Annotated in this window: 353 protein-coding genes, 2 tRNA genes, 9 pseudogenes and 1 riboswitch (1 of these 365 only partly in view); of the genes and pseudogenes, 152 read left to right on the forward strand and 212 right to left on the reverse strand. The window is 64.5% G+C overall.

Annotated features, from left to right (window positions below):
• Positions 1-37: 37 nt before the first annotated feature.
• From R3D65_RS13075 to R3D65_RS13090, 4 genes are read left to right on the forward strand one after another with little or no spacing between them, the layout of a single operon-like run.
• Positions 38-1,045 (forward strand): AAA family ATPase, encoded by a 1,008-nt coding sequence (locus R3D65_RS13075; RefSeq protein WP_371275687.1) that lies wholly within the window; start codon positions 38-40, stop codon positions 1,043-1,045.
• Positions 1,045-1,959, forward strand: a complete 915-nt coding sequence (locus tag R3D65_RS13080) for a DUF58 domain-containing protein (RefSeq protein ID WP_371275688.1) — start codon at positions 1,045-1,047, stop codon at positions 1,957-1,959. The genes R3D65_RS13075 and R3D65_RS13080 overlap by 1 nt, the downstream gene beginning before the upstream one ends.
• Positions 1,959-4,790, forward strand: coding sequence for a DUF4159 domain-containing protein (locus tag R3D65_RS13085; protein ID WP_371276038.1), 2,832 nt, complete (start codon positions 1,959-1,961; stop codon positions 4,788-4,790). Before R3D65_RS13080 ends, R3D65_RS13085 begins: the two co-directional genes overlap by 1 nt.
• Before the next feature lie 10 nt (positions 4,791-4,800).
• The gene (locus R3D65_RS13090; RefSeq protein ID WP_371275689.1) at positions 4,801-6,867 is read left to right on the forward strand and encodes a hypothetical protein; all 2,067 of its coding nucleotides are present in this window, start codon (positions 4,801-4,803) and stop codon (positions 6,865-6,867) included.
• An 82-nt stretch (positions 6,868-6,949) separates the two neighbouring features.
• Here R3D65_RS13090 and R3D65_RS13095 read toward each other — a convergent pair whose 3' ends face one another.
• Genes R3D65_RS13095 through R3D65_RS13105 form a run of 3 tightly spaced genes read right to left on the reverse strand, consistent with a single transcriptional unit; the run spans position 6,950 to position 10,745 of the window.
• Entirely contained in the window at positions 6,950-8,026 is a 1,077-nt protein-coding gene (locus R3D65_RS13095; RefSeq protein ID WP_371275690.1) for an HD-GYP domain-containing protein, read from the reverse strand.
• 8 nt (positions 8,027-8,034) lie between these two features.
• Positions 8,035-10,272 (reverse strand): ATP-binding protein, encoded by a 2,238-nt coding sequence (locus R3D65_RS13100; RefSeq protein WP_371275691.1) that lies wholly within the window; start codon positions 10,270-10,272, stop codon positions 8,035-8,037.
• A complete protein-coding gene (locus R3D65_RS13105) occupies positions 10,269-10,745 on the reverse strand; it encodes a molybdopterin-dependent oxidoreductase (RefSeq protein WP_371275692.1) in 477 nt (158 codons plus the stop codon). Before R3D65_RS13105 ends, R3D65_RS13100 begins: the two co-directional genes overlap by 4 nt.
• Before the next feature lie 593 nt (positions 10,746-11,338).
• On the opposite strand from R3D65_RS13105, the gene yghU reads away from it, so the two are divergent.
• Positions 11,339-12,220 (forward strand): glutathione-dependent disulfide-bond oxidoreductase, encoded by an 882-nt coding sequence (yghU, locus tag R3D65_RS13110; RefSeq protein WP_371275693.1) that lies wholly within the window; start codon positions 11,339-11,341, stop codon positions 12,218-12,220.
• A gap of 27 nt (positions 12,221-12,247) precedes the next feature.
• Here yghU and R3D65_RS13115 read toward each other — a convergent pair whose 3' ends face one another.
• The gene (locus tag R3D65_RS13115; protein ID WP_371275694.1) at positions 12,248-12,769 is read right to left on the reverse strand and encodes a GNAT family N-acetyltransferase; all 522 of its coding nucleotides are present in this window, start codon (positions 12,767-12,769) and stop codon (positions 12,248-12,250) included.
• 269 nt (positions 12,770-13,038) lie between these two features.
• Between R3D65_RS13115 and R3D65_RS13120 the strand changes: the two genes are divergently transcribed.
• Complete coding sequence (locus R3D65_RS13120) at positions 13,039-14,046, forward strand: glutathione S-transferase family protein (protein ID WP_371275695.1); 1,008 nt, start codon at positions 13,039-13,041, stop codon at positions 14,044-14,046.
• Here the strand turns inward: R3D65_RS13120 and R3D65_RS13125 are convergent.
• Positions 14,027-14,506 carry an NUDIX domain-containing protein gene (locus R3D65_RS13125; protein WP_371275697.1) on the reverse strand — a complete coding sequence of 160 codons (480 nt, stop codon included), beginning with the start codon at positions 14,504-14,506 and terminating at the stop codon, positions 14,027-14,029. The genes R3D65_RS13120 and R3D65_RS13125 overlap by 20 nt on opposite strands.
• A 53-nt stretch (positions 14,507-14,559) precedes the next feature.
• Here R3D65_RS13125 and R3D65_RS13130 point away from each other — a divergent pair, with 53 nt between their 5' ends.
• Positions 14,560-15,462, forward strand: coding sequence for a metallophosphoesterase (locus R3D65_RS13130; RefSeq protein WP_371275699.1), 903 nt, complete (start codon positions 14,560-14,562; stop codon positions 15,460-15,462).
• An 18-nt stretch (positions 15,463-15,480) separates the two neighbouring features.
• Here the strand turns inward: R3D65_RS13130 and R3D65_RS13135 are convergent, their stop codons facing one another.
• From R3D65_RS13135 to leuA, 3 genes are all read right to left on the reverse strand, one after another.
• Positions 15,481-16,092: a hypothetical protein gene (locus R3D65_RS13135; protein WP_371275700.1), complete on the reverse strand. Its 612-nt coding sequence runs from the start codon at positions 16,090-16,092 to the stop codon at positions 15,481-15,483.
• 145 nt (positions 16,093-16,237) lie between these two features.
• Entirely contained in the window at positions 16,238-16,996 is a 759-nt protein-coding gene (locus tag R3D65_RS13140; RefSeq protein ID WP_371275701.1) for an alpha/beta fold hydrolase, read from the reverse strand.
• 67 nt (positions 16,997-17,063) lie between these two features.
• Positions 17,064-18,770: a 2-isopropylmalate synthase gene (leuA, locus tag R3D65_RS13145; protein WP_371275702.1), complete on the reverse strand. Its 1,707-nt coding sequence runs from the start codon at positions 18,768-18,770 to the stop codon at positions 17,064-17,066.
• Between the two features lie 349 nt (positions 18,771-19,119).
• On the opposite strand from leuA, the gene R3D65_RS13150 reads away from it, so the two are divergent.
• Positions 19,120-19,761 (forward strand): DsbA family protein, encoded by a 642-nt coding sequence (locus R3D65_RS13150; RefSeq protein ID WP_371275703.1) that lies wholly within the window; start codon positions 19,120-19,122, stop codon positions 19,759-19,761.
• Here the strand turns inward: R3D65_RS13150 and R3D65_RS13155 are convergent.
• The 14 genes and pseudogenes from R3D65_RS13155 to R3D65_RS13220 form a co-directional block, all read right to left on the reverse strand.
• Positions 19,753-20,100, reverse strand: a complete 348-nt coding sequence (locus R3D65_RS13155) for a hypothetical protein (RefSeq protein ID WP_371275704.1) — start codon at positions 20,098-20,100, stop codon at positions 19,753-19,755. The two genes, R3D65_RS13150 and R3D65_RS13155, sit on opposite strands and share 9 nt — an antisense overlap.
• A 26-nt stretch (positions 20,101-20,126) precedes the next feature.
• A complete protein-coding gene (locus R3D65_RS13160) occupies positions 20,127-21,053 on the reverse strand; it encodes a U32 family peptidase (protein ID WP_371275705.1) in 927 nt (308 codons plus the stop codon).
• A gap of 4 nt (positions 21,054-21,057) precedes the next feature.
• The gene (locus R3D65_RS13165) at positions 21,058-22,056 is read right to left on the reverse strand and encodes a peptidase U32 family protein (protein WP_371275706.1); all 999 of its coding nucleotides are present in this window, start codon (positions 22,054-22,056) and stop codon (positions 21,058-21,060) included.
• The gene (locus tag R3D65_RS13170; protein WP_371275707.1) at positions 22,056-22,508 is read right to left on the reverse strand and encodes an SCP2 domain-containing protein; all 453 of its coding nucleotides are present in this window, start codon (positions 22,506-22,508) and stop codon (positions 22,056-22,058) included. Before R3D65_RS13170 ends, R3D65_RS13165 begins: the two co-directional genes overlap by 1 nt.
• Before the next feature lie 148 nt (positions 22,509-22,656).
• The gene (gene mog / locus R3D65_RS13175) at positions 22,657-23,178 is read right to left on the reverse strand and encodes a molybdopterin adenylyltransferase (protein WP_371275708.1); all 522 of its coding nucleotides are present in this window, start codon (positions 23,176-23,178) and stop codon (positions 22,657-22,659) included.
• Positions 23,179-23,182: 4 nt separating this feature from the next.
• Complete coding sequence (gene moaA, locus R3D65_RS13180; RefSeq protein WP_371275709.1) at positions 23,183-24,229, reverse strand: GTP 3',8-cyclase MoaA; 1,047 nt, start codon at positions 24,227-24,229, stop codon at positions 23,183-23,185.
• Positions 24,213-24,863, reverse strand: a complete 651-nt coding sequence (can, locus tag R3D65_RS13185) for a carbonate dehydratase (RefSeq protein ID WP_371275710.1) — start codon at positions 24,861-24,863, stop codon at positions 24,213-24,215. Before can ends, moaA begins: the two co-directional genes overlap by 17 nt.
• Before the next feature lie 18 nt (positions 24,864-24,881).
• The gene (locus R3D65_RS13190; RefSeq protein WP_371275711.1) at positions 24,882-25,799 is read right to left on the reverse strand and encodes a peptidylprolyl isomerase; all 918 of its coding nucleotides are present in this window, start codon (positions 25,797-25,799) and stop codon (positions 24,882-24,884) included.
• Between the two features lie 5 nt (positions 25,800-25,804).
• Positions 25,805-26,527, reverse strand: a complete 723-nt coding sequence (narI, locus tag R3D65_RS13195; protein ID WP_371275712.1) for a respiratory nitrate reductase subunit gamma — start codon at positions 26,525-26,527, stop codon at positions 25,805-25,807.
• A gap of 12 nt (positions 26,528-26,539) precedes the next feature.
• Positions 26,540-27,250, reverse strand: coding sequence for a nitrate reductase molybdenum cofactor assembly chaperone (gene narJ / locus R3D65_RS13200; RefSeq protein ID WP_371275713.1), 711 nt, complete (start codon positions 27,248-27,250; stop codon positions 26,540-26,542).
• Entirely contained in the window at positions 27,250-28,785 is a 1,536-nt protein-coding gene (gene narH / locus R3D65_RS13205) for a nitrate reductase subunit beta (RefSeq protein WP_371275714.1), read from the reverse strand. The genes narJ and narH overlap by 1 nt, the downstream gene beginning before the upstream one ends.
• Positions 28,782-32,537 (reverse strand): nitrate reductase subunit alpha, encoded by a 3,756-nt coding sequence (locus R3D65_RS13210; RefSeq protein WP_371275715.1) that lies wholly within the window; start codon positions 32,535-32,537, stop codon positions 28,782-28,784. Before R3D65_RS13210 ends, narH begins: the two co-directional genes overlap by 4 nt.
• Before the next feature lie 23 nt (positions 32,538-32,560).
• Positions 32,561-33,919: pseudogene (locus R3D65_RS13215) on the reverse strand (NarK family nitrate/nitrite MFS transporter); the annotation flags it as partial.
• A gap of 102 nt (positions 33,920-34,021) precedes the next feature.
• Positions 34,022-35,437 carry an MFS transporter gene (locus R3D65_RS13220; protein ID WP_371275716.1) on the reverse strand — a complete coding sequence of 472 codons (1,416 nt, stop codon included), beginning with the start codon at positions 35,435-35,437 and terminating at the stop codon, positions 34,022-34,024.
• Positions 35,438-35,695: 258 nt separating this feature from the next.
• Between R3D65_RS13220 and R3D65_RS13225 the strand changes: the two genes are divergently transcribed.
• Entirely contained in the window at positions 35,696-36,394 is a 699-nt protein-coding gene (locus R3D65_RS13225; protein WP_371275717.1) for a helix-turn-helix domain-containing protein, read from the forward strand.
• 24 nt (positions 36,395-36,418) lie between these two features.
• On the opposite strand, the gene R3D65_RS13230 is transcribed toward R3D65_RS13225, so the two are convergent.
• The gene (locus R3D65_RS13230) at positions 36,419-37,321 is read right to left on the reverse strand and encodes a cation diffusion facilitator family transporter (protein WP_371275718.1); all 903 of its coding nucleotides are present in this window, start codon (positions 37,319-37,321) and stop codon (positions 36,419-36,421) included.
• 106 nt (positions 37,322-37,427) lie between these two features.
• Here R3D65_RS13230 and R3D65_RS13235 point away from each other — a divergent pair, with 106 nt between their 5' ends.
• The gene (locus tag R3D65_RS13235) at positions 37,428-38,963 is read left to right on the forward strand and encodes a fused MFS/spermidine synthase (protein ID WP_371275719.1); all 1,536 of its coding nucleotides are present in this window, start codon (positions 37,428-37,430) and stop codon (positions 38,961-38,963) included.
• 29 nt (positions 38,964-38,992) lie between these two features.
• Here R3D65_RS13235 and R3D65_RS13240 read toward each other — a convergent pair whose 3' ends face one another.
• Positions 38,993-39,322 carry a cytochrome c gene (locus R3D65_RS13240; protein WP_371275721.1) on the reverse strand — a complete coding sequence of 110 codons (330 nt, stop codon included), beginning with the start codon at positions 39,320-39,322 and terminating at the stop codon, positions 38,993-38,995.
• Positions 39,319-41,508: an anthranilate synthase gene (locus R3D65_RS13245; protein WP_371275722.1), complete on the reverse strand. Its 2,190-nt coding sequence runs from the start codon at positions 41,506-41,508 to the stop codon at positions 39,319-39,321. The genes R3D65_RS13240 and R3D65_RS13245 overlap by 4 nt, the downstream gene beginning before the upstream one ends.
• A gap of 285 nt (positions 41,509-41,793) precedes the next feature.
• On the opposite strand from R3D65_RS13245, the gene R3D65_RS13250 reads away from it, so the two are divergent.
• Positions 41,794-43,290: a sulfotransferase gene (locus R3D65_RS13250; protein WP_371275723.1), complete on the forward strand. Its 1,497-nt coding sequence runs from the start codon at positions 41,794-41,796 to the stop codon at positions 43,288-43,290.
• Positions 43,291-43,609: 319 nt separating this feature from the next.
• Here the strand turns inward: R3D65_RS13250 and R3D65_RS13255 are convergent, their stop codons facing one another.
• The 10 genes and pseudogenes from R3D65_RS13255 to betI all read right to left on the reverse strand — a co-directional run bounded on the left by R3D65_RS13255 (position 43,610) and on the right by betI (position 55,376).
• Entirely contained in the window at positions 43,610-44,887 is a 1,278-nt protein-coding gene (locus tag R3D65_RS13255) for a DUF2254 domain-containing protein (protein WP_371275724.1), read from the reverse strand.
• 203 nt (positions 44,888-45,090) lie between these two features.
• Positions 45,091-46,824 (reverse strand): annotated as a pseudogene (locus R3D65_RS13260) (formate--tetrahydrofolate ligase).
• A gap of 238 nt (positions 46,825-47,062) precedes the next feature.
• Positions 47,063-47,587 (reverse strand): hypothetical protein, encoded by a 525-nt coding sequence (locus R3D65_RS13265; protein ID WP_371275725.1) that lies wholly within the window; start codon positions 47,585-47,587, stop codon positions 47,063-47,065.
• A 416-nt stretch (positions 47,588-48,003) separates the two neighbouring features.
• Positions 48,004-49,242, reverse strand: a pseudogene (locus tag R3D65_RS13270) (DUF6638 family protein).
• A 34-nt stretch (positions 49,243-49,276) separates the two neighbouring features.
• Positions 49,277-51,203 (reverse strand): annotated as a pseudogene (locus R3D65_RS13275) (AAA family ATPase).
• A gap of 30 nt (positions 51,204-51,233) precedes the next feature.
• A pseudogene (locus R3D65_RS13280) lies at positions 51,234-52,380 on the reverse strand (hypothetical protein).
• A gap of 22 nt (positions 52,381-52,402) precedes the next feature.
• Positions 52,403-53,494: a hypothetical protein gene (locus R3D65_RS13285; protein WP_371275726.1), complete on the reverse strand. Its 1,092-nt coding sequence runs from the start codon at positions 53,492-53,494 to the stop codon at positions 52,403-52,405.
• 151 nt (positions 53,495-53,645) lie between these two features.
• Entirely contained in the window at positions 53,646-54,029 is a 384-nt protein-coding gene (locus tag R3D65_RS13290) for a cytochrome c family protein (RefSeq protein WP_371275727.1), read from the reverse strand.
• A 139-nt stretch (positions 54,030-54,168) separates the two neighbouring features.
• Positions 54,169-54,786 carry a thymidine kinase gene (locus tag R3D65_RS13295; protein ID WP_371275728.1) on the reverse strand — a complete coding sequence of 206 codons (618 nt, stop codon included), beginning with the start codon at positions 54,784-54,786 and terminating at the stop codon, positions 54,169-54,171.
• 11 nt (positions 54,787-54,797) lie between these two features.
• On the reverse strand, positions 54,798-55,376 hold the full coding sequence (gene betI, locus R3D65_RS13300) for a transcriptional regulator BetI (RefSeq protein WP_371275729.1): 579 nt from the start codon (positions 55,374-55,376) through the stop codon (positions 54,798-54,800).
• Between the two features lie 154 nt (positions 55,377-55,530).
• Between betI and R3D65_RS13305 the strand changes: the two genes are divergently transcribed.
• Genes R3D65_RS13305 through choV form a run of 3 tightly spaced genes read left to right on the forward strand, consistent with a single transcriptional unit; the run spans position 55,531 to position 58,457 of the window.
• A complete protein-coding gene (locus R3D65_RS13305) occupies positions 55,531-56,469 on the forward strand; it encodes a choline ABC transporter substrate-binding protein (protein ID WP_371275730.1) in 939 nt (312 codons plus the stop codon).
• Positions 56,470-56,529: 60 nt separating this feature from the next.
• Positions 56,530-57,366 (forward strand): choline ABC transporter permease subunit, encoded by an 837-nt coding sequence (choW, locus tag R3D65_RS13310; RefSeq protein WP_371275731.1) that lies wholly within the window; start codon positions 56,530-56,532, stop codon positions 57,364-57,366.
• Positions 57,363-58,457, forward strand: a complete 1,095-nt coding sequence (gene choV, locus R3D65_RS13315) for a choline ABC transporter ATP-binding protein (protein WP_371275732.1) — start codon at positions 57,363-57,365, stop codon at positions 58,455-58,457. Before choW ends, choV begins: the two co-directional genes overlap by 4 nt.
• Here the strand turns inward: choV and R3D65_RS13320 are convergent.
• Positions 58,442-58,900: an Lrp/AsnC family transcriptional regulator gene (locus tag R3D65_RS13320; RefSeq protein ID WP_371275733.1), complete on the reverse strand. Its 459-nt coding sequence runs from the start codon at positions 58,898-58,900 to the stop codon at positions 58,442-58,444. The two genes, choV and R3D65_RS13320, sit on opposite strands and share 16 nt — an antisense overlap.
• A gap of 149 nt (positions 58,901-59,049) precedes the next feature.
• On the opposite strand from R3D65_RS13320, the gene R3D65_RS13325 reads away from it, so the two are divergent.
• From R3D65_RS13325 to R3D65_RS13360, 8 genes are all read left to right on the forward strand, one after another.
• Positions 59,050-59,484, forward strand: a complete 435-nt coding sequence (locus R3D65_RS13325) for a universal stress protein (protein WP_371275734.1) — start codon at positions 59,050-59,052, stop codon at positions 59,482-59,484.
• 20 nt (positions 59,485-59,504) lie between these two features.
• On the forward strand, positions 59,505-61,052 hold the full coding sequence (locus R3D65_RS13330) for an alanine/glycine:cation symporter family protein (RefSeq protein WP_371275735.1): 1,548 nt from the start codon (positions 59,505-59,507) through the stop codon (positions 61,050-61,052).
• A gap of 183 nt (positions 61,053-61,235) precedes the next feature.
• Positions 61,236-62,000: a 3-hydroxyacyl-CoA dehydrogenase gene (locus R3D65_RS13335; protein ID WP_371275736.1), complete on the forward strand. Its 765-nt coding sequence runs from the start codon at positions 61,236-61,238 to the stop codon at positions 61,998-62,000.
• An 82-nt stretch (positions 62,001-62,082) separates the two neighbouring features.
• Positions 62,083-62,829, forward strand: coding sequence for a HugZ family protein (locus R3D65_RS13340; RefSeq protein ID WP_371275737.1), 747 nt, complete (start codon positions 62,083-62,085; stop codon positions 62,827-62,829).
• 251 nt (positions 62,830-63,080) lie between these two features.
• Positions 63,081-63,395 carry an ArsR/SmtB family transcription factor gene (locus R3D65_RS13345; RefSeq protein ID WP_371275738.1) on the forward strand — a complete coding sequence of 105 codons (315 nt, stop codon included), beginning with the start codon at positions 63,081-63,083 and terminating at the stop codon, positions 63,393-63,395.
• Positions 63,396-63,498: 103 nt separating this feature from the next.
• The gene (locus R3D65_RS13350; protein WP_371275739.1) at positions 63,499-63,711 is read left to right on the forward strand and encodes a heavy-metal-associated domain-containing protein; all 213 of its coding nucleotides are present in this window, start codon (positions 63,499-63,501) and stop codon (positions 63,709-63,711) included.
• 5 nt (positions 63,712-63,716) lie between these two features.
• Positions 63,717-65,936 (forward strand): heavy metal translocating P-type ATPase, encoded by a 2,220-nt coding sequence (locus R3D65_RS13355; protein ID WP_371275740.1) that lies wholly within the window; start codon positions 63,717-63,719, stop codon positions 65,934-65,936.
• Positions 65,933-66,739 (forward strand): TrmH family RNA methyltransferase, encoded by an 807-nt coding sequence (locus R3D65_RS13360; RefSeq protein ID WP_371275741.1) that lies wholly within the window; start codon positions 65,933-65,935, stop codon positions 66,737-66,739. The genes R3D65_RS13355 and R3D65_RS13360 overlap by 4 nt, the downstream gene beginning before the upstream one ends.
• Positions 66,740-66,782: 43 nt before the next feature.
• Here R3D65_RS13360 and R3D65_RS13365 read toward each other — a convergent pair whose 3' ends face one another.
• On the reverse strand, positions 66,783-68,045 hold the full coding sequence (locus tag R3D65_RS13365; RefSeq protein WP_371275742.1) for a hypothetical protein: 1,263 nt from the start codon (positions 68,043-68,045) through the stop codon (positions 66,783-66,785).
• A 152-nt stretch (positions 68,046-68,197) separates the two neighbouring features.
• Positions 68,198-68,725, reverse strand: a complete 528-nt coding sequence (locus R3D65_RS13370) for a DUF1134 domain-containing protein (RefSeq protein WP_371276039.1) — start codon at positions 68,723-68,725, stop codon at positions 68,198-68,200.
• Positions 68,726-69,079: 354 nt separating this feature from the next.
• Between R3D65_RS13370 and chpT the strand changes: the two genes are divergently transcribed.
• A complete protein-coding gene (gene chpT / locus R3D65_RS13375; RefSeq protein WP_371275743.1) occupies positions 69,080-69,709 on the forward strand; it encodes a histidine phosphotransferase ChpT in 630 nt (209 codons plus the stop codon).
• Positions 69,710-69,830: 121 nt separating this feature from the next.
• The gene (locus tag R3D65_RS13380; protein WP_371275744.1) at positions 69,831-70,232 is read left to right on the forward strand and encodes a PleD family two-component system response regulator; all 402 of its coding nucleotides are present in this window, start codon (positions 69,831-69,833) and stop codon (positions 70,230-70,232) included.
• Between the two features lie 160 nt (positions 70,233-70,392).
• On the opposite strand, the gene ctrA is transcribed toward R3D65_RS13380, so the two are convergent.
• A complete protein-coding gene (ctrA, locus tag R3D65_RS13385) occupies positions 70,393-71,088 on the reverse strand; it encodes a response regulator transcription factor CtrA (RefSeq protein WP_099306126.1) in 696 nt (231 codons plus the stop codon).
• Between the two features lie 439 nt (positions 71,089-71,527).
• Between ctrA and R3D65_RS13390 the strand changes: the two genes are divergently transcribed.
• Entirely contained in the window at positions 71,528-71,902 is a 375-nt protein-coding gene (locus R3D65_RS13390; protein ID WP_371276040.1) for a flagellar export protein FliJ, read from the forward strand.
• Between the two features lie 160 nt (positions 71,903-72,062).
• Positions 72,063-72,494: a paraquat-inducible protein A gene (locus tag R3D65_RS13395; RefSeq protein WP_371275745.1), complete on the forward strand. Its 432-nt coding sequence runs from the start codon at positions 72,063-72,065 to the stop codon at positions 72,492-72,494.
• Positions 72,495-72,558: 64 nt separating this feature from the next.
• Here R3D65_RS13395 and R3D65_RS13400 read toward each other — a convergent pair whose 3' ends face one another.
• Positions 72,559-72,834 carry a DUF1153 domain-containing protein gene (locus R3D65_RS13400; protein WP_099306123.1) on the reverse strand — a complete coding sequence of 92 codons (276 nt, stop codon included), beginning with the start codon at positions 72,832-72,834 and terminating at the stop codon, positions 72,559-72,561.
• Positions 72,835-73,066: 232 nt separating this feature from the next.
• On the opposite strand from R3D65_RS13400, the gene mnmA reads away from it, so the two are divergent.
• On the forward strand, positions 73,067-74,236 hold the full coding sequence (gene mnmA / locus R3D65_RS13405) for a tRNA 2-thiouridine(34) synthase MnmA (protein WP_371275746.1): 1,170 nt from the start codon (positions 73,067-73,069) through the stop codon (positions 74,234-74,236).
• A gap of 24 nt (positions 74,237-74,260) precedes the next feature.
• Here the strand turns inward: mnmA and R3D65_RS13410 are convergent, their stop codons facing one another.
• Positions 74,261-75,214 carry a Gfo/Idh/MocA family protein gene (locus R3D65_RS13410; RefSeq protein ID WP_371275747.1) on the reverse strand — a complete coding sequence of 318 codons (954 nt, stop codon included), beginning with the start codon at positions 75,212-75,214 and terminating at the stop codon, positions 74,261-74,263.
• 247 nt (positions 75,215-75,461) lie between these two features.
• On the opposite strand from R3D65_RS13410, the gene R3D65_RS13415 reads away from it, so the two are divergent.
• Positions 75,462-75,538, forward strand: a tRNA-Met gene (locus tag R3D65_RS13415).
• Here the strand turns inward: R3D65_RS13415 and glgX are convergent.
• The 7 genes from glgX to R3D65_RS13450 all read right to left on the reverse strand — a co-directional run bounded on the left by glgX (position 75,495) and on the right by R3D65_RS13450 (position 88,087).
• The gene (gene glgX, locus R3D65_RS13420) at positions 75,495-77,492 is read right to left on the reverse strand and encodes a glycogen debranching protein GlgX (RefSeq protein WP_371276041.1); all 1,998 of its coding nucleotides are present in this window, start codon (positions 77,490-77,492) and stop codon (positions 75,495-75,497) included. The two genes, R3D65_RS13415 and glgX, sit on opposite strands and share 44 nt — an antisense overlap.
• Positions 77,489-79,117: an alpha-D-glucose phosphate-specific phosphoglucomutase gene (locus R3D65_RS13425; RefSeq protein ID WP_371275748.1), complete on the reverse strand. Its 1,629-nt coding sequence runs from the start codon at positions 79,115-79,117 to the stop codon at positions 77,489-77,491. The genes glgX and R3D65_RS13425 overlap by 4 nt, the downstream gene beginning before the upstream one ends.
• Entirely contained in the window at positions 79,114-80,571 is a 1,458-nt protein-coding gene (gene glgA / locus R3D65_RS13430; protein WP_371275749.1) for a glycogen synthase GlgA, read from the reverse strand. The genes R3D65_RS13425 and glgA overlap by 4 nt, the downstream gene beginning before the upstream one ends.
• Positions 80,568-81,839 (reverse strand): glucose-1-phosphate adenylyltransferase, encoded by a 1,272-nt coding sequence (gene glgC, locus R3D65_RS13435; protein WP_371275750.1) that lies wholly within the window; start codon positions 81,837-81,839, stop codon positions 80,568-80,570. The genes glgA and glgC overlap by 4 nt, the downstream gene beginning before the upstream one ends.
• 21 nt (positions 81,840-81,860) lie before the next feature.
• A complete protein-coding gene (gene glgB / locus R3D65_RS13440) occupies positions 81,861-84,065 on the reverse strand; it encodes a 1,4-alpha-glucan branching protein GlgB (protein WP_371275751.1) in 2,205 nt (734 codons plus the stop codon).
• A 40-nt stretch (positions 84,066-84,105) separates the two neighbouring features.
• Positions 84,106-86,577, reverse strand: a complete 2,472-nt coding sequence (locus R3D65_RS13445) for a glycogen/starch/alpha-glucan phosphorylase (RefSeq protein WP_371275752.1) — start codon at positions 86,575-86,577, stop codon at positions 84,106-84,108.
• A gap of 88 nt (positions 86,578-86,665) precedes the next feature.
• A complete protein-coding gene (locus tag R3D65_RS13450) occupies positions 86,666-88,087 on the reverse strand; it encodes a short-chain fatty acyl-CoA regulator family protein (protein WP_371275753.1) in 1,422 nt (473 codons plus the stop codon).
• 129 nt (positions 88,088-88,216) lie between these two features.
• Here R3D65_RS13450 and R3D65_RS13455 point away from each other — a divergent pair, with 129 nt between their 5' ends.
• The 8 genes from R3D65_RS13455 to pyrC all read left to right on the forward strand — a co-directional run bounded on the left by R3D65_RS13455 (position 88,217) and on the right by pyrC (position 98,971).
• Positions 88,217-88,795: a biotin transporter BioY gene (locus tag R3D65_RS13455; RefSeq protein ID WP_371275754.1), complete on the forward strand. Its 579-nt coding sequence runs from the start codon at positions 88,217-88,219 to the stop codon at positions 88,793-88,795.
• Positions 88,795-90,327, forward strand: coding sequence for an acyl-CoA carboxylase subunit beta (locus tag R3D65_RS13460; RefSeq protein ID WP_371275755.1), 1,533 nt, complete (start codon positions 88,795-88,797; stop codon positions 90,325-90,327). The genes R3D65_RS13455 and R3D65_RS13460 overlap by 1 nt, the downstream gene beginning before the upstream one ends.
• 28 nt (positions 90,328-90,355) lie before the next feature.
• Positions 90,356-90,733, forward strand: coding sequence for a hypothetical protein (locus R3D65_RS13465; protein WP_371275756.1), 378 nt, complete (start codon positions 90,356-90,358; stop codon positions 90,731-90,733).
• A gap of 70 nt (positions 90,734-90,803) precedes the next feature.
• A complete protein-coding gene (locus R3D65_RS13470; protein WP_371275757.1) occupies positions 90,804-92,810 on the forward strand; it encodes an acetyl-CoA carboxylase biotin carboxylase subunit in 2,007 nt (668 codons plus the stop codon).
• Positions 92,807-94,942 (forward strand): methylmalonyl-CoA mutase, encoded by a 2,136-nt coding sequence (scpA, locus tag R3D65_RS13475; protein ID WP_371275758.1) that lies wholly within the window; start codon positions 92,807-92,809, stop codon positions 94,940-94,942. The genes R3D65_RS13470 and scpA overlap by 4 nt, the downstream gene beginning before the upstream one ends.
• A gap of 50 nt (positions 94,943-94,992) precedes the next feature.
• The gene (locus R3D65_RS13480; protein WP_371275759.1) at positions 94,993-96,909 is read left to right on the forward strand and encodes a propionyl-CoA synthetase; all 1,917 of its coding nucleotides are present in this window, start codon (positions 94,993-94,995) and stop codon (positions 96,907-96,909) included.
• Positions 96,910-97,110: 201 nt separating this feature from the next.
• Positions 97,111-97,770, forward strand: a complete 660-nt coding sequence (locus tag R3D65_RS13485; RefSeq protein ID WP_371275760.1) for an OmpA family protein — start codon at positions 97,111-97,113, stop codon at positions 97,768-97,770.
• A 139-nt stretch (positions 97,771-97,909) separates the two neighbouring features.
• Positions 97,910-98,971 carry a dihydroorotase gene (gene pyrC, locus R3D65_RS13490; protein ID WP_371275761.1) on the forward strand — a complete coding sequence of 354 codons (1,062 nt, stop codon included), beginning with the start codon at positions 97,910-97,912 and terminating at the stop codon, positions 98,969-98,971.
• A gap of 13 nt (positions 98,972-98,984) precedes the next feature.
• On the opposite strand, the gene R3D65_RS13495 is transcribed toward pyrC, so the two are convergent.
• Positions 98,985-99,497, reverse strand: a complete 513-nt coding sequence (locus R3D65_RS13495; protein WP_371275762.1) for a MarR family winged helix-turn-helix transcriptional regulator — start codon at positions 99,495-99,497, stop codon at positions 98,985-98,987.
• Between the two features lie 441 nt (positions 99,498-99,938).
• Between R3D65_RS13495 and R3D65_RS13500 the strand changes: the two genes are divergently transcribed.
• The gene (locus tag R3D65_RS13500; RefSeq protein ID WP_371275763.1) at positions 99,939-100,631 is read left to right on the forward strand and encodes a Crp/Fnr family transcriptional regulator; all 693 of its coding nucleotides are present in this window, start codon (positions 99,939-99,941) and stop codon (positions 100,629-100,631) included.
• A gap of 14 nt (positions 100,632-100,645) precedes the next feature.
• Here the strand turns inward: R3D65_RS13500 and R3D65_RS13505 are convergent, their stop codons facing one another.
• From R3D65_RS13505 to R3D65_RS13520, 4 genes are all read right to left on the reverse strand, one after another.
• Complete coding sequence (locus R3D65_RS13505; protein ID WP_371274385.1) at positions 100,646-101,572, reverse strand: IS110 family transposase; 927 nt, start codon at positions 101,570-101,572, stop codon at positions 100,646-100,648.
• Positions 101,573-101,804: 232 nt separating this feature from the next.
• Positions 101,805-103,820: a DEAD/DEAH box helicase gene (locus R3D65_RS13510; RefSeq protein ID WP_371275764.1), complete on the reverse strand. Its 2,016-nt coding sequence runs from the start codon at positions 103,818-103,820 to the stop codon at positions 101,805-101,807.
• A gap of 160 nt (positions 103,821-103,980) precedes the next feature.
• Positions 103,981-104,877 carry a diguanylate cyclase gene (locus R3D65_RS13515; protein WP_371275765.1) on the reverse strand — a complete coding sequence of 299 codons (897 nt, stop codon included), beginning with the start codon at positions 104,875-104,877 and terminating at the stop codon, positions 103,981-103,983.
• Positions 104,878-105,114: 237 nt separating this feature from the next.
• Positions 105,115-106,299: an acyl-CoA dehydrogenase family protein gene (locus R3D65_RS13520; RefSeq protein ID WP_371275766.1), complete on the reverse strand. Its 1,185-nt coding sequence runs from the start codon at positions 106,297-106,299 to the stop codon at positions 105,115-105,117.
• A gap of 129 nt (positions 106,300-106,428) precedes the next feature.
• On the opposite strand from R3D65_RS13520, the gene R3D65_RS13525 reads away from it, so the two are divergent.
• Positions 106,429-106,710 carry an SCP2 sterol-binding domain-containing protein gene (locus tag R3D65_RS13525; RefSeq protein ID WP_371275767.1) on the forward strand — a complete coding sequence of 94 codons (282 nt, stop codon included), beginning with the start codon at positions 106,429-106,431 and terminating at the stop codon, positions 106,708-106,710.
• Between the two features lie 113 nt (positions 106,711-106,823).
• Here the strand turns inward: R3D65_RS13525 and R3D65_RS13530 are convergent, their stop codons facing one another.
• Positions 106,824-107,399 (reverse strand): GNAT family N-acetyltransferase, encoded by a 576-nt coding sequence (locus tag R3D65_RS13530; protein WP_371275768.1) that lies wholly within the window; start codon positions 107,397-107,399, stop codon positions 106,824-106,826.
• A gap of 100 nt (positions 107,400-107,499) precedes the next feature.
• The gene (odc2, locus tag R3D65_RS13535; RefSeq protein ID WP_371275769.1) at positions 107,500-108,633 is read right to left on the reverse strand and encodes an ornithine/lysine decarboxylase; all 1,134 of its coding nucleotides are present in this window, start codon (positions 108,631-108,633) and stop codon (positions 107,500-107,502) included.
• A 545-nt stretch (positions 108,634-109,178) separates the two neighbouring features.
• Between odc2 and R3D65_RS13540 the strand changes: the two genes are divergently transcribed.
• The 3 genes from R3D65_RS13540 to R3D65_RS13550 all read left to right on the forward strand — a co-directional run bounded on the left by R3D65_RS13540 (position 109,179) and on the right by R3D65_RS13550 (position 111,922).
• Complete coding sequence (locus R3D65_RS13540; protein ID WP_371275770.1) at positions 109,179-110,081, forward strand: LysR family transcriptional regulator; 903 nt, start codon at positions 109,179-109,181, stop codon at positions 110,079-110,081.
• Between the two features lie 126 nt (positions 110,082-110,207).
• On the forward strand, positions 110,208-110,867 hold the full coding sequence (locus R3D65_RS13545) for a DUF1007 family protein (RefSeq protein WP_371275771.1): 660 nt from the start codon (positions 110,208-110,210) through the stop codon (positions 110,865-110,867).
• The gene (locus R3D65_RS13550) at positions 110,864-111,922 is read left to right on the forward strand and encodes a nickel/cobalt transporter (protein WP_371275772.1); all 1,059 of its coding nucleotides are present in this window, start codon (positions 110,864-110,866) and stop codon (positions 111,920-111,922) included. The genes R3D65_RS13545 and R3D65_RS13550 overlap by 4 nt, the downstream gene beginning before the upstream one ends.
• Here R3D65_RS13550 and R3D65_RS13555 read toward each other — a convergent pair whose 3' ends face one another.
• Together R3D65_RS13555 and R3D65_RS13560 are read right to left on the reverse strand one after the other, a co-directional pair.
• Positions 111,923-112,132, reverse strand: a complete 210-nt coding sequence (locus tag R3D65_RS13555; protein WP_371275773.1) for a hypothetical protein — start codon at positions 112,130-112,132, stop codon at positions 111,923-111,925.
• Positions 112,129-112,830 carry a GNAT family N-acetyltransferase gene (locus R3D65_RS13560; RefSeq protein WP_371275774.1) on the reverse strand — a complete coding sequence of 234 codons (702 nt, stop codon included), beginning with the start codon at positions 112,828-112,830 and terminating at the stop codon, positions 112,129-112,131. Before R3D65_RS13560 ends, R3D65_RS13555 begins: the two co-directional genes overlap by 4 nt.
• Before the next feature lie 80 nt (positions 112,831-112,910).
• Between R3D65_RS13560 and R3D65_RS13565 the strand changes: the two genes are divergently transcribed.
• Positions 112,911-114,089: a pyridoxal phosphate-dependent aminotransferase gene (locus R3D65_RS13565; RefSeq protein ID WP_371275775.1), complete on the forward strand. Its 1,179-nt coding sequence runs from the start codon at positions 112,911-112,913 to the stop codon at positions 114,087-114,089.
• Here the strand turns inward: R3D65_RS13565 and R3D65_RS13570 are convergent, their stop codons facing one another.
• Complete coding sequence (locus tag R3D65_RS13570) at positions 114,090-115,871, reverse strand: SLC13 family permease (RefSeq protein WP_371275776.1); 1,782 nt, start codon at positions 115,869-115,871, stop codon at positions 114,090-114,092. It lies immediately after the preceding gene.
• 58 nt (positions 115,872-115,929) lie between these two features.
• Here R3D65_RS13570 and R3D65_RS13575 point away from each other — a divergent pair, with 58 nt between their 5' ends.
• Positions 115,930-116,097 (forward strand): hypothetical protein, encoded by a 168-nt coding sequence (locus tag R3D65_RS13575; RefSeq protein ID WP_371275777.1) that lies wholly within the window; start codon positions 115,930-115,932, stop codon positions 116,095-116,097.
• A gap of 329 nt (positions 116,098-116,426) precedes the next feature.
• Positions 116,427-117,062, forward strand: coding sequence for a TetR/AcrR family transcriptional regulator (locus R3D65_RS13580; RefSeq protein ID WP_371275778.1), 636 nt, complete (start codon positions 116,427-116,429; stop codon positions 117,060-117,062).
• A 90-nt stretch (positions 117,063-117,152) separates the two neighbouring features.
• Here the strand turns inward: R3D65_RS13580 and R3D65_RS13585 are convergent, their stop codons facing one another.
• From R3D65_RS13585 to R3D65_RS13615, 7 genes are all read right to left on the reverse strand, one after another.
• Positions 117,153-118,772, reverse strand: coding sequence for a TRAP transporter large permease (locus R3D65_RS13585; RefSeq protein ID WP_371275779.1), 1,620 nt, complete (start codon positions 118,770-118,772; stop codon positions 117,153-117,155).
• 6 nt (positions 118,773-118,778) lie between these two features.
• Positions 118,779-119,474 carry a TRAP transporter small permease gene (locus R3D65_RS13590; RefSeq protein ID WP_371275780.1) on the reverse strand — a complete coding sequence of 232 codons (696 nt, stop codon included), beginning with the start codon at positions 119,472-119,474 and terminating at the stop codon, positions 118,779-118,781.
• Between the two features lie 117 nt (positions 119,475-119,591).
• Positions 119,592-120,602 carry a DctP family TRAP transporter solute-binding subunit gene (locus tag R3D65_RS13595; RefSeq protein WP_371275781.1) on the reverse strand — a complete coding sequence of 337 codons (1,011 nt, stop codon included), beginning with the start codon at positions 120,600-120,602 and terminating at the stop codon, positions 119,592-119,594.
• 304 nt (positions 120,603-120,906) lie between these two features.
• Positions 120,907-122,256, reverse strand: coding sequence for a sigma-54-dependent transcriptional regulator (locus tag R3D65_RS13600; protein ID WP_371275782.1), 1,350 nt, complete (start codon positions 122,254-122,256; stop codon positions 120,907-120,909).
• 4 nt (positions 122,257-122,260) lie between these two features.
• On the reverse strand, positions 122,261-124,102 hold the full coding sequence (locus R3D65_RS13605) for a sensor histidine kinase (RefSeq protein ID WP_371275783.1): 1,842 nt from the start codon (positions 124,100-124,102) through the stop codon (positions 122,261-122,263).
• A gap of 96 nt (positions 124,103-124,198) precedes the next feature.
• Positions 124,199-124,897, reverse strand: coding sequence for a tellurite resistance TerB family protein (locus R3D65_RS13610; protein WP_371275784.1), 699 nt, complete (start codon positions 124,895-124,897; stop codon positions 124,199-124,201).
• A gap of 105 nt (positions 124,898-125,002) precedes the next feature.
• The gene (locus R3D65_RS13615) at positions 125,003-125,929 is read right to left on the reverse strand and encodes a rhodanese-related sulfurtransferase (protein WP_371275785.1); all 927 of its coding nucleotides are present in this window, start codon (positions 125,927-125,929) and stop codon (positions 125,003-125,005) included.
• A gap of 119 nt (positions 125,930-126,048) precedes the next feature.
• Between R3D65_RS13615 and R3D65_RS13620 the strand changes: the two genes are divergently transcribed.
• Positions 126,049-126,945: an N-acetylmuramidase domain-containing protein gene (locus R3D65_RS13620; RefSeq protein WP_371275786.1), complete on the forward strand. Its 897-nt coding sequence runs from the start codon at positions 126,049-126,051 to the stop codon at positions 126,943-126,945.
• A 57-nt stretch (positions 126,946-127,002) separates the two neighbouring features.
• On the forward strand, positions 127,003-127,653 hold the full coding sequence (locus tag R3D65_RS13625) for a 2-dehydro-3-deoxy-phosphogluconate aldolase (RefSeq protein WP_371275787.1): 651 nt from the start codon (positions 127,003-127,005) through the stop codon (positions 127,651-127,653).
• 51 nt (positions 127,654-127,704) lie between these two features.
• Here the strand turns inward: R3D65_RS13625 and R3D65_RS13630 are convergent, their stop codons facing one another.
• Positions 127,705-129,456, reverse strand: coding sequence for a DUF882 domain-containing protein (locus R3D65_RS13630; RefSeq protein ID WP_371275788.1), 1,752 nt, complete (start codon positions 129,454-129,456; stop codon positions 127,705-127,707).
• Between the two features lie 227 nt (positions 129,457-129,683).
• A complete protein-coding gene (locus tag R3D65_RS13635) occupies positions 129,684-131,219 on the reverse strand; it encodes a sigma-54-dependent transcriptional regulator (protein ID WP_371275790.1) in 1,536 nt (511 codons plus the stop codon).
• Between the two features lie 142 nt (positions 131,220-131,361).
• Between R3D65_RS13635 and R3D65_RS13640 the strand changes: the two genes are divergently transcribed.
• From R3D65_RS13640 to R3D65_RS13685, 10 genes are all read left to right on the forward strand, one after another.
• Positions 131,362-133,209, forward strand: coding sequence for a M3 family oligoendopeptidase (locus R3D65_RS13640; RefSeq protein WP_371275791.1), 1,848 nt, complete (start codon positions 131,362-131,364; stop codon positions 133,207-133,209).
• The gene (locus R3D65_RS13645) at positions 133,206-134,081 is read left to right on the forward strand and encodes a DUF3445 domain-containing protein (protein WP_371275792.1); all 876 of its coding nucleotides are present in this window, start codon (positions 133,206-133,208) and stop codon (positions 134,079-134,081) included. Before R3D65_RS13640 ends, R3D65_RS13645 begins: the two co-directional genes overlap by 4 nt.
• 104 nt (positions 134,082-134,185) lie before the next feature.
• Positions 134,186-135,628: a homospermidine synthase gene (locus R3D65_RS13650; RefSeq protein WP_371275793.1), complete on the forward strand. Its 1,443-nt coding sequence runs from the start codon at positions 134,186-134,188 to the stop codon at positions 135,626-135,628.
• A gap of 260 nt (positions 135,629-135,888) precedes the next feature.
• On the forward strand, positions 135,889-136,254 hold the full coding sequence (locus R3D65_RS13655; protein WP_371275794.1) for a hypothetical protein: 366 nt from the start codon (positions 135,889-135,891) through the stop codon (positions 136,252-136,254).
• A 28-nt stretch (positions 136,255-136,282) separates the two neighbouring features.
• Positions 136,283-136,963 (forward strand): zinc metallopeptidase, encoded by a 681-nt coding sequence (locus R3D65_RS13660; protein ID WP_371275795.1) that lies wholly within the window; start codon positions 136,283-136,285, stop codon positions 136,961-136,963.
• A 29-nt stretch (positions 136,964-136,992) separates the two neighbouring features.
• Complete coding sequence (locus tag R3D65_RS13665) at positions 136,993-138,240, forward strand: phenylacetate--CoA ligase family protein (RefSeq protein ID WP_371275796.1); 1,248 nt, start codon at positions 136,993-136,995, stop codon at positions 138,238-138,240.
• Positions 138,241-138,413: 173 nt separating this feature from the next.
• Positions 138,414-140,585 (forward strand): 5'-nucleotidase C-terminal domain-containing protein, encoded by a 2,172-nt coding sequence (locus R3D65_RS13670; RefSeq protein WP_371275797.1) that lies wholly within the window; start codon positions 138,414-138,416, stop codon positions 140,583-140,585.
• A gap of 150 nt (positions 140,586-140,735) precedes the next feature.
• On the forward strand, positions 140,736-141,800 hold the full coding sequence (hemH, locus tag R3D65_RS13675; protein WP_371275798.1) for a ferrochelatase: 1,065 nt from the start codon (positions 140,736-140,738) through the stop codon (positions 141,798-141,800).
• Positions 141,801-142,016: 216 nt separating this feature from the next.
• Positions 142,017-142,976 carry an SPFH domain-containing protein gene (locus R3D65_RS13680; RefSeq protein WP_371275799.1) on the forward strand — a complete coding sequence of 320 codons (960 nt, stop codon included), beginning with the start codon at positions 142,017-142,019 and terminating at the stop codon, positions 142,974-142,976.
• A gap of 20 nt (positions 142,977-142,996) precedes the next feature.
• Positions 142,997-143,458: an NfeD family protein gene (locus tag R3D65_RS13685; protein ID WP_371275800.1), complete on the forward strand. Its 462-nt coding sequence runs from the start codon at positions 142,997-142,999 to the stop codon at positions 143,456-143,458.
• Positions 143,459-143,475: 17 nt separating this feature from the next.
• Here the strand turns inward: R3D65_RS13685 and R3D65_RS13690 are convergent, their stop codons facing one another.
• Entirely contained in the window at positions 143,476-144,474 is a 999-nt protein-coding gene (locus tag R3D65_RS13690) for an SIS domain-containing protein (protein WP_371275801.1), read from the reverse strand.
• A 177-nt stretch (positions 144,475-144,651) separates the two neighbouring features.
• Between R3D65_RS13690 and R3D65_RS13695 the strand changes: the two genes are divergently transcribed.
• The gene (locus R3D65_RS13695; RefSeq protein ID WP_371275802.1) at positions 144,652-146,328 is read left to right on the forward strand and encodes an outer membrane beta-barrel protein; all 1,677 of its coding nucleotides are present in this window, start codon (positions 144,652-144,654) and stop codon (positions 146,326-146,328) included.
• A gap of 8 nt (positions 146,329-146,336) precedes the next feature.
• On the opposite strand, the gene galU is transcribed toward R3D65_RS13695, so the two are convergent.
• A complete protein-coding gene (galU, locus tag R3D65_RS13700) occupies positions 146,337-147,206 on the reverse strand; it encodes a UTP--glucose-1-phosphate uridylyltransferase GalU (RefSeq protein ID WP_371275803.1) in 870 nt (289 codons plus the stop codon).
• A 191-nt stretch (positions 147,207-147,397) separates the two neighbouring features.
• On the opposite strand from galU, the gene R3D65_RS13705 reads away from it, so the two are divergent.
• Positions 147,398-148,618, forward strand: coding sequence for a lytic murein transglycosylase (locus R3D65_RS13705; protein ID WP_371275804.1), 1,221 nt, complete (start codon positions 147,398-147,400; stop codon positions 148,616-148,618).
• 8 nt (positions 148,619-148,626) lie between these two features.
• Positions 148,627-149,844, forward strand: coding sequence for a DUF459 domain-containing protein (locus R3D65_RS13710; protein WP_371275805.1), 1,218 nt, complete (start codon positions 148,627-148,629; stop codon positions 149,842-149,844).
• Positions 149,845-149,863: 19 nt separating this feature from the next.
• Here R3D65_RS13710 and R3D65_RS13715 read toward each other — a convergent pair whose 3' ends face one another.
• From R3D65_RS13715 to gltB, 4 genes are all read right to left on the reverse strand, one after another.
• Complete coding sequence (locus R3D65_RS13715; protein WP_371275806.1) at positions 149,864-150,058, reverse strand: hypothetical protein; 195 nt, start codon at positions 150,056-150,058, stop codon at positions 149,864-149,866.
• Positions 150,059-150,222: 164 nt separating this feature from the next.
• Positions 150,223-151,680: a glutamate synthase subunit beta gene (locus R3D65_RS13720; RefSeq protein ID WP_371275807.1), complete on the reverse strand. Its 1,458-nt coding sequence runs from the start codon at positions 151,678-151,680 to the stop codon at positions 150,223-150,225.
• Positions 151,681-151,694: 14 nt separating this feature from the next.
• Complete coding sequence (locus R3D65_RS13725; protein WP_371275808.1) at positions 151,695-152,021, reverse strand: heavy metal-binding domain-containing protein; 327 nt, start codon at positions 152,019-152,021, stop codon at positions 151,695-151,697.
• A gap of 5 nt (positions 152,022-152,026) precedes the next feature.
• Positions 152,027-156,742 carry a glutamate synthase large subunit gene (gltB, locus tag R3D65_RS13730; RefSeq protein WP_371275809.1) on the reverse strand — a complete coding sequence of 1,572 codons (4,716 nt, stop codon included), beginning with the start codon at positions 156,740-156,742 and terminating at the stop codon, positions 152,027-152,029.
• On the opposite strand from gltB, the gene R3D65_RS13735 reads away from it, so the two are divergent.
• The 6 genes from R3D65_RS13735 (at position 156,732) to R3D65_RS13760 (ending at position 161,175) form a co-directional block, all read left to right on the forward strand.
• Positions 156,732-157,265 carry a hypothetical protein gene (locus tag R3D65_RS13735; protein WP_371275810.1) on the forward strand — a complete coding sequence of 178 codons (534 nt, stop codon included), beginning with the start codon at positions 156,732-156,734 and terminating at the stop codon, positions 157,263-157,265. The two genes, gltB and R3D65_RS13735, sit on opposite strands and share 11 nt — an antisense overlap.
• Before the next feature lie 21 nt (positions 157,266-157,286).
• Positions 157,287-158,339, forward strand: a complete 1,053-nt coding sequence (locus R3D65_RS13740; RefSeq protein WP_371275811.1) for a low specificity L-threonine aldolase — start codon at positions 157,287-157,289, stop codon at positions 158,337-158,339.
• A 165-nt stretch (positions 158,340-158,504) separates the two neighbouring features.
• Positions 158,505-158,843 carry a DUF2282 domain-containing protein gene (locus R3D65_RS13745; RefSeq protein WP_371275812.1) on the forward strand — a complete coding sequence of 113 codons (339 nt, stop codon included), beginning with the start codon at positions 158,505-158,507 and terminating at the stop codon, positions 158,841-158,843.
• Positions 158,844-158,881: 38 nt separating this feature from the next.
• Complete coding sequence (locus R3D65_RS13750; RefSeq protein WP_371275813.1) at positions 158,882-159,796, forward strand: DUF692 domain-containing protein; 915 nt, start codon at positions 158,882-158,884, stop codon at positions 159,794-159,796.
• The gene (locus tag R3D65_RS13755) at positions 159,783-160,574 is read left to right on the forward strand and encodes a putative DNA-binding domain-containing protein (protein ID WP_371275814.1); all 792 of its coding nucleotides are present in this window, start codon (positions 159,783-159,785) and stop codon (positions 160,572-160,574) included. Before R3D65_RS13750 ends, R3D65_RS13755 begins: the two co-directional genes overlap by 14 nt.
• Before the next feature lies 1 nt (position 160,575).
• A complete protein-coding gene (locus tag R3D65_RS13760; RefSeq protein ID WP_371275815.1) occupies positions 160,576-161,175 on the forward strand; it encodes a DoxX family protein in 600 nt (199 codons plus the stop codon).
• 63 nt (positions 161,176-161,238) lie between these two features.
• Here the strand turns inward: R3D65_RS13760 and R3D65_RS13765 are convergent, their stop codons facing one another.
• On the reverse strand, positions 161,239-161,706 hold the full coding sequence (locus tag R3D65_RS13765; protein WP_371275816.1) for an Hsp20 family protein: 468 nt from the start codon (positions 161,704-161,706) through the stop codon (positions 161,239-161,241).
• 448 nt (positions 161,707-162,154) lie between these two features.
• Between R3D65_RS13765 and R3D65_RS13770 the strand changes: the two genes are divergently transcribed.
• Positions 162,155-163,129 carry an alpha/beta fold hydrolase gene (locus R3D65_RS13770; RefSeq protein WP_371275817.1) on the forward strand — a complete coding sequence of 325 codons (975 nt, stop codon included), beginning with the start codon at positions 162,155-162,157 and terminating at the stop codon, positions 163,127-163,129.
• A gap of 37 nt (positions 163,130-163,166) precedes the next feature.
• Here R3D65_RS13770 and hisN read toward each other — a convergent pair whose 3' ends face one another.
• On the reverse strand, positions 163,167-163,961 hold the full coding sequence (gene hisN / locus R3D65_RS13775) for a histidinol-phosphatase (RefSeq protein ID WP_371275818.1): 795 nt from the start codon (positions 163,959-163,961) through the stop codon (positions 163,167-163,169).
• Positions 163,962-164,164: 203 nt separating this feature from the next.
• Positions 164,165-165,070, reverse strand: a complete 906-nt coding sequence (locus tag R3D65_RS13780) for an N-formylglutamate amidohydrolase (protein WP_371275819.1) — start codon at positions 165,068-165,070, stop codon at positions 164,165-164,167.
• A gap of 194 nt (positions 165,071-165,264) precedes the next feature.
• Here R3D65_RS13780 and cpdR point away from each other — a divergent pair, with 194 nt between their 5' ends.
• The 3 genes from cpdR to R3D65_RS13795 all read left to right on the forward strand — a co-directional run bounded on the left by cpdR (position 165,265) and on the right by R3D65_RS13795 (position 167,304).
• Positions 165,265-165,627, forward strand: a complete 363-nt coding sequence (gene cpdR, locus R3D65_RS13785) for a cell cycle two-component system response regulator CpdR (RefSeq protein WP_099306048.1) — start codon at positions 165,265-165,267, stop codon at positions 165,625-165,627.
• Positions 165,628-165,769: 142 nt separating this feature from the next.
• Positions 165,770-165,844 (forward strand) — tRNA-Val (locus tag R3D65_RS13790).
• Positions 165,845-166,284: 440 nt separating this feature from the next.
• Entirely contained in the window at positions 166,285-167,304 is a 1,020-nt protein-coding gene (locus R3D65_RS13795) for a GSU2403 family nucleotidyltransferase fold protein (protein ID WP_371275820.1), read from the forward strand.
• A gap of 24 nt (positions 167,305-167,328) precedes the next feature.
• Here the strand turns inward: R3D65_RS13795 and R3D65_RS13800 are convergent, their stop codons facing one another.
• Both R3D65_RS13800 and R3D65_RS13805 read right to left on the reverse strand, forming a co-directional pair.
• Entirely contained in the window at positions 167,329-168,213 is an 885-nt protein-coding gene (locus R3D65_RS13800) for a hypothetical protein (RefSeq protein WP_371275821.1), read from the reverse strand.
• A gap of 322 nt (positions 168,214-168,535) precedes the next feature.
• Entirely contained in the window at positions 168,536-169,333 is a 798-nt protein-coding gene (locus R3D65_RS13805) for a GntR family transcriptional regulator (RefSeq protein WP_371275822.1), read from the reverse strand.
• Between the two features lie 389 nt (positions 169,334-169,722).
• Between R3D65_RS13805 and R3D65_RS13810 the strand changes: the two genes are divergently transcribed.
• The 10 genes from R3D65_RS13810 (at position 169,723) to R3D65_RS13855 (ending at position 180,042) form a co-directional block, all read left to right on the forward strand.
• On the forward strand, positions 169,723-170,700 hold the full coding sequence (locus tag R3D65_RS13810; RefSeq protein ID WP_371275823.1) for an ABC transporter substrate-binding protein: 978 nt from the start codon (positions 169,723-169,725) through the stop codon (positions 170,698-170,700).
• 138 nt (positions 170,701-170,838) lie between these two features.
• Positions 170,839-172,524 carry an ABC transporter permease gene (locus tag R3D65_RS13815; RefSeq protein ID WP_371275824.1) on the forward strand — a complete coding sequence of 562 codons (1,686 nt, stop codon included), beginning with the start codon at positions 170,839-170,841 and terminating at the stop codon, positions 172,522-172,524.
• A gap of 10 nt (positions 172,525-172,534) precedes the next feature.
• The gene (locus R3D65_RS13820) at positions 172,535-173,620 is read left to right on the forward strand and encodes an ABC transporter ATP-binding protein (RefSeq protein WP_371276042.1); all 1,086 of its coding nucleotides are present in this window, start codon (positions 172,535-172,537) and stop codon (positions 173,618-173,620) included.
• Positions 173,617-174,681, forward strand: coding sequence for a mandelate racemase/muconate lactonizing enzyme family protein (locus R3D65_RS13825; protein ID WP_371275825.1), 1,065 nt, complete (start codon positions 173,617-173,619; stop codon positions 174,679-174,681). Before R3D65_RS13820 ends, R3D65_RS13825 begins: the two co-directional genes overlap by 4 nt.
• A gap of 27 nt (positions 174,682-174,708) precedes the next feature.
• A complete protein-coding gene (locus R3D65_RS13830; protein WP_371275826.1) occupies positions 174,709-175,773 on the forward strand; it encodes a hypothetical protein in 1,065 nt (354 codons plus the stop codon).
• Entirely contained in the window at positions 175,770-176,126 is a 357-nt protein-coding gene (locus R3D65_RS13835) for a biotin/lipoyl-containing protein (protein WP_371275827.1), read from the forward strand. The genes R3D65_RS13830 and R3D65_RS13835 overlap by 4 nt, the downstream gene beginning before the upstream one ends.
• A gap of 4 nt (positions 176,127-176,130) precedes the next feature.
• Complete coding sequence (locus R3D65_RS13840) at positions 176,131-177,507, forward strand: acetyl/propionyl/methylcrotonyl-CoA carboxylase subunit alpha (RefSeq protein WP_371275828.1); 1,377 nt, start codon at positions 176,131-176,133, stop codon at positions 177,505-177,507.
• Positions 177,504-177,986: an acetyl-CoA carboxylase biotin carboxyl carrier protein subunit gene (locus tag R3D65_RS13845; RefSeq protein WP_371275829.1), complete on the forward strand. Its 483-nt coding sequence runs from the start codon at positions 177,504-177,506 to the stop codon at positions 177,984-177,986. The genes R3D65_RS13840 and R3D65_RS13845 overlap by 4 nt, the downstream gene beginning before the upstream one ends.
• Positions 177,983-179,452 (forward strand): hypothetical protein, encoded by a 1,470-nt coding sequence (locus tag R3D65_RS13850; RefSeq protein WP_371275830.1) that lies wholly within the window; start codon positions 177,983-177,985, stop codon positions 179,450-179,452. Before R3D65_RS13845 ends, R3D65_RS13850 begins: the two co-directional genes overlap by 4 nt.
• 311 nt (positions 179,453-179,763) lie before the next feature.
• The gene (locus tag R3D65_RS13855) at positions 179,764-180,042 is read left to right on the forward strand and encodes a hypothetical protein (RefSeq protein WP_371275831.1); all 279 of its coding nucleotides are present in this window, start codon (positions 179,764-179,766) and stop codon (positions 180,040-180,042) included.
• Here R3D65_RS13855 and R3D65_RS13860 read toward each other — a convergent pair.
• Positions 179,974-180,835 (reverse strand): annotated as a pseudogene (locus R3D65_RS13860) (IS630 family transposase); the annotation flags it as partial. The gene R3D65_RS13855 and the pseudogene R3D65_RS13860 overlap by 69 nt on opposite strands.
• Before the next feature lie 306 nt (positions 180,836-181,141).
• Here R3D65_RS13860 and R3D65_RS13865 point away from each other — a divergent pair.
• Both R3D65_RS13865 and R3D65_RS13870 read left to right on the forward strand, forming a co-directional pair.
• On the forward strand, positions 181,142-181,825 hold the full coding sequence (locus tag R3D65_RS13865; RefSeq protein WP_371275832.1) for a transposase: 684 nt from the start codon (positions 181,142-181,144) through the stop codon (positions 181,823-181,825).
• On the forward strand, positions 181,780-182,073 hold the full coding sequence (locus R3D65_RS13870; RefSeq protein WP_371275833.1) for a transposase: 294 nt from the start codon (positions 181,780-181,782) through the stop codon (positions 182,071-182,073). Before R3D65_RS13865 ends, R3D65_RS13870 begins: the two co-directional genes overlap by 46 nt.
• A 60-nt stretch (positions 182,074-182,133) precedes the next feature.
• On the opposite strand, the gene R3D65_RS13875 is transcribed toward R3D65_RS13870, so the two are convergent.
• Positions 182,134-183,474 carry a serine hydrolase domain-containing protein gene (locus R3D65_RS13875; RefSeq protein ID WP_371275834.1) on the reverse strand — a complete coding sequence of 447 codons (1,341 nt, stop codon included), beginning with the start codon at positions 183,472-183,474 and terminating at the stop codon, positions 182,134-182,136.
• Positions 183,455-184,861 carry an alginate export family protein gene (locus tag R3D65_RS13880; RefSeq protein WP_371275835.1) on the reverse strand — a complete coding sequence of 469 codons (1,407 nt, stop codon included), beginning with the start codon at positions 184,859-184,861 and terminating at the stop codon, positions 183,455-183,457. Before R3D65_RS13880 ends, R3D65_RS13875 begins: the two co-directional genes overlap by 20 nt.
• 200 nt (positions 184,862-185,061) lie before the next feature.
• Here R3D65_RS13880 and R3D65_RS13885 point away from each other — a divergent pair, with 200 nt between their 5' ends.
• From R3D65_RS13885 to R3D65_RS13915, 7 genes are all read left to right on the forward strand, one after another.
• Complete coding sequence (locus tag R3D65_RS13885) at positions 185,062-185,577, forward strand: hypothetical protein (protein WP_371275836.1); 516 nt, start codon at positions 185,062-185,064, stop codon at positions 185,575-185,577.
• A gap of 302 nt (positions 185,578-185,879) precedes the next feature.
• A complete protein-coding gene (locus tag R3D65_RS13890; protein WP_371275837.1) occupies positions 185,880-186,299 on the forward strand; it encodes a hypothetical protein in 420 nt (139 codons plus the stop codon).
• Positions 186,300-186,636: 337 nt separating this feature from the next.
• The gene (locus R3D65_RS13895; protein ID WP_371275838.1) at positions 186,637-188,229 is read left to right on the forward strand and encodes an acyl-CoA carboxylase subunit beta; all 1,593 of its coding nucleotides are present in this window, start codon (positions 186,637-186,639) and stop codon (positions 188,227-188,229) included.
• On the forward strand, positions 188,226-189,029 hold the full coding sequence (locus tag R3D65_RS13900) for an enoyl-CoA hydratase-related protein (protein WP_371275839.1): 804 nt from the start codon (positions 188,226-188,228) through the stop codon (positions 189,027-189,029). The genes R3D65_RS13895 and R3D65_RS13900 overlap by 4 nt, the downstream gene beginning before the upstream one ends.
• The gene (locus tag R3D65_RS13905) at positions 189,023-191,014 is read left to right on the forward strand and encodes a biotin carboxylase N-terminal domain-containing protein (RefSeq protein ID WP_371275840.1); all 1,992 of its coding nucleotides are present in this window, start codon (positions 189,023-189,025) and stop codon (positions 191,012-191,014) included. Before R3D65_RS13900 ends, R3D65_RS13905 begins: the two co-directional genes overlap by 7 nt.
• Positions 191,011-191,805, forward strand: coding sequence for a TIGR03084 family metal-binding protein (locus tag R3D65_RS13910; RefSeq protein ID WP_371275841.1), 795 nt, complete (start codon positions 191,011-191,013; stop codon positions 191,803-191,805). The genes R3D65_RS13905 and R3D65_RS13910 overlap by 4 nt, the downstream gene beginning before the upstream one ends.
• Before the next feature lie 7 nt (positions 191,806-191,812).
• Entirely contained in the window at positions 191,813-192,670 is an 858-nt protein-coding gene (locus R3D65_RS13915; protein WP_371275842.1) for a 3-keto-5-aminohexanoate cleavage protein, read from the forward strand.
• Between the two features lie 68 nt (positions 192,671-192,738).
• Here the strand turns inward: R3D65_RS13915 and R3D65_RS13920 are convergent, their stop codons facing one another.
• From R3D65_RS13920 to R3D65_RS13970, 11 genes are all read right to left on the reverse strand, one after another.
• The gene (locus tag R3D65_RS13920) at positions 192,739-193,746 is read right to left on the reverse strand and encodes an Ldh family oxidoreductase (RefSeq protein ID WP_371275843.1); all 1,008 of its coding nucleotides are present in this window, start codon (positions 193,744-193,746) and stop codon (positions 192,739-192,741) included.
• A 30-nt stretch (positions 193,747-193,776) separates the two neighbouring features.
• Positions 193,777-194,787, reverse strand: coding sequence for a YeiH family protein (locus tag R3D65_RS13925; protein WP_371275844.1), 1,011 nt, complete (start codon positions 194,785-194,787; stop codon positions 193,777-193,779).
• A gap of 61 nt (positions 194,788-194,848) precedes the next feature.
• Entirely contained in the window at positions 194,849-196,030 is a 1,182-nt protein-coding gene (locus tag R3D65_RS13930) for a UxaA family hydrolase (RefSeq protein WP_371275845.1), read from the reverse strand.
• Between the two features lie 11 nt (positions 196,031-196,041).
• Entirely contained in the window at positions 196,042-196,332 is a 291-nt protein-coding gene (locus tag R3D65_RS13935; protein WP_371275847.1) for a UxaA family hydrolase, read from the reverse strand.
• 12 nt (positions 196,333-196,344) lie between these two features.
• Complete coding sequence (locus tag R3D65_RS13940; protein ID WP_371275848.1) at positions 196,345-197,340, reverse strand: zinc-binding dehydrogenase; 996 nt, start codon at positions 197,338-197,340, stop codon at positions 196,345-196,347.
• A complete protein-coding gene (locus tag R3D65_RS13945) occupies positions 197,337-198,104 on the reverse strand; it encodes an SDR family NAD(P)-dependent oxidoreductase (protein WP_371275849.1) in 768 nt (255 codons plus the stop codon). The genes R3D65_RS13940 and R3D65_RS13945 overlap by 4 nt, the downstream gene beginning before the upstream one ends.
• Before the next feature lie 3 nt (positions 198,105-198,107).
• The gene (hisD, locus tag R3D65_RS13950; protein WP_371275850.1) at positions 198,108-199,415 is read right to left on the reverse strand and encodes a histidinol dehydrogenase; all 1,308 of its coding nucleotides are present in this window, start codon (positions 199,413-199,415) and stop codon (positions 198,108-198,110) included.
• 11 nt (positions 199,416-199,426) lie between these two features.
• Entirely contained in the window at positions 199,427-200,758 is a 1,332-nt protein-coding gene (locus R3D65_RS13955) for a TRAP transporter large permease (RefSeq protein ID WP_371275851.1), read from the reverse strand.
• A gap of 13 nt (positions 200,759-200,771) precedes the next feature.
• On the reverse strand, positions 200,772-201,287 hold the full coding sequence (locus R3D65_RS13960; RefSeq protein ID WP_371275852.1) for a TRAP transporter small permease: 516 nt from the start codon (positions 201,285-201,287) through the stop codon (positions 200,772-200,774).
• Positions 201,288-201,398: 111 nt separating this feature from the next.
• Complete coding sequence (locus R3D65_RS13965) at positions 201,399-202,547, reverse strand: TRAP transporter substrate-binding protein (protein WP_371275853.1); 1,149 nt, start codon at positions 202,545-202,547, stop codon at positions 201,399-201,401.
• On the reverse strand, positions 202,547-202,774 hold the full coding sequence (locus R3D65_RS13970) for a hypothetical protein (protein ID WP_371275854.1): 228 nt from the start codon (positions 202,772-202,774) through the stop codon (positions 202,547-202,549). Before R3D65_RS13970 ends, R3D65_RS13965 begins: the two co-directional genes overlap by 1 nt.
• A 145-nt stretch (positions 202,775-202,919) precedes the next feature.
• Between R3D65_RS13970 and R3D65_RS13975 the strand changes: the two genes are divergently transcribed.
• The 7 genes from R3D65_RS13975 to R3D65_RS14005 all read left to right on the forward strand — a co-directional run bounded on the left by R3D65_RS13975 (position 202,920) and on the right by R3D65_RS14005 (position 210,901).
• Positions 202,920-203,924 (forward strand): LacI family DNA-binding transcriptional regulator, encoded by a 1,005-nt coding sequence (locus tag R3D65_RS13975; RefSeq protein WP_371275855.1) that lies wholly within the window; start codon positions 202,920-202,922, stop codon positions 203,922-203,924.
• A 10-nt stretch (positions 203,925-203,934) separates the two neighbouring features.
• Complete coding sequence (locus R3D65_RS13980; RefSeq protein WP_371275856.1) at positions 203,935-204,339, forward strand: universal stress protein; 405 nt, start codon at positions 203,935-203,937, stop codon at positions 204,337-204,339.
• A gap of 133 nt (positions 204,340-204,472) precedes the next feature.
• Positions 204,473-205,246, forward strand: a complete 774-nt coding sequence (locus R3D65_RS13985) for a DeoR/GlpR family DNA-binding transcription regulator (protein ID WP_371275857.1) — start codon at positions 204,473-204,475, stop codon at positions 205,244-205,246.
• A gap of 97 nt (positions 205,247-205,343) precedes the next feature.
• Positions 205,344-205,943 carry a TRAP transporter small permease gene (locus tag R3D65_RS13990; RefSeq protein WP_371275858.1) on the forward strand — a complete coding sequence of 200 codons (600 nt, stop codon included), beginning with the start codon at positions 205,344-205,346 and terminating at the stop codon, positions 205,941-205,943.
• Positions 205,943-207,436 (forward strand): TRAP transporter large permease, encoded by a 1,494-nt coding sequence (locus R3D65_RS13995; RefSeq protein ID WP_371276043.1) that lies wholly within the window; start codon positions 205,943-205,945, stop codon positions 207,434-207,436. Before R3D65_RS13990 ends, R3D65_RS13995 begins: the two co-directional genes overlap by 1 nt.
• A 29-nt stretch (positions 207,437-207,465) precedes the next feature.
• Positions 207,466-208,524 carry a TRAP transporter substrate-binding protein DctP gene (dctP, locus tag R3D65_RS14000; protein WP_371275859.1) on the forward strand — a complete coding sequence of 353 codons (1,059 nt, stop codon included), beginning with the start codon at positions 207,466-207,468 and terminating at the stop codon, positions 208,522-208,524.
• Between the two features lie 91 nt (positions 208,525-208,615).
• The gene (locus R3D65_RS14005) at positions 208,616-210,901 is read left to right on the forward strand and encodes a GH116 family glycosyl hydrolase (RefSeq protein WP_371275860.1); all 2,286 of its coding nucleotides are present in this window, start codon (positions 208,616-208,618) and stop codon (positions 210,899-210,901) included.
• Here the strand turns inward: R3D65_RS14005 and R3D65_RS14010 are convergent.
• Positions 210,886-211,368: a tetratricopeptide repeat protein gene (locus R3D65_RS14010; RefSeq protein ID WP_371275861.1), complete on the reverse strand. Its 483-nt coding sequence runs from the start codon at positions 211,366-211,368 to the stop codon at positions 210,886-210,888. The two genes, R3D65_RS14005 and R3D65_RS14010, sit on opposite strands and share 16 nt — an antisense overlap.
• Before the next feature lie 36 nt (positions 211,369-211,404).
• On the opposite strand from R3D65_RS14010, the gene R3D65_RS14015 reads away from it, so the two are divergent.
• From R3D65_RS14015 to R3D65_RS14070, 12 genes are all read left to right on the forward strand, one after another.
• The gene (locus R3D65_RS14015) at positions 211,405-212,697 is read left to right on the forward strand and encodes a cytochrome-c peroxidase (protein WP_371275862.1); all 1,293 of its coding nucleotides are present in this window, start codon (positions 211,405-211,407) and stop codon (positions 212,695-212,697) included.
• The gene (locus tag R3D65_RS14020; RefSeq protein ID WP_371275863.1) at positions 212,697-213,590 is read left to right on the forward strand and encodes a PfkB family carbohydrate kinase; all 894 of its coding nucleotides are present in this window, start codon (positions 212,697-212,699) and stop codon (positions 213,588-213,590) included. Before R3D65_RS14015 ends, R3D65_RS14020 begins: the two co-directional genes overlap by 1 nt.
• Positions 213,581-214,612: a tagatose 1,6-diphosphate aldolase gene (locus R3D65_RS14025; protein WP_371275864.1), complete on the forward strand. Its 1,032-nt coding sequence runs from the start codon at positions 213,581-213,583 to the stop codon at positions 214,610-214,612. The genes R3D65_RS14020 and R3D65_RS14025 overlap by 10 nt, the downstream gene beginning before the upstream one ends.
• Positions 214,613-214,615: 3 nt before the next feature.
• Positions 214,616-215,998, forward strand: a complete 1,383-nt coding sequence (locus R3D65_RS14030; RefSeq protein ID WP_371275865.1) for a hypothetical protein — start codon at positions 214,616-214,618, stop codon at positions 215,996-215,998.
• Positions 215,999-216,000: 2 nt separating this feature from the next.
• Positions 216,001-217,098 carry a Gfo/Idh/MocA family protein gene (locus R3D65_RS14035; RefSeq protein WP_371275866.1) on the forward strand — a complete coding sequence of 366 codons (1,098 nt, stop codon included), beginning with the start codon at positions 216,001-216,003 and terminating at the stop codon, positions 217,096-217,098.
• The gene (locus tag R3D65_RS14040) at positions 217,095-218,111 is read left to right on the forward strand and encodes an aldose epimerase family protein (RefSeq protein WP_371275867.1); all 1,017 of its coding nucleotides are present in this window, start codon (positions 217,095-217,097) and stop codon (positions 218,109-218,111) included. Before R3D65_RS14035 ends, R3D65_RS14040 begins: the two co-directional genes overlap by 4 nt.
• Positions 218,108-219,034 (forward strand): hydroxyacid dehydrogenase, encoded by a 927-nt coding sequence (locus R3D65_RS14045; protein WP_371275868.1) that lies wholly within the window; start codon positions 218,108-218,110, stop codon positions 219,032-219,034. Before R3D65_RS14040 ends, R3D65_RS14045 begins: the two co-directional genes overlap by 4 nt.
• A 193-nt stretch (positions 219,035-219,227) precedes the next feature.
• Positions 219,228-220,163 (forward strand): hypothetical protein, encoded by a 936-nt coding sequence (locus R3D65_RS14050; protein WP_371275869.1) that lies wholly within the window; start codon positions 219,228-219,230, stop codon positions 220,161-220,163.
• Positions 220,164-220,339: 176 nt separating this feature from the next.
• Positions 220,340-221,125: an ABC transporter permease gene (locus R3D65_RS14055; protein WP_371275870.1), complete on the forward strand. Its 786-nt coding sequence runs from the start codon at positions 220,340-220,342 to the stop codon at positions 221,123-221,125.
• Positions 221,122-221,862, forward strand: a complete 741-nt coding sequence (locus R3D65_RS14060) for an ABC transporter ATP-binding protein (RefSeq protein WP_371276044.1) — start codon at positions 221,122-221,124, stop codon at positions 221,860-221,862. The genes R3D65_RS14055 and R3D65_RS14060 overlap by 4 nt, the downstream gene beginning before the upstream one ends.
• Before the next feature lie 252 nt (positions 221,863-222,114).
• Entirely contained in the window at positions 222,115-223,806 is a 1,692-nt protein-coding gene (locus tag R3D65_RS14065; RefSeq protein WP_371275871.1) for a hypothetical protein, read from the forward strand.
• Entirely contained in the window at positions 223,803-224,897 is a 1,095-nt protein-coding gene (locus R3D65_RS14070) for a hypothetical protein (protein WP_371275872.1), read from the forward strand. Before R3D65_RS14065 ends, R3D65_RS14070 begins: the two co-directional genes overlap by 4 nt.
• Positions 224,898-224,935: 38 nt before the next feature.
• Here the strand turns inward: R3D65_RS14070 and R3D65_RS14075 are convergent, their stop codons facing one another.
• Positions 224,936-226,006, reverse strand: a complete 1,071-nt coding sequence (locus R3D65_RS14075) for a DUF2793 domain-containing protein (RefSeq protein WP_371275873.1) — start codon at positions 226,004-226,006, stop codon at positions 224,936-224,938.
• Positions 226,007-226,205: 199 nt separating this feature from the next.
• Here R3D65_RS14075 and R3D65_RS14080 point away from each other — a divergent pair, with 199 nt between their 5' ends.
• From R3D65_RS14080 to R3D65_RS14090, 3 genes are all read left to right on the forward strand, one after another.
• Positions 226,206-227,579 carry a DUF563 domain-containing protein gene (locus tag R3D65_RS14080; protein WP_371275874.1) on the forward strand — a complete coding sequence of 458 codons (1,374 nt, stop codon included), beginning with the start codon at positions 226,206-226,208 and terminating at the stop codon, positions 227,577-227,579.
• A 171-nt stretch (positions 227,580-227,750) separates the two neighbouring features.
• On the forward strand, positions 227,751-228,428 hold the full coding sequence (locus R3D65_RS14085; RefSeq protein ID WP_371275875.1) for an FkbM family methyltransferase: 678 nt from the start codon (positions 227,751-227,753) through the stop codon (positions 228,426-228,428).
• A gap of 286 nt (positions 228,429-228,714) precedes the next feature.
• Positions 228,715-229,884 carry a glycoside hydrolase family 99-like domain-containing protein gene (locus R3D65_RS14090; protein ID WP_371275876.1) on the forward strand — a complete coding sequence of 390 codons (1,170 nt, stop codon included), beginning with the start codon at positions 228,715-228,717 and terminating at the stop codon, positions 229,882-229,884.
• Positions 229,885-230,143: 259 nt separating this feature from the next.
• On the opposite strand, the gene R3D65_RS14095 is transcribed toward R3D65_RS14090, so the two are convergent.
• Entirely contained in the window at positions 230,144-230,347 is a 204-nt protein-coding gene (locus R3D65_RS14095) for a hypothetical protein (protein WP_371275877.1), read from the reverse strand.
• A gap of 596 nt (positions 230,348-230,943) precedes the next feature.
• On the opposite strand from R3D65_RS14095, the gene R3D65_RS14100 reads away from it, so the two are divergent.
• The gene (locus tag R3D65_RS14100) at positions 230,944-234,552 is read left to right on the forward strand and encodes a glycoside hydrolase family 99-like domain-containing protein (protein ID WP_371275878.1); all 3,609 of its coding nucleotides are present in this window, start codon (positions 230,944-230,946) and stop codon (positions 234,550-234,552) included.
• Here R3D65_RS14100 and R3D65_RS14105 read toward each other — a convergent pair.
• Together R3D65_RS14105 and R3D65_RS14110 are read right to left on the reverse strand one after the other, a co-directional pair.
• Positions 234,549-237,680, reverse strand: coding sequence for an efflux RND transporter permease subunit (locus tag R3D65_RS14105; protein ID WP_371275879.1), 3,132 nt, complete (start codon positions 237,678-237,680; stop codon positions 234,549-234,551). The genes R3D65_RS14100 and R3D65_RS14105 overlap by 4 nt on opposite strands.
• Positions 237,677-238,972, reverse strand: coding sequence for an efflux RND transporter periplasmic adaptor subunit (locus R3D65_RS14110; RefSeq protein WP_371275880.1), 1,296 nt, complete (start codon positions 238,970-238,972; stop codon positions 237,677-237,679). The genes R3D65_RS14105 and R3D65_RS14110 overlap by 4 nt, the downstream gene beginning before the upstream one ends.
• Before the next feature lie 268 nt (positions 238,973-239,240).
• Here R3D65_RS14110 and R3D65_RS14115 point away from each other — a divergent pair, with 268 nt between their 5' ends.
• Positions 239,241-240,476, forward strand: a complete 1,236-nt coding sequence (locus tag R3D65_RS14115) for an exonuclease SbcCD subunit D (protein ID WP_371275881.1) — start codon at positions 239,241-239,243, stop codon at positions 240,474-240,476.
• Positions 240,476-243,928: an AAA family ATPase gene (locus R3D65_RS14120; RefSeq protein WP_371275882.1), complete on the forward strand. Its 3,453-nt coding sequence runs from the start codon at positions 240,476-240,478 to the stop codon at positions 243,926-243,928. Before R3D65_RS14115 ends, R3D65_RS14120 begins: the two co-directional genes overlap by 1 nt.
• 42 nt (positions 243,929-243,970) lie before the next feature.
• Here the strand turns inward: R3D65_RS14120 and pcaF are convergent, their stop codons facing one another.
• From pcaF to ccoN, 13 genes are all read right to left on the reverse strand, one after another.
• Entirely contained in the window at positions 243,971-245,173 is a 1,203-nt protein-coding gene (gene pcaF, locus R3D65_RS14125) for a 3-oxoadipyl-CoA thiolase (protein WP_371275883.1), read from the reverse strand.
• 109 nt (positions 245,174-245,282) lie between these two features.
• Complete coding sequence (locus R3D65_RS14130) at positions 245,283-246,419, reverse strand: ABC transporter permease (protein ID WP_371275884.1); 1,137 nt, start codon at positions 246,417-246,419, stop codon at positions 245,283-245,285.
• Positions 246,416-247,333 (reverse strand): ABC transporter ATP-binding protein, encoded by a 918-nt coding sequence (locus tag R3D65_RS14135; protein ID WP_371275885.1) that lies wholly within the window; start codon positions 247,331-247,333, stop codon positions 246,416-246,418. The genes R3D65_RS14130 and R3D65_RS14135 overlap by 4 nt, the downstream gene beginning before the upstream one ends.
• Complete coding sequence (locus R3D65_RS14140) at positions 247,330-248,283, reverse strand: HlyD family secretion protein (protein WP_371276045.1); 954 nt, start codon at positions 248,281-248,283, stop codon at positions 247,330-247,332. The genes R3D65_RS14135 and R3D65_RS14140 overlap by 4 nt, the downstream gene beginning before the upstream one ends.
• The gene (locus R3D65_RS14145; protein ID WP_371275886.1) at positions 248,283-248,948 is read right to left on the reverse strand and encodes a CerR family C-terminal domain-containing protein; all 666 of its coding nucleotides are present in this window, start codon (positions 248,946-248,948) and stop codon (positions 248,283-248,285) included. The genes R3D65_RS14140 and R3D65_RS14145 overlap by 1 nt, the downstream gene beginning before the upstream one ends.
• A gap of 107 nt (positions 248,949-249,055) precedes the next feature.
• Positions 249,056-249,253, reverse strand: a complete 198-nt coding sequence (gene ccoS / locus R3D65_RS14150; protein WP_371275887.1) for a cbb3-type cytochrome oxidase assembly protein CcoS — start codon at positions 249,251-249,253, stop codon at positions 249,056-249,058.
• A 10-nt stretch (positions 249,254-249,263) separates the two neighbouring features.
• Positions 249,264-251,534, reverse strand: a complete 2,271-nt coding sequence (locus R3D65_RS14155; RefSeq protein ID WP_371275888.1) for a cation-translocating P-type ATPase — start codon at positions 251,532-251,534, stop codon at positions 249,264-249,266.
• Position 251,535: 1 nt separating this feature from the next.
• Entirely contained in the window at positions 251,536-252,030 is a 495-nt protein-coding gene (locus R3D65_RS14160; protein WP_371275889.1) for a FixH family protein, read from the reverse strand.
• A 2-nt stretch (positions 252,031-252,032) separates the two neighbouring features.
• A complete protein-coding gene (gene ccoG / locus R3D65_RS14165; RefSeq protein ID WP_371276046.1) occupies positions 252,033-253,592 on the reverse strand; it encodes a cytochrome c oxidase accessory protein CcoG in 1,560 nt (519 codons plus the stop codon).
• 335 nt (positions 253,593-253,927) lie between these two features.
• Positions 253,928-254,791, reverse strand: coding sequence for a cytochrome-c oxidase, cbb3-type subunit III (ccoP, locus tag R3D65_RS14170; protein WP_371275890.1), 864 nt, complete (start codon positions 254,789-254,791; stop codon positions 253,928-253,930).
• Between the two features lie 3 nt (positions 254,792-254,794).
• Complete coding sequence (locus R3D65_RS14175) at positions 254,795-254,953, reverse strand: cbb3-type cytochrome c oxidase subunit 3 (RefSeq protein WP_371275891.1); 159 nt, start codon at positions 254,951-254,953, stop codon at positions 254,795-254,797.
• Between the two features lie 14 nt (positions 254,954-254,967).
• Positions 254,968-255,723 (reverse strand): cytochrome-c oxidase, cbb3-type subunit II, encoded by a 756-nt coding sequence (gene ccoO, locus R3D65_RS14180; protein ID WP_371275892.1) that lies wholly within the window; start codon positions 255,721-255,723, stop codon positions 254,968-254,970.
• Between the two features lie 15 nt (positions 255,724-255,738).
• Complete coding sequence (ccoN, locus tag R3D65_RS14185; RefSeq protein ID WP_371275893.1) at positions 255,739-257,346, reverse strand: cytochrome-c oxidase, cbb3-type subunit I; 1,608 nt, start codon at positions 257,344-257,346, stop codon at positions 255,739-255,741.
• Positions 257,347-257,523: 177 nt separating this feature from the next.
• Here ccoN and R3D65_RS14190 point away from each other — a divergent pair, with 177 nt between their 5' ends.
• Positions 257,524-258,048, forward strand: a complete 525-nt coding sequence (locus R3D65_RS14190; protein WP_371275895.1) for a hemerythrin domain-containing protein — start codon at positions 257,524-257,526, stop codon at positions 258,046-258,048.
• Positions 258,049-258,075: 27 nt separating this feature from the next.
• Here the strand turns inward: R3D65_RS14190 and R3D65_RS14195 are convergent, their stop codons facing one another.
• Positions 258,076-258,810: a Crp/Fnr family transcriptional regulator gene (locus R3D65_RS14195; protein ID WP_371275896.1), complete on the reverse strand. Its 735-nt coding sequence runs from the start codon at positions 258,808-258,810 to the stop codon at positions 258,076-258,078.
• 194 nt (positions 258,811-259,004) lie between these two features.
• Here R3D65_RS14195 and hemN point away from each other — a divergent pair, with 194 nt between their 5' ends.
• Positions 259,005-260,354: an oxygen-independent coproporphyrinogen III oxidase gene (hemN, locus tag R3D65_RS14200; protein ID WP_371275897.1), complete on the forward strand. Its 1,350-nt coding sequence runs from the start codon at positions 259,005-259,007 to the stop codon at positions 260,352-260,354.
• A 102-nt stretch (positions 260,355-260,456) separates the two neighbouring features.
• Here hemN and R3D65_RS14205 read toward each other — a convergent pair whose 3' ends face one another.
• From R3D65_RS14205 to R3D65_RS14250, 10 genes are all read right to left on the reverse strand, one after another.
• Positions 260,457-261,617, reverse strand: a complete 1,161-nt coding sequence (locus tag R3D65_RS14205) for an ABC transporter substrate-binding protein (protein WP_371275898.1) — start codon at positions 261,615-261,617, stop codon at positions 260,457-260,459.
• Between the two features lie 29 nt (positions 261,618-261,646).
• Positions 261,647-263,545 carry a long-chain fatty acid--CoA ligase gene (locus R3D65_RS14210; RefSeq protein ID WP_371275899.1) on the reverse strand — a complete coding sequence of 633 codons (1,899 nt, stop codon included), beginning with the start codon at positions 263,543-263,545 and terminating at the stop codon, positions 261,647-261,649.
• An 18-nt stretch (positions 263,546-263,563) separates the two neighbouring features.
• Entirely contained in the window at positions 263,564-264,364 is an 801-nt protein-coding gene (locus R3D65_RS14215) for an ABC transporter ATP-binding protein (RefSeq protein ID WP_371276047.1), read from the reverse strand.
• A 5-nt stretch (positions 264,365-264,369) separates the two neighbouring features.
• Positions 264,370-265,152 (reverse strand): ABC transporter ATP-binding protein, encoded by a 783-nt coding sequence (locus R3D65_RS14220; protein WP_371275900.1) that lies wholly within the window; start codon positions 265,150-265,152, stop codon positions 264,370-264,372.
• On the reverse strand, positions 265,149-266,249 hold the full coding sequence (locus R3D65_RS14225) for a branched-chain amino acid ABC transporter permease (protein ID WP_371275901.1): 1,101 nt from the start codon (positions 266,247-266,249) through the stop codon (positions 265,149-265,151). Before R3D65_RS14225 ends, R3D65_RS14220 begins: the two co-directional genes overlap by 4 nt.
• Before the next feature lie 9 nt (positions 266,250-266,258).
• A complete protein-coding gene (locus tag R3D65_RS14230) occupies positions 266,259-267,134 on the reverse strand; it encodes a branched-chain amino acid ABC transporter permease (protein WP_371275902.1) in 876 nt (291 codons plus the stop codon).
• Positions 267,135-267,235: 101 nt separating this feature from the next.
• Positions 267,236-268,255: an alcohol dehydrogenase catalytic domain-containing protein gene (locus tag R3D65_RS14235; protein ID WP_371275903.1), complete on the reverse strand. Its 1,020-nt coding sequence runs from the start codon at positions 268,253-268,255 to the stop codon at positions 267,236-267,238.
• A 19-nt stretch (positions 268,256-268,274) separates the two neighbouring features.
• Positions 268,275-269,243, reverse strand: a complete 969-nt coding sequence (locus tag R3D65_RS14240; protein WP_371275904.1) for an NADPH:quinone oxidoreductase family protein — start codon at positions 269,241-269,243, stop codon at positions 268,275-268,277.
• Between the two features lie 5 nt (positions 269,244-269,248).
• On the reverse strand, positions 269,249-270,487 hold the full coding sequence (locus tag R3D65_RS14245) for an acyl-CoA dehydrogenase family protein (RefSeq protein ID WP_371275905.1): 1,239 nt from the start codon (positions 270,485-270,487) through the stop codon (positions 269,249-269,251).
• Positions 270,484-271,125: a TetR/AcrR family transcriptional regulator gene (locus R3D65_RS14250; RefSeq protein WP_371276048.1), complete on the reverse strand. Its 642-nt coding sequence runs from the start codon at positions 271,123-271,125 to the stop codon at positions 270,484-270,486. The genes R3D65_RS14245 and R3D65_RS14250 overlap by 4 nt, the downstream gene beginning before the upstream one ends.
• A 173-nt stretch (positions 271,126-271,298) precedes the next feature.
• On the opposite strand from R3D65_RS14250, the gene R3D65_RS14255 reads away from it, so the two are divergent.
• The 4 genes from R3D65_RS14255 to R3D65_RS14270 are packed head-to-tail and all read left to right on the forward strand — an operon-like array spanning position 271,299 to position 274,452.
• Positions 271,299-272,114 (forward strand): SDR family oxidoreductase, encoded by an 816-nt coding sequence (locus tag R3D65_RS14255; RefSeq protein WP_371275906.1) that lies wholly within the window; start codon positions 271,299-271,301, stop codon positions 272,112-272,114.
• A gap of 16 nt (positions 272,115-272,130) precedes the next feature.
• Positions 272,131-272,634, forward strand: a complete 504-nt coding sequence (locus tag R3D65_RS14260; RefSeq protein ID WP_371275907.1) for a MaoC family dehydratase — start codon at positions 272,131-272,133, stop codon at positions 272,632-272,634.
• The gene (locus tag R3D65_RS14265) at positions 272,631-273,671 is read left to right on the forward strand and encodes a phosphotransferase family protein (RefSeq protein ID WP_371275908.1); all 1,041 of its coding nucleotides are present in this window, start codon (positions 272,631-272,633) and stop codon (positions 273,669-273,671) included. Before R3D65_RS14260 ends, R3D65_RS14265 begins: the two co-directional genes overlap by 4 nt.
• A gap of 4 nt (positions 273,672-273,675) precedes the next feature.
• Positions 273,676-274,452 (forward strand): SDR family NAD(P)-dependent oxidoreductase, encoded by a 777-nt coding sequence (locus R3D65_RS14270; RefSeq protein ID WP_371275909.1) that lies wholly within the window; start codon positions 273,676-273,678, stop codon positions 274,450-274,452.
• Here R3D65_RS14270 and R3D65_RS14275 read toward each other — a convergent pair whose 3' ends face one another.
• From R3D65_RS14275 to R3D65_RS14305, 7 genes and pseudogenes are all read right to left on the reverse strand, one after another.
• A complete protein-coding gene (locus tag R3D65_RS14275) occupies positions 274,453-274,635 on the reverse strand; it encodes a hypothetical protein (protein WP_371275910.1) in 183 nt (60 codons plus the stop codon).
• Positions 274,636-274,741: 106 nt separating this feature from the next.
• Positions 274,742-274,999: a hypothetical protein gene (locus R3D65_RS14280; RefSeq protein ID WP_371275911.1), complete on the reverse strand. Its 258-nt coding sequence runs from the start codon at positions 274,997-274,999 to the stop codon at positions 274,742-274,744.
• 63 nt (positions 275,000-275,062) lie between these two features.
• Positions 275,063-275,626 carry a sarcosine oxidase subunit gamma gene (locus R3D65_RS14285; RefSeq protein ID WP_371275913.1) on the reverse strand — a complete coding sequence of 188 codons (564 nt, stop codon included), beginning with the start codon at positions 275,624-275,626 and terminating at the stop codon, positions 275,063-275,065.
• Positions 275,619-278,597, reverse strand: a complete 2,979-nt coding sequence (locus R3D65_RS14290) for a sarcosine oxidase subunit alpha (protein ID WP_371275914.1) — start codon at positions 278,595-278,597, stop codon at positions 275,619-275,621. Before R3D65_RS14290 ends, R3D65_RS14285 begins: the two co-directional genes overlap by 8 nt.
• Positions 278,594-278,884: pseudogene (locus R3D65_RS14295) on the reverse strand (sarcosine oxidase subunit delta). The gene R3D65_RS14290 and the pseudogene R3D65_RS14295 overlap by 4 nt, the downstream one beginning before the upstream one ends.
• Positions 278,885-278,899: 15 nt before the next feature.
• Complete coding sequence (locus R3D65_RS14300) at positions 278,900-279,049, reverse strand: hypothetical protein (protein ID WP_371275915.1); 150 nt, start codon at positions 279,047-279,049, stop codon at positions 278,900-278,902.
• Positions 279,050-279,072: 23 nt separating this feature from the next.
• Positions 279,073-280,326 (reverse strand): sarcosine oxidase subunit beta, encoded by a 1,254-nt coding sequence (locus tag R3D65_RS14305; protein ID WP_371275916.1) that lies wholly within the window; start codon positions 280,324-280,326, stop codon positions 279,073-279,075.
• Positions 280,327-280,652: 326 nt separating this feature from the next.
• On the opposite strand from R3D65_RS14305, the gene rpsU reads away from it, so the two are divergent.
• From rpsU to R3D65_RS14320, 3 genes are all read left to right on the forward strand, one after another.
• The gene (gene rpsU / locus R3D65_RS14310; protein ID WP_371275917.1) at positions 280,653-280,877 is read left to right on the forward strand and encodes a 30S ribosomal protein S21; all 225 of its coding nucleotides are present in this window, start codon (positions 280,653-280,655) and stop codon (positions 280,875-280,877) included.
• Between the two features lie 139 nt (positions 280,878-281,016).
• Complete coding sequence (locus R3D65_RS14315; RefSeq protein WP_371275918.1) at positions 281,017-281,883, forward strand: tetratricopeptide repeat protein; 867 nt, start codon at positions 281,017-281,019, stop codon at positions 281,881-281,883.
• Between the two features lie 106 nt (positions 281,884-281,989).
• Positions 281,990-282,475: a DUF992 domain-containing protein gene (locus R3D65_RS14320; protein ID WP_371275919.1), complete on the forward strand. Its 486-nt coding sequence runs from the start codon at positions 281,990-281,992 to the stop codon at positions 282,473-282,475.
• A 106-nt stretch (positions 282,476-282,581) separates the two neighbouring features.
• On the opposite strand, the gene R3D65_RS14325 is transcribed toward R3D65_RS14320, so the two are convergent.
• The 4 genes from R3D65_RS14325 to R3D65_RS14340 all read right to left on the reverse strand — a co-directional run bounded on the left by R3D65_RS14325 (position 282,582) and on the right by R3D65_RS14340 (position 285,944).
• Entirely contained in the window at positions 282,582-283,982 is a 1,401-nt protein-coding gene (locus R3D65_RS14325) for an NAD(P)(+) transhydrogenase (Re/Si-specific) subunit beta (RefSeq protein ID WP_371275920.1), read from the reverse strand.
• A gap of 11 nt (positions 283,983-283,993) precedes the next feature.
• A complete protein-coding gene (locus tag R3D65_RS14330; protein ID WP_371275921.1) occupies positions 283,994-284,422 on the reverse strand; it encodes a proton-translocating transhydrogenase family protein in 429 nt (142 codons plus the stop codon).
• Positions 284,422-285,615 carry a Re/Si-specific NAD(P)(+) transhydrogenase subunit alpha gene (locus R3D65_RS14335; protein ID WP_371275922.1) on the reverse strand — a complete coding sequence of 398 codons (1,194 nt, stop codon included), beginning with the start codon at positions 285,613-285,615 and terminating at the stop codon, positions 284,422-284,424. Before R3D65_RS14335 ends, R3D65_RS14330 begins: the two co-directional genes overlap by 1 nt.
• A gap of 101 nt (positions 285,616-285,716) precedes the next feature.
• Positions 285,717-285,944 (reverse strand): aa3-type cytochrome c oxidase subunit IV, encoded by a 228-nt coding sequence (locus R3D65_RS14340; RefSeq protein WP_371275923.1) that lies wholly within the window; start codon positions 285,942-285,944, stop codon positions 285,717-285,719.
• 119 nt (positions 285,945-286,063) lie between these two features.
• Here R3D65_RS14340 and R3D65_RS14345 point away from each other — a divergent pair, with 119 nt between their 5' ends.
• Positions 286,064-286,777: an HAD family hydrolase gene (locus R3D65_RS14345; protein ID WP_371275924.1), complete on the forward strand. Its 714-nt coding sequence runs from the start codon at positions 286,064-286,066 to the stop codon at positions 286,775-286,777.
• A gap of 111 nt (positions 286,778-286,888) precedes the next feature.
• On the opposite strand, the gene R3D65_RS14350 is transcribed toward R3D65_RS14345, so the two are convergent.
• From R3D65_RS14350 to R3D65_RS14395, 10 genes are all read right to left on the reverse strand, one after another.
• Positions 286,889-287,722 carry an ABC transporter ATP-binding protein gene (locus R3D65_RS14350; protein WP_371275925.1) on the reverse strand — a complete coding sequence of 278 codons (834 nt, stop codon included), beginning with the start codon at positions 287,720-287,722 and terminating at the stop codon, positions 286,889-286,891.
• Between the two features lie 86 nt (positions 287,723-287,808).
• Positions 287,809-289,101 carry an ABC transporter substrate-binding protein gene (locus tag R3D65_RS14355; RefSeq protein WP_371275926.1) on the reverse strand — a complete coding sequence of 431 codons (1,293 nt, stop codon included), beginning with the start codon at positions 289,099-289,101 and terminating at the stop codon, positions 287,809-287,811.
• A 79-nt stretch (positions 289,102-289,180) separates the two neighbouring features.
• On the reverse strand, positions 289,181-290,275 hold the full coding sequence (locus tag R3D65_RS14360; protein ID WP_371275927.1) for a branched-chain amino acid ABC transporter permease: 1,095 nt from the start codon (positions 290,273-290,275) through the stop codon (positions 289,181-289,183).
• 6 nt (positions 290,276-290,281) lie between these two features.
• The gene (locus R3D65_RS14365; protein ID WP_371275928.1) at positions 290,282-291,283 is read right to left on the reverse strand and encodes a branched-chain amino acid ABC transporter permease; all 1,002 of its coding nucleotides are present in this window, start codon (positions 291,281-291,283) and stop codon (positions 290,282-290,284) included.
• Positions 291,284-291,302: 19 nt separating this feature from the next.
• Complete coding sequence (locus R3D65_RS14370; protein WP_371276049.1) at positions 291,303-292,103, reverse strand: ABC transporter ATP-binding protein; 801 nt, start codon at positions 292,101-292,103, stop codon at positions 291,303-291,305.
• A 47-nt stretch (positions 292,104-292,150) separates the two neighbouring features.
• On the reverse strand, positions 292,151-294,130 hold the full coding sequence (locus R3D65_RS14375; protein ID WP_371275929.1) for an AMP-binding protein: 1,980 nt from the start codon (positions 294,128-294,130) through the stop codon (positions 292,151-292,153).
• Positions 294,131-294,362: 232 nt separating this feature from the next.
• On the reverse strand, positions 294,363-295,037 hold the full coding sequence (locus tag R3D65_RS14380; protein WP_371275930.1) for a Crp/Fnr family transcriptional regulator: 675 nt from the start codon (positions 295,035-295,037) through the stop codon (positions 294,363-294,365).
• Positions 295,038-295,147: 110 nt separating this feature from the next.
• On the reverse strand, positions 295,148-295,924 hold the full coding sequence (locus R3D65_RS14385) for a hypothetical protein (RefSeq protein ID WP_371275931.1): 777 nt from the start codon (positions 295,922-295,924) through the stop codon (positions 295,148-295,150).
• A 152-nt stretch (positions 295,925-296,076) separates the two neighbouring features.
• Complete coding sequence (locus R3D65_RS14390) at positions 296,077-298,398, reverse strand: putative bifunctional diguanylate cyclase/phosphodiesterase (RefSeq protein ID WP_371275932.1); 2,322 nt, start codon at positions 298,396-298,398, stop codon at positions 296,077-296,079.
• Between the two features lie 109 nt (positions 298,399-298,507).
• Complete coding sequence (locus R3D65_RS14395) at positions 298,508-301,987, reverse strand: indolepyruvate ferredoxin oxidoreductase family protein (RefSeq protein WP_371275933.1); 3,480 nt, start codon at positions 301,985-301,987, stop codon at positions 298,508-298,510.
• A gap of 423 nt (positions 301,988-302,410) precedes the next feature.
• Here R3D65_RS14395 and R3D65_RS14400 point away from each other — a divergent pair, with 423 nt between their 5' ends.
• The 3 genes from R3D65_RS14400 (at position 302,411) to R3D65_RS14410 (ending at position 305,997) form a co-directional block, all read left to right on the forward strand.
• Entirely contained in the window at positions 302,411-303,013 is a 603-nt protein-coding gene (locus R3D65_RS14400; protein WP_371275934.1) for a TRAP transporter small permease subunit, read from the forward strand.
• On the forward strand, positions 303,013-304,923 hold the full coding sequence (locus R3D65_RS14405) for a TRAP transporter large permease subunit (RefSeq protein WP_371275935.1): 1,911 nt from the start codon (positions 303,013-303,015) through the stop codon (positions 304,921-304,923). The genes R3D65_RS14400 and R3D65_RS14405 overlap by 1 nt, the downstream gene beginning before the upstream one ends.
• A 108-nt stretch (positions 304,924-305,031) precedes the next feature.
• Entirely contained in the window at positions 305,032-305,997 is a 966-nt protein-coding gene (locus R3D65_RS14410) for an alpha/beta fold hydrolase (protein WP_371275936.1), read from the forward strand.
• A 3-nt stretch (positions 305,998-306,000) separates the two neighbouring features.
• Here the strand turns inward: R3D65_RS14410 and R3D65_RS14415 are convergent, their stop codons facing one another.
• A complete protein-coding gene (locus R3D65_RS14415) occupies positions 306,001-307,122 on the reverse strand; it encodes a TRAP transporter substrate-binding protein (protein ID WP_371275937.1) in 1,122 nt (373 codons plus the stop codon).
• Positions 307,123-307,378: 256 nt separating this feature from the next.
• On the opposite strand from R3D65_RS14415, the gene R3D65_RS14420 reads away from it, so the two are divergent.
• On the forward strand, positions 307,379-308,179 hold the full coding sequence (locus R3D65_RS14420) for a gamma-glutamyl-gamma-aminobutyrate hydrolase family protein (RefSeq protein ID WP_371275938.1): 801 nt from the start codon (positions 307,379-307,381) through the stop codon (positions 308,177-308,179).
• Here the strand turns inward: R3D65_RS14420 and R3D65_RS14425 are convergent.
• From R3D65_RS14425 to R3D65_RS14440, 4 genes are all read right to left on the reverse strand, one after another.
• Positions 308,125-308,526, reverse strand: a complete 402-nt coding sequence (locus R3D65_RS14425; protein WP_371275939.1) for a hypothetical protein — start codon at positions 308,524-308,526, stop codon at positions 308,125-308,127. The genes R3D65_RS14420 and R3D65_RS14425 overlap by 55 nt on opposite strands.
• Positions 308,527-308,586: 60 nt before the next feature.
• Entirely contained in the window at positions 308,587-309,609 is a 1,023-nt protein-coding gene (locus R3D65_RS14430) for a LacI family DNA-binding transcriptional regulator (RefSeq protein ID WP_371276050.1), read from the reverse strand.
• Positions 309,610-309,680: 71 nt separating this feature from the next.
• Positions 309,681-310,619: a DMT family transporter gene (locus R3D65_RS14435; protein ID WP_371275940.1), complete on the reverse strand. Its 939-nt coding sequence runs from the start codon at positions 310,617-310,619 to the stop codon at positions 309,681-309,683.
• A 114-nt stretch (positions 310,620-310,733) separates the two neighbouring features.
• Positions 310,734-311,210 carry a MarR family winged helix-turn-helix transcriptional regulator gene (locus R3D65_RS14440; RefSeq protein ID WP_371275941.1) on the reverse strand — a complete coding sequence of 159 codons (477 nt, stop codon included), beginning with the start codon at positions 311,208-311,210 and terminating at the stop codon, positions 310,734-310,736.
• A gap of 128 nt (positions 311,211-311,338) precedes the next feature.
• Between R3D65_RS14440 and R3D65_RS14445 the strand changes: the two genes are divergently transcribed.
• From R3D65_RS14445 to R3D65_RS14455, 3 genes are all read left to right on the forward strand, one after another.
• On the forward strand, positions 311,339-312,136 hold the full coding sequence (locus R3D65_RS14445; RefSeq protein ID WP_371275942.1) for a creatininase family protein: 798 nt from the start codon (positions 311,339-311,341) through the stop codon (positions 312,134-312,136).
• A 92-nt stretch (positions 312,137-312,228) separates the two neighbouring features.
• The gene (locus R3D65_RS14450; protein ID WP_371275943.1) at positions 312,229-313,296 is read left to right on the forward strand and encodes a GTP-binding protein; all 1,068 of its coding nucleotides are present in this window, start codon (positions 312,229-312,231) and stop codon (positions 313,294-313,296) included.
• A gap of 7 nt (positions 313,297-313,303) precedes the next feature.
• The gene (locus R3D65_RS14455; RefSeq protein ID WP_371275944.1) at positions 313,304-314,278 is read left to right on the forward strand and encodes a WD40 repeat domain-containing protein; all 975 of its coding nucleotides are present in this window, start codon (positions 313,304-313,306) and stop codon (positions 314,276-314,278) included.
• Positions 314,279-314,287: 9 nt separating this feature from the next.
• Here the strand turns inward: R3D65_RS14455 and otnI are convergent, their stop codons facing one another.
• The 5 genes and pseudogenes from otnI to R3D65_RS14480 form a co-directional block, all read right to left on the reverse strand.
• Positions 314,288-315,076 (reverse strand): 2-oxo-tetronate isomerase, encoded by a 789-nt coding sequence (gene otnI / locus R3D65_RS14460; RefSeq protein WP_371275945.1) that lies wholly within the window; start codon positions 315,074-315,076, stop codon positions 314,288-314,290.
• Positions 315,077-315,088: 12 nt separating this feature from the next.
• The gene (locus R3D65_RS14465; RefSeq protein ID WP_371275946.1) at positions 315,089-315,541 is read right to left on the reverse strand and encodes a hypothetical protein; all 453 of its coding nucleotides are present in this window, start codon (positions 315,539-315,541) and stop codon (positions 315,089-315,091) included.
• An 86-nt stretch (positions 315,542-315,627) separates the two neighbouring features.
• Entirely contained in the window at positions 315,628-316,941 is a 1,314-nt protein-coding gene (guaD, locus tag R3D65_RS14470) for a guanine deaminase (protein ID WP_371275947.1), read from the reverse strand.
• Positions 316,942-316,957: 16 nt separating this feature from the next.
• Positions 316,958-317,212: pseudogene (locus R3D65_RS14475) on the reverse strand (cysteine desulfurase); the annotation flags it as partial.
• Positions 317,213-317,280: 68 nt separating this feature from the next.
• Positions 317,281-318,181: pseudogene (locus R3D65_RS14480) on the reverse strand (urate hydroxylase PuuD); the annotation flags it as partial.
• A 155-nt stretch (positions 318,182-318,336) separates the two neighbouring features.
• On the opposite strand from R3D65_RS14480, the gene R3D65_RS14485 reads away from it, so the two are divergent.
• Both R3D65_RS14485 and R3D65_RS14490 read left to right on the forward strand, forming a co-directional pair.
• A complete protein-coding gene (locus R3D65_RS14485; protein WP_371276051.1) occupies positions 318,337-319,257 on the forward strand; it encodes a LysR substrate-binding domain-containing protein in 921 nt (306 codons plus the stop codon).
• 192 nt (positions 319,258-319,449) lie between these two features.
• Entirely contained in the window at positions 319,450-319,890 is a 441-nt protein-coding gene (locus R3D65_RS14490; protein WP_371275948.1) for a glyoxalase superfamily protein, read from the forward strand.
• Between the two features lie 46 nt (positions 319,891-319,936).
• Here the strand turns inward: R3D65_RS14490 and R3D65_RS14495 are convergent, their stop codons facing one another.
• The 5 genes from R3D65_RS14495 to uraH form a co-directional block, all read right to left on the reverse strand.
• Entirely contained in the window at positions 319,937-320,155 is a 219-nt protein-coding gene (locus R3D65_RS14495) for a dodecin (protein ID WP_371275949.1), read from the reverse strand.
• 119 nt (positions 320,156-320,274) lie between these two features.
• Entirely contained in the window at positions 320,275-321,087 is an 813-nt protein-coding gene (gene xdhC, locus R3D65_RS14500) for a xanthine dehydrogenase accessory protein XdhC (RefSeq protein ID WP_371275950.1), read from the reverse strand.
• Positions 321,088-321,096: 9 nt separating this feature from the next.
• The gene (xdhB, locus tag R3D65_RS14505; RefSeq protein WP_371275951.1) at positions 321,097-323,436 is read right to left on the reverse strand and encodes a xanthine dehydrogenase molybdopterin binding subunit; all 2,340 of its coding nucleotides are present in this window, start codon (positions 323,434-323,436) and stop codon (positions 321,097-321,099) included.
• A gap of 9 nt (positions 323,437-323,445) precedes the next feature.
• Positions 323,446-324,915 carry a xanthine dehydrogenase small subunit gene (xdhA, locus tag R3D65_RS14510; protein WP_371275952.1) on the reverse strand — a complete coding sequence of 490 codons (1,470 nt, stop codon included), beginning with the start codon at positions 324,913-324,915 and terminating at the stop codon, positions 323,446-323,448.
• Positions 324,915-325,289 (reverse strand): hydroxyisourate hydrolase, encoded by a 375-nt coding sequence (gene uraH, locus R3D65_RS14515; RefSeq protein WP_371275953.1) that lies wholly within the window; start codon positions 325,287-325,289, stop codon positions 324,915-324,917. The genes xdhA and uraH overlap by 1 nt, the downstream gene beginning before the upstream one ends.
• 254 nt (positions 325,290-325,543) lie before the next feature.
• On the opposite strand from uraH, the gene puuE reads away from it, so the two are divergent.
• From puuE to R3D65_RS14535, 4 genes are read left to right on the forward strand one after another with little or no spacing between them, the layout of a single operon-like run.
• Positions 325,544-326,965 (forward strand): allantoinase PuuE, encoded by a 1,422-nt coding sequence (gene puuE, locus R3D65_RS14520; protein ID WP_371275954.1) that lies wholly within the window; start codon positions 325,544-325,546, stop codon positions 326,963-326,965.
• A 5-nt stretch (positions 326,966-326,970) separates the two neighbouring features.
• Positions 326,971-327,801 carry a bifunctional allantoicase/(S)-ureidoglycine aminohydrolase gene (locus tag R3D65_RS14525; RefSeq protein ID WP_371275955.1) on the forward strand — a complete coding sequence of 277 codons (831 nt, stop codon included), beginning with the start codon at positions 326,971-326,973 and terminating at the stop codon, positions 327,799-327,801.
• Positions 327,798-328,301: an ureidoglycolate lyase gene (locus tag R3D65_RS14530; RefSeq protein ID WP_371275956.1), complete on the forward strand. Its 504-nt coding sequence runs from the start codon at positions 327,798-327,800 to the stop codon at positions 328,299-328,301. Before R3D65_RS14525 ends, R3D65_RS14530 begins: the two co-directional genes overlap by 4 nt.
• A 3-nt stretch (positions 328,302-328,304) precedes the next feature.
• Positions 328,305-328,901: a nucleoside deaminase gene (locus tag R3D65_RS14535; protein ID WP_371275957.1), complete on the forward strand. Its 597-nt coding sequence runs from the start codon at positions 328,305-328,307 to the stop codon at positions 328,899-328,901.
• A 9-nt stretch (positions 328,902-328,910) separates the two neighbouring features.
• Here the strand turns inward: R3D65_RS14535 and R3D65_RS14540 are convergent, their stop codons facing one another.
• The 6 genes from R3D65_RS14540 to R3D65_RS14565 are packed head-to-tail and all read right to left on the reverse strand — an operon-like array spanning position 328,911 to position 333,711.
• Positions 328,911-329,600, reverse strand: a complete 690-nt coding sequence (locus R3D65_RS14540; RefSeq protein ID WP_371275958.1) for an ABC transporter ATP-binding protein — start codon at positions 329,598-329,600, stop codon at positions 328,911-328,913.
• A complete protein-coding gene (locus R3D65_RS14545) occupies positions 329,597-330,346 on the reverse strand; it encodes an ABC transporter ATP-binding protein (protein WP_371275959.1) in 750 nt (249 codons plus the stop codon). The genes R3D65_RS14540 and R3D65_RS14545 overlap by 4 nt, the downstream gene beginning before the upstream one ends.
• Positions 330,339-331,319, reverse strand: a complete 981-nt coding sequence (locus tag R3D65_RS14550; protein ID WP_371275960.1) for a branched-chain amino acid ABC transporter permease — start codon at positions 331,317-331,319, stop codon at positions 330,339-330,341. Before R3D65_RS14550 ends, R3D65_RS14545 begins: the two co-directional genes overlap by 8 nt.
• Complete coding sequence (locus R3D65_RS14555; protein WP_371276052.1) at positions 331,319-332,239, reverse strand: branched-chain amino acid ABC transporter permease; 921 nt, start codon at positions 332,237-332,239, stop codon at positions 331,319-331,321. The genes R3D65_RS14550 and R3D65_RS14555 overlap by 1 nt, the downstream gene beginning before the upstream one ends.
• Before the next feature lie 58 nt (positions 332,240-332,297).
• On the reverse strand, positions 332,298-333,437 hold the full coding sequence (locus R3D65_RS14560) for an ABC transporter substrate-binding protein (protein WP_371275961.1): 1,140 nt from the start codon (positions 333,435-333,437) through the stop codon (positions 332,298-332,300).
• A 37-nt stretch (positions 333,438-333,474) separates the two neighbouring features.
• On the reverse strand, positions 333,475-333,711 hold the full coding sequence (locus R3D65_RS14565) for an Lrp/AsnC ligand binding domain-containing protein (RefSeq protein WP_371275963.1): 237 nt from the start codon (positions 333,709-333,711) through the stop codon (positions 333,475-333,477).
• A gap of 193 nt (positions 333,712-333,904) precedes the next feature.
• Here R3D65_RS14565 and R3D65_RS14570 point away from each other — a divergent pair, with 193 nt between their 5' ends.
• Positions 333,905-334,723 carry an alpha/beta hydrolase gene (locus R3D65_RS14570; RefSeq protein ID WP_371275964.1) on the forward strand — a complete coding sequence of 273 codons (819 nt, stop codon included), beginning with the start codon at positions 333,905-333,907 and terminating at the stop codon, positions 334,721-334,723.
• Between the two features lie 4 nt (positions 334,724-334,727).
• On the opposite strand, the gene R3D65_RS14575 is transcribed toward R3D65_RS14570, so the two are convergent.
• Both R3D65_RS14575 and R3D65_RS14580 read right to left on the reverse strand, forming a co-directional pair.
• Positions 334,728-335,561 (reverse strand): oxaloacetate decarboxylase, encoded by an 834-nt coding sequence (locus R3D65_RS14575; protein WP_371275965.1) that lies wholly within the window; start codon positions 335,559-335,561, stop codon positions 334,728-334,730.
• Positions 335,558-336,751 carry a pyridoxal phosphate-dependent aminotransferase gene (locus R3D65_RS14580; RefSeq protein WP_371275966.1) on the reverse strand — a complete coding sequence of 398 codons (1,194 nt, stop codon included), beginning with the start codon at positions 336,749-336,751 and terminating at the stop codon, positions 335,558-335,560. The genes R3D65_RS14575 and R3D65_RS14580 overlap by 4 nt, the downstream gene beginning before the upstream one ends.
• A gap of 146 nt (positions 336,752-336,897) precedes the next feature.
• On the opposite strand from R3D65_RS14580, the gene R3D65_RS14585 reads away from it, so the two are divergent.
• Positions 336,898-337,848, forward strand: a complete 951-nt coding sequence (locus tag R3D65_RS14585; protein ID WP_371275967.1) for a ChaN family lipoprotein — start codon at positions 336,898-336,900, stop codon at positions 337,846-337,848.
• Positions 337,849-337,918: 70 nt separating this feature from the next.
• On the opposite strand, the gene R3D65_RS14590 is transcribed toward R3D65_RS14585, so the two are convergent.
• From R3D65_RS14590 to rirA, 10 genes are all read right to left on the reverse strand, one after another.
• Entirely contained in the window at positions 337,919-338,596 is a 678-nt protein-coding gene (locus R3D65_RS14590) for a response regulator (protein ID WP_371275968.1), read from the reverse strand.
• A 68-nt stretch (positions 338,597-338,664) separates the two neighbouring features.
• Positions 338,665-339,453, reverse strand: a complete 789-nt coding sequence (locus R3D65_RS14595) for a 3-keto-5-aminohexanoate cleavage protein (RefSeq protein WP_371275970.1) — start codon at positions 339,451-339,453, stop codon at positions 338,665-338,667.
• Entirely contained in the window at positions 339,450-340,778 is a 1,329-nt protein-coding gene (locus tag R3D65_RS14600; protein WP_371275971.1) for an aspartate aminotransferase family protein, read from the reverse strand. Before R3D65_RS14600 ends, R3D65_RS14595 begins: the two co-directional genes overlap by 4 nt.
• 6 nt (positions 340,779-340,784) lie before the next feature.
• Entirely contained in the window at positions 340,785-341,219 is a 435-nt protein-coding gene (locus R3D65_RS14605) for a universal stress protein (RefSeq protein ID WP_371275972.1), read from the reverse strand.
• A 14-nt stretch (positions 341,220-341,233) separates the two neighbouring features.
• Positions 341,234-343,858: a TRAP transporter permease gene (locus R3D65_RS14610; protein WP_371275973.1), complete on the reverse strand. Its 2,625-nt coding sequence runs from the start codon at positions 343,856-343,858 to the stop codon at positions 341,234-341,236.
• A gap of 198 nt (positions 343,859-344,056) precedes the next feature.
• Complete coding sequence (locus R3D65_RS14615) at positions 344,057-345,025, reverse strand: TAXI family TRAP transporter solute-binding subunit (RefSeq protein WP_371275974.1); 969 nt, start codon at positions 345,023-345,025, stop codon at positions 344,057-344,059.
• A 151-nt stretch (positions 345,026-345,176) separates the two neighbouring features.
• Positions 345,177-345,884 (reverse strand): fumarylacetoacetate hydrolase family protein, encoded by a 708-nt coding sequence (locus tag R3D65_RS14620; RefSeq protein ID WP_371275975.1) that lies wholly within the window; start codon positions 345,882-345,884, stop codon positions 345,177-345,179.
• A complete protein-coding gene (locus tag R3D65_RS14625; protein ID WP_371275976.1) occupies positions 345,881-346,918 on the reverse strand; it encodes a cupin domain-containing protein in 1,038 nt (345 codons plus the stop codon). Before R3D65_RS14625 ends, R3D65_RS14620 begins: the two co-directional genes overlap by 4 nt.
• Before the next feature lie 93 nt (positions 346,919-347,011).
• Positions 347,012-348,013, reverse strand: coding sequence for an ROK family protein (locus R3D65_RS14630; RefSeq protein WP_371275977.1), 1,002 nt, complete (start codon positions 348,011-348,013; stop codon positions 347,012-347,014).
• 101 nt (positions 348,014-348,114) lie between these two features.
• The gene (gene rirA, locus R3D65_RS14635) at positions 348,115-348,558 is read right to left on the reverse strand and encodes an iron-responsive transcriptional regulator RirA (RefSeq protein WP_371275978.1); all 444 of its coding nucleotides are present in this window, start codon (positions 348,556-348,558) and stop codon (positions 348,115-348,117) included.
• A gap of 230 nt (positions 348,559-348,788) precedes the next feature.
• Here rirA and R3D65_RS14640 point away from each other — a divergent pair, with 230 nt between their 5' ends.
• The 5 genes from R3D65_RS14640 to R3D65_RS14660 all read left to right on the forward strand — a co-directional run bounded on the left by R3D65_RS14640 (position 348,789) and on the right by R3D65_RS14660 (position 355,018).
• Entirely contained in the window at positions 348,789-350,060 is a 1,272-nt protein-coding gene (locus tag R3D65_RS14640; RefSeq protein ID WP_371275979.1) for an imelysin family protein, read from the forward strand.
• A 68-nt stretch (positions 350,061-350,128) separates the two neighbouring features.
• Positions 350,129-351,232: a hypothetical protein gene (locus R3D65_RS14645; RefSeq protein WP_371275980.1), complete on the forward strand. Its 1,104-nt coding sequence runs from the start codon at positions 350,129-350,131 to the stop codon at positions 351,230-351,232.
• A gap of 12 nt (positions 351,233-351,244) precedes the next feature.
• Positions 351,245-352,822: a di-heme oxidoredictase family protein gene (locus R3D65_RS14650; protein ID WP_371275981.1), complete on the forward strand. Its 1,578-nt coding sequence runs from the start codon at positions 351,245-351,247 to the stop codon at positions 352,820-352,822.
• Positions 352,819-353,922 (forward strand): imelysin family protein, encoded by a 1,104-nt coding sequence (locus R3D65_RS14655; protein WP_371275982.1) that lies wholly within the window; start codon positions 352,819-352,821, stop codon positions 353,920-353,922. Before R3D65_RS14650 ends, R3D65_RS14655 begins: the two co-directional genes overlap by 4 nt.
• 1 nt (position 353,923) lies before the next feature.
• A complete protein-coding gene (locus tag R3D65_RS14660; protein ID WP_371275983.1) occupies positions 353,924-355,018 on the forward strand; it encodes a DUF1513 domain-containing protein in 1,095 nt (364 codons plus the stop codon).
• A gap of 14 nt (positions 355,019-355,032) precedes the next feature.
• Here R3D65_RS14660 and R3D65_RS14665 read toward each other — a convergent pair whose 3' ends face one another.
• From R3D65_RS14665 to R3D65_RS14730, 14 genes are all read right to left on the reverse strand, one after another.
• Positions 355,033-356,163: an FAD-dependent monooxygenase gene (locus R3D65_RS14665; RefSeq protein WP_371275984.1), complete on the reverse strand. Its 1,131-nt coding sequence runs from the start codon at positions 356,161-356,163 to the stop codon at positions 355,033-355,035.
• A gap of 12 nt (positions 356,164-356,175) precedes the next feature.
• Positions 356,176-357,675 (reverse strand): aldehyde dehydrogenase, encoded by a 1,500-nt coding sequence (locus R3D65_RS14670; RefSeq protein ID WP_371275985.1) that lies wholly within the window; start codon positions 357,673-357,675, stop codon positions 356,176-356,178.
• A 10-nt stretch (positions 357,676-357,685) separates the two neighbouring features.
• Positions 357,686-358,516, reverse strand: a complete 831-nt coding sequence (locus R3D65_RS14675; protein WP_371275986.1) for an aspartate dehydrogenase — start codon at positions 358,514-358,516, stop codon at positions 357,686-357,688.
• Positions 358,516-360,195, reverse strand: coding sequence for a thiamine pyrophosphate-binding protein (locus R3D65_RS14680; RefSeq protein ID WP_371275987.1), 1,680 nt, complete (start codon positions 360,193-360,195; stop codon positions 358,516-358,518). Before R3D65_RS14680 ends, R3D65_RS14675 begins: the two co-directional genes overlap by 1 nt.
• Before the next feature lie 4 nt (positions 360,196-360,199).
• Positions 360,200-360,991: an SDR family oxidoreductase gene (locus tag R3D65_RS14685; protein WP_371275988.1), complete on the reverse strand. Its 792-nt coding sequence runs from the start codon at positions 360,989-360,991 to the stop codon at positions 360,200-360,202.
• A complete protein-coding gene (locus tag R3D65_RS14690; RefSeq protein ID WP_371275989.1) occupies positions 360,992-361,909 on the reverse strand; it encodes a VOC family protein in 918 nt (305 codons plus the stop codon).
• On the reverse strand, positions 361,902-362,726 hold the full coding sequence (locus R3D65_RS14695) for an IclR family transcriptional regulator (RefSeq protein ID WP_371275990.1): 825 nt from the start codon (positions 362,724-362,726) through the stop codon (positions 361,902-361,904). Before R3D65_RS14695 ends, R3D65_RS14690 begins: the two co-directional genes overlap by 8 nt.
• Complete coding sequence (locus R3D65_RS14700) at positions 362,723-363,568, reverse strand: alpha/beta fold hydrolase (RefSeq protein WP_371275991.1); 846 nt, start codon at positions 363,566-363,568, stop codon at positions 362,723-362,725. The genes R3D65_RS14695 and R3D65_RS14700 overlap by 4 nt, the downstream gene beginning before the upstream one ends.
• The gene (locus tag R3D65_RS14705; RefSeq protein WP_371275992.1) at positions 363,565-364,314 is read right to left on the reverse strand and encodes an SDR family oxidoreductase; all 750 of its coding nucleotides are present in this window, start codon (positions 364,312-364,314) and stop codon (positions 363,565-363,567) included. The genes R3D65_RS14700 and R3D65_RS14705 overlap by 4 nt, the downstream gene beginning before the upstream one ends.
• Positions 364,315-364,332: 18 nt before the next feature.
• On the reverse strand, positions 364,333-364,878 hold the full coding sequence (locus tag R3D65_RS14710; RefSeq protein WP_371275993.1) for a cupin domain-containing protein: 546 nt from the start codon (positions 364,876-364,878) through the stop codon (positions 364,333-364,335).
• Positions 364,875-366,140 carry an FAD-dependent monooxygenase gene (locus R3D65_RS14715; protein ID WP_371275994.1) on the reverse strand — a complete coding sequence of 422 codons (1,266 nt, stop codon included), beginning with the start codon at positions 366,138-366,140 and terminating at the stop codon, positions 364,875-364,877. Before R3D65_RS14715 ends, R3D65_RS14710 begins: the two co-directional genes overlap by 4 nt.
• Before the next feature lie 3 nt (positions 366,141-366,143).
• The gene (locus tag R3D65_RS14720; RefSeq protein ID WP_371275996.1) at positions 366,144-366,905 is read right to left on the reverse strand and encodes an ABC transporter permease; all 762 of its coding nucleotides are present in this window, start codon (positions 366,903-366,905) and stop codon (positions 366,144-366,146) included.
• A gap of 112 nt (positions 366,906-367,017) precedes the next feature.
• The gene (locus tag R3D65_RS14725) at positions 367,018-367,992 is read right to left on the reverse strand and encodes an ABC transporter substrate-binding protein (RefSeq protein WP_371275997.1); all 975 of its coding nucleotides are present in this window, start codon (positions 367,990-367,992) and stop codon (positions 367,018-367,020) included.
• 32 nt (positions 367,993-368,024) lie between these two features.
• Complete coding sequence (locus R3D65_RS14730) at positions 368,025-368,855, reverse strand: ABC transporter ATP-binding protein (protein WP_371275998.1); 831 nt, start codon at positions 368,853-368,855, stop codon at positions 368,025-368,027.
• A 261-nt stretch (positions 368,856-369,116) separates the two neighbouring features.
• Here R3D65_RS14730 and R3D65_RS14735 point away from each other — a divergent pair, with 261 nt between their 5' ends.
• From R3D65_RS14735 to R3D65_RS14760, 6 genes are read left to right on the forward strand one after another with little or no spacing between them, the layout of a single operon-like run.
• Positions 369,117-369,443 carry a hypothetical protein gene (locus R3D65_RS14735; RefSeq protein ID WP_371275999.1) on the forward strand — a complete coding sequence of 109 codons (327 nt, stop codon included), beginning with the start codon at positions 369,117-369,119 and terminating at the stop codon, positions 369,441-369,443.
• Positions 369,444-369,445: 2 nt separating this feature from the next.
• Positions 369,446-369,664 (forward strand): recombinase-like helix-turn-helix domain-containing protein, encoded by a 219-nt coding sequence (locus tag R3D65_RS14740; protein WP_371276000.1) that lies wholly within the window; start codon positions 369,446-369,448, stop codon positions 369,662-369,664.
• A gap of 10 nt (positions 369,665-369,674) precedes the next feature.
• A complete protein-coding gene (locus R3D65_RS14745) occupies positions 369,675-370,724 on the forward strand; it encodes a Rieske 2Fe-2S domain-containing protein (protein ID WP_371276001.1) in 1,050 nt (349 codons plus the stop codon).
• Entirely contained in the window at positions 370,724-371,134 is a 411-nt protein-coding gene (locus R3D65_RS14750) for a RidA family protein (protein ID WP_371276002.1), read from the forward strand. The genes R3D65_RS14745 and R3D65_RS14750 overlap by 1 nt, the downstream gene beginning before the upstream one ends.
• Positions 371,135-371,139: 5 nt before the next feature.
• Positions 371,140-372,096: a 2Fe-2S iron-sulfur cluster-binding protein gene (locus R3D65_RS14755; RefSeq protein WP_371276003.1), complete on the forward strand. Its 957-nt coding sequence runs from the start codon at positions 371,140-371,142 to the stop codon at positions 372,094-372,096.
• A gap of 15 nt (positions 372,097-372,111) precedes the next feature.
• Positions 372,112-372,936: an IclR family transcriptional regulator gene (locus tag R3D65_RS14760; protein WP_371276004.1), complete on the forward strand. Its 825-nt coding sequence runs from the start codon at positions 372,112-372,114 to the stop codon at positions 372,934-372,936.
• A 78-nt stretch (positions 372,937-373,014) separates the two neighbouring features.
• Here the strand turns inward: R3D65_RS14760 and R3D65_RS14765 are convergent, their stop codons facing one another.
• From R3D65_RS14765 to R3D65_RS14775, 3 genes are read right to left on the reverse strand one after another with little or no spacing between them, the layout of a single operon-like run.
• Positions 373,015-373,470: an RpiB/LacA/LacB family sugar-phosphate isomerase gene (locus R3D65_RS14765; RefSeq protein WP_371276005.1), complete on the reverse strand. Its 456-nt coding sequence runs from the start codon at positions 373,468-373,470 to the stop codon at positions 373,015-373,017.
• A gap of 15 nt (positions 373,471-373,485) precedes the next feature.
• A complete protein-coding gene (locus R3D65_RS14770) occupies positions 373,486-374,256 on the reverse strand; it encodes a triose-phosphate isomerase (RefSeq protein ID WP_371276006.1) in 771 nt (256 codons plus the stop codon).
• On the reverse strand, positions 374,253-375,026 hold the full coding sequence (locus tag R3D65_RS14775) for a DeoR/GlpR family DNA-binding transcription regulator (RefSeq protein WP_371276007.1): 774 nt from the start codon (positions 375,024-375,026) through the stop codon (positions 374,253-374,255). Before R3D65_RS14775 ends, R3D65_RS14770 begins: the two co-directional genes overlap by 4 nt.
• Before the next feature lie 190 nt (positions 375,027-375,216).
• On the opposite strand from R3D65_RS14775, the gene fsa reads away from it, so the two are divergent.
• Positions 375,217-375,870, forward strand: coding sequence for a fructose-6-phosphate aldolase (gene fsa, locus R3D65_RS14780; RefSeq protein ID WP_371276008.1), 654 nt, complete (start codon positions 375,217-375,219; stop codon positions 375,868-375,870).
• Positions 375,871-375,919: 49 nt separating this feature from the next.
• Here the strand turns inward: fsa and R3D65_RS14785 are convergent, their stop codons facing one another.
• The 5 genes from R3D65_RS14785 to purU all read right to left on the reverse strand — a co-directional run bounded on the left by R3D65_RS14785 (position 375,920) and on the right by purU (position 381,360).
• Positions 375,920-377,077, reverse strand: coding sequence for an iron-containing alcohol dehydrogenase (locus R3D65_RS14785; protein ID WP_371276009.1), 1,158 nt, complete (start codon positions 377,075-377,077; stop codon positions 375,920-375,922).
• Between the two features lie 43 nt (positions 377,078-377,120).
• Positions 377,121-378,053, reverse strand: a complete 933-nt coding sequence (locus R3D65_RS14790) for a sugar phosphate isomerase/epimerase family protein (RefSeq protein WP_371276010.1) — start codon at positions 378,051-378,053, stop codon at positions 377,121-377,123.
• A gap of 15 nt (positions 378,054-378,068) precedes the next feature.
• Positions 378,069-379,586 (reverse strand): glycerol-3-phosphate dehydrogenase, encoded by a 1,518-nt coding sequence (locus tag R3D65_RS14795; RefSeq protein ID WP_371276011.1) that lies wholly within the window; start codon positions 379,584-379,586, stop codon positions 378,069-378,071.
• A 178-nt stretch (positions 379,587-379,764) separates the two neighbouring features.
• Positions 379,765-380,244: a 6,7-dimethyl-8-ribityllumazine synthase gene (locus R3D65_RS14800; RefSeq protein ID WP_371276012.1), complete on the reverse strand. Its 480-nt coding sequence runs from the start codon at positions 380,242-380,244 to the stop codon at positions 379,765-379,767.
• An 81-nt stretch (positions 380,245-380,325) separates the two neighbouring features.
• Positions 380,326-380,456: riboswitch (FMN riboswitch) on the reverse strand.
• 55 nt (positions 380,457-380,511) lie between these two features.
• Positions 380,512-381,360, reverse strand: coding sequence for a formyltetrahydrofolate deformylase (purU, locus tag R3D65_RS14805; RefSeq protein WP_371276013.1), 849 nt, complete (start codon positions 381,358-381,360; stop codon positions 380,512-380,514).
• A gap of 271 nt (positions 381,361-381,631) precedes the next feature.
• Here purU and R3D65_RS14810 point away from each other — a divergent pair, with 271 nt between their 5' ends.
• Positions 381,632-383,308, forward strand: coding sequence for a sulfatase-like hydrolase/transferase (locus tag R3D65_RS14810; protein ID WP_371276053.1), 1,677 nt, complete (start codon positions 381,632-381,634; stop codon positions 383,306-383,308).
• Here the strand turns inward: R3D65_RS14810 and R3D65_RS14815 are convergent.
• The 13 genes from R3D65_RS14815 to R3D65_RS14875 form a co-directional block, all read right to left on the reverse strand.
• Positions 383,305-384,702 (reverse strand): FAD-dependent oxidoreductase, encoded by a 1,398-nt coding sequence (locus R3D65_RS14815; RefSeq protein WP_371276014.1) that lies wholly within the window; start codon positions 384,700-384,702, stop codon positions 383,305-383,307. The two genes, R3D65_RS14810 and R3D65_RS14815, sit on opposite strands and share 4 nt — an antisense overlap.
• 1 nt (position 384,703) lies before the next feature.
• Entirely contained in the window at positions 384,704-385,318 is a 615-nt protein-coding gene (locus R3D65_RS14820; RefSeq protein ID WP_371276015.1) for a cysteine hydrolase family protein, read from the reverse strand.
• A complete protein-coding gene (locus tag R3D65_RS14825; RefSeq protein ID WP_371276016.1) occupies positions 385,311-387,371 on the reverse strand; it encodes a hydantoinase/oxoprolinase family protein in 2,061 nt (686 codons plus the stop codon). The genes R3D65_RS14820 and R3D65_RS14825 overlap by 8 nt, the downstream gene beginning before the upstream one ends.
• Entirely contained in the window at positions 387,368-389,062 is a 1,695-nt protein-coding gene (locus tag R3D65_RS14830; RefSeq protein ID WP_371276017.1) for a hydantoinase B/oxoprolinase family protein, read from the reverse strand. Before R3D65_RS14830 ends, R3D65_RS14825 begins: the two co-directional genes overlap by 4 nt.
• Complete coding sequence (locus tag R3D65_RS14835; RefSeq protein ID WP_371276054.1) at positions 389,059-389,928, reverse strand: oxaloacetate decarboxylase; 870 nt, start codon at positions 389,926-389,928, stop codon at positions 389,059-389,061. Before R3D65_RS14835 ends, R3D65_RS14830 begins: the two co-directional genes overlap by 4 nt.
• 2 nt (positions 389,929-389,930) lie before the next feature.
• On the reverse strand, positions 389,931-390,434 hold the full coding sequence (locus R3D65_RS14840; RefSeq protein ID WP_371276018.1) for a 3-isopropylmalate dehydratase: 504 nt from the start codon (positions 390,432-390,434) through the stop codon (positions 389,931-389,933).
• Positions 390,431-391,708 (reverse strand): 3-isopropylmalate dehydratase large subunit, encoded by a 1,278-nt coding sequence (locus R3D65_RS14845; protein WP_371276019.1) that lies wholly within the window; start codon positions 391,706-391,708, stop codon positions 390,431-390,433. Before R3D65_RS14845 ends, R3D65_RS14840 begins: the two co-directional genes overlap by 4 nt.
• Positions 391,705-392,409: an ABC transporter ATP-binding protein gene (locus tag R3D65_RS14850; protein WP_371276020.1), complete on the reverse strand. Its 705-nt coding sequence runs from the start codon at positions 392,407-392,409 to the stop codon at positions 391,705-391,707. Before R3D65_RS14850 ends, R3D65_RS14845 begins: the two co-directional genes overlap by 4 nt.
• The gene (locus R3D65_RS14855) at positions 392,402-393,148 is read right to left on the reverse strand and encodes an ABC transporter ATP-binding protein (protein WP_371276022.1); all 747 of its coding nucleotides are present in this window, start codon (positions 393,146-393,148) and stop codon (positions 392,402-392,404) included. Before R3D65_RS14855 ends, R3D65_RS14850 begins: the two co-directional genes overlap by 8 nt.
• On the reverse strand, positions 393,141-394,115 hold the full coding sequence (locus R3D65_RS14860; RefSeq protein ID WP_371276024.1) for a branched-chain amino acid ABC transporter permease: 975 nt from the start codon (positions 394,113-394,115) through the stop codon (positions 393,141-393,143). Before R3D65_RS14860 ends, R3D65_RS14855 begins: the two co-directional genes overlap by 8 nt.
• 4 nt (positions 394,116-394,119) lie before the next feature.
• A complete protein-coding gene (locus tag R3D65_RS14865) occupies positions 394,120-394,992 on the reverse strand; it encodes a branched-chain amino acid ABC transporter permease (RefSeq protein ID WP_371276026.1) in 873 nt (290 codons plus the stop codon).
• Positions 394,993-395,064: 72 nt separating this feature from the next.
• On the reverse strand, positions 395,065-396,297 hold the full coding sequence (locus R3D65_RS14870) for an ABC transporter substrate-binding protein (RefSeq protein ID WP_371276027.1): 1,233 nt from the start codon (positions 396,295-396,297) through the stop codon (positions 395,065-395,067).
• A 13-nt stretch (positions 396,298-396,310) separates the two neighbouring features.
• A complete protein-coding gene (locus R3D65_RS14875) occupies positions 396,311-397,201 on the reverse strand; it encodes a GntR family transcriptional regulator (RefSeq protein WP_371276028.1) in 891 nt (296 codons plus the stop codon).
• A gap of 77 nt (positions 397,202-397,278) precedes the next feature.
• Here R3D65_RS14875 and R3D65_RS14880 point away from each other — a divergent pair, with 77 nt between their 5' ends.
• Positions 397,279-397,854: a tautomerase family protein gene (locus R3D65_RS14880; RefSeq protein WP_371276029.1), complete on the forward strand. Its 576-nt coding sequence runs from the start codon at positions 397,279-397,281 to the stop codon at positions 397,852-397,854.
• 21 nt (positions 397,855-397,875) lie between these two features.
• On the opposite strand, the gene R3D65_RS14885 is transcribed toward R3D65_RS14880, so the two are convergent.
• Positions 397,876-398,622, reverse strand: a complete 747-nt coding sequence (locus tag R3D65_RS14885; RefSeq protein ID WP_371276030.1) for a hypothetical protein — start codon at positions 398,620-398,622, stop codon at positions 397,876-397,878.
• Positions 398,623-399,038: 416 nt separating this feature from the next.
• Positions 399,039-399,591: the 3' portion of a hypothetical protein gene (locus R3D65_RS14890; protein WP_371276031.1), read on the reverse strand. It continues 47 nt past the right edge of the window; the window shows 553 of its 600 coding nt (coding positions 48-600); its start codon lies beyond the right edge, outside the window; its stop codon occupies positions 399,039-399,041.

Consider the following 399,591-nt stretch of genomic DNA (forward strand, 5'->3'; position numbering starts at 1 on the left):
AAGCGTCGTGGATTCGGTCGGAAAAAGGAAGTCGCCCATGAGCCTCATGACCTCAGACAAGCCGCTGAACGAAGCGGAGATGATCGCCGAGGCAGAGGCCGCGCTGGCTGACATCGCCAGGGCGCGCGAAGCGGTGGGCGAGGTCATTTTCGGCCAGGAAAGCGTGGTCGAGCGCGCCATCGTGGCGCTTCTGGCTGGCGGCCATGCGCTGCTTGTCGGCGTCCCGGGTCTCGCAAAGACCAAGCTTGTCGACACCTTGGGCGCGGTCCTCGGCCTCGATGCCCGGCGCATCCAGTTCACGCCCGACCTGATGCCGTCCGACATCCTCGGTTCGGAAGTGATGGAGGAGGACGAGAACCGCCGCCGTTCTTTCCGCTTCATCCCCGGCCCGGTCTTCGCCCAGCTTCTCATGGCCGACGAGATCAACCGCGCCTCGCCGCGCACGCAGTCGGCACTGCTGCAATCCATGCAGGAATACCACGTCACCGTGGCCGGCCACCGGCACGACCTGCCCTCCCCCTTCCACGTGCTTGCCACCCAGAACCCGCTGGAGCAGGAGGGGACATATCCGCTGCCCGAGGCCCAGCTTGACCGGTTCCTGATGCAGATCGACATCCTTTACCCGGAACTGGAGGCCGAGCGCCGCATCCTTCTGGAGACCACGGGCACCGGCGATGCGAAGGCCCGCCACGTCATGACCGCCGAACGGCTGGTCGCGATCCAGCAGCTTGTGCGCCGAATGCCCGTTCCCGAAAGCGTGGTCGAGGCCATCCTGAAACTGGTGCGCTCAGCCCGTCCGGGCAATGGCAATGCCGAGACCGACCGCCACGTCGCCTGGGGTCCGGGTCCGCGCGCCAGCCAGGCACTCACCCTGTGCGCCCGCGCCCGTGCGCTCTATGATGGCAGGCTCGCGCCTTCGGTTGACGATGTCGCCGCCTTGGCCGAGCCGGTCTTGCAGCACCGCATGGCACTCACCTTCGCCGCGCGCGCCGAGGGCATGAATGTCCGGTCGGTGATTGCCCGCCTCGCCGAAGAGATCGGCTGATGGCGCCGCTTGGCGCGATAACCGAGCCTGTTGCCGCGCGCGATGCGCTGGCCCGCGCCCGCCTGCGCGCCTCGCTCGTGCCGGATCTGCTGGTCGAGGCGCGCCGCATCGTCTCCACGGTCATTTCCGGCTGGCACGGCCGCCGCAAGCGCGGCATCGGCGAGAATTTCTGGCAATACCGGCCCTATGTCGAGGGCGAGGCCATGTCGCGGATCGACTGGCGCCGCTCCGCCCGCGACGACCACACCTATGTACGCGACAACGAGTGGGAAGCCGCTCATACCGTCTGGCTCTGGGCCGACCCCTCGTCCTCAATGCTGTTCAAATCGTCGCTGGCGCCGGTCTCGAAGGAAAGCCGCGCGCTGGTGCTGGCGCTTGCGCTGGCCGAATTGCTGGCCCGGTCCGGCGAGCGGATCGGCTGGCCGGGCCTGACCGATCCGATTTCGGCACGAAATGCCGCCGAGCGCCTGGCTGAAAGGCTTCTTCACGCGCCTGACCTGCCGGCCCGGCCCGATTTCACCATGATCCGCCACTTCTCCGACATCGTCATCGTCTCCGATTTCCTGGACCCCCTGGAGGACATGCGCGCAGCGCTGGAACCTCTGGCAAGCCGGGGCGTGCGCGCGCACCTGATCGAGGTCTGCGATCCGGCCGAAGAACAGTTTCCCTATGCGGGGCGCACCGAATTCCGCGATCCGGAGACCGGCGAGAAGCTGCGCGCCGGCCGCGCCGAGGCATTCCGTCAGGACTATGCCGCCCTGTATCTGGCAAGGCGGAACGATCTGGCAGCATGGGCCAGGCGCCTGGGCTGGAGCTATACCGTCAACCACACCGACCAGCTCGCCTCGCAAGCGCTGGTGTCCGTCCACATGGCCATGAGCGAACCGCAGGCACTGGCGGGAGCCGGCCGATGATTGCAGGCTTGCCGCTGGTTTTCACCTCCCCTGCCGTCCTGTTCGGCCTCGCAGCCCTGCCGGTCATCTGGTGGCTCTTGCGCCTCACCCCGCCGCATCCGCGCGAGGAGGTGTTTCCGCCCTTGCGCATTCTGGCGCGGGTTCTCAAGACCGAGGAAACGCCGCAGAAAAGCCCGTGGTGGCTCACTCTTCTGCGCCTGATCATGGCCGCCCTCGTGATTTTCGCGCTGGCCGGCCCGGTCTTCAACCCGCGCGATGCGGTCGTTTCAGGCAATGCGCCGCTTGTCCTCGTCGTTGACAATGGCTGGGCTGCCGCACCTGACTGGGAGCGCCGCCGGCAAACCGCCGAAACCCTTGTGGGAGACGCCGGCGAAGCCGGAATTCCGGTCATCCTGGCGCTGACCGCCGAGAAGGCAAATACCGGCATCGGCCCGTTCGATGCCGCCACCGCGCGCGATCGTCTCGCCGCCGCGCAACCGCGGCCCGTGCCGGTGGACCGTGTAACCGCCTTCGCACGCATTGCCGAAACCCTGGACGACCAGACCGGTGTCACCCTGGCCCTGTTGACGGACGGGCTTGGATCGGAAGGCGACAGCGCGGCGTTCGCGCAATTGCAGGGTCTGGCCCCCGAGACGGTGATCTGGGCGGATAGCCGTTCCGGGGCGCTGACCGGCATCTCGCGCACCCGGAACGATGCCGCCGCGCTCACTGCCACCGTGATCCGCCCCTCTGGCGATTCCGGTCCGGCGCTGGCCACGCTCTACGCCCTTGACGACAAGGGCCGGCGCATCGGCGAGGCACAGGCCGCCTTCCGCCCCGGCGACACACAGGCGCAGGCGGTTTTCGAGGCGCCCTTCGAATTGCGCAACGACTACGCCGCCATCGTGGTGGAGGGTGCCGGTCAGGCGGCGGCCACGCGCGTGCTCGATGACAATTCCCGGCGCCGCCGTGTAGCCCTGATTTCCGCCTCGGAGGCCGATCAGGCCCAGCCGCTCCTGTCGCCGCTCTACTATATCCGCCGGGCGCTGGCGCCGTTTGCCGATCTCGTCGAGCCGCAGACCAACGACCTCAATCAGGCAATACCCGAAATCCTCGACCAGAAACCGGCGGTCATCGTCATGTCGGATATCGGCGTCATTCCGGATGCTGCCCGCATGGCGCTCGCCGACTGGGTGGAAGGCGGCGGAACGCTGGTCCGCTTTGCCGGCCCGCGCCTGGCCGGCACGCCGGAAGCAGACGATCTCCTGCCTGTGCGGTTGCGCTCGGGCGAGCGGGCGCTTGGCGGCTCGCTGTCATGGACGGAGCCGCAGCCTGTCGCCGAATTCCCGGCCACGGGCGGGTTTGCCGGCCTGACGCCGCCGCGCGAGGTCACGGTCTCGCGGCAGGTGCTGGCCGAACCGGAGCCCGGCATCGTCGAGCGGACATGGGCAGCGCTCGGCGACGGCACGCCGCTGGTCACGGGCGGCCCGCGCGGTGACGGCACGATCGTGCTCTTCCACGTCACGCCCGAAGCGACGTGGTCCAACCTGCCCATTTCAGGCACCTTCGTGGAGATGCTGCGCCGCATCGTGCAATTCTCGCGAAACCAGGGCGCGTTGGCGGTCGCATCCGCCGGCCAGGTGGCCGCCACACTGGCGCCCTGGCGCATGATCGCGGCCAGCGGTGCGCTTGTGCCCCCGCCCCCGGATGCCCGGCCACTGGATCTCTCCGCCGGCCTCCCGCCGGTCACGCTGGAACATCCCCCCGGCCTTTATGGCACAGAGGATGGGGTCGTTGCGCGCAACCTGTTGCCGGAGGATGCCGTGCTGACGCCCATCGCACGTCCGCAATTCGGTGCGGCGGTGACCGCCATCGGCTATGGCGCCGACGAATCGGCCTCGCTGAAAGGACCGTTGCTCGCCGCTGCCGCAGCTCTTCTGGCCGTCGATACCCTCATTGTCTTCTGGCTTTCCGGCCTGATGACCCGACGCCCGCGCCGCACGGCAACGGCTGCACTCCTGCTCGCCCTGGCCGGCACGCTGGCCATGCCGCCAACGGCAATGGATGCCCGCGCGCAGGAGGCAAACGACCAGCGGCCCGGCGACGCCGAAGCGATCGCCGCCATCGAGCAGACGCGCCTTGCCTACGTGATCACCGGGAATGGCAGCATTGACGCGGTCTCGCGTGCCGGCCTGCGCGGCCTGTCCGAATTCCTGATCCGCAAGACCGCGCTCGAACCGGGAGACCCGGTCGGCGTGGATATCGCGACGGATGAACTGGCCTTCTATCCGATCATATACTGGCCGGTGGATGCGAATGTACCGGTGCCGCCGCCCGGCGCCCTGGCCCGCATCGATGCATACATGCAGCAGGGCGGCACAGTTCTTTTCGACACGCGCGATGCCTATTCGGCCGGCTTCGGCGGCAGTGCCACGTCGCCAGCCACCCAGCGGCTGCGTGAAATCCTGTCATCCATGAACGTTCCGGCGCTCGAACCCGTGCCGCCCGATCACGTGCTGACCAAGTCGTTCTACATCCTGGCCGGTTTTCCTGGCCGCTATTCCGCTTCGCCGCTCTGGGTCGAGGCATCGCTGAACGCGGACAGCGACGAGGACAGGCCGGTCCGCACCGGCGACGGCGTTTCGCCGATCCTGATCACCGGCAACGACCTTGCCGGCGCCTGGGCCGTTGACTCCAATGGCGATTTCCTGCTGCCGACCGTGCCCAACAACCCGCTGCAGCGCAGCTATGCCTATCGCGCCGGGGTGAACATCATGATGTACATGCTGACCGGCAACTACAAGGCCGACCAGGTTCACATCCCGGCCCTGCTCGAACGGCTCGGACAGTGAGGCAGCGCCCATGAACCAGGTCTCCGTCTCCTTCGAACCGCTACTGGCATGGCCCTGGCTGGTGGCTGCGGCCGCGGTTCTGGCACTGCTGGCATTCGCGGGAATTGCGCTCGGCCAGCGCGGCGCCTGGGTTCGCGCCACCGCCATGACCGCCCTGCTGCTGGCACTGGCCAACCCTGTCCTGCTGGAAGAGGAGCGCGACCCGGTGAAAAGCGTTGTCGGCATCATCGTCGACCGCAGCCAGAGCCAGGACATCGGCGAGCGCAATGCGCAAGCCAGCGCCGCGCTGGAAGCGCTGAAGGCCCGCCTTGCCCGCTTTCCGGAATTCGAACTGCGGATCGCCGAGGCCGGGCGCGGCGACCGCGCCGACGAGCGTGTCGAAACACGGCTTTTCGGCGCGCTGTCGGGCCTGCTTTCCGATGTGCCGCCCTCGCGCGTGGCCGGCGGCATTCTCATCACCGACGGGCAGGTCCACGACGTGCCTGGAGACCTTCAGGCGCTCGGCTTCAACGCCCCCGTGCACGGCCTGATCACTGGCGAGGCGGACGAATTCGACCGGCGCGTCCGCTTTGTCGAAGCGCCGCGTTTCGGAATTGCCGGAAAGCCGCTGGAAATGACCTATGAGGTCACCGATACGGGCGATGGAGGCGGCACCGTATCGGTCGAGGTGCGCATCAACGGCGATCTGGTGACGACAGAAGAGGCCGTGCCAGGCGCCGCCATGCCGCTGGAAATCATCGTGCCGAACGGCGGCCGCAACATCGTCGAACTCTCCATTCCGCGCGCCGGCGACGAAGTGACCCCGGCCAATAACCGGGCCGTCGCCGTCGTCGATGGCATCCGCGAAAACCTGCGCGTGCTCCTCGTGTCAGGCGAACCGCATGCCGGCGAACGGACCTGGCGCAATCTCCTGAAGTCCGATGCCTCGGTCGATCTGGTCCATTTCACCATCCTGCGTCCGCCCGAAAAGCAGGACGGAACGCCAATCAACGAATTGTCGCTGATCGCCTTTCCCACGCGCGAGCTCTTCGTCGAGAAGATCGACGATTTCGATCTGATCATCCTCGACCGCTATCAGCACCGCGACGTTCTCCCGGTCCTCTACTATGACTACATCGCCCAATATGTGCAGAACGGCGGCGCGCTGCTCGTGGCTGCGGGGCCGGAATATGCAGGCGAGCAATCCATTGCCCGCACCCCTCTTCTGCCGGCCCTGCCCGCCATGCCGACAGGCCAGGTGATCGACCAGGCCTTCCACCCGCGCCTGACGGAAACCGGCGAACGCCACCCCGTGACGCGCGGCCTCGATGGCGCGGCCAGCGAGCCGCCGCAATGGAGCCGCTGGTTCCGCCAGGTGGCGGTCGACCAGCCGCAGGGCGAGGTGGTCATGCGCGGCGTCGGCGAACGGCCGCTGCTCATCCTCAACCGCTATGGCGAGGGCCGTGTCGCGCAATTGCTCTCCGATCAGGGCTGGCTCTGGGCGCGCGGCTTCGAGGGCGGCGGCCCGCACGTCGCCCTGTACCGCAGGATCGCCCACTGGCTGATGCGCGAGCCGGAACTGGAGGAAGAGCGCCTGACCGCAAACGGGCGCGGAATGATGCTGAACATCCGCCGTCAGACCATGGCCGACGAAGCCGGTTCGGCAACGGTCATCCTGCCTTCGGGCAAGACGACCGAAGTGCCGCTGACCGCGCAATCGCCCGGAATCTTCTCCGGGGAACTGGAAGGCAACGAGATCGGCCTTTACCAGGTGGCCAATGACGATCTGGTGGCACTGGCCCATGTCGGGCCGGTCAACGCGCCGGAATTCGCCGAAACCGTTTCCACGACAACGAAACTGCAGCCGCTTGCCAGGGCCAGCGGCGGCGCTTTGCACCGGATTGCCGATGGCCGCCTGCCGGGAATTGTCCCGGTTCGTGCCGGCGCACCTGCTTCCGGGCGCGATTGGCTGGGACTGCGTTCATCGGGCGAAAGCGTGTTGCGCTCGCTCAACCGCACTCCGCTTTTTGCCGGCTTTCTCGGCCTCGCCCTGCTGCTCTTCGCGCTGGGCACCATGTGGTGGCGGGAAGGAAAATAGGCCGGGTGTCCGGCGCAGCCGGAACGCGGCCCTTCACCGCGGGCGCCGGCCGGCAAATCACACCGTCCGGCGCCTGCGCTTGTCAGGCAACCCGTCGATTGCGCATCGGCAGGACGACTGCCCCGTCCGGCATCTCGCTGATGATCAGTTCCAGATCAGGCAGGCAGGCTTCCATCGCCGCGACGCAATCCGGGTCGAACCGCTTGCCGCCTTCGCTGCGGATATAGCGCACGGTCTTCTCGATCGACCAGGCTTCCTTGTACATGCGCTTGGCCGTCAACGCGTCGAACACGTCGGCGACCGCGGCAATGCGCGCGGATTCCGGAATGGCCTTGCCCGCCAGCCTGCGCGGATAGCCGTTTCCGTCCCACCGTTCATGATGGGCGTGGGCGATTTCCTCTGCCAGGTTCAGCAGGCGCGACGAGGATCCCGCCAGGATCTGCGATCCGATGGTCGTGTGCGTCTGCATGTGCGCCCGCTCGTCATCAGACAGCGGGCCCGGCTTGTCGATCACGGTTTCGCGGATGCCGACCTTGCCGATATCGTGCATCACCGCGGCAAGGCGGATGTCGCGGCAGAAATCGGGGTGATGGCCAAGCTGGCGGGCAAGCCGCTCGGCAATGCGCGCCATGCGCACCATATGCGCCGATGTCTCGTCATCCTTGTAGCCGGCGGCCATGGAAAGCCGGTGGATGATTTCCTCTTCGCGCTGGCGGATCATGCCGGTCGCCTGGTTCACCTCTTCGCGCAGCCAGCCCGCCCTGTCCTCCAGCTTGCGCTGGGCAAGACGCAGGCGGACAAGGTTCTTGATCCGCGCGCGGAACTCGATCGGCTCGATCGGCTTGTTGAGAAAATCGATGACGCCGGTGTTGATCGCCTCCATGCGAACAGGGGAATCCCGGTCTGCGGTGATCATCACCACCGGCTTGTGGGCATGGCGGTGATGGGAAAGCAGTCGCTCGGTCAATTCGATGCCATTGATGCCGGGCATCAGGTAGTCGATCACCGCGATGTCGAAATCCTCGATGTCGATATTGTCGGTGAAGGCAACGGCATCGTCATAGATGACGGCCTCGCAATTCTCGATCTTGGCGACGAGCTTTTTCATGAGACCAAGCGTTGTCAGGCTGTCGTCGACGATCAGGATACGGGTTTTCATGGCAAGTCTCACTTCTGCAGCCGGTTGGCGATCTTGAGCGCGTCGACGCGCGCGGCGATCTGGTAGACGGTTGAATTGTCGAGTTCGCTTTCGCGCCGGGCCTGCGCATATTTTGCAAGACCGGTGAAGCCGAGCGTGGAGGCTGCGCCCTTCAGCGTATGCAGGGCGCGGTCGGCCCGGTCGGGATCGCCGGTTCCCATGGCCTCGTTCAGGTCGTCCAGGATGTTGGAGCAGTCCTCGATGAAGTCGCCGACGAGATCGCCATAGCCGTCCTCGCCGATGGCATCGACGAGTTCCTCCACGATACCCTCATCGACTTCGGCGAGATCGACCTTGGACAGGCCTGCACCGCTGGAATCGTCATCGGCCCGGTAAGTGGCGTGCATGGCTGTGCCTTTCTCCTGACTGGTGGGGGCATCCGACAGGATCGACCGGAACCTGCCGAAGGAAACGGGTTTTGCCGCAAAGGCGTTCATGCCGGCCCTGAAACAGCGTTCACGGTCGCGGTCCGAGGCATTCGCCGTCATCGCCACGATCCAGGTCTGCGCATTGAACCGCGAGGCCCGGCGGATTTCCTCGGTGGCCGTGACACCGTCCATGCCGGGCATCTGCATGTCCATCAGGATGATGTCGTAGTGGCGCTCGTTGGCCATGCGCACGCCGGCTTCGCCATCGTCGGCGACATCCACCTGCTGGCCCAGTTTCTCCAGGAAGCGGCAGGCAACCGCCTGATTGACCTTGTTGTCCTCGACAAGAAGGATGGCAAGCTTCGGCAGTTCCTTTTCGGTTGCCGCCGTCTCGGTCGCCAGTTCGTTCTTGTCCGCAACCCCCACGGGCACCTCGAACCAGAAGGTCGAGCCCTTGCCCAATTCGCTTTCGAGGCCGATTTCGCCGCCGAGCCCTTCCACGATGCCCTTGCAGATCGCCAGGCCGAGCCCGGTCCCGCCATAGCGGCGCCCGATCGTGCCGTCGACCTGATGGAACGGCTGGAAGAGCTTCACGCGCGCCTCCTCGTCGATGCCGATGCCGGTATCGGTCACCTCGAAGCGCAACCGGCTCGTCTCGCCGCCATGCACATCGCGGATCCGGATCAGGATCTTGCCGTCACGCGTGAACTTGACGGCATTGCTGACCAGGTTGAGCAAAACGCGGCGCAGCTTGTAGGGATCGCTGACATAGCCCTTGCGCGCGATGCCGTCCTCGAAATCGATGGTCAGGGTGTCGTTCTGTTCGCGGGCGCGCCCATCCATGATCTTGGGAACATCGTTGACGATGTCCTCCAGCCGGAAGGCGATCAGCTCGAATTCCAGCTTGCCATGCTCCATCTTGGCGAAGTCAAGGATTTCATTGATGCTTTCCAGGAGGGCCTCACCCGACGTACGGATGACCTGCACCGAATTTGCCTGCTCCTTGCTCAGTCCGGCATCGTGCAGCAGTTCCGCCATGCCGAGAATGGCGTTGAGCGGCGTGCGGATCTCGTGGCCCATCGTGGCCATGAATTCCGACTTGGCCTGGTTGCCGGCTTCGGCCGCGCGATAGGCCTGCTGCATTTCCTCTGCAATGGATTCGATATGCTCGCCGGCGCTGCGGACCAGCCGCAATTGCCGGATGAGGTTGACGATCAAGAGCCCGACGACGACGAGAAGGGCGAAGGCCAGGACGCCTGCGAATTGCTGCAGACGCAGCATTTCCGCGCGCGAATCGGCGCGCGAGGCCGACACCGCGGCATTGGTGCGCATGAGCAGGGTCCCGGTCGCCTTCTGGAGTTCCTGCAGTTTCGCCCGCGTCCGCGTGGTGGCCTCCGCATCCAGCGGCTCGCCACCAGCAATGGCTTTCACCGTCGGCTCCAGTCCAAGAATGAGGTTTCCGGCACGCCGGCGCATGTCCTGGATGACCGGATTGTCCTCGAAATAGTCTCCATAGTCGGACTTCAGCAGAACGGTCAGGCGCGAATAGAGGATGTCATAGCGCAGGCTCAGGCTGTCATCGCTTGCCGGCCGGGTCCCGTCGGCGGCCAGCCCCGCATTGAAGCTTTCGCGCAGGCGCATGGTTTCGCGGTCCACCTGATAGACCGCCCAGAGCGCATCCTCGCGGATGCTGGCCTGCATCTCGTCCTGAAGCGTGGATATGTGAAAGAAAAGGCCAGCCAGCGTCACCATCAGGCCGATGGTGATCGCGAGAAGATAGCGGCTCGCCGTACCGCTATGCTTGACAAGCCATTTGCTTCTTTCAAGGGAAGAATTCACTTCCGCACCTCGATCTCATGAATCTGCCAGACAGAGCGGGAAAAATATTTCTCGTTGTAGAGTTCCGGGTTCGTGTCGAACGGATAGATCAGGAAGAGAGGCCCCTTCTCGCGGACGGTCATGTCCTTGCCGTTCATCGCCATCGCCAGCATGGAGGGCATTTCGGTTGCATCCTCCATCGGAATTTCCGCCGAATAGTCGTTCAGCGCTTTCAGGACCACGGTCTTGCCTTCGGCCCCGGCCGCTTTCAGGACTGCCGCAAGAAGGGGACCCTCAAAGGTCACCTGGCCTTCCGTCCAAGGCGTTTCCATGGTCGCGCTGCGCTGTTCAAGGGCGCGCAATTCGCCACGGTCGAATTCCACCGGTTCACCGGATGCCGTTCCGGTGACGGTCAGGATGATCGTATCGTCCGAGGCAAGGGCAAGGCCGGTGGTGGAGAGGAGCAGCATGAGCGCCGCGGCTATGGTCTTCATCATTCATCCCTGGATCTGGTGCAGTCGCGCCAACGGCCCGAACGGCAATGCCCGCGCCTGCAATGCTTTGTCTCGGTTGCCCTGAAAGGCTGTTTTGGAACATTCCGGACGACGCCGGCCTGTGGCGGATGCCTTATGCTGTCACGCGCTGGTGACCCGCCACGTTGCCGGCATATGCCGAATGGTTTGAGGCCGCGTTGAAACGGAACTCCGATTTTTCAACGTATTTTACTAATAGAGGATATTTCACACAGGACCGTGTGTTTTCGCCCTCGGATTGCCGAGCGGCCCCGAGCCGGGTTTTGCGCGAACCGAAAGCGAACCATGCGCTTGCGCCATCTCCACCTGTCCCTCCTGCCTTTTTTGTTTTTAACCATGTTCTTGTCTTCCGGAATACAAATGCGCGCATAACTTTTTTGCAAATAAGGATTCCTGCCTCTCCCGTTCTGCCGGCGAACGGCCGGCGCGCCCAGGTCTGGAGGGGAAACAAAAGGATATCCGACACTTGCAGCGCAAATCCGCGCCCATCTTCCCTTCCTGGATTCCGGGACTATCTTGTCTGCGCACGACAAGCATGGACCCGGGAGAGGACGATGAACCAGCCGGAAGGCTACACTCCGCCAAAGGTATGGACCTGGAACAGCGAGAATGGCGGCCGATTCGCCAATATCAACCGCCCGGTCGCGGGGCCGACGCACGACAAGGACCTGCCGGTCGGCAAACACCCGTTGCAGCTTTATTCGCTGGCCACGCCGAATGGCGTGAAGGTCACCGTCATGCTGGAAGAACTGCTCGCCGCCGGCCATGCCGGCGCCGAATATGACGCCTGGCTTATCCGCATCAACGAAGGCGACCAGTTCTCAAGCGGATTCGTGTCCGTCAACCCGAACTCCAAGATCCCGGCCCTCGTCGACCGTTCAGGCGACAAGCCTGTTCGCGTTTTCGAGTCCGGGTCGATCCTGCTTTATCTGGCCGAGAAGTTCGGTGCATTTCTGCCGGCGAGCCACGCGGCGCGAACAGAGGCCCTGAACTGGCTGTTCTGGCAGATGGGATCGGCGCCCTATCTGGGCGGCGGTTTCGGCCATTTCTATGCCTATGCCCCCTTCAAGATCGAATATGCCATCGACCGGTTCACCATGGAGGTGAAACGCCAGCTCGATGTGCTCGACAGGCACCTGGCGGAAAACCGCTACATGGCCGGCGACGACTATTCCATCGCCGACATGGCGATCTGGCCCTGGTACGGCAATCTCGTCGCAGGGCTGATCTATGACGATTCCGCCACCTTCATCGAGGCGCATACCTACGAAAACGTGATCCGCTGGCAAAAGGAGATCTGGGAGCGCCCGGCGGTCAGGCGCGGGCGCATGGTCAACCGCGCCTTCGGCAAGCCGGAGGAACAGCTTCACGAACGGCACGACGCGACTGATTTCGACACGCAGACGCAGGACAAGATCGGCCCGAAGCAGGATTGACCCTCCGACAGGCTGCGTCGGCCGGAATCATCGGCACGAGGCCGCGCCAAGGGCGGCATGCTCGATCGTTCCGTGCAGCGCTGCCGCTGCGCCCGCAGTGAGTTCGCAAGCCAGAAGGCGCGCCGGGTCGACCGGGCGCGGCATGACCACCTGGCCGAATGGCAATTGGCGAAAGCCAAGCGGCCCGTAATAGGGTTCGTCGCCGACCAGGACGACGACACCCGATCCCGCGGCCTTCGCCGCCTCCAGCGCAAGCGCCACCAGCCTCCGGCCCACGCCCTTGCTCTTCCACGCCGGCTTGACGGCCAGCGGGCCGAGCAGGTGGCCGCGGCCCCCGCCCGCGCGGATGGGCGTCATGCGCACCGACGCGATGATCTCGCCGCCATGGCAGGCGACAAAGGAAAGCGCCCTGTCATGGGCGCCGCCATCGCGGATGGCCTGTGCGGCGCGGGCGAAACGCCCCGGTCCGAAAGCTTCGGCATTGATGGCTTCGATGGCATCGTCGTGAGACGGGTCTTCCGGCAGATAGGCAAGATCAAGCGTGGTCATGAAGGTCATCCGGTCGTCGAGCGGTCGCATGGCAGGATTTCGCGCATGCGGGTTAGGCAGCCTGAAGTTCAGGCGCGGGCTCGTCGTCGGATGATGCAATGGGACACGGAATTTCCCCTCGGCGCGTCTCTTGACTGTCCGCTAGCCGATCCCGGGCGCATTGTCCAGCGCAGTTTGCCGGCCCGCCAACAGACTGTTCAGGCCTTCGGGGCTTCCCAACCGGCCTGTGCCGCGCCAATTGACGAGGGAAAGCAGGAAAGGACGAAACAATGGGTTTGCTTGTCGACGGCCAATGGCAGGACAAATGGTATGACACGAAGTCCACCGGCGGGCGTTTCGAGCGCCAGGAATCGCAGCTTCGCAACTGGGTCACGCCGGATGGAGAGCCGGGCCCGTCCGGCGAAGGCGGGTTCAGGGCCGAGCCGGGCCGGTATCATCTTTACGTTTCGCTGGCCTGCCCCTGGGCCCACCGCACGCTGATCATGCGCAGGCTGAAGAAGCTGGAGCATGTCATCTCGGTCGACGTCGTCCATTGGCTGATGGCGGAGAACGGCTGGGAATTCGCGACCGGGCAAGGCGCGACCGGGGACACGCTGTATGGCCATGACTTCCTGCATCAGATCTACACGAAAAACCGGCCTGACTATTCCGGCCGCGTCACCGTCCCCGTGCTCTGGGACCGCAAACGCGAGCGCATCGTTTCCAATGAATCGGCGGAGATCATCCGGATGCTGAATTCCGCCTTCGACGAATGGGGCGACGCATCGCTGGATTTCTATCCGGAAAGCCTGCGCGAGGACATCGACGCCATCAACGCCACCGTCTACGACAATGTCAACAATGGCGTTTACAAGGCCGGCTTCGCCACGTCCGAAGACGCCTATGAGGAAGCGTTTGACGCGCTCTTTTCAACGCTGGACGATCTGGAAGAGCGCCTGGGTCAAGGCCGCTATCTCGTCGGCAACCGGCTGACCGAGGCGGACTGGCGCCTGTTCACCACGCTGGTCCGGTTCGACCCGGTCTATGTTGGCCATTTCAAGTGCAATCTGCGCCGGATCGCCGACTACCCGAACCTGTCGAACTACCTGCGCGACCTCTACCAGGTGCCGGGCGTGGCCGAAACGGTCGATCTTCACCACATCAAGAACCACTACTACCGGTCGCACGAAACGCTGAACCCGGGCGGCATCGTTCCCAAGGGGCCGGCGCTCGCCTATGACGCCCCCCATGACCGTGGCCGCTTCGGCCAGTCCGCACCTACCAGAATGGCGATCTGACGGCGCTGCCGAAAACCTCCTCCAGACGCGCCCGGGTGGCGCGCGTGGTTTCCTCCGGAAGATTGTCGAGGGCGAAGAAGCCGGTTTCCGCGATCTCATGGTCGCGCCCGCGCGGCCCGACCTGTTCAAAGGTGTCGACCAGGTAGAGCGCCACATGATCGCGCCGGCTGGCAAGCCGGTTGAAGTGGAACGAGACCAGACGCGCGGGGCCTGTGAGCCGGATATTGCCTTCCTCCGCCAGTTCACGCGCCAGCGCCTGATCGGCGGATTCGCCCGGCTCCACGCCGCCGCCGGGCAATTGCCAGCCTGGCACATAGGTATGGCGCACGAGGAAGACCGATCCGCGCGCACCGTCATGCACGATGGCGCGCACACCCAGCGTCATCGGCCTGGCCAGCAGGAAGAAGAGGTGAAACAGCCGGATGCGCCAGCGCGTCTTGCCTGCGCCTTCAGGCATCATGCTTTGCGCCCGGCGGCTGGAAAGGCAACCGGCTTTCGCCTAAGAAAAGAACCATGTTCCGTCTCGCTCATCTCTCCGATGTCCATCTGGGCCCCCTTCCGCCGGTCCGCTATCGCGAACTCGTGTCCAAGCGCATTACCGGCTATGTCAACTGGCATCGCAACCGCAGCCGCAATCTCGGGGACGATGTATTGTCGCGATTGTGCGACGACATGCTCGCCCAAGAGCCCGACCACATTGCCCTGACCGGCGATCTCGTCAATCTGGCGCTGGATGCCGAGATCGAGGCCGCTCGCCTCTGGCTGCAAGCCTTTGCCCCTGCCGGCCAGGCGTCCGTGGTTCCCGGCAACCATGATGCCTATGTCCCCGGCGCGCTGGAAAAGGCCTGCCATGCCTGGAGTCCGTGGATGACCGGCGACGGCGTCAACGCCCCCGTCACCCGGAAATCCTTTCCCTATCTGAGGGTTCGCGGCCCGGTGGCGCTGATCGGCGTATCTTCCGCCGTCGCCACGGCACCGTTTCTGGCCAGCGGCGAATTCAGCGGCAAGCAGGCGCGAAAGCTGGCCCCGATCCTCGAGGAGGCCGGCGAACGCGGCTTGTACCGGGTCATCATGATCCATCACCCGCCGCTGCGCGGTGCCGCGTCGCCCTACAAGCGGCTCTACGGCATTCGCCGTTTCCAGAAGACGGTTCTCGAGCACGGCGCGGAACTGGTGCTGCACGGTCATACCCACCTGCCGACACTGGGCCACATTCGCGGCGATGGCCGCGTCATTCCGGTGGCCGGCGTGCCGGCCGGCGGCCAGGGCCTGAACGGCCACAAGCCGGCCGCGGGCTATTCCCTGTTCGAGATCGATGGCGGCCCCGGCGCCTGGACAACCACCATGCGCCGGCGTGCGCTGACAGGCCAAACGCTCGGTTTCAAGGACGTCGAACACCGGAACCTGGACGAATAACGGCTCGCTCGCGCCCCATCAGTTCCAGAAGTCGAACCCCAGCGCGGCGAGCCGGTCCCATAGGAGCGCGATCAGCATGCCACCGCCGGCGAGCGCACCGAGCAGGAAAATCATCAAGCCTTCCAGGAAGCCGCTTCCCCGGGCGCCTTTTTCGGGCTCACTCGTCTCGGCCGGCGCGCCATGCCTCACCGGCGTCACGTCGCCTTCCATCATGCGCTGCTTCTCGACAATACGTTCGCCGATATAGCGGGCCACGTGATCGGCGACGACGGTGACGTCCCCGCTTTCGGAAAGCACGACGCGGCCAAGCCTCGTATCCTTCATGAAACGGTAGGTCCGCTTGTCACGGCCCATCGTGACATGCGCCGTGGCATCGATCCAGAAACGCGGTTGCAACCCGGAAGACAGCGCCAGGTCGAACTGGTCATCCTCCGCGGGGATGTCGTCGAGCAGGGGCTGCAATTCCTGAACCAGCAATTCCAGCCGCATGGCCTGCGTCTCGCGCAGTTCCACCACCACGTCATCGCGATCGGCGTGATCGTTCTTCACGATGCGGATCACGTCGGACAGCTTGCGCATGCTGCTGCCCGTTTCCGTTGCCGGCATCTTGCCTGTCTGTTTTTCTGCCATGATGCAACCTGCGCTTTGACCAGGCCCGATGGTTAACAGGAGCTTGACGCAAAAGCACGGCAAAAAGAAGAAGGGCCGCCGCCGCTATCCCCAAGCCTGTGAATTCCGGCCGCCACCAGTCACCCCGCCGCCATGGCCCGGGCCGTCAGCGCGCATTCTCCGAAATCAGCCGGATGACGGCGTCGGTTTGCTCGTCGATCAGCATGTGGCCGGTGCCAGCGAACAGGTGCAGGGCGAAGAGCGGCGGCAGATCCCGGGTCTGGCTTGATGGCAAGACGCGGTCTTCGGTGCCCCAGATCACCTTGACCGGCATCGGCAGGGCTGCCAGCGCGTCGCGCGGGATGGCACCCTGGATACCGTCGCGGGTCATGCGCGCGGCAATATCCGTCAGCATGGCCCGTTGGCCGTCGCGCGCGCGCAATTCGGCCAGTTTGTCGAGCGCTCCCCCGTTGACCGGGTTGCGATAGCCGACCATCTCCTCAAGACAGGGCAGCAGGTCCTCGCGGCTCACGGCCTGCGCATAGCGGATCAGGAGGCGGATGTTGATTTCCGGCCCGAACCCGCCGGGTGCAAGAAGCGTCAGCGAGGCGACCCTGTCCGGCGCGGCCATGGCGATCAGCGCCGCGATTGCACCGCCCATCGAATGGCCGGCGAGATGAAAACGGGAGATCCCCTGCCCGTCCATGTGGTCGAGCACCGCCTGCACCGCGACTTTCACCGGACCGGCGCCCGGATAGGTGAGCGAAAGGCCATGCCCCGGCAAATCCGGCGTCAGGACGAGCCGCCTGGCCGCCAGCGCCGCTGCAACCGGCTCCCAGACATGATGCGATCCGCCAAAGCCATGCAACAGCACGAGCGGCTCCCCGCCTTCGCCGCGCCGCACGCAAAACAGGTTCTCGCTCATTTCTCTTGTTCCCTCCCAGGAAAAGGCCCGCCGGCACGGACCGGCGGGCCAGGCACGTGTTCGGTCCTCAATACCCGGAAAGGATGCGGTTGGCCGCCGAGACGATGGCGTTCAGCGATGCCGTGACGATGTTGGTGTTGATGCCGACACCGAACAGCTTGCCGCCCGGATGCTCCATTTCCATGTAGCAGACGGCCGACGCGTTCGAGCCGGAATGCAGCGAATGCTCCGAATAGTCCACCACCGACATGGCCACGCCGAGATGCTTGGACAGCGCATCGACGAACCCGTCGATCGGCCCGGTGCCCCGGCCGGAAATGGTCACTTCCTTGCCGTCGTCCAGGATCGTCGCCTCCAGGATACGCTCACCCTTTGCCGCCGGGTCGGGGAAGGTGTGGTGATCGACGAACTTGAGGCGCGCGCCCGGCTGCTCGACATAACGCTCGATGAACCGCTCGTGGATGCGCTTGGACGGCAGTTCCCGGCCTTCCCGGTCGGTGATGTCCTGGATGTCCTCGCGGAACTCGACCTGCAGGTTGCGCGGCAGGTTGAACCCGTAATCGGCCTGCAGGATATAGGCGATCCCGCCCTTGCCCGACTGCGAATTGATCCGGATGATCGCCTCGTAGCTGCGGCCCACGTCCTGCGGGTCGATCGGCAGGTACGGCACTTCCCATTGCGGCTTGTTGGCCTGCTTGATGGCCTTCATGCCCTTGTTGATGGCGTCCTGGTGCGAGCCGGAAAAGGCGGTGTAGACCAGCTCGCCCACGTAGGGGTGGCGCTCGGGAATGCGCAACTGGTTGGAATATTCGTAGACATCCTTGATGCGGTTGATGTCGCGGCAATCCAGTTCCGGATCCACGCCCTGCGTGTACATGTTGAGCGCCAGCGTCACGATATCGACATTACCGGTGCGCTCGCCATTGCCGAACAGCGTGCCTTCGACCCGGTCGGCGCCGGCCATCAGGCCCAGTTCGGTGGCGGCGATGCCGGTGCCGCGGTCGTTGTGCGGATGCAGCGACAGGATGATGTTTTCCCGGTTGTCGAGATTGCGGCTCATCCACTCGATCTGGTCGGCATAGATGTTGGGCGTGGCCATCTCGACCGTTGCCGGCAGGTTGATGATCAACTTGTTGTCGGCTGTCGGCTGCACGATCTCGGTGACCGCGTTGCAGATTTCCAGCGCCACCTCCAGTTCGGTTCCGGTGAAGCTTTCCGGCGAATACTGAAACCGGTAGCCGCCGCCCGCCTTGGCCGCCATGTCGGTGATCATCCTGGCCGCATCGACGGCGATCTGCTTGATGCCGGCCACGTCCTTGGCGAAGACCACCCGGCGCTGCAATTCCGAGGTGGAATTGTAGAAATGGATGATCGGACGCCTGGCGCCTTCCAGCGCCTCGAACGTGCGCGTGATCAGTTCCGGCCGGCACTGCACAAGCACCTGCAACGACACGTCGTCCGGCACGTTTCCTTCCTCGACGCACCAGCGCGCGAAGTCGAAATCCGTCTGCGAGGCCGACGGGAAGCCGATCTCGATTTCCTTGAAACCCATGTCGATGAGCAACTGGAACATGCGCGCCTTGCGGTCATGGCCCATCGGGTCGATCAGCGCCTGGTTGCCGTCACGAAGATCGACCGAACACCAGATCGGCGCCTTCTCGATCCGCTTGGAGGGCCATGTGCGGTCAGTGAGGTTGACCTGCGGATAGGGCTGGTACTTGACCGCGGCATCGGACATGCCGGTCTTGCTCGACGGGGGAGTCATATCGTTCATTGTCAGCTTCTCTTTCCGGCGCCAGAACTGGCCTCAGGGCCTTGCAGGCGCGTGTTTTGGGCGATTTTTTTCAGGATGTAAACGGCGAGGAGCGGAGCCTTGGCGGCAAATCGGCCGCCAGGCGCTCCTCAGCGAACCTGGCGGACGCCGCTAAGAAGCAGAAGGCCGGGCAGGCCCGTGGCGCCGGAGGCGCGGACGTGAGCGGAGTGCTGGGCCTGTTTCGAGTTCATGGCACTGATATAAGGGATTGATCGCGATCCGGTCAAGACATGATGGCTTGCGGGTGTTTCCGGAACGCGCGATGCCCTATCTGGTAAGGATAGACATGACCCTGGGGAGGACCTGTTCCATGCGTGTGGATATCGTTTCCGATGTGGTGTGCCCGTGGTGCGCGGTCGGTTACTACCAGCTTGCCGAAGCCGCCAGACAGACCGGCATGACCCTTGACGTCCACTGGCACCCGTTCCAGCTCAACCCGCATGTCGGTTCCGGGGGCGAAAACCTGCGCGATCACCTGGCTGAGAAATACGGAACGACGCCTTCGCAATCCAGGGCCGCGCGTGAAAAGATCACCGCGCTTGGCGCCGAGGTCGGCTTCACCTTCGACTTCACCGACGACACCCGGACGTGGAACACGTTCGACGCCCACCGCCTGATCGGCTGGGCCGAACTGTCCGGCCGCCAGCACGAAACTAAGCTGGCGCTTCTCAAGGCAAACTTCACGGACAATCGCAACGTTTCGGACCGTGAGGTACTGGTGGAGGTTGCGCAATCCGTCGGCCTCGACGGCGCCGAGTGCCGCACCATGCTGGACTCGGGCGCGTTTACCGGGGAATTGCAAGCCGCCATGGCGTTCTGGCGCTCACGCGGCATATCGGGCGTGCCCTCGATCATCTTCCTCGGCCGCCACCTTGTCACCGGTGCCCAGGGTGTCGATACCTACCGCGACATTCTTGGTCAGTTGGCGCAGATGGAATCCGGATCAGCCTGAACCCTGATCGTCGCCTCCCTCCCCGGCGGCAAGGTCGCGCATGTCGGCGGCCCCGCGCCGGGCGGCTTGCGCCACGTCGTCGAACAGATGCGCGATTTCTTCGAACACCGAGCGGTCGCTTTCCTGGAAGCCGACGCTGTCCAGCTCGCCAAGCAGGTCGAGCAGGGAAAGGATGCCCGCCACCTGGTTGCGGGCATCGTTGAGGCGGGCGCGGCGCTGGCGCATGCGCTCCATGGCGTTGAACGAGGACAGCGCCTCGATGAGCCGCTCGCGGCAGGCGCAATCCAGGTCCACGCCGGAAAGCACCGCCGTCAGCCGGTTGGCAAGATCATCGCGCACGGGTGCGCCGGGGCGCTCCGCCCCGCTCACTGCAACGCCGCGCCGCCGGCATGCACCGGCACATAATGCCGGCCCGGCACCTTGTGGAAAAACCCGTTGGAAAACCGCACATCGCCGCACAGGCCATGCAGGCGCTCCATCGCATCGCCCGTGTCCCGCTTTCCGTCGGCAAGATCGCGGAAAACCGAGGCGACGGCCACCATGTCCACGTTCTGTGGCATGAGCCGCAGCGCCGAAATGCCCATGGCCATGATGTCCGGCAGTTCGGCCGCCAGGCACATGTAGCTTTCCGATTGCGTCTGGATGCCGTTGATCCGCAGGAAGGCCTCGCCCGCCGCCGTCACCAGCGGCATGCCGTCGGCATCGTCCTCGCAGACGAACTGGCAATTGTCCTTGTGCCTTCCATGGGCGCGGGCGTGGTAGCAACGCGCCGAGACGGCGAGCGGCGCGCGCCCGAACACCTGCAATTCCGTCGCGATGCCAAGCGCGTGCGGCGCATGTGCCGCCGCTTCCAGCGAAGGGCGCGGCAATTCATGCGGCAGGCAGACATGCGTCGCCCCCTGCCCGGCCATCCAGCCGATGGTGGCCTCGTTGGTGGCGTTCAGGAACGGGCCGATCCGGTGTGCCTGCTGCCCGCGTGCCGCCAGCCCGCTGACATTGTTGATCTCGACCTCGAAATCCTCCTGCGCGCAAAGCTGCACGGTCGCCTGGCGCTCGCGCGGCAGGATCACCTCGGCCAGCGTCGACAACACGACACGCTTGCCGCCGCGCTGAAGCCGGTCGATCACGTCAGGCATCTCGGTTTCGAAGAAGGGCGCGCGCTTGGAGCAGATCACCTCGCCCAGATAGACGGTGCCCACGGGCGCCTCGTCGGCGATTCGGGCATAGAAGTCGCGCTTCCTGTCCGCCGGCCAGTGATAGGCAATGGGTCCGATCGTCAGTTCGGCTGCCATGGCCTCACCTCCACTTCTTGGTTTCGAATGCGCCCTGGGTCTGCTTCTGGCCCTCGGTCAGGGCCACGAGATCGGCGATATCGGCCGGCCGCCCCGCCATCACATCGTCGATGGCCCTGCGGAAGGCCGAAACGACGCTGCGTACATAGCTCTTGGAGCGCTGCCGCCCCTCGATCTTGAAGGCGTGGACGCCGGCATGGATGAGATCGGGCAGCATGCGCGCCAGGTTGAGGCTGACCGGCTCCTCGAACGCGTAATAGCCCTGCGCCCGGTGCGGCGCGGTGTAGCGTCCCTTGCAGATGGTGGGATAACCGGCCATCTCCTCGGCCCCGAAGCGGTCGATCACGCTGCCCGACAGGCAACTCGAAACCGCCCCGCCTGGCTCCTTGCGGTAGTCGACCTCGCTGGCCGGCGAGCAGACTCCGTCCAGGTTGGTCGATTGCCCGGTCACGTAGTTCGTCAGGCTGCACCGCCCCTCCACCATCAGCCCGTGATTGCCGAAGATGAAGGTCTCGATCTCGCAGGGGATGGCCGCGGCGATGGGCTTGATCTCGGCAACGGTGAGGATGCGCGGCAGCACCACGCGCTTCACGCCGAAATGCTGGCAGTAGTAGCCGATTGCTTCCGGACTCGAAGCCGCTGCCTGCACCGAGAGATGCAGCCGCACGCCGGGATGGCGTTCGGCCACATACCGCGCCACGCCCATGTCGGCCACGATCAGCGCATCGATGCCCAGCGCCACCGCCGTGTCGGCGGCCTCGCGCCACAAGTCGACCTTGCCGGCAGGCGGATAGGTGTTGAGCGTCAGCAGCACCCTGGCGCCACGCTCATGCGCATAGGCGATGGAGGCGCCCAGTTCCTCTTTCGTGAAATTCAGGCCGGGGAAGTTGCGCGCATTGGTGGCATTGCGGAATCCGCAATAGACGGCATCCGCGCCGGCATCGACAGCGCTTCGCAGGGCTGCCGGTGTTCCGGCAGGACAGATGAGTTCCGGACGGATCATCAAAGCGCCCTCCCCGTTGCCGCCGCGCCATGGCTGCGCCGCAGGAAGGCCAGCGCCATGCGCCCCGGCGGGCCGAACAGGTCGGCCGTATCGGCGGCGATCGAGCCCTCCACGTCGTCCAGCGCATTGCGCAGCGTCACCACCGCATCGGTATTGCCGAGGATCTCCAGGTCGCGCGAGAAGAAGGACGCATCGCCATCCGCGCCGGCGTCGATCAGGTCGAACAGGGTGCGGAAGCGGCCCCGGATCAGCGCATCATGGGCGGGCAGGCTGTCGCGCGCGACCGTCCTGAATTGCGGCGCCTGCGGGTCGGGTGTCAGGTGCAGGGCAAAGGGCATTTCCACCGGATCGATGATGAAACTGGAGCGGACATGCGGTCCGAGGCGGTCGAAGATCGACCGGTGCTTGACGGCCAGCCGGCGCACGGTGCGCATCAGCAGCGAGTCGAGCATCCGGCCAGCCACCGCATGCGCCAGGCCCGCGAACGGGCGATGGTCTCGGGGCGCGACGGCTCGGCTAGGCATATCCATTCGGTCAGTCCTTTCATTGCAAGGCAGGAAAGGCAGCGAACCGGCCCTGCCAGGGCCGGACCGTGCCAGGTCATTGTCCGGGCCTGAACGCCTCCACGACGGCCCGGTCCGTCTCGATGCGCCCCGCGCCGATCAGGTCGAGGCAATAGGGTATGGCGGGAAACACGGCATCAAGGCAGGTGCGGATGGAGGCGGGCTTGCCCGGCAGGTTGACGATCAGCGTCGTGCCGCGCACGCCTGCCGTCTGGCGCGACAGGATGGCCGTCGGCACCTCTTCCAGGCTCTTCTTGCGCATCAGTTCGCCAAAGCCCGGCAATTCCTTTTCGATGACATCCGCCATGGCTTCCGGCGTTTCGTCGCGCGGTGATGGGCCGGTGCCCCCGGTCGTCAGCACCAGGTCGGCCCGGTCGGTGGAACACAGCGCCAGCAGCGCCGAGGCGACGGAGTCGCGCCCATCCGGGATGATCCGGATCGCGAAATCGAAGGGCGAAACGATGGCCGACTTCAGCCAGGCCTCGATGGCCGGACCGCCCTTGTCTTCGTATTCGCCGCGGCTGGCGCGGTCGGAAATCACGAGCGCGACAATGCGCATGGGTTCATCCTCCTAGATGGGACATGGGCCGCGAGAGCCCGCCGGAAACCGTGCCGTCATAGCCGAAATCATGGCCCCAGGGCTTGGCGGCAACAGCGCCCAGAATGGCCTGTTCCAGCCGCTCCGGCCCTTCGCCGGAGCGCAGCGCCGTGCGCAGATCCACTGCCCCGTCATCGCCCATGCAGGGGAAAAGCTGGCCGGTGCAGCTCACCCGCATGCGATTGCAGGCGGCGCAGAAATTGCAGGAAAGCGGCGCGATGAAGCCGATCAGCCCGCCGGTTTCGCGAACCCGCATGTAGCGCGCAGGCCCGCCGGTCTTTTTCGCCACCGGATCGAGCGTGTAGCGCGCCTTCAGCCAGGCTTCGGCCTCGCCGAGCGGAAGGTGGTTTTCGCCATAGCTTTCGAGTGCCCCGCCCAGCGGCATCGCCTCGATGAAGGTCAGATCCATGCCCCGGCCGTGGGCATGGGCGATGAGGTCCATGGCGTCGCGTTCGAAGCGACCTTTCTGGACAACGGCATTCAGCTTGACCGACAGGCCTTCGGCCAGCGCCGCGTCGATGCCCGCCAGCACCTTGTTCACGTCGCCCCAGCGGGTCACCGCCCGGTAGCCTTCCGGGTCCAGCGTGTCCAGCGAGACATTGACGCGCCGCACGCCGGTTTCCTTCAGGCCCGCGGCATGGCGGGCCAGCAGCGTGCCATTCGTGGTCAGCGTCACTTCATCCAGGTCGCCTGCATCCAGATGCGGCTTCAACTGCGCAAACAGCGTCATGATGTTCTTGCGCACCAGCGGCTCGCCGCCCGTCAGGCGCAGCTTGCGGATACCCAGCCGCATGAAGCATTCCGCCACCCGGTAGGTCTCTTCCAGGCTGAGAACGTCCTTGCGCGGCAGAAAGGTCATGTGCTCCGACATGCAATAGGTGCAGCGCAGGTCGCAGCGATCCGTCACCGACAGCCGCAGATAGGTAATGGCGCGGCCGAATGTGTCAGTCAGTTTCGCCGGGCTTTGCCGGTTGGTCTTCACCGTCCTGTTCCTTTCACGCCTGCCGGGCATGATCGCCCTTGCAACCGCCATCCGCGCACCGGGCGCCCGCACCGGCCTTGGCACGGCCGCAGGACAGGTCGCGCAGAAGTCCGTCATTGAGCCCGTAGACCCAGCCGTGAATGGCCAGCTTGCGCCCGCGCGCCCAGGCCGACTGGATGATCGGCGTGCGCGCCAGGCTTTCCACCTGCGCCTGGATCGACAGCTCGCACAGCCGGTTGAGCCGGGCTTCGGCGTCTTCGCCCTCGCCGCCCTCCAGGCCATGCAGGTCCGCCACGTCCCGTATCGGCTGCAGCCAATGGTCGATGATTCCGTGCCGCCGGCCGTCCATGGCGGCGCGCACGCCCCCGCAGCCATAGTGACCGCACACGATGATGTGCCTGACCTCCAGGCTCTCCACCGCGAATTCCAGCACGGAAAGCAGGTTCAGGTCGCCGCGATGGACGAGATTGGCCACATTGCGGTGAACGAACACCTCGCCCGGCTCCAGCCCGGTGATGACATTGGCCGGAACGCGGCTGTCGGAACAGCCGATCCAGAGATAATCCGGCTTCTGGAGTTTCGACAGCCGGTCGAAATAGCCCGGATCGTCACGCTTGCGGCCTTCCGCCCATTGCCGGTTGTGGTCGAGCAGGTCTGTGATCATGGCACGCGCCCCACGCCCTTACTGGACCAGCGGAGATGTGGCGCCATCCATGTCGATGCCCGTGATCTTCGCCCGGCCGGCCAGGATCGAGACATATTGCGCGACGGCGCGGGCAAAGGCCTGTGCCTCCAGCCAGTCCGCGATGCGAACCTTCACGGCTTCGAAGGGAAGCTGCCGGGCCTCTACCGCCCGGTCGAGGGCGATGACATGGAAGCCGAAGCGCGTGGCGACCGGCGCGCGGGTGATTTCGCCCGGCATCATCTGCGCCAGCGCCGCCTCGAATTCCGGCACGGTGGAACCGGGCGAGAGCTGGCCGAGATTGCCCCCCTGGGCGGCCGATGAACAGGCGGAAACCGCCTTGGCCGCCTCGGAGAATCCCCGCGGCTCCGTCTGCAACGCGTTACAGAGGGCCTGCGCTTCAAGCCGTGCCGCCTCGCGCCGTTCCGGATCGCTTTCCGGCGCGGCAACGAGGATGTGCCGGGCCTCGTAAAGCGGCGCGCTGGTGAAGCGTTCCCGGTTGATCTCGTAGAAGCGGCGGCACTCGCCGTCGTTCGCCGCCGGCACGGCGACCTCGCGTTCGGTCAGCGCGCGTATGGCTGCGTCCTCGAATGTCTCGGTCTGGCCATTCCCGGTCCTAAGATCACAGAGCATGTCCAGCCGCCGCGCTTCGTTGAGCAGGAGCTGGCGCACGACCAGCGCATGAGCGGCTGCGCGCAGCGCCTCGCCCGGATTGTCGGCGGGATGATTCTGGGCCTCGTGCAGGATGGCCTCCTCGGGAATTGCCACGCCGTCGACGGAGATCGCCTTCATCACCGGCAGCGGCTTGGGCGGGACAGACGTGTCGGGCTCCTTGTAGGTGGTGTAGCCCTGTCCGTCCGGAGCCGGGCCGACAGGCGCGCCGCCGGCAAGGCTGGGATTGCGATAGACGGTTGCCATGGTGCTTACTCCCCGGCCGGAAGCCGCACTGGCGCGGCGCGGCGGTTGCGCTCACGCACCACCTGGTAGCCGGGCCGCCAGAAATAGCGCACCGGCACCGACAGCATGTGAACGAGACGGGTGAAGGGAAACAGCAGCAGGATCGTCAGCCCCAGCACGAGATGCGCCTTGAAGATGATCGACGCATGCGCGACATGTGACGCCGCATCGCCCTGGAAGGTGAAGATGCCCTGTGCCCAGGCCATGAAGCGGACCATTTCCTCGCCATCCAGATGCTGCATGGAAATCGGGATGGTCGCCAGGCCGAGCGCAAGCTGCACCCAGAGCAGGATGATGATCAGCGTGTCGCTGGTGCTGGAATTGGCCCGCACGCGCGGATCGAAAAGGCGCCGGTGAACGAGCAGGCTCGCGCCGATGATCGCCATGACACCGGCAATGCCGCCCGCCACGATGGCCAGCACCTGCTTGGCGCCGTGGCTGATGCCGAGCGCATCGAAGATGGCGATGGGCGTCAGCAGGCCGATGAGATGGCCGAAGAAGATGACGATCACGCCGACATGGAACAGCACCGAGCCCCAGACAAGCTGCTTGCGGCGCAGAAGCTGCGACGAGCCGGACCGCCAGCTATACTGGTCACGGTCATAGCGCAGGATCGAGCCGAGGATCAGCACGACGAGCGCGACATAGGGATAGATCCCGAAGAGAAGCGTGTTGAAAAAGCCGGACATCCTGGCCTCCGCTCAGAAAGGGTTGGCCGGCGCGGCGTCCGGCTTGCGGGTGTGGGCGCGCATCTGGCGCTGCAGGCGGTCGGGTCCGCAGGCGTTTTCCCCGGCATTGCCGCCGAATGTTACCGCCTCCTCTTCCCAGACCCGGTCGAGCGCCTCGAGGTCGGCCGGATCGTCGTCCGGCGTCTCCATGAGTTCGCTGACCAGGCCGGCGTCAGGCTTTCCCGACGCCATTTCCTCCAGCACGGCAAAGGCGTTGGCATAGACCGAGCCGCGTTTCTTCAGCCGCTCGCGCAGCGCGGCGACGATATGCGCCACCTGCCCCAGCAGGTCGGCGGCCTCCGCATGCGGCTTGATCGACAGGTATTCCAGGAACAGCGGCAGGTAATCCGGCAGTTCCCTGGCGCCGATCTCCAGCCCGTCCGCCTCGTACATGGCCATCAGGTCGACCATGGCCTGCCCGCGGTCACGGCTTTCGCCATGCACATGCTCGAAAAGATGCAGCGACAGCGTGCGCGTCCGGTCGAACAGGTAGACATAGCGCTCCTGGGCCTCGAACAGGTCGAGCGCGGCGATGTCTCCGGCCAGCATTTCCAGAAGCATCTTCTGGGTCTGGCTGATCGCTTCCAGGCCGGCAATGGCCTGCCGGATTTCCGGCAGGGCCTCGTGCATCGTCTCGTCCGGATAGGCGAGCAGGATCGAGAGAACCTTCAGCGTTGCGTTCATCACACGCCCTCCGTCTGCCTGTTGACCGGTGTCTGCACCGTACGGGTTCGCTTGGCGCCGAACAGGTCGCTCTCGCCGCCGCCGGAACAGCCGTTGCCGAAAGTGAAGCCACAAGAGCCGCGCACGTCATAGGCATCCTCGGAGATCTCGCGATGCGAGGTCGGAATGACGAAACGGTCCTCGTAGTTGGCGATCGCCATGATCTTGTACATTTCCTCGATCATGGTGCCGCTCATGCCCACCTTCTGCGCGATTGCCTCGTCGGTGACACCGTCGATGGACTTGGCGCGCATGTAGGCACGCATGGCCAGCATGCGCTCAAGCGCCGAGACCACCGGTGCTTCCTTGCCGCCCGTCAGCAGGTTGGCGAGGTAACGAACCGGGATCCGGAGAGACCGGACGTCCGGCATGTCGCCGTCCAGTCCGATCTTTCCGGCTTCCGCCGCAGACGTGAGGGGTGAAAGCGGCGGAATGTACCAGACCATGGGAAGGGTCCGGTATTCCGGATGCAGCGGGAAGGCGACCTTCCATTCCATGGCCATCTTCCAGACCGGCGAATGGCGCGCGGCCTCCAGCCATGCTTCGGGAATGCCGTCCTTGCGCGCCTGTTCGATGACCGCCGGATCGTTGGGATCCAGGAAGATCTTCAGCTGCTCCTCATAGAGTTCCTTTTCGTCGGCCGCCGAGGCAGCCTCCTCGATGCGGTCGGCGTCATAAAGCACGACGCCCAGATAGCGGATGCGCCCGACGCAGGTTTCCGAGCAGACCGTCGGATGGCCGGCCTCGATGCGCGGGTAGCAGAACACGCACTTCTCCGATTTGCCCGAAGACCAGTTGTAGTAGATTTTCTTGTAGGGGCAGCCGGACACGCACATGCGCCAGCCGCGGCATTTGTCCTGGTCGATCAGGACGATGCCATCATCCTCGCGCTTGTAGATGGCGCCGGACGGGCAGGAGGCGACACAGGCCGGGTTCAGGCAGTGCTCGCACAGGCGCGGCAGATACATCATGAACGTGTTTTCGAACTCGCCGTAGATCTGCTTCTCGATGCCCTCGAAGTTGGTGTCCTGCGACCGCTTGGAGAATTCGCCGCCAAGGATCTCCTCCCAGTTCGGCCCCCATTCGATCTTTTCCATCCGCTCGCCGGAAATCTGCGAGCGCGGACGCGCCGTCGGAAAGGCCTTGCTTTCGCGGGCCGTCTGCAGGTGGTCGTAGTCGAAGTCGAACGGCTCGTAATAGTCGTCGATCTCGGGCAGGTCCGGATTGGCGAAGAGCTTGGCCAGGATGCGCCACTTGGCGCCCCCCTTCGGCTCGATCTTGCCGTTGGCCTTGCGCCGCCAGCCGCCGTTCCAGCGCTTCTGGTTTTCCCAGTCCTTCGGATAGCCGATGCCGGGCTTAGTCTCGACATTGTTGAACCAGGCGTATTCGACGCCCTCGCGGTTGGTCCAGACGTTCTTGCATGTCACGGAACAGGTGTGGCACCCGATGCACTTGTCGAGGTTCAGCACCATGCCGATTTGAGCGCGGATTTTCATTCTGCCGCCTCCTTGGGTGTAACGGTTTCGCCAAGCGGCTCTTCCATCCAGTCGACCTTTTCCAGCTTGTGCACCACGACGAACTCGTCGCGGTTGGAACCGACGGTTCCGTAGTAGTTGAAGCCGTAGGACTGCTGGACGTAGCCGCCGATCATGTGGGTGGGCTTGGTGATCGCCCTTGTGACGGAGTTGTGAATGCCGCCGCGCTGCTGCGTGAGCTGCGATCCCGGCGTGTTCACGATCTTTTCCTGGGCGTGGTACATGTAGATCGTTCCCTGCTTCATGCGCTGGGAGACGACGGCGCGCGCCACGATGGCCCCGTTGGAATTGAAGACCTCGACCCAGTCATTGTCGACGAGTCCGGCGGTTTTGGCATCATCCTCCGAAATCCAGACCACCGGGCCGCCACGGTTGAGCGTGAGCATCATGAGGTTGTCGGAATAGGTGGAGTGGATGCCCCATTTCTGGTGCGGCGTGATGAAGTTCAGCACCACGGATTTCCTGCCAGCCGACTTCGCCTCGATCACCGGGTTGATGGTCTTGGTGTCGATGGGAGGCCGGTAGACGCAGAACGCCTCGCCGAAAGCCCGCATCCACAGGTGATCCTGGTAGAGTTGCTGGCGTCCGGTGATCGTGCGCCACGGGATCAGCTCGTGAACATTGGTATAGCCGGCATTGTAGCAGACCTTCTCCGATTCAAGCCCCGACCAGGTCGGCGAGGAGATGATCTTGCGCGGCTGGGCGACGATGTCGCGGAAGCGGATCTTCTCGTCTTCCTTCGGCATCGCAAGGTGGGAGTGGTCGCGGCCGGTATTCTTCGACAGCGCTTCCCAGGCCTTCACCGCCACTTCGCCATTGGTCTCCGGCGCCAGCATCAGGATCACTTCAGTCGCGTCGATGTCGCTCTCGATGCGCGGACGGCCCTTCGTCGGCCCTTCCTCTGTGACAACGCCGTTCAGCTTGCCCAGCGCCTCGACCTCGTGTTCGGTGTTCCAGGAAATGCCCTTGCCGCCATTGCCGAGCTTGTCCATGAGCGGACCAAGCGCAGTGAACCGCTTGTAGAGATTGGGATAATCCCGCTCCACGACGGCAACCGCCGGCATCGTCTTGCCCGGCAGCGGCGCCACCTCGTCCTTCTTCCAGTCCTTCACGTCGAAGGCCTGCGCCATTTCGCCGGGCGTGTCGTGCTGGATGGGAACGAGGACCACGTCCTTTTCCACACCCAGGATCTCGGGCGCGACCTCGGAGAACTTGCGCGCGATGCCCTTGAAGATGTCCCAGTCGCTGCGTGCTTCCCAGGCCGGGTCGGCCGCGCTGGACAGCGGATGGATGAAGGGATGCATGTCGGAGGTATTGAGATCGTTCTTCTCGTACCAGGTGGCCGTGGGCAGGACGATGTCGGAATAGACGCAGGTGGTCGACATGCGGAAATCGAGCGTGACCAGCAGATCCAGCTTTCCTTCCGGCGCCTCGTCGTGCCACTTCGCCTCGCGGGCGCGCTGGCGGCCTTCCTCACCGAGATCCTTGCCCATCAGCCCGTTTTGCGTGCCGAGAAGGTGCTTGAGGAAATACTCGTGCCCCTTGCCCGACGAGCCCAGCAGGTTGGAACGCCAGACAAACATGTTGCGCGGCCAGTTGGCCGGATCGTCCGGATCCTCGCAGGACATTTCCAGGTCGCCCGCCTTGAGCTGCGCGGCGACATAGTCCTTGGCCTCCAGCCCGGCGTCCGCCGCCGCTTTCGCGACCGCCAGCGGGTTGGTCTTGAGCTGCGGCGCGGACGGCAGCCAGCCCATTCGCTCGGCGCGGATGTTGTAGTCGATCAGCGTGCCGTCCCACGGCCCTTCCGGCGCCGTCGGCGACAGGATCTCGTCCACCGTCAGCGTTTCGTAGCGCCACTGGTCGGTATGGGCATAGAAAAAGGAAGTGGAGTTCATCTGGCGCGGCGGGCGGCCCCAGTCCAGCCCGAAGGCCAGCGGCAGCCAGCCGGTTTGCGGACGCAGCTTTTCCTGGCCGACATAGTGGCTCCAGCCACCGCCCGACTGGCCGACGCACCCGCACATGACCAGGAGATTGATGATCCCCCGGTAGTTCATGTCCATGTGGTACCAGTGGTTCAGGCCAGCACCCAGGATGACCATGGAGCGGCCTCTGGTCTTCTCGGCATTGAGCGCGAATTCGCGCGCGACCGTGATGATGTGGTCGCGCGGCACGCCCGTGATCGCCTCCGCCCAGGCCGGCGTGTAGGGCACGTCATCGTCATAGGACGTGGCGCAGGTGGCATCGTTGAAGCCGCGATCCAGCCCGTAATTGGCCACGAACAGGTCGAACACGGTGGCGACCATCGTGTCGCCTTCGGCCAGCTTCAGCTTTTTGGCCGGCACCGAGCGCAACAGCACGCTCTGGTGGTCCGTACCCTGGAAATGATCGTGCTCGCGATTGCCGAAATAGGGGAAGGCCACGCTGGCGACGTCGTCATGGTCGCTGTCGAGCACGAAGCTCATGTCGAGTTCGACATCGCGGCCCTTGCCGTCCTTGGTCTCCAGGTTCCACTTGCCCTGCTCGCCCCAGCGGAAGCCGACCGATCCGGCCGGCACGACCGGCTTCTTGGTCTTGCCGTCAATGGCGACGGTCTTCCATTCCGGATTGTTGGTCTCGCCAAGCCCGCCCTTGAAGTCCGACGCGCGCAGCAGCCGGTCGGGCACGAAATGCCCGTTCTTCCTGGTGAGCTTCACCAGCATCGGCATGTCGGTGTAACGCCGGCAGTAATCCTCGAAATACTCTGCCTGGCGGTCAAGGTGGAATTCGCGCAGCACCACATGGCCGAGCGCCATGGCCAGCGCGGCGTCCGTGCCCTGCTTGGGATGCAGCCAGATGTCGGAGAACTTCGCCGCTTCCGAATAGTCCGGCGAAACGACGACCGACTTGGCGCCCTTGTAGCGCGCCTCGGTGTAGAAATGGGCATCCGGCGTGCGCGTCTGCGGCACGTTCGACCCCCACAGGATGAGGAAGCCGGCATTGTACCAGTCGGCCGATTCCGGCACGTCGGTCTGCTCGCCCCAGGTCATCGGCGAGGCCGGCGGCAGGTCGCAATACCAGTCGTAGAAGGACATGCAGGTGCCGCCCAGCAGCGACAGGTAGCGCGAACCGGCCGCATAGGAGACCATCGACATGGCCGGGATCGGCGAGAACCCGATCACCCGGTCAGGGCCATAGGTCTTCGCCGTCCAGGCATTGGCGGCGGCGATGATCTCGTTGACCTCGTCCCAGGAAGCGCGCACGAAGCCGCCATGGCCGCGGATGGACGTATAGGCCGCCCGCTTGGCGGGGTCCGTCTGGATGGCCTCCCAGGCGCCGACCGGCGTCTTCACCGCCCGCTCCTTGCGCCACAGCTTCAGGAGCCGTGAACGGATCAGCGGATGTTTCACGCGGTTGGCCGAATACATGTACCAGGAATAGCTGGCCCCGCGCGCGCAACCGCGCGGCTCGTGGTTCGGCAGGTCGGGCCGCGTGCGCGGATAGTCCGTCTGTTGCGTCTCCCAGGTGACGATCCCGCCCTTGACATAGATCTTCCAGGAGCAGGAGCCGGTGCAGTTGACCCCGTGGGTGGAGCGGACGATCTTGTCGTGCTGCCAGCGCTTGCGGTAGGCGTCTTCCCAGTCGCGGTTCTCGCTCGTGGTGACGCCATGGCCGCCGGCGAATGTGCCGGTGTTCTTTTTCGCCAGGAAATTCAGGCGGTCGAGGATATGTGACATGTCGGGAAACCTTTCACGGGGTTTCAGCAGGGCACCGAGGCGCCCTTGCGGGAATAGAAGAACCAGGTGATCGCCAGGCACACCACGTAGAACCAGAGGAAGCCCCACAATGCGCCGTTGGGCGCGCCCGTCATGGCGATCGAGGTGCCGTAGGCCTTGGGAATGAAGAAGGCGCCATAGGCCGCGATGGCCGAGGTGAAGGCGATGATGGCCGCGCTCTCGCGCTCGGCGACCTTCAGCGTGTTGGCATTGTCGGCACCCAGGATGCGCGGGATTTCCTTGCGCATGATCGAGGGGATCATCTGGAAGGTCGAGGCATTGCCGACGCCCGTCAGGAAGAACAGCGCCATGAAGCAGGCGAAGAAGCCCCAGAAGTTTCCGCCCTGGCCGTCAGCCGGCAGGAACTGGATGACGCCCCAAACGGCGATGATCATGCCGAGGAAGACCCAGAAGGTGACGCGGCCGCCGCCGAACTTGTCGGAAATCCAGCCGGTTGCCGCGCGCGACAGGGCGCCGACGAGCGGTCCGAGGAAGGCGTAGGACAGCGCGTTGACCTCCGGAAACTGCGTCTTCATCAGCAGCGGAAAGCCCGCCGAATAGCCGATGAACGAGCCGAACGTGCCGGTGTAGAGGATGCACATGACCCAGTTGTGGAAGCGTTTGAGGATCGAAAGCTGGTCACCGAGCGAGGCCTTGGCATCGGCAATGTCGTTCATGCCGAACCAGGACGCGATGGCGGCAACGGCGATGAAGGGCACCCAGATGAAGCCGGCGTTCTGCAGCCACAGCTTCGAGCCGTCTTCCAGCACCTGCGCTTCGCCGCCGATGGAGCCGAAAACGCCCATGGTGATCACCAGCGGCACGGTGAACTGCATCACCGACACGCCGAGATTGCCCAGGCCCGCATTGAGCGCCAGCGCATTGCCCTTGGTCTTCTTGGGGTAGAAATAGGCGATATTGGCCATGGAGGAGGCGAAATTGCCGCCGCCAAAGCCGCACAGCAGGGCCAGCACCAGGAAGGTGGTGTAGGACGTGTCCGGGTTCTGGATGGCGAAGCCGATGCCCAGCGCCGGCAGCAGCAGCGAAGCGGTGGAAATGGCCGTCCAGCGCCGCCCGCCGAAGATCGGGATCATGAAGGAATAGAAGATGCGCAGCGTGGCGCCGGACAGGCCCGGCAGCGCGGCCAGCCAGAAGCGCTGGTCGACCGAGAAATCGAAGCCGATGGCCGGCATGCGGGCGACGACCACGGACCACACCATCCAGACAGAAAAGGCCAGCAGAAGCGCCGGGATCGAGATCCACAGGTTGCGGGTTGCAATGGCACGGCCGGAAGTGTCCCAGAACCCGGTGTCTTCAGGACGCCAGTCGTGCAGGACGGGGCCGCGGGCTGCGGCGGAAGCTGAGTTTGCCATGGGAACCTCCCTTGATGGCAGAAGGGTGAGTAGGGATGGGGGCAGGCCACGCACGGGCCTGCCGGATCGGTGTCATTCGGCCGGTTCGGCCTTTTTCGTCTTGTGCTGCTCGATGATCGCGAGGCCCGTCTCGAACTCCTTCATGGCCTTGTCGGCACGGGCCCGCAGCGTCTCGATATTGGCCGCAACGAAGTTGGCCTTTTCCTCGGCCTCCTGTTCCGGGCTGAAGCGCACGAAGAAGGCCAGGAAGGAAGCGGCGGTGACGACCATCCCCATGATGAGGAAGGCATCCGGCCACTCGATCGCGCCCTTGAAGAGGAAGCCCGCTGTCACCGCGCCGGCATTGCCGCCGGCGCCCACGACACCGGCAACCGCGCCGAGCGCCTTCTTGTTGATGAAGGGAACGACGGAATAGGTGGCGCCTTCGGCCATCTGGGTGAAGAGCGAGAAGATGATTAGCGAAGGCAGCGCCAGATAGAGCACGTTCATGCGGGAGAACAGCATCAGCGCCAGGCCTTCGCAGAACAGGCAGACGAAGAGCCAGAAGGCGCGGCCGCGAAGGCCCCAGAGCGCACCGTAGTTGTCGCCGAAAATGCCGCCGAGCGTGCGCGCGAAAATGTTCATCAGGCCGAAGGAGGCCGCCATCAGGCCGGCTTCCACCAGGCCCAGGTCGAAATAGTCGGCAAAGTAGAGAGCGGCGGTGTTGTTGACGGTCAGCTCGATGCCGAAACAGGCGCCGTAGATGACGAAGAGCATCCACACCCGGCTGTCGCCCAGCGCCTTGAGATAGTTGCCGTTGACGGTCTTCTTCTCCGGCATCAGGCCACGGGCGCGCAGATCGGAGAAGTTGCCGTCCGGCGCATCCTGCGTCCAGAAGTAATAGGCGATGCCGGTCACGAAGATGGCCGCGCCGACGACCATCATCGACATGCGCCAGCCGAGCGCCTCGGAAAACCCGAAGCCGACCACGAAGACCGAGAAGATCAGCGGCATGACGAACTGCGTGACGCCGCCCCCCAGATTGCCCCAGCCCGCCGAGGTGGCATTGGCCTGCCCGACCACGTTGGGCGCGAACATGACCGAGGTATGGTATTGCGTGATGACAAAGGAAGCGCCGATCGCCCCGATCATCAGCCGGAAGATGAGAAAGGTCTGGAAGTCGTCCGCCAGGCCGATGCCCATGACCGGCAGCGCGCCCAGCATCAGCAGGCCCGTATAGGTCAGGCGCGGGCCGATCCGGTCGCACAGCCAGCCGATCAGCAGCCGCGCGAAAATGGTTGCGGCCACCGATGCGATGATCGTCCAGCCGACCTGTTCCTTGGTAAGCGCCAGTTCGTCGCGCACGACCTTCATCAGCGGCGCGATGCCGAACCAGGCAAAGAAGCACAGGAAGAACGCGAACCACGTCATGTGGAACGTGCGGATCTGCACCATCGTCACCTTGAAGAAATTTCCCCAAAGGCTGGTGGCCTTGTTCTGGAGTTCCATAGGATTTCCCCGCCTTGCGTTTGAAACGGATGCCGCCGGATTGCGGCTCCCCCTTGCGTTGCATTAGGGAATGGTCGATCTGGTGGGATCTTGGGGTTGACCTAGGTCAACTGCCGGGTGAAGTGACAGCGAAACAAGGTGCCGCGCAGCAGCGGTCGCGCCTTGCCAGGCAACATGTCAGGATTGACCTCGAAATTCCCGCCATGCAAACCTGCCGCTAATCAATGAATGTCTTGATAATGATCAAGGAGGCCCCGAGTGCGAAGTTCCGACATTCCCGAGATCAGGTCGCTTCGCCTGTTTGAGAGCATGTCGGATCTGGCCTTCGAATCCCTCATGCAGGCGGCTTATCTCCAGACCTTCCCTGCACAGCTCGACCTGATCCGCGAAGGCGATCCGGCCGATTTTCTCTATGTCCTGACCGAGGGCTGCGTAGAAATGTACGCCCGCACCGGGCAGCGCGAGACGACAATGGGCATGGTCTGGCCGGTCGGCGCCTTCATCCTGGCCGCCGTTCTCAAGGACGCCGTGAACCTGATGTCGGCCCGTACGGTCCAGAAATCCCGGCTCCTGCTCATCCCGGCCTCCAATGTCCGTGCCGCATTCGAAGCCGATGAAAAGTTTGCCCGCGCCATAGTGAGCGAGCTGGCATCCTGCTTCCGCGAGGTCGTGAAGGACCAGAAGGATCTGAAGCTGCGCTCGTCGGTGGAACGCCTTGCCAACAGGCTGATCCGCTTCGACCGCGAGCAGGGCGCATCCGGGGCATTCGAGCTTGCCTACGACAAGCGCACGCTGGCGTCGCATCTGGGCATGACGCCGGAAAACCTGTCGCGCGCCTTCAATACGCTCAAGCCCTATGGGGTGCAGGTGGACGGCTCGAAGGTCAGCCTGACCGACATGAAGAGCCTCAAGGGTCTGGCCAAGCCCGACCCGCTGATCGATGACCGCGACACCTGACTCCGTTCGCCCCGGCGAAGGCGCTCAGGTCAGCCGCAATCCCTCGTCCTTGGCCTTGTGATCCGGCTCGACATGAATGGAGATGCGCGCACCGGGAACCGCCGCGCGCAGGCCCGTTTCGATGCGGTCGCAGATGGCGTGGCTTTCCTCCACCGTCATCCCGGAATCGACGATCAGATGGAATTCGATGAATGTCGCCGGACCCGCCGCGCGCGTGCGGATGTCATGCACCTCGATGGCGCCTTTCGCATTGGCTCGGATCACCGTCTCGATGCGCTCGGCCTCCTCACCCTCCACCGCCCGGTCCATCAGGCCGTCGACGGATTCGGAAATGACATGCCAGCCCTCGCGCAGGATGTTGAGGGCCACCAGGATGGCCAGTATCGGGTCCAGCAGGTAAAGGCCTGTCGCCAGCGCCAGCACAAGACCCGCCAGAACCCCGGCGGAAGTGACGACATCCGCCATGACATGCTTGCCATCGGCCACAAGCGCCGGCGACCGGTTCTCGCGACCGGCGCGGATGAGAATGGTGGCGAACACCCCGTTGATGATGGCGGCAAGCAAGTTGATCGCAAGCCCCGGCCCGGGCGCGTCGATCTTGTAAACCCCGTCCAGAAGGGCGTTCACCGCCTCATGCACGATCAGAAGCGCGGCGACCGCGATCAGGATGCCCTCCAGCACGGCAGAGAAATATTCCGCCTTGTGATGGCCGTAGGGATGGCCGCTATCGGCCGGCTTGGCGGCATAGCGCACCGCCATGAACGCCGCCGCGGCGGCGATGACGTTGACGATGCTTTCCAGCGCGTCGGAATAAAGCGCGACCGAGCCGGTCAGCCACCAGGCCAGGAATTTCAGCCCCATGACGCCGAGCGCGACCGCAATCGACATCCCGGCCAGGAAGCGGACTTTGGAAGATGGGGTAGCCATGGTCGAACTCCGTTCCGGAAGCTGTGGCGCAGTGTGGAATCAACTTGCGGGACCCTCACATGAACCACTAACATCGGCCGATCAACCCTGTCCGGATGACGAAGGAATGACCGACCACAACGATGAGGCCATGGCCTCGCTTCCGCCCGTCTGGCTCCTCGTCCTTGTGCAGGCGGTCGTTTCGGCGGCAAGCCTCGTGGTGGAGATCGTTGCCGGCCGCATGCTGGCGCCCTGGCTCGGCATGTCCCTCTATACATGGACGTCGATCATCGCCGTCGTCCTCGCCGGTTTCTCCGTCGGCCACTGGGTCGGCGGCATATTCGCCGGATGGCGAATGCGCAGCGCCCTGGCGGCAACGGCATGGGCGTTGGCAGGGGCAGCGCTTACCAGCGGCATTGCCGTCTTCCTGTTGCGTTGGCTGGCTGCGCCGGCAATTGCGGCGCTGGACAATCCGCTGGCCGCCATCATCGTGCTGACCATGCTGGCTTTCTTCCTGCCCTCCTTCTTCGCCGGAATTCCGGCCCCTGTCCTCACACAGGTCGCGGTGAAAGCAGCGCCGGCTCGCTCCGGCCGGGCATTGGGCGCCATGTTCGCTGCCGGCGCCTTCGGCGCGATTGGCGGAACCCTGGCCGCGGGCTTCATCTTCATTTCATGGCTGGGCACGACAGCGACACTGGCCATCATTGCCTGTCTCTATTCCGTCCTGGCTGCGATCCTGTTTCTGCACGCAGGCCGCATGGCGGCGCACAGCGGCGCGATGACCGCCCTCGTGCTCGTCATCTGCGTGCTCCCCACAACCGGCTCGCTCGCCCTGCCGGACCCATGCCTCAGCGAAAGCCGCTATTTCTGCATTCGCGTCGAGGACGTGTCCGCCGACACCGGCGAGCCGACCCGGCTGATGGTGCTGGATCACCTCGCCCATGGCGTCTCCGTCCGCGATACCCCGGCGCGCATGGTCACGCCCCATGCCGCGCTGCTGGATGCGCTGCCGCGTGCCCGTTTCGAGGGCAAGCCCTTCTCGGCCTTCTTCATTGGCGGCGGTTCCTTCACCATTCCCCGTGCCTGGGCCGCCAGCGGCATTTCCGCTGACATGACGATCGCGGAAATCGATCCGGAAGTCACACGCATCGCCACCGAGCATTTCTGGTTCGATCCCGCCACCGCCCGCGTGCTGGACATGGATGCGCGTCTGGCGCTGAACGCCGCCAACCGCACATTCGACGTGATTGTCGGCGACGCGTTCACCGACATCGCGGTGCCCGCACATCTGGTGACGCGCGAATTCTTTGCGCTCGTCCGCGAGCGGCTGTCGGAAGATGGCATCTACGTGATGAATGTCGTGGATCATCTCGACCGCATGCGCGCACTCGCCGCCATGGCGCGCACGTTGAAATCGGTCTTTCCGGTGGTCGAGGTCTGGGCCGAAGCCACCCGTCCGGAACCGGGCGCCCGCGTCACATTCATCCTGCTGGCTGGCAAGAGCGAAACACCGGCGGCGCGCGTCACGGGCGCCCCGCCCGACTCCATGCAATTTGGCCGGCTTTCGGCCCGCGTCGTCGAGGCGCTCATCGAACGAACCGGCGTGCCGGTGATGACTGACGATCTGGCACCCATCGACCGGCTCATGGGCCGGCTGGATTGAAGCCCGTAGCGCAGGTCCGCCCGCCCTGCCTATTCCGGCTGGATCGACGACAGGTAGGCGATGATGTCTGTGATCTGCTGCGGCGTGGCCTCGAATTCGGGCATGTCCTCATGGCCGGTCACGATACCCTCGGCAAAGGCCTCTTCCAGCGCGTCGACCGGATAGCGTTCCGACAATTCGCGAAATGGCGGCGCGGCCGGATGTTTGCTGGCATCCGACGCACCCACGCCATGGCATTGCGCGCAATTGGTTTCCACAAGCGCCTTGCCGTGCTCCACATCCGCTTCCTGCGCCATGGCGGCAATCGTGCCCGGCGCCAGGATCACGAGCGCGGCGAAAGTTGCGATCACACCTCTCATGCTGCCCTCTCCTTCGCGCGGCGCGGCAGATGGGCCACCACATTCTCGATCATCCGCATGCCGGCATCGCCGCCAAGCGTCATGATCGATTCAGGATGGAACTGGACTGCCGCCACCGGCTCCCGTTCATGTTCGATCGCCATCACGATACCGTCATCGGTTTCCGCCGTCACGGCAAATTCGCGCGGCAAACGCACCGGATCGGCAAAGATCGAATGGTAGCGTCCGACCGTGACCTCGCGCGGCAGGCCCGAAAAGATCACACCCTGCGTGGAGACGCGGATGCGCGACGGCTTGCCGTGCATCGGCACATGCAACTGCCGGAGTTCCCCGCCATAGGCTTCCGCCAGCGCTTGCAGGCCGAGACAAACGCCAAACATGGGCAGGTTTCGCGCGCGTGCCTTGTCGATCGTCGCCTTGCAGTCGAAATCAGACGGCGAGCCGGGTCCGGGCGACAGCACGACGAGATCGGGATTGACCCGCTCGAACACCGCCTCGGCGACAGGCGAGCGCACCGTCGTCACGCTCGCGCCGGTCTGGCGGAAGTAATTGGCCAGCGTGTGGACGAAACTGTCCTCGTGGTCGACGAGCAGGATCTTCACACCCTCGCCCACCCGCGCCGTCTGGCGTTGTTCGGCAGCCGCATTGCCGGTGCCCGCCTCGCGGATTGCCGCCAGCATGGCGGAAGCCTTCAGCTCGGTCTCCGCCTCTTCCTCTTCGGGCACCGAATCGTAGAGCAGCGTGGCGCCGGCGCGCACCTGCGCCACCCCGTCGAGAATGCGGATCGTGCGCAATGTCAGTCCGGTATTGAGATCGCCATTGAAATGGACCATGCCCACCGCGCCGCCATACCAGGCGCGGGGGCTCTTCTCATGGTTCTCGATGAAGCGCATGGCCCACAGCTTCGGCGCGCCGGTCACCGTCACCGCCCATGCATGCGACAGGAACCCGTCGAAGGCATCCATGTCCTCGCGCAGCCGGCCCTCGATATGGTCGACCGTGTGGATGAGCCGCGAATACATCTCGATCTGCCGCCGCCCGATGACCCGCACGGAACCGGGCTCGCACACCCGGCTCTTGTCGTTGCGGTCCACGTCGGAGCACATCGTCAGTTCTGCCTCGTCCTTCTTGGAATTGAGCAGCTTGAGGATCTGCTCACTGTCGGCAATGGCGTCCTCGCCGCGCCGGATCGTGCCCGAGATCGGGCAGGTTTCGATGCGCCGGCCGCTGACCCGCACGAACATCTCGGGCGAAGCGCCGATCAGGTATTCGCGCTGGCCCAGATTGATGAAGAAGGAATAGGGCGACGGGTTGATGGCCTTCAGGCGGCGGGCGATTTCCGAAGGCTGGCTCTCGCAGCGTTCATAGAACATCTGGCCGGGCACCACCTCGAACAGGTCGCCGCGCTTGAAGCTCTCCTTGGCTTTCTCCACAAGGCGCGAATATTCGCCGGGTTCGTGGTCCGCACGCGGCGGCACCGTGTCGCTGCGCTGGAACGGCTCGGCCTGCGAATCGCGCGCGATGCCGGCCGTGTCGAACCCCGCGCCCGTGAACTCATAGCGGTCTTTCCACGCTTCCGCCGAGTAGTGGTCGACCACGAGGATTTCGTCGGGCAGGTAAAGCACGAGATCGCGCTGGCTGTCCGGCCGCTCCAGCTTGAACGCCACCGGATCGAACTGGAAGCACAGATCGTAACCGAACGCGCCGTAGAGCCCCAGATTGGGATCGTCGTGGCTCTTGAACAGCGCCACGATGGCCCGCAGCACGGTAAAGACCGAAGGCACACGCGACCGCTCTTCCTCGGTGAACACCCGGTCCGGCTCCGCCACCTGAAGGGTCGCCAGGCGCTGCGTCACGGGCCCCATGGCAACGTCGTCGAGCCCGGACAGGCAAGCCACGATGGCCGGCAGCATCGCTTCGCCGCGGCGGTTGAGCGCCTCGATTTCCATGGCCCGCCCGCGCGCCGAGACCACCAGCGGCGGATCGATGATGGCCGTGTCCCAGCGCGTGTAGCGGCCCGGGTATTCGTAGTTGGAGGAAAACAACGCCCCGCGCCGGCTGTCGAGAGCCTCGACATAGGCCTCGATGGCGCCTTCATAGGGCGTGGAATGGCGCGTGCGGGTGATCGTGATGCCGCCTTCGGTGATGAAGGCCTCAGAGCCGCCGGGCAATTTGGTGGGGGTCATTCTCGTCTCACTCCGTTGTCCCGCCGGACGGAGATCCGGGAGACCTCGCGCATATGAAAAAGGCCGCCCGGAGGGTTCCGTCGCGGCCGTTGTTCCTATGACACACGCATGCGCGTGCGGGCCGCCTCAGCAGCCGCGCCACCAACCTTTGCAAAGAGCGATGCCCGTGTTCATGGGAAATGTCATTAGATTGTTTTTCGCATGGATGCAACGCCCGCGTTTGAGGGAACTTGAGCATCCCGTGGCGAAGCTCTAGGAAGAGGCGATCCCGCTCAGGAGCCGCCCATGCGCCCGCCACGCACTGCCCCGAACAATCCCAAGGCGATGAAGGCCCTGCGCCAGCAGGACATGCTGCGCCGCGCCCATCAGCTTAACCTGACGGGCCGCGCCTTCGAGGCGGAGCGCATCGCCCGCCAGGTGCTGGACGAAACACCGTCCAATGCCGAGGCCCTGTTCCTGATGGGCCTGCTGCACTTCAATGCCCGCCTGCATGAGGAGGCCCGCGGCTTTCTGGAAAAGGCGTTGCGCAAGGCGCCTTCCGACGCCCGCGCCCATGCCAAGCTGGCCGAGACGCTGGTGATCCTGGGGCTGGGCGACAAGGCCTTGCAACACCTGGCCAAGGCCGTGCGCCTTCAGCCCGGCTTCACGCCCTTCATCGCCCAATATGCCAATCTACTGGCCGACAATGGCCGTCGCGACGAGGCGCTGGACCTGCTTGCAAAGGCCCGCCGGAAGGCGCCGGACGATCCCGCGCTGCTGGTCGCCTTCGGCCATGTTCACCGCTTCACCGGTTCCGAGCCTGAAATCGCGGCGCTGGAAAGGCTGGCCGCAAAGCCCGGTCTCGATCCGCAGACGCGCTTTCGCGCGGGCGCTGCCCTGTCGCGCGCCCTGGACCAGGCCGGGCGCCATGAAGCCGCACTGGCCGCGATGGTGGAGGCCCGCGCCCGGATCCCGCCCTTCGATCTGGCGAATTTCCAGGCGCAGGTTGCGGCACGCAAGGCCTTTTTCACGCCATCGTTCATTGCAGCGAAGGCCAGGCTGGGATCGCAGAGCCAGAGGCCGGTTTTCATCGTCGGCATGCCACGTTCGGGCACCAGTCTCGTCGAACAGGTCATCGCCAGCCATCCGCTGGCCTTCGGCGCCGGCGAGTTGCCGGATATGGGCCTGCTGATCAATGACATCGTGCCGCAGGCCGGCACCTTCGAGGCCCAGATGGACGTGCTGCGCCACCTCGATGCCCCGACGGCCGAAGCCATGGCCACGCGCTATCTGGGGCACTTGCAGGCGATGGACGGCAAGGCGGCCCGCGTCACCGACAAGATGCCGCAGAATTTCCTGGAACTCGGCCTCATCGCCATCCTGTTTCCCCAGGCAGCCATCATCCACTGCCGCCGTGACGCCGCTGACACCTGCACCTCCTGCTTCCTGTCCGGCCTGTCGATGCACCATGGCTACACCCGCGATCTCGCCACGCTCGGTGCATATTGGCGAGGCTATGCCGCCATCATGGATCATTTCACCCATGTCCTTGGCGACCGCATCCTGCATGTCGACTACGAGACGCTGGTCACCGAACCGGAACCGGGCGCCCGTGCCATCGTCGCCCATTGCGGCCTCGAATGGGACAATGCTTGTCTGGAATTTTGGAAAACGGAACGCAGGGTCTCCACGCTGTCGCGCGAACAGGTACGCCAGCCGGTCTACACCACCTCGCTGGGTCGCTGGCGGCGCTACGGGCCGGGCCTGCAACCTCTGCTCGACGCCATTGCCGCCGACGCATAGCACCCTGACCGGCAGGCGGCACCGCTGACGAGGATTGCCGCCCGCCTGCGCCACGGCCTTCCCGAAGAATTGTCTGCCTATGGAAAAAGGAAGCCCGGACCGGGCGGATGGTCCGGGCTTCCAGTCCCGCCATGAGCGGGCCACAGGAGGACCGGGGTAAGCAGGGGAAACCCGGAACCTGTGAAGGGTGACGCTGTTTGGTTGCGTCTTGTTGTTTTATATACCATGGATTGTGTTTGTAAAGGGGTTGTGCGGAGTCATCTCGCCACATGGTTGCAGTCACGTGCCCGGCCGGATCGCCGCTGCCCAAACCTGCCTGCTACACCGCCATCAGCCGCTCCAGGTGTTTTGCCCGTTCCTGCACAGCGGCAAGTTGATAATGGCCTTCCATTGCCCGTTCGCACCGGTCCAGGGCGATTTTCGCATGGCGGCGCACCGCTTCCACATAGCGCGGGTCGCTGTGCTTCCGGCCGATGGCGAACAAGGCCTCCAGCGCGCGGAAGATGTGGATCTGCACTTCCGCGATACTGGCGCCATCGCGTCCGACCGGCAGGAAGAAGTCGTCGAACAGTTCGTCCAGCCGGATGGGCGGCACATGCACGCGGTTGAACAGCACGTCCTTGCCGTGGTTGTTGCGTCCCCAGATGGACAGGATGTTGACCACCCGCCCGATGATCTGGATTGCCGTACCGGGATCGTTGATGCCCGGCGACAAGGCCCGGGACGCGATCTCGCCCATGGCGATGAGGCCGAGTCGCGGGTCCTGCGAGAAGGAGCGGTCATGGCCCATGGTGATGGCATTGCGCACGGCCTTGTCGATCCGCTCGTCCGGCGGGCCCGAGACACGGGCCAGCGGCTGGCCGGTATGGACATAGCTGCCCGGCAGCACCAGCAGGTAGACACGCCGTTCCTTGCCCGCCGTTTCCTGCAGGGCCTCCATGTCGATATGAAGCACATGGGCGATGCGGTCGGTCTCCACCGGCCAGGCGTCGCCCGGAATGCCGGTCTGCGGATCGGCAAGACCGATACCGCCGAGATAGGGCCGCTCCCGGCGCATGGACATGGCATCGTTCGCTGCCTTTTCCACCCGCCGGATCACCTCGTCGAGCCGCCCGAAGGAAAGCAGGAAGTCGATCCAGCGCAACAGCGTCATCACCAGCAGCACAACGACGAGAATGGTGACCAGGAACAGCACCACGCGGCCCGATTCGCCGTAAATGCCCGTTTTCAGCAGGATCAGCCCTGCAAGGCTGAAGATGAAGGCGCCGACGAAAGTGGACAGCATGTTCTGCACCGCCGTGTCGTCCTGCAGCAGGGCCGTGGCCCGTGGCGTCGCTGTGGTGGCGGCGGTGGCAAATGCCTGCACCACGGTGGAGAGCGAAAAGGTCGTCACCGCCAGCATCGAGGAAGCGATGATGGTCAGGATGCTGCCAACAGCATCCGCGCCAAGCGTCAGGACGAGGTTTTCCGGAATATAATCCTTGAGCAGGATGGCCAGCACGGCGCTGGCAACGGAAAGCGCCGAAATGACGCCGGCGCGAAGGAAGAGACGGCGGCTCATCTGGCGCAGAATCCACTGCCAGCGGGTCATGATCATGCGCCTTCCCTCTCCCTTGCTTCAGGTATTCCTGATCAAGGAGGATGGGACCGCAAGGGCCCCAAGGCAAGGTGCAGCCGCGCCGATAGCCCTGCTGCGGGAAAGGAAAGGCCCGCCGCGGCAGGCGCGGCGGGCTCGACGAACGCGCCCAACAAGGAAGGCGCAGCGGGCGCGACGAACGCGCCCGAACGGACGGCGGCGTATCAGAACAGGCCTTCGATGAAGCCTTCGTCATTGAAGCGGATATGCTCTGCCGAAGGCACCTTGGGCAGGCCCGGCATTGTCATGATCTCGCCGCAGATGGCCACGACGAACCCGGCCCCGGCCGAAAGCCGCACTTCGCGCACCGGCACGACATGGTCGGTCGGCGCGCCCCGCAGGTTGGGATCGGTGGAGAAGGAATATTGCGTCTTGGCCATGCAGACCGGCAGATTGCCGTAACCGTCGGCTTCCCAGCGCTTCAACTGTTCGCGGATCGCCTTGTCCGCGATGGCTTCTGAAACTGCGATGGATGCGCCGCATCACCGTGTCGATCTTGTCGAACAGACCCATCTCGTCGCTGTAGAGGGGCGCGAATTGCGACAGGCCGGATTCGGCCAGGTCCACCACCTTGTGCGCCAGTTCCTCGATGCCGGCAGAGCCTTCCGCCCAATGGCGGCACAGGATGCAGTTTCGGCCCCCATCGATGCGACATAGGCCTTCACCGCCTGATTTCCGTAATCCGTATCACCGGCGAAATGCTGATCGCCACGACCGCAGGCACGCCGAACTGCTTCACGTTTTCCACATGTCGGCCGAGATTGGCGCAGCCCTTCTGCACCGCCGCCACGTTCTCGGCACCCAGATCGTCCTTCTTCACGCCGCCGTTCATCTTGATGGCGCGGATCGTCGCCACGATCACGGCAGCAGCCGGCTTCAACCCGCCCTTGCGGCACTTGATGTCGAAGAACTTCTCCGCGCCCAGATCCGCCCCGAAACCGGCTTCCGTGACCACGTAGTCGGCCAGCTTCAGCGCGGTCTTCGTTGCCACCAGCGAGTTGCAGCCATGCGCGATATTGGCAAGGCCTGCCATGCACGAAGGCCGGATTGTTTTCCAGCGTCTGCACGAGATTGGGCTGCATGGCGTCCTTCAGCAGCACCGCCATCGCACCATCGGCCTTCAGGTCGCGGGCGCGGATGGCCGTCCGTCGCGCGCAGGGCAACGATGATACGCCCGGGCCGGGCGCTCCAGGTCGGCAAGGTCGGAGGCGAGGCACAGGATGGCCATCACTTCCGAAGCGACCGTGATGTCGAGCCGGTCTCGCGCGGATAGCCGCGCGACACCGCCCAGCGGGCTGACGATCTGGCGCAGCGCCCGGTCGTTCATGTCCATCACGCGCCGCCAGGCGACGCGCCGGGTGTCGATCTCCAGCTTGTTGCCCCAGGTGCAGATGTGGTTGTCGATCATCGCCGAGAGCAGGCTGTGCGCCGCCGTGATCGGCGTGGAAATCGCCGGTGAAGTGGAGGTTCATGTCCTCCATCGGCACGACCTGCGCATAACCGCCGCCAGCCGCGCCGCCCTTCACGCCAAAACAGGGGCCGAGCGAGGCTTCGCGAATGCAGATCGCGGCCTTCTTGCCGATCCGGTTGAGACCGTCGCCGAGACCGACAGGTCGCGGCCCTGCCCTCGCCGGCCGGCGTCGGGTTGATGGCGGTCACGAGAGAATGAGCTTGCCGTTCGCGCTCGCCGAGCGAGGCGCGTGATGAAATCGGCGGAGATTTTCGCCTTGTCATGGCCGTAGGGCAGCAGATGCTCGCCCGGAATGGGTTAGGCCTGGCGCCGATCTCCTGGATCGGCTTCTTGACGCTGCGCGCGCGATTTCGATGTTCGACTTGAATTCGCCATGCCAGTTCCTCCCGAAGGGCTTGAGGAATTGAACAGGCCGCAAACAAGCCATGCAAAGGCACGGTCCCGCTTGCCTGTTTCAGCCACTCCCTACGCCGTTCGCGACACGGCTGCGGCGCAGCGGAGGATCAGCGATCGAGAATGCACGCATTCGTCATGTTGGCGCGCACGCGCAGCAGGTAGAAGCCCATCGTGGCCAGGTGAGGGCATGATGAAGGCCGATCTCGGTGCCGCTGGAAATGATCCATGGCCGCATGTCGAGCGCGGCGCAATTGTTGGTCCGCCTCCGCTCAGGTCCGGCTCAGGCCGTTCGTTGACGATGGCCTGGAAAATCGCTCTGCGCGCCGGCCAGCGATGTTGAGCGCATAGAGCTGGCCATAGGCGAACCAGAAGCGGTCATCGGTACCGGCGTACCAGAACCAGCTGGGCATCGACAGTTCGATCTGGTCGCGCAGGATGTCCGAGGTCGAGCCGATGGCATTGGTCATCGTGTCGAGGAAGCGCAGCGTGCTGTCGGCGCGCGGGTCGAACGTGGCATCGCAGCTTGCCAGCCTTGGTTGAAGGCACGCGATTGCCTGGCACCGGCGGTCCGGTAGGCCGTGGCGTGGGAGCGATGAAATAGGGCGCCTGCGTCGTGGACAAAATATGTCTTCCTTGAAGAGGTTCTGGCGGGCGTCCGCAGCTCTGGTCGATCTGGGATGTGCCGCGCACGCGGTCATACGGTCGACCAGTTCGAACGATGCGCCGCAGATCTCGTTGATGCCAAGCTGAAGCGCCGCCTTGTTGGTCAAAGAACGGGTATATTTCCAGTCCATGCCGAACAGAGCCTTACTGAGCCAGCATGGAGGGTATCCAGGCGTCTGCTGACATTGAAGTCGGTATTGAATCCGCCAGTCACTTCCACGATGGAGGAGACACCGCAGGCATTGGTCTGCCCTGCGACGGATCGCCCGGCAATGTCTTGCGTTCGGCGAAATCATAGGCGGCCACGCGGTCTGGATCGAAATTGGTCCAGACCTGTGTCTGCACCATGAAATAGGCGTAGAAGGCGCACGAGCGGCAACCACAATGCTGACGACGGGTCTTGACGATCCAGCCCTTGCGCAGCCACCAGCGCCCGAGCCACAGGAAGCGGCCAGAGCAGCCAGCTGATGACGATGCTGATGCCGCGTCCGATCCACTGGAAGACCATCGTGAAAAGTGATGATCGGGTCGATCATGGCCGCTCCCCTCAATCCTTGAGCCCGTAGAGGTTGAGCCGGAAGCCCGCCTTGTCTTTCAGATATAGCCAGCGTCTCAACAACGGCTTCGCGCCATGTCCGAAAACCTGAATAGTCGTCATAGAAGCCCTGCTTGTTGAAGACGTGCGCGAGACGAAATCGAAACGCACGAAATCCGAGATCAGCCGGTTGGTCAGCCAGGCATCCGGATGGTCCGGTTTGGCGCGCACGACCAGGAAGCGCTTGTCCGGCTCCACCCGCCCGATATCCAGCCGCCTGGTTTGCGTGACGGCGCGTTTGGCCGCCATCAGGAAGGGATAGTCTTCAGGTTGATGAGATCGGCATAGCGGTGCATCCACGCCTGCACCCAGACCTGATCGGACCGCGTCAGGTTCTTTTCCGGCTCGAGCTGGTGGCGAGCTGGCGCACCTTCATCTGCGCGCGATGCTCCAGGTAGTTCGATCCCTCCAGCCACGGCGGCTCCGCGGCAGATCCCGAGCTGCCCGGTCTCCGCCAGGAACCGGAAAAATCCGCCTGTGGTCGTCAAGCGACAGGTAGGACACCTGCCAGGGTCGCGAACGGCGGAAACCCGGCGCGTCCGGATGGGCGATCACCGTCGTCATGCGCTCGTCGATGAAAACGTAGAGCCCGCCGAAGTGACTGGTCCAGAAGGCATTGTGGCGGAACACGACCTTGTCCGGCACCAACGCGTTCTCGCGGATGTCGCCGGTGACCTTCGCCAGGTCCACCATCTCTTGCAGCATGGTATTGTCACGCCAGGCATCCGGTTCGGTCTTCAGCCGGTCGACCAGTTCGCGCAATTGCGCCGCCTTGCCGACAACGTCTTCCGCCGACAGGACGCGGAACTGTACCTGGTTGATCGAAAGCAGGTCTTCCACGTCATCGACGAAGGACACCGAATCCTCGATCTCGCCGAAGATCACATCCTTGATCGTCAGCGCATTGATGGCGCGGGCATTGGACTGCATGAACTCGAACATGAGCTGCGAGGTGTTGGAAAAGCGCGTATGAAATCCACCGGCAGGTCACGCTGCGCCGGCGTCAGGATGATGAAGCGCCGGTTGATGCCATTGGGGTCGAGATAGTCGAAATCGCCCAGTTCTTCGGCCACCTGCGGCGAAAAGCCGGTTCGGTCGATGTCGAACGAGGTCAGCTTGGTCTGGGCAAGACCGAAGGCCTTGAGCGCCTTGTTGCGCGCGCGATCAGGTGCGGTCGCCGATCGGCAGCAGCCGCCTGTAGACTGCCCGGAATCGACCAGGCGTTTCATGATCCGGCCCACACCCCACGTGCCTTCATGTCCTCGATCTCGCGCAGCGCGCCCGCTCGCGCAGCTCTGGTCGCGCACGAGCTGGTGACACCGCCGCCTTCGTCGGCCCGGTCGGAATAGCGGAACTCGCTGTCGGCATAGCGTTGATCTCCTGCATCACCATGGCCAAGGTCGAAGGGCCCGCGTACCCTCGATCATCGCCTTCTTCTCGTCGTAGGACTTGTGCAGAAGGTTTCCGGCGCCTCGAACCAGTCGTCCGGCAGGTCGATATCCATGGCCCGCATCTTGATGGCATCGGTGATGTTCTTGATCGCACGGCCGGTGAAGCGCGGCTCCGCCTGCTTGATCATGTGCAGGTAGGCGCCGATATCGGCCATGGTCTTCGGCGCGCCATGGTCATTGAGAAGCGGTCATGCACCTTGCGCAGGCCCTTCTTCGGCGTTGCATGCTCCTCATAGGCCACCGCGACGGCTTCGCGTGATCCTGCTGGTGGGCAAACAGGTCGTGCTCGCCGAGCGGGATCGCGTGGTTCTTGCCCGCCAGAGCACGAAGATGTCGACATAATCCTCCAGCGTCTGCGGTCCATCCACCAGCCAGCGTGGGCGCCGGCGCGCTGGCGCAGCGCATCGTCCACGTTTTCCGGATAGTTGGAAACAGCAACGAGCAGTTTCCATGCGTCAACCGTCGATGCTCCGGCGCAAAAGGCGCCCGCTGAGCACCCTGGTGATCTCGTGCTGCCCGCTTGCGCCCGGTCGTCTGAACGGCGCGCCGCGACCTGGTCGATATCGTCCAATGTCTGAAGCTGATGCAGCGCGGATTGAGCACGTTGTCGATGAAGGCCTGTAGTTCTGGCCGGATCGGCCCTGGTAGGAGGAAACTGGTCGACGCCGAAATTCTCGTAATGGAACGGCAACCGGCCACCTGGGCGTAGTCGTTGATGAGCTCCATGGCTGCCGTCTGGATCAGGATCGTCTTGCCTGTGGTGCTCCGGCAGCGCCGTCGCTGATGAATGGAACAGAAGCCGCCGAAAACCATGTGAAGGTTCATCTGCCGGTCGAAATCATAGGCCATCAGCACCTTGGCCAGCCGCATCGCCTGGTACTTGGCGATGTGGTTGCCGATGATCTCGTTCGGCTTCTTGAACGTCATCACCAGTGGCTTGCGCTGTGCCCGGCAGCACATCGAAGCCGCTGCTTGAGCGAAATCGTCGCGGCCTCGATGCGCAGATGCACGTCCTCGAACGCGGCCAAGGCCGGTGAATCGGCTCCTTGGTGCGCGATCAGCCCTCCAGCGCCACGCGGCAAAGCCCTTGCCCGCGCCGTCATCACGGCGTCGTCAGCCGCCCCGCGATCGCCTGGTCGAGGCCCGAAACCATGGCTTTCAGCGCGTCCTGCGCCAAGTCGAACAGGAAATCCGGTTCTTCCACGTCATTGGCCGGTTCAGTCCGTGCTTTCGATGAGTTGCGCCGCAGGTATGAGGCGAAGGCGGAAGGCCGCGACATAGGCCTGCGCGTTCGCGGCGGTGCCGGAACTCGGTCGCATCGGCCCCTTCGAGAGGCGCCCGCCGGTTTTGTGCCTCCGCAGGCTTTCCAGCGCGGATCCCTGCGCGAAAACACGCTAACGCCAGCGCGATGGCGAGCTCCCGCCGCGCCCGAAGAGCAGCGTAGCGGCGGGAATGGACAGAAAGTTGCCCGCCCTTGCCGATGGCCTGGATCGTGGTGTCAGTTCATCCTCGCGGGTGCGCGTCGCGCCGCCCCTGTCGATGTAGGAAACGAAGCGCCGGGCCTGTGCTCCGCCAGCGCCGCGGCGAACGCCCGTCGCCATCCTCCATCACCACCATGCGGGTGACGAAGCTCTGCGCCGTGGCCAGATGCCTGGCGACATCGTCCTCGTGGATCGTGGTCAGGCCGGTATCCATGGGCAGTGTCCCTGCATTCCGCGCAAGGCCGCGCGTTCAAACATCGCTCACCACCCGCCCGCCGGCGATGCAGGCACGGTATAGCCGCCGAAGATCGTGTGCGCCTCGCCTGCCGCATAGAGCGCCTGGTAGGCCCTCGTGCGGCAGCAGGGCATGCTTTTCATAGGCCGAGACGCCGGTGCGCCGCCTCCAGGTCATCCGTGTCGATCAGGAATTCCTGCCGCGCCGGTGTGGACGACCAGGCCGCGCGCGCCGGGCACTTCCGCCTTGGACTGTACCTCCCGCACGGTCCATGTCAAAGAGCCAGGCATTTTCCCGGCCTGAACACTTTCGAAAGCACGTCGGAAACGATGGAATTGTTTTCCGTGATCCCGGCCGAATAGAACGGTCCCAGCACGATACGCCGCAATTGCTTGGGATGCAGCGCGGGGAAATCCTTGTCCAGATTGGTCGCAATGGTTGCCGGAGACAGCGAATAGGCAGAATTGCGCGCGCAGAAATCGTCGAAGGCATGGGCCAGTTCCGGGTTGAGCAGGCCCTCGACCGGCAGCGGAACGGGAACATCCTTGCGCAGCTTGCCCTTGCGGTCTACCAGATCGCGCACCATGGCGTCCGAACTGTCCTCCACCGCCGCCATGTAGACCAGCGGCAGGTTTGCCGTGCCGTCGAACGCCCCCCAGTGGACGAGGTAGTAGGGCCGCATCGCCTTCGGGTTGACAGAGACGCGAACCGTGCGCGGCAGCACCAGCGGCGAAAACACCTGCCCGTCCTTCAGGCTTTCCAGGTAAAGACGCTCCGCCATGGCCTGCTGCAAGGCCGTCGGCATGGCCTTGTGGCGCAGGATGAAATCCGCCATCTCGGCGCGCAATTCATCGCCTTGGGGGATGGCGGCCAGGCGCTCGGCCGCCTTCGCCTTGTCGTTTTCCAGTTCCAGAACGTTCTGGAACACCGGATAGCCGCTTTCCGCCCGGCTGATCCGGAACCGGTCGGCAAAACCCAGCCGGTTGCGCCAGCAGGAAAAGGACGCTTCCAGACGGGCCAGGTATTCCACCAGCACTTCCGCCACGATGCCATGCCGGTAAAGCGGCGAGGCATCGTCGCGCAGGAACGTGTCCAGTCCCCCCAGTGCCGCGTGGATGGCGGTGAAATAGCGTTCGGCGGGCGTGTCTGCGAGATCGGCCATGGCCTGGGCAATCCTCGCCGGCTCAGCCCTGTTTCACGTAGTCGGCGGCATTGTGCTTGCGCATCACCTCTTCGAAGCGCCGCGCAAAATCCTCGTCGGCCAGTTTCTTGCGGCGCTGGATGTCGGCGGTCACGACCATGTTCTTCTCATGCATTTCCAGCAGGTCGCCGATGTGCTTCTGCGCCGCCGCGCCGATGCCGGCCATGGTCTCCTCCGCGGTATTGTCGACCTGGCTGCCCAGCGTGTTGATCTTGTGCGCGACGTCCTGCTGCGCCGCCGTCTTCAGCGAATCCTCCAGCGCCTTGTAGAGCACGATGCGCTGTTCGGTATCGATGGTCAGCTTGTTGATCAGCGTCTGCTGCGCGGCCTTCTGGTTGTTGAGCGAATCGACGAAGGTCTGGAACATCGAGGTGTAGCGCTCCAGCGTCTGGCTCTCGGCCAGCAGCTCCTGCTCCTTCGCCTGCGCCTCGTTGTATTCGGTTGCCAGCCGCGAGCGCTCGCTCTCCAGTTCCGTGCGGGTCTTCTGGTCGGTCGAGGCCGCAATGCGGTTTTCCACGTCAAGCAGCATGGGGTTGAGTTCCATGATCCGCTTCTGGGTTTCCTCCAGCCGCGCCATTGCATCCCCGCGCCGGTCCAGGACCTTTTTCAGGCTGGCTTCGGACGTATCGTATCGGCTGTCGAGCACCTGCTTCTGGTTCTTGAGGATGCCGACGATCGTATCCGACTTGGAGAGAAGTTCCTGCAGGTTTCCGGCCAGCGACATGTTGCGCACGCGCTCGGTGCGCATGCGCTGCATGTTCTGCTTGGAGAAGATGCCGATGAACTTTTCCCAGCCGGTATAGTTCTTCATGCTCTCGAATTCGGAGCCGAATATATTGGTCGCGTCCTCCAGCCCGATGATGAGATCGGCGATATTGGCTTCCATCGTCTTCTGCTGCTGGATCACGTCCTTGATCCGCGCGTTCTCGATATCGAAATCCGCCTCGCCGATCCTGGCATCCGCGGTTGCGAATTTTTCCAGGATGACGCCGGATTGCTCGATCTTGGAGCGCATGCTTTCGACCTGCTGCCGGGTGCGCTCGATCTCCGCATCGAAATTCTGAAGCTGGGCCATTCTCTATCCCCTCAAGCCTGGCAGATGCCGCGATTGAACTGACTATAGGTACGGCCCCTTGCGATTGAAAGACTGCCGCAATGTGAACGCAAAAGAAAAGGCGGGGCTGAACGCCCCGCCCGTGATCGTCGTCACATGCACATGAACCGGATCAGTTCGGGTCTTCGAGGTAGGCGATCAGGTTGGCGATGTCTTCGTCCTTCTTGAGGCCGGCAAACGCCATCTTGTTGTTCGGCACGTAGTCCTTCGGGTCCTTCATGTAGGCCGCGATGGTCTCCTCGTTCCAGACGAGACCTTCCTCGCCCTTCGCCTTCATGCTGTCGGAATACTTGAAGCCTTCCACCGTTCCGGCAGTCCGCCCGATAACGCCATCGAGATGCGGGCCGACCTTGTTCTTGCCCTTGACGTCATGGCAGGCGCGGCACTTGTTGAACACCTTCTTGCCGGCCTTGGCGTCACCTTCGGCATGGGCCGGGACAGCCAGCGCGGTCATGGCGGCGACAACGGAAAGGCCGAGCGCGGTACGAAACTTCATGATGTCCTCCTTGCGGGATTGAATGGTCGTCCTTCGGCGGGAACCATACACAAATCGGCCCGCAATGACATGAGACATTTTGGCAGTATCGGCGGTTTTTTCCCGCAAGAATTGAAGAAACTGCTTGATGACCGCGTGCCTAGCGCCCGGCGAAGCCGATCATGTCCTCGGCCTGCCAGCGCCCCATTTCCTCTTCCCAATGGCGGCGGCACAGCGAAACGTAGCGCTCCTCCCCGCCGATGACCACCTGCGCGCCTTCTCGCACGATCTTTCCGTCAGGCCCCAGGCGGACCACCATCGAAGCCTTTCGCCCGCACCGGCAGATCGTGCGCACTTCCCGCAAGTCGTCTGCGATGGCGAGCAATTCGCGCGAGCCGGGAAACAGCTCCCCGCGGAAGTCCGTCCGCAACCCGTAGGCCATCACCGGCACGTCCAGCTGGTCGGCCACCCGGGCAAGTTGCCAGACCTGCTCCCGGTCGAGGAACTGCGCCTCGTCCACGAAGACGCAATGCAGCGCGCCGTGGTCCTCCAGCCGCTGGCGCACCCGCTCGAAAAGATCCTCGCCCGCGAAGAACTGCCCGGCATCCTTGGCAAGCCCGATGCGCGATGCGATCCGTCCGATACCGGCCCTGTCGTCCAGCCTGGCAGTGAACAGCATCACCTCCATGCCGCGCTCCTGGTAATTGTGCGCAGCCTGCAGCAGCAGCGTCGACTTGCCGGCATTCATCGCCGAATAGTGAAAATAGAGTTTGGCCATGGCGCCTGCTTCTATGGGCTTCCGATCATTCCGTCCACATAGGCTTCCACCATTGCCTGGGCGGTGCCAGCACCTTTCGGCACGGCACCGAGCGCGGCGCGGATATACAGCCCGTCGATCATCGCGGAGACACCTTCGGCGATCTCGCCCGCCCGCTTGCCAGCGATAGGGCGCAGGGCCGCCATGAGGTTGGAGCGAAGCCGCCGGTGATAGGCCGACAGGAGCCGCCGCGCGGGCTCCGATCCCTGCGCGTGGACATAGAAGACCAGCCAGGCCGACACGGTTTCGGCCCGGAACTGCTCCGGCGCCAGCGACGCCGCGATGATGGCCGAGATCCGCTCCCGCGGGCTTGCCGCCACCGCCAGCGCCTGGCGCACTGCCGCTCCGTAGTCGGAGAGCAGATGCCGCATGGCCGCCAGCAGCAGCGCTTCCTTGGAACCGAAATAGTGATGCGCCAGCCCCTGGCTGACCCCGGCATGACGCGCGATCTGGCTGATGGTGACGTCGAGCGAGCCCTTGTCGTGAATGGCTGCGATGGCTGCCTCGATGAGGCTCTTTCGGCGGATGGGCTCCATGCCGACCTTGGGCATGTCATGTGTCCTTCCCTGGCGCTTCGTTGAACAGCGGTTCAACAAAGCCTTGCAAATCGCGCACGAATGTGGCGGTCTTGGAAAAAACTTAACCGGGCGCGCGCGCTTCTGTAATAGTGCGCGTCATCAATGAACAGGAAATGGGAGAGCCTTCATGCGAATGATCCTCGCCGCGGCACTTTTTGCTGCCAGCGCCGCCACAGCCCCTGCCCTTGCCGCCGAGCCGGAAAGCTGCGCCACCGTGCGCTTCTCCGATGTCGGCTGGACGGACATCACGGCGACCACCGCCGCCACAACGGAAGTGCTCAGGGCGCTGGGCTACGAACCGGATATCAAGGTCCTGTCCGTGCCGGTCACCTACGCATCCATGAAGAACAAGGACATCGACGTTTTCCTTGGCAACTGGATGCCCACCATGGAAGGCGACATCAAGGCCTATCGCGAGGAAGGCAGCGTCGACACGGTGCGCGAAAACCTTGAAGGGGCGAAATACACGCTCGCCACCAACAAGGCCGGCGCCGGCCTCGGCATCAAGGATTTCGCCGACATCGCCAAGAACAAGGACGCGCTCGACGGCAAGATCTACGGCATCGAGCCGGGCAATGACGGCAACAGGCTCATCCTCGACATGATCGAAAAGGACGCCTTCGGCCTGTCGGGCTTCGAAGTGGTGGAATCTTCCGAACAGGGCATGCTGGCCCAGGTCGGCCGCGCGACCAAGCGCGATGAGCCCATCGTCTTCCTCGGCTGGGAACCCCATCCGATGAACGCCAATTACGAGATGACATACCTGACCGGCGGCGACGATTTCTTCGGCCCCGATCTCGGTGGCGCCACGGTCTATACCAATACCCGCGCCGGCTATGTCGATGAATGCCCCAATGTCGGCCAGTTGCTCAAGAACCTGAAGTTCTCGCTTGCGATGGAGAACCAGATCATGGGCGCCATCCTCGACGAGGGCAAGGATCCGGCCGCTGCGGCAACGAGCTGGATGAAGGCCAACCCGGATACGGTCATGGGCTGGCTGGACGGCGTCACCACGAAGGACGGCGGCGATGCCGAAGCCGCTGTGAAGGATGCGCTCGGCCTGTAATCGCTCACGGGGCCCGGCCGGCGCCGGGCCCGTTTCTTCTGTCCCGGGGCAAGGGGTCGCATGGAATTCCTGACCGACAACAAGATTCCGGTCGGCCGCACCGCCCGCACGGTCGTCGACTGGATGACCGATCACCTCGGCTGGTTCTTCGACGGGTTCGCGCAGATCATGGAGTTCCTGATCGACGCGCTGCTGGGCGTCATGTCCTGGCCACATCCGCTCGTTGTCACGCTGCTTTTCGCCGCGCTTGCCTATGCCCTGCGCCGCTCCTTTTCCGTGGCCGCGCTGACGGCGGCGGGTTTTCTCTTCATCATCAACCAGGGCTACTGGGACGAGACCCTCGAAACGCTCACGCTCGTGATCTCGTCGTGCATCCTGTGCATGGGACTGGGTGTTCCGATCGGTATTGCCGCCGCCCACCGGCCACGGCTCTACGCCGCGCTGCGCCCGCTGCTGGACCTGATGCAGACCCTGCCGACCTTCGTCTATCTCATTCCCGCCATCGTCTTTTTCGGCATAGGCATGGTGCCGGGCCTCATCGCGACAGCCATATTCGTCCTGCCCGCGCCGATCCGCCTCACCCATCTGGGCGTGTCGTCCACGCCACCGCAACTTCTGGAGGCAGGCCTCGCCTTCGGCGCCTCGCGCCGGCAGCTTCTCTGGAAGATCGAACTGCCCTGGGCGGCGCCCCAGATCATGGCAGGTCTCACCCAGACGATCATGCTGTCGCTGTCCATGGTCGTCATCGCCGCCCTGGTCGGCGCCGACGGTCTCGGTGTGCCCGTGGTGCGCGCCCTCAACACCGTGAACACCGCGCTCGGCTTCGAGGCCGGTTTCGTCATTGTCGTGGTCGCCATCCTGCTCGACCGCATGTTCCGCGCCGGGCGAGAGAAATGAGCGATCATCCAGCCATCCGCATCGAAAACGTCTGCATCATGTTCGGGGACAAGCCCGATCAGGCCCTGAGCCTGGCCGATCAGGGCATGAGCCGGGCCGACATTCAGCAACGCACCGGCCAGGTGCTCGGCGTGCATGACTGTTCCCTCGACATTGCCGAGGGCGAAATCCTCGTCCTCATGGGTCTTTCCGGTTCGGGAAAGTCAACGCTGCTGCGCGCCATCAACCGGCTCAACCCCATCACCCGCGGCGAGGTGACGATCTGGTGCGGCGGCGAGCCGAGACAGGTGCGCGCGGCAGGCGAAAGGAGCCTGCGCGAGATCCGCTCCAGCCACGTTTCCATGGTGTTCCAGCAATTCGGCCTTTTGCCCTGGCGCAGCGTGGCTGCCAATGTCGGACTTGGCCTTGAACTGTCCGGACTGGCAAAGGCAGAGCGCGAGGCCATGGTGCGCGAACAGCTCGAACTCGTCGGCCTGTCCGCATGGGCCGACCGCCGCGTCGAGGAATTGTCGGGCGGCATGCAGCAGCGCGTGGGCCTGGCCCGCGCCTTCGCCACCGGCGCGCCCATCCTGCTGATGGACGAGCCCTTCTCCGCGCTCGATCCGCTGATCCGTAACCGCCTTCAGGACGAACTGCTCGACCTTCAGGGCCGGCTGAGAAAGACCATCGTCTTCGTCAGCCATGATCTCGACGAGGCCATGAAGATCGGCAGCCGCATCGCCATCATGGAGGGCGGGCGCATCATCCAGTGCGGCACACCGCAGGAAATCCTGTTGCAGCCGGCCAATGACTACGTTTCGGACTTCGTCGCCCACATGAACCCGGTCTCGGTGCTGCGCGCCCGCGACGTCATGCGTCCCGGCGTCAGCCGGTCCGGCCAGTCGGCGGCCGGAACGGTGACCGCCGATACCGGGCTGCGCGACCTGATCGACCTGGCAGCCCACCGTCGCGGCACGTTCGGCGTCGTCGAACGCGGCAAGATCATCGGCGAGGTCGACGCCGAGGCCATCGTCTCCGCCATCGCCCGCTACCAGCGATCGGACAGTGCCAGCCAGAACGGCGCGCCGGCCGCGCCTCACCGTCCCAGATAGAAGCCGCGGAACTCCTTGACGGTCGACAGGCTCAGATGGGTCTTCATCTGGGAAACCGACGGGATTTCCGACAGCCGGTTGCGATAGAGCGACTCGTATTCCGACGTGTTGCGCGCCGCCACGCGCACCAGGTAATCGGACTCGCCCGATATCAGGTGGCATTCCAGGATTTCCGGCATCCGCTTGATCGCCTCCTCGAAAGCGTGGATGTCGGCCTTGCGCTGGCTCACCAGCTTGACCTCTATGAACACCTGGATTTCCAGCCCCACTTTCCGTCGGTCCAGCCGCGCCGCGTAATAGGCAATGATGCCCTTCGCCTCCATCGCGCGCACCCGCCGGTGACAGGCCGACAAGGACAGGCCGACGGCTTCGGAGAGCCGCGCCATCGACATCTGCCCGTCATCCTGCAAGCAAGAAAGTATCTTCTGATCAAACTCATCCATGAAAAATTTTCCCGATTATTACTTTTACAAGAGTCATTTTTCCGAAAATTTCCCGATACGCAAGAAAATAAGGGAACCTTTCACCCTCAACATTCGGCACAATTCTTCCACGGCTTGGAGGAGCCGGATTTTCAACCAGGGAGGTCAGCATGTCTGAACGTTTCGTCGTCGGCTATGACGGCAGCGCGCCAGCGCGGCGCGCACTCGATTTTGCCATAGGCAAGGCCAGGGCACAGGGCGCCAGGATCATCGTCGCGCATGTGCTCGAATGGTCCCCCTACTCGTTCCTCACGCCCACCGAACTGGAAGAGCGGCACATGCGCCGCAAGGAGGAACTGGCCAGGGCGCAGGAGGCGATCCTCGATCCGGTCATCGCCGAGGTACGCGGCCTCGGCATCGAAACCGAAGGCGTCATCCGCTACGGACACGTCGCCGACACGCTGACGGCCATCATCCGCGACCGCGAGGCGAGCCAGATCTTCATCGGCCGCAGCGGCAACAGCGAGCTTTCCTCGCGGATCTTCGGGTCCGTGGCAGGCAGTCTCGCCCAAAGCGCGCCGGTGCCCTGCACCATCGTTCCCTGACACGACGCGGATACCAGATCATGAAACGCTTTTCTCCTGCGGCGGCCGCGGCCGCCATCACCTTGTCCATGTCCACAATTCCGGCTCACGCACAGTCTGTCGACGAGACCGTCAATGCGGTCTTTTCGAGCGCCACCGGCTGGTTCGTGAGCTTTATCTTCAGCCCCCTGCCGGGCACGTCATTCCCGTGGATCGTCGCCTGGCTGGTCATCGCCGCCACGGTCTTCACCATCTATTTCGGGCTGATCCAGTTCCGCGCCTTTCCCCACTCCATCGCGCTGGTGAAGGGCGACTATTCCGATCCGAACGACGCCGGTGAGGTCTCGCACTTCCAGGCGCTCGCCACAGCCCTTTCGGGCACGGTCGGCCTCGGCAATATCGCCGGCGTGGCCGTTGCCATCGGCATTGGCGGACCGGGCGCCACATTCTGGATGATCCTTGCCGGCCTCATGGGCATGGCCTCGAAGTTCACCGAGTGCACGCTGGGCGTCAAATACCGCAACGAGTATCCGAACGGCACCGTCTCCGGCGGACCGATGTACTACATGACGAAAGGCTTTGCAGAGCGGGGCCTGCCGGGCGGCAAGGCACTCGCCGTCCTGTTCTCCATCTTCTGCATCCTCGGCGCGCTGGGTGGCGGCAACATGTTCCAGGCCAACCAGGCCCATGCACAATTGTCCAATGTCATCGGCGACTACCCCGGCTGGATCACCGGTGTCATCTTCGCCGGCATCGTCTTCGCCGTGATCGTCGGCGGCCTCCAGTCCATCGCCCGCGTCACCGAGAAGGTGGTTCCCTTCATGGGCATCATGTATGTCGCCGCAGCCGTGATCATCATCCTGATGAATGCCGACAGGATCGGCTGGGCCTTCGGACAGATCTTCGAAGGCGCCTTCACGGGTCTCGGCGTGGCGGGCGGCATGGTCGGCGCCCTCATCCAGGGCTTCAAGCGCGCCGCCTTCTCCAACGAAGCCGGCGTCGGATCCGCGGCCATCGCCCATTCGGCGGTGCGCACCAAGGAGCCGATCACCGAGGGCTTCGTCTCCCTGCTCGAACCCTTCATCGACACCGTGGTCATCTGCACCATGACGGCGCTCGTCATCATCATCACCGGGCAACTGGTCGCCGACGCGGAAACCGGCCTCTACATGCTCAACGAGAGCGGCTCGGCCATCCAGACCATCGACGGCAACACCGGCGTGGCCCTGACATCCGCGGCCTTCTCCTCGGCCTTCGGCTGGTTCAGCTACGTTCTGGCCCTGGCGGTGATCCTGTTTGCCTTCTCCACCATGATCTCCTGGTCCTATTACGGACTGAAGGCCTGGACCTACCTGTTTGGCGAGGGGCGGTCCAAGGAACTGGCCTTCAAGGTGATCTTCTGCATCTTTGTCGTCATCGGCGCCTCCGCCAATCTCGGCCCCGTCATCGACTTCTCCGATGCAGCCATTTTCGCCATGGCCGTGGTCAACGTGATTGCGCTCTACCTGCTGATGCCGATCGTCAAGCGTGAACTGGACAGCTACCTGTCGCGCCTGAAATCGGGCGAGATCCGCAAGTTCGCCCATTGAGCGGACGCGCAGCATGACACGCGGCGGGCGGCCTGTGCCGCCCGCCTGCATGTTCCGGGCACGCAAACCGTGGCGCCATGCCCCTGCCCTTTGGCTTTGCCATTGCAACGGCAGGCGCGTCCGTCCTACAATCCCGATTGTTACACCTTATAACGATCTCTGCTCGCCTTTGGAGGAAACACAATGCAGATCAACGGACTTGTGGCCGCGGTGACCGGCGGAGGCTCGGGACTGGGCGAAGCGACCGCCCGCGCGCTGGCCGCAAACGGGGCGAAGGTCGCCTGCCTCGACGTCAACATGAAGGGCGCGGAGGCTGTTGCCGCCGACATTGGCGGTGCGGCCATCCGCTGCGATGTCTCCAGCGCCGAGAGCGGCGTCGCCGCCATGGCTGAAATCAGGGAGAAGCTCGGCGACTGGCCGCGCATCCTGGTCAATTGTGCCGGCATCGGAACCGTCGGCAAGACGGTCGGCAAGGAAGGTGCCCTCAATCTGGAGGTCTTCCAGCGCACCGTGAACGTGAACCTGGTCGGCTCCTTCAACATGATCCGCCTGATGGCGGAGAAATGCCAGGACATGGAACCGCTGGACGGCGGAGAGCGCGGCGTCATCATCAACACCGCATCCGTGGCCGCCTTCGATGGCCAGATCGGACAGGTCTCCTATTCCGCGTCGAAGGGCGGCGTTGTCGGCATGACCCTGCCCATTGCCCGCGACCTTGCCCGATCGGGGATTCGCGTGATGACCATCGCGCCCGGCCTGTTCAAGACACCCATGATGGCCGGCCTGCCGGAAGATGCGCAGGCCTCGCTCGGCCAGCAGGTTCCCTTCCCGCCACGCCTTGGCGATCCGGCCGAATACGCGGCGCTGGCCGTGCATATCGTCGGCAACCAGATGCTGAACGGCGAAACGATCCGCCTCGACGGCGCTATTCGCATGGCGCCGCGCTGACAACCGCTTCCCGGAAACGGGATGCACTGGCAAGGTTCTGCCCGCACGGCCCGGCAAACGCCCTGCGGGCAGGAATGGACAGATGACGGAAAAGCGCAGCGATCCGGTCCGGCCGGCCGATGACGAGGCGCGCGCCCTGGCCCGGCGCCTGATGAGAGCCGCGCGCCATGGCGCCCTTGGCGTGGTCGATCCCGATACGGGCGGCCCGCATGTCAGCCGCGTGGGGCTGGCGACCATGGTCGACGGCACGCCGCTCATCCTGGTCTCTTCCCTGGCCGGGCATACTGCCGGTCTTGCCGCCGACCCGCGCTGTTCCCTGCTCATCGGCGAACCCGGCAAGGGCGATCCGCTGGCCCATCCCCGCATGACGATGGCCTGCCATGCCCGCAAACTGGACAGCCCGGGCGCGGCTGCCGATGAAGCGCGCATACGCTATCTCGCCGCCAACCCGAAGGCAGCCCTCTATGTCGATTTCGGGGACTTCTCCTTTTACGCGCTGGCGCCACGGACAGCCAGCCTGAACGGCGGGTTCGGACGCGCCTGGCGGCTGACAGCCAGAGACCTGCTTTGCGACCGCGAAGCCTCGGCCCGTTTCGCCGCGGCGCAAGCCGGTCTGCTCGAATGGCTGAACGGGCAAGGCCTTCACGCCCTCACGCAGGCGGCCCGCTCAGCCCGGCTGGACGGCCACCCGGTCAAGGCCGCAGGCGTGGACCCCGCCGGCATTGACATCGTGCTCGGGCCTCTCGCTGCGCGCCTCGATTTCATCGCCCCGGCGACGCAACCGGATCAGGTCGCGGCATTGGTTGAACGGGCCGCGGCGAAGCCCTGATTCGGCCCTCCACCACAAACATGCACAAGGATTGCATTTTTTCTGAATTGCACGGAAAGATGTAAATTCAATAACTTGGAAAGAATGTTGCAGTCTGCGAAACGAATTTCTGTTTTTTCTCTTGCGAAAACGGCTTCGTTCGTGTTGTCTAATTTTCGTGTGCGAGCCGGAACCCTTGCCCCCGGGGTTCCAAACATCAATATGCCTTTCTAGGAAAGGGTGGTACCGGGGCAATGTCACTAAAAACAGTTATGAACAAGGCCGAGGAAACTGCGGCCTATCTCACCGTTCTTGCGAATGCGAAGCGAATTGAAATCGTTTGCCTGCTCGATGGCACCGAATTTTCTGTCGGTGCTCTGGCCGAGCGGGTAAACCTGAGCCAGTCCGCGCTCTCGCAGCATCTTGCCAAGCTCAGGGCACAGGGCCTCGTGGCCACGCGTCGCGACGGCCAGACGATCTACTACCGTCTTGCGTGCCGCCTCGCGCCTCGTCTCCTCGGTCTGCTGGAAGATGAACGGGGACACGATTCCCGTGGTCGAACCGCGGCTCTGCACGTGGCTCACTGAACGACAACAAGAAAAAGGCCGGTCAAACGCACATGACCGGCCTTGACCTTCCAGCCACTGGAAGCGCCATATGGGTCTCCTGACATCTACAGGAGACCCGGCAATGGAAACAAATCTCACCATCGAAGGCATGCATTGCGGCGGCTGCGTCAAGTCCGTCACGAACGCGCTGTCATCCGTTCCGCTCGTCCGGTCGGTAGACGTGAACCTGGAAACGGGGCAGGCACGGATTGCCCACGAAGGGGCGGCGCCTGAAGCGCTTGTCGGCGCGGTGGAGGACGCAGGATTCGATGCCAGCCTGGCGCAGGACGCCTGATCCCCATGACACGCCAGCCTGATCACGCCGAGTTCGATGTCACGGGCATGACCTGCGCGGCATGCGCAGCGCGCATCGAAAAGGTGTTGTCGCGTGTGCCCGGTGTCGAAAGGGCGCAGGTCAATCTCGCCCTCGAACGCGCCATCATCGACTATGCCGGCGATGAGCCCGCGGCACTGGCCGCCGCCATCCGCAAGGCGGGCTTCGGTGCGCAACTGCGTGTTTCCGATGCCGCCCGCCAGCGCGAAGCCGACGAGGCGCTGGCCGCCCGCCGCCGCGCCGAGGAGCGGCAAACGCTGCTGCGCACGCTTGTCTCTGCCGCGCTTTCGCTTCCGCTGGTCATCGGCACCGCGCCCGCCATGCTCGGTATCGGAGAGGCCTTCATCGCGCCCTGGCTCCAGGCAGCGCTGGCCGCCGGCGTCATGGCGGTGTCCGGCACGCGTTTTTACCGCGAGGCCTTTGCGGCCGTGCGCGGCGGCGGCGCCAACATGGCGGTTCTGGTGTCGATCGGCACGTCGGTCGCCTTTGTCTGGTCGCTCTGGCAGGTCGCCATCGGGCACGGGCACGGGCACCTCTACTTCGAGGCGGCTGCGGTCGTCCTCACGCTGGTCATGCTGGGAAAATACCTGGAGGCGCGGGCGCGCCAGGGGGCATCCTCAGCCCTTTCCGCGCTTGGCCGGCTGCAACCGCGCAGCGCGGAACGCATCGGCGCGGATGGTCCCGAAACCATACCCGCCGAGGATCTTCGTCCCGGCGACCGCGTGCTGGTTTGTCCCGGGCGGCAGGTCCCCTGCGACGGCACCATCGTGACCGGCGAAACGGCCATCGACGAATCGCTTGTCACCGGTGAAAGCCTGCCGGTGGAGCGTCGGCCCGGCGACAGCGTCATTACCGGCACGGTGAATGGTTCCGGCGTGCTGGAGGTCGAGGTGACAGCCGTGGGCGCAGATACCCGCCTGGCCCGCATGACACGGCTTGTGGAGGAAGCGCAGCAGGGCAATGCGCCCATCCAGCGCCTTGTCGACCGGATATCGGCCATCTTCGTGCCTGTCATCCTCGGCGTGGCTACCATCACCTTTCTCGGCTGGTGGCTTGTTGCCGGCGACGCGGAGGCCGGACTTGTCGCCGCCGTGTCGGTCCTCGTCATCGCCTGCCCCTGCGCGCTCGGCCTGGCAACGCCAACGGCATTGGCGGCAGGCACCGGCGCGGCGGCAAAAGCCGGGATTCTCATCCGCGATATCGAGACGCTGGAAACCGCCGGCCGGATCGGCGCCATCGCCTTTGACAAGACCGGCACGCTGACCCTCGGCAAGCCGCGTGTATCAGCGCTTGAACCGGTGAACCCGGCGCAAACAGGCATCAACGTGGCGGAACTGCTCACCCTCGCCGCCTCGCTGGAAGCCGCCAGCGAACATCCGCTGGCCGAAGCCCTTGTCGAGAAGGCGAAAGCGGCCAATCTCACGCTGCGGCCCGCCTGTGATGTCGCAGCCATTCCAGGCCAGGGCCTGAAAGGCGTGGTGGATGGCCGCAAGGTGTCCATTGGCAATGTCCGCCTCATGGAAGCCGAGGGCATTGCCGCCGTTGAGGTCAATGCCCTGCTTGAGACCTTTGCCGCCGCAGGCACGGCCGCGGCAGTCGCTGTCGACGGGCAGCTCGCCGGCGCGATCGCCTTTTCCGATCTGCCGCGCAAGGAGGCCGCCGAGGCCGTGGCCATGCTGCGTGCCAGCGGTCTGGAAGCCGTCATGCTGACCGGCGACAACGAGGCTGCCGCACACCGCGTCGCCGGGGAAATCGGCATCGGCGATGTCCGCGCCGGTCTCGCCCCGGAAGAAAAGGTCGAAGCCGTGCGCACCATGAGCGCCAACCGCCATGGCGGTGCGGCCTTTGTCGGCGACGGCCTCAATGACGGGCCGGCGCTTGCCGCCGCCACGCTTGGCATTGCCTTGTCGTCGGGCACCGATGTTGCCCGCGAGGCCGCCGCCATCACGCTGATGCGCCCCGACCTGACGCTGGTGCCCGCCGCGCTCGACATCGCCGCCAGGACAAAACGGACGATCACACAAAACCTCGTCTGGGCTTTCATTTACAACGTGATCGGCATTCCGCTGGCCGCCTTCGGCATCCTGTCTCCGGTCTTCGCCGGCGCGGCCATGGCCTTTTCTTCCGTCTCCGTGGTCACGAATTCGGCGCTTCTGGCCCGCTGGAAGCCGAAACGGACCCAATGACGCCGATCCGCATCACCACGCCCGACGATCCGCGGATCGCGGCTTATCGCGACATCCGCGAACGCGATCTGGCGGGCCGCGAAGGCCTGTTCATCGCGGAGGGCAAGGTGGTGCTGAACGTGCTTTTTGCGGCACGCCGGTTCCGGGCCCGCTCTGCACTGATCCTGGAAAACCGCCTGCCGGGCATGGCCGCGACCCTGGCGCTGGCCGACCCGGCCATGCCGGTTTATGTTGCCCCGCGCGCTGTCATGGATGCGATTGCCGGCTTTCCGGTTCATCGCGGTATCCTGGCGCTGGGCGAAAGGCGGGACGCCGACCGGCCCGCGCACATCCTCCCGCCACCCGATGACCGGTCGCTGGTCCTCGCCCTGGCCGGCATTTCAAATCACGACAACATGGGCGCCATTTTTCGCAATGCCGCCGCCTTCGGTGCCGATTCGGTGCTTGCCGACCGTGAATGCTGCGACCCGCTCTATCGCAAGGCAATCCGCGTCTCCGTCGGCGCGGCGCTGAAAGTGCCCTTCGCCCGCGCGGGAACGGCCGGTGATATGGTGGGCCTTCTTCAGGGCGCCGGATACCGTGTGCTGGCGCTTTCGCCATCCGGAATCACCCGGCTGCAAGAGGTCAAGACCGGCCAGCGCACCGCCCTTCTTCTGGGGACGGAGGGGGAAGGACTTCCCACGGGCCTCATGGCCGGACTGGAAACCGTGCGCATTCCGATCCGCAGCGATTTCGACAGCCTGAATGTTGCAACAGCCGGCGCAATCGCGCTGAACCATTTCTACTCGCCTGAATCCGGCTGACCGGAACCGGCGGAGCCAGGTACGATGAAAGCAGGTGCAGCGGCTATTCGGCCTTCGCCGCCGCCGATTTCTGCAAGGCGCGCACCCGGTCGGCAAGGCTGACGACCTGTCCCGCCGCGGCAATCTCCTCACCGGCCTCTTCCAGCCGGCTGCTGCGCGAAAGAGCGGCATGGATCGGCGAGTCCGGCCCTTCCATTTCGGCTGTCAGGCGCACCACATCCGCCGTCAGGTCATTGATCTGCTCACGCAGGATCGCATTCTGGCGCTTCTGCTCCTGCCAGTCGTCGCTCTTGGCACGCTGGAAGCCCGTGATCTGCTCGTTGAGCTTTTCATTGATGGCGTTTGCCTGTGCAAGCTGGCGGCTCAAGCGGTCGCGATCCTCACCGAGGAGCCCGACCGCCTTCTCCACGTTCTCGGCGGTGCCGTTCTGCAGCAGGTTCGTCATCTGCAGGCTCATGCCGGCCAGATCGCCGGCCAGGTCCGCCCGTTCGGCTTCGGCCTCCTCCGCCTCGCGCGTCGCGCTGTCGATCCGCTTGCGTCCGTCCGCCATGTCCGCCCGCAGCCGCGCGAGATCCTTTTCCCGCCGGTCCAGCTTTTCCTCCAGGTCCGCAAGGCTCGACATCAGCCGCTCGTTCTTGCGCTCGGCCAGTTCGAGCCGCTTGGCGGTCTCCGCCAGTTCCCGCTGCGCCGCCCTGGCCTCGTGTTCGCGTTCGCGGGCCACGGCCTCGCTTTCCCGCCGCTGGGCCCGCAGGCCTTCGATATCGCCGGACAGCCGCTCGACCTCCGATTCGCGGGCGATCAGCTCGACCTGCCGCTCCGAAGAGGTGACCGAGAGCTCCTCGGCATGTTCGCGCATGCGTTCATATTCCAGCGCCTTGGCTTCCAGCCGCGCCTCGACATCGCTCAGTTCGGCCTCCGTCTCCTCAAGCTGCTGTTGACGCTCCTTCAACTCCGCGCGCAACGAGGCGCTCTTCGCCTCCAGTTCGCCGACGGTCGTGGTGCGCTCCTCCAGTTCATCGCCCAGCCGCCGGATTTCATCGCGGTAGCGCCCGATATCCGCCAAATGGTGGGCCGCCTTGTCCTTCAGCGATTTGACGCTCATTTCCAGACGCCGCGTCGACATGGCGAATTCCGCGCGCATCCGGTCCTTGTCGGCCTCGATCTCGTTGAGCGTGAGCGGAACGGAGGCCTCGATCTTGCGGCGCGTCAGGACAACCGCCCGCCGCCAGATGGCCGGGGCCACCATCAGCGCCAGAAAGGCGGCGCACAGGAATCCGAGAATGAAGAAAAGAGCCGACTCGATCACTGGAAACCTACCTGACGCAGACAGTGGCGGCGCAAGCACGCCACCGCGAAACCCTGTTCCAGAATGCCATGAAGCGGCACGGCAAATCCACAGCAAATCGGCGGGAATGCCTCATGCCTTGGCACAGGGTTAAGCCCGGGGCCTGCGTTCCGTCAGAACGGGTTCCAGGTCGGTTCCCGCGTCAGCTTTAGATAGCCGACATTCAGGCCCAGCCGCGCACCCAGGCCTGTCTTGATCGGCACCAGGAGCTGGTTGTTGTTCTTGAGCACGTGGAACCCGGCGCCGGCAACGACGTAGGCCGACCCGGAGACGCCGAGGAAACGGCGGTAGAGCTGATCGACCTGTTCGAGGTTGTAGACCAGCATCATCGTGCGCGATCCCTGCCCGCCGAAATCCCAGCCGATCGACGGACCTTGCCAGAACACCCGGTGATCGCCCGCGTTCTTTGTGAAAAGCGTGCCTTCCCCATAGGTCAGGCCGCCGACGATGGCGCCGGAGCCTTCCTCGCCGAGCACATAGCCGTTCGGCAAGCCATGCTGGGCAAAAATCTGTTCGACCAGCGTCGCCAGCCCCCCGGTCGTGGAGCCGAAGAACCGGTGTCCCGCATCAATGATTTCCTGCGCGCCATAGGTATCCGCCGCGCGCGCCGGCATCGCCGCCAGTACCGTCATCGCCACCATGATCGCGGCCGCAAAACGAACGGCAAACGGCTTCTTCATGAAATTCAACATCGTGTGCGTCTCCGTACGGAGCGCATTCTGCATGACCCGTCCTGTCGGATGAACCCCGGCTCTTCGTGGCCGGTGGCTCGCTCCCGCAGCGCGAAAGACTAGCGCCGCAAACCTTTTTGCATGATTAATACCAGCAAGTTCAACCCTGACCGGCAAAGATGGCCCAACCATGGCGATGGCGGCCTTTCCCGCCTCTTTCCTTGCCCGCGGCGGACACGCTGTGTATCGCTTTGTCGCAGCGGGATCGCATTGATTCGCACCAGGCGTGGCGGCGCGGTGCAAGGATTTGGAAGGGGTAAGGGCATGGCCGACATTTTCACGCTTTCAGCGACCGATCTGGGCGCACTTCTCTGCAGCCGGGTTTGCCACGACATCATTTCGCCGGTGGGCGCGATCAACAACGGTCTTGAACTGCTCGATGAAGGCGGAGCCGACGACGACGCCATGGCGCTGATTCGCGCTTCCGCGCGCAATGCCTCCGCCCGCCTCCAGTTCGCCCGGATCGCCTTCGGCGCGGCCGGTTCGGCTGGCATGCAGATCGATACCGGGGATGCCGAAGCGGTGGCCAAGGCCTTCATCGCCAATGAAAAGCCCGAACTGGAATGGATCGGCGTCCGCGCCCTTCTGCCCAAGAACAAGGTGAAACTGCTTCTCAATCTCATCCTTGTCGCCAATTCCACGATTCCGCGCGGCGGCAAGATCACGGTGCGGCTGGACGATACCGATGCCAATCCGAAGTTCACGCTCACATCGACCGGCAAGATGATTCGCGTTCCTCCGAAATTCCTCGAACTGCACGGCGGCAACACACCGTCCGAACCGATCGACGCCCACTCCGTGCAGGCCTACTACACGCTCCTGCTGGCGCGCGAATCGGGCATGACGATCGACATTCGCGCCACGGGCGAGGATGTGGTGCTCACCGCTTCCTGATCTTTCCGTCCGCTTGAGCGCATTCGGCACGCTTCATTTGGCGCTTGTTTACTTATCTGCTCTAGCCTCATGGACGGCAGGGAAGAAGGAAATGACAAGCAAGCCCAAGTGAGGCGAAACCATGAAGCGTTGCCTGATCGTCGATGATTCCGCAGTCATCCGGAAGGTCGCAAAGCGAATCCTGTCGACCGAAACGCTTCGGATTCTGGAAGCGGAGAGCGGCGCCATGGGTCTTGCTGTCTGCCGTTCGGAACTGCCGGAATTCATCATTCTTGACGGTACGCTTCCCGATTACACACCGACCGAATTCGTCACCACGCTGAAGAGCTGGATAGAGCCCGAGCGCATGCCCATCGTCCTTGTGCTCGTGCACGAACTGGACATCGTTCCGATCATGCGCGCCAAGCGCGCCGGCGCCGCCGGTTATCTGCTCAAGCCGTTTGACCGGGAATCCCTGACCGCCCGCTTCAACGAACAGGTGGAAAGGGCAATGCAGGCGCGAGCGGCGACCCGCGCGGCCTGAGGACAGCCGCCGCTTTCTCCATTTCACGCCCGGCCACGAGCCCGCCTGCGCCAACGCGCCGCCGGCCTGCCCGCTGCGCACCAGGTCAAACGGAAAGCCCGCCCCTCCCTGTCCGGGAAAAGGCGGGCCGATAGGGGACCCGTTCGCCTGAAGCGCTTGCTCAGGCGCTTTCGCGAATGTCGTCGGGCTCGCGCAGCACATAGCCGCGGCCCCAGACCGTCTCGATGTAGTTCTGCCCGCCGGATGCCGCGTCCAGCTTCTTGCGCAGCTTGCAGATGAAGACGTCGATGATCTTGAGTTCCGGCTCGTCCATGCCGCCATAGAGATGATTGAGGAACATCTCCTTGGTCAGCGTGGTGCCCTTGCGCAGGCTGAGCAGCTCGAGCATCTGGTATTCCTTGCCCGTCAGATGCACCCGCTGGCCGCCCACTTCCACTGTCTTGGCGTCCAGGTTGACCACCAGGTCGCCGGTGGTGATGACCGACTGGGCGTGCCCCTTGGAGCGGCGCACGATGGCGTGGATGCGCGCCACGAGCTCGTCCTTGTGGAACGGCTTTGTCATGTAGTCGTCCGCGCCAAATCCGAGGCCGCGGACCTTGTCCTCGATGCCTGCCATCCCTGACAGGATGAGGATCGGCGTTTTCACCTTGGACAGGCGAAGCGTCCGCAGGACCTCGTATCCCGACATGTCGGGCAGGTTGAGATCCAGCAGGATGATGTCGTAGTCATAGAGTTTCCCGAGGTCGACCCCCTCTTCCCCGAGATCCGTCGTATAGACGTTGAAGCTTTCCGATTTGAGCATCAGTTCGATGCTCTGAGCGGTGGCGCTGTCGTCTTCAATCAGCAGAACGCGCATTTCGATCCCCTTTTCCGCACCCGATTCAGGCAATGGCGCCATGGACGGGCGGAACAGTCCTTGCCTGATCCGGAGGCTGGCATGAAATGGTTAACAAAATCCGAATCGGATTTGCAAGCGCCCCACTCCAACATCAACCTCATCCCATAACCCATTATGATATAAATGCTTTCCCGAAATCTTGAGCCATTCGAAAACGTTAACATTCACTGCCAAGCGATTCAGATGACTCATCTTGCCGGTCTTAACCAAGGCCACGGATTTTTTTTACCGCGCCTTAAGTTCCGGCTCCTATGATTAACGACGCCCGTAAACGAAAGGTTACCGGGACATGATCTGGTAAGCCTGTTGGCCGCGCCGGAACGGTCCTTTCGCCTGCGGGTGCGTCAATGCCGGCTTGAGTGAGGGGGCCGGGTGGTTTTGTTTGGAGTATCGAGTCATGAAATCACGCGATAACCTGGTTCGGCTGAAGCTTTTTCAGGTGAATGAAAAACGGCGCCAATTGGCGCAACTCGACATGATGATTGCGGAATTTGACCGCAAGGCGGCCGAGCTTGAAGTCCAGATCGGCCATGAGGAGAAGAAGGCGGGCATTACCGACCAGAGCCATTTCGCCTATCCCACATTCGCCAAGGCGGCTCGCCAGCGCCGCGAAAATCTCCTGGCATCGCAAGGCGACCTGAAAACCCAGCGCGACGCGGCCGAAGCCGCCTTGGCGGAAGCCGAGGCTGAATTGGGTAAGGCGGAGATGCTCGAGAACCGGGACGTCCGCCCGCGCGAAGCCGCGACAGGCCGGCGCGCAATGATCGGCTGATCTGCCATCGGGCGAATCAATTGCGGTGGCCGCGGCATGCCGCGGCCATTTTCAATGACCGGGTCACGGGCGCGTTCTCCGCATCACGGCGCACCTGAAAAGCGGCGGCTCTTTGCCACGCAGCATTCCCTTGCCGCCAAAGCTCGGCTAAAGCGCTTGCATGCGCACCATTCTCGCTATCTGCCTCTTTTCCGCCACCGCCAGCTTCGCGCTTGGCGTCACCTTGCCGCTGGTCGAGATCGAGCGGCTGCTTGTCTTCTCCGACGAGCCTTCGCTGGTACAGATGGTTGCCGGCCTCTGGCAGCAGGGCGATGGCGCACTGGCCGCGCTCATCGCCGCCTTTTCCATCGTCGCACCCTCGGCCAAGCTGGTTCTGCTCCATATAGCCGCGGCCAAGGGGCCGGGATCGCGCGCGCCCGCCTGGCTGCACAGCCTGTCGCGCTGGTCGATGCTTGATGTGGTGCTGGTGGCCATCGTGGTCTTCGCGGCCAAGTCGTCCGGCCTGGCCACGGCGATCACCAAGCCGGGCCTCTGGTTCTTCGCCTCATCCGTCATCCTGACGGCAACGGCGGCGCGACTGGCGGACCGGTAGGGCGGCGCAAATGCGAAAGGCCGGCCTCGCTGCCGGGCCGGCCCGCAAGTTCACCTGCGCCGCGTCAGTGCCGGTATTGCTGGATTCGTGTGGTGCGCAGACCGGCGAGGCCGTGATCGTCGATGGAGGCCTGCCAGGAGAGGAATTCCTCCACTGTCAGCCGGTAGCGGCTGCAGGCTTCCTCCAGACTGAGAAGACCGCCGCGCACGGCCGCGACAACTTCTGCCTTGCGGCGGATCACCCACCGACGTGTATTGGTCGGTGGCAAATCGGCGATCGTCAGGGGACTCCCGTCCGGGCCGATGACATACTTCACGCGTGGTCTCGCCAGATCGGTCATTGTACTCTCTACACAAACTCAAGGACCTTACCCCTGCACACTACCGCCCCAACTTTTAAGAAACGCCTAAACACCGGGTAACGATCCGTTAACCAACGCCCGCCGGCTGCGCGAATCAGGGCACTGCGACGTCGATCATGCCATCATCAATCGCCCCCTCGCGCTTTTGCTCCACTTGACCTATATAAGGCGGGAGAAATTGAAACCGGCCCTTGAAACCGGCGGAAATGCCATGAACAGTCTTGATCTTCCCGGCCGCCCGCAGGACACCCGCGTCGTGGTCGCCATGTCCGGAGGCGTGGATTCCTCCGTGGTCGCCGGCCTCCTTGCCCGCGAAGGCTATGACGTCGTCGGCGTCACGCTTCAGCTTTACGATCACGGTGCCGCCACGCACCGGCCCGGCTCTTGTTGCGCCGGCCAGGATATCGAAGACGCCCGCCGTGTCTGCGAGCGTCTGGGCATTCCCCATTACGTGCTGGACTACGAGAAGCGCTTCCAGGAAGCCGTCATCAATCCGTTCGCCGAGAGCTACATGGCCGGCGAGACGCCGGTGCCCTGCATCGCCTGCAACCAGACGGTCAAGTTCGAGGACCTGCTGGCAACGGCGCGCGATCTGGGCGCGGAGGCGATGGCGACCGGCCACTACATCCGCTCGCGGGCCAATGGCAGGCACCGCGCGCTCTACCGTCCTGTCGACGTCGAGCGTGACCAGAGCTGGTTTCTCTTCGCCACCACGCAGGAACAGGTGGACTATCTGCGCTTTCCTCTGGGCGGCCTCTCCAAGCCGCAGGTGCGCGAACTTGCCGAAAGCATGGGGCTTGAGGTCGCCGGCAAGCAGGACAGCCAGGACATCTGCTTCGTACCGCAGGGAAAATACACCGACATCATCGCGAAGCTGAAGCCGGAAGCCTCCACGCCCGGCGAGATCGTCCATATTGACGGCCGGGTGCTCGGCCGCCACGAGGGCATCCTGCGCTTCACCATCGGCCAGCGCCGCGGTATCGGCATCGCGGCCGGCGAACCGCTTTATGTCGTGCATATCGACCCGGCCCGCGCGCGCGTGGTCGTCGGCCCGCGCGAAGCGCTGGAGACGCGCAAGCTGTGGCTGCGCGACATGAACTGGCTGGGCGACGGCCCGCTGGCGGATCTGCCGGCCGAGGGCATGGAACTCTTCGCCAAGGTGCGGTCCACGCGCCCGCCCGCCCCGGCCCTGCTCCGGCTGGAGGATGGAACCGCCACGGTGGAACTGCTGGATGGCGAACTCGGCGTGGCACCCGGTCAGGCTTGCGTCCTCTATTCCGATCCCGGCAATGAGGCCCGTGTCTGGGGCGGCGGCTTCATTGCCCGTTCCGAGCGCGAGAAGACCGCCGAGGCCATGCTACGCCAGCTTGAAGCCGTCTGAGCCGCTCCGGCGCCCGCCGGGGCGTCAATCGTGGCTGACAGTCGCCTGCGTCAGGATCTTCAGCACGAGAATGGCTTCATCGCCGCCGGTGCGCGGTTCTTCGCGCGTTTCGATGCAATGGATGAAGTTCTGCAATTCGCGCGTCAGCGGCATGCCTTCGGCGACCGGCTGATAGGACGGTTCATTGGTGGTGAAGGCCCACTGGCCTGAATCCTGCCACACGGCGTGGCGGTAGATCGCCAGCTTGCGATCCCAGGTTTCCACATCGTCGAACACGGCCATGGCACGTGTGCCCACCACGGTGAGCCGCCGCTCGCGATAGGGGTTGAGGCGCGACGAAAAGAGATGGCTGCGAATGCCACCCGGAAAACGCATGTGGACATGGGCGAAATCGGACAGGTGATCGAGCACGGCCGCGCCTTCGCCGCGTATTTCCAGCGGCGCGGCGCCTGTCACGGCAAGAATCATCGACAGGTCATGCGGCGCCAGATCCCAAAGCGCATCGTTTTCCGTGTGGAACTTGCCCAGCCCCAGCCGGTGCGAGTGAATATATTTCACCTCGCCAAGGTCGCCCTCGTCGATCAGCGACTTGAGAAGCTCGAAGGCGGGATGGAATCGCAGCACGTGGCCGACCATGAAAACACGGCCATGCGCCCTTGCCGCCGCCACGGCGCGCTCGGCATCGGGCACGGAAAGCGCAATCGGCTTTTCCACCAGCACGTCCTTGCCGGCTTCCACCGCCCGAATCGCCATCTCCGCATGGAATTGCGGCGGCAGCGCCATGACCACGGCGTCGATGTCCTCGCGTGCAAACAGGTCGTCCGGCGCAATGGCTTCCACATCATTCTCGGCCGCAAAACCTTCCGCGCGCGCCGGATTGGCATCCGACACGGCATGCAGCGCTCCGAGCCCTTTGAGGGTACGGATGTGATTGCTGCCCCAATATCCGCACCCGAGAACTGCTATGCGCGGCGCCATTCGTGGAAACTTCCGTCTGTCGCTCTTCTGGACTGCACCGGCGTATCAAGGCAACGCCGGAGATGCGTTGTCATATCGGTGCCTTGCGGCGAACTCAACCCCGCCCGTCCGCTCGCCGGACAGGCATGCTCTCATCGCGCGAAAAAACATGGCCGTCAAAAGAAAAACCGCGCTTGACAGTCCGGCATCGGCGACCTTATATCCGCGCCATCCCGGCTGCGGAACAAGCACGCGGCACGGTCGACGGGGCAGGGTAGCTCAGCTGGTGAGAGCGCCGGATTCATAACCCGGAGGTCGGCGGTTCAATCCCGCCCCCTGCTACCAAATCCCAGGCTCCCTCTCCCGGTTCACAAGCAAGAATAGACACGCTGCGCTGCGGGACCGGGAGCGAGAACCAGCGTTTCGATGCATCGCCACACTCAACCGGAAGCTGAAATTCAAATCCGGCATGTGTCCTGTTGAAGCAGGCAGCGATACGCCGCCGGCCGTCCTGTCCGGCCGAAAGGATCATCGTCAGCCGTCCGGCCCCCTCTGCCTCCCAATCTCCCGGTGTCATGGCGTTCCCGTCCGGGCGCAGCCATTCCACGTCAGCAATGCCATGCGCATGTTTCGCGCCCGTCAGGTAGGGCGGCGCAAAGGCGCGCGGGAAACGCGATCGCAAACGCGCCAGCGCCTGCACATGTCCCAGGAGGCCGTCATCGAGGGTGGTCCAGTCGATCCACGCAAGGCCGTTGTCCTGCGCATAGGCATTGTTGTTGCCGCCCTGGCTGCGGCCGAACTCGTCGCCAGCCGTCAGCATGATCGTCCCGCGTGTCAGATACAGCGTCGCAAGCAAGGCCTTCAGGTCGCGCCGCCGTGCCGCCTGGATGGCAGGGTCATCGGTCCGCCCCTCTGCGCCATTGTTCCAGGAGATATTGTGATCGTGGCCGTCGCGATTGCCCTCGCCATTGGCGTCGTTGTGCTTGTGTTCGTGCGCAACGAGATCGGCCAGCGTGAAGCCGTCATGGGCCGCCAGGAAGCTGACACTGCGCGTGGCCTTCCCGCCGAATATGTCCTGCGACCCGGAAAGGCGGGTTGCGAATCCGCCAAGCGCGTGGCCGTCCCCGCGCCAGAAGCGCCGCATGTCGTCGCGGTAACGGTCGTTCCATTCAAGAAACGGCGCGGGAAAGCGGCCAAGCTGGTAGCCCCCCGGCCCGATGTCCCACGGCTCGGCGATCAGGACGCGCGATCCGATGACGGGATCCGTCAGCATGGCGCGGAGCAAGGGCGCATCCGCTGAAAAGCCTTGGCCCGTGCGTCCCAGCACCGGCGCGAGGTCGAAGCGGAACCCGTCCACGCCGCCGGCCAGCGCGAAATGGCGAAGCGAATCGAGGACCAGGTCCACGATGACCGGATTGTCGCAGGCCACCGTATTGCCCGTACCTGTATCATTGATGAGCCGCCCTTCATCGTCGCGCCGGAAAGCGCGCGCGCCCATCAACCCGCGCAGGCTGAGCACGGTGCCTTCCTCGTCGCTCTCGCCGGTGTGGTTGAACACCAGATCGAGAATGACACCGATGCCATGCGCCCGCAGTGCATCCGTCACGGCCCGCAGGTCGGCGATTCCGCCCGGCGCAAGGCGCGGATCGAGCGCCATGAAGGTCACCGGGTTATAACCCCAGGCATTCGCAAGGCCGAGCGGCGGCAGGTGGCGCTCGTCGATCCACGCGGTCACCGGCATCAGTTCCACCGCGCAAACGCCAATGGATTTCATGTGCGCGATCACCGATGGATGGGCGAGCGCCGCCAGCGTCCCCCTTTCGGCCTCCGGCACATCGGGGTGCAGCATGGAAAACCCGCGCACATTGACTTCGTAGATCAAGCCGCCCGGCGTGAAGGTGACAGGCTGCGGCGGGAGTATACTTGCGGTCTTTTCCAGAACTGCCTTTGGCATCAGGTGCGCCGTGTCGCCGCCGGCGCCGCGCCCTCGCCCCAGAAGCCGCGCGTCGTGGCGATAGGCCCGGTCGATGCGGGTTGCCCAAGGATCGACGAGCAGGCGATCCGGGTCGAACCAGTGCCCGGCTTCCGGTTGCCACGGGCCGTCGGCGCGAAAGCCATAGGCCTGGCCGGCGCCAAGACCTGGCACTTCGATCCGCCACCAGCCGTCTTCGCCCTGCACCATGGGCAAGCGCTGGCTCTCGCGGCCCCCGCTATCGAACAGGCACAACCAGACCGTTTGCGCATCCGGTGCCGGCACGGCGAAATGCGCGCCGGTGCCGGTCAGCCGGCTGCCCCTCATGTGATGACATCAGGCGCGGTGCGGCCGGTATGGCGTGCAATGCCGGCAATGGCGTCGGCCGCGGCGATGAGCGGCGCCAGCGCCGCTTGCGTCTCCTGCCCATGCCGCGAGGCGTCCGGCTCGTAGCGCTCGATATAGACCCGGATCGTCGCCCCCGACGTTCCCGTGCCGGACAGCCGGAAGACGATGCGCGAACCGCCTTCGAAGAAGATCCGCAAGCCCTGTCCGTTCGCCACGGAACCATCGACGGGATCGGTATAGGAAAAGGAATCCGCGCCCTCGACCGTCATGCCCTCGAAGACCTGTCCGGCAAGCCCGCCAAGCCGGCTTTCGAGATCGCCCATCAGCGCCTGCGCCTTGTCGGTCTCGACGCCTTCGTAATCGTGGCGGGTATAGAAATTGCGCCCGTATTCGGCCCAGTGGCCTTCCACGATCCGCTTCACCGGTTCGCGCCGCACCGCCAGGATGTTGAGCCAGAGCAGGATGGCCCACAGACCGTCCTTCTCGCGCACATGGTCCGAGCCCGTGCCCGCGCTTTCCTCGCCGCAGATCGTCACCTGGCCCGCATCCAGCAGGTTACCGAAGAATTTCCACCCCGTCGGCGTCTCATGCATCTCGATGCCGAGTTTTTCGGCCACCCGGTCGGCGGCCGCCGAGGTGGGCATGGAGCGCGCGATGCCCGCAATTCCTTTCGCATAGCCGGGTGCCAGATGGGCATTGGCCGCCAGCAGGGCCAGCGAATCCGATGGCGTGACGAAGATGCCCTTGCCGAGGATCAGGTTGCGGTCGCCATCGCCATCCGAAGCAGCGGCGAAATCCGGCCCGTCCGCGCCCATGACCATGTCATACAGGTGGCGGGCGTGGACGAGGTTGGGGTCGGGATGATGGCCGCCGAAATCGGGCAGCGGCGTTGCGTTGAGAACCGTTCCCGCCGGCGCGCCGAGCCTGTTTTCCAGGATCTCGCGCGCATAGGGGCCGGTGATGGCGCTCATGGAATCCATCACCACGCGGAAACCCGAGGCGAACAGGCCGCGGATCGCATCGAAATCGAACAGGCTCTCCATCAGGTCCGCGTAATCGGCCACCGGGTCGACCACCTGCACGGCCATGCCGGCGACGCGATGGACGCCGATCGCGGAAAGGTCGATGTCGGGCGTCTCCACCGTCAGGTAACGATCGATGACCTTCGAGCGCGCGAACACCGCATCCGTGATGCGCTCCGGCGCAGGACCGCCATTGGCGATATTGTACTTGATGCCGAAATCCTCCGTCGGCCCGCCCGGATTGTGGCTGGCCGAGAGCACAAGCCCGCCGAACACACCGTTCTTGCGGATGACATGCGAGGCCGCTGGCGTCGACAACAACCCGCCCTGCCCCACGAGTACGCGCCCGAACCCGTTGGCCGCAGCCATGCGGATGGCGGTCTGGATGACGACGTCGTTGTAGTAGCGCCCGTCACCGCCGATCACCAGCGTCTTGCCGGCAAAGCCGTCCAGGCTGTCGAACACGGACTGAATGAAATTCTCGGCATAGTTTGGCTGCGCGAAGACCGGCACTTTCTTGCGCAGGCCGGACGTGCCGGGACGTTGATCGGCATGTGGCGTGGTGGCGACGGTGACGGTCACGATACAGCGGCTCCCTTGTGGACCAGCGAGGAGAAGAGATCGGCATAGCGCAGAGCGCTGGCATTCCAGGAGACATCCGCCGCCATCGCCCGCTTCTGCATGGTGCCCCATGCCTTCGGCGCGTGGTAGAGCGCCACCGTGCGCGCCAGCGCGGCCATCAGTGCGTCATGGGAGAGCGGCGCGAACTGGATGCCGGTGGCAACGCCTGCCGTGAGCCCGGCGTGGTTGGCGTCGATCACCGTGTCGGCCAGCCCCCCCGTGCGCGTGACGACCGGAATGCAGCCATAGCGCAACCCGCAAAGCTGGGTCAGGCCGCAGGGCTCGAAGCGCGACGGCACGAGAATGGCGTCGGCGCCCGCCTGCATCAGGTGCGACAGCGGCTCGTCATAGCCGATCATGGTGCCGATACGGCCCTTGTGCCGTGCGGCAGCGGCCAGCATCAGCCCTTCCAGCCCCTTGTCGCCGGAGCCCAGCACCGCAAGCTTGGCGCCCATGGAGACAAGCCCGTCCAGCCCCCCTGCCAGCACGTCCATCCCCTTCTGCCAGGTCAGGCGGGAAATCACGCAGAACAGCGGCGCATTGTCTTCGTCCAGCCCGAAACGGTGTTCGATGGCACGGCGGTTGGCCTGCCGTCCCTTCAGGCTGCGCGCCGAGAAGGTTTTTGCCAGCGCCTCGTCTGTCTCCGGGTTCCATATGCCGGTGTCGATACCATTGACGATGCCGTGCAGCACATCGGACCGCCCGTTGATCAGTCCTTCCAGCCCCATGCCGAAGTCCGCGGTGCGGATTTCCTGCGCATAGGTCGGGCTGACCGTGGTGATGGCGTCGGCGGCCTGCAGGCCTGCCTTCAGGAAGCCGACGCTGCCGTAATATTCGACGCCGTCCAGCGACCAAGCCTGTTCCGGCAGCCCGAGTTCGCCGAAGACAGAGGGCGCGAACTGGCCCTGGAAGGCAAGGTTGTGGACCGTGATGACGGTCGGCGCAAACGGCTTGCCGGAATGCCTGAGATAGGCCGGAACCATCGCGGCCTGCCAGTCATGCACATGCACCGCATCGGGCCGGTAGCCGGCAATGGCGCCTTGCGCCACGGCCGCCGCGGCTTGCGAAAATGCGGCGAAACGCCGCCAGTTGTCGCCAAAGTCGCGGCCTGCGAGATCGCTGTAGGGCCCGCCTTCGCGATCGAACAGATGCGGTGCATCGAGCAGCAGCAGATCGAGCCCGCCATGGCTGGCGGCCAGGAGATGGGCCGGACCGCCGAACAGGTGATCGAAGGTGGCCACCTTCCGGGGCTTCTTCCTGCCCAGCCGCGCCTTGACCGCGGGGTAGGCCGGCACGATGGTTCGCACGCTCACCCCATGGGCGGCCAGCGCCGGCGGCAGGGCGCCCGCCACATCGGCAAGGCCGCCGGTCTTGACCAGCGGGAAGATCTCGGACGCAACGGAAAGGATGTTCATTCGTAGACGAGACCCGCCTTGTCCAGCATGGATTGGGTGATGAGACAGACGCCGTTCGCCGTGCGCCGGAACCGGCTGGCGTCAAGGTCCGGATCCTCGCCCACCACCAGCCCCGACGGGATCTTCACCCCCCGGTCGATGACCACCCTGGACAGCCGGGCATGCCGGCCGATCACGCATTCGGGCAGCACCACCGCCTCTTGCAGGCTGGAATAGGAGCGCGCCAGCGTACCGGTGAACAGCAGGCTGCGATGGATCGACGAACCGGAAATGATGCAGTCGCCGGAGACCAGCGAGGAAATCGCCTGGCCCACGCGGCCTTCCTCGTTGTGCACGAACTTGGCCGGCGGGCGAATTTCCGCATAGGTCCAGATCGGCCAGGAGCGGTCGAAAAGGTCCAGTTCCGGCAGGATGTCGTTGAGGTCGATATTGGCCTGCCAATAGGCATCGATCGTGCCGACATCGCGCCAATAGGCCTCGTTCTCGGACGATGCGCGCACACAGGACTGGCCGAAGCGATGCGCCACCGCCTTTCCGTTCTTCACGATATGCGGGATGATGTCCTTGCCGAAGTCCCGGCTGGAATTGGGGTCGGCGGCATCGCGCTTCAATTCCTCGATCAGGAAGCGCGTCGAGAACACGTAAATGCCCATCGAGGCCAGCGACATGTCCGGGTTGCCGGGAATGGCAGGTGGATCGGCCGGCTTTTCCACGAAATCGACGATCCGGCTGTTCTCGTCCACATGCATGACGCCGAAGCCGCTCGCCTCCATGCGCGGCACTTCCAGGCAGCCGATGGTGACGTCGGCATTCTGGCTGACATGCTGTTGCAGCATGATCTCGTAGTCCATCTTGTAGATGTGGTCGCCCGCCAGGATGACCATGTATTCAACGCCGTAATCCTCGATGATGTCGACATTCTGGTACACCGCGTCCGCCGTGCCTTCATACCACTGGTGCTCGGAAACGCGCTGGCTGGCCGGCAGGATGTCGAAGCTTTCATTGCGCTCCGGCCGCAGGAAGTTCCAGCCGCGCTGGAGATGGCGGATCAGCGAATGCGCCTTGTATTGCGTGGCCACGCCAATGCGCCGGATGCCGGAATTGATGGCGTTGGACAGGGCGAAATCGATGATCCGCGTCTTGCCGCCGAAATAGACCGCAGGCTTGGCGCGCCGGTCGGTCAGTTCGTGCAGCCGGCTGCCCCGCCCTCCGGCCAGCACATAGGCCATGGCGTTTCTGGCCAGCGGCGCATTGCGTTCAACCACCATGTTTTCCTCCTCCGGGCCTTCTCAGCCCTCCCCCTCGCTCTGCACCAGCATCAGCGTGGCGAGCGGCGGCAATGTCAGCCGCGCAAGCCCGCCCGCCACCTCCACGGCGCCGAGATTTCCCACACCGGATCCGCCATAGGCGGCCGCGTCCGTGTTCACCACTTCCCGCCACGTGCCATCTGCCGGCATGGGAAGTTCGTAGCCGGTCAGCATTTGCGGCGTGAAGTTTGACACCACGACGACAGGCTTTTCCCCCGGTGCCTTTCTTTGCCAGGCATAGACCGAGTTTTCCGCGTCATCGGCCCTGAGCCATTCGAAACCCTCCGGCTCGCAATCGCGCGCATGCAGGGCCGGAAAGGTCCGGTAGGCCATGTTCAGGTCGCGCACGAGCTGGCGCACCCCGTCATGGGCGTGATGATCGACCAGATCCCAGTCGAGGCCGCGTGCCTCCGACCATTCGTTGCGCTGGGCGAACTCCTGCCCCATGAACAGCAGTTTCTTGCCCGGATAGCCCCACATGAAGCCGTAATAGGCGCGCAGCGTCGCGAATTTCTGCCAGTCGTCGCCCGCCATCTTGCCCAGCAGCGAGCCCTTGCCATGCACCACCTCGTCATGGCTGAGCGGCAGCACGAAATTCTCCGAAAAGGCATAGAGCAGACCGAAAGTAAGGTCGTTGTGGTGATATTTGCGGTGCACCGGATCGCGCTGGAGATAGGTCAGCGTGTCGTGCATGAAGCCCATGTTCCACTTGAAGCCGAAGCCCAGCCCCCCCTCATGCACCGGATGGGAGACTTTCGGCCAGGAGGTCGATTCCTCGGCGATCGTCATGATGCCGGGATGCGCGCCATAGACGGCGCGGTTCATGTCCTTGAGGAAGTCCACTGCTTCCAGGTTTTCCCGCCCGCCCTTCTCGTTGGGAATCCACTCCCCTTCCTTGCGCGAGTAGTCGAGATAGAGCATCGAGGCGACCGCATCGACGCGGAACCCGTCGACATGGTAGCGCTCGGCCCAGAACAGGGCGTTGTTGGTCAGGAAGGCCGCAACCTCGGTGCGTCCGAAATTGTAGATCGCCGTGTTCCAGTCCGGGTGGAACCCCTTGCGCGGATCCTCGTGTTCGTAAAGCGCGGTGCCGTCGAAACGGGCCAGGCCGTGCGCATCGGTGGGGAAATGCGCCGGCACCCAGTCGATCAGGATGCCGATGCCCGCCCGGTGCGCACCGTCGACGAAGCGGGCGAAGCCCTCCGGCGCGCCGAACCGGGCCGTAGGCGCATAAAGGCCGGTGGCCTGATAACCCCAGGACGGGTCGTAGGGATGTTCCGAGATGGGGAGAAACTCGATATGCGTGAAGCCCATTTCCACGCAATAGGGGATCAGCCGGTCGGCCAGTTCGTCCCAGGACAGGAACGAGCCGTCCATGCGCCGCTGCCAGGATCCCGCATGAACCTCATAGATCGAGATCGGCACCCGCCGCGCGTCTGTCTTTGCCCAATGCGCCCTGTGCGCGGCATCGCCCCATTCATGGCCCGGCGGGTCAGCGGTGATGGAGGCCGTGGCTGGCCGCAGTTCGGAGCGGAAGGCGAAGGGATCGGCCTTGAGCGGCAGCAGCCGGCCATCGGCGGCCACAATCTCGAACTTGTAGGGCTCGTCACGTCCCAGGTCTGCGACGAAGATTTCCCAGATGCCGGAATCGCGCCGGTGCCGCATCACATGGCGGCGTCCGTCCCAATGGTTGAAATGCCCGACCAGCGAGACGCGCCGCGCATTCGGCGCCCAGACGGCGAAATGCACCCCGCGCGCGCCCTCGTGGTCGATGACATGGGCGCCCAGCTTGTCGAACAGGCGCAGATGCGAGCCTTGCGCATGATAGAAATCGTCCATAGGACCGAGGACCGGGCCGAACGTATAGGGATCGGCGAAAACCCAGTCCTGCCCGTTGGCCTGCGCGCGATAGCGCAAGGGCTGGCGTGACGCGAGATCGACGCGCCCCTCGAAAAGGCCGTTTCCCAGGCTCGCCAGCACACCGGCCTCCGTCCCGCCCAGCGTCAGGGCGGTTACTGCTTCGGCGCCGGGAACAAATGTCCGGGCAAGGAAGCCGGCAGCGCTTTCGTGCAAGCCCAGCACGGCGAAGGGATCGGGATGCGAGGCATCGGCAATGGCGCGAATCTCCCGCTCGGTCAGGGGGGGCAACTGCTTGTCCTTGCCGGCCGTCTCGCGCCTTGCGGTCATCCGCTTTTCATCCCCCCGCCCTCGCCTTTCACGTCAATCCTCATGCCGCCGGCACGTTCCAGATGTCGCCGGCATATTGCCGGATCGTCCGGTCGGAGGAAAACCACCCGACCCGCGCCGTGTTCAGGATCGCCATGGCGGTCCAGTCGTCCGGCGACATCCATAGCCTATCCACCTCGCGCTGTGCTCGGCAATAGTCATCGAAATCATCGGTCACCATGAACCAGTCATGGCTGCGCAGGCCCGCGACCAGATCGCGGTAGCGCTCCGGGTCGTCGGGCGAAAACAGCCCGCCCTCGATGGCCGCCAGCGCCTGGCCCAGTTCCGGCGAGGCGGCGATATTGGCCTGCGGATCGCGCCCCTCGCCCTGGCGCCGCGCCACGTCGTCCGCTTTCAGGCCGAAGATGAAGATGTTGTCCGCGCCCACATGATCGCGGATTTCGACATTGGCGCCGTCCAGTGTGCCGATGGTCAGCGCGCCATTGAGCGAAAGCTTCATGTTGCCGGTGCCTGAAGCCTCCATGCCGGCCGTTGAAATCTGCTCCGACAGGTCGGCCGCCGGCACCATCACCTCGGCAGTGGAGACGTTGTAGTTCGGGACAAAGACCACCTTCAGCAACCCGTCGATGGACGGATCGTGATTGATGACCCGCGCCACGTCATGGGCCAGCTTGATGATCGTCTTGGCGTTGTGATAACTCGGCGCCGCCTTGCCGCCGAAAAGCTTGACGCGCGGCACCCAGTCGCGCTCCGGGTGCGAGCGCATCTGGTCCCACAGCGCCACCGCCTCGATGATGTTGAGAAGTTGGCGCTTGTATTCGTGAATGCGCTTGATCTGCACGTCGAACAGGGCCGAGGGGTCGATGCGCGTGCCTGTCCTGTCACGCACCAGGCGCGCCAGCCGCGCCTTGTTGTCACGCTTGATCGCGGCGAAACGCTCACGGAAGGCGGCATCGCCGGCCAGCGCTTCCAGGCCCTTGAGCGTTTCGGCATCGTCCATGATGGCGTCGCCCAGCGCCTCGCGCGCCAGATTGTAAAGGCCCGGATTGCACTGCATCAGCCAGCGGCGCGGCGTGATGCCGTTGGTCTTGTTGTTGATCCGGTCGGGATAGAGCCGGTGCAGGTCGGCGAACACCGTTTCCTTCATCAGATCGGTATGCAGCGCCGACACGCCATTGATCGAGTGCGATCCCATGAAGGCCAGCGTGCCCATGCGCACCCGACGCTCGCCATTCTCGTCGATCATGGAAAGCCGCGAGATCGTCTCGCCATCGATGCCCAGCTTGCGCGCGCGGCGCAGTTCGATGGCGTTGACGGCATAGACCAGTTGCATGTGGCGCGGCAGCATCCGCTCCATCAACGGCACCGGCCAGCTTTCAAGCGCCTCCGGCAGCAGCGTGTGATTGGTATAGGAGAAGACCGCGCGCGCCATGTCCCAGGCGTCCGCCAGCGTCCATTCGTGTTCGTCGATCAAGAGCCGCATCAGTTCCGCCACGGCGATGGCCGGATGCGTGTCATTGAGCTGGATGGCGACAAAATCGCCAAGGTTGCGCAGCGATCCATGCTGCTGGACATGGCGGCGCAGGATGTCCTGAAGGGAAGCCGACGAGAAGAAGAATTCCTGGCGCAGGCGCAATTCCTGCCCCGCGATATGGCTGTCGGCGGGATAGAGAACGCGCGTCAGCGCCTCGGCCTTGTTGCTCTCCTCGAGCGCGCCGATATGATCGCCCGCATTGAACTTGGCCAGCCGGATCGGGTCGATCGGCTTGGCCGCCCAGAGCCGCAGCGTGTTGACACGCCGGGCCCGCCAGCCCACCACGGGCGTGTCATAGGCCGTCGCGATGACGCGTTCCGCCGGCGCCCAGCGATAGGCCATCTCTCCGTCGGTGCGCTGGCCAACCGGCTCCACCGCGCCGCCGAAGCCCACCTCGTAGGAGCTTTCGCGCCGCTCGAATTCCCAGGGGTTGCCATGCTCCAGCCAGGTCTCGGGCAGTTCCACCTGCCAGCCGTCGGAGATTTCCTGCCGGAACAGGCCGTTCTGATAACGGATGCCGTAGCCATAGGCGGGGATGTCGACGCTCGCCATGGATTCCATGAAACAGGCCGCCAGGCGGCCAAGTCCGCCATTGCCGAGCGCCGCATCCGGTTCCAGTTCGGCAAGAATGTCGAAATCGGCACCGAGACGGGCCAGCGCCTGGCGCATCGCGCCCTGCAGTTCCAGGTTCGTCACCGCATCGCGCATCAGCCGGCCGATCAGGAATTCCAGCGACAGGTAGTAGACCCGCTTGGCATTGTCGCCATAGGCCCGCCGCGTCGAGGCCATCCAGTGGTCGATGATCCGGTCGCGGATGACGAGGATCGTCGCGGTCAGCCAGTCATGGCGCGTGGCGGCCTTGGCATCCTTGCCCGTGCCATAGGTCAGCTTGTCGATGATTTCGTTTGCCAGCGCCTCCGGCGTGACCGGACGCGGCTCGGGTTTGGGCAGCAGGTTCGGGTTCTCGATCATGGACATCACTGAAATTAAATCGATTTAAGGCGGAATGCTACATCAAGCTGCGGCCAATGTCAGCAGCCAAGTTTGCAGCGCACCCATGCACGGGCTATTCGAACGCATAGGGTATCGTGTTGCGCAGGTTCGGATCGACCGACAGCTTGCGCTTGAGCGGCGGCACCGCGCGCTGGTGGCAATTTCGCCGCTCGCAGATGCGGCAGGAAATGCCGATCGGCTCGAACGCCTCGTCGCGCGCCGTGTCGAGATCGTCGGCATAGACCAGTTCACCGGCATGGCTGATCTCGCAGCCCAGCGCCAATGCGTGGCGCTGCACAGGATCGCGAAACCCGCCGGCCCGCTTCGACACCGCCACGGCAAGGCACAGATAGCGCGCGCCATCGGGCGTTTCGGCCAGTTGCCGGATGATCCGCCCCGGCGTCTCGAAGGCACGATGCACGTTCCACAGCGGGCAGGCCGAACCGAAGCGCGCGAATTGCAGTTTCGTTGCCGAATGGCGCTTGGTGATCGTACCGGCCTGGTCGACGCGGGCGAAGAAGAAGGGCACGCCCTTGGCGCCGGGCCGCTGCAAGGTGGATAGCCGGTGGCCGACCTGCTCGATGGAGGCGCCGAACCGGTCGGCCAGCAGGTCGAGATCGTGGCGCAATTCCCGCGCGGCGGAAGCGAACTGGCCATAGGGCAGCATGGCCGCACCGGCAAAGTAGTTGGCCAGCCCGATCCGGCAGATCGCCCGCGCATCCGCCGAGCGGAAGTCGGCGCGCTCGATGATCTGGCGCAAGATCGCATCGTGCTCCAGCAGGCCGATCTGGTGAGCGATCTGGAAGGCGTTGGTGGCAGGATCCGCCCGCCCGTTCAGCGTCAGCACCCGCGCGGCCGGATCGAACCGCCTGAGCGGAGCCGGCCCGCCGGCCGGATCGGCCGACATCATCACGCGCACCCGGTGGCGCCGCTCGATGTGATCGGCCATCAGCCGCACCCGGTTGCGCGTCTGCCCGCTCATGCCCTCGGCCAGCGCTTCCGCCGCAAGGTCGAGTTCGTGAACATAATTGTCGATATAGTGGAAGAAGTCGCGCACCTCGTCATAGGGCGTCGGCTCGCTCATCGCGCCGGCCCGCTCCAGCGTGTCATCCAGTTCCGCCAATTGCTCGCCCGCCCGGCGCAAGGCCTGGTGCATGGAGAGAAATGCCCGCGCCAGCCCCGGCGCGTTCTGGACAACCAGTTGCAGGTCGGCGGCCGTCGGCTGCTGGCCGGAAAACAGCGGATCGGCCAGCGCCTCGGCCATGTCCGCCAGGATCCTGTCGCCGTCGTTTTCGGACAGCGAGGCGATATCCACCGCGAAATTTTCGGCCAGCGCCAGCAGCACGGCCGCCGTCAGGTGGCGCTGGTTGTTCTCGATCTGGTTTAGATAGCTGGTGGAAATGCCGAGTTGACCGGCGAAGGCGGCCTGGGTCAACCCCTGGCGGATTCGGATGTCGCGGATTTTCCGGCCGGCAAACAGTTTTCGGGCGCGCATTGTTCGCAACTTCGCTTTCTGCAAATCACAATTTTACTCGTTTCACTTTGTCACTTTTTCAACCCTGCCGGAACCCCCTCCAATGGCGTATGCAACCGGAGCAGACCATCCGGAGGAGTTTTCATCGCCATGACGCTGTTTTCCGCCCTTCACCGGGGCCATGAGACAGGCCTTGCCCGCGCCGCGCTTGCCGCACTGGCCGGCTCGCTGCTGCTCACCCTGTCCGCAAAGGTCCAGGTTCCGTTCTGGCCTGTGCCCATGACCATGCAGACCTTCGTCGTGATCGGCCTTGGCCTGGCGCTCGGGCCCCGTCTCGGCCTTGCCGCCGTCGCACTCTACCTTGCCCAGGGCGCCGCGGGCCTGCCCGTCTTCGCCGGCACGCCGGAAAAGGGCATCGGCCTCGCCTACATGGCCGGCCCGACGGGCGGATACCTCGCCGGCTATCTCCTTGCCGCCTTCGTGGCCGGGCATCTCGCGGCACGCGGTTGGGACCGCACCCCGCTGGCAGCCTTCGCCGCGGCGCTTGTGGCCGGAGCGCTCATCTACCTGCCGGGTCTTGCCTGGCTCGGCACCATCATCGGCTGGGACAAGCCCGTCCTCGCCTTCGGCCTCTGGCCCTTCGTTTATGGTGACATCCTCAAGGCCGCGCTTGCCGCCGCCGCCTTTCCGGCCGCCTGGACCTGGCTCAAGAACAAGGGAATCGCGTGATGCAGGACATTCTCGATCAACTCGAAAAGCACCGCGAACAGGCCCGCCTCGGTGGCGGCCAGAAGCGCATCGACGCCCAGCACGCCAAGGGCAAGCTGACCGCGCGCGAACGCCTCGACATCCTTCTCGATGAAGGGTCGTTCGAGGAATACGACATGTACAAGACCCACCGCTGCACCGATTTCGGCATGGCCGATTCGAAAATCTCGGGCGACGGCGTGGTCACCGGCTGGGGCACGGTCAACGGCCGCCCGGTCTATGTCTTCTCCCAGGATTTCACCGTCTTCGGCGGCTCGCTGTCGGAAACCCATGCCGAGAAGATCTGCAAGATCATGGATCTGGCCGTCCAGAACGGCTGCCCCGTGATCGGGCTGAACGATTCGGGCGGCGCCCGCATCCAGGAAGGCGTCGCCTCGCTGGGCGGCTATGCCGAGGTGTTCTGGCGCAATGTGCAGGCATCCGGCGTCGTGCCGCAGATCTCGGTCATCATGGGCCCCTGCGCCGGCGGCGCGGTCTATTCGCCCGCCATGACCGACTTCATCTACATGGTGAAGGACACGTCCTACATGTTTGTCACCGGACCGGACGTGGTGAAGACCGTGACCAACGAGATCGTCACCGCCGAGGAACTGGGCGGCGCTTCGACACACACCCGCAAGTCGTCCGTTGCCGACGGCTCCTTCGAGAATGACGTGGAGGCGCTGCTGGAAGTCCGCCGCATGGTCGATTTCCTGCCGCTCTCCTCGCGCGAGAAGCCGCCGGTCCTGCCGACATCCGACAGCCCGGACCGTGTCGAAATGGCGCTCGACACCATCATCCCGGACAATCCGAACAAGCCCTATGACATGCACGAGGTGATCGCCAGGATCGCCGACGAGGGCGACTTCTTCGAGATCCAGAAGGACCACGCGAAGAACATCCTGTGCGGCTTCATCCGGCTGAACGGCTCCACCATCGGCGTCGTCGCCAACCAGCCCATGGTGCTGGCCGGCTGCCTCGACATCGACAGTTCCAAGAAGGCCGGGCGTTTCGTGCGTTTCTGCGACGCCTTCAACATTCCCATCCTCACGCTGGTCGACGTGCCGGGCTTCCTGCCGGGCGTCAGCCAGGAATATGGCGGCATCATCAAGCATGGCGCCAAGCTGCTCTTCGCCTACGCCGAGGCGACCGTGCCGAAAGTCACCGTCATCACCCGCAAGGCCTATGGCGGCGCCTATGACGTGATGAGTTCCAAGCACATCCGCGCCGATGTCAATTATGCCTGGCCGACCGCGCAGATCGCCGTGATGGGCGCCAAGGGTGCCACCGAGATCCTCTACCGCTCCGAACTGGGCGACCCGGACAAGATCGCCGCGCGCACGAAGGAATATGAAGACCGCTTCGCCAATCCCTTCGTGGCGGCCGAACGCGGCTTTATCGACGAGGTCATCATGCCCCATTCGACCCGCCGCCGGGTGTTGCGCGCCTTCGAGATGCTCAAGACCAAGACCGTCGAGCAGCCGATGAAGAAGCACGACAACATTCCGCTGTGAGCCGACAGGCCGGCGAGGAGATCCACCGATGCCCAGACTGCCTGACATGACCAAGCATCGCGGCTTTCCCTCCGGCCTGCCGGGAACGGGGCTGCAATTCACCATCCGCCGGGCCAACCCGAAGGGCGTTGCGAAGATTTTCGAGCGCGCCCGCAACCGGGACCGCGCCGAGGTGGAGAAGCTCGCCGACACCGCCTTCCTGCACGCACTCTGGCACCACTTCGGCGCGGAGCCTTTCGAGCGCGGCAATCTCGACGCCGGGCGCATCAACTGGCTGTTCGGGCGCGAGGTCGTCCCGGCGGAGACACCGTTCGATCCGCAATCCTACGAGGCCATGCTCAGGATCAACGAGGACGTGGCGCGCCGCACCATGCCCGAAGCCTTCGCCGACGTGCTGGAGGTGTGATGAATCCGGCCTGCACCGACATGACAATTCCGGGCGCGCTGATCCGCAGCCCGCGAGGGGAGAGAAACTGATGTTCAAGAAAATCCTGATCGCCAATCGCGGCGAGATCGCCTGCCGCGTGATCAAGTCGGCCAAGAAGATGGGTATCGCCACCGTGGCCGTCTATTCCGACGCCGACCGCGACGCCGAGCACGTCAAGATGGCCGACGAGGCCGTCCATATCGGCCCCCCGCCGGCTGCCCAGTCCTACCTGCTGGCTGACCGGATCATCGCCGCCTGCAAGCAGACGGGCGCCGAGGCCGTGCATCCGGGTTACGGCTTCCTGTCGGAACGCGCCTCCTTCTGCGAAGCGCTTGAACGCGAAGGCATCGTCTTCATCGGCCCGAAGGTGAAGGCCATCGAGGCCATGGGCGACAAGATCACCTCCAAGAAGATCGCGGCCGAAGCCGGCGTCAGCACCGTGCCCGGCTACATGGGCCTGATCGACGATGCCGACCACGCCGTGAAGATCGCCTCCGAGATCGGCTATCCGGTGATGATCAAGGCATCCGCCGGCGGTGGCGGCAAGGGCATGCGCATTGCCTGGAACGACGCCGAGGCCCGTGAAGGCTTCGACCGCTCCAAGTCGGAAGCCGCCTCCTCCTTCGGCGACGACCGCATCTTCATCGAGAAATTCGTGGTCGAGCCGCGCCATATCGAGATCCAGGTGCTGGCCGATGCCCATGGCAACTGCATCTATCTGAACGAGCGCGAATGCTCCGTGCAGCGGCGCAACCAGAAGGTCGTCGAGGAAGCCCCCTCGCCCTTCCTCGACGAAACCACCCGAAAGGCCATGGGCGAGCAGTCCGTGGCGCTGGCAGAGGCCGTGGACTACCAGTCCGCCGGCACGGTGGAATTCATCGTCGACAAGGACCGCAACTTCTACTTCCTGGAGATGAACACCCGCCTCCAGGTCGAGCACCCCGTTACCGAACTCATCACTGGCGTCGATCTGGTGGAGCAGATGATCCGCATCGCCGCCGGCGAGAAGCTGGACCTGAAGCAGGCGGATATTTCCATCAACGGCTGGGCCATCGAGAGCCGCCTTTACGCCGAGGATCCCTATCGCAACTTCCTGCCCTCCATCGGCCGGCTGACGCGCTACCGTCCGCCGGAAGAAGGCCGCCACGGCGACCACATCGTGCGCAACGATACCGGCGTCACCGAGGGCTCCGAGATCTCCATGTTCTACGACCCGATGATCGCCAAGCTGTGCACCTGGGCACCGACGCGCGAAAAGGCCGTCGATGCCATGGCCGATGCGCTGGACCGCTTCGAGGTGGAGGGCATCGGCCACAACCTGCCCTTCTGCGCGGCCCTGATGCAGCATCCGCGCTGGCGCGAGGCGCGGCTGTCCACCGCCTTCATCGCCGAGGAATATCCCGACGGCTTCGAGAACGCCGCGCCCGATCCGGCCACCGCGGAGCGCTTCGCCGTTGTCGCCGCCGTGCTCCAGCGCATTGCCGACGAGCGCCGCGCCGGCATTTCCGGCGCCCGCTTCAACCAGTCCAACGAGGACGCGCGTACCCGCCGCGTCGCCGTGGTGGCGCGCACCGACTATCCGCTCTCCATCACGCAGGATGGCGATGTCTTCACCGTCACGGTGGAAGGCAGCAAGGCGGTCACCGTCAGCACCCGCTGGCGCCCCGGCGACCGGCTGGCCGATCTTGCCATCGCCGGCCAACGCCACGCGGTAAAGGTCGAGCGCACGCCGGGTGGGTTCCGCCTGCGCCAGCGCGGTCTCGATGCCAGGGTGCTGGTGCTCAATCCGCGCGCCGCCGAACTGAACAGGCTGATGCCGGAAAAGGCCGCGCCCGACACCTCCAACCTGCTGCTCTGCCCGATGCCGGGACTCATCGTCTCCATCGCCGTGGAGGAAGGCCAGGAAGTGCAGGAGGGCCAGACACTGGCCATCGTGGAAGCCATGAAGATGGAAAACGTGCTGCGTGCCGAGAAGAAGGCCGTGGTGAAAACAATTCCCGTCAAGCCGGGCGACAGCCTCGCCGTGGACGAGATCATCATGGAGTTCGAGAAGTGAGCAAGACCACCCGCGACTGGATCGACCTCGCCACGAAGGATCTGAAGGGCACGGATCCTTCGGCGCTGAACTGGGAAACGCCGGAAGGCATCACTGTCAGGCCGCTCTACACGGCGGACGACCTGCCGCAGGGCGCGGCCGTCGAACTGCCCGGCTTCGCACCCTTCACCCGCGGCGTGCGCTCCACCATGTATGCCGGCCAGCCCTGGACGATCCGCCAATATGCCGGCTTCTCCACGGCGGAGGAAAGCAACGCCTTCTACCGCAAGAACCTCGCCGCCGGTCAGAAGGGCCTGTCCGTCGCCTTCGATCTGGCCACCCATCGCGGCTATGATTCCGATCATCCCCGTGTGGTCGGCGATGTCGGCAAGGCCGGTGTCGCCATCGACACGGTGGAGGACATGAAGATCCTCTTCGACGGCATTCCGCTGGACCGGATGAGCGTGTCCATGACCATGAATGGCGCGGTCATTCCGGTGCTCGCCATGTTCATCGTCGCCGGCGAGGAGCAGGGCGTGGACCGCAAGGCCCTGTCCGGCACCATTCAGAACGACATTCTCAAGGAGTTCATGGTCCGCAACACCTACATCTATCCGCCGGAACCTTCCATGCGGATCATCGCGGACATCATCGGCTATACCGCCAGCGAGATGCCGAAGTTCAACTCGATCTCGATTTCCGGCTATCACATGCAGGAGGCCGGCGCGACGCTGGCCCAGGAACTGGCCTACACGCTGGCCGACGGCATGGAATATGTGCGCGCCGCCATGGCACGCGGGCTGGACGTGGACGCCTTCGCCGGTCGTCTTTCGTTCTTCTTCTGCATCGGCATGAACTTCTTCATGGAGGCCGCAAAGCTGCGCGCCGCGCGCCAGATGTGGGCGAAGATCATGACGGATTTCGGCGCGAAGTCCGAGCGCTCGAAGATGCTGCGCACCCATTGTCAGACCTCCGGCGTGTCGCTGACCGAGCAGGATCCCTACAACAATGTCGTGCGCACCGCCTTCGAGGCCATGAGCGCCGTGCTCGGCGGCACCCAGTCGCTGCACACCAATTCCTTCGACGAGGCCATCGCCTTGCCGACGGAATTCTCGGCCCGCATCGCCCGCAACACCCAGCTCATCCTCCAGCACGAGACAGGCGTGACCAAGGTCGTCGATCCGCTCGGCGGCTCCTACTATGTCGAGGCGCTGACGAAGGATCTGGCCGACCAGGCCTGGGCGCTGATCGAGGAGGTGGAATCCATGGGCGGCATGACGAAAGCCGTGGAAGCCGGCCTGCCCAAGATGCGCATCGAGGAAGCCGCCGCACGCCGCCAGGCCCGCATCGACCGGGGCGAGGACGTGATCGTCGGCGTCAACAAGTTCCGCCTCGAAGACGAGACGCCGATCGACATTCTCGACATCGACAACGCGAAGGTACGCACCGCGCAGGTTGCCCGCCTGGGGCGCGTGCGCGCCACCCGCAATGCCGATGCCTGCAAGGCGGCGCTGGAAAGGCTTGAACAGGTCGCCCGCTCCGGCGAGGGCAATCTCCTGGAAGCCGCCGTCGAGGCCGCGCGCCAGCGCGCCTCGCTGGGCGAGATTTCCGACGCCATGGAGCGCGCCTTCACCCGCCACCACGCGACGACGCGCGTCATCTCCGGCATCTATGGCGAGGCCTACAAGGACGATCCGGAGATGGCCGCGCTGAAGGAGCGCATCGGCGCGCTGAAAAGCGAACTTGGCAAGGCGCCCAATGTTCTCGTTGCCAAGATGGGCCAGGACGGCCACGACCGCGGCGCCAAGGTCATCGCCACCGCCTTTGCCGACATGGGCTTCGACGTAGCCATGACCGACATGTTCGAAACGCCCGAGGAAGTGGCTTCCAAGGCCATTGCCGGCAAGGTCGACGTGGTCGGTGTCTCGTCGCTGGCAGCCGGACATAAGACTTTGGTTCCGCAACTCATTGCCAAGTTGAAGGAAGGCGGCGCAGACGACATCATCGTGGTCTGCGGCGGGGTGATCCCCGAACAGGATTACGACTTCCTGCGCGAGGCCGGCGTGGCCGAGATCTTCGGCCCCGGAACGAATGTCATCGACGCGGCGCAAGCCGTGCTGGGGCAGGTGGCCGGCCTGCGCCGCAACCGTTGAAGTTTCACGGGCCGGGTTCGCCGGTCCCGCTGTCATCTGGAGGAGAGGCCATGACGCATAGCCGATATCACGACGTCTACGAGGGCTGGAAAAAGGACCCGGAGGGCTTCTGGGCCAGCGCGGCCGGCGAAATCGACTGGTTCAAGACGTGGGACAAGGTCTTCGATGCCGAATCCGGCGCCTATGGCCGCTGGTTTCCCGGCGCCGAGTGCAACACCTGCCATAATGCGGTTGACCGCCATGTCGCGGGCGGGCGCGCCGATCAGGTTGCGCTCATCTATGACAGCCCGATCACCGGAGCCCTGAAGAAGTTCACCTATGCCGAACTCAAGGCGGAGGTGGAGGCCCTGGCGGCCGTGCTGCGCGACAAGGGCGTGGCCAAGGGCGACCGCGTTCTCATCTACATGCCCATGGTGCCCGAAGCCGCCTTCGCCATGCTGGCCGTTGCGCGCCTCGGCGCCATCCATTCCGTGGTCTTCGGCGGCTTTGCCGCCAACGAGTTGAAGACGCGCATCGACGATTGCGCGCCCAAGGCCATCATTTCCGCGTCCTGCGGCATCGAGCCGGGCCGGGTCATCGCCTACAAGCCGCTGCTCGACAAGGCCATCGAACTCTCCGCCAACAAGCCGGAAAGCTGCATCATCGTGCAGCGCGAGCAGCAGCCCTGCGACCTGACCGAGGGCCGCGATACCGACTACCGCGCCGCCGTCGAGGCCCACAAGTCGGCCGGAACGCAAGTCGATTGTGTTTCCGTTGCCGCCACCGATCCGCTCTACATCCTCTACACCTCCGGCACGACCGGCCAGCCCAAGGGCGTGGTCCGCGACAATGGCGGCCACATGGTGGCGCTCAACTGGTCGATGAAGGCGCTTTACAACGTCGATGCTGGCGAGACCTTCTGGGCGGCATCGGATGTCGGCTGGGTCGTCGGCCATTCCTACATCGTCTACGGTCCGCTCATCAAAGGCTGCACCACCATCCTTTTCGAGGGAAAGCCGGTGGGCACGCCCGATCCCGGCACGTTCTGGCGGGTCATCGCCGACCACAAGGTCGCCTCCTTCTTCACCGCGCCGACCGCCTTCCGCGCCATCAAGAAGGAAGATCCGAACGGCGAATACCTGAAGAAATACGACATCTCGTCGCTGCGTGTTCTCTATCTGGCAGGCGAGCGCGCCGACCCGGACACCATCGTCTGGGCGCAGGACCAGCTCGGCGTGCCCGTGATCGACCATTGGTGGCAGACCGAAACCGGCTGGTGCATGGCCGGCAACCCGGTCGGCCTTGGCGCCCTGCCCGTCAAGCTCGGCTCGCCCACCGTGGCACTGCCGGGCTATGACATCCAGGTGATCGACGATGCCGGCCACCCGCTGCCCGACGGCACGCTGGGCAATATCGTGGTCAAGCTTCCGCTGCCGCCCGGCTGCCTGCCGACCCTGTGGAACGCCGAGCAGCGTTTCAGGGACGCCTATCTCACGGAGTTTCCCGGCTACTACAAGACCGCCGACGCGGGCATCAAGGATGAGGATGGCTATCTCTTCATCATGGCGCGCACCGATGACATCATCAATGTCGCCGGCCACCGCCTGTCCACCGGCGGCATGGAAGAAGTGATCGCCTCCCACCCGGATGTCGCCGAATGCGCGGTGATCGGCATCGCCGACAAGCTCAAGGGCCAGATGCCGGTCGGCTTCATCATCCTCAAGGCCGGCGTCAACCGCCCGAAGGAGGAGATCGAAGCCGAGGTGGTCAGGCTGGTGCGCGAGAAGATCGGCCCGGTGGCGGCCTTCAAGACCGCGCTGACCGTCGATCGCCTGCCCAAGACCCGCTCGGGCAAGATCCTGCGCGGCACGATGCAGAAGATCGCCGATGGCGAGCAGTGGAACATGCCGGCGACCATCGACGATCCTGCCATCCTGGAAGAGATCACCGATACGCTGACCGGCCGCAAGGTGGGCGTTTTCGGCTGAGGCGCGGCCGGACCGCGAAAACATGCTCAGGGCCGTTCCTGCCGGGGACGGCCCTTTCCCATGCAGGCAGACATTTTCCTTCGCCGGCACGGGATCCGGCGCGTCTGCCCGAAATTCGACAAAAGCGGCGAATACGGGCATGGTCCCGTGGGACACGCCGGCACAGGATGCCGGCACAAATGACATGAGAGGGCTTCCCAGATGAAAAAGATCATTGCCGTCATGGCTGTCGCCGGGCTTGCTGCCGGCTGCACGACCGACCCCTATACCGGCCAGCAGAAGGCCTCCAACACGGCCATCGGCACGGCCCTTGGCGCCGGCGTCGGCGCGCTCGCCGGCGCGGCCGTGGGTGGCTCGCGGGTGGCCCAGCGCAATGCCGTGCTCATCGGCGCGGGCATCGGTGCGCTCGCCGGCGCGGGCATCGGCAACTACATGGACCGGCAGGAAGCGGAACTGCGCGCGCAATTGCAGGGAACCGGCGTGTCGGTGACGCGCGTGGGCAATGACATCATCCTGAACATGCCCTCCAACATCACTTTCGCCACCGATCAGGACCAGGTCCAGCCTGCCTTCTACCAGACGCTGAACTCGGTCGCCCTGGTGCTGCAGAAGTTCAACCAGACCCTTGTCGATGTCTATGGCCACACCGATTCCACCGGCGACGACCAGTACAACCTTTCCCTGTCGCAGCGCCGTGCCAGTTCGGTGGCCAGCTACCTGAGCGCGCAGGGCGTGGATGGCCGCCGCTTCTATATTGCCGGCCTCGGCGAAAGCCAGCCCGTCGCCTCCAATGCCACGCCGGAAGGCCGCGCGCTGAACCGCCGGGTTGAGATCAAGCTGGTGCCGATCACCCGGGGCTGATCCGGTTTTCGATTTCGAACTCGAGAACGGCGCGCCGGCATGGGTGCGCCGTTTTCATTTGCCCTGCGCCTGCCGGGCGCTTGATGCGGCGCCCGCCTCTGTGTACAGCCTCGGGCAACTCCCGCGACGAGGCACGCCCATGCAAACCATCACCATCGCCCGACCCGACGACTGGCACCTGCACCTGCGCGACGGCGCCATGCTGGAAGGCGTGCTGCCGCACACATCGGCCGATTTCGCCCGCGCCATCGTCATGCCGAACCTCGTGCCGCCGGTGGTGACCTCCGCCGATGCCCGCGCTTATCGCGAGCGCATCATGGCAGCCCTGCCCGCGGATCACGACTTTACGCCGTTGATGACGCTCTACCTCACCGAAGGCACGGATCCCGACGATGTCGCCTCGGCCCATGAAAGCGGCCTCGTCACCGCGGTCAAGCTCTATCCCGCCGGTGCGACCACCAATTCCCAGTCGGGCGTGCGCAACATCGAAAAGGTCTATCCGGTGCTGGAGCGCATGGCCGAAACCGGCATGCCGCTTTGCGTTCATGGCGAGGTCACCAACGCCGATATCGACATTTTCGACCGCGAGGCGGTGTTCATTGACCGCGTGCTGGACCCGCTGCGCCGCCGCATTCCGGGCCTGCGCGTGGTCATGGAACACATCACCACGCAGGACGGCGCCGACTATGTGGCCGCCGATAGGTCCGGCAACCTGGCTGCCACGATCACCACCCATCACCTGATCATCAACCGCAATGCCATTCTGGCCGGCGGCATCCGCCCGCACTACTATTGCCTGCCGGTCGCAAAACGCGAGACGCATCGCCTGGCCCTGCGCAAGGCCGCGACGAGCGGCGACAACCGCTATTTCCTTGGCACCGACTCCGCGCCTCATGTCGACCCGCTCAAGGAATGCGCCTGCGGCTGCGCCGGCATCTTCTCGGCTACCAACACGCTTTCCTGCCTTGCCCATGTCTTCGAGGAGGAAAACGCGCTGGACCGGCTGGAGGCCTTTGCGTCGTTGAACGGCCCGGCCTTCTACCGCCTGCCCGTCAATGCCCGGACCATCACCCTGGAGCGCAGGGAAAACCCGGTCGCTTTCCCGGCCAGAATCGAGACCGGAGCCGGCCCGGTCACGCTGTTCGACCCGATGTTCCCGCTTCACTGGGCCGTGCGCGGCAGCGCGAACACCCCCGATTGAGCAAGTCCGGCGCTCAGTGTTTGCCGGCAAAGACCAGGCTCTGGTCGATCTCGTCGGCAACCTTGGCAAGCAGGCGCAACAACTCTTCCTGCTCGCTTGCCGTCAGGCAGGCCATGGTTTTTTCGTTCCGGCGCTTGGCGCTGGCCACCATGCGGCGGTAGAGATCGCGTCCGGCGGGGGTAACCCACAGGCTGAGCGCCCGCTGGTCCCTTCTGTCCGGTGCTGAGCGCATCAGCCCGCGTTCGGTCAACGCCTTGACGATGCGCGACAATTGTCCCTTGTCCATGGACAGCGCCCGGGCGATGTCCGAAAAGGGTGCCGGATTCATGGCCGCCGCAAGGCCAAGCACACGCCACTCGTTGAGGCGCAGGCCGTATTGCGAAAGCGACCATTGCTGACCGGACTTGTCGCTGGCCGCCGCCAGCCGTGCAAGCCGGAATGACATCAGGTCCCGGATATCGATGCTTGCCGCGGCTCCATCCTCCCCCTCTGGCGGAGCCAAGGCATTCTTGTTGGCAAGATCCAAGTGTTTCCTCCCAAAAACACTGATCAGGAACAGTAGCACGTCGTTTCCGTGCCGTAAAATGCTGACAGGACTTGTAAAATGCTGCGGGGCACCATTTCCGGCAATGGCAGGGCAAGCCGGCGCCCGGCGAGGCCGGAATGTGAACCGTTTCGGAAAAACCGGTTGCCCTGGGGCATTGAGGCAACCGGCTTTCCCTGAAACGCGGCGACTGTTGATCGCCACGAAGAGACTATCAAAAACCGGCCCTGGCGCCTGTGACCGCGATCACAGGCACTTGCGGTCCTCGGCAATTCCGGCGAAAGTGAATGCCAACGCGCCCGGAATTGCATGAAAACAACGGGATAGAGCATTGGAGCGGTTCAGCGAATGGCGTGGGGAGCGCTCTCGCGGAAAGCCCTGGCCGATGGATCAGGCGGGCGGGACGGGCGGCACGGAGAAGAAATGAACGATCAACCGCGGATGCCGCGCGCGCCCATACTCGAATGCCTCGATGACGGCTGGATCGCGAAACTGAAATCCGTCTGGGTGCCGATCCGCTTCCAGCCGCAGGAAACCGTGGTGGATTTTGACGATGCGAGCGCCGATGTCTATCTGATCGCCACGGGCCAGGTGCGGGCCATCCTGCGGGTCGCTGTCGGCAAGGAGATCATTCTGGGTGAATTGGGGCCCGGCCAGCTTTTCGGCGAACTGGCGGCGCTGGATGGCAAACCGCGCTCGGCCAGCCTGACGGCGCTTGTGCAGACCGATGTCTTCCGCATCCCGGAACCGGTCTTCCGGCAGATGCTGGAGGAATCGCCGCGCCTTTGCCGCCACCTGCTTGTCACACTGTCGGAGCGCACGCGCGACCTCACCCGCCGCATCGCGGAATTGTCTTTCCTCGACACCCGCCACCGGCTCTACAACACGCTGTTGCGGCTTTCACGCAAGCGCACCGGCAATGACGAACAGCGCATCATCTCGCCGCCCGTCATTCATGCCGACCTTGCCGAACGCATCGGTGCCAGCCGCGAGGCGGTCTCGCGCGAAATGTCAAAGCTGGCCAAGGAAGGGCTGCTTGAACGGACCCGCGGCGCCATCATCCTGGCGCGCCCTGACGAATTGTCGCGGCGCATTTCCTCGACGCTGCAACTCTAGAGTATCCGTATTGATCAAGCTGGATTTGGCGCCCATTTCCTATCCTGTTTTATGAGTGTGTTTGCCAGCTCGATGAGCTTTCGCATGATAGCCGTTAAAGCGACTTTTGCTGGCTTTCCGGCTTTGCGCATCGCATTGTATTTCTGTTTCATGTCTGGATTGAAGCGGGTAGCGACGAGTGCGGGCATGTAGAGCGCGTCACGCAGGAATTTACGGCCACCCTGAATGAAGGCCTTGCCTCGCCATTGGCCCGATTGTCGGGTCATCGGGGCGAGCCCGGCAAGGCTGGCGGCTTGTTTGCGGTCCATCGCGCCGATTTCCGGGCACTCGATGAGGATGGTGGCTGCAACAACGGACCCGAGGCCGGGAATGGATTGCAGGATGTCGAGGGAGCGGGCCTGATCCCGCGACAGCCTGCTGGCGATCTCGGCGTCGATGGCTTTGAGCTGCCTGTCGAGCAAAGCCAGCTGCACTTTCGCCTGACGTCTGAGCAGGGAGAGCGTCTGGGTGGCAAGCCGGTTCTTCAGCCGCGTGCGCGCTTTGATCATGGCGGTGCGCGCGACCTGCAACTGTTTGAGATCATGGTGATCTTCGCTGGCAGGGCTGTCCGGTTGCAGATCCAGCGCCTCGCCCATCAAAGCCAGTACATGCGCGTCAACCGCATCGGTCTTGGCACGGGTTCCGCGGGCCTGGGCAAAGCGGCGGGCCTGTAACGGATTGACCTTCACCAAGGGCAGATCGCCAGAGCAGCGTTTCTCAAGCAGGCCATGATAAGCCCCCGTTGCCTCGTAGATCACCAGATCGGGCTGACTTGAACCGACCCAGCGCTTGAACGCAGTCAATCCCGCCGCCGAGTTCTCGAACCGGGCTGTCTGACCGGTCGCCGGACGGCAAACGTCAAGATGGGCTTTTGAGATGTCGATACCGATGCTATCTTTCATGGTCTTCGCGTGTCCTATGCTTGTCATGCAGGGCCAGAAGCCGCTGCGTATCCGTTCAGGCCTCATGCGAAGACGGTGGCCGATCACACTCTAGAACGGTCCATCGACGTCACTGTCCATGACCAAGCCGTTCGCGATCCAACCACCGCCACTGCCTGCCGTTTGAGCCGGCGGCAGTGGCTCCACCTTCGCAGAGAAGGCGGAAGAATCATAAGACAAGCGGAAATCCGGCTCAGTCCTTGCGCCACGCCGCGCCCTTGCCCGGCTTGCCCTTTCCGCCCGGCTTTGCGGCGCCGCCATGCTTGGCCGGCTTGCCACCCTTCGGCCGGAAATCGCCCTTGCCCGGGCCGCTCCGGGCCGGCTTGTCGCCGAAATCCTCGCGCGCCCGCTTGGCCCTGAACGGCCGTTCGCCGGGTCCGCCCTGTCCGGCCCCGCCTTCGCCGTCAAACGGGCGCTTGCGGTGGCGGCCTTTGTCACGGCCCTCGCCGCCTTCCCCCTCGTGGGTCGCGCGCAGGGCCTGGCGTTCCCGCTTGCCGGGGCGCTTGCCATCCTGCCAATCCTTCGCCCCGGCCTTCGGATATCCGCCCTTGCGGTCCTGCGGCTTGCCGCCCTTGCGATGCGGCCGGCGCGGCTCCGCATCCGGCCCCTCGCCATCGGCGGGCACGATACGGGCACCCTTGTCCAGCACCCCGGCCCTGGCCACGGCTGCGGCGAAGGCGTCTGCCGCGCCCGTTTCGATCTCGAACCGCGTTTCATGGTCAAGAATGCGGATGGAACCGACAGCCGCGCGCGTCACGCCGCCAGCCTTGCAGATGATCGGCAGGATCCAGCGCGGCTCTGCCGCCTGCTTGCGCCCGATGGACAGCGAGAACCAGCGCCCGTCGGTGAAACGCGTGCTCGGACGCTCGCCCACCTCCTTGCGCGGCGGCAGGTCCGGCACCGCGTTGACTTCTTCCGGCGTCGGCATCGCCGCACGCTGCGCCCGGATCCATGCGGCCGCGATCTGCCTTGCGTCATTGCTTTCAAGCAGACGGTCCACCAGCACCGCCTCGTCCTGGTCGATGGGTGCCGAAAGCGCGGCGTCGCCCATCATGCGTTCCACCTGCAACGCATCCACGGCATCGGCTTCGGGCACGGCCATGAACTGCGCATTCACGCGCGCCGCCTTGAGCACGCGTTCGGCGCTGCGGCGGCGGTGATGCGGCGCGACGACAACCGAAACGCCCTTGCGGCCCGCCCGGCCCGTCCGGCCGGAGCGATGCAGCAGCGTTTCCGGGTTGCCCGGCAGGTCGGCATGGATGACGAGATCGAGATTGGGCAGGTCGATGCCACGCGCGGCGACATCCGTCGCCACGCAGACCCGCGCCCGGCCGTCGCGCATGGATTGCAGCGCATTGCTGCGCTCGGCCTGTGTCAGCTCTCCCGACAGGGCCACGACGGAAAAGCCGCGATTGGTCAGCCGCGAGGCCAGATGGCGCACCGCTTCGCGGGTCTGGCAGAAAATGATCGTGTTCTTGGAATCGAACCACAGCAGCGTGTTGACGACCGCATGGTCGCGCTCGTCCGGCCGCACCGGCATGACGCGGTAGTCGATATCGGCATGACGGTCTTCCTTGGACGCCAGGGCGATGCGCACAGCGTCGCGCTGATAGGTCCGCGCCAGCCTCTCGATGGGCGGTGCCACCGTGGCGGAAAAGAGAAGCGTACGCCGGTCGGTGGGCGCGGATTCGAGAATGAATTCCAGATCGTCCTTGAAGCCCAGATCCAGCATCTCGTCGGCCTCGTCCAGAACGGCGGCCTTGAGATGCGACAGGTCGAGCGAGCCTCGGGTGATGTGGTCGCGCAAGCGGCCGGGTGTACCGACGACGATATGCGCCCCTTCGCCCAGCGCGCGGAATTCGCGCCGGTAGTCCATGCCACCGATGCAGGAGGCAAAGCGCGCGCCGGTATCGGCGTAAAGCCATTCCAGTTCGCGGCGCACCTGCATGGCCAGTTCGCGCGTCGGCGCGATGGCCAGCGCCTGCGGCAGTGTATCCTCGCCCATGCGTTCGCCATCGGCCAGCAGCAGCGGTGCCAGCGCCAGCCCGAAAGCCACGGTCTTGCCGGACCCCGTCTGCGCCGAGACGAGCAGGTCGGCACCCAGCGCGCGCTCTTCCAGCATCGCGCCCTGCACGGGGGTAAGCGCGGAATAACCGCGGGCCTCAAGCGCTGCGCGCAACGGCGCGGCGATGGTATCGGGTAGTGTCATCAATTGAAGGCTTTCGGAAATGGCCGGGAGCGATGCAAGCCGGCAGGGGCGAACAGCGCCCGTATCGTTGCCAGCCTCTTATGCCGGATCCGCGCCTTCGTCAATGGTTTTGGGGCCGGTCCGGCAAGGAGGCACCGGACCGGCCACGGCCTGGCTGTCATCAGGCGTTCTGTTTGATGGAGCGGTTCTGCATGCCGGCGAGGTCGGCGGCCGACGGTGCAAGACCTGGCGTTTCGGCCGGACCACGCGTTGCGGCGGCAAAGACCACGCGGTTCCGCCCCGCTTCCTTGGCATCGTAGAGTGTGCGGTCGGCAAGTGCGAGATCGCGGTCGAAATCGCCGCTCATCTGCACGACACCGGCGGAGAAGGTCACCGCATGCCCTTCGAGGATCGGTTTGGCTTCCACCGCCTTGCGCGCCCGGTTCATGGCCTCGATGGCTTCCGCCGCGCAGGACCGGCGCAGCAGCACGACGAATTCCTCGCCGCCCCATCGCGCCAAGAGGTCAGCCGATCGCAGGCTGTTGCGCAGCGTTCCCGCGACGTCGCGCAGCACGCGGTCGCCGGTCTCATGGCCAAAGGTGTCGTTGATCGACTTGAAGCGGTCGATGTCGAGAATGGCGAGCACCGCTGGCTTTTCCGCCGCAACGGCAGCAAGGAATGCGCGCCGGTTGGCCAGACCGGTCAGGGCGTCGGTGCTGGCCTGCCGCTCCACATCTGCCAGCAGGCTGTCAACCTTGCCGATGGACCAGCGCGCCGCATCGGCAAGCCGGCCGACCTCATCGGCCGACTGATGCGCGATGGGCAGGTGTTCACGCCGCTCCGCAAAGGCCTCCAGCGCGTGAGCGACGGCCACGACCGGGCGCAATTCGCGGTGCAGGAGCAGGATCGCCACCGCCGTTCCCGCCACTGTGGCAAGCGTCAGCCCGCCAAGCGCCGCGTAATCGACGGCGCGCGCCTGCACGGCACCGTGGATCACCGCGAAAATCAGCGGAAGATGCACACAGACAAAGGTGGTCAGGAAGAGGCGGGCGATGAAGTGATTTCGAAAGAAACGCATGGAGGATCGGGAACCTGGGAATTCTGTCATTGACGGCATGCCGGCAGCGAGCCGGCCGGCGCAGTGCTCGGCCCGGTTGAACGGATGGCTGCACACAGGACCGGCAGCCGCTCAGGGAAAATCGCTCTGGACATGCCGGCAAGGGTCGGACCCGACCTTGGACAAACGGGTGTTGCCACCGGCCTTTCCGAGAAACCATATCCGTCCGAAAAAAGCGTTTTCTTGCTTGCTAAGATTCTAATCTTTTGCCGATTCCGCGTTTTTCTGGCGATTGGATGTGCCCGGCGCCGTGCCTTCGAGTTTGGCGATGATTCCCAGCATCACCTCATCGGCTCCACCACCGATGGAGGCAAGACGGCCGTCGCGGAAGGCGCGGGAAACCGGATTGTCACGCGTATAACCCATGCCGCCCCAGTATTGCAGGCAGGAATCGGCCACTTCGCGCATCAGCCGGCCGCATTTCAGCTTGGCCATGGACGCCAGCCGCGTGACGTCCTTTCCGGCAACATATTGCTCCACCGCCGACCATGTCAGCGCCCTGAGCGCCTCCACCTCCGTGCGCAGTTCGCCCAGCCGGAAATGGACGACCTGGTTGTCGAGCACCGGCTTGCCGAACACCGTGCGTTCGCGGGTATAGTCGATGGTCAGGTCGATCAGCCGGTCCAGCGCCTTGATGGTGTTGGCCGCCGCCCACAGCCGCTCCTCCTGGAATTGCAGCATCTGGTATGTGAAGCCCATGCCCTCCTGGCCGATCAGATTCGATGCCGGCACGCGCACCTCGTCGAAGAAGAGCTGCGCGGTATCGGAGGAATTCATGCCGATCTTGTGGATCTTCTGCCGGCTGATGCCCTTGGCGTCCATTGGCACCACGATCAGCGACTTGTTGCGATGCACCGGGCCATCCGAGGTGTTGGCCAGCAGGCAGCACCAGTCGGCTTTCATGCCGTTGGTTATCCACATCTTGGTCCCGTTGATCACGAAATCGCCGCCATCGCGCCGTGCCGATGTCTTCACAGCGGAAACGTCCGACCCGCCGCCCGGCTCCGACACGCCGAGGCAGGCCACCATGTCGCCCGCGATTGTCGGCGCCAGCCAGGCTTTCTTGAGGTCTTCGGTGGCAAAGCGGTTGAGAGCCGGCGTGGCCATGTCGGTCTGGACACCGATGGCCATGGGAACCCCGCCACAGGCGATGAGGCCCAATTCTTCCGCCATGACCATGGAATAGGAGAAATCCAGCCCCAGGCCGCCATGCGCCGGATCGTATTTTATGCCGAGCAGCCCGAGATCGCCGAGCTTCCTGAAAAGCATGTGCGAGGGAAATTCCTCCGCCTCCTCCCAGGCGTCGACATGCGGGTTGATCTCCGTCTCCACGAAACGGGAAACGGTGTGGCGCAAGGCGTCATGTTCCGGCGTGAAAAGCATGGTTTTCCTCCCTCGACCGGCCGCCCGCATTCGGGTTCGGACGGAAAAATCACGTTGACGTAAACGTCAATCGCGGGCTAGATTAAACCAGATTTGTCCAAATCACCAGAACGGGAAGGATCACCGATCATGACGATGGAAGAAATTGCCGCCCAGATGCGCGAAAAGGCCGCCGATACCACCTTGTCGAGCTCGGTGAAGTTCGATTGCGGCGCCGATGGCGTCATCCTCATCGACGGCAACACGGTCACGACCACCGACGGCGATGCCGATTGCACCATCAAGATGTCGAAATCCGATTTCGAGGACATGCTTGCCGGTGAACTCGACCCGACCGCGGCCTTCATGCAGGGCAAGATCACGGTGGAAGGCGACATGTCCGTTGCCATGCAGCTTTCATCGCTGCTGTGACCGGATAAGCCGGGCAACAAACCGGCACGCCCCGCACCGGAGAAGAAAAGGCCCGGACCGTGCCGCCAGCATGGTCCGGGCTTTCTTGTTCCGGAAGCGCGTTTGCTGCGCGATCAGGCCGCCAGGCTGCGCCCCGGCCTTTGGCGGTGCGGCTCGGCGCGGCGCCCGCCGGAACGCAGGACGCCCGCCGCCCCGTCAAGCGCGCCGGCCTTGAGTTCCAGTGCCAGCAGACGATGCGGCTCATAAGGTCCGGGCATGGCCAGCGCGTTGGTCCTGTCGGCGGAAAAGCCGAAGCGCGAATAATACGCCGCATCGCCGACAAGCAGGACCGCGCCATGGCCGAGCCCTGCGGCCCGTTCGATGGCATGGCGCATCAGTGCCGAGCCGATACCGGCGCTGTTCAGCGACGGATCGACGGCCAGCGGCCCGAGCAGCAAGGCCTGTGCATGGCCGGCCCGAACGTTCCACAGCCGCACGGTGCCGATGACTCGTCCCGCGCCATCGCGCGCGACGAAGGCCAGTCCCTCGGCCGGCAGGCGCCCGCGGCGCAGTTTCTCAGACGACTTGCGCCGCCAGCGCGGCCCCATGGCACTGTCCAGCAGCGCATCGCGCGCGGCCATGTCAGCGGCGGTCTCGGCATGGATGGTGAAGAGGGGCGCAACGGGCGAAGGCGTGGCAAGGTCGGTCATGACGGCAGCTCCAGGGCCTGATCCGGACAACAGGGATGCAAGCGCCCGCGCCCCGGCGGAATGCCGCCGGGACAGGGCAGGCCTGAACGGGATCGCCCGTTCAGATCACGTAGGATCGCAGCGGCTCGAAGCCGTTGAAGGCCACCGCCGAATAGGTGGTGGTATAGGCACCCGTGCCTTCGATCAGCACCTCGTCACCAATCGTCAGCGTGACCGGCAGCGGATACGGGGTCTTCTCGTAGAGCACGTCGGCGGAATCGCAGGTCGGTCCCGCCAGCACGCACGGCTCCATCGCATCGCCGTCGCGCGGCGTGACGATGGGATAGCGGATCGCCTCGTCCATCGTCTCGGCCAGCCCGCCGAACTTGCCGATGTCGAGATAGACCCAGCGCACATTGTCATTGTCGGCCTTCTTCGAGACCAGCACCACCTCGGCCTTGATGACACCGGCATTGCCGACCATGCCGCGGCCCGGCTCGATGATGGTCTCGGGCAACTGGTTGCCGAAATGCCTGCGCAGCGCGCCGAAGATCGCCTGGCCATAGGCCTGCGCGGCCGGCACGTCCTTCAGGTAGCGGGTCGGGAAGCCGCCACCCATGTTGACCATCTTCAGGTGGATGCCCTGCTTGGCCAGCGAGGCGAAGACGCGGTGCGCATCGGCAAGCGCCCGGTCCCAGGCGGTCAGGTCGCACTGCTGCGAGCCGACATGGAAGGACACGCCATGGGATTCCAGCCCGAGCTGATGGGCATAGACCAGCACGTCGACCGCCATCTGCGGCACGCAACCGAACTTGCGCGACAGCGGCCATTCCGCGCCCTCGCCATCGGTCAGCACGCGGCAGAACACGCGCGCGCCCGGCGCGGCGCGGGCCACCTTTTCCACTTCCTCGGCGCAGTCGACCGCGAAAAGGCGGATGCCCAGTTCGAAGGCGCGCGCCACATCGCGTTCCTTCTTGATCGTGTTGCCATAGGAAATGCGGTCCGGTGTCGCGCCGGCATCCAGTGCCATCTCGATCTCCGCCACCGAGGCGCAATCGAAGGATGAGCCTTCGGAAGCCAGCAGACGCAGGATTTCGGGCGCCGGGTTGGCCTTCACGGCATAGAAGATGCGGCTGTCGGGCAGCGCCTTGCGAAAGGCGGCGAAATTGTCGCGCACGACGTCGAGATCGACGACGAGGCACGGGCCGGAGGGACGGCGGGTGGCAAGGAAATCGAGGATGCGCTGCGTGGCCATCGGGTTTCTCCAGTGCGGCTGGAAAGCCGCTTCATTCGAAGCTGCCCCGGCGCCGTCTGCTGGCAGCCTCGGGCATTGGACAAAGGGCATGCGGTCACGCCATTGGAACCAGCCGGTGGAGACCCCGGAACCAAGGAATGCCGTCATGCGGCGAAGGACAAACCGCCCCTTGAGGGAGCGACCATCCGCTTTGTCTGCCATTGATTGGAGGGAGAACCCGTCCGCACATCCGGCAATGAAGGTGTGCCTCTTCAGTAACCCCGGCCTGTGGACAGCCGGCAGACACCAGAAAGGCCCGCACCGTCGTTGCTTCAAGATGTCCTCGCCTGTCCAGTTGGCCGGACGGACGACCGGAGGGGTTAGCTCCGGGTACCTTACCGTGTCCTCCACCTTTCGGAGGACCGGCGGACACCCACAGGCACGTGCGACTTTGGGCATCCGGGATATAGTGAAATTCGCCCCCCGCTTCAATGAAAAATCGCATCGCGCTTGAATTTTCCGGATCGATGAACAATCTCTTCAGGACCGATCACGGAGTCTGAACGATGGACACCCTCACCCGCATGCGCGCCTTTATCGATGTCGTTGAAGCGGAAGGCTTTTCCGCCGCCGCCCGCAAGATCGGCCGATCCAAGGCGCTGTTGTCGAAATATGTTCGCGAACTGGAGGACGAACTGGGCGTGCTGCTGCTCAACCGCACGACGCGGCAGTTTTCGCTCACTGAATCGGGCCATGCCTATTTCAAGCGCGCCACCGAGATCGTCCGCGACATCGACGGTTTGCAGGAATCGATCCGCGAATCGAGCGGCGACGTGCGCGGCCGCATCCGCCTGACCGCTCCGCGTTCCTTTGCCGATGCGGCCATCGGCCAGGTACTGATCGACTTTGTCTCCGATCATCCTGACATCAAGCTGGACATCCATCTCGACGATCGCTTCGTTGACCTTGTCGAGGAGGGGTTCGACCTGGCGATCCGCATTTCGCGGCTGGAAAACTCTTCACTCATTGCCCGCAAGGTGTCCGATTTCTCCGTCAAGCTCTGTGCCACGCCCGCCGTCATCGCGAAATACGGCAAGCCGAAGACACCGCATGACCTTTCCAGGATGCCGTGCATCTCCGATACGAACGGGCGCTGGCTGACCAATTGGCCGTTCCAGGCGCCGGGCGGCGACACGATTACCGTGCCGGTGGCAGGACCGCTCGAGGTCAACAGCCCCGCCGTCGCCCGCGCCGCCTGCCTTGCCGATCTGGGCTTTGCCATCATCCCGGATTTCGTCGTCAGCGAGGATATCAAGGCTGGCCGCCTCGTGCCGCTGCTGGAGGACTGGATTCACAAGGACAGCGGCATGTTCGCCGTCTATCCGCATCGCCGCTATCTTCCGGCCAAGGTGCGCGTCTTCGTCGACTACCTGGCCGCCTGGTTCAAGCGCAAGGCGCAGGAGGAATGAAGCTGCGGCGAATGGCGCCTTGAAACGGCACGCCGGCGATGGAACAGTCTGCCGGATTTTCGCCGCCTTCGTCAGCCAGTCAGGCTGTCAGGTGAACGTGCGATTCCACTGAGCGGAGATCCGGCCTTGAGGCAAACCCGTGCCGCAACCTTTCTGGCCATGCTGCCGGCATTCCTGATCGCGGCCGCGCCGGCCCGTGCCCATCCGCATGTCTGGGCGGAAGCCCGCCTCGACCTCGCCCTTGCAGGCGATCAGGTGACCGCCCTGCAGCACGTCTGGCGGTTTGACGACATCTTCTCCGCCACCGTGGTCATCGAATTCGACAAGAATGCCGACAACCGTCTGGATGAAGCCGAACTGGCCGAAATCGGCACGACGGTTCGCGAATCCATTGCCGATTATGATTATTTCCAGGTCGTGCAGGTGGACGGCAAGGACATTGCGACACAGGCGCCGGAGACGGTGATCGCCGATTATCAGGATGGCCGTCTGGTCATCCTCTTTGAATCCAGGATGAAACAGCCCCTGCCGCTGTCCGGCACGCTCACGTTCGCGGTCTATGACCCGACATTCTACACCGCCATCGACTTCATGGAAGACAGCGACATGGTGAGCGAGGGCCTGCCCGGCGCCTGCACACGCGAAGTGATTCGTCCGGACCCGGACGAAATCCTGGCGCAGAACAGCGAAAACCTCACCGAAGCGTTCTACGAGACCACCGACATGACGCAGTTGACCGGCATATTCGCCACCCGCCTGCAATTGACCTGCGGGCAGGGCGAATGAAGGCGATCCGCACCGCCTGCATCGCCGCCGCCTTGTCGGGGGCTGCCATCGCTTCCGCCCATGCACAGAGTTCGCTCGGCATCGGGACGGCCGAGCAGGCGCTGCCGCCAAGCGGCCTGTTCCCCACGCTCATGCACTGGATCAACACCCAGCAGCAGGATTTCTACCGCGCGCTCACCGGCGCGCTGCGCACCATGCGCTCCGACCCGTCCGCCGCATGGCTTCTGGTCGGCCTTTCCTTCGCATACGGCGTCTTTCATGCTGCCGGTCCGGGCCACGGCAAGGCGGTCATCTCGTCCTACATGCTGGCCAATGAGGTGGCGCTGAAGCGCGGTGTTGCGCTGTCCTTCCTCTCGGCCATGGCTCAAGCGGTCACCGCCATCATTGTCATCGGCATCGTCTTCCTGTTCCTGCGCGGCACCGGCATCCGCCAGACCGACGCGGTCTGGTCGATGGAAGTGGCGAGCTATGCGCTGGTCGCCGGCTTCGGCGCATGGCTCCTGTTGCGCAAGCTGCGCGGCCTGATCCCGGCCCCGGCACCCGCCCTTGCCGCCGCCGGGCCTGGTCATCACCATCATCACGACCACGGGCCGGCCTGCGACCACGATCACCATCACAACCATCAACATGGCCACCGTCATGCTCACCATGGCCACCACGACCATGCACCCGGCGAGGTCTGCTCCTCCTGCGGCCACGCCCACATGCCGGACCCGAAACTGCTTTCCGCGGGGCGGTTCGGCCTGACGGAAGCCCGCGCCGCCGTGCTCGCCGTCGGCCTGCGCCCCTGTTCCGGCGCGCTTATCGTACTGACCTTCGCCTTCCTGAACGGTCTGTGGTGGGCAGGCATCGCCTCGGCCTTCGCCATGGCCATCGGCACGGCCATCACGGTCTCGGCACTGGCAACGCTGGCCGTGACCGCGAAAAACGCCGCGGTGCGCCTGTCAGGCGGCGGCCGTCTTGGCGCCGTCATTCATCATGGCGTGGAAATCGGCGGCGCGCTTCTGGTCCTGCTGCTGGGCCTTCTGCTTCTCACTGCGTCGCTGTCGGCTTGATCAGCCCTCGCCGTCGCGCTTGCGCTGGGCGCGGGCGCGCAGCCAGAACACGCCGAAGAATGCCAGCACGAAGAGAATGGCGAAAATGCCCGCCACCACCGGCGACCGCTGGCCGATCCACAGCATGATGTTCGGCATGAAATTGGCGACCAGTCCGAATCCCAAAAGGATGACGAGCGCGGCGACGGCCGGTTTCCAGCTTTCCTTCATGCCCCGGCCTTTCCCTTGCCTTCCGTCATGGCGCGCAACTCTTCCAGCCGCGCCTTCTGCCGGCCCTCACTATCGAAATTGCCGGGCGAAAGCCAGCGCTGGAATGCCGCACGGATGGCGGGCCAGTCGCGGTCGAGCATCGCATACCACGCGGTGTCGCGATTCCGGCCCTTGACCACCATGTGCTGGCGGAAGACGCCTTCGAAGGTGAAGCCGAACCGCTGCGCCGCGCGGTGCGACGGCACGTTCAGGTCGTTCAGTTTCCACTCGAAGCGGCGGTATCCCAGGTCGTCGAACACATGGGCCGCATGCAGGAAGAAGGCTTCGGTGGAAAGGGCCGAACGCTGCATGGCCGGTCCCCAGTGGATGTCGCCGGTCTCGATGACGCCATTGGCCGTGTCGATCCGCATCAGGCTCTGACGGCCCACGGCCCTGCCGCTCGCCTTGTCGATCACTGCCGCGTAAACCGAATCGGGATGATGCTCCGCCCAGTCCAGCCAGATCCGGAAATCGGCGCGGCTCTTCGGCATTTCCGTTCCAAGCCAGGTGAACCGCGCCTGCGCATCGCCCTCGGTCGCCGCCACGAAAAGATCATCGCCATGGCGCGCGGCCGAAAGCGGCTCCAGACGCACAAGGCGCCCTTCGAGTGCGCGCCGTTCGGGCCGCGGTCGCTGCGTCCACTGGCTCAGATCGTTCATCGCGCGGCCTTTCTTCCGGTTGACAAGACATGCAGGCGACCTCCAATACGGCAAAACGCATTCCGGGGAAACGCACCGACATGAAAACGATTGCCGCCTTCGACCGCATCGGCGAGGAAAACGCCTTTGCCGTGCTGGCCCGAGCCACCGAGCTTTCCGCACAGGGCAAGGACATCATCAATCTCGGCATCGGCCAGCCGGATTTCCAGACGCCGCAGCATATCGTCGAGGCCGCGATCAAGGCACTGCGCGATGGCCATCATGGCTACACGCCTGCCACCGGCCTTCTTCAGACGCGCGAGGCGGTCGTCCGCCGGACGCTGACCACCACGGGCATCGAAGTCTCGCCTGACAGCGTCATGATCATGCCGGGCGGCAAGCCCACCATGTTCGCCGCCATCATGATGTTCGGCGAGCCGGGCGCGCAAATCCTATATCCCGATCCGGGCTTCCCCATCTACCGCTCCATGATCGAGTTCACCGGTGCCACGCCGGTTCCCATCCCGGTACGCGAGGAAAAGGCCTTCGCGTTCTCCGCCGACGAGGTTCTGGCGCTGATCACACCGCAAACCCGGCTTCTGATTCTCAATTCCCCGGCCAATCCCACCGGCGGCGTCACACCGCGCGCCGAGATCGCCAAACTGGTCAAGGGCCTTGAGAACCACCCCGAAGTGGCGATCCTTTCCGACGAGATCTACGACGTCATGACCTATGACGGCGAGGAACACACCTCGCTGCTGCAATTCCCGGAAATCCGCGACCGCCTCATCGTGCTCAATGGCTGGTCCAAGACCTGGGCCATGACAGGCTGGCGCATGGGCTGGTCGATCTGGCCGGAGACGCTCTATCCGATGGTGCGCAAGCTGGCGGTCAATTGCTGGTCCTGCGTCAACGCGCCCAGCCAGTTCGCGGGCATTGCCGCCATCGACGGTCCGCAGGACGATGTGGAAAAGATGATGCGCGCCTTCGACAACCGCCGCAAGATCGTCACCGAGGGCATGAACACCCTGCCCGGCATTTCCTGCGCCACCCCCAAGGGCGCCTTTTACGCCTTCCCCAATATCAGCCAGACCGGCTGGAAGGCCAAGAAACTGGCTTCCGCCCTGCTGGAGGAAGCCGGCGTCGCGCTGATCGGCGGGCCGGATTTCGGCGTGCTCGGCGAAGGCTACATCCGCCTGTCCTACGCCAATTCCGAGGAAAACATCCTGCGCGCCATCGAGCGTATGGAAACCTTCCTGAACGAAACGGCACCCGCCTGATCAGACGAAGAAGACCCAGATCGCCGCGCTCGCCGCAATGCCGACGAGAATGTTCATCGGCACGCCGATCTTCAGGAAATCGGTGAAGCGGTAGTCGGCAGCGCCATAGACGAGCGTGTTGGTCTGGTAGCCGATGGGCGTGGCAAACGAAGCACTGGCCCCGAACATGACCGCCACGACGAGCGCGCGCGCGTCGATCCCAAGCGGTTCGGCAAGCCCGATCACGACGGGCGTCAGGACCACGGCCACGGCATTGTTGGTGACGAGTTCGGTCAGCAGCGAGGCCAGCAGGTAGACCGCCAGCAGCGCCAGGAAACCGGGCAGAAGCGTCAGGAACGGCGACAGGCTGGCAACCACCAGTTCCACCGCACCGCTGTCCTGCAGCCCCCGCCCGATGATCAGCATGGCGAAGATCAGTACCAGGATGGACCCGTCGAGCGAATTCCAGGCCTCGTCGGCGTCGATGCAGCGCAGAACCAGGATCGCGCTGACCGCCGTCAGCGCCAGGATGCCGATCGGCAGCACGCCCAATGCCGCCAGGACGACGACTCCGGCCAGCGCGGCAAGCGCGATGGGCGCCTTGGCGCGGCGAAAGGCCCGGCCGGAGGCGCGCGAAATCGACACGATATTGGTTTCGCGGTCCAGTTCCTCGAAGGCGCCGGGTGGCCCCGACAGAATCAGCTTGTCGGCCGGACGCAGCGTCACGACGCCCAGTTCCGGTCCCGGAATGTGGTTGTGCCGGTGCGCACCGAGCACCTGCAGCCCGAACCGGCGGCCCAGCGACATCGAGGCGAGCGCCCGCCCGCTCGTCCACTTGCGCGGCGTGACCACAGCCTCGACGATGACATTGCTGCCTTCCTCCGCCGTCAGGCGCGCCGTGCCGCGCAAGCCCACCTTGAGCGAATCGTGGCTGGCCAGTGTCAGCAGTTCCGATGTCGGTGCGCGCAGGATCAGCCGGTCCCCTTTCTGCACCTCGAAATCGTCGAGATCCCTGCGCACGGTTTCCGATCCGCGCTGGATGCCGGAAATGATGACGCCCGGCGCCTTGAAAAGGCCGATGTCGCCCAGCCTGCGACCATCCAGGTTGTCGCCCACGATGCGCGCCTCCGACAGGTACTCTGTCTCGCCCAGGAGCATGTCCTCGCTCGCCGCGCCGCGATCGGGCAGCAGGCTGCGGCCAAGCAGCAACATGACCGAAAGCCCGCACAGCGCCGCCACGATGCCCACGGGCGTGATCTCGAACAGCGTGAACGGCTCCAGCCCGCGCTCGCGCGCCACGCCATCCACCAGCAGGTTGGTGGACGTGCCGATCAGCGTGCAGGCGCCCCCGAGCACGCCGGCATAGGACAACGGGATGAGCAGGCGCGTTGGCGCCAGGCCCAGCGCATGGGCCAGCCGGATGACGACCGGAATGAGCACCAGCACGATCGGCGTGTTGTTGACGAAGGCCGAGGCCACGAGCGTGACGAGAACGAATCCGGCAAGGGCCGTGCGCGGACTCGTGGTGGCCCTCTCGACCACCAGTCCGGCCAGCGCGTCGAGCACGCCTGTCCGCACCAGCGCACCCGAAAGGATGAACATCGCGCCGATGGTGATCGGCGCGGGATTGGAAAAGACATCCATCGCGTCGCCCGGCGCGACAAATCCGAGCAGGATGAACAGGCTGGCAAAGCCGGCCGCCGTAACTTCCGGGGGATAGATCTCGCTCATGAAGAGCGCGAACATGAGCAGAAGGAGCGCCAGGGCGATCCAGGCCTGGTAGTCGCTGAGGATTGCGGCCAAGCGAGTTCCCTCTTCATTGCGGTGAACATGCGAACGCTTTGGAACCGGGACCGGTTCCATGGCCGAGATTACAGAAAATGAGCGGAATCAAAAACAGGGCGATCCGGTGAAGGATCGCCCCGAGGCGGAACCGTGCTTGGGAGGAGGAGAGCCGGTTCGTCTATGCATTAAAATGATACACGAAAATGAACAAATGGTTAATACTTGTGAAGCCATTGAAATATAGCCGGTTTATGACTTGCGCTAGGCTGCTTGTCACTTGCGCGAAGGCAAGTTGATTCGGATCAAGGCGGGCGGGAATCAAGCAGGTTACAAGACAAAGCGGGCCAGCCGGGGAAACCGGCCAGCCCGCCAGTGACGTCAAGTGAAGGTATCGGCTTCGCGATGGAAACCGTACCACCGCCCCCGGTCTTGACATTGTCAAGATCGTTCTACACGTCATCTTTACGATGTCAAGACGAAACTTTGCTTGGCCGTGGATCTTGTGCTAACGATAGCGGTACCGGGGGTGGTCAAGTGTCGCAGGCATCGGCCTTGCCAGAAAACATGAATTCGATGACGGACACCGATTCAGGCGGACCGGCCCGGCAGGCATACCATCATGGGGATTTGCGCAGCGCGCTTCTGGAAGCCGCCGAGCAGGAACTTGCCGCCAAGGGCGTAGAACGTTTTTCCATGCGCGGTGTCGCAAAGCGCGCCGGCGTGAGCCACGCCGCACCGGCGCACCACTTCAAGGATGTCAACGGGCTGCTGACCGCACTGGCGGCACTCGGCTTCCGCAAGCTCGTCGAGCGCCAGAAGGTCTTCATGGCCGATGCCAAGCCCGCCGCCTGGAACCAGTTGATGGCCTCAGGTCTTGGCTATGTCGTCTTCGCACTGGAGAACCCGCCGGTCTTCCGGCTGATGTTTTCCTCTGACCGCCCCGATCTCGAAAATCCCGAGCTCAAGGAAGCGGTTGACCTGTCCTATGCGGTGATGGTCGATCAGTTGCGCATCCTGCACGGTGCGGGGCCGGACGAGAACCCGGCTGTCGGCATCGACATGGCTGCCGCCTGGGCGGTTGTTCACGGACTGGCCGACATTCTCGCTTCCAACCGCCTGCCGCAGATTTCCGACCTGCCCCCGCCGGCCCGCGACATGGCCATCATGGCCATTATCGGGCGCGCCATGCCCGAATTGTCCAAGCGTTAGAACGAATTTTCGGGCGGAGCGAACAGCTCTGGACGAAAACGGCCGGGGCATCGCTGCCCCGGCCGCGTCCGCGACGCCGGCCCCCGCCGGTCAGCGCGTCACGATTTCCGGCCCCATCAGCGCATAGGGCAGCCAGGTCGAGATCACGGGCACATAGGTCACCAGGATCAGGAAGGCGAACAGCACGGCCACGAAAGGCAGCGCCGCGCGCACGACCTGGATCAGGCTCATGCCCGTAATGCCGGACGTGACGAACAGGTTCAGGCCGATCGGCGGCGTGATCATGCCGATTTCCATGTTCACCACCATGATGATGCCCAGATGCACCGGATCGACCCCAAGTTCCATGGCGATGGGAAAGACCACCGGCGCCACGATCAGCAGCAGGCCCGACGGCTCCATGAACTGCCCGCCGAGCAGCAGCAGCAGATTCACCGCGATCAGGAAGGTGAACCAGTTGAAGCCATATCCCACCATCAGGTCGGTGATTGCGTCGGGAATGCGCTCCGATGTCAGCACATGGGCAAACAGCAGCGCATTGACGATGATGAACATCAGCATCAGCGTGGTCTTTGCCGCATCCACCATCACCTTGCGCGTGTCGTCATGCAGCATGCCGCCGAAGAACCGGCTGCCGATCTGCGCCAGGTTGCGCGCCCAGATGGAAAGGCCCGAGCCGAGCATGGCCAGGATCGCGGCCGGATTGGCCGTTCCGCCGCGCCACACCGCATAGGCCACCATGATGACCAGCGCGATGATCGAGCCCCACAACAGGCGGTCGCCCGGCGTCACCGTCTCCGAATCAGCCGTGGCAAAGAAGGACAGGATCATCCAGACGAAGAGGAAGGACACGGCATAGACGGAGGACTTGAAACCGGTGACGGCGCGCCGGCTGTCCGTTTCCCGGATCCAGGGCACGTCCTTCAGCGGCCCCATGTCGCGATAGACGAAAATGGCGATGAAGAAGGAGTAGACTGCCGCCACCGCGGCCGCTTCCGTCGGCGTGAACACGCCGCCATAGATGCCGCCGATGATGATGACGATCAGGAACAGGCCGAAACCGGCCTCCTTGCCGCCCTGAAGGATCTCGTCGATCCCCCGCCAGGGCTCCGCCGGCAGGCCCTTGCGGCGCGCCATGATGTAGATGGCGATCATCAGCATCAGCCCGGCGATCAGGCCCGGCACCACGCCGGCCAGGAACATGCGCCCGACCGAAACGTCGGTCGCGGCCGAATAAACCACCATGACGATGGAAGGCGGAATGAGAATGCCCAGCGTTCCGGCATTGGCAATGATGCCGGCGGCGAATTCCTTCGTGTAGCCCACCTGCCTCATGCCGGCGATGGCGATGGTGCCGATGGCCACCACCGTGGCCGGTGAAGACCCGGAAAGCGCGGCGAAAAGCATGCAGGCCAGGACCGAGGCCATGGCCAGGCCGCCGCGGAAATGCCCCACCGTGGCAATGGCGAAGCGGATGATCCGCTTGGCGACCCCGCCCGTCGACATGAAGGCCGAGGCAAGGATGAAGAAGGGAATGGCCAGCAGGGTATAGTTCTGCGACGCCGTGAAGAGTTGCAGCGCCACCGAGGACATCGAATCCTCTGAAAACAGCGCGATGATGAGGATGGACGACAGGCCGAGCGAAACGGCCACCGGCACGCCGAGAAACAGGAGGCCCAGGACGAGCACGAAGAGAATGATGGTTTCCATGATGCGTCAGTCCTTCAGGATGCCCTTGTTTTCAGCCACCAGCTCTTCGGCCTCGTGCCCCGCAATCAGCAATTCGCGTTCGCCACGCCAGATCTGCACGAAGCCCTGGATCGAGCGGAAAGCCAAAAGCGACAGGCCGATGGGCAGCATCAGGTAGGCGATCCAGCGCTGCACGCGCTCCTGCGTCCCGAAGGCCGCCTGGATGAATTCCGGCCATCGCAGGTCGTCGAGCCCCGTTCCCCTGTCGAACATGAACTTCCAGTATCCGATCGCGCCCGTCTGCCGCCAGTTCGTGTTGACGTCCGCGCCCAGCCAGGACAGCCAGCCGTAATGCAGCAGGATCAGCGCATAGGCCGCGGTGCAAAGGGCGCCGAAGAGGGCCACGATCCGGAACGCGTTGCCAGGCAGCAGGCGGATGAACGCATCCACGCCAAGATGCATTCCCTGCTTCACGCCATAGCTCATGCCGAACAGGATCAGCCAGGCAAACAGGATGCGCGTGAATTCCAGTGCGCCGCTCCAGCCCGTGTTGAAACCGTAACGCGCGATGACCTGAACGAAGGACACCAGCGTGATGGTTGCCAGCAGGAGGGCGATGATGTTCTCCTCCATGCGGCTCACGCCGTCCGGCCACCGCCTTTCGGCGGCGAAAAGAATGACGACCAGCGCCAGAAGCGCCAGGATGGGCCAGAGTAGTGCCATTGCAGATCTCCCCGCATATCCCCCGCGATGAACCGGCCGCCGCATTGCCCTGGCGGCCGGCCATCACTGGCCGTTCCGGACTGTCGCCCGGAACGGCATCATGTCATGGCGTCGCGCTTACGAGCCCGAATGCGAGGCCGCGGCCTCGATCAGGTCCTTGCCGATATCGCCCTCGAACTTGTCCCAGACCGGTTTCATGGTCGAAACCCACTGGGTGCGCTGCTCCGGCGTCAGCTCGCGGATCGTGCCGCCCGCATCCAGAATGTTCTGGCGGCAGGTGGCTTCCTTCTCGCCCACGGCCTTGTTGGCGGCATTCGTGACGTCGTCGACGATCGATACGAACTGCTCGCGCACATCGTCATCCAGCCCGTTCAGCCATTCCGTGGACGTGACCAGCAGATAGGCCAGCGTCTGGTGGTTGGTCTCGGAAACGCCGTCCTGCACCTCGAAGAACTTCTGGGTGTAGATGTTGCACCAGGAGTTTTCCTGACCGTCCACGACACCGGTCTGCAAGGCGCCATAGACTTCCTTGAAGGCCAGCTTCTGTGCCGAGGCGCCCATGGCCTCGATCATCGCCACGGCGACGTCGGACGTCTGCACGCGGAACTTCAGGCCGTTCGCGTCCTCGGGCACCAGCAGCGGCTTCTTGGCCGAGAAATACTTCATGCCCGACAGCCAGTAGCCCAGACCGGTATAGCCCTGGCTTTCCTCCATGACCTTCAGCAGCCCCTTGCCTTCGGCCGAATTGGCGAAGGAGGACACGGCGTCCAGGTTGGCGAACATGAAAGGCAGGTCGAACAGGCGGTACTTCAGCGTATAGGCCTCGAACTTGGAGAGCGAGGGCGCGGCAAGCTGCACATCGCCCAGCAGCAGGGCTTCCATCACCTTGTCATCGTCGAACAGCGTGGAGTTGGCGAAGACCTCCATGCAGGCCTTGCCTTCCATGTCCTTGTTGACGCGCTCGGCCAGCATCGTGGCGGCATCGCCCTTGGGGTGGCCGCTGGCAGCAACGACGTGAGAGAACTTGATGACCATTTCGCCGCTGTCGCAACCGGTCTCGTCGGCCATGGCCTGGCCGGCGGCAAAGGTAAGTGCGAGAGCCGAAACGGCGCCGAGAAGCTTCTTCATGTCGGATATCCTCCTCATGGCGGACAGGCATGTCCGCGTTTGCAATCATGGTCCGGGAAGACGGCCGCAGCCATCCGTTGACGGCATGAATATCGGTGATGTCCTCCCGGCGGCGGGGTCACGCGACCCGCATCCGCCAATGTGTCAGCAAGCGGTGTGCCAACCGGCACCCGCATGCACAGGAATACGGGATTTACCAAATATTAAAGGATGTTAATGCGCCCGGCCGGAGGCGAAACCGGATACCGGACCCTGCCGCATGTCACCGGAAATACCCGAAGCCTGGCGCCGGACGGGTATCTTCCTACCCATCGCCCCCGGTCTCGCCCGTCCCGATGCCATGGCGCCGGATCTTGTCGTAGAGCCCCTTGCGCGACAGGCCGAGCGTTTCGTAGGTCTCCTTCATCCGCCCGCCATTGCGGTTCAGCTCGGCTTCGATCACCGCCTTCTCGAAGGCGGCCACCCGGTCGGCCAGCGCGCCGCTTCCCGTATCCGCGCCATGCCCGGTCCCCTCGAAGCCGCGCCACAGGCCGAGCACGAAACGGTCGGCCACGTTGCGCAGTTCACGCACGTTGCCGGGCCAGTCATGGCCGATCAGGTCGGCTTCCAGCGCCGGGGTGAAATCAGGCATGTCGCGCCGGTAGCGGGCCCGGGCCTCCCGCGCCAGGTGGACGAACAGCAGCGGGATGTCATCCTTGCGATCCTTGAGCGCGGGAATGCGCAAGGTGATGACGTTGAGACGGTAGTAGAGATCGGTGCGGAACCGCCCGGCCCGTCCCTCCGCTTCCAGATCGGCCTTCGAGGCCGCGACGAAGCGCACATCCAGCGGGATCGATGTGTTGGAACCCAGCCGTTCCACCGCACGCTGTTCGATGGCGCGCAGCAGTTTGACCTGAAGGTCGAGCGGCATGGACTCGATCTCGTCGAGAAAGACCGTGCCGCCATTGGCATGTTCGAGTTTGCCGATGCGCTGTTTCTGCGCCCCGGTGAAAGCGCCCGCCTCGTGGCCGAAAAGCTCGCTTTCGATGATCTCGGCTGGCAGCGCGCCACAATTGATGGCCACGAAATTGCCCCGCGCGCGCGGGCTGAAGTCATGCAGGGCGCGCGCCACCACCTCCTTGCCCGAGCCCGTGTCGCCCAGCACCAGCACGTCCGCATCGGTGCCCGCGACGGCCATGATCTCCTCGCGCAGGCGGCGGATCGCGCCATTGCGCCCCACGAGCCGCGCTTCCAGATCCGTCGAGGAATCCAGTGTTTCGCGCAGGACGCGGTTTTCCAGCACCAGGCGCCGCTTTTCCACGCCGCGCTGCACCACCGAGGTCAGCCGCTGCACCGGAAACGGTTTCTCGATGAAGTCATAGGCGCCCTCCCGCATGGCCGCCACGGCCAGCGCCACGTCGCCATGTCCTGTGATCAGGATGACCGGAAGCGCCGGATCGATCTCCATCACGCGGCGCATCAGGCCCATGCCGTCCATGCCGGGCATGCGGATATCCGACACGATGACGCCGTGAAACGACCGCGTGACGTGTTCCAGCGCCTTGTCTGCCCGCGCCAGCGGGCGCACCCGGAACCCGTCCAGTTCCAGCCCCTGCACCAGCGCCGGGCGCAGGTCGTCATCGTCATCCACAAGGAGGATTTCCGGTTCGTCCATGCCTTCAGGCCCCTGCCTCTTCCCTTGGCTGCGCCATCGCCTCATCACCGCCCTGCGCGGCCTGAAGGACCACGGTGAAACGGGCGCCGCCGCCCGCGCGCTCGCCGGTCTCGATGCGTCCGCCCAGATCCTTGACGATCGTGTAGACGATGGAAAGGCCGATGCCGATGCCCTCGCCAACCCCTTTCGTGGAATAGAACGGCTCGAACACCGCGTCATGCTCGGCCGGCGGCAGACCCGGTCCGTTGTCCTCGATGACGAGCCGCACCGCGCCACTCGCCTCGGCAGCCGAGATCGCGATCGCAGGGTCCGCGGTCGGCCCCTTGGCGCCAATGCCCGTCAGCGCATCGATCGCATTGTTGACGAGGTTGACCACGACCTGCGTCAGGCGCACGCGCCCGCCACGCACCTTGAGGCCCGGATCGATTCCGCTGCGCCGGATGACGATGCCCGCCTTCTTGGCGCGCGGCCCGGCAAGCAGCAGGGCCTCATCCACCACCGCCGAAAGCCGCACATCGGTGATTTCTGTTCCGGGCTTGCGGGCAAAGCCCAGCAGCGTTCGGGACAGTTCCGACATGCGCTCGGTCAGCCCGGCAATCCGCGAAATTGCCTCGCGCGCCGGCTCCTCGCGGCCGCGCTCCAGGAATTGCCGCGCATTGTCGGCATAGGTGCGGATGGCCGCCAGCGGCTGATTGTATTCGTGGCTAAGCGTCGCCGACATCTGTCCAAGCGCCGCCAGCTTGGCCGATTGCACGAGTTCCTTTTGCGTCTGGCGCAATTGCGCTTCCGCGCGCGCCCGCTCCTCCACCTCGCGTGCCAGCGAGGCGTTCGTCTGGGACAATGCCCGGGTGCGGTCGCGCACCAGCCGCTCCAGTCGCAGCGCGCTGGCCCGGTCGCGGCGCAGGCGCATGTGCATGGCCTCGGCGCGCTTCACCGTGAACCAGCCGGTAATGCCCAGAAGCGCCGCCAGAAGCAGGCCGATCACCCCTGCAAGCCAGCGCGCCTCGCGAACCGGCGCATGGTCTGCCAGCACGTTAAGCTGCCAGTCGAGCAAGGGCAGGTGGCGAACGGCCTGCACCACCAATGCGCCGTCGGGTGTGCGGAAAAGGTCTGCCGACGTGCCGCCGGCCGGTCGCAGCAACGCCCCCTCCCCCTCGTGCAAGGGCTGAAGCTGCCAGTCCGGCCGGTTGCCCAGGAAAATCCGCCCTTCCGAACCGGTAACCAGGATGGGCATGGCCGACAGCGACCATGTCGCCTCGATCTGATCGAAGCGCACATAGACCGCGATCACGCCGGCAACGGCATCGTCCCGCCGCACCGCCGAGGCGAAGACATAGGCGCGCTCGTCGGCATCCAGCGAGCGGGTCTCACGCCCCAGCCGGCCCTGTCCCGCCGCCTCGAACAGCGTCGTTTCCTGCACCGAACTGCGATCGTAAATGCCGCGCGCCGACGCGAAAATCCGTCCTTCCCGGTCGGCGAAAACCACGTCCTTGGCACCCGAGAATCCCGCGATCTCGATTGCCTTGCGCCCCGCCTCGTCCCGGTTGGCCGGCGCCCAGGGCCTGTCGAACAGGCCGGCAATGTCCTCCCGGCGCGACAGCAGCGGCGGCAGCAGCCGGTATTTCTCCAGGATGCCGGTCACCGTGGCCGCCTGCAATGCCAGCGCTTCGTCGGCCGAGGCACGCACCTCCGCCAGCGCGCTGCGCCCGGCCAGTTCCTGGAGGGCGAGGCCGAGCAAGACGGCCGCGAACACCGCGCCGGCCAGCACCATGCGCGCGCGCATGCGGTAGCGCCGCGCAAGCTGATATCCGCTCTCCGTTACTCCGTTGGGCGTTCTGGCCGTCATGTCTCCATGAACAGGCAAAGCGTGGTCCGGTCAAGCGGACATGGACAAGGCGGCAGCCCGCCTGCTGCCGCCTTGTCGTGTTCCCGAACCCCGGGGTCAGGCCTGTGCGGCCACCGTGGCCTCCACATGCTCGACCAGGGCATCCGGCAGGCCGAGGCGCCCGGCGAGCATGTCGAGATAGCCGCGTTCGGCGCGCGTCTTCGGCTCGATGGCCAGCCGCGAGGCAGTGTAGAGTTCCACCTTCTGCGCATCGGTCGTCGCCGCCTTCACGAGATTGTCGAGATCGACCGGCTGCGACAGTTCCGCCTCCATGAATTGGGCAACCTCGTCATCCATCCCGGCCATCTTCGCCCGCTCGAGGATGCGCTGGCGTTCGTTCTCGTCAATATGGCCGTCAGCGCGCGCCGCCGCGATCATGGCACGCACGAGCGCAAGCGCGAATTCGTCCTCGCCCTGCGGCGCATTGCCCGGATGAAAGCTGTTGTCGAGCGGCGGCGGCAGCACCGCCTGTTCCTGCGTCTGCGGTTCGGTGCCGGGCTTGTTGCCGTTCTGGTAGTTCTTGTAGGCGGTATAGGCGAGACCGGCCACGGCCGCCAGGCCGCCAAGCTTCAGCGCCGAGCCGGCAACGGCCCGGCCAGGACCCGTGCCCAGAAGCACCGCGACCAGCGCTCCGGCGGCGAGCGGATTGTCCTTCGCCATCTGCTGCGCCTGCCCGGCCTTCTCGCCAATCGTCGATTGCGTGCCGGGAATGTTGGTGCTGAGCAAATCGCCAAGCAGCTTCTTGGGGTCGAACATGCGCGGTCTCCTCTGGACAGGGGCAGAAATTCTTGCCCAGAGGTAGGCAGCAACCGATGGCGTTACAATGACAGCGCGCTCATATTCTGCATGATTACTTGGCGGTCACGAGCCGATATGCCGCTTGCCTCGGCGTTCGGCCAGCTCCACCTGACGCTGCCGCTGGGCATAGCGCCGCCGGTCCTCGTCGCTGCGCGTGCCGATGCAATGCGGGCAGGACACGCCTTCCTCGAAACCGGGCGACGCGCGGTCCTCTGCCGTGAGGGGATGGCGGCAGGCCCGGCACAGCGTGGCATCGCCGATTTCCAGCCCGTGGCCGACAGAGACGCGCTCGTCGAAGACGAAACATTCGCCGTCCCACAGGCTCTGCTCTTCCGGCATGTCCTCCAGATATTGCAGGATGCCGCCCTTCAGGTGATAGACCTCGTCGAAGCCGAGCGAACGCACATAGGCCGTGGCCTTCTCGCAGCGGATGCCCCCGGTACAGAACATCGCCACCTTGCGGCCGGCTAGCAGGTTGTGATTCCGCGCCACCCAGTCGGGAAATTCGCGAAACGTCTCCGTCTTCGGGTCGATGGCGCCCCGGAACGTGCCCAGCGCCACCTCATAGTCGTTGCGCGTGTCGATGATCACCGTGTCCGGGTCGGAAATCAGCGCGTTCCAGCCGGCAGGATCGACATAGGCGCCCGTGCCGTTCAGCGGGTCGACATCGGCCACGCCCATGGTGACGATCTCCTTTTTCAGCCGCACCTTCATGCGGTGGAAGGGCATCGTCTCCGCGCGGGAATATTTCAGTTCCATGCCTTGAAATTCCGGCCGCTCCATGAGCCAGCCGACAAGCCCGTCAATGGCCGCGTCGCTGCCGGCCACCGTGCCGTTGATGCCTTCATGCGCCAGCAGCAGCGTGCCCTTGATGCCATGGTTCCGGCAAAAATCCAGGATCGGCTGGCGCAGGTCGCGGAAATCCGGCAGGCGGCAGAAACGGTAAAGCGCGGCCACCTTGACCGGCATGGATTCATCGAGATCTGTCATGTCTGCCGATTAGCCCCGCAAGCCCGGCCTTGGCAAGCAGAACCCGGCGCCCCGGCGCTTTTGTCCACGCGCACGGGAGGTCAACCGATACTGGCGCAACACACAGATCGGAGAGCGCCATGATCGCAAGCAACCTCATCGAACCGCTGGCCCGGCTGGCACGCGAACGGGGCTTCGAACCGGCGGCGATCCTTGCCGTTGTCGACGTGGAAAGCGGCGGCCGTATCTTCACCCGGATCGAGGGCCGCGACGAACCGCTGATCCGTTTCGAGGGGCACTATTTCGACCGCCGGCTGTCCGGCGCCAGGCGCGCCCGCGCCCGTGCGCTGGGGTTGGCCCATCCGCATGCCGGCATGGTGGCGAACCCCGCCTCGCAGGCCGCGCGCTACCGCCTGCTTTCCCGCGCCGAGGCAATTGATCGCGATGCAGCCCGCGAAAGCTGTTCCTGGGGTGCGGGCCAGGTCATGGGCGCCAACTGGTCCTGGCTGGGCTATGGCAGCGTCGATGCGCTCGTGGACGAGGCGCGCGCAGGCGCGGAAGGTCAGGTGCGCCTGATGCTGGCCTTCATCGTCAAGGCCGGCCTTGCCGATGCACTGGCGCAACGGGACTGGCAGGCCTTCGCGCGGCAATACAATGGCCCTGCCTATGCCAGCAACGGTTATCACACGCGCCTGGCCCGCGCCTTCGCCGCCTATGCCGCCATGGAATTGACGGATGGGGCCCGGCCTGCGCCGCCAGCGCCGGCCGACATTCTGCGCAAAGGCATGCATGGACCCGGTGTCGCCGCGTTGCAGCGCCGCCTGTCCGCGCTCGGCTATCCGCTCGCCATTGACGGCGCGTATGGCCCGCGCACCCGCGCCGCCGTCGCTTCGTTCCAGCAGGATCATGGCCTTGCAACCGACGGAATAGCCGGCCCGCGCACCCGCATGGCCATGGACGGGATCAGCCCCTGGAGAACGCTCTGGGCGTGGTTTCGCGCCACGCTGGCCCGCATCACCGGTTCGCCCGGCGGGTAATGGACAGCGGGCACCGGCGCTGTTAAATCGATTGAAGGTTCATACGGAGTCGCCACCATGCCGCATCAGAAAAAAACCGGCCTTCTGCTTTCCATCCTGGAGGCGCAGCCGGTGATCCCCGTCATCCGCATCTCCGACCTCTCGAAGGCGGCTCCCCTGGCGCGGGCATTGGCGGCCGGAGGCCTGCCAGCCATCGAGATCACGCTGCGCACGCCCGAAGCGCTCGATGCCATCCGCCTCGTCATCGACGAAGTGCCCGAAGCCATCGTCGGCGCCGGCACCATTCTTTCGGCCAGCCAGTTCGACAAGACGGCCGCCGCCGGAGCACGCTTCATCGTCAGCCCTGGCGCGACGATCGAATTGCTGGACGCGGCCCGCAGTTCCGACGTGCCCTTCCTGCCCGGCGCGGCCACGCCGTCGGAGATCATGTCCATGCGCGAGGAAGGCTATTCGGTGCTGAAGTTCTTTCCCGCGGAACAGTCCGGCGGCATCGCCTACCTGAAAGCGCTGGCCTCTCCGCTGGCAGGTATACGTTTCTGCCCGACCGGCGGCGTTTCGCCGGCCAATGCGGGCCAGTACCTGGCATTGTCCAATGTCGTCTGCGTTGGCGGCTCCTGGGTCGCGCCAGACGATCTGGTTGAGAAGGAAGACTGGGACTCGATCACCGATCTGGCACGCAAGGCGGCGGAACTCGCCCTGTCGGCCTGATACGCCTTCGTCCCGCTCATTCGAAAGGCCGTGCCGGCCTTTCAAAAGAGATCAATTGGTATCGCGGAAACGGACCACGCTGAGGAAGGTGACAGCCTTGCCAGTGAACTGCCGGTGGTTGCGCTGCGCATCGTCCTGGACGAAACCGGTGGCGATCACCTCCTGCGGCTTGGCGCGCAGCGATTGGCTCACCCGCGGCTTGGCCGCCGGCTGAACCGAGGCGGCTGCGCTGAGCGCCCACCGTGCCGAATCCGGTTCCACCGGGCGGACGACCGGCCTGGGATCGGGCCGGGCCATGGCCGCCGTCGGGCGCCCTGCCTTTTCGGTGGTCTTCACGCCGCCCAGAACGGCCGCGAGCCGCTCCTGCGGTGATTTCGCCTTGCCGGCCTCCACGCGCGGCGTCGCGCCGCCCAGGAGGCGCCCGCCCTTGCCTTCCACCGCCGGTGTCTGGCGCAGCATCGGGCGCGGCGCAGGCAGCGCCGCCACGTCGAAAGCGGGCTTCTTTTCCGGCCGCGCCGCGGGAAGCGGCACACCGGCCAGGGTCGCGGCAGCAGCCGGCACGTCAGGGCGCGTGTCATTGGCGAGCGCCGCCAAAATGGCCTCGCTGTCATTGCGCGGACGCTGCGTCGGCGCCACGGCCGCGACAACCGTTCCCTCGTCATCGCTGGAAGCCGCAAGTGCCTCGGCAATGACGTCCGCCTGCGGCGCGGCATTGTCGCGACGGACATCCGGACGCCGGCTCGGAATGGGGACATCCATGGCCAGTTCGGCCTGCGCGTCATCCTCGGCGCGATTGACCGCAACGGCGACCGGTTCTCCGACCGCGACGGCGCGCGGCGCAAACGCGGGCACCGGCACGGCGGTCCGTGGCAGGGATGCCAGGATTGTCTCAGGCGTCACTTCGGGCTGTTCCGGCGCTTGCGGCGCGGCGCGTTCGGCAGGCGGCGGCGCCTGCACGGCCACCTTCGGCACGGTGCGCGGCTTGGCCGCTACGGTCACCGCATCGCCGGCGCCCTCATCCTCGTCTCCCCCGCCAAACAGCGATGCCAGCAGGCTCTTGCCATCGCCCGAACCGCCACCGGACGGCTTGTCGTCGATCACGACGGGCCGGCCCTTGCGGCGCTTGTACTCGGCAAGTGCCTGCTGGTAGCCTTTCAGAGGCTTGCCGTCCGGCGGCAGGTGCAGCGTCTTGCCATCGGGGAAAAGCCGCACGAGTTCCTTGCGGCTCATGCGCGGCCAGGCACGGACACCGGCGACATCCAGATGCACGAAGGGCGAGCCCGAACGCGGATAATAGCCCACGCCGCCGCCCTGGAGCTTCATGGCCACCGCGCGCAGCTTCGACAGTTTCACTCCGGGAATGAAGAAGTCCATCGCGCGGCCATACATGTGCTGGCTCTTTTTGGCCTGCCCGCCGCGCGTGCGCCGCAGCATCTTGTTGGTGGCCGGAGACCTGTAGGCCGAGACGACATGGATGTAATCGCGTCCGCCAACCTGGCGGTAGGCTTGCCAGACAAGGTCGAAAAGCCGCGGATCCATCTTGGTCGGCTCGTTCTTGCGCCAGTCGCGCAGAAACCGGTTCAGCTTGTCCAGACCCGATTTCACATAGCGGCCGTTTTTCTTGAAAACGATCTCCGCCTTCTCGCCGGTATGGATGTAGTAGAGTTTCAGCGCACGCGTCTCGGCCCTTGCCTGCGCGCTCACCGCGCCCAGAAGGCCGGCGCCCACCAGCAGGCTTGCAAGAAACAGGCGCAGGAAACGCGCCGCGTTTGCCGAAAAATGTCCCCGAGTCGAATATGCCAAATCAACCGCCTTGAAGACCTGTCTGCGTCCCCGGACCATCCAGCCGCACAGGCCGTGGATGATCGTCCAGAATGGTTAACCAGCGCTTATTATAGCCAAATGCGGTCTAACCATGGCAAAAACGCAACACGATCCACAATTCTGTTTGCCATGGTTAACAAAGCACTGATCTGCTCAGCGGACACGATGGCACATCTTCAATTCCGCCGCATTGATCCGGATCAGAATCAGGATGCGATGCGCGGCGCCCGCTCTGCCTCCGGCTCGATGCCGTATTCCTTCAGCTTGCGGTAAAGCGTCGAACGGCCGATGCCGAGGCGCCGCGCCACCTCGCTCATCTGCCCTTCGTAATGGGTGATGGCCAGCCGGATCATGTCCAGTTCGATATCCGCCAGCGCCCGCACATGCCCCCTGGCGTCGAGCGCGCGCACGAGCGTTGCATCCTCACCGGGCGCCTGTACCGGGTCGTCGATGAAGACAGGCGGCTCGGGAACGCGCGGCAGGAAGCTTGCGGGCACCGCCTGCGCGGCCGGCCGTTCCGGCGCCGGAAAACCGCTTCCCTGCCCGGCTATGCCTTCCACCTGGGTCCGGATCTGCGGAAACTCGTCGGGTCCCAGTTCTTCCCGCTCCGCCAGCACGACCGCGCGAAAGACCGCGTTTTCCAGCTGCCGGATATTGCCGGGCCAGTCATAGGCGGTCAGGAGATGCAGCGCCTCTGCCGATATGCCAAGCACCGCGGCCTCGCCGTCGGCACGGGCATGACGCTTGATGAAGTGCGAGACGAGGAAGGGAATGTCCTCGCGCCGCTCGCGCAGCGGCGGCATGCGGATCGGGAAGACGTTGAGCCGGTAATAGAGATCCTCGCGGAACTGCCCGTCACGCACCGCCTGCATCAGGTCGCGATGTGTCGCCGAGATCAGCCGGATGTCCACCTTCTGCGACCGGGCCGCCCCGACCGCGTCCACCTCGCCTTCCTGCACCGCACGCAGAAGCTTGACCTGCGCCTCCAGGGGCAGGTCGCCGATTTCATCGAGGAACAGCGTGCCGCCATTGGCCTCGACGAACTTGCCCTGGTGCTTCTCGGTCGCGCCGGTGAACGCGCCTTTCTCATGGCCGAACAGGATGCTCTCGACCAGATTTTCCGGGATCGCGCCGCAATTCACCGTCACGAAGGGCTGCGTGCCGCGCACGCTTGCGCCCTGGATGGCGCGCGCCAGCAATTCCTTGCCTGTTCCGGACTCGCCTTCGATCATGATCGGTATCGTCGAGCCGGCAGCCTTGCGCGCCAGTGTCAGCACCCGGTCCATGGATGGCGAACGTGTCACGATGTCCTTGAAGGTGATCGAGACAGGGCCGGGTCTGGCCGTCTTGCGCGCCTTGCCAGCCAGCGCATTGACCTTCAGCGCCCCGGCGAAGGCGGCCGCCAGCCTGTCGGGCGCCGCCGGCTTGACGACGAAATCGAACGCGCCGGCCCGCATCGCCGCGATCACGGTGTCGATGCTGCCCTGCGCCGTCTGCACGATCACCGGCTGCTCCTGGCCGCGCGCGCGCATTTCCTTGAGCACGGCAAGGCCGTTCATGCCCGGCATCACCAGGTCGAGCAGCACGCCGGACACCTCTTTTCCGCGCGGCGACGACAGCAGATCGAGGGCGCTTTCCCCGTTTTCGGCCTGCAGCACGGTATGCCCGGCACGGCTGAGCGCCGCTTCGGCAAGACGGCGCTGGACCGGATCGTCATCGACTGCAAGGATGGTATGCGTCATTGCGTTTGCCCGTATCAATCATATTTCTCTTGGATCAACTTGGCACAGCGCCCTAAACATCAGCCCAAGAAACAGCGTGAAGCGATCGCTTACCGTTTCCCTGGCATTTGAATCGAATTCAGCCGACAGGACAGAAGACACGATGAAGACCCAGCACCATCAGCCCGCGGCCCCCGCAAACGCCGCTTCTGCCGCAGACAAGCAGGCGGCACTTGGCCACCTGCCGGAATGGGACCTGACCGACCTTTATCCTTCCATGGACAGCCCGGCGCTCGAAGCCGACCTGGCGCGCGCCGCAACGCAGGCGCAGGCCTTCGAGGCACGCTGGAAGGGCCGGCTGGAAGAGGCGGCAGGCAAGACCGGCGACGAAGGTCTTGGCGCCGCCATCACCGGTTACGAGGCGCTGGAAGAGCTGTTGGGCCGCATCATGTCCTATGCCGGCCTCGTCTATACCGGCGACACGTCCGACCCGAAGCGGGCGAAATTCTATGGCGACCTGTCGCAGAAGATCACCGACGCATCCACGCACCTGCTCTTCTTCGCGCTCGAACTCAACCGTATCCCGGACGGGCGCATCGAGGCCGCCCTTGCAGCGGACACGGCCTTCGCCCGCTACCGCCCCTGGATTCTCGACCTGCGCAAGGACAGGCCCTACCAGTTGGAAGACCGGGTCGAGCAGCTTTTCCATGAGAAGTCGCTCACCGGCCATGGCGCATGGAACCGTCTTTTCGACGAAACCATCACCACCCTTCGCTTTACCATTGATGGCGAGGACCTGCCCATCGAGCCCACGCTCAACCGCATGCAGGACGCCGATCCGGAGGTTCGCCGCAAGGCAGCCGAGGCGATCGCGCAGACGCTTGGTGCCCATGCCCGCACCTTCACGCTCATCACCAACACGCTGGCCAAGGACAAGGAAATCTCCGACCGCTGGCGCGGCTTCGAGGACATCGCCGATAGCCGCCACCTGGCCAACCGGGTGGAGCGCGAAGTGGTGGACGCCCTGGCAAGCGCCGTGCGCGAGGCCTATCCGCGCATCTCGCATCGCTACTACGCCATGAAGGCGAAATGGCTGGGCATGGAAAAGCTGAACCACTGGGATCGGCTGGCACCGCTGCCCGAAACGCCCAGGGCCGTGATCCCCTGGGACGACGCCCGCCAGACCGTGCTGAACGCCTATGGCGGGTTTGCCCCGGAAATGGCCGAAATCGCCGGCCGCTTCTTCGACCGCAACTGGATCGACGCGCCGGCCCGGCCCGGCAAGTCGCCCGGCGCCTTCGCCCACCCGACGGTGCCCTCCGTACACCCCTATGTCCTGCTGAACTACCAGGGCAGGCCGCGCGACGTGATGACGCTGGCCCACGAGCTCGGCCACGGCGTCCACCAGGTCCTGGCCGGCGAACAGGGCGCCCTGATGGCCTCCACACCGCTGACGCTGGCCGAGACGGCCTCCGTCTTCGGGGAAATGCTGACCTTCCGCTCGCTCCTCGACGCCACAACCGAGAAACGGGAGCGCAAGGCCATGCTGGCCCAGAAGGTCGAGGACATGATCGGCACCGTGGTGCGCCAGATCGCCTTCTACGAGTTCGAGCGCAAGGTCCATGCCGCACGCCGTCAGGGGGAATTGACGAGCGAGGAGATCGGCCGCTTCTGGACGGAAGTGCAGGCCGAAAGCCTCGGGCCTTCGGTCGTGCTGCACGAGGGCTACGAGACCTTCTGGTCCTACGTGCCCCATTTCATCCACTCGCCCTTCTACGTCTATGCCTATGCCTTCGGCGACTGTCTGGTGAATTCGCTCTATGCCGTCTACCAGAACGCCGACAGCGGCTTTCAGCAGAAGTATTTCGACATGCTGCGCGCCGGCGGCACCAGACACCACTCGGAACTGCTCGCGCCCTTCGGGCTGGATGCCTCCGATCCGGGCTTCTGGCAGAAGGGGCTTTCGGTCATCGAAGGCCTGATTGACGAACTGGAGGCGGCCGACGCGTGACCGGCGGCACACCTCCTGCGCCACCCTTCGCCATCGGCCTGTCGCCGTTGGGGGACCGGCCCTGGCTGGTGGCCGACGAGCGCCTGCCGGCCTATCTTGCCGAAAAGGCGCGGCTCATGGCCGCCATGCCGGACAGGGTCTTCATGGCCGAACCGGAGACGCAGGAGGCCCAGCGCGAAACGCTGCAACGTGTGGCTGACTGGCAGGCCGCCCATCATCGGCGGCACTTTGCCGGAGAACCCGTCCGGCTGACGGCGCGCGATGCACCCGGACCCGATCCGGCCGCCCCGCCGCTGGCGCGCGCCGCCATGCTCTGCGCCGAGGATCTGGTGCTGATGCGCAAGGGCGCGGACGGTTGGCGCCTGGCGGCTGCATCGCTCTGCTTCCCCTCGTCATGGCGGCTGGCGGAAAAGTTCGGCCGGCCGATGGAAGCGATCCACGCCCCGGTGCCCGGCTATCCCGCGGGCACCCGCAATGCCATGCTCGTCAACCGCATCTTCGACAATCTGGCGCCCGGCGCGCCGGTGCTGCGCGGCAACTGGTCGATCTATGGCGACAACCGGCTGCACCATCCGCAGCCGCATGAAGGCGAGCGGGCCGGCGATCCGGCGGCCTTGGGCGCTGACGGACTGCACCTTCGCGAGGAACGCCAGACGCTCACCCGGCTGCCGCAAAGCGGCGACATCCTGTTCACCATCCTGATCACGCTGACCCCTCTGGCCGCACTGGCTGCCAGCCCCGGGGGCCGGGAAAAAGCCGCGGCGCTCGCCAGGCACATCGAGGCGATGAAACCGGAGGAACTCGCCTACAAGGCCATGGACGGGCGCGCGCAATCCATTTGCCGGCTTCTGGCCAGGGTTGCGGCATCATGATTTAACCCTCGCTGCGGTTGGGCCTTTATTATGACAGTCAAACATGCTTTGAGCGCCATGAAACAAGATATGCAGGTGCATGACGACAAGATCGGAGTAAGGCGATGACTGAACAGACCTGGCCGGTTCACGGCGAGATCACGGGACCGGTGGTGATGATCGGATTTGGCTCCATCGGACGCGGCACCCTGCCGCTCATCGAGCGCCACTTCAAGTTCGATAAGTCGCGCATGGTGGTCATCGACCCGTCGGACGAAGGCAAGGCGCTGCTCGACCGCCACGGCGTCAAGTTCATCCAGGCCCATGTCACCCGCGACAATTACAAGGAATTGCTCAAGCCGCTGCTGACCAATGGCGGCGGCCAGGGCTTCTGCGTCAACCTGTCGGTGGACACGTCCTCGCTCGATCTGATGAAATACTGCCGCAAGCTCGGTGCGCTTTACATCGACACGGTCGTCGAGCCCTGGCTCGGCTTCTATTTCGACACCGAGGCCGGCAACGAGGAGCGCACGAACTATGCGCTGCGCGAAACGGTGCGGCGGGAAAAACGCAAGAATCCCGGTGGCACGACCGCCGTGTCATGCTGCGGCGCCAATCCCGGCATGGTGTCCTGGTTCGTCAAGAAGGCGCTGGTGGACATCGCCCGTGATACCGGCATGGACTTCGAGGAACCGTCAGCCGGTGACCGTGAAGGCTGGGCGAAGCTGATGAAAAAGGCCCGCGTCAAGGGCATCCACATCGCCGAACGCGACACGCAGCGCACCAGGGAACCCAAGCCGATGGGCGTCTTCTGGAACACCTGGTCGGTGGAAGGCTTCATTTCCGAAGGCCTGCAACCCGCCGAACTGGGCTGGGGAACGCATGAGGAATGGAAGCCGAAGAACGCCCGCAAGCACGAGAAGGGCTGCAAGGCCGCCATTTACCTGGAACAGCCCGGCGCCAACACCCGCGTACGCACCTGGTGCCCCACGCCGGGTGCGCAATACGGCTTTCTCGTCACCCACAACGAAGCCATTTCCATCGCTGATTTCTTCACTGTCAAGAAAAATGGCAAGGTCAGCTACCGCCCCACCTGCCACTATGCCTACCATCCGGCCAATGACGCCGTGCTCTCGCTGCACGAGATGTTCGGCAATGGCGGCAAGGCGCAGCAAACCCTGCATGTTCTCGACGAAAAGGAAATCGTCGACGGCATCGACGAGCTGGGCGTCCTCCTCTACGGCCATGCGAAGAATGCCTACTGGTTCGGCTCGCAGCTTTCCGTCGAGGAGACCCGCGAACTCGCCCCCTACCAGAACGCTACCGGCCTCCAGGTCTCATCCGCCGTCCTTGCAGGCATGGTCTGGGCGCTGGAAAACCCGGAAGCAGGCATCGTCGAGACCGACGAGATGGACTACAAGCGCTGCCTTGAAATCCAGATGCCCTATCTGGGACCGGTCAAGGGCTACTACACGGACTGGACGCCGCTGGACGGCCGCCCCGGTCTGTTTCCCGAGGATATCGACGAAAGCGATCCCTGGCAGTTCCGCAACATCCTGGTGCACTGAACGGGCCTGCCGCCACGTCCCGGTGCCCCGCCGACGCAACCTGGCGGGGCCATTTTCCAGTTCGCCGGCGAACCCGCGTGAACCAGGCGCGGCCATGCCGCCGTGCCGGAAGTTCAACGTGCGGCATTCCGCCCGAAGCACTGCAACCGCCTTGCATTTGTTGCAAGATCAATGAATTATATTGTATTCGCCTTGCTTTCGCCGCCATTGGCAGGTGAGAAAACCTTAGGATGCGGACAAGAAGAGAGGGTTTTCCGGTCATGCGCACGTATTCAGTTCTGGCCGTTCTGGCGGCCACGACCGTTATTGCCGGTTGTCAGACCGGCCCCGGCCCCACGGCAAGGCTTCAGCCCACCGGCGTCGAGGGCCAGTGGGTGTCCAGCGACGGCGTCGCCTTCTCCAATTTCAACGCCGGCGCCTTCGAGACGGTTGCGGCCGATACCGGCAACCAGCTTGCGACCGGCAGCTACAGCTACACCGGAGACCGGTCCGTTGCGATCACCGTCAATTCGCTGATCCGCCAGACCACGACGCGCGTGAACTGCGCCCTCGTTTCCGGCTCGCAGCTCAACTGCACCGCCGAGAGCGGCCAGCAATTCACGCTGGTGCGCCGCGTCACCGGCTGACAGCGGATACGGACACCGCGGGGCATGCATGCTCTACGCATTGGCGGTCATCGCCGTTCTGGCGCTCGTGTCCCTGCCGCAGGCCTGGGTGAAATGGGCGCTTTCGCGCCATGGCGCCGACCGTCCGGATCTGCCCGGAACCGGCGGCGAACTGGCCGCCCATCTGGTCCGCCACTTCGGGCTCGACCGTGTGCGCGTTGAACTGACCCAGCAGGGCGATCACTACGACCCCGAGACACGCACGGTCCGCCTTTCCCCGCAGCACCATGGCGGCAAGTCCATCGCCGCCGTGGCTGTCGCCGCCCACGAAGTGGGCCATGCCTTGCAGCACGCTGCCCGCGACCGCTGGCTGAACCGCCGCCAGCGCCTTGCCCGCCTTGCCATCTGGACCGACCGGCTCGCCGGCATCGTGTTCATCGCCGCGCCGCTGCTCGGCGTCGCCGCCCGCGTCCCCGCGGTCATGCTCGCACTGGTGGGCCTTGGCATCGCGCTGATGGGTGTGCGCGTGCTGTTCAACGTCATCACCCTGCCGGTCGAGTTCGACGCCAGTTTCGGCAAGGCTCTGCCCATTCTCACCGACGGGCGCTACCTGCATGAAAGCGACATGCCGGCCGCCCGCACCGTCCTGCGTGCCGCGGCGCTGACTTATGTCGCCGGGGCGTTAATTTCGCTGGTGGATCTTGCGCGCTGGATCAGGCTTTTGCGATAACGCGGGTTGTGGTGAGGAGAGGGACAGGAATGACCGGATTTTTCGACGGCCTTGAAACGCGCGACCCGGCCGAGCGCGAAGGTGCATTGTTCGCAACGCTGCCGGATTTCCTGGCGCGCGCCATGGCGGCGGTTCCTGCCCTTTCGCGCTGGCTCGATGGCGTCGACCCCGCCGCGGTCAATTCCCGCGAGGCGCTGGCGCGCCTGCCTGTTCTGCGCAAGGGCGAATTGCTGGAAATGCAACAGGCCGAACCGCCTTTCGGCGGTTTCGCGAACCCGGAAGCGCTCAAGGGCAACCGGGTCTTCATGTCCCCCGGCCCCCTGTTCGAGCCGCAGGGCATCGGTCCCGACCCATGGAAATCCGCCCGCGCCTTTCATGCCGCCGGCATTCGTCCGGGCGACATCATCCACAATGCCTTCGCCTATCACATGACGCCGGGCGGTTTCATTCTGGATGAAGGCGCGCGCGCCTATGGCTGCGTGGTCTTTCCCGCCGGTGTCGGCAATACCGAAATGCAGGTCGAGGCCGCCGCCGCGCTCAGGCCCTCGGCCTATTCCGGCACGCCCGATTTCCTCAAGATCATGCTGGACAAGGCCGCAGAGACCGGCAAGGATCTGTCGTCCATCCGCCGCGCACTCGTTTCCGGCGGCGCGCTGTTTCCGTCGCTGCGCGAGGATTACGCATCGCGCGGCGTATCGGTGCTGCAATGCTACGCCACCGCCGAATGCGGCGTCATCGCCTACGAGACGGCCGATGCCGAAGGCACCCCCCTCCCCGGAATGCTGATCAACGAGGACATGATCGTGGAGATCGTGCGCCCGGGCACCGGCGATCCGGTCGCCGATGGCGAGGTTGGCGAAGTGGTCGTCACCACCTTCAACGAAGCCTATCCGCTGGTCCGTCTCGGCACGGGCGACCTGTCGGCCATCCTGCCCGGCCAGTCGCCCTGCGGGCGCACCAACAGGCGCATCCGGGGCTGGATGGGCCGCGCCGACCAGCGCACCAAGATCAAGGGCATGTTCGTCGATCCCAAGCAGGTCGCGCAGGTCATGCGCCGGCATCCCGAGATCCTGAAGGCCCGGCTTGTGGTCACCCGCGACGGTGCCTCCGATGCCATGACCCTGCTGGTCGAGGAACGTGGCGATGCCGATGCCGCCGCCATCGCGGCCACCCTGCGCGAGGCCACCAAGCTGTCCGGCAAGGTGGAGGTGGCCGAGGCCGGCACGCTGCCCAACGATGGCAAGATCATCGCCGACGAACGCGACTACGCCGGCTGACAAGCTGCATGGAATTTGCTGAAGCCTCATCCCTTCTTCGTTGAACGGGCGCCGGTTTTGCCCTTGCGCTGACGCACCGGCGGTGGAAACATGAAGCTGGAGAATGCCTGCGGGAAACTGTCATGCAAGACGGCCAGGCAGGACGCCATTCGTTGTCTCACAGGGAGATCGTCATGAACCGTATCGCCGCCACTGCAGCCTTGTCCGCGTCCTTGCTGGCGCTCACGGCCGCCCAGGCTTTCGCAGAATCCACCTTGAACATCCTGCATATCAACGACTGGCACAGCCGTATCGAATCCATCAACAAGTATGACTCGACCTGTTCGGCCGACGACGAGACGGAGGGCAAGTGCTTCGGCGGCGCCGCGCGCCTTGTCACCGCCGCGCGTGAGGCGCGCCAGGCCATGGGCGAGGACACCACCCTGTTCCTGAATGCCGGCGACAATTTCCAGGGCTCGCTGTTCTATTCCACCTACAAGGGCGAAGCCGAGGCCGAATTCCTGGCCATGATGGGCACGGATGTCATGACCATCGGCAACCACGAATTCGACGATGGCGAACCCGGTCTTGCCACCTTCATGGAGAAGGTTTCCTTTCCGGTCATCTCCGCCAATGTCCTGCCAAGCTACAAGTCCGCGCTGGCCGGCAAGGTGCAGCCGTCCGTGGTCATCGAGAAGGGCGGCATGAAATACGGCATCGTCGGCGCGGTCGCCAACGACACCGATGAATTGTCCTCGCCCGGCGAAGACATTCTCATCGCCCAGGATGTTGCCGCCATCACCGATGCGGTCAAGGCGCTGCAGGAACAGGGCGTCGACAAGATCATCGCGCTTACCCATGTCGGCTATCCGCGCGACCTTGCCGCCATCGCGAAGATCCCTGGTGTCGATGTGGTCGTCGGCGGCCATTCCCACACCTATCTCGCCAATGGCGACGACAGCGCCGCGGGCCCCTATCCGACCTGGGTCGAAAACCCGGACGGCTACCGCGTGCCGGTCGTTCAGGCCAAGGCCTATTCGAAATATCTGGGCAAGCTCACCGTCACCTTCGACGACAATGGCGTCGTCACGGCGGCCGACGGCGCGCCCATGTTGCTCGATGCCTCGGTGACGCCCGATGAGGCTGCCGCGGCCCGGATCAAGGAGCTTGCCGCACCGATCGAGGAACTGAAGGCCAAGGTCGTGGCCAGCACCGAAGGCCCGATCGAGGGCAGCCGCGAGGTCTGCCGCGCCGGGGAATGCGCCATGGGCAATCTCGTCGCCGATGCCATGCTCGACCGCGTCAGCGACCAGGGCATCCAGGTTGCCATCCAGAACGGTGGCGGCCTGCGCGCCTCCATCGACGCCGGCGAGGTCACCATGGGCGAAGTGCTGACCGTGCTGCCCTTCCAGAACACGCTGGCCACTTTCCAGCTCAAGGGGGCGGACATCGTTGCCGCGCTTGAAAACGGCGTCAGCCAGGTCGAGGAAGGCGCCGGCCGCTTCCCGCAGGTCGCCGGCCTGCGCTTCACCTGGGATCCGGCCGGCGAGCCGGGCAGCCGCATCCGTTCCGTCGAGGTGAACGAGGACGGCAACTGGCAGGCCATCGATCCCGACAGGACCTATGGCGTTGCCACCAACAATTTCATGCGCGCCGGCGGCGACGGTTACAAGGTCTTCGCCACCAACGGCATGAATGCCTATGATTACGGTCCGGGCCTCGAGGAAGTGGTCGCGACCTATCTGTCGGCAAAGGCACCCTACCAGCCGCTCAATGATGACGGCCGAATCATGAAGGCAGAGGCCGCCGCGCCGGCTGCCGAAGAAAAGCCCGCCGAGGCTGCGGCGGACGAGAAGCCGGCGGAAACCATGGCCGAAAAGCCGGCCGAAACCGACCTGAAGGTGCCCGAGCGGCCCGGTTTCACCATGCAGATGCCGGCCAGCGGCCCGAAGGTCGACGCCCCGGCAGCCGCCGGGGAAAAGCCCGCCGAGGCTGCGGCGGAGGAGAAGCCCGCCGAGGCTGCGGCGGAGGAGAAGCCCGCGGAAACCATGGCCGAAAAGCCGGCCGAAAGCGATCTGAAGGTGCCCGAGCGGCCCGGCTTCACCATGCAGATGCCGGCCAGCGGCCCGAAGGTCGACGCCCCGGCAGCCGCCGGGGAAAAGGCGGCCACAATGGAGAAGAAGGACGGCTCGATGGCCGGGGACCGGACGATCCACGTGATCGTCGCCCGCGACAATTTCTGGGATCTGGCCCGCAAGTATTATGGCGATGCCCGCATGTGGCAGAAAATCGCCGAAGCCAACCCGGATTCCGACGCCAATGGCCTGGTGATCGGCCAGGAACTCGTCATCCCGGCCGCCCGATAGCGCGGCCGCTGCGGCTTGCCGCCGCAGCATGAGAAAAAATCCGGCCCGTCCTGATCCACAGGGCGGGCCTTTGCCTATATGAGACGGGCACAGGAAAAGGCCGGCTGTTCGTGCGGACATGCCGGCGGGGACACGGTCAGGAGTATTGCCATGACGCTTGCGACACGCATCAGCCTTGAGGACTCGAAGGCGGTCGGGCCGCTTCCCGCGGATCATCCCCCCGTGAAGATCGGCAAGGTCGGTGTGCTGCTCGTCAATCTCGGCACGCCCGATGGCACGGATTATGCGCCGATGCGGCGCTATCTGAAGGAATTCCTGTCCGACAAGCGCGTGATCGAGTGGCCGCGCGCGCTCTGGTATCCCATTCTCTACGGCATTGTCCTGAACACGCGCCCGAAGAAATCCGGCGCGGCCTACGCGGAAATCTGGAACAAGGAAAAGAACGAGAGCCCGCTGCGCACCTTCACCCGCGCACAGGGCGAGAAACTCGCCGCCGCCCTTGCCGCCCATACCCATGTCCAGGTCGACTGGGCCATGCGCTATGGCAATCCCTCCATCGAGGAGGTGACGAAGCGCATGATCGCCGATGGCTGCGAGCGCATCGTCATGTTCCCGCTCTACCCGCAATATTCCGCCACCACCACGGCAACCGTGAACGACAGGTTCTTCGAGGTTATGCAGGGCCTGCGCTGGCAGCCGGCCATCCGCACCGTGCCGCCCTACCACGACGAGCCGGTCTATATTGAGGCGCTGGCGCGTTCGATCGAGACGCATCTTGCGACGCTCGATTTCGAGCCTGAAAAGGTCATCGCCTCCTATCACGGCATTCCGCAAAGCTATTTCAGGAAGGGCGATCCCTATCACTGCCATTGCCACAAGACCTCGCGCCTGCTCGAAAAGCGCCTGGGCTGGGAAAAGGGCCGCCTGATGACCTGCTTCCAGTCACGCTTCGGACCGGAGGAATGGCTTCAGCCCTATACCGACAAGACCGTGGAGAAACTGGCGAAAGAGGGCGTGAAGTCGATCGCCGTCTTCAATCCCGGCTTCGTCTCGGACTGTTTGGAGACGCTGGAGGAAATCGCCGGCGAGGCAGGCGAGATCTTCCACGAGGCCGGCGGCGAGAATTTCACCCACATTCCCTGCCTCAACGATTCCGAAGAGGGCATGGCCGTCATCGAGGCCCTGGTGCGCCGGGAACTCTCCGGCTGGATCTGAACCGGCCCGGCATGCCCGCTTCCCGAAAAAAGGGGCCGCCCGTCCGCATGGCGCGGGGGCGGCCTTTTTCCTCCCATGTGCCATGCTTTCCATGGTAACCGGAATTGCAAGTCAGGGATGATGTGCTAACGCTTTGCACCGGGGGTCGCCCGTCCCCATATCATGTCTGTGGGGGGCGGCACGCATGGCCGCGCAAACAGGGAAAGGAAGCCTGCAATGCTGTTTTCAGGTCTTGATATCGCCATTCTGGTGCTTGTTGTCGTGGTCATCATGGTCCTGTTCGCCGGGATCAAGACCGTGCCGCAGGGCTTCAACTACACCGTCGAGCGTTTCGGGCGCTACACGAAGACGCTGCAACCCGGCCTCAACATCATCGTTCCCTTCATCGACCGCATCGGCGCGAAGATGAACATGATGGAACAGGTGCTCGACATTCCCACGCAGGAAGTCATCACCCGCGACAATGCCATCGTCGCGGTGGACGGCGTTTCGTTCTACCAGGTGCTGAACGCCCCGCAGGCCGCCTATCAGGTTTCCGGGCTGGAAAACGCGCTCCTGAACCTCACCATGACCAATATCCGCAACGTCATGGGTTCGATGGATCTCGACGAACTGCTCTCCAACCGCGACACCATCAACGACCGCCTGCTGCGCATTGTCGATGACGCCGCCAATCCCTGGGGCATCAAGATCACCCGCGTCGAGATCAAGGACATCAACCCGCCGCAGGACATTGTCGACGCCATGGCCCGCCAGATGAAGGCCGAGCGCGACAAGCGCGCCCAGATCCTCGAAGCCGAGGGCGCCAAGCAGTCGCAGGTGCTGCAGGCGCAGGGCCGCAAGGAAGCCGCCTTCCTCGATGCCGAGGCGCGCGAACGCCAGGCCCAGGCAGAGGCGCGCGCCACCCAGATGGTGTCCGAGGCCATCGCCGCCGGCGACGTCCAGGCCATCAACTACTTCGTCGCCCAGAAATATACCGAGGCCATGGCCACGATCGGTACGGCCAGCAATTCCAAGATCGTGCTGATGCCGATGGAGGCCTCCTCGCTCATCGGTTCCCTGGGCGGCATCGGCGCCATTGCCCGCGAGGTGTTTGGCGAAGGTTCCGGCACGGGTGAAGCGCCGCCGCCTGTGCCGCCGCGCTCGGGCTTCCGCATGCCGCGTACCGGCGGCTGAGCGTGGCAGGAGCCTGATCCATGATCCAGCAGATCGTCAATGAACTGGGCCCCTGGAACTGGATGGTGCTCGGCATCATCCTGCTCGGCGCCGAAATTCTCGTGCCCGGTGTTTTCCTCATCTGGATCGGCCTGGCCGCCATCGTCACCGGCGTCGCCTCGCTGCTGCTCTGGGAAACCGGATTCTGGTCATGGCAGGTCCAGACGCTGGTCTTTCTCGCCCTCTCCCTGCTGTCCGCCTGGATAGGCAAGCGCATCATGGACGCCAGCGGCGACGAGACCGACGAGCCGTTGCTGAACCGCCGCCAGGCGCAACTGGTGGGCCGTGTGGCCACGCTGGAAGAGCCGATCCGCAATGGCCGCGGGCGGGTGCGCATCGGCGATACGCTCTGGCGGGTGACCGGCGCCGACATGGATGCCGGAACGCGCGTGCGCGTCACCGCGGAGGATGCAGGGACATTGCGCGTCGAGCCGGAAAGCTGACGATATCGGGAAACGGCTCAGGCCGCGCCGATGCGCAACAGGTCGTGCAGATGGACGATGCCGACGGGCCGGCCGGCTTCCACGACCATCAGGGCCGTGATGGCCGAGGTATTGATCCGCGACAGCGCCACCGCCGCCAGTTCATCCGGCGCGATCACGCGCGGCGAGCGTGTCATCACCTGGTCCACCGTCATCGACAGGAGATCGGCGTCGATATGCCTGCGGATGTCGCCATCGGTGATGATGCCTGTCAGCGCGCCGTCACAGCCGACAATGCCCACACAGCCGAAGCCCTTGCGGCTCATTTCGAGAATGGCATCGCGCATGCCCGCGCCCTCGCCGATCAGCGGCACGCGTTCATCCTTGTGCATCACATCGCAGATGCGTACGAGGCTGGCGCCAAGCTGCCCACCCGGATGAAAGGTGCGGAAATGATCCGGCGTGAAGCCCCGCGCCTCCAGAAGCGCAATGGCGAGCGCATCGCCCATGGCCAGTTGCAGCATGGTGGATGTGGTTGGCGCCAGTCCGTGCGGGCAGGCCTCCTGCGTCCTGGGCAGGGCGAGAACCACGTCGGCTTCGCGCCCCAGCGCCGAATCCGTGCCGGCCGTCAATGCGATCAGCGGAATGGAAAAGCGGCGCGAATAGGCGACGATCCCCTTGAGTTCGGCGGTCTCGCCCGACCATGAAATCGCGATGATGGCATCGTCGGAGGCGATCATGCCGAGATCGCCGTGATTGGCCTCCGCCGGATGCACGAAATAGGCCGGCGTACCGGTGGAGGCGAAGGTCGCCGCCAGCTTCGAGCCGATATGCCCGCTCTTGCCGACGCCGGTCACGATCACCCGCCCCCGGGCAGCGGCCAGGATGCCGGCGGCATCGGCAAAGGCTTCGCCAAGGCCGTTTTCCATGGCGCCGACAAGCGCATCGAGCCCCGCCCGCTCGGTCGCCAGTGTTCTCAGTGCCGAGGAAACAAGACCCGCCCGGTCGATTCCGGAAGTGATTTTCAACCTGTTCATGCCGTGAGCCTGTACCCATTTCACGCGCCTGTGTCCAACCTTTCCGGTGCGGCAGGCCGGCTGCGGCAAGAAAGCGTTAACCATGCGCCTTTAGGTTTGTGCAAGGAATGCGGGCATCCCGCCTGCGCCGTGAGAAAGCGGACATCGCGTTTGAACCGGTTCTTGACACAATGGCGGATGGCGCCCCTGCCTCTCGCTGCCATGCTGCTGGCCGCCAGCGCGCTGGCCGTGCCAGGCAGCGCGCCGGCCATGGCGCAATCGGTCCAGGGCCTTCGCGGCGAAGTGGACGAGGCCGATACGGCCCGTTCCCTGTTGCAGGGCCAGTCGCTGGCCGACCGCCCCACTGCCCTGACCGGCAAACGGAAGAAGGCTTCGCCCCGTCCGGCCGTCGTGCCCGACCCCAGGCCCTATATCCCGCAAGCCGAAGAGACAGGCGACAGTGCCGATGGAGCGGGCCTGTTCGGCACCGCCCGCCTCTCGCCCGAAGAGCCGCGCCTGCCGCGCATACCGCGCGCCCCGGATGACACCGGATCGTCGGAAGACGCATCTCGCCTCCGGCAGACCGGTGAGGATGCGGCCGGCGCCCAGGCACAGGATCTGCTCGGCGGTTCCTTGCGCACGCGCACCGACCCCGCACGCGATGAGGAACGCAATACCCGGCTGCCGCCGGACAACAGGCGTACCGGCTCCGTGGACGGGATCGAGCCGGCGCGCGAAGCCGACCCCTACGCACCGCTCGGCCTGCGTGTCGGCACGTTCACGGTCACGCCCACGCTGGAAACCGGAATGACCGTGACCGACAACGCGCTCAGTTCCCCGGCGAAGGAGACCGGCATCTTCTCCGATACGACGCTGCGTCTGGATGCCGTCTCCAATTGGTCGCGGCACGAGGCGCGGCTCAACGGTTTCGCTTCCTGGCGTCAGGCGGTGAGCGGTCCGGGCGAAAGCGAGCCGAACCTTGGCCTGGACGGCAGCCTCCGGCTGGATTTCGGTGCCGACCACGCCGTGAAGGCCGCTGCGGGCTACGAACTGCGCCGCGAAGCCGCCGAAAGCCCCGTCTCCATTCCGGCCGGCGCGACCCGCCCGCTCCTGCACCGTCTGGATGCCAGCCTTGGCCTTGAGAAAACGGCCGGCCGACTGCGTTACGCGCTTGCCGGAGAGGTCGGGCGCGATGCTTATGGCGACGCGGACCTCACCGGCGGCGGCACGCTCGACCAGTCTGACCGCAACTTCACCCTGATCAACGGCCGCCTGCGCGTCGGTTATGCCGTCTCACCGGCACTGACGCCATTCATCGAGGCGGAATATGGCCGGCGCATCCATGACAATCGCGTGGATTCATCCGGCTACCAGCGCTCCGCCGACCGCTACGCGGTTCGTGGCGGGCTGTCCGTGGATCTGGGAGAGAAGCTGAACGGCGATATCGCGATCGGCTATGTCCGCGAAACGCTCGACGATTCCCGGCTGGCCGACATCGACGGCCTGTCCGTGCTGGCCAACCTGAACTGGTCGCCCGAACGCGGCACGCGCGTTTCGCTGACCGGTGAGACGACCGTCGAGGGAACCACCACCGCTGGCGCGTCCGGTTCGCTGCTGCAATCGGGAACCATCGCCCTGGAGCGCCAGATCCGCGCAAACCTGACGGGAAATGCGCAGTTCACCGCTTCGATGCGTGACTATGCCGGATCGAGCGGCCGCGACATCACGCTGGCCGGACAACTGGGATTCACCTGGTGGCTGAACCGCAATGCCGGCCTGACCACGCGCCTGCGCCATGAACGGCTGACAAGCACGCTGCCCGGCCGTGACTATGCAACGAATTCCGCCTTTCTCGGTCTGAAGCTCCAGCGCTGAAACCGGCCTCAGCCGGTGATCGCCCGCGCCACCGCCTCGACATGGTCCTTCATGTCGGCACGCGCATGAGCCATGGCGAGATTGGCCTCGATGAACCCTTCCGGATTGCCGCAATCGAAGGTGCGCCCGGTGAACGTGTAGCCATAGAAGGCTTGCAAGTCCTTCAGCTTCAGCATGGCGTCGGTGAGCTGGATTTCATTGCCGGCACCGCGTTCCTGGGTTTCCAGGATATCGAAGATCTCCGGCTGCAGGATGTAGCGGCCATTGATGAAGAGGTTGGAGGGCGCAGTGCCCGGCGCCGGCTTCTCCACCATCTCGGTCAGTTCGTAACCGTTGTGAACGTCCTTGCCGCGTCCCACGATACCATATTTGTAGGCATCTTCCGGCTTGCATTCCTGCAGGGAAATGACATTGCCGCCGGTCTTTTCATACAGCGACGCCATCTCGCTCATGCAATTGGTCTGCGCTTGCAGGATCATGTCCGGCAGCAGCAGCGCGAAGGGCTCGTTGCCGACGAGATCGCGGGCGCACCACACCGCATGGCCAAGCCCGAGCGGTTCCTGCTGGCGGGTGAAGCTTGTCGTGCCGGGCGCCGGCTGCATCGCCTTGAGCTGGTCGAGCGCCTCCGCCTTGCCGCGCGTTTCCAGCGTCGTGTACAGCTCGTACTGGATATCGAAATAGTCCTCGATCACGCCCTTGTTGCGCCCGGTCACGAAGATCAGGTGCTCGATTCCCGCTTTCAGCGCCTCGTCCACCACATACTGGATGACCGGCCTGTCGACCACGGTCAGCATTTCCTTGGGGATGGCCTTGGTGGCCGGCAGAAAGCGCGTGCCGAATCCTGCCACGGGAAAGACGGCCTTGCGAAGCTTCTTCATGGTCCTGAAAATCCTGTTCTTTGGCGGTCGTTCTGGCGCAGTCTTGCCACGGTTCGGGTTTAGCAAATGCTCACAATCGCTGCTTCCTCACAGGTCAACGGAGCGAATCCCATGGCGAACCATGTTATGGTAAACCAAATCCTAACCCGTCTGTGAACAGAATGGCCGGCATCCTAACGAGGGAGACTGTCATGACGTTCCGCTTTGCCGGAAAACTCGCAAGGTACACAGGTGCCGCCATGCTTGTGGCCGCCTGCCTGTCGTCCGCCCCTGCCCAGGCGGATGCCGGTTTCCAGCGCTGGATCGCCGGCTTCAAGTCCGTCGCCATGAAGAATGGCGTCTCGTCGTCCACCTATGACCGCGCCTTTCGCGGCGTCAGCGAACCGGACCCGGAAGTGCTGGAAAAGGCGCGCTACCAGCCGGAGTTCAAGGCGCCGCTCTGGCAGTATTTCGACAATCGCGTCCATGACGAATCCGTCGCCATGGGCCGTCAGATGGCGCGCGAATACGGCTCCTGGCTGGACAGGATCGAGCGGCGTTTCGGCGTTGATCGCCACATCCTTCTGGCGATCTGGAGCATCGAATCCAATTACGGGCGCATCCTGACGAATGACCGGGTGATGCGCAACGTGCCCCGCTCGCTGGCAACGCTGGCCTATGGCGACCGGCGCCGCGCCAAGTTCGCCCGCACCCAGCTCATCGCGGCCTTGAAGATCCTCCAGTCCGGCGACATTGACGAAAGCCATCTGACCGGATCCTGGGCCGGCGCCATGGGGCATACGCAGTTCATTCCCACCAGCTATCAGGCCTATGCCGTCGACATGGACGGCAACGGCCGCCGCGACATCTGGAATTCGGTTCCCGATGCGCTTGCCACCGCCGCCAACCTGCTGGCCCGCAATGGCTGGCAGCCCGGCAAGACCTGGGGCTACGAGGTGCAATTGCCGCCCGGACGAAAGTTCCCGGCAGGCACCATGAGCCTTGCCCAGTGGCAGAAGATCGGCGTGACGCGGACAGGCGGGAAGGCCTTTCCCCGCCCCTCCGACCGCGCGGAACTGAAGGCGCTGGACGGGCGCAACGGTCCGGCTTTCCTGATGCTGAAGAATTTCTTCGTGCTCAAGCGCTACAACAACGCGGATACCTATGCGCTGGCCGTCAGCCTGCTGGCCGACGAGATTGCAGGCTATGGCAAGCCGGACCGCGACTGGGACCGCCCCTTCACGCCGTTGAGCTTTGCCGAGAAACAGGAACTGCAGACGCATCTTGCCCGCAAGGGGCTATATGATGGCCCGATTGACGGCAAGATCGGCAGCGGTTCGCAGGCGGCCATCAAGACCTTCCAGGCCCGTGCGGGCTTGACGCAGAACGGCTATCCCAGCAAGGAAGTGCTGAACGTGTTGCGAAGGCAATAGGAGATGCCATGGGCCGGCTGGGCAACAGGCTTGCAATGAAGGCGCTCGCCGCGCTTGTCTGCCTGTGCCTGGCCGTGGTCGGCACGGCGGAGATGGCGCAGGCAGCGCCTGCGAGCAACCGGGAGAATGGCCTGCCGGGGGTGCGAAGCTTCTTTCGCAAGCTTTTTCGCCCGGAGCCCCGGCGTGCCGTCAAGCCCGCCCCGTCGCGCAAGCGGACCATCCGCCAGCGCGCCGCGCCCCGCCAGGCCGCGCCCGCGCCGCAGGAAACCGAACGGGTCGACAAGCTGGAAAACGCCCGCAAGGTGCTTGTCGTCGGCGATTTTCTTGCCGGCGGACTGGCCGACGGTCTCCAGGCAGCCTTTGCGGACCTGCCCGGCGTGTTCGTTGTCGACCGGTCCAACGGCTCATCGGGCTTTGTACGCGATGACTATTACGACTGGCCCGGCCAGATCGGCACCATTCTCGAAGAGGAAGAGCCGGCAATCGTGGTGGTGATGATCGGCTCGAACGATCGCCAGCAGATCCGCACCGATGCAGGCCGCCTCGCCGTCCGTTCGGAGGAATGGGACAAGGAATACAACGCGCGCATCAAGGCGTTCGCGACGGAATTGAAGAACGCCTCCGTTCCGTATCTCTGGGTCGGCATGCCGTCCTTCAGGCTGTCCTCGATGACCGCCGACATGCTGGCCTTCAACGATTTCTACAAGTCCGCCGCGACAGCCAATGGCGGCGAGTTCGTCGACATCTGGAACGGCTTCGTGGATGAGAACGGCAATTTCATCACCACCGGGCCCGACATCAACGGACAGGTCGTGCGTCTGCGCGGTTCGGACGGCATCAACCTGACGAGGGCAGGACGGCGAAAGGTCGCGTTCTATGCGGAAAAGCCGCTGAAAAAGCTGCTTGGCCGCGCCGCCGACCCGAATATCGGCACGCTGACGCCGGAAATGCTGCCCACGCTCTCGCTCGATCCGGTCCCGCTACAGATGAAGATCGACCGGACGGCCCCGATCTCCCTGGCCGATCCGGACCTGGATGGCGGCGACGAGCTTCTGGGCCGTGTCCCCGAACCTGCCGTGGCCTTGCCCTCCGATCCCTCACCGGTGCAACGCCTGACCGTGGAAGGCGTGGCGCCGCCGCCCGAACCCGGCCGTGCAGACGATTTCCGCCGGCCGGTCAACGCAACCCAACCGGTCCGGTTGGAAGGTGGCGGCGCATTGCGCTGAAGGCAGGCTGGACAGGCGTTCAGGCGCCTTTCGTCAACGCCAGGATTTGCCGGGAGACAAACCAGGACACGGGCATCGCGATCACCGCGCCCGCAATCGCCGCCATGATGATCTTCTGGCTTTCAAACATGTTCATCGTCAGAAGCGCGACGATCAGGACGCCCATGATGGTCGGAGCGGCGAGAATGTAAATGGCACCGAGTATTTTCAGCATGACCCACCTCCATGAAACCGGCTGCCAAACGAGCCGGCTCGATATGGGCGGAGGTTTGCGCCACCGGCCGGCATGCGCCTTGATCCATCTCAATATTCGCATGTAAAAAAACAAAAGCGGCGCCGGTTTGCGCCGCTTCTGCCAGTTCTTTACTGCATGGGCGATCAGCGCGGCAGCAGCGTCTCGCCCATCAGATCCTTGTCGATGGCATGCGCGGCCTGACGGCCCTCGCGGATGGCCCAGACCACCAGCGACTGGCCGCGGCGCACGTCGCCGGCTGCATAGAGCTTGTCCACCGTCGTCCTGTAGGTCAACTCGTCGGCGGCCACGTTGGTCGATCCGCGCCGGTCGGTATTGACCGTCATCCGGCCTGCCATCTCGTCCATCAGGCCGCCGGCAATCGGGCCGGCAAAGCCGATGGCGATGAAGGCCAGATCCGCCTTGATGATGAACTCGGTTCCGGCAATCGGGTTGCGCTTCTCGTCCACCTTGCAGCATTTCACGCCGGAAAGGCGCCCGTCCTCGTCGGCGACGAATTCGAGCGTCGCGACCTGGAATTCACGCTCGGCGCCCTCCGCCTGGCTGGACGATGTGCGCATCTTGGTCGCCCAGTAGGGCCACACCGTCAGCTTGTCTTCCACTGCCGGCGGCTGGGGACGGATGTCGAGCTGGGTGACGCGCACCGCGCCCTGGCGGAAGGAGGTGCCCACGCAGTCGGACGCCGTATCGCCGCCGCCCACCACCACGACATGCTTGCCACCGGCGACAACCGGCTCGGACGGCCAGGCCGTCGACTGGATGTCTTCGCCGCCCATGCGCTTGTTGGCCTGCACGAGGAACGGCATGGCGTCATGCACGCCCTCGAACTCGGCGCCGGGAATACCGGCTGCGCGCGGCGTCTCGGAGCCGCCGCAATACAGCACCGCGTCATAGTCGGACAACAGTTCGTCCACGCTCTTGTCGGTGCCGACATTGACATTGCAGAAGAAGGTCACGCCCTCGCCTTCCATCTGCGCAACGCGCCGGTCGATGAAGTGTTTCTCCATCTTGAAATCGGGAATGCCGAAGCGCAGCAGGCCGCCGGGCTTGCTCTCGCGCTCGTAGACATGGACCTCGTGGCCGGCCCGTCCAAGCTGCTGCGCCGCGGCCATTCCGGCAGGCCCCGAACCGATGATGGCAACGCGTTTGCCGGTCTTGGCGGCGGCGGGCTGCGGCTTAATGTAGCCGCGCTCATAGGCCTTGTCGGCCAGTGCCTGCTCCACCGTCTTGATGGCCACCGGAATGTCTTCCAGGTTCAGCGTGCAGGCTTCCTCGCAGGGTGCGGGGCAGATGCGGCCGGTGAATTCCGGAAAGTTGTTGGTGGAATGCAGGTTGCGGATCGCCGTGTCCCAGTCGCCATTGTAGACGAGGTCGTTCCAGTCGGGGATCTGGTTGTGGATCGGGCAGCCCGTGGGGCCATGACAATAGGGAATGCCGCAGTCCATGCAGCGCGCGGCCTGCTTCTGAACCGCCTCGTCCGACATCGGCAGCGTGAACTCGCGGAAATGGCGAATGCGGTCGGAGGCCGGCTGGTACTTGTGCACCTGACGGTCGATTTCGAGAAAACCCGTTACCTTGCCCATTGCTTAAATCCTCTTCACCGGATCACCACGGCCGTGCCCGATGCCGAAACCATCAGCATGGAGCCGCTCGAACCGGTGGAAATGTTTTCGTAGTCGATGTCGATACCGATCACCGCATTGGCGCCGATACGCTCGGCCTCGTCTTCCAGTTCGCGGATCGCGGTTTCGCGCGCATCGCGCAGCACCCGCTCGTAGGAGCCGGAGCGGCCACCCACGATGTCGCGGATGCCGGCGAAGAAATCGCGGAAGATGTTGGTGCCGAGGATCGCCTCGCCCGTGACGATGCCACGATATTCGACGATCTGGCGCCCTTCGATCGAATTGGTTGTCGTTGTGATCATGCCGGTCACTCCGCAGCCACGCCCATCTTCATGCGTTCCATGTCCTGCAGGGCCCGGCGATATTCGACCGGCATCACCTTGCGGAACTTGGGACGGTAGACCGGCCACTCGTTGAGGATTTCGGCCGCCCGGGTCGAGCCGGTGTGATGGTGATGGGCCGCGATCAGCGCATAGAGACGCTCCTCGTCATGGCTGGTCATGTTTTCCATCACGTCGACGCGGCCCTTGTGCGCCAGATCGCCGCCATGGTGGTGCAGCTTCTCCAGCAGGTCGTCTTCCTCGGGCACCGGCTCCAGTTCGACCATGGCCATGTTGCAGCGCTCGGCGAAGTCTCCCGCCTCGTCCAGCACATAGGCCACGCCGCCGGACATGCCAGCCGCGAAATTGCGGCCTGTCTGGCCCAGCACGACGACCACGCCGCCGGTCATGTATTCGCAGCCATGGTCGCCCACGCCCTCGACAACCGCGACGGCGCCGGAATTGCGCACCGCGAAGCGTTCGCCCGCCACGCCGCGGAAGAAGCATTCGCCCTCGATGGCGCCGTAAAGCACGGTATTGCCGGCGATGATGGATTCCTCCGGCACGATGCGCGCGTTCTCCGGTGGCCGGATGATGATGCGCCCGCCGGACAGGCCCTTGCCGACATAGTCATTGCCGTCACCGACCAGTTCGAACGTCACCCCGCGCGTCAGGAACGCACCGAAGGACTGGCCGGCCGTGCCATGCAGCGTCACGCGGATCGTGTCGTCCTTGAGCCCCTTGTGCCCATAGCGCTTGGCCACGGCACCCGACAGCATCGCACCGGCCGAACGATCCGTGTTCCTGATCTCCGTCTCGATGATCACCGGCTGCTTGCTTTCCAGCGCGGGCGCGGCTTCCGCGATCAGCTTGCGGTCGAGGATGTCGTCGATCGGGTGCTTCTGCCGCTCGGTCCAGCGGATCGCCTCTGCCGGGGCTTCCGGCTTGAAGAAGACGCGGCTGAAATCCAGCCCCTTCGCCTTCCAGTGGTCGATCATGGCCTCCTTGGAGAGCAGGTCCGAATGACCGATGATGTCATCGAGTTTGGTGAAGCCCATTTCGGCCAGCAGCGCCCGGATTTCCTCGGCGATGTAGAAGAAATAGTTGATCACATGCTCCGGCGCGCCCTTGAAGCGCTTGCGCAGCACCGGATCCTGCGTCGCCACGCCCACCGGACAGGTGTTGAGATGGCACTTGCGCATCATCACGCAGCCCGCCGCGATCAGCGGCGCGGTGGAGAAGCCGAACTCGTCGGCGCCCAGCAGCGCGCCGATCACCACGTCACGGCCCGTGCGCAAGCCGCCGTCGACCTGCAGCGCAACGCGCGAGCGAAGGCCGTTCAGCACCAGCGTCTGGTGCGTTTCGGCCAGGCCCATCTCCCACGGCGACCCGGCATGCTTGAGCGAGGTCAGCGGCGAGGCGCCGGTGCCGCCGTCATAGCCGGAAATGGTGATGTGGTCGGCGCGCGCCTTGGCCACGCCCGCGGCCACCGTGCCCACGCCCACTTCCGAGACGAGCTTGACGGAAACGTCGCCCGACGGGTTGACGTTCTTCAGGTCATAGATGAGCTGTGCCAGATCCTCGATGGAATAGATGTCATGGTGCGGCGGCGGCGAGATGAGGCCCACCCCAGGCGTCGAATGGCGCGTCTTGGCAATCGTCGCATCCACCTTGTGGCCGGGAAGCTGTCCGCCCTCGCCGGGCTTGGCGCCCTGGGCCACCTTGATCTGCATCATGTCGGAATTGACGAGATATTCGGTCGTCACGCCGAACCGGCCGGAGGCCACCTGCTTGATGGCCGAGCGCTCGGGATTCGGCGTCCCGTCCGGCAGCGGGGTGAAGCGATCCGGTTCCTCGCCGCCCTCGCCCGTGTTGGACTTGCCGCCGATGCGGTTCATGGCCACGGCCAGCGTCGTGTGCGCCTCGCGGCTGATGGAACCGAAGCTCATCGCGCCGGTGGAGAAGCGCTTGACGATCTCGGCGGCCGGCTCGACCTCGTCGATGGAGACGGGCTTGCGGCCGCTTTCCTCCGCCGTGCGAATGTGGAACAGGCCGCGAATGGCCTTGGCCCGCGCCGTCTGCGAATTCACCTGCGCGGCGAAATCCCTGTAGGTCTCGAACGAACTCTTGCGCACCGCATGTTGCAGCGTGGCGATGTTGTCGGGTGTCCACATATGCGCTTCGCCGCGCATCCGATACATGTACTCGCCGCCCACATCCAGCGCGCTGCGCAGCACCGGATCGTCGGAGAAGGCATCCGTGTGGCGCATCACCGTCTCGCGCGCAACCTCGTCCATGCCCACGCCCTCGATGGTCGTGGCCGTGCCGGTGAAATACTTCTCCACGAAACCGGACGACAGGCCCACGGCATCGAAAATCTGGGCGCCGCAATAGGACTGGTAGGTCGAGATGCCCATCTTGGACATGACCTTGAGGATGCCCTTGCCGATGGACTTGATATAGCGCGTCACCACTTCCTGCGGGTCGACCTCCGGCGGGAATTCCCCGCGCGCATGCATGTCGAGCAGCGTGTCGAAAGCCAGATAGGGGTTGATCGCCTCGGCGCCATAGCCGGCAAGGCAGCAGAAATGATGCACTTCGCGCGGCTCACCCGATTCGACCACGAGGCCGACCGAGGTGCGCAGCCCCTTGCGGATCAGGTGATGATGCACCGCCGCCGTGGAAAGCAGCGCCGGAATGGCGATGCGGTCCGGCCCGATCTGCCGGTCGGAAAGGATGATGATGTTGTAGCCGCCATGGACCGCCGCTTCCGCGCGCTCGCAAAGGCGCTGCACCGCCGCAGCCATGCCGTCCGACCCTTCGATGGCAGCATAGGTCATGTCCAGCGTCTTGGTGTCGAAACGGTCCTCGGTATGTCCGATGGAGCGGATCTTCTCCAGGTCGCCATTGGTCAGGATCGGCTGGCGCACCTCCAGCCGCTTGCGCCGCGATGCGCCCTCGTGGTCGAGGATGTTCGGGCGCGGGCCGATGAAGGAAACCAGGCTCATCACCAGTTCCTCGCGGATCGGATCGATCGGCGGGTTGGTGACCTGCGCGAAGTTCTGCTTGAAATAGGTGTAGAGCAGCTTGGACTTGTCCGACATCGCCGAGATCGGCGTATCGGTCCCCATCGAGCCGATGGCTTCCTGGCCGGTCGTCGCCATCGGCGCCATCAGGATCTTGGTGTCCTCCTGGCTGTAACCGAAGGCCTGCTGGCGATCCAGCAGCGACACGTCCTTGCGCAGGGCGCGCGGCTCCACCGGCTTCAGGTCTTCCAGGATGAGCTGGGTATTGTTCAGCCATTCCCGGTAGGGGTTCATGCCGGCGATCTCGGCCTTGATCTCCTCGTCGGAAACGATGCGGCCCTTTTCCATGTCGATCAGCAGCATGCGGCCTGGCTGCAGGCGCCACTTCCTGACGACCTTTTCTTCCGGCACGGTCAGCACGCCGGCCTCCGACGCCATGATGACGCGGTCATCGTCGGTCACGATATAGCGCGCCGGGCGCAGGCCGTTGCGGTCCAGCGTCGCGCCGATCTGGCGGCCGTCGGTGAACGCCACGGCGGCCGGGCCGTCCCATGGCTCCATCAGCGCGGCATGATACTCGTAGAAGGCCTTGCGCTTGGCATCCATCTGCTTGTTGCCGGCCCAGGCTTCCGGGATCAGCAGCATCATGGCATGCGGCAGCGAATAGCCGCCCTGGTAGAGGAATTCCAGCGCATTGTCGAAGCACGCCGTGTCCGACTGCCCCTCGTAGGAGATCGGCCACAGCTTCTCGATGTCATTGCCGAAAAGCTCCGAATCGACCGAGGCCTGCCGCGCCGCCATCCAGTTGACGTTGCCGCGCACGGTGTTGATCTCGCCGTTATGCGCGACCATGCGATAGGGATGCGACAGCTTCCAGGACGGGAACGTATTGGTGGAAAAGCGCTGGTGCACCAGCGCCAATGCGCTTTCGAAGCGCTCGTCGGTCAGATCCTTGTAATAGGTCGGAACCTGCCAGGCCTCGAACATGCCCTTGTAGACGATGGTGCGCGACGACATCGACACGATGTAGAAGCCGTTGTCGCGGCCTTCCGTCTCCGCATGCACGCGCCCGGAGATGACCTTGCGCACGATGTAGAGCTTGCGCTCGTATTCCTCGTCGTCAAGTCCGGCCGGGCGGCCGAAAAAGGCCTGCCGGTGAAAGGGCTCGGCGGCGGCCACGTCGGGCGCCTTCGAAAGCCGGGCATTGTCCACTGGCACGTCGCGCAAACCGATCAGCTCCAGCCCCTCGGCCTTGCACACATCGGCGATGACGCCCTCGCAATGAACCCGGAGATCCGCTTCCTGCGGCATGAACAGATGCGCCACGCCATAATGGCCGGCCTCGGGCAGGGTCACGCCCTGCGCGGCCATTTCCTCGCGGAAGAAGCGGTCTGGCACCTGCACCAGCATGCCCGCGCCGTCGCCCATCAGCGGGTCCGCGCCCACCGCGCCGCGATGCGTCAGGTTGACCAGCATCTGCAGGCCGTCGCGCACCGTCTGGTGCGACTTCACGCCCTTCATGTGCGCCACGAAGCCCACGCCGCATGCATCATGCTCGTTGCGCGGATCGTAGAGACCGCGCGCCGCCGGCAGGCCGGAACGCGTTTTGGCGGTGGCGGCTTTCGTCTGAGCGGCCGCGTCGAACCCGGTCGTTGCAGAAGGCGTCTTGTCCGTCATCGCCATTTTCCTCCAAGGTGCTCCCGGCGTCTGTCAGGAGCGGTCACTGACACATGGGACGCCCCGTTCTGGGAAACCGTCCCGGCTGGTTGGTCTCGGCATATCTTCCGAAAAGCCGGCGGGGCTGAAAAACAAGGAGCATCCGGCGCCAGCGCCCCGCTGGCAGCCTGCCCCGGTCCGCATCCCGCCATGCCGGCTGGCGCGGACCAAACGCTCTATACAGCGCATTGCCCGCGCAGAAAACCGAACCGGGCAGGAAAACCCGTTCCGGCGCTTCCACGCGGAAATAAGACAGCATTGCTGTCCTATCGAGAGCGTATGCCATAAAGCGCTTTTGGAAACAAGACTGAAACAACAAAAATGGCCGGGCGATGCGCAACATGATTACGCGGGAGACCCTCTGCGCGAAACGATGTTGCGAATCTGCTGGAAATCCCTGTTCCAGACCGGTCAGGCGGGCGCATCGCGCCCCTTGCGGCCCGCACCAATGCGCGCCAATGTCGCGCCCGCATTGAACGAGTGAAAGCGAAGGTCATACCGCCCCATGCATTTCGGATCCGACAACTGGTCAGGCTGCCATCCCGCCATTTCCGCCAATCTCGAGCGTCACGCGGCCGGTTTCGCCCGCGCCTATGGCGCCAGCGACCTCGACAAGGCGATCGAGGCCCGGTTCAACGATCTGTTCGAGCGCGACGTGGCCGTCTATTTCGTCGGCACGGGAACAGCGGCCAATTCCCTGGCGCTGGCCGCGCTGAACCGGCCCGGCGGCGTCGCCTTCTGCCATCGCGAGGCGCACATGATCGAGGACGAATGCGGTGCGCCGGAATATTTCACCGGCGGCGCGCGCCTGCATCCCGTCGACGGGCCGGCCGGTCGCATCGACCCCGGCCTGCTGGCGCGCGAACTCAAGCGCTTCCCGCCCGACTTCGTCCATGCCGGCCAGCCGATGGCCGTGTCGATCACCCAGGCGACAGAAGCCGGAACGCTCTATTCCCTCGACGACATCGCGGCTGTCTCGAAGGTGGCGAAGGCGCACGGCCTGCCGCTGCACATGGATGGCGCCCGCTTCGCCAATGCGCTCGTCGCGCTGGATTGCACACCGGCCGAGATGACATGGAAGGCCGGCGTGGACGCGCTTTCCTTGGGTGGCACCAAGAACGGTTGCTGGTGTGCCGAGGCGCTGGTCTTCTTCGATCCGCAAGCGGCGCGCGACCTGCCGTTCATCCGCAAGCGCGCCGCCCAGCTCTTTTCCAAGACGCGCTTCATCGCCGCCCAGTTCGAGGCCTATCTGGAAAACGGGCTGTGGCTGGAAACCGCGTCCCACGCCAATGCCATGGCGGCCCGGCTGGCCAGCGCCATCGATGCCTCGGGGCAGATGCGGCTTGCCTGGCAGCCGCAGGCCAACGAAGTTTTCGCCATCGTGGACAAGGAGAAGATGGAGCGCCTTCAGGCCGCCGGTGCCGTCTTCTATCCGTGGAACCCGCCACACGGCTTCGAGGATTCCATCGGTGAGGGCGAGACATTGACGCGTCTCGTCACCTCTTTCGCCACCACGGCAGACGAGGTCGAGGCTTTCGGGCGCCTGATCGGCGGCTGACAATGGCGCCTTCGGCCTGACAAAACCGTGAGCTGTGGCTGACGCCCGGCTCACGCCCAAGTGACAGGGGATAACGCCCGCTTTATTTCCAAGTGACCGGCCTTTCGGTGATGGTTTGCGTGTCGGCAGGACGCCGGCCTGAGATCATTGCCAGAGGAGTTATCCATGTCGAAATCCAAGCTCAACGCCGCCTTCTTTGCCGGCGCCGTCGCCACTGCCATTTCCGGCGCGGCCCTTGTGGGCACCACGGGCGCCGCCCACGCCGCCAATGTGAAGTGCTTCGGCGTTTCGCTTGCCGGCCAGAATGATTGCGCCGCCGGCCCCGGCACCACCTGCGCCGGCACCTCCAAGGTCGATTACCAGGGCAATGCCTGGACACTCGTCGAGGAAGGCACCTGCGAGAGCGCGGCGCCGGTGCTGGCCAAGTCCGGCGAAAAGACGATGCTGCCCGATGGCCGAATGGGCTCGCTCGAAGCGCTCGAACGCGACCTGCCGCAGTCCTGATCCCTGACAGGCGCCGATCCGGAAACAGGAGGCCAACCATGACCGCATTCCCGCTCTCCATGGCCCCGCGGCCTTCGTTTCCGGATCACGCCATTGCCGGCCTGGCCGGTGCCTCCTTCAAGCCGCAACACCTGGATGCCATCCTGGAAGACACGCCTGCCGGCCTGTTCTTCGAGGTCCACGCCGAAAACTACATGGGCGCGGGCGGCATGCCCCACGCCGCCCTTGCCGCCATCCGCGAGCGTCATCCGGTCTCGCTGCATGGTGTCTGCATGTCGATCGGCGGCGAGAACCCGCTCGACGAGGACCATCTTGCCCGTTTAGCCGCCCTGGTCGACCGCTATCAGCCGGCGCTCGTGTCCGAACACCTGGCCTGGTCCACCCATGACGGCGTGTTCTTCAACGATCTTCTGCCCCTGCCCTATACCCATGCCACGCTGGCCCGCGTCTGCGCGCATGTCGGCCGCATGCAGGAGGCCATCGGCCGCACGATCCTGCTGGAGAACCCGTCCACCTATGTCCTGTTCGCCGAATCGGACTGGGAGGAGACGGATTTTCTTGCCGAAGTGGTGCGGCGCACCGGATGCGGGCTCCTGCTCGACATCAACAATGTCTTCGTTTCCGCCACCAATCACGGCTTCTCGCCCATGGCCTATCTGGGCCGCTTTCCGCTCGATCATGTCGGCGAAATTCATCTGGCCGGCCACGACACCCAGAGTGATGACGACGGCGACCCGCTGCTGATCGACAGCCACGACCGGCCTGTCTCCGATCCGGTCTGGTCCCTCTACCGCACCATTATCGGCCAGACAGGACCCTTGCCGACGCTGGTGGAATGGGATGCCGATGTTCCCGAATGGCCCGTTCTGAAAGCCGAGGCCGAGGCCGCCCAGGTCATCCTGGACGAGACCGCAATGACATTCCTGATGGGCAAGCGCCATGCCGCCCGCTGACGCCGCCTGGAATCGCGCCGCCTTTGCCGCTGCGCTCGCCGATCCGCTGGCGCCCATGCCCGCCGGTGTCACCAAGCGCGGCGGCGGCAAGGCCGTGCGCCGCTTCGCCGTCTATCGCAACAATGTCGCCCACTCGCTGACCACCGCCATGGCTCACATCTTCCCCGCTGTCGCGGGCCTTGCAGGCATGGACCGCTTCACCCATGTCGCCCGCCTTTACCTGGAGACAAACCCGCCGCGATCCCCCATCCTGGCGGACCTGGGGCGTGACTTCGCCGGCTTTCTCGACGGCTTCGCGCCGGCACGCCAGCAGATGCCTTGGCTTGCTCATGTCGCGCGGCTGGAGCGGGCCTGGCTGGATGCCTGGCATGCCGCCGACGCCGGACCGCTGGATGCCGCCGCCCTGTCATCCGTCCCGCCGGATGCCCTTGCGCAAACGCACTTCACCGCCCATCCCGCTGCCCGTGTGATCGCCGCGCCCTTCGCCATTGCGCACCTGATGGAAGCCGGGCGAGCAGGTTCCACGGCATCTCCCGATGGTGCGCAGGCGGTGCTGGTGACGCGGCCGCGACTTGCCGTCGAGATCAGAACAATCGACGACGCGACCGCGGCCCTTGCGCTCGCCCTCATCGCGGGCGGGACTCTGGAAGAAGCCCACGCCGCCGCACAAGAGGCGCAGCCGGACGGGCCGGAACTGGGGGAAAGCCTTGGCCTGCTGCTTGCCGCCGGCGCATTTTCCGGCCTCGCAGTGGCCCGGCACAATGGAGAGGAAACCTGACATGAACGCGATCATTCAACGCGCCGCCGGGCTGCATGGCGCCATATTCGGGCGGCTGGAAGCAATCGGCGACCGCTGGCTGATGGGCCTTGCCGCCCGTCTGGCCTTTGCCTCCGTGCTGTTCGGCTACTACCGGAACTCTGCCCTCACCAAGGTCGGCGCAGGATTTGCCGGCTTCTTCACCATTGCCGATGGCGCCTACTACCAGATGCTGCCGCCGGTCATCGAGGCCGCAGGCTATGACACGGCCAATGTTGCCGTCTTTCCCTGGAAGATCATCGTTGTCTTCGGCACCTATGCCGAATTCGCCCTGCCCCTGCTGATCGTGCTGGGGCTGGCCACGCGGCTGGCCGCGCTTGGCATGATCGGCTTCATCGCCGTCCAGAGCTATGTCGACATCATGTTTCACAACATCGGCGCGGAAGCCACCGGCGCAATGTTCGACCGGTTTCCCGATGCCGTCATCGCCGACCAGCGCTTGCTCTGGATCGTGCCGCTGGTCTGGCTCGTCTTCAAGGACGCCGGCCTGTTGTCGCTCGATGCCTTGCTTGCCCGCAACACGGCGGCAGCCCGGACTACGATGACGCAGCGCCTCGCCTGAAGGCGGACATGAAAAGGCGGCGCCCGGAAGCGCCGCCCGTGAACCTGAAGGAAAAGCCCGGCCTTACTCTGCCTTGGCCTCGATCTGCTTGGCATCCCTGGCCGAACCGCCGGCAATGGCGATCTTGCGCGGCTTCATCTCTTCGGGAATTTCGCGCTTGAGATCGATATGCAGAAGACCGTTCACCAGTTCCGCGCCGGTGACCTCGACATGGTCGGCAAGCTGGAAACGGCGCTCGAAGGACCGCGCGGCAATGCCGCGATGCAGGTATTCACGGCCCTCGCCCTTCTCCTCTTCGCTCTTTTCGCCCGTAACCGTCAGCGCATTGCGCTTGGCCTCGATGGAGAGGTCGGCCTCGGAGAAACCCGCCACCGCCATGGTGATGCGGTAGGCGTTGTCGCCGGTGCGCTCGATGTTGTAGGGCGGATAGGTCTGGCCATTGTCCGGCTGGGCCAGGCTGTCGAGCATGGTGAAGAGACGGTCGAAACCGACGGTCGAGCGGTAAAGCGGGGAAAAATCAACGTGACGCATGGTATGTCCTCCATGGGAAGCGACGTGGTTTGCGTTTGGTGGCGCACTTGAAACCCGTTATGGCGTTCCGCTGCGCTCCAGCAGCCCCGGTCCCGGCGGCTGCAAACTGCATTTGGGAATCCGCGTCACCGGTTTCAAGGGCCGCCCCGACCGCGCCGCGGCGCGCGTTGTGAACGCCAGATGAACACCCCCTTCCGTCTGCGTTCAGGCAAGCGCAGGCATGGTGCCTGCAACGCTCGGACGGCTTCACGAGGCCCGATGGCGGAGCGGACCCGGGTGTATCGTCCCTTCCTCCCGGGTCCGCTTGTTACCCCTTCATGCCCTTGGCCGGGGCATGACCTGCCACCCATTTGCCCGCGATATTGTCCTTTCATCGATATTTTCTTTGCTTTTACAGCCGCGCCTCACTATTCCGGGCCGCTGACGGAGCAAAAGAACGGTCTCATGCATGGATGTCGCCACCCGACAGGATGAGCCTCTGCTGATCGACATGCCGGACAACCCGCAGCCGGCCGGTGCGGTGGCCGGCCACGTCGAGACGCAGGATGGCATACGTCTGCGCTATGCGCGCTTTGCCGCCACCGGCAAGCCGCTGCGCGGCACGGTCATCATCCTGCATGGCCGCAACGAGTGCATCGAGAAATATTACGAAACGATCGCGGAGCTTTCCGCCGCCGGCTACGAATGCGCCACTTTCGACTGGCGCGGCCAGGGCGGTTCGAGCCGTCTGCTGCGCGACCCTTTCAAGGGCCATGTCGATGATTTCGGCGCCTATCTGACCGATCTCGAACAGGTCTTCGCCGATGTCGTCCTGCCCGATTGCAGGGCGCCGTTTCACATTCTCGCCCATTCGACCGGTGCCCTCATCGCATTGCTGGCCAGCGACAGGATGGTCAACCGCATCCGCCGCATGGTTCTGGCCTCCCCGCTGCTCGAACTCAGCCACCCCCCCCTCGCCCAGCGCCATATCGCCGTCCTGGCACGCCTGCTGACAATGGCCGGCCTCGGCACCATGTACATGGCCGGCGGCAAGCGCCCGCGCGAGATCGCGCCCTTCATGGGCAACAAGCTGACCAGCGACTACGACCGCTACATGCGCAATGGCGCACTCTACCATGCGCACCGGGAACTGGCGCTCGGCGGACCGACGGCAGGCTGGGTCAATGCGGCCGTGCGAGCCATCGAACAGGCAAGCAGTCCGGAATTCATTGCCGGATTGCGTATTCCCGCTTTGCTTGTGGCGGCAGGAGCCGACCAGATCGTGCCGCTTTCAGCGGTGGAGGAATATGGCCGGCGCATGCGCTCGGGTTCATGCATCACCATCGATGGCGCCCGCCACGAAATCATGCAGGAAGCCGATGCCTATCGCGCGCCCTTCATGGCGGCCACGCTGGCCTTTTTCGGCAGCGGACCAACCGGCTGAAAAGGGGCTGGTGCAAGGCTGCGACATGCGCCCGCGCTCAGCCGTTCAGCAACGCCAGCGCCTGCGCGTGCAAATCCGGATTACCCGAGGCGAGGATGTCGCCGCCGGTTTCCGCCGGACCGCCATCCCAGCGCGTGACGATGCCACCGGCCTGCTCGATGATCGGGATGAGGCCGACAATGTCATAGGGCTTCAGCCCGCACTCGCAGGCCATGTCCGCATGCCCCGCCGCCACCATGGCGAAGGCATAGCAATCCGTGCCGTAGCGCGGCAGGCGAACCGCGCGTTCGAGCGCATCGTAGCACGCCCGCTTGGCGCCTTCGTAAAGCGCGGGAGAGGTAGTGAAGAGCGAGGCCTCGGCCAGTGATCCGGTCTTGCGGGTCGAAAGCCTGCGCGCACCGCCCGGCCCTTCGTAATGGGCGCCGGTTTCATCGCCAAAGAACAGTTCGCCGGTAAATGGCTGCGCCATCATGCCGGCCACCGCATCGCCGTTTTCCGTCAGCCCCATCAGCGTGCCCCAGACCGGCAGGCCGGAGATGAAGGCACGCGTGCCGTCGATGGGATCGATGACCCAGACATTGTCCCGGTCAAGTCCCTCCGCCCCGTCCTCTTCTCCCAGGATACCGTCACCCGGAAAGGCCGCGTGGATCAGCGCGCGCAGCGCCCGCTCGATGGCGCGGTCGGCTTCCGTCACCGGGTCGAAACCCGCATCCAGCTTGTTGTCGACGGTGAGCCCGGTGCGAAACCGGGGCAGCCCCTCGCGCGCGGCGGCGGCGGCGGCTTGGCGGAAGAAATCGGCAAATCCGGGCATCGGTTCCGTCCTTGTGGTCATGGTGCAATCCGGCAGCCCGAGGCTTCCGATACTTGCACCAATGGCCAAGTGAAAAGAATGTTAAAGCGGGTTGACTTTTTTGCGGTGCAACATAACCTGTATTCGGACAGTGTTTGACTGTCCATGCCCTCCTTGGGCGTTTCCTCCCTAGACTTCGGCCGCGTCGCCTTGCGTCGCGGTCTTTTTTTCGCCTTTCCGCCACATCACTCCGCGGCCAGCACCACCGGCGCCAGCATGTCCATCGGCAAGGCGGCAAGCGCGGCGGTGAAGCGTTCGAGGTCGGCGCGCAGCGCATCGAAGCCTGCCGCCGGCTCGTAGCTGGCCTCGTTGAGGTAAAGGCCGCGATTGATCTCCACCTGCAGCGCGTGCAGGCCGCGCTGCGGCCGTCCGTAATGCTCTGTGATGAAGCCGCCGGCATAGGGCTTGTTATAGGCCACGCGATAGCCCATGCCCTTGAGCAGGGCGATGGCATGGTCGCTCAGCGCCGGGCTGGCGGACGTGCCGAACCGGTCACCGATGATGAAATCCGCGCCGGCGCCATTGTCGGGTACCCGCACCGAGGCGGGCATCGAATGGCAATCGACGAGAATCCCGAAGCCGAACAGCGCATGGGTGGTCAGAAGCAGCCGGCGGAGCCGTGCATGGTAGGGCTTGTAGTAATGCTCGACGCGCAGCAGCGCTTCCGCCGTGCGCAGCTTGCCGTCATAGATATGCACCCCTTCCGACACGATGCGCGGAATGGTGCCGAGCCCCCCGGCAACGCGCACCGAGCGCATGTTGGCGAAAGGCGGCAGCCTGTCGCTGAACATTTTCGGATCGAGTTCGAAGGCCTCGCGGTTTACGTCGAGATAGGCGCGCGGGAAATTGGCCGAAAGAAGCGGTGCGCCCTGGGCCGCGACATGGTGGAACAGCACGTCGACATGGCAGTCTTCCGACCGGCGGATGGCCTGCGCGTCGAGGCGCACCATGTCGAGAAAGCGCCTGGGATAGTGGCGGCCGCTATGCGGCGAATTGAACACGAACGGCACGCCCTGGCGCGCGGGCATGGTGACATGAAAGGGCGCAATCGTCCGGAAGTCATCCGCCACGCTGCTCGAATTGTCCTTCATGCCGTCTCCGTCCGATGGGATCCGGACAATGGCAGCACACACGCCCCCTGTCCAGCCTTGGAGGCACGCCGCCGGTCCGCAGCGCGGGCGAAAGCGAAGCGGATTTCATTCACTTGATGTTTACCCTCGACACGGCATAGAAGAGCGATGGTTAATATGCGCAAGGGCGGCCTTGCGCCAACGGACACGGAACCATGACGCGCATCCTATTGGCTGAAGACGACAACGACATGCGCCGCTTTCTGGTGAAGGCACTGGAAAAGGCCGGCTATGATGTCTGCGATTTCGACAACGGCGCTTCGGCATTCGAGCGCCTGCGCGAGGAACCGTTCAACCTGCTCCTGACCGACATCGTGATGCCGGAAATGGACGGGATCGAACTGGCCCGGCGCGCCACCGAGATCGACCCCGACCTGAAGGTCATGTTCATCACCGGTTTTGCCGCCGTGGCGCTCAATCCCGATTCCAAGGCGCCGAAGGATGCGCGCATCCTGTCCAAGCCGTTTCACCTGCGCGACCTTGTCGCCGAGGTGTCCAAGATGCTGGAAGCAGCCTGAAACGGCTGCATCCGGCATCCGCACAAGCATGCCCGGCCCGCGCCTTGCGCGGGTTTTTTATTGCCTTGCCGGCGCATCGTTTTTTGCGCTGCAACCCTATTGACGGACACACCCCCTTTGTGGTCTATGCCGCTCCACGGATGGGCGTGTAGCTCAGCGGGAGAGCACTACGTTGACATCGTAGGGGTCACAGGTTCAATCCCTGTCACGCCCACCATCCTTTTCAAAGACTTAGACCCAAGATACGTGGTCCCCAAGGGCCACGGAACTTGGTCGTCACAGACACGGTTTGCCGTGTTCACGCCATGCTGTTGGTCTTGCAGGTCTTCTTTCCCTGGAAGCGGCGATCAGGGGGATCTTCGGGAAATGACGAATTCGCGATTGAGCGAAACGGGAAGGCGTGGATCGCGTTCTTGCGGTTGATATCCGATGGACGTGATCCTGCTCCCACGCTGAAATGCGTGCAGTTGCTGCGGCGGGTGCTGAAAAAGGCTTAGACCGCACGAGCGTCAACCGATGGCCGTGCCACCACTTCGACCACCGGACGGCTTCGCTTGTTGGCGTCCGTTGTGTGCATCATAATTTCTCCTGCTGCACACTTGATTCAATGTGCAGCAAACAATATTTTGATGCACACATTCAAGGTGAGCAGGTGACATGAAGATCGTCTCACACAGCCGCCCTGCCATGGTGGCTTACCAGGACTTGCTTCGCCTGCATTTCGACGAGCAGGCATCCGAGCTGGTCGGCTCTGTCGAGGAACGCCGGCGCAACGGGCGAACCTACCTCTATGAGCGCTTTCGAATCGGCTCCGAGATGAAGAGCCGCTATCTCGGCGAGGACAAACCGGACCTGCGGGATCGCCTGGAGCGCGCACAAGCGCTGAAAAGCGAATCGCAGGCACGCCGCAAGGCCATGACCAGGCTTACCAGGATCCTGCGCGCAGAGGCGTTTATCGCGACTGATCGCGAGACCGGCTCCCTGCTTCTCGCCTTTTCCCGGACCGGCATGTTCCGGCTCGGCGGCACCATCGTGGGAACAACCGCCTACGGGCTTTACCAGGGCGAGCTCGGGGTGCGCATGGACTATGAAGAGCTGGCCCAAACCGGTGACATCGACGTCGCCAGCTTCGAACGGCTCTCGGTCGCCTTGGAGGACAAGGTGGAGGACGCACCCGGAGACATCCTCAAGCAGTTGAAGTTCGATCCGGTTCCGGGTGTGAACGACCGTCAGGTCTGGAGGTGGCGCCAGAGCCACACCGGGGCCATGGTCGAGTTCCTGACGCCGGCCTTCGGCGAAGAAACCGTCAAGCCGCTGCCCGCCCTCGGCGTGAGTGCCCAGGCCCTTAACTACCTTAACTTCCTGCTCAAGGACCCCATTCCCGCCATTGCCCTCTATCGGTCAGGTGTTCTGGTGCAGGTGCCCCGGCCAGAGCGATTTGCAATCCACAAGCTGATCGTGGCCGATCGGCGCCAGGGCGGGCCCGACCAGCTGAAGTCCCGCAAGGACCGCGCCCAGGCCGCCTTCCTTGTGGCAGTTCTCGCCGATGACCGCCCGGACGAGCTTGCCGAAGCCTATGAGGATGCCTTGTCGCGTGGCGTCCGCTGGCGCGCCCGGATCAACGCAAGCCTGAAGCGGATGCCCGAGACAGCGGAGCGGCTCGCGGCGCTGGCTTGATCCAACTGATTATGCTCGCCGTCATCAGGCGGGACGAATCCTGGCAAAGAGATGGGCAACATCCTCGGGTGATCTGAAATAGCGATTGGTGTTCATATAGCCCATGCGGGGCGCCCATTCCCCCGGCATATCCTCTCCCTTAGCCCGCTCGATTCGGGCTGCATCGACACCGGCGTTGATGCCCTTGTCGCCGTAGATCCCGTCCAGAAATACCGAAATGACCAGGCCCGACTTCGCAGGTCCCCTGATGTTGACGCACGAAATGAGTCGGCTGACACGGTAATTTCCTTCGCGGGCATGGTGCAGGAAGGCCTCGAACGTGTCACCATAGCCGGCCTGCTCGGCGATCTGCCTGAATTCGTCCATTGATGGCGCAGGCCGCCGTCTTTGCATGCCGACCATTGCGGGTACGGATACCTGCTGCCAGTCTCCCGGGACGCGCGCTCTGTCGAAGCGAAACAGTGTCTCGACCTGCAAACCATCCCACCGCCAGATGCGAGAGTTGAAGCACCAGCCTGTCCCACGTTCCTCCAGCATGGCTTTCAATTCCGCCAGTCCTGAATCCGTATAGTGACCCGCGAGAATTGCGATTTCGGGTGGTTCGGACGGAAGCCAGTGCTTGCGGATGATCTCAAGCTGGCGGTCTTGGACACCCCGAATGAGACCACCGATCGTCGCGGCAATCTTTGCTTCGAGTGAGCCACTTCGATCATCTCTGAATCTGGTCATGCCACCGTAGACTGCCGGCTTGACCTCGACCGCAATGACAACGCCCTCAAGCAGGCCGATGCTGTCCATCCGGTCACCGGTGGCTTCCACATCGCCAGCGAGTTCAGCGTAGCCCTTGTGCTCACTCAACCAGCCGATTGCTGCCAATTGCAGCGTCTTTTCCTTGTAGACGTGTTCCACTGGCGCACCTCTCACCTTTTCGTTGTCTTGAAGTGGCAAATCGACAGCCAGATGCCATTAGTGTGAATGGGCAAACCATTTAATGCAAGTTGACCACGGCGCGCCCTCATGAGGGGCTTCATCCCGCACCCGGGAAAGGTTGACTCGGTGTCGGCGCCCAGGAACCAGGGCGCTGCGCCCATGCGCCGGATCCCGCGACGTCGGCACGTCGAAGTCCCGGGAAACCCGCGTCTGCCAAGGGGATACGTTGGGGCGCCACCGACGGTTTGGAACCACCTGTCGGTAGCCTGCGCATAACTTCGCTATCGCACTGGAGCCGGGTCTATACAGAAAACCGCGACGAACCCCTTGCTTTGGTTACCTGACGGCTGGCGTTGTATTTCGCCGACGGGACTCGAACAAGTGCAATGCCCGGGATTTCCGGTTGCAGATGGGACGTTTGCATCGCCTCAAAGCTTCCACGCTTGTTTCGGCAACTGCGCAAAGCGTGTTCGCGCATGATACACTCGGCCCGGGTGCCCTGTCGCGAAAGGATAGCCTCCACCACAGCATGATGATCATCATGCGAAGCACGGATCTGGCGGATCGACCGGTCCGTATCGATGGTGTCGAAGACCAGTGCACGAGATGACACCAGCGGGATCCGAGACAAGTGTTCGATCAGGGGCTTGAGGGTGGAACTGCCGGAGGCCGCGATGATCGTGTCATGCAGGTCGGAATTGAGTTCGATCCATTCGGTGCGGCTGGCAAGGGCCGAGAAACCATTGAGCATCAGCGCGTCCATCCGGGCAAGGATATCACGCAGGATGGCAGCATGCGCATCACTCAGGCCACGCTCGGCAGCAAGGCGTGCGCCCATGCCTTCAAGATTGCCGCGAACCTCAATGGCGTCCGCCACCTCGTCGATGGTGAACGCGCGAACGCTGAAGCCGCGATTGGGCTGCCCCTCGACAAGGCCTTCCTGTGCGATCGCTCCGAGGGCAAGCCGGATGACCGTGCGCGACGCGTTCAGGTCCTCCGCCAAGGCAACCTCGCGCAACTTAAGCCCGGGTTCGTAGGTTCCCGAAAGAACCTTCTCGCGCAGGTTCTGTGTGACTTCCTCAAGAAGCGTTCTTGGCATGCGGGCTGGGTCTCCATTCAGTGCGGAAATCGAAGCGGACTGTTTTGCATGCATATTTTGATAGCAGATCGGATCGAGGCTGTGAATGATCGTTTCGCTTCGACTTTTCGGCTTGCCAACTCGAATTTTGCATGCATTATCGAAAAATCATGAGCGCAATTCGCCGGAGTAGCGCTGGGTTCGAGGGGCGCCGTTCCAGGTTGATTGCGTAATTGCGGGCATTTTGCCCGGCAAGGGCCGGATGATGGATTCCGGTTGCAAGTCGGTCGGGAGCTGCGGGGGCGATCCGCAACAGGCGGCCGGAAGTCAGGGGCTTGCAAGGGCCCGACATCAGGGAGGACACGATGATGATTTCGCGAAAGACATTTTTGCGCGGCCTGGCAGGAGCCATGCTGCTGGCATGGCCGCATACAAGTTGGGCCGACATGATGGAGGACCTGGCCAGGGAAGCTGCCAATGGACCGGCGGTGATCTGGTATGAAAGTTCGCCCGAGGAACAGGCCGACAAGATCGTTGACGCCTTCAACGCGACATATCCGGATATCGAGGTGCGCCACGTGCGCCTGACTGGTGGCAACCAGCTCGGTGCCAGGGCCATTCAGGAGGTGGAAGCGCGCGGCCATACCGCCGATCTGCTCACCGGCGGCGCAGCACATACCTGGTCGCTCAATGAGCGGGGCATCCTTCTGAACATGGACTACACCACGCTGGGCATTCCGAAAGACCTCACGCCCACCGACTTCACCGTTGCCACCGCCGCATCGGTCTATGCGGTGATCTGGAACAAGACCCTGGTCGATGACGCCGACGTTCCGAATTCCTGGGACGACATGGCGGACCCGAAGTGGACGGGCAAGATGGGGTCGTGGGTGCGGGCTGCGGCCTTCGCGCAACTGGCAAAGAAAATGGGGGAAGATCGGGCCGAGGAACTGCTGAACAAGTTCGTGGCATTGAAGCCGCTGCTGTTCAAATCGACCTTCCCTTTGGCTCAGCAGGTCGCAGCCGGTGAAGTCGCGCTCGCGCTCGGCTTCTATCACACGGCACAGCCGCCGCTGAAGGCAGGCGCACCACTCGGTGTAAAGGCACTCGACCCGACACCGATGCACACGATCTTCACGTCGATCTCCAAAGATGCACCGAACCAGGCCGGAGCGAAGGTTCTGCTTGCATGGCTGGTCTCGCCGGAAGGCGCAAAGGCTTATGAAGAGGCAACCAATCGCGGTAGCGCGATCTTGCCTGGCACCAAGACACATGAACTGGTGAGCAAGGTCGACACCAGTGAGTGGCCAGCGGAAGAAACAGCTGAATATTCGGCGATTGGCGACCGCTTCAACAAGATCCTGGCCGAGGTCGGCGACGCGCGCTGAGCGTAAGAACCTCAGAGCCCATTCTGCATTTCGGGTGCGCGCCGGTCGCGCGCACCCAGCCTCCTGCCCGGCTCCAGCATCCCTTTCCCGCAAGAGGACTCCCACGACATGAGAATATCGTCCGCAGCTGGAAGATGGATGCCCACGCTGCTCCTGGGCGCGTTGCTTGGCTATCTGGTCGTCGTGCCTCTGGTGATCCTGCTGATCAGCAGCCTGAAAGCCAGCGGGCTGCCCTTCGATCCCGGCTGGACATTCAGCAATTATATCAAGACCTATGCCAATTCCGAATTCTACAAGCTGGCCTGGACGACCTTCCAGTTTGCCGTGGGCTCGATGCTCGGCGCGCTGTCGATCGGCATCATCATGGCCTGGCTTGTCGAGCGAACCGACCTGCCGGCGCGCGGACTGGTGCGCGTAATGATCATTCTGCCGATGGCAACGCCACCCATGCTGCTGGCGATCGGCTGGGTGATGCTGTTGAGCCCGCGCACCGGGTTCTTCAACGACGTGCTGCAGGGCATATTCGGCCTCGGCGAAGCACCCTTCAACATCTACTCGCTGACCGGCATGATCTTCGTGGAGTCTTTGTCACTGGTGCCATCGACCTTCCTGATCCTGTCGCCAGCTTTTCGCAACATGGACCCGAACCTGGAGGAAGCTGCTGCGGTTAGCGGCGCACGGCTGCCGTTCATGTTGCGTAGGGTTCTGATTCCGCTGTTGCTGCCATCAATCCTGGCCGCCGCGGGCTTTCTCCTGATGGTCGGCTTCCTCGTCTTCGACGTGCCAGGCACGATCGGCATGCCGGTCGGCATCTTCGTTCTCTCGAGCCAGGTGGTCTACCTCGCCAACGATGCGCCAAGCGGGATGGCCGAATACGGGCTTATCAGCGCGATGGCGATGTTCTTCCTGGTCACGCTGCTGGCTCTGGCCTGGGCTTATCAGAGGGCAACCCGACGGGCGAGCAGCTATGTCACCGTCACCGGCAAGGGCTATCGTATCCGGCCATTTCGCTTGAAGCGCTGGCGCTGGCCGGCCTTCGGCTTCGTCAGCCTCTATTTCTTCCTCGTCACGGTGGCACCAATCTCGATCCTGATCTGGACATCGATGATGCCCTATCAGTCAAAAGTGTCGGCCAAGATGATCCCGCAGATGACGCTGGCCAACCATTATGCGTTCTTCCACAATCGGCGCGCGCTCGAGGCGGCAGAGAACACGATCATTATTGCCCTGGTGGCAGCGACCCTGGTGGCAATCCTGTCGGTGCTTGTGAGCTGGGTGGTCGTGCGCTCGAAGGCGGTCGGGCGCAAGACCATCGACTTCCTTGCCTTCCTGCCTATCGCCATTCCCGGCACGATGATCGGGGTAGCGCTGCTTTATGTCTATCTCAGCTTCAGCTTCCTGCCGATCTACGGAACGATCTGGATCATCGTGATCGCCTACACGACGAATTACCTGTCCTTCGGCAGCCGGGCCACCAACGGGGTGATGATCCAGCTGCATTCGGAGCTGGAAGAGGCGGCTATGGTCAGCGGCGCGCGCTGGGGTCGGGTGATGCGACGCATCATCATGCCTTTGACTCTGCCTGCAATCCTGGCGGTTTGGATCTGGGTTCTGGCGCATTGTATGCGCGAACTGACCAGCGCGCTGCTGTTGCAAGGCCTGGATAACAAGACGGTGCCGGTGCTGCTCTGGGGCTACTGGACCGGCGGCGAGCCGACCAAGGCCGCGGCGGTCGGCGTGTGGCTGGTCGCTGCAATGATCCTCGTCGTGGGTTTGTGGCAGGTGCTTGTGCGCAAGGGCCGGTTCAGCGGAGTGGGAGAATAGCACGGTGCAGATGCTGGAAATCGAAAAGCTACGCGTTGAATACGGGAGCGGCGACAGCCTCTATGTGGCAGTCAAGGACCAGTCTTTCAGCGTGGCCGCAGGCGAATTCTTCACACTGCTCGGACCCAGCGGGTGCGGAAAGACGACAACGCTGCGTTCTATCGCCGGTCTGGAAACCCCAACATCGGGGCGGATCGCGATCAACAGCAAGGACGTGTTCAATTCGGCAACGCGAACGCTGATGCCGGTGCATGCCCGTGACACCTCGATGGTGTTCCAGTCCTACGCGATCTGGCCACACATGAGCGTGGCGCAAAATGTTGCCTTTCCGCTTGAAGCCGCCGGCCGGCCGCGGGCAGAGATCGGCAAGAAGGTGACAGAATCGCTGGAACTGGTCGGCCTGGGCGGCTTCGCTGAACGACCCGCAACGATGCTTTCAGGCGGACAGCAGCAACGCGTGGCACTCGCCCGGGCTCTGATCAAGAATGCTGCGCTGCTCTTGCTGGACGAACCGTTGAGCAACCTGGACGCCAAGCTGCGCGACCTGATGCGCGCCGAACTGCGCGATCTCCAGGAGCGGCTGGGTCAGACCACGATCTATGTCACTCACGACCAGGAAGAAGCACTGTCGATGTCCGACAGGATCGCCTTCATGGAAGGTGGCGTCATCCTCGAACTGGGAACACCACAACAGCTCTACCTGTGCCCTCATCGCGTAGAGACCGCGCGCTTTCTAGGCAATGCGCTCTTCCTCGAGGCGCGCGATGTGCAGATGAACGGTGAGGAAGCGCTGGCGCAGACGGCGCTGGGGCCGCTGCGCATCCGCGGAGCAGGAGCGCGCAAGGGAAGCATCCTGATGATCCGCCCCGAACATATCGGCATGTTCGAAGAGGGAACCACGATACCGGACGAGAATTGCGTCAACGGCACCATCCGCCGCGCGACATTTTCCGGCAAGTCCGTGGAATATGACGTCGAGGTCGGGGACATGGTGGTTCCCGTCCATCGTCCCTCGGCCCGGATCAGGCCCGAAGGCACGGCGGTGACGCTTCACCTTTCGGCCGAAACCTGTGTTCTGCTGGAGGGAAGCCTGTGAATTTTATCAAGACAATGCCTTACACGCTGCCCCTGAAGACCCGTTATCGTTGGGCCAAAGGCGACCACGACAGCCGGAGCGGCATCCTGATCCAGGTATCGCTTGACGGTGCGGGGGGCTGGGGTGAGGTCGCCTATGGCCCGCATGTGACACGGGACTGGCGGCTGCTCGCCAATGAACTCGCTGACAAGTTCGCAGGCCTGAACCTGGGAAGCGATGATCTTCTGGAACAGGTCGACCGTTTGAACCTCCATAATCGCGAGCGAAACGGCATCGCAAGTGCATGGTTGTCGGCGCGGGCAATGCAGGCCGGACAACCGCTGGCGCACTACCTGGCTGGTCCTGGCGAAACACCGGCAGACGAGGTTCCAATCAACGGGCTGATCAATAAGGACGCGCCCGGAGACGTGATCGCCCAAGGGCAGGCCTATGCCGATCAAGGCATGACCACTTTCAAGATCAAATGCTTTGCCGACGTGGCGCGCGACCTTGAACGGGTCAGGGCGCTGCGCGACGCTTTCCCCGACTTCCGCTTCCGGCTGGATCCGAACGACGCCTGGAAGAGCATAGATGCGGCACTGCGCAATATGGAGGCCTTCGCGACCTTCGGCATCGACTATGTCGAAGATCCGCTGGACACCCATTCCGCGACTTTCGAGGACATGGCTACTCTGCACCGGTCCGGACCAGCCATACCACTTGCCTGGGACAATCCGGTCGAGAGCCGCAGTCACATGGAGAGGTTGCTGGAGCTCGACGCGGTCGACGTGTTCATCTTCAAGATGCCGCGATCCGGCGGACCCGACAGGCAACTCGACATGATCCGATGCGCAGCCGCGGCAGGCAAGCTTGCCGTCATGACCGGCCCGATCGAATCCGCCATCGGGACAATGGGCGGCCATCATCTGGCGGCGCTATTGCCGCGTCCAATTCCTGATTGCGGCTTTTCCCTCAGCCAGCACTTTGCCCGTGACAGCGCGGATTTGAGCCCCATCGTGAACGGTCGGCGCAAGCTGCCTGAGACGCCGGGGCTTGGTTTGACGCCTGACATGGCTGTGTAACGCAGCACCACGAAGGAGATAAAAAGAATGGAAGCGATTTCGCGCTACGGCACACCAGCCACCCGTCTGGTTTCGATGATGAAATCCTTTGAGTATCCCTTTCGCAATGTGCGGGAGGGCGACCGTTTCGCCATTCTTACTGACGACCAGATGGATCCGCTGATCTGGCAAGCCATGATGGGTTCTTTGCATGCGCGCGGTGCCGAGGCCTGCCTGTGCCTCTACCCCAAGCGGGCCTATCACTGTGCCGATCCATCACCGATGGCCATAGGTGCTGCGAAAGAGGCCGACGTCGTGATCGCGCTGACGACCACCGCCCTCAACAGTGGCACGCCAGGCCTGCGCCAGATCCGTTCGGAAGGCGGTGCCAAGGGAAAGACGCCGGTCTGGCTGTGGGAAGAGATCAACCAGGAGATTCTGATCGACGGCGGCGGTTCGTGCAACGCCGACGACGTTGAAGAGATGTGCGAACTCCAACGCCGCATGGGCGAAATCTGCGACGCGGGCAAGACGATCCATGTCACGACTGCGGCAGGCACCGACCTTCGCGCGGATATCACCGGTTACCCGCCCGGCGCACTGACACGGCGCTGGGGAGCGATCCCTTTCGAACGCGATGCGGCCACCGGACGCTTCGGTCTGAGCCCCGGCACCTGGCCGTTCGGCGAATTCCATGTCGAGCCAGCCGGCGGCACGGCCAACGGCCTGGTGGTGTGGGAGCAGACCGGCCAGCACCCGGCGGGGCACTGGCGCGATCCGGTGCGGGTCGAGATCGAAAACGGCCGGGTCACTCACATCTCTGGTGGCCACGAGGCCGACCAGATCCGTGATTATCTCAAGACATATGGCGACGAGAATTCCTGGGTGATGGGTGGCGAGATCTCGATCGGCACCAACCGGAAATGCCCGCCTCACACCGGAAACATGCGCAGCGAGAAAAAGCGCTATGGCGCCATGCACCTGGGTATTGGCCATGGAGCCGACCGGGGCGAGGTGGTGAGCTGCCTGCGCTACGAGGCGATTTGCGACCGGGTCACCATGGTCGTGGACGACACTCACGTCATAGCCGAAAACGGGATTATCAAGGTATGAGTGCGGGTCTGTCCGACCCGGATGTCCGGCGCCTGATCGAAGTCTTCCAGGAGAGCGGTTGCGTCGAGCTGGAACTGGCATTCGGCTCGACGCGGCTGCGGCTGGGCGCCCGAATGCCTGCGCGGGGTGTTATAGAAACCGTTGCGTCACCGGGCGTTGGCATCTTTCGGGCTTCCAAATCCGAAGGCGACAGCATGAATCAGGGTGACGAACTGGGACGGATCAAGTCGGTCCGGGCCGAAACCGTTGTCCACACCGCAATAGCCGGGGTGGTCTCAGCTCTGCCAGTGGCCGATGGCGCCTTCGTCGAGTATGGCGGCCGGCTGGCCGAGCTCCGCGTGGATACGAGGTAGAGCGATGAAGCGTGTCTTTGTCGCAAACCGGGGCGAGATCGCAGTGCGGGTCATCCGCGCTTGCCGGGAAGCCGGGCTCGAGACCGTGATTGGCGTATCCGAGGCGGACCGCGACGCGATCCCCGCAAGAATGGCGACACGGGCGATTTGCATAGGCCCGGCACCGTCGAGCAAAAGCTATCTGGATGTCGATGCCGTCGTGACTGCTGCGCTGGGCACCGGCTGTGACGCGCTGCACCCCGGCTATGGCTTTCTGGCGGAGAACGCCGATCTGGCTGATCTCTGTGTGGAGCAAGGGATTACCTTTGTCGGGCCACGCGGCCAGACCATCCGCGATCTTGGTGACAAGATCAGCGCTCGCCGCATTGCCCTATCGGCAGGTGTTCCGGTGGTGCCGGGGCGGGACCGGTTGGAAACCCATGCCGACCTGCAAGTTGCGGCGGAGGAGCTTGGTCTGCCTCTCCTGCTGAAGGCTTCAGCCGGTGGCGGCGGGCGTGGAATGCAAGTGGTCCGCGACAGGAGCCGGCTCGCAAGCGCCTTTGAAACCGCGAGGGCCGAGGCACGAGCGGCTTTCGGCGACGATACGCTTTACGCGGAGCGTTTCGTCGGCCAGGCGCGGCACATTGAAGTTCAGGTGCTGGGCGACCGGCACGGCAATGTCGTGCACCTCGGCGAGCGCGATTGCACCTTGCAGCGGAGGCACCAGAAGATCGTCGAGGAAGGCCCGGCGACGCATGTGCCGACTGCCGTGATCCACCGCATGCGGCAGGCTGCTGTCGATCTTGCCTCGTCTGTCGGCTACGAAGGTGCCGGAACGGTCGAGTTCATCTACGATCAGGACACCGACGACTTCTTCTTCCTGGAGGTCAACACGCGCATCCAGGTTGAACACCCGGTGACCGAGATGTTGACCGGTGTCGACCTGGTTCAACAGCAGTTGCGCATCGCCGACGGCGCGCCCCTGGACCTGAAGCAGGACGACATCCACCTGACCGGGCATGCCATCGAATGCCGTGTGAACGCCGAAGACGTGGCGCAGGGCTTCCGCCCCTCCCCCGGCGAAATCGTGACCTGGCAACCTCCCAAGGGCGACGGAATCCGCGTCGATACCCACTGCGAACCGGGATACGTGGTGCCACCTTTCTACGACTCCATGCTGGCGAAACTGATCGTTGTCGGAGCCGATCGCGGCGATGCACTGGCACGCATGCGTGCTGCGCTGGACGGGTTCCGGCAGAGCGGCGTGGATACCACGCTGAATTTCCTGCGCGCGCTGATCGACCGCCCCGAGTTCCACACAGGGCAAGTGAGCACGCGCTGGGTGGAAACGGTGCTCGAGGATCCGGCTTTCAGGGCGGAAATGGAAGGGAAACGGGAATGAGCGAACTGACCTATCGGGACGTTGTGCGACTGCTTGAACTGATCGACATTTCGGACAGCGTCGCGCTTGAACTGACGATGGGAGACCTTCGCCTGTCGGTAGAGCGAGAAGGAGGCAGATCCACGCAAGCGCGACCCGGTATCGGCGCGAAGCCCGTTTCCGTGTCGGCAGTAGCACGAGAAACCGGGCCGGCAGCTCCCGTTGCGCGTTCGGATGCTGCATCCGAACACCCCGATGCGATCCCGGTCAGTGCGCCGATGGGCGGGATGTTCTATGCTGCGCCGGCTCCCGGTCAGCCGCCATTCGTGACAGAGGGCCAGGAAGTGAAGGAGGGCGATCAGGTCGGCATTGTCGAAGTGATGAAGCTGTTTACCGCGGTCACCGCGCCCTGCGACGGCAAGGTGGTGGCGATCGCCGTCGCCAACCAGGACACGGTGGCCAAGGACGATATCCTGATGCTGATCGAGGCCAGGCCATGACCCGGAAAATCAAGCTGCTCGATGAAACCCTGCGTAATGCCCAGCAATCGCTCTGGGCGACGCGGATGCGCACTGAAAGCATGCTGCCAATCGCTGATACGATTGGACGGGCGGGATTCGATACCGTCTGCGTCGCAGCCGGCGTGAGCTTTGAGACTGCGGCGATGTTCCTTCATGAGGACCCGTGGGAAAGGATGCGGCTGCTTAAACGGCGGATGCCCGATACGCGGTTTGACGTGCTCGTAAGGGCGCGCAATCTCTGGGGGTGGAAAGCGCAACCCTACGACGTCCAGACGCTCTTCCTGCAAACACTGATGCGAAACGGCGTCGACAGTTTCAAGCTGTTCGACGGGCTGAACGACCTGCGCAACATGGACTATTTTCTCGGCGAGGGCCGGCGGCTGGGATTCGACGTGAAGGTGTTGCTTGGCTGGAACGAAAGCCCGGCCCACACGGATGCGTATCTGGCCGCGAAGTCGCGCGAAATCGCGGAGCGCGAGGTTGATGGACTGATCCTTTCGGATTCTCCGGGCGTGATGACGCCGGAGCGGGCGAAATCGTCGGTCGCAGCGGTGCGCGGCGCGATTGGTGACATGGACCTGCATTTCCATTGCCACACCACCGGCGGCCTGGGACGAGGCGCCTGCCGTGAAGCGATCCGCGCAGGCGCCAACGTGATCTGGACAGCGGCACGGCCGCTGGCCTGGGGATCGGCCCTGCCATGGGCTGGCGACATTGTCGAAATGGCCCGCGAAGAGGGCTTCGAGGTGGATGTCGATGATGCCGCTCTGGCCGAGATCGACGACTGGTTCTACTGGGTGACCTACCAGGAGGGCCGCAAGCCAAGCGAGGAAAAGCCTTTCGATCCCGCCTTCTACCAGAGCTATGTCGGCCACCAGATCCCGGGAGGAATGATTTCCAACCTGGTTCAGCAACTGAAGGACCGAGGCCTGGAAGACCGTTTGCCGGAGGTTCTGGAAGAGGCCGGCCGGGTGCGCCGGGAACTGGGCTATCCGCACATGTCGACGCCATTCTCGCAATTCGTGGGCGTGCAGGCAGTCATGAACGTGATCCAGGGCGAGCGCTACGCCAACCCGCCCGATGCACTGCGCATATACGCGCGCGGCGGGTTCGGCCAGACCATCGCCGAGATGGACCAGGACGTGCGTGACCGGTTGGCCAACGGCCTGCCGGAGATCGACCCGCTGGAAGGGCTGGATGAACCGCTAATTCCAAAGATACGGGCAGAGCACGGACCGTTCGAGTCAGACGAGGATCTGCTGACATTCCTGTTCCTGCACCCCGCCGCCTATCAGGATTACCGCGCCAACCGCAAGCCGATCATCGACCGGCCGCGCCTCCATCCGGTGGTCTATCTCGCCGAAGAACTGATGGCGCGCAAAAACCTGTCGCAGGTTGAGGTGGCGCTCGGCGATTCCCTGAACCTCAAGGTGAGAAACAGCTGAAGCCAGTGTCATAACCCCTCGGCTTTTGTTCTGCGGACAGGCGTTGAGCCGCCTGCGCATTGATAGGATCGCAGGCCTCGGTCTCGGACAGGTGCCCCAAGGCCTACAGATCTTCCAAGGACTGACGGTAAAAAACAACCTGCTCCCCTCGATGCGCTCCGCCATCCAGTCCTCCAGACCGTGGACGGCCGACCGGATCTTCGCTACTTCCCTCGCCGGAAGGAACGGCTTTGAAGCGAGGGCCAGCTTTTGTCTGGCGGCAAGCAGCAGATGCTTGCCATGTGCAGGGGCACTGATGACGCAACTAAGAGATGATCGTGCTCGACGAGGCGACGGAAGGTCTGGCGCCCATCATCCGCAAGCAGATCACTAGCGACCTGAAAGCCGAAGGGCTGTCCTTGCTTGTCATCGAAAACAACATCGCCTCGCTTCTTCCCCTCGCCGACCGACATTTCGTCATCGAGACCGGCAAGATTGTATGGAGCGGTGATTCAAATGCGCTCCGGCGCGACAAGACACAGGCCGACGGCGGTCCACAGGGTGTCGATTGTCCGTTCGGCTCTGGCCCGCAGCAGCGCCTTGAGTTTTGAGAATGCGTTCTCGATTGGGTTGAAGTCCGGCGAATATGGCGGCAGGTATCGCAGCGTTGCCCCAGTTATCTCTATAGCCTCCCGGATGCCGCTGGCTTTGTGCGCTGGCAGATTGTCCATGATGACGACATCGCCGGGCGAGAGCGTTGGCGCCAGAACTTGGCTGACATAGGCGAGGAATGCTGTGCCGTTCATGGCGCCGTCGAGCACCATGGGCACTGTCATGCCGGTCAGACGCAAAGCGCCGGTGAATGTCGTCGTTTTCCAATGGCCGTGAGGGATACCTGCCCGGCAGCGCTCGCCTTTCAGGGAACGGCCGCGAATGCGCGCCATCTTCGTGTTGAGCCCGGTCTCGTCAATAAACACCAACTTTTCCGGATCGAGATCAAGCTGATCATCGAACCATTCCTGGCGCTGCCTCAGCAGACCCGGACGTTCCTGCTCCAATGCATGTCCGGTCTTTTTTTGAATGTCCAACCGCGCGAGCGCAGCCAGGCGCCGATCGTCCGATTTTCACGGCGCACTCATCGGCGAGGCACACCACCATTTCGTCAAGCGTGATGTCCTTGCGTTCCTCGATCATGGCGCCGATGAAGGCTTCGTGTGCGTCCAGACGCGAGGCGCGTCTTGCTGGTTTGCGCGGTTTCGTCTCGCCTTTTGCGGCGCGGTCAATCCAACGGATTGCCGTCGAAGCAGCGACGCCAAATCGTTCCGCACATCTACGGGCCGAGAGCCCGCCCTTCGAAGCTTTCAGAACGCGATCACGCAAATCGTGGCTCAATGAACGGCCCATCCAAATCACCCTCCATGGTTGGAGCGTTTGAATCAGAACCGTAGCGTCATGTCACCCCGTCAGCGATTCAACCGACGACGGACGTGCTTGTCTTATGATTCTTCCGCCTTCTCTGCGAAGGTGGAGCCACTGCCGCCGGCTCAAACGGCAGGCAGTGGCGGTGGTTGGATCGCGAACGGCTTGGTCATGGACAGTGACGTCGATGGACCGTTCTAGAGTGTGATCGGCCACCGTCTTCGCATGAGGCCTGAACGGATACGCAGCGGCTTCTGGCCCTGCATGACAAGCATAGGACACGCGAAGACCATGAAAGATAGCATCGGTATCGACATCTCAAAAGCCCATCTTGACGTTTGCCGTCCGGCGACCGGTCAGACAGCCCGGTTCGAGAACTCGGCGGCGGGATTGACTGCGTTCAAGCGCTGGGTCGGTTCAAGTCAGCCCGATCTGGTGATCTACGAGGCAACGGGGGCTTATCATGGCCTGCTTGAGAAACGCTGCTCTGGCGATCTGCCCTTGGTGAAGGTCAATCCGTTACAGGCCCGCCGCTTTGCCCAGGCCCGCGGAACCCGTGCCAAGACCGATGCGGTTGACGCGCATGTACTGGCTTTGATGGGCGAGGCGCTGGATCTGCAACCGGACAGCCCTGCCAGCGAAGATCACCATGATCTCAAACAGTTGCAGGTCGCGCGCACCGCCATGATCAAAGCGCGCACGCGGCTGAAGAACCGGCTTGCCACCCAGACGCTCTCCCTGCTCAGACGTCAGGCGAAAGTGCAGCTGGCTTTGCTCGACAGGCAGCTCAAAGCCATCGACGCCGAGATCGCCAGCAGGCTGTCGCGGGATCAGGCCCGCTCCCTCGACATCCTGCAATCCATTCCCGGCCATTCCCGGGGTCCGTTGTTGCAGCCACCATCCTCATCGAGTGCCCGGAAATCGGCGCGATGGACCGCAAACAAGCCGCCAGCCTTGCCGGGCTCGCCCCGATGACCCGACAATCGGGCCAATGGCGAGGCAAGGCCTTCATTCAGGGTGGCCGTAAATTCCTGCGTGACGCGCTCTACATGCCCGCACTCGTCGCTACCCGCTTCAATCCAGACATGAAACAGAAATACAATGCGATGCGCAAAGCCGGAAAGCCAGCAAAAGTCGCTTTAACGGCTATCATGCGAAAGCTCATCGAGCTGGCAAACACACTCATAAAACAGGATAGGAAATGGGCGCCAAATCCAGCTTGATCAATACGGATACTCTAGATCATGCCGCCATCGATGACGGTGTGGGACAGGAAGCCCCTTTCAATCGCGCTTCATGAGGAATTCGGCGACCGCCTGATAGGCCGGCAGCGAAGTCGGATCGATGAACCCGTTCTGCGCCCGCGGATAGGAAGCCAATCGGACCAGCACCATGTCCGCTTCGGGATCGACGTAGATAGTCTGGCCGTGAACCCCGCGTGCGGCATAGGCGCCGTGGCTGTTGTGAAAGACCCACCACTGGCTCGTGTAGCTGCCATTCGGGATGGTAGGGAATCCGGCGAAAAGGGACTGGTCGCCGCCCGCGGCAATTGTCCGCGCCACCTCCGCCGGGAAGAGACGCTTGCCGTTGATCTCACCCTCGTTCAGCATCAGCAATCCGAGCCGTCCAAGGTCCCGAAGGCCGGCCGTGACGCCACCGCCTGCAAACGGAACGCCCTTGCCGTCCACCGTCTGGTAGGCATCCTGCTCGGCGCCCATGGGCCGCCACAGCCGCTCGGAGGCAAGGTCGGTCACCGCCTTGCCGGTCACGCGGCTGATGATCCATCCCAGCATGTCGGAATTGATCGTCTTGTAGTGGAACGCGTCGCCGTGTTCGCCCTCCGGCTCGACCTGCTGCAGGTATTCCCAGTAACCGTCCGGGCCTTTGTAATCTTCCGGCTTCGGAAGCGGGCTGGCGGCGCGCGAATAGAGCCAGATATCGGCGTTCGGGTCTGAATAATCCTCCGAGTATTTGACCCCGGTCGTCATGTCCATCACCTGGCGGATGGTCGCGTTCGCAAAGGCGCTGGTGCCGATCTCGGGAATGATGTCACGCACCAGCCGCGTATCGTCCAGCACGCCCTCGCTGACCAGGATCTGCGCCAGCAACCCGGTGATCGACTTCGTCATCGACATGATCGCATGCTTGCCGTCTTCCTCCAGGCAGCCAAAGTAACGCTCGTAGACCACCTCGCCCTTGTGGATGATCAGCATCCCGTCGGTGTAGTTGGCATAGAGCGATTCCTCGAAAGTCATCGGCTTCTCGTCATTGAGCGGCATGAAGGTCAGCGCATCGATCCGGCGCGCCATGTCGCTGAAGGCCGCCGGTGGCAGGTAATCAAGCGGAACCGGCGCACCAAGGCCACGGCTGATTTCTTCGGTTGGCAGGAACTCGCGAAGGTGACAGACCGACCACCGCAGCTTTGGAAAGCTGAAATAGTTGGAATCGGGTTGCGTGATCAGCTTGTCCGCCGGCGGCGGAAACCCTTGCATCCATCCCATGACCAGCGGATCCGACTCCTGCGCGGAAAGCGGCGCGGTTTGCGCGGCGGCAGCCGGTGGCATGGCGAAGGCAAGGCAGAGCGACACGCAGGCGGTGGCAAGCCTAGAAGTTGACGACGACATTCAGGAACCCTCCCGTCCAGGCCGGAACCCGGCCTCCAACCACATTCCGGATGCCCTTCCCCGGAAAGGCGGCGCTGACGCCCGCCGTCAGGAATGTGTTGCGATTGATGATGCGGCTGTATTCAAGAAACAGATCGTCGGACAGGTGCGGATGGGTAACTCCGGCGATGACATTCGCCGTCCCGCCTGTCGTCTGCACCCGCGTTGCCTGGCCGAACTGGATCGGACTGTTGAGCCGCATGGCCCGGATATGGGAATAGCGCAGGGTGACCGTATCCCGGGGCGTCGGCTGCATGCGCAACGCCAGTCCATGCGCCTGGACATTGGAATTGATGAAGACCATCGACGACTTTGAACCGGTCGCCCAGGCGCTGGGTGAACCTTCATAATAGAGCGGGTCGAACCGTTCCAGCGCCGCGGTATTGGGATCGTCGCCGGAGAACGCCTGGTAGGAATAGGTGAGGCTTGGCGACCATGGCAGATCCGGGAACGCGTAGCCGACCTGCACCCGGCCTGCCCATGCATCGAGGTCTATCCGAGTGTTCCACTCGTAGGCAAAATCGGCCGCGAACGTCCAGTTCCTCAGCGGACCGGAAAACGGGCTCGTCCTGGCATAGAAATTCAGTGCATTGGTCCCTTCGCGCGCGCCCGGCAGGACGGTCGGCGCCCCGGTGCCGCCGGATGCAGCCTGTATGTAGGGTGAAAGGGAGTTCAGGACGTTGAGATAGGTGACCCCGAGGAAGCCGCCCTCCTCCGCATCGAAGCGCAGGTCCAGGCCGGCCAGTTCGTTCCTGCCGTCATTGGCGGGCCGCTCGTTCGGGTCGATGTAGAACGCGGTGCCGGTCAGCCCGTCGCTGAAGATCCGCCCGATCGCAGCCATTTCCCAGGCCTTGCGCGGCCCCATTTTCAACGCGCCGCGCTCAAAGCCGCTCGAACCGCCATTGGCGATCAGCATGCCCGTGCCCAGTTTCAGTTCACGCGGGCCAACCGAAACATCGAAACCGGCCTGCCCGTCCCCCCGCATCCGCAGCCCGAGATAGGCCTCCTCCAGCGTCACGCGACCGGTATTGCGGAAGTCATAGGCGTCCGTCCCAAGCGTATGGGATACCACGGCTGAGGCCTTTCCATACAGCGCCAACCCGCCATCCAGCATGCTCTCGAAGCTCAGCCCGGCCTTGAGATAGCTTTCAAGCCAATCCGCGTCGGGATCGAAGCCGGACGCCGGAGCGAACGTGTTCGACAGATCCCAGAACAAGTTTCGTTCCGACACAGCGTTCAGACCGAACTGCAGATGTCCGCGCACGGTGGTCCCGTTTTCATCGTAAAGCAGCATCGGATCCGCTACCTGCGCCTGCGCCACGGCTGCAAGGGCGGTCTGAAAGACCAATGCCAGTGCTCCATGAATGGCCAGACGCTTGCCGCGGATTGCAGATGATCCGAGCCGTCCCCCTGCCCGGAATGGAAGCGCAGCCGGTCTGCGGGTTTTCTTCACTGCCATCCCTCGCCCTTAGACTTCCAACTGTTTGACGATATTATTGAGCTTCTGAAGATGCTCAAGTTGATCGACACCCAAAATGGGCGGACCACATGAAAAAGCAACCAACCAGGCGAGCGGCACTTGATGACGAAAAGCCTGAAGCGTTCGTGAGAAAGCATTTCGGCACGGTTTGGCCAGTTCACCTTGCGGCCTTCATTCGCCTGCTGACGCAGTTGCGCGCACGCTTTGACGGCGATCTCGACCTTTTGCTCGTCCTGGCCGTCATCGGCGACCGGACAAGGCCCGAGAACTGGTCGCCAGAACTGCTCAATTATCAAAAGATGACACACCCGGGAGAGCGCGAGCATCTTCAGCAGCCGATCAACATCCAGTCAGTCGCTGACTATTCCGGCATTGCCCGCGAAACGGTGCGCCGCAAGGTCACCCTGCTTCAGGAGAAGGGCTGGATCATCCGTGATGCGGACGGGCGTCTCTCGGTGTCTCGGACCGCGGCATCCGACCTTGAGGATGCGACTGGCGATTCGATTGCATACCTGGCGGCCCTGCTCAAAGCGTTTGAGGAAGCTGGAATACGAAATAACCCCTATGACGGGATCGCCACATGAAAAACTCGATTGCAATTCCGGTTCGTTGCAGTTGTATTCCGCCAGCCCCTATTACCCTGTCCCGGTCTTCAAGTGGCAAACCGGCATTTAGAAGCCGTCAGTGTGAATGGCACAAACGGCGCTGCGCCCATGCGCCGGATCCCGCCAGGTTGGCACGTCCAAGTCCCGGGAAACCCCGCGTCTGCCATGGGGATGCGCTGGGGCGCCAACGACGTCCGATTGAAACGGTGCTGGAGGATCCGGCCTTCAGGATGGAAAAGAAAGGGAAGCCGGAATGAGCGAACTGACCTATCGGGGACGTTGTGGGCCTGCCGGAACTGATCGACATTTCGGACAGCATCGCCCTTGAACTGACGATGGGCGATCTCCGCCTGTCGGTCGAGCGAAAAGACGCCAGTTCGACGCAAGCACTGCCCGGTGCCGGCACCAGGCCCGTTCCTGCGCCCGCGGTAGCCAGTCAAACCACGCCATCGGCACCCGCAGCACAACCCGACCCCGCGAAGGACCGAGGTCTCGAAGACCGTTTGCCGGAGGTTCTGGAAGAGGCCGGACGGGCGCGCCGGGAACTGGGCTATCCGCACATGTCCACGCCGTTCTCGCAATTCGTGGACGTGCAGCCAGTCATGCACGTGATAAAGGGCGAGCGCTACGCCAACCCGCCTCCAGCAAATGCTTCGCCGTCCCGACGATCATCTCCTGGCGCGTGGCGACAGGATACATGATCGCGCCACGCGACAGGCCGGACCTTTCCTGAAAGGCCGCAAAGGTAGTGTCGGCATAGCCCTTCTGGTCCAGGCAATCGAGCACGGCGGAAAACAGGGTCTCGCGTGTCTCCCGAACCCTGTCCTCCTGGCTGCGCCTTGCCGGGCGCGGTGCGTTTCTTTCCGTCGCCCTCTCCTCGGGAGAATCCACCGGACATGCGGTCGGTTTTCAGATCGATGCGGATTCACTTCATCTGACTGATATTTCGTCATTTTTCATCCGCACCGGCACATTCAAAGAACGCGCTTGTATTATTTCCGACCATACGTATCGTTCACAAAGCCAGAGAGGAGAGCAATGGCCACGGACGAACACACGGCCAACCGCGCGGCCATGGAGCAGGCTGTCGCCGCTCTTCGTGCGCTGGAGGCGCGGGCGGCGGCGAAGTCGGAGCAACGGCGCGACCGGTTCCGTGAGCGTGGCCAACTGACCCCGCGCGAGCGCCTTGCCCGCCTGCTCGATCCGGGCATGCCGTTTCTCAGGCTGCACAGCCTGGCAGGCTATCTGGCCGACACCGGCGACGCGGACGCGTCCATCCCCGGCAGCACCTTCATCGGCGGCATCGGCTTCGTGTCGGGCGTGCGTTGCATGGTCGTCGTCGATGACAGCGGCATCAATGCCGGCGCATTGAGCCCGATGGCGCTGCAGGCCGCACTTTCCATGCAGGACATTGCCCTTCGCCAGAAACTTCCCTTTCTTCATCTGGTGGAAAGCGCCGGCGCGAACCTGATGAATTACAAGGTGGAGGATTGGGCCCATGGCGGCGCGGTGTTCCGGAACCTGGCGCGGCTCTCGGCCGCCGGCCTGCCCACGATCGCCGTCCTGCACGGCCCCTCGACAGCCGGCGGTGCCTACATGCCCGGCATGTCGGACTACGTGATCGCCGTGAAGAAAAACGGCATGGCAGCACTGGCCGGTGCCGCCCTTGTCTATGCCGCCACCGGTGAAAGGGCGCGCGATGCCGACCTCGGCGGCGCGGGGATGCACGCCACCGTTTCCGGTCTCGTCGAATATCTGGCCGAGAATGACGCCCATGCCATCGCCATGGCGCGGAAGTTGATGGCCCGGCTCGACTGGAACCGCGACATGGAGACCCGGCAACGCCGGTTCGCCGCTCCGCTCCTCGAACCCGCTACCCTTGCCGATATCGTGCCCGCGGACCCGCGCGAGCCCTATGACGCCCACGAACTCGTCAGCCGGCTGGTGGACGGATCGCAAGTGGAGGCGTTCAAGCCCGGCTTTGGCCCGGCGACCCTGTGCCTGCAGGCCGCCATTCACGGGCATCCCGCGGGCATCCTTGCCAACAACGGACCGATCGACCCTGACGGCGCTGCCAAGGCGACCCATTTCATCCAGGCCTGCGACCAGGCCGGTATGGCACTCGTTTTCCTGAACAACACCACCGGCTACATGGTCGGCACGGACTATGAGCGGGCCGGCATGATCAAGCACGGCTCCAAGATGATCCAGGCGGTGGCCAATGCCAGCGTGCCGAAGATCACGCTCTATGCCGGTGCCAGCTTCGGGGCTGGCAATTACGGCATGTGCGGCATTGCCTTCGAGCCAGATTTCCTGTTTGCCTGGCCCACGTCCCGCTCGGGCGTCATGGGCGGCGAACAGGCCGCACGGACAATGAGCGTGGTGGCGCGTGCCGGGGCGGCCCGCCGCGGCGTGGAGCCGGACGAGGCGCAGCTCGAACGTCAGGAAGCGGCCATCCGCGCATTGTTCGATCGCCAGTCCTCGCCCTTCTATACGTCCGGGCGCATTCTCGACCATGGCGTGATCGATCCGCGCGACAGCCGCAAGGTCATCGCCTTCTGCCTCGACACCTGCATGGAGGCACGCGCAAGGCGGCTGCGCCCGAACAGTTTCGGGGTGGCGCGGATATGAGCACCTTTCCCCGGACACCGACCCTCGACCTGGAACAGGACGGCGGCTGGCTGACGGTCTGGTTCAACGAACCGGAGCGGCGCAACCCGCTCTCGCCCGCCCGCGCGGCCGATCTGGCGGCGCTGGCACAGGCCTTGCAGCCCCGCCGCGATATCCGGGGCGTGACGCTGCGCGGACGCGGCGCCATGTTCTGCGCCGGCGCCGACCTCGCTGCGCTGAACAGCTTGCGGCAGGCCGGGCGCGACGACATCGAGGCACTCAGCCGCGAGGGCGCACGCATGTATCAGGCCATGGCGGGCCTGCCGCAATTCGTTGTCGCGGTCATCGAGGGCGCGGCCATGGGCGGCGGTCTCGGCCTCGCCTGCACCGCCGACATGGTGATGGCGACGCCCGGCGCCCGGCTTGCGCTTTCGGAAGTGCGTGTCGGGCTTGTCGCCGCGCAGATTGCACCCTTCGTCATTCGCCGCGCCGGCGCGGCGGCGGCACGGCGGCTGATGCTGACCGGCGAGCAGATGCCGGTCGAGACCGCCATGGCCGTCGGCCTTGTCGACCGCATCGTGCCGGAGGACGGCTTCGCGGAGGAAATCGCAAGATTGCGCGCCACCGTGCGCAAGGCCGCGCCCGGTTCCGTGGCCGCGACCAAGCGTCTGCTCGCCGCCCTCGCGGATCTGGACCAGGCCGGGGCCGTGCAGGCCGCGGCGCGCATTTTCGCCGACGCCGCCTGTTCCGGTGACGGTCGCGAGGGGCTGGCCAGTTTCGCGGCGAAACGCCCGCCGGACTGGACGGAAAAGCCATGTTGACCCCTTTCGATTCCCTGCTTGTGGCCAACCGCGGCGAGATCGCCTGCCGGGTGATCCGCACGGCCCGCGCCCTCGGCCTGCGCACCATTTCGGTGTTTTCGGATGCCGACGCCGATGCCCCGCATGTGGCCCTTGCCGACGACGCCGTGCGCATCGGCCCGGCGCCGGCTGGCGACAGCTATCTGAAGGCGCAAGCGATCTTCGATGCCGCGCGGCTGTCCGGCGCCGCGGCCATTCATCCCGGCTACGGTTTCCTGTCGGAGAATGCGGCCTTCGCACGCGCCGTGGCGGCGCAAGGGCTGGTCTTCGTCGGGCCGCCCGCTGATGCCGTCGCCATCATGGGCGACAAGGCAGGCGCCAGGCACGCCATGATCGCCGCCGGCGTGCCGTGCATCCGCGGTTACCAGGGCGCGGAACAGTCGGACGGCCGGCTGGCGGAAGAGGCCGCGGCAATCGGCTTTCCGGTCATGGTCAAGGCATCGGCCGGCGGAGGCGGGCGCGGCATGCGCCTTGTCGATCACGCAGCCGGCTTGCCCGATGCCCTTGCACAGGCACGCGCCGAGGCGCTTTCCGCTTTCGGGTCGGACAGGCTTATCCTTGAAAAGGCGGTTGAGCGGCCGCGTCACGTCGAGATCCAGGTCTTTGCCGATGCCCACGGAAACTGCATTCACCTGGGCGAACGGGACTGCTCGGTCCAGCGCCGTCACCAGAAGGTGGTGGAAGAGGCCCCCTGCCCGGTCATGACGCCCGACCTGCGCGCGCGGATGGGCGCGGCTGCCGTGGCTGCCGCCTCTGCCGTTGGCTATCGCGGCGCCGGCACGGTCGAATTCCTGCTCGACGGCGAGGGGCGGTTCCATTTCCTGGAGATGAACACAAGGCTTCAGGTCGAACATCCCGTCACCGAGATGGTGACCGGGTTCGATCTGGTTGCATGGCAAATCCGTATTGCCATGGGCGAGCCCCTGCCGGTCACGCAGGACGAGGTCCACCTGAACGGACATGCCATCGAGGTGCGCCTTTACGCCGAGGACGCGGCGAGGGACTTTCTGCCGGTTACCGGCAAGGTCGCCCTGTGGTCGCCGGCCGAAGGCCCCGGCATCCGCATCGATGCAGGCATCGCGCCCGGGCAGGAGATAAGCCCCTTCTACGATCCCATGCTGGCCAAGCTCATTGCCTGGGGCGAGACCCGCGACATCGCCCGCAGGCGCCTTTCCGCAGCCCTTCAGCGCACAGCCGTGCTCGGCCTGACCACGAACGCCGCCTTCCTCGATGCCATTCTGCACGCGCCGGCCTTCGCCGCCGGCCAGGCCACGACGGCCTTTGTCGCGCAAACCTGGCCGGACGGCTTTTCCATGCCCGCCCCGGACAGCCGCGAGCTGGCCGCCGGCGCCGCTCTCATTCTTCAGCAGGCGATGCAGGATGCCCTGGCGGCCTCGCCCATGACCGATGACAGCCTTTGCGGCTTCGCCTCCGATGGCGGCCTGCCCGTGCCGCTGGATCTCGCCGAAGGCGGACGCGTTCACGAACTCCATGCACTGGCGTCGGGAGCCACGGGCTGGACGGTGTCCGGCCCGGATTGGCGCCACGAGGTCCGGCTCGATGCGCCGGGCAGCGGCTGGCGCGCCCTGACCGTCGATGGTCGCGGCCTGTCCATTGCGGCAGTACCCGACGGAAGCGGCGGCATGCATTTGCAAATGGGAACGCAGGCCCTGTCGCTCGTCCGCCATCGGCCCTGGGAAACATCCGCCGGAGAAGCCGGATCGGGGCGCATCGTGGCGCCCATGCCGGGCCTGGTCGTGTCGCTCGCCGTCGCCGCCGGAGACCGCGTGGAGGCAGGCCAGATCGTCGCCGTGCTGGAAGCCATGAAGATGCAGCACCAGTTGCGCGCCGCCATTGCCGGCGAAATAGGCGCACTGCCGGTCGGCGCCGGCGATCAGGTGGCGGCGGGCACGCTGATTGCAACGATAACGGAGGATGCCGGATGAGCCTTTCGCAAGCAGCCGATTTCCTGGCCGAGAGCGAGGCGCTCGATACCGCGCTCGATGGTCTGGAACCGGAAGAATACGCCAGGCCCACCCAGTTCAAGGGCTGGACCATCAATGACGTACTTGTTCATCTGCATTTCTGGAACCGCGCCGCGGATCTCTCCGCCACCGATCCCGATGCCTTCGCGTCGCTGGCGGCCAGGGTGACGAATGCACTTCAGTCCGGTGGCGGATTGCGCCCCGTCGAGAATGCGGACATCGCCTTGCGTGGCCTGGCACTCCGGGAGGCATGGATCGGGCATGCGCGTGCCATGGCCGCGCGCTGGGCGCAGATGGACCCGAAAACCCGGCTTGCCTGGGTCGGCCCCTCCATGTCGGCGCGCTCATCCATCACCGCCCGCCAGATGGAAACCTGGGCGCACGGTTTCGAGGTCTTCGACGCGCTCGGCAGGCAACGCATCGAAACCGACCGCATCCGCAACATCGTCGTGCTCGGCATCAACACCTTTGGCTGGTCGCATCAGGTTCATGGCCTGCCCGTGCCGGACACGATGCCCGGTCTCGAACTGACCGCCCCCTCGGGCGATGTCTGGTCGTTTGGCGATGTCTCCGCCGGACGCATAGCGGGACCGGCCGTCGATTTCGCCGCCGTCGTGACGCAGACCCGCGCTCTGGCCGACACCGCCCTCAAGGTCGACGGGCCAGTGGCCGAAACCTGGATGCGCCACGCCCAGTGCTTTGCCGGCCCGCCGGAAACGCCGCCGGCGCCCGGCAGCCGCCACAGGCAGTGAGGGACAAATGGACAAGGCCATCATCACCTGCGCGCTGAACGGCGTGCTTACCGATCCGCGCCATCATCCCGTGCCGGTGACGCCGGAGCAATGCGCCGCCTCCGCGCGGGAAGCCCATGATGCCGGTGCCTCGATCATCCACATCCACTTCCGCCGGCAGGAGCAAGGCAAGGGACACCTGCCGTCATGGGATATCGAAACGGCGCGCACGATCGTCGAGGCCATACGCGCAGCCTGTCCCGGCATCCTGATCAACACCACCACCGGCACCGTGGACGCCGACTATTCCGCGCCGCTGGCCATCGTGCGTGCGCTCGCGCCGGAAATCGCCGCCTGCAATGCCGGTTCGCTGAACTACCTGAAGCTCAAGGCCAATGGCGACTGGGCATGGCCGCCGATCCTGTTCGAGAACATGCCGGCCAAGGTGAAGGACCATATCGACGCGATGGCCGAAACCGGCACCATCCCCGAATTCGAGTGCTTCGATACCGGCATCGTCCGTTCTGTTGCCATGTATGTGGCCAATGGCATGGCGGCCAGGGCGCAATACAATCTCGTGATGGGCGTCGCCTCCGGCATGCCGGTGGATGCCACCCTCCTTGAATGGCTCCAGGCCTACCTTCTTCCGGGAAGCTTCTGGCAGGCCACGCTGATCGGGCGCGCGGAAATCTGGCCGGTCCACCGCCGTGCAGCCGAACTCGGCGGCATGCTGCGCACCGGCGTTGAGGACACGTTCTACCTGCCCGACGGCAGCAAGACCGGCTCCAACGGGCAATTGATCGAAGCGCTCGCCGCCTGTGCCCGCGATGCAGGGCGCGATGTGGCAAGCCCGGCGGAGACCCGGCAGATGCTGGGCCTTGCCTGACAAGAGGGGCAGATCACGCGCAAGGCAAGGATGATCGCCGGGCTGGTTTCCGGCGAAATGCCTTGTTTTCAGGACTGCGCGGCCAGGGCCGTGATTTCGGCGTGGAGTTTCGCCGGTACGAGGATGCCGTCGCGTGCTGCGGTCTCCCGCCGCGCCGCCCGGTTCGCCCCCGGCAGGCGCACACCCTCCTGGGCCGTCATCGCCGCGAGCAGGATTTCCAGCCGCCCGGCAAAATCCCCGCCGCCCGGATCGAAGGCGATCAGCGTCTGCCCGACACCCGGCGGCGTCCCTTCTGCATCGAAGAAGGAGGACGCTTCGAAGGAATGGTTTGCCCCCGTCAGGGTGCCGGCCAGGATTTCCACGATGAGCGCCAGCATGGCGCCCTTGGCGTCGCCCGCGGGCAGCATGGTCCCCTTGAGGGCCGCGTCGGGATCGGTTGTCGCCATGCCCTCGCTGTCGAGCGCCCAGCCTTCCGGAATGGGCTTGCCAAGCTTGGACGCCGCCATCACCTTGCCGCGCGCCACTTTTGACAGGGACAGGTCGATGACCAGCGGCGGCCCCTCCCGGCGCGGCGCGGCGAAGGCAATCGGATTGGTGCCGAAAAGCGCTGTCGCCCCGCCCCATGGCGCCATGGCCGGCGGACTGTTGGCCACCATCAGCGCCAGGAAGCCGCGATCGGCGAGACGTTCGACATGGGCGCCCAGTTGTCCGCAATGATGCGAGCGCCGGATCAGGGCAGCCGCGACGCCGGTGCCGGGCGCAAGATCGGCCAGCGCGTCGATGGCCGCATCGATGGCCGGAAAGGCAAAGCCGTTTCCGGCATCGACACGGAGCAGCGCTGCCGCGCCCGTTTCGACGCGCGGGATTGCGCGACCGTCCACCTTTCCCGATTTCGCCTGGGCGGCATAGGCGGCAACACGGGAAAAGCCGTGGCCGGCCTGTCCGTCCACTTCCGCGGCAACAAGCGCCCTCGCCACACTGGCCGCGTTTGTCACCGCCGTGCCGTTTTGCTGCAGCACCCTCTCGATCAGGGCCTCGGCCTCGGCAACGCCCAGCCGGATTTCCGTGTCGCTCATCCCTGTCTGCTCCTCTGCTGCATCCATCCGTTAACCCGGCAGAAGTCCGCTTTCCAGTGCGGTGAGCGCCATGGTGAGCAGAAGCAGCGTCTCTGCCACCACCACGGCGGAATGCCGCCACCCCAGATCCAGCATGGCCTTCATGTTGGTCTTGACGCCGAGCGCGGCAATGGCGGTGACGAGCAGCCAGGAGGACAGCGACACCGCCCCGCCGGCAAGTCCTTGGGGAATCACATGGAAACTGTTGGCCGCCGCGACGGCCACAAAGCCGATGACGAAGGCCGGCAGGCGGATCTTGCCGCCGGCCCCCTCGCGCGACGAGAGCGCGAGGGCGATGATCAGCAGCACGACCGGCAGCATGGCGACGCGCAACAGCTTGACGATGGTCGCCATGTCGCCGGCTTCGGTCGAGATGGAATAACCCGCGCCGACGACCTGCGCCACGTCGTGCACGGTGGCCCCGATCAGGAAGCCGCTCTGGATGTCGGTAAAGCCGATGAGGGAGAAAAGGACCGGATAGACGATCATGGCAACCGTCGAGAGCGTGGTCACGGCCACCACGGTGAACAGCAGGTTGCGTTCGGTCTTGTCATTGTGGGGAATGACCGAGGCAATGGCCAGCGCCGCGGAAGCGCCGCAGATCGCCACCGATCCGCCTGTCAGCAGGGCGAAACGCCAGCCGCGGCTGAACAGCCGGGCACAGACGAAGCCGCTGGCTATGGTCAGCGCGATCAGGGAGACCACGGTGACAAGACCCGACACCCCGATGGAGGCGATGTCGCCAAAGGTGATCCGGGCGCCCAGCAGAACGATGCCGGCGCGCAACAATGTGCGCGACGCGAACTCGATCCCCGGTTTGCAGCGCCCGTCCTGCGACAGGAAATTGAAGGCCATGCCGATCAGCAGGGCGAACAGCATGACCGGTGCGCCATAGTGTTCCGACAGGAACTTCGCCGCGCCGGCGACGGTCAAGGCGAGTAGAACGCCGGGAAAGAGGTCCGAAACGCGCGCGCGCGCGGCCGACAGGGAAAAACTGGTCATGAATGTTCCACGCGGGTGAGCCGCCCGGCAGGAGGCCGGGCGGACAGTCGTGCCTGCCCGGTCAGGCGCTGCGATAGAGCTTGGTCATGGAGAATTCCCGGTGACCCAGCGCTTCTGCGGCGGTGTTGCGGCCATTGGCCGTGCGGCGGATCATGTCGATCAGTTCGTCGCCCGCCTCGTCGATGGTCATCTCGCGGCGCAGGATGCCCGACACGTCGACATCGACATGCTCGCTCATCGTGCGCACCGTGCGCGGATTGGCCGTGATCTTGATGACCGGCACGATGGGGTTGCCGATCACGTTGCCCTGCCCGGTGGGGAAGGTGTGGATCACGTAGCCGCCAGCAGCCATCAGGGTGACGCATTCGGCGGCCGCGGACGAGGAATCCATGAAATACAGCCCCTTGCCCGATTGCGGCGCTTCGGCTGGTCCCAGGATATCGATATACTTTGACGTGCGGCCGATCTTCTCCAGATTGCCGAGCGCCTTTTCCTCGATGGTGGTCAGGCCGCCCTCGATATTGCCCTTGGTCGGCTGGCTGTCGGACAGATCGTCGGTCTGGTGGGCGAAGATGACCTCGTCCTGATAGGCCTTCCACATCTTGTACCAGCGCTCGCCCACCTCTTCATTGATCGCGCGGGCCTTGCAGATGTGTTCGGCACCGGTGATCTCCGAGGTCTCGCCAAAGCAGCCGTAGATGCCTTCCGGCAGCAGCTTGTCGTACATGTTGCCGACCGTCGGGCAGGAACCCAGGCCCGTGGTGGTGTCGCTCTCGCCGCACTTGGTCGATACCCAGAGCTCGGAAATGGAGCATTCCTCGCGCTGAAGTTCGGAGGCGAAATGGACGAACTCCTTGGCCTTGCGCGAGGCATCCATGATCGTCTTGAGGTCGCCGTTCTGCTCGATGGAGAAGCCGGCCACCGGCTTGCCCGTCGCGGCAATGCCGTCGACGACGCGCTGCGTCCAGCCCGGTTCGATGCCGATCACCACACAGGCCGCCACATTCGGGTTGGCGCCCGTTCCGATGATCGTGCGGAAATGCAATTCCAGATCCTCGCCGAACTGGAGGCGGCCATAGGCATGGGGAATGGCCATCGTGCCCTTGATGTTGTTGGCCACCGCCTCGCAGGCGGCATTGGAAATGTCGTCCAGCGGCAGGATGACCACGTGGTTGCGCACGCCGACCCGGCCGTTCTCGCGGCGATAGCCCTGGATTGTGATATTGGAATATTTCGAAGCCATGATCGCGATCCTTACCAGCGCTTGGTCTTGCAATTGTGGGTGTGGACGTGGCCGCCCTGCTCGATGTCGGCGATGATCTTGCCGATGTCCTCGCCATACTTGATCGCCGTGTCGCCAGCCTTGAGGTCCTTCAGCGCGATCTTGTGGCCGATCGGCACATCGGCCTTGGCGGTCAGGCGGAAGGTCGAATTGTCATGGGTGATGCAGCAGAGCATGTCGGTGCCGGCCTTGAGGCCTTCGACGACGACCACACCGACATTGTCGGCCTGTTCGTGGACGAGAAGATGGGGAATTTCAGCCATCCTGGTTTCCTTTCAGAGTTGGGGTTTGAGAATGATCTTCGGCGCGGTCACCGCGCCGCGGTGCAGCTCCGCGAAGGCCTCCGGACCCGCATCGAGGGGATGCGGCACAGCCCAGTCCAGCGCCCCGAGGCGGCCGTCGAAAATGGCCTGCGCGGTCTCGCGAAAGTCTGCCATCGTGTAGGTGTAGGTGCCGATGAAGGTGATTTCCTGAAGCGTCATCCGGCGGATGTCGAGGCCGCCAGCCGCCTCGCCAAGCCCGATATGGACGATGACGCCGCCCGGCACGGCGCGGCGCGACGCCACCTCGCGGGTGGCCGCGAAACCGGCGGCATCGATGACGAGATCGAAGTGCCGCCCGTCGCCGATCTGGGCCGGGTCGCGCGCATCCAGCCCGACGCGCTCGCACAGGAAGGCACGCCGTGCAGCATTCGGTTCGATCAGGATCATCTCCTTGCCACCCATCGCCCGGAAGGACAGTGCCGCCCCGACACCGATGGCGCCTCCGCCGAGAATGAGCATGCGGACATCCGCAAGCGGAGGATGAAGCGCTCGCCCCGCCAGCTTCACCGCATGCCAGCCGCAGGCGACGGGTTCGGCCAGCGCCGCCTTTTCGAAGGATACATCGTCGGGCACGGTCACCAGGTTCCGCTCCGGCATGGCGACATATTGCGCGAAGGCGCCTTCGCGCGGCGGCATGGAGATGATCTGCCGCGCGGCGCACAGGTTTTCCCGGCCCGACAGGCAGGCCGGGCATGCCATGCAGGTGACCAGCGGATTGATGGTCACGCGGCGGCCATCCTGCGGACCCGAGACGACGGTTCCGGCGGCCTCGTGTCCGAGGATGAGCGGCGCGGGGCGGCGCTCGTCGTGGCCGAGATAGGCATGCATGTCGGAGCCGCAGATACCGACGCTGTCCACCCGCACGAGCAGTTCGCCTTCCGCCGGCTGCGGTTCCGGCACGTCGCGGATGGCAAGTTCGTTGGGGCCGAGATAGACGAGCGCTTTCATTTGGCGGTAAATCCTCCGTCCACCATGAGGGTCTGACCCGTGACATAGGCCCCGGCATCGGAGCACAGGAAAAGCACCGGGCCGTCGATATCCTCCGGCTCGCCATTGCGGCCGACGCAGGTCTGCGCGGCATTGCGCGCCGCGCGCGCCGGATCGGCAAACACGGGCGCCGTCAGCTCGGTCCGGAAAAAGCCGGGGCCGATGGCGTTGGCCGTGATGCCGCAGCCGGACCAGGCCTCGGCCATGGCGCGCGTCATCTGCACGACGGCGCCCTTGCTCGCGCCATAGGCGATGCCGCCGGGAAAGGCGCGGTAGCTTTGCAGCGAGGCGAAATTGACGATGCGGCCCCAGCGCTTCTCCTTCATGGCAGGCGCAAAGGCCTGCGCAAGGAAGAACGGCGCCGTCAGGTTGATGCCAAGCGTCATCTCCCAGCCTTCCGGCGTGACATCGTCGGCGGCCTGGCGCGTGTTGATTCCGGCCGCGTTGACGAGGATATCCGGCGCGCCGAACCGCCTGGCGACCTCACCCGCGATCCGCGCCGCGCTCTCGGCACCCGCAAGATCCCCCGCAACATAGGCCGCGCCGTCGCCGGCCCCGGACAACCAGTCTGCGAGCACGGCTTCGCGCCGCGCCACGCCGACAACCCGTGCGCCGGCCGCCAGCAGCACATCTGCCGCCCGGCGCCCGAGGCCCGAACTGGCCCCGGTAACGCAGGCCACCCGGCCCGTCAGGTCAAACAATCGAGCGGGATGCGCGGCAGCCATGGCTCACTCCCCGGGCGTCAGGTCGAAGGTTTCGTCGGGGAAGTACTTGCGCAACCGGATGTCCGCCGTGCGCGCGTGGGCCTCCATGCCTTCCAGCCGCGAGATGCGCGCCGTGGCCTCGGCCACCGGGCGCGCGCCTTCGCGCGTCGCCCGCTGCCAGGTGACGATCTTCATGTATTTGTGGACCGACAGGCCGCCGGTATAGTTGGCCGCTTTCGATGTCGGCAGCACATGGTTGGGACCCGAGGCCTTGTCCCCGAAGGCCACGGTGGTCTCCTCGCCAAGGAAGAGCGAGCCGTAGCATTGCAGGCGGCCAAGCCACCAGTCGAGGTCCGCGGCCTGAACGGTCAGGTGTTCCGGCGCGTAATCGTCGGCCGTCGCCGCCATTTCCTCGCGGTCGCCGCACACGATGACCTCGGCATAGTCGCGCCAGGCGGCTTGCGCATTCTTGCTGTTGACCTCCGGCAGGTCGGCGATCATCTGCGGCACGATCTCCATCACCTTGCGCGCCAGCGCCTCGTCGTCGGTTACCAGCCAGACCGGCGAATTGTAGCCATGCTCCGCCTGGCCCACGAGATCGGCGGCCACCACCTCCGGATCGGCCGTGCCGTCGGCCAGGATGAGGCTGTCGGTCGGGCCGGCGAACATGTCGATGCCGACGCGGCCGAACAGGATGCGCTTGGCCTCGGCAACGAACTGGTTGCCGGGACCGACAAGGATATCGGCCTTCGGCAGGCCGAACAGGCCGAACGCCATGGCGGCCACGCCCTGCACGCCGCCCATGGCGAGGATCGTGTCGGCGCCGCACAGGTCGGCGGCATAGATGATGGCCGGGGCAATGCCGACATCAGGACGCGGCGGCGAGCAGGCGACGATCGAGCCGCAACCGGCCACCTTGGCCGTGGTGACGGTCATGATGGCGGATGCGATGTGGCTGTAGCGCCCGCCGGGAATGTAGCAGCCGGCGCCACGCACCGGGATGCTCTTCTGACCGGCGATCAGGCCCGGCACGACCTCGATCTCGAACTCCTTCAGCGTTTCCTTCTGCGCCTCGGCGAACCGCCGGACATTGTCATGGGCGAACTGGATGTCGCGCTTGAGCTTTTCGGGCACCTTGGCGATTGCGGCATCGATATCGGCACGCGTAAGCTTCACCGGACCGTCATAGCGGTCGAGCTTGGCGGCATATTCCATGGCTGCCGCGTCACCGCGCGCCTCGATGTCATCGAGCATGGACTGGACGGTTTCGCGCACGTCGCTGGCGCCGCTGGCGGGCGTCAGGTCGGCTTTCTTGAGATATTTGCGGGACATGAGGGCAACTCCTACTTGTAGGCATCCGGCAGCATGGCCGTCGACAGCGTCGGCACATAGGCGATCACGAGAACGACGATCAGCATGAAAAGGACGAAGGGGATGGCCCGCCCGGCGATCTTGAGGATCGATTCGCCGGTAAGGCCGGAAACGACGAAGAGATTGAGGCCGAGCGGCGGCGTGATGAACCCGACCCCCAGCGCGGTGATCATCATCACGCAGAACTGGATTTCGTTCATCCCGATATTGTCGGCGAGCGGCTTCAGGATCGGCGCCAGGATGACGATGTTGGGCGTCGTTTCCATGACGCAGCCGGCGGCAATGAGGATCATGATCATCAGCAGGATCAGCACCGTCGGATCATCGGTCAGCGAGGTGATCGAATAGACGAAGCCCTGCGGCACGCCGAGGATGGCAAGCGCCTGGGCCAGCGGCAGCGAGAAGGCGATGATCGGCAGGATGACGCCGTTGACCTTGGCGGAACTGACCAGCATGGACGGGAAGTCCGACAGCTTCAGTGTTCCCAGGATGAAGCCCAGGAACATGGTCACGATCACGGCGGTGGCACCGGCCTCCGTGGGCGTGAGACGCCCGGAGAAGATGCCGTAGAAAATGATCCCCGGCACGATGAAGGCATACCAGCCGGACTTGAGCGCGCCGCCCAGCTGCCCCAGCCATTCGCCCATCGTCATCGGTTCGCCACCCTCCCAGGCGTAGAGCCTGTTCATGACGATGTTGGTGACGAGAATCGACACGAGGATGGCGATGCCCGGGATCAGCGCCGCCATGAACAGCGTGGAGGCCGAGATGCCCAGCACCAGACCGATGATGATGTAGGCGATGGAGGGCGGAATGAGGATGCCCGTGCACGCGCCGGCGGCAACCAGCGCGCAGGCATAGGGGCGCGGATAGCCCGATTCCACCAGCCGGTCGATGGTCATCCGGCCGACCGCGGCGGCACCGGCGGCATCGGAGCCGGAAATGGCGGAGAACATGCCGCAGACCAGCACCGTGGCGGACCCGAACCCGCCCTTCGTCCAGCAGGTCAGCGCCTCCGCAACGTCGAGGAACTTGCGCGAAAGGCCGGTTCGCACCAGCACGTCGCCGGTCAGGATGAACAGCGGCACGGCGGTCAGGGCAAAGGCGTCGATACCGTCGAACAGGCTTTCGCCGACGAGACTGAGCGGCAGGGCGTTGGAGAAGACCAGCATGGCGATGGCCGCCGCGCCGATCGCCGCCCAGACCGGCACCGCCAGCATGACAAGGCCGACGAAGATGAGAACGGGACCATAGAAATCCCAGCCGAGTTCGACGGCCTGGTTCTGCAACTGGTTCCAGAGCATGATGGACCTCCCCTCAATCGAACAGCTTGTCGCCTTCGTACACGGGGCGTCCGTGACGAAGGTCGCGCAGGTCGCGCGCCAGCGACTGCAGGAGACGGAAAGTCACCAGCGTGAAGCCCAGCGGAACGGCAGCCAGGAACCAGACCATGGAGACGCGCAAGCCATGGCTGACGGAGCCGAAGCGGGCCGAGACCATGACTGTTTCGAACGACCAGTAGAGCGCAACCAGCGCGACGGCGAGCATGACGAGATCGCCGAACATGTAGAGCGCGGCCTTTGTCCGCTGGCCGACATAGTGCATCAGGACGTCGATGCGGATGTGCCCGCGCTCCTTCACCGCAGCCGCCGCGCCGATCCAGGCGAGGTAGATGAAGGAATAGCGCACGATCTCCTCGCCCCAGATGGACGAATAGGCGAAGACCTCCCGGCGGATCACCTCGATGAACATGGTCACGACCAGCATCGTGTAGAAAACCAGGAGCGCCCAACGCTCGGCATTCCGGTTCAGCGCGTCAATGAATCCAGGCACGGCCTGTCCCTCCCTGTCCGGGCCGCGCCTTGCACGGCCCGCAACAACCGGTTGGTGCGTGTTTCAGATGAAGTGCGGGCCGGCAAAGGCCGGCCCGCGCAGCGACGCGCCTTACGCGTCGTGGACGTAATAGCGGCCCATGGTGCCGGCCGCCTCTTCCAGCTTTGCAAAGGTATCCATCGAGCCTGCCAGATCGACCTTGAACTGGTCCCATTCGGAACGCTGGTAGCCGCCGGCGTCCTTCCACTCGGCAAGCTGGTCGTCATTGAGCGAATGGAACTCGACGCCGGCCTTGGCCAGCTCCGACATGGCATAGGCCCGTGCAGCCGGCACCTTGGCAAGGTTCTGCTGGGCGGTGATCTCGCCGGCAAACTCGATGCCTTCCTTCACATCTGCCGGCAGTCCGTTGAACCACTCCAGGTTGATCGAATAGACCTGGCTGTCCGGCACCGCCTGCGAGAAGGTGACGTGGCTGAGGATGTCCTTGAAGCCGAAGACGTAAAGCGCCCCGACGGAAGGATCGAGGGCATCGGCGACGCCCTGCTTGATGGCGGATGGCGTTTCGCCCCAGGCCACCGGCGTCGGGTTGGCGCCGACCATGCGGTAATATTGCTGGAGCATCTGGGATCCGGGCACGCGGAACTTCACGCCCGACAGGTCGGACGGCGTGATGACCGCATTGCCGCCCTTGCGCACGGCGACGACACGCGGATCGATCACCACGTAGAACAGCGCCTTGAAGCCGGCGGCCTCGACCTTCGGATGAACCTCGGTCTTCCAGGCATCGGAATTGACGAGATTGACGAAACGCTGGTTCGCGCCGCACAGGTAGGGCAGGTTGATCAGGTCGACGGCACTGGCGAAGGGCGCGAAGTTCGAAAGCGAATGCTGCGCCCCCTGGATGGTCCCCGCCTGCACCTTCTGCACCAGCGCGCCACCGGCGCCCAGCTGCCCGCCTGGCGCCAGCTTGACATAGACCTTGCCGTTGGTGGCGTTCTGGATGTTCTCCTTGAGGTCGAGCTGCATGATGGGATAGCTGCGCGACGCGCCCAGCACATAGGCCGTGGCGATGGTCATCGTATGCGCTGCGGCAGCCTCCCTCTCCCGCTCTTCCTTCGCTGTCTGCGCGGCAGCCTCTTCCGACCACAACGTACCGGCAGCGCCGGCCACCATGGCCGCGGTAAAGGCCCCCATGCCGCTCAGCTTGAGGAAATTGCGGCGCTCGGCCGATTTCAGCGTGTCTCGCGAATTGTCGCTCATCAGGTTTCTCCTCCCTGTTTGGAAACGTCCCTGCCCGCCTCGCGCGCCCGGCGCTCGAAGCCAAGGATGGCAATCACGAACAGGATGCAGAAGCCGAAGAGCACCAGCATCTCGCCAATATCACCGAGGAATGCGCCGATACGCGCGGCCCCGAGCGTGACGTTGAGGAGGAAGATACCGAACAGGCCGGCGGCGCCAGCCATGGCGTAACGGTCGTACCGGCGCATGATTTCCTCCCAAACCATTCGTGACCGGGCCTTTGTAAGCGCTTACATTTCCGAATGCAAGCGTTTACATTCAGATTTCCGTCGAATAGGATCGTTTTCCTGAATGAGCGGCCCCGGTGAGATGAAAGACAGCCCGAGACCCACCTTGAGCGATGTTGCGCGCGCCGCCGGCGTTTCGACGGCAACGGTCTCACGCTGCCTAAACGAACCGGCCCTTGTGGTTCAGGCCACCCGCGAACGTGTCCTTCGCGCCGTCGAGGAACTCGGCTACACGCCGGATTTCAGTGGTCGGGCGCTTGCCTCGCGGCGGACCAACACGGTTGGCGCGGTGATCCCGACCATGGAGAACGCCATCTTCGCCCGGGGCATCCAGGCTTTCCAGGAGGCGCTGAGCAATTCTGGCGTCACCCTTCTCGTGGCCAGCTCGGGCTATGATCCCGAACAGGAAGCAAGGCAGGTCCAGGCGCTGATAGGCCGCGGCGCCGACGGACTTCTGCTGATCGGCGCGGCCCGCCCGGCATCGACCTACGACCTGCTGAAGCGGCGCGGGATGCCATATGTGCTGGCCTGGAACCTGGGTTCCGGCGACGATCCCTTCGTCGGCTTCGACAATGCCGAGGCCGCCGCGCGGATGACCCGCGAGGTTCTCGCGATGGGCCATCGCGACATCGCGATGATCGCCGGTGTGACCGCCATGAACGATCGTGCCGCCGACCGCCTCCGGGGCGTCCGGAAAGCGCTTGGCGAGGCGGGCCTCGACGCGGATGCAATGCCGGTGGTCGAGGCCCCCTATTCCTTCGAGGACGGCAGCCGCGCCTTCGAGGCGCTCATGCAGCGCCATCCACGGCCTTCCGCCGTCATCTGCGGCAATGACGTGCTCGCCGTCGGCGCGATCAAGCGCGCGAAGTCCATGGGGCTTGCGATTCCGGACGACGTGTCGATCACCGGATTCGACGACATCGACATCGCCAGTTTCGTCACGCCCGCCCTGACAACCGTCCATGTGCCGCACCGGCGCATGGGTTCGGCGGCCGCGCAACTGCTGTTGCAGCTGATCGCCGGCGAGAGGGCGCGGCGGCGCGTGGAAATCGGTGTGGAACTGCGCATGCGCGGCTCCCTGGGCCCCGTCCCGGAGACCGCGGCAGGATAAGGAAAAGACCATGTACAAGAAGATCATCGTCGGACTTTCGCTGGAGCATGGCATCGCCGACCGGGCCTTGCGAACCGCCAGGGCACTCGGTGGCGACGGCGCCGAAATCCTGGCGGTACATGTCGCCGAACCGCTCCAGGGGTCGGTCCGTTTTCACATCAGGGAAGAAGACATGCAGAAAGCCCGCGCGCAGATGGAGGCGGACCTGCAGGAACGGCTCGCCGATCATCCCGATGTCACGCCGGTCGTGATCGACGGCCATGCGGGCCAATCCCTGTCTGAATATGCCGGGACGGTGGGCGCCGACTGCATCGTGGTTGCCTCGCACAAGCCGGGCCTGCGCGATTTCCTGCTCGGCTCGACGGCCGCGCGCATCGTTCGCCACGCCCCCTGCTCGGTGCACGTGCTGCGCTGACACCCCGTTCGGACGGTGCCCCCGTTCGGCGAACGAGGGCGGCGGCCAAGTGGCGCGCCGCGCCGGGCGCTTTTCATTTTCATTTCGCTTGCTAAAATGAAAACGAAAATCCATCCGGACCGTTTTCGCTGCCATGACACAGGCCCTCAATCCGCGCCAGATCGCCATCCTCAACCAGATCCGCCAGGCCGGACGGGTGTTCGTGGACGATCTTTCCGAAGCCTTCGCCACCACCCCGCAGACCATCCGTCGCGACCTCCAGATCCTGGCCGAGAGCGGCGAGGTCATGCGTTTCCATGGCGGCGCCTCGCTGCCCGCGGGCGTGGAATATACCGGCTTCGACATCCGGCGCACCGTGGCGGCGGCACAGAAGGAAGCCATTGGCGCGGCGGTCGCGGCACGAATTCCCGACCGCACGATGGTGATGATCAACAGCGGCACCACGACCGCGGCCGTCGCCGCCGCGATGAAGCATCATGCCGGGATCAAGGTGCTGATCGACAATGTGAATATCGCCAATGACCTGAGGGGTTTTCCGGGCCTTGAAGTCCTTGTGCCGGGCGGTGTCCTGCGCCGCTCCGACGGAACGGTCCTGGGCGAGTCCTCGGTCGATTTCATTCGCCAGTTCCGCGCCGACATCGCGGTGATCGGCGCCGCCGCGATTGATGAGAACGGCGCGATGCTCGATTTCGATCTGGCGGAAGTCCACGTCACGCGGGCCATGATCCAGAGCGCCAAGCATGTCATCCTGGCGGCGGACAGTTCCAAGTTCGGCCGCTCCGCCCCCGTCTGCATCGACCAGCTCGGCAAGGTGCACACCCTTGTCACCGACCGCTTCGCCGCGCCAGCGCTGCGCGCGCTCTGCCAGGCACACGAGGTGGAACTGGTCGAGGCCGGTCCGGACTGACGATTCCTGATCCGCTCCCTTGACAGCGATTTTCGTTTGCGAGAGCATAACGAAAATAACGCGCACTAAAACGCGCAAGCCATGCTCGGGGAGGAACATGGTCAACGCTTTGGTCATCGCATTGAAGGTGCTGGTCGCGTTCAACGACCGGGTCCTGCGCGTCGGCAGGACGGTGGCCTGGATCAGCCTCGCGCTGATGGTCGCGGTCATTCTCGCGCAGATCTTTTTCCGCTACGTCCTCAACAACGCGCTGCCATGGCCGGACGAGGCGGCCCGTTTCCTGATGCTCTGGATGACAGGGCTGGTCGCGCCGCTGGCCTATCGCCATGGCGGCTTCGTGGCCATCGAAATGGTACCTTACGCGCTCAAGGGCGCGGCCTCCCACCTGCTGGTGACCGCAATCCTGCTGGTCTCGCTCTGCGTCATCGTGGTCGCGTTCCGTTTTGGCTGGGACCACACGATGGGTTTCGGTGGCAACTTCGATTCCTCCTCGCTCAAGCTGCCCCTGGACATGATCGGGCTCGAAGCCGTGCGCGTAAAGCTCCGCTACATGTACGGATCGCTTCTTGTCTGCATGGCGCTGATGATCCCGGTGAACCTGGAAATGCTGTTGCGCCACGTGATCGGCATCATGCAGCCGGACAGGGCGCTGCCGGAGCCCGAATCCCTCCACTTCGCGGTCTCGGGGTCCGAATGATGCTGGTCTGGTTCCTTCCCCTTTTCCTTGTCCTGCTGATGATCGGCCTTCCGGTCTTCTTCGCGCTGATGTTCGCGCCGGGCCTGCTGCTCTGGCTCAACGGCCAGGAGCGCGACCTGGCCCTGCTCTACCGCAACCTCTACAACGGCATGGACAGCTTCCCGCTGATGGCCCTGCCGTTCTTCATGCTGGCCGGCGAGGTGATGAACAGGGGCGGCATCACCGGCCGCCTGGTGGATTTCTCGCAGGCGCTGATGGGCCATCTGCGCGGCGGCCTGGCCCATGTGAACATCCTGTCTTCCATCCTTTTCGCCGGACTGTCCGGCTCCGCGGTTGCCGACACCTCGGCGCTCGGCTCGACGCTGATCCCGGCCATGGAGCGCAATGGCTATTCCCGGAAATTCGCGGCTGCCGTCACCGCCGCCAGTTCCGTCATCGGCCCCATCATCCCGCCCTCGGGCATCATGATCATCTATGCCTATGTGATGGGCGAGAGCGTGGCCGCCCTGTTCCTGGCCGGCATCGTTCCCGGCCTGCTGGTCGGCGTGGGACTGATGGTCGTGGTGCGGCTGATGGCCGACCGCTACGATCTGCCCAAGGCCGAACGCATCGTGAAGCGCAACCAGGAGATCTCCACGATGGAGGACTGGGTATCCTTCATCCTGCTGCGCATCAACATCGCCGGCCTCATCCACGGTCTCTTCCTGCTGCTGGCCCCGGTTCACGGCGTCGGGTCCGCGGGCGCGGTGGCCGGCTGGGTCCTGTTCGCCGTCTTCCTGCTTGTCGCCCATGGCATCCTGCTGTGGGCGCGCCGCCGCGCCTCGCGTGATTTCCGCATTGTCTGCAAGAAGGCGGTGGCGCCGTTGCAGGCGCCGGTCATCATTCTCGGCGGCATTCTTGTCGGCGTCTTCACGCCGACGGAGGCTTCCGCGGCCGCCGTGGCCTATGCGCTGGCCGTCTCCTTCTTCGTGCTGCGCTCGATGAAGCTCTCGGACCTGCCCGGCATCCTGACCAAGTCGGCGCTCGGCGCCTCGACGGTTCTGCTGCTGGTGGGCGCCGCCGTCGCCTTCAAGACCGTGGTCAGCCTCAGCCACGCCCCGGAACATCTTGCATCCGCCATTCTCGACATGAGCAAGGATCCGCTGATCCTGCTGTTCCTGATCAACATCCTTCTGTTCATCGTCGGCATGTTCCTGGATGCCGGACCGGCGATCATCATCCTGGGTCCCATCCTGGCGCCCATTTTCGTGGAGATCGGCGTTCACCCGGTGCATTTCGCAATCATCATGTCGGTGAACCTGACCGTCGGGCTGGCCACGCCGCCCATGGGACTGGTGCTGTTCGTCGCCTCTTCGGTCTCCGGGGAAAAGGTGGAGACCATCTCCCGCGCCATCCTGCCATTCCTTGCCGTGGAAGTGCTGGTGATCTTCCTGATCACCTATTTCCCGGCCATTTCCATGACCGTGCCGACGATGGCCGGCTTCATCAAGTAGTTCCAGAGGAAACCGCAAAGGAGGAGACAATGCTCAGGACTGCCATGAAATCGCTGCTGGCCGCAGCCATGCTGGCGGGTGCCCCGCTGGCTGCCGCGGCCGCCGACTACACCATTCGCGCAACCGCCAATTCGAACGAGAATGACGAGGACTATGACGGCCTCGTGGTCTTCAAGAACTATGTGGAATCGGCGTCAAATGGCAAGATCGCGGTCGAATTGTTCATCGGCACGCAGCTCTGCTCCAAGGGTGCCGAATGCCTGCAGGGCGTCGCCGACGGGTCCATCGACGTCTACATTTCCACATCGGGCGGCGCGGCCGGCATCTTCCCCTATGTGCAGGTTCTCGACCTTCCCTACCTCATGGCCGATGACCGGTTTGCCGAGGATGTCCTGTCAGGCGATTTCACGCGCAAGGTGCGCGAGATGGCGCTTTCCGATTCCGGCGGCAAGATCCGCCTGATGACCATCGGCAACACCGGTGGCTGGCGCAATTTCGCCAATACCAAGCGCCGGGTCGCGAAGCCGGAGGATCTGGCCGGCCTGAAGATCCGCACCGTTGTCGCCGACCTGCCGCAGGAACTGGTCAAGGCGCTCGGCGCCTCGCCCACGCCGATCCCGTGGCCGGAACTGTTCACTTCGTTGCAGACCGGTGTGGTCGAAGGTTCCAAGAACGGAATTACCGACATCATGGGCATGAAATTTCCCGATGCCGGCCTGAAATACCTCACCCTCGACGGGCACGCCTACATGGGCGCGCTCTGGTGGATGTCGAACGACAAGTTCATGGCCATGCCGGAAGACCTGCGCCGCGTGGTCGTGGACGGGTTTGCCGAATTGCAGCAGGCGACATTCGCCTCGCCCAAGCGCAAGTCGATCAAGGCCTATGAGGACTTCGTGGCCGCCGGCGGCGATCTCTACGTGCCGACCCCCGAGGAGAAGGCCGCGTTCAAGAAGGCGGCGGAACCGGTCTACGAATGGTTCAAGTCGAACGTGAAGGGCGGCGAAGAGGTGTTCAACGCGCTGAACGAGGCGGTCGCCTCGGCCGAAGCGGAGATCAACGCCGCCCGCGACGCCGACATCCGGTAACCCGGCAGCCGGGCGCGGCCGCTGGCCCCGCCCGGCACGCCAGTTTCACGATGACCGGCAACGCCGATTGCCGCGAGGATTGTCGAACGCCATGGGCAGCAAGCCGAATTCCATCGCCTGGCAGGTCACGTTGCCGTGGAGGGCAGACAGCCCGCAACGGCGCAGGATCGCCACACAGGCCGATGCCGGGCCGGACGCCGGCGTGCCGCTTGGCGGCATTGGCGCGGGCACGATCGGCCGCGCCATTCATGGCGGCTTTTCGCGCTGGACCATCAAGGCAGGACAGCTTTTCACGGCCGAGCTGGCCGAATGCGGTTTCGCTCTCTGGCATGCCGGGCATGGCGCCCGGGCGCTCAGGCAAAGCGCCCCGCCCGGCTGGCTGGCCGATCCGTCCGGGGAACATGCCGCACTCTATCCGAAGGCCTGGCACAGCTACCGCTCGGCCGGACTGCATGCCGTGGTGGAGCAGACAAGCCCCGTCGTGCCGGAACTGGCCGCCGACAGCGATCTCCCCGCCGGCCTGTTCCGGATCCATGTCCAGAACGAAGGCCGCGACGCCGCGCAAGGCGCGATCATGTTCTCCTTCTCCAATCTTTGCAGCGCGTTCCGGGAGTTCAACGGCATCGGGAACCCCGGCGGAGTGGCCGGACAGCGCAACCGCGTCAGCCGGTCCGCCCGCCATCAGGCCATCGTGATGGAACAGGACACCGCCGGCGATCCCGACGAGGGACAGGGGTCCATGGCAATGGCCGTAGGTCTCGCCGACGGCATCGAGGTCTCGGCCTGCGCTGCGTTCGACCCCGCCCGCGAGGGGGCGGCCCTCTGGGATCTGTTTGCCCGGGAGGGCCGTGTCGACCTGCCGGATGTCCCCTGGACGAGCGGTGGCGGTTTCAGCGAGTTTCCGGCGGCCGCGCCATGCGCCGCGCTTTGTGCGCGCTTCGCCCTTCAGCCGGGGGAAAGCCGCACCATCGGTTTCGCGCTCGCCTGGGATTTCCCTGTCATTCGCTTCGGCCAGGGCCGCCGCCACCTGCGCCACCATACCGGACGCTGGGGTGCCGGCGGCACCAATGCCGAAGCAATCGCCTTGCATGCCCTTGAGAAGGCGCAGGTCTGGAGCGATGCCGTCGACCGGTTTCACGACGATGCCCGCGAAAGGCTCCGGCTGCCGCCCGCGGCCGCGGCACTTGCCATCAACGAGCTCTACTTCATCGCCGACGGATTGACGGTCTGGACCGCGCCCGATGCCGAAGGCCGCGAACATTTCGGCCTGATCGAATGCCCGGATTATCCGCTCTATGACACGCTCGACCTGTGGGTCTATGCCGCCGCCGCCGTAGCCGACCTTTATCCCTCCCTTTCCCGGCTGGTCACGCGCGCCTATGCCGCGCAAGTGCCGCTCGATGACCGCCAGCAGCGCTTCCACCTGCGCTCCAACGCGCGTTTCCCGCGGCAGCGGGCCGGCATGTTGCCGCATGACCTCGGAGCACCGAACGCCGATCCCTTCGTGCGCGCCAACGACTATGCCTATCAGGACAGCAGCGCCTGGAAGGATCTGAATGCCATGTTCGTGCTGTGCGCATGGCGCGATGCCCGGCATGACGGCGATCTTGCAATGGCTTTCCATCCGGCGGTTACGCAGGCCATGGAAGCGCTTGCCTCCTTCGACCGCGACGGCGACGGCATGATCGAGAATGACGGCACGCCGGACCAGACCTTCGACAACATCCCCATGACCGGGATCAGCGCCTATTGCGGCGGCCTCTGGCTTGCAGCGCTGGGTGCTGCGGCCCGCCTTGCCACGATGGCCGGCGACGAGGCCTCCGCCACCCGCTGGAAGGAAATGGGCGCGCGCGCGGCAACGGCCTATGAAGCCGCCTTGTGGACCGGAAATCATTTCCGGCTCGACAGCGCCGGCCGTTTCGCCGACGCCATTCTCGCCGAACAGATGTTCGGGCCTGCAACAGCGCGTTTGCTGGACCTTGGCGATGTCATCGATCCGGTGAAGGCGCGCAAGGCGCTGCGCACCGTCTATGATGAGAATTTCCTGCGGGCCGGACAGGGCCGCGGCGTCGTGGCCGTGACGTCCCCGGTCCACGATTCCACCCTTTATGCCCCCAAAGGCGAAGAAGGCTTGCAATGGGACGAGATCCTGATCGGCTTCAACTATTCCTTTGCCGCGGCCTTGCGTGCCTATGGCCTGGAAGATGAATGCCGCACCCTGATGCAGGCCTTGGCATGGGAACTGGGCAGCAAACGCGGCCTCCATTTCCGAACGCCCGCAGCAATCGTCCCGGGAAAGCCCGAAATTCGCGCCCAGATGAACATGCGCCCGCTGGCGGCATGGGCGCTCGCCCGACCGGTTCACCTGAACGGATAAAGCCACTTGCGATAATCGTCGATCAGAACATGCGCCTTCTCGATTTCATCCGCGGTCATCTTCTTGACAACCTCCTCCTGCGAGATCGCAGCATCGGGGTCGCCACCGATGGCGGAAAGAACATACCAGGTATAGGCCCGCACGAGGTCGGGCGCGGGAAGGCCGCGGCCGGTCTCGTAATACCACCCGATGCCGGACTGGGCGCCGGCATGCCCCTTCATCGCAGCGCGCAGATACCACTCGAATGCACGCCGGTCGTCGCGCTCGACACCAAGCCCCATGGCATACATCACGCCGATCAGCTCTTCCGCGTCGGCATTGCCGGAGCGCGCCGCCGGTTGCAGTTCCTCCATCGCCTCGGCAAAGCGGTTCTGCTCCATCAGGTCGCGCGCGCCCTCGATATCGGCCCGCGCCGCCGCCGGGGCCAGCAACATCGCCATGGCCAAAGCCATCACCGTCCTGCCCATGGTATCCCTCCCCTGCTGGCAGCCCTCTCCGTCATCGTGCCGCTGCATGTCGCGGCGGCGGAAAACCTGCCCTTGCCGGCACCGCTCGGCCCGGAGGATTTTCCCCGATTTGACATGCGCAAGGCAAGGCTCGGCCAGCTTCTTTTCTACGACCCGGTCCTGTCGGGCAATCGCAACATTTCCTGCGGCACCTGCCACAGCCCGTCTCTTGGCACCGGTGACGGTCTGTCGCTCGGCATCGGCGAAGGCGGCACCGGCGTCGGGCCGGAACGGTCGCCCGGCACCGGCGAAAACCGCATTCGCAAGCGCATCCCGCGCAATGCCCCCGGCCTGTGGAATCTCGGCGCCCGGTCGGTGACCGTGCTGTTTCACGACGGCCGGGTCAGCCTGTCCGGCCTCTACGGCAACGGGTTCAACACGCCGGCTGAGGAATGGTTGCCGGACGGCCTGGACTCCGTGCTTGCCGCCCAGGCGCTGTTTCCCCTTGCCTCGCAGTTCGAGATGGCCGGCGATCCGAAGGAGAACGAGGTTGCCGGCGCGGCCTATGACCGGATCGACAATGTCTGGCCGATCCTCGCCAAGCGTGTCCGGATCATTCCCGAATACGGCCAGCTTTTCGTCGACGCCTTCGATGACGTCGCGACCCCGTCCGACGTGACGATCGTTCACATCGCCAATGCGCTCGCAGCCTTCCAGGGCTTCGAGTGGATGTCCTACGACAGCCCCTTCGATCGATGGCTGGCCGGCGACGAAGAGGCACTCGACGCCCGGCAACTGGCCGGGCTCCGCCTGTTCTACGGAAAGGCCGGCTGCGCCGCATGCCATGCGGGCAAGCTCTTCACGGACCAGGATTTCCATGCGCTCGCGCTGCCGCATTTCGGACCGGGCCGGACGCGGCGTCATGACCCCTATGTGCGCGATGTCGGCCGCATGGGCATCAGCGACCGGCTGGAGGATGCATACCGGTTCCGCACGCCATCCCTGCGCAACGTGGCGCTGACCGCGCCTTACGGGCACAATGGGTCTTACCGGACGCTCCGGGGTATCGTCGCGCATCATCTCGATCCGCGGGACGGATTCCGGACATGGCAGCCGACGCAAGCCATCCTGCCGGATGTGCCATGGCTGGCCCCGGCCGACTTCATTGCCTTTTCCGACAGCCGCGAGCGCGAGCGGCTTGCTTCGCGCATCGACATACGCCCCGTGCAACTCGATGAGGCCGGAATTTCCGATCTTGTTGCCTTCCTGGAAGCCTTGACGGGCACCGGCTCCGTCAAGGGGCGGCTGGGCAAGCCCGCGCGCGTTCCCAGCGGACTGGAGGTGGATTGATGGCCCGTGTCCTGGTCGCCGGCATGGCCGTTGCAGACTTCATTTTCCAGGTCGACCGCATGCCGGCCAGGGCGGAGAAATACCGGGCGCGGGATGCCCGGGTGGCTGGCGGCGGCTGTGCAGCCAATGCCGCGGTGGCCGTTGTCCGCCAGGGTGGCGAGGCCCTGCTGGCGGCCCGGCTCGGCGGCGACCAGGTCGGCGACCTGATCCTGGCCGGCCTTGCGGCGGAAGGCGTGGACACCCGCCTCGTGCGCCGCGCGCCAGGCGGAATGTCATCCTTCTCCTCCATCTATGTCGATGCCGCCGGCGAACGCCAGATCATGAACTTCCGGGGCAGCGGCCTGCCGGAAACCGCTGACTGGCTGACGCAAACCCATGGCGCTGAGGCCGTGTTGGCCGACAATCGCTGGCCTGCCCTGACGCGCAAGGTGCTCGCCCTGGCCAGGACAGCCGGCATTCCCGGAATCGTGGATGCCGAGGCCCCGGTGACACCGGACGATCTGACCGGCGCAAGCCACATCGCCTTTTCCATGCAGGGCCTGGCCGACTTCGCGCCCGGAGCCGCCGCGGCCGATGCGCTGCGCCTGGCCCGTGGCGAAACCGGCGCCTGGGTCTGTGTCACCGACGGTGCAAGCGGCGTGCTTTTCCTCGACGGCGACACACTCGCCCACGTGCCTGCCATCGCCATCAGGCCGGTCGATACCCTTGCCGCCGGCGACATCTGGCACGGTGCCTTTGCCCTGCTTCTGGCCGAAGGCGCGCCGGAGCGTCAGGCCATCATCCATGCAAATGCCACGGCAACGCTGAAGTGCCTTGCCTTTGGCGGCCGAGAAGGTTGCCCGGATCGGGCGGCAACCGGGAACTTCCTGAAGGAGAACGAGCAATGCAACTGATACCGGGCAAGCTGTGGGGCATGCGCCGCATGGCCGATGCCAATGGCCTCTTCAAGATGACCGCCGTGGACCAGCGCCCGCCCATCAAGCAGCCCATAGCGGCCCGTCTCGGTGTGGACGAGGCGCCCTGGAGCGAGGTTGCCCGCTTCAAGCAGCTTCTTGTCGAGAAGCTGCAAGCCGACAGCACGGCCATGCTGCTCGATCCGCACTACGCGATACCGCAGGGAATCGACCGCCTGTCGCCGGACAAGGGGCTGATCGTCACGCTTGAGGATTCGCTGTTCCGCGAGACGCCCGGCGGCCGGCTTTCCGCCAGCATCGATGACTGGTCGGTGGACAAGATCAAGCGCATGGGCGCGGACGCGGTCAAGGTCCTGGCCTGGTACCGGCCCGATGCCGCGCCGGATGTCTGCCAGGCGCAGAAGGACTATGTCAAACGGATCGGCGAGGACTGCGCCCGCTTCGACATCCCTTTCCTGTTCGAGTTGCTGGTCTATCCGCTGGCCTCCGACGCTTTCCAGACGACGGACTATGTCGAGATGGCAGCCAAGAAGGCCGATCACGTCCTCGCCTCCGTCGAGGCTTTCGCGCATCCCGATTTCGGCATCGACGTGTTCAAGCTGGAAAGCCCGGTCAATGCGGCCGGGGCCGACGGATCGGCCGGCGTGCAGGCCCTGTTCGACGAGATGGGCCGGCTGGCGGGTCGGCCCTGGGTCATGCTGTCGGCGGGTGCGGGCAAGGCCGAGTTCCGCAACGTCCTGGCCCATGCTTTCAAGGCCGGGGCGTCGGGTTTCCTGGCCGGACGCGCCATCTGGCTCGACGCCTTCAACCACTATCCCGACTGGGACGCGATCACCGCCGACCTGGAGACCGGGTCGGTGGACTACATGAAGGAGATTTCCGCCCTTGCCGATGCCTCGGCGCAGGACTGGCGCAGCCATCCCTGCTACGGGTCCGGCGGCGCGCAATTCATGCCGAACGACGCCTCGTTCCGGCACCAGTACCAACCCATGGGAGCCTGAGCCGTGACAATCGGTATCCTGCCGCTGGGCCGCTCGACATTCGACGTCGACTTCGCCAACCGGAAACTGGCCGCCATGCTGGCGCGTCTCGATGCGACGGGGCGCGCCTTCGCCGGGCCCCGCGAACTGTTGTTCGATGCCGCGCAGGCGCACGCCGCGATCGCCCAGCTGCGCTCGTCCGGAATCACCCGCTTGCTGATCCTGCAGGTGACGTTCACCGACGCCTCGACGGCCGTGAAGGCCGCCGGCGACCTGGACGTGCCGCTTGCCATCTGGGCCGTGCCCGAACCGCGGCTGGGCGGACGGCTTCGCCTCAATGCGTTCTGCGGGTTGAATCTCGCCAGCCACGCACTCAGCCTGAACGGGCGCGGCTTCGGCTGGCTCTATGCGGACCCTGAAACGGTACCCGGCGGTGACATTGACGATCTGCTGGACGGCGGACGGTTGTCCGGGCATCTCGAAGGCCGGGTTGCCGCCATGCCGGCGGAACCGGGCCGCGCCATCGCAGCCGCCATCAGTGGCCGGCGCATCGGTCGCATCGGGCAGCATCCGGAGGGTTTCGACACCTGCGCCTACGCACCCGGCAAGCTTGCCACGCTGGCAGGCGTGACAGTGGACGAGATCGGCCTGGAGCGCCTTTTTGAAACCGCGCGCGGTGTACCGGATGCGGATGTCTCGGCCGTCCGTGCCTTGGCGGACGAGCAGCTGGACAGTCTCGATACCGTTGACCAGGCGGAACTGGACCGGTCGCTCCGGCTCAAGGCTGCCTTGTCGCAGATCGGCGGCAAGGGCGGCTATGATGCTTTCGCCATCCGTTGCTGGCCGGAAACCTTCACCGAATATGGCGGAGCTGTCTGCGGGCCGGTCTCGATGATGGGCGAGGAACGCGTGCCTTGCGCCTGCGAAGCGGATGTCTATGGCGCGCTGACGCAGATGATCCTTCAGGAGGCAGCCGGCGCCCCGGTCTTCCTGACCGATCTCGTCGATGTCGACGCGGCCGATGACAGTGCGGTCGTCTGGCATTGCGGACAGGCGCCGATCTCGATGCTGGCCGAGGGCGAGCGCGCCGGGGCGACGATCCACACCAACCGCAAGATGCCGCTTCTCTACCAGTTCGCGCTCAAGCCGGGCCGGGTGACGCTGGCGCGCGTCTCGCAGGCCTTCGGGCGCACCCAGATGATTCTCGCGGGCGCGGAAATGCTGGACCGCCCGATGGCCTTCACCGGCACATCCGGCACGCTGCGCTTCGACAGCGGCGCGAAGGCAGCGCTCGACGCAATCTTCGCGTCGGGTCTTGAACATCACATGGCACTGGCATACGGCGACCATCGCGCTGCGCTCGCAAGCGTCGCGGCGGCGCTGTCCATCCCGGTTCTGGAGATCTGACGATGGTTCGCTACGGTTTCATCGGCGCCGGCATGATGGGGCAGGAACACCTTCGCAACCTGGCGCTTCTCGACGGTGTCACGGTCACCGGCATCGCCGACCCGGATGCCGCAATGCGGGCGGCCTCGCTCGCCACGCAGGGCGGCACCGCCCGCGTCTTCGCCGATTACCGGGATCTCATCGCCGCCGACATCTGCGACGCCTATGTCATCTGCTCGCCCAATGATGCCCATCACGCAGCCCTGCTGGACGTGCTGCCGGCCAACAAGCCGGTGCTTTGCGAAAAGCCGATGTGTACCACCGTCACCGATTGCCGCGATATCGTCCGCCGCGAGGCCGGCCGCAGCGCGCCGCTCTGGATCGCCATGGAATACCGCTACATGCCGCCGATGCAGCGGCTGCTGGCCGAGGTCGAGGCGGGGACGGCAGGCCGGCCGGTGATGATGGCGATCCGGGAGCACCGCTTCCCCTTCCTCGTCAAGGTGGGCGACTGGAACCGCTTCGCCACCCGCACCGGCGGAACGCTGGTCGAGAAATGCTGCCATTTCTGGGACCTGATGCGGCTGGTGCTGAAGAGCGATCCCGTGCGGGTCTATGCATCCGGAGCGATGGACGTGAACCACCGCGACGAACGCTATGGCGGCAAGGTGCCCGACATCATCGACAACGCCTTCGTCGTGGTCGATTTCGAGAGCGGCGCGCGCGGGATGCTCGATCTGTGCATGTTCGCGGAAGGGTCCCGGTGGCAGGAAGTGGTGTCGGTGACCGGGCCGAAGGCACGCATTGACGCCTGCGTGCCCGGCCCTGCCCGCTTTGCGCCGGATGGCCGGGAGCGCCGCTCCCGCATCGTTGTTTCCGACCGGGCAAGCAAGATGGAAACGGTTGAAGAGATCGATGTCGACGAGACCATTCTGGGCGCCGGCGACCATCACGGGTCGACCTTCTATCAGCACCAGCGCTTCCTCGATCTCGTCCGGACCGGGCATGGACGGCCGGAGGTCACCGCGCAGGACGGGCTATGGTCGGTTCTCGTCGGCGCGGCAGCCGAACAGTCGGTTCGCACCGGCCAGGCCATCGAACTGGAGAGTTTTCAATCATGACGGACCTTCGTCGTTTCGGAACCCTGCCCGGCGGCGCCACGGTGGACGCGGCCACCATTGCCGGCGGTGGATTGACCGCCACCGTCCTCACCTATGGTGCCGTCCTGCAGGATCTCAGGCTCGCCGGTCACCGGCCGCCTCTGGTGCTGGGCTTCGAGACGCTGGACGCCTACCTCGCCCATTCGCGCTTCTTCGGCGCCACCGCCGGGCGCTGTGCCAACCGCATCCGCGACGGGCGCTTCACGCTCGATGGCCGCGACCACCAGCTCGACCGCAATTTCCTCGGCAAGCATCACCTGCATGGCGGCAGCGCCAGTATCGGAAAGCGGCTCTGGACGCTGGAGGATGTTCAACCGGACAGTGTCACATTGTCGATCACCCTGGCCGACGGCGAAATGGGCTATCCCGGCGAGATGCATATCCGGCAGATCCTGTCCCTGCCCGGCGGCGGCATGCTCGACATCGCAATGGAGGCGCGCAGCGACGCCGCGACGCTGTGCAACCTGGCCCATCACAGCTATTTCAACCTCGATGGCACGGACACGATCCTCGACCACGAACTGCAGGTGACGGCGGACCACTTCCTGCCGGTCGACGGCGAACTGATCCCGACCGGCGAGATCGCTCCGGTGGGCGGCCATGCCTTCGATTTCCGGCAGCCACGCCGCCTTCGCGAAGTCTGCGCGCAAAAGCGGATTGACCACAATTTCTGCCTGGCCGGCCGGCGCCGGCAACTCACGCATGCCGCAACGCTCCGCGCCCCCGCGTCGGGCGTCTCCATGGACATCCGGACGACCGAGCCCGGCCTGCAGGTCTATGACGGGGCACCGCTCGACGTGCCTGTGCCCGGGCTGGACGGGCGCCGCATGGGCGCCCATGCCGGCATGGCGCTGGAGCCGCAGGACTGGCCCGACGCGATCCATCATCCGGCCTTCCCGCAGGCCATACTGCGTCCCGGCGAAACCTATCGCCAGCACACGCGATTCGTTTTCAGCAAGGAACCGGAAGCATGATCCTGATCACGGAATTCATGGACGACGCAGCCGTGGCAGCGCTGCGGGCGCGCCACGACACGGTCTACGATCCGGGCCTTGCCGACCGGCAGGCCGAGATCCCCGGCAGGATGGCCGGCGTGCGGTCCCTGATCGTGCGCAACCGGACACAGGTGACGGAGGCGCTGCTGGCGGCGGCACCGGATCTTGCCTGCGTCGGGCGGCTGGGTGTCGGGCTCGACAATATCGACATGGCCGCCTGCGAAAGCCGCGGCGTCACCGTCTACCCGGCAACCGGCGCCAACAACCTGAGCGTCGCGGAATATGTGATCACCGCGGCCATGACGCTGCTGCGCCGTGCCTGGTTTTCCAATGCCGCCATGCTGGCCGGTGAGTGGCCCCGCCAGGCCTGTGCCGGCCGCGAACTGGCCGGAAAGACGCTCGGCCTCATCGGCTTTGGCGCCATCGCCCGCGATACGGCCCGCCTTGCCCGGTCACTCGGCATGGAGATCGTGGCATTCGACCCCTTCGTGCAGGCTGGCGATCCCGGCCTCGGCGGCACGCGGCTGCTTTCGCTGGACGAGGTTCTGGCGCGAAGCGATGTCGTCAGCCTGCATGTACCGCTTACAAACGAAACGCGGCACCTGATCGGCGAATCGGCGCTGCGGCGCATGCGCAAGGATGCGATCGTGGTCAATGCCGCGCGCGGCGGCGTGGTGGACGAGGCCGCATTGGCCGCGGCCCTGGAAGACGGCCGGATCGGCGGCGCCGCACTGGATGTGTTCGAGACCGAACCGCTGACCGCAGAGGCGGCGGAACGCTTCGCCGGACTGTCCAATCTTGTCCTGACGCCGCACATCGCTGGCGTCACGGAAGAATCAAATACCCGTGTATCGGCGCTGATCGCGGAACGGGTCCTGGTGCATCTCGGCACGGCGGCCTAGGGCACCGCCGCGCCAGCGCACCGGTTGCCGCCAGGACATGGCAGGAGACGGCCCGCCCCTGAAAGTCAGAAACGGGGTTTCGCTTTGTCCCGCACCTGTTAGAAAGAGCCAAGGACCGATTGTGTGTATCCCCCGGCATGGCGGTCGATTCCTGATGCCCACTGGACCAGAGAGCCGTCGGAACTCAAAGACATTGGATATCCGCAAGATTCTTGACGAACAGATCGCGAAACGGAATGCGCGCTCGGCCCCGGAACGCGCGCGAATCTACGAGGCTTTCCGCTTTCGCATCATCGAACTTGCCTCCCGGCAAGGCCTGACCGAAGACCATGCCAGGGTCCGGCTGATTCTGGATCAACTGGCGCTGGCCGTGGACCAGATCGAGGCCCGTCTTGCCGATCCGCCGGTTGCCAGGGACTTTTCCGACCCGGCCGGACTGCCGCCCCTGTATCCGGCGGAAGCCGTTTCGGCACCCGACGCACCGCCGCTTGCCACACACGCCGCTCCCGCGGGGCCGGTCCCCGCGCGCCGCCGCACCGGTCTTGCAGGCGCAGGCCTTGCACTCGCCGCCATGCTCATGGCGGGCGCGGCCTGGTACGTGTTCCAGCCGTCCCAAACCGGTGCCGGTACGGGCGACAGCCCCCGCACCGTCGCGAGTTCGAACACGGCCGGGTCCGGCAACGCAGTTCTCAGCCTTTCTGGCAGCGCACTTTCCCGCTTCAAGACAAACCGTGGCTCCGTCATCGAGCCATCCGGCGAAGCACTGAGGATGTCCAGCACGCTCACCAAGGCCACATCGGCAGGGCGAACCGGCGGCGCATACCTCCAACTGGAACCGGCGATCGAGAAACAGGTGTCGGGTCACACCATCACGGTGACACTTGAGGCGCGGCCAGCCGCCAAGTCACCCAGTCCGCAGTTTTTCGTGGCCTATTCCACCGCGGCAGCCGGCAATTCCGGATGGCGGAAATTCGCTGTCAGGAACGGCACAGGCACTTACAGCTTCGACTACGCCGTGCCATCCCAGCAGGATGGTTTCAACTCCGATTACCTTGGCATTTGGGCCGACCCGGAGGGAAAGGGGCGTGGCATAGACCTGCTCTCCGTCTCCATCCGGATCAAGGAATGAGGCCGGCACAGGCGCACCTGTCCTGCACGATCGGCACAGATGGTTACCCGGCTCGGCAGATCGTGGGTTTCCTTGTCCGGCCGTATTTCCGCACACTCTAAACGACCGCCTCCATGCTTGATAAACGGGGGAAAAAAAGGCACGAGGGGCCAAACCCGAATGACATACCCAAAGGCATGATGCTCTCGACAGCGATCTACGACGTCCTCGAAGGCACCCGGCGCATGCCGATGGCCGTGGTTCTGGCCTGGGAAGACCTGAAGGACCGCTATCGGCGCAGCTATCTTGGCCTGGCCTGGATCCTTCTGTCCTTCGCGGCCTTCATTCTCGTCAAGACGCTGGTCTTCAGCAGTATTTTTGACCGGCCGGGCTACGACTATTTCTCGCACCTGGTGATCGGTTTCGCGCTTTTCGGCTTCATCAGCCAGTCGATTGCCGGGGCGGCGAACCTGTTTCTGGCAAATCGCACCTGGATCCTGAGCACCAACCTGCCCTACTCGCTCTACGCGCATGTCGCGGTATTCCGCTCGCTTGCCGAACTGTTCCTTGTCTCCGCGGCCGCCCTGCCGCTGGTCATCTTTCTTGGCAGCGTCCATCCGGGTGTCCTGTGGTCCCTGCCGCCAGCCATCGCACTTTACTACGTCACCGCGTTCGGACTGAACCTGATGCTGGCGCCCCTGGGCGCACGAATCCGCGATCTCGTCCACGCGATGCGGACCGTCATGCGCATGCTGTTCTTTGCGACACCGATCCTGTGGGTGGCAACGCCGGGAACCACCCGCAGCATGGTTGCCCGCTGGAATCCCGTGACCTATTACCTCGATATCCTGCGGGTTCCCCTGATGAAGGGCGAATTCCCTGCAACGGCCTGGGTCATATGCCTGGCAACGAGCCTGGGTGTCCTTGTGCTGGGCCTGATCGTCTTCTCCGTCACGAAGAAGGGCGTACCGCGTTGGCTGTGACGACCGACCCCGTTTTTCTCGAGGCGGACAATGTCTCGATTGCCTTCCCCGCCCCGCCGCATCTGCGCGCGCGCGATGTCGCCGTGGGCGGACGGTTCCAGCGTATCGGGCGAACGACCCGGCTTCTTGCTGTCGATGGTGTCTCTTTCCGGCTGGATGCAGGCGACAGCCTCGGCCTGCTCGGGCATAATGGCTCGGGCAAGACGACATTGTTGCGGGTCCTGTCGGGAATTCTGCCACCCGATACTGGCCGCGTGCGTTTCGCCGGGTTGCTGGGCAATGCCCTCAACACGACGCTCGGATTCCGGGGTGAAGCAACCGGCCGCCACAACATCCGCCTCAAGTCGATGATTGCCGGTTGCCGGCGCCGCGATATCCCGGACATCGTGAGGGATGTGGAAGCGTTTGCCGAACTGGGACCGTTTCTCGACATGCCGCTGAACACCTATTCCGCGGGCATGCGCGCGCGGCTTGCCTTCGGGATAGCGACCGCATTCCGCAACGACATCCTGATTCTCGACGAATGGCTGGGCGCCGGCGACAAGCGCATGCGCGAACGCGTTCAGCAACGCATGAGCGACTATGTCGCCCATGCCAGCATCACGGTTCTGGCGAGCCATTCGGAAAACCTGCTGCGGGCGGTTTGCACCAGGGGACTGGTCATGGAGCACGGACGTTCGGTGTTCTTCGGCCCGATTGAAGACGCGATAGCCCATTACGAACGGCAGGTGGAATGAGGTTCGCCATGCCGATGCCTGATTCGCATTCGGGATGGTTCGATTTTTTCGTCCCTTCGCATCGGGATTGGATATTGAAGGTTGTGTAAAATTTTATTAATATACCTTAGGATGCAAAATGTTCATGGTTCAACCGCTTGACGGTCATTGGACAGGAAACGAATTCACAAGGCGCATCGGAGCACGCGGCTTGCAAATGGCTGTTGCAGCGCAATCCGGTTTGCGGGTCATAGCAGAGACAGAGCGAAACAAGTGACAGAAACAGGCACCGGCGGACACGTGCAGGAGAAGGTGATCTGGCTACATATCGGAGCCAACAAGACCGGCACGACTGCTTTGCAAAGCTATTGCAGCATACACGAGGCCACGCTTCTGGAGCGGGGGATCCTTTACCCCCGGTCCGGCCGCGCAGGCGTCGCGCATCATCGTCTTGGCTGGGCCTTCAATGCGCTTGGACCGACGGTGGCGCCGGCGGGGATCCTGCAGGCCCTTTTTGAGGAAATCGATGCAAGTCCGGCAGGCGACGTTCTGCTCAGTTCTGAAACCTTCTTCATCAAGGCCCAGGTCGAAGAACTGGCAAGCGCCCTGGCGGGCCGTGATGTGCGCATCGTCGTGTTTCTGCGACGCCAGGACGACTGGTACGAGATGATGTACAAGCAGTTCGTCAAGCAGCCGGAATTCAGGGTCGATACGCCGATAGGCGAAACGTCCGCGATGCGCCTGCTCGACTCCTCGCTGGACTACGAGGCGTGGATCGGGCGCTGGGCGGACGCCTTTGGCCGCGACAGGATCGTCTGCCGTCCCTATGGCACGCAAGGCCATGGCGGGATCGATTCCATTTCCGCCCTTTTCGACCTGATCGGCAAACCGGAACTGGCCAGCCTTGAACGCCCGACCGACGCCGGAGCAGTCAACCGCTCGATCATGGAACCCGAGTTCAGCGCCGTCCGCCTGTCCAACGGCATCGGCTTGAAAGCCGATGACCGCAGCCGCCTGCTCTACCATTTCCAGCGCGCGCGCAATCGCCTGACGGCCGTCTCGTCCGGCGGGCAATTGCTGGGCGAACCGGAACGCGCCGCCATGAAGGCACGCTACAGGCCGGGCAACGAGCGCCTTTTCGCGCGTTTCGGTCAGGCGGTCGCCGATGGCCTTTTCCCCGACGGGCCAGCGGCAGACCCCTTGGAGACAGCCGCCGGCGCCGGGCGCAGCCGCTATTTCGACACGGCGGAGATCCTCTCCCTTCTGTGGGCGGAATTGCGCTATGATGTCAGTGCCTTCGCCCCTGTCGATCTTGTCACTGCGAACGCCCTCCTGGCCGAATGCCAGGACGATCCATTGCCCGATGCGCGCGCGCGACTGGTTGTGACCGGCCTCCCACCTGCAACGCGGGCCGACGATGTCCGGGCTTTCATTTCCTGTGCGGAACTCTTCACCGGCCACGAAACCGTCGTCACGACGGTGCTTCTCGACGACCCCGAACTGGACGAGGCCCTGCGCAGTGGCGGCACGCGGGCCGTTCTGGTCCGCGATCCTGCTGCGATGGAGCGCCATGGTGAGGCGATCGCGCGGGAAAGCGGTCCGGTCATCGTGGTCGATTACGCAATGCTGCCGGCCTTGCCCTGGGCGTCCCTGTCTTCAGGATTGGCGGAAGAAGGCGCGCTCTGCCTGCTGGACGATGGACAGCGCGGTGCCGCCATCGCCTTCACCGCAGGCGGGGATTACCGGCGGGCCATCGGGAAAGCAGGTTCCGCACAAGCGCCGGATTGCCGAACCCTTGCCCGTGACGGCAAGGCTGCCGGACTGCGGATCATCGAAGACATGGCGGACGGCGTTCTGATCGATCTGATGACGAGCCCTGCGGGCGACACGGGCACTGCCCGGTTCCAGAGCGCCCTGGCAGGCATGCTAGAAGCCAAGGACTCCGGCAGGGGAAGCGAAGAATGAAAACGATCACCGTTCATATCGGAAACTACAAGACCGGTTCGACCGCCATCCAGGAATTCATCGGCCACAACCGCAAGCGCTTCCTTGAAACGGGATATTACGTGCCGCTGGCAGGCTTTGACGGATCGGCCCATCATGAACTGATCTGGTCGCTGCGCGATGAGCCCTTTGCCCGGTCGCGCGAGGAGGTTTATGCGAGCTTGAATGCCGAGATCGCATCCTGCGGCTATCCCGATATCCTCATCTCCTCGGAAGTGTTCTTCAACGGACTGACCGCGAAGGCCTTCCGCGATGCACTGGAGGGCGAGTTCAGGCTGCGCATCATCGCTTACCTGCGGCGCCAGGACCATTTCCTGTCTGCTTTCCACCAGCAGATGATCAAGCACTGGAACTTCCGCAAGACCGAGAAGCCGACCCTCAAACAGCTTCTCAACGTCAAGGCGGGACATTATGTCGAATCGCTCGACCGCTGGGCAGCCGTGGCCGGACGCGAGAACATCGTCGTGCGCCCCTATGAAATGCAGCAGCTCGATCAGGGCCTGATCCACGATTTCGTCACCGTGCTGGGCCGCAACCCAGCCGATTACGAGGAACTTCCGCGCGAAAAGCGCACCAATGAAACGATCCATGCGGAACTGATCGAGTTCCTGCGCTATGCCAATGCCATCGAGATGAGCAAGGACGAGCATGAGGCGCTGGTCTCGGCACTGACCCACCTCTCCTCGATCACCAAGTCGACCACCTTCTCGAAACGTTCCATCCTGTCTCCACAGGAGCGGCTGACGATCCTGGAGCAGACGGCCGCGGAAAACGAGACGATTGCGCGGACCTATCTGGGCCGCGAGGACGGACGCCTTTTTCACGAGCCCTGGCCGGAACCGGACGAGGATTGGTCGCCGGTGGAACTGACCCAGGAAGACATCGTGCGCATCGCCGTGGGTTTGTGGCTCGACATCCGCCAGAAATCGGCCGGCCTGGAACGCCTGGCTGGCAAGGTCACCTCGATCAAGGCCGTGCAGCGCCTGCTGGGTGACCGCTCACGGCTGTTGCGCGAGCGCGGCGAGCTTTACCGCAAGCTGCGCGACAAGTAAGGCCCAGGCGCAAGGCGCCTGTGCCAAGGCTGTGAACTTCACGCGGGCAAGGCAACAAAACGCCATGCCGCGCCGTCCGAAACGGCGAGCGCGGGCGCGCCGGCGTGATCCGGCACATAGGCCATGGCACCGGCACCCGCACCGGACGCCGCAGGCAGTCCGGCTTCCGGCGATGGTTCGATTCGCATGGGGCCAGCGACGTGCAGCAGGCAGGTCGGCTGCGAAACGCCGATGCCCAGGGCGCCTTCGGCGCTCAAGCGCATGCGTTCGGTATTGTTGGTCTGGAATCGCATGGCAGCATTCTCACGCAGGTTCAGGACAACGGCCTCGGTCGAATCCATCCCGAAATCGAATCCGTTGTTCAGGCAGCCGGCATGGCGCAGGCGAAACGCGACATTCTCGTTGACCGTGTCCTCGATCCACATCTCGACGACGCCGGCAAACCCCGCATGCGAAACGTGCAGGGGGCTTCGCGGCGCAGGCGTGCCGATTCCGACAAAAGCATTGTCGGCATCGGCGGCTATGGCTGTTCGCCAAGCCCCGCCCGCGGCCACCTTGATCGAGAAATCATCATTACCCGCCAGCCCCATTTCCGCCCGGCCCGAATAGGCGGTCTGAAAAACCAGGCTCGCCGTGTCGCCCGAAGTCTCCTTGTTGACGGACAAGCGGCAGGAACCGGTATCGGAGGTCAGCAACGCTGCATCGCTGCGCACCGCGAGCCGGTTGGTGTCATCGGGCGCTGTGTTGATGCCAAGCCGGGGCACTTCATCTGTCGAAAGTGGCGCGAACCCGGTGCCGTCATGGGCGAGGAAGCGGGCTTCGTCGATGCACCAAGCCAGCCAACCGGCGCGCGGCGCGGCAAAGACCCAGGCCCCGGCGACGAAGGCCGCGACCTCCCCGTCATGGCCCTCGAATGCACCCGCGCCGCCAGGCGGCACGATATAGCGGTCGCCCTCGGCGGCGGGCAAAGCCGGTTCGCCGAGCGAACGGCTGGCAACGGCGAGCATGACCAGCGCATCGAGCAGCGCGATTGCCTCGTTATGCGTCACATGCTTTTGCGCCTGGGACGGCTGGATCAGGGGAAGATCGAGACAGGCTGTGCTTTCCATGGCGTTCTCCTGCGGGAAAACCCAAAGGATAAAAGCCACGGCGAAGGTGTGGAAAATTTCCTCCTGCTTCCCGGATAACTATCTTTTCGGGCCTGAATCCGCTATCGGGGATACACGGAAATGCGGCCATCCGTTTTCGTGCCCAAACCCATGAGCGCCCATACTCGGAACCCTTGCCGAGCGTTGCGAGATATCCAAAGTGCCTATCACTGATTTAAAGAAATTGATCGATGAAGAGTACGAAGCAGAAAACTATGACCTTGCTCGAACTCTGATCCGGAAAACGCCCGATGATCTGAAAATAGATATCGCATTTCATGTGGAATCAAGTTTAAGGGATGAACGATACGATTCACTGGATCGTGGAAAAATATTCTCCACTTTACTGCCTGTATGGCGCTCTGAAAAAATACGAATTTCCGAAGCCAAGCCTGTTAAGCGTGAAACTCTTGCCGATGCATTGGGAACGAATGAGAATGTAACATTTTTTCAGCACTCGCCCTCGAATCCACCAAGCGCCCTGCTGAATTTTTCCCAGGAACATTCTCAGCTATCTTCCGGAATACTATACCATGATTACCGCTCTTACAGGTCTCATCTGAATGGCGATGGCGTTAGGGATAAGAATACTAATGATGTATTCGTAATCAAGAATTGCATTTTTCCGTCTTGTTTTTGGTATCCTTCAAGACCGAACGCCATACCTTTCACTGAGGATGGCACCTATATCGAACGCTTGTTGACGGGGCAAAAGAATCCACACCTGTTAAATTTTGACTACGCGCACAGGGCTGAAATAAAATCTGAAATAGATTGCGTATTTGTAATGCCAGGTGCTTACGGAAATGGTTTTTGGCACTTTATACAAAACTCCTTACCTACATTGTCTCTTTACAAGAAACTGGAACTTGACTGTCCAATCATCATTCCAAATGTGAATTTTTCAAGATTTCCAGCATTGATGGATGCGCTTGATATGGTGATGGATTTTTTACGTATATCCAAATCCAGGATCATTTCACCTCAGGATTATGTTCATGTGAAGTCAAATGTGGCTATTGCACCTTCAATCAGTCACCCCAGTACTTCAACAGTTCAATTCTGGAATGATGTTTTTGATTTTCATAAGGAAATTAATACTTATCCAGAATTTATCTATCTCAGCCGCAGCGCAAAAGGGCGACGCTGCATCCTGAATGAGAAAGAGGTGGAGAGCGTTTTCAAGGAGTACGGTTTTTCTGTTTATGACTTCAATGAAATGTCGTTCATGGAGCAGGCATCTGTTTTCAGAAGCGCGAAGATTATAGCTTCGCCTCATGGTGCTGGACTTGTGCATCTGAATTTTTGCACGGAGAAGCCCACGGTTCTGGAATTCATAACAAAGCCATGGAACCAATCGTTCTCGAACGGAACCGCCCTTGTTGGGGGAACGTATGTACCATTCATTTCGGATCTATCGAAGCCAATGAGACTTGATGATCCTGATGCGAGCTTCTATATAGATATCAAGAAACTGGCCAATGTCGTTGAAACATTGATGATAGATTTTGAAAAGGGGCACAACAATGAATGAAGTAGAGGCGCTTCGCTACTGCAATTCTGATTTATATGGTTCATATTTTTCTTATCTAAATTCCAAATATATTTATTATTTAGCGCTTTCTCAAATCGACATTGAGCTATATTAGAATTTTGTGTTAACACCACAAATATAATGGTGAGTCATCGGCAAGGTGCGTAGAAGATGAAAAGTGCATTCTCATTTAGAAATAATAATTTCTCATTTTCGCTAAATTCAGCTGAAGATGCTGTACAAAGACCTCTTTCAAACGGTCGTTTCTATGAGCATATTCAATTAGAAAAACATATTAACTTAATTCCGGCCAGAGCAACTGTCCTTGATGTTGGCGCAAACATCGGGAATCATACGGTATTTTATGGCGCATTCTCGAAAGCGGAAAAGATTTTTCCGTTTGAGCCCAACCCTTCAACAAACTTGCTCTTGAAGCAAAACGTCATCAACAACGATTTATCCAATGTTGATTTATCATTTTCTCATCTTGGATGCGGTGCTGAGAAAAAGGAAATGAAAATATCGTTACCCGTCCCGGACAGACCCGGTCGCGCCCGCTTGGTTGACACAAATGAACAACATAGCGATGTCTTGGTTGTTGAAAGCCTTGATAATGTTTTTCCCGACCGTGATATCCATTTCGTCAAGATTGACGTTGAATCAATGGAACTGGATGTTCTGTCTGGCGCAAAAAACCTGATTGATAGGTGTCGGCCAGCAATAGCCATCGAAGTCGATCTGTCAAATATGAATTATTTTAGAATCTGGAGGGAGAAGAATAATTATAGCATAATAGAGTGCTACAGGCCGCATAAGGCTAATTGGAATTTTCTACTTGTACCGGCTTGATTATTTTTCCCATTCATTCTGGGGGCCGCAATAAGCGAAGACCGAAGCCGGGAAACCAGGGTAGGACGCGGCAAACGCTCCTCTCGCACCAGGGAAGGCCCGGACGGAACCCATGCCGCGCATGTTCAAACTGACACGAGCCGCCTACCGGAAGCTGCCGGTGGATCTGCGTCGGTGGTTGGCGGGTAAAGGAATTCCGGATGCGCTGGCGCGGTGGCTCCTCGCTTTCGGCCTCCGGCGCGGATCAGCGGCCGCAAACAGCCCGCACACCGCTCTGTACCGGTCCATGGTGGAACGCGCCGGGCGCGGGCTTGCCGCCATCGCGCCGGCCTCTCCACCACAGGATGCAACCCCGCCCCCAGGCACGCAAGGCCCCCGCCTCATCGCCTGGTATCTGCCGCAATATCATCCCACCCCGGACAATGACCGCTTCTGGGGCGAAGGCTTCACCGACTGGCACAATGTCGCCAAGGCGGTGCCCCAGTTCGCCGGCCACCAACAGCCCCGCCGCCCTGCGACGCTGGGCTACTATGACCTGCGCCTTGAGGAAACCATGGTGCGCCAGGTGGAAATGGCCCGCGCCCATGGCCTGACGGCCTTCGCCTTCCACTACTATGCCTTCGGCCACCGGCGCGCGCTGGAAAAACCACTCGACCTGTTCCTCGCAAACGCCTCCGGCCGGCTCGACATGAATTTCGTGCTGTCCTGGGCGAACGAGAACTGGACGCGTCGCTGGGACGGCAGGGAAACGGCGGTTCTGATTCGCCAGACGAATGACCCGGAAGCACTGGAGGCGGTTTTTGCGGGCATGCGGCGCTACCTGGCCGATCCGCGCTATCTGCGCGTGGATGGCCGCCCGCTCCTTATCGTCTACAGGCCTGCGCAGGTGGCAAACCTCTCTGCCACGATGCTCCGGTGGCGCGCCATGGCCGTCGAAGCCGGCCTGGGCGGCCTTTACCTGGTGGCGACGGATGCCTTTACCCTGGCCGGAGACGAAGCGCATGCCTTCGATGCAGTTTGCCGCTTTCCCCCGCATGGCGCCGCGCTCGACCCGGCCAACCACGAGCAATGCATCCTGAATCCGGACTTTCGCGGCACGATCTACCGCTATGGCGACCTGGTGGAACTGGAAAGGCAGCGGCTGGACACCCGCACCGCGCGCGACGACGGGCGCGCCTATTTTCCCGGCGTCATGCCCGGCTGGGACAATGAGGCGCGCAGGCCGGGCCGGGGAACGGTCTTTGCCGGCGCCACGCCGAAACTTTACGCATCGTGGCTGGATCACGCCTTGCGGGCAAGCCAACGCCTGAACCCGCCCGACCGGCAGTTCGTCTTCATAAACGCCTGGAATGAATGGGCTGAAGGCGCCTATCTGGAGCCTGACATGGACAACGGCTTCGCCTATCTCGCGGCGACCGGCGAGGCTCTTGCCTCGCTTGCCTCGCCCGGCCGCTGATCACCGCTGAGGTCGCCCGGTTGCGGACCCCGCAATCGAGATGGGGCCACGGCGTTTCGGCGATGCCTGACAGAGGTGTTCCCGCCCTCTCCACAAGGACCCCGCAACCGGAAATGCAACGGGACCGGCACGAACCGGCCCCGCCGCATCTGATTGCCTGCCGGACGCAAGGCACCCGCGGTGTTTCCGCTCTTCGCTGAACCGCTCGACGTGCCGCGTCATGGTTTCCGGCCGTGCCGGCGCAAAACCGGCATCCGGCCTAGATGGTCCGCTTGAAGAACAGGATGCCGCCGCGCACACCTGCTTCGTTTTCCGCCGGAAGCGGGACAACGCTCACAAGCTCCCAGCCGGCCTCGCCGAAACCCTGCAGATCCATTCCATTGAATGGGGTCAGCTTGTACCCCCCGCCCGTCTCTCCGTCGATATAGCAATAGACCTGCTTGTACTCGAACTGCGCTTTCATTATCAGATTTCCTCAGAATTTCAGAGTTTTGTCCCCTGCCTGGACGGCTTCGACCGGTTTGCCGGCACCTGGACCGTCCACCTCTTTCATCCAGGCCACGAACGCGGCAGGACTCCATTTCGCGAACGATGGGCACTGGCAGACCGGATTCGCACGGCGGCGAATTGGAGTAAACTTGCCCCTGGCGGCTTTCACGCCCCGCTTTATCACGTTATCTACACCACATGGTGAGTCTTCGAGTAGATTCGATGAAGGAACCCGGCGCGGCATGGCATGAACCCGCTCGCGGGCAGCGTCGCTGGTTCGCCGCCGCTCCTGCCTTCTGTATCGAAAACCTCCGATTCACACCAATGCCCGGCGCTCCGAATTGACGCCTCACATCCCTTCGTGGCAAAGCTCGAAAAATGATCTTTACAGAGCAGGACGCACCATGAATAGGATCGTTCTAGTCAAAGAGCCGGACGATTTCAATTGCTGCCTGTCCGTTTGGAAACAGATTGATGATTGTTGATGTTATTTCACTCGCTCGCCACCCTTCCATTGCTAGAAATTATTTCATAATAAAGAAATTAAGGATTTTCGACAAGGATAATTACTTGCGGAGCTATTCCGACGTGCGCATGAGCGGGCGCGATCCGCTTGCGCATTTCCTGATGCATGGCCGGCGTGAGGGGCGAATGCCCACCCGGTCTGTCGGGCCGGCGGAATTCATGGAACTGGTGGGTGAACTTGCGGCCCTACCACCATCTGAACGCCGCAATTTCAAGGGCTTGGAAGACTATCGCGAGCGCAGGCGGCAGAAATGGTTCGACAACCGTTTCGATCTCGTGGCCGACCGTCAGGATGGCCTGACGGACGCAATTCGGGAAAGCAGACGGAAAGACTTTCACATCATCCGCAAAAGCGGTTATTTCGATCATCTCCACTACGCCGAACAGACCGGGGAAGCGGGCAACGAGGATTTGCACGCCATTGCCCACTACGTGCTGGCCGGTGAACAGGCGGGTTTGAAACCGGCCCGGTGGTTTGATCCGGAAGCCTACCTGCAAAGCAATCGCGATTGCCGGACATCCGGCCGGAATGCCTTCGCCCATTTCATCGCGGGCCTTGCCGGCGAGGTTTCCGCTGCGCCGGATGGACAGCAAGACCTTTCGCCCGAGGAACTGGCCAGGACGCCGGCATTCATCGCGGCGCTGAAGGCATTCAGGGTGAGCGACGGCGAGGATGCAAGGCAGATCGCGACGGAGTGGAAACTGCTGTCGGGCAACACACCCTTTGACCGCGTCTGGTATGCCCGCTCCTATCTGGAGCCGCTGGGCCTGAAGGCCGACCCGGTATTGCACTATGTGACGGTCGGCGCTGCCAAGGGCCATCTTCCCAATGCATGGTTCAACGCAGGTGCCTTCACGGATGCCAACCGGAACCGGCCCATGACGTGGCGAACGCCCTTTGCCGCCTATGTCGATGCCCATCACCGCTGGCGCGCCGAAGTGCTTGGGGCGGGCGATGATGCCGCCGACCCGGCCTTGCTTCGTTTCGCCGCCGACATGCTGGCCAACGGCATCTATTCCGAGGACGACTACAAGCGCGCCATTGAGGAGTACCGGCTGATAGCCCGGTCCGCGCTGTTCGACGAGGACCTCTATCTCGACCTGAACCGTGACATCACGCGCAGCGCCTGGGGAAGCGGCCTCGGGCACTACGTGGCCAGGGGCGCATCCGAGGGCCGATGGCCGAACCATTGGTTCAATCCACAGCGTTTCCGCCAGGAAAACCGCGACTTGCCGCGCAATGCCAACGCGCTCATGGGCTTCATCGGCATTCAGGCTGCTGTCACGCGCCAGCTCGAACACGACCTCGAATCCGCGCTCGACGCGGATGCGCGCGCCTTTCTCTCGCGGCTGTTCCATTCCGGCACGCTCAATCATCAGGCGCTGGAGCAGATGGCCGGCGACTACGCCCTGATCCGCAAGAGGCAGGTGTTCGACAGCGCGCTCTACAGGCGCCTGAACACCGATCTGGACCACACGGATTGCCCGCCGCTGCACCATTTCGTCCTGAAGGGCGGGCGCGAAGGCCGCTGGCCGACGGAATGGTTTGACATCAACGCCTATGTGAAGGCCAATCCGGATCTCGACACCGGCCGCGTCAATCCGCTTGCCGACTACCTTCGCAAGAACAAGACGATCGAAGCCACGGCGCCAAGCACGGATGACGGCAGGGATCTGCTGGCCGAGTGGAGGCACGCCATCGAAGCCAGCGGCCTTTTCGACGCGGATTTCTACGCCCGCCAGATCCACGCGACCGACCCGGATGTGGATTTCATCGATCACTACCTGCGTTTCGGACGCATCTACGGCTTGCGCCCGCGCAGCGATTTTGATCCGCGTTTCTACCAGACCACCTATTCGGACTGCGTCCAGGCCGGCGTGGAACCTTTCGCCCACTATGTTTCGGTCGGCATCCACGAAAGGCGCCTGACGGATGCCAGCGGTCCGCCAGCCGACGAGGACACCGGCGCCAATCGCTGGATGAAGCCCGGTGCCCCGTTGAGGGAGTATGAAGAGGCACGCCCCGTTGCCGCGCCCCCCCGGGTCAGGGCTTTCGCCTGGTACCTGCCGCAATTCCACCCCATCCGGGAAAATGACGCATGGTGGGGCAAGGGCTTCACCGAATGGACCAATGTCGGCAAGGCCATGCCGCTTTTTCCCGCGCATGTGCAGCCGCGCGTGCCCGCCGACCTCGGCTATTACGACCTGCGCATCGCCGATGTGATGGCCGAGCAGGCGGCGCTTGCCAGACGCTTCGGCTTTGAGGGGTTCGCTGTCTACTACTACTGGTTCGCCGGCCACAGGCTTCTGGAACGGCCGGTCGACAACCTGCTGGAACGGCCTGACATCGATTTTCCCTTCTTCCTCTGCTGGGCGAACGAGAACTGGACACGCCGGTGGGATGGCGCGGAAAACGAAGTGCTCATGAAGCAGGAGCATTCGTCGGAAGACGATCTGGCGATGATTGCCGACATCGCCCGCTACATGCAGGATCCGCGCTATGTCCGGATCGGCGGCAAGCCGCTCTTCGTTGTCTACCGCCCCGGTTTGCTTCCCGAGGTCAGCCGCACCCTTGCGCGCTGGCGTGCCCATTGCCGCGAGGCCGGAATCGGCGAGATCGTGATCGGCGCCGTGGTGTCCTTCGGCTACTCGTCAGCGGCGGCCGACGGTTTCGATCTGGAAATCGAGTTCCCGCCGCACAACCTGACCAAACTGCGGCAGGTCACCTCGGATGTCATGAGCGATGCCAAGGGCTTTTCCGGCCATGTCTTTGACTATGACAGCTATGTCGAGGAGGCGGCAAAGCCCGGCCGCGACGGAACCTGCCCGCAGATCCGCGGGATCATGCCCCAATGGGACAACACCGCCAGGCGGGGCCAGCGGGCGACGATCTTTCACGGCTCCACCCCGGCACGGTTCCAGCGCCTGTTCGAGGAGATCACCGAGGACACGCTCGAAAGAAACGCGCCCGACCATCAGGTCGTCATCGTCAATGCATGGAACGAATGGGCCGAAGGCACCTATATGGAGCCGGATGCGTCCTGGGGCCACGCCTATATCAACGCGGCTTCCCGGGCGCTCACAGGCAAGCGCCACGGGCGCATCGCGATTCTCGGCGCCCGCCGGCAATCCCTGTCCCTGGAAACCGCCGACCTGGAATGGTTCGATACGGCCGGCGGCACAGGGGATTTGACGGAAGTACCGGAAAGCATTTCCGCTTCGCCCATCGGGCAGATGCTCGCCATGGGCAGGCAATTGCTCGATTTCGATCTCGTCCTCACGGGACAAGCCGTACCGGACGAGCCCGACGCCATCCTTTCCCTGGCCCATCGCTTCTACATGGACGAGGACCTCGGCCTGCTGATGCTGGGAACCGCACGGGAACCGGCATTCGAGGACGGTCGCAAGGCGATCCTGCTGTCGGAACTCGGCGCCCAGCTATCGGCAAGACTGGAAGACGGGGACAGCCGCACTTGCTCCAGTATCGTGATGCGCACGGGCGTCGTCCGCCCGGTTCTTGCCAAGGCACCGTCGGTGCTGGGCCTGTGGTGCGACGATCCGGAACGGACGTCTTTCCTTGTCTCTTCGCTGCCCGTGCTCGCCCGCAGCATCGGCTATCGTGTCGCACATGAAGAGAACGGGGCCGACGACTAGGCCGGGCGAGAGACGGCGGCCACGGGCATCTCCTCCTCCGGCTTGACGGCACGCACCAGGCGCAGGTCGTGCAGGATGGCGAACACCGCCGGTGAAACGAACAGCGCCAGCAGCGTCGCCCCGGTCAGGCCGAAGGCCAGGCTCGTGACGATGGGCCTCAGGAACTGCGCCTGCGTCGATTGCTCCAGCAGCAAAGGGCCGAGGCCGACCACCGTGGTCAGCGATGTCAGGAAGATCGCCCGGAACCGGTCGCGTACGGCATTGACGCCGGCAGCCAGGATGTCGTCGCCCTGCTCCACATGCCCCTTGATGAACTCGACCAGGAGAATGGAATTGTTCACCACCACGCCGGCAAGCGTGGCCATGCCCACCATGCTCGGCATGGAAAGCTGGATGCCCAGCGCCATATGGCCCCAGACGACACCGACGAAGCCCAGCGGAATGGCGGCAATGACGGCCAGCGGCTGGATGAAGCTGCGGAACTGGAACGCCAGGATCAGGAAAACCCCGACCAGCCCGACGATCATGTTGCGCAGCAGCGACGATCCGGTCGTCGCGGTATCCTTTTCCTCGCCCGCGACCACCACACGCACATCGGGCCTCTCCTCGGCCAGACGCGGAAGATAGTCGCTCTTCATGGCCGCGATCAGTTCGCGGGCATTGGCCACGGCCGGATTGATGGAGCCCGTGACGGAGACCGTACGCTCTCCATCGATCCGTGTGATCCCGGCAAATCCGCGTATTTCGGTGATGTCGGCAACCGCCGACAACGGAATGAGCGCGCCATCCGGTCCCGCGATCATGATCCGGCCGATGTCGTCTCCGTTGCCCCGGTCGGCAGGCGACAGACGGGCGACGATATCCACCTGCCCCAGCGCATCGGGAAAGGACAGCCCGGTATCGCCGCGAAAGGCCGCGCGCAACTGGGTTGCCACGCTCTGCGCGCTGACGCCGAGCGCCGTGGCATTGGCCGGGCGCAGCCTCACCACAAATTCCCGCTTGCCCGGACGCAGGTCGTAGGTCACGTCCCGCACACCGTCGAAGCCGCGGAAGAAGGCGCGCAATTCCTGCGCCGTGGCCAGCAATTGCTCCAGGTCGCCGCCCTTGAGGCGAATGTCGATGGGCTTTCCGCCGGGCCCGCGCTCACGATCGGTGAAGCGCAGCGCCACCATGTCCGGCAACGGACCGGTCAGTTCCTTCCACCGGTCGAGAACGGCGGTCACGGTGGTCGTGCGCGTCCCCGCCGGCAGCAGCGCAGCACTCACGGTCGCCAGGTGCGGCCCGCTCTCGGCAACATCGGGATTGCTTCCGAAGGAAACGGTGACATGGCCGACAAGCGGCTGCCGGTCCGGCTGCTTCGGCGTTTCCTCGCGGTTGATCTGTTCCAGCGCATCGGTCACGCGCCCCACCCGCTCGGCGGTCAGGGCCAGCGGCATGCCTTGCGGCAGCAGCAGCCGCGCCTCCACCGTGTCGCTTTCGAGCGTCGGAAAACTCTGGAACTTCAGGAAGCCGCCCGTGATCGGCGCCACCGAAAACAGCAAGGCGAACAGCGCCAGTCCAAGGGTCAGGTAGCGAAACCGCAAGGCAAGACGCGCCAGCGGCACGACGGCCCCGTCGCGCAAGCGGTCGAAGGCACCGTTCACCGCCCGGCTCACCCGGCTTTGCCCGGCATCCGTGCCGAGCGCATGTTTCAGGTGATGCGGCAGGATCAGGAAGGCCTCCAGCAGGCTGACCACCAGCGTGATGACGAGCACGATCGGCATGAACTTGAGCACTGCCCCGATCTGGCCAGTGAGCAGGCCCAGCGGGCCAACGATCATGACCGTCGTCAGGAAGGAGGCGAGAACGCCGGGCATGACTTGCATGGCGCCATTCACTGCCGCCGCCAGCGGCGCCTCGCCCTTTTGCCGGCGGCGCACGATGTTTTCCGAGATGACGATGGAATCGTCCATCAGCAACCCGATCGCCACCAGAAGCGCCACCATGGTGATCATGTTGATCGTCAGGCCGGTGAGCTGCATCACGAACACCGTGCCGAGAAAAGAGACCGGCAGGCCGAGCGCGACCCAGAAAGAGAAGCGGAAGCCGAAGAAGAGCCACATCACGGCCAGCACCAGGGCAAGGCCCTGCACGCCATTCGTGCCGATGATGCGCAACCGTTCGACGATATTGGTCGTGCTGTCCTGCGCGATGTCGAGGGAAATGCCCGCCGGCGCCTCAGCGCGCGCCGTTGCGAGTTCGCCTTGCAGCGCATCCATGACGTTGAGCGCATCCTGGCTGTCGGTCTTGGTGACATTGATGATGGCGGCGCGCTTTCCATTGAACCACGTGGCCACGGCCGGATCGGAAAAGCGGCGTGCGATCGTCGCGATTTCGCCAAGCAGGACTTCGCGCCCCAGCGCCGAACCCGTGACGGGGATCGTCGCGATCTCGCCCGGACTGCGCCGTTCGCCGGCAAAGCGCACCAGCGCATCGCCCCGCGGCCCTTCGATCGTGCCCGCCGGCATGTCGAGACTGTGGCGCGCCAGGGCGGCGGCGACATCGGCTATGGTCAATCCGTGGCGCTCCAGCGCCTCGGCATCCATCTCGATGGCGATCTCGCGGTCGGAAAAACCGGCCACGTCTGCCTGGGTGATTCCGGGATTGCGCTTCAGCGTCTCGGCGAGCCGGTCGGCATAGGCATGCAGCACGGCCGGATCCTCCGGCCCGGTCACGGCCACCGAGGCCACGTTGGCAATCCGCTCGACGATCCGCGTCACCGGGTCCTCGGCCTTTTCGGGCATGCCGGTCACGCCCTCCACCGCTGCCTTGATGTCGGCGGCAAAGCGGTCCATGTCAGCGCCGTCCACGATCTCTGCCGTCATGATGGCGAGATTGTCGCGCGCCTGGCACTGCAGTTCGGCAAGGTTCTCCACGGCACGCACGGGGTCCTCGATCACCATGCAGATGCCGCGCTCCACCTCGCCCGGCGCGGCGCCCGGATAGGCGATGCGCACCTCGACATCGGAAGGCGGAATCACGGGAAACGTGTCGCGCCTGAGCGTCGGCGCGGCCACCGCGCCAAGCCCGATCAGCGCGATCATCAGGATGTTGGCTGCCGTCGGATGGCGCGCGAGAAGGCTGATCATTCGCCCGGCTCCCTGCCGATGGCCGCAGCCGCAATGTCCGCCTTGAGCGCTTCATCCTCGACGGGCAGGACCGCCATGCCGGGAATCGCGATGGTCGGGTCGCTGACCACCAGCCGGTCGCCAGGGGCAAGCCCCTCGCCGACAATGGCTATTCCGTCCATGACATGGGACACCCTGACCGCCCGTGTTTCGAGGCGGTTGCCGGCACCGACAACGAGCGCGCTGCCCGCCTGCACCGCCTCCGCCGGCACCGCGATGGTCTTGCGCAACGGCGCATGCAGTTCGACCTCGACGAACATGTTCCGGCGCAAGGGCGGCCGGACGCCCGGTTCGGCCAAATCGAGCGGCCGGTCCACGCGAACGACGATATTGGGGCTCTGGGTGCGCGCATCCACCGTCTCGCCAATCCGCGCCACGCTGGCCGGCCATTCCACCACACGGCCCGGCACGGGCAGGCGCACCGTGGCGCCGAGATCGGTGATGTCCTGTCCGTCCTCCAGCGCGCGGACCACCGGTCCGGCCCGCCCGATGGCAAACTGGGCGCTGACTTCCGCAGCGTCCGTTCCCTCTGCCGTGAACAACGTCGCCCCGCGCGTGACAACCTGTCCGAGTTCGGCATTCACCTCCCCGATGATGATGTCATAGGGCGCGGTGATGGACGTGAAATCGAGATTGCGCTCGGAAATTGCGCGCTGTGCCCTCAGCACCTTGCGTTCGGCGCCGTTGAGGACGAGCTGGTTTTCAATCTCGGTCATTTTCGCGCGCGCCGCCACGACCGCGCGCTGCGCCTGCTCCAGCCGCGCCTGCGTCGCCACGCCCCTGTCCTGCAGCGCCTTCTGCCGCTCCAGTTCGGCCTCCGACAATTCCAGGTCGCTCCTGCTGATCGCCAGGCTGGCATTCAGGGTTTCATCCTTCACGTCCAGGGCCGCCAGTTGCGCATCGGTCTGGGCGATGGCCAGTTGCAGGTCGGTGTCGTCGATGCGCGCCAGCACCGTTCCCTTTTCCGCCAGCCTTCCGTTTGCCAGGTTCTCCGCCGTTTCGATGATCTCGCCATCGATCCGGGCGACCGCGCGCCATGCACGCGCCGGCGTGACCTTGCCATACCCCTTGACGCGCGGCAGCACATCCACCGGCTCCAGCGTCAGCACACGCACCGGCATCGCCCTGACCGCCTTTTCGCTCGCCTCCGGTGCCTCGAACAGGCTGCCCGAGACGATGATCGCCAGGACGCCCAGGCCAACCGGAACAAGGACGGCCAGGCCGCGCATGAGAATGATTGCGATCCGCTTCATTTGATATCCGTTCCTTGCAGCGACGCGGCCAACACGGCGCTCATATGCACATATGATGATATGGATCGCAAGCGGCGATCAGCCGTCAGTTTGCCCGATCACAAATCCCGAACCGGTCTTCCATCGGTCAGCCGCGGCGGCGTGCTTGTGTCCATCTGCCTTGAAATCACGGAAGATAACCTGCTTCCTGCCAGCCCAAGGGTCAATTGAACGAATCGGGTATCGTTCTTCCTCCGGGCATGGGCAACACCGAGCAGACAGGGAAAGCGTGATCAGAATACTGCACACCGCCGACATCCACCTCGACTCCCCGCTCAAGTCGCTTGCGCTGCGCGATGAAAGCCTGCGCGCCATCGTCCACGCCGCCACGCGCGATGCCTTCGCGCGCATCGTCGACACGGCGATTGCCGAGGGTGTCGCTGCCCTCTTGATTGCAGGCGACCTTTTTGACGGCGCCGAACGCAGCGCTCGCACCGCGGCTTTCCTGACAGGCCAGTTCGACCGCCTGCGCCAGGCCGGCATCCGCGCCTTCTACATCAAGGGCAACCATGATGCGGAAAATCCCATCACCGGCGAACTGGCGCTGCCGGACAATGTGCACGTTTTCGACGGACGCGGCGGCAAGGTGGAGCTGGCCGGGGGAATCTGGATTCACGGCGTCAGCTTCGCGCGGGCGCAAGCCCCGGAAAGCCTTCTTGGGAAGTTCCATCCGCCCGTTGCCGGAGCCGTCAACATCGCCATGCTGCACACCTCGCTTGCCGGGTCGCCCGGCCATGACGTCTATGCCCCCTGCTCGGTCGCCGACATGGCTGCCATGGGTTTTGACTATTGGGCGCTTGGCCATGTTCACAAGAGACAGGTTCATTCCGAATCGCCCCTGATCGTCATGCCGGGCATTCCGCAAGGCCGCGACATCGGCGAAGCGGGCGCGAAAACGGCGACCATGCTCACCATTGAAGACGGGATCATCACCACAAGCGAGGTGGCAACGTCGCTCGTGGAGTTCACCGCACTGGATCTGGACATCACCGGGGCCGACAGCGGCGACGCCCTGCGGGCCATGCTGCGCAAGGCTTTGACCGGTCTTGCCGGCGAACTGGAATCGGATGCAGGCATCGTGCGCCTGACCTTGAAGGGCAGGCCGCCCGCCCATTGGCAGTTCCTGCGCGACCGCGACATCTGGCGCGAAACCGCCGATAATGTCGCACGCGAGACAGGACGCCTCTGGCTGGAGAAACTGGCCTTCGACCTGCAGCCTCCGCAGGATGCCGGACATGGCGCCGCCGCGACGGATGAGTTGGCGCGGCTGATGGATGCCATTCGCGAAGAACCGGGATTCGCCGCAGCGGTACAGGAGGAGTTGGCCGGCGTTCTGGCGGAGTTGCCACCCCACCGCCGCGCCGCGCTGGCTCCGCATGAGGACGAAGCCGTGGCCCTTGGCCAGCGTTTGTTGGCGGCAGGTGCGCAAAGGCTGGTCGCACGCATGAAGGGGGCATCCGGCTGATGCGCATCCGGCGGCTCGATCTCGATTTCTTCGGCCACTTCACGGCGCGCAGGTTTGATTTCGGCGAAGCCGGGACGGGTGCGGATTTCCACATCATCCATGGGCCGAACGAAGCCGGGAAAACCACCACCAAGGAGGCCTTCCTGCGCCTGCTTTACGGCTTTCCCAACCGTGAGCCCTATGATTTCCAGCATCAGCGCAAGAACCTGCGTGTCTCTGCCCTTCTGGAAACCGCGGAGGGCGCCCGCGCCTTCACGCGCCTGCCCACGCGCGCCGCTTCGCTGGTTGACGAGACCGGAACCGCGCTGCCCGAGACTGCGCTGACAGCCCATCTGGGCGGCCTTTCGCTGGATGACTATCGCAACCTGCTTTGCCTCGATGACGAGACCATCGAACGTGGCGGCGAGGATATCGCCAACGCGCGCGGCGATATCGGACGGCTGCTGTTTTCCGCCGCCGCGGGCGTGGCCGATCTCAATGCCGTCCTGGAAGCGGCCCGCGACGAGGCGGACAAGCTTTATCGCAAGCGCGCCAGCACCACGCGCATGGCGTCCCTGAAAAAGGAGCTTGCCGAGGTCGAGCGCGAAATCCGCGACAACGACATCAGCGCAAATGCCTGGCGCCGGCTCAGGCAGGCCCGCGACCAGGCGGCTGAGGAGGAAGATGCAGTCCGTCAGGAGCGCGCGGACCTCCGGCGCCAGGCGGCAGACGTCGATGCGCGCCGCCGCGCCCTGCCCCTCATCAACGAGATCGACGACCTGGAAAAGCGGATCGCCCCCCACGCGCAATACCCCGCCCGCGTCGATATCAGCAGCGAGGATCTCGAAGCGCTGAGGGACGAACAGACCAGGGCAGCCAATGACGCCGAACGCCTCGAAGACGAAATCGTGGCGTTGCAGCAAGCCCTTGCCGGGCTGGAACCGGATCCCGAGGGCCTCGCCATCGCCAAACCGCTCGATGAGCTCGACACCTTGCGCAGCCGCTACAACACTGCCGGCATCGACCTGCCCAAACGGCGCGCGGCCGTCCGCGAAGCCTTGCAGGACATGGCGCGCGCGGCAGCCGACCTTCGGGTTGACGAGGCCGTGGCGCCCGAAAGCCTCATCTGCTCGACGGCCGATCTGGCCGATCTGGAGGCCGCGCGCGCTGCCATGCAGGCCGCAGAGCGTGACCGTACCAGCGAGGCGGCGGAAGTGGAGGCCCTGGAAACGCGCTTGCGCGAGGCCGTCCGGGCGCACGAGGCGCAGAAGCGGGCCGCCCCCGCCGCATCCGGAATTTCCGCCATTCTCGACCGTTTCGACGCGGATTCGCTGGCATCCGCCCATGCCGCCGCCCGCGCGGCCGTCGACGAAGCACGCCGGCAGGCCCGCGACGGCCTCGACGCGCTGGGCCTTGCCGGACGACGGTTCGACAACCTGCCCTCCTGCCCGCTGACAGCCGACGATGCCCGTGATCTGGCCGGGCGCCTCTCCACACTCGAAAGGAAGATCGCGGAACAAGACGACCGCATTGCCGGATACCGGGAGACCGCCGCCGTCCACACCGCGCAAATCGAACGGCTGACGGCAGCCGGAACGGTGATTGCCGACCTCGAAGCAAAGGGCTTGATGGAGCAGCGCGACACGCTCTGGTCGGCCCATCGCAAGGCCCTGACCGGCGACAGCGCCGATATGTTCGAGACGGCAATGCGCCAGGTCGATGACATGGCGCGGACCCGCCTTGCCCGCGCCCGTGAACTGGCAGCCTTGCGCCAGGCCGAACAGGGCCTTTCGGAAGCAGCGGCAAGGGCCGTGCAGGGCGAGCGGCAACGCGACGCGCTGGAAACGCAGAAAGCCGCGATCGAGGCACGCATTGCCGATGCCGCCAGCGCCGCCGGACTGGATCCGGCAACCTCGCCTTCCGCCTTTTTCCCCTGGATTGACCGGCTGGCAGCCGCGGGCCTGGCCGCCCGGCAACGCCAGGCGGTGGAAGACCGGCATCGCCCGGTGCTGGAGAAGGCCGACGCGCTGGTGCAGGCATTGCGCCCCTTCCTCGACCTGGCGGAACCGGAATTCGACGCTTGCCTGACGGCGGCGCGCCGCCTCGCCAGGGCCGAACGCGATCATGCGGATGCGCTGAAGGCGGCGATGGAGCGGGTACAGGAACTTCAACGCGACCTGGCTGGACGCAAGGACCGGCTTGACCGGCGTGAAGCCCGGGCCGCCACCGCACGCCAGGCCTGGACGGAGCGTGTGCAAAGGCTGTTTGACGGACGGATAGGCCCCGAAACGCTGGAACGGTCGCTGGAGCCCCTGAGCCGGCTGCGCGAACATGACAGCCGCCGGACCAGCGCCGAACGGCAGGTATCTGGCATGGAGGAAGACCAGCGCCAGTTTTCCGGCCGGGTGGATGCGCTGGCCGCCGCCCTTGCATCGGCAAGCGGAACGGAAACCGGCGGCGGCGATCCGCTGGCCACCTTCGATGCCTTGCGCCATCGTGCCGAGCATGCCGTCCAGACCGAACACCGCCGCAAGGATGGCGAGACGCGGTTGGTGCAAAAGCGGCAGGCATTGCAGGCTGCCCGCCGGCGGCTGGATGAAATCGACCGCGAGGTCCGTCAACTGGCCGCGATCTTTCCCGCCGGCATACCGGTGGCAACCTTGGCCGAATTGCGCACGGCAGTAGCCTTGGCCGGGGAAATCGGCACCTGGCGCGAACGCTTGTCGGCCTGCCAACGCCAGGTTCTCGACATCCTTTCCGTCGCAGACCTGTCGGCTGCCCGTCTTGCGCTGGCCGATGCCACCGCGGCCGGCTTGCAGGCGCAGGCGGACAATCTGGCAAGCGACCTGGAAGCCATCGACCTGCGCATCACGAAAGCCACGGAAGCCCGCGTCTCAACCGCGCGCGATCTGGCCGCAGTTACCGGCGACGCCGACATTGCCCGCCTCGTCGAGCGCAGGACGACGCTGGAACTGGCAATCGAGGAGACGGCGCTGGACTATCTGGAATTGTCGCTCGGCCTGCAACTCGCGGAGACGGCGATACGCCGCTATCGCGACACCCATCGCAGCGGGATGATGGCGGCCACCGAGACCGTTTTCGCCACGCTGACCAACGGCGCTTACCGGAAACTGCTGACCCAGCCGGAAGGGTCATCGGAGATCCTGCTGGTCACGGACGCGGCGGGCACCGCCAAGCGGGTCGAGGATCTGTCCAAGGGCACGCGTTTCCAGCTTTATCTCGCGCTGCGCGCGGCAGCCTATGAACAGCTCGGGAGCCAGGGCATCCACCTGCCGTTCTTCTGCGACGACATTTTCGAGACCTTCGACGAGGACCGCACCCGCGCCGCCTGCCGCATCATGCAGCGTATCGGGGGCACCGGGCAGGCCATCTACCTCACCCACCACCGGCACGTCGTCGATATCGCCCGCGAAGTCTGCCCGGACGGCGTCAGGATCCACGAGATCGCCTGAGCACGCCGCCCGGAAATGCCGGATCGAGCAATCGCCCGGAGGTCAGACCTTTTCCAGCGCCACGGCAATGCCCTGGCCGACACCGATGCACATGGTCGCCAGACCGAGCTTGCCGCCGCGATGATGCAGTTCCAGCGCGGCGGAGCCGGTGATGCGCGCGCCCGACATGCCCAGCGGGTGGCCGAGCGCGATAGCGCCGCCATTCGGGTTCACATGGTCCGCATCGTCGGCAATGCCGAGATCGCGCAGCGTCGCCAGCCCCTGGGAGGCAAAGGCTTCGTTGAGTTCGATCACGTCGAAATCCTGCGGCGTGAGACCGAGTCGCGCGCAAAGCTTCTTTGTCGCCGGCGCCGGGCCGAAACCCATGATGCGCGGCGCCACGCCCGCCGTTGCTCCGCCGAGGATGCGCGCGATCGGCGTCAGGCCGTATTTCCTCGCCGCCGCTTCCGATGCGACGACGAGAGCCGCCGCACCATCGTTGACGCCGGATGCATTGCCCGCGGTCACCGAACCGCCTGCCCGGAACGGCGCCTTCAGCGCGGCCAGCTTTTCAAGCGTCGTCGCGCGCGGATGCTCATCCTTGTCGACCACCGTGGGCTCGCCCTTGCGCGAAGGGATCGTCACCGGCACGATTTCCCTGGCCAGCCGGCCGTTTTCCTGCGCCGCCGCCGCCTTTTGCTGCGAGCGCAGGGCGAAGGCATCCTGGTCCTCGCGCGAAACATTGAAATCCTCGGCCACGTTTTCCGCCGTCTCCGGCATGGAATCGATGCCGTATTGCTTCTTCATCAGCGGATTGACGAAGCGCCAGCCGATCGTCGTGTCGTAGATTTCTGCATTGCGCGAAAATGCCGTATCGGCCTTGGGCATGACGAAGGGCGCGCGGCTCATGCTCTCCACGCCGCCTGCGATCATCAGGTCCGCCTCGCCTGCCTTGATGGCCCGCGCCGCCATGATGACCGCATCCATCCCGGAGCCGCACAGGCGGTTGACCGTGGTGCCGGTCACGTCCACCGGCAGGCCGGCCAGCAGCAGCGCCATGCGCGCCACGTTCCGGTTGTCCTCGCCGGCCTGGTTGGCCGATCCGTAGATCACGTCGTCCACCGCGCTCCAGTCGACATTCGTGTTGCGCTCGGTCAGCGCACGGATCGCGATGGCGCCAAGATCGTCGGCGCGTACCGATGACAGGACACCGCCGAAGCGGCCAATGGGCGTGCGGACATAGTCACAGATGAAGGCCTCAGCCATGGATATTCTCTCTCCCTCCGGAACAAGCCGGCGCCTTTTTCGCGGTTTGGGAAAGCGAATGCAAGAGCAATGGCTGCATTGGAGCGGCTTTCGACCGGAGCGAACCGCCCTAGTCGAGCGTGCGCCGGAAACGCAGCAAGGCCAGCATGGCATAGAGGATGACAAAGAGGCACAGCGCCAGCAGGCTGGTGGCGACTGCCGGAAGATCGGCCCCCTTCAGCATGACGCCGCGTATCAGGCGCAGGAAATGCGTCAGCGGGAAGGTTTCCCCCAGATATTGCGCCCATGACGGCATGCCCCGGAACGGAAACATGAAGCCGGACAGCAGCAGCGAAGGCAGGAAGAAGAAGAAGGTGAGCTGCATCGCCTGCATCTGGCTCTTGGCAATCGTCGAGATCGTGTAGCCGAGCAGGACGAGCGCCATGACGAAGATGAAGATCCCGGTGAGCAGAAGCGTCATCGAGCCGAAAAACGGAACGGCGAAAAGGACCCTCGCCGCACCAAGCACCACCGCCACCTGCACGGAACCGACCACAAGATAGGGCAGCACCTTGCCAAGCATGATCTCCGCCGGCGTCGCCGGCATCGCCAGCAGGTTTTCCATCGTGCCGCGCTCGCTTTCCCGCGTGAGCGCCATCGACGTCATCATCACCATGGTCATCTGCAGGATGACGCCCAGCAGGCCGGGCACGATGTTGTATTGCGTGATGCCTTCCGGGTTGTAGCGCCGGTGCACGACGATGTCGGGCGGCTGCGGCAAGGTCGCCCCGTCCTGGCCCGCATCGCCGCGCTCGCGTTGCAACGCCTGGGCGGCGACTGTGGACAGTGTCGAGATCGCGCCGGAAGCCACGGAAGGGTCCGTCGCGTCTGCCTCGATCAGCAATTGCGGATGATCGTTCTTCAGCACGCGCGTGCCGAAATCCGAAGGGATGGTGATGACGAAGGAAACGTCGCCGGCAGCCAGCATGGCCTCGGCCTTGTGCGCATCCGAGCCATGCAGGACGAAGCGGTAATAACCCGTATTTTCAAGCGCCGTGACCATGGCGCGGGTAAAACGGTCCTGGCTGAAGGCGACGAGCGCGGCCGGCAGCGCCTTGGGATCGTTGTTGATGGCATAGCCGAACAGAACGAGTTGCATCAGCGGCACGCCCAGCATCATGGCGAAGGTGACGCGGTCGCGGCGCATCTGGACGAATTCCTTGGCAAGCATCGCGCCGAGACGGGCAAGGGAGAACCAGCGGTTCATGCCATGTTGTCCCGCGACTGCGCCATGAAGCGGATAAAGACGTCTTCCAGACTCGTGTCGCCACGTTTGGCGCTGGAACCGGCCGTTTCTGCCGCCGCTCGGACGGACCGCTCAAGCGCCGGCGCATCGGCGCCCACCACATGGATCGTCGTGCCGAACGGCGCGATCTGGTCGACGCCGGGCGCGCCGGACAGGGCGCCGATCGCCGTGCCGAGATCGCCTCCACTCAGCACCCATGTCGTCAGTTGCGCGTCGGCGACCACTTCGGCCACCGTGCCGCTGGCCAGCAACTTGCCATAGGAAATGTAGTGGATGCGGTGACACCGCTCGGCTTCGTCCATGTAGTGGGTGGAGACCAGCACCGTCAGGCCGGCGGCGGCGCGCGCATGGATCTCGTCCCAGAAGTCGCGCCGCGCCTTCGGGTCAACGCCGGCTGTGGGTTCGTCCAGCAACAGCAGGTCCGGCTTGTGCATCAGGCAGGCGGCCAGCGCAAGGCGCTGCTTCCAGCCGCCCGACAGCGTGCCGGCAAGCTGGTTTCGCCGGCTGGTCAGCCCCAGATCCTCCAGCGTTTCGGCCACCGCGCCCCTGGGCAACTGGTAGAGCCGGGCCACGAACCGCAGGTTCTCGGCGATCGACAAGTCCTCGTAGAAGGAAAAGCGCTGCGTCATGTAGCCGGTCCTGAGCTTGATGGCGCGCGCTTCCCGGCGCATGTCATGGCCCAGCACCGTGCCCTCGCCCTCATCCGCCGTCAGCAGGCCGCACATGCACCGGATGGTGGTCGTCTTGCCCGATCCGTTCGGCCCGAGGAAGCCGGCGATCTCCCCGCGCGCCACATCCATCGACACATGGTCGACCACTGTCTTTGCGCCGAAACGCTTGACCAGCCCGCGCACGGAAATGGCCGGTTCGCTCATGATCCGGAACCGGGCAGGCGAACATCCACGATCTGGCCAGGCTTCAGATCGCGCGCGCCGTCATCGGGCCGGGCCTCGACGAGGAAGACGAGTTTCTGCCGGTTTTCCAGGGAATAGATGACCGGCGGCGTGAATTCCGGTTCGTCGGAGACATAGGACACCGTTGCCGTCATTCCTTTCGCACATCCGTCGCAACTGAAAGGCAGCACGGTCCCGCGGCTGATACCCGCAAACCCGGCTTCCGGTATGTAGAGTTTCAGTTTCACGCCCCCTTCCGGCAGCAGGGCAAGGATGGGCGCCTGCGGGCCGGCCAGTTCGCCCGGATTGCGGATGACATCGGTGATCTGCCCGGCCTCCGGCGCCAGCAATTCGCGGTTTTCCAACCGCCATCGCGCATTCTCCAATGCCGCCATCGCCTGGTCACGCGCAGCGCGCGCCGCCTTGATCTCGTCGGCACGGGCCGGCAGGCGCGCCACCTTCAGATTGGCCTTCAGTTCGCGCACCTTGGCCTCGGCCACCGCAAGCCCCGTCCTGGCGTCATCGAGCGAGGCCTGCGTCGCCACACCGCGCCTTTCCAGGTCGGCCATGCGGTCCACTGTCCTCTGGGCCTCTTCGCGCTGCGCTTCGGCGGAATTGAGGGACGCCTCGATGACCGCGATTTCCTCCGGCCGCTTTCCCTGGCTGATATTGGCGAGCTGGCTTTCCGCCTGCGCCAGCGCTGCTTGCGCCTGCGCCACGGCAATCCGTGAATCGCGCTTTTCCATGCCGGCCAGAAGTGTGCCTTTGGCCACCCGGTCGCCGCGCCGGACATGCAGGACCTCCAGCCGCGCGGTTTCGATGGGCGCGACCAGCACGCTTTCCGCCTCGGCATACCCGGTCACGATGGCTGTCGAAGGCGAGCACGCCGCAAGCCAGCCGGCGACCAGCGGCACTGCGCAAAGCAGGTCCATCATGATGGCATCTCCTTTCTCGCCGCAATCATGGCGGCGAGGTTGATCTTGACGGTTCTGGCAAGCTGGCCGCATTCGTCCGCGCCCATTGTCTCCCAGCCCATGCGGCCAAGCACGACCGGCTGGCCGATGCGGAAATAGAGCAGTTGCCCTGCCAGCGTGAACACGGCAAGGCGGGTATCCGCACTGTCCGGGTCCGTTCCCGCGGCAACGGCAAAGACACGGCAAAGCCCCTTGTGAACCGGGCCGATGAAGCGGGACATGAGAAGATCGAAGACCGGCCCGCGCTCGCCGATTTCGCGCAGGATGAACGATGACAGCGACCGCCCGTCCTGGCCAGCGATGATCTGTGCGATGAACCGGTCGATCACGCCTTCGAGAAAGGCCTGCGCGCGCTCAGGATCGCCACCGGCATCGAATTGCTCCGCCGCCCCCGCCACGCGCGATATCCGGGCCGCGACAGTCTCCGCACAGGCCAGCCGCAACCCTTCCTTGCCGCCGAAATGATAGGCGATGGATGCCACATTCGCCCCCGCCATGGCGGCAATGGCGCGCGTGGACGCTGCGGCAAAGCCGTCCCGGCCAAAAAGCGTCAGCCCGGCCCGGATCAGGGCCTCGCGCGTTTCCTCGGACCCGCTTCGGGAAATGCCGTTCACAGGAACCATGGCACCGTCCTTTCGCGCACAATTTAATCAAACGATTGATTAAAGGCAAGACCTCTTCCTGTCACAGGTCACGCGCGCTGTCGCCGCCGGACGCGCTGGCCCTGAACTTAGGACCGGAAGCCGGAGCCCGCTTCGCGCGGGTCATCGTCACCCTCGGCTCCGTCCCAGGGATCGTCATGGAGGATGCGTTCCGCCGCACCGTCGAGGTCGTCATATTGTCCGCTCTTCAACGACCACAGGAAGGCGCCAAGGCCAAGCGCCCCCAGGAAAAGCGCGATGGGAATGAGATAGACCAGAACGTTCATGCGCGTTTTCCTATTCGCCGGGCTCCAGCCGGGCTTCGCCCTGCTCCACCCGCTCGCGCTCCTCCACACCGACCAGACGCGTGGCCATTAGCCGCATCGCGTTGGAGATCACGAGGATCGATGACCCCGACATGGCCAGCGCGGCCAGCAGCGGCGTGACATGGCCGGTAATCGCCAGGGGCACGGCAATGATGTTGTAGACGATCGCGATGGCGAAATTCTGCCGGATCAGCCGTCCTGCCTGGCGGGAGACCGAGAGCGCGGCCGGAACCGCGGCGAGCGAGTCGCGCAGGAACACGAAATCGGCGGCGTTGCGGCCGATATCCGCCGCAGTCGCCGGTGCCATCGAGACATGCGCGGCATTGAGCGCCGGGGCGTCGTTGAGCCCGTCACCGACCATCAGCACCTTGCGGCCCTGGTCCGAAAGGCTTCTGATCGCTTCCACCTTCTGTGCCGGCAGCATGGCGGCATGGAAATCGCCGATGCCGAGCCGGCCGGCGACATCGGCCACCGCATCGCGGTGATCGCCGGAAATGATGCGCGCCGGCAGGCCCGCCCCGCAAAGGGCATGAACCGCCGCGCCTGCATCCGGGCGCAACTGGTCGGTGAAGCGGAAAACGGCCAATTCCTCGCCATCGAGCGAAAGCGTGGTCGCGGTCAGTCCGTCCGCCGTGTCCGCGGCCCCGCCCGATACCGCCCAGTCCCGCCGGCCCAGACGCCAGAGCCCGTCGGCGCCTTGCGCCTCAAGCCCCTGCCCCGGCACTTCGCGCACCGCATCGAAAGGGACACCTTCGCCGTCACGATAGGCGGCCAGCGCCTGCGCCAGCGGATGCCGTGAGTGGCTGGCCAGATCCGCGGCCGCGGCCAGAAGATGGGGCGCGACGGCCGCCGCGTCGGTCAGGCGCGGCCGCCCCATGGTCAGCGTGCCGGTCTTGTCGAACAGCACGGCGTCGGCCTCGGCAAGCCGCTCCATGGCGCTGCCGTCCTTGACCATGATGCCGCGCTCGAACAGCCGCCGCGCGGCGACGACCTGCACGATGGGCACGGCCAGACCGAGTGCGCAGGGACAGGTGATGATGAGAACCGCAATCGCGATGGTCAGCGACTGGTGCCAGTCGCCGGTTGCCCAGAACCAGCCGATGAAGGACAGGAAGGCGGTGAGATGCACCACGGGCGCATAAAGCTGTGCGGCGCGGTCCGCTATGCGGCGGTAACGCGCCTTGCCGCCCTCTGCGGCCTCCATGAGCCGCACCATTTCGGCCAGGAAGGAATCCTCTGCCCGTGCCGTCGCCTCGATGGTCAGCGCGCCGGTCAGGTTCAGCGTCCCGGCGCGCACATCCATGTCCCGTGTCACCGCCTGCGGCGCGCTTTCACCCGAAACGAGCGAACAATCGAGGTCCGATTGGCCGGATACGACCCGCCCGTCCACGGGCACCCGGTCGCCCGCGCCCAGCAGGATGCGCATGCCCGGCTCGATCTCGCCGGTGGCGATCCAGCGACGCTCGCCGGCCGCATCCTCCAGCAGGGCGCCGCGCGCCGCCATCCGCGCCAGTCCCTTGACCGCCGTGCGCGCCCGTTCGCGCATCACGTGGTCGAGCGTGCGCCCGATCAGCAGGAAGAACAGCAGCATCACCGCCGCGTCGAAATAGGCATGCCGGCCATGGTTCAGCGTGTCGTACAGGCTCATGCCGTAAGCCAGCAGCACGCCGATGGAGATCGGCACGTCCATGTTGGTGCGCCCGTGTTTCAGCACGCTCCACGCGGACGAGAAGAAGATGCGCCCCGAATAGGCCAGCGCCGGAATGGCGATGATGGCGGAGATCAGGTGGAAGACATCGCGCGTCGCGCCTTCGGCCCCGGACCAGACAGAGACGGACAGCAGCATGATGTTGCTGGCGGCGAACCCGGCCACCGCGACCGCACGCAGCAGCTTCGACAATTCCGTGTCGCGCCCCTCCGCCTCGAAGTCGAAGATATGGGCAGGATAGCCGATGGAGGCCAGCGTCTGACAGAAGCCGGGAACCGTCCTGCCGTCGTCGCGCCATTGCACCGTGACGCGCCGGGTCGAGAGATTGACGCGCGCGAACGTCACGCCCTCGACCTTGTTCAAGGCATTTTCAACGGCCACGATGCAGGCACCGCAATGGACGCCCGGCACCGACAGATCCGTCTGCCGCAGACCCTCGCCAACCGGGCGGGAAGCCTCGCGCAGTTCCTCGTCCAGCGGCAGGGACTGCGCCTCGCAGGCTTCGCCTTCCGTTCCTGGCGCGCAGCAGCTCATCCTACTTGGCTCCCTCGCCTTTCACGAGAATGCGCGTGGCGTGGCGGTAAGGGGTGTCCAGCCCCGCCTCGGCCAGAACCTCGACAACCCACTGGCCGCCCGCCAGCCGGGTATCCACCACATGAAGGCCATTGCCGGCGGAAACGAGTTCGACAATCTGGTCCATTCCCTCATGGGCCGGGCGCATCAGCTTGGCCTTGACACCATTCGTGGCCACGGGGGCACCCTTTGCATCCAACAGGGTGAAGCGCAGTTGCGCACCGTCATAGGAAACGGACGGATGCCAGCCGAGCGCGGCATGGGCGCGGGCAACGCCCTGGTTCTCGTTGAAATGCTGGCTCGCAACATAGGAATTTTTCACCACCAGCCCGGACCATGTGGAATTGGCGAAATAGGCCAGTGTGAGATTGACCGAGATGATGGTGCCGAAAAACAGCACCAGCACGCCCAGCATGTGTTTCCCCGTGAATTCCCGCTCTGCCATCTTGCCGTCCATTGTCACTGCTCCGGGCTGAAGAATTTCGCGCTGTAGACATCGCGCTCGTTGGACTGCTTGTCCTCGGCGATGAAGCGGAATGTGCTGTCGCCATCCAGCGAATAATCGTTCGGCATGGTAACGAAGACCTTCAGGTTGCGGATCTTGTCGGGCTCCACCGGCACGGCATAGCTGTAGCCGCCGGAGAACTGCGGCAGTTCGGGGATGTCCAGCATGGCGCCAGGCAGCCCCTCGATCTTCAGCAGGATCGTGCGCGGCTCGGGGATCATGTTCAGCAGCTTGACCGAATAGCCGTTGCGGATGGACCCGTCAGACAGCTTGACGAATTGCGGGTTGCGATCGTGCAGCACGTTCACTTCAAGCCGGTCGCGCGAGCCCAGCGAGACCAGCAGCGCAACGCCGATGGCCGACCAGGCCGCAAGGTAGACCAGCGTGCGCGGCCGCGCCAGGGTCCGCCAGCGGAAGTGGCGGACAGCAGGCACCAGCTTGCCGTCGCTGCCATAGACCCGGCGCGGATCGGCCGGATGGGCGCCATTCTCGGTCGCCAGCGCCATGTTGTGCGCATAGGTGTTCAGCGTGGTGTAGGAAATCAGCCCGCGTTCCTTGCCAAGCTTGTCCATGATCTGGTCGCAGGCGTCGATGCACAGCGCGCAGGTGATACATTCCAGTTGCAGGCCGTCGCGAATGTCGATGCCCATCGGGCAGACGGCGACACAGGCATTGCAATCCACGCAATCGCCGACCACCTCGCCGCGCGCCGCCATCTTCTTGGCATGCTTGGAACGCGGTTCGCCGCGCCAGCCGTTATAGGTCACGGTCAGCGAATGTTCGTCCAGCATGGCCGCCTGCACGCGCGGCCAGGGGCACATGTAGGTGCAGACCTGTTCGCGCATGATGCCGCCGAACGTGTAGGTCGTCGCCGTCAGGATGGCGACCGTGATATAGGCCACGGGCGCGGCCTGTCCGGTCACGAATTGGCCCAGCAGCGTCGGCGCGTCGGCGAAATAGAAGATCCAGGCACCGCCGGTCGCCACGGCGATCAGCAGCCAGATGGTGTGCTTGATCACCCGCTTGGAGATCTTGTCGAATGTCCAGGGCGCGTTTTCCAGCCGCATGCGCGCATTGCGGTCGCCTTCCACCGCGCGCTCAACCACCAGGAAGAGGTCCACCCAGACCGTCTGCGGGCATGTATAGCCGCACCAGGCGCGCCCCACCGCGGAAGTGACCAGGAACAGGCCGATCCCCGCCATCACGAGCAGGCCCGCCACATAGAAGAACTCCTGCGGCCAGATCTCGATGAAGAAGAAATAGAAGCGGCGGTTGGCCATGTCGATCAGGATGGCCTGATCGGGCGCGAACGGCCCCCGGTCCCAGCGCAGCCAGGGCGTCAGGTAGTAGATGCCGAGCGTGATGGCCATGACCAGCCACTTGAAGCGCCGGAACTGGCCCTCGGCGCGCTTCGGGAACACCTTCTTGCGCGCCGCGTAGAGCGGCTGGCGGACCTTGGCCGAATTGACCGGCGTCGCATCAAGCGGCTGAACGTCCGGCGCCTCCGCAGCCATGGCCTCGGCCGCCGTGTCCTTGCCCTTGTGGTCCTTGATGTCAGGTGTCGCCGTATCCATGCCCGGTCTTGCTCCGCTCCCGCCGCGCGGGTTGTGTCCTGACAGGCCGGCGTCTTGGGAGGATGGACCGGCCGTCTGGAACAGCAACGCAACGCTAATGGTGTATCTTGCCCTCACGTTTACCCATGCAAGATGGGCCTTGCGTTGACATGGGTCAAACATCCATGCGCGGGCGCGACGTTTTCACACATCTTCACAAACGCAAACGGCCCGGCTTGGTGCAGCCGGGCCGTTCGAGCCTGTAATCGCACCTGCGTCGGCGCAGGCGCTCCGGATCAGCTGCCGCCGCCTAGCGAATGGACGTAGACGGCCAGTTCCTTGACCTTCGTGTCGCCAAGCCGCGGCGCCCATGCCGGCATCACACCATGCTTGGGATTGCGGACCTGGGATGCGATGGCTTCTTCGCTGGAGCCGTAGAGCCAAAGCGCGTCTGCCAGGTTCGGGGCGCCGACCTCGACCATGCCGCGACCGTCTTCGCCATGGCAGGCCGCGCAATTGTCGGCGAACACCGTGGCACCTTCCTCGGCAGCAGCCGGATCGGAGGCCTCGCCCGATAGGCTCGCCACATAGGCCGCAACCTGGCGGATCTGGTCGCCGTCGAGCATTTCGCCGAAGGCCGGCATCTCGGAAATGCGCGTGTCGTCGTCCTGCTCGTAGCGAACGCCATGGGCGATGGTCTGGTGGATGGCTTCGATGTCGCCACCCCAGATCCAGTCGTCATCGTTCAGGTTCGGATAGCCCGGACCTCCGGTGGCGCCCGAACCGTGGCACTGCGAACAGTAGACCTTGAAGGTCGAACCGCCGGCCGCCGTGGCGAAGGTGCGCATTTCGTCGTCCGCCAGAATGCCTGCCAGATCGGTATTGGCGATCTTTTCGACCATCCCGGCCTTGGCCGCCTCGGCTTCACTCATTTCCGTGGCCACGGCGGCTCGGCTGGACCAGCCGAGCACACCCTGCGTGTTGCCCGTCAGGCCCGGCCACGCCGGATAGGCGATCGTGTAGCCGATCGCCCAGACGATGGTGGCATAGAAGGTCCACAGCCACCACCGCGGCAGCGGGTTGTTCAGTTCGCGGATGCCGTCCCACTCGTGACCGGTGGTTTCGACGCCGCTGACTTCGTCAATATGTTTCTCGCTCATGGTTCAGTCCTCTTGGAGCGGGATACGGGCTGCCTCGTCGGCCTGGCGCTTCGAGCCGGGCCGCAGGAAGACGTATGCAACGACGGCCGTGAAGACGAGGAACATGAAGAGCAGTCCCCAGCTGTCGGCGAAAGTGCGCATGGTCTGGTAATCGAGGTCCATATCCGTGGGCTCCCTTAGCGATAGTTGGCTTCGGCGTCGTAGCTCTCGAAATCGACGAGCGTACCCAGCATCTGGAGATAGGCGACGAGCGCGTCCATTTCCGTCAGCTTCGTCGGATCACCGTCGAAATCACCCAGCTTGGCCTTGGGATAGCGCTCTTCCAGGCCCGACCAGTCGGCGTCCGGATTGGCCTGGTCCCGAAGGTCGGCTTCCGCGTTCTCGATCATCGCATCATCATAGGGCACACCGACCATGGCGTTGGCCTTCAGATGGGCGGCGATATCCATGCCCTCGACATTCAGTTCCGTCGTCTTGAGGAAGCTGTAGCTCGGCATGATCGACTCCGGCACCACCGAGCGCGGCTCGTTGAGGTGCTGCACGTGCCACTCGTTCGAATAGCGGTTGCCGACGCGTGCCAGGTCCGGCCCGGTGCGCTTGGAACCCCACTGGAACGGGTGGTCGTACATCGATTCCGCAGCCAGGCTGTAGTGACCGTAACGCTCCACCTCGTCGCGGAACGGGCGGATCATCTGGCTGTGACAGACATAGCACCCTTCCCGGACATAGATGTTACGGCCGGCCAGTTCGAGCGGCGAATAGGGACGCACCCCCTCCACCTTCTCGATCGTGTTCTGCAGCCAGAACAGCGGCGCGATCTCGACCAGACCGCCGACGGTGACCACGAGGAAGCTGAGGACGAGAAGGAGCGAGGCATTGCGCTCCACCTTGTCATGCTTCGCAAGAAGGCCCTTTTTCTCTTCGTTTGCCATGATGAATGGACCTCCTTATTCGGCCGGCGCGGCGGCAGGCGCAGAGACGAAACCCTGCTCCTCGCGCTGATAGCCGAGAATGGTCATGGTGATGTTGTAGGCCATGATGATCGCGCCGATCAGGTAGAGCAGCCCGCCCAGCGTGCGCAGTGCATAATACGGGTACATGGCGGCCACGGACTCGGCGAACGAGTACACGAGGAAGCCCTGGTCGTCGTATTCACGCCACATCAGGCCCTGCTGGATACCGGCGACCCACAGCACGGCGGCGTAGATCACGATGCCGAGCGTGGCGAGCCAGAAGTGCCAGGTGACCAGGCGCAGGCTGTACAGCCGCTCGCGGAACCACAGCTTGGGCACCAGATAGTAGATCGCGCCGAACGAGATCATGCCCACCCAGCCGAGCGCGCCGGAATGCACGTGGCCGATGGTCCAGTCGGTGTAGTGGGACAGCGAGTTGACCGCCTTGATCGACATCATCGGACCTTCGAAGGTCGACATGCCGTAGAAGGCGACCGCGATGACCATCATGCGGATGATCGGGTCGGTGCGGATCTTGTCCCAGGCGCCCGAAAGCGTCATCAGGCCGTTGATCATGCCGCCCCAGGACGGCATCCACAGCATGATGGAGAACACCATGCCCAGCGTCTGCGCCCAGTCCGGCAGTGCCGTGTAGTGCAGATGGTGCGGACCAGCCCAGATGTAGAGGAAGATCAGCGCCCAGAAGTGGATGATCGACAGGCGGTAGGAATAGACCGGGCGGCCGGCCTGCTTCGGGATGAAGTAGTACATCATGCCCAGGAAGCCCGCGGTCAGGAAGAAGCCCACCGCGTTATGCCCGTACCACCATTGCGTCAGCGCATCCTGCACGCCGGAGAAGGCCGAGTAGGACTTGGTGCCCAGCAACGAGACCGGAAGGCTGAGATTGTTCACCACGTGCAGCATCGCGATGGTCACGATGAAGGACAGGTAGAACCAGTTGGCCACGTAGATATGCGGCTCCTTGCGCTTGTAGAGCGTCCCCAGGAACACAAGCAGATAGGCCACCCAGACCACGGTCAGCCAGAGGTCGACATACCATTCCGGCTCCGCATATTCACGCCCCTCCGTGATGCCGAGCAGGTAGCCGGTTGCGGCCATGACGATGAACAACTGGTAGCCCCAGAACACGAACCACGCGAGATTTCCGCCGAACAGGCGGGCCCGGGTCGTGCGCTGGACCACGTAGAACGATGTCGCGATCAGGGCATTGCCACCAAAGGCGAAGATCACGGCGGACGTGTGCAGCGGACGGGTGCGGCCGAAGTTGAGGAACGGTTCGATGTTCAGGTCCGGCCAGGTCAGCTGCGCGGCGACGACGACGCCGACGAGAAAGCCGACCACCCCCCAGAACATGGTGGCGATGGCGCCATAGCGCACCGGACCGTCCATGTAGCCGGACGTGTCTTCCTTCGGCGCCCCGGCGAAGGAGGTGCGCCGCATCAGGATGACGGTGAAGATGGCGAGTGTTAGAGCAAGAATGCCCATGTGTGCCTGGAAGAGGCTGTCATGGGCGAAGGCCGCACCAAGGATTGCCAGGAACGTGGCAACCACCAGCGCGACGATTTCGGCCGCGAATGTCATGAGTTTGACCCCCTCACGAGTCTGTACGGGTTAAACGATCCCGGAGCACGCCTCCGCGATCTTGCGCTGAGCAATGCGCTGCAAGCGTGACAGCCGCATTGATCTTGATCAAGGTTTCTAATTCGAGACATTGGCATAAACCATGCGTCATAGTTTCCTTTTGGATGGGTTCAACGCATGGCAGGCACAACGACCAAGGCCGACAGCCTTTGGGATCAGCAGGGTTTGTCGCGCTTCGGCGGCGACGCCATACAGGCGTTCGCCCGTGCCCACGACGACAAGCTTTCGCTCTGCCAGACGCTGGAGGAAATCGCCGATTCGCTGCCGGACGAGGTCGACAAGCAGAAATGCAAGCTGGCCGCGCGCGAGATCTGGCCGCTGCTGCGCAGCGTTCACAGTTTCGAGGAAAAGATCATCTTCCCTGCACTGGCAGACCGGCTTGCCCACGTCGACGGCATTGACGAGACGATCGCGCGCCTGAAGTCGGAACATGCCGAGGACGAATGCTATGCCGAGGAGCTCACCGACACGCTGCTGTTGCTGGGCGCCGGCGACCGGGGCGTGAATTTCGACGCGGTCGGCTACATGCTGCGCGGCTTTTTCGAATCGGTGCGTCGCCATGTCGCTTTCGAACGGGAAATTGTCCTGCGCCTCGCCCGCGGCACGGAAACGACGACGGATACGGGCCGACAGACCCATTGACGGGCCACGGCGCCGCGTTGGCGGGACCTACATGCTGGCGCGTTCGTCGAGCCGGTCGAGATCGGGCACGGTGATATGCCGGTTGTTCTCGATGTGGATGACGCCGTCCTTGCGCAGCTTGGTCAATTGCCGGCTGACCGTCTCGATCGTCAGGCCGAGGAAATCCGCGATATCGGCGCGCGTCAGCGGCAGGTCGAATGTCACCGGACCTTCATGGGTCGCCGCGTCCGGATCGACATTGATCGCGATGAGGTGAAGGAAGCTGGCCACCTTTTCCGCGGCCGTCTTGCGGCCAAGCGTCAGCATCCAGTCGCGCGCCTCGTCCAGTTCCTTGAGCGTTTGCTCCAGAAGTTTGTGTTCGAGGTCCGGCGACTGGTCTATCATCCGGTCGATCAGTCCCTTGGAGAAGCTGCAAAGCTCCACTTCGGTGGCCGCTTCCGCCGAAAAACGGCTTGAGCGCGAGAACGGACGGCCAAGGAAATCCGGCGCGAATTGCAGCCCGACGATCTGCTGGCGGCCGTCCGAAAGCATCTTGGTCAGCTTTACCACGCCGCCGATCACGTTGGCATATTGCGAGACGTCCTGTTCCTCGCCGACAAGCTCGGTTCCAGGCACCACCTTGCGCCGCACGGAATGCTTGGAAAGGCTGACGAGCTGATCGGTGTTCAAGGCGCCGCAAACGCCGCGATGGCGCGCTTCGCACGCCTGGCACAAGGCCGGCACACCGGTTGTATGAACATCTTCGCGCACTTTTTTGTCCATGTTCAAATCCTACCAGTGCTGCTTTGCAATAGCTACACCGCAATTGCACCATATTAGCAATCAACGCGACAATCTGCCGCGACAGCTTTGCTGTACCACTTGCAGCCGGTTCAAGCCAGTTTGATACGGATCAACGTTCGCAGGTCCATCGTCTAGTATCGAACACATCTGAAAAGATGTGGAATGGATGCACGATGAACAGCGAACTGATCGAGCGCTACGCAAAGCCGGTGCCGCGGTACACCAGTTACCCCACCGCGCCGCACTTCACGCCCGACATCGATGCGGCGGCCTACCGCTCCTGGCTGGAGGCAATCGAACCCGCGACGCCGGTTTCGCTTTATGCCCACATCCCGTTTTGCGACAGATTGTGCTGGTTTTGTGGCTGCACCACCAAACAGGTGCAGCGCTACGATCCGGTCGAGGTCTATCTCGATTCGCTGCGCGCCGAAATCGCCCATGCCGGCGATTGCGTCACCCGCCAGGCACCGGTGACCGCAATGCATTTCGGCGGGGGGTCCCCCACCATGCTGAAGGCCGCCGACATCCGGCTGCTTGGCGAGACGCTGCGCGCGCATTTTGCCTTTGCTGCGGATGCCGAAATCTCCGTCGAGATGGACCCCAACGACATGACGGAGGACCGCTTCGATGCCTGTGCCGATATCGGCATGACCCGCGCCAGCCTCGGCGTCCAGGATTTTGATCCCGTGGTTCAGGAGGCAATCAACCGGGAGCAGACGGTCGAGCAGACCCGCTCGGTGGTGGATGGCGTACGCCGGCGCGGTGCCGGCTCTGTCAATCTCGACATCCTCTACGGCCTGCCGCACCAGACGGTCGAAAGCATCGAGAAGACGGTGCGCGCCTGCCTCGACATGGACCCGGATCGCATTGCGCTGTTCGGCTATGCGCATGTGCCCTGGATGAAGAAGCACCAGACGATGATCGACGAGACGGTCCTGCCGGGCCTTGTCGAGCGCTTCCGCCAACAGGATCATGCCGCCGGCCTGTTGCGCGAGGCCGGCTATGTGGCCATTGGCTTCGACCATTTCGCCAAGCCGGCCGACAGCATGGCCAAGGCCTTGCAAGGCGGCACGCTGAAGCGGAATTTCCAGGGCTATACCACCGATGACGCCCCGGTCCTGATCGGCCTTGGCGCCTCGGCCATCGGGCAATTGCCGCAGGGCTATGTCCAGAATTCCCCGGCCTCCGGAGACTATCAGCGGCGCATCGCCAATGACGGCTTTGCCACCGTGCGCGGTGTGCGCCTGAGCGGCGAGGATGTCATGCGCCGGGCCGTCATCGAGAAATTGATGTGCGATTTCGCCTTCAGCCGCGATTGGGCGCTGGACACCTTCGGCGCGCCTGCGCGCACCATCATCGAGGAGGCCGACTATCTGGCCGCGTCCGACCGCGACGGGTTGTTCTCCCGCGAGGAGAACGTCTACCGCGTCACCGATACCGGCCGCCCCTTCGTGCGCGTCATCGCCGCTCATTTCGACGCCTACCTGCACAAGGGGGCAGCCCGCCATTCCGCAGCGGTCTGAGGAGGCCACGGATCCGGGCACCCTGGCCCGGCGCTGCGCATGAAAACGCCGCGGACGATGGGTCCGCGGCGTTCTTCATGTCACGATGACGGGTTTGAACCCTTACTGGCGCGCCTGTTCCTTGAAGACACCGTCCTCGACCTTGGAGATGACGATGATGTCGCCGCCCTGGTGGTCGCCGGGGCCCATCTTGATGTCGGCATCGGCGATCACGTCGCGGAACTCCAGCGACTCCATGCCCTTCTGGAAGCTCTCCGGCGTCAGATCCTGGCCCGCGGCCTCAAGCGCCTTGACCAGCGTTTCAGCAGCGCCATAGCCCAGGATCGCGGCCATGCCCGGCTCCTCGTTGTACTTGGCAACGAAGTCGTCATGCCACTTCTTGACTTCCGGATCGTCCATGCGCGGCTTGTAGTCGGCCCAGCCGCCGGCGGCGTAATAGCCGTCCGTGATCCCGCCCGGCTGCGAGGCGATGGCCTCGTGATAGGCCGCCGAGGAGCCGAGGAAGGACACGTCGTTCCAGCCCAGCTTCTTGGCCGTGGCCACGGCGATGATGGTCTGGCGCACGCCCAGTGCCGTGGCGACGATGTCGCAGCCGGCGTCCTTCAGCTTGGTCAGCGCGCCCACGAAGTCGGTTTCATCCGGCTTGTGGGTGGTTTCCGCAGCCCAGGTCTTGCCCAGTTCCTCTGCCTTGTCCACCGCGCCTTCCTGGATCTCCTTGCCGAAATCCGACGGGATGTACATCGCGCAGATTTCCTCCGCGCCCTTCTCCTTGACCAGGTAGTCGACCCCGGCCTTGATCTGGTCGTAATAGGACGAGAAGCCGGCATACTTGTAGGTGATGTCGCCTTCGAGCATCTGCCGGGCCGAGGTCAGCGGCGCGATGTTCGCCACCTTCTTGGCCTGCATCAGCGGGAAGCCGGCAATGTTGTGCGGCGTGCCGAGATTCAGGATCATCGCGAACACGCCGTCCGAATTGATCAGCTTGTTGAAATTGGCCACCGCCTTGGGCACCTGGTACTGGTGATCCTCGACGATCATGCGGATCTTGCGGCCGTGAATGCCGCCCGCCTCGTTCACCTCGTCGAATTTCATCTGTGCCGCCTTGATGGCCTGCACATTGAAAGGCGCGAAGATACCCGACTGGTCGCCATTGGAGCCGATCAGCACTTCCGTGTCCGTCACGCCCTGCTGGGCCATCGCGGCCGACGTCATGCCGGCGGCAATGCCAAGTGCGAGAATGGACTTCCTGATTGCAGTCTTCATCCGTTTTCCTCCGTTACGGTTGAACTGAATTATCCCTCTTTTCCATACATGGAATCGATCAGCGGCTTGTGCTTCTTTTCCACGAAGCCGCGCTTGAGCTTCATGGTCGCCGTCAATTCCTCGTCTTCCGCCGTCAGCAGCGTGTCGATCAGGCGGAAATCCTTGATCTGCTCGACCCGGGCAAACTCCCGGTTCGTCTCCTCCACCACCGCTCCGATCAGTTCGCGCACCTCCGGGGCCGCACACAGCGAACGGTAGTCGGAGAACGGCACGCGCTTGGCCTGCGCGAATTTTTCCACGTTTTCCTGGTCGATCATGATCAGGCAGGTCAGATATTTGCGCTTGTCGCCGATGATGACGGCATCCGAGATGTAGGGCGAGAACTTCAGCCGGTTCTCGATTTCCGCCGGCGTGATGTTCTTGCCGCCGGCCGTGATGATGATGTCCTTGAGCCGGCCGGTGATCGTCAGGTAGTTCTCGTTGTCCAGCCGCCCGATATCGCCCGTCCGCAGCCAGCCGTCCTCCGTCATCGTCTCGGCCGTCTTGTCCGGCTTGTTCCAGTAGCCCTTGAACACGTTGCCGGCCTTGTACTGGATCTCGCCGTCCGGCGCGATGCGCACCTGAGTGCCCGGCAGCGGCTGGCCCACCGTGCCGTTCTTGTTGTTTTCAAACGTGTTGATGGAGATGACACCGGAGCTTTCGGTCATTCCGTAGCCTTCCAGGATCGGAACACCGGCGGCGCGGTACCACTTCAGGAGATCGGGCGAAATGGGCGCCGCACCCGATCCGCCGCGGCGCAGCCGGTCCATGCCCAGCATGCGGCGCAGGTTCTTCAGTACGAGGAAATCCCACACCCGGAACGCCAGTGCGGTGCCAGACGGCACCGGCCTGCCTTCCAGTTCCGCTTCCGCCTTCTTCATTCCCGTGGCGATGGCCTGCTTGAACGCCCATTGCTGCAACGGCGTGGCATCGCCGATCAGGATCATGACGCGGGAATAGATCTTCTCCCAGACGCGCGGCACGGCCACGAATGTATGCGGACTGACCTCCTGGACATTGTCGAACACCGTCTCCGGGCTTTCTGCGAAGTTCACCGTCGACTTGCCGGCAATCGGCGCGAAGGCGGAGAACAGGCGTTCGAGAATATGGCAGAGCGGCAGGAAGCAGACCTGCTCGTCGGTCGGATATATCGGCGCTGCCACATTGCCCGTGGACAGCGAGCACATGATGTTGGAATGCGAGATCATGGCGCCCTTGGGCATGCCGGTGGTCCCCGACGTGTAGACAAGGATCGCCGTTGCGTCCGGATCGGTCTTCGCGGTCTCGGCCTCGAACAGATCCGGCGTTTCCTTCAGCTGCTCGCGTCCCAGACGGTAAAGCTCGTCGAGGAAGATGACCTTCTCGTCGGAAAAGTCGTGCAGGCCCTCCGGGTCCAGCACGATCACCTTGCTCAGTCCGGGTATGTCCTTCCTGACTTCCAGGAACTTGTCGAGTTGCTCGTCATTCTCCACGAACAGGAACCGGCTGTCGGAATCGTTGACGAGATATTTGAGCTGTGCCGCCGAATCGGTCGTGTAGATGCCCGAACAGATGCCGCGCATGCACTGCACGCCCATGTCGACATAGACCCATTCCTTGTTGTCCTCCGAGAGGATCGACACCACCTCGCCGGGCTTCAGGCCGAGCCGGTGCAGCCCCAGCCCGATCAGCCGCGCATGCTCGCGGAAATCGTTCCAGGAATAGGACAGCCAGATGCCGTAATCCTTCTCGCGATGCGCCGTGCGCTCGCCCAGTTCCTTGCAGCGTTCAAGGAACAGCTTTGGCAGCGTGTCGCATCCGTCGATGAAGAACGGACCCTTCGACAGATCCGCATTGATCGACATGCCGTTGACGACCTGCTGCGGCGGTATGCTCTTGTGAACCGTCATCTGCGCCTCCCCTTGATCCTACCGCCAGGTCTTCTTCTGTTTCCAGCGCTTCTGGCCGCGCTGGCTCTCTTCCTGGACGCCGAGATAGAATTCCTGCACATCCTTGGATTCCTTGAGCCGCTTCGCCTCGCCTTCCATGACGATGCGGCCCAGTTCCATCACGTAGCCGTAGTCGGCCACGTCCAGCGCCACCTTGGCATTCTGCTCCACCAGCAGCATGGTCACGCCCTGCTCCTTGTTCAGGCGCCGCACGATGGCGAAGATCTCCTTGACCAGCAGCGGCGACAGGCCGAGGCTCGGCTCGTCCAGCAGCATCACCTTCGGCCGCGCCATCAGTCCGCGCCCGATGGCCAGCATCTGCTGCTGGCCGCCCGAAAGCGTGCCCGCTGCCTGGCGGCGGCGTTCCTTGAGGATCGGGAAATAGGAAAACACCATCTCCTTGTCCTCCGCCACGCCGCGATTGTCGCTGCGGGTAAAGGCGCCCATGTCGAGATTTTCCTCCACGGTGAGCAGCGGAAACACCTCGCGCCCTTCCGGCACATGCACGATGCCCTCGCGCACCACCTGGTCGGGTTCGCGGCCCGCAATGTCGTGGCCGCCATAGAGCACCTGGCCCTTTTCAGGGTCCATGACGCCGGAAATCGTCTTCATCAGCGTCGTCTTGCCCGCGCCATTGGCGCCGAGCACCGTGGCGATCTGGCCCTCGCGCACGGTCAGCGAAACCCCGCGCAGCGCCATGATCGGCCCGTAATAGCTCTCCAGGTTGACGATGCGCAGCACCGGTTTGGCCGCCTGGTCCGTCGCCGCGGACTGGGTCATCACGTTCATGCCGCTTCCTCCGCCGTGTCCTCTGCGCCGATATAGGCCTCGATCACCGCCGGATGGTTCTGCACCTCGGCCGGTGTGCCCAGAGCCAGGGTCTTGCCGTCGGCCAGCGCCATCACCCGGTCGGACACCGAGGCGACGAGATGCATGTCATGCTCCACCATCAGCACGGTGATGCCCATCTGCTTCTTGAGGTCCTCCACCCAGAAGGCGACGTCCTGCGTCTCCTCGACCGACAGGCCGGAGGCCGGTTCGTCGAGCAGCAGCAGCTTCGGCTTGATGGCCAGCGCCCGGCCCATTTCCACCACCTTGCGCACGCCGTAGGGAAGACCGGCAATGTATTTCTCGCGATAGGCATGCAGGTCGAGGAAATCGATCACGTCCTCGACGGCGCGCCGGTTTTCCATTTCCGCCTTGCGCACCGAAGGCAGGAACAGCAGCTCGGAGAACAGGTTCGTCTTGCGGAACCGGTTGCGCCCGACCAGCAGGTTCTGCAACACGGTCGCCTGCTCGAACAGCTCGATGTTCTGGAAGGTGCGTGCGATGCCAAGCTTGGCGATGTCATGCGGCGGATGTTTCAGAAGGTTTTCGCCGTCGAAGACGATCTCGCCCTCCACCGGGTCGTAGAAGCGCGAGATCAGGTTGAACAGGGTCGACTTGCCGGCGCCGTTCGGCCCGACCAGCGCGAACACCTCGCCCTCCTCCACCTCGAAGGAAACATTGTTGACGGCAATGACCCCGCCGAACTTGAGCGTGACGTTGCGGACTTCCAGAAGGCTCATCGCATGCGCTCCGTCTTCAGGTAGCTCTTCTGCCGGCGGAACATGTCGCGGCGGTAGAAGGGGAACAGTTCGAAATAGGTCCGGATCTTGATCCACGAACCGTAGATGCCGCGCGGCTCGTAGAGAATGAACAGGATCAGGATCAGTCCGAACACGGCGGTCTCGATGCCGGGAATGACGATCGATCCCACGCCCGTCACCTGGCCGATCCAGTCGCGCAGGAAGGCCAGCACCTGCGGCAGGAACACCACCAGGATGGCACCGAAATAGGCACCGTGGATCGTGCCCAGGCCGCCGATCACCACCATCAGCAGAAGCTGGATGGAAATCAGGATGAGAAACGCCTCATGGTTCACGAAACCGATGAAGTGGCCCATCAGCGCGCCGGCCAGGCCGGTTATGCCCGTCGATACGCCGAAGGCGACGGCCTTGGTCCGCGCCACGTTGACGCCCATGGCCTGCGCCGAGATTTCCGAATCGCGCACCGCGGCAAAGGCCCGGCCCGTCGGCGAGCGCAGGATGTTGCGGTAGAACAGCGTCACCACCAGCGCCACCGCCAGCGCCACCCAGTAGAACGCGAAGGGATTGCCGTAGCGGTTGATGTTGAAGCCGAAAATGGAAATGTCCGGCACCAGGATGCCGGCCACGCCACCGGTCAGCGGCTCGGCAATGACGATCAGATCCTCGATCAGGATCGAGATCGCCAGCGTGGCGATGGCCAGGTAGATGCCGTGCAGCTTCGTGGTCGGAATGGCCACCAGAACGCCCGCCAGCCCGGCAATCAGGCCGGCCAGCGGAAAGGTGACGAGAAACGGCAGGCCGAGACGCGATTGCAGGATCGCGTTGGCATAGCAGCCGATGGCCAGGAAGGCGGCATGGCCGAGCGACGCCTGCCCCGTCTGGCCCACCAGGATCATCAGGCCCATGCCGGCCAGCGACCAGATCAGCACATTGGTCACCTCGCCCAGCACGAAGGTGCTGACAAGATAGGGCATGACCAGCAGGATGAGGAGCAGCAACAGGTACCAGCGGGCCTGGTGCCAGTCCTTGAAAAGCCGGATGTCCTGGTCGTAGGACGTCTTGAAGAGTATCCGCATGGACTGCCCTCAAACCTTCTTGCGATGGACTTGCGCCAGGATGCCGTGGGGACGGAAGACCAGCACGAGGAAAAGCAGCAGGTATGGCGCGATCTGGCTGTAGCCGGCGGCGATGTAATAGGCCGCGAACGGCTCCATCACGCCGATGATAAGCCCGCCGATCAGCGCGCCCGGCAGCGAGCCCATGCCGCCGATGACCGCCGCCGCGAAGGCCTTGATGCCCAGCAGGCCGGCGGACGGGTCGATGGATCCCTTGGAGGCATAGAGTATGCCGGCCACCGTCGCCATCATGCCCGACAGCGCCCAGACCAGTGACTGCACCCGCTTGACGGGGATGCCCATGTAATAGGCGGCAAGCTGGTTCTGGGAGGACGCCTGCATCGCCACGCCGAGACGGGTATTGTTGAAGTAGAAGTAGAACAGGACGGTCAGCAGCAATGTCGAGATGATCACCGCCACTTCATCGACGCCAAGCACCACGCCGCCGAAGGATACATCCATACCCGCGAACGGCGTTTCGAGCGATTGCGGCTCGTGGCCCCACAGGGTGCCGGCCACGAAGCGCATCACGAAGCCGATGGCGATGGTCAGGATGACCACGGCCACCTGGCTCTGCCCGAACATCTGCCGGATGACCACGAGGTCCAGGACGTATCCGACAATGCCCATGATCGCGATGGCCAGCGGCACAGCGATCCAGAAGGGCAGGCCGAGCTGGTCCGAATTGGTCAGCCAGAGGGTGACGAAGGCACCGAGCATCATCATGTCGCCCTGGGCGAAGTTGACGGCTTCGGTTGCCTTGTAGATGAGCACGAAACCCAGTGCGATCAGGCCGTAGATACAGCCATTCGCAAGGCCGCTCACCAGCAGCTGCGCTACGTCCACGACAGTTTCCTCCCATTGTCGCGTTACGGTTTTTCACCGTATATTTTTTCAGCATGTTAAGCAGCTTTGCCCCTCCTTGGCAAAGCTGTTTCGCACTCTGCCTATCCGGGCATAAGGAATACCTTTCCGTTCGGTTTTGCCAATTCGCCGGCCAATCGCGCATGGGCTTCGCTCAGCGCGATGACCGCCGTCACGTCCGTTGCCCATTCGCCGGAGGCAAAACGGGACTGGACGTAGTGCGCCGCTGCCGCATTCTCCTCCGGCGAGGCCCGCCGCTTCCATTGCGTCAGCCAGAATCCCTCGATCCGCTTGTCCATGAAGATCAGTTGGCCCGGCTCCGGGATCACCGTGTCCGCCCCCTCCAGGCGGCCATAGACGATCCAGCGCGCGCCGCGGCCCATGGCGGCGAACACCTGGCCGGCCACCGGCCCGGTGACGGCGTCGAGAAAGATGCGCGGCTTCTCCTCTTTCAGCACCACTGCCAGTTGCTTGGCGAAATCCGGCGCGGTGACATTGAGCACATGCGCCGCGCCATGGCTCTTCAGCAGGTCGACCTGGTCGTCGCGGCGCACCAGCGCGATCGACCGGTAGCCCTCGTCGGCCGCCATGCGGGCGATGAGCTTGCAAAGCTGGCTTGCCGCGGCGCTCATGATGAAGGCCTTTTCGCCCTCATCCCGCACGATGCCGAACATGGCATAGGCCGTCAGCGGGTTGACGATCATCGCCGCGCCGTCGGCATCGCGGATGTCGTCGCGCAGCGGAATGCAGACGGCGGCATCGGTCAGTGCATAGTCGGCCCAGCTTCCCGACTGCGTGGCGATGAAGGCCACGCGCCTGCCCTTCAGGCTGTCGGCATGCGCCCCTCCGCCCGACGCCACCACCTCGCCGACGCCCTCGAAGCCGGCCGGCTTTCCCTTCACCCGCCGCTGGCCGTACATGCCCTTGATGAACATCACGTCGGCCGGATTGACCGACGCCAGCTTCACCTTGATCAGCACCTGGCCCTCGCCGGGCTCTGGCACGTCCGTTTCGGCCAGTTCGACATAGGGGTCGAGGCCTTCCAGTTGCATGGGCGAGGGCTTTTCGGCAAAGCCGTCATCGCGTTGGAGCAGCGCTTTCATTGTCTTTCTCATGGCCGCCTCACGGTGTCAGCACGATCTTGCCGGTGGCCCCGCGCCCGAGCACGCGCTCCAGCACCGAGGCCGCATCGGCCAGCCTGTAGGTTCCGTCCACCACCGGCCGGACCTTGCCCTCCATGTAGAGGCCGATCAGTTCGCGCATGTTGGCGGCATAGACCTCCGGCTCGCGCCGGGTGAAATCGCCCCAGAACACGCCGACCAGCGAATAGCCCTTCACGAGCGTCAGGTTGACGGGCAGTTTCGGGATCGTGCCCGATGCGAAACCGATGACCAGCAGCCGCCCGCCCCAGGCCATGGAGCGCGAAAGCACGTCGAAGGCCTCGCCGCCGACGGGATCGAAGGCGACATCCACACCATTGCCGTCCGTCACGCGCTTCAGCTCATCCTTCAGGTTTTCATAGCCCAGCACCTCGTCGGCACCGTTTTCCCTGGCGATGGCGCGCTTTTCCTCGCTGGAGGCCACCGCGATCACCCGCGCGCCCATCGCCTTGCCGATCTGGATGGCGGCAAGGCCGGTGAGCCCGGCCGCGCCCAGCACGCACAGCGTCTCGCCGGCTTTCAGGTCCGCCCGCTGCTTCAGCGCATAGTGCGAGGTGGAAAACCCGACCAGCAACGCGCAGGCATGATCGGCCGGCATGCCCTCCGGCAGCTTCATGGCGCTCATTGCGGGCACGGCCACGCGTTCGGCATAGCCGCCGAACGGCATCATCGCCGCGGCCCTGTCGCCAACCGCGAAACCGGTCACCCCCTCGCCGACCGCCACCACCTTGCCGGCGGTTTCCATGCCCGGCACGAAGGGCGTCTGCGGGCGCAACTGATAAAGCCCCTGCACCAGAAGCCCGTCGGGGAAATTGACGCCGATGGCCTCTGCCTCGATGACGATATCGCCCTTTTTCGCCTCCGGTTCCGGCCAGTCGCCATAAACCAGCTTGTCGAGGGGCTGGAAGTCGTTCGCGATGATTGCCTTCATGCGGATCAGACCTTTTCCTGGGTGTATTTGCGCAATTCCTGGCGCGCGATCTGGCGCCGGTGCACCGCATCCGGGCCGTCGGCGAAACGCAATGTGCGCAGATGCGTCCACATGCGGGCCAGCGGCGCATCCTGGCTGATGCCCTGCGCGCCGAAAATCTGCACCGCCTCGTCCGTCACCTTCAGCGCCATGCGGGGCGCCACCACCTTGATCTGGCTGATCCATGGCGCGGCGGCGCGCGGATCGCCCTGATCCATCATCCAGGCGGCCTTGAGGCACAGAAGGCGCGCCTGTTCGATCTCCATGCGCGCTTCGGCGATGATGTCGTAATTCTGGCCGAGATGGGCAATCGGCTTGCCGAAGGCCTCGCGGCGCAGCGCCCGCGTGCACATAAGCTCCAGCGCCTTCTCCGCCTGCCCGATGGCGCGCATGCAGTGATGGATACGGCCCGGCCCGAGCCGCCCCTGCGCGATCTCGAAGCCGGCGCCCTCTTCCTTGACGATGTTGGAGACCGGCACGCGCACATTCTCGAACCGGATATGCATGTGGCCATGCGGCGCGTCATCCTCGCCATAAACCTCCATGGCGCGCAGGATGGTGACGCCCGGCGTACCGGCCGGCACCAGCACCATCGAGTGCCGGCGGTGCTTCGGATCGTCCTCGCCGCCCGTCTTGACCATGGTGATGTAGATCTTGCAGCGCGGATCGCCGGCGCCCGACGACCACCACTTCTCACCGTTGATGACGTATTCATCGCCGTCGCGCACACAGGACATGGAGATATTGGTCGCATCCGAAGAAGCCACGTCCGGTTCGGTCATCAGGAAGGCGGAGCGGATCTTTCCCTCCAGCAGCGGCGCCAGCCATTCATCCTTCTGCGCCTGCGTGCCGTAGCGCTCGAACACCTCCATGTTGCCGGTATCCGGCGCCGAGCAGTTGAACACTTCCGCGCCCAGATGCGCCTTGCCCATTTCCTCGGCCAGATAGGCATATTCGACCGTGGTCAGCCCGTAGCCGCGCTCGGAATCGGTCAGCCAGAAATTCCACAGCCCGCGCTCCCGCGCCTTCGCCTTCAGGCTTTCCAGGATTTCCGTCTGGCGCGCGGTGAAGTCCCAGCGGCTGCCCTTGGCCACCTCGGCGAGATATTCCTCCTCCAGCGGCAGGACCTCCTCCTGCACCATGCGCCGCACGGCTTCGTGCAGCGGCTTCACCTTCTCGCTCATGCCCAGGTTCATGTCGGTCATGCTATCAGCTCCTTGCGTGCGCCAAGTCCCCTCAGCGCGTAGGTAACGATCTGGCGCACCAGCGCCGCGCGGTCCTCGTCCGTTTCGCCGGGCCGCGGCTTGTACCAGAAGATCGGTGAATTCAGCGTCATGAACATGACCTGGTTGGCGATCGACAGGTTCTCGTAGTCCAGCAGGCCGGCGGCTTTCGCCGCCTCCTCCGCTTGCCGGAAATAGGCGGAATAGCGCTCGCGCGTGGCAATCAGCGCGTCGAAGGCCTCGCGCTGCTCCGGCGTCGTCGCACCGCGCAGATGCAGTTCCACGCCCTCCCAGACGACACGCTGGAAGGCACGTGTGGCCAGCATCATGCGCACATGTTCCGTTGCCAGCAGCTTCAGCTTCTGCAACGGGTCCATGTCACGGGCCACGAGCGGTTGCAGATGCACATGCAGCATCTCCATGCCGTGTCGGTAGACAGCGGTGAACAGGTCGGTCTTGGAGGAAAAATGGTGGTAGATGCGCCCCTTGGTGGACCCCAGCCGCCGCGCCACGTCATCGATGGAGGTCGAGGCGAAGCCGCGCTCCTCGAAACAGGCGGCGGCGGCTTCGAGGATCTCGAAGCGTGGCTCATGCGCATTCAGCGCAACAATGTCCGGCACTGTGTCCAACCGGCTCCTCCCAGGCCCTGCTGCAACCGTCCGTCCTTCTGCCAAAGGCTCTTTACGGCTGGGCAAATTATGAACATACTACCGAGTATGTTGTCAACGTGATCCTTCAGGAAAGATCGACAGGGGATCACGCAAGAAAGGTGAAGAGAGGGAGGAGCGCCGTCATGAACGGGCTGGAGGAACTGTTTTCCGTCAAGGGCAAGATAGCACTTGTGACCGGCGGGGCAACCGGCATCGGGCGCATGTGCGCCACGGGACTGGCCATGGGCGGCGCGCGCGTGATGATCGCCTCGCGCAAGGCTGAGGCCTGCCAGGCCACCGCGGACGAAATCAATGCCATGGGCCTGCCGGGCTCGGTGGAGGCCTTCGCCGGCGATGTCGGCACCGAGGAAGGTGTCGATGCGCTCGCCGCCGAAGTAGCCAGCCGCACCGGCCGGCTCGACATCCTCGTCAACAATGCCGGCCTTTCCTGGGGCGAACCCTATGAAAGCTTTCCCTACAAGGCCTGGGCGCGCGTGCTCGATGTCAATGTGACCGGCCTGTTCCACCTGACCCGGCAATTGACCGGCCTGCTGGATGCGGCCGCGACGGATGAAGACCCCGCCCGCATCATCAACCTGGGCTCGGTGATGGGCACCCAGCCCATAGCCGACGGCGCCTATTCCTACACGGCGTCGAAGGCCGCCGTGCATCACCTGACCAGGACGCTGGCGATCGAGTTTGCCGAACGGCGGATCACGGTCAACGCCTTCGCGCCCGGCCCCTTCCAGTCGAAGATGACAGCCTTCGCCACGGCCGGAGACGAGAATGCCAGGCGCATCGGCGCGCGCGTGCCGCTGGGCCGCATCGGCGCTCCGTCGGATATTGCCGGCGCAACGCTTTTCCTGTGTTCGAAGGCAGGTGCCTATGTCACCGGCTGCATCCTTCCCCTTGACGGGGGCCAATCCGTCCAGCACGGAATGAGCCTCTTCAAGGACTGAGCGAAGGAAGACCGGCATGAACGACCCGACAGACCAGAGCGGCAAGCCGCCGGCCACGCTGGACGACCTGCGCGGCGCCGTTGGCAAGGAGATCGGCCTCTCGCCCTGGCACGAGATCACCCAAGGCATGATCGACGCCTTCGCCGATGTCACGAAGGACCACAATTTCATCCATGTGGATCCCGAGCGCGCCGCCCAGACGCCGTTTGGCGGCACCATTGCCCACGGTTTCCTGACCCTGTCCATGCTGTCCGTCTTCGCCTACCAGGCGCTGGCGCGGCTGCAAGGCCGCAAGATGGGCGTCAATTTCGGCTTCGAGAAGGTTCGCTTCGTCAATCCGGTGCCCGCCGGCAAGCGCATCCGCGCCCGCTTCACCCTCGATCATCTCAAGATCCGCCCGTCCGGCTATGTCGAGATGACCTATGGTGTCACGGTGGAAATCGAGGGCGTGGTCAAGCCGGCGCTGACGGCCGAGTGGAAGACCATCGCCATCATGGAGGAAGGAGTGGTCAACGCATGAGTGATCCCAACGCCATTGACGACGCCGCCCTCGCCCCCTGGCTTGAAGCCCATGTCGAGGGATTTGCAGGCCTGAAATCGGTGACCAAGTTTTCCGCCGGCCAGTCCAATCCCACCTACCGCATCGACGCCGCAAGCGGCAGCTACGTGCTGCGCGCCAAGCCGCCCGGCCAATTGCTGAAGTCGGCCCACCAGGTCGACCGCGAATTCCGCGTCATGGCGGCGCTCGCCAGGACAGATGTTCCGGTGCCACGCGTCTTCGCCCTGTCCGGCGAGGGCGAGGAAAGCCCGATCGGGCGCATGTTCTACGTCATGGAATTCCTCGACGGGCGCATCTTCTGGGATCCGGCGCTTGCCGAACTTGCCTCCAACGAAGAACGTAGCGGCATCTACGATGCCATGAACCGCACGCTTGCGGCCCTGCATTCGGTCGATGTGGAGGCGGTCGGGCTGGCCGATTTCGGCAAGCCCGGCTCCTATTTCGAGCGGCAACTGTCGCGCTGGACCAAGCAGTATCGCGCTTCGGAGACCGAAACCCTGCCCGACATGGACGCGCTGATCGCCTGGCTGGAAACCAATGCGCCACCCGATGACGGGCGCGTCAGCCTCGTCCATGGCGATTACCGGCTCGACAACATGATGTTTGCCAGCGACCGCACCGACGTGATCGCGCTTCTGGACTGGGAACTGTCGACACTCGGGCACCCGTTTGCCGATCTCGCCTACCAGTGCATGCAATGGCGCCTGCCCCACGATTCCGGTTTCAAGGGCCTGGGCGGCGTGGACCGCCATGCCATCGGCCTGCCGACAGAGGCGGAATATGTGGCGCGCTATTGCGAGCGGCGCGGGCTGGACGGCATCGCCGACTGGGATTTCTACATCGCCTTTTCCTTCTTCCGCCTCGCCGCCATCCTGCAGGGCGTCTACAAGCGCTCGCTCGACGGCAATGCCTCCAATCCCGAAAAGGCCCGCCTCTACGGCCAGGCCGTTCCGCTTCTGGCCCGCCTCGCCGTGGCCGGCATTCACAGGGAAGGATGACACCATGGCGCGTTTCGAGGGACTGACGGTCATCGTGACCGGCGCGACGGGCGGCTTCGGCAAGCGTGCCGCCGAGCGTTTTCACGACGAGGGCGCCAATCTTGTCCTCTCCGACCTTGCAGCCGATCCCGGCGACGCCTTCGCCGCACTCGATCCGGCCCGCCATGTCTATGAGGGCGGCGATATCGCGCGGGAGGAAACCAGCGCGCGCCTCGTGGCGCTGGCACAGGACCGCTTCGGCGGCCCGGACATCGCCTTCAACAATGCCGGCATCGCCCAGGGCTTCACGCCCCTGCCCGCCATCGACAGCGACCTGGCGCAGCGGATTGTCGATATCGACCTGATGGGCGTCTTCTACGCCATGAAGCACCAGATCCCCGCCATGCTGGAACGCGCCAGGGCGACCGGGCGCGGCTGCGCCATCCTGAACACCTCGTCACTGGCCGGCGTGGCCGGCGCGCCGCAACTGGCCATCTATTCCGCCGCAAAGCATGGCGTCGTCGGCCTCACCCGCTCGGCAGCCGCCGAATATGCCCGCAAGGGCATCCGCGTGAACGCCCTTTGCCCGGCCTTTGCGCGCACAGACATGGTGCTCGGCGGACTGCGCGATACGTCGCAGACCATGGAAGAGGGGATTGCGCATATCGTGCGCGGCGTGCCGATGCGGCGTCTGGGAGAAATCGATGAGGTGATGGAAGCCATTCTGTTCGCCTGCGATCCGGCCAACGGCTTCATGACCGGCCAGACGCTCACCATCGATGGCGGCGTCTCGGCGGTGTGATCAGGCGGATTTGCGCCAGGCAAGCCAGTTGCGGGGCAGATCGTGCAATCGCTCGTCTTCGCACCACGGGCTTGCGGGCAGGCCCCGCTCGCTAGGCTGCGCGGCGGCAAGCTTGTCCAGCAGCGACTGCGGCATCGGCCATCGCGGATCGGGCGGAATGTAACCTGTCTGAATCCGGTTCATCGGGGCCTCCTTCCTCAAGGGGAAGAGAAAGCCCCTTCATGGTGAAATTATGGTTAATGAAAGGTGAGCGCGGACAACTGCTTGAGGCTGCCTCATGCAGACTTGATTATTTGTCCGCCTTTTTTTCGCCTTTCTTGCGGAACTCGCCGGGCTCCCCGGTCGTGGTCGTCTGCGAAACAGACACCGGATCGGATGCGGGAAAGGTTTCCTCGAGCCCTTCGTCCAGCTCCTCGTTCAATTCTTCCCGGTTCTTGTCCTCGGAAGGATCGGTCTTGCTGCCGCCCGCCATGCACAGCGCAGCCATGAAGCCGTCCGGTGCCGGCCAGCGGGTTTCCGGCAGCATGTTGATCAGATCGCGTTTCATGAGACGCCTCCTGTCGCTTGTCTCCGGGGGAAACGCGACGGAGGGCGCGGGGGTTCCCCGCGCTCAGGCCAGAACGGCGTCCTCGGCCCCTTCCTTCAGGAGACCGAACACATAGGGAGCAAAGGAGCGCCAGCATTCCACATGCCAGGCGTCATCCTCCCGTCGCCAGAGCACCACCTCGGCCTTTGCCAGGATCGTCCGGCTCGCCGCCCCGACGGGGAAGGCGGAAGGACGCAGATCCTGCGGACAGGCGCTGGCCAGTGTATCGACAGCACCAGTCCCGGAAACCTCGAACCCGACATTGCGATGCGACACATCGACGGCGCTGAACACGCCATCCGCGCCGCCGACGGCTGCCATCAGGTCCGCGCCGTCGCCATCCAGCACCAGCCATTCGTCAGGCCCGATCCACAGCGCGGCGCGTGCGCCGTTCGTGGCCGTCTGTTTCGGCTTTCGCGGCAGGTCGATCCCGAGCGCCGATGACAGGCCTGCCAGAGCATCTTCCCCGGCCCGCAGGGCCAGGCGCGTCATCACGGGCGATGCCTTGATGGTGACCGCCGCATTGGCGACGGTGGCCGAGGCCATCGGCTCGCGACGTTCGGCTTTCGTGGTTGCGGGCTCAGCCATTGAGACGCTCTCCCTTCGGATCGAAAAACACCGGCTCGGTCACGGTGACGGCGATGGTCCGGTCGGGCATGGGCACATGCAGGGTCTGGCCCTTGCGGTCGCGCCCGCCCGCCACCAGCGCCAGCGCGATGGAGCGTCCGCAGCTTTCCGACCAGTAGGACGATGTGACATGGCCGATCATGGTCATCGGCACCGGCTGGTTCGGATCGGCGACGATCTGCGCCCCTTCCTCCAGCACGACCGAGGGATCGGATGTGAGAAGACCGACAAGCTGCTTGCGGCCTTCCGCCACCAGGTCCGGCCGCTTCAGCCCGCGAATGCCGACGAAATCGGTCTTCTTCTTTGAAACGGCCCAGCCATAGCCGGCATCGAAAGGCGTTACCGTTCCGTCCGTGTCCTGACCGACGATGATATAGCCCTTCTCGGCGCGCAGCACGTGCATTGTTTCGGTGCCATAGGTGCAGGCGCCGAATTCGGCGCCGCGCGCCTGCAGAATCTCCCAGACCGAACGGCCATAGGCCGCCGGCACGTTGATCTCGAAACCCGTCTCGCCGGTGAAGGAGACCCGGAACAGGCGCGCCGGCACGCCACAGACCTCGCATTCGGCCATGGACATGTGCGGGAAGGCCTCCGCCGAGATATCGGCGCCGGAGACGAACGGCGCGACGATCTCGCGCGCCTTCGGCCCCTGTACCGCGATCACCGCCCATTGTTCGGTTGCCGAGGTCAGCCAGACCTTCAGATGCGGAAACTCCGTCTGCAGGTAATCTTCCATGTGGTGCAGGACGCGCGGTGCGCCGCCGGTCGTCGTCGTCACATGGAAGCGGTCTTCCGCCACGCGGCCCACAACGCCGTCGTCATAGACGAAGCCGTCCTCGCGGCACATGATGCCGTAGCGCAGCTTGCCCACGCCGAGCTTGCTCATCGGGTTGGTATACATCAGGTCCATGAAGGCCCCGGCATCCGGCCCCACCACCTCGATCTTGCCCAGCGTCGATGCGTCGAACAGGCCGGCGCTCTCGCGCACGGTGCGGCATTCACGGGCCACGGCGGCATGCATGTCCTCACCCGCCTGCGGGAAGAAGCGCGCGCGCTTCCAGTTGCCTACATCCTCGAAGACGGCGCCATGCTCCTGCGCCCAACTGTCGATCGGGGTGCGCCGCGTGACGTCGAACAGCTCGCCGCGCCCGTGGTTGACGATCGTGCCGAAAGTGACCGGCGTGAACGGCTGGCGGAAGGTCGTCAGGCCAACATCGGGGATGGGCCGGCCAAGCGAATCGGCGGCAATGGCAAGCCCGTGCATGTTGGAGGTCTTGCCCTGGTCGGTGGCCATGCCATTGGTGGTGAAGCGCTTGACATGCTCGATGGAATGCATGCCCTCGCGCACCGCCTGGCGAATGTCCTTGGCGGTCACGTCGTTCTGGTAGTCGACGAAGGCCTTGCCCTTGATCTCGCCGGCATCGCCGGACAGCCCGCCGGCATAACTTTCGCTGGCTTCGACCGTGATTGCGGGCACGCTGTCGGCATCATGGCCTGTCGCCGTCGCGGCGGCCCTGCCGGCGTCCAGCGCTTCGGCCACGCCCGCGGCCAGATCGTCGGTGCCGTTGCAGGCGCCCACGGTCACACAGTCCTGCACCGGGGCGCCGGGCAGGAACCGCTGGGTGTCGTGATCCCACACCACCTTTCCGCGCGATTGCGAGTAGAGATGCACCGCCGGTGTCCAGCCACCCGAGATGACCAGCGCATCGACCGCGAAACTGCGCTCCTGTCCGCCGTCGCGATGGGCTACGGCGATGCCGTTGACCCGCAGGCGGCCTTTCGCCTGAACCACGCGATGGCCGGCCAGAACCTTGATGCCGAGACCCTGCGCTTCCTGCATGAGCGCTTCCGGCACATCGTGGCGCCAGTCCACGATGACAGGGATTGCCACGCCGGCCCGCGCCAGATCGAATGCCGCGCCATAGGCCGAATCGCAGGCGGTGAACACGCCCACCTTGCGGCCGGGTGCCACGCCATGGTGATTGAGATAGGTCCGCGCCGCGCCGGCGAACATCACGCCTGGCAGGTCGTTGCCGCCGAAGACGAGCTGGCGCTCGATGGCGCCCGTGGCGAGCACCACCCGTGCCGCGCGCACCTGCCACATCCGCTCGCGCGGCAGGCCCTTGCCATCGGCCATGTGGTCTGTCACCCGCTCGGCCAGCGCCATGAAATTTTGCGTATGGTAACCGAAGGCCGTCGTCCGCGTCAGCACGCGCACATTGTCCATCGATTTCAGGGCCGCAACCGTCTCCTGTGCCCAGTCCCAGCCGGACTTGCCGTCGATGCGCGCACCGCTCTCATGGCGCATGGCGCCACCGCATTCGGCCTGCTCGTCGCACAGGATGACCGAGGCGCCCGCCTTTGCGGCAGCCCGCGCGGCTGCCAGCCCCACCGCGCCACCGCCCACGACCAGCAGGTCGCCATGGGCGTAGCGGTTCGCATAATGGTCCGGATCCGGCTCCTTCGGCGAGATGCCGAGGCCCGCAGCCTGCCGGATGAAGGGCTCATAGAACTTCTTCCAGGCCACCTTCGGCCACATGAAGGTCTTGTAGTAGAAACCGGCCGAGAAGAACGGCGCGCCCAGGCTGTTGACCGCGCCCACATCGAACGAAAGCGAGGGCCAGCGGTTTTGCGACCTGGTGACGAGGCCGTCATAGACCTCCTGCACGGTCATGCGCACGTTGGGGGTATGCGTCGCGGCGGTATCGCTGACGCTGATGAGCGCATTCGGCTCCTCCGAACCGGCGGTCAGGATACCGCGCGGCCGATGATACTTGAACGAGCGGCCGGCCAGGTGAACGCCATTGGCCAGCAGCGCGGAAGCCACCGTATCGCCTTCCAGCGCATCGAACGCCCTGCCGTCGAAGAAGAAACGCACGCCGCGCGAAGGCGTCAGCCGGCCCTTGCCGGGGATACGGAAACTCTGGCTCATGCCTTGTCTCCCAGATCGGGTTTCGGCTTCACCGGCCTTGTAGGTCGTCACGAACTTGTCGGAGACCGTGCGCGCGCGCGGCATTGAAGAACCGGCCGCAGCCGTGAATGTGGCGCCAGCGTCTGGAATGTCAGCCCGCGCGGATTGTCGCGCAGGAAGAAGAAGGCCTCGAATTCCTCATCCGAGATCTCGGCGATATCTGCGGGCGGGCGATAGCGCCCGCCGGCGCCGCGGAATTCCAGTTCCGGGCGCTCCTCTTCGCAATAGGGACAGCGGATCAGCAGCATGGCAGGCTCTTTCCCTTACAGGTCACCGCGCGGCAATTGCGTTCCGCGGGGCTGGTCGCACAGGCGTTCGGCGATATCGGCCAGCGGGGCAATCCGCCGCACCAGTTCCGCCGGGTTGTCGATCGGCACGAATTCATCGCGTATCGTCAGGTGAAACGGGATCATCTCGAAGGCACAGCCCCCACGGCTCAGTGGGCCACGGCCGCCGCCGCGGCCTCGTCGATCAGCCGGCCGGTGCGGAACCGCTCCAGCGTGTACCCGGCATTGATCTTGTGCGGCTCGTCGCGCGCGATCGTGTGCGCGAAGACGTGTCCGGATCCCGGCGTGGCCTTGAAACCGCCCGTGCCCCAGCCGCAATTCACATACAGCCCCTTCACCGGCGTCTTTGCCAGGATCGGCGAACGGTCCGGCGTCACGTCCACGATACCGCCCCACGAGCGCAGCATCTTCATGCGGCTGAAAATGGGGAACATCTCGCAGATGGCTTCGAGCGTGTGGCTGAGGATGTGCAGGCCGCCGGTCTGCGAATAGGATGTATACTGGTCCGTGCCCGCGCCGATCACCAGCTCGCCCTTGTCGGACTGGGAGATGTAGGCGTGAACCGTGTTCGACATGACCACGCAGGGGAACACCGGCTTGACCGGCTCCGACACCAGCGCCTGCAGGGGAAAGCTCTCCAGCGGCATGCGCAGGCCGGCCATTCCCATGATCGGCGTGGTGTTGCCCGCAGCGACGACACCGACCTTCTTCGCGCCGATGAAGCCGCGCGTCGTCTCGACGCCCTCCACCGCCCCGTCGGCCGAACGGCGGATGCCGGTCACCGCGCAATTCTGGATGACGTGCACGCCCCGCGACGCAGCCGCGCGCGCATAGCCCCAGGCCACCGCGTCGTGGCGCGCGGTCCCGCCGCGCCTCTGCAGCGCCGCCCCCACCACCGGATAGCGCGCCGAGGAGGAAATGTTGAGCGGCGGACAATAGGCCTTGGCCTCGGCCGGCGTCAGCCATTCATTGTCGACGCCATTGAGCCGGTTGGCGTGAATGTGGCGCTTGAACACCTGCTCGTCATGCACATTGTGCGCCAGCATCATCACGCCGCGCGCGGAATACATGACATTGTAGTTGAGATCCTGCGACAGGCCCTCCCACAGCTTCACCGCGTGGTCGTAAAGGCCGGCCGATTCGTCGTAGAGGTAGTTGGACCGGATGATCGTCGTGTTGCGGCCGGTATTGCCGCCGCCGAGCCAGCCCTTGTCCAGCACGGCGACATTGGTGATGCCGTGCTCCTTTGCCAGATAATAGGCGGTCGCCAGGCCGTGCCCGCCCGCGCCGACGATGATCACGTCATAGGAAGCGCGAGGCTCCGGCGAATCCCACTGCTTCTCCCAGCCCTTGTGGCTGCGCAGCGCCTCGCGCGCGATGGCGAAAGCGGAATATTTGCGCATGTCTCGGCCCCGTCACCTGTTCCGTGTCACGACAATTCGGAGCGTACCACTACCGCCCGGCGCGGCAAGCCGATGCTCTGTTTGCGACCCCTGGTGACGTGTTGCGCCCGCTCCATCGCGCCTGCCCGTCCTGCGGCCCGCACGCATGCCCGGCCAGGGCCGCAAACAAGCGTTTTTTTCTTCAGCACTCTCGACAAACATACCTGCTTTTGCTAAGGAGCCGTCCAAATCGCGGGGAGCAGTCTCTCCACGAGCAGGCAGTAGTTGTACGAAATGTATGGACAATGGCCTGCTTTCCAGACAACCGACCAGGACAGGATCGACACGTGCAGGTACTCGTACGCGACAACAACGTTGACCAGGCGCTCCGCGCCCTGAAGAAGAAAATGCAGCGTGAAGGCATCTTCCGCGAAATGAAGATGCGTGGTCACTACGAGAAGCCGTCGGAAAAGCGTGCGCGCGAAAAGGCCGAGGCTGTTCGCCGCGCCCGCAAGCTGGCGCGCAAGCGTGCCCAGCGCGAAGGCCTGCTTGGCGGGCGCGCGGGCCGCTGATCCCCGCCGTTTTTTTGTCCATTTCCGGACGTACCGCAGGTGGCGGCGAGTTTTTCGCCTCCACCTTTTTTATTGACCCGGCCACATTGCCGCACAGGGGCAAGGTTGCCGCAGCCGGATGGAAGCCGGAGGGGGTAGTTTGATCGTGTTCACCAGATGCTCCACAACCAACGGTTCGTTTTCCTCTCGATCGCGCGGGTTCGCCGCGGCTGTGGCATTCGCGCTGGTGACGCCGGCCCTCACGGCCTGCAATACGACGACCCCCATCGAGACGACGAATTTCGACAAGGCGCAGGGCTCGGAAGAGAACATCGCTTCCCTGACCGCGGTGATCGAGCGCAGTCCGCGCGATCCAGAGGCCTACAACGTGCGCGGTTCGGCCTATGGCCGGGCGGGGCGTTACCAGGAAGCGCTTGCCGATTTCGACACGGCCTTGCAGCTCAATCCGAATTTCTATCAGGCCTATGCCAATCGCGGACTGATCCACCGCCTGACCGGCGATTTCGCCAAGGCCCAGGCCGATTATTCCCGCGCGTTGCAGATCAACGCGAATTATGACGTCGCCTATATCGGCCGCGGCAACATGTACAGGAAGATGGGCCGCGATCTTGACGCCTTCCGCGATTTCGAGCGCGCCATCCAGCTTGATACGACCGATCCGCGCGCCTACCACAATCGCGGCCTGATCTACCAGTCGCGCGGTCAGCACGCCTTTGCCATCGAGGATTTCTCCACCGCCATCTCGCTGTCTGGCGATGCCCCGGAACCCTATAACGGCCGTGGCTTGTCCTACATGGCATTGAACGACGACGAAAATGCCTTCGCCGACTTCAATCTTGCCATCAAGCTCAATGACAGGAAGGCGGAAAGCTGGGCCAATCAGGCCTTGGTCTACGAGAAGCGCGGCGACATGAAGAAAGCCCGCGCCTCCTATGCCCGTGCAGCCGCACTCGATCCGAACTACGGCCCCGCCCGTGCCGGGCTCCAGCGTACGCGCGGAAGCTGACGCCTTCGCCCTTCCAGCGAAACATGCCGTGACCGGACCGGGCCGGAACCCCGTGCCCTTCCCCGGTGTTTGTCCTTTCGACGCGAATCGAAAGAGGAGAAACACCATGCGCCTTATCGCCCCGCTGACCGCTGCTGCCCTGGCAGCACTTCTTCCCTTCGCCACGCCGCAGCCCGCCACGGCGCAAACCGTGGAAGTCGGCACGCTCGATTGCCGTGTCGCCGGCGGCACCGGCTTTATCTTCGGTTCCACCAAGGACCTTGTCTGCGACTTCGATTCCGCAAATGGCCGCGACGAGTCCTATACGGGCACCATCAGCAAATACGGCATCGATATCGGTGTGACCGGAACGGCCATGCTGCGCTGGCTCGTTCTCGCCCCGTCCTCCGCAACCCCGCTCGAACCGGGCGCCCTGGCCGGCAGCTATGTCGGCGCCGCGGCGGAAGCGTCTGCCGCCGGCGGTGCAGGCGCCGCGGTCCTCGTGGGCGGTTTCGATGAGTCCATCAACCTGCAGCCCGTTTCCATCCAGGTCCAGGAGGGCGTGAACGTGGCCGCCGGAATCGCCGAACTGGAGATCGAACTGGCACGATAAGGCGCGCAGCCGCAGTGCATGTGTGCATGCGACAGGAAAGAAAAGGCCCCCGGTGCTGGAAAGAGCGCCGGGGGCCTTGTCACGACAGGTTCGCGATCCGCGCGGCCTATTCGTCCATCGCCTTGACGATTTCTTCCGTCATCTTCTTGGCATCGCCCAGCAGCATCATCGTGCCATCCTTGTAGAACAGCGTGTTGTCGATGCCGGCATAGCCGGATCCGAGCGACCGCTTGACGAAGAGACAGGTCTTGGCCTTGTCCACGTCCAGGATCGGCATGCCGTAAATGGGCGAGGACTTGTCGTCACGCGCCGACGGGTTGGTCACGTCATTGGCGCCGATGACATAGGCAACGTCCGCCTGCGCAAACTCGGAATTGATGTCTTCCAGCTCGAAAACCTCGTCGTAGGGCACATTGGCTTCCGCCAGCAGCACGTTCATGTGACCCGGCATGCGGCCCGCGACCGGGTGGATGGCGTATTTCACTTCCACGCCATGCGCCTTCAGCGTGTCCGCCATCTCGCGCAGCGCGTGCTGCGCCTGCGCCACCGCCATGCCGTATCCCGGTACGATGATGACCTTGGAAGCGTTCATCATCAGGAAGGCCGCATCGTCGGCCGAGCCCTGCTTGACCGTCCGGTCGATGCCATCATCGGCTCCGCCCGCTGCAGTCTCACCGCCAAAGCCGCCCAGGATCACCGATATGAAGGAGCGGTTCATGCCCTTGCACATGATGTAGGACAGGATTGCGCCCGACGAACCGACCAGCGCACCGGTGATGATCAGCGCCATATTGCCAAGGGTGAAGCCGATGCCGGCCGCTGCCCAGCCCGAATAGGAATTCAGCATGGACACGACCACCGGCATGTCCGCGCCGCCGATCGGAATGATGATCAGGATGCCGAGCGCCAGCGACAGCACCACGATCAGCCAGAACACCGCATGGCTCTCGGTCATCACCAGCATGGCGATGAGGACGACCAGCGCAACGAAGATCGCGAGGTTGATGGCATGGCGCATCGGCAGCATGATCGGCTTGCCGGACATGCGGCCGTCCAGTTTCGCGAAGGCGATCAGCGAGCCCGTGAAGGTGATGGCGCCGATGGCGACGCCGAGGCTCATTTCCACCAGCGCCTGGCCGTGGATTTCGCCCACATTGCCGATGCCGAAACTTTCCGGCGCATAGAGCGCGGCGGCTGCCACCATGACGGCGGCAAGGCCGACAAGGCTGTGAAAGGCCGCGACCAGCTGCGGCATCGCGGTCATCGGGATGCGCTGGGCGATATAGGCGCCGACAGCACCGCCGATGGCAAGGCCGAGAACGATCAGGCCGAGGCCGCCTGCCGACGGCGTGGCAAGCGCCAGCGTCGTCAGGATGGCAATGGCCATGCCGGTCATGCCATAGACATTGCCCTGCCGGCTTGTCGTCGGATGAGAAAGGCCGCGCAGCGCCAGGATGAACAGGACGCCGGACACGAGATAGAGAAATGCTGCCACATTGACACTCATCGGTCAGGTCCTCACTTCTCTTTTTTCTTGTACATGGCCAGCATGCGCTGGGTGACGAGGAATCCGCCGAAGATGTTCACCGAGGCCAGCACAAGGGCGATGAAGCCGAAGCCCGTGGCCATGCCCGAGGCAGAAATGCCGACAGCAAGCAGCGCACCGACCACGATCACCGAGGAAATCGCATTGGTCACCGCCATCAGCGGCGTGTGCAGAGCCGGCGTCACCGACCAGACGACATAGTAGCCGACAAAAATCGCCAGCACGAAGATCGAGAACTGGAAAATGAACGGGTCGATGCCACCGGTCACGCCATGGGCGGCGGCGGCAGCATCCGCCACGCCGTTGCGGACATCGACCTGGAAGGAGGTGGCCGCCTGACGCACCGCCTGAACCGCCTGTTCAAGCTGGTCGAGGCTATCGTTGAGTTTTTCGGCGGACATCACGCCTCTCCCTTCTTGTCTGCGGAATCCTTCTCCGCCACGAGAACGTCCTGCGGCTCGTCCTTCGGGGCGAAGGCCGGATGCACGATGGCGCCTGCATGGGTCAGCAGTGTCGCCTTGACCAGTTCGTCTTCCCGGTTGACCGCGACCTCGCCGTTTTCCTTGTTCACCATGGTTTCAAGGAAGGCATAGAGGTTCTTGGCATAGAGCAGCGAGGCCGAAGCGGCGATTCGCCCGGCCATGTTGAGATGGCCGACGATCTTCACACCGTCGACATCGACCACCTCGCCGGCCTTCGCGCCCTCGACATTGCCGCCGCGCTCCACCGCCAGGTCGACGATCACCGAACCCGGCTTCATCGACTTGACCATGTCGGCCGAGATCAGCCGCGGCGCCGGACGCCCCGGAATGAGCGCCGTCGTGATCACGATATCCTGCTTGGCGATATGCTCTGCCACCAGAGCCGCCTGCTTGGCCTGGTACTCCTTGGACATTTCCTTGGCATAGCCGCCGGCCGTCTCGGCCGCCTTGAACTCCTCGTCCTCCACGGCGATGAACTTGCCGCCCAGCGACGCCACCTGTTCCTTGGCGGCCGGGCGCACATCCGTGGCGGTGACCGCTGCGCCAAGGCGCTTGGCCGTGGCAATGGCCTGCAGGCCAGCGACGCCGGCACCCATCACGAACACCTTGGCAGCGGGCACGGTGCCCGCGGCGGTCATCATCATCGGCATGGCGCGGTCGAATTCGCCGGCCGCGTCGATCACCGCCTGATAACCGGCCAGGTTGGCCTGCGATGACAGGATATCCATCACCTGAGCCCGCGTGATGCGCGGCATGAATTCCATGGCGAAGGCGGACAGCCCCGCCTCGGCCATGGCCTTCACGGCATCTTCATGACCGAACGGATCCATGGCGGCGATCACCAGCGCACCGCTCTTGTAGGCCTTGGCTTCCTTGGCGTTCGGCCTGCGCACCTTCAGGATGACATCGGCCTTGCCGGCACCGGCCGCCGTACCCAGTGTCGCACCGGCCTTTTCGTAGTCGGCATCCAGGATGCGCGACTTGAGGCCCGCGCCCTTTTGCACGACAACTTCGAGACCAAGCCCCTTGAGACGCTTGACGGTTTCCGGCGAAGCCGCAACGCGCGATTCCGCGCTGTCGGATTCCACCGGAATGAAAACAGTGTGAGCCACCCTCAGCTCCTCCCCGGGGGACGGTCGACATCACTGAGGCCGCGCCATGTCCCCCAAGGTCACGGGCGCGGCTGCTCCGGCCTTCAAGGCCGCGGCGGTCCTCACTTCAGGAGGTAGACGCCCAGCGCGAAGACGATCACGTAAAGGATGACCGAGGAAATGAACCCGGCCGACGTGAAGAAACCGAAGGCCATCGCCACGAGCAGCGCCACGCAGGCGATCGTGCCATATTTTGCAAGGCCGAGGAACATGGAGTAGGTCTTCTCGTGTTCCGCGTAGTCCATTTCCGCGCCCATTTCCACCGGACCCGTCGGCGTATTGTCAGCCATGGTATCAACCCCTTCCGAAATCTGTTTTTATTGCCATTACCGAATCCTGGCACCAAGGGCAATGGCGCTATAGGGTCAACCCCCCATTCACTTTGACGCATGCCTCTGGGAGACCATCCGTGACACGCTTGCCGCTGATCGGCCTGGATGCCGATGACACGCTCTGGCACAATGAACGCTTCTACCGGCTGACCCAGGAGCGTTTTGCGGCCATCCTGGCTGACCATGCGTCCGCCGAGGCGCTGTCGGAGCGGCTTCTGGAGGCCGAGCGGCGCAATCTTGCCCGATACGGCTACGGCATCAAGGGCTTCACCTTGTCCATGATCGAAACGGCGCTCGATGTCGCCGGAGATGCCTTGCCCGGCGCCGCCATCCGCCGGATTCTCGACGCTGCCCGGGACATGCACGACCATCCGGTCGAACCGCTGCCCCATGTCCGCGAGGCGCTCGCCGGCCTTGCGGAAAGCCATCGCCTGGTCCTCGTCACCAAGGGCGACCTGTTCGACCAGGAGCGCAAACTGGCGGCATCCGGGCTGGGCGACCATTTCCATGCCGTCGAAATCGTCTCGGAAAAGACAGCGCAGACCTATCGCGACGTCTTCGGCCGCCATGGAAGCGGCGCCGAAAACGCGCTGATGGCCGGCAATTCCCTGAAATCGGATATTCTTCCGGCGCTGGAAGCCGGCTGCTGGGCCGTTCACATTCCCCATGAACTGACATGGGAACTGGAACACGCGCCACCGCCGCTCTCTCATCCGCGTTTCCGCGAGATCGCGCATATCGGAGACCTTCCCGCGCTGGTCGGCGCCATCGAGTCCTGCATGCCGTCCTGATCGGACCGGCTGCTCCCTACCGGTGGCAACAAGCACGGGCTGCCGCGCGGACACGAAAAAGGCCGCCTTTGCCGGCGGCCCCTCGCGGTATGCTGCAATTCGTCCAGCGCCTCAGGCGAGCCAGCGCTTGCGCCGCTTGTAGTGCTTGACTTCGCGGAAGGAACGGCGGCCCTCGCCGCCGACGCCGAGATAGAATTCCTTCACGTCGTCGTTTTCGCGCAGCGCCGCCGCTTCGCCATCCAGCACGATACGGCCCGATTCGAGGATATAGCCATACTTGGCATAGCGTAGCGCCACATTCGTGTTCTGCTCGGCCAGCAGGAAGGATACCCCCTCCTCCTCGTTGAGCTTCTTCACGATCTCGAAGATTTCCTCGACCAGCTGCGGCGCCAGGCCCATGGAGGGTTCGTCCAGCAGGATCATGCTCGGACGGCTCATCAGGGCACGCCCGATCGCGCACATCTGCTGCTCACCGCCCGACGTGTAGCCGGCCTGACTGCCCCGTCGCTCGCGCAGTCGCGGAAAATAGTCATAAACCATCTCCAGGTCGCGCTTCACGTTGGCATTGCCGTCCTTGCGGGTAAACGCGCCGGTCAGCAGGTTTTCCTCGATCGTCAGATGGCCGAAGCAATGGCGCCCTTCCATGACCTGGATGCAGCCGCGGCGAACGAGGTCATTGGGAGACAGGTTGTGTACCGTCTCGTTGTTGAACGAGATCGACCCTTTCGTCACCTCGCCGCGCTCACCGCGAAGCAGGTTCGAAATGGCCTTCAGCGTGGTTGTCTTGCCCGCGCCGTTGGCGCCCAGCAAGGCGGTGATGCCGCCCTTCGGCACCGAAAGCGACACGCCCTTGAGAACGAGGATCACGTGATTGTAGATCACCTCGATATTGTTGACCTGCAAGAGCGTTTCGGCCGTGTTCATGGCCCTCGCCGCATCTGCCATTCCTGTTCCTCCCGATCACCGGCCCTGGCCGCCCTTTGGGCCCCGGCGCGAACCTGTCCGCGCCGGGGTTTGCGTTCAAGCGCGCATTATTCGCAGGCGCGCGGCTCGATGTTGTTCTCCTTGGCATACGCCTCGGAATCTTCCTTGATCAGCGCATCGATGACTTCCCGGTCGGCCGGGCCGAAATCGCTGATCAGCTTCCACGTCTTCGCCTCGGCGTCCCACTGGGCGATCGCGCCCAGGCCGGGGCCGCCATGGTCGGCACAGCTCACGTTGATCTCGGGTCCGAAGCCCGGCAGGCCGAGTTCGGTCATGCGGGCCTGGTCGAGCTTGAGCGCTTCCATGCCGTCACGCATCATTTCGCCGTTGATCTGCTTGGTATTGTGGATGCCCATTGCCGTGCGCGCGGCCTCGACGGCCAGCATGGCGGCATAAAGACCACGGTTGTAGAGCGCGGTACCAACATTGGTGCCATCGCCGGCGGCCTTGCCGGCATCCGTGACATACTTCTTGATGTCGGCGAAGACCGGATAGTTGGCATCGACGCCGTGGAAGGTGACATGCTTGTAGCCGTTGGCAGCCGGACCTGCCGGCAGCACGTCATTTTCCGAACCCGACCACCAGATGCCGATGAAGTGGTCCATCGGATAGCGGATGTTGACCGCTTCCTGGATCGCCACCTGGTTCATCACGCCCCAGCCCCACATCAGCGTGTAATCGGGACGGTCGCGGCGGATCTGCAGCCATGTCGCCTTCTGCTCCTGGCCCGGATGGTCGACCGGATAGAGCGACAGCGTGTAGCCGTGTTTCTTGCCCAGTTCCTCCAGCGTGCGGATCGGCTCCTTGCCATAGGCGGAGTTGTGATAGACGAGCGCGATCTTCTTGCCGTTGATGTCGCCGCCATTCTCCGCGAGGATGTGGTTGATGATGATCGAGGCGCCGTCCCAATAGGTGGCCGGATAGTTGAAGATATAGGGGAAGATCGCGCCATTGGCGGCCGATGTGCGCCCGTAGCCCATGGAATGGACCGGGATCATGTCGGCCGTCGCCTTGGGGATGAGCTGGTAGGTGATGCCCGTGGAAAGCGGCTGGTAGACGAGTGCGCCTTCGCCCTTGGTGGACTCGTAGCACTCCACGCCCTTTTCCGTGTTGTAGCCGGTCTCGCATTCGATCATGCGGATCTTTTCGCCCTCGACACCGCCATCACGCTCGTTGACCAGCGTGAGATAGTCGGCATAGCCGTCGGCGAAGGGAATGCCGTTCGGCGCATAGGGTCCGGTCCGATAGGACAGGGCCGGGAACACCAGTTCGGCCATGGCCGGGGCCGTTCCCATCACGGCCACCATCGCCGCCGTTGCAAGTACTGTCTTCAGTCCCATGAATGTTCCTCCCATTTGTGAGACGTTCCGAAGGGATGCACCCGGCCGCGACTGCGGCCGGCTGCGTTCAGTCTATCCCCTAGTAGGGGAATGGCCAGAGCCTTAGCTTTTCCTTGGTTAAGCGCCACAATTGCGCCAGCCCGTGCGGCTCCACGATCAGCAGGAAGATGATCAGCCCGCCGACGATCATGATCTGGAAATGCTCCACCGTCGCCGTCGGCCAGCCCAGCCCGTCGCGCATCACCACGGTCAGGAAGATCGGGAACAGCACGATGAAGCCGGCGCCCAGGAAGGCGCCGAGGATGGAGCCCAGACCGCCGATGATGACCATGAACAGCGCATCGAAGGACTTGTCGATGCCGAAGGCTTCCGTCACCTCCGCCGCGCCGAGATAGATGGCGAAGAACATGGCCCCGCCCATGCCGATGTAGAACGAGGAGACCGCGAAGGCCGACAGCTTGGCGCTGAGCGGCGACACGCCCATGATCTCGGCGGCGATATCCATGTCGCGCATCGCCATCCACGACCGGCCGATCCGGCCGCGCGTCAGGTTGCGCGCCACCCATGCGAAGGCGAAGAGCAGTGTCAGCGCCAGCAGATAGGTTGCCCAGGGCGCGGAGTTCGGCCCGGTGACCGCCACGCCCAGGATGGTGCGTTCCGGAGCCGTGATCTGGCCCGAGGCGGAGTAGTTGTAGAACCAGGCGAACTTGTTGAACATCCACACCAGGAAGAACTGCGCCGCCAGGGTTGCCACCGCGAGGTAGAAGCCCTTGATCCGCAGGGACGGCAGGCCGAACAGCACGCCCACGCCCGCCGTCACCGCGCCGGACAGCACGATGCAGATGATGATGTTCATGTCCGGGAAAGCGGTCATGAGCTTGTAGCAGGCAAAGGCGCCCACGGCCATGAAGCCGCCGGTGCCAAGCGACACCTGGCCGCAATAGCCGGTCAGGATGTTGAGCCCCAGCGCGATCATCGACCACACCAGGAAGGGCAGCAGGATGGCTTTCACCCAGTAGGTGGAACCCTCCGGATAGGCACCAAGCAACAGCGGCATGGCAATGAAGGCGAAGGCCATGGCCGCCCAGAAGAGAATGCGTTCCGAACGGATCGGGAAGGTCTGCTGGTCGGCGGCGTAGGTCGACTTGAAATCGCCGGCTTCACGGTAAAGCATTGTTCGTCACACCCTCTCGATGATCTTTTCGCCGAACAGGCCCTGTGGCCGGAACAGCAGGAACACCAGCGCCACAACATAGGCGAACCAGTTCTCGATCGCCCCGCCGACGAGCGGTCCGATATAGAGTTCGGCCAGTTTCTCGCCGACGCCGATGATCAGTCCGCCCACGATGGCGCCCGGAATGGAGGTGAACCCCCCGAGGATCAGCACCGGCAGCGCCTTGAGCGCGATCAGCGAAAGCGAGAACTGCACGCCGGATTTCGAACCCCACATGATGCCCGCCACCAGCGCCACGAAGCCTGCGATCGACCAGACGATGACCCAGATGCTGCGCAGCGAGATGCCGACCGACTGCGCCGCCTGGTGATCGTCCGCCACCGCGCGCAGCGCCCGGCCGGTACGCGTATATTGCGAGAAGGCGGTCAGCGCGACGACGAGGATGACCGCGATCACGGCCGCGTAGACATCCAGCACGTCAATATACATGCCGAAATAATCCGAGCCTTCCGCCGCCCATTCACGCGTCACGTCTTCCACCCAGAACGAGCCGCCGGAAGGAATGCCGACATCGAGGATCTTGACGTCGGAACCCCACATGAGGTCGCCGAATCCCTCGAGGAAATAGGCAAGGCCGATGGTCGCCATGAACAGGATGATCGGCTCCTGGTTGACCAGGTGCTTGAGCACGAGCTTCTCGAAAATCCACGCGAAGGCGACCATGACCAGAAGCGTTCCCGCCACCGCCACGATGGCCGGCAGTTCCCATCCGAAATCGTGTATTTCGGTGCCGAAGATGGCGTTGATCAGGTGCGCGAAGGGGACCTGCCCCGTCTGCAACCCGACAAGCGTAAGGGCCGCGAACAGCGCCATCACGCCCTGCGCGAAGTTGAAGATGCCCGATGCCTTGAAGATCAGCACGAAGCCAAGCGCGACGAGCGAATACATCACGCCCGACATCAGGCCGTTGATCACCGTTTCGATGAAATAGAGAAATTCTGGTGACATGGTCTCCCCCCAGCCGGCCTCAGTCGTGCGAGACGCCAAGATAGGCGTCGATGACATCCTGGTTTCTGGAAACCTCGTCCGGCGGACCGTCGCCGATCTTGCGTCCATAGTCGAGAACCACGACCCGGTCGGAAATGTCCATCACCACGCCCATGTCGTGCTCGATCAGGGCGATGGTGGTGCCGAACTGGTCGTTGACGTCGAGGATGAAGCGGCTCATGTCCTCCTTCTCCTCCAGGTTCATGCCCGCCATCGGTTCGTCCAGCAGCAGCAGCGCCGGTTCCGCGGCCAGCGCGCGGCCCAGTTCCACGCGCTTCTGGAGCCCGTAGGGAAGCCGGCCCACCGGCGTCTTGCGGATGTGCTGGATTTCGAGGAAGTCGATGATGTGCTCGACTGCCTCGCGATGTTCCAGGTCCTCCTTCATCGCCGGCCCGTGCCACAGCGCCTGCCAGAAGATGTTGCGCTTCTGCAGCGTGATGCGCCCGGTCATGATGTTGTCGAGCGTCGACATGCCCTTGAAGAGGGCGATGTTCTGGAAGGTGCGCGAAATGCCCTGGCGCGCCGCATCGGTGGAGCGCATCTGCGAGCGCTTCTGGCCGCGATAGGTGATCGTGCCTTCCTGCGGATGGTAGAAGCCGTTGATGACGTTGAGCATGGATGTCTTGCCGGCGCCGTTCGGACCGATGATCGCGCGGATCTCGCCCTTGCGGATGTCGAAGGAGATATTGGTGATCGCCTTCACGCCGCCGAAAGACAGCGACACGTTCTCGACTTCCAGCAGCACATCGCCCTTGGCGATGCCGTCCTGGTGTGCGGTCATCCGGAACCGCTCCGAGGCCTTCAGGTCGGCGGTTTTCAGCGGTGCGTTCATTCCGCTGCCTCCTTGTGCGTCTGCGCCGCGTTCACGGGAAACGTCTTCGCGTCGCGAATCTGGACTGTCGCGCGGATCTTGCCCTTGCGGCCGTCCTCATAGGTGACTTCGGTTTCGACGTATTTCTCCGACGAGCCGTCATAGAGCGCCTCGATCAGTTCGCCATAGCGCTCTGCGATGAACGAGCGGCGCACCTTCTGCGTGCGTGTCAGTTCGCCGTCATCGGCATCCAGTTCCTTGTGCAGGACGAGGAAGCGGCTGATCTGCGCGCCGGCCATCATCTCCACTTCCGAAAGCTTGCGATTGGTTTCCGCCACGTTTTCGGCGATCATCTCGTAGACCTTCGGATGCCCGGCCAGTTCCTGGTATGAGGCATAGGAGATGTTGTTGCGCTCGGCCCAGTTGCCCACGGCGGTCAGGTCGATGTTGAGGAACACGCCCACCTTGTCGCGGCCATGGCCGAAGGCGACAGCCTCCTTGATGTTGGGGAAGAACTTGAGCGAGTTCTCGATGAATTTCGGCGCAAACAGCGCGCCTGTCGTCAGCCGCCCCACATCCTTCGCCCGGTCGATGATCTTGAGCTGGCCGTCCTTGTCGAAGAACCCGGCATCCCCCGTCTTCACATAGCCGTCCTCGGTCAACGTCTCGGCGGTCTTCTCTTCCTCCTTGAAATACCCCGAGAACATGCCCGGCGAGCGGAACTGGACCTCGCCGTCATCCGCGATCCGGATGTCCACATTCGGCGCGGCCGGCCCGACGGCATCCGCGCGTACATCCGTGTCCTTCTGGCATGTGACATAGAGGAAGGCTTCGGTCTGCCCGTAGAGCTGTTTCAGGTTGATGCCCAGCGAGCGGAAGAAGGAGAACAGGTCCGGCCCGATGGCCTCACCCGCGGTGTAGGCCACGCGGATGTTGGAGAAGCCGAGCGTGTTCTTCAGCGGTCCGTAGACCAGCAGGTTGCCAAGCCAGTATTTGACCTTGCCCGGGAACGAAACCGGCCGCCCTTCGAGCAGATCCTCGCCATGCTCCTTGGCGACGTCGATGAAGTAATGGAACAGCCGCCGCTTGAGCGCTCCGGCATCCTCCATGCGGATCATCACCGAGGTGAGCAGCCCTTCGAACACGCGCGGCGGCGCGAAATAGAAGCTCGGCCCGATCTCCTTGAGATCCTGCGACACCGTTTCCGGGCTTTCCGGGCACGACATGCAGAACCCCGAGACATAGCCCTGCGCATAATTGAGATAGTGGTCGCCCACCCATGCCAGCGGCAGGTAGGCCAGCACCTCGTCGCGCTCCGACAACCGGTCGAAGGCGACCGTGTCCTGCGCCGCCCGCACGGCCGATATGGCCTTCAGCATCACGCCCTTGGAGCGCCCCGTCGTGCCCGACGTGTAGAGAATGATGGAAATGTCCTCGCCCGATGCGGCGGTGATCCCCTCTTCCCACGCCTGGCCGAGCGAGGGATCCTCCTTCAGCCGGGCGCGCCCGAGCGCCTGCACCGCCTCGAAGGCATGCATGTGCCCGTGGTCATAGTCGCGCAAGCCCCGCGGCTCGTCGTAGATGACCTGCTCCAGCATCGGGATCTTGTCCCGGAAGGAGAGGATCTTGTCGACCTGCTCCTGGTCCTGCACCACGGCGAAACGCACGCCGGCATGATCCAGCACATAGGCCATTTCCTCGGCCACGGCATCGGCATAGACCGGCACCGGAACCGCTTGCAGGGACTGGGCTGCGGCGAACGACCAGTAGAGGCGCGGCCGGTTGGAGCCGACGATGGCGATCTTGTCGCCCGCCGCCACGCCCATGGCCTTCATGCCCAGAGCCAGCGCACGCACCTCGTCCAGTTGCTCCGCCCAGGTCCAGCTTTGCCAGATGCCCAGATCCTTGTGGCGCATGGCCGGACGGGTGGCGAACCGCTTCGCGTTGAGAAGCAGGTATTTGGGAAACGTGTCCAAAGACGCCTGATGCTGCGTCAAAGCGGCCTCCTCCTTGCCGGTCTGCCCTGCTTTAAGGCAAGGCAGTGTTCTCCCGTTGGGTCTGCCCCTCCCGGACAGGGTCCCTTCTTGTCCAGTGAAAATTTCACGAAAACAGGCCGCTGGCAACTTTCCGGTTGACAGACAAAGGTCGCAGTGATGGTTTATGGGTCCCGGCGCGTGTAAAGCAGGCTTGGATTCGGTGTGCTTCTGCGCTGTGTTCGGTGATCCGGGATCAATCTCCGTAGAGCATCAGTTTCTTGACGTCGATGACGGTGACGCGGCCATGCTCGACCGTCAGCAATCCCTCGTCCTGCAATTCACCAAGGCTCCGGTTGGTCACCGCGCGCGACACACCGGTCAGCAGGGCCAGTTCATCCTGCGTGATCTCGATCGTCTTGACGACGCCGGGATAGAGGACCGGGTTGAACAGCCAGGAAAGATTGCGCGCCACGCGCGCCTTGGAATCGAGAATCCGGTCATGCTCGACAGTGGCAATGAACTGGCTCAACCGCTCATTGATCTGGCGCAGCAGATAGTGGTTGAACCCGATGGAATTCTCGAACAGCCACAGGAATGTCGGGCGGTTCATCAGCGCCAGGCGCGTTTCACGCAACGCCACCAGGTCATATTTGCGCGCCTCGTTCTTGATCACCGATCCTTCGCCGAACCATGCGCCATTGCCCAGTCCGGCGAAGGTGACGGCCTTGCCCGAGCGCCCGATCGTGCTCATCTTGATGAGGCCCTCGACGATCCCGCCCCAATGGTCCAGCCGGTCGCCGCGATGACAGATATAGGCGCCCTTGTTGTAGGTGCGCTCGGTAATTCCCTGCGCCGCGCGCTCAAGTTCGCTGTCGGTCAGATCCGCCGCCCAGATGAAGCCGCGCGCCAGTTCCACTTTGCCATTCATGTGCAGGCCGCCATTCCGATGCATCCAGCGCGCCACCGTTTGGGAGGGGCGCGTCCAGGCATCATATATGCCCCGGGACGATCCCGGGGCAAGTTTCCTGCATCCTGCCGTCAGGCCGCTTCGCCGATCAGGTACTTCGCGGACGGAAGGACAGACAAGGGTGCATCCATGCCGATGCCGGGCCGCGAGAAGAGCATGCGCCCCTCGGCTTCGGTGAACTGGAAAAACGGGAAGCGCTCGACCGTCGTGGCGCCGAACCGGGCAATGTCGCCTTCATAGAGCGGTACGCTGCAGTTCACCGCGCCCTTGTAATCGCGTGCCTCGGCGATTCTGTAGAAGCCGAACATCCGCTTGTAGAAGACCTCGTGGTCGTCCCGCAGCATGGTGATGTAGTAGGGAACCTGAAGGTACTTGCACGCCACATAGGCCAGCCGCATGGTCACGGTCGGAATCATGATGGAACCCGAAACGATGTCGGGATCGACCGCAAGCTTGCTCGGATCGATGTAGCTGTCGCCCGATTGCAGGCGCGGCAGCAGGATGTCGCTGTACATGTCCATGGCCGGCGAGCGCGGAAAATCGCGCGACGCATGGTGAAGACGGATCGTCGCCACCAGCGCCTCATCGAGATAAACCCCGAAGATATAGGCGTTTTCGTCGCCATCATACGTGTCGATGATCTGTTTCGACTCGTTCTGCATGACGAGGCTGTTCTGCAGGTAGGACTTGTAGCGCAGCCGGGCGATGTCCTCCAGCGCCTCGCCGCCGCTCACCCGCCGGTACTCGATCCTGTCGAGATACGCCAGGAACCGCTTCAGCATTGCACCCCGGGCCGACGCAGTCTTGGTCACCCGGCCAACGACGGCATGCTCACTTGCCGCATTCATGGCCATCCCCTCGTAATAAGACCCTGCAACCACAGGATAGGGAAACGCCTGCCAGCTAGAAAGCCCACAAATGCACGGATATCATTTACCTTAGGTTAACCTTAACAAAAAGTTAATTACTTACATTTTATTCAAGGGCGAAATCCTGCCCTTCAGCCCTGTGTTGTGGAAGTATTGCGCTGTTTTTCCTTGAGCGGACGGATGGCCTGGATCATGGCCGCGATGCCGCGCTTGGACAGCGGCGCGCCGAACAGGAAACCCTGGATGTAGTCGGGATGCACCGATTCGGCCAGCAGACGGAACTGCTGCTCGGTCTCGACGCCTTCGATCGTCACGGCGAGCCGCAGCCGGCGCGACAGTTCGACCACACCCTTCAGCAGTTCCAGCGACTTCGGGTTGGTCTCCATTTCGGAGAGGAACGAGCGGTCGACCTTGATCTTGTCCAGTGGCAAGGCATTGAGATAGCCGAGATTGGAATAGCCCGTCCCGAAATCGTCGAGCGCGATGGTCACGCCAAGGCCCTTGAGTTCCTGCAGATAGGCCCAGGTCTTCGCCTTGTCGTCCACCAGCGCCGTTTCCGTGACCTCGATTTCGAGCCGTGACGGCTCCAGCCCGGCAAGCTTGAGCGCGTGCTCCACCGTCGCCACGATCTCCGGCGAACGGAAGTCGTTGGCCGACAGGTTGACCGAGACGCGGATGTCGCCGGGCAGTTCGGCGCAATCCTGTGTCGCGCGCTTGAGGACATGGGCCGAGATCGAGGAGATGATGCCCATTTCCTCGGCCAGCGGAATGAAGATCGAGGGCGGAATGTTGCCCAGTTCCGGATGATGCCAGCGGCACAGCGCCTCGCAGCTTGCCACCTGCAACGTCCGGGCATCCACGATCGGCTGGTACAGCACCGACAATTCGTCGCGCTCGACAGCCCCGCGCAGTTCGCCTTTCAGCTTCTGGCGTTCCCGGAACGCCCGGTCGAGGGTTTCCTCGAAAAGCTGCCAGCCGTTCTTGCCCAGGCCCTTGGCCTTGTAGAGGGCGAGATCGGCCTTGACGATCAGGTTGTCCACGCTCGTGTCGCGCACCTTGGCCATGACGGCACCGCCGCTGACCTGCAGCGACAACAGGTTGCCCGCCACATCGGCCGGAGCCTTGAGCCGGGCATAGAGAGCGTCGATCCGGGCACTGAGATCGGCCTCGTCGTGCACGTCGTCGAAGAAGACCATGAACTCGTCGCCGCCGAAGCGCGAAATCTTCAGATGGTCTTCGTTCTGCGACATCAGGCGCTCTGCCAGGGCAAAGATCAGGCCGTCGCCGACGGGATGGCCGAGCGCGTCGTTGATCCCCTTGAAGTCGTCGAGATCGAGCACGAGCATGCCGCACAGCCGTTCCGGATCGCCATCGGACAGGGCCTCGGCCACGATTTCCTGGAAATAGCCCCGGTTGGCCAGGCCCGTCAGCGCGTCGAAACGCGCCATGTAGCGGATCTTTTCCTGCGAGGCGATGCGCGAGGACACATCCTCGAACGTGATCACGGAAAGGTCGTCGTCGCCCTCGCGTGCCGAAAGCTCGAAATAGCGGCCGTCGGTCAGCTTGATGAGAACCTTGCGGTTTCGCCCTTCGCGGATGGCCCGGGAGAGCTCCACCGCGATGTAGCGCGCATCCCGCCGGTCGAGCAGGCCGGCGGCGACGCCGCGATTGAGCAGCGCGTGGAAGACGCGGCCCTGCATCTGTTGCGCGCTGCGCAGCCCGAAGAAGTCGGAGGCACGCGAATTGGCCACCACGATCTTCTCGCGGGCGTCCAGCATGACCAGGCCATGCGACATGGTGTTGAGCGCCTTGTCGAAACGCATCGCCAGCGCGCTGACCTTCTTCTTTTCCCTGAGAAGCGAGAGCACCTTGTCGCGGATATCGGTCGAGAAGGTCTGGATGGCGAACAGGAAGGGCGCGAGAAGCAGGCCGAGCACGACATGGTAGATGTCCAGGCGCGCGATCAGCGTCGCCGAAATCGGCAGGGAAAGGAATGTGTTCAGCACGAACACCATGCGCGACGAGCCGTAATTGCGGCCCGGAATCGACACCGCCGTCGCCAGTGCGAGGCTGATCGAGGCGACCTCGGCGAATTCGTCGCGGACGAAATAGATGCTGTAGACGGTGAAGACGCCCAGGGCCGCGCCGTGCAGCGCGCCCACGGCGATATAGGCCCATTCACGCCGCTTTGCGTCGGCCAGCGTCGTGGCCACGCCGGCATTGCGGTAGCGCTGTACCGTGAAATAGCGAAGCAGGCCGACAGGCAGAAGCCCCACCGCGATGTAGCCGAAGACCGCGTCGCCGGTCTTCCAGTAGACAAGCAACAGCATCGCGATCTGGGTCGCGACGCCCATGATGAGCGTGCGTCCGTTCTCGAAGAGCGACTGCACGAACGCGATATAGAACTCGTCGTGCGTCTGGTCCTGGACTGTTTTTCTGTTTTTGTCCTGCATGCGCCAGATCCGGTACCCGGGACCTGCCTTTTCGCATTGCAGACTTAAGAAACCCTTATGTCACGGGCGCTTGCAGCCATTTTTCCGCCATTTTCCTGCCCGGCGCCCTTCACTCGGCGGCCTGCAGCGCCGTTTCCGGCGCCGGGTCGTCGAAGCGCTTGAGCGCCAGCGCGCGCGCAGCCTCCGCCTTTTCGGCATTGGCCGCCTTCACATGGCCGAAACCGCGGATCATGGAGGGTATGCCCGCCAGTTCCAGCGCGGGCCCGATGCGCGCACGGTCGAGGCGGCGCGCAATGGCTTCCACATCGCCGGCATAACGCTCGCGCAGCGCCCGCTCCATCCGCCGTTCAGCCGTATGGCCGAACGGGTCGAAAACGGTTCCGCGCAAGCCCTTCATGTGCGCCAGAACCCCGAAGAGCCGCATCATCCATGCCCCGTAGCGGGACTTGCGCGCATGCCCCTTGCCGTCCTTGCGCGCCAGGATGGGCGGCGCCAGATGGAATTCCAGACGGTCATACCCGGAAAACTCGCGCGCGACCTGGCGCTTGAAGGCACCGTCCGTGTAAAGACGCGCGACCTCGTATTCGTCCTTGATCGCCATCGCCTTGAACAGGTTGCGCGCCACGGCCTCCGTCACCGCGGTGGAACCCGGCGCCGCCCTCGACTCCGCCTCGCGCACCTTTTCCACCAGACCGCGGTAACGCTTCGCATAAGCGCCGTTCTGATAGCTTTCGAGAAAGGCTTCCCGCCGCGCGATGATCTCGTCCAGCGTCTCGGCCGAAAAGTCCGGTCGCGCGCGGCCGCGCAGCCGGTCAACCAGCGCCTCCACGCTGCCCCGGTCATGGGCAGCCCGGCGGCCCCAGCGAAACGCCTCGATATTCATCTCGACGGCCTGGCCGTTGAGCCGGATCGCCTGTTCGAGCGCCTCGCCCGAAACCGGCAGCCCGCCAAGCTGGTAGGCGAAGCCGAGCATGAACATGTTGGCGCCCAGCGAATTCCCGAACAGCGTCGTCGCGGTGCGCGTCGCGTCGAAGAAATGCGCCTTGTCCTCTCCGGCGGCCTTGCGGATGGCCTGCTTCAGCCGCTCCGTCGGCAGCGAGAAATCCGGCGAGCGGGTGAAATCACCCGGCATCACCTCCGCCGTGTTGGTGACGAACAGCGTCTCGCCCTCCCGCGTGGCCGACAGCACCTTGGCCGAGCCGGAAACCACCAGGTCGCAGCCCAGCACCAGGTCGGCCTTGCCGGCCGAAACCCGGATGGCATGAATATCCTCCGGTGTGCGCCCGATGCGCACATGCGAATAGACGGCTCCGCCCTTCTGCGCCAGGCCCGCCATGTCGATCATGCCGCAGCCCTTGCCCTCCAGATGCGCCGCCATTCCCAGGATTGCACCGATCGTCACGACGCCGGTCCCGCCGACGCCATCGACCACGGAGGACCATCCGCCCTCCGAAAGATCGAACAGGGCCGGCGCGGGCACGCCCTCCAGCGGATCCTGCTTCAGCGATGCGCCTTCCGACTTGCGGATCCTTGCCCCGTGCACCGTCACGAAGGACGGACAGAAGCCTTCGAGACAGGAGAAATCCTTGTTGCAGCTCGACTGGTCGATGCGCCGCTTGCGGCCGAATTCGGTCTCCACCGGCTGCACCGAGACGCAGTTGGACTTCACGCCGCAATCGCCGCAGCCCTCGCAGACCAGTTCGTTGATGATGACCCGCTTGTCGGGGTCGGGAAAGGTGCCCCGCTTGCGACGGCGCCGCTTTTCGGCCGCGCAGGTCTGGTCGTAGATCAGCACCGAGACGCCCGGCACCTCGCGCAATTCGCGCTGCACCGCGTCCAGTTCCTCCCGGTGATGGATCGTGGTGCGCTCCGGAAACGCCAGGACGCCGGCAAACTTGTCCGGCTCGTCGGTGACCACGGCGATCCGCTCCACGCCTTCGGCACGCACCTGCGCGGCAATATGGTCCACCGACAGCGTGCCCTCGTGGGGCTGTCCGCCGGTCATGGCCACGGCGTCGTTATACAGGATCTTGTAGGTGATGTTGACGCCGGACGCGATGGCATAGCGGATCGCCAGCGAGCCGGAATGGTTGTAGGTGCCATCGCCAAGGTTCTGGAACATGTGCGCGCGCTTGGAGAACGGCGCCTGCCCCACCCATTGTGCGCCCTCGCCGCCCATCGCGGTGAAGCCCACCGTGCTGCGGTCCATCCAGAGTGACATGAAATGGCAGCCGATGCCGGCGCCGGCCAGCGACCCTTCCGGCACACGGGTCGACGTGTTGTGCGGGCAGCCGGAACAGAAATAGGGCGTGCGCACCGCCACATCCTTCGTGTCGGCCAGCATGGCCTGGAACTGGCGCATCTGCTTGACACGCGCCTCGATCTCCTCCGACGGGCCGATGACCCTGAGCACACGCTCGCCGATCGCGACGGCAATGTCATTGGGGTCAAGGGCGCCCTTGACGGGAAAGAGCCATTCCCCGCGCTCGTCCTTCTTGCCCACAACGGTCGGCTGGTTCGCGGTTCCGTAGAGATCCTCGCGCACCTGCACCTCGATGAGCGAGCGCTTTTCCTCCACCACGATGATCGTGTCGAGCCCGAGCGCGAATTCCTTGATGTGCTCCAGGTCGAGCGGCCAGGGACAGGCCACCTTGAACAGGCGAATGCCCATCCGGTTGGCCTGCGCCTCGTCAATGCCCAGTTCGTCCAGCGCCTCGCGCACGTCGAGATAGCTCTTGCCGACGGTGATGATGCCCAGCTTCGCGTTGCTTCCACCCGAATAGATGATCCGGTTGAGCCCGTTGGCACGGATGAAGGCGGCCGCGGCGGCGCGCTTGTAATTGTGCAGCCGCTCTTCCTGCCCGATCTGGTTCAGCTCGTGGCGGATGTTGAGCCCGCCCCTGGGCATCTCGAACTCCGGCAGCACGATGTTCAGCCGGTCCAGCGATACGTCGACGGAGGCCGTGGATTCGATATTGTCCTTGACGCATTTCAGCGCGGCCCACGTGCCGGCGAAGCGCGACAGCGCGTAGCCGTAGAGCCCGTAATCGATCAGTTCCTGGACACCTGCCGGATTGAAGATCGGGATCATCGTGTCGACGAACAGGAACTCCGTCGCATGAGCATTGGTCGAGCTTTCGGCGGTATGGTCATCGCCCATCAGCGCCAGCACGCCGCCATGTTTCGAACTGCCGGCCAGGTTGGCGTGACGGAACACGTCGCCGGACCGGTCCACGCCCGGCCCCTTGCCATACCACATGGCAAACACGCCATCCTTCGTGCCTTCGCCCAGCAGTTCCGTCTGCTGGCTGCCCCAGCAGGCCGTGGCCGCCAGTTCCTCGTTCAGGCCTGGCTTGAAGACGATGTCATTTTCAGCGAACTCCCTGCGCGCCTTCCAGAACTGCTGGTCCAGCCCGCCCAGCGGCGAGCCGCGATAGCCGGAAATGAAGCCGCCGGTGTTCAGTCCGTTACGCCGGTCCATTTCGCGCTGCATCATCAGCATGCGAACGATGGCCTGTGCGCCGGAAACGAAGATCCGGTTCTTGGACAGGTCGAACTTGTCGGCAAGGCTAACCGCGTGCAGCGTCATGGTGTCATTCCTCCGGAACGGGCGTTCTCAAGCGCCCTCTTATTACATGGTCAGTTTTCTGCGCCGGGCAAATCCAGTCAACGGAAATCGGCGGCAGGGCCGACATTGGCAAGGCCATTGACGCCAACACGCAGAAACCATTCATAAAAATACCGGATCACGCGTTTTGACGTAACGGAATTGCCGCGCACCCGGTCGCCATGCGCGCCAGCTTGAGGTGCCAAGGCGCCAAATTGGTAAATTTAGTTATCCAGTTTCTTTTCCCGCAGGCCGAAATCTGCTAACCCGCATCGTCGGGCTGTCCGCGGCCCGTGTGGCAATGGTATTCCTGTCGACAAGCGCGCCAGCGTGTTGCACTGTCGGCGCGGCCGGGTTTCCGGAAGAAAACGCCAGCAGGGCAAGCCGGCGTCAGGGAGGGCATGCATGAACGGTCTCTTGGCGGTCTCGCGATTGATCGACCGCGTCAACGAATTCATCGGCAGGCAGGTCTCGTGGCTGATCCTGGCCGCGGTCCTGGTATCCGCCTACAATGCGACGGTTCGCTATCTCGGCGACGGCCTCCCGGCCTATCTGCCGATCCCGCGCGCGTCGAATGCGCTGCTTGAACTGCAATGGTATCTCTACGGCACGGTCTTCATGCTGGCCGCGGCCTACACGCTGCTGAAGAACGAGCATATCCGCATCGACATCGTCTCCAGCCGGATGACCAAGCGCATGCGCGACAAGGTCGATCTCTTCTGCCACACGTTTTTCCTGATGCCGTTCTGCCTGCTCATGGTCTGGCTGGCCTGGCCCTGGTTCTGGCGCTCCTACAACAGCGGCGAGGTTTCCGCCAACGCCGGCGGCCTCATCCTCTGGCCGGCCAAGATGATGGTGCTGATCGGCTTCCTGCTGCTGACCGCCCAGGGCATTTCCGAGATCATCAAGCGCATTGCCGTGCTTCGCGGCGACATCGACGACCCCATGCCGCAGCATGACCTGCCGCCCGAGGCCGAAGCCGCCCTCGACATCGAGGAGAAGCGCTGATGCTCGACCTGATCGCCCACGAACTCGCCCCGATCATGTTCATCTCCGTCATGGCGATGCTGCTGATCGGCTATCCGGTCGCCTTCACGCTTGCCGCCGGCGGCCTGCTCTTCTTCGCCATCGGCGTCGAGGTCTCCCACATCTCCAGCGAGATCCGCCTGTTCTGGCCGCTGCTCCAGAGCCATCCTGAGCGGATCTACGGCATCATGTACAATGACACGCTGCTGGCCATTCCCTTCTTCACCTTCATGGGGCTGATACTGGAACGGTCGGGCATGGCGGAGGATCTGCTCGACACGATCGGGCAGCTTTTCGGCCCGGTGCGCGGCGGCCTTGCCTATGCCGTCGTGCTCGTCGGCGCGCTTCTGGCAGCCACCACGGGCGTTGTCGCGGCATCGGTCATCGCCATGGGTCTCATCTCCCTGCCGATCATGATGCGCTATGGCTACAACCGCTCGTTTGCGACCGGCACCATCGCCGGATCGGGAACCCTTGCGCAGATCGTGCCGCCTTCGCTGGTCCTCATCGTTATGGCCGACCAGCTTGGCCGCTCCGTGGGCGACATGTATGTCGGCGCCCTGCTGCCGGCCGCCATCATCGTCGGTTCCTACTGCCTCTATGTCTTCGCGGTGACGCTGGTGAAACCGGACTGGGCGCCGGCGCTGCCCATGGAGGCCCGCACCCTGGGTGGCGGCGTGACGTCGCTGATCGCCATCATGGCGGTCTCCGTCGGCATCTATTTCGCCACCTATCACACCCTCTTCGCCGACATGCGTTACGAGGTGCGCCTCGTCTGGGCGGCCACCACCGCCGTGGCGGTGGCCCTGGCGGCCAGCCTGATCAACCGCCGCTTCAAGCTCGGCATCCTGTCGCGTCTGGCCGAACAGGTCATCATCGTGCTGATCCCGCCGCTGGCGCTGATCTTCCTCGTGCTCGGGACCATCTTCCTTGGCATTGCAACGCCGACCGAGGGCGGCGCCATGGGCGCGACGGGCGCGCTTGTCCTGGCGCTGCTGAAGCGCCGGATCGACTTCGCCGTCCTCAAGCAGGCACTCGATTCGACCACGAAGCTCACCGCCTTCGTCATGTTCATCCTGATCGGCGCGCGCGTCTTCGGCCTCACCTTCTACGGGCTGAACGGCAACATCTGGATCGAGGAACTCCTGCTGGCGCTGCCCGGCGGCGAATACGGCTTCCTGGTCGTCGTAACGATCATCGTGTTCATCCTTGGCTGCTTTCTCGATTTCTTCGAGATCGCCTTCATTCTCGTGCCGCTGCTGGCGCCGGTCGCCGAAAAGCTCGGCATCGACCTCATCTGGTTCGGCATCATCCTTGGCATCAACCTGCAGACGTCGTTCCTCACGCCGCCCTTCGGTTTCGCGCTCTTCTACCTGCGCTCCATCGCGCCCCGCTCGGAATGGCTTGACAAGGTCACGAACCGCAGGATGCCCGGCGTCAGGACCACCGAAATCTACAAGGGCGCCGTTCCTTACATCATCATCCAGTTCTGCGTGATCCTGCTGATCATCGCCTACCCGCGTCTGGTCACCCACTACAAGGACGACCAGAAGGTCTTCAATCCCGATGACATCAAGATCGAGGTGCCAAGCTTTGGCGGCGGATTGCAATTGCCGGGTTCGGCGCCCGGAAGCGACGGCGGCAATGGCGGCCTGCAGCTTCCCGGCCTGCAATTGCAGGGCTCGCCCAATTTCGGCGACCAGCCTGCCAGCGGCGGCAATGGCGGCAACACGCTGCAATTGCCCGGCTTGCAGCTCCAGGGCGCGCCGAATTTCGGCAATCAGCAGCCCGCGCAGCAAGGCGGGACCGGCAATGAGGGCCAGCAGGGTTCCGGTGGCGGTCTGCAAATGCCGAGCGGCCCACCGCGGATCGATCCCGCACCGGCCGACTAGCGGACGGTTCATCGCAAGACTTCGGGAAGCCGGGCCTGTGCCCGGCTTTTTCATGGGAACTGCAACAGCATCCGGCACGTTGAAACGTGTTCAACCGGATTGCCAACCATGCTTCAGGCCCCGCCCGCTCTCTGGATTTCCCGCCGCCCCGGTTCGCGGACGGTATTCCTGCACGGCATGGTCATGGCGCCCTGTTTCTGGCAAATCTATGCGCCGCCGGCATGCCGGCTGGGCATGTCCGCAGCCTATCCCCTGCCCGGCCATTTCCCCTGGACAGTTGGACGCGACGTCGAAGCAATGTCCCTGCCGGCGATTCTTGATGCCTATGCAGAAGCGATCGACCGGGATTTCGTTGGCCAGCCCGTCACGCTTGTCGGTCACTCCACCGGCGCCTTCATGGCAATGGGACTGGCCGCGCGCCATCCCGGACGCATAGGCAGCCTCGTGCTGATGGGCGCCCTGTCCTGCGGCGGCATGGACGGCTGCCAGCCCTTTGCGATGCGTCTCCTGCGCCTGCCCCGTTTCGGCCAGTGGGGATTCGAGCGGCTGCTGTCCTATTGGATTTCCACGCCCGGGCGGTTCATCGACGGTGCCCGCGCCTGCGTGGCCAACGCGGATGAACGCATGCACAGCCGCCGCGACCGGGCGGCGATCGAACAGGTGCGCCAGTCGCTGCTGCGAAGCCGCGCCGGCGAAATCGCGGCCCTCGTCCGGCTCCTGTCGCAGACCACGCTGTCCGGGTCCCTGGCCGACATCGCCTGCCCGGCCCTAAACATTGTCGGCGGGATGGACCGGGTGATCCGCCCGCGCCACCAGTTCAATATCCAGTCTGCCATGCCGTCCGCATCAACCCTGCTCCTGCCCCGCGCCGGCCACTTGCCCATGGTCGAACGCCCCCGCGAGGTCGCCGCCGCTGTAAAGGCCTTCTTGCACGATCACGGCACCGGCCCTGCGGCGGGCAAGCGTCCGCTCCGCCCTGCCGCCGGTTCGCTCCACCGGCAGCCACCGGCAAATGAAAAACCCCGGAGCGTTTCCGCTCCGGGGTCCGATGGTCTTGCCGCACATGCGGGCTGAAACTCAGAGTTTGCCGGCCTGCTGCTGGATCATCATGAACGTGTCGAACGTGTTCTCGGAGATCTGCATCCACAGATAGGCGTCTTTCTTGAACGCCAGCTGGTGATCGTAGATCTTCTTGAACGTGGCGTTCTCGGCCGAGATCTCCGCATAAGTTCCCTTGGCCGCCTCGTAGGAGGCTTCCAGGATTTCGCGGGAGAACGGACGAAGCTGCGCGCCGGCACCGACGAGACGCTTCAGCGCGCCCGGGTTCTTGGAGTCGTAGCTCGCCATCATGTCGGTATTGGCAGCACGGTTGGCAACCTCCAGAACCGCCTTGTAGTGATCCGGAAGCTCGTTGTACTTCTCCAGGTTCGCCATGGTGTGAAGCACCGGGCCACCTTCCCACCAGCCGGGATAGTAGTAGTACTGGGCGACCTTGTTGAAGCCGAGCTTCTCGTCGTCGTAGGGGCCGACCCACTCGGTCGCGTCGATCGTGCCCTTTTCAAGCGCGGCATAGATATCGCCGCCTGCGATCTGCTGCGGCACGACGCCAAGCTTCTCGATGATCTTGCCGCCCATGCCGCCGATGCGCATCTTCACGCCCTGCAGATCGGAAACCGTGTTGATTTCCTTGCGGAACCAGCCACCCATCTGCGTGCCGGTATTGCCGCACGGGAAGCCGATGAGGCCCTGCGTGGCGTAGAACTCGTTCATCAGGTCATTGCCCGAAACGCCTTCGGCATTCGGGTAATAGTACCAGGCGTTCTGCATGCGCGCGTTCAGGCCGAAGGGAATGGCCGTACCCAGCGCATAGACCGGGTCCTTGCCCCAGTAATAGTAGGACGCGGTATGGCACAGTTCCACCGTACCCGCCGAAGCCGCATCGGCAGCCTGAAGGCCCGGCACGATCTCGCCGGCCGCGAAGACCTGAATCTGGAAAGCGCCGCCCGTCGCGTCGCTGACAAACTTGGCCATGGTTTCGGCCGCGCCGTAAATCGTGTCCAGCGCCTTCGGGAACGAAGAGGTCAGACGCCAGGTGATCTTCGGGTTCTCCTGCGCGATGGCCGGAGCCGCCAGGCTCGAGGCGGCAGCAGCGCCCGCGCCGGCGAGACCGGCCTTCTTGATGAATGAACGACGATCCATGGATATCCTCCCATTGGTGATCAGAACAGAGGAACAATGCGCCCGGCGCCCTCACGCCCTCGCCCTTTTCCGGAGGCTATCAATACACGTTGAGGGCACGCTGTCCAGCACCGTGAAAATACGTGGCAAATTTTTTTTACCAGTTGGCATCCCTCGATAGCCAAAAGGGTTTTTGCCCTGATCTGCGCCGGCAGCCTCTGGCGAAGGGGCTTTTGGCCGATTATGTAGGGGCCTTGCGTACCTGGAGCATTCCCACATGACCCAACCTGTCGTTGCCGTCTCTGCCGACATTCGCGAATTCGACAACTATGTCTGGCACTGCGCGCCGGAAACCTATCTTGCCGCCGCGATGGATGTCGCCGGCGTGCTTCCCCTGGCGGTTCCGGCCATGGGTGCGCGGGTCGACGCGGCCGCCCTGATGGAGCGCATGGACGGCCTTCTGGTCACCGGGTCGCGCACCAATGTCCATCCCGCCCATTATGGCGTGGAAGCCAGCGAACGCCACGAACCGTTCGATCTAGCCCGCGACGAGACATCGATTGCGCTCATCCGCGCGGCCCTGGCGTTTGGCGTGCCGGTTCTGGCGATTTGCCGCGGCCTTCAGGAACTCAACGTGGCCCTTGGCGGCACGCTGGAAACGGAAATCCAGGAAAAGGAAGGCATCGACGATCACCGTGCGCCGCAAAGCGAGCGCAATGACGAACGGTTCGCGATCCGCCACCCCGCCCGGGTCAGGGAAGGATCGTGCCTCGCCGCCATTGTCGGCACCGGCGAGATCCAGGTCAACTCGCTCCATCGCCAGGCCATCGGCGATCTGGCTCCGGGCCTGTCGGTCGAGGCGCAGGCTCCCGACGGCACGGTGGAAGCCGTGTCGGTAACCGAAGCCAAGGCCTTCGCGCTCGGCGTCCAGTGGCACCCGGAATACTGGGCGAAAACGGACGAAACGTCGGCAGCCATTTTCCGCGCCTTCGGCGCGGCGGCCCGCCAGCGGGCAAGCGCCCGTCAGTCCACCGCCGAAAGCGCCATCAACCGTCCGGCGGGCGCCACCGCTTCATAGGCGAACCCCTCGCCCACGGCGAATTCCGCGACCGCGTCTCCCGCGGCATCCGTCAGGATGAGGCCGCCCTTGTGGCGCGCCACGGCGCTGGCATGCAGAAGCGGATTGGGAGCTCCATCCTGGCAGGTTCCTGCCGAGGCGGTGCCGGTATCGATGTCGAGGGACAACAGGCAGCCGGTCTTGCGGCCAGCAAGCCAGAGCCGGAATTGCGCCACCGGCGATGCGGATGCGGAAATGGCCGGAGCGCGGGTGTCGCCCTCGCCGTCAGGACGGATCGGTCCACCGGCTCCGTTCACGATCACCGCGGCACAGCCAAGGCCTGCCACCAGAACGACCAATCGCAACATGTCGCTCTCCCCGCTGTTTGTCTGGAGGCGAGCATGAACCCGATCCGGTTAACCGATCCTTTACGCGCCCGAAAGCGGCGCACCGGTGGACTGGCGGACCCTCAGTTCCGGGCAGATGAGTTCCTGCCCGCCATGAACCTCGTGTCCGGCAAGGCGGTCCAGCAGCGCCTTGGCCGCCCGGCGCCCCACCTCGCGCTGCCCGTTCCACACCGTCGTCAGGGCGGGCGTGGCAATGGCCGCTTCCTGCAGGTCGTCATAGCCGGTCACGGATATGTCGCTGCCCGCCGAAAGCCCCGCCCGTGCCAGCCCGTTCATCAGGCCGATGGCCACCAGATCGTTCCAGCACACGGCCGCCGTCGGGCACGGATCGAGCGCCAGCAGTTTCTCCGCCGCATCGAAACCGGCAAGCTTGGTGCGCGGCCCGGCAATGCGCCATTCCGGCTTCACCTCCAGCCCGGCCTCCTGCATGGCCTCCAGATAGCCCTGGAAGCGGTCGCGCCCGGTCGAGGTCTGGTCCGTGCCTCCCACCATGGCGATGCGCCGGTGGCCGAGTTCGATGAGGTGCCGCGTCGAAAGCCCCGTTCCATAGGCATCGTCGCCGCGAAAGACAGGCACGTCGGCGCCGGGCACGTTGCGCGCGATCAGCACCGCCGGCAACCCGTTCTTCTCCGCCAGTTCGATATCGGCCAGCGGCGTGCCGATCGCCGGCGACATGATGATGCCGTCGGCGCCCAGTTGCAGCAGCGTGTCGATGAAGGCGCGCTGCTTTTCCACCTGGTCGTAGTGGTTGGACAGCAGGAATGTCTGGCCGGAGCGATCCAGTTCGTCCTCGATGGAGCGCAGGATCTCCGCGAAGAACGGGTTCATGATGTCATGCACCACGACGCCGACAATGCCGGAGCGCGACGTGCGCAGGCTTGCCGCGCGGCGATTGTAGATATATCCGATTTCGCGCGCATGCGCCTTGATCCGCTCGCGCGTCTGGTCCGCGACCAGCGGGCTGTCACGCAATGCAAGCGAGACCGTGGCCGTGGAAACGCCCAGCGCCTCGGCAATCGTGGATAGTTTGATTTTCTGCGCCAGGGCCGCGGCCTCCCCCGCCTCGAACCGTCAATTAAACGTTTTAAAATTCCTAGCCGGGGCGGCCGGGCCTTTCAACGCTTTTTTGCCGGCAGGACCGAGCGGACGGGCGGCGTGGCCAGCGGCGCACGCCGGAGCATGCGCTCGCGATGGACGATATACAGGCCGGAAGCGATGATGATCAGCGATCCCCCCAGCGTCCAGCGATCCGGCAGGTCGGCGAAGAACAGCCAGCCGAAAAGCACCATCCAGACCATTTGCAGATAGGGATAGGGCGCCAGCGCGAAGACCGTGGCCCGCTTGTAGGCATTGATCAGCAGCCAATGGCCGATGCCGCCGAAAAAGCCGAGGCCGAGCAGCACCGCCCAGTGGAGCGGCGTCGGCGGAAGCGATCCGTAAAGCGGCACGGTGGGCGCCATCAGCACCGCCGGCGCGAGCGCGGAGTAGAAGATCAGGCTTTCCGGTGTCTCGCTGCCGCTCATCTTGCGCGTCGAGATCACGTAGAAGCAGTAGCTGAGCATGGCCAGCGTGACATACAGGTGGCCGATGCCGAGCACACCCATGCCCGGCCGCGTGATCACGAGAACGCCGACGAAGCCCACCGCCACCGCCATCCAGCGCCGCCAGCCGGCCCACTCGCCCAGAAGCGGGCCCGACAGCGCCGTGATGACCATCGGCGCAAAGAAGAAGATCGAGATCGTTTCGGCCAGTTGCAGGGTCTGCAAGGCAAGGAAATTGCAGAAGGTCGAGCCGAACAGGAACATCCCGCGAATGATCTGGCCGGGTATGCTCGCCACCTGGAAGATGGCCGGGCGGGACCAGCCGCGCAGCAGGATGAACGCCAGCACCGCGTGTTCCGCGAAGCGCGCCCAGGAGACGAAGCGGGCATCCATGCCGGAGGTGACGAGGAATTTCGCGCTCGAATCGAGGCAGGCGAACAGGAAACAGGCAGCAACGATCAGCAGGATCGCGGAGGTCGGCGTGGCGGTTTCGCCTGCGGCGGGCTGGGTCAAGCGGTCATCCTCTGGAATGCCTCTCGCTCTTCAACCGCCGCGCCGTTCCGCACAAGTCAAATTTTCTTGTCTGACGCCCCAAAGGCGCCTTTGCATGGACCGGCAGCGCACCGGTCAGGCCGCCTCGTCCTCGTCGTCGCCGGCCTCTGCCGCCTGCCCACCCGGATGCACGAGATTGGCCTCCATCCGCGCCAGAAGCTTGAGCAGCGCCTTGCGCTCCTTCTTGTCCAGCCCCTTGAGCAAGGTCTTTTCGGTGCGCTTGACGGATTTCTCGATCGCCTTGATCGCCTCGCTGCCCGTGTCGGTGAGCCGGATATGGGCGATGCGGGCGTCCGTTTCAGAGCCGGTCTTGCACAGGAAGCCCTGCGCCTGCAACCGGTTGATCGTCTTCGTGATGGTCGGCGGCTTGACGCCGAGCCGTGCGGCAAGCTGCGTCGGCGTCAAGCCCTCCTCGGCGCTCAGCGCCAGCATGATCTGGTCTTGCCCGGCATAGAAGCCGTGCTCGAGGAGACGCGCCGCGAGATCCGTGCGCGCCAGCCGCGCCACCGATTGCAGCCGCGCCGAAACGGCGCCCTTGCCGGTCTTGGCCATGGATAGCTCCCGTCGCTCGTTCCTGCCCACTTTACGTTTCGGAAAGCGATTCGCCAACGAAACGGTTGCATGCCCTGCCGGACAACCGCTAGCTTGACCCGCCCGCAGCCCATATCCGAAGAACATTGATGCTTCTGCCCCGCCGCCATTACAGCCAAATGACAGCCGGCGAATTGTCTGCCGCTCGCTCGGAAAAATGGATTGCGGTCCTGCCGCTTGGCGCGACCGAGCAGCACGGGCCGCACCTGCCCTTCGAGACCGACACGATCATCGCTCAAGGCGTGGCCGAACGGGTCGCCGCGCAGGCGCCCGCCTCCCTTCCATTCACCGTCCTGCCGGCAGAACCGGTCGGCTATTCCGTCGAACACATGGATGTGGAAGGCAGCCGCACGCTCGCCTTCGACGAGGCGGTAAACCGCTGGACCGGCATCGGCGAAACGCTGTTTGCCCAGGGCTTCCGCAAGTTTCTCATGCTCAATGCCCATGGCGGCAACTCACCCCTGATGACCGTCGTGGCGACCGAATTGCGCGTGCGCCTGTCCATGCTGGCCGTCGCGACGAGCTGGACGCGCTTCATCGCGCCGGGCCATGGCATCAGCGCCGATGAAAAGGCCTTCGGCATTCACGGCGGCCAGATCGAGACGGCGGTCATGCTGGCCCTGCGGCCCGACCTGGTGAACATGGCCAGGGCGGCCGATTTTCCGTCGCAACAGGCCGAACATGCCCGCAGCTTCACCCATCTGCGTGCCTACGGCCCCCATGCCTATGGCTGGAAGATGAGCGACCTGAATTCGCTGGGCGTGGCCGGCAATGCCGCTGCAGCCACCCCGGAACAGGGGGAATCCCTGCTCGATACGGCCGCCGATGGCATCGCTGCCCTGTTGGGAGACATCCACGCCTTCAACCCGCCCTGGCTGGCGGCGTGACACCGTCTGGCGTTGCGCGCCGCCCTCGCCTATATGACGGCGACGAAGACATCCCGCCCGAATGGGCGCCGATCCGACCTGAGGCAGAATCCATGAGCGAAGCCGCCAATCCCGTTCCCGTTACCGTGCTCACCGGCTATCTCGGTTCCGGCAAGACGACGCTGTTGAACCGCATCCTCTCCGAGGATCACGGCAAGCGCTATGCCGTCATCGTCAATGAGTTCGGCGAGATCGGTATCGACAACGACCTGATCGTGGAATCCGACGAGGAAATCTACGAAATGAACAACGGCTGCGTCTGCTGCACCGTGCGCGGCGATCTCGTGCGCGTCGTCCAGGGCCTGATGCGCCGGCCGGGCCGTTTCGACGCAATCCTGGTGGAGACCACCGGCCTTGCCGATCCGGCCCCCGTGGCACAGACCTTCTTCATGGATGACGATGTGCGGGCGAAAACCCGTCTCGATGCCGTTGTCGCCCTCGTCGACGCCAAGCATCTGCCGCTGCGCCTGAAGGACAGCCGCGAGGCCGAGGACCAGATCGCCTTTGCCGATGTGGTGCTGCTGAACAAGACCGACCTTGTCTCGCCGGAGGAACTGGCCGAGGTGGAACGCCTTGTCCGGGCCATCAACCCGTCGGCGCGCATTCACCGCACCCAGCGTTCGGCCATCGCGCTGGACAGCGTGCTCGACCGCGGCGCGTTCGACCTGCAACGCGCACTCGACAATGACCCGCATTTCCTCGATCACGATCACCCGGATCATGAGTGCGGCCCGCATTGCGACCACAACCACGGCCACCATCATCATCACGACCACGATCACGGCCATGATCATCATCACCATGGCGACGTCGCGGCCATCCACGATCTGACCGTGAAGTCGGTCTCGCTGCGTGCCGGCGAAATGAACCCGCAGCGCTTCTTCCCCTGGATCGAGAAGATCACCCAGACGCAGGGGCCCGATATCCTGCGCCTGAAAGGCATCGTCGCCTTCGCCGGTGACGAGGACCGCTATGTCGTGCAGGGCGTGCACATGATCGTCGAGGGCGATCACCAGCGCGCGTGGAAAGAGGGTGAGAAGCGCGAAAGCCGCATGGTCTTCATCGGTCGCAATCTCGACGCCGAACTGCTCGAACGCACGTTCAAGGCCTGCGAGGCCTGAGACCGTCATGCCGACCGTAGCTCCGCTCGACCTCGACGGCCATTGCATCGCCGCGGCCTTTCTCGGCGGCATCCCGTTTTTTGCCATGGCGGATGGCCTGATGCACCGGCTGGACAACGGCCACAAGACAACGCATGTCCATGACGGCCTGCTGTGCGCCACCCTCGATGCCGGTCGCAACCGCATCCTGTCCGGCGGCGAGGACGGCAAGGTCTGCGCAGTCACCCCCGATGGCGCGGCCAACACACTGGCCGAGGCGCCGCGCAAGTGGATCAACGCCGTTGCCGCCGGCCCGAACGGCGCGGTGGCATTTGCCGAAGGGCGCAACGCCCATGTCGTCCTGCCCGATGGCACTCAGAAGGCGCTGGCGCATGAGCGCTCGGTGGAAGGGCTGGCCTTTGCGCCGAAGGGCCTGCGGCTGGCCGCTGCACGCTACAACGGCGCCACGCTGCATTTTCCGGCCACTGAGAGCAAGCCGGTGGAACTGGAATGGGCCGGCGCGCATATCGATGCGGCCTTCTCGCCCGGCGGCGAATTCCTCGTCACCACCATGCAGGAAAACGCCCTGCATGGCTGGAAACTGTCCGACGGCAAGCACATGCGCATGACAGGCTATCCCGCCAAGGTGAAAAGCTGGTCCTGGAGCGTGAAGGGCAAGTGGCTGGCAACCTCCGGCGCACCGGCGGCGATCGTCTGGCCCTTCCAGGGCAAGGACGGGCCGATGGGCAAGGCGCCGCTGGAACTGGGCACCCGCGGCAATTCCATGGTCACTGCCGTCGCCTGCCATCCGGACCAGGATCTGGTCGCCATCGGCTATGCCGACGGCATGATCCTGGCGGTTCGCTTCGCCGATGGCCGCGAGGCGGTGCTGCGGCGCGGCGGCAAGGGCTCGATCACCACGATGGGCTGGGACAGCGATGGCATCCGCGTCGCCTTCGGTTCTGAAACGGGCGATTGCGGCGTGGTGGATATCCGCGCCTGACACGCCGCTTCAGGCAGGGTCCGCAAAGCGCGCAAGCCAGCCGAGCCCGTCTTCCGTTCGGCCCGAGGGGCGGTATTCGCAACCGATCCAGCCCTCATAGCCGGCCGTGTCGAGCGCGGCGAAAACGAAACCGTGGTCGATCTCGCCCCTGTCCGGCTCGTGCCTGCCCGGATTGCTTGCCACCTGGATGTGCCGGATGAGCGCCTGATGCCGCAGGAAAGTGCCTGTCAACTCGCCGCCATGCCGGCTCTGGTGGTAGAGGTCATATTGCAGGAACAGGTTGTCCGATCCCACCTCGGCGATCACCGAAACCGCCTGTTCGACGCCCGACAGGACGTATCCGGGCATGTCGAACGGGTTGATCGGCTCGATCAGAACCGCGACGCCATGGCGGCGCGCTTTTTCCGCGGCATGGCGCAGGTTGGCGACATAGGCCGCGCGCCATTCCAGCGGATCGGCATCCTCGGGCATGGTCCCCGCCATGACGTGAACCTGCCGCACATCGAGCGCGCCCGCGTAATCGAGCGCCATGTCGATGGCCGCGCGAAAATCGGCCTCCCGCCCCGGCACGGCCGCAAGTCCCCGCGCCCCGGCGGCAAAGTCTCCGCCCGGCGGCGCGTTGAACAGCACCTGTTGCAACCCGGCATCCTTGAGCGCCCGCTTCAGGTCGCCGGACGGAAAATCGTAGGGAAACAGATACTCCACCGCGCGGAACCCGGCCGCCCGCGCCGCATCGAACCGCTCCATGAACGGCATCTCGGCAAACATCATCGAGAGGTTGGCGGCAAAACGCGGCATTGTCCGGGGGGCCTAGCGGATCCGGTAGGCCTGATGGCAGGCGTTGCAGGAGGACGTGACGGCCTGCAAGGCCCGGTAGATCTCATGTTGCGCGTCCTTGCCGGGCGCCAGTTCCGCATCCTGCGCCGCGATCACGAAACGGCTCGCCGCGCGGTGCATCTCGGTGCCCGCCGCGCGCATGCCCTCCGGCATGAATTGCGCGATATGCGAAGCGCCATGCGCGTCCAGCGATGACATGCCAAGCCGGTTTTCCGCCACCGTCCCGGCGGCGTCCACGTCGCCATCGGCAAGATGACCGAGGATTTCGTCGAGCGCGCGCAGGTGGTCGCGCATGTTGGCCAGCATGTGCTCCTGCATCATCTCCGGCATCTCGACGAGTTGCCGCTCATCCGCGTGAACAGCCGCGCTCGCCACCAGCGCAACACTTGCCACGGCCGGCAGCACGATCTTCCGTGAACGATGCATGATTTCCCCTTCAGCAAGATCCGGCGCGCACCGGAAATGCGAAATCCTATCCCGCTCACCGGCATGGCTCAACGCAAAACCTGTGGTCAGACTGATAACGCGGCCTTTGCCCGCCTTCCCGCCACCCAGGTCCCGGCAATGGCGCGGTCGTCGCCCATGGTTTGCAGCAGGAAAAGCTCTTCGGCCAGCGTCGTCACCGTTTCCATGCGCAGCGCCATGGCCGGCGTCGCCCGCGCGTCGAGCACCACCAGATCGGCATCCGACCCTTCCTCCAGCGTGCCGATGCGCCCTTCCATCGAGAGCGCCTCGGCATTGCCGCGCGTGATCTGCCAGAACGAGGCCAGCGGATTGATCTTCTCGCCATTGAGCGCGATCACCTTGTAGCCCTCGTCCATGGTCCGCAACATCGAATAATTCGTGCCGCCACCCACATCCGTTGCCGCTGCCACGCGCACCGGCTTTGTCCGCCGCGCATAGCGCTGCCAGTCCATCAGGCCAGAACCGAGAAAGAGGTTGGAGGTGGGGCAGAAAACGGCCACCGATCCGCTGTCGGCCATGGCGTCGAGTTCGCGTTCGCACAGGTGGATGGAATGGCCGAACAGGCTTTTCGGCCCCGCCATGCCATAGGCCTCGTAGACGCCGAAATAGTCCGGCGCATCCGGGTAGAGTTGCCGCGTCAGCGCGATCTCGTCATGGTTCTCCGCAAGATGCGTCTGGACATGGCAATCGGGGTATTCGCCAACCAGCGCCCTGACCATGTCGAGCTGTTCCGGCGTCGAGGTGATGGCAAAACGTGGCGTGATCGCATAGGCAAGCCGCCCGCGCCCATGCCAGCGCGCGATCAGAGCCTTTGTCTCGTCATAGGCGCTTTGCGGCGTATCGGTCAGCCCGGCCGGTGCGTTGCGGTCCATCATCACCTTGCCCGCGATCATCGCCATGCCGCGCGCTTCCGCCTCGGCAAACAGGGCTTCGGCCGATTCCGGGCGAACGGTGCAATAGACGGCCGCGGTGGTCGTGCCCTGGCGAATCATTTCGTCGAGGAAGGCCGCAGCGATCCGCTCGCAATGGGCCGGATCGGAGAATTTCATTTCCTCGGGGAACGTGTAGAGGTTCAGCCATTCCAGCAATTCGGTGCCGAAACTGGCGATCACCTGCATCTGCGGGAAATGGGCATGCGCGTCGATGAAGCCCGGCAGCACGAGATGCGGCCGGTGGTCCACCACCTCGACGCCTTCGCCCGCATGGGCGCTGACCTCGGCGAAGGATCCGCGCCGCTCGATCCGCCCGTCGCGGATCAGCAGGCCGCCGTCGGCCTCGTAGGAAAAGGCGCCGCTGTCATCGAGGCTTTCGGGACGGCGCAGAAAGGTAAGCAGGCGCCCGCGAATGAGCGTCGTCGTCATGCATCACCTCGCATCGTCACTGCGCCTCTCGGAACCAGGCCACGATCAGCGCGCGCTCGTCCGGCGTGATCTCGGTGACATTGCCCGGCGGCATGGCGTGGCTGGCGCCGGCCTGGAGGAAGATTTCGCGGGCATGGGCCACGATGGTCGCATCGGTATCCAGCATCACGTTCTTCGGCGCCACATGGATGCCCTCCCAGACCGGCTCGGCGGCATGGCACATCGAACACCGGCCCAGAACCGTGTCGCGCACCGTTTCGAAATGCGGCGAGTTCACATAGGCCATCTGCCCGGCGGGAACCGCAGCTTCATAGCGGTCTTCCGCCACCGTCGCACCGAAGGAGGACAGCCAGGCGATGATGGCGAAGATCACGGCCGCCGCCACGAAGGTCCAGTAGGGCTTGCCCTTGCGGCCATGCATCGAGTTGAAGAAATGCCGGATCAGCACGCCGATCAGGAAAACCAGCGCCGCGATCACCCAGTTGTACTGGGTGGCAAACGCCAGCGGATAGTGGTTCGACAGCATGAAGAACAGCACCGGCAGCGTCAGGTAGTTGTTGTGCAGCGAGCGCTGCTTGGCCTGTTTGCCCAGCGCCGGGTCCGGCTTCTCGCCGGCCTTCAGCGCGGCAACCACCTTCTTCTGGTTGGGAATGATGATGAAGAAGACATTGGCCGACATGATCGTGGCGGTGAACGCGCCCAGATGCAGGAAGGCGGCGCGCCCGGTGAAGACCTGCGTATAGGCCCAGCCCATGACGACCAGCGCCACGTAGAGAAACAGCATCAGGCCGACATCGCTCTTGCCCAGCGGCGACTTGCACAGCGCATCGTAGATCAGCCAGCCGATCCCCAGCGAGGCCAGCGAGATGACGATCGCCATATTGGCGGAAATGTCCATCACCGTGCGATCGACCAGGAACAGGTCGGCCCCGCCATAATAGACGATGGCCAGCATCAGGAAGCCCGACAGCCAGGTCCAGTAGCTCTCCCACTTGAACCAGGTCAGGTGTTCGGGCATCGCCGCCGGCGCGACCAGGTATTTCTGGATGTGGTAGAAGCCGCCGCCATGCACCTGCCATTCCTCGCCATGGGCGCCTTCGGGCAGGCCGGGCCGCTGGCGCAGGCCGAGATCCAGCGCGATGAAATAGAAGGAGGAGCCGATCCACGCGATGGCGGTGATGATATGCAGCCAGCGCACGCCAAGCGCCAGCCAGTCCCAGGTGATTGCCCAAAGGTCCATGTCGATCCCCGTGCGGTTTCTCGTCCGATCATTGCTGCGCAGGCACTGTTTGAAAAGCACCCGCTTTCACGATGACTTTCAAAAAAACCCGAACGGTAATAACGTGTTTTCTTGAAAGGGCACGGCGCTGCACGGCCCCCTTGAGCGGAGCGACCATGGCCTATCTCGACAATATCGCGGTCTTCGTGCGGGTGGTGGAACTGGGCAACCTGTCCGCGGCCGGGCGCGACATGCGCATTTCGCCGGCCGTGGCGTCCAATCGCATCAAGGAACTGGAAAAGCATCTGGGCGTCCGCCTGTTCAACCGCACCACGCGCCAGCTCATGCCCACCGAGCAGGGCCGTGTCTTCTATGACGGCGCGCGCAAGGTGCTGGAAGCCGTGGCCGATGCCGAGGCTGCCGTATCGGAACTCTCCGGCCAGCCGCGTGGCTCCATCCGCGTCACCGCGCCGCTTGGCATCGGCCGGCGCTTCATCGCCTCCGGCATTCCTGCCTTCCGCGACCTGTATCCGGATATCGAGGTGCGGCTGCGCCTTTCCGACCACAATATCGACATCATGAAGGAAGGCATCGATGTCGCCTTCAAGCTTGGCGTTCTGGAGGATTCCAGCTTCAAGCGGCGCAACATCGCCCATTGCGACCGTATTCTCGTGGCCGCCCCCGCCTATCTGGACCGGCGCGGCACGCCACGCATACCGGAGGATCTGGCCCGTCACGACTGCCTCCTGCTGCGCTTTCCCGGTTCGCGGGATTTCCACTGGCTTCTCAGAAGCGCCGATGGTCCGCAGAAGTTCGAGGTCCGCGGCCCCTTCGATTCCGACGATGGCGATGTGCTGACGTCGTGGGCGCTGGACGGGCGCGGCATCGTCAACAAGCCGCGTTTCGAGGTCGAACCCTTCATCCGCGATGGCCGGCTGGTGCCTGTCCTGCCGGATTTCGCGCCGGAGCCGGTGCAACTTGCCGCGCTCTATCCGCATCGAAAGCTGCAGGACCCGAAGATCAGGCTGTTCCTCGACTTCATGGCCGAGCGCTGCCAGCGCATGGTGCGCGGCCTGCTGGGCGAGCCGGCCCTTTGACAAACCGCAAGCGCATGCCTATATGCCGCCAGTCATAAGGGCAGAGGCCCCTGCCGCCCGCAGGCCGAATGGCCACGGTGAAGCCTCCTCGAACGAGTTCCAACCGTCCCAGATCCCCTTTCGGATGCGGTCCGGTGGCAATGCGGGCAACCACTCGAACAATCGCATCCCTCCGTGAAAGAGAGGACTGTGATGAATGGAAATCGTGGGATATCCCCCACCATCGATGACATGAAGGCCCAAGCCAAGCGCCTGCGTGCCGAACTGGAAATTCGCGGCACGCCGCTCAGCCACGCCCAGGCGCTGGAAACGGTGGCCCGCCAGCACGGCTATCGCGACTGGAACACCGCCCATGCGGCGGCAGGCAACCGCCCGCCGACCAGCTTCCATGTCGGGCAGGTGCTGACAGGCACCTATCTCGGCCAGAAGTTCCTCGGCGAGGTGATCGCCGTGCAGCGCCTTGGCGAGGGCAATCGCTGGCGCCTCACTTTCCGGTTCGACGAGCCGGTCGATGTTGTGACCTTCGACAGCTTCTCGTCCTACCGCCACCGCGTCACGGCCACGGTGGGCAGCGACGGCGTGACGGCGGAACGAACGTCGAATGGCGAACCGCATATGCGGATCGAACTGTGACGGCAGAAAGGGGGCGGGCCGGTCATCCGGCCGCCCGCCCCTGTCCTCACGCCTCGCCGTCTTCCAGCGTGAAGGCGGCGTGCAGCTTGACCTGGTAATGCGCCACCTTGCCGTCCTCGATATGGCCGCGCGTTTCAGCCACTTCGAACCAGCGCAGGTGGCGCACCGATTGCGCGGCCTTGGCGATGGCCGCCTGGATCGCGTCCTCGATGCTTGTGGGCGACGAGCCGACCAGATCGACCATCTTGTATACGTGATTGCTCATGGCGCACCTCCTGGGAAACCGGGTTGCTGGCGGGATGCGGCAGCGCCGCCTTCCTCGCAAGCCAACGCATTGGCCGCGTGAATGATCCACCATGAAGGTGTACGGGCGACGAGCCCCCTTCAGCCTTCCGCCACAGACAGCGCCGCCATCACTTCCGCCACGGTCAGCGCCGCGATGACCGAAGGGCGCTTGTCGCGCAGATGCGCGCCGCCAATGGGGCAGACGAGAACGTCGAAGCGGGCATCCTCGCCACCGGCTTCTCGCCACTGGCGGGCGAACACGGCCCGTTTCGTGGCCGAGCCGATCAGCCCGACATAGGCGGCGTCATCGCGCTTGAGCGCTTCCGACACGATCAGGAAATCCAGCGCATGATCGTGGGTCAGCACGATGAAGGCCGCGCCGGAGGGAGCATCGCGCACGATCGCCTCCGGCATTGCCGAAAGGCGCGTTTCGACAGCGCCGCCGACCGTGACGGCAAGCGCTTCCAGGGCATCCGCCCGGGTTTCGACCACAATGGCCTGCACCGGCAGCAGCGCCAGCGCCCTTGCCAGCGCAGTGCCGACATGCCCGGCGCCGAACAGGTAGACATGCGGCAGGCGGGCCTGTGCGTTTTCCCATTGCGCCAGCAGCCTTGCCCGCGCCGCACCGTCCAGGCGAACGAAATCAAGCCGCACATGGCCGCCGCAGCACTGGCCGATTTCCGGTCCGAGCGGTTGCGACCAGCCACCTTCGCTTTCCGTCCCGGCAAGAACGGCGCGTGCACGCTCCATGGCCAGGAACTCCAGCCGCCCGCCGCCGATCGTACCGAACGTGGCGGCGGAGGTGACCAGCATCCAGGCATCGGCATCGCGCGGTGTGGACCCCTTCGCCTCGTCCACGCGCACCAGCACGGCGTCTTCATGTCCGGCAAGGAAGGCGCGAAGATCCGCCATGGGCAAGGCTCAGCCGCCTTGCCCGCGCAGCCGCTCGATCGCCATCAGCACGCGCTCCGGCGTCGCCGGCGCGTCAAGGCGCGGGCAAATCTCGTAGTCGGCGACCGAGGCCACCGCGTCCGAAAGCGCATGGAGGACAGACATCCCCAGCATGAAGGGCGGTTCGCCCACCGCCTTGGACTTGTGAATGGTGTCCTCGCGGTTTTCCGCCCAGTCGGCCAGATTCACGTTGAAGACACGCGGCCGGTCGGAGGCAAGCGGGATCTTGTAGGTCGACGGCGCATGGGTACGCAGCCGCCCCCTGCCATCCCAGACCAGTTCCTCGGTCGTCAGCCAGCCCATGCCCTGGATGAACCCGCCCTCGATCTGCCCGAGGTCGATCGCCGGGTTCAGCGAGCGCCCCGTCTCGTGCAGGATGTCCGTCCGCTCGACCCGGTATTCCCCGGTCAGCGTATCGACCGAAACCTCCGACACGGAGGCGCCATAGGCGAAATAGTAGAACGGCCGGCCCTTGCCGCTGTCGCGGTCCCAATGGATGCCCGGCGTCTTGTAGAAGCCCGTCGCCGAAAGCTGGACACGCGCCACATAGGCCTGCTTCACCAGCTCGGCGAAGGGGATTTCCTGGTTTCCGATGCGAACCCGGTTCGGCAGGAACCGGATTTGCTCGCGCGGCAATTCGTAGAATTCGGCGGCGAAATCGACGAGCCGTTCGCGGATCGTGCGCGCCGCCGCCTGCGCCGCCATCCCGTTGAGGTCGGAGCCGGACGAAGCTGCCGTCGCCGATGTGTTGGGTACCTTTCCGGTCGTTGTGGCGGTGATCTTCACCTGGTCGATGTCGATCTGGAATTCCTCCGCCACGATTTGCGCCACCTTGACGTAGAGCCCCTGCCCCATCTCCGTGCCGCCATGGTTCAGATGAACCGAGCCGTCCGTATACACATGCACCAGCGCGCCGGCCTGGTTGAAATGGGTGGCGGTAAACGAGATCCCGAACTTCACCGGCGTCAACGCGATGCCGCGCCGCATCACGCCGCCCCTGGCGTTCTCCGCGCGGATCGCCTTTCGCCGCGCCTGGTAATCCGAGGAGGCCTCCAGCTCGTCGACAATGCGCGCGATGACATTGTCTTCCACCGTCTGGTGATAGGGCGTCACGTCACGGCCGGCCGCACCGTAGAAATTCCTGCGTCGCACCTCAAGCGGGTCGAGCCCGGTGGCGAACGCCACTTCCTCGATCACGCGCTCTGCCCCCACCATGCCCTGCGGCCCCCCGAAGCCGCGAAAGGCCGTGGCGGACACCGTGTTGGTGTAAAGCGGTGCCGAAACCGCCTTCACTGCCGGCCAGTAATAGGCGTTGTCGCAATGGAACAGCGCCCGGTCCGTCACCGGGCCGGACAGGTCGGCGGAAAAGCCGCAACGCGCGGCATAGGTGAAGTCGACGCCCAGGATGTTGCCGTCGTCGTCGAAGCCGACATCGTAGCCGACAAGGAAGTCGTGCCGCTTGCCGGTCGCCGTCATGTCGTCGTCCCGGTCAGGCCGGATCTTCACGGCCCGCCCCGTATGCCGCGCGGCAATGGCCGCGACGGCGGCAAACAGGTTCGACTGGGTTTCCTTGCCGCCGAAACCGCCACCCATGCGGCGCACATCCACGGTCACCGCGTGGTTCGGCACGCCCAGCGCATGGGCCACCATGTGCTGGACCTCTGACGGGTGCTGCGTGGAGGAATGCACCAGCATGTCGCCGTCCTCGCCTGGAATGGCGAGCGCGATATGGCCTTCGAGATAGAAATGATCCTGCCCGCCAATGCGCATCTCGCCCGACAGCCGGCGCGGCGCGGTCGCGAGCGCCTGTTCCACGTCGCCACGCTGCAGGGTCAGCGGATCGCAGACCAGTTTCGGCGCCTCGCCGGCATCCGCATAGTCGATGATGGCCGGCAATTCCTCGTAATGCACTTTCACCTGCCGGCAGGCCCGCCGCGCGATGTCGCGGGTCTGCGCCACCACGGCAAAAACCGGCTGGCCATGGAATTGCACCACCCTGTCGGCGAAGATCGGTTCATCATTGCGCCCGGTCGGCGAGATGTCGTTGACGCCCGGCACATCCGCGCCGGTCAACACGGCCACGACGCCCGGTGTCTTCAGTGCAAGCGCGGTGTCGATGCCCCGCACGCGCCCATGCGCAAGCGTGGAAAGGCCGAGATAGGCATGAAGGCAGCCCTTCGGCTCGACGATGTCGTCAATGTAGACGGCCTCGCCGGTCACGTGCTTGTGCGCCGAATCGTGGCGCTGGCGCGAGGTGACGCCGCCCTTGATGGCAGAGGCTGTCAGGTCCGGTTGTTCGTGCTTTCCCATGCCTGGCCCTCACGCCGCCTTGCCGCCGGCCAGGCCGGCTGTCGTTTCCATGAAGAACCGCCGGAGCAGGTTTTGCGCCACCAGCATCCGGTAACCCGCGCTGGCCCGCATGTCGCTGATCGGCTGGAAGTCGGTGGCATAGGCGTCCAGCGCCGCCTCCACCGCGGCCATCGTCCAGGGCTGTCCGGCAAGCGCCGCCTCCACGGCGCGCGCGCGCTTCGGCGTGGCCGCCATGCCGCCATAGGCGATATGCACCTGCTGCACGCGGTTGTCGCCGTCCAGACGCAGCAGGAAGGCGCCCAGCACGGCGGTGATGTCCTCCTCGCGCCGCTTGGAAACCTTGTAGACCGCGAAACGCGCATCGCGCGGCGGCAGCGGCACCGACACGCTCTCGACGAACTCGCCCGCCGCCCGGTCCTGCCGGCCATAGTCGATGAAGAAATCCTCCAGCGGAATCGAGCGCCGGTTGTGATGCTTGCGCAGCGCCAGCGTGGCGCCCAGCGCGATCAACGGCGGCGGCATGTCGCCGATGGGCGAACCGTTGGCGATATTGCCGCCGATCGTGCCCATGTTGCGGATCTGCTCGCCGCCGATCCGTTCGATCAGGCCCGACAAGGCAGGAACATCCGCGCCGAACGCCTCCGCGGCCCGGGTGTAGCTGACCCCGGCACCGACCACCAGCGTCGTGCCATGCACATGCACCGTCTTCAGGCTGTCCAGATGGCCGGTAAAGACGACAGGCGAAAGGTCGCGCATGAACTTGGTCACCCACAGGCCCGCATCGGTGGCGCCCGAGACGATGGTGGCCTCCGGCGCGGCTTCCAGCACGCGGGCCAGATCCTCCGCGTCGGCAGGGACGACGATGCGCCCGCCGGCGCTATCGATTTCCACGCGTGCGCCATCGGCCATTTCGCGCAGTTTCTGCGCCACCGCGTCGCGCTCGACGGCCAGCGGATCGTTCTCCGGCGATCCGTAACCGGAAATGGCGCGGCCCGCCCGCATGATGGATACGTAGCCGGTGCAGCGGCACAGATTGCCCTGAAGCGCCCGTTCGATCGTCCGGTCATCGGCCGCGGGATCGTTCATCCACAGCGCGTAGAGGCTCATCACGAAACCGGGGGTGCAAAACCCGCACTGAGACCCGTGGTGGTCGACCAGCGCCTGCTGGACCGGGTGCAGGCTGCCATCCGCCCGTTTCAGGTGTTCCACCGTGACGACGTGGCATCCGTCGAGCGATCCGAGAAAGCGGATGCAGGCATTGACGCTTTCATAGGCCGGCGCGCCATCCGCCCCCAGCCGTCCGACAAGCACCGTGCAGGCGCCGCAATCGCCCTCCGCGCAGCCTTCCTTGGTGCCGGTCAGGCCGCGCCGGATGCGAAGGAAGTCGAGCAGCATGTCATCGGGGCGCACATCCTTCAGCGCCACGGTCTCGCCATTGAGCAGGAAGCGAATCTCCTTGCGGATTGCCGGTATCGTCATCAACTGCCCCTGTAGGTGGAATAGCCGTAGGGCGAAAGCAGCAAGGGCACATGATAGTGCGCCGCCGCGTCATCCATGCCGAAGCGGATCGGGATTTCCTCCAGGAACAGCGGCCCGCCCGCCACCGGCATGGCCAACCCGTGAAGGCGGATATAATCGCCGGCATGAAAAACCAGTTCGAATGTACCCGTCTCGAAGGTTTCGGCAGGCAGGATCGGGCTGTCGGTCCTCCCGTCATCATTGGTCACCGTCTCGGCGATCTTCTCGCGTGTGCCCTCTGCCAGCCGGAAAAGCTCGATACGGATACCCTCGGCGGGCACGCCGCGCGCCGTATCCAGCACATGTGTCGTCAGATAACCGCCAGCCTTGCTCATTGCTTCACCTGTCTGTCCGCGCCGTGTGTCCACATCCGGGCGCAGCGTGTTGCGATCTTCGAATTTGACCATACGGTCCACAGTGTGACTCATTCAAGGCAATGTCTTAAGCCCCCGCCTTGGCGCCCCCGCTCAAAACAGTTTCAAATTTTTCCGCATGTTGGCCGCGCCCCCGGTTGAAATAGTCTGTCGGGCAAGATTTTCATTGTCGGGCGCCGGCCCTGCGCCGGGCCTGGCCGGGAGCGAAGAGACCCATGAAACGTTACGAGCGCGACATGCGCGGTTACGGCGCCCGCCCGCCCCATCCGCAATGGCCGGGTGACGCACACATCGCCGTCCAGTTTGTCATCAACTACGAGGAAGGCGGCGAAAACTGCCTTCTGCATGGCGATCCCCAGTCCGAAGCCTTCCTTTCGGAGATCACCGGCGCCACCAATTGGCCCGGCCAGCGCCACTGGAACATGGAATCGATCTACGAATACGGCGCGCGCGCCGGCTTCTGGCGCCTGCACCGCATGTTCACCGAAGCCGGCATTCCGGCCACCGTCTATGGCGTTGCCTCCGCGCTTGCCCGCTCGCCGGATCAGGTCGCCGCCATGCAGGAGGCGGGCTGGGAAATCGCCTCGCACGGACTGAAATGGATCGAGTACAAGGATTTCAGCGAGGAGAACGAACGCGCCCACATGCTTGAGGCGATCCGGCTGCATGCGGAAGTGACCGGCGAGCGCCCGCGTGGCTTCTACCTCGGCCGCGCGTCCATGAACACGGTGCCGCTGGCGGCACGCGAAGGCGGCTTCGACTACATCTCCGACGCCTATGACGACGACCTGCCGCACTGGATCGCGATCGACGGGCGTGAACAGCTCGTCATCCCTTACACGCTCGACACCAACGACATGCGCTTTGCCGCCGTGCAGGGCTTCAATTCCGGCGAGCAATTCTTCACCTATCTGCGCGATGCCTTCGACACGCTCTATGCCGAGGGCATGGATGGCGCTCCGAAAATGCTCAATATCGGGCTGCATTGCCGTCTTGTCGGACGGCCGGGGCGCGCCCTGGCGCTCAAGCGCTTCATCGACCACGTGCTCAATCACGAAAAGGTCTGGGTGGCCCGCCGCATCGACATCGCCGAACACTGGAAACGCGTTCACCCTTATGCGCCGCCCCGCCTGAAGCCGTCTGCCATGGACGAGGCGGATTTCGTTGCCCGCTTTGGCTCGGTTTTCGAGCATTCGCCATGGATTGCCGAACGCGCCTTCGATCTGGAACTCGGGCCCGCCCATGACAGCGCCGGCGGCCTGCACAATGCACTGGCCCGCGTCTTCCGCTCCGCGTCCGCCGACGAACGCCTCGGCGTGTTGCGCGCCCATCCGGATCTGGCTGGCAAACTGGCCCAGGCGAAACGCCTGACCGCGGAATCCACCGCTGAGCAGGCTTCAGCCGGCCTCGATGCGCTGACCGATGCCGAGCGGGCGCGCTTCACCGCGCTGAACGAGGCCTATACGGCGAAATTCGGTTTTCCGTTCATCATCGCGGTGAAGGGCCTGACCAAAGCGGATATCCTCGCCGCTTTCGAGACCCGCATCGACAACAGCCGGGAAATTGAATTCGCCACCGCCTGCAGGCAGGTCGAACGCATCGCGCTTCTGCGCCTGAAAGACATGCTGCCGGAGTGAGCGCCATGAACGAGCCTCTTTACCACGCCCCGCATGGCGGCCTTCCCGGCCAGTCGCAACTCATGACCGGCCGCGCCGTCTTCACAGAGGCCTATGCCGTCCTGCCGGCGGGCGTGCTGCGCGACATCGTCACCAGCTATCTTCCCCATTGGAACAGGACCCGGCTGTGGGTGATTGCGCGCCCCCTGTCGGGCTTTGCCGAAACCTTCTCGCAATACATCATGGAAGTGGCGCCGGGCGGCGGCAGCATGCGGCCGGAAGAAGACGAGCGTGCCGAGGCCGTGCTCTTCGTCATGGAGGGCGAGATCACTGTCACCCTGGATGGAATGGCGCATCGCATGACGCCCGGCGGCTATGCCTATCTGCCGCCCGCCAGCGGCTGGACGCTGACAAACGAGGGCGGCGCCCACGCCCGTTTCCACTGGATCCGCAAGGCATGGCAACCGGTCGAGGGACTGGAAGCGCCCGAACCGCTGTTTCTCAACGAGCGCGACATCGCGCCAACCCCCATGCCGGACACACAAGGCCGCTGGGCGACCACCCGTTTCGTCGATCCCGCCGACCTGCGCCATGACATGCATGTCACGATCGTCACGCTGCAACCCGGCGGCACCATTCCCTTCGAGGAAACCCATGTCATGGAGCACGGGCTCTACGTGCTGGAGGGCAAGGGCGTCTACAAGCTGAACCGCGACTGGGTGGAAGTGGAGGCTGGCGACTTCATGTGGCTGCGCGCCTTCTGTCCGCAGGCCTGCTATGCCGGCGGCCCCGGCCCGTTCCGTTACCTTCTGTACAAGGACGTCAACCGGCACATGCCGCTGACGCGCTTCCCGTGAGCCGCATCGTTACCGCCCGCCCGCTCACCCGCGAGGCCTTCGCCGGTTTCGGTGACGTGATCGAAACCGATGGCGCGGAGCATTTCGCCATCAACAACGGCAAGTGCGAACGCTTTCACGACCTGGCGAAGGTGGAAGCCGCCGGTCCCGGCGGCCGCGTCCTGATCAATATTTTCCGCGGCACACCCTATGCCATGCCGCTCGCCCTGTCGCTGGTCGAGCGCCACCCCTTCGGCAGCCAGGCCTTCATGCCGCTGTCGCCGCGCCCGTTTCTCGTCATCGTCTGCCCGGATACGGCAGATGGTCCCGGCCGCCCCCAAGCCTTCGTCACCGCGCCTGGACAGGGCGTGAATTATGCCCGAAACACCTGGCACGCGGTTCTGACGCCCATCGGCGAACCGCAGGATTTCCTCGTCGTCGACCGTGGCGGCGAAGGCTCGAACCTGGAAGAGTTCACCTTCCCCGAGCCCTGGGAAATCCGGCTGCCGGAAGGAGACTGACCGATGACCGACGAATCCCGCCTGATCGACCGCATGCTCGACGTGATCGAGCATGACATCATCCCGCTGACCGAAGCCGGCGTTGCCAGGGGCAACAAGCTTTTCGGCGCCGCCATCCTGAGAAAGGATGACCTGTCGCTGGTGCTCGCCGAAACCAACAACGAACTCGAAAACCCGCTCTGGCACGGCGAGACGCACACGCTGAAACGGTTTTACGAAATGCCGGCCGAGCAGCGCCCAGACACGAAGGACTGCCTGTTCATTTCCACCCACGAACCCTGCTCGCTTTGCCTGTCGGCGATCACGTGGACCGGCTTCGACAATTTCGCCTACCTGTTCAGCCACGAGGACAGCCGCGATTCCTTCGCCATTCCGCATGACCTGAAGATCCTGAAAGAGGTCTTCACGCTCGATCCCGGCGGTTACAATGCGGAAAACGCCTTCTGGAAAAGCTGGTCCATTCCCGCTCGCGCCAATGCCCTGCCCGAGCCGGAGCGCAGCCAGGCGCTGGAGCGCATCGCCCGCATCAAGGCGAAATATGACCAATTGTCGGCCGCCTACCAGGACAACAAGGAAGGCAATGCGATCCCGCTCAATTGAGGCGGGACGTCACACGCCCAGGTAACGCGTGGCGACGGCGTCGGTCAGATCGGCCGGCGTCCCCTGCCACGCGCTGGCGCCCTTTTCCAGGATCACGCACCGGTCGGCAAAACCCTTCAGTTCCTTGAGCGACTTGTCCACCACGAGAATGGACAGGCCGGTCCTGCGCAGCGCGGAAACGGCCGCCCAGATTTCCTGCCGCACGACGGGCGCCAGCCCTTCCGTCGCCTCGTCGAGAACGAGCAGGCGCGGATTGGTCATCAGCGCGCGCCCGATGGCCAGCATCTGCTGCTCGCCGCCCGAAAGCGTGGCCGCCGCCTGTGCCTGCCGCTCCTTCAGGCGTGGAAACAGGCCATGCACCCGCTCCAGTGTCCAGTCACCGGGCCGCGCCGCAGCGATGAGGTTCTCGCGGACCGTGAGCGGACCGAAACAGCGCCGGCCTTCCGGGACCAGGCCGACGCCAAGCCGGGCCACCCGGAATGGCGGCAGCGCGCCAATGTCCTGCCCTGCAAAGCGCACACGCCCGCCATGATGGCGCATCAGCCGGCAGATGGTGCGGATCGTCGTGGTCTTGCCCATGCCGTTTCGCCCCATCAGCGCCACGGCCTCGCCCTCGCCCACTGACAGGCTGACACCGAACAGCGCCTGTGCCGTGCCATAGCTGGCCTCGATCGCCTCGACATCCAGAAGCGCCCTCATGCCTCCTCTCCCAGATAGGCTTCGCGGACCAGTGCATTGGCGCGGATTTCATTGCCGGTCCCGGTGGCGACAACCTTGCCATAGACCATCACCGATATGCGGTCTGCCAGGGCGAAGACGGCATCCATGTCATGTTCGACCAGCAGGATCGGCGCTTCCGTCTTCAGGTCCGCCAGCAGACGGGTCAGCCGTTGCGAGCCGTCCGGTCCCATGCCCGCCATCGGCTCGTCCATCAGAAAGACCTTTGGCCGCATGGCCAGCGCGATGGCAATTTCCAGTTGCCGCCGCTCCCCGTGCGACAGGCCGGATACCGGCACATCGGCACGGCTTTCCAGTCCCGCGCGGGCGAGCGCCGCCATGGCCGGGCCGGTGAGCGCGCTGTCGCGCAAGGCGGAGCGGAAGAAATGGAACACGCCGCCGGCACGCGGCGAAACGGCCACCATCACATTGGCCAGCGCGGAAAACTCCGGCGCCAGCGCAGAAATCTGGAAGGTTCGAGCCAGCCCCAGCATGGCGCGCCGCGCCGGCGGTTCCTTTGTGATGTCGGCGCCATTGAAGCGGATCGCGCCGGCATCGGGAAGAATCTCCCCCGCGATCTGCTTGATGAGCGTGGTCTTGCCGGCGCCGTTCGGCCCGATCAACGCGTGAATCTCGCCCGGCCTGAGATCGATACTGACCTTGTCGCTGGCAACCAGCGCACCGAAGCTGCGCGTGATGCCTTCCAGTTCAAGCACCGGATCAGCCATGGCGGCGCTCCTTCAGCACGAAACCGGCCAGGCCACCGCGCGCGAACAGCACCACGGCCAGAAGCGCCAGGCCGAGGAAGAACAGCCAGTGCTCGGTGAGGCCGCCAAGGAAATGTTCGAGCATCACGTAGAGCGCCGCGCCGGCAATGGGGCCGCCAAGCCGCCCCACTCCGCCAAGGATGACGAAAATCATGATCTCGCCCGATGTATGCCATGACAGCATGGCCGGGCTGACGAAGCGGTTGAGGTCGGCATAGAGCGCACCGGCAAGCCCGGTGATCATGGCGGAAATGACGAAGGCCACGAGCCGCACCCGGTAGGGACTGATGCCTGCGGAGGTGACACGCAGCGCGTTCTGCCGCGCCGCCTCCAGCACAAGACCGAAACGCGAACCCGTCAGCCTTGCGGCCAGCACCGCCACGGCAACGAGCATGGCGAAAACCAGCAGGAAGAAGGACAGCGGATCGAGCGTGTTGACGCCGGGAAAGCCGTTGCGGACATAGATGGACAGCCCGTCCTCGCCGCCATAGGCCGGCCAGGAAATCGCGAAATAGTAGATCATCTGCGCGAAGGCGAGCGTGATCATGATGAAATAGACACCGGATGTCCGCAGGCTGATGGCGCCGATGGCCAGCGCCGCCAGTCCGGCGACGATCACCGCCACCAGCCAGAGAACCGGCATGAAGGTGGTGCCCTCGATCAGGAAAGGCCACTCGGTCAGCGGTTCGTAATTCTGGGCATGGCTGGACAGGATGCCCACCGCATAGCCTCCCAGCCCGAAGAACGCGGCATGGCCGAACGAGACGAGCCCGCCCTGCCCAAGCGCCAGGTTCAGCCCGATTCCGGCCATCGCGAACACTGCCACCTTGGTGGCCAGCGTGATGGTGAAGGTCTCCCCGGTGGCGAAGGCGATCAGGCCCACGGCCAGCAAGCCGGCGGCCAGAATGAAGGTGAAAAAGCCCTCCGCGCGCATCAGGCCGCACTCCCGAACAGTCCGCCCGGCTTCAGCGCCAGAACCACGGCCATCAGCATGTAGATCAGGATGGAGGCGATGGCGGAACCGATCGTGCCTGCGCTTGAGGCATCCATGATCAGCCCGAGTGCCTGCGGCATGAGAAACCGGCCGAGCGTATCGGTGACGCCGACCAGCAGCGCACCCACCAGCGCACCCTTGATCGATCCGATGCCGCCGATGACGATGACCACGAAGGCGAGGATCAGCACCGGTTCGCCCATGCCCACCTGGACCGACTGGATGGCACCGACCAGAGCCCCGGCAAGGCCGGCCAGCGCCGCTCCGAGCATGAAGACGATGGTATAGAGCCGGTCGATGTTCACGCCCAGCGCCGCGATCATCTCGCGGTCGGCATCGCCGGCGCGGATGCGCATGCCAAGGCGCGTTTTCGCCACCAGCACGAACAGTCCGGCCGCGATGGCCAGCCCCGCGCCGATGATGGCCAGCCGGTAGAGCGGATAGGTGATACCGCCCGGCAGCGCGATCGAGCCGGACAGCGCCTCGGGAATGTCGAGATAGAGCGGAAACGAGCCGAACAGCCAGCGCGTGCCTTCCGAGAAGACGAGGATGAGCGCGAAGGTGGCCAGCACCTGGTCGAGATGGTCGCGGTCATACAGCCGCCGCAAGACGGAAAATTCCACCAGCGCCCCGGCGGCGGCGGCAGCCGCGAGGCTGGCGGCAAGCCCGAGCCAGAACGAGCCGGTGGCAGCCGCCACGCCGGCGCAGGCAAACGCACCCACCATGTAGAGCGAGCCATGGGCGAGGTTGATCAGCCCCATGACGCCGAACACCAGCGTAAGCCCGGCCGCCATCAGGAACAGCATCATGCCGAGTTGCAGGCCGTTGAGAACCTGTTCGAAAAACAGCGGAAGGGTCAGCGGTCCGGCTCCGGAAGAGCCTTGGCGGGCAGCCGGCCGGCCGCCCGCCACAGGCGGATCACATCTTGCACTCGGCCCCGTGCGGGTCCTGGTGGTTTTCGATTGCCGGACCGACGATGCGGTTGGTCACCACGTCGCCCTCCTTCACCACCTCGCGCATGTAGATGGTCTGGATCGGATGGTGGTTGGCCGCGAACTTGAAATCGCCGCGCGTGGACGCGAAATCGGCCGCTTCCAGCGCCGTGCGGAAGGCGTCGGCATCGCTGACATTGGCCTTGCCCTTGGCCGAGAGCAGCAATTGCGCCGTGTCATAGCCCTGGCTTGCATAGAGCGACGGCAGGCGGCCATATTCGGCCTGGAAGGCCTCCACGAACGCCTTGTTGGCCGCATTGTCGAGATCCTTGGACCAGTGCGACGTGTTCTTGACGCCCAGCGCCGCCTCGCCGACCGCGCCCAGGATTCCCTGGTCGAAGCTGAAGGCAGGCCCCATCAGCGGCTTGTCGGCGCCAGAGCCGGCATATTGCTTGATGAAGGAAATGCCCATGCCGCCGGGCAGGAAGAAGAAGACCACGTCGGCATCCGTCGCCTTGATCTGCGCGATCTCGGCGGCATAGTCGGTCTGCCCGAGCTTGGTGAAGACCTCGGCGCTGACATCGCCCTTGAACATGCGCTTGAAGCCGTTCACCGCATCCTGGCCCGCCGGATAGTTCGGCGCCATCAGGAACACGGAGTTCACCCCGTTCTCGCTCGCCCATGCGCCGGCAGCCTCGTAGAAGGCGTCATTCTGCCAGGCGACATTGAAATAGTTCTTGTGGCAGCCCTTGCCCGCCAGTTGCGACGGTCCGGCATTGGGCGACAGGTAGAACTTGCCCTGCGCCGTGACCGAGGGCACGACGGCCATGGCGAGGTTGGACCAGATGATCCCCGTCAGTACATCCACCTTGTCGGACTGGATCAGCTTGTCGGCCAGCTGCACCGCCACGTCCGGCTTGCGCTGGTCGTCCTCGATGACCACTTCGACCTCGGTATCGCCGGACTGCTTGACCGCCAGCATGAAGCCGTCGCGCACATCGATTCCCAGGCCCGCGCCACCGCCCGAAAGCGTCGTGATCATGCCCACCTTCAGCGGCTCGGCCTGAACGGCCGTGGCCATTAATACGCCGGCCAGCGCGGCCAGCACCTTTTTCGTCCTTGTCATGTCGTTTCCTCCCGTTTTTTCCCGCTCGCGGCCTTCGTCAGAAAGCCTTGAAGGTCAGTGTCGTCAGTGAACGCGAAATGCCGGCGATATCGAGAATGTTGTCGTTGATGAACTTGCCGATATCCTCACCGTCGTCCACGTAGAGCTTCATCAGCAGGTCGAAGTCGCCGGATGTGGAAAACAGCTCTGACGCGATTTCCCGCTTGTAGAGTTCATCGGCCACCTCATAGGTCTTGCCCGGCACGCATCTGAGCTGCACGAACACACATTTCATGATTTCACCTGTCCTTCACTGGCACGAACATGGGCGCCTGCGGCGCCCGCGTTCCGTGAGTACACGTTAAACATCGCCGCCCGTTTGGCAAGCATGACCGGCCGGCCGATCGAAGAAAGGTAAATCCGTTCATGCCGCCTTTGCGTTCCGGCATCTGGCGCTTAATGTCGGCGCGGACAAACGGAGGAGCACCATGCACGTGACCGATTGGGATGATGCCTATGACAATTTCGGCCATATCCCGGATGCCGGAACCTACCCGGCGCGCTGGGCCGAACAGGCTGCCGCATTCCGCGAGACCATGGAGGCCGCGGGCCGCGCGCGTCTGGACATCGCCTATGGCGGGGAAGACCGTGAACGGCTCGACATCTTCCTGCCGGCCGGCGCCCCGAAGGGCCTCGCGGTCTTCGTGCATGGCGGCTACTGGCGCGCCTTCGACAAGTCGATGTGGTCGCATCTGGCCGCCGGCGCGCTGGCGCGCGGCTGGGCCGTGGCGCTGCCGGGCTACACACTGGCGCCGCAGGCGCGCATCAGCCACATCACGGCCCAGGTCGGCGCCGCCATCGCCCGCGCCGCGGCCGAGGTCAAGGGTCCGTTGCGCCTGTCAGGCCATTCCGCAGGCGGCCATCTCGTCACCCGCATGGTCTGCACCGGCAGCCCGCTGCCGCGCGATGTGCGCACCCGCATCGACCACGTCGTCTCGATCTCGGGCGTGCACGACCTGCGCCCGCTGATGCGCACGAAGCTGAACGATTTGCTGCAAATCGATGGCAACGAGGCCCGCGCCGAAAGCCCGGCCTTGCTGGAGCCGATCGACGGCGTGTCCCTGACCTGCTGGGCGGGCGCAGCCGAGCGGCCGGAATTCGTGCGCCAGAACGCGCTTCTTGCCAATGTCTGGACCGGCCTTGGCGCCGAGACCGAATGCATCACCACGCCCGGCGAACATCATTTCAACGTCATCGACGCATTGATCGATCCGCAAGGCGATCTGGTGCGCCGCCTGGCGCCCTAGGACGTCACCGTGTACCGGCGCCCTTTGCCAACATGGCATCGACCTCGTCGCCGGAAGCGGCCATGTCCAGCCCAGTAAAATCGCCCGCGCCGATGATTTCGGCCATGCGGTCACGAATGACTGCATGGGTCGCGCGCGCCACCATCGAACCCAGCGACACGCGGCGGACGCCGAGCCGGGCAAATTGTTCAAGGCTGAGGGACCGCAAAGGCCCCGCCGCAAGCGCGTTGACCGGCCGGGTCACGGCCGCGACAACCCGTTTCAGTTCATCCACGCCCGGCGGAACCGGCACGTAAAGCAGGTCGGCACCTGCCGCCTCGAACGCACGGATTCGTCTCAAGGCCTCATCCAGGTCGTAGGCCCCGTTCATCACTCCATCGGCCCGGGCACAGAAAACAAATGGCCGCCCCAGCGCCCGGGCGGCAGAAACGCCAGCCTTGATCCGCTCGACGGCAAGATCGAACGCATAGGCCGGATGGCCATCGACCATTCGCGTGTCCTCGATCGAACAGCCGGAAAGTCCGGCTTCCGCTGCCAGGCGGATTGTCTCGCCAATCGCGTCCGGTTCATCCGCGAAACCGTTCTCGAAATCACCGGATACCGGCAACGTCGTGGCCGCGACAATCGCTTCCGCATGGGCCAGCATTTCATCGCGGCTGACGCGGCCCATGTCCGGCAGGCCCAGCGTGAAAGCATATCCGGCCGATGTCGTGGCCAGCGCCCTTGCGCCGGCCGCCGCCATCATCCGCGCGGAACCGGAATCCCAAGGATTGGGAATGACGAAACAGCCCGCCTGGTGCAGATCGTGGAAGGTCCGGTGACGTTGCGCGAGGCTCATGCCGCACCCCTCTTGCCTGCCATGAGCGCGGTGACATGGCGGCGGATGCGACGCGCCGCCTCTTCCAGCACGCCGTCGGGCTGGCACAGCGAGATGCGCACATGGCCGGCGGTCGACGGGCCGAAGGTTTCGCCCGGCATCAGCGCCAGCTTCTCCGCCCCCAGCAATTCCCAGGCAAAGGCGTTGCCATCAGCACGGACGTCGCGAATGTCCGCCATGAGATAGATCCCGCCTTCCGAGCCACGGACAGTCACGCCCGGGCAATCCGCCATGGCCGCGTGAAAGGCGGCGCGGCGGCGCGCATAGAGCGCCGTGATATCGGCGACGCCATAGGCCCGGTCGAGCGCCTCGACAGCGGCATGCGACACGAAGTCGTTGAGACCATAGGTGGAAACGAGGTTGAGGCCAACCAGCGGCCCGGTCACGCTTTCAGGACCGGTCAGCCAGCCCACACGCCAGCCGGTCATGCCATGGCTCTTGGACATCGAATTGATGACCAGCGTCCGCTCCGCCATGCCGGGAAGCGCGCGCGGCGACAGGTGGCTTCGCCCGCCCGTATGGCTCCAGTAGACCTCGTCGGAAAGAAGCCACAGGTCGTGCCGCCTGCACACATCGGCAATGCCTTCCAGCGTGTCACGGGTGTAGATCGCCCCGGCCGGGTTGTTCGGCGTATTGATCAGGATGGCCCGCGTACGCTCCGTCACGGCAGCGGCAATATCCACCGCGCGGGGCTGGAACCCGTCTTCCGGCCGGGCATGGACCAGCGTGAAATCCGCTCCGGCCGCCCGGAACGTGCCGGGATAGGTGGCGTAATAGGGCGCGCAGACGATGGCGTGGCTGCCCGGATCGCAGACCGCCTGCACAGCGGCGTAGAGCGCACCTTGCCCGCCCCCCGTGGCAAGAACCTCCTCCGGCCGCGTGGCCACGCCGGTCACCGCTTCGGAAACCCGCGCCATGGCTGCCCGCAAGGCCGGAATGCCTTCAAGCTGGGTATAGTGGTGATAGCCCGCGTGGAGCGCCCGGTCGCAGGCCGCGACGATCTCGGCGGGCGTGTCGAAATCGTGGTCGCCGGCGGTCACCATCAGCACGTCCTCGCCCGCCTGCCGGCGCGCCAGTGCGTGAAAGTGGATTTCCCAGCCCGTCTTGCCACCCTCAAGGATGTTCGAAACGCGCTCGGACAGATGCGGCATGGTTCCCTCCTGGCAGAAAGCCTTTCCTATCATGGCATCGCACGCGAAACGATCAAAAGACATGATCCGTGCGTCATTTCTGCTTATTGATCGCCGGGCGCAAAGCCCCATCTTGGGCATTGCGCAACAGGACAGGAAGAAGGTCCATGATCCGAACGGCACTCCTCGCCATGGCTGCAAGCCTCGCTGCAAGCCTTCCTGCCCATGCGCTCGATCTTTACTCCTGGCAATCGCCCCATTTCCGCGACCATCCGCTCAACGGCGCCATTGTGTCTGCGCACGGCCCGGCCACGCCCGAAGCCCTGCTGGAGGCGGTCGCCGCTTCGCACTTCGTCGCGGCCGGCGAAATCCACGACAACCCGGATCACCATCGCCTTCAGGCGGAATTGCTCAAGGCCATGATCGATGCCGGCAAACGTCCCGCCGTGGTTTTCGAAATGGTACCCGAATCGCTTCAGCCCGTCCTTGACCGCGCCCCGGACATCGGCGCCGCGGATCTGGGCGCGGCCCTCGACTGGGAAGAACGCGGCTGGCCGGAATGGTCGATCTACCGGCCGATCGCTGACGTGGCGCTGGCCGCCGGCCTGCCGCTGGTCGCCGGCGATCTTGACCGGGATGTGATTCGCGCCATCGGCCAGCAGGGCCGGGACGCCCTTGCAGCCAGGGACATCGCCCGTATCGGCCTTGACCTTCCCTTTCCCGCCACGGCGTCGGAAAGCCTGAAGCAGGAACTCGTCGACAGCCATTGCGGCATGCTGCCCGAGACCATGATCGCGCCGATGATCACCGTGCAACGGGCCCGCGACGGCGCACTTGCCGCTGCGATGGCGGCCCATGCCGAACGCGGCGCCTTCCTCGTCGCCGGAGCCGGCCATGTGCGCGAGGATCGCGGTGCGCCGGCTGTCCTCGCCCGGATGCTGCCGGAAGAGGACGTGCTGACCATCGGGCTCTTGCAGACCGGTGATTCGCAAAGGCTCGACGATCATGCCGCCAACGAGCCTTTCGATTACGTGATCCTGACGCCACGCGCCAATGTGGATGACCACTGCGCGGGATTGCGCGAGCGCTTTGCCCCGAAAGAAGAAAAGACCGACTGAGGGAGGCGGCCGAAACCGCCTGCCGGACCGGCAGGCCGCTTGCAGCGGCTTCCGGCCGGTGCGAACCGCCCTAATGCGGAACGGTGAATTCCTGGCTCTCGCGAAACAGTTCCGAGCCGTCGAGCTTGGAAACCTCGATGACGGCCTGCGTCCGGCTGTAGACCGAAAGCTTGCGCAGGATCTCCGAGACATGGGCCTTCACGGTGGTCTCGCCCACCTGCAATTCATAGGCGATCTGCTTGTTCAGCAAGCCCTGGCGCAGCATTTGCAGCACCCGCAATTGCTGTGGCGTCAGCGTCGCCAGCCGCTTGACCAGTTCGGCGCGGTCCTGGCTTTCCTCGTTGGCCGGCCCCGCTTCGTAGGACGCAGGCACATAGACCGCGCCATCCATGACCTCGCTGATGGCCGCCGCCAGATCGGCCTTGCGCACCGACTTGGGAATGAAACCCGCCACGCCGTAGGACAGCGCCTCGCGAATGATGCGGTTGTCCTCATGGCCGGACACCACGACGACGGGCAGGCGCGGCCAGGCGGTGCGAATCTGCAACAGGCCCTCGAAGCCCTGGATGCCGGGAATGTTCAGGTCCAGCAGCGCGAGGTCGAAGGAGGACGATTGCGCCAGGATGTCCTGCGCTTCGGCGATGGTGCGCGCCTCCAGCGCTTCCGCTTCCGGGTACACGCTTTTGAGCGCGCTGTGCAGCGCCTCACGGAAAAGCGGATGGTCGTCGATGATCAGAAACCGTGCCATGCTTCAAGAGACCACAGATGCATGCCGCCTGTCATTTGTACTTTCGATCACGCAGGAGCCGGTCGCGCTTATCCTCCGGCGGCAAGCCCTACCAGCCGCACCACCTCCGCGATGCGCTCGCCATTGTCGCGGGCCAGCGCACCGTCGCGGTTCCACAGGCTGTTCTCGAAGCCGCAGCGTGCCTTTCCCCCGGCCTTGAGTGCGGCCAGCAGGCAATCGGTTTCCGCCTGCCCGAAGGCGCAGAGCGCCCAATCTGCGGCAAGCCCGGTTGCAGCCAGCGCCGTACGGAATGGGCCAAGGTCGGCCGGGTCGCTCTGCTGCCCCTCGCTGTAGCGCCCGAGCACGAACAGAACCTGCAGGTCGGCGCGCGGGATAACGCCCGATGAGACTTGCCTGCCGAGCGCCGCGACCTGTTCGGGCGCGTAGAGAATGTGTTGCACGGCGATCCCGGCTTCATGCGCCCAGTGATAGAAACGGCGCGCTTCGGCCATGTCCGCGGGGTCGGGGATCATTTCCGACAGCGCCACCGACACCATGTCCGGCATCACAGCCCGCACAACCGCCCGCTGTTCGGCGGGCGAATAGCGGCCGACCGCTTCCGTGGTGATCTGCACGGCCATGGCCGGGGCGCGAAGCCCCATCTCGGCAATCAGTTCACGGTAGAGCCCCGCATCGAGCACATGCGCGCCCTGCCGGTCGCGCACATGCGCATGCAGCCCGCCCGCGCCCGCCTCATGGCAGGCAAGCGCCGCCTCCACCGTCTCCGCCACACTCACCGGCAGCGCCGGGTGGTCGGCCTTCGTCCGCCGCGCGCCATTGGGCGCGACCATCAGCACCGGCAGCGGCGTGACGCTCATCCAAGCACCCGTTTCACGGCGACCGAGAGCTTCTCCGCCACTTCCTCCACCTGCGTGTCATCCATGATGAACGGCGGAGCCAGCAGGACGTGATCGCCATTCACGCCATCGATCGTCCCGCTCATCGGATAGCAGATCAGGCCTTCATTGAAGGCGGCCTTCTTCAGCGCCCTGGCAAGCCCCCGCTTGGGGTCGAAGGGCGCCTTCGTCTCCCGGTTCTCGACGAATTCGATACCGAGGAAAAGACCGCGCCCGCGAATGTCGCCGACATGGGCATGCTGGCCGAACGCCGCGTCGAGGCGCGCGCGCAGCTTCGCCCCCTTGTCGCGCACATTGTCCAGCAGCCCGTCCCCGGTGATCCGCTTGAGCACCGCGCAGGATGCTGCCGCCGCCAGCGGATGGCCCATATAGGTATGGCCATGCTGGAAGAAGCCGGATCCCGCCGCGATGGCGTCATAGATGGCGGCCGAGCACAACATGGCGCCGATCGGCTGGTAACCGGCACCAAGCCCCTTGGCGATGGTCACGATGTCCGGCCGCACGCCCTCCTGCTCGCAGGCAAACAGCGTGCCGGTGCGCCCCATGCCGCACATCACCTCGTCGAGAATCAGCAGAACGCCATGGGCGTCGCAAATCTCGCGGATGCGTTTGAAATAACCCTCCACGGGCGGTACCGCGCCAGCCGTCGCGCCCACCACCGGCTCGGCGATGAAGGCCATCACGTTTTCCGGGCCGAGACGCAGGATTTCCGCTTCCAGTTCATTGGCCACGCGCTGTCCGTAGTCGAAGGTGCTCTCGCCCGCCTGCCGTCCCCTGTACTCGTAAACCGGGCTGATATGGGATGTTTCGGCCAGCAGCGGCGCGAACTGCGCACGCCGCCATTCGTTCCCGCCGGCGGCCAGCGCACCCAGCGTGTTGCCATGATAGCTCTGGCGCCTGGCGATGATGCGGCTGCGCGTGCTCTCGCCTTTCTCCAGGAAATATTGCCGCGCCAGCTTGATCGCCGCCTCCACCGCTTCCGAGCCGCCCGACACGAGATAGACCCTGTCGATCCCCTCCGGCGCATGGTCGATCAGCAGATCGGCCAGTTCTCCAGCCGGTTCGGAGGAAAAGAAGCCGGTATGGGCAAAGGCGATCCGGTCAAGCTGGCCGCGTATGGCATCGCTGACGGCACGGTCGGAATGGCCGAGGCAGGAAACGGCTGCCCCGCCGGACCCGTCAAAATAGCGCTTGCCGTTCGCGTCGATGATGTAGCAGCCGTCGCCCCCCACGGCGACGGGAATGTCCGCTCCGGTGGAGCGGCCGAAAAGATGGGCCTGGCCCATGGCATGTCACCCGGCGTCACGTACCACGAAAACCGATTGCCGGGCGTGACGCACCACCCGGGCGGCATTAGGGCCAAGCAGGTAGTCCTTCAGTTCGGGACGATGCGAGGCCATGACGATGAGATCGCACTTGAGCGCATCGGCCGCTTTCATGATCTCGTCATAGATCGTGCCGTGCGCGACATGGCCGTGGACGGTTATGTCCTCCAGCGGGCACGCGTCGAGGAACGTCTTGAGCGAATGCTGGGCATTGGTCAGCAATTGCTTCTCGTAATCCTTTGGAAAGCCGGCGCCGACAATGGCAAACCCGTAGGACGGCACCACGGTCAGCACGTGCATCTCCGCACCATAGCGCCGCGCCATGTCGGCGGCCACGTCGACGGTTTGCCCCGCCACCGCCTTTTCACCGAGGTCGATGGGCACGAGTATGGTCTTGTACATCGCCTTTCCTCCCCTCAGAACGCCGGCACGGTCTGGCGGCGGCGCTGGAACAGCACCACGACAGCCAGCAGCAGCAAGGCCGGAATGTAGAAGACTTCCTTGGGCATGCGCTCTGCTTCTGTCTGCACCACCGCGATCTCGACCGGCGCATCGCCGTAGAAATCGAAACCCTGGAACTCCGTGAAGAACTGGGTGCCCGCCAGCGGTTCTTCCAGAATGGCCTTGCCATCGTCCACGCTCACCATGAGGCCGGCCTGGTCCAGCCGGTCCGCCCCGTCGCCTGCCGCGCCAAGCTCGGCAATGATCGTCCGCTCGGAAACCACGTCCGGCTTGTCGAAATCGGGCCCGCGAACGACCATGCGCAGCGTCCCGTTCTCCGGCTGCTGCGCCGCCAGTTCGATCACCTCCGCCCCCGGCCGGTTGTCATAGGGCTCCTGCACATAGTCGAGCCAGAAACCGGGCCGGAACAGGGTGAAGGCAACAAGCAGCAGCGCGACCGATTCCCAGATGCGCGAGCGCGTCAGGAAATAGCCCTGCGTCGCGGCGGCAAACAGCATCATGGCGATCACGGCAACCACGAAGATGAACACCGCCTTGACCGCCGTCACGTCGATCAGCAGCAGTTCCGTGTTGAAGATGAACAGGAACGGCAGCAGCGCCGTGCGGATGTCATAGGTAAAGCCCTGCACGCCGGTGCGAATGGGATCGCCGCCCGAGATCGCCGCCGCAGCGAAGGCCGCAAGGCCCACGGGCGGTGTGTCATCGGCAAGAATGCCGAAATAGAACACGAACAGGTGCACCGCGACCAGCGGAACGATCAGCCCCTGCGCCGCGCCCACCGACACGATCACCGGCGCCATCAGCGAGGAGACGACGATATAGTTCGCCGTCGTCGGCAGCCCCATGCCGAGGATGAGGCTCATCACCGCCACCAGCAGCAGCATGGCGATCAGCGATCCGCCCGACAGGAACTCGACGAACTCGCCCACCACCTGGTGCGCGCCGGTCAGCGACACCGTGCCGACGATGACGCCGGCCGCCCCCGTGGCCACGCCGATGCCGATCATGTTGCGCGCACCGGCGATCATGCCGTCCACGAAATCGCGCCAGCCGTCCGAAAAGCCCTGGCCGAAGCCGCCCTCGCCGCGAATCGCTCGCTTCAGCGGCTTCTGGGTCAGAACGATGAAGATCATCGACACGGTTGCCCAGTAGGCTGACAGCGTCGGCGAAAGGCGCTCGACCAGGATGCACCAGATCAGGATGACGATCGGCAGGATGTAGTGAAACCCGGTGATCGCCACGTCCCAGGGGCGCGGCAGCACCTCCATCGGCGCGTTCGGGTCATCCATCTCCAGGTCCGGATGCTGCGCCGCCTTGTAGACCAGCGCCACATAGGCCGCCAGGAACAGCAGCAGCGCGGTATAGAAGGTCATGCCGGGGAAGACCACCTTGACCCAGCCGAGGCCGTAATAGACGGCCGCGGCCACCACCGCCATGGCGATGAAACCGAGCAGTACGCCCGACAGGCGCTGCGCCAGCGTGCCCACGACCGTCGGCCGCTCCAGCCCCTTCAGCCCCATCTTCAGGGCTTCCAGATGAACGATATAGACCAGCGCAATATAGGAGATGATCGCCGGCAGGAAGGCGTGCTTGATGAGTTCGGGATAGGCGACGCCCGTGAACTCGGAAATCAGGAAGGCTGCCGCGCCCATCACCGGCGGTGTCAACTGCCCGTTGGTCGACGAGGCCACTTCCACCGCGCCCGCCTTTTCCGGCTTGAAGCCGGTGCGCTTCATCAGCGGGATGGTGAAGGTGCCGGTCGTCACGACATTGGCGATGGAAGACCCCGAATAGAGGCCGGAAAGGGCGGATGCGACGACCGCCGCCTTGGCGGGTCCGCCGCGCAGGTGTCCCAGCAGCGCGAACGCCAGCTTGATGAAGTAATTGCCCGCACCCGCCTTCTCCAGCAGCGATCCGAACAGCACGAACAGGAAGATCATCGAGGCCGAAACGCCGAGCGCCACCCCGAACACGCCCTCCGTCTGCATCCAGTAGTGCCACATCGCCTTGCCGAAGGAAGCGCCCTTCCACTGGATCGCGTCCGGCATGGCATCGAGATGGCCGAAGAAAACGTAGAAGACGAAGACGGACGCGACGATGACAAGCGGCAGGCCCAGCGCCCGGTAAACCGCGATGGCCAGCGACAGCATGCCGATGGTCGACATCACGAGATCCGCCGTGGTCGGCAGGCCGGCCCTGTCGGCTATGTCCTGTTTGAACCACAGCAGGTACAGGCAGGAAGCCGCGCCGAGAATGGCAAGTCCCCAGTCATAGAGGGGAACCCGGTCGCGCGGGCTGGACTTGAACAGCGGATAGGCCAGCATGGACAGCGCCAGGGCGAAGGCCAGATGCACCTGCCGGGCTTCCTGGTTGTTGAAGACGACATTGGCACCCGTCATCGTGGTCAGGATGAAAGGGATGTCGGAGGCGATGTAAAGCTGGAACAGCGACCATACGAAGCACAGCGCCAGGATGAACCGACCCGCAAGACCGGTCGCGTTGCGCGCCCCGCTCTCCACCTCCGCGACCATCATGTCGACGTCGACATCCGGTCGCTTCTTGTCTGCAGCCTCGCTCATGGCACGGTCCCTCGCTTGTCCCCACGTCTTGCCGCCATGCCGGCGGCGGCCTGCTTGTCCCGCAGGTTTCCGGGCCACGCATTTCAGCCGCGGTCCCGGACAAAATCGGGCCGGGCAGCATTGCTACCCGGCCCGAAGAGGTCTTGCCCGCCCGGATTACCCGGATCGCGGGCCTTCAACCCGGTCGCGCCGGACGGATTACATCCAGCCGCGCTCCTTGTAGTACTTCACGGCACCGTCATGCAGCGGCGCGGAGAGACCGTCCTTGATCATCTCCTCTTCCTTCAGGTTGGAAAAGGCCGGATGCAGCTTCTTGAAGTCGTCGAAATTGTCGAACACGGCCTTGACCACCGTGTAGACGACCTCCTCGGACACATCCGCCGAGGTGATGAAGGTGGCCCCCACGCCAAACGTCGTCACGTCTTCATCCGTGCCCTTGTAGGTACCGCCCGGGATCGTGGCGACGCGGTAATAGGGGTTTTCGTCGACCAGTTTCGTGATCGGATCGCCTTCCACCGAAACGAGATTCACATCGCAGGTCGTGGCGGCCTCGGTGATGGCGGCAGCCGGATGACCGATCGTGTAGATCATCGCGTCGATCTTGCCGTCGCACAGCGCCTGGGCCATTTCCGAGCCCTTCAGTTCGGCGGCAAGCGCGAAATCGTCCATCTTGATGCCGAAGGCGTCCATGACGACTTCCATCGTCGCCCGCTGGCCCGAACCCGGATTGCCGACATTGACCTTCTTGCCCTTCAGGTCGGTGAAGCCCTCGATGCCGGAGCCCTCGCGCACGATCAGCGTGAACGGTTCCGGATGAACGGAAAAGACCGCCCGTTCGCCTTCCCAGGCGCCCTGGTCCTCGAACTTGGAAGTGCCGTGATAGGCATGGTACTGCCAGTCGGACTGGGCGACGCCGAACTCCAGCTCGCCGGCGCGGACCGTGTTGATGTTGTAGACAGAACCGCCCGTCGATTCGACCGAGCAGCGGATGCCGTGCTCCTTGCGATTCTTGTTGACGAGGCGGCAGATCGCGCCGCCGGTCGGGTAATAGACGCCGGTGACGCCACCCGTGCCGATGGAAATGAACTGCTGGTCGGCGGCAAAAGCCGAGGCAGACAGGGTCATCCCGCTTGCTACGATCAAGGCGCCAGCTACGGTTTTCATCATGCTGCTTCTCCCATTCTTGAACCTTGGATGTAAGACCGAGGTTCAATTGGGCATGGGGGAGGCGCAAACGTCAACCCTTTGGTCAAATTTCACCATCCGACGCTACGGCAACCGCCGCGCGAACTCGAGCCTTCCCCCTTTTGCGGCCAGCCTATTCCGGCTGGCCGATCGTCAGCTCCACCGGCGCCAGCCCGTCGATCGTGCCGACGATGGCCTGACCGGGTTCGACAGGGCCGACACCGGCCGGCGTTCCCGTGTAGATCAGGTCGCCCGCGCGCAGGTGGTAGTAATGCGACAGATGCGACACCAGCTCGTCGACGCTACAGATCAGGTCGTCGAGAACGGCATCCTGCTTCAGCGCACCGTCCACCGTCAGCCGGATCGCCTGCGGCCCGACCGCGCCAAACGCCGCGGCCTTGGTGATTTCCGCGATGGCCGCCGATTGCTCCACGTCCTTGCCGAGATCCCACGGGCGTTGCTTGGCGCGCGCCGCCAGTTGCAGGTCGCGCCGCGTCATGTCCAGCCCGCAGGCATAGCCGTAGACGGCTTTCGCCGCGTCACCGGGCGACACCCTGAACGCCGGGGCGCCCAGCGCGACCACGAATTCCATTTCGTAGTGGAAGTTTTCCGTTCCCGGCGGATAGGGGATGGTCGCGCCGCTCTGGACGATCGCGCTCGCCGCCTTGGTGAAATAGAACGGCGCCTCACGGTCCACCTCCACGCCCATTTCAGCCGCGTGGGCGGCGTAATTGCGTCCGACGCAGAAGATGCGATGGACCGGATAACCGGCTGTCTCGCCCTTGACCGGCACGACCGGGGAAGCGGGAATGTCGAAAAGAAGGGATGCGTCTGCGCTCACCGGGCTCGTTCCTCGTAGTAACCGAGTTTCTCCTGCAGCGGCCGGTCGTGGACCCGGATGAGGAAGGATTCCTCCGCCGCCTCATGCGTGATGGCTGCAAAGACCGGCGCCGTGAACGTGTCCTTCGGCCCCCATGCGATGGTCTCGCAATTGATGACCGTGCGGCCCTGCCCCCTGACCACGTGAAATGCACCGGAGGAAGAGCGCAGCGGCGGCGCCTCGCGCCCGCCTGCCGGAATCATCATGGCCGTGAATCCCATGGTCGGCAGCACGTCCGCCCCAGTTTCCGGGTTGACGAAATCCAGTTCCGCCACCGCGTCGCCGCCATGCGCCGCGACCTGGCGCAAGGCCGCTTCGGTTCGGGTCCACGGATAGCGCATCATCGGATAGCGGCGCATTCCCGCACCCGGCTTGCGCGACGGCGCCAGTCCGGCCGCCAGGTATTCGACCTGGCTGGCATCGGGCCGGTTGCGCTGCGCCTGCAAAGGCCCTTCCGTCGCATAGGATCCTTCCAGATAGTAGAACAGCGGCAGGTCGAGGGCATCCAGCCACACGACCGGCTCGCTTCCCTCATGGCCATGGTCATGCCATTCACCGCCCGGCGTCAGCACCAGATCGCCTTCTTCCATCGGCAGCTTCTCGCCATCGACGACCGTATAGCCGCCCTTGCCCTCCACGATCACCCGCACCGCGCTCGGCGTATGCACATGGGCCGGCGCCGTTTCGCCGGGCAGCAGAAGCTGCATGCCCAGGTAGATGGAAGCCGTGGCCTGCATCGCGCCGACGCCGCGCCCCGGATCGGACAGGACAAGCACTCGCCGCTCGGCCTTCTCCACCGGCGTCAGTTCGCCCGCACGCATCAGCAGCGGCCGCAGCTTTCCGTAGTTCCAGTAGCCCGGCCGCGTCACTGCGTTCGGCTGCCCATGCGGCAGCACGTTGCGCATCATCGGCCATAGCGGCGCCACTCCGGCCGCCGCCATGTCGTCGCGGTAATCCTGCGGCAAATCCTCAAGCCTGCCCAATTGCTCGCCCATGGCGCATCCTTCTCGTGCCTCGCGGCGGTCCCGGTTACGGGACAAACCATATAGGACGCATACTTACTGTTTTGCCGGCAGCGTCAAGCCCGGTCATCGCGTCACGTGGATGGCCCGTTCCACCTCGAAGGCATGCGGATTGGCGGCATAGGCGGAAATCCCGTCCAGCGCCGGGGTGCCGCCGGGCATCAGGAAGAGCGGGATTCCTGCCATGATCGCGGTGAAAGGCGGTTTGTCCTCGAAGGCGTGGCGGAAGGCCGGGCCGCGAACCAGATCGATGAGGTGAGCCGTCATGCCGCCGGCCAGGTAAACGCCGCCGCGGGCCAGGGTCAGAAGGGCGAGATCGCCGCAATAGCGCGCCAGGAACGTGGTGAACAGCGTCACCGCCTCCACCGCCAGCCCGTCGCCCGCATGGGCCAGCCCGGTGATTGCCGCCGCGCGGACAACCGATTCGCTGTCTGGCCTGCCCTCCAGCCGCTTCAGCCCACGATAGAGGTTTTCCAGCCCCTGCCCGGACACCGCCATTTCCACTTCCAGCCGGCAACCGCGCATCTCCAGATGGGGCCAGAGCGCGAATTCGCGTTGCGTGCGCGGACCCAGATCCAGGTGGCCGCCCTCGCCCGGAATGACCACCCATTTGCCGCAGGCCCGCACGATCTGCGCGACGCCCAGCCCCGTGCCCGGTCCGATGACGACACGCGGCGCATCCTCCTCGCGTGCCGATCCGCCGATCTGCTGCATCGCATCGCCGGGCAGGCTCGCACAGGCCAGCCCCTGGGCGAGAAAGTCGTTCATCACCTGCACCTGCTCCAGCCCGAGCGCGGTGCGGATGGCCTCGGGATCGATGACCCAGGGCGAATTCGTCAGATGGAACGGCGGCTCGTTCACCGGGCAGGCCACCGCGATGACAAGTGTCTGCGCGGCATGGATGACATCGGCCGGATAGGCTGCCGTCAGCGCTTCGACGATGGACGGCCAGGCGGCATTCTTCAGCTCCACCGTCTCGCCCATGGCGGCGCCGTCCGGCCCGATCACGCGAAAGCGCGAATTCGTGCCGCCGATATCGCCCGCGATCACCGGAAAGGGCATGGTCATGGTGCTTGCTCCTGGCCGTCCTTCACCCTCGCCATGGCGCCGATGGCTGCCATCGGCACCGGTATGAAAAGAAAGACCGGGCTTGTCCAGCCGCCACCGGATCAGGCCGCCGGCTCCAGCCCCAGCAACGCATTGACATGGGGCCTGTTGCGCACCAGGTCCGCGATGGTATGCGCCGCCAGCACCGCGAAGAAGGCATTGAGCGCCTCGCGCAGCGCCGAATTCAGCGCGCAGGCGTCGATCAGCGGACAGTCGGCGGCCTCGTTCTCGAAACACTCGGCCATCACGAAATTCTCTTCCGTCACCCGCACGACGTCGAACAGCGTGATGTCCTCCGCCGCCCTGGCCAGTTTCACGCCGCCATTGCGCCCGCGCACCGTCACCATAAGCCCTGCCTCCACCAGCGGATGCAGGATCTTGAACAGGAAAAGGTCGGAGACGCCGTAGGCCTTCGCAATGACAGGAACCCGGCTGAGTTCCGCCGGATTGGCCGCGCAATACATCATCATGCGGATGGCATAATTGGTCTGGCGTGTCAGGCGCATGGGGATCTCCGGCTTGCGCCACGAGGCGCAGATTGTAACGTTTCCAAACTAGATGATTTGACTCTGGTTTCAAGCCTCCATATCCAAAAGCGAACGCTGAAACAAACGGCCGCACGTCAGGATTGTGCGGTGCCGCGATCAGGTCCGGCCGCCGCCCCCGGCTGAATTCACCGGACCTGCGCGCGCACCGGACGGCTTGGCTTTGCCTGAAAACCGACTGGAGGGATCCGATGAAAACCAAGCTTCTGAAACGCCTTGCGCCCGCGCTCGTCGCGGGTCTGCTCGGCACCGCAAGCCCGGCCCTTGCTGCTGACACGCAGGCTGTTCTCGACACCTATGCCGGCATCGCGTTCGCCGGCTATCAGGATGCGCTGGCCAGGGCGCGCGATCTCGACAGGGCCGCCGAAGCCTTGATCGCCAACCCGTCCGCCGAGACCATGGTCGCCGCCCGCCGGGCCTGGCTGGCATCGCGTCCCGCCTACCAGCAGACGGAAGCGTTCCGTTTCGGCAACCCGATCGTCGACGACTGGGAAGGCCGCGTGAATGCCTGGCCGCTCGACGAGGGCCTGATCGACTATGTCGACGCCTCCTACGGCACCGAGAGTGACCGGAACGCGCTTTATACCGCCAACGTGATCGCCAACACATCGGTCAACATCAATGGCGAGATGACCGACGTTTCCGAGATCACGCCCGCCCTTCTGTCGGGCACATTGCAGGAAGCCGGCGACATCGAGGCCAATGTGGCCACCGGCTATCATGCCATCGAGTTCCTGCTCTGGGGCCAGGACCTGAACGGCACCGATGCCGGCGCGGGCGACCGGCCATGGACCGATTATGCGAAAGGCGACACCTGCACCAATGGCCATTGCGACCGCCGCGGGCAATATCTCGCCGCCGCGACCGATCTGCTTGTCGCCGACCTGGAGGAAATGGTCGCCAACTGGACGAACGGCGGCGCGGCCCGCATGGCGCTGGAAGGCAAGGCCGGCCTTGCCGCCATGCTGACCGGCATGGGCTCGCTTTCCTATGGCGAACTGGCTGGCGAGCGGATGAAGCTTGGCCTGCTCCTGCATGACCCGGAAGAGGAGCACGACTGCTTCTCCGACAACACCCACGCCTCCCATCTTTACGACGCCGTCGGCATCCGCAATGTCTATCTCGGCCAGTATGAACGCATTGACGGCACCACTGTCGAGGGCCCGTCGCTTTCCAATATCGTTGCGCAGAAGGACAAGGCGCTCGACAGCGAACTGCGCGGCAAGCTCGACGCAACCGTTCAAGCCATGAGGGCGCTGCAAGCGCGCGCCGAAGGCGGGGAGGCCTATGACCAGATGATCGGCGAGGGCAACGAGGCTGGCAACGCCGCCGTGCAGGCGGCCATCGACGCGCTGATCGACCAGACCCGCTCCATCGAGCGCGTGATCGCGAAGCTCGGCCTTGATGGCATCGCACTCGAAGGCTCCGACAGTCTCGACAGCCCGAACGCGGTGTTCCAGTAGAAAATGCCGGCGGCGGACAAGAGGGCCGCCGCCTGCCCGACAAACAATCTTGAGGGGAAATGTCACCAATGAACAGGGTTCTGGCATCCATGGCCTTCGCGGCCTGCCTTTTTCCGGCTTCCGTTCTTGCCGAGGAGGACGACCGCAGGCGCGGCGAAGGCCCGCGGCCCCTGATCGAAGGCGAGTTCGAGGTCGGCCTGTCCTCCGACTGGATCGTCCGGTCGGACGATCCGGACGCCGAGATCCTCGATCTCTACCCGGAGGCGGAATTGACGGTCACCTTCAATCCGGCGCAATGGCTCGCGTTCAACCTTGGCCTGACGCTTGAGCCGGTCCTCGACCCTCTGCCCTCCGTCGACCGCTATTTCGGCGACGTTGGACTCTATGTCGATACGCTGAACGTGCAGGTGGACCTGGGCAACCTGAACCTGACCGGCGGCAAGTTCGCACCCGGCTTCGGCATGGCCTGGGACGTGACGCCCGGCGTCTATGGCACCGAATATGCCGAAGATTACGAACTGGCGGAAATGATCGGTTTCGGCGCCGCCTATGCGATTGATGCCGGGGGCGCCGGCACCATCACGCTCGGCGGCAACGTCTTCTATCTCGACGACACGTTCCTGTCGGATTCAGCCTTCACGCGGCGCGGCCGCAACACTGTCGCGGCTGGCGGACCCGGCAATACCGGCCGGCTCGACAATTTTTCGTTCACGCTCGACGGCTCCGACATTCCGTCCATCGAAGGTTTTTCCTGGCACCTCGGCTATGTCCACCTGTCGGCCGGCCCTGGCGACATTTCCGACGTCAACGGCTTTGCCGCCGGCCTTGCGAAGGAAACGGAACTGGACAGCGGCATCACCCTTGGCGTCAACGGCGAAGTGGCCGTGTTCGACGGCTACAACGGCGCCAACGATGACGCCGTTTACGTGACCGGCGGCCTTTCCTTCGCCAACGGCCCCTGGCATGGCGAGGCTGCCGCGACCATGCGCCAGGTCCGATATTTCGGCGGCGGGCGGGACAATGATTTCATGGCGCAACTCTCTGCCGGATATGAATTCGACAATGGCGTCGACCTGTCCGCTGGCTACGGCTTTTTCCGCGAGGGCGGCGAAGCCAGCCATGCCCTCGGCCTCCGCCTGTCGAAAAGCTTCGCGTTTGAAATTGCGAGATGAGGACAAGGCCCGATGACCGAAGACAGCCATGACGCGGATACGGGCTGGCGGCAGGCGAGGCCGATGCTGATCTGTGCGGTCCTGCTCACGGTCCTGGCCAATCCCCTGCCCTTGGCGCAAGCCGGCGAAGAAACCGGCTTTGCCTTTCCCGCCGAACGCACCGACCTGACGCCGAAGGACCGCAAGCGCGTGGCCAGGGTCACGCGCCCGGCGACCGACTTCACGAAGGCCGAGCGCTTCGAGACCATGGCCGGCGGGGCCGCCACCTCCACCAGGATCGTCAACCGCGATGCCTTCTCGCATCCCTCCGCCAACCTGACCTTCAGGGAGGAAGAGACCTTCAAGCTGGGCAATGCCCTGTTCCGCAAGCTCTGGGTCTCGTCGCCATCATCCACCCAGGCCTCCGATGGTTTGGGCCCGCTGTTCAATGCACGTGCTTGCCAGAGTTGCCACCTGAAGGATGGGCGCGGCCATCCGCCCGAGGGCGACGCCGATGCCACGTCCATGTTCCTGCGCCTGGCGCGCGGCCCGTTGACCGACGAGGAACGCGCGCAGCTTGAGAACTTCATCGCCCCAAACCTGCCCGATCCCGTCTATGGCGGTCAATTGCAGGACCAGGCGGTGACCGGCCTGAAGGCCGAGGGTCGCATGGTCATCTCCTATGAGGAACGTCCTGTCGCCCTGGCCGACGGCACGCTGGTTTCGCTGCGCGCCCCCACATATTCCGTGGAAGGTCTCGCCTCCGGCCCCCTGGCGCCGGGCACCACGCTGTCGCCACGCATCGCCAACCCGATGATCGGCATGGGCCTGATCCAGGCCATCCACCCCGCCGACATCGTCGCCAATGCCGATCCCGACGATGCCGATGGCGATGGCATTTCCGGCCGCGTCGCGCTGGCGCGCGGCACGACCCGCGATGCGCCCGTCATCGGCCGTTTCGGCTGGAAGGCGCAAAACGCATCCATTCGCGAGCAGGGCGCCGAGGCCTTTGCCGGCGATATCGGCATTTCCTCGCCCGATGTGCCGAGGAGCCACGGCGATTGCACCGAGGCGCAGACCGATTGCCTCGCCATGCCGACCGGCGTGCAATCGCGCCTGGGCGACACCGAAGCACCCGACCCGGTACTCGATCTCGTCACCTTCTATTCCGAGAACCTGGCCGTGCCGGCACGCCGCGATGTGGACAAACCGCAGGTGCTGCATGGCAAGGAACTGTTTTACGAAAGTGGCTGTGCGTCCTGCCACAGGCCCAAGTTCGTCACCCGGCGCGATGCGGCAAAAAAGGCCCATGCCTTCCAGCTCATCTGGCCCTATTCCGATTTCCTTCTGCACGACATGGGCGAGGGCCTGGCCGACGGACAGGCTGTCGGCGTGGCAACGGGGCGCGAATGGCGAACGCCGCCGCTCTGGGGCATCGGCTTGACGGAAACGGTGAGCGGCCACACCTATTTCCTGCATGACGGCCGCGCGCGCGATCTCACCGAAGCAATCCTTTGGCATGGTGGCGAGGCGCAGGCGGCCCGCGACCGCTTCGCCGCACTGGACAAGGCGGCCCGCGACGCCCTGATCGCATTCCTGGAGTCATTGTGAGACCTTTCGCCCCTGCCTTTCTTGCCCCCGCCCTTCTTGCTCTCGGCCTTGCCTGCGCAATTGCCAGGCCCGCCTTTCCGGCAAGCCCGCAGGACAAGGCCGACGTCGTCCGCGCCGCCATCGAGAACCATATCCGCCCGGCCTATGCCGCCTTCCATGCCTCGACCGGGGCGCTTGCGGCTGCGGTGACGGAACTCTGTGCAAAGCCCGGCGGGCCATCTCTGGCGCAAGCCCGCGATGCCTTCGCCGGCGCGGTCAAGGCATGGAGCTTCATCGAGTTCGTCCAGTTCGGACCTGTCCGCGAGGACAACCGGCTGGAGAAGATCCTGTTCTATCCGGACCGGCGCGGCATAGGCCTGCGGCAGATCCAGGCGCTGCTGGCAAAGCCGGATCCGGCGGAACTGGCCGGTAACGGCATGGCCGGGAAAAGTGCCGCCCTTCAGGGGCTTCCCGCGCTGGAATTCCTGCTACACGGCACGGGCGCAGAGGCGCTTGCGGAGCCGGGAGAAGGCGGCTGGCGCTGCCAGGTCGGCCGGGCCATCGCCGCCAATCTCGATGCCAACGCCGGCGCGCTTGTCACCGGCTGGGGTATCGACGGCGAGATCGTGCGCCTGCTCACCCATCCCGGCGGCGCAAATCCGCTCTTCGCCAATAAGGATGAAGCGCTGGCCGCGATCCTGAAAGTGCTGCCCAACGGTTATGAACTGATCGCTGAAACGCGGCTTGCACCCTTTCTCGGGGAAGATGCTGGTCAGGCCAAAGCCAAGGCCGCCATCTGGTGGCGCTCCGGCCTGACAGCGGACGCCCTGCGGCAGAACGTCCTCGGGCTGCAGGCGCTTGCCGAGGCGAGCGGCGCGCTGGATCAGCTTGCCGGCGTTTCCGCCTATGCCGCGACCAACCTGCCCTTCGAGACAGGAGCGGCGCTGGGCTATCTCGACCGGCTTGAACAACCGGCGCCGCAAGCGGCGGAGACAGAACAGGGCCATACCCTCCTCTCGCTCGTGCAAACCGGCGCGCGCAATCTGCGCGAGGTCGCCACCACCGGCATTCTGGGCGGTTTCGGCCTGGTCGCGGGCTTCTCCTCACTCGACGGAGACTGACATGACCGCATGTGTCCTGGATCGCCGCATCTTGCTGGCTGGCGCCGGCTTCACCTTTCTGGCGTCCCTTGCACCGCGCGCCGCCAGGGCCGCCATGAGCGGCGACGTCCTCATCGCGTCGGCCTGCCGTTTCGCGGACGGCAACCATGGCGCGGTGTTGCTCAACGAGACGGGCGAGACCGTCACCCGTATCGCACTGCCGGGGCGCGGCCATGACGTCACGCCGCATCCCGATGGCAGGTCATACGTCGCCTTCGCCCGGCGTCCCGGCAATTTCGCCGTCGCCTTCCATGCCGCCGGCCAGCACGAACCCGCCGTTTTCCATGCCCCCGAAGGCCGCCATTTCTTCGGCCATGGCGCCTTCTCGGCCGACGGGCGCCTGCTCTACGCCACGGAAAACGACTACGATGGCGCACGCGGTGTGATCGGCATCTATGATGCGACCGACGGGTTCCGCCGGACCGGCGAGTTCGACAGCCATGGCACCGGCCCGCATGAAATCCTGCTCATGCCGGATGGCAGGACGCTTGCCGTCTGCAATGGCGGGATCGAAACCCATCCGGATTTCGGCCGCGCCAAGCTGAACATCGAGCGCATGAAGCCGTCGCTGGCCTTCATCGACGCGGAAACCGGCGCCCTGATCGAGCGCCATGAACCGCCCGCCGCCCTGCATCAATTGTCGATCCGTCACATGGCGGCCACGCCCGATGGGCGCGTTCTCTTCGGCTGCCAGTATGAAGGCCCCGCCAGTGACCTGCCACCGCTCTGGGGTACGGCCGCGCCGGGCGAGGCCATGCGCCTGTTCGAACGCCCGGAGAGCGAACGCGCCGCCTTCCGCAACTATGTCGGCTCTGTCGCCCTGTCACCCGATGGCGAGGCGCTGGCCCTGTCTTCGCCACGCGGCAATCACGTCGCCTGGGCATCGCCGAAGGACGGGCGCATCCTGCGCACGCAGACGCTGCGCGATGGCTGCGGCATCGCCTTCGCCGGCGGCGATCTCGTCTCCACCTCGGGCGAAGGGCTTTTCCGCCACGGTGCCGTCGAGCGGACCTGCGGCTTCGGCTTCGACAATCATCTCGCCGTCACGCGGGCCTGACGGGACAGCGGACGTCAGACCGCGGCCTGCCAGGCGTCATAGCCATAGACCCAGTCGGCATTGCCGCCTTTCTTGAGCCATTCATTGCCGCGCGAGGCGATCTGGATCCTTGCGGTGCGCTCCTTGCGTGCCGCCTCGTAGCGTTGCAACGCGTCCGGCACGCCGGCGCCATCGGCGGCTTCGAGCGCCCGCGCCAGCACGATCGCGTCCTCGATGGCCTGGCAGGCGCCTTGCGCCATGAAGGGCGTCATCGGATGGGCGGCATCGCCCAGCAGCGTCACGCGGCCCGTCGACCATCGCGGCAGCGGATCGCGCACATGCAAGGCAGACTTGGTCACGCTGTCGCAGGCATCGAGCAGGCGGCGGGCCTCCGGGTTGAAATCGGCATAGGCGGCGCGCAATTCGCCAATGTCGCCCGGTGTGGTCCAGCTTTCCTCCCGCCAGTCATCCTGAGGCGTGGTGGCGAAAACGAAGATCTCGCGCCCTGCCGTCAGCGGAAAGGTGACGATCTGCCGGCTCGGCTCCGGTCCCCACCACTTGGTGAAGGCGTCGAGATTGGGCAGGTCGGCGGCTTTTTCGCGCGGAAACGTCGCCCGCCACGAGACAAGGCCGGTGAATTGCGGGTTTTCCGGCCCGAACACCGCGCCGCGCACAGCCGAATGGATGCCATCGGCCCCGATCACCACGTCAAACGAAAGCGTCTCGCCATCGGCGAAGGATACCGTCACCGCATCATCGCTCTCGTCCACCGCCGTGGCCTTGTAGCCCATCCGGAACCGTGCGGGATCGATCTTTTCCTCCAGCGCGCTGAGCAGGTCGGCGCGGTGGATGGTGAGCTGCGGCGCGCCATATTTTTCCTCCGCCGTGTCGCTCATTTCCAGACGGGATGTTTCCTCGCCCGTGTCCCACATCCGGCTGATGCGGTGCGTGGGCCGCGCAGCCGTTGCGCGCAACCGCTCGCCAATGCCCAGCCGGTCCAGCACATGCACCGCGTTGGGCGTCAGGTTGATGTCCGCGCCGACACGGCCGAATTCGCGCGCCTGCTCGAAAATCGTCACGTCATGGCCCATGCCGATGAGCGCGATGGCAGCCGTCAGCCCGCCCATGCCCGCGCCGACGATTGCGATGGATAGCCTGTTGTCCATGTCCTCTCCTCCTCACGCTCCGGGCCAGCGCGCCCATGGATGCGGTTGTCCTGACAGATCCTGGTAAAGCGACTTCTGCCGCGTGTAGGCGAGCATGCCGGCGCGGCCCTTTTCGCGCCCCATGCCGCTTTCCTTGTCGCCACCGAACGGCGTCGAGATCGAGAATTGCTTGTAGGTATTGATCCACACCGTGCCGGCCTGGATGGCGCGCGCCACCCGCCAGCCCTTCGGGAAATCGCGGGTCCAGATGCCGCAGGCCAGCCCGTATTGATTGTCGTTGCCCTTGGCGATCACGTCAGCCTCGTCATCGAAGGGCAGAACGGCCAGCACCGGGCCGAAGACTTCCTCGCGGCAAAGCTCGGCGTCGTTGCCCAGTCCGGCGATGATCGTCGGCAGGTAATAGGCGCCCCCCGCCAGGGCCGGATCGTCGGGCCGCCTTCCGCCGGTGAGCACCTGTCCGCCATCGGCGACGGCGCGCGCCACGAAGCCCTCGACGCTCGCGCGGTGGTCGGGATGGACCAGCGGCGCCACCTGCGTCGCCGCGTCATGGGGATGGCCCGTGACGAGCCGCTCCGTGGCCTCGACCAGCCGGGCGACGAAGGCATCGTAGATCGAGCGCTGCACGAACAGCCGCGACCCCGCGATGCAGGACTGGCCGGACGAGGAAAAGATGCCGAACAGGATGCCGGCGATGGCCAGATCCATGTCGCAATCCTCGAAAACGATGGTCGGCGACTTGCCGCCCAGTTCCAGCGAGACCGGCATCAGCTTTTCCGCCGCCTTCATGGCAATGCGCCGGCCCGTCGCCGTGCCCCCGGTGAACGACACCTTCGCGATGGACGGATGCTCGACCAGCAGGTTGCCGATTTCCGCGCCGGAGCCTGGCAGAACGGAAAAGAGCCCCTTCGGCAGGCCGCTTTCCTCGATGATGCGCGCCAGTTCCAGCGCCACCAGCGGGCTCCAGGAGGCCGGCTTCAGGATCACGGCATTGCCCGCCGCCAATGCCGGCGCAACCTTCTGCGCGTCCGAGGCGATGGGCGAGTTCCACGGCGTGATCGCCGCGATGACCCCGAGCGGCTCATGCAGCGACAGCGTCAGCGCATCGCCGCGCTGGGCGGTCATATCGCTGTCCGTGGTTTCGCAGACCGCGCCGAAATAGCGGAACGTACCGGCGGCGGACGCCGCCAGCGCCGCCGTCTCCCGCAGCGTCTTGCCCGTGTCGCGGCTCTGGATCCAGGCGATGCGTCCGGCATTGGCGTCGATGCCATCGGCGATGCGGTAGAGAAAACGCGCCCGCTCATGCGGTTTCAGCGCCCGCCAGGCCGGATCGGCCTGCGCCTTGACGGCCGCCTCGATGGCCGCGATGCCGTCCTCGCGCGACGCCCCGTCGATCACCCGGTTGAGGCTGCCATCGGCGGAAAAACGCGATTCGATTGGCGCGCCGCGCCCCTTGCGCCATTCGCCGGCAATGAACAGCAGGTTTTCGGGCAGGGCACAGGGCTGGATGCTCATGGGCTGGCCTTCACGAAACGATGGGGTTGACGCGGTTCATCACCGCGCGCACGAGGCTGTAGACCGTGGGCAGCGATGTCTTGGGATTGGCCGGTGCCGGCTTGCCGACGATGCGCACGGACACTTCCGCCGCATCCGACACGACGTCGAAGACATGGATGTTCGAGCTCACGGCCGGATCGGCGATCATGCGCACGGTGGTGTGCTCGAACCCTGCCCCGGCCAGTGCGATGGTCGCCGCCACATTGGCGTTCTTCGGATAATTCGCCGCCGCCTGCCGCGCCGTACCCTCGAAGAACACTGTCTCGCGGCTCAGGCCGTCGAGACCAATTGCATCCTCCGCCTTCGTGCCCTTCCACGCATTGGGCGGCTTGCGCGACGTGTAGGTGACGGACCGGATATCCGACCGTGCGAGCGCGGCAAGGATGTCCATGCCGCCGACAGCGCCGGAAGACATCTCCAGCCGCGTTTCCCCGGCCCTTGCCGCCGCCTCCAGCCGCTGCGCCAGCGCTTCGTCGCTCAATGCACCGGTGGACACGACCACGGTTTCGATGCCCGCTTCCAGCAGGGCCGGAACATGGTCGGCCACCGCGCCATGGCCGGCAGCCTCGATGGCAAGATCCGGTTGCGCCGCGATCAGCGCGGTGACGCACTCGACCACCCGGAAATCATCGGCCACCGCTTCGGCAGCGGTTCCGAGCGCCTGCGCGACGCCTGCACTCTTGCCCGGCCGTGCCAACACGGTCAGGCTGTCCAGACGTTGCGGCAGGCTGCGTCCGAGCACGGCCAGCATTTCGACGGTGATCGCGCCGGCACCGATGATCGCAAGCCGCGTCAGCATCAGTTTCCCTTTCCGGCAGCGCCTGCCGGCGGACCGGCAAAGGCTTGCGCAAAGGGGCCGATGGCGCACATGTCCACCTCGATCAGCACGGGGCCGTCAGCGGCAAGCGCCTCGTCCAGCGCCCCGGCGAAGGCCGTTTCATGGGACACCTTCACATGGGCGAGGCCCACGGCCTGGCACATCAGCGCAAAATCCGGTGTGCGCAGCGCCGAATAGTGATGCCGGCTGCCATATTGCGCATCCTGGATGTTCTTGATCACGCCATAGGCCTGGTCGTTCATCAGCACGTAGACGAGATTGGCCTTCTCCTCGACCGCCGTGATCAGCTCGGCAATGCCGAGCTGCGCGCCGCCATCGCCGACGAGAACGATCGACTTCGCCTCGCCCTCGACCAGCCCCGCGCCGATGCCCATGGCAAGGCCCTGCCCGATGCCGCCGCCAAGCGCATGCACGCCATGATGCGGCGCGGCGAATTGCACGTAGCGATTGCCAAAGGTGGAGTTGGAAATCGTCACATCGCGCACGAAGGGATGGCCGCCCGCCGCAACCCGTTCCTGCAATGCGTCGGCGATCACGCGGTAGACGCCAAGCTGGTCACGCAGCCGCCCTTCCGCCTTGACCCGCGCAATGGCGATGGAATGGCGGAATTCGGCATCCGTCTCCAGCCGTTCAGGCAAAAGATCGAGAAGCCGGGCCAAGCTATCCTTCGCATCGCCATGGATGAACAGGTCGACCGGGTAATTGCGCGCGCCCTGCGTCGCTTCCGCGTCGATCTGCACCAGCGGAGAGGGCAGCGGCAACGTGTTGTTGCGCGTCTCGTTGCCGCGCAAACGCGAACCGGCGACGATCATCAGGTCGCATTGGGCATAGATCGCTTCCGCCTCCGGCGTCATGTTGAAGGCGCCGAGCGTATAGGGGCTGGCCTCGTCCACCACCGCCCGGCCATTGGTGCTCGACACCGCGCAGAAGCCGCGCTCCACCAGCGCGTTCGCCGCGTCGCCGGCATGGCGCGCCCCGCCACCCAGCCACAGCATCGGCCGGCGTGCCTTTTTCACCAGTTCCGCCAGCGCCGCGATACTGTCCTGCCCGGCCAGCGGACGAACGACGAGCGGGCGGGCGATAAAGTCCTGCTCCGGCACCGTTTCGCGCTGAACGTCAACGGGAATTTCAAGGCTCACCGGCCCGGATGGCGGGCTGAGCGCCGCCGATGCCGCCGCCGACAGCACGGTATGCACCGAGCGCGCCTCCCACATGCGCAGGCATGTTTTCGAGATGCCTTTCAGCATGTCGGTCTGGCGCGGCACGTCGTGAATGGCGGCCCGGTCGCGGTCCATGAACTGGCGGTCCACCTGGGTGGTGATATGCAGCACCGGCGAACCCGCCGTCAGCGCCTCCACCTGCGCGCCGGCCGTGTTGCCCGCCCCCGTGCCCGTCGAGGTGATGACCACACCCAGCGAGCGCGAGACGCGGGCATAGGCATCGGCCATGTTCATGGCGCCCGCCTCGCCACGCGCCGGCACGAAGCGGATGCGCCCCTGCCGGGCGATGGCATCGAGAATCGGCATGTTGTGGATCGAGATCACCCCGAAGACGCGCGTCACGCCGATATCGGCAAGATGCCGGGCAATGGCCTCGCCCACGGTTTCGGTTCTGGTCGGCGCGTCGGTTTTCATCAGCATGGCGTCACACGAATCTTGAGGTCCCGCCGGAAACTTCCAGCCGGGCACCGGTGATGTAGCTGGCCGCGGGTGAGGCCAGGAAGACGATGGCATTGGCCGGCTCGTGCGGCTCGCCAAAGCGGCCGAGCGGAATATGCCGCCTGGCGGCTTCCGACCGGAGCCAGTCCTCCAGCGAAACGGACTTGTCCTCCCGCGCCTCGAAGCGGCGGTGCCACTGGCCGGATACGACGATGCCGAGCAGGATGGAATTGACCCGCACGTGCGGGGCCAGTTCGCCCGCCAGCGATTTGAGCAGGTTCTGCACGCCTGCCCGCGCCGCCGAAGTGCACACCATGTGCGGCTCCGGCTGGTAGGCGAGCAGCGAATTGACACCGACAATGGCGCCGCAACCGCTGGCTTTCAGCATGGCCTGGAAGGCCCGCACGGGATGGATCTGGCTGAAGAATTTCAACTCCAGTTCCTCGCGCCAGGCCTCGTCATCGGTGCCGGCGAAGGTGGAGACACGGCCCTGGCCGGCATTGTTGACCAGCATGTCCACGCCGCCGAAATGATCGCGCACACGGGCGGCAAAGTCGCGCATCGCCTCCGCATCGAGCACGGATGCCGGGATGCCCAGCACGTTTTCCGCCCCGAATTCGGCTTTCAGCCCGTCGGCCACCGTGTCGAGCCGTTCCGCGTCCCTTGCGCAGAAGGCCACACGGGCACCTTCGGTGAGAAACCGGCGCACCGTTGCCAGCCCGATGCCCGAGGATCCGCCGGTGACGACTGCCACCTTGCCTTTCAGCCCGAGATCCATTCAGCGCGCCTCCGCCTGCGGGAAACCCCGGTCTGGGCGCCCCAGCATGACCGCGCGCATGGCAGGCGTGGGCGGCCCGGCCGTCATCCAGCGGTCCGACAGTTCCGGATCGCCCCAGGGCCATTCCTGCGCCACATGCGTTGCCTCGTCGATCTGCTGCAACTCGGTGGTGAACTCGATGACGAAGCCGGACGGCGAGACGAAATAGGCGAACGGATTGTTGCCAGGCCCGTGGCGCCCCGGACCCCAGCTCGGCACATGGCCTTTCTGTTTCATCCGCCCGATGCCGCGCATGAAGGAATCCATGTCGCGCATCTCGAAGGCCACGTGATTGGCGCTGGCATGGGCATTGTGGAACAGGCCGATGGAGTGGTGGTCGCTGCTGCACCGCAGAAAGGACATCCGGTCGACATAGAAGTCGGACAGCCGGAAACCGAGCATGTCCGTGTAGAAAGCCTCCGTCGTCTTGAGATCCGGCGTGTTGACCACGACATGCGACACCTTCACCGGCATGGCGAATTCGCTTGCCGCATCGCTGTTGTCAGCCGTGTCCGCCACGATGCGCAGGATGCGGTTGTCGGGATCGCGCACGCGGAAACCGATGCCGCCGCCCGGTGTCGTCAGTTCGGCCGGCTCGTCGACAAGCGGTGCCCCGGCCCTTGAAAGATGGTCGTAAAGCGCTTCCAGCCGCGCCCGGCTCGTCATGCCGAAATTGATGTATTCGATGCCGAAATCCGCACCATCGGTCAGCGAATAGATATAGGGCTCCGGCCCGGTGCCGCGCAGATAGACCGTGCCGTCATTCGATGGCACGCGCTTCAGCCCCCAGGTGCCCTCGTAGAAATCGGCGGTTTCGCTCATGCCGGGCGCGCGCATGGCAATGCCGCGCAGGAAATCGACGCGCATGGGTTCAGTCATGTTGGCCTCCTGACAGATGGCGGATACGGGCGGATGACGGGATATGCCCGAGCTGATGGGAAATGCGGTGTGCGGCGGCGCTCAGGTTCCGGCCGATCTCCTCGCGCCGGCCCGCGCCTTCGGCGAATTCATGGTCCGGCCCGGTGACATTGATCGCGCCGACGGCCTTGCCCTGCGCATCGAACACGGCCGCCGCCGCCGAGCCGATCCCGGCTTCGAAATTCGAAACGCTCCAGGCGATGCCGAGGCGCCGGTCTGCGTTCAGCTGCTCGCTGAGCGCGGCAAGCGTGGTGGCGGTCTTCTCCGTCGCCGCCGTCATTTCGGATGCGCGGAACAATGCCTCGACCTCGGCGAAATCGCGATGGGCAAGGATGATGCGCCCGATGGTCGTGGCATGAGCCGGCAACCGGCTGCCGACACGGACATTGGAAACGAGATGCAGGTTCGGCGTCTCGCGCAGGAGATAGGTGATCTCGCGCCGGTCAAGGATGCCCAGATGCGCCGAAAGCCCCAGGTCGCGCACCAGCCGGCGCAGTTCGGGATGGGCCACCTGCACGATGTCGCGCGAATAGAGCGCGCTGGCGGCCAGGTTGATGAGCCCTGTTCCGAGCACGAACCCCTGTCCGTTATGCGCCTTCTCGATCATCGCCTCCTGCTCGAGCGTATGCAGGAGCCGGATCAGCGTGGTCCGGTTTATGCCGGTTTCCTTGGCCGCCTTCGCCATGTTGGCGCAGGAATTGCCGTCGGCAATGTAGCGCAGCACACGGAAGGCCCGTTCCACCGGGGGCACGCTGTAGCCGTTCGCATCGCCGCTCATCGTGCCGCCTCCCTCGCGCCGGCAAGCGAGGCTTCGAAACGGACGATTTCCGCGCCGACCGCTTCCGGAAATTCCTGGTGCAGGATGTGCCCGGCGTCCGGAACGCTCCGGAACACGTGCGGCAGATCCGGCGCCGCCCTGGCAAGGGCGTCATGAACGCCCCGGCTCTGTTCCGGCGCCGTCACGGCATCCTTTTCACCCACCATGACCAGCGAGGGCACGCGCACCGATTCGGCATCGCCCTTCTGATCGCCCGTCGCCAGCATCCGCACCGCCTGGCCGTAGCCCACCGGACGGATAGCGGACATGGCCGCGATGGCCTTGTCGCGGACCGCCGGCATGGCGTCCGGGCGATACATCAGGCGCGGCGCGCGGCTGCGGGCGAATTCTTCCGGCCCCATTGCCGCGAGATCATCGAGCCGGGCCTGCGCCTTTTCCCCCAGTATGCCGGGCGCGGCGCCATGGCCCTGCGCGCAGGCCAGCAGAACCAGTCCCGCCACGCGGTCCGGGTGGAGACGCGCGAAGGCCACCGCCATCAGCGTGCCAAGCGAATGGCCGGCCAGCAGGACCCGGTTCATGCCCGCCGCATCGAGAACGGCCGACAGCCGACCGGCATAGTCCGCCGCCACCGGCCAGTCCGCTGAAAGTGGCTGCGAGCCGCCATAGCCAGGCGCGTTCCAGGCGGCGAGCGTCCAGTCCTCCGGCAGGAGAGCCGACAGCCCGTCGAACGAGGTCATGTTGGAGCCGATGCCATGCAGCAAGACAAGCACCGGCCCGCCCGCCCCTTCAGACAGCCGCAATTCGGTTCCCTCAAGCACCATGTCTGTCCAGGCGCGGCTCATTTGAATACGAATCCCCGGTTCACAGGCAGCACCTGCCCGGTCAGCGTCAGCGCATCCGGCCCGAGCAGGAAAACGATGGTCCCGGTCACGTCCTGCGGCCCTTGCGGCCCTGGTACGGCGCGGCCGGATTCGTAGAGTCGATGGCGTTCCTCCGGCACATATTCAGTCGATTCCGTCGTCAGGATACCCGGCGCGACGGCTGTCACGCCAATGCCCTTGGGGCCGAGTTCGCGGGCCAGCGAATGCGTCATCGACATCACCGCGCCCTTGCTGGCAACATAGGTGAGCAGGCGCGGCGCCCCCCAGATCGCGGTGTCGGAGGCGATATTGACGATCCGCCCGCCATGCGATTGCGCGAGAAGCGGCACGGCGGCGCGCGTCATCAGCCACAGCCCGCGCACATTGACCGCCATCACCCGGTCCCAGGTCTCGATGTCGATCTCGTCCAGCGTCTTGCCGCCGATGCCCGTTGCGATGGCACCATTGTTGACCAGCCCGTCAAGCCGGCCTTCGTCGTCCGCGATGCCGGCGGCCAGTTCTGCTATGCTCTCCGCCGAGGCCAGGTCCACGTGCGCGGCCCGTGCCGTTCCGCCATCCTGTGCGACGAGGCGCGCGGATTCGGCCGCCCCCGCCCCGTCGATATCGGCCAGAACCAGACGCGCGCCGGCACGCCCGCAGGCCAGCGCGATCTCGCGCCCCAGCCCGCGCGCGGCACCCGTGATCAGGATCGTCCGGTTCTCAAGCATTGTCACGTCCGGCCTTTCTCAATTGCGCTTGATCTTGGCGAGCGGATGCTCCGGCGGATAGGTGGGCGTCACCGGCTTGGGATTGCCGATGATGACGCACATCAGCGCTTCCTCGATGCCTTCGTTCACCAGCCCGCGATAGACGCCGGGCGGCACGGAGATGATGTCGCGCTCGGTGAGAACCGTCTCGACCGTCTCGCCCTTGTGCTCGATGAACAGACGGATCTTGTGGCCGCGCAGGATGAAGAACACTTCCTCGGCATCGGTGTGGATATGCAGCGGCCCTTCGCAGCCGGCCGGCAGCACCATCGTCGAGAAGGTGAAATGCTCGGCCGGAATGACATTGCTGTCGCTCTTCACGCCCGTGGCGCCGGTGCCGATGTAGCGCATCTGCGCGCGACGGTATTTCGGGTCGTAATCGGCCTGGAACTTCAGCGCGTTCCAGTCCAGCTTGCGGGTCTCGTAGCGCGCAACGCGGCTTTCGATCCAGTCGCCAAGGCTCATGCCGTCGGGGATCTGTACGTCATCGGGATTGATGGTCGGCATGGTCGGGGCTGCAGTCATGATACACCTCCTGGGGTTTCACAAACGGAAATTCGTCTCTTGCGCGCGCTCGTCTCGCCGAAAGCGCGAATGGCCTCGTCCGTCTCGTGGCGGAAGTCACGAAGCCGGGCGTAGAAATCGTCGACGGCGCCTTGCGCCTCGCGCCGCATCCGTGCGTCGCGGCCGGCCAGCGCCGCTGCGTCCTCGCGTGCGCCGGCCTCTCCGACCGCCCGCGAAACATCCTGCACGAAGGTGCAGACCGGTGCGCGCAATTGGCCGAACCGGGTCAGCGCGGCATCAATGTCATCCGTGACGGCAAGAAGCCGCGCCAGCACCACACCGTCCTCCATCGCCATGGCGCCGCCCTGGCCCATGAAGGGTGTGGAAGCATGGGCGGCATCGCCGATCAGCAGCACCCGGCCGCGATGCCACGGCAACGGCAGCGCCACTTCCTCCACCGCGGTGTAGAAAACCTCGCTATGCGGCCCCGTGTCATCGAGGAAGGGCCGCGCCGGTCCGTCAAACTCGGCAAAGCGGGCACGCATCGTTTGCGGCCATTCGGCAGGATCGAAGCGGCGGTCCTTGGGCTCCGCCACCGTTCCGAACGTATAGAGCTTGTCGTCGCTGATCGGCATGATGCCGAACCGCTTGCCCGGCCCCATCAGCATGATCTTCTCGACGAGTTCCGGGGGCCGGTCATGCACGGCACGCCAGACACCGAAACCGGTATGGCGCGGCTCGACGCCGATGCCGATCATCGGGCGCATGGCACTGCGGATGCCGTCGGCCCCGATCACCAGGTCGAAGGTCGCACGGCGTCCGTCGCTCAGGCGCACATCCGCGCCATGGCCGCCGGTCTCGATTGCCTCGACCGTCGTGCCCAGTTCCACCTGAACACCCAGCGCAGCCATTTCAGTGGCCAGAACGCGGTGCAGTTCGGCCCGCTTGATGCCGAGGATGCCCGGAACGCCGGGCGTCTGCCCTTCAGGATAGGTGACGTTGATGATCGGCGTTCCGCGATGATCGAAATAGGCGTTGCGCCCGCCAGGAATCGCGAAGCCAGCCTCCAGGATCGCATCGAGCACCCCGAGATCGTGAAGGCTCTCCAGCCCGTTGGAATAGACGAAGATGCCGGAGCTGAGAAAGCGCCATTCCCGCTGCTTCTCCACCACGCGGACATGGTGCCCGTCCCGCGCAAGCGCGATGGCCGCGGCACAGCCGGCAATGCCGGCGCCGGCGATCAGCACGCTGTAGCTGGGTGCGGGAGTGCGCGCGGCTGACATCGGTCAGTGCTCCGCCTTCGGAATGTAATGCAGCAGGCGCTTCTCCACCCAGGTCACGGCGGTGTAGAGCACGATGCCGATCAGCGTGAGCAGGAGGATCGCGTTGAACACCATGGCGGCATTCGCCTGCCCCTCGCCATAGGAGATGAGGAAGCCGAGCCCGGTATTGCCGCCCACCAGTTCGCCCACCGTCACGCCGATCACGGCAAGCGTGGAGCCGATGCGCAATCCCGCCAGCAGCGAGGGCAGCGTCGAGGGGAATTCGATCTTGCGGAAGATCTGCCAGCGCGTCAGGTTGTAGGCGCGCGCCAGGTTGATGATGTCGCGATCCACCGTCTTCATGGCCTGCAGCACGTTGACGAGGATGGGGAAGAAGACGATCAGGATCGTCACCAGAAGTTTCGGCCAGAACGTGAAGCCGAACCACATGATGAACAGCGGCGCGAAGGCCACTTTCGGCGCGATCTGCAGCGCCAGGATATAGGGCGAGAGCACCCGCTCCCAGAAGATGGACATGCCGAGCAGGTAGCCGATGACGGCACCCAGGAAACTGCCCACCGCAAAGCCGATCAGCGTCATGACGAAGGTGGACAGCAGATGCCCGCCCAGATTGTCCAGACGGATGTTGCGGATCAGTTCCTCAAGGCACTGGCTGGCCGTCGGGATGATGTAGCGCGGTACGCCGAGCGCCGGCGGGACGAATTCCCAGGCCAGCAGAAACAGGAGGGCGACCACGAGTGTCGTCATGAGAACGGTGTTTTTCATCGGTCCCGGTCCAGACAGGCAAAAGAGGTTCTGTTGAAGGCTTGCCGCCGAAGCGCTTCACGAGGATGCGGGCGCGGCGGCTGAAGCCGCGCCCTGCCAATGCGTCAGGCCGTTACCGGGCGACGAACTGGTTGGTATAGGTATCGGCGATCGGCACCGCCTCGCGCACGATGTCGTTCTTCAGGTAGAAGTCCTGCACTGCCTTCATCCGCGTCTCGTCGAACATGCCGAACGTCGCGGTGTCGGTGCCATAGACGAGGTCGATGTAGCCGCGCATGATGGCCTCCATGACCTTCTCCTTGCCGGCATGCTGCGGCACGGCAGCGACATAATCCCTGGCCGCCTGCTCGGGGTCGTTGATGACATCGACATAGCCCTTGATGGTGGCCTGCACGAAGGCCTTCACCATCTCCGGCTTCTCGGCGATCATCGTGTCGGAGGCGATGATCGCCTGCGCCATCGCGGGGAAGATGTCGTTGATGGGCAGCATCTGCACATCGACGCCAGCCGCGCGCACCGCACCGGCCCATTCGACAGTGCCGGACATGGCCTGCGTGTCGCCCGAGATCATGAGCTGGATGATGCCGGCCGGACCGACCGCCTGGATATCGACGTCGTTCTTGGTCAGGCCCACGCTCGCCAGCGCGGCCAGCAGGTTGTAATAGGTGGTGTCCTGGAAGGACAGCACGCCCACCGACTTGCCCTTCAGGTCCGCCAGCGAGTTCACGCCGGCATCCTTGCGCCAGTAGATCTGCGTCAGCGCCTTGGCGCCCAGCACGGCGACACCGCGGATCGGCAGGCCGTTGGCGCGCACGATGATGGCGGTGTCGCCAATGCCGCCGCCCAGCTCCGCATTGCCGACGCCCACCTGCTTGGCGACATCGGCGCCGCCCTTGCCCACCTGGAAGGTCACATCCAGGCCGGCATCGGTGTAATAGCCCTTTGCCATGGCGATCTTGAACGGCGCGAAGGCCGGCAGGAAATCCGGCGCCGGGAAGAGATAGGTCATTTTTTCCGCGGCCGTCGCGGCCCCGGCCATGGCCGCAAGCGAGACAGCCGTGACGATGGTTCTCAGCAGTTTCTTCATGTTCACCCTCTTTGTTTTTCCAGTGCTTCGGTTCACGCGAGCTCTTCCTGATCCTTCAGCTTCAGGATCTCGAACATCCGGTTGATGTAGACCTGCGCCTTGGGATTCTGCCGCCGCGCCGTCGGGTTTCCCCGGTCCGGCAGATCGACCCTGATCTCCTCCACGATCGTACCCGGGCGCTGCGACAGCACGAGAATGCGGTCGGCCATGAAGGCCGCCTCCGCCAGATCGTGGGTGATGAGAAGCGTGGTGATGTTTTCCTGCTCGATGGTGGCGGCGAAATTGCGCTGGATGATGATCTTCGTCTGCGCGTCGAGCGCCGAGAACGGCTCGTCCAGCAGGATGACGTCCGGCTCGATCACCAGCGTGCGCGCCAGCGCCGCGCGTTGGCGCATGCCGCCGGAAAGCTGGTGCGGATAGTAATCGCCGAAACCATGCAGGTGGCAGCGGTCCAGCATCGCCGATGCCCGCTCGCGGCATTCCGCCTGCCGGACGCCGCGCGCCTCCAGGCCGAAGCATACATTCTGCTCGATCGTGCGCCAGGGCAGCAGAAGATCCTTCTGCAACATGAAGCCGACATGGGAATTCGGCCGCGTCACGAGCTCGCCCGAGACATAAACCTCGCCGCTGGTCGGCTGGTAGAGGCCGGCCGTCATGTTGAGCATCGTGCTCTTGCCGCAGCCCGACGGCCCGACAATGGCGACGAACTCGCCCTCCGCGGCAGTGAAGGAAATATCCTTGATCGCCGTCAGCAGGTTGCCATCGCCCTTCGAGCCGAAAGCCTTGGTGACATTGCGGTATTCAAGCGCCATGGCCGCCCCCGTTGCCGCACGCGGCCCGCCCTTCAGCGGAAGATGGCGCATTTTCGATCGATGCCGGCACGCTGACCCCCTCGCCTTACTGTTCATATCTGAACATTATGTTCGTTATTTGAATGGTAAGCGTGGTCGGCGTTTCTGACAAGCATAAAATTGGAGAAGGCAGATACTTCCGCTTTCCGGCCCTGTAAGGTGCGATATCGTCCCCGAAAGCCTCTTTACAGCCGGGCAGATTGAACGTAGCATTGTTTCAATAACGATAAGTTGTTTCATATTTGAAACGCCATCGATCCCAAGGAGGGGCGGGTGAGCGCAGCCGGCGAGACGATGCTGATGACCGTGTTCCTGAAACACGACCAGTCGAACAATCTCGATGCCATCCAGACGAGGCTGAAGGATGCCGACTGGTGGGAGCGCTTTCCGCCCGAGGGTGTCGAGATCGTTTCCTGGGTTGTCGCCATGGGTTTCGGCCAGATCGTCACGCTGCGCCTGCCGCCCTCGAAGCTCAATGTCGTCAATGTCGAACTGGAGCGCTCCGCCTGGGGCGTCTTCGAAACCGAGTGTTTCCCGGCCTACGATTTCGTGCCGGTCCGGGAGATGATCCGCGAACGCGTGCGCAACGGAGGGAAATGACCATGGCCGACCAATACATCGTCGTCCACCAGTCGAGGGACCGGGAGCCGACCGAATATGAAGACCTGCTGGGCGATGCGCTGGAAAAGGCCTTCGCCGCCGGCGTCACCGATGTCGACGGCATCGTCGCGAGCCTGATCGCCGATGCCGTGCCGTCGCCCGGCGGCCGCCCCTGGACCGGCGACCTGGTCCTGTCCGAACTCAAGCGCCTCGGCGAATAGGAGCAGGAACATGCTGGACAAGACCAAGGACGCCACTGTCACCGATGCAATGATCGAGCAGCGCCTGAAAGTGGGCTTGCGCAACCAGTGGTGGGCCATTTGCCCGTCGCATTTCGTCAAGGACAGGCCGGTCTCGCTTTTCCGCCTCGGCTACCGGATGGTGCTGTGGCGCAAGTATGACGGCTCGGTCGCCTGCCTTGAGGATTTCTGCCCGCATCGCGGGGCGCCGCTGTCGCGCGGCATCGCCGTCGATGACCGTATTGCCTGCGGCTATCACGGCGTACAGGTGGACGAGACCGGAACCGCCGTCTCGGTGCCCGGCAGCCCGGGCTGCAAACTGGAAGGCATGCGCTGCGTACGCACCTTCCCGATCATCGAGCAGTTCGGCGTCATCTTCGCCTATGTCTCCGACGACGCGAACCCGAACCCGGACCCGGCGCCCTTCGTCGCGCCGGAACAGCTTTCCGATCCGGACTACAGCCACTTCCTGAATTATGCCGAGTGGCAGGGCGACTATCGCTTCGTCATCGACAACGTCATGGACCCGATGCACGGCACCTTCCTGCACAAGCAGTCGCATTCCATGATTTTCGGTGACACCACCGCGAAATTCGTCATCACCGACACCGAAACCGGTTTCATCTTCGAGAAGGAAGGCCAGCGCAGCGTCAATTTCGACTTTTCCGAATGGGGCGAGACGGGCATTCACTGGCTGCGCCTCGAAATCCCCTATCCGAAGACCGGGGGTCCGGGCGGCAATTTCCATATTGTCGGCATGTACACACCCATCAACGAGCGCATGGCCGCCATTTTCCACTGGCGCTGCCGCAAGGTTGAGGGCTGGCAGCGCGATGCCTGGCGTTTCCTCTACAAGAACCGGCTGGAAGAGCGCCACCATCATGTGCTCGAACAGGACCGCGTCATGCTGGAGGACATCCTTGTCGACCCGCGCGGCCGCGAGATCCTCTACCAGCACGACCTCGGCCTGGTGCGGGTGCGCCGCCGCATGGCGGCGCTGGCCCGCGAGCAGCTCGAAGCCGAAATGCAGGCCGGCGCCTGATGGCGGGCCTTGCGAAGATCGACTGCCCGGATGTGCCGGAACCGCCCGGCGCATCCTGGTCCAATGGCCTGGTCATCGGCCGCGAGATCGTGCTGTCCGGCGTGACCGCACGCGGCCCCGACGGTAAGGCCATTGGCGGCGACAGCATGGAAGGCCAGACGCGCGCCTGCCTCGACAAGATCTTCGCGCAGGTGAGAGCGGCCGGCGGCCATCCCGGCAACATCTACCGCCTCGTCATCTATGTCACCGACATCGCCCGCAAGGACGAGGTCAACGCCGCGCGCAAGGCCGCCTTCCGCCCCACCTATCCGGTCTCGACCCTGGTCGAGGTCTCCGGCCTCGTCTTTCCCGATCTGCTTGTCGAGATCGACGCCTTCGCCAATCTCGACCTCTCCCTGCAACAGGACTGAACGCCATGACCGACCACACCGCGCGCAAGATGCGCGTTCACCGGATGGAATGGGCCGCCCGCGACGTGCTCGAGGTCGAGTTTCGCCTCCCCGAAGGCGGCGACGTGCCGGAATATGAGCCGGGCGCCCATATCGACCTGACATTGCCCAATGGCATCACCCGGTCCTATTCGATCAAGGGCGACCCGCAACTGCGCGACCGCATCACCGTCGGTGTCGGCCTGGACGCAGCCAGCCGCGGCGGTTCGTCTTTCATCCACAGGACGCTGCGCGTCGGTGACGTGATCCCCGTCGCGGGTCCGCGAAACCATTTCCCGCTCGTCGAGGACGCGCCGAAGGTCGTGCTCATTGCCGGTGGCATCGGCATTACGCCCATGGTCTGCATGGCGCGGCGCCTCGCCGCCCTTGGCCGCGACTTCGCCTTTCATTACGCCGTGCGCTCGGCCGATCGCGCCGCCTTCCTCGACGAGTTGCAGGCGCTCGGCATCGCGCCGGTCCTCCATGTCGACGAAACTGCTGGCGGCCCGATGGATGTTGCCGCCGCCATCGCGGACCAGCCTGGCGGCACGCATTTCTACTGCTGCGGCCCCGCCGGAATGCTGGCCGCCTTCGAGGCCGCGACGGCCCACCTGCCCGAGACCCATGTTCACGTCGAGTATTTCTCGCCCAGGGTCATCGCGGTCGAAGGCGAGGACAGGCCCATCACGGTCGTGCTCGACAGGGCCGGCAAGACGATCGAAGTCGCTGCCGACGAAAGCATCGCCGCCGCCATCCAGCGTGTCGGCGTTTCCGTCGACACCTCTTGCGAGGACGGCATTTGCGGCACCTGCGAAACCCGCGTACTGGACGGCACGCCGGATCACCGTGATTCGGTGCTGACGAAATCGGAGCAGGAAGCGGGCAGGACGATGATGATCTGCGTTTCCCGCTGCAAGGGCGACCGGCTGGTCCTCGACATCTGAGGGAAATGGCCAGGCATGGGCGACACGGCGGAAATCGGCAGCACGCAGCGTGAGGACAAGGATCCCTATCTGGTCCCCGCACTACAGCACGGGTTGAAGATCCTGATGCTGTTCTCGCGCGAACGGCCCGTTCTTGGCGCGCCGGATATCGTGCGCCAATTGGGTCTGCCGCGCGCCTCCGCCTTCCGCCTGCTGCACACGCTGGAGCAGATGAATTTCCTGGTCGCCGACGGCGACCGCAAGTTCCGGCTCGGACCCGCCGTGCTGGGCCTCGGCTTCGGTTATCTGGTTTCCGACGACCTGGTGGACATTGCCCAGCCGATCCTGCGCCGCCTGCGCGACCAGACCGGCCTGTCCAGCCACATGGCGGTGCTCGACGGCAAGGAAGTGGTCTATGTCATCCGCCATGCTGCCCGCTCCACGATTGCCAGCAGTGTGCAGGTCGGCACCCGCTTTCCAGTCCATGCAACGGTGATGGGCCGCATGCTGATCTGCGACCTGACCCAGTCGGAACTGCGCGCCATGTTTCCGGACGACCGCCTGCCCGCCTTCACGCCGCAAACACCCAAGACAGTGAGCGAACTCGCCTTCATCCTGCGCGGCGACCGCGAACGCGGCTATGCCGTCAGCCAGTCGTTTTTCGAAAAGGGGGTCTGCACCGTGGCCGCGCCCGTGCGCGACGGCTTCGGCCAGATCGTCGCCTCGATCAACGTCACCGCCGTCGATTCCTATGTCGACGAGGCGCGCCTGCATGGCGAACTGAAGGACGCCGTGCTGGAAGCCGCCCGCATGATCGGGCTGTGGCTGAGCCCCGGCGGTCCCGGCCTCGAGATCGAATGAACCGCGTCATCACGGGCCGCCGGCGCCAGGACGGCGCCAGCGGCCCGGTCAAGTCCCGGGAGGGGATGGATTGGCGCCTCAGCGCGCGTTGTATTTCGCGTCCACGTCATTGATCGCCTGGACATTGCCGGCAGAGCGGCCTTCCGGGTCGAAGGTCTCCTTCAGATAGGCATCGGCAATGGCCTTTGCCAGTTCCGCGCCGATCACCCGCGCACCCATGGTGATGATCTGCGCATTGTTCGACAGGGCAGCCCGTTCCGCCGAATAGGTATCGTGGCATTGCGCGGCGCGAATGCCGGGCACCTTGTTGGCCGACATGGCCACGCCGATGCCCGTGCCGCAGATCAGGATCGCCCGTTCATAGGTGCCGTCGAGGACGGCGCTGGCCACCCGGTCCGCCAGGTTGGCATAGAAGGCATCCGGCCCGTCTTCGGTGCGCGAAATCTCCTCCACCTCGTGCCTGTCCTTGAGATGATCGGCCAGCACCTTGGCCAGCCCCTCGCCCGCGCTGTCTCCGGCGACTGCAATCTTCATGGTCCTGTCTCCTTGTCAGATCGATTTGGCGCAACGCGCCAGGATGTCGAGATAGCCCTCGGCCTGCCAGGCCGAACGCCCGATGAAAAGCCCGTCCACGTGCGGGCATGAAATCAGTTCTGTGCAATTGCCCGGATTGACCGAGCCGCCATAGAGGCAGGGCACGCGCCGCCCGAGAACATCCTGCGCAACGGCGATGATCTCGCCCTGGCGGGCGTCGGCATAGTCGCTGGTGGCGGGAATGCCGTTGGCGCCGATCGCCCAGACCGGCTCATAGGCCAGCAACACGGGCGCCTGCTTCTGCGCCTCCGAAAGCCGGCTGAGCGCTCCGCGCACCTGCGCCTCGAGAACCGCGCGGGCGCGGCCCGCTTCCCGCTCGGCCAGCGTCTCGCCGATGCAGATGAGCGGGATCAGCCCGTGGCGCACCGCCGCCTCCACCTTCAGTCCCACCGTCTCGTCGCTCTCGCCGAAATGTTCGCGCCGTTCCGAATGGCCAAGCTCGACCATGTCGAGCCCGCAATCGGTGAGCATGACCGGGGAAATCTCGCCCGTCCAGGCGCCATCGTCGGCCCAATGCATGGTCTGCGCCCCCACCTTCACGGAAGTCGGGGCCAGGGCCCGCTTGACCTCGCGCACGGCGGTAAAGGGCGGAATGACGAAACGCTGGATGCGCGCGTCGCGCTCGCCGTCGGCGGCGGCCAGCGTATCGGCAAAGGCGAGTGCCTCGGCCAGGGTCTTGTTCATCTTCCAGCTCGTGCCGATCCAGAGCGGCGAAGTGTCGGTCATTCTGTGTCACCCATGGCGATTGTGAGGGAAAGTCCTGCGCGTTCCAGCGCGGCACGGGCGTCCGGCTCGGGCGCGTCATCGGTCATGATCGTATCGAACGCGGAAAGATCGGCCAGCAGATGCAGCGCGGTCCGCCCGAAACGACTGTGGTTGACCAGCAGGCAGCGCCGCTGGGCCCCATCCATCATGGCGCGCTTGGCGCGCACCACCGCCTCATCCATATGAAAGGCCTGAAGCCCGGAAACCGCCGGCGAGGAGATGAAGGCGATATCGGCCCGCATCCGTAACAGCGCCTCTTCGGTGACGATGCCGAGAAAGGCGTTGAACTTGGGCGAATAGACGCCGCCCGTGGCGATCAGCGTGATGCCGGCCTCGCCGCGCAGGCGGTCGATCACGGCGCCATTGTTGGAAATCACGGTCAGCGGCCGCTTCTCGGGCAACAGGCTGCCAAGCAATCCGGCCATCGACCCGTCATTGACCATGACGGTCATTCCCGGCTCGACGAGGTCGAGCGCTGCGCGCGCCATGCGCGTTTTCGCCGCCGCATCCTGGCGTTCGCGCACGCGGAAATCGCTTTCGAACCGGGTGCCCGCCTCGATGGTGGCGCCACCGCGCACCTTGCGCAGCAGGCCGGCCTGCTCCAGGTCGTCGAGATCGCGATGGATCGTCATGCGCGAGACGGCGAAGCGCTCGGCCAGCGCGTCGAGCTCCACCGCACGATCCTCGACCAGCAGATCCATGATCGCCTGTCTGCGCTCCTCACGCTTCACGGCCTGCCTCCTCGACCCTGACAATACCGGCCCTTCTACCGCATGATGCAACATTATCAAAACAATTTTTGTGATTTTGTGATTTTTAATTGCGAAATATCACATTCTGCCCTATCCATCCGCCGCGACACCGCAACCTGGCATGCGCCGCCATCCCCGTTTCGCGGCCGCCCAATGCAAGAGGAACGCCATGAAATTCTTCGTCGATACCGCCATCGTGGATGAAATCCGCGAACTCAACGATTACGGCCTGCTGGACGGCGTGACGACGAACCCGTCGCTGATCGCCAAGTCCGGCCGAGACTTCAAGGAGGTGATCGCCGAGATCGCGGCACTGGTGGAAGGGCCGGTTTCGGCGGAAGTCGCCGCCATGGATTTTGCCGGCATGGTGGCCGAGGGCGAGCATCTCGCGGCCATCGCCGGCAATATCGTCATCAAGCTGCCGCTGACGCTGGACGGGCTGAAGGCCTGCCGCCATTTCTCGCAGAAGGGCATCCGCACCAATGTCACGCTGTGCTTTTCGGCCAACCAGGCGCTGCTCGCGGCCAAGGCCGGCGCGACCTACATCTCGCCCTTCGTCGGCCGGCTGGATGACATCCATATCGACGGCATGGAGCTGATCCGCGAGATCCGCATGATCTACGACAACTACGGATTCAAGACCGAAATCCTCGCAGCCTCGATCCGCTCGGCCAACCATGTCAAGGATGCCGCGCTTGCCGGGGCGGACGTGGCGACCATCCCCGCCGCCGTCATCAAGGGCCTTGCCCGCCATGTCCTCACCGACAAGGGGCTGGACCAGTTCGCCAGGGACTGGGCGGCAACCGGACAGACGATCCTGTAATGTGAAAGGCGTCTGCGCACCGCTTGCCGCTGCGCAGACCGCCTCACGTTCAGCCGGCTGCCAGCATCACAGCGTCGAGGTCGGCTGCCGACAATGCGGCCGGATTGGCTTTCATCGACGAGGAACTCGCCGCCGCCGCCGCCGCGCTCGCCCGGACATCGGCATCCACGCCCATTTCCGACAGCGCCGGCAGGCCATTGTCGCGCGACCACTGCGCCAGTACGGAAGCCGCCGTTTCAAGCGACATGCCCTGTGGCAGGTCGAAGGCCTGTCCGATCCAGCCGGCCACCTCGTCGAACCGCGCGACGAGCGCCGGATCAGCCACCGCGCGGCGATTGGCCACCAGCACCGGCGGCAACAGCACCCCGCAGATCGCTCCGTGTGCGGCACCCGCCAGGCCGCCCAGCGGCCCGGCCAGGCCATGCACCGCGCCGAGCCCCGCATTGGCCAGTGCCAGCCCCCCGCACAGGCTCACCCAGGCCATTTCGTCGCGGGCGCGCTCATCTTCGCCTTCCATCAGCCGCTTGAGCGCAAGAAGCCCGCGCGGGATTGCATCGCGGCACAATGCGTCCGTCATCGCGTTGGCGCGCGTGCAAAGATAGGGCTCGATCACCTGCGTGATGGCGTCCAGACCCGACGCCAATGTCACGTCGCGCGGGCAATCGTCGGTCAGCGCCGGATCGACAATGGCAATGTCTGGCAGCATGCGCGGATCGCGCAGCGACACCTTGCGCCGGTGTTCCGGCACGCCGATTACCGCATTGCGCGTCACTTCCGCGCCGGTTCCCGCCGTGGTCGGCATGGCGATGAAGGGCAGCGGGTCGGTTTCCAGCGCCATGCCTTTGCCCACCACCTCAAGGTGATCCATCATCGGCCGCGGCGCCGGCACCAGCGCGGCGATTGCCTTGCCCGCATCGACCACCGCACCGCCGCCGAAGGCGACGACAACCTGCGCGCCGCTTTTGCGCGCCAGCGCCACGCCGGCTTCGATCATGCTGGTATCCGGCTCGCCCGCAACGGCAAACCCGGTCACACGGCAGCCCTCGGCCACAAGGCCATTGGCCAGGGCGGCGCTGCGCCGCGGGTTCGAACCATGCACCAGCAGCACGGACGTGCCGAAGGCCGCAATGCGTTGTGGCGCGGCCTGCGCCTGTCCACGACCGAACAGGATCTCGGTGGCGGTGCGAAAGGAAAAGCTGTTTGTCATGGCCTGCCCGGCGGGCGCCCCTCCCTGATTGGCGAATCGGCCGTCAGAGTTTCAGCCTTTCCGCGCCCGTGTCGATATGCGGCGCCCAGAAAGCCACACTTTCGGCGATCTGCGGAATGACCTCACGGTCGTTCGGCTCGCGCTCCTTGAAGCTGAGTTCGAGACAGATCTCATTATCCGCCGCGCCGCCCTCCGCCAGTGCCGCCAGAAGCGGTTCCGGCTGGATACGCCCGCGCGCGTTGAAGTCTGCCGTGAACGGACGGTGTCCGCCCTTGTCCATCAGGCTTTGCTTGATGTGGATGATCGGAGAAACCTTCGGCACCGCCCGCGCCCAGGCATAGGGATCATAGTCGTCGGGATTGGCGGAGGTCACGTCGCCATGGTCGATATCGGCCATCATCCACATCGGCACGGCCATGTTCGCCGCCGTCAGCCGGTCCTGAAGTGCGAGGCAGGCTTCGATCGTCTCGCCGAATTCCCGGCCCACGCTCATCGGCTCCCAGAACACGTAGGACAGGCCAGCGGCCTTCGCATGGTCCGCCACCTCCGCCCAGCACTCGATGGCAATGCGGATCAGGTCCTCGCGCCGCTGCGGATCGTCGTAGTCCCGATAGGTGAAGATGGCGAATTGCGTGCCCACCGTCACGCCGCCGAGGTCGCCGATGATGTCGGCAAAGGTCTTGAACCAGTCGACGTAGTAGCGCCGCACCTCTGCATCCGGATGGCCGAAATGGTTGAGCCGGCCATAGGGGCCGGTCATGCCGCTGGTGATCCGCACACCGGTGCGCTGGCAGGCAGCCTCCATCTGCCGGGTCAGGCGGCGGATGGTTGACGCCGGCCAGGACGGATTGATGAATTCATGCGTCAGTTGCAGGTCACGCAGGCGGATGTCGCGCGCCACGGTTTCGATCAGGTCGTCCGGATCGGCGAAGCGGTTGACCAGCGGGTTGGTGTTGAGCGACAGCGTCAGGCCCATGATGCTCCGGCTCCTTCAGGCGGCGTCGGAAAAGCGCTGGCTTTCAAACCATTCGGCGAAGGCCGCCTTCTCCGCATCGCTCAGGTGAAGATAATGCTTGGTGCGCCGTTCGAGAATGTCCCCCGGCGTCTGCGCCCATTCCTTTTCCACCAGATAGCGCACTTCCGCTTCGTGCAGCAGCCCGCCGAAATGCCGGCCGAGGTCGTCGAGCGAGCATGCATTCTTGACGATGGCTTTCGTCCGCGTTCCATAGACGCGCCCATAATGTTCGCGCAGGCTGCGCGGCATCCAGGCATAGGTCTGGCGAAGACCGTCGAGAAACGTCTCGAAATCGGCGTTCGCCATGTCGCCGCCGGGCAACGGCGCATGTTCGGTCCAGTCGCCGCCCATCTGCGGAAAAACCGGTTTCAGCTTGCCCATCCCGCGTTCGGCCAGTTCCCGGAACGTGGTGATCTTTCCGCCGAAAATGTTGAGCAGCGGCGCGCCGCCCGTCTCGTCGAGATCGAAGACATAGTCGCGCGTGACCGCCGACGGATTGCCCTGGCCGTCATCGAACAGGGGACGCACGCCGGAAAAGGCATGGATCACGTCATCGCGCGTCAGCTTCTCCTTGAAATAGCGGTTCACCGCCGCGATCAGGTAGTCGATCTCGTTCTCGTCCGCCGTCACGTCTTCCGGCCGCCCGTCATAGGCGATATCCGTCGTGCCGATCAGCGCCTTGTCGCCCTCGTAAGGATTGATGAAGATCACCCGCTTGTCGGTGTTCTGGACGAGATAGGCATTCGAGCCCTTCCAGAACTTCGGCACGATGATGTGGCTGCCCTTGACGAGCCGCACATTGCGCCGGGAATTCGCGCCGGCCACGCGCCCGATGACATCCATCACCCAAGGGCCGGCGGCATTGACGATGCAGCGGGCCCGGAAGTGCCGGGTCTCGCCGGTTGCTTCGCTGCGGGTCGTCACGCTCCACGCGCCATCCTCGCGGCGCACCGTCACGGCCGCGGTGCGTGTCAGCACGGTTGCGCCGCGCTCGGCCGCATCCACGGCATTGAGCACCACGAGCCGGGCGTCATCGACCCAGCAATCGGAATATTCGAACCCCTTGGTGAACTGGTCGAGCAGCGGCGCCCCTTCCGGGTCGCGGCGCAGATCGAGCGTGCGCGTGCCCGGCAGCTTCTTGCGCCCGCCCAGATGATCGTAGAGGAACAGGCCGAGCCGGACCAGCCACGCCGGACGGTCCTGCGGGCTGTGCGGCAGCACGAAGCGCATCGGCCAGATGATATGCGGCGCGGCGTTCAGAAGCACTTCCCGCTCGATCAGCGCCTCGCGCACCAGCCGGAACTCGTAATATTCCAGGTAGCGCAGCCCGCCGTGAACCAGCTTGCCCGACCGCGATGACGTGCCCTGGGCAAGATCGTCCTTCTCGCACAGCACGACGGACAAGCCACGCCCGGCGGCATCACGCGCGATGCCCGCGCCGTTGATCCCGCCGCCGATCACGAAAAGATCGACTGTCTCCGCCTGTGTCGACATGCCATGCTCCTCCTTGCCGTCCTGCCGGGCCGACAGGCTTTATACACCAGCACGCTTTCGCCTAGTGATTTTTTTTGCGCATATTGAAATTTTTTTCAATCCATGCGGAAGACATTCCTGCCGCCACCCCGGATCGGGGGCGGCGGCACGCGTGAAGAGCGGGAAGGACTGGCTCCGGTCAGGCGCTTTGCTGCATCGCTTCGCCGGCCATCCGCGCATCGAGGTCCAGCACCTGGCGAACGGCTTCGGCGGCCTCCTCGCCCTTGGTCACGAAATGCTCGCGGTAGAAGGCGGTCAGCGTATCGACCGGCTGGTAGTTATGCGGCGTCAGCGACACGGAAAAGACCGGCACATCGGTGTCCATCTGGGCGCGCATCAGGCCGTCGACCACGGCGCCGGCCACGAAGTCGTGCCGGTAGATGCCGCCATCCACGACAAAGGCAGCGGCGACGACCGCATCATAGCGGCCGGTACCGGCCAGCTTGCGCGCCAGCAGCGGCATCTCGAAGGCGCCGGGAACATCGAACGTGTCAATCGTGGCGCCGGGCATCAGGCGCGCGGCAGCCTGCCTGAAGCCTTCATGCGCACGGTCGACGATGTCGGCATGCCAGCGGGCCTTGATGAAGGCGATGCGGGGAGAGGTGGAAATGTGTGACATTGCGGAACCCTTGCCTTTGGCGTTGCATCAGGTCCCAGAGCATGACCATGGACCGGCCGGCCGTTGAAATGGCCTGCCATCCGCGGTTCTCTTCCATCCGGACTGTCACCGTCGGCCCCGGAATTTCACCGGATCTGCTGACCTTCCGTCACCGGAAGCGCTCGCGGGCTGTCACCGCCGGTGGGGAATTTCACCCCGCCCTGAGAACGCCCGATTTGGTAGCCGAGCCCGCGCGTCCGGTCAATCGCCGCATGTTGACGGTCCGTTTCAGCCGAACACCACCGTACGGTGCCCGTTCAGCATCACGCGATGCTCCAGATGCAGCTTGACGGCCCGCGCCAGCACCCGGCTTTCGATGTCGCGCCCCACCGCCACGAAGTCCTCGGCGCTCATGGCGTGGTTCACCCGCTCCGTCTCCTGCTCGATGATCGGCCCCTCGTCGAGATCGGGCGTCACGAAATGCGCCGTCGCCCCGATCAGCTTCACCCCGCGCAAATGCGCCTGGTGATAGGGCCGCGCGCCCTTGAAGGAGGGCAGGAAGGAATGGTGGATGTTGATCACGCGGCCATAGAGCCGTTTCGCCAGCGTGTCGGACAGCACCTGCATGTAGCGCGCCAGCACCACGAGATCGGCACCCGTGTCACGCACCAGCCCCAGCAGCTTGCCCTCCTGCTCGTCCTTGTTGGCCTTTGTCACAGGCCAGCAATGATAGGGAATGCCCGAGGCCTCCGCCGTCGCCCGGCTGGCTTCATGGTTTGAAACGATGGCCACGACCTCGGCATCGAGCCAGCCGACGCGGATCTGGTAAAGCAGGTGCAGCATGGCATGGTCGAACTTCGACACCATGATGATGACCCTGGGCTTGCGCGTCGCATCGGCCACCGACAGGCGCATGTCGAACCGGTCGGAAACCGGGCGGAGCACCCGCTCGATGGCTTCGCGGTCATGGGTCTTCGGCGCATCCATGGCGATGCGCAGGAAAAAACGGTTGGATTCGCGGTCCCAGAACTGGTTGCTCTCGGCGATATTGGCGCCGATGCCGGCAAGTTCCGTGGTTACCGCGGCCACGATACCGGGCTTGTCGTCACAACTCAGCGTCAGGATATGGGTCTGCATCGGTTCGTCTAGTCCGCATTGGCTTTCAGCCCACGCATTCAGGCATGGGCCAGGATTGCCGGCCAAGCCGGCTGCGTTTGAAAATTCGGGCAAAGCCTGGGCCGGAAAAAGCCAGGCAGCATAGTGTCCGGCCTTCAGCTAGCATGGCGGCCCGTCTGCCGCCACTGCCAATGCGGCCTTGGCGCGCGCGGCGTTTCTCCTTGATTTTAACCTCTTGTGGCGTGCAGACAGGACAAGGAGCATGAACGGGAAGCCCGGGGGACGAAACCAGATGCGCAAGGCGAAGAACATCCTTTTCATCATGTTCGACCAACTGCGCTGGGATTACCTCTCATGCTACGGCCACCCGCATCTGCACACGCCGAATATCGACCGGCTGGCCGCGCGCGGCATGCGCTTCAACCGTGCCTTCATCCAGTCGCCGCTCTGCGGTCCGTCGCGCATGTCCACCTATACCGGGCGCTATGTGAACAGCCACGGCGCGGCCTGGAACAATGCGCCGCTGAAGGTCGGCGAGCGCACCATGGGCGATTATCTGCGCGACGCGGGCATGGATTGCTGGCTCGTCGGCAAGACCCACATGGCTGCCGATGCTGAAGGCATGCGCCGCCTGGGCCTGGCACCCGACAGCGTGATCGGCGCGCGGGTGGCCGAATGCGGCTTCGATGTCTTCGAGCGCGACGACGGCATGCGCCCGCAGGGGCCTGACGGCTTCTACGACGAGGGCGGCGCGCTGAAATACAATGAATACCTTCGCGCCCGCGGCTATGACAGCGACAACCCCTGGCACGACTTCGCCAATTCGGGCATCGATGACGAGGGCAACGTGCTCTCCGGCTGGTTCCTGAAGAATGCCGACGAACCCGCCAACATCGCCGGGGAGGACAGCGAAACGCCCTATCTCACGCGGCGCGGCATGGCGTTCATGGAGGCGCAGGGTGACAGGCCCTGGTGCTGCCACCTCTCCTACATCAAGCCGCACTGGCCCTATATCGTGCCGGCGCCCTATCACGCCATGTACGGACCGGAGCTTTTCCTCCCGCCGGTGCGCAGCCAGGCGGAGTTCGACAACGCCCATCCGGTCTTCAAGGGCTTCATGAACGCACCCGTCGGCCGCGCCTTTGCCCGCGATGACGTGCGAGAGAAGGTGCTGCGCGCCTATATGGGCCTCATCAAGCAGTGCGACGACCAGATGGGCGTGCTCTTCGACTGGCTGGAAAAGACCGGGCGCATGAAAGACACGATGATCGTCGTGACCTCCGACCATGGCGACTTCCTCGGCGATCACTGGCTGGGCGAAAAGACCTTCTTTCACGATGCCTCGGTGAAGGTGCCGCTGATCGTTTACGACCCCTCGCCTGAGGCGGACGCCACGCGCGGCATGGTCTGCGATCAGCTTGTCGAGTGCATCGATCTCGTACCGACCTTCCTGGAAGTCGCCGGCGGCGATCCTTCCGCCGTCGATCACATTCTTGAGGGCCGCTCGCTGGTCCCGCTTCTCCATGGCCGGCAGGAAGGCCCGTTGCGCGACCATGTGATCTGCGAATTCGATTATTCGACAACGCCGCTGGCCGACCGGCTGGAACTCGGCGCGACCGAGGCCCGCATGGTCATGGTCGCTGACCGCCAGTGGAAGATGATCCATTTCGAGGGCGGCTTCCGCCCCATGCTGTTCGATCTGGAAAACGACCCGGATGAACTGGTCGACCTTGGCGAAAGCGCGCAACACCGCCCGGTCATCGACCGGTTGTACGACGCACTTTTTGCCTGGGCGCGCCGGCCATCCCAGCGCACCACGGTACCCAATTCGAAAGTGCTGGCAACCCGCAAGAAGCCGGGCGGCAAGGGCGTGATGATCGGCGTCGTCGACGAGGCGGATGCAGACCCCGCCCAGACCATCCACTATGTCGGACGCAAGGCGCCCGACAAGCGCCGGCTCGACGATTAGGCCGAACGCGCCGCCGAAGCCCCGGCCAGCCAGCCGAAACCGATGGCGGTGAGCAACCCGTTGCCCGACAGGTAGCCGGAGACATCCGGCCCGGAAACGCCGCAGGCCGCGCCGCCACCGGCAAACAGGTTGGCAAAGGCCGATCCGCCGGCCCTGAGCACCCGGGCTTCATCGTCGATGACCAGCCCGCCTTGCGTATGGAACAGTGCGCCGGTCACCTTCACCGCGAAAAAGGGCGGCTCCAGAGCCGGTTTGCCCATGAAGTCGCGACCGAAGGCATCCGTGCCTTCGCCGGCCTGCAATGCCGCGACCGTCGTCAATGTTTCGGCGAGACCGGCTTCCGGCAATCCCGTCGCCGCGGCAAGGTCCGCAACGCTGGCCCCCTGCCGGATCGCGCCGGCCGCCACGGCATCGCGATAGTCCGGAAAGGACAGCGCGAAATCGTGGATACGCCGGTCATAGATGTTCCAGGCAAGACCGTCCGGCTGGCCCAGCACATGCACCGCCTGTTCCGAATAGCCGCCATGCTCGTTGGAAAAGCGCTGGCCCTCGCGGTTCACCTGGACGCCGCCCTCCATCATCAGCGCCCACGTGATGAGGATGCCATGCGGATGGGCCAGCGACCCGTGCCCCTGGTAGCCCGACAGATGGTCGGCCAGCGCGCCCAGTTCTTCGCCCCACAGGACCGCATCGCCCGTATTGCCGGCATGGCCGTAATAGAGGCCGGAGGCGATTTCCGGGATGTGCCGCGCCACGAGGTCGCGATTGCCGCCATAGCCGTTGCAGGCCAGCACCAGCGCGCCGCAGCCGATCACCTCGCGCGCGCCATCGGGTCGCGCGATCCCGACCGCGGCGATCCGGTCGCCGTCCATGTAGAGCTGTTCGGCGCGCGCATCGGTCACGACCGGGATCTCCGCCGTTTCCGCGGCCGCCAGCAGACGCGCCTCCAGCGCCGCGCCGGTCTTTTCGGGCACGGCATGCATGCGATGGCGCGAATGGCCGGGATAGAGAAAATCGTCGAGCACGATCCATTCGATTCCGGCATGGTCGCTGAGCCATTCCAGCGCCGGACCGATGCTGACCGACGCCAGCCGCGCCAGGTCCGCGCGCGATGAGCCCTTGGACTTGGCCATGATGTCGGCGAGAAACAGGTCGGGCGTATCGTCCGCGATCCCGGCGGCGCGCTGGAACCGCGTGGCCGGTGCCGGCACGAAGCCTGATGACATCGACGTGGATCCGCTGGGCGAGGAATCGCGTTCCAGAACCAGCACATCCGCACCCGCCGCGCGTGCCCGCAATGCCGCCGTCAGGCCACAGGCGCCCGCGCCGATGATGACCACCTGCGCCTCCCCATCCACGCGATCCGGCTTGGCCGGAATGACACGGCCGGCCATCTCACGCGCCCCGCAACATGGCTTCCGCCTCGCCGCAGGTCATCGGCGTGGCGATGGTCGACAGGTCGGCAATCGCCGTGTCATGCACGCTCTGGCGAAACGCCGCGCAGCCGTCGGTAAGCAGGATCGTGCGGAAATCGCGCACATGCGCATCGCGCAGCGTCGAGGCCACCCCGCCATTGGTGACGATACCGCAGATCATCAGCGTCTCGATACCTGCCTTGCGCAGCACGAACTCCATCCGCGTCATGTAAAAGGCCGAATAGGCAACCTTTTCCACCGTCAGGTCCGCCGGTTGCAGCGCATCGACCAATTGGTGCCCCCAGGCGCCGGGCGCGAAATCGCCTTTGCGCAGAAAGGGTCGCAAGGCTTTCAGATGCGGCGAGATGAACGGCTCGCCACCCTTGCCGGGCACCAGCGTGAACTGCGTCGAGATGACCCAGCCACCGGCCGCCCTGAGCGCGTCCGCCACCGGCTTCACCCGCGCAGGCAGGGCCGCAATCGCGCCGCTGGACTGCCCGCCACGCGCATAGGCGCCGTCCGGGTGCAGGAAGTCGTTTTGCAGGTCGACGATGAGAAGGCCCGTGCGGGCCGGGTCGAGCGGAGCATCAGCCATGGCCGGCCTCCATGCGCCGGATCACCAGGTTGCCGAACCGGTCGACTTCGGCCGCCAGCCCCGGATCGACGAAGATGGTCGTATCGGCCTGCTCCATGAGGGCCGGTCCGGCGATGCGCTCGCCCACCGCCAGGTCGAGGCGCTCATAGACGCCCGCCTCATGTGCCGCGCCGTCGCACCAGACTGTCCGCGTGCCGGTGCGGCAGGCATCAGCCGGCTTGCCGCCGGACGGTGCGAAGACGGCCATGTCGAGACCGGGCCTGCGGCCGATCACCGCGACGCGGTAATTCATCACCCGCATGGGAATGCCGTCGAGAAGGCGGCCATAGGCTGCCCGGTAGGCCCTCTCGAAGGCGGTGCGGATGGCATCGCCGGTCAGGCCCGCCCCGGCGCCATCCAGCGTCACGGAGACCGTGTGCGTCTGGCCGAGGTAGAGCATGTCCAGTTCATACACGGTGCCGATGGCGGCGAAGGCAATGCCGGAAGCCTCCAGCACGGAGCGGATCGCGCCGGCCTCCGTCTCCATCTCGCCGCCCAGCGTGCCCGCGTCGATCTGGTCGAGCAGGCGGTTGACGGTCTGCACCCGGTCATGGCGCATGTCCGCCACCACGCAGCCCAGCGCCGAGGTGACGCCGGGAAAGCGCGGTACCAGCGCCGAGCCGAGTCCCACTTCCTTGATAAGCGCACCGGTATGCAAAGCGCCGCCGCCACCGAACGGCATGGCCGCGAAGCGGGCGGGATCGTGCCCTTTCTCGATGGACACGAGCCGGATTGCACCCGCCATTTTCGCGTTCGCAAGTTTCAGGATCGCTTCCGCTGCGTCTTCGATGGAAAGGCCCAGAGGCTCCGCCACCACGCGGGCAATCGCCGCGCGCGCGGCCTCCACGTCGAGGCGGTCCAGCTTGCCGCCGATCGGCCGCGCGGCGTTGATGCGGCCGAGCACCAGGTTGGCATCTGTCACCGTCGGCCGGTCATTGCCAAGGCCGTAGCAGACCGGCCCCGGATCGGAACCGGCCGATTCCGGCCCCACCTGCAGAAGCCCGCTCTTGTCCACAGAGGCGATGGACCCGCCACCCGCGCCGATGGTGGTGATCTCGATCATGGGCGTGCGAACCACCATGCCGAAATCGATGGCCGTCTGCGCCGCCAGCGCCGCTTCGCCGCCCGCCACAAGCGACACATCGAACGACGTGCCGCCCATGTCGCAGGTGATGATGTTGTCGAAGCCGGCGGCGCTCGCGATGGCCGTCGCCGCGATCACGCCCGCTGCCGGGCCGGAAAGCGCGGTGCGGACGGGATAGCGCTTGGCCGTGTCCACCGACATGACGCCGCCGTTTGATTGCACGATCAGAACGTCGCCGCCGAAGCCGCGGTCGCGCAAGCCGGTTTCCAGCCGGTCGAGATAGGACGACACGACCGGTTGCAGATAGGCGTTCAGCGTGGCCGTCGACAGCCGCTCGAACTCGCGGATTTCGGGAAGGATCTCGGTCGCCGCCGTCACATGGGCGTTCGGCCAGACCGAGCGGACGGCTTCCACCGCAACGCGCTCGTTGGCGTCATTGGCATAGCCGTTGATGAAGAACACGCAGGCCGCCTCGCAGCCGGCATCGCGCAGCGCCATCGCCTGCGCCTTGACCGCTTCCGGGTCGACGGCGAGCCGCACCGTGCCATCGGCCAGCACACGCTCGTCCACCTCCACCCGGTCGGGCCGCTCCACCACCGGCTCGAAGGCACCTTTCAGCCCCCATGTGGTCGGCCGGTCGCGGCGGCGCATCTCCAGCACGTCGCGAAAGCCCGTCGTGGTGATGATGCCCGTGCGCGCGCCCTTGCGTTCCAGCAACGCATTCGTGCCCACCGTCGTGCCATGCACCACGGTGCCGATGGCGCCGAAATCCGCCACCAGCCCGCCAATGCCCTCGACGAAGCCTTTCGACTGGTCGCCCCGCGTCGAGGGCACCTTGCCGGTCCTGACCGTGCCCGACGCCTCGTCGAGCACGAAAATATCGGTGAACGTGCCGCCCACATCCACGCCGATGACGATACGCCCGCTCATTCGCCGGCCTCCCCTTTGCCGGCCGAATAGCCGTAATCGCGCGCGGCCGCATCCGCGCTCACATAGCCAAGCCGGATGTCCCGCGCGATGGCCCCCGATGGCCGCTTGGCCGGATCGCCATGCCCGCCGCCGCCTGGCGTTTCGAGGCGCACGGTCTGGCCCTGCTTCAGCTTGATGCCGATCATCTTGGACACCATGGGCGGCTGATGCGTCCCGTCATCCTGCTCGAAGGTGAACCGGTTGGCCGCCGCGTCGCCGCCGCCCGCCACACCACGCGGCGCGAACTTGCCCCGCTCGCCGAACAGGAACACGTCGGCGCTCTTTTCCAGCAGTTCGATCTCGTAGATCGCGCCCAGTCCGCCGCGATGCGTGCCCGCGCCGCCGGAATCGGGCCTGAGCGCCCATTGCGTGAAGCAGACCGGATAGGCCGCCTCCAGGATTTCCAGCGGCGGAATGGTCGCCGTCGAAATCGGCGCATTGCCATGGTTCAGCCCGTCGCCATGCCCGTGCGCGCCATGCCCGCCGCCGAAGAAGGAGAACATCACCCAGCGCTGGCCGTTGGCCCGGTGACCGGCCAGCGACAGCGCGTTGATCGTGCCATAGGCGCAGGCCATGGCCTCGTCCGGCGCGATCTGCGCCACCGCCTGGAAGACGACGTCGATCAGTCGAAGGATCGTCTCGGTATAGCCGCCGACAGGCTTCGGCGCCTTCACCGACAGGAGCGAATCCTCCGGGATCAGGAAGTCGACCGGCTCCAAGACGCCGGCATTGGCCGGCACGTCGCCGAAGACATGCTTCAGCGCCACGTAGCAGGCCGCGATCGTGGTGGAACGCGAGATGTTGACCGGCCCGGCACAGGCCGGCGAGGAGCGCGAGAAATCGAGCACCATGCGCTCGCCCTCGATGCGCATGTCGAGCGCGATCTTCAGCGGCGCGTCCACGATGCCGTCATTGTCGAGGAAATCCTCCGCCGACACCGTGCCGTCCGGCAGGGCTGCGATCTGCGCGCGCATCATCTGGGCAGCGCGGTCCTTCAGTTCGCCGAGGCAATCGGAAACGGTTGCATCGCCATAATCGTCGATCAGCGCGTGAAGGCGCTTTTCGCCGAGGTCCAGTGCGTTGATCTGGCCGTTGAGATCGCCATAGAGCGAAAGCGGCAGGCGCGAATTGGCCGACAGGATGTCGACGATGTCCTGCCGCCACGCACCCCGGTCATAGAGCTTGACCGGCGGGATCAGCATGCCCTCCTGGAAACTCTCGGTCGCCACCGGGTTGTAGTTGCCGGGCACATTGCCGCCGACATCGTGCCAGTGCCCGACGGAGGCGAGGAAGCAGAAAACCTTGCCATCCCGGAAAACCGGCTTGACCAGCCGGAAATCGGAAAGATGCGTGCCGCCGTCATAGGGATCGTTGAAGATCCAGACATCGCCCTCGTGAATGCCACCGGTCTTCGCCGCCTTGTCGATCACCGCCTTGACCGCGAAGGCCATCACGCCGACGAAGATCGGCAGGCCGGACTTGCCCTGCACCAGCGTCTCGCCGGTCGCCGCGTCGTAAATGCCATGCGAGGCGTCATGCGCTTCCGCGATGATCGGGTTGAAGGCGGAGCGGAACAGGGTCGCGTCCATCTCGTCGGCGATCTGTTCCAGCCTGCCCTTGAGGATCGCCAGCGTTACGGCGTCAATGCTCATTGCCCCTTGTCTCCGTCATAGCGCTTGCCGTGTTCAAGCATGGCCGGCGTGCCGATCACCCCGTTCAGGCCGGCGAAATCGAACATCCGGTCACGAAAGCCCTTGTTCGAGCCGGTTTGCAGAAGGTTCGCGTAGTAGTCGCGCGCCGTGGCCGCGATGGCGCGCACGATGCCGCCTGGAAAAATGACGAAGGAGAACCCGGCCTCTTCCAGTTCGCCCGCATCCAGTGAAGGCGTCTTGCCGCCCTCCACCATGTTGGCCATCAGCGGCACCCGTCCGGCAAACCGCGTCACGATCTGCCCGATCTGCTCCATCGTTTGCGGCGCTTCGACGAACAGCATGTCCGCGCCGGCTTCCAGGTAGGCCTCGGCCCGCTCCAGCGCCGCCTCGAACCCTTCGACGGCTATGGCGTCGGTCCGCCCGATGATCAGCGTGGCGTCATCGGCGCGCGCGTCGCAGGCCGCGCGGATCTTGCCCGCCATCTCGGATGCGCTCACCAGCGACTTGCCGTCCAGATGGCCGCAGCGCTTGGGCATCGTCTGGTCTTCGAGCTGGATGGCGTTCGCGCCCATGCGCTCGAACACCCGCACCGTGCGCTGCACGTTGAGTGCATTGCCGAAGCCGTTGTCGCCATCCACCACGATGGGCAGCGCGATGCGGTCGCGCAGCACCGCGATCGTGTCGGCCACCTCGCTCATCGAGACAAGGCCGATATCGGGCCGGCCGAACCGCGTATAGGCGATGGATGCGCCCGACAGGTAGACCGCTTCCGCGCCGGCCTGCTCCGCGATCAGCCCCGACAGCGCGTCATAGACGCCCGGCGCCACAAGGATGCGGGATTCGGCGAGCCGGTGTTTCAGGCTCATGGTCATGACCGGTGGTCCTCCCTCTCGGCCGCAAAACGCTTCTTGAGATGCGGCACCAGCCCGCCATCGGCGAGCAATGTCTTCAGATTGTCCGGCAGCGGATCGAGACGCACCGTGCGCCCCTGGCCGGGCAGGCGCAAAAGCCCTGCCTCCACGTCCAGTTCGGCCGTCTCGCCGTCGCCAACGCCGGAAAGGTCCGGCGCCGTCAGCACCGGCAGGCCCAGGTTGATCGCATTGCGGTAGAAAATGCCCGCGAAGGAGCGTGCCACCACGCCCGCCACGCCCAGATGCCGCAGGGCCTCCGCCGCCTGTTCACGCGACGAGCCCATGCCGAAATTGCGTCCCGCGACGACCACGTCGCCGCGTTGGACGGAAGCCGCGAATTCAGGGCGAATGCCTTCCAGGCAGTGCGCCGCCAGTTCCCCGATGCCGCCCCGCATGTATTGGCCTGGCGCAAGCTGGTCGGTATCGATGTCGTCGCCGAAAAGGAAGATGCGGCCGGTCATGCGCCTGCCTCCGCCAGCATGGTGCGCGGATCGGTGATGCGCCCGGCCACGGCCGACGCCGCCACCGTATAGGGCGAGGCCAGCCAGACCTTGGACGAGGCCGCGCCCATGCGTCCCTTGAAATTGCGCGCCGTGGAGGAAATGCAGGTCACGTCCTCGCCCAGCCGGTGTTCGCCATAGCCGGCGCATATGCCGCATGCATTGGGCAGGATGCGCGCCCCGGCCTCCTCCAGAACGGCCATGATGCCCTGCGCCGCCGCCTTGTCCTGGTCGGCCCTGGAGGCCGGTGCGACCAGCAGTTCGACGCCGGCAGCGGCCTTTCGCCCTTTCAGGATGGCCGCGGCCGCGGTCAGGTCTTCCAGCTTCGCGCCCGTACAGGCACCGATATAGGCCACGTCCACCGCCACATTGCCCGCCTCGTCCACCGGCGCGGAATTGGCTGGCGAATGCGGCGCGGCGGCCTGTGGTTGAAGGGCGGACGCATCGAAAACGTGCCGCGCCATCAGCGGCGCATCCGCATCCGTGGAAAGTCCCTGCCAGTCGCCGGCATCCCCGCCCATGGCGGCAAGCCATGCCGCCGTCGTTTCGTCCGGCGCGATGAGACCGGCCTGCGCGCCCAGTTCGGCGGCCATGTTGGACAAGGTCATGCGCGCCTGCATCGAAAGCGCCCGCACCGCCTCGCCTGTATATTCAATGGCCTGGTACTGACCGCCATCCATGCCGAGGCGCGCGCAGGCCGCCAGCATCATGTCCTTGGCCGTCACACCTGCGCCAAGCCTGCCCCGCCATTCGATCAGGATCGTTTCCGGCACCTTGATCCAGATTTCGCCGGTGGCCAGAACGCCCGCCATTTCCGTCGCGCCAATGCCGAACATGTAGGCGCCGAAGGCCCCGCCGGTGGGTGAATGGCTGTCGCCGCCGACAACGAACATGCCGGGCTTCAGGTGGCCCTTTTCCGGCAGCACGACATGGCAGATGCCCTCGCCATCATGGAAGGCGACGCCGCGCTCCTTCGCCCATTGCCGCGTCAGCGCCAGGATGCGCGCGCCCTCGTCGGTCTCGCCAGGCACGAAATGGTCCGAGATGAGCACGACCCTGTCCTTGTCGAACAGGCCGGCCCCGAGTTCCTTCAGGATCGGTTCGACGCGACGCGGCCCGCCGGAATCGTGGATCATCGCCAGATCCACATTTGCCGTCACCACATCGCCCGGCGTCACGCTGGCGCGGCCGCAAGCCCGCGCGATGATCTTCTGTGCAAGTGTCGCCGCCATCATGCCAGCCCCAGATAGGCCCGTTGCAGGTCCGGGTCGTCCATCAGGTCCGACGGTTTTCCCGAAAGCCTGATCTGGCCGTTTTCCATCACGAAGGCCCGGTCGGCGATTTCCATGGATTGCAGCACGTTCTGCTCCACCAGCAATATGGTCAGGCCGTCCGCCTTCAGCTTTCCGATCAGGTCGAACATCTCCTCCACCAGCAGGGGCGACAGGCCGATCGACGGTTCGTCGAGGATCAGCAGTTCCGGCTCCGCCATCATGCCGCGCCCGATGGCCAGCATCTGCTGCTCGCCGCCCGACAACGTGCCGGCCTTCTGGCCGAACCGCTCCTTGAGCCGCGGGAAGACGTCGACGACATGGTCCATGTTGCGCACCCGGTTGGCCTTCGCGCGGCGATAGGCCCCCAGTTCCAGGTTTTCCCGCACCGTCAGGTTGGGGAACACATGGCGTCCCTCCGGCACGTGAATGAGGCCGAGATCGACGATCCGCCCGGCACCAAGACCGGCAATGTTCCGGCCGTTGAAGGCGACGCTTCCCGACCAGGCGGGCACGAGTCCGGACAATACGCCGGCGAAGGTCGTCTTGCCGACGCCGTTGGAGCCGAGCAGCGCCACGATCTCGCCCCTTGCAATGTCGAGATCGACGCCGCGCAACACTTCCACCGCGCCATAGCCGGCGCGAAGCGCCTTGACCTCAAGCATTGGCCACCTGCCTTCCCGCGATGCGCTGCGCCATGCCCTTGCCCAGATAGGCCTCGATCACACGCTCGTCCTTGACGACATCGGCCGGCACGCCCTCGGCGATCACCTCGCCCTGGTTCAGCACCCAGGTATATTCCGACAGGCTCATCACCGCCTGCATCACGTGTTCGATCATGAAGATGGTGACACCGGAGTCGCAGATGTCGCGGATGACCGGGATCACGTCGCGGATCTCGGACGGATTGAGCCCGGCCAGCACCTCGTCGAAGAGGATGAGCTTGGGATCGGTGGCCAGCGCGCGTGCCACTTCCAGCCGCTTGCGCCCGGCAACTGTCAGCGATGCCGCGTCGATGTCGAGCCGGTCGCCGAGGCCCACCCGCCGCGCCACCACGTCCGCATGGGCCAGGGCGTCGCGCCGCGAGGCCCTGTGCAGGTGTGCGCCCACCGCGATGTTCTCGCGCACGGTCTGGCCGGCGAAGGGTTGCACGATCTGGAAGGTGCGCACCATGCCCGACCGCGCGATCGCTTCCGGCGCCTCGCCGGTGATGTCGCGCCCGAGGAAGGCGACATGCCCGGAATCGGGCTTCAGGAAGCCGGTGATCTGCGCGAACAGCGTTGTCTTGCCGGACCCGTTCGGCCCGATCAGCGATGTGATCTTGCCTTGCGGAACGGTGAGCGAGACATCGCGCGATGCCTGCAACCCGCCGAAGGACTTGCAGATGCTCTTGACCTCAAGCATGGCCGGCCTCCCCCGGCTTCGGCCCGCGCCGCGCGAACAGCCGGTTGCCCAGTCCGGCCAGACCGCGCGGCAGGAACATGACCATCACGACCAGCAGGGCGCCATAGAGCACGAGGCTGATGCCCGGCACCTCGCCAATCAGTTCGCGCGTCAGTTCCGAGACCGCATGCAGCGCCGCGGCGCCAAGCAGCGGGCCGAACAGCGTGCCCATGCCGCCGATGATCGGCACCAGCAGGCTTTCGACGGAAATGGCGGGCCCATAGGCGATATAGGGATCGAGATAGAGGAAATATTGCGCATAGAAGACGCCGGCAAGCCCGCTGAACAGGCCTGACAGCATGATCGCGCCCATCTTGGTGCGAAACGCATTGACGCCGAGCGCGCGCGCCGCTTCCTCGTTGTCGCGCACCGCGGCCAGCGATGCCCCGAAACGCGAATGCCCGATCCACCAGACCGCCAGGAAAGCGGCCAGCGTGAAGGCCCAGATCAGGAAGAAATACCCCGTCTTCGTCTCGAACTGGAGATTTGCGGCCCCCGGCGCCAGCGGGATCAGGATGCCGACGCCGGCGCCCGTGAAGTCCACGGAATTGGACAGGATGCGCAAGACCTCGGCGAAGGCCAGCGTCACCAGCGCGAAATAGGAGCCGCGCAAGCCATAGCGGAACGTGGCAAGGCCGATGAAGGCTGCCACGCCCACAGCCAGCACGGCGCCAGACACCAGCCCGATCCATGGATTGATGCCAAGCTGCACCTGGAGCACCGCAACCGTATAGGCGCCGGTGCCGAAATAGGCCGCATGGCCAAAGGAAAACTGCCCGCCATAGCCGCCCAGGATGTTCCACGCCTGCCCAAGCAGGGCGGCATAGAGCACCATGATGACCAGGTTCAGGTTGAACTCGGAACTGATGGCGAACGGGGCCAGCGCGATGACGGCGAAGACGGCGAGAAGGAGAACAAGCTGACGCATCGGCCTACACCTTGTGTCCAAGAAGGCCCTGCGGCCGGAACATCAGCACCAGGATGAAGATGATGAAAATCCCGATCTGGCCGAGGCTTTCACCGAGAAAAAGCCCGCCCAGCGCCTCCACGACGCCGATGATCAGGCCACCCAGGAACGCCCCCACGAACGACCCCATGCCGCCCAGTACCACGATGGTGAAGGCGATCAGCACGAACCCGTGCCCCACCTGCGGCGTGACATAGTAGCTGGGCAGCAGCAGGCAGGCGGCAATGCCGAGGCAGGCGATGCCCAGACCGAAACTCATCGCGAACACGTGTTCGGTGTCGATGCCGACCAGTTGCGCGCCCTTGCGCTCCTTGGCCAGCGCCCGGATCGCCCGGCCCAGATCGGTGCGCGCCATGAGCAGCCACAGGATCGCCGCCGTGACCACCGCGCCGAAGAAGGCGATCACCTTGGGCAGCGGCAGGAAGGCGCCCAGGAATTCCACCGTCTCGAAGGAATAGGGCGTGTCGATGATGCGGGTATCGGAGCGGAAGATGAACAGCGCCAGGTTCTCGATGACGATGGAAAGGCCCAGCGTGACCAGCAGGATATTCTCGTCGCGCCCGTGGCTGGAGCGCCCGATGATGCCGCGCTGAAGCGCATAGCCGAGCGCGAACATGGCCGGCGGCACGATCAGAAGCGCCAGATAGGGGTCGATGCCGAGGCGGGAATTGAGAAACCAGACGGCATAGAGCCCGACCATGAGCAGGGCGCCATGGGCGAAATTGATGATGTGCAGCACGCCGTAGATCAGCGTCAGCCCCAGCGCGATCAGCGCGTAAAGCGCCCCGGTCGTCAGCCCGTTGAGGACCGACGGAATGATGATGGCGAGATCCGGCATGGTTCCGTCCGGTTTGGATGACCTGCCCGGACCGGGCGCGCGAGATGGCGCCCGGTCCGAGGTCGGGTAATATTACAGCGACATCGGGAAGATCGGCTTGGCCGATGCGAACTGCTCCGGATAGATCACCTCGATGGCGCCGCCCTGCACCTGCGTATTGACCGGCTGCGCCCCTTCGTTCTGGCCGTTGACCATCTTGGTCGGGCCATAGGGCATGCCATGGTTTGCGAAGGTCGACGCGGCCATGGCGGCGTTCACCGCATCCTTGTCGGTCGTTCCCGCCCGCTCGATGGCATCGGCCAGGAACGCCACCGCGTTATAGGCCAGGAAGACTTCGTAGGTGTAGATCAGCCCCTTGTCCTCGGCGGCCTTCTTGCGGGCCAGCGCCAGATCCGAGGTCGGATCGTACCAATGGTTGCAGTCCATGATCTGCTCGGCGGCTTCCGGGAACTCGGCCACGAATTTCGGGCTCGATGCCGCACCGCCGAGCACCGAATAGATGCCCTTGGCCTCGACCTTCTGCTGGCGCATGGTTCGGGCCAGCAGCACGTATTCATTGTAGTAGTTGGCAGGAATGATCAGGTCCGGCTTCTTGGACTTGATCTGCAGCACGATATTGGTGAAGTCGCGCGTCGGGTTGGCATGCTTGATGACATCGATCACCTCGATGCCCTTTTCCGGCAGCGCCTTCGACAACAATTCCGCCGTGCCCGTGCCGAACAGCGATTCCTCGTGGATGATCATCGCGGACTTGGCCGGCGAGGACGAGGCCTGGTTGATCTTGTCGAGATTGTCGACGGCGAATTGCGCGATCTTGCCGTAGCCGGGCGCGAAGCGGAACGTGTTGGCAAGGCCGCGATTGACGATCTGGTCCGACACGCCGACATCGACGACATGCGGCGTGTTGGTCTTGGCGGCTTCCTGCGAGGTGGCCAGCGAAATGGCCGAGGAATAGCCCGCGACGAAGCCGTGAACACCGCCCTCCACCATCTTGGTGACTTCGGCAGCGCCCAGTTCCGGCTTGCCCTGGCTGTCGCCCAGCATGGCTTCCAGCTTGGCCCCGCCCAGCGACTTGATGCCACCTGCGGCATTGATGTCGGCAATTGCCATCAGCGCGCCTTCGCGGCACTGCGTGCCGGAAAAGGCGATGAATCCGGTCACCGGGTGGATAAGCCCGATCTTGACCGTTTGCTCCTGCGCCCTGAGCACGGCCGGAAAACCGGTAATGCCTGTACCGAGCACCGCGGCGCCCGCTGCAAGAAACTGGCGGCGATCCACGCCCTTCTTCATTGACTGTCCGGTCATCTGAACCTCCTGTCTAACCGTTCTTCTGCCGTTTCCCCGAATGTTCCCGTTTTTCCTGTGCTCCGTTGGGGGCCGGAGACGATAGGGTGGTCGTCCAGCGCGCGCCGTCCTTCTCGCGCACGCGCTTCATCGACAATTCGTAGCGATAGAGATCGGGCCGGTAGAGCACGCGGATATATTCCACGGCCCGTCCGCCGGCATCGCGGACGATGCGGCGCACCTCGATCAGCGCCGCGCCCGGGTTGATGTCGAGGGCGCTGGCGACATAATCGTCAGCCAGTGTCGCCGAAATGGTCTGCCGCGCCGAAGCGACATTCACGCCCGCCCGTTCCAGCAGATGCAGCAGCGGCGTGGTTTCCAGGTCTTCCCGCTCATAGTGGCGGCCTATATCCGCCGGCACATAGGTGACGAGATAGGACATCGGCTCGCCGTCGAGGATGCGAAGGCGCTCGGCGCGCTGAACCTGCGTTCCCGTCTCAAGGTCCAGCGCGGCGGCGATCTCGCCGTTCGACGGCACGTAGGAGAGGTCGAGCACGCGCGCCTCGGTGGACATGCCCATGCGCGAGATGTTTTCCAGCCAGCCCTCGATGGAAGCCGTCACCGCCTGGGCCGGCGGGTGCGGGACCACCCGGGTGCCCCTGCCCCGCTCGCGGACCACCAGCCCGGCATCCGCCAGTTCGTTCAGCGCCCGCTTCGCGGTAATCCGCGAGACACCGAACTCGCCGCAAAGCTCCTGCTCTCCGGGAACCGGATCGCCCGGCCCGAGCATGCCGCTGTAGATGCGGTTCTTCAGCGTGAGGAAAATCTGGTGATAGAGCGGAACGCGGCCCTGCATGTCGATCCTGGCCGCGCTGCCGCGCCCCTGACCGCCCCCTGCGCCACTTTCCAGCTCCTGATGATCCATGCTGCTCCCCAACGATTGCGATTAATGGTATGTCATTATACCATTATGTCAACATTCCCGCCGAAGGAGAAACGACCGTGCCCGTTATTCGCACCACCCTGATCGAGGGCTATGACGATGAAACGAAACGCCGGCTTGGCGAGCGCCTCACCGACGCCGTGTGCGCCACGATCGCCGCACCGCTGGACGGCATCACGGTGATACTGGAAGAGGTGAAGCCCTCGGGCTACATGCGCGGCCGCCAGGCCCGGGTGCCCGGTGCACCGACGCCCTCCGGCGCGGACCTGGTGCGCGACTACCTGGCGGCCATGGAAGCACGCGACCTGGAGCGGGCGGCGGCGTTTCTGGCCGAGGGGTTTTCAATGGTCTTTCCGGGCGGGCACCGCTTCCGCACCCTGCCCGAACTGGTGGAGTGGGGACGCACGCGCTACCGTTTCGTGCGCAAGACCTATCAGGCGTTTGACGAGGCCTTCAGCGCCGACGGCATGATTGTCTACTGCTTCGGGACGCTGGCCGGGGAATGGCCGGACGGTACACCATTTGACGGCATCCGCTTCATTGACCGCTTTACCGTGGCCGCAGGGAAACTGACGGACCAGAAGGTCTGGAATGACCTTGCGGAGGCGCGGACGGCAGGACAGGCACGCGGCTGACGATCCGTCCGCCGGCGGTTTTCACCTGACATAGGCCAGGAGCAGGCGCTCCAGCCGGTCCGCCTGCTCGGCGGACGGGAATGTCGAGGGCTGATCCAGCTTGGAGGCAAGGATATCGTAGTCCAGCGTGCGGATCAGTTCCCGGAAGCTTGAAAACGGCAGGCGGCGGTAGCCGAGCGACAGGTGGGCACGGATGTAGTCGTGCATCACCTCGGCCATGATATCCAGATGCGGGTGGAAGTCGGAAGGCGAAATCGGCGCGTTGAGCTGATAGATTTTGCGCAGGAGATTGCTCGGTACGCTCAGGTGTGAACTGTAGACGACATTCTTGGTAAACCGGCAGAACTCTTCCGGTGTCCGGGCCGCCAGGTTCAGCCGCTCCCTGTAGACCTCCACGGCCGACTGGCAAAGAAACTGGTACAGCTTCAGCTGGTAGCGCGGAAAGCTGTCGAAGATCCGGTGAAACGTCGATTTCGAATAGCCGGCCGTCTCATAGATTTCCTTGACGGAAACGCGGCGCCCCATCGCGCCCGCATAAATCCTGATTCCGGCCCGCAGAAAGGTTTCAAAGCGGAAATCGATGCTGCTGCGCCCCATGACACGATCGATCTCGCCGATCCAGAGTCTGGTGATCGCATCGGTTTCACTGAGATGTTCGCAAACATCGAACCATTCGCCGCCGGCGATCTTGTCCTGCAAATCCAACACGCGAAAAACCCTGTACCGATACAAACGCACTGAACGCGCTTTATGCACGACCTGGGGCACCGGAGCCACCCCGGCACCCCTGGATCGGCAAAATGTGGAACCTTTGCCCGAAAAAACGGCCAAGCCCCTGTTGGACAAGCACATATTCTGGGACGCCGCCCCCGGCTGCCTCACGAAATGGAATTCCGGGCTGTGGACTTCGGCAACCGGGAGAGGTGGTCGGATGCCCTGACCTGACCGGCGCTACCGTGCGTCGATCCGCCTTATGGACATCCTGTCGACGGGAAGGCCGGACCGGTTGCCAGGGCGGTACAATCCGATCTTAAGATAGGGGCGCCCCAGCAGTTTTTGCGCGTGCCATTTCAATTAAGGTGTATTGCCCAGTGATAACAGTATTGATTGCTACAGAAGCAGGCACCGACAATCCGAAATTTGGATCGGGCGAGTTAGCGCCACTTTCGCTAGAATTATTATCGTCAGGCTTCATTTCCTCCTAATTGCGTCGCTGCTTTGCCGATCCCTACGAACACCGAAAAGAGAACCATGCTGGACATCCATGCTACAACAGCACCAATAACTGGAAACGACGGCCAGAATAGTATCGACGCAAATCCAGGCCAACGCGGATCATAATTTGCAGGAACGTGAATAAAGGCTATCCATACAAAGGCGCTTGAAACGGAAGAAATGCATGCTACAGAAAGGAAAGTCGCTTGAGAAACCCTCCTACATTTCCGAGGCGCGACGACGGTAATCCAATAGCCACGAATAAATACTGCAATAGTTAGAGGTGCGGTCACAATAATACCTCCCACCGTGGCGGCAAAAGTCAAATAGGAGGGAACATCATGATTCCAGAGGAAAGTCGCTCGATCATTCAAAGCTGGAAAATAGATGAGCACTTTGCTTGCGGAGACTCCAACAAATGAAAGAAGGGAAGCCAGATATGCGCACGCGATCATGAAAAATAGCGTAATGACTGAAAAGCGATCGTTAAAGCGCCGGTATTCCTCGGTTTCATCAGCGGGT

Source organism: Zhengella sp., from assembly GCF_041397485.1.
Classification (GTDB): Bacteria; Pseudomonadota; Alphaproteobacteria; order Rhizobiales; family Rhizobiaceae; genus Zhengella.

Bases quoted from the DNA above. Each gene is read 5' to 3' on its own strand.
- R3D65_RS14190 (WP_371275895.1), top strand. From the start codon at position 257,524: ATGGCAGGCACAACGACCAAGGCCGACAGCCTTTGGGATCAGCAGGGT.
- R3D65_RS14710 (WP_371275993.1), bottom strand. From the start codon at position 364,878: ATGACTGCAGCCCCGACCATGCCGACCATCAATCCCGATGACGTACAG.
- R3D65_RS14495 (WP_371275949.1), bottom strand. From the start codon at position 320,155: ATGAGCAATCACGTATACAAGATGGTCGATCTGGTCGGCTCGTCGCCC.
- R3D65_RS13290 (WP_371275727.1), bottom strand. From the start codon at position 54,029: ATGAAGTTTCGTACCGCGCTCGGCCTTTCCGTTGTCGCCGCCATGACC.
- R3D65_RS13400 (WP_099306123.1), bottom strand. From the start codon at position 72,834: ATGACCGATCTGGCGAGACCACGCGTGAAGTATGTCATCGGCCCGGAC.
- R3D65_RS14325 (WP_371275920.1), bottom strand. From the start codon at position 283,982: ATGAGTGTCAATGTGGCAGCATTTCTCTATCTCGTGTCCGGCGTCCTG.
- R3D65_RS13135 (WP_371275700.1), bottom strand. From the start codon at position 16,092: ATGGCAGAAAAACAGACAGGCAAGATGCCGGCAACGGAAACGGGCAGC.
- R3D65_RS14225 (WP_371275901.1), bottom strand. From the start codon at position 266,249: ATGCGGATACTCTTCAAGACGTCCTACGACCAGGACATCCGGCTTTTC.
- R3D65_RS13870 (WP_371275833.1), top strand. From the start codon at position 181,780: ATGGACCGCAAACAAGCCGCCAGCCTTGCCGGGCTCGCCCCGATGACC.
- R3D65_RS14765 (WP_371276005.1), bottom strand. From the start codon at position 373,470: ATGAAGATTGCAGTCGCCGGAGACAGCGCGGGCGAGGGGCTGGCCAAG.
- R3D65_RS14465 (WP_371275946.1), bottom strand. From the start codon at position 315,541: ATGCATCGTTCACGGAAGATCGTGCTGCCGGCCGTGGCAAGTGTTGCG.
- galU (WP_371275803.1), bottom strand. From the start codon at position 147,206: ATGAAGAAGCTTCGCAAGGCCGTCTTTCCCGTGGCAGGATTCGGCACG.
- R3D65_RS14075 (WP_371275873.1), bottom strand. From the start codon at position 226,006: ATGGAAAGCACAGCCTGTCTCGATCTTCCCCTGATCCAGCCGTCCCAG.
- R3D65_RS14670 (WP_371275985.1), bottom strand. From the start codon at position 357,675: ATGAGCATCCAGCCCTGTGCCCTGCCCGAAAACCTGCTGTTCATTGCC.
- R3D65_RS13360 (WP_371275741.1), top strand. From the start codon at position 65,933: ATGACGCCGATCCGCATCACCACGCCCGACGATCCGCGGATCGCGGCT.
- R3D65_RS13355 (WP_371275740.1), top strand. From the start codon at position 63,717: ATGACACGCCAGCCTGATCACGCCGAGTTCGATGTCACGGGCATGACC.
- R3D65_RS14205 (WP_371275898.1), bottom strand. From the start codon at position 261,617: ATGAAGACTGCAATCAGGAAGTCCATTCTCGCACTTGGCATTGCCGCC.
- moaA (WP_371275709.1), bottom strand. From the start codon at position 24,229: ATGCCCGGCAGGCGTGAAAGGAACAGGACGGTGAAGACCAACCGGCAA.
- ccoG (WP_371276046.1), bottom strand. From the start codon at position 253,592: ATGGCTGCGGAGGCGCCGGACGTTCAGCCGCTTGATGCGACGCCGGTC.
- R3D65_RS13915 (WP_371275842.1), top strand. From the start codon at position 191,813: ATGGACAAGGCCATCATCACCTGCGCGCTGAACGGCGTGCTTACCGAT.
- R3D65_RS14290 (WP_371275914.1), bottom strand. From the start codon at position 278,597: ATGAGCCAGAGTTTCCGTATCCCCGGCAAGGGCCGGCTGACGCCTTCG.
- R3D65_RS13540 (WP_371275770.1), top strand. From the start codon at position 109,179: ATGGACACCCTCACCCGCATGCGCGCCTTTATCGATGTCGTTGAAGCG.
- R3D65_RS14110 (WP_371275880.1), bottom strand. From the start codon at position 238,972: ATGAAGCGGATCGCAATCATTCTCATGCGCGGCCTGGCCGTCCTTGTT.
- R3D65_RS14675 (WP_371275986.1), bottom strand. From the start codon at position 358,516: ATGCTGACGCGGCTTGCGATCATCGGTGCCGGCGCGATCACCGTCGAA.
- R3D65_RS14695 (WP_371275990.1), bottom strand. From the start codon at position 362,726: ATGAGCGGCGATGCGAACGGCTACAGCGTGCCCCCGGTGGAACGGGCC.
- ccoS (WP_371275887.1), bottom strand. From the start codon at position 249,253: ATGAACGTTCTGGTCTATCTCATTCCCATCGCGCTTTTCCTGGGGGCG.
- R3D65_RS13685 (WP_371275800.1), top strand. From the start codon at position 142,997: ATGATCCAGCAGATCGTCAATGAACTGGGCCCCTGGAACTGGATGGTG.
- hemH (WP_371275798.1), top strand. From the start codon at position 140,736: ATGACGCTTGCGACACGCATCAGCCTTGAGGACTCGAAGGCGGTCGGG.
- R3D65_RS14415 (WP_371275937.1), bottom strand. From the start codon at position 307,122: ATGGATCGTCGTTCATTCATCAAGAAGGCCGGTCTCGCCGGCGCGGGC.
- R3D65_RS13125 (WP_371275697.1), bottom strand. From the start codon at position 14,506: ATGATGCCTGAAGGCGCAGGCAAGACGCGCTGGCGCATCCGGCTGTTT.
- R3D65_RS13970 (WP_371275854.1), bottom strand. From the start codon at position 202,774: ATGCGCCGGTACGACCGTTACGCCATGGCTGGCGCCGCCGGCCTGTTC.
- R3D65_RS13485 (WP_371275760.1), top strand. From the start codon at position 97,111: ATGAAAAAGATCATTGCCGTCATGGCTGTCGCCGGGCTTGCTGCCGGC.
- R3D65_RS14750 (WP_371276002.1), top strand. From the start codon at position 370,724: ATGGCGGGCCTTGCGAAGATCGACTGCCCGGATGTGCCGGAACCGCCC.
- glgA (WP_371275749.1), bottom strand. From the start codon at position 80,571: ATGAACATCCTTTCCGTTGCGTCCGAGATCTTCCCGCTGGTCAAGACC.
- R3D65_RS13680 (WP_371275799.1), top strand. From the start codon at position 142,017: ATGCTGTTTTCAGGTCTTGATATCGCCATTCTGGTGCTTGTTGTCGTG.
- R3D65_RS14870 (WP_371276027.1), bottom strand. From the start codon at position 396,297: ATGACCGGACAGTCAATGAAGAAGGGCGTGGATCGCCGCCAGTTTCTT.
- R3D65_RS14595 (WP_371275970.1), bottom strand. From the start codon at position 339,453: ATGAGCGTCACGCCGCTGCCGGTGCTGATGGTCGCGCCCAATGGCGCG.
- R3D65_RS14770 (WP_371276006.1), bottom strand. From the start codon at position 374,256: ATGACCGACACTTCGCCGCTCTGGATCGGCACGAGCTGGAAGATGAAC.
- R3D65_RS13755 (WP_371275814.1), top strand. From the start codon at position 159,783: ATGCCGCCCGCTGACGCCGCCTGGAATCGCGCCGCCTTTGCCGCTGCG.
- R3D65_RS14085 (WP_371275875.1), top strand. From the start codon at position 227,751: ATGAAAAGTGCATTCTCATTTAGAAATAATAATTTCTCATTTTCGCTA.
- R3D65_RS13550 (WP_371275772.1), top strand. From the start codon at position 110,864: ATGAAGGCGATCCGCACCGCCTGCATCGCCGCCGCCTTGTCGGGGGCT.
- R3D65_RS13905 (WP_371275840.1), top strand. From the start codon at position 189,023: ATGTTGACCCCTTTCGATTCCCTGCTTGTGGCCAACCGCGGCGAGATC.
- R3D65_RS14580 (WP_371275966.1), bottom strand. From the start codon at position 336,751: ATGCCGCATCTGTCCGAGCGCGTTTCGAACATCCTTGAGGGTGGCAAG.
- R3D65_RS13575 (WP_371275777.1), top strand. From the start codon at position 115,930: ATGGCCGAGATTACAGAAAATGAGCGGAATCAAAAACAGGGCGATCCG.
- R3D65_RS13520 (WP_371275766.1), bottom strand. From the start codon at position 106,299: ATGCTTTTCACGCCGGAACATGACGCCTTGCGCCACACCGTTTCCCGT.
- R3D65_RS13720 (WP_371275807.1), bottom strand. From the start codon at position 151,680: ATGGGCAAGGTAACGGGTTTTCTCGAAATCGACCGTCAGGTGCACAAG.
- R3D65_RS13835 (WP_371275827.1), top strand. From the start codon at position 175,770: ATGAGTGCGGGTCTGTCCGACCCGGATGTCCGGCGCCTGATCGAAGTC.
- R3D65_RS13210 (WP_371275715.1), bottom strand. From the start codon at position 32,537: ATGTCACATATCCTCGACCGCCTGAATTTCCTGGCGAAAAAGAACACC.
- R3D65_RS14645 (WP_371275980.1), top strand. From the start codon at position 350,129: ATGAACAGGGTTCTGGCATCCATGGCCTTCGCGGCCTGCCTTTTTCCG.
- mnmA (WP_371275746.1), top strand. From the start codon at position 73,067: ATGAACAGTCTTGATCTTCCCGGCCGCCCGCAGGACACCCGCGTCGTG.
- R3D65_RS14585 (WP_371275967.1), top strand. From the start codon at position 336,898: ATGATCCGAACGGCACTCCTCGCCATGGCTGCAAGCCTCGCTGCAAGC.
- R3D65_RS13450 (WP_371275753.1), bottom strand. From the start codon at position 88,087: ATGCGCGCCCGAAAACTGTTTGCCGGCCGGAAAATCCGCGACATCCGA.
- R3D65_RS13340 (WP_371275737.1), top strand. From the start codon at position 62,083: ATGACGGAAAAGCGCAGCGATCCGGTCCGGCCGGCCGATGACGAGGCG.
- R3D65_RS14130 (WP_371275884.1), bottom strand. From the start codon at position 246,419: ATGAACCGCTGGTTCTCCCTTGCCCGTCTCGGCGCGATGCTTGCCAAG.
- R3D65_RS14090 (WP_371275876.1), top strand. From the start codon at position 228,715: ATGGTGGAACGCGCCGGGCGCGGGCTTGCCGCCATCGCGCCGGCCTCT.
- R3D65_RS14405 (WP_371275935.1), top strand. From the start codon at position 303,013: ATGCTCGACCTGATCGCCCACGAACTCGCCCCGATCATGTTCATCTCC.
- R3D65_RS14005 (WP_371275860.1), top strand. From the start codon at position 208,616: ATGGGCAGCAAGCCGAATTCCATCGCCTGGCAGGTCACGTTGCCGTGG.
- R3D65_RS14825 (WP_371276016.1), bottom strand. From the start codon at position 387,371: ATGAGCGGGCGTATCGTCATCGGCGTGGATGTGGGCGGCACGTTCACC.
- R3D65_RS13605 (WP_371275783.1), bottom strand. From the start codon at position 124,102: ATGACGGCCAGAACGCCCAACGGAGTAACGGAGAGCGGATATCAGCTT.
- R3D65_RS13985 (WP_371275857.1), top strand. From the start codon at position 204,473: ATGACACAGGCCCTCAATCCGCGCCAGATCGCCATCCTCAACCAGATC.
- R3D65_RS14040 (WP_371275867.1), top strand. From the start codon at position 217,095: ATGACGGACCTTCGTCGTTTCGGAACCCTGCCCGGCGGCGCCACGGTG.
- R3D65_RS13710 (WP_371275805.1), top strand. From the start codon at position 148,627: ATGGGCCGGCTGGGCAACAGGCTTGCAATGAAGGCGCTCGCCGCGCTT.
- R3D65_RS14395 (WP_371275933.1), bottom strand. From the start codon at position 301,987: ATGACGCTGCACGCGGTTAGCCTTGCCGACAAGTTCGACCTGTCCAAG.
- R3D65_RS13345 (WP_371275738.1), top strand. From the start codon at position 63,081: ATGAACAAGGCCGAGGAAACTGCGGCCTATCTCACCGTTCTTGCGAAT.
- R3D65_RS13170 (WP_371275707.1), bottom strand. From the start codon at position 22,508: ATGCTCGACTCGCTGCTGATGCGCACCGTGCGCCGGCTGGCCGTCAAG.
- R3D65_RS13525 (WP_371275767.1), top strand. From the start codon at position 106,429: ATGACGATGGAAGAAATTGCCGCCCAGATGCGCGAAAAGGCCGCCGAT.
- fsa (WP_371276008.1), top strand. From the start codon at position 375,217: ATGAAATTCTTCGTCGATACCGCCATCGTGGATGAAATCCGCGAACTC.
- xdhB (WP_371275951.1), bottom strand. From the start codon at position 323,436: ATGGGAAAGCACGAACAACCGGACCTGACAGCCTCTGCCATCAAGGGC.
- glgB (WP_371275751.1), bottom strand. From the start codon at position 84,065: ATGACCGCAAGGCGCGAGACGGCCGGCAAGGACAAGCAGTTGCCCCCC.
- R3D65_RS14625 (WP_371275976.1), bottom strand. From the start codon at position 346,918: ATGGGCGAGCAATTGGGCAGGCTTGAGGATTTGCCGCAGGATTACCGC.
- R3D65_RS13380 (WP_371275744.1), top strand. From the start codon at position 69,831: ATGAAGCGTTGCCTGATCGTCGATGATTCCGCAGTCATCCGGAAGGTC.
- hemN (WP_371275897.1), top strand. From the start codon at position 259,005: ATGAACAGCGAACTGATCGAGCGCTACGCAAAGCCGGTGCCGCGGTAC.
- R3D65_RS14600 (WP_371275971.1), bottom strand. From the start codon at position 340,778: ATGGGCCAGGCCCATCTTTTCGGCCGCTCCACCGGAGCGGACATTCCC.
- rirA (WP_371275978.1), bottom strand. From the start codon at position 348,558: ATGCGCCTGACACGCCAGACCAATTATGCCATCCGCATGATGATGTAT.
- R3D65_RS14445 (WP_371275942.1), top strand. From the start codon at position 311,339: ATGCTTCTGCCCCGCCGCCATTACAGCCAAATGACAGCCGGCGAATTG.
- R3D65_RS14120 (WP_371275882.1), top strand. From the start codon at position 240,476: ATGCGCATCCGGCGGCTCGATCTCGATTTCTTCGGCCACTTCACGGCG.
- R3D65_RS13150 (WP_371275703.1), top strand. From the start codon at position 19,120: ATGCGTGTGGATATCGTTTCCGATGTGGTGTGCCCGTGGTGCGCGGTC.
- R3D65_RS14785 (WP_371276009.1), bottom strand. From the start codon at position 377,077: ATGACAAACAGCTTTTCCTTTCGCACCGCCACCGAGATCCTGTTCGGT.
- R3D65_RS13770 (WP_371275817.1), top strand. From the start codon at position 162,155: ATGGATGTCGCCACCCGACAGGATGAGCCTCTGCTGATCGACATGCCG.
- R3D65_RS14820 (WP_371276015.1), bottom strand. From the start codon at position 385,318: ATGGCTGATGCTCCGCTCGACCCGGCCCGCACGGGCCTTCTCATCGTC.
- R3D65_RS14570 (WP_371275964.1), top strand. From the start codon at position 333,905: ATGCACGTGACCGATTGGGATGATGCCTATGACAATTTCGGCCATATC.
- R3D65_RS13945 (WP_371275849.1), bottom strand. From the start codon at position 198,104: ATGGCTGCCGCGCATCCCGCTCGATTGTTTGACCTGACGGGCCGGGTG.
- R3D65_RS13665 (WP_371275796.1), top strand. From the start codon at position 136,993: ATGACCGGATTTTTCGACGGCCTTGAAACGCGCGACCCGGCCGAGCGC.
- R3D65_RS14020 (WP_371275863.1), top strand. From the start codon at position 212,697: ATGGCCCGTGTCCTGGTCGCCGGCATGGCCGTTGCAGACTTCATTTTC.
- R3D65_RS13865 (WP_371275832.1), top strand. From the start codon at position 181,142: ATGAAAGATAGCATCGGTATCGACATCTCAAAAGCCCATCTTGACGTT.
- R3D65_RS13815 (WP_371275824.1), top strand. From the start codon at position 170,839: ATGCCCACGCTGCTCCTGGGCGCGTTGCTTGGCTATCTGGTCGTCGTG.
- mog (WP_371275708.1), bottom strand. From the start codon at position 23,178: ATGCGCATTGTCGCGCTCGTGATTTCCGACCGCGCCAGCCGCGGCGAA.
- R3D65_RS14855 (WP_371276022.1), bottom strand. From the start codon at position 393,148: ATGCTTGAGGTCAAGAGCATCTGCAAGTCCTTCGGCGGGTTGCAGGCA.
- R3D65_RS13510 (WP_371275764.1), bottom strand. From the start codon at position 103,820: ATGACACTACCCGATACCATCGCCGCGCCGTTGCGCGCAGCGCTTGAG.
- R3D65_RS13390 (WP_371276040.1), top strand. From the start codon at position 71,528: ATGAAATCACGCGATAACCTGGTTCGGCTGAAGCTTTTTCAGGTGAAT.
- R3D65_RS13980 (WP_371275856.1), top strand. From the start codon at position 203,935: ATGTACAAGAAGATCATCGTCGGACTTTCGCTGGAGCATGGCATCGCC.
- R3D65_RS14800 (WP_371276012.1), bottom strand. From the start codon at position 380,244: ATGTCACACATTTCCACCTCTCCCCGCATCGCCTTCATCAAGGCCCGC.
- R3D65_RS14270 (WP_371275909.1), top strand. From the start codon at position 273,676: ATGGCGCGTTTCGAGGGACTGACGGTCATCGTGACCGGCGCGACGGGC.
- R3D65_RS13515 (WP_371275765.1), bottom strand. From the start codon at position 104,877: ATGCGTTTCTTTCGAAATCACTTCATCGCCCGCCTCTTCCTGACCACC.
- R3D65_RS13935 (WP_371275847.1), bottom strand. From the start codon at position 196,332: ATGGCTGAAATTCCCCATCTTCTCGTCCACGAACAGGCCGACAATGTC.
- R3D65_RS14790 (WP_371276010.1), bottom strand. From the start codon at position 378,053: ATGGGCCTGACGCTGTCGCTCAACACCAACCCGCTGGTCAACCGCTTC.
- R3D65_RS14070 (WP_371275872.1), top strand. From the start codon at position 223,803: ATGAAAACGATCACCGTTCATATCGGAAACTACAAGACCGGTTCGACC.
- R3D65_RS13395 (WP_371275745.1), top strand. From the start codon at position 72,063: ATGCGCACCATTCTCGCTATCTGCCTCTTTTCCGCCACCGCCAGCTTC.
- R3D65_RS13565 (WP_371275775.1), top strand. From the start codon at position 112,911: ATGAAAACGATTGCCGCCTTCGACCGCATCGGCGAGGAAAACGCCTTT.
- pcaF (WP_371275883.1), bottom strand. From the start codon at position 245,173: ATGGCTGAGGCCTTCATCTGTGACTATGTCCGCACGCCCATTGGCCGC.
- R3D65_RS14105 (WP_371275879.1), bottom strand. From the start codon at position 237,680: ATGATCAGCCTTCTCGCGCGCCATCCGACGGCAGCCAACATCCTGATG.
- purU (WP_371276013.1), bottom strand. From the start codon at position 381,360: ATGCAGACCCATATCCTGACGCTGAGTTGTGACGACAAGCCCGGTATC.
- narH (WP_371275714.1), bottom strand. From the start codon at position 28,785: ATGAAAATCCGCGCTCAAATCGGCATGGTGCTGAACCTCGACAAGTGC.
- R3D65_RS13115 (WP_371275694.1), bottom strand. From the start codon at position 12,769: ATGACCACGCTTGATCTTGCCTATCTGCCGGAAGACCCGTCTCACGAC.
- R3D65_RS14045 (WP_371275868.1), top strand. From the start codon at position 218,108: ATGATCCTGATCACGGAATTCATGGACGACGCAGCCGTGGCAGCGCTG.
- R3D65_RS14840 (WP_371276018.1), bottom strand. From the start codon at position 390,434: ATGACCGGCCGCATCTTCCTTTTCGGCGACGACATCGATACCGACCAG.
- R3D65_RS13325 (WP_371275734.1), top strand. From the start codon at position 59,050: ATGTCTGAACGTTTCGTCGTCGGCTATGACGGCAGCGCGCCAGCGCGG.
- R3D65_RS13765 (WP_371275816.1), bottom strand. From the start codon at position 161,706: ATGCGTCACGTTGATTTTTCCCCGCTTTACCGCTCGACCGTCGGTTTC.
- R3D65_RS14355 (WP_371275926.1), bottom strand. From the start codon at position 289,101: ATGGGACTGAAGACAGTACTTGCAACGGCGGCGATGGTGGCCGTGATG.
- R3D65_RS14055 (WP_371275870.1), top strand. From the start codon at position 220,340: ATGATGCTCTCGACAGCGATCTACGACGTCCTCGAAGGCACCCGGCGC.
- R3D65_RS14490 (WP_371275948.1), top strand. From the start codon at position 319,450: ATGAATGGAAATCGTGGGATATCCCCCACCATCGATGACATGAAGGCC.
- R3D65_RS13465 (WP_371275756.1), top strand. From the start codon at position 90,356: ATGCCCAGACTGCCTGACATGACCAAGCATCGCGGCTTTCCCTCCGGC.
- R3D65_RS14300 (WP_371275915.1), bottom strand. From the start codon at position 279,049: ATGATCCCGTTTCACCTGACGATACGCGATGAATTCGTGCCGATCGAC.
- hisN (WP_371275818.1), bottom strand. From the start codon at position 163,961: ATGACCACAAGGACGGAACCGATGCCCGGATTTGCCGATTTCTTCCGC.
- xdhC (WP_371275950.1), bottom strand. From the start codon at position 321,087: ATGGCGGATCTTCGCGCCTTCCTTGCCGGACATGAAGACGCCGTGCTG.
- R3D65_RS13930 (WP_371275845.1), bottom strand. From the start codon at position 196,030: ATGGCTTCGAAATATTCCAATATCACAATCCAGGGCTATCGCCGCGAG.
- R3D65_RS14215 (WP_371276047.1), bottom strand. From the start codon at position 264,364: ATGACCCAGTCCGCGGCGACGGACCAGGCGGCCAAACCGGTGCTGCGC.
- R3D65_RS13625 (WP_371275787.1), top strand. From the start codon at position 127,003: ATGCCGCATCAGAAAAAAACCGGCCTTCTGCTTTCCATCCTGGAGGCG.
- R3D65_RS14305 (WP_371275916.1), bottom strand. From the start codon at position 280,326: ATGCGCAAATATTCCGCTTTCGCCATCGCGCGCGAGGCGCTGCGCAGC.
- R3D65_RS14285 (WP_371275913.1), bottom strand. From the start codon at position 275,626: ATGGCTGAGCCCGCAACCACGAAAGCCGAACGTCGCGAGCCGATGGCC.
- R3D65_RS14160 (WP_371275889.1), bottom strand. From the start codon at position 252,030: ATGGACGGCAAGATGGCAGAGCGGGAATTCACGGGGAAACACATGCTG.
- R3D65_RS14795 (WP_371276011.1), bottom strand. From the start codon at position 379,586: ATGTCGACACAGGCGGAGACAGTCGATCTTTTCGTGATCGGCGGCGGG.
- R3D65_RS13875 (WP_371275834.1), bottom strand. From the start codon at position 183,474: ATGTCGTCGTCAACTTCTAGGCTTGCCACCGCCTGCGTGTCGCTCTGC.
- choW (WP_371275731.1), top strand. From the start codon at position 56,530: ATGGAATTCCTGACCGACAACAAGATTCCGGTCGGCCGCACCGCCCGC.
- R3D65_RS13760 (WP_371275815.1), top strand. From the start codon at position 160,576: ATGAACGCGATCATTCAACGCGCCGCCGGGCTGCATGGCGCCATATTC.
- R3D65_RS14410 (WP_371275936.1), top strand. From the start codon at position 305,032: ATGCTTCAGGCCCCGCCCGCTCTCTGGATTTCCCGCCGCCCCGGTTCG.
- R3D65_RS13745 (WP_371275812.1), top strand. From the start codon at position 158,505: ATGTCGAAATCCAAGCTCAACGCCGCCTTCTTTGCCGGCGCCGTCGCC.
- R3D65_RS14450 (WP_371275943.1), top strand. From the start codon at position 312,229: ATGAGCGAAGCCGCCAATCCCGTTCCCGTTACCGTGCTCACCGGCTAT.
- cpdR (WP_099306048.1), top strand. From the start codon at position 165,265: ATGACGCGCATCCTATTGGCTGAAGACGACAACGACATGCGCCGCTTT.
- R3D65_RS13445 (WP_371275752.1), bottom strand. From the start codon at position 86,577: ATGTCCATGATCGAGAACCCGAACCTGCTGCCCAAACCCGAGCCGCGT.
- R3D65_RS14615 (WP_371275974.1), bottom strand. From the start codon at position 345,025: ATGATGAAAACCGTAGCTGGCGCCTTGATCGTAGCAAGCGGGATGACC.
- R3D65_RS13670 (WP_371275797.1), top strand. From the start codon at position 138,414: ATGAACCGTATCGCCGCCACTGCAGCCTTGTCCGCGTCCTTGCTGGCG.
- xdhA (WP_371275952.1), bottom strand. From the start codon at position 324,915: ATGACGATACCGGCAATCCGCAAGGAGATTCGCTTCCTGCTCAATGGC.
- R3D65_RS14525 (WP_371275955.1), top strand. From the start codon at position 326,971: ATGAACGAGCCTCTTTACCACGCCCCGCATGGCGGCCTTCCCGGCCAG.
- R3D65_RS13530 (WP_371275768.1), bottom strand. From the start codon at position 107,399: ATGACCGACCTTGCCACGCCTTCGCCCGTTGCGCCCCTCTTCACCATC.
- R3D65_RS14740 (WP_371276000.1), top strand. From the start codon at position 369,446: ATGGCCGACCAATACATCGTCGTCCACCAGTCGAGGGACCGGGAGCCG.
- R3D65_RS13715 (WP_371275806.1), bottom strand. From the start codon at position 150,058: ATGCTGAAAATACTCGGTGCCATTTACATTCTCGCCGCTCCGACCATC.
- R3D65_RS13305 (WP_371275730.1), top strand. From the start codon at position 55,531: ATGCGAATGATCCTCGCCGCGGCACTTTTTGCTGCCAGCGCCGCCACA.
- R3D65_RS13805 (WP_371275822.1), bottom strand. From the start codon at position 169,333: ATGCCAAGAACGCTTCTTGAGGAAGTCACACAGAACCTGCGCGAGAAG.
- R3D65_RS14155 (WP_371275888.1), bottom strand. From the start codon at position 251,534: ATGAGCTGCTGCGCGCCAGGAACGGAAGGCGAAGCCTGCGAGGCGCAG.
- choV (WP_371275732.1), top strand. From the start codon at position 57,363: ATGAGCGATCATCCAGCCATCCGCATCGAAAACGTCTGCATCATGTTC.
- chpT (WP_371275743.1), top strand. From the start codon at position 69,080: ATGGCCGACATTTTCACGCTTTCAGCGACCGATCTGGGCGCACTTCTC.
- R3D65_RS14755 (WP_371276003.1), top strand. From the start codon at position 371,140: ATGACCGACCACACCGCGCGCAAGATGCGCGTTCACCGGATGGAATGG.
- R3D65_RS13470 (WP_371275757.1), top strand. From the start codon at position 90,804: ATGTTCAAGAAAATCCTGATCGCCAATCGCGGCGAGATCGCCTGCCGC.
- R3D65_RS13820 (WP_371276042.1), top strand. From the start codon at position 172,535: ATGCTGGAAATCGAAAAGCTACGCGTTGAATACGGGAGCGGCGACAGC.
- R3D65_RS14195 (WP_371275896.1), bottom strand. From the start codon at position 258,810: ATGGACAAAAAAGTGCGCGAAGATGTTCATACAACCGGTGTGCCGGCC.
- R3D65_RS14630 (WP_371275977.1), bottom strand. From the start codon at position 348,013: ATGACCATGCCCTTTCCGGTGATCGCGGGCGATATCGGCGGCACGAAT.
- R3D65_RS14590 (WP_371275968.1), bottom strand. From the start codon at position 338,596: ATGGCACGGTTTCTGATCATCGACGACCATCCGCTTTTCCGTGAGGCG.
- R3D65_RS14360 (WP_371275927.1), bottom strand. From the start codon at position 290,275: ATGCTTTACCGTGAAGCCGGCGATTTCAAGTCGACCTACGCCGCCGAC.
- R3D65_RS13585 (WP_371275779.1), bottom strand. From the start codon at position 118,772: ATGGAAACCATCATTCTCTTCGTGCTCGTCCTGGGCCTCCTGTTTCTC.
- R3D65_RS13595 (WP_371275781.1), bottom strand. From the start codon at position 120,602: ATGAAGAAGCTTCTCGGCGCCGTTTCGGCTCTCGCACTTACCTTTGCC.
- R3D65_RS13480 (WP_371275759.1), top strand. From the start codon at position 94,993: ATGACGCATAGCCGATATCACGACGTCTACGAGGGCTGGAAAAAGGAC.
- R3D65_RS14135 (WP_371275885.1), bottom strand. From the start codon at position 247,333: ATGAGCGAACCGGCCATTTCCGTGCGCGGGCTGGTCAAGCGTTTCGGC.
- R3D65_RS13285 (WP_371275726.1), bottom strand. From the start codon at position 53,494: ATGGCCCAGCTTCAGAATTTCGATGCGGAGATCGAGCGCACCCGGCAG.
- narJ (WP_371275713.1), bottom strand. From the start codon at position 27,250: ATGAACGCAACGCTGAAGGTTCTCTCGATCCTGCTCGCCTATCCGGAC.
- R3D65_RS14035 (WP_371275866.1), top strand. From the start codon at position 216,001: ATGGTTCGCTACGGTTTCATCGGCGCCGGCATGATGGGGCAGGAACAC.
- R3D65_RS14845 (WP_371276019.1), bottom strand. From the start codon at position 391,708: ATGATGGCGGCGACACTTGCACAGAAGATCATCGCGCGGGCTTGCGGC.
- R3D65_RS13105 (WP_371275692.1), bottom strand. From the start codon at position 10,745: ATGAAGACCATAGCCGCGGCGCTCATGCTGCTCCTCTCCACCACCGGC.
- R3D65_RS13830 (WP_371275826.1), top strand. From the start codon at position 174,709: ATGGAAGCGATTTCGCGCTACGGCACACCAGCCACCCGTCTGGTTTCG.
- R3D65_RS13265 (WP_371275725.1), bottom strand. From the start codon at position 47,587: ATGGACTGGAAATATACCCGTTCTTTGACCAACAAGGCGGCGCTTCAG.
- R3D65_RS13650 (WP_371275793.1), top strand. From the start codon at position 134,186: ATGACTGAACAGACCTGGCCGGTTCACGGCGAGATCACGGGACCGGTG.
- R3D65_RS14210 (WP_371275899.1), bottom strand. From the start codon at position 263,545: ATGACGGTTCACAAGAGCATACCGCCGCAGCAGGTCGTCAACGGCATG.
- R3D65_RS13410 (WP_371275747.1), bottom strand. From the start codon at position 75,214: ATGGCGCCGCGCATAGCAGTTCTCGGGTGCGGATATTGGGGCAGCAAT.
- betI (WP_371275729.1), bottom strand. From the start codon at position 55,376: ATGCCCAAGGTCGGCATGGAGCCCATCCGCCGAAAGAGCCTCATCGAG.
- R3D65_RS13955 (WP_371275851.1), bottom strand. From the start codon at position 200,758: ATGCTCTGGAACCAGTTGCAGAACCAGGCCGTCGAACTCGGCTGGGAT.
- R3D65_RS14350 (WP_371275925.1), bottom strand. From the start codon at position 287,722: ATGGCAGATGCGGCGAGGGCCATGAACACGGCCGAAACGCTCTTGCAG.
- R3D65_RS14320 (WP_371275919.1), top strand. From the start codon at position 281,990: ATGCGCCTTATCGCCCCGCTGACCGCTGCTGCCCTGGCAGCACTTCTT.
- R3D65_RS13320 (WP_371275733.1), bottom strand. From the start codon at position 58,900: ATGGATGAGTTTGATCAGAAGATACTTTCTTGCTTGCAGGATGACGGG.
- R3D65_RS13120 (WP_371275695.1), top strand. From the start codon at position 13,039: ATGGGTTTGCTTGTCGACGGCCAATGGCAGGACAAATGGTATGACACG.
- R3D65_RS13165 (WP_371275706.1), bottom strand. From the start codon at position 22,056: ATGATCCGTCCGGAACTCATCTGTCCTGCCGGAACACCGGCAGCCCTG.
- otnI (WP_371275945.1), bottom strand. From the start codon at position 315,076: ATGCCGCGTTTTGCCGCCAACCTCTCGATGATGTTTGCCGAGATGCCG.
- R3D65_RS14390 (WP_371275932.1), bottom strand. From the start codon at position 298,398: ATGCAGGACAAAAACAGAAAAACAGTCCAGGACCAGACGCACGACGAG.
- R3D65_RS14240 (WP_371275904.1), bottom strand. From the start codon at position 269,243: ATGAAGGCAATCATCGCGAACGACTTCCAGCCCCTCGACAAGCTGGTT.
- R3D65_RS14865 (WP_371276026.1), bottom strand. From the start codon at position 394,992: ATGCCGGATCTCGCCATCATCATTCCGTCGGTCCTCAACGGGCTGACG.
- R3D65_RS14440 (WP_371275941.1), bottom strand. From the start codon at position 311,210: ATGGCCAAGACCGGCAAGGGCGCCGTTTCGGCGCGGCTGCAATCGGTG.
- R3D65_RS13090 (WP_371275689.1), top strand. From the start codon at position 4,801: ATGAACCAGGTCTCCGTCTCCTTCGAACCGCTACTGGCATGGCCCTGG.
- can (WP_371275710.1), bottom strand. From the start codon at position 24,863: ATGATCACAGACCTGCTCGACCACAACCGGCAATGGGCGGAAGGCCGC.
- R3D65_RS13990 (WP_371275858.1), top strand. From the start codon at position 205,344: ATGGTCAACGCTTTGGTCATCGCATTGAAGGTGCTGGTCGCGTTCAAC.
- R3D65_RS13885 (WP_371275836.1), top strand. From the start codon at position 185,062: ATGAAAAAGCAACCAACCAGGCGAGCGGCACTTGATGACGAAAAGCCT.
- R3D65_RS14705 (WP_371275992.1), bottom strand. From the start codon at position 364,314: ATGCTTGAGAACCGGACGATCCTGATCACGGGTGCCGCGCGCGGGCTG.
- R3D65_RS14220 (WP_371275900.1), bottom strand. From the start codon at position 265,152: ATGAGCCTTCTGGAAGTCCGCAACGTCACGCTCAAGTTCGGCGGGGTC.
- R3D65_RS14380 (WP_371275930.1), bottom strand. From the start codon at position 295,037: ATGAATGGCAAAGTGGAACTGGCGCGCGGCTTCATCTGGGCGGCGGAT.
- R3D65_RS13240 (WP_371275721.1), bottom strand. From the start codon at position 39,322: ATGAGAGGTGTGATCGCAACTTTCGCCGCGCTCGTGATCCTGGCGCCG.
- R3D65_RS14010 (WP_371275861.1), bottom strand. From the start codon at position 211,368: ATGGGCAGGACGGTGATGGCTTTGGCCATGGCGATGTTGCTGGCCCCG.
- R3D65_RS14535 (WP_371275957.1), top strand. From the start codon at position 328,305: ATGACCGACGAATCCCGCCTGATCGACCGCATGCTCGACGTGATCGAG.
- R3D65_RS14400 (WP_371275934.1), top strand. From the start codon at position 302,411: ATGAACGGTCTCTTGGCGGTCTCGCGATTGATCGACCGCGTCAACGAA.
- yghU (WP_371275693.1), top strand. From the start codon at position 11,339: ATGAACCAGCCGGAAGGCTACACTCCGCCAAAGGTATGGACCTGGAAC.
- narI (WP_371275712.1), bottom strand. From the start codon at position 26,527: ATGTCCGGCTTTTTCAACACGCTTCTCTTCGGGATCTATCCCTATGTC.
- R3D65_RS14575 (WP_371275965.1), bottom strand. From the start codon at position 335,561: ATGAGCCTCGCGCAACGTCACCGGACCTTCCACGATCTGCACCAGGCG.
- R3D65_RS13660 (WP_371275795.1), top strand. From the start codon at position 136,283: ATGCTCTACGCATTGGCGGTCATCGCCGTTCTGGCGCTCGTGTCCCTG.
- R3D65_RS13080 (WP_371275688.1), top strand. From the start codon at position 1,045: ATGGCGCCGCTTGGCGCGATAACCGAGCCTGTTGCCGCGCGCGATGCG.
- R3D65_RS13190 (WP_371275711.1), bottom strand. From the start codon at position 25,799: ATGGCAACCGTCTATCGCAATCCCAGCCTTGCCGGCGGCGCGCCTGTC.
- R3D65_RS13505 (WP_371274385.1), bottom strand. From the start codon at position 101,572: ATGAAAGATAGCATCGGTATCGACATCTCAAAAGCCCATCTTGACGTT.
- R3D65_RS13855 (WP_371275831.1), top strand. From the start codon at position 179,764: ATGATCGTGCTCGACGAGGCGACGGAAGGTCTGGCGCCCATCATCCGC.
- R3D65_RS13635 (WP_371275790.1), bottom strand. From the start codon at position 131,219: ATGACGCATACCATCCTTGCAGTCGATGACGATCCGGTCCAGCGCCGT.
- R3D65_RS13075 (WP_371275687.1), top strand. From the start codon at position 38: ATGAGCCTCATGACCTCAGACAAGCCGCTGAACGAAGCGGAGATGATC.
- R3D65_RS13250 (WP_371275723.1), top strand. From the start codon at position 41,794: ATGCGCCCGCCACGCACTGCCCCGAACAATCCCAAGGCGATGAAGGCC.
- pyrC (WP_371275761.1), top strand. From the start codon at position 97,910: ATGCAAACCATCACCATCGCCCGACCCGACGACTGGCACCTGCACCTG.
- R3D65_RS13925 (WP_371275844.1), bottom strand. From the start codon at position 194,787: ATGACCAGTTTTTCCCTGTCGGCCGCGCGCGCGCGCGTTTCGGACCTC.
- R3D65_RS13705 (WP_371275804.1), top strand. From the start codon at position 147,398: ATGACGTTCCGCTTTGCCGGAAAACTCGCAAGGTACACAGGTGCCGCC.
- R3D65_RS13810 (WP_371275823.1), top strand. From the start codon at position 169,723: ATGCTGCTGGCATGGCCGCATACAAGTTGGGCCGACATGATGGAGGAC.
- R3D65_RS13965 (WP_371275853.1), bottom strand. From the start codon at position 202,547: ATGAGCGACAATTCGCGAGACACGCTGAAATCGGCCGAGCGCCGCAAT.
- R3D65_RS13695 (WP_371275802.1), top strand. From the start codon at position 144,652: ATGGCGCCCCTGCCTCTCGCTGCCATGCTGCTGGCCGCCAGCGCGCTG.
- R3D65_RS13740 (WP_371275811.1), top strand. From the start codon at position 157,287: ATGCATTTCGGATCCGACAACTGGTCAGGCTGCCATCCCGCCATTTCC.
- leuA (WP_371275702.1), bottom strand. From the start codon at position 18,770: ATGAACGATATGACTCCCCCGTCGAGCAAGACCGGCATGTCCGATGCC.
- R3D65_RS13235 (WP_371275719.1), top strand. From the start codon at position 37,428: ATGACCGACCACAACGATGAGGCCATGGCCTCGCTTCCGCCCGTCTGG.
- R3D65_RS13850 (WP_371275830.1), top strand. From the start codon at position 177,983: ATGACCCGGAAAATCAAGCTGCTCGATGAAACCCTGCGTAATGCCCAG.
- R3D65_RS14665 (WP_371275984.1), bottom strand. From the start codon at position 356,163: ATGGACAACAGGCTATCCATCGCAATCGTCGGCGCGGGCATGGGCGGG.
- R3D65_RS14255 (WP_371275906.1), top strand. From the start codon at position 271,299: ATGAACGGGCTGGAGGAACTGTTTTCCGTCAAGGGCAAGATAGCACTT.
- R3D65_RS14265 (WP_371275908.1), top strand. From the start codon at position 272,631: ATGAGTGATCCCAACGCCATTGACGACGCCGCCCTCGCCCCCTGGCTT.
- R3D65_RS14660 (WP_371275983.1), top strand. From the start codon at position 353,924: ATGACCGCATGTGTCCTGGATCGCCGCATCTTGCTGGCTGGCGCCGGC.
- R3D65_RS13620 (WP_371275786.1), top strand. From the start codon at position 126,049: ATGATCGCAAGCAACCTCATCGAACCGCTGGCCCGGCTGGCACGCGAA.
- R3D65_RS13940 (WP_371275848.1), bottom strand. From the start codon at position 197,340: ATGAAAGCGCTCGTCTATCTCGGCCCCAACGAACTTGCCATCCGCGAC.
- R3D65_RS13370 (WP_371276039.1), bottom strand. From the start codon at position 68,725: ATGGTGGCGATGACGGTACTGGCGGCGATGCCGGCGCGCGCGGCGGAT.
- R3D65_RS14545 (WP_371275959.1), bottom strand. From the start codon at position 330,346: ATGGCTGATCCGGTGCTTGAACTGGAAGGCATCACGCGCAGCTTCGGT.
- R3D65_RS14640 (WP_371275979.1), top strand. From the start codon at position 348,789: ATGAAAACCAAGCTTCTGAAACGCCTTGCGCCCGCGCTCGTCGCGGGT.
- R3D65_RS14455 (WP_371275944.1), top strand. From the start codon at position 313,304: ATGCCGACCGTAGCTCCGCTCGACCTCGACGGCCATTGCATCGCCGCG.
- R3D65_RS13245 (WP_371275722.1), bottom strand. From the start codon at position 41,508: ATGACCCCCACCAAATTGCCCGGCGGCTCTGAGGCCTTCATCACCGAA.
- R3D65_RS14875 (WP_371276028.1), bottom strand. From the start codon at position 397,201: ATGGATCATCAGGAGCTGGAAAGTGGCGCAGGGGGCGGTCAGGGGCGC.
- R3D65_RS14145 (WP_371275886.1), bottom strand. From the start codon at position 248,948: ATGGTTCCTGTGAACGGCATTTCCCGAAGCGGGTCCGAGGAAACGCGC.
- R3D65_RS13590 (WP_371275780.1), bottom strand. From the start codon at position 119,474: ATGGCACTACTCTGGCCCATCCTGGCGCTTCTGGCGCTGGTCGTCATT.
- R3D65_RS14485 (WP_371276051.1), top strand. From the start codon at position 318,337: ATGGCCTATCTCGACAATATCGCGGTCTTCGTGCGGGTGGTGGAACTG.
- R3D65_RS14745 (WP_371276001.1), top strand. From the start codon at position 369,675: ATGCTGGACAAGACCAAGGACGCCACTGTCACCGATGCAATGATCGAG.
- R3D65_RS14370 (WP_371276049.1), bottom strand. From the start codon at position 292,103: ATGACCGCACACCAGGACGGCATCGCCAAGGGCGATGTGCTGCTGGAA.
- R3D65_RS13725 (WP_371275808.1), bottom strand. From the start codon at position 152,021: ATGATCACAACGACAACCAATTCGATCGAAGGGCGCCAGATCGTCGAA.
- R3D65_RS13640 (WP_371275791.1), top strand. From the start codon at position 131,362: ATGAAGACCCAGCACCATCAGCCCGCGGCCCCCGCAAACGCCGCTTCT.
- R3D65_RS13920 (WP_371275843.1), bottom strand. From the start codon at position 193,746: ATGAGCGACACGGAAATCCGGCTGGGCGTTGCCGAGGCCGAGGCCCTG.
- R3D65_RS13995 (WP_371276043.1), top strand. From the start codon at position 205,943: ATGCTGGTCTGGTTCCTTCCCCTTTTCCTTGTCCTGCTGATGATCGGC.
- ccoP (WP_371275890.1), bottom strand. From the start codon at position 254,791: ATGAGCGAGAAACATATTGACGAAGTCAGCGGCGTCGAAACCACCGGT.
- R3D65_RS14610 (WP_371275973.1), bottom strand. From the start codon at position 343,858: ATGAGCGAGGCTGCAGACAAGAAGCGACCGGATGTCGACGTCGACATG.
- R3D65_RS14095 (WP_371275877.1), bottom strand. From the start codon at position 230,347: ATGAAAGCGCAGTTCGAGTACAAGCAGGTCTATTGCTATATCGACGGA.
- R3D65_RS14235 (WP_371275903.1), bottom strand. From the start codon at position 268,255: ATGAAAGCGCTGCTCCAACGCGATGACGGCTTTGCCGAAAAGCCCTCG.
- R3D65_RS13690 (WP_371275801.1), bottom strand. From the start codon at position 144,474: ATGAACAGGTTGAAAATCACTTCCGGAATCGACCGGGCGGGTCTTGTT.
- R3D65_RS14550 (WP_371275960.1), bottom strand. From the start codon at position 331,319: ATGCGCGCGGAGGGCTTTTTCACCTTCATTCTGGCCGCCGGCTTGCTG.
- ccoN (WP_371275893.1), bottom strand. From the start codon at position 257,346: ATGACATTCGCGGCCGAAATCGTCGCGCTGGTGGTTGCCACGTTCCTG.
- R3D65_RS14700 (WP_371275991.1), bottom strand. From the start codon at position 363,568: ATGAGCCGCGCCTGGACAGACATGGTGCTTGAGGGAACCGAATTGCGG.
- glgC (WP_371275750.1), bottom strand. From the start codon at position 81,839: ATGGTGGTTGAACGCAATGCGCCGCTGGCCAGAAACGCCATGGCCTAT.
- R3D65_RS14690 (WP_371275989.1), bottom strand. From the start codon at position 361,909: ATGACTGAACCCATGCGCGTCGATTTCCTGCGCGGCATTGCCATGCGC.
- R3D65_RS13220 (WP_371275716.1), bottom strand. From the start codon at position 35,437: ATGGAACTCCAGAACAAGGCCACCAGCCTTTGGGGAAATTTCTTCAAG.
- R3D65_RS14280 (WP_371275911.1), bottom strand. From the start codon at position 274,999: ATGAAACGCGATCTGATCAACATGCTGCCGGAAACCCGCTGGCCGGCA.
- R3D65_RS13460 (WP_371275755.1), top strand. From the start codon at position 88,795: ATGCAGGACATTCTCGATCAACTCGAAAAGCACCGCGAACAGGCCCGC.
- R3D65_RS13750 (WP_371275813.1), top strand. From the start codon at position 158,882: ATGACCGCATTCCCGCTCTCCATGGCCCCGCGGCCTTCGTTTCCGGAT.
- hisD (WP_371275850.1), bottom strand. From the start codon at position 199,415: ATGTCCCGCAAATATCTCAAGAAAGCCGACCTGACGCCCGCCAGCGGC.
- R3D65_RS14650 (WP_371275981.1), top strand. From the start codon at position 351,245: ATGACCGAAGACAGCCATGACGCGGATACGGGCTGGCGGCAGGCGAGG.
- R3D65_RS14815 (WP_371276014.1), bottom strand. From the start codon at position 384,702: ATGGCCGGCCGTGTCATTCCGGCCAAGCCGGATCGCGTGGATGGGGAG.
- ctrA (WP_099306126.1), bottom strand. From the start codon at position 71,088: ATGCGCGTTCTGCTGATTGAAGACGACAGCGCCACCGCTCAGAGCATC.
- R3D65_RS13555 (WP_371275773.1), bottom strand. From the start codon at position 112,132: ATGAAGGAAAGCTGGAAACCGGCCGTCGCCGCGCTCGTCATCCTTTTG.
- R3D65_RS14025 (WP_371275864.1), top strand. From the start codon at position 213,581: ATGCAACTGATACCGGGCAAGCTGTGGGGCATGCGCCGCATGGCCGAT.
- R3D65_RS13295 (WP_371275728.1), bottom strand. From the start codon at position 54,786: ATGGCCAAACTCTATTTTCACTATTCGGCGATGAATGCCGGCAAGTCG.
- R3D65_RS13840 (WP_371275828.1), top strand. From the start codon at position 176,131: ATGAAGCGTGTCTTTGTCGCAAACCGGGGCGAGATCGCAGTGCGGGTC.
- R3D65_RS13655 (WP_371275794.1), top strand. From the start codon at position 135,889: ATGCGCACGTATTCAGTTCTGGCCGTTCTGGCGGCCACGACCGTTATT.
- R3D65_RS13610 (WP_371275784.1), bottom strand. From the start codon at position 124,897: ATGTTCGACCCCAAGAAGCTGCTTGGCGATTTGCTCAGCACCAACATT.
- R3D65_RS13350 (WP_371275739.1), top strand. From the start codon at position 63,499: ATGGAAACAAATCTCACCATCGAAGGCATGCATTGCGGCGGCTGCGTC.
- gltB (WP_371275809.1), bottom strand. From the start codon at position 156,742: ATGACGGACAAGACGCCTTCTGCAACGACCGGGTTCGACGCGGCCGCT.
- puuE (WP_371275954.1), top strand. From the start codon at position 325,544: ATGAAACGTTACGAGCGCGACATGCGCGGTTACGGCGCCCGCCCGCCC.
- R3D65_RS13140 (WP_371275701.1), bottom strand. From the start codon at position 16,996: ATGAGCGAGAACCTGTTTTGCGTGCGGCGCGGCGAAGGCGGGGAGCCG.
- R3D65_RS14330 (WP_371275921.1), bottom strand. From the start codon at position 284,422: ATGTCCGCCGAAAAACTCAACGATAGCCTCGACCAGCTTGAACAGGCG.
- R3D65_RS14425 (WP_371275939.1), bottom strand. From the start codon at position 308,526: ATGTTGCGATTGGTCGTTCTGGTGGCAGGCCTTGGCTGTGCCGCGGTG.
- R3D65_RS14175 (WP_371275891.1), bottom strand. From the start codon at position 254,953: ATGGACCTCGATTACCAGACCATGCGCACTTTCGCCGACAGCTGGGGA.
- R3D65_RS13900 (WP_371275839.1), top strand. From the start codon at position 188,226: ATGAGCACCTTTCCCCGGACACCGACCCTCGACCTGGAACAGGACGGC.
- R3D65_RS14140 (WP_371276045.1), bottom strand. From the start codon at position 248,283: ATGGACCTGCTTTGCGCAGTGCCGCTGGTCGCCGGCTGGCTTGCGGCG.
- R3D65_RS14260 (WP_371275907.1), top strand. From the start codon at position 272,131: ATGAACGACCCGACAGACCAGAGCGGCAAGCCGCCGGCCACGCTGGAC.
- R3D65_RS13130 (WP_371275699.1), top strand. From the start codon at position 14,560: ATGTTCCGTCTCGCTCATCTCTCCGATGTCCATCTGGGCCCCCTTCCG.
- R3D65_RS14685 (WP_371275988.1), bottom strand. From the start codon at position 360,991: ATGGATCTCGGGCTGAAAGGCAAGGTGGCAGTCGTCACCGGCGGATCC.
- R3D65_RS14365 (WP_371275928.1), bottom strand. From the start codon at position 291,283: ATGTCACCAGAATTTCTCTATTTCATCGAAACGGTGATCAACGGCCTG.
- R3D65_RS13560 (WP_371275774.1), bottom strand. From the start codon at position 112,830: ATGAACGATCTGAGCCAGTGGACGCAGCGACCGCGGCCCGAACGGCGC.
- R3D65_RS14730 (WP_371275998.1), bottom strand. From the start codon at position 368,855: ATGCGCCATCTTCCGCTGAAGGGCGGGCCGCGTGCGGCAACGGGGGCG.
- uraH (WP_371275953.1), bottom strand. From the start codon at position 325,289: ATGAGCAAGGCTGGCGGTTATCTGACGACACATGTGCTGGATACGGCG.
- ccoO (WP_371275892.1), bottom strand. From the start codon at position 255,723: ATGGCAAACGAAGAGAAAAAGGGCCTTCTTGCGAAGCATGACAAGGTG.
- odc2 (WP_371275769.1), bottom strand. From the start codon at position 108,633: ATGGCCACGCAGCGCATCCTCGATTTCCTTGCCACCCGCCGTCCCTCC.
- R3D65_RS13160 (WP_371275705.1), bottom strand. From the start codon at position 21,053: ATGGCAGCCGAACTGACGATCGGACCCATTGCCTATCACTGGCCGGCG.
- R3D65_RS14540 (WP_371275958.1), bottom strand. From the start codon at position 329,600: ATGAGGGCGCTTCTGGATGTCGAGGCGATCGAGGCCAGCTATGGCACG.
- R3D65_RS14605 (WP_371275972.1), bottom strand. From the start codon at position 341,219: ATGTACAAGACCATACTCGTGCCCATCGACCTCGGTGAAAAGGCGGTG.
- R3D65_RS14560 (WP_371275961.1), bottom strand. From the start codon at position 333,437: ATGACAAGGACGAAAAAGGTGCTGGCCGCGCTGGCCGGCGTATTAATG.
- R3D65_RS14835 (WP_371276054.1), bottom strand. From the start codon at position 389,928: ATGAGCCTGAAACACCGGCTCGCCGAATCCCGCATCCTTGTGGCGCCG.
- R3D65_RS13500 (WP_371275763.1), top strand. From the start codon at position 99,939: ATGAACGATCAACCGCGGATGCCGCGCGCGCCCATACTCGAATGCCTC.
- R3D65_RS14725 (WP_371275997.1), bottom strand. From the start codon at position 367,992: ATGAAGAAACTGCTGAGAACCATCGTCACGGCTGTCTCGCTTGCGGCC.
- R3D65_RS14680 (WP_371275987.1), bottom strand. From the start codon at position 360,195: ATGCTGATGAAAACCGACGCGCCGACCAGAACCGAAACCGTGGGCGAG.
- R3D65_RS13580 (WP_371275778.1), top strand. From the start codon at position 116,427: ATGACGGACACCGATTCAGGCGGACCGGCCCGGCAGGCATACCATCAT.
- R3D65_RS14420 (WP_371275938.1), top strand. From the start codon at position 307,379: ATGACCCAACCTGTCGTTGCCGTCTCTGCCGACATTCGCGAATTCGAC.
- R3D65_RS13230 (WP_371275718.1), bottom strand. From the start codon at position 37,321: ATGGCTACCCCATCTTCCAAAGTCCGCTTCCTGGCCGGGATGTCGATT.
- R3D65_RS13895 (WP_371275838.1), top strand. From the start codon at position 186,637: ATGGCCACGGACGAACACACGGCCAACCGCGCGGCCATGGAGCAGGCT.
- dctP (WP_371275859.1), top strand. From the start codon at position 207,466: ATGCTCAGGACTGCCATGAAATCGCTGCTGGCCGCAGCCATGCTGGCG.
- R3D65_RS13615 (WP_371275785.1), bottom strand. From the start codon at position 125,929: ATGACAGATCTCGATGAATCCATGCCGGTCAAGGTGGCCGCGCTTTAC.
- R3D65_RS13910 (WP_371275841.1), top strand. From the start codon at position 191,011: ATGAGCCTTTCGCAAGCAGCCGATTTCCTGGCCGAGAGCGAGGCGCTC.
- R3D65_RS14385 (WP_371275931.1), bottom strand. From the start codon at position 295,924: ATGAATGCGGCAAGTGAGCATGCCGTCGTTGGCCGGGTGACCAAGACT.
- R3D65_RS14715 (WP_371275994.1), bottom strand. From the start codon at position 366,140: ATGTCAGCCGCGCGCACTCCCGCACCCAGCTACAGCGTGCTGATCGCC.
- R3D65_RS14275 (WP_371275910.1), bottom strand. From the start codon at position 274,635: ATGAACCGGATTCAGACAGGTTACATTCCGCCCGATCCGCGATGGCCG.
- R3D65_RS13330 (WP_371275735.1), top strand. From the start codon at position 59,505: ATGAAACGCTTTTCTCCTGCGGCGGCCGCGGCCGCCATCACCTTGTCC.
- R3D65_RS14830 (WP_371276017.1), bottom strand. From the start codon at position 389,062: ATGAGCATTGACGCCGTAACGCTGGCGATCCTCAAGGGCAGGCTGGAA.
- R3D65_RS14860 (WP_371276024.1), bottom strand. From the start codon at position 394,115: ATGCGTCAGCTTGTTCTCCTTCTCGCCGTCTTCGCCGTCATCGCGCTG.
- R3D65_RS14810 (WP_371276053.1), top strand. From the start codon at position 381,632: ATGCGCAAGGCGAAGAACATCCTTTTCATCATGTTCGACCAACTGCGC.
- R3D65_RS13795 (WP_371275820.1), top strand. From the start codon at position 166,285: ATGAAGATCGTCTCACACAGCCGCCCTGCCATGGTGGCTTACCAGGAC.
- R3D65_RS13455 (WP_371275754.1), top strand. From the start codon at position 88,217: ATGACGCTGTTTTCCGCCCTTCACCGGGGCCATGAGACAGGCCTTGCC.
- guaD (WP_371275947.1), bottom strand. From the start codon at position 316,941: ATGACGACGACGCTCATTCGCGGGCGCCTGCTTACCTTTCTGCGCCGT.
- R3D65_RS14720 (WP_371275996.1), bottom strand. From the start codon at position 366,905: ATGAAAAACACCGTTCTCATGACGACACTCGTGGTCGCCCTCCTGTTT.
- R3D65_RS13255 (WP_371275724.1), bottom strand. From the start codon at position 44,887: ATGATCATGACCCGCTGGCAGTGGATTCTGCGCCAGATGAGCCGCCGT.
- glgX (WP_371276041.1), bottom strand. From the start codon at position 77,492: ATGAGGGGCAGCCGGCTGACCGGCACCGGCGCGCATTTCGCCGTGCCG.
- R3D65_RS14245 (WP_371275905.1), bottom strand. From the start codon at position 270,487: ATGACCGACATGAACCTGGGCATGAGCGAGAAGGTGAAGCCGCTGCAC.
- R3D65_RS13335 (WP_371275736.1), top strand. From the start codon at position 61,236: ATGCAGATCAACGGACTTGTGGCCGCGGTGACCGGCGGAGGCTCGGGA.
- R3D65_RS13780 (WP_371275819.1), bottom strand. From the start codon at position 165,070: ATGAAGGACAATTCGAGCAGCGTGGCGGATGACTTCCGGACGATTGCG.
- R3D65_RS14340 (WP_371275923.1), bottom strand. From the start codon at position 285,944: ATGGCTGACAATACGCCGACGGGTCCGGTGGAAATGGGCGCGGAAATG.
- R3D65_RS13095 (WP_371275690.1), bottom strand. From the start codon at position 8,026: ATGAAAACCCGTATCCTGATCGTCGACGACAGCCTGACAACGCTTGGT.
- R3D65_RS13845 (WP_371275829.1), top strand. From the start codon at position 177,504: ATGAGCGAACTGACCTATCGGGACGTTGTGCGACTGCTTGAACTGATC.
- R3D65_RS14760 (WP_371276004.1), top strand. From the start codon at position 372,112: ATGGGCGACACGGCGGAAATCGGCAGCACGCAGCGTGAGGACAAGGAT.
- R3D65_RS13600 (WP_371275782.1), bottom strand. From the start codon at position 122,256: ATGGACGAACCGGAAATCCTCCTTGTGGATGACGATGACGACCTGCGC.
- R3D65_RS14565 (WP_371275963.1), bottom strand. From the start codon at position 333,711: ATGAAATGTGTGTTCGTGCAGCTCAGATGCGTGCCGGGCAAGACCTAT.
- R3D65_RS14850 (WP_371276020.1), bottom strand. From the start codon at position 392,409: ATGCTTGAGGTCAAGGCGCTTCGCGCCGGCTATGGCGCGGTGGAAGTG.